The organism is Parasphingomonas frigoris (genome assembly GCF_036663815.1).
Taxonomy (GTDB): Bacteria; Pseudomonadota; Alphaproteobacteria; order Sphingomonadales; family Sphingomonadaceae; genus Sphingomonas.
This window is the reverse complement of the sequence record NZ_JAXOJQ010000002.1, coordinates 1-447922: the sequence shown is the minus strand read 5'-3', so window position 1 is coordinate 447922 and position 447922 is coordinate 1. Positions and strand designations below refer to the sequence as shown.

At 66.4% G+C, this 447922-nt stretch carries 442 protein-coding genes, 6 tRNA genes and 2 pseudogenes (1 of these 450 cut by a window edge); 213 read left to right on the top strand and 237 right to left on the bottom strand.

Going from position 1 to position 447922, the window contains the following annotated elements:
* Positions 1 to 134 carry the 5' portion of a radical SAM family heme chaperone HemW gene (hemW, locus tag U1872_RS07470; RefSeq protein ID WP_332792255.1) on the bottom strand. The gene continues 1021 nt to the left of window position 1, outside the view, so only the first 134 of its 1155 coding nucleotides appear in the window; its start codon is at positions 132 to 134; its stop codon lies beyond the left edge, outside the window.
* 39 nt (positions 135 to 173) lie between these two features.
* On the opposite strand from hemW, the gene U1872_RS07465 reads away from it, so the two are divergent.
* On the top strand, positions 174 to 761 hold the full coding sequence (locus U1872_RS07465) for a CAP domain-containing protein (protein ID WP_332792254.1): 588 nt from the start codon (positions 174 to 176) through the stop codon (positions 759 to 761).
* Between the two features lie 170 nt (positions 762 to 931).
* On the opposite strand, the gene rdgB is transcribed toward U1872_RS07465, so the two are convergent.
* Both rdgB and rph read right to left on the bottom strand, forming a co-directional pair.
* The gene (gene rdgB / locus U1872_RS07460) at positions 932 to 1564 is read right to left on the bottom strand and encodes an RdgB/HAM1 family non-canonical purine NTP pyrophosphatase (RefSeq protein WP_332792253.1); all 633 of its coding nucleotides are present in this window, start codon (positions 1562 to 1564) and stop codon (positions 932 to 934) included.
* Complete coding sequence (gene rph, locus U1872_RS07455; protein WP_133186384.1) at positions 1561 to 2277, bottom strand: ribonuclease PH; 717 nt, start codon at positions 2275 to 2277, stop codon at positions 1561 to 1563. Before rph ends, rdgB begins: the two co-directional genes overlap by 4 nt.
* A 76-nt stretch (positions 2278 to 2353) precedes the next feature.
* On the opposite strand from rph, the gene U1872_RS07450 reads away from it, so the two are divergent.
* The 5 genes from U1872_RS07450 to U1872_RS07430 all read left to right on the top strand — a co-directional run bounded on the left by U1872_RS07450 (position 2354) and on the right by U1872_RS07430 (position 9336).
* Positions 2354 to 3157: an energy transducer TonB gene (locus U1872_RS07450; RefSeq protein ID WP_332792252.1), complete on the top strand. Its 804-nt coding sequence runs from the start codon at positions 2354 to 2356 to the stop codon at positions 3155 to 3157.
* Positions 3158 to 3270: 113 nt separating this feature from the next.
* Positions 3271 to 4314 carry a heat-inducible transcriptional repressor HrcA gene (gene hrcA, locus U1872_RS07445; RefSeq protein WP_332792251.1) on the top strand — a complete coding sequence of 348 codons (1044 nt, stop codon included), beginning with the start codon at positions 3271 to 3273 and terminating at the stop codon, positions 4312 to 4314.
* Between the two features lie 16 nt (positions 4315 to 4330).
* The gene (gene grpE, locus U1872_RS07440) at positions 4331 to 4882 is read left to right on the top strand and encodes a nucleotide exchange factor GrpE (RefSeq protein WP_332792250.1); all 552 of its coding nucleotides are present in this window, start codon (positions 4331 to 4333) and stop codon (positions 4880 to 4882) included.
* Between the two features lie 143 nt (positions 4883 to 5025).
* Positions 5026 to 6258 carry a threonine synthase gene (locus U1872_RS07435; RefSeq protein ID WP_332792249.1) on the top strand — a complete coding sequence of 411 codons (1233 nt, stop codon included), beginning with the start codon at positions 5026 to 5028 and terminating at the stop codon, positions 6256 to 6258.
* Between the two features lie 159 nt (positions 6259 to 6417).
* On the top strand, positions 6418 to 9336 hold the full coding sequence (locus U1872_RS07430; protein WP_332792248.1) for a PAS domain-containing protein: 2919 nt from the start codon (positions 6418 to 6420) through the stop codon (positions 9334 to 9336).
* A gap of 3 nt (positions 9337 to 9339) precedes the next feature.
* Here the strand turns inward: U1872_RS07430 and U1872_RS07425 are convergent, their stop codons facing one another.
* Together U1872_RS07425 and dapE are read right to left on the bottom strand one after the other, a co-directional pair.
* The gene (locus U1872_RS07425) at positions 9340 to 10485 is read right to left on the bottom strand and encodes an SET domain-containing protein (protein ID WP_332792247.1); all 1146 of its coding nucleotides are present in this window, start codon (positions 10483 to 10485) and stop codon (positions 9340 to 9342) included.
* A gap of 110 nt (positions 10486 to 10595) precedes the next feature.
* Entirely contained in the window at positions 10596 to 11744 is a 1149-nt protein-coding gene (dapE, locus tag U1872_RS07420) for a succinyl-diaminopimelate desuccinylase (RefSeq protein ID WP_332792246.1), read from the bottom strand.
* Positions 11745 to 11754: 10 nt separating this feature from the next.
* On the opposite strand from dapE, the gene U1872_RS07415 reads away from it, so the two are divergent.
* On the top strand, positions 11755 to 12219 hold the full coding sequence (locus tag U1872_RS07415) for a cupin domain-containing protein (protein WP_332792245.1): 465 nt from the start codon (positions 11755 to 11757) through the stop codon (positions 12217 to 12219).
* A 130-nt stretch (positions 12220 to 12349) separates the two neighbouring features.
* Here the strand turns inward: U1872_RS07415 and U1872_RS07410 are convergent, their stop codons facing one another.
* Positions 12350 to 13018, bottom strand: a complete 669-nt coding sequence (locus U1872_RS07410) for a glutathione S-transferase family protein (protein ID WP_332792244.1) — start codon at positions 13016 to 13018, stop codon at positions 12350 to 12352.
* Positions 13019 to 13089: 71 nt separating this feature from the next.
* On the opposite strand from U1872_RS07410, the gene U1872_RS07405 reads away from it, so the two are divergent.
* From U1872_RS07405 to U1872_RS07390, 4 genes are all read left to right on the top strand, one after another.
* Entirely contained in the window at positions 13090 to 14436 is a 1347-nt protein-coding gene (locus U1872_RS07405) for a chloride channel protein (RefSeq protein WP_332792243.1), read from the top strand.
* Positions 14437 to 14512: 76 nt separating this feature from the next.
* Positions 14513 to 14896, top strand: coding sequence for a hypothetical protein (locus U1872_RS07400; protein ID WP_332792242.1), 384 nt, complete (start codon positions 14513 to 14515; stop codon positions 14894 to 14896).
* Positions 14896 to 16035, top strand: coding sequence for a glutathionylspermidine synthase family protein (locus U1872_RS07395; protein WP_332792241.1), 1140 nt, complete (start codon positions 14896 to 14898; stop codon positions 16033 to 16035). Before U1872_RS07400 ends, U1872_RS07395 begins: the two co-directional genes overlap by 1 nt.
* Before the next feature lies 1 nt (position 16036).
* Positions 16037 to 16504: an OsmC family protein gene (locus U1872_RS07390; RefSeq protein WP_332792240.1), complete on the top strand. Its 468-nt coding sequence runs from the start codon at positions 16037 to 16039 to the stop codon at positions 16502 to 16504.
* A 4-nt stretch (positions 16505 to 16508) separates the two neighbouring features.
* On the opposite strand, the gene yihA is transcribed toward U1872_RS07390, so the two are convergent.
* From yihA to U1872_RS07360, 6 genes are all read right to left on the bottom strand, one after another.
* Entirely contained in the window at positions 16509 to 17144 is a 636-nt protein-coding gene (yihA, locus tag U1872_RS07385; protein WP_332792239.1) for a ribosome biogenesis GTP-binding protein YihA/YsxC, read from the bottom strand.
* Positions 17145 to 17318: 174 nt separating this feature from the next.
* A complete protein-coding gene (gene yidC / locus U1872_RS07380) occupies positions 17319 to 19073 on the bottom strand; it encodes a membrane protein insertase YidC (RefSeq protein WP_332792238.1) in 1755 nt (584 codons plus the stop codon).
* A gap of 34 nt (positions 19074 to 19107) precedes the next feature.
* Positions 19108 to 19320 carry a membrane protein insertion efficiency factor YidD gene (gene yidD / locus U1872_RS07375; RefSeq protein ID WP_332792237.1) on the bottom strand — a complete coding sequence of 71 codons (213 nt, stop codon included), beginning with the start codon at positions 19318 to 19320 and terminating at the stop codon, positions 19108 to 19110.
* Between the two features lie 151 nt (positions 19321 to 19471).
* Positions 19472 to 19789, bottom strand: coding sequence for a ribonuclease P protein component (gene rnpA / locus U1872_RS07370; RefSeq protein WP_332792236.1), 318 nt, complete (start codon positions 19787 to 19789; stop codon positions 19472 to 19474).
* 32 nt (positions 19790 to 19821) lie between these two features.
* Positions 19822 to 19956 (bottom strand): 50S ribosomal protein L34, encoded by a 135-nt coding sequence (gene rpmH / locus U1872_RS07365; protein WP_010162954.1) that lies wholly within the window; start codon positions 19954 to 19956, stop codon positions 19822 to 19824.
* A 101-nt stretch (positions 19957 to 20057) separates the two neighbouring features.
* Positions 20058 to 20408, bottom strand: coding sequence for a hypothetical protein (locus U1872_RS07360; protein WP_332792235.1), 351 nt, complete (start codon positions 20406 to 20408; stop codon positions 20058 to 20060).
* 122 nt (positions 20409 to 20530) lie between these two features.
* Between U1872_RS07360 and U1872_RS07355 the strand changes: the two genes are divergently transcribed.
* On the top strand, positions 20531 to 22036 hold the full coding sequence (locus U1872_RS07355; protein ID WP_332792234.1) for a YifB family Mg chelatase-like AAA ATPase: 1506 nt from the start codon (positions 20531 to 20533) through the stop codon (positions 22034 to 22036).
* Positions 22037 to 22038: 2 nt separating this feature from the next.
* Here the strand turns inward: U1872_RS07355 and U1872_RS07350 are convergent, their stop codons facing one another.
* Positions 22039 to 23019, bottom strand: coding sequence for an ArsR family transcriptional regulator (locus U1872_RS07350; RefSeq protein WP_332792233.1), 981 nt, complete (start codon positions 23017 to 23019; stop codon positions 22039 to 22041).
* Positions 23020 to 23242: 223 nt separating this feature from the next.
* Between U1872_RS07350 and U1872_RS07345 the strand changes: the two genes are divergently transcribed.
* Positions 23243 to 23327, top strand: a tRNA-Leu gene (locus U1872_RS07345).
* 33 nt (positions 23328 to 23360) lie between these two features.
* On the opposite strand, the gene U1872_RS07340 is transcribed toward U1872_RS07345, so the two are convergent.
* Positions 23361 to 25220, bottom strand: coding sequence for an ABC-F family ATP-binding cassette domain-containing protein (locus U1872_RS07340; RefSeq protein ID WP_332792232.1), 1860 nt, complete (start codon positions 25218 to 25220; stop codon positions 23361 to 23363).
* Between the two features lie 79 nt (positions 25221 to 25299).
* Here U1872_RS07340 and U1872_RS07335 point away from each other — a divergent pair, with 79 nt between their 5' ends.
* The gene (locus U1872_RS07335; protein WP_332792231.1) at positions 25300 to 25761 is read left to right on the top strand and encodes a GreA/GreB family elongation factor; all 462 of its coding nucleotides are present in this window, start codon (positions 25300 to 25302) and stop codon (positions 25759 to 25761) included.
* Between the two features lie 110 nt (positions 25762 to 25871).
* On the opposite strand, the gene U1872_RS07330 is transcribed toward U1872_RS07335, so the two are convergent.
* Positions 25872 to 27140: a class I SAM-dependent methyltransferase gene (locus U1872_RS07330; RefSeq protein ID WP_332792230.1), complete on the bottom strand. Its 1269-nt coding sequence runs from the start codon at positions 27138 to 27140 to the stop codon at positions 25872 to 25874.
* A gap of 354 nt (positions 27141 to 27494) precedes the next feature.
* On the opposite strand from U1872_RS07330, the gene U1872_RS07325 reads away from it, so the two are divergent.
* A complete protein-coding gene (locus tag U1872_RS07325; RefSeq protein ID WP_332792229.1) occupies positions 27495 to 28220 on the top strand; it encodes a hypothetical protein in 726 nt (241 codons plus the stop codon).
* Between the two features lie 43 nt (positions 28221 to 28263).
* Here U1872_RS07325 and U1872_RS07320 read toward each other — a convergent pair whose 3' ends face one another.
* The 3 genes from U1872_RS07320 to U1872_RS07310 all read right to left on the bottom strand — a co-directional run bounded on the left by U1872_RS07320 (position 28264) and on the right by U1872_RS07310 (position 30914).
* Positions 28264 to 29574, bottom strand: coding sequence for a sensor histidine kinase (locus U1872_RS07320; RefSeq protein ID WP_332792779.1), 1311 nt, complete (start codon positions 29572 to 29574; stop codon positions 28264 to 28266).
* 44 nt (positions 29575 to 29618) lie between these two features.
* Entirely contained in the window at positions 29619 to 30338 is a 720-nt protein-coding gene (locus tag U1872_RS07315; protein WP_332792778.1) for a response regulator, read from the bottom strand.
* Between the two features lie 96 nt (positions 30339 to 30434).
* Positions 30435 to 30914, bottom strand: coding sequence for an EF-hand domain-containing protein (locus U1872_RS07310; RefSeq protein ID WP_332792228.1), 480 nt, complete (start codon positions 30912 to 30914; stop codon positions 30435 to 30437).
* 199 nt (positions 30915 to 31113) lie between these two features.
* On the opposite strand from U1872_RS07310, the gene U1872_RS07305 reads away from it, so the two are divergent.
* Positions 31114 to 31368, top strand: coding sequence for a hypothetical protein (locus U1872_RS07305; RefSeq protein WP_332792227.1), 255 nt, complete (start codon positions 31114 to 31116; stop codon positions 31366 to 31368).
* 110 nt (positions 31369 to 31478) lie between these two features.
* Here U1872_RS07305 and U1872_RS07300 read toward each other — a convergent pair whose 3' ends face one another.
* Together U1872_RS07300 and U1872_RS07295 are read right to left on the bottom strand one after the other, a co-directional pair.
* On the bottom strand, positions 31479 to 32255 hold the full coding sequence (locus tag U1872_RS07300; RefSeq protein WP_332792226.1) for a thioesterase family protein: 777 nt from the start codon (positions 32253 to 32255) through the stop codon (positions 31479 to 31481).
* Entirely contained in the window at positions 32252 to 33778 is a 1527-nt protein-coding gene (locus U1872_RS07295; protein WP_332792225.1) for a class I adenylate-forming enzyme family protein, read from the bottom strand. The genes U1872_RS07300 and U1872_RS07295 overlap by 4 nt, the downstream gene beginning before the upstream one ends.
* A 100-nt stretch (positions 33779 to 33878) precedes the next feature.
* Between U1872_RS07295 and U1872_RS07290 the strand changes: the two genes are divergently transcribed.
* On the top strand, positions 33879 to 34493 hold the full coding sequence (locus U1872_RS07290) for a glutathione S-transferase family protein (protein ID WP_332792224.1): 615 nt from the start codon (positions 33879 to 33881) through the stop codon (positions 34491 to 34493).
* A gap of 43 nt (positions 34494 to 34536) precedes the next feature.
* Here the strand turns inward: U1872_RS07290 and U1872_RS07285 are convergent, their stop codons facing one another.
* On the bottom strand, positions 34537 to 35232 hold the full coding sequence (locus tag U1872_RS07285; protein WP_332792223.1) for a glutathione S-transferase N-terminal domain-containing protein: 696 nt from the start codon (positions 35230 to 35232) through the stop codon (positions 34537 to 34539).
* 41 nt (positions 35233 to 35273) lie between these two features.
* On the bottom strand, positions 35274 to 36500 hold the full coding sequence (locus tag U1872_RS07280) for an MFS transporter (RefSeq protein WP_332792222.1): 1227 nt from the start codon (positions 36498 to 36500) through the stop codon (positions 35274 to 35276).
* A 346-nt stretch (positions 36501 to 36846) separates the two neighbouring features.
* On the opposite strand from U1872_RS07280, the gene U1872_RS07275 reads away from it, so the two are divergent.
* The 5 genes from U1872_RS07275 (at position 36847) to U1872_RS07255 (ending at position 46320) form a co-directional block, all read left to right on the top strand.
* Positions 36847 to 38064: an acyl-CoA dehydrogenase family protein gene (locus U1872_RS07275; RefSeq protein WP_332792221.1), complete on the top strand. Its 1218-nt coding sequence runs from the start codon at positions 36847 to 36849 to the stop codon at positions 38062 to 38064.
* A 109-nt stretch (positions 38065 to 38173) separates the two neighbouring features.
* Complete coding sequence (locus tag U1872_RS07270) at positions 38174 to 39241, top strand: acyl-CoA dehydrogenase family protein (protein ID WP_332792220.1); 1068 nt, start codon at positions 38174 to 38176, stop codon at positions 39239 to 39241.
* Positions 39242 to 39493: 252 nt separating this feature from the next.
* On the top strand, positions 39494 to 42523 hold the full coding sequence (locus U1872_RS07265) for a TonB-dependent receptor plug domain-containing protein (protein ID WP_332792219.1): 3030 nt from the start codon (positions 39494 to 39496) through the stop codon (positions 42521 to 42523).
* Positions 42524 to 42683: 160 nt separating this feature from the next.
* Positions 42684 to 45104, top strand: coding sequence for a ribonuclease R family protein (locus U1872_RS07260; RefSeq protein WP_332792218.1), 2421 nt, complete (start codon positions 42684 to 42686; stop codon positions 45102 to 45104).
* Positions 45105 to 45375: 271 nt separating this feature from the next.
* Complete coding sequence (locus tag U1872_RS07255) at positions 45376 to 46320, top strand: GGDEF domain-containing protein (protein ID WP_332792217.1); 945 nt, start codon at positions 45376 to 45378, stop codon at positions 46318 to 46320.
* A 15-nt stretch (positions 46321 to 46335) separates the two neighbouring features.
* Here the strand turns inward: U1872_RS07255 and U1872_RS07250 are convergent, their stop codons facing one another.
* Together U1872_RS07250 and U1872_RS07245 are read right to left on the bottom strand one after the other, a co-directional pair.
* The gene (locus U1872_RS07250) at positions 46336 to 47502 is read right to left on the bottom strand and encodes a saccharopine dehydrogenase family protein (protein ID WP_332792216.1); all 1167 of its coding nucleotides are present in this window, start codon (positions 47500 to 47502) and stop codon (positions 46336 to 46338) included.
* A gap of 114 nt (positions 47503 to 47616) precedes the next feature.
* Entirely contained in the window at positions 47617 to 49431 is a 1815-nt protein-coding gene (locus U1872_RS07245) for an ABC transporter transmembrane domain-containing protein (protein ID WP_332792215.1), read from the bottom strand.
* 132 nt (positions 49432 to 49563) lie between these two features.
* Between U1872_RS07245 and U1872_RS07240 the strand changes: the two genes are divergently transcribed.
* Positions 49564 to 50796, top strand: a complete 1233-nt coding sequence (locus U1872_RS07240) for a polyhydroxyalkanoate depolymerase (RefSeq protein ID WP_332792214.1) — start codon at positions 49564 to 49566, stop codon at positions 50794 to 50796.
* A 69-nt stretch (positions 50797 to 50865) separates the two neighbouring features.
* Here the strand turns inward: U1872_RS07240 and U1872_RS07235 are convergent, their stop codons facing one another.
* The 5 genes from U1872_RS07235 to U1872_RS07215 all read right to left on the bottom strand — a co-directional run bounded on the left by U1872_RS07235 (position 50866) and on the right by U1872_RS07215 (position 56034).
* Positions 50866 to 51345, bottom strand: a complete 480-nt coding sequence (locus tag U1872_RS07235; protein WP_332792213.1) for a pyridoxamine 5'-phosphate oxidase family protein — start codon at positions 51343 to 51345, stop codon at positions 50866 to 50868.
* A 268-nt stretch (positions 51346 to 51613) separates the two neighbouring features.
* Positions 51614 to 52792, bottom strand: coding sequence for an acetyl-CoA C-acyltransferase (locus U1872_RS07230; protein WP_332792212.1), 1179 nt, complete (start codon positions 52790 to 52792; stop codon positions 51614 to 51616).
* 189 nt (positions 52793 to 52981) lie between these two features.
* Positions 52982 to 53464 carry a MaoC family dehydratase gene (locus tag U1872_RS07225; RefSeq protein WP_332792211.1) on the bottom strand — a complete coding sequence of 161 codons (483 nt, stop codon included), beginning with the start codon at positions 53462 to 53464 and terminating at the stop codon, positions 52982 to 52984.
* A 293-nt stretch (positions 53465 to 53757) separates the two neighbouring features.
* A complete protein-coding gene (locus U1872_RS07220; protein WP_332792210.1) occupies positions 53758 to 55017 on the bottom strand; it encodes a mechanosensitive ion channel family protein in 1260 nt (419 codons plus the stop codon).
* A gap of 12 nt (positions 55018 to 55029) precedes the next feature.
* Positions 55030 to 56034, bottom strand: coding sequence for a DNA topoisomerase IB (locus tag U1872_RS07215; RefSeq protein ID WP_332792209.1), 1005 nt, complete (start codon positions 56032 to 56034; stop codon positions 55030 to 55032).
* Positions 56035 to 56141: 107 nt separating this feature from the next.
* Here U1872_RS07215 and U1872_RS07210 point away from each other — a divergent pair, with 107 nt between their 5' ends.
* Positions 56142 to 56693: a type 1 glutamine amidotransferase domain-containing protein gene (locus U1872_RS07210; protein ID WP_332792208.1), complete on the top strand. Its 552-nt coding sequence runs from the start codon at positions 56142 to 56144 to the stop codon at positions 56691 to 56693.
* On the opposite strand, the gene U1872_RS07205 is transcribed toward U1872_RS07210, so the two are convergent.
* Genes U1872_RS07205 through U1872_RS07195 form a run of 3 tightly spaced genes read right to left on the bottom strand, consistent with a single transcriptional unit; the run spans position 56669 to position 59296 of the window.
* Positions 56669 to 57802, bottom strand: a complete 1134-nt coding sequence (locus U1872_RS07205; RefSeq protein ID WP_332792207.1) for an acyltransferase family protein — start codon at positions 57800 to 57802, stop codon at positions 56669 to 56671. The two genes, U1872_RS07210 and U1872_RS07205, sit on opposite strands and share 25 nt — an antisense overlap.
* The gene (locus tag U1872_RS07200; protein ID WP_332792206.1) at positions 57799 to 59160 is read right to left on the bottom strand and encodes a putative O-glycosylation ligase, exosortase A system-associated; all 1362 of its coding nucleotides are present in this window, start codon (positions 59158 to 59160) and stop codon (positions 57799 to 57801) included. Before U1872_RS07200 ends, U1872_RS07205 begins: the two co-directional genes overlap by 4 nt.
* Complete coding sequence (locus tag U1872_RS07195) at positions 59153 to 59296, bottom strand: hypothetical protein (protein ID WP_332792205.1); 144 nt, start codon at positions 59294 to 59296, stop codon at positions 59153 to 59155. The genes U1872_RS07200 and U1872_RS07195 overlap by 8 nt, the downstream gene beginning before the upstream one ends.
* A gap of 91 nt (positions 59297 to 59387) precedes the next feature.
* On the opposite strand from U1872_RS07195, the gene U1872_RS07190 reads away from it, so the two are divergent.
* Complete coding sequence (locus U1872_RS07190) at positions 59388 to 60629, top strand: TIGR04063 family PEP-CTERM/XrtA system glycosyltransferase (RefSeq protein WP_332792204.1); 1242 nt, start codon at positions 59388 to 59390, stop codon at positions 60627 to 60629.
* Positions 60599 to 61474 carry a hypothetical protein gene (locus U1872_RS07185; protein WP_332792203.1) on the top strand — a complete coding sequence of 292 codons (876 nt, stop codon included), beginning with the start codon at positions 60599 to 60601 and terminating at the stop codon, positions 61472 to 61474. The genes U1872_RS07190 and U1872_RS07185 overlap by 31 nt, the downstream gene beginning before the upstream one ends.
* A 3-nt stretch (positions 61475 to 61477) precedes the next feature.
* Here the strand turns inward: U1872_RS07185 and U1872_RS07180 are convergent, their stop codons facing one another.
* On the bottom strand, positions 61478 to 61789 hold the full coding sequence (locus U1872_RS07180) for a hypothetical protein (protein WP_332792202.1): 312 nt from the start codon (positions 61787 to 61789) through the stop codon (positions 61478 to 61480).
* The gene (locus tag U1872_RS07175; protein WP_332792201.1) at positions 61786 to 61965 is read right to left on the bottom strand and encodes a hypothetical protein; all 180 of its coding nucleotides are present in this window, start codon (positions 61963 to 61965) and stop codon (positions 61786 to 61788) included. Before U1872_RS07175 ends, U1872_RS07180 begins: the two co-directional genes overlap by 4 nt.
* A 101-nt stretch (positions 61966 to 62066) precedes the next feature.
* Between U1872_RS07175 and U1872_RS07170 the strand changes: the two genes are divergently transcribed.
* The 3 genes from U1872_RS07170 to U1872_RS07160 all read left to right on the top strand — a co-directional run bounded on the left by U1872_RS07170 (position 62067) and on the right by U1872_RS07160 (position 63984).
* A complete protein-coding gene (locus U1872_RS07170) occupies positions 62067 to 62684 on the top strand; it encodes a S24 family peptidase (protein ID WP_332792200.1) in 618 nt (205 codons plus the stop codon).
* 183 nt (positions 62685 to 62867) lie between these two features.
* Complete coding sequence (locus U1872_RS07165; protein WP_443025346.1) at positions 62868 to 63170, top strand: hypothetical protein; 303 nt, start codon at positions 62868 to 62870, stop codon at positions 63168 to 63170.
* A gap of 97 nt (positions 63171 to 63267) precedes the next feature.
* Complete coding sequence (locus tag U1872_RS07160; RefSeq protein ID WP_332792198.1) at positions 63268 to 63984, top strand: hypothetical protein; 717 nt, start codon at positions 63268 to 63270, stop codon at positions 63982 to 63984.
* Positions 63985 to 63990: 6 nt separating this feature from the next.
* Here U1872_RS07160 and U1872_RS07155 read toward each other — a convergent pair whose 3' ends face one another.
* A complete protein-coding gene (locus U1872_RS07155) occupies positions 63991 to 64173 on the bottom strand; it encodes a hypothetical protein (protein ID WP_332792197.1) in 183 nt (60 codons plus the stop codon).
* Between the two features lie 183 nt (positions 64174 to 64356).
* On the opposite strand from U1872_RS07155, the gene U1872_RS07150 reads away from it, so the two are divergent.
* From U1872_RS07150 to U1872_RS07140, 3 genes are all read left to right on the top strand, one after another.
* Positions 64357 to 64566, top strand: coding sequence for a hypothetical protein (locus U1872_RS07150; protein ID WP_332792196.1), 210 nt, complete (start codon positions 64357 to 64359; stop codon positions 64564 to 64566).
* Between the two features lie 111 nt (positions 64567 to 64677).
* Positions 64678 to 66654, top strand: a complete 1977-nt coding sequence (locus U1872_RS07145; RefSeq protein WP_332792195.1) for an autotransporter assembly complex protein TamA — start codon at positions 64678 to 64680, stop codon at positions 66652 to 66654.
* Positions 66651 to 70826 carry a translocation/assembly module TamB domain-containing protein gene (locus U1872_RS07140; protein WP_443025345.1) on the top strand — a complete coding sequence of 1392 codons (4176 nt, stop codon included), beginning with the start codon at positions 66651 to 66653 and terminating at the stop codon, positions 70824 to 70826. Before U1872_RS07145 ends, U1872_RS07140 begins: the two co-directional genes overlap by 4 nt.
* Positions 70827 to 70851: 25 nt before the next feature.
* Here the strand turns inward: U1872_RS07140 and U1872_RS07135 are convergent, their stop codons facing one another.
* Both U1872_RS07135 and U1872_RS07130 read right to left on the bottom strand, forming a co-directional pair.
* Positions 70852 to 71697, bottom strand: coding sequence for an ATP-grasp domain-containing protein (locus U1872_RS07135; RefSeq protein WP_332792194.1), 846 nt, complete (start codon positions 71695 to 71697; stop codon positions 70852 to 70854).
* Positions 71697 to 73121 (bottom strand): aldehyde dehydrogenase family protein, encoded by a 1425-nt coding sequence (locus U1872_RS07130; RefSeq protein WP_332792193.1) that lies wholly within the window; start codon positions 73119 to 73121, stop codon positions 71697 to 71699. Before U1872_RS07130 ends, U1872_RS07135 begins: the two co-directional genes overlap by 1 nt.
* 114 nt (positions 73122 to 73235) lie before the next feature.
* On the opposite strand from U1872_RS07130, the gene U1872_RS07125 reads away from it, so the two are divergent.
* The gene (locus tag U1872_RS07125; RefSeq protein WP_332792192.1) at positions 73236 to 74210 is read left to right on the top strand and encodes a quinone oxidoreductase family protein; all 975 of its coding nucleotides are present in this window, start codon (positions 73236 to 73238) and stop codon (positions 74208 to 74210) included.
* 7 nt (positions 74211 to 74217) lie between these two features.
* On the opposite strand, the gene U1872_RS07120 is transcribed toward U1872_RS07125, so the two are convergent.
* Positions 74218 to 74655 (bottom strand): hypothetical protein, encoded by a 438-nt coding sequence (locus tag U1872_RS07120; RefSeq protein WP_332792191.1) that lies wholly within the window; start codon positions 74653 to 74655, stop codon positions 74218 to 74220.
* Between the two features lie 77 nt (positions 74656 to 74732).
* Between U1872_RS07120 and U1872_RS07115 the strand changes: the two genes are divergently transcribed.
* Positions 74733 to 75293 carry a pseudouridine synthase gene (locus U1872_RS07115; RefSeq protein ID WP_332792190.1) on the top strand — a complete coding sequence of 187 codons (561 nt, stop codon included), beginning with the start codon at positions 74733 to 74735 and terminating at the stop codon, positions 75291 to 75293.
* A 33-nt stretch (positions 75294 to 75326) separates the two neighbouring features.
* On the top strand, positions 75327 to 76208 hold the full coding sequence (locus tag U1872_RS07110; protein ID WP_332792189.1) for a DMT family transporter: 882 nt from the start codon (positions 75327 to 75329) through the stop codon (positions 76206 to 76208).
* On the opposite strand, the gene U1872_RS07105 is transcribed toward U1872_RS07110, so the two are convergent.
* From U1872_RS07105 to map, 5 genes are all read right to left on the bottom strand, one after another.
* The gene (locus U1872_RS07105) at positions 76209 to 76817 is read right to left on the bottom strand and encodes a flavodoxin family protein (protein WP_332792188.1); all 609 of its coding nucleotides are present in this window, start codon (positions 76815 to 76817) and stop codon (positions 76209 to 76211) included.
* 147 nt (positions 76818 to 76964) lie between these two features.
* Positions 76965 to 78632: a GIY-YIG nuclease family protein gene (locus U1872_RS07100; protein ID WP_332792187.1), complete on the bottom strand. Its 1668-nt coding sequence runs from the start codon at positions 78630 to 78632 to the stop codon at positions 76965 to 76967.
* A 318-nt stretch (positions 78633 to 78950) separates the two neighbouring features.
* Complete coding sequence (gene glnA / locus U1872_RS07095) at positions 78951 to 80372, bottom strand: type I glutamate--ammonia ligase (protein ID WP_332792186.1); 1422 nt, start codon at positions 80370 to 80372, stop codon at positions 78951 to 78953.
* A 97-nt stretch (positions 80373 to 80469) separates the two neighbouring features.
* Positions 80470 to 80808, bottom strand: coding sequence for a P-II family nitrogen regulator (locus tag U1872_RS07090; protein WP_332792185.1), 339 nt, complete (start codon positions 80806 to 80808; stop codon positions 80470 to 80472).
* A gap of 166 nt (positions 80809 to 80974) precedes the next feature.
* On the bottom strand, positions 80975 to 81799 hold the full coding sequence (map, locus tag U1872_RS07085) for a type I methionyl aminopeptidase (RefSeq protein ID WP_332792184.1): 825 nt from the start codon (positions 81797 to 81799) through the stop codon (positions 80975 to 80977).
* Between the two features lie 64 nt (positions 81800 to 81863).
* Between map and U1872_RS07080 the strand changes: the two genes are divergently transcribed.
* A complete protein-coding gene (locus U1872_RS07080; RefSeq protein ID WP_332792183.1) occupies positions 81864 to 82619 on the top strand; it encodes a competence/damage-inducible protein A in 756 nt (251 codons plus the stop codon).
* 16 nt (positions 82620 to 82635) lie between these two features.
* Positions 82636 to 82977: a hypothetical protein gene (locus U1872_RS07075; protein WP_332792182.1), complete on the top strand. Its 342-nt coding sequence runs from the start codon at positions 82636 to 82638 to the stop codon at positions 82975 to 82977.
* A gap of 371 nt (positions 82978 to 83348) precedes the next feature.
* Here the strand turns inward: U1872_RS07075 and U1872_RS22850 are convergent, their stop codons facing one another.
* Entirely contained in the window at positions 83349 to 83648 is a 300-nt protein-coding gene (locus U1872_RS22850; protein ID WP_443025344.1) for an energy transducer TonB, read from the bottom strand.
* A 298-nt stretch (positions 83649 to 83946) separates the two neighbouring features.
* Here U1872_RS22850 and U1872_RS07070 point away from each other — a divergent pair, with 298 nt between their 5' ends.
* The 3 genes from U1872_RS07070 to U1872_RS07060 all read left to right on the top strand — a co-directional run bounded on the left by U1872_RS07070 (position 83947) and on the right by U1872_RS07060 (position 86563).
* Complete coding sequence (locus tag U1872_RS07070; protein ID WP_332792181.1) at positions 83947 to 85446, top strand: MFS transporter; 1500 nt, start codon at positions 83947 to 83949, stop codon at positions 85444 to 85446.
* Between the two features lie 88 nt (positions 85447 to 85534).
* Complete coding sequence (locus U1872_RS07065; RefSeq protein ID WP_332792776.1) at positions 85535 to 85900, top strand: bleomycin resistance protein; 366 nt, start codon at positions 85535 to 85537, stop codon at positions 85898 to 85900.
* A 159-nt stretch (positions 85901 to 86059) separates the two neighbouring features.
* Positions 86060 to 86563 (top strand): hypothetical protein, encoded by a 504-nt coding sequence (locus tag U1872_RS07060; RefSeq protein WP_332792180.1) that lies wholly within the window; start codon positions 86060 to 86062, stop codon positions 86561 to 86563.
* 253 nt (positions 86564 to 86816) lie between these two features.
* Here U1872_RS07060 and U1872_RS07055 read toward each other — a convergent pair whose 3' ends face one another.
* From U1872_RS07055 to U1872_RS07045, 3 genes are all read right to left on the bottom strand, one after another.
* Positions 86817 to 87629, bottom strand: a complete 813-nt coding sequence (locus U1872_RS07055) for a ferredoxin--NADP reductase (RefSeq protein WP_332792179.1) — start codon at positions 87627 to 87629, stop codon at positions 86817 to 86819.
* A 299-nt stretch (positions 87630 to 87928) separates the two neighbouring features.
* Positions 87929 to 88198 carry a hypothetical protein gene (locus U1872_RS07050; protein ID WP_332792178.1) on the bottom strand — a complete coding sequence of 90 codons (270 nt, stop codon included), beginning with the start codon at positions 88196 to 88198 and terminating at the stop codon, positions 87929 to 87931.
* A gap of 96 nt (positions 88199 to 88294) precedes the next feature.
* Positions 88295 to 88885, bottom strand: a complete 591-nt coding sequence (locus tag U1872_RS07045; protein ID WP_332792177.1) for an alpha/beta hydrolase — start codon at positions 88883 to 88885, stop codon at positions 88295 to 88297.
* A gap of 219 nt (positions 88886 to 89104) precedes the next feature.
* Here U1872_RS07045 and U1872_RS07040 point away from each other — a divergent pair, with 219 nt between their 5' ends.
* Together U1872_RS07040 and U1872_RS07035 are read left to right on the top strand one after the other, a co-directional pair.
* Complete coding sequence (locus U1872_RS07040; RefSeq protein WP_332792176.1) at positions 89105 to 89689, top strand: hemerythrin domain-containing protein; 585 nt, start codon at positions 89105 to 89107, stop codon at positions 89687 to 89689.
* A 38-nt stretch (positions 89690 to 89727) separates the two neighbouring features.
* Positions 89728 to 89985 (top strand): hypothetical protein, encoded by a 258-nt coding sequence (locus tag U1872_RS07035; RefSeq protein WP_332792175.1) that lies wholly within the window; start codon positions 89728 to 89730, stop codon positions 89983 to 89985.
* 170 nt (positions 89986 to 90155) lie between these two features.
* Here U1872_RS07035 and U1872_RS07030 read toward each other — a convergent pair whose 3' ends face one another.
* Positions 90156 to 91526: a hypothetical protein gene (locus U1872_RS07030; protein WP_332792174.1), complete on the bottom strand. Its 1371-nt coding sequence runs from the start codon at positions 91524 to 91526 to the stop codon at positions 90156 to 90158.
* A gap of 127 nt (positions 91527 to 91653) precedes the next feature.
* Between U1872_RS07030 and U1872_RS07025 the strand changes: the two genes are divergently transcribed.
* The 4 genes from U1872_RS07025 (at position 91654) to U1872_RS07010 (ending at position 98109) form a co-directional block, all read left to right on the top strand.
* Entirely contained in the window at positions 91654 to 94905 is a 3252-nt protein-coding gene (locus U1872_RS07025; RefSeq protein WP_332792173.1) for a S41 family peptidase, read from the top strand.
* A 178-nt stretch (positions 94906 to 95083) separates the two neighbouring features.
* Positions 95084 to 95623 carry a glycoside hydrolase family 108 protein gene (locus U1872_RS07020; protein WP_332792172.1) on the top strand — a complete coding sequence of 180 codons (540 nt, stop codon included), beginning with the start codon at positions 95084 to 95086 and terminating at the stop codon, positions 95621 to 95623.
* Positions 95624 to 95681: 58 nt separating this feature from the next.
* On the top strand, positions 95682 to 96095 hold the full coding sequence (locus U1872_RS07015) for a holin family protein (protein WP_332792171.1): 414 nt from the start codon (positions 95682 to 95684) through the stop codon (positions 96093 to 96095).
* Between the two features lie 97 nt (positions 96096 to 96192).
* The gene (locus U1872_RS07010) at positions 96193 to 98109 is read left to right on the top strand and encodes a S9 family peptidase (RefSeq protein WP_332792775.1); all 1917 of its coding nucleotides are present in this window, start codon (positions 96193 to 96195) and stop codon (positions 98107 to 98109) included.
* A gap of 117 nt (positions 98110 to 98226) precedes the next feature.
* Here the strand turns inward: U1872_RS07010 and U1872_RS07005 are convergent, their stop codons facing one another.
* From U1872_RS07005 to U1872_RS06940, 14 genes are all read right to left on the bottom strand, one after another.
* Complete coding sequence (locus U1872_RS07005; RefSeq protein ID WP_332792170.1) at positions 98227 to 99273, bottom strand: cell wall hydrolase; 1047 nt, start codon at positions 99271 to 99273, stop codon at positions 98227 to 98229.
* Between the two features lie 205 nt (positions 99274 to 99478).
* Positions 99479 to 102310 carry a M16 family metallopeptidase gene (locus U1872_RS07000; RefSeq protein ID WP_332792169.1) on the bottom strand — a complete coding sequence of 944 codons (2832 nt, stop codon included), beginning with the start codon at positions 102308 to 102310 and terminating at the stop codon, positions 99479 to 99481.
* Positions 102311 to 102439: 129 nt separating this feature from the next.
* Positions 102440 to 102622, bottom strand: a complete 183-nt coding sequence (locus U1872_RS06995; protein WP_332792168.1) for a hypothetical protein — start codon at positions 102620 to 102622, stop codon at positions 102440 to 102442.
* Positions 102622 to 103776, bottom strand: a complete 1155-nt coding sequence (tgt, locus tag U1872_RS06990; protein WP_332792167.1) for a tRNA guanosine(34) transglycosylase Tgt — start codon at positions 103774 to 103776, stop codon at positions 102622 to 102624. The genes U1872_RS06995 and tgt overlap by 1 nt, the downstream gene beginning before the upstream one ends.
* A 128-nt stretch (positions 103777 to 103904) precedes the next feature.
* On the bottom strand, positions 103905 to 104588 hold the full coding sequence (locus U1872_RS06985) for a DUF1013 domain-containing protein (protein WP_133190267.1): 684 nt from the start codon (positions 104586 to 104588) through the stop codon (positions 103905 to 103907).
* Between the two features lie 110 nt (positions 104589 to 104698).
* Positions 104699 to 105016, bottom strand: a complete 318-nt coding sequence (locus U1872_RS06980) for a type II toxin-antitoxin system RelE/ParE family toxin (protein WP_332792166.1) — start codon at positions 105014 to 105016, stop codon at positions 104699 to 104701.
* Positions 105013 to 105261 carry a type II toxin-antitoxin system ParD family antitoxin gene (locus U1872_RS06975; protein WP_332792165.1) on the bottom strand — a complete coding sequence of 83 codons (249 nt, stop codon included), beginning with the start codon at positions 105259 to 105261 and terminating at the stop codon, positions 105013 to 105015. The genes U1872_RS06980 and U1872_RS06975 overlap by 4 nt, the downstream gene beginning before the upstream one ends.
* A 53-nt stretch (positions 105262 to 105314) precedes the next feature.
* Positions 105315 to 106352: a glycosyltransferase family 4 protein gene (locus U1872_RS06970; protein WP_332792164.1), complete on the bottom strand. Its 1038-nt coding sequence runs from the start codon at positions 106350 to 106352 to the stop codon at positions 105315 to 105317.
* Positions 106353 to 106357: 5 nt separating this feature from the next.
* Positions 106358 to 107257 (bottom strand): UDP-2,3-diacylglucosamine diphosphatase, encoded by a 900-nt coding sequence (locus tag U1872_RS06965; RefSeq protein WP_332792163.1) that lies wholly within the window; start codon positions 107255 to 107257, stop codon positions 106358 to 106360.
* Positions 107258 to 107358: 101 nt separating this feature from the next.
* Positions 107359 to 109053, bottom strand: a complete 1695-nt coding sequence (locus U1872_RS06960; RefSeq protein WP_332792162.1) for an AMP-binding protein — start codon at positions 109051 to 109053, stop codon at positions 107359 to 107361.
* Between the two features lie 51 nt (positions 109054 to 109104).
* The gene (locus U1872_RS06955) at positions 109105 to 109302 is read right to left on the bottom strand and encodes a hypothetical protein (protein WP_332792161.1); all 198 of its coding nucleotides are present in this window, start codon (positions 109300 to 109302) and stop codon (positions 109105 to 109107) included.
* 3 nt (positions 109303 to 109305) lie between these two features.
* Entirely contained in the window at positions 109306 to 110919 is a 1614-nt protein-coding gene (locus U1872_RS06950; protein ID WP_332792160.1) for a GGDEF domain-containing protein, read from the bottom strand.
* A 259-nt stretch (positions 110920 to 111178) separates the two neighbouring features.
* Positions 111179 to 113509, bottom strand: a complete 2331-nt coding sequence (clpA, locus tag U1872_RS06945; RefSeq protein ID WP_332792159.1) for an ATP-dependent Clp protease ATP-binding subunit ClpA — start codon at positions 113507 to 113509, stop codon at positions 111179 to 111181.
* A 140-nt stretch (positions 113510 to 113649) separates the two neighbouring features.
* Positions 113650 to 113847, bottom strand: coding sequence for a DUF1192 family protein (locus U1872_RS06940; protein ID WP_332792158.1), 198 nt, complete (start codon positions 113845 to 113847; stop codon positions 113650 to 113652).
* 69 nt (positions 113848 to 113916) lie between these two features.
* On the opposite strand from U1872_RS06940, the gene U1872_RS06935 reads away from it, so the two are divergent.
* The gene (locus U1872_RS06935; protein ID WP_332792157.1) at positions 113917 to 114918 is read left to right on the top strand and encodes an NAD(P)H-quinone oxidoreductase; all 1002 of its coding nucleotides are present in this window, start codon (positions 113917 to 113919) and stop codon (positions 114916 to 114918) included.
* Positions 114919 to 115098: 180 nt separating this feature from the next.
* On the opposite strand, the gene U1872_RS06930 is transcribed toward U1872_RS06935, so the two are convergent.
* Positions 115099 to 116445, bottom strand: a complete 1347-nt coding sequence (locus U1872_RS06930) for an NAD-dependent succinate-semialdehyde dehydrogenase (RefSeq protein ID WP_332792156.1) — start codon at positions 116443 to 116445, stop codon at positions 115099 to 115101.
* 92 nt (positions 116446 to 116537) lie between these two features.
* Between U1872_RS06930 and U1872_RS06925 the strand changes: the two genes are divergently transcribed.
* The 5 genes from U1872_RS06925 to queA all read left to right on the top strand — a co-directional run bounded on the left by U1872_RS06925 (position 116538) and on the right by queA (position 120112).
* A complete protein-coding gene (locus tag U1872_RS06925; protein WP_332792155.1) occupies positions 116538 to 116777 on the top strand; it encodes an exodeoxyribonuclease VII small subunit in 240 nt (79 codons plus the stop codon).
* Positions 116778 to 116781: 4 nt separating this feature from the next.
* Entirely contained in the window at positions 116782 to 117681 is a 900-nt protein-coding gene (locus U1872_RS06920; protein WP_332792154.1) for a polyprenyl synthetase family protein, read from the top strand.
* Positions 117678 to 118187 carry a pantetheine-phosphate adenylyltransferase gene (gene coaD / locus U1872_RS06915; protein WP_332792153.1) on the top strand — a complete coding sequence of 170 codons (510 nt, stop codon included), beginning with the start codon at positions 117678 to 117680 and terminating at the stop codon, positions 118185 to 118187. Before U1872_RS06920 ends, coaD begins: the two co-directional genes overlap by 4 nt.
* A gap of 92 nt (positions 118188 to 118279) precedes the next feature.
* The gene (locus U1872_RS06910) at positions 118280 to 119035 is read left to right on the top strand and encodes a peptidylprolyl isomerase (RefSeq protein WP_332792152.1); all 756 of its coding nucleotides are present in this window, start codon (positions 118280 to 118282) and stop codon (positions 119033 to 119035) included.
* 48 nt (positions 119036 to 119083) lie between these two features.
* Entirely contained in the window at positions 119084 to 120112 is a 1029-nt protein-coding gene (gene queA, locus U1872_RS06905) for a tRNA preQ1(34) S-adenosylmethionine ribosyltransferase-isomerase QueA (protein WP_332792151.1), read from the top strand.
* Between the two features lie 131 nt (positions 120113 to 120243).
* Here the strand turns inward: queA and U1872_RS06900 are convergent, their stop codons facing one another.
* Together U1872_RS06900 and U1872_RS06895 are read right to left on the bottom strand one after the other, a co-directional pair.
* Positions 120244 to 121737, bottom strand: a complete 1494-nt coding sequence (locus tag U1872_RS06900; protein ID WP_332792150.1) for a ShlB/FhaC/HecB family hemolysin secretion/activation protein — start codon at positions 121735 to 121737, stop codon at positions 120244 to 120246.
* A 142-nt stretch (positions 121738 to 121879) separates the two neighbouring features.
* A complete protein-coding gene (locus tag U1872_RS06895; protein WP_332792149.1) occupies positions 121880 to 122242 on the bottom strand; it encodes a hypothetical protein in 363 nt (120 codons plus the stop codon).
* A gap of 225 nt (positions 122243 to 122467) precedes the next feature.
* On the opposite strand from U1872_RS06895, the gene U1872_RS06890 reads away from it, so the two are divergent.
* The 7 genes and pseudogenes from U1872_RS06890 to U1872_RS06860 all read left to right on the top strand — a co-directional run bounded on the left by U1872_RS06890 (position 122468) and on the right by U1872_RS06860 (position 127615).
* Positions 122468 to 123094 (top strand): hypothetical protein, encoded by a 627-nt coding sequence (locus tag U1872_RS06890; protein WP_332792148.1) that lies wholly within the window; start codon positions 122468 to 122470, stop codon positions 123092 to 123094.
* Between the two features lie 492 nt (positions 123095 to 123586).
* A pseudogene (locus tag U1872_RS06885) lies at positions 123587 to 123727 on the top strand (S-adenosylmethionine:tRNA ribosyltransferase-isomerase); the annotation flags it as partial.
* Positions 123724 to 124176, top strand: coding sequence for an EF-hand domain-containing protein (locus U1872_RS06880; protein WP_332792147.1), 453 nt, complete (start codon positions 123724 to 123726; stop codon positions 124174 to 124176). The pseudogene U1872_RS06885 and the gene U1872_RS06880, both read left to right, overlap by 4 nt.
* 9 nt (positions 124177 to 124185) lie before the next feature.
* Entirely contained in the window at positions 124186 to 124842 is a 657-nt protein-coding gene (locus tag U1872_RS06875; protein WP_332792146.1) for an HAD hydrolase-like protein, read from the top strand.
* A gap of 44 nt (positions 124843 to 124886) precedes the next feature.
* Positions 124887 to 125963: an MBL fold metallo-hydrolase gene (locus U1872_RS06870; RefSeq protein ID WP_332792145.1), complete on the top strand. Its 1077-nt coding sequence runs from the start codon at positions 124887 to 124889 to the stop codon at positions 125961 to 125963.
* A gap of 100 nt (positions 125964 to 126063) precedes the next feature.
* Positions 126064 to 126936, top strand: a complete 873-nt coding sequence (locus U1872_RS06865) for a dienelactone hydrolase family protein (RefSeq protein WP_332792144.1) — start codon at positions 126064 to 126066, stop codon at positions 126934 to 126936.
* Between the two features lie 64 nt (positions 126937 to 127000).
* Entirely contained in the window at positions 127001 to 127615 is a 615-nt protein-coding gene (locus U1872_RS06860; protein WP_332792143.1) for a glutathione S-transferase family protein, read from the top strand.
* Positions 127616 to 127764: 149 nt separating this feature from the next.
* On the opposite strand, the gene U1872_RS06855 is transcribed toward U1872_RS06860, so the two are convergent.
* Together U1872_RS06855 and U1872_RS06850 are read right to left on the bottom strand one after the other, a co-directional pair.
* Positions 127765 to 129321: a DEAD/DEAH box helicase gene (locus tag U1872_RS06855; RefSeq protein WP_332792142.1), complete on the bottom strand. Its 1557-nt coding sequence runs from the start codon at positions 129319 to 129321 to the stop codon at positions 127765 to 127767.
* Positions 129322 to 129420: 99 nt separating this feature from the next.
* Positions 129421 to 129876, bottom strand: coding sequence for a hypothetical protein (locus U1872_RS06850; RefSeq protein ID WP_332792141.1), 456 nt, complete (start codon positions 129874 to 129876; stop codon positions 129421 to 129423).
* Between the two features lie 86 nt (positions 129877 to 129962).
* On the opposite strand from U1872_RS06850, the gene U1872_RS06845 reads away from it, so the two are divergent.
* The 3 genes from U1872_RS06845 to U1872_RS06835 are packed head-to-tail and all read left to right on the top strand — an operon-like array spanning position 129963 to position 132824.
* A complete protein-coding gene (locus U1872_RS06845; protein WP_443025362.1) occupies positions 129963 to 131420 on the top strand; it encodes an FAD-binding oxidoreductase in 1458 nt (485 codons plus the stop codon).
* Between the two features lie 58 nt (positions 131421 to 131478).
* Positions 131479 to 132249, top strand: a complete 771-nt coding sequence (locus U1872_RS06840; RefSeq protein WP_332792139.1) for a SapC family protein — start codon at positions 131479 to 131481, stop codon at positions 132247 to 132249.
* A complete protein-coding gene (locus tag U1872_RS06835) occupies positions 132249 to 132824 on the top strand; it encodes a cytochrome b (protein ID WP_332792138.1) in 576 nt (191 codons plus the stop codon). Before U1872_RS06840 ends, U1872_RS06835 begins: the two co-directional genes overlap by 1 nt.
* 169 nt (positions 132825 to 132993) lie before the next feature.
* Here the strand turns inward: U1872_RS06835 and U1872_RS06830 are convergent, their stop codons facing one another.
* On the bottom strand, positions 132994 to 133842 hold the full coding sequence (locus U1872_RS06830; protein ID WP_332792137.1) for an N-formylglutamate amidohydrolase: 849 nt from the start codon (positions 133840 to 133842) through the stop codon (positions 132994 to 132996).
* A gap of 110 nt (positions 133843 to 133952) precedes the next feature.
* On the opposite strand from U1872_RS06830, the gene cpdR reads away from it, so the two are divergent.
* The 7 genes from cpdR to U1872_RS06795 all read left to right on the top strand — a co-directional run bounded on the left by cpdR (position 133953) and on the right by U1872_RS06795 (position 141261).
* The gene (gene cpdR, locus U1872_RS06825; RefSeq protein ID WP_332792136.1) at positions 133953 to 134330 is read left to right on the top strand and encodes a cell cycle two-component system response regulator CpdR; all 378 of its coding nucleotides are present in this window, start codon (positions 133953 to 133955) and stop codon (positions 134328 to 134330) included.
* An 81-nt stretch (positions 134331 to 134411) separates the two neighbouring features.
* A tRNA-Val gene (locus U1872_RS06820) sits at positions 134412 to 134486 on the top strand.
* A 91-nt stretch (positions 134487 to 134577) separates the two neighbouring features.
* Positions 134578 to 136407 carry a DUF885 domain-containing protein gene (locus tag U1872_RS06815; RefSeq protein ID WP_332792135.1) on the top strand — a complete coding sequence of 610 codons (1830 nt, stop codon included), beginning with the start codon at positions 134578 to 134580 and terminating at the stop codon, positions 136405 to 136407.
* A 118-nt stretch (positions 136408 to 136525) separates the two neighbouring features.
* The gene (locus U1872_RS06810) at positions 136526 to 137971 is read left to right on the top strand and encodes a TolC family protein (RefSeq protein ID WP_332792134.1); all 1446 of its coding nucleotides are present in this window, start codon (positions 136526 to 136528) and stop codon (positions 137969 to 137971) included.
* Between the two features lie 4 nt (positions 137972 to 137975).
* Positions 137976 to 138986, top strand: a complete 1011-nt coding sequence (locus U1872_RS06805; protein WP_332792133.1) for an HlyD family secretion protein — start codon at positions 137976 to 137978, stop codon at positions 138984 to 138986.
* Positions 138983 to 140119 (top strand): ABC transporter permease, encoded by a 1137-nt coding sequence (locus tag U1872_RS06800; RefSeq protein WP_332792132.1) that lies wholly within the window; start codon positions 138983 to 138985, stop codon positions 140117 to 140119. The genes U1872_RS06805 and U1872_RS06800 overlap by 4 nt, the downstream gene beginning before the upstream one ends.
* Entirely contained in the window at positions 140116 to 141261 is a 1146-nt protein-coding gene (locus tag U1872_RS06795; protein ID WP_332792131.1) for an ABC transporter permease, read from the top strand. Before U1872_RS06800 ends, U1872_RS06795 begins: the two co-directional genes overlap by 4 nt.
* Before the next feature lie 232 nt (positions 141262 to 141493).
* Here the strand turns inward: U1872_RS06795 and U1872_RS06790 are convergent, their stop codons facing one another.
* From U1872_RS06790 to U1872_RS06760, 7 genes are all read right to left on the bottom strand, one after another.
* Positions 141494 to 142561, bottom strand: coding sequence for an AI-2E family transporter (locus U1872_RS06790; RefSeq protein ID WP_332792130.1), 1068 nt, complete (start codon positions 142559 to 142561; stop codon positions 141494 to 141496).
* A 269-nt stretch (positions 142562 to 142830) separates the two neighbouring features.
* A complete protein-coding gene (locus U1872_RS06785) occupies positions 142831 to 143493 on the bottom strand; it encodes a nucleoside/nucleotide kinase family protein (RefSeq protein WP_332792129.1) in 663 nt (220 codons plus the stop codon).
* 106 nt (positions 143494 to 143599) lie between these two features.
* Positions 143600 to 145093: a M28 family peptidase gene (locus tag U1872_RS06780; RefSeq protein ID WP_332792128.1), complete on the bottom strand. Its 1494-nt coding sequence runs from the start codon at positions 145091 to 145093 to the stop codon at positions 143600 to 143602.
* A complete protein-coding gene (locus tag U1872_RS06775; RefSeq protein ID WP_332792127.1) occupies positions 145090 to 147192 on the bottom strand; it encodes a M3 family metallopeptidase in 2103 nt (700 codons plus the stop codon). The genes U1872_RS06780 and U1872_RS06775 overlap by 4 nt, the downstream gene beginning before the upstream one ends.
* A 213-nt stretch (positions 147193 to 147405) precedes the next feature.
* Entirely contained in the window at positions 147406 to 147816 is a 411-nt protein-coding gene (locus U1872_RS06770; RefSeq protein WP_332792126.1) for a carboxymuconolactone decarboxylase family protein, read from the bottom strand.
* Positions 147776 to 148180 carry a MerR family transcriptional regulator gene (locus U1872_RS06765; protein WP_332792125.1) on the bottom strand — a complete coding sequence of 135 codons (405 nt, stop codon included), beginning with the start codon at positions 148178 to 148180 and terminating at the stop codon, positions 147776 to 147778. Before U1872_RS06765 ends, U1872_RS06770 begins: the two co-directional genes overlap by 41 nt.
* A gap of 224 nt (positions 148181 to 148404) precedes the next feature.
* Positions 148405 to 148478, bottom strand: a tRNA-Gly gene (locus tag U1872_RS06760).
* Positions 148479 to 148701: 223 nt separating this feature from the next.
* On the opposite strand from U1872_RS06760, the gene U1872_RS06755 reads away from it, so the two are divergent.
* The gene (locus U1872_RS06755) at positions 148702 to 150144 is read left to right on the top strand and encodes a phospholipase D-like domain-containing protein (protein ID WP_332792774.1); all 1443 of its coding nucleotides are present in this window, start codon (positions 148702 to 148704) and stop codon (positions 150142 to 150144) included.
* A gap of 21 nt (positions 150145 to 150165) precedes the next feature.
* Positions 150166 to 152058: an HWE histidine kinase domain-containing protein gene (locus tag U1872_RS06750; RefSeq protein ID WP_332792124.1), complete on the top strand. Its 1893-nt coding sequence runs from the start codon at positions 150166 to 150168 to the stop codon at positions 152056 to 152058.
* On the opposite strand, the gene poxB is transcribed toward U1872_RS06750, so the two are convergent.
* From poxB to U1872_RS06715, 7 genes are all read right to left on the bottom strand, one after another.
* A complete protein-coding gene (gene poxB, locus U1872_RS06745) occupies positions 152055 to 153809 on the bottom strand; it encodes a ubiquinone-dependent pyruvate dehydrogenase (protein ID WP_332792123.1) in 1755 nt (584 codons plus the stop codon). The two genes, U1872_RS06750 and poxB, sit on opposite strands and share 4 nt — an antisense overlap.
* Before the next feature lie 25 nt (positions 153810 to 153834).
* Positions 153835 to 154716 (bottom strand): MBL fold metallo-hydrolase, encoded by an 882-nt coding sequence (locus tag U1872_RS06740; RefSeq protein WP_332792122.1) that lies wholly within the window; start codon positions 154714 to 154716, stop codon positions 153835 to 153837.
* Between the two features lie 101 nt (positions 154717 to 154817).
* Positions 154818 to 155636, bottom strand: coding sequence for a TorF family putative porin (locus U1872_RS06735; protein WP_332792121.1), 819 nt, complete (start codon positions 155634 to 155636; stop codon positions 154818 to 154820).
* A gap of 304 nt (positions 155637 to 155940) precedes the next feature.
* Positions 155941 to 157419: a SulP family inorganic anion transporter gene (locus tag U1872_RS06730; RefSeq protein ID WP_332792773.1), complete on the bottom strand. Its 1479-nt coding sequence runs from the start codon at positions 157417 to 157419 to the stop codon at positions 155941 to 155943.
* A gap of 17 nt (positions 157420 to 157436) precedes the next feature.
* Positions 157437 to 158132, bottom strand: a complete 696-nt coding sequence (locus U1872_RS06725) for a carbonic anhydrase (RefSeq protein WP_133190174.1) — start codon at positions 158130 to 158132, stop codon at positions 157437 to 157439.
* A 174-nt stretch (positions 158133 to 158306) separates the two neighbouring features.
* Entirely contained in the window at positions 158307 to 159563 is a 1257-nt protein-coding gene (locus U1872_RS06720; RefSeq protein WP_332792772.1) for an ATP-binding protein, read from the bottom strand.
* Positions 159564 to 159625: 62 nt separating this feature from the next.
* Positions 159626 to 160330, bottom strand: coding sequence for a response regulator transcription factor (locus U1872_RS06715; RefSeq protein WP_332792120.1), 705 nt, complete (start codon positions 160328 to 160330; stop codon positions 159626 to 159628).
* A gap of 175 nt (positions 160331 to 160505) precedes the next feature.
* Here U1872_RS06715 and U1872_RS06710 point away from each other — a divergent pair, with 175 nt between their 5' ends.
* The 5 genes from U1872_RS06710 to U1872_RS06690 all read left to right on the top strand — a co-directional run bounded on the left by U1872_RS06710 (position 160506) and on the right by U1872_RS06690 (position 166474).
* Positions 160506 to 160745, top strand: coding sequence for a hypothetical protein (locus U1872_RS06710; protein ID WP_332792119.1), 240 nt, complete (start codon positions 160506 to 160508; stop codon positions 160743 to 160745).
* A 196-nt stretch (positions 160746 to 160941) separates the two neighbouring features.
* Positions 160942 to 162105 carry an isovaleryl-CoA dehydrogenase gene (locus U1872_RS06705; protein ID WP_332792118.1) on the top strand — a complete coding sequence of 388 codons (1164 nt, stop codon included), beginning with the start codon at positions 160942 to 160944 and terminating at the stop codon, positions 162103 to 162105.
* A 124-nt stretch (positions 162106 to 162229) separates the two neighbouring features.
* The gene (locus U1872_RS06700; RefSeq protein WP_332792117.1) at positions 162230 to 163831 is read left to right on the top strand and encodes a carboxyl transferase domain-containing protein; all 1602 of its coding nucleotides are present in this window, start codon (positions 162230 to 162232) and stop codon (positions 163829 to 163831) included.
* 176 nt (positions 163832 to 164007) lie between these two features.
* Complete coding sequence (locus tag U1872_RS06695) at positions 164008 to 164499, top strand: nuclear transport factor 2 family protein (RefSeq protein WP_332792116.1); 492 nt, start codon at positions 164008 to 164010, stop codon at positions 164497 to 164499.
* A gap of 106 nt (positions 164500 to 164605) precedes the next feature.
* Positions 164606 to 166474 (top strand): acetyl/propionyl/methylcrotonyl-CoA carboxylase subunit alpha, encoded by a 1869-nt coding sequence (locus tag U1872_RS06690; protein ID WP_332792115.1) that lies wholly within the window; start codon positions 164606 to 164608, stop codon positions 166472 to 166474.
* Positions 166475 to 166643: 169 nt separating this feature from the next.
* Here the strand turns inward: U1872_RS06690 and U1872_RS06685 are convergent, their stop codons facing one another.
* The 4 genes from U1872_RS06685 to hflK form a co-directional block, all read right to left on the bottom strand.
* Positions 166644 to 168311, bottom strand: a complete 1668-nt coding sequence (locus U1872_RS06685) for a helicase HerA-like domain-containing protein (protein ID WP_332792114.1) — start codon at positions 168309 to 168311, stop codon at positions 166644 to 166646.
* Between the two features lie 96 nt (positions 168312 to 168407).
* Positions 168408 to 169949: a Do family serine endopeptidase gene (locus U1872_RS06680; protein WP_332792113.1), complete on the bottom strand. Its 1542-nt coding sequence runs from the start codon at positions 169947 to 169949 to the stop codon at positions 168408 to 168410.
* Positions 169950 to 170061: 112 nt separating this feature from the next.
* A complete protein-coding gene (gene hflC, locus U1872_RS06675) occupies positions 170062 to 170925 on the bottom strand; it encodes a protease modulator HflC (protein ID WP_332792112.1) in 864 nt (287 codons plus the stop codon).
* Positions 170922 to 172067, bottom strand: coding sequence for a protease modulator HflK (hflK, locus tag U1872_RS06670; protein ID WP_332792111.1), 1146 nt, complete (start codon positions 172065 to 172067; stop codon positions 170922 to 170924). The genes hflC and hflK overlap by 4 nt, the downstream gene beginning before the upstream one ends.
* A gap of 70 nt (positions 172068 to 172137) precedes the next feature.
* Between hflK and U1872_RS06665 the strand changes: the two genes are divergently transcribed.
* From U1872_RS06665 to U1872_RS06655, 3 genes are read left to right on the top strand one after another with little or no spacing between them, the layout of a single operon-like run.
* Positions 172138 to 173124, top strand: coding sequence for an Mrp/NBP35 family ATP-binding protein (locus tag U1872_RS06665; RefSeq protein ID WP_332792110.1), 987 nt, complete (start codon positions 172138 to 172140; stop codon positions 173122 to 173124).
* The gene (locus U1872_RS06660; protein WP_332792109.1) at positions 173124 to 173552 is read left to right on the top strand and encodes a CoA-binding protein; all 429 of its coding nucleotides are present in this window, start codon (positions 173124 to 173126) and stop codon (positions 173550 to 173552) included. Before U1872_RS06665 ends, U1872_RS06660 begins: the two co-directional genes overlap by 1 nt.
* A 48-nt stretch (positions 173553 to 173600) precedes the next feature.
* On the top strand, positions 173601 to 174125 hold the full coding sequence (locus U1872_RS06655; protein WP_332792108.1) for a hypothetical protein: 525 nt from the start codon (positions 173601 to 173603) through the stop codon (positions 174123 to 174125).
* A gap of 173 nt (positions 174126 to 174298) precedes the next feature.
* On the opposite strand, the gene U1872_RS06650 is transcribed toward U1872_RS06655, so the two are convergent.
* From U1872_RS06650 to U1872_RS06635, 4 genes are all read right to left on the bottom strand, one after another.
* Positions 174299 to 175585 carry a homoserine dehydrogenase gene (locus tag U1872_RS06650; protein ID WP_332792107.1) on the bottom strand — a complete coding sequence of 429 codons (1287 nt, stop codon included), beginning with the start codon at positions 175583 to 175585 and terminating at the stop codon, positions 174299 to 174301.
* A gap of 122 nt (positions 175586 to 175707) precedes the next feature.
* Positions 175708 to 176661 (bottom strand): isopenicillin N synthase family dioxygenase, encoded by a 954-nt coding sequence (locus U1872_RS06645; protein WP_332792106.1) that lies wholly within the window; start codon positions 176659 to 176661, stop codon positions 175708 to 175710.
* 72 nt (positions 176662 to 176733) lie between these two features.
* Positions 176734 to 177228, bottom strand: a complete 495-nt coding sequence (locus U1872_RS06640; protein ID WP_332792105.1) for a hypothetical protein — start codon at positions 177226 to 177228, stop codon at positions 176734 to 176736.
* Positions 177229 to 177313: 85 nt separating this feature from the next.
* Positions 177314 to 177703 (bottom strand): DUF3597 domain-containing protein, encoded by a 390-nt coding sequence (locus U1872_RS06635; protein ID WP_332792104.1) that lies wholly within the window; start codon positions 177701 to 177703, stop codon positions 177314 to 177316.
* A gap of 136 nt (positions 177704 to 177839) precedes the next feature.
* On the opposite strand from U1872_RS06635, the gene U1872_RS06630 reads away from it, so the two are divergent.
* The 4 genes from U1872_RS06630 to U1872_RS06615 all read left to right on the top strand — a co-directional run bounded on the left by U1872_RS06630 (position 177840) and on the right by U1872_RS06615 (position 180819).
* Positions 177840 to 179069 carry a multidrug effflux MFS transporter gene (locus tag U1872_RS06630; RefSeq protein WP_332792103.1) on the top strand — a complete coding sequence of 410 codons (1230 nt, stop codon included), beginning with the start codon at positions 177840 to 177842 and terminating at the stop codon, positions 179067 to 179069.
* Positions 179070 to 179164: 95 nt separating this feature from the next.
* Positions 179165 to 179515, top strand: a complete 351-nt coding sequence (locus U1872_RS06625) for a DNA primase (RefSeq protein ID WP_332792102.1) — start codon at positions 179165 to 179167, stop codon at positions 179513 to 179515.
* A 126-nt stretch (positions 179516 to 179641) separates the two neighbouring features.
* Positions 179642 to 180076 (top strand): ExbD/TolR family protein, encoded by a 435-nt coding sequence (locus U1872_RS06620; protein ID WP_332792101.1) that lies wholly within the window; start codon positions 179642 to 179644, stop codon positions 180074 to 180076.
* A 65-nt stretch (positions 180077 to 180141) separates the two neighbouring features.
* Positions 180142 to 180819, top strand: coding sequence for a hypothetical protein (locus tag U1872_RS06615; protein WP_332792100.1), 678 nt, complete (start codon positions 180142 to 180144; stop codon positions 180817 to 180819).
* A gap of 10 nt (positions 180820 to 180829) precedes the next feature.
* Here the strand turns inward: U1872_RS06615 and U1872_RS06610 are convergent, their stop codons facing one another.
* A complete protein-coding gene (locus U1872_RS06610; protein WP_332792099.1) occupies positions 180830 to 181054 on the bottom strand; it encodes a hypothetical protein in 225 nt (74 codons plus the stop codon).
* Between the two features lie 51 nt (positions 181055 to 181105).
* Positions 181106 to 181285 carry a hypothetical protein gene (locus tag U1872_RS06605; protein WP_332792098.1) on the bottom strand — a complete coding sequence of 60 codons (180 nt, stop codon included), beginning with the start codon at positions 181283 to 181285 and terminating at the stop codon, positions 181106 to 181108.
* Positions 181286 to 181368: 83 nt separating this feature from the next.
* Here U1872_RS06605 and U1872_RS06600 point away from each other — a divergent pair, with 83 nt between their 5' ends.
* Positions 181369 to 182058, top strand: coding sequence for a Crp/Fnr family transcriptional regulator (locus U1872_RS06600; RefSeq protein WP_332792097.1), 690 nt, complete (start codon positions 181369 to 181371; stop codon positions 182056 to 182058).
* A 39-nt stretch (positions 182059 to 182097) separates the two neighbouring features.
* On the opposite strand, the gene U1872_RS06595 is transcribed toward U1872_RS06600, so the two are convergent.
* The gene (locus tag U1872_RS06595) at positions 182098 to 182769 is read right to left on the bottom strand and encodes an RBBP9/YdeN family alpha/beta hydrolase (RefSeq protein WP_332792096.1); all 672 of its coding nucleotides are present in this window, start codon (positions 182767 to 182769) and stop codon (positions 182098 to 182100) included.
* 265 nt (positions 182770 to 183034) lie between these two features.
* Between U1872_RS06595 and U1872_RS06590 the strand changes: the two genes are divergently transcribed.
* The 5 genes from U1872_RS06590 (at position 183035) to proC (ending at position 186174) form a co-directional block, all read left to right on the top strand.
* Positions 183035 to 183823, top strand: coding sequence for a TlyA family RNA methyltransferase (locus U1872_RS06590; protein WP_332792095.1), 789 nt, complete (start codon positions 183035 to 183037; stop codon positions 183821 to 183823).
* A gap of 79 nt (positions 183824 to 183902) precedes the next feature.
* Positions 183903 to 184460: a TspO/MBR family protein gene (locus U1872_RS06585; RefSeq protein ID WP_332792094.1), complete on the top strand. Its 558-nt coding sequence runs from the start codon at positions 183903 to 183905 to the stop codon at positions 184458 to 184460.
* Between the two features lie 20 nt (positions 184461 to 184480).
* A complete protein-coding gene (locus U1872_RS06580) occupies positions 184481 to 184747 on the top strand; it encodes an accessory factor UbiK family protein (RefSeq protein WP_332792093.1) in 267 nt (88 codons plus the stop codon).
* Between the two features lie 105 nt (positions 184748 to 184852).
* Positions 184853 to 185353, top strand: coding sequence for a type III secretion system chaperone family protein (locus U1872_RS06575; RefSeq protein ID WP_332792771.1), 501 nt, complete (start codon positions 184853 to 184855; stop codon positions 185351 to 185353).
* Positions 185354 to 185397: 44 nt separating this feature from the next.
* Positions 185398 to 186174 (top strand): pyrroline-5-carboxylate reductase, encoded by a 777-nt coding sequence (gene proC / locus U1872_RS06570; protein WP_332792770.1) that lies wholly within the window; start codon positions 185398 to 185400, stop codon positions 186172 to 186174.
* 40 nt (positions 186175 to 186214) lie between these two features.
* Here proC and U1872_RS06565 read toward each other — a convergent pair whose 3' ends face one another.
* Complete coding sequence (locus U1872_RS06565; protein WP_332792092.1) at positions 186215 to 186703, bottom strand: MarR family transcriptional regulator; 489 nt, start codon at positions 186701 to 186703, stop codon at positions 186215 to 186217.
* Between the two features lie 97 nt (positions 186704 to 186800).
* Between U1872_RS06565 and U1872_RS06560 the strand changes: the two genes are divergently transcribed.
* The 21 genes from U1872_RS06560 to U1872_RS06460 all read left to right on the top strand — a co-directional run bounded on the left by U1872_RS06560 (position 186801) and on the right by U1872_RS06460 (position 208390).
* Positions 186801 to 187904 carry a branched-chain amino acid aminotransferase gene (locus tag U1872_RS06560; protein ID WP_332792091.1) on the top strand — a complete coding sequence of 368 codons (1104 nt, stop codon included), beginning with the start codon at positions 186801 to 186803 and terminating at the stop codon, positions 187902 to 187904.
* A gap of 59 nt (positions 187905 to 187963) precedes the next feature.
* Positions 187964 to 188038, top strand: a tRNA-Gln gene (locus U1872_RS06555).
* A gap of 152 nt (positions 188039 to 188190) precedes the next feature.
* The gene (locus U1872_RS06550; RefSeq protein ID WP_332792090.1) at positions 188191 to 189387 is read left to right on the top strand and encodes a tyrosine-type recombinase/integrase; all 1197 of its coding nucleotides are present in this window, start codon (positions 188191 to 188193) and stop codon (positions 189385 to 189387) included.
* A gap of 308 nt (positions 189388 to 189695) precedes the next feature.
* Complete coding sequence (locus tag U1872_RS06545) at positions 189696 to 189914, top strand: helix-turn-helix transcriptional regulator (RefSeq protein WP_332792089.1); 219 nt, start codon at positions 189696 to 189698, stop codon at positions 189912 to 189914.
* On the top strand, positions 189911 to 191011 hold the full coding sequence (locus tag U1872_RS22845) for a DNA cytosine methyltransferase (protein ID WP_443025340.1): 1101 nt from the start codon (positions 189911 to 189913) through the stop codon (positions 191009 to 191011). Before U1872_RS06545 ends, U1872_RS22845 begins: the two co-directional genes overlap by 4 nt.
* The gene (locus U1872_RS06535; protein WP_332792087.1) at positions 191008 to 191808 is read left to right on the top strand and encodes a DUF1441 family protein; all 801 of its coding nucleotides are present in this window, start codon (positions 191008 to 191010) and stop codon (positions 191806 to 191808) included. The genes U1872_RS22845 and U1872_RS06535 overlap by 4 nt, the downstream gene beginning before the upstream one ends.
* Complete coding sequence (locus tag U1872_RS06530) at positions 191805 to 195065, top strand: terminase gpA endonuclease subunit (RefSeq protein ID WP_332792086.1); 3261 nt, start codon at positions 191805 to 191807, stop codon at positions 195063 to 195065. Before U1872_RS06535 ends, U1872_RS06530 begins: the two co-directional genes overlap by 4 nt.
* A gap of 75 nt (positions 195066 to 195140) precedes the next feature.
* Positions 195141 to 195581, top strand: coding sequence for a hypothetical protein (locus U1872_RS06525; protein WP_332792085.1), 441 nt, complete (start codon positions 195141 to 195143; stop codon positions 195579 to 195581).
* 131 nt (positions 195582 to 195712) lie between these two features.
* A complete protein-coding gene (gene gpW / locus U1872_RS06520) occupies positions 195713 to 195940 on the top strand; it encodes a gpW family head-tail joining protein (protein WP_332792084.1) in 228 nt (75 codons plus the stop codon).
* Positions 195937 to 197724 (top strand): phage portal protein, encoded by a 1788-nt coding sequence (locus U1872_RS06515; RefSeq protein WP_332792083.1) that lies wholly within the window; start codon positions 195937 to 195939, stop codon positions 197722 to 197724. Before gpW ends, U1872_RS06515 begins: the two co-directional genes overlap by 4 nt.
* Positions 197721 to 199052, top strand: coding sequence for a S49 family peptidase (locus tag U1872_RS06510; protein ID WP_332792082.1), 1332 nt, complete (start codon positions 197721 to 197723; stop codon positions 199050 to 199052). Before U1872_RS06515 ends, U1872_RS06510 begins: the two co-directional genes overlap by 4 nt.
* 15 nt (positions 199053 to 199067) lie before the next feature.
* A complete protein-coding gene (locus U1872_RS06505) occupies positions 199068 to 199535 on the top strand; it encodes a hypothetical protein (protein WP_332792081.1) in 468 nt (155 codons plus the stop codon).
* 37 nt (positions 199536 to 199572) lie between these two features.
* A complete protein-coding gene (locus U1872_RS06500; RefSeq protein WP_332792080.1) occupies positions 199573 to 200682 on the top strand; it encodes a major capsid protein in 1110 nt (369 codons plus the stop codon).
* Positions 200683 to 200740: 58 nt separating this feature from the next.
* Positions 200741 to 201034, top strand: coding sequence for a hypothetical protein (locus U1872_RS06495; protein ID WP_332792079.1), 294 nt, complete (start codon positions 200741 to 200743; stop codon positions 201032 to 201034).
* A 3-nt stretch (positions 201035 to 201037) separates the two neighbouring features.
* The gene (locus U1872_RS06490; RefSeq protein WP_332792078.1) at positions 201038 to 201418 is read left to right on the top strand and encodes a hypothetical protein; all 381 of its coding nucleotides are present in this window, start codon (positions 201038 to 201040) and stop codon (positions 201416 to 201418) included.
* A gap of 11 nt (positions 201419 to 201429) precedes the next feature.
* Complete coding sequence (locus U1872_RS06485; RefSeq protein ID WP_332792077.1) at positions 201430 to 202026, top strand: hypothetical protein; 597 nt, start codon at positions 201430 to 201432, stop codon at positions 202024 to 202026.
* Positions 202023 to 202604, top strand: coding sequence for a hypothetical protein (locus U1872_RS06480; RefSeq protein ID WP_332792076.1), 582 nt, complete (start codon positions 202023 to 202025; stop codon positions 202602 to 202604). Before U1872_RS06485 ends, U1872_RS06480 begins: the two co-directional genes overlap by 4 nt.
* 50 nt (positions 202605 to 202654) lie before the next feature.
* Complete coding sequence (locus tag U1872_RS06475) at positions 202655 to 203431, top strand: phage tail tube protein (RefSeq protein WP_332792075.1); 777 nt, start codon at positions 202655 to 202657, stop codon at positions 203429 to 203431.
* Between the two features lie 15 nt (positions 203432 to 203446).
* Positions 203447 to 203941 (top strand): phage pre-tape measure protein, encoded by a 495-nt coding sequence (locus U1872_RS06470; RefSeq protein WP_332792074.1) that lies wholly within the window; start codon positions 203447 to 203449, stop codon positions 203939 to 203941.
* A gap of 53 nt (positions 203942 to 203994) precedes the next feature.
* On the top strand, positions 203995 to 204168 hold the full coding sequence (locus tag U1872_RS06465) for a hypothetical protein (protein ID WP_332792073.1): 174 nt from the start codon (positions 203995 to 203997) through the stop codon (positions 204166 to 204168).
* 1 nt (position 204169) lies between these two features.
* Positions 204170 to 208390, top strand: a complete 4221-nt coding sequence (locus tag U1872_RS06460; protein WP_332792072.1) for a phage tail length tape measure family protein — start codon at positions 204170 to 204172, stop codon at positions 208388 to 208390.
* Here the strand turns inward: U1872_RS06460 and U1872_RS06455 are convergent.
* The 8 genes from U1872_RS06455 to U1872_RS06420 are packed head-to-tail and all read right to left on the bottom strand — an operon-like array spanning position 208371 to position 210812.
* A complete protein-coding gene (locus U1872_RS06455; protein WP_332792071.1) occupies positions 208371 to 208847 on the bottom strand; it encodes a hypothetical protein in 477 nt (158 codons plus the stop codon). The two genes, U1872_RS06460 and U1872_RS06455, sit on opposite strands and share 20 nt — an antisense overlap.
* Positions 208844 to 209065: a hypothetical protein gene (locus U1872_RS06450; RefSeq protein ID WP_332792070.1), complete on the bottom strand. Its 222-nt coding sequence runs from the start codon at positions 209063 to 209065 to the stop codon at positions 208844 to 208846. Before U1872_RS06450 ends, U1872_RS06455 begins: the two co-directional genes overlap by 4 nt.
* Positions 209062 to 209193 (bottom strand): hypothetical protein, encoded by a 132-nt coding sequence (locus U1872_RS06445; RefSeq protein ID WP_332792069.1) that lies wholly within the window; start codon positions 209191 to 209193, stop codon positions 209062 to 209064. The genes U1872_RS06450 and U1872_RS06445 overlap by 4 nt, the downstream gene beginning before the upstream one ends.
* Positions 209190 to 209390 carry a hypothetical protein gene (locus U1872_RS06440; protein ID WP_332792068.1) on the bottom strand — a complete coding sequence of 67 codons (201 nt, stop codon included), beginning with the start codon at positions 209388 to 209390 and terminating at the stop codon, positions 209190 to 209192. The genes U1872_RS06445 and U1872_RS06440 overlap by 4 nt, the downstream gene beginning before the upstream one ends.
* A complete protein-coding gene (locus U1872_RS06435; RefSeq protein ID WP_332792067.1) occupies positions 209387 to 209782 on the bottom strand; it encodes a hypothetical protein in 396 nt (131 codons plus the stop codon). The genes U1872_RS06440 and U1872_RS06435 overlap by 4 nt, the downstream gene beginning before the upstream one ends.
* Positions 209779 to 210078, bottom strand: coding sequence for a hypothetical protein (locus tag U1872_RS06430; protein ID WP_332792066.1), 300 nt, complete (start codon positions 210076 to 210078; stop codon positions 209779 to 209781). Before U1872_RS06430 ends, U1872_RS06435 begins: the two co-directional genes overlap by 4 nt.
* A gap of 12 nt (positions 210079 to 210090) precedes the next feature.
* Positions 210091 to 210426, bottom strand: coding sequence for a hypothetical protein (locus U1872_RS06425; protein WP_332792065.1), 336 nt, complete (start codon positions 210424 to 210426; stop codon positions 210091 to 210093).
* Positions 210426 to 210812, bottom strand: coding sequence for a hypothetical protein (locus U1872_RS06420; protein ID WP_332792064.1), 387 nt, complete (start codon positions 210810 to 210812; stop codon positions 210426 to 210428). The genes U1872_RS06425 and U1872_RS06420 overlap by 1 nt, the downstream gene beginning before the upstream one ends.
* Positions 210813 to 210903: 91 nt before the next feature.
* Here U1872_RS06420 and U1872_RS06415 point away from each other — a divergent pair, with 91 nt between their 5' ends.
* Positions 210904 to 212211 carry a hypothetical protein gene (locus U1872_RS06415; protein WP_332792063.1) on the top strand — a complete coding sequence of 436 codons (1308 nt, stop codon included), beginning with the start codon at positions 210904 to 210906 and terminating at the stop codon, positions 212209 to 212211.
* Here the strand turns inward: U1872_RS06415 and U1872_RS06410 are convergent.
* The gene (locus U1872_RS06410; protein WP_332792062.1) at positions 212208 to 212843 is read right to left on the bottom strand and encodes a Mom family adenine methylcarbamoylation protein; all 636 of its coding nucleotides are present in this window, start codon (positions 212841 to 212843) and stop codon (positions 212208 to 212210) included. The two genes, U1872_RS06415 and U1872_RS06410, sit on opposite strands and share 4 nt — an antisense overlap.
* Positions 212844 to 212901: 58 nt before the next feature.
* On the opposite strand from U1872_RS06410, the gene U1872_RS06405 reads away from it, so the two are divergent.
* Both U1872_RS06405 and U1872_RS06400 read left to right on the top strand, forming a co-directional pair.
* Positions 212902 to 213732 carry a phage BR0599 family protein gene (locus U1872_RS06405; protein ID WP_332792061.1) on the top strand — a complete coding sequence of 277 codons (831 nt, stop codon included), beginning with the start codon at positions 212902 to 212904 and terminating at the stop codon, positions 213730 to 213732.
* Between the two features lie 46 nt (positions 213733 to 213778).
* Entirely contained in the window at positions 213779 to 214027 is a 249-nt protein-coding gene (locus U1872_RS06400; RefSeq protein ID WP_332792060.1) for a hypothetical protein, read from the top strand.
* 135 nt (positions 214028 to 214162) lie between these two features.
* Here U1872_RS06400 and U1872_RS06395 read toward each other — a convergent pair whose 3' ends face one another.
* A complete protein-coding gene (locus U1872_RS06395; protein ID WP_332792059.1) occupies positions 214163 to 214735 on the bottom strand; it encodes a hypothetical protein in 573 nt (190 codons plus the stop codon).
* 80 nt (positions 214736 to 214815) lie between these two features.
* On the opposite strand from U1872_RS06395, the gene U1872_RS06390 reads away from it, so the two are divergent.
* From U1872_RS06390 to U1872_RS06350, 9 genes are all read left to right on the top strand, one after another.
* The gene (locus U1872_RS06390) at positions 214816 to 215055 is read left to right on the top strand and encodes a hypothetical protein (RefSeq protein WP_332792058.1); all 240 of its coding nucleotides are present in this window, start codon (positions 214816 to 214818) and stop codon (positions 215053 to 215055) included.
* Positions 215055 to 215270, top strand: coding sequence for a hypothetical protein (locus tag U1872_RS06385; RefSeq protein ID WP_332792057.1), 216 nt, complete (start codon positions 215055 to 215057; stop codon positions 215268 to 215270). Before U1872_RS06390 ends, U1872_RS06385 begins: the two co-directional genes overlap by 1 nt.
* Positions 215263 to 217914 (top strand): phage tail protein, encoded by a 2652-nt coding sequence (locus U1872_RS06380; RefSeq protein WP_332792056.1) that lies wholly within the window; start codon positions 215263 to 215265, stop codon positions 217912 to 217914. Before U1872_RS06385 ends, U1872_RS06380 begins: the two co-directional genes overlap by 8 nt.
* A complete protein-coding gene (locus U1872_RS06375) occupies positions 217914 to 218564 on the top strand; it encodes a DUF2793 domain-containing protein (RefSeq protein WP_332792055.1) in 651 nt (216 codons plus the stop codon). Before U1872_RS06380 ends, U1872_RS06375 begins: the two co-directional genes overlap by 1 nt.
* A gap of 81 nt (positions 218565 to 218645) precedes the next feature.
* Entirely contained in the window at positions 218646 to 219014 is a 369-nt protein-coding gene (locus U1872_RS06370) for a hypothetical protein (protein ID WP_332792054.1), read from the top strand.
* Positions 219015 to 219019: 5 nt separating this feature from the next.
* A complete protein-coding gene (locus U1872_RS06365) occupies positions 219020 to 219673 on the top strand; it encodes a hypothetical protein (protein WP_332792053.1) in 654 nt (217 codons plus the stop codon).
* Positions 219670 to 220113 carry a hypothetical protein gene (locus U1872_RS06360; RefSeq protein WP_332792052.1) on the top strand — a complete coding sequence of 148 codons (444 nt, stop codon included), beginning with the start codon at positions 219670 to 219672 and terminating at the stop codon, positions 220111 to 220113. Before U1872_RS06365 ends, U1872_RS06360 begins: the two co-directional genes overlap by 4 nt.
* 8 nt (positions 220114 to 220121) lie before the next feature.
* Complete coding sequence (locus U1872_RS06355; protein WP_332792051.1) at positions 220122 to 220406, top strand: hypothetical protein; 285 nt, start codon at positions 220122 to 220124, stop codon at positions 220404 to 220406.
* Positions 220403 to 220741, top strand: a complete 339-nt coding sequence (locus tag U1872_RS06350; protein ID WP_332792050.1) for a hypothetical protein — start codon at positions 220403 to 220405, stop codon at positions 220739 to 220741. The genes U1872_RS06355 and U1872_RS06350 overlap by 4 nt, the downstream gene beginning before the upstream one ends.
* A 21-nt stretch (positions 220742 to 220762) precedes the next feature.
* Here the strand turns inward: U1872_RS06350 and U1872_RS06345 are convergent, their stop codons facing one another.
* The 18 genes from U1872_RS06345 to U1872_RS06260 form a co-directional block, all read right to left on the bottom strand.
* The gene (locus U1872_RS06345) at positions 220763 to 220951 is read right to left on the bottom strand and encodes a hypothetical protein (protein ID WP_332792049.1); all 189 of its coding nucleotides are present in this window, start codon (positions 220949 to 220951) and stop codon (positions 220763 to 220765) included.
* Positions 220952 to 221095: 144 nt separating this feature from the next.
* Positions 221096 to 222508 carry a DNA methyltransferase gene (locus tag U1872_RS06340; protein WP_332792048.1) on the bottom strand — a complete coding sequence of 471 codons (1413 nt, stop codon included), beginning with the start codon at positions 222506 to 222508 and terminating at the stop codon, positions 221096 to 221098.
* Positions 222505 to 222846: a hypothetical protein gene (locus tag U1872_RS06335; protein WP_332792047.1), complete on the bottom strand. Its 342-nt coding sequence runs from the start codon at positions 222844 to 222846 to the stop codon at positions 222505 to 222507. Before U1872_RS06335 ends, U1872_RS06340 begins: the two co-directional genes overlap by 4 nt.
* Positions 222846 to 223103 carry a DUF2312 domain-containing protein gene (locus U1872_RS06330; protein ID WP_332792046.1) on the bottom strand — a complete coding sequence of 86 codons (258 nt, stop codon included), beginning with the start codon at positions 223101 to 223103 and terminating at the stop codon, positions 222846 to 222848. Before U1872_RS06330 ends, U1872_RS06335 begins: the two co-directional genes overlap by 1 nt.
* A gap of 46 nt (positions 223104 to 223149) precedes the next feature.
* Positions 223150 to 223611: an RNA polymerase sigma factor gene (locus tag U1872_RS06325; protein WP_332792045.1), complete on the bottom strand. Its 462-nt coding sequence runs from the start codon at positions 223609 to 223611 to the stop codon at positions 223150 to 223152.
* Complete coding sequence (locus U1872_RS06320) at positions 223604 to 223774, bottom strand: hypothetical protein (RefSeq protein ID WP_332792044.1); 171 nt, start codon at positions 223772 to 223774, stop codon at positions 223604 to 223606. The genes U1872_RS06325 and U1872_RS06320 overlap by 8 nt, the downstream gene beginning before the upstream one ends.
* Positions 223767 to 224333 carry a deoxynucleotide monophosphate kinase family protein gene (locus tag U1872_RS06315; RefSeq protein ID WP_332792043.1) on the bottom strand — a complete coding sequence of 189 codons (567 nt, stop codon included), beginning with the start codon at positions 224331 to 224333 and terminating at the stop codon, positions 223767 to 223769. The genes U1872_RS06320 and U1872_RS06315 overlap by 8 nt, the downstream gene beginning before the upstream one ends.
* On the bottom strand, positions 224330 to 224563 hold the full coding sequence (locus U1872_RS06310; protein WP_332792042.1) for a hypothetical protein: 234 nt from the start codon (positions 224561 to 224563) through the stop codon (positions 224330 to 224332). The genes U1872_RS06315 and U1872_RS06310 overlap by 4 nt, the downstream gene beginning before the upstream one ends.
* The gene (locus tag U1872_RS06305; protein ID WP_332792041.1) at positions 224563 to 224952 is read right to left on the bottom strand and encodes a hypothetical protein; all 390 of its coding nucleotides are present in this window, start codon (positions 224950 to 224952) and stop codon (positions 224563 to 224565) included. Before U1872_RS06305 ends, U1872_RS06310 begins: the two co-directional genes overlap by 1 nt.
* Positions 224949 to 225626, bottom strand: a complete 678-nt coding sequence (gene thyX, locus U1872_RS06300) for an FAD-dependent thymidylate synthase (protein WP_332792040.1) — start codon at positions 225624 to 225626, stop codon at positions 224949 to 224951. The genes U1872_RS06305 and thyX overlap by 4 nt, the downstream gene beginning before the upstream one ends.
* Positions 225623 to 225751, bottom strand: a complete 129-nt coding sequence (locus U1872_RS06295; protein WP_332792039.1) for a hypothetical protein — start codon at positions 225749 to 225751, stop codon at positions 225623 to 225625. The genes thyX and U1872_RS06295 overlap by 4 nt, the downstream gene beginning before the upstream one ends.
* Positions 225748 to 225882 (bottom strand): hypothetical protein, encoded by a 135-nt coding sequence (locus tag U1872_RS06290; protein ID WP_332792038.1) that lies wholly within the window; start codon positions 225880 to 225882, stop codon positions 225748 to 225750. Before U1872_RS06290 ends, U1872_RS06295 begins: the two co-directional genes overlap by 4 nt.
* The gene (locus tag U1872_RS06285) at positions 225879 to 226457 is read right to left on the bottom strand and encodes an NUDIX domain-containing protein (RefSeq protein WP_332792037.1); all 579 of its coding nucleotides are present in this window, start codon (positions 226455 to 226457) and stop codon (positions 225879 to 225881) included. Before U1872_RS06285 ends, U1872_RS06290 begins: the two co-directional genes overlap by 4 nt.
* A complete protein-coding gene (locus U1872_RS06280; protein ID WP_443025361.1) occupies positions 226454 to 226792 on the bottom strand; it encodes a DUF7220 family protein in 339 nt (112 codons plus the stop codon). The genes U1872_RS06285 and U1872_RS06280 overlap by 4 nt, the downstream gene beginning before the upstream one ends.
* A gap of 44 nt (positions 226793 to 226836) precedes the next feature.
* On the bottom strand, positions 226837 to 227172 hold the full coding sequence (locus U1872_RS06275) for a hypothetical protein (RefSeq protein ID WP_332792035.1): 336 nt from the start codon (positions 227170 to 227172) through the stop codon (positions 226837 to 226839).
* The gene (locus U1872_RS06270) at positions 227157 to 227351 is read right to left on the bottom strand and encodes a hypothetical protein (RefSeq protein ID WP_332792034.1); all 195 of its coding nucleotides are present in this window, start codon (positions 227349 to 227351) and stop codon (positions 227157 to 227159) included. The genes U1872_RS06275 and U1872_RS06270 overlap by 16 nt, the downstream gene beginning before the upstream one ends.
* Positions 227348 to 227566 carry a hypothetical protein gene (locus U1872_RS06265; protein WP_332792033.1) on the bottom strand — a complete coding sequence of 73 codons (219 nt, stop codon included), beginning with the start codon at positions 227564 to 227566 and terminating at the stop codon, positions 227348 to 227350. The genes U1872_RS06270 and U1872_RS06265 overlap by 4 nt, the downstream gene beginning before the upstream one ends.
* On the bottom strand, positions 227563 to 227991 hold the full coding sequence (locus tag U1872_RS06260) for a hypothetical protein (RefSeq protein ID WP_332792032.1): 429 nt from the start codon (positions 227989 to 227991) through the stop codon (positions 227563 to 227565). The genes U1872_RS06265 and U1872_RS06260 overlap by 4 nt, the downstream gene beginning before the upstream one ends.
* A gap of 36 nt (positions 227992 to 228027) precedes the next feature.
* On the opposite strand from U1872_RS06260, the gene U1872_RS06255 reads away from it, so the two are divergent.
* The 4 genes from U1872_RS06255 to U1872_RS06240 all read left to right on the top strand — a co-directional run bounded on the left by U1872_RS06255 (position 228028) and on the right by U1872_RS06240 (position 234828).
* The gene (locus tag U1872_RS06255; RefSeq protein ID WP_332792031.1) at positions 228028 to 228342 is read left to right on the top strand and encodes a hypothetical protein; all 315 of its coding nucleotides are present in this window, start codon (positions 228028 to 228030) and stop codon (positions 228340 to 228342) included.
* Positions 228339 to 228875: a hypothetical protein gene (locus U1872_RS06250; protein ID WP_332792030.1), complete on the top strand. Its 537-nt coding sequence runs from the start codon at positions 228339 to 228341 to the stop codon at positions 228873 to 228875. The genes U1872_RS06255 and U1872_RS06250 overlap by 4 nt, the downstream gene beginning before the upstream one ends.
* Entirely contained in the window at positions 228872 to 233635 is a 4764-nt protein-coding gene (locus tag U1872_RS06245; RefSeq protein WP_332792029.1) for a fibronectin type III domain-containing protein, read from the top strand. The genes U1872_RS06250 and U1872_RS06245 overlap by 4 nt, the downstream gene beginning before the upstream one ends.
* Positions 233636 to 233724: 89 nt before the next feature.
* Positions 233725 to 234828 (top strand): acyltransferase family protein, encoded by a 1104-nt coding sequence (locus U1872_RS06240; RefSeq protein WP_332792028.1) that lies wholly within the window; start codon positions 233725 to 233727, stop codon positions 234826 to 234828.
* On the opposite strand, the gene U1872_RS06235 is transcribed toward U1872_RS06240, so the two are convergent.
* From U1872_RS06235 to U1872_RS06160, 16 genes are all read right to left on the bottom strand, one after another.
* A complete protein-coding gene (locus U1872_RS06235) occupies positions 234813 to 235379 on the bottom strand; it encodes an acyltransferase (protein WP_332792027.1) in 567 nt (188 codons plus the stop codon). The two genes, U1872_RS06240 and U1872_RS06235, sit on opposite strands and share 16 nt — an antisense overlap.
* Positions 235380 to 235464: 85 nt before the next feature.
* On the bottom strand, positions 235465 to 235998 hold the full coding sequence (locus U1872_RS06230) for a nucleoside triphosphate pyrophosphohydrolase family protein (protein ID WP_332792026.1): 534 nt from the start codon (positions 235996 to 235998) through the stop codon (positions 235465 to 235467).
* Complete coding sequence (locus tag U1872_RS06225; protein ID WP_332792025.1) at positions 235992 to 236198, bottom strand: hypothetical protein; 207 nt, start codon at positions 236196 to 236198, stop codon at positions 235992 to 235994. Before U1872_RS06225 ends, U1872_RS06230 begins: the two co-directional genes overlap by 7 nt.
* Before the next feature lie 41 nt (positions 236199 to 236239).
* The gene (locus U1872_RS06220) at positions 236240 to 236464 is read right to left on the bottom strand and encodes a hypothetical protein (RefSeq protein ID WP_332792024.1); all 225 of its coding nucleotides are present in this window, start codon (positions 236462 to 236464) and stop codon (positions 236240 to 236242) included.
* Complete coding sequence (locus U1872_RS06215; RefSeq protein ID WP_332792023.1) at positions 236461 to 236853, bottom strand: DUF2493 domain-containing protein; 393 nt, start codon at positions 236851 to 236853, stop codon at positions 236461 to 236463. Before U1872_RS06215 ends, U1872_RS06220 begins: the two co-directional genes overlap by 4 nt.
* Entirely contained in the window at positions 236853 to 237266 is a 414-nt protein-coding gene (locus U1872_RS06210) for a DEAD/DEAH box helicase family protein (protein ID WP_332792022.1), read from the bottom strand. Before U1872_RS06210 ends, U1872_RS06215 begins: the two co-directional genes overlap by 1 nt.
* 719 nt (positions 237267 to 237985) lie before the next feature.
* The gene (locus U1872_RS06205; RefSeq protein ID WP_332792021.1) at positions 237986 to 238279 is read right to left on the bottom strand and encodes a hypothetical protein; all 294 of its coding nucleotides are present in this window, start codon (positions 238277 to 238279) and stop codon (positions 237986 to 237988) included.
* A complete protein-coding gene (locus U1872_RS06200; protein WP_332792020.1) occupies positions 238276 to 238602 on the bottom strand; it encodes a hypothetical protein in 327 nt (108 codons plus the stop codon). Before U1872_RS06200 ends, U1872_RS06205 begins: the two co-directional genes overlap by 4 nt.
* Positions 238603 to 238669: 67 nt before the next feature.
* Positions 238670 to 239116 (bottom strand): hypothetical protein, encoded by a 447-nt coding sequence (locus tag U1872_RS06195; protein WP_332792019.1) that lies wholly within the window; start codon positions 239114 to 239116, stop codon positions 238670 to 238672.
* 107 nt (positions 239117 to 239223) lie between these two features.
* A complete protein-coding gene (locus U1872_RS06190) occupies positions 239224 to 239826 on the bottom strand; it encodes a methyltransferase type 11 (RefSeq protein WP_332792018.1) in 603 nt (200 codons plus the stop codon).
* Positions 239823 to 241310, bottom strand: a complete 1488-nt coding sequence (locus tag U1872_RS06185) for a DUF3560 domain-containing protein (protein WP_332792017.1) — start codon at positions 241308 to 241310, stop codon at positions 239823 to 239825. The genes U1872_RS06190 and U1872_RS06185 overlap by 4 nt, the downstream gene beginning before the upstream one ends.
* 265 nt (positions 241311 to 241575) lie before the next feature.
* On the bottom strand, positions 241576 to 241878 hold the full coding sequence (locus U1872_RS06180; protein ID WP_332792016.1) for a hypothetical protein: 303 nt from the start codon (positions 241876 to 241878) through the stop codon (positions 241576 to 241578).
* Positions 241879 to 242014: 136 nt separating this feature from the next.
* Positions 242015 to 242599: a hypothetical protein gene (locus U1872_RS06175; protein WP_332792015.1), complete on the bottom strand. Its 585-nt coding sequence runs from the start codon at positions 242597 to 242599 to the stop codon at positions 242015 to 242017.
* Positions 242596 to 242811: a hypothetical protein gene (locus U1872_RS06170; RefSeq protein ID WP_332792014.1), complete on the bottom strand. Its 216-nt coding sequence runs from the start codon at positions 242809 to 242811 to the stop codon at positions 242596 to 242598. The genes U1872_RS06175 and U1872_RS06170 overlap by 4 nt, the downstream gene beginning before the upstream one ends.
* A 944-nt stretch (positions 242812 to 243755) precedes the next feature.
* Positions 243756 to 246326, bottom strand: a complete 2571-nt coding sequence (locus U1872_RS06165; RefSeq protein ID WP_332792013.1) for a VapE domain-containing protein — start codon at positions 246324 to 246326, stop codon at positions 243756 to 243758.
* A 28-nt stretch (positions 246327 to 246354) separates the two neighbouring features.
* A complete protein-coding gene (locus U1872_RS06160) occupies positions 246355 to 246639 on the bottom strand; it encodes a hypothetical protein (protein WP_332792012.1) in 285 nt (94 codons plus the stop codon).
* A 162-nt stretch (positions 246640 to 246801) separates the two neighbouring features.
* Between U1872_RS06160 and U1872_RS06155 the strand changes: the two genes are divergently transcribed.
* The 12 genes from U1872_RS06155 (at position 246802) to U1872_RS06100 (ending at position 258299) form a co-directional block, all read left to right on the top strand.
* The gene (locus U1872_RS06155; RefSeq protein WP_332792011.1) at positions 246802 to 247368 is read left to right on the top strand and encodes a hypothetical protein; all 567 of its coding nucleotides are present in this window, start codon (positions 246802 to 246804) and stop codon (positions 247366 to 247368) included.
* Positions 247369 to 247427: 59 nt separating this feature from the next.
* The gene (locus U1872_RS06150) at positions 247428 to 247643 is read left to right on the top strand and encodes a hypothetical protein (RefSeq protein ID WP_332792010.1); all 216 of its coding nucleotides are present in this window, start codon (positions 247428 to 247430) and stop codon (positions 247641 to 247643) included.
* A 148-nt stretch (positions 247644 to 247791) separates the two neighbouring features.
* Complete coding sequence (locus tag U1872_RS06145; protein WP_332792009.1) at positions 247792 to 248274, top strand: twin-arginine translocation signal domain-containing protein; 483 nt, start codon at positions 247792 to 247794, stop codon at positions 248272 to 248274.
* Positions 248271 to 249482 carry a DUF2800 domain-containing protein gene (locus U1872_RS06140; RefSeq protein ID WP_332792008.1) on the top strand — a complete coding sequence of 404 codons (1212 nt, stop codon included), beginning with the start codon at positions 248271 to 248273 and terminating at the stop codon, positions 249480 to 249482. Before U1872_RS06145 ends, U1872_RS06140 begins: the two co-directional genes overlap by 4 nt.
* Before the next feature lie 38 nt (positions 249483 to 249520).
* The gene (locus tag U1872_RS06135) at positions 249521 to 250243 is read left to right on the top strand and encodes an ssDNA-binding protein (RefSeq protein ID WP_332792007.1); all 723 of its coding nucleotides are present in this window, start codon (positions 249521 to 249523) and stop codon (positions 250241 to 250243) included.
* 60 nt (positions 250244 to 250303) lie between these two features.
* Complete coding sequence (locus U1872_RS06130) at positions 250304 to 250876, top strand: HNH endonuclease (protein ID WP_332792006.1); 573 nt, start codon at positions 250304 to 250306, stop codon at positions 250874 to 250876.
* Positions 250864 to 252768: a hypothetical protein gene (locus tag U1872_RS06125; RefSeq protein WP_332792005.1), complete on the top strand. Its 1905-nt coding sequence runs from the start codon at positions 250864 to 250866 to the stop codon at positions 252766 to 252768. The genes U1872_RS06130 and U1872_RS06125 overlap by 13 nt, the downstream gene beginning before the upstream one ends.
* Positions 252765 to 254324 (top strand): DEAD/DEAH box helicase, encoded by a 1560-nt coding sequence (locus U1872_RS06120; RefSeq protein WP_332792004.1) that lies wholly within the window; start codon positions 252765 to 252767, stop codon positions 254322 to 254324. Before U1872_RS06125 ends, U1872_RS06120 begins: the two co-directional genes overlap by 4 nt.
* Entirely contained in the window at positions 254317 to 254706 is a 390-nt protein-coding gene (locus U1872_RS06115; protein WP_332792003.1) for a hypothetical protein, read from the top strand. The genes U1872_RS06120 and U1872_RS06115 overlap by 8 nt, the downstream gene beginning before the upstream one ends.
* Before the next feature lie 66 nt (positions 254707 to 254772).
* Entirely contained in the window at positions 254773 to 255447 is a 675-nt protein-coding gene (locus U1872_RS06110) for a helix-turn-helix domain-containing protein (RefSeq protein WP_332792002.1), read from the top strand.
* Between the two features lie 62 nt (positions 255448 to 255509).
* Positions 255510 to 257435, top strand: coding sequence for a hypothetical protein (locus U1872_RS06105; RefSeq protein WP_332792001.1), 1926 nt, complete (start codon positions 255510 to 255512; stop codon positions 257433 to 257435).
* 12 nt (positions 257436 to 257447) lie between these two features.
* The gene (locus U1872_RS06100) at positions 257448 to 258299 is read left to right on the top strand and encodes a hypothetical protein (RefSeq protein WP_332792000.1); all 852 of its coding nucleotides are present in this window, start codon (positions 257448 to 257450) and stop codon (positions 258297 to 258299) included.
* A gap of 156 nt (positions 258300 to 258455) precedes the next feature.
* On the opposite strand, the gene U1872_RS06095 is transcribed toward U1872_RS06100, so the two are convergent.
* Positions 258456 to 259079, bottom strand: a complete 624-nt coding sequence (locus tag U1872_RS06095) for a response regulator transcription factor (protein WP_332791999.1) — start codon at positions 259077 to 259079, stop codon at positions 258456 to 258458.
* A gap of 161 nt (positions 259080 to 259240) precedes the next feature.
* Here U1872_RS06095 and U1872_RS06090 point away from each other — a divergent pair, with 161 nt between their 5' ends.
* Positions 259241 to 259942 (top strand): VIT1/CCC1 transporter family protein, encoded by a 702-nt coding sequence (locus tag U1872_RS06090; RefSeq protein WP_332791998.1) that lies wholly within the window; start codon positions 259241 to 259243, stop codon positions 259940 to 259942.
* Positions 259943 to 259958: 16 nt separating this feature from the next.
* Here the strand turns inward: U1872_RS06090 and U1872_RS06085 are convergent, their stop codons facing one another.
* The 5 genes from U1872_RS06085 to hemN form a co-directional block, all read right to left on the bottom strand.
* Positions 259959 to 260672, bottom strand: coding sequence for an NAD(P)H-dependent oxidoreductase (locus U1872_RS06085; protein WP_332791997.1), 714 nt, complete (start codon positions 260670 to 260672; stop codon positions 259959 to 259961).
* Positions 260673 to 260809: 137 nt separating this feature from the next.
* Positions 260810 to 261610, bottom strand: a complete 801-nt coding sequence (locus U1872_RS06080) for a universal stress protein (protein WP_332791996.1) — start codon at positions 261608 to 261610, stop codon at positions 260810 to 260812.
* A gap of 67 nt (positions 261611 to 261677) precedes the next feature.
* Positions 261678 to 262079 carry a response regulator gene (locus U1872_RS06075; RefSeq protein ID WP_332792769.1) on the bottom strand — a complete coding sequence of 134 codons (402 nt, stop codon included), beginning with the start codon at positions 262077 to 262079 and terminating at the stop codon, positions 261678 to 261680.
* A 48-nt stretch (positions 262080 to 262127) separates the two neighbouring features.
* Complete coding sequence (locus U1872_RS06070) at positions 262128 to 263651, bottom strand: PAS domain S-box protein (RefSeq protein ID WP_332791995.1); 1524 nt, start codon at positions 263649 to 263651, stop codon at positions 262128 to 262130.
* Between the two features lie 114 nt (positions 263652 to 263765).
* Positions 263766 to 265109, bottom strand: coding sequence for an oxygen-independent coproporphyrinogen III oxidase (hemN, locus tag U1872_RS06065; protein ID WP_332791994.1), 1344 nt, complete (start codon positions 265107 to 265109; stop codon positions 263766 to 263768).
* 138 nt (positions 265110 to 265247) lie between these two features.
* Here hemN and U1872_RS06060 point away from each other — a divergent pair, with 138 nt between their 5' ends.
* Complete coding sequence (locus U1872_RS06060; protein ID WP_332791993.1) at positions 265248 to 265907, top strand: OmpW/AlkL family protein; 660 nt, start codon at positions 265248 to 265250, stop codon at positions 265905 to 265907.
* Between the two features lie 29 nt (positions 265908 to 265936).
* Entirely contained in the window at positions 265937 to 266455 is a 519-nt protein-coding gene (locus tag U1872_RS06055) for a hemerythrin domain-containing protein (RefSeq protein WP_332791992.1), read from the top strand.
* A gap of 290 nt (positions 266456 to 266745) precedes the next feature.
* Here U1872_RS06055 and U1872_RS06050 read toward each other — a convergent pair whose 3' ends face one another.
* The 5 genes from U1872_RS06050 to U1872_RS06030 all read right to left on the bottom strand — a co-directional run bounded on the left by U1872_RS06050 (position 266746) and on the right by U1872_RS06030 (position 272138).
* A complete protein-coding gene (locus tag U1872_RS06050) occupies positions 266746 to 267990 on the bottom strand; it encodes a hypothetical protein (protein ID WP_332791991.1) in 1245 nt (414 codons plus the stop codon).
* 306 nt (positions 267991 to 268296) lie between these two features.
* On the bottom strand, positions 268297 to 268881 hold the full coding sequence (locus U1872_RS06045; RefSeq protein WP_332791990.1) for a Crp/Fnr family transcriptional regulator: 585 nt from the start codon (positions 268879 to 268881) through the stop codon (positions 268297 to 268299).
* Between the two features lie 380 nt (positions 268882 to 269261).
* Positions 269262 to 269384 (bottom strand): cytochrome bd-I oxidase subunit CydX, encoded by a 123-nt coding sequence (cydX, locus tag U1872_RS06040; RefSeq protein WP_332791989.1) that lies wholly within the window; start codon positions 269382 to 269384, stop codon positions 269262 to 269264.
* Between the two features lie 23 nt (positions 269385 to 269407).
* Positions 269408 to 270550 carry a cytochrome d ubiquinol oxidase subunit II gene (cydB, locus tag U1872_RS06035; RefSeq protein WP_332791988.1) on the bottom strand — a complete coding sequence of 381 codons (1143 nt, stop codon included), beginning with the start codon at positions 270548 to 270550 and terminating at the stop codon, positions 269408 to 269410.
* A gap of 16 nt (positions 270551 to 270566) precedes the next feature.
* On the bottom strand, positions 270567 to 272138 hold the full coding sequence (locus tag U1872_RS06030; protein WP_332791987.1) for a cytochrome ubiquinol oxidase subunit I: 1572 nt from the start codon (positions 272136 to 272138) through the stop codon (positions 270567 to 270569).
* A 177-nt stretch (positions 272139 to 272315) separates the two neighbouring features.
* On the opposite strand from U1872_RS06030, the gene cydD reads away from it, so the two are divergent.
* From cydD to U1872_RS06005, 5 genes and pseudogenes are all read left to right on the top strand, one after another.
* Entirely contained in the window at positions 272316 to 273974 is a 1659-nt protein-coding gene (gene cydD, locus U1872_RS06025) for a thiol reductant ABC exporter subunit CydD (RefSeq protein ID WP_332791986.1), read from the top strand.
* A complete protein-coding gene (locus U1872_RS06020) occupies positions 273971 to 275617 on the top strand; it encodes an amino acid ABC transporter ATP-binding/permease protein (RefSeq protein WP_332791985.1) in 1647 nt (548 codons plus the stop codon). Before cydD ends, U1872_RS06020 begins: the two co-directional genes overlap by 4 nt.
* A 101-nt stretch (positions 275618 to 275718) precedes the next feature.
* Positions 275719 to 276372: an NAD(P)H-dependent oxidoreductase gene (locus tag U1872_RS06015; protein WP_332791984.1), complete on the top strand. Its 654-nt coding sequence runs from the start codon at positions 275719 to 275721 to the stop codon at positions 276370 to 276372.
* A 228-nt stretch (positions 276373 to 276600) separates the two neighbouring features.
* Positions 276601 to 278130, top strand: a pseudogene (locus U1872_RS06010) (peptide MFS transporter).
* A gap of 188 nt (positions 278131 to 278318) precedes the next feature.
* Positions 278319 to 281237, top strand: a complete 2919-nt coding sequence (locus U1872_RS06005; RefSeq protein ID WP_332791983.1) for a TonB-dependent receptor — start codon at positions 278319 to 278321, stop codon at positions 281235 to 281237.
* Between the two features lie 188 nt (positions 281238 to 281425).
* Here the strand turns inward: U1872_RS06005 and U1872_RS06000 are convergent, their stop codons facing one another.
* Together U1872_RS06000 and U1872_RS05995 are read right to left on the bottom strand one after the other, a co-directional pair.
* Positions 281426 to 284164: a DUF5695 domain-containing protein gene (locus U1872_RS06000; RefSeq protein ID WP_332791982.1), complete on the bottom strand. Its 2739-nt coding sequence runs from the start codon at positions 284162 to 284164 to the stop codon at positions 281426 to 281428.
* Between the two features lie 8 nt (positions 284165 to 284172).
* Complete coding sequence (locus U1872_RS05995) at positions 284173 to 286566, bottom strand: S9 family peptidase (protein WP_332791981.1); 2394 nt, start codon at positions 286564 to 286566, stop codon at positions 284173 to 284175.
* Between the two features lie 295 nt (positions 286567 to 286861).
* On the opposite strand from U1872_RS05995, the gene U1872_RS05990 reads away from it, so the two are divergent.
* Genes U1872_RS05990 through U1872_RS05975 form a run of 4 tightly spaced genes read left to right on the top strand, consistent with a single transcriptional unit; the run spans position 286862 to position 293605 of the window.
* Positions 286862 to 289237, top strand: coding sequence for a beta-L-arabinofuranosidase domain-containing protein (locus U1872_RS05990; protein WP_332791980.1), 2376 nt, complete (start codon positions 286862 to 286864; stop codon positions 289235 to 289237).
* On the top strand, positions 289234 to 290268 hold the full coding sequence (locus U1872_RS05985; RefSeq protein ID WP_332791979.1) for an Ldh family oxidoreductase: 1035 nt from the start codon (positions 289234 to 289236) through the stop codon (positions 290266 to 290268). The genes U1872_RS05990 and U1872_RS05985 overlap by 4 nt, the downstream gene beginning before the upstream one ends.
* A 2-nt stretch (positions 290269 to 290270) precedes the next feature.
* Positions 290271 to 292043 carry a DUF885 domain-containing protein gene (locus tag U1872_RS05980; protein WP_332792768.1) on the top strand — a complete coding sequence of 591 codons (1773 nt, stop codon included), beginning with the start codon at positions 290271 to 290273 and terminating at the stop codon, positions 292041 to 292043.
* 2 nt (positions 292044 to 292045) lie between these two features.
* Positions 292046 to 293605, top strand: a complete 1560-nt coding sequence (locus U1872_RS05975) for a family 43 glycosylhydrolase (protein ID WP_332791978.1) — start codon at positions 292046 to 292048, stop codon at positions 293603 to 293605.
* 9 nt (positions 293606 to 293614) lie between these two features.
* On the opposite strand, the gene U1872_RS05970 is transcribed toward U1872_RS05975, so the two are convergent.
* Together U1872_RS05970 and U1872_RS05965 are read right to left on the bottom strand one after the other, a co-directional pair.
* Entirely contained in the window at positions 293615 to 294799 is a 1185-nt protein-coding gene (locus U1872_RS05970) for a M24 family metallopeptidase (protein ID WP_332791977.1), read from the bottom strand.
* Complete coding sequence (locus tag U1872_RS05965) at positions 294796 to 296028, bottom strand: NAD(P)/FAD-dependent oxidoreductase (RefSeq protein ID WP_332791976.1); 1233 nt, start codon at positions 296026 to 296028, stop codon at positions 294796 to 294798. The genes U1872_RS05970 and U1872_RS05965 overlap by 4 nt, the downstream gene beginning before the upstream one ends.
* Positions 296029 to 296107: 79 nt before the next feature.
* On the opposite strand from U1872_RS05965, the gene U1872_RS05960 reads away from it, so the two are divergent.
* The 7 genes from U1872_RS05960 to U1872_RS05930 all read left to right on the top strand — a co-directional run bounded on the left by U1872_RS05960 (position 296108) and on the right by U1872_RS05930 (position 302894).
* Positions 296108 to 297022 (top strand): dihydrodipicolinate synthase family protein, encoded by a 915-nt coding sequence (locus U1872_RS05960; RefSeq protein ID WP_332791975.1) that lies wholly within the window; start codon positions 296108 to 296110, stop codon positions 297020 to 297022.
* Between the two features lie 8 nt (positions 297023 to 297030).
* Entirely contained in the window at positions 297031 to 298029 is a 999-nt protein-coding gene (locus U1872_RS05955; RefSeq protein ID WP_332791974.1) for a 4-hydroxyproline epimerase, read from the top strand.
* A gap of 32 nt (positions 298030 to 298061) precedes the next feature.
* Complete coding sequence (locus U1872_RS05950) at positions 298062 to 298718, top strand: GntR family transcriptional regulator (protein WP_332791973.1); 657 nt, start codon at positions 298062 to 298064, stop codon at positions 298716 to 298718.
* 23 nt (positions 298719 to 298741) lie between these two features.
* A complete protein-coding gene (locus tag U1872_RS05945; protein WP_332791972.1) occupies positions 298742 to 300154 on the top strand; it encodes an amino acid permease in 1413 nt (470 codons plus the stop codon).
* A 4-nt stretch (positions 300155 to 300158) separates the two neighbouring features.
* Complete coding sequence (locus U1872_RS05940) at positions 300159 to 301700, top strand: glycoside hydrolase family 27 protein (protein WP_332791971.1); 1542 nt, start codon at positions 300159 to 300161, stop codon at positions 301698 to 301700.
* Positions 301701 to 302106: 406 nt separating this feature from the next.
* On the top strand, positions 302107 to 302535 hold the full coding sequence (locus U1872_RS05935; protein WP_332791970.1) for a hypothetical protein: 429 nt from the start codon (positions 302107 to 302109) through the stop codon (positions 302533 to 302535).
* A gap of 134 nt (positions 302536 to 302669) precedes the next feature.
* Positions 302670 to 302894, top strand: a complete 225-nt coding sequence (locus U1872_RS05930; RefSeq protein ID WP_332791969.1) for a hypothetical protein — start codon at positions 302670 to 302672, stop codon at positions 302892 to 302894.
* 113 nt (positions 302895 to 303007) lie between these two features.
* Here U1872_RS05930 and U1872_RS05925 read toward each other — a convergent pair whose 3' ends face one another.
* On the bottom strand, positions 303008 to 305299 hold the full coding sequence (locus U1872_RS05925; RefSeq protein WP_332791968.1) for an FdhF/YdeP family oxidoreductase: 2292 nt from the start codon (positions 305297 to 305299) through the stop codon (positions 303008 to 303010).
* 148 nt (positions 305300 to 305447) lie between these two features.
* On the opposite strand from U1872_RS05925, the gene fdhD reads away from it, so the two are divergent.
* The 3 genes from fdhD to U1872_RS05910 are packed head-to-tail and all read left to right on the top strand — an operon-like array spanning position 305448 to position 307206.
* Positions 305448 to 306239, top strand: coding sequence for a formate dehydrogenase accessory sulfurtransferase FdhD (gene fdhD, locus U1872_RS05920; protein WP_332791967.1), 792 nt, complete (start codon positions 305448 to 305450; stop codon positions 306237 to 306239).
* Positions 306236 to 306775 (top strand): molybdenum cofactor guanylyltransferase, encoded by a 540-nt coding sequence (locus U1872_RS05915; RefSeq protein ID WP_332791966.1) that lies wholly within the window; start codon positions 306236 to 306238, stop codon positions 306773 to 306775. The genes fdhD and U1872_RS05915 overlap by 4 nt, the downstream gene beginning before the upstream one ends.
* A complete protein-coding gene (locus tag U1872_RS05910) occupies positions 306772 to 307206 on the top strand; it encodes a GNAT family acetyltransferase (RefSeq protein WP_332791965.1) in 435 nt (144 codons plus the stop codon). Before U1872_RS05915 ends, U1872_RS05910 begins: the two co-directional genes overlap by 4 nt.
* A 295-nt stretch (positions 307207 to 307501) precedes the next feature.
* Here U1872_RS05910 and U1872_RS05905 read toward each other — a convergent pair whose 3' ends face one another.
* Entirely contained in the window at positions 307502 to 308053 is a 552-nt protein-coding gene (locus U1872_RS05905; protein ID WP_332791964.1) for a VOC family protein, read from the bottom strand.
* Positions 308054 to 308555: 502 nt separating this feature from the next.
* Here U1872_RS05905 and U1872_RS05900 point away from each other — a divergent pair.
* A complete protein-coding gene (locus U1872_RS05900; protein WP_332791963.1) occupies positions 308556 to 308918 on the top strand; it encodes an ArsC family reductase in 363 nt (120 codons plus the stop codon).
* An 11-nt stretch (positions 308919 to 308929) separates the two neighbouring features.
* The gene (locus U1872_RS05895; RefSeq protein ID WP_332791962.1) at positions 308930 to 309211 is read left to right on the top strand and encodes a DUF427 domain-containing protein; all 282 of its coding nucleotides are present in this window, start codon (positions 308930 to 308932) and stop codon (positions 309209 to 309211) included.
* Positions 309212 to 309215: 4 nt separating this feature from the next.
* On the opposite strand, the gene U1872_RS05890 is transcribed toward U1872_RS05895, so the two are convergent.
* A complete protein-coding gene (locus tag U1872_RS05890) occupies positions 309216 to 309419 on the bottom strand; it encodes a helix-turn-helix transcriptional regulator (RefSeq protein ID WP_332791961.1) in 204 nt (67 codons plus the stop codon).
* Positions 309420 to 309421: 2 nt separating this feature from the next.
* Positions 309422 to 309844 carry a hypothetical protein gene (locus tag U1872_RS05885; RefSeq protein WP_332791960.1) on the bottom strand — a complete coding sequence of 141 codons (423 nt, stop codon included), beginning with the start codon at positions 309842 to 309844 and terminating at the stop codon, positions 309422 to 309424.
* 124 nt (positions 309845 to 309968) lie between these two features.
* Here U1872_RS05885 and panB point away from each other — a divergent pair, with 124 nt between their 5' ends.
* The 5 genes from panB (at position 309969) to U1872_RS05860 (ending at position 315019) form a co-directional block, all read left to right on the top strand.
* Positions 309969 to 310829: a 3-methyl-2-oxobutanoate hydroxymethyltransferase gene (gene panB / locus U1872_RS05880; RefSeq protein ID WP_332791959.1), complete on the top strand. Its 861-nt coding sequence runs from the start codon at positions 309969 to 309971 to the stop codon at positions 310827 to 310829.
* 108 nt (positions 310830 to 310937) lie between these two features.
* Positions 310938 to 311633 (top strand): tetratricopeptide repeat protein, encoded by a 696-nt coding sequence (locus U1872_RS05875; protein WP_332792767.1) that lies wholly within the window; start codon positions 310938 to 310940, stop codon positions 311631 to 311633.
* Positions 311630 to 312997 (top strand): PQQ-binding-like beta-propeller repeat protein, encoded by a 1368-nt coding sequence (locus U1872_RS05870; RefSeq protein WP_332791958.1) that lies wholly within the window; start codon positions 311630 to 311632, stop codon positions 312995 to 312997. The genes U1872_RS05875 and U1872_RS05870 overlap by 4 nt, the downstream gene beginning before the upstream one ends.
* A gap of 62 nt (positions 312998 to 313059) precedes the next feature.
* A complete protein-coding gene (gene der, locus U1872_RS05865; protein ID WP_332791957.1) occupies positions 313060 to 314460 on the top strand; it encodes a ribosome biogenesis GTPase Der in 1401 nt (466 codons plus the stop codon).
* 145 nt (positions 314461 to 314605) lie between these two features.
* Positions 314606 to 315019 (top strand): Hpt domain-containing protein, encoded by a 414-nt coding sequence (locus U1872_RS05860; protein ID WP_332791956.1) that lies wholly within the window; start codon positions 314606 to 314608, stop codon positions 315017 to 315019.
* A 214-nt stretch (positions 315020 to 315233) separates the two neighbouring features.
* Here U1872_RS05860 and U1872_RS05855 read toward each other — a convergent pair whose 3' ends face one another.
* Positions 315234 to 317477, bottom strand: coding sequence for a hypothetical protein (locus U1872_RS05855; RefSeq protein ID WP_332791955.1), 2244 nt, complete (start codon positions 317475 to 317477; stop codon positions 315234 to 315236).
* A gap of 162 nt (positions 317478 to 317639) precedes the next feature.
* On the opposite strand from U1872_RS05855, the gene U1872_RS05850 reads away from it, so the two are divergent.
* The 4 genes from U1872_RS05850 to U1872_RS05835 are packed head-to-tail and all read left to right on the top strand — an operon-like array spanning position 317640 to position 321656.
* The gene (locus U1872_RS05850) at positions 317640 to 317933 is read left to right on the top strand and encodes an Hpt domain-containing protein (protein ID WP_332792766.1); all 294 of its coding nucleotides are present in this window, start codon (positions 317640 to 317642) and stop codon (positions 317931 to 317933) included.
* A 50-nt stretch (positions 317934 to 317983) separates the two neighbouring features.
* A complete protein-coding gene (locus U1872_RS05845; protein WP_332791954.1) occupies positions 317984 to 319144 on the top strand; it encodes a hypothetical protein in 1161 nt (386 codons plus the stop codon).
* Between the two features lie 35 nt (positions 319145 to 319179).
* On the top strand, positions 319180 to 320289 hold the full coding sequence (locus U1872_RS05840) for a DUF2336 domain-containing protein (protein ID WP_332791953.1): 1110 nt from the start codon (positions 319180 to 319182) through the stop codon (positions 320287 to 320289).
* On the top strand, positions 320286 to 321656 hold the full coding sequence (locus U1872_RS05835; protein ID WP_332791952.1) for a sensor histidine kinase: 1371 nt from the start codon (positions 320286 to 320288) through the stop codon (positions 321654 to 321656). The genes U1872_RS05840 and U1872_RS05835 overlap by 4 nt, the downstream gene beginning before the upstream one ends.
* A gap of 117 nt (positions 321657 to 321773) precedes the next feature.
* Here the strand turns inward: U1872_RS05835 and U1872_RS05830 are convergent, their stop codons facing one another.
* The 3 genes from U1872_RS05830 to gltX are packed head-to-tail and all read right to left on the bottom strand — an operon-like array spanning position 321774 to position 324739.
* The gene (locus tag U1872_RS05830) at positions 321774 to 321968 is read right to left on the bottom strand and encodes a hypothetical protein (protein WP_332791951.1); all 195 of its coding nucleotides are present in this window, start codon (positions 321966 to 321968) and stop codon (positions 321774 to 321776) included.
* Positions 321965 to 323251, bottom strand: a complete 1287-nt coding sequence (locus U1872_RS05825; protein ID WP_332791950.1) for a citrate synthase — start codon at positions 323249 to 323251, stop codon at positions 321965 to 321967. The genes U1872_RS05830 and U1872_RS05825 overlap by 4 nt, the downstream gene beginning before the upstream one ends.
* 33 nt (positions 323252 to 323284) lie before the next feature.
* A complete protein-coding gene (gltX, locus tag U1872_RS05820) occupies positions 323285 to 324739 on the bottom strand; it encodes a glutamate--tRNA ligase (RefSeq protein ID WP_332791949.1) in 1455 nt (484 codons plus the stop codon).
* A gap of 28 nt (positions 324740 to 324767) precedes the next feature.
* On the opposite strand from gltX, the gene U1872_RS05815 reads away from it, so the two are divergent.
* Positions 324768 to 327026, top strand: coding sequence for a ComEC/Rec2 family competence protein (locus tag U1872_RS05815; RefSeq protein ID WP_332791948.1), 2259 nt, complete (start codon positions 324768 to 324770; stop codon positions 327024 to 327026).
* Between the two features lie 110 nt (positions 327027 to 327136).
* On the opposite strand, the gene lexA is transcribed toward U1872_RS05815, so the two are convergent.
* Positions 327137 to 327814, bottom strand: coding sequence for a transcriptional repressor LexA (gene lexA / locus U1872_RS05810; RefSeq protein ID WP_332791947.1), 678 nt, complete (start codon positions 327812 to 327814; stop codon positions 327137 to 327139).
* A 70-nt stretch (positions 327815 to 327884) separates the two neighbouring features.
* The gene (locus tag U1872_RS05805; protein WP_332791946.1) at positions 327885 to 329081 is read right to left on the bottom strand and encodes a molybdopterin molybdotransferase MoeA; all 1197 of its coding nucleotides are present in this window, start codon (positions 329079 to 329081) and stop codon (positions 327885 to 327887) included.
* 373 nt (positions 329082 to 329454) lie between these two features.
* Between U1872_RS05805 and U1872_RS05800 the strand changes: the two genes are divergently transcribed.
* On the top strand, positions 329455 to 331800 hold the full coding sequence (locus U1872_RS05800; protein WP_332791945.1) for a TonB-dependent receptor: 2346 nt from the start codon (positions 329455 to 329457) through the stop codon (positions 331798 to 331800).
* A gap of 266 nt (positions 331801 to 332066) precedes the next feature.
* Here the strand turns inward: U1872_RS05800 and moaC are convergent, their stop codons facing one another.
* From moaC to U1872_RS05780, 4 genes are read right to left on the bottom strand one after another with little or no spacing between them, the layout of a single operon-like run.
* Positions 332067 to 332534, bottom strand: a complete 468-nt coding sequence (moaC, locus tag U1872_RS05795; RefSeq protein ID WP_332791944.1) for a cyclic pyranopterin monophosphate synthase MoaC — start codon at positions 332532 to 332534, stop codon at positions 332067 to 332069.
* On the bottom strand, positions 332531 to 333319 hold the full coding sequence (trpC, locus tag U1872_RS05790; protein WP_332791943.1) for an indole-3-glycerol phosphate synthase TrpC: 789 nt from the start codon (positions 333317 to 333319) through the stop codon (positions 332531 to 332533). The genes moaC and trpC overlap by 4 nt, the downstream gene beginning before the upstream one ends.
* Positions 333316 to 334302: an anthranilate phosphoribosyltransferase gene (gene trpD / locus U1872_RS05785; RefSeq protein ID WP_332791942.1), complete on the bottom strand. Its 987-nt coding sequence runs from the start codon at positions 334300 to 334302 to the stop codon at positions 333316 to 333318. The genes trpC and trpD overlap by 4 nt, the downstream gene beginning before the upstream one ends.
* A complete protein-coding gene (locus U1872_RS05780) occupies positions 334299 to 334967 on the bottom strand; it encodes an anthranilate synthase component II (RefSeq protein ID WP_332791941.1) in 669 nt (222 codons plus the stop codon). The genes trpD and U1872_RS05780 overlap by 4 nt, the downstream gene beginning before the upstream one ends.
* A gap of 108 nt (positions 334968 to 335075) precedes the next feature.
* On the opposite strand from U1872_RS05780, the gene U1872_RS05775 reads away from it, so the two are divergent.
* Positions 335076 to 335519, top strand: coding sequence for a hypothetical protein (locus U1872_RS05775; RefSeq protein ID WP_332791940.1), 444 nt, complete (start codon positions 335076 to 335078; stop codon positions 335517 to 335519).
* A 4-nt stretch (positions 335520 to 335523) separates the two neighbouring features.
* Here U1872_RS05775 and U1872_RS05770 read toward each other — a convergent pair whose 3' ends face one another.
* On the bottom strand, positions 335524 to 337053 hold the full coding sequence (locus U1872_RS05770; protein ID WP_443025338.1) for an anthranilate synthase component I family protein: 1530 nt from the start codon (positions 337051 to 337053) through the stop codon (positions 335524 to 335526).
* A complete protein-coding gene (locus U1872_RS05765; RefSeq protein WP_332791939.1) occupies positions 337031 to 338989 on the bottom strand; it encodes a peptidylprolyl isomerase in 1959 nt (652 codons plus the stop codon). The genes U1872_RS05770 and U1872_RS05765 overlap by 23 nt, the downstream gene beginning before the upstream one ends.
* Positions 338990 to 339134: 145 nt before the next feature.
* On the opposite strand from U1872_RS05765, the gene tpiA reads away from it, so the two are divergent.
* Both tpiA and U1872_RS05755 read left to right on the top strand, forming a co-directional pair.
* The gene (gene tpiA, locus U1872_RS05760; RefSeq protein ID WP_332791938.1) at positions 339135 to 339872 is read left to right on the top strand and encodes a triose-phosphate isomerase; all 738 of its coding nucleotides are present in this window, start codon (positions 339135 to 339137) and stop codon (positions 339870 to 339872) included.
* 13 nt (positions 339873 to 339885) lie between these two features.
* Positions 339886 to 340500, top strand: coding sequence for a hypothetical protein (locus U1872_RS05755; RefSeq protein WP_332791937.1), 615 nt, complete (start codon positions 339886 to 339888; stop codon positions 340498 to 340500).
* Between the two features lie 183 nt (positions 340501 to 340683).
* Here the strand turns inward: U1872_RS05755 and U1872_RS05750 are convergent, their stop codons facing one another.
* Positions 340684 to 341640, bottom strand: coding sequence for an aromatic alcohol reductase (locus U1872_RS05750; RefSeq protein ID WP_332791936.1), 957 nt, complete (start codon positions 341638 to 341640; stop codon positions 340684 to 340686).
* 71 nt (positions 341641 to 341711) lie between these two features.
* On the opposite strand from U1872_RS05750, the gene U1872_RS05745 reads away from it, so the two are divergent.
* Entirely contained in the window at positions 341712 to 342155 is a 444-nt protein-coding gene (locus U1872_RS05745) for a winged helix-turn-helix transcriptional regulator (RefSeq protein WP_332791935.1), read from the top strand.
* 53 nt (positions 342156 to 342208) lie between these two features.
* Here U1872_RS05745 and U1872_RS05740 read toward each other — a convergent pair whose 3' ends face one another.
* From U1872_RS05740 to rimO, 4 genes are all read right to left on the bottom strand, one after another.
* Positions 342209 to 342595, bottom strand: coding sequence for a hypothetical protein (locus U1872_RS05740; RefSeq protein WP_332791934.1), 387 nt, complete (start codon positions 342593 to 342595; stop codon positions 342209 to 342211).
* Positions 342592 to 343980 (bottom strand): leucyl aminopeptidase family protein, encoded by a 1389-nt coding sequence (locus U1872_RS05735; protein ID WP_332791933.1) that lies wholly within the window; start codon positions 343978 to 343980, stop codon positions 342592 to 342594. Before U1872_RS05735 ends, U1872_RS05740 begins: the two co-directional genes overlap by 4 nt.
* On the bottom strand, positions 343977 to 345377 hold the full coding sequence (locus U1872_RS05730; protein WP_332791932.1) for a serine hydrolase domain-containing protein: 1401 nt from the start codon (positions 345375 to 345377) through the stop codon (positions 343977 to 343979). The genes U1872_RS05735 and U1872_RS05730 overlap by 4 nt, the downstream gene beginning before the upstream one ends.
* Before the next feature lie 73 nt (positions 345378 to 345450).
* Positions 345451 to 346782, bottom strand: coding sequence for a 30S ribosomal protein S12 methylthiotransferase RimO (rimO, locus tag U1872_RS05725; RefSeq protein WP_332791931.1), 1332 nt, complete (start codon positions 346780 to 346782; stop codon positions 345451 to 345453).
* A 220-nt stretch (positions 346783 to 347002) separates the two neighbouring features.
* Between rimO and U1872_RS05720 the strand changes: the two genes are divergently transcribed.
* From U1872_RS05720 to U1872_RS05710, 3 genes are all read left to right on the top strand, one after another.
* On the top strand, positions 347003 to 347467 hold the full coding sequence (locus U1872_RS05720) for a DOMON-like domain-containing protein (protein WP_332791930.1): 465 nt from the start codon (positions 347003 to 347005) through the stop codon (positions 347465 to 347467).
* Positions 347464 to 348660, top strand: coding sequence for an exo-beta-N-acetylmuramidase NamZ family protein (locus tag U1872_RS05715; protein WP_332791929.1), 1197 nt, complete (start codon positions 347464 to 347466; stop codon positions 348658 to 348660). The genes U1872_RS05720 and U1872_RS05715 overlap by 4 nt, the downstream gene beginning before the upstream one ends.
* Before the next feature lie 154 nt (positions 348661 to 348814).
* The gene (locus tag U1872_RS05710; protein ID WP_157134576.1) at positions 348815 to 348958 is read left to right on the top strand and encodes a hypothetical protein; all 144 of its coding nucleotides are present in this window, start codon (positions 348815 to 348817) and stop codon (positions 348956 to 348958) included.
* Between the two features lie 15 nt (positions 348959 to 348973).
* Here the strand turns inward: U1872_RS05710 and U1872_RS05705 are convergent, their stop codons facing one another.
* The 10 genes from U1872_RS05705 to U1872_RS05660 form a co-directional block, all read right to left on the bottom strand.
* The gene (locus U1872_RS05705; RefSeq protein WP_332791928.1) at positions 348974 to 349627 is read right to left on the bottom strand and encodes an immunity protein Imm33 domain-containing protein; all 654 of its coding nucleotides are present in this window, start codon (positions 349625 to 349627) and stop codon (positions 348974 to 348976) included.
* A gap of 38 nt (positions 349628 to 349665) precedes the next feature.
* The gene (locus U1872_RS05700; RefSeq protein WP_332791927.1) at positions 349666 to 350844 is read right to left on the bottom strand and encodes a vWA domain-containing protein; all 1179 of its coding nucleotides are present in this window, start codon (positions 350842 to 350844) and stop codon (positions 349666 to 349668) included.
* A 115-nt stretch (positions 350845 to 350959) separates the two neighbouring features.
* Positions 350960 to 351520, bottom strand: coding sequence for a CHAP domain-containing protein (locus tag U1872_RS05695; protein WP_332791926.1), 561 nt, complete (start codon positions 351518 to 351520; stop codon positions 350960 to 350962).
* Positions 351521 to 351619: 99 nt separating this feature from the next.
* On the bottom strand, positions 351620 to 352474 hold the full coding sequence (locus U1872_RS05690; RefSeq protein WP_332791925.1) for an AAA family ATPase: 855 nt from the start codon (positions 352472 to 352474) through the stop codon (positions 351620 to 351622).
* Positions 352475 to 352576: 102 nt separating this feature from the next.
* Complete coding sequence (locus U1872_RS05685; RefSeq protein ID WP_332791924.1) at positions 352577 to 353239, bottom strand: DUF6975 family protein; 663 nt, start codon at positions 353237 to 353239, stop codon at positions 352577 to 352579.
* A 138-nt stretch (positions 353240 to 353377) separates the two neighbouring features.
* On the bottom strand, positions 353378 to 353896 hold the full coding sequence (locus tag U1872_RS05680) for a hypothetical protein (protein WP_332791923.1): 519 nt from the start codon (positions 353894 to 353896) through the stop codon (positions 353378 to 353380).
* Positions 353897 to 354077: 181 nt separating this feature from the next.
* Positions 354078 to 356105: an RNA polymerase sigma factor RpoD gene (gene rpoD / locus U1872_RS05675; protein ID WP_332791922.1), complete on the bottom strand. Its 2028-nt coding sequence runs from the start codon at positions 356103 to 356105 to the stop codon at positions 354078 to 354080.
* Positions 356105 to 358006 (bottom strand): DNA primase, encoded by a 1902-nt coding sequence (dnaG, locus tag U1872_RS05670; RefSeq protein WP_332791921.1) that lies wholly within the window; start codon positions 358004 to 358006, stop codon positions 356105 to 356107. Before dnaG ends, rpoD begins: the two co-directional genes overlap by 1 nt.
* Entirely contained in the window at positions 358003 to 358446 is a 444-nt protein-coding gene (locus U1872_RS05665) for an endonuclease domain-containing protein (protein ID WP_332791920.1), read from the bottom strand. The genes dnaG and U1872_RS05665 overlap by 4 nt, the downstream gene beginning before the upstream one ends.
* Before the next feature lie 57 nt (positions 358447 to 358503).
* Complete coding sequence (locus U1872_RS05660) at positions 358504 to 358956, bottom strand: GatB/YqeY domain-containing protein (protein WP_332791919.1); 453 nt, start codon at positions 358954 to 358956, stop codon at positions 358504 to 358506.
* Between the two features lie 119 nt (positions 358957 to 359075).
* Here U1872_RS05660 and carA point away from each other — a divergent pair, with 119 nt between their 5' ends.
* From carA to greA, 5 genes are all read left to right on the top strand, one after another.
* Positions 359076 to 360356 carry a glutamine-hydrolyzing carbamoyl-phosphate synthase small subunit gene (gene carA, locus U1872_RS05655; protein ID WP_332791918.1) on the top strand — a complete coding sequence of 427 codons (1281 nt, stop codon included), beginning with the start codon at positions 359076 to 359078 and terminating at the stop codon, positions 360354 to 360356.
* A gap of 2 nt (positions 360357 to 360358) precedes the next feature.
* Positions 360359 to 360769: a hypothetical protein gene (locus U1872_RS05650; protein ID WP_332791917.1), complete on the top strand. Its 411-nt coding sequence runs from the start codon at positions 360359 to 360361 to the stop codon at positions 360767 to 360769.
* A 52-nt stretch (positions 360770 to 360821) separates the two neighbouring features.
* Positions 360822 to 361184, top strand: a complete 363-nt coding sequence (locus U1872_RS05645) for a ribonuclease E inhibitor RraB (protein ID WP_140851961.1) — start codon at positions 360822 to 360824, stop codon at positions 361182 to 361184.
* A gap of 1 nt (position 361185) precedes the next feature.
* Entirely contained in the window at positions 361186 to 364545 is a 3360-nt protein-coding gene (carB, locus tag U1872_RS05640; protein ID WP_332791916.1) for a carbamoyl-phosphate synthase large subunit, read from the top strand.
* 81 nt (positions 364546 to 364626) lie between these two features.
* Positions 364627 to 365103 (top strand): transcription elongation factor GreA, encoded by a 477-nt coding sequence (greA, locus tag U1872_RS05635; protein WP_140851963.1) that lies wholly within the window; start codon positions 364627 to 364629, stop codon positions 365101 to 365103.
* A gap of 141 nt (positions 365104 to 365244) precedes the next feature.
* Here the strand turns inward: greA and U1872_RS05630 are convergent, their stop codons facing one another.
* From U1872_RS05630 to U1872_RS05610, 5 genes are all read right to left on the bottom strand, one after another.
* A complete protein-coding gene (locus tag U1872_RS05630) occupies positions 365245 to 365472 on the bottom strand; it encodes a DUF4170 domain-containing protein (RefSeq protein ID WP_332791915.1) in 228 nt (75 codons plus the stop codon).
* An 81-nt stretch (positions 365473 to 365553) separates the two neighbouring features.
* Positions 365554 to 366027, bottom strand: a complete 474-nt coding sequence (locus U1872_RS05625) for a hypothetical protein (RefSeq protein WP_332791914.1) — start codon at positions 366025 to 366027, stop codon at positions 365554 to 365556.
* A gap of 30 nt (positions 366028 to 366057) precedes the next feature.
* Positions 366058 to 366348, bottom strand: a complete 291-nt coding sequence (locus U1872_RS05620; protein ID WP_332791913.1) for a DUF3618 domain-containing protein — start codon at positions 366346 to 366348, stop codon at positions 366058 to 366060.
* On the bottom strand, positions 366345 to 366659 hold the full coding sequence (locus U1872_RS05615) for a phage holin family protein (RefSeq protein ID WP_332791912.1): 315 nt from the start codon (positions 366657 to 366659) through the stop codon (positions 366345 to 366347). Before U1872_RS05615 ends, U1872_RS05620 begins: the two co-directional genes overlap by 4 nt.
* A 67-nt stretch (positions 366660 to 366726) precedes the next feature.
* Positions 366727 to 367209: a hypothetical protein gene (locus tag U1872_RS05610; RefSeq protein WP_332791911.1), complete on the bottom strand. Its 483-nt coding sequence runs from the start codon at positions 367207 to 367209 to the stop codon at positions 366727 to 366729.
* 147 nt (positions 367210 to 367356) lie between these two features.
* On the opposite strand from U1872_RS05610, the gene eno reads away from it, so the two are divergent.
* Both eno and U1872_RS05600 read left to right on the top strand, forming a co-directional pair.
* Positions 367357 to 368646, top strand: coding sequence for a phosphopyruvate hydratase (gene eno / locus U1872_RS05605; RefSeq protein ID WP_332791910.1), 1290 nt, complete (start codon positions 367357 to 367359; stop codon positions 368644 to 368646).
* A gap of 74 nt (positions 368647 to 368720) precedes the next feature.
* A complete protein-coding gene (locus U1872_RS05600; RefSeq protein ID WP_332791909.1) occupies positions 368721 to 369008 on the top strand; it encodes an FtsB family cell division protein in 288 nt (95 codons plus the stop codon).
* Positions 369009 to 369053: 45 nt separating this feature from the next.
* Here U1872_RS05600 and U1872_RS05595 read toward each other — a convergent pair whose 3' ends face one another.
* The gene (locus U1872_RS05595) at positions 369054 to 369878 is read right to left on the bottom strand and encodes an alpha/beta fold hydrolase (protein WP_332791908.1); all 825 of its coding nucleotides are present in this window, start codon (positions 369876 to 369878) and stop codon (positions 369054 to 369056) included.
* 118 nt (positions 369879 to 369996) lie between these two features.
* Between U1872_RS05595 and U1872_RS05590 the strand changes: the two genes are divergently transcribed.
* A complete protein-coding gene (locus U1872_RS05590) occupies positions 369997 to 371733 on the top strand; it encodes a DUF885 domain-containing protein (RefSeq protein WP_332791907.1) in 1737 nt (578 codons plus the stop codon).
* 71 nt (positions 371734 to 371804) lie between these two features.
* Here the strand turns inward: U1872_RS05590 and U1872_RS05585 are convergent, their stop codons facing one another.
* Together U1872_RS05585 and U1872_RS05580 are read right to left on the bottom strand one after the other, a co-directional pair.
* The gene (locus tag U1872_RS05585; protein ID WP_332791906.1) at positions 371805 to 373220 is read right to left on the bottom strand and encodes an MFS transporter; all 1416 of its coding nucleotides are present in this window, start codon (positions 373218 to 373220) and stop codon (positions 371805 to 371807) included.
* The gene (locus tag U1872_RS05580; protein WP_332791905.1) at positions 373217 to 373603 is read right to left on the bottom strand and encodes a cupin domain-containing protein; all 387 of its coding nucleotides are present in this window, start codon (positions 373601 to 373603) and stop codon (positions 373217 to 373219) included. The genes U1872_RS05585 and U1872_RS05580 overlap by 4 nt, the downstream gene beginning before the upstream one ends.
* 243 nt (positions 373604 to 373846) lie before the next feature.
* Between U1872_RS05580 and U1872_RS05575 the strand changes: the two genes are divergently transcribed.
* On the top strand, positions 373847 to 374155 hold the full coding sequence (locus U1872_RS05575) for a hypothetical protein (RefSeq protein WP_332791904.1): 309 nt from the start codon (positions 373847 to 373849) through the stop codon (positions 374153 to 374155).
* 17 nt (positions 374156 to 374172) lie between these two features.
* Here the strand turns inward: U1872_RS05575 and U1872_RS05570 are convergent, their stop codons facing one another.
* From U1872_RS05570 to U1872_RS05550, 5 genes are all read right to left on the bottom strand, one after another.
* Positions 374173 to 375144: a phosphatase PAP2 family protein gene (locus U1872_RS05570; RefSeq protein WP_332791903.1), complete on the bottom strand. Its 972-nt coding sequence runs from the start codon at positions 375142 to 375144 to the stop codon at positions 374173 to 374175.
* Positions 375145 to 375317: 173 nt separating this feature from the next.
* Complete coding sequence (locus U1872_RS05565) at positions 375318 to 375560, bottom strand: hypothetical protein (RefSeq protein ID WP_332791902.1); 243 nt, start codon at positions 375558 to 375560, stop codon at positions 375318 to 375320.
* Between the two features lie 122 nt (positions 375561 to 375682).
* Complete coding sequence (locus U1872_RS05560) at positions 375683 to 376033, bottom strand: DUF3147 family protein (RefSeq protein WP_332791901.1); 351 nt, start codon at positions 376031 to 376033, stop codon at positions 375683 to 375685.
* Between the two features lie 288 nt (positions 376034 to 376321).
* Positions 376322 to 378649, bottom strand: a complete 2328-nt coding sequence (locus tag U1872_RS05555; RefSeq protein ID WP_332791900.1) for an ATP-dependent helicase — start codon at positions 378647 to 378649, stop codon at positions 376322 to 376324.
* 73 nt (positions 378650 to 378722) lie between these two features.
* Positions 378723 to 379982, bottom strand: coding sequence for a glycosyltransferase (locus U1872_RS05550; protein WP_332791899.1), 1260 nt, complete (start codon positions 379980 to 379982; stop codon positions 378723 to 378725).
* Between the two features lie 190 nt (positions 379983 to 380172).
* Between U1872_RS05550 and U1872_RS05545 the strand changes: the two genes are divergently transcribed.
* Positions 380173 to 381828, top strand: coding sequence for an inorganic phosphate transporter (locus U1872_RS05545; protein ID WP_332791898.1), 1656 nt, complete (start codon positions 380173 to 380175; stop codon positions 381826 to 381828).
* Between the two features lie 44 nt (positions 381829 to 381872).
* Here the strand turns inward: U1872_RS05545 and rsmD are convergent, their stop codons facing one another.
* Positions 381873 to 382421, bottom strand: a complete 549-nt coding sequence (gene rsmD, locus U1872_RS05540; protein WP_332791897.1) for a 16S rRNA (guanine(966)-N(2))-methyltransferase RsmD — start codon at positions 382419 to 382421, stop codon at positions 381873 to 381875.
* A gap of 1 nt (position 382422) precedes the next feature.
* Complete coding sequence (locus tag U1872_RS05535; protein WP_332791896.1) at positions 382423 to 383676, bottom strand: pseudouridine synthase; 1254 nt, start codon at positions 383674 to 383676, stop codon at positions 382423 to 382425.
* 150 nt (positions 383677 to 383826) lie between these two features.
* On the opposite strand from U1872_RS05535, the gene U1872_RS05530 reads away from it, so the two are divergent.
* From U1872_RS05530 to U1872_RS05520, 3 genes are all read left to right on the top strand, one after another.
* Entirely contained in the window at positions 383827 to 384258 is a 432-nt protein-coding gene (locus tag U1872_RS05530; protein ID WP_332791895.1) for a response regulator, read from the top strand.
* A 79-nt stretch (positions 384259 to 384337) separates the two neighbouring features.
* Positions 384338 to 385654, top strand: coding sequence for an AmpG family muropeptide MFS transporter (locus U1872_RS05525; RefSeq protein ID WP_332791894.1), 1317 nt, complete (start codon positions 384338 to 384340; stop codon positions 385652 to 385654).
* Positions 385651 to 386397, top strand: a complete 747-nt coding sequence (locus U1872_RS05520; protein ID WP_332791893.1) for a tetratricopeptide repeat protein — start codon at positions 385651 to 385653, stop codon at positions 386395 to 386397. Before U1872_RS05525 ends, U1872_RS05520 begins: the two co-directional genes overlap by 4 nt.
* Before the next feature lie 12 nt (positions 386398 to 386409).
* On the opposite strand, the gene U1872_RS05515 is transcribed toward U1872_RS05520, so the two are convergent.
* From U1872_RS05515 to U1872_RS05415, 21 genes are all read right to left on the bottom strand, one after another.
* Positions 386410 to 386865, bottom strand: a complete 456-nt coding sequence (locus U1872_RS05515; protein ID WP_332791892.1) for a DUF6628 family protein — start codon at positions 386863 to 386865, stop codon at positions 386410 to 386412.
* Positions 386866 to 386938: 73 nt separating this feature from the next.
* On the bottom strand, positions 386939 to 388273 hold the full coding sequence (locus U1872_RS05510) for a bifunctional folylpolyglutamate synthase/dihydrofolate synthase (RefSeq protein WP_332791891.1): 1335 nt from the start codon (positions 388271 to 388273) through the stop codon (positions 386939 to 386941).
* A gap of 141 nt (positions 388274 to 388414) precedes the next feature.
* Positions 388415 to 389275 (bottom strand): acetyl-CoA carboxylase, carboxyltransferase subunit beta, encoded by an 861-nt coding sequence (gene accD, locus U1872_RS05505; protein WP_332791890.1) that lies wholly within the window; start codon positions 389273 to 389275, stop codon positions 388415 to 388417.
* On the bottom strand, positions 389272 to 390066 hold the full coding sequence (gene trpA / locus U1872_RS05500) for a tryptophan synthase subunit alpha (protein ID WP_332791889.1): 795 nt from the start codon (positions 390064 to 390066) through the stop codon (positions 389272 to 389274). The genes accD and trpA overlap by 4 nt, the downstream gene beginning before the upstream one ends.
* A 121-nt stretch (positions 390067 to 390187) precedes the next feature.
* Entirely contained in the window at positions 390188 to 391417 is a 1230-nt protein-coding gene (gene trpB / locus U1872_RS05495) for a tryptophan synthase subunit beta (RefSeq protein WP_332791888.1), read from the bottom strand.
* 167 nt (positions 391418 to 391584) lie between these two features.
* A complete protein-coding gene (locus U1872_RS05490) occupies positions 391585 to 392223 on the bottom strand; it encodes a phosphoribosylanthranilate isomerase (protein ID WP_332791887.1) in 639 nt (212 codons plus the stop codon).
* Positions 392224 to 392246: 23 nt separating this feature from the next.
* On the bottom strand, positions 392247 to 392921 hold the full coding sequence (pyrF, locus tag U1872_RS05485) for an orotidine-5'-phosphate decarboxylase (RefSeq protein ID WP_332791886.1): 675 nt from the start codon (positions 392919 to 392921) through the stop codon (positions 392247 to 392249).
* On the bottom strand, positions 392918 to 393253 hold the full coding sequence (locus U1872_RS05480) for a hypothetical protein (RefSeq protein ID WP_332791885.1): 336 nt from the start codon (positions 393251 to 393253) through the stop codon (positions 392918 to 392920). The genes pyrF and U1872_RS05480 overlap by 4 nt, the downstream gene beginning before the upstream one ends.
* Positions 393254 to 393336: 83 nt before the next feature.
* Positions 393337 to 395634, bottom strand: coding sequence for a patatin-like protein (locus U1872_RS05475; protein ID WP_332791884.1), 2298 nt, complete (start codon positions 395632 to 395634; stop codon positions 393337 to 393339).
* A complete protein-coding gene (locus U1872_RS05470; protein WP_332791883.1) occupies positions 395634 to 396326 on the bottom strand; it encodes an endonuclease/exonuclease/phosphatase family protein in 693 nt (230 codons plus the stop codon). The genes U1872_RS05475 and U1872_RS05470 overlap by 1 nt, the downstream gene beginning before the upstream one ends.
* Before the next feature lie 148 nt (positions 396327 to 396474).
* Complete coding sequence (locus tag U1872_RS05465; protein WP_332791882.1) at positions 396475 to 398880, bottom strand: hypothetical protein; 2406 nt, start codon at positions 398878 to 398880, stop codon at positions 396475 to 396477.
* 80 nt (positions 398881 to 398960) lie between these two features.
* Positions 398961 to 400409 (bottom strand): carboxylesterase/lipase family protein, encoded by a 1449-nt coding sequence (locus U1872_RS05460; protein ID WP_332791881.1) that lies wholly within the window; start codon positions 400407 to 400409, stop codon positions 398961 to 398963.
* Between the two features lie 809 nt (positions 400410 to 401218).
* Entirely contained in the window at positions 401219 to 402370 is a 1152-nt protein-coding gene (locus tag U1872_RS05455; protein WP_332791880.1) for an SGNH/GDSL hydrolase family protein, read from the bottom strand.
* A 297-nt stretch (positions 402371 to 402667) separates the two neighbouring features.
* Positions 402668 to 404254 (bottom strand): glycoside hydrolase family 32 protein, encoded by a 1587-nt coding sequence (locus tag U1872_RS05450; protein ID WP_332791879.1) that lies wholly within the window; start codon positions 404252 to 404254, stop codon positions 402668 to 402670.
* A gap of 140 nt (positions 404255 to 404394) precedes the next feature.
* Positions 404395 to 407244 (bottom strand): TonB-dependent receptor, encoded by a 2850-nt coding sequence (locus U1872_RS05445; protein WP_332791878.1) that lies wholly within the window; start codon positions 407242 to 407244, stop codon positions 404395 to 404397.
* Positions 407245 to 407359: 115 nt separating this feature from the next.
* Positions 407360 to 408874, bottom strand: a complete 1515-nt coding sequence (locus U1872_RS05440) for a glycoside hydrolase family 32 protein (protein WP_332791877.1) — start codon at positions 408872 to 408874, stop codon at positions 407360 to 407362.
* Positions 408871 to 410247 carry a sugar porter family MFS transporter gene (locus tag U1872_RS05435; protein ID WP_332791876.1) on the bottom strand — a complete coding sequence of 459 codons (1377 nt, stop codon included), beginning with the start codon at positions 410245 to 410247 and terminating at the stop codon, positions 408871 to 408873. Before U1872_RS05435 ends, U1872_RS05440 begins: the two co-directional genes overlap by 4 nt.
* Positions 410240 to 411202 (bottom strand): ROK family protein, encoded by a 963-nt coding sequence (locus tag U1872_RS05430; RefSeq protein ID WP_332791875.1) that lies wholly within the window; start codon positions 411200 to 411202, stop codon positions 410240 to 410242. Before U1872_RS05430 ends, U1872_RS05435 begins: the two co-directional genes overlap by 8 nt.
* Before the next feature lie 185 nt (positions 411203 to 411387).
* Complete coding sequence (locus U1872_RS05425) at positions 411388 to 412503, bottom strand: ROK family transcriptional regulator (protein ID WP_332792764.1); 1116 nt, start codon at positions 412501 to 412503, stop codon at positions 411388 to 411390.
* A gap of 409 nt (positions 412504 to 412912) precedes the next feature.
* Positions 412913 to 413470, bottom strand: coding sequence for a sugar O-acetyltransferase (locus U1872_RS05420; protein WP_332791874.1), 558 nt, complete (start codon positions 413468 to 413470; stop codon positions 412913 to 412915).
* A 28-nt stretch (positions 413471 to 413498) separates the two neighbouring features.
* The gene (locus U1872_RS05415; RefSeq protein ID WP_332791873.1) at positions 413499 to 414191 is read right to left on the bottom strand and encodes a DUF1349 domain-containing protein; all 693 of its coding nucleotides are present in this window, start codon (positions 414189 to 414191) and stop codon (positions 413499 to 413501) included.
* 72 nt (positions 414192 to 414263) lie between these two features.
* On the opposite strand from U1872_RS05415, the gene U1872_RS05410 reads away from it, so the two are divergent.
* Positions 414264 to 414815 (top strand): TetR/AcrR family transcriptional regulator, encoded by a 552-nt coding sequence (locus U1872_RS05410; RefSeq protein WP_332791872.1) that lies wholly within the window; start codon positions 414264 to 414266, stop codon positions 414813 to 414815.
* 529 nt (positions 414816 to 415344) lie between these two features.
* Here the strand turns inward: U1872_RS05410 and U1872_RS05405 are convergent.
* From U1872_RS05405 to U1872_RS05375, 7 genes are all read right to left on the bottom strand, one after another.
* Positions 415345 to 416385, bottom strand: coding sequence for a DUF2332 domain-containing protein (locus U1872_RS05405; protein ID WP_332791871.1), 1041 nt, complete (start codon positions 416383 to 416385; stop codon positions 415345 to 415347).
* A 54-nt stretch (positions 416386 to 416439) separates the two neighbouring features.
* Positions 416440 to 418290, bottom strand: a complete 1851-nt coding sequence (locus U1872_RS05400; RefSeq protein WP_443025335.1) for a methyl-accepting chemotaxis protein — start codon at positions 418288 to 418290, stop codon at positions 416440 to 416442.
* Between the two features lie 151 nt (positions 418291 to 418441).
* Positions 418442 to 420937 (bottom strand): TonB-dependent receptor domain-containing protein, encoded by a 2496-nt coding sequence (locus U1872_RS05395; RefSeq protein WP_332791869.1) that lies wholly within the window; start codon positions 420935 to 420937, stop codon positions 418442 to 418444.
* Between the two features lie 497 nt (positions 420938 to 421434).
* Positions 421435 to 421510 (bottom strand) — tRNA-Thr (locus U1872_RS05390).
* Between the two features lie 17 nt (positions 421511 to 421527).
* Entirely contained in the window at positions 421528 to 422388 is an 861-nt protein-coding gene (locus tag U1872_RS05385; protein WP_332791868.1) for a hypothetical protein, read from the bottom strand.
* Positions 422385 to 422726 carry an MmcQ/YjbR family DNA-binding protein gene (locus tag U1872_RS05380; RefSeq protein WP_332791867.1) on the bottom strand — a complete coding sequence of 114 codons (342 nt, stop codon included), beginning with the start codon at positions 422724 to 422726 and terminating at the stop codon, positions 422385 to 422387. Before U1872_RS05380 ends, U1872_RS05385 begins: the two co-directional genes overlap by 4 nt.
* Positions 422723 to 424033, bottom strand: coding sequence for a replication-associated recombination protein A (locus U1872_RS05375; RefSeq protein WP_332791866.1), 1311 nt, complete (start codon positions 424031 to 424033; stop codon positions 422723 to 422725). The genes U1872_RS05380 and U1872_RS05375 overlap by 4 nt, the downstream gene beginning before the upstream one ends.
* Before the next feature lie 168 nt (positions 424034 to 424201).
* On the opposite strand from U1872_RS05375, the gene U1872_RS05370 reads away from it, so the two are divergent.
* Both U1872_RS05370 and U1872_RS05365 read left to right on the top strand, forming a co-directional pair.
* The gene (locus U1872_RS05370; protein WP_443025334.1) at positions 424202 to 424810 is read left to right on the top strand and encodes a PadR family transcriptional regulator; all 609 of its coding nucleotides are present in this window, start codon (positions 424202 to 424204) and stop codon (positions 424808 to 424810) included.
* On the top strand, positions 424810 to 425124 hold the full coding sequence (locus tag U1872_RS05365; protein WP_332791865.1) for a DUF2218 domain-containing protein: 315 nt from the start codon (positions 424810 to 424812) through the stop codon (positions 425122 to 425124). The genes U1872_RS05370 and U1872_RS05365 overlap by 1 nt, the downstream gene beginning before the upstream one ends.
* Before the next feature lie 101 nt (positions 425125 to 425225).
* Here U1872_RS05365 and U1872_RS05360 read toward each other — a convergent pair whose 3' ends face one another.
* A complete protein-coding gene (locus tag U1872_RS05360; RefSeq protein WP_332791864.1) occupies positions 425226 to 426392 on the bottom strand; it encodes a glycosyltransferase family 4 protein in 1167 nt (388 codons plus the stop codon).
* Positions 426393 to 426467: 75 nt separating this feature from the next.
* Between U1872_RS05360 and U1872_RS05355 the strand changes: the two genes are divergently transcribed.
* Positions 426468 to 427172: a glutathione S-transferase N-terminal domain-containing protein gene (locus U1872_RS05355; RefSeq protein WP_332791863.1), complete on the top strand. Its 705-nt coding sequence runs from the start codon at positions 426468 to 426470 to the stop codon at positions 427170 to 427172.
* A 4-nt stretch (positions 427173 to 427176) separates the two neighbouring features.
* Here U1872_RS05355 and U1872_RS05350 read toward each other — a convergent pair whose 3' ends face one another.
* On the bottom strand, positions 427177 to 427584 hold the full coding sequence (locus U1872_RS05350; protein ID WP_332791862.1) for a BLUF domain-containing protein: 408 nt from the start codon (positions 427582 to 427584) through the stop codon (positions 427177 to 427179).
* Between the two features lie 161 nt (positions 427585 to 427745).
* Here U1872_RS05350 and radA point away from each other — a divergent pair, with 161 nt between their 5' ends.
* From radA to U1872_RS05325, 5 genes are all read left to right on the top strand, one after another.
* Positions 427746 to 429116 (top strand): DNA repair protein RadA, encoded by a 1371-nt coding sequence (gene radA, locus U1872_RS05345; protein WP_332791861.1) that lies wholly within the window; start codon positions 427746 to 427748, stop codon positions 429114 to 429116.
* A gap of 191 nt (positions 429117 to 429307) precedes the next feature.
* The gene (locus tag U1872_RS05340) at positions 429308 to 429877 is read left to right on the top strand and encodes a CvpA family protein (protein ID WP_332791860.1); all 570 of its coding nucleotides are present in this window, start codon (positions 429308 to 429310) and stop codon (positions 429875 to 429877) included.
* Positions 429878 to 429922: 45 nt separating this feature from the next.
* Entirely contained in the window at positions 429923 to 430357 is a 435-nt protein-coding gene (locus U1872_RS05335) for an iron-sulfur cluster assembly scaffold protein (protein WP_332791859.1), read from the top strand.
* Complete coding sequence (locus U1872_RS05330) at positions 430354 to 432153, top strand: cation:proton antiporter domain-containing protein (protein ID WP_332791858.1); 1800 nt, start codon at positions 430354 to 430356, stop codon at positions 432151 to 432153. Before U1872_RS05335 ends, U1872_RS05330 begins: the two co-directional genes overlap by 4 nt.
* A complete protein-coding gene (locus tag U1872_RS05325) occupies positions 432150 to 432479 on the top strand; it encodes a DUF423 domain-containing protein (protein ID WP_332791857.1) in 330 nt (109 codons plus the stop codon). The genes U1872_RS05330 and U1872_RS05325 overlap by 4 nt, the downstream gene beginning before the upstream one ends.
* A gap of 62 nt (positions 432480 to 432541) precedes the next feature.
* Here U1872_RS05325 and U1872_RS05320 read toward each other — a convergent pair whose 3' ends face one another.
* From U1872_RS05320 to U1872_RS05310, 3 genes are read right to left on the bottom strand one after another with little or no spacing between them, the layout of a single operon-like run.
* Complete coding sequence (locus tag U1872_RS05320; RefSeq protein ID WP_332791856.1) at positions 432542 to 432685, bottom strand: DUF2256 domain-containing protein; 144 nt, start codon at positions 432683 to 432685, stop codon at positions 432542 to 432544.
* Positions 432686 to 433786 carry a 3-dehydroquinate synthase gene (gene aroB, locus U1872_RS05315; protein WP_332791855.1) on the bottom strand — a complete coding sequence of 367 codons (1101 nt, stop codon included), beginning with the start codon at positions 433784 to 433786 and terminating at the stop codon, positions 432686 to 432688.
* The gene (locus U1872_RS05310; RefSeq protein ID WP_332791854.1) at positions 433783 to 434337 is read right to left on the bottom strand and encodes a shikimate kinase; all 555 of its coding nucleotides are present in this window, start codon (positions 434335 to 434337) and stop codon (positions 433783 to 433785) included. The genes aroB and U1872_RS05310 overlap by 4 nt, the downstream gene beginning before the upstream one ends.
* A gap of 86 nt (positions 434338 to 434423) precedes the next feature.
* On the opposite strand from U1872_RS05310, the gene U1872_RS05305 reads away from it, so the two are divergent.
* Genes U1872_RS05305 through U1872_RS05290 form a run of 4 tightly spaced genes read left to right on the top strand, consistent with a single transcriptional unit; the run spans position 434424 to position 438288 of the window.
* A complete protein-coding gene (locus U1872_RS05305; RefSeq protein WP_332791853.1) occupies positions 434424 to 434561 on the top strand; it encodes a hypothetical protein in 138 nt (45 codons plus the stop codon).
* Positions 434542 to 436383, top strand: a complete 1842-nt coding sequence (locus U1872_RS05300) for a hypothetical protein (RefSeq protein ID WP_332791852.1) — start codon at positions 434542 to 434544, stop codon at positions 436381 to 436383. Before U1872_RS05305 ends, U1872_RS05300 begins: the two co-directional genes overlap by 20 nt.
* Positions 436384 to 436436: 53 nt before the next feature.
* Complete coding sequence (locus U1872_RS05295; RefSeq protein WP_332792762.1) at positions 436437 to 437306, top strand: tyrosine-type recombinase/integrase; 870 nt, start codon at positions 436437 to 436439, stop codon at positions 437304 to 437306.
* A gap of 34 nt (positions 437307 to 437340) precedes the next feature.
* Positions 437341 to 438288, top strand: a complete 948-nt coding sequence (locus U1872_RS05290) for an acetyl-CoA carboxylase carboxyltransferase subunit alpha (protein WP_332791851.1) — start codon at positions 437341 to 437343, stop codon at positions 438286 to 438288.
* Positions 438289 to 438367: 79 nt separating this feature from the next.
* Here U1872_RS05290 and U1872_RS05285 read toward each other — a convergent pair whose 3' ends face one another.
* The 3 genes from U1872_RS05285 to U1872_RS05275 all read right to left on the bottom strand — a co-directional run bounded on the left by U1872_RS05285 (position 438368) and on the right by U1872_RS05275 (position 439283).
* Complete coding sequence (locus U1872_RS05285; RefSeq protein ID WP_332791850.1) at positions 438368 to 438535, bottom strand: Flp family type IVb pilin; 168 nt, start codon at positions 438533 to 438535, stop codon at positions 438368 to 438370.
* A 267-nt stretch (positions 438536 to 438802) separates the two neighbouring features.
* Entirely contained in the window at positions 438803 to 438970 is a 168-nt protein-coding gene (locus tag U1872_RS05280; protein ID WP_332791849.1) for a Flp family type IVb pilin, read from the bottom strand.
* Between the two features lie 130 nt (positions 438971 to 439100).
* Positions 439101 to 439283: a Flp family type IVb pilin gene (locus U1872_RS05275; RefSeq protein WP_332791848.1), complete on the bottom strand. Its 183-nt coding sequence runs from the start codon at positions 439281 to 439283 to the stop codon at positions 439101 to 439103.
* A 112-nt stretch (positions 439284 to 439395) separates the two neighbouring features.
* Here U1872_RS05275 and U1872_RS05270 point away from each other — a divergent pair, with 112 nt between their 5' ends.
* Positions 439396 to 439788 carry a (deoxy)nucleoside triphosphate pyrophosphohydrolase gene (locus tag U1872_RS05270; protein ID WP_332792761.1) on the top strand — a complete coding sequence of 131 codons (393 nt, stop codon included), beginning with the start codon at positions 439396 to 439398 and terminating at the stop codon, positions 439786 to 439788.
* Positions 439789 to 439818: 30 nt separating this feature from the next.
* Here the strand turns inward: U1872_RS05270 and U1872_RS05265 are convergent.
* A tRNA-Cys gene (locus U1872_RS05265) sits at positions 439819 to 439892 on the bottom strand.
* A 190-nt stretch (positions 439893 to 440082) separates the two neighbouring features.
* On the opposite strand from U1872_RS05265, the gene U1872_RS05260 reads away from it, so the two are divergent.
* From U1872_RS05260 to U1872_RS05245, 4 genes are read left to right on the top strand one after another with little or no spacing between them, the layout of a single operon-like run.
* Positions 440083 to 440775 (top strand): protein-L-isoaspartate O-methyltransferase family protein, encoded by a 693-nt coding sequence (locus U1872_RS05260; RefSeq protein WP_332791847.1) that lies wholly within the window; start codon positions 440083 to 440085, stop codon positions 440773 to 440775.
* 20 nt (positions 440776 to 440795) lie between these two features.
* A complete protein-coding gene (locus U1872_RS05255) occupies positions 440796 to 442307 on the top strand; it encodes a TolC family outer membrane protein (protein WP_332791846.1) in 1512 nt (503 codons plus the stop codon).
* Between the two features lie 33 nt (positions 442308 to 442340).
* Positions 442341 to 442871 carry a DUF2497 domain-containing protein gene (locus U1872_RS05250; protein WP_332791845.1) on the top strand — a complete coding sequence of 177 codons (531 nt, stop codon included), beginning with the start codon at positions 442341 to 442343 and terminating at the stop codon, positions 442869 to 442871.
* 44 nt (positions 442872 to 442915) lie between these two features.
* The gene (locus tag U1872_RS05245; RefSeq protein WP_332791844.1) at positions 442916 to 444997 is read left to right on the top strand and encodes a prolyl oligopeptidase family serine peptidase; all 2082 of its coding nucleotides are present in this window, start codon (positions 442916 to 442918) and stop codon (positions 444995 to 444997) included.
* Positions 444998 to 445018: 21 nt separating this feature from the next.
* Here U1872_RS05245 and U1872_RS05240 read toward each other — a convergent pair whose 3' ends face one another.
* Positions 445019 to 445426: an MAPEG family protein gene (locus tag U1872_RS05240; protein WP_332791843.1), complete on the bottom strand. Its 408-nt coding sequence runs from the start codon at positions 445424 to 445426 to the stop codon at positions 445019 to 445021.
* Between the two features lie 120 nt (positions 445427 to 445546).
* Here U1872_RS05240 and U1872_RS05235 point away from each other — a divergent pair, with 120 nt between their 5' ends.
* Together U1872_RS05235 and U1872_RS05230 are read left to right on the top strand one after the other, a co-directional pair.
* Positions 445547 to 446095, top strand: coding sequence for a hypothetical protein (locus U1872_RS05235; protein ID WP_332791842.1), 549 nt, complete (start codon positions 445547 to 445549; stop codon positions 446093 to 446095).
* A 197-nt stretch (positions 446096 to 446292) separates the two neighbouring features.
* Positions 446293 to 447922 (top strand): valine--tRNA ligase (locus U1872_RS05230; RefSeq protein ID WP_332791841.1); only part of this gene is annotated, 1630 nt, incomplete at its 3' end.

The window sequence follows — 447922 nt, the reverse complement described above, 5'->3', positions numbered from 1 at the left end:
AGCAGCGCGTCGCGCCACGCCGCCTGGTCGACGCTCTCGCGGACATGGCTGTTGAAGTCGCAATAGGGGCATTTCGACACGCAGAACGGCCAATGGACATAAAGCGCGAGCGGGGGCATTTCGGCGGCGTTCATTCGGGCAGGCCTATGGGCGTATCGAGGAGATTGCGAAAGATGCGCGTTCGTTTGCCGGTGCTCGTGCCGATGCTGGTGCTCGCGCCGCTGGCACTGCTGGTCGGATGCACTGCCTCCGATCCCGAGCGTCCGCCGGTGGTGAAGGAGCCGCGGCTGAGCGACGTCCCCGCCGCGCGCGGCGACGCGCTGCTGCGCCGTGCGATGATCGCCGGGCACAACGCAGCGCGCGCCGCCGTCGGCGCGCCGCCTTTGACGTGGAACGACGAACTGGCGGCGGATGCAGCGCGCTATGCCGCGACGCTCGCCGCGACGCGCGATTTCAAGCATTCGACCGGGGTGCGCGGGCGGACACCCGAGGGCGAGAACCTCTTCATGGGCTCGCGCGGGGCGTATCGCTATGACGAGATGGTGCGGCTGTGGGTCGACGAAGGGCGGATGTACCGCCCCGGCGTGTTTCCCGACATCAGCACGACCGGGCGTTGGCAGGAGGTCGGGCATTACACCCAGATCGTCTGGCGCCGCACGCGCGAGGTCGGCTGCGGGCTCGCGAGCAGCCGCAGCGACGATTATCTGGTGTGCCGCTATACGCCGCCGGGGAATGTGGTGGGGAGTCGGGTGGAGGGGTGAGCCTCGGGACCGCACGCCCCGCCACCCCGGCGCCGCTACGCCAGCCCAGCCCTCCGCCGTCACCCCGGCCTTGTGCCGGGGTCCACTCAGCCGCGCGGATGCCGCACGATTTGACCGCAATTTGCGCCGCACGGTGGACCCCGGCACAAGGCCGGGTGACGGATTAGGGCTTAGAGCACCGCCGCAATCAGCTGCGCGAATGCATCCGCCCGGTGGCTGATCGCATGCTTCTGCGCGGGATCCATCTCGGCATAGGTCTGGTCGCCACCCGCGGGCACGAACACCGGATCATAACCGAACCCGACATCGCCGCGCGGCGGCCAGGTCAGCGTGCCCTCGGCACGGCCTTCGAACCATTGCACATGCCCGTCGGGCCAGGCGAGCGCGAGCACGCAAACGAAATGCGCCGCGCGGCTCGCATCAGGGCCCTTGGTGGCGAGCGCCTGCTCGACCTTGGTCATCGCCAGCGTCCAGTCGCGGCCGTTCGGCGTCTCCGCCCAATTGGCGGTGTAGACGCCGGGATCGCCGCCGAGCGCCTCGACGCAGAGCCCGCTATCGTCGGCGAGCGCAGGCAGGCCCGACAGATCCGCCGCCTGCAACGCCTTCAGTTCGGCGTTGGCGACGAAGGTCGTGCCGGTCTCCTCGGGCTCGGGCAGGTCGAGGTCGGCCGCCGAGATCGCCTCGATGCCATGCTCGGCGAGCAGGAAGCCGATCTCGCGCACCTTGCCGGCGTTGTGGCTGGCGATGACGAGCTTGCCCGGGCTGAGCTTGCGGATCGCCTGCGGCACGACCTCTTCGCTCATTTTGCAACCGCTTTGGCTTGTGCGGCGAAGATGTCGGTGCAGCCGATCCGCGCCAGACGGAGCAGGCGCAGCAGCGCTTCCTCGTCATAGGTCGCGCCCTCGGCCGTCGCCTGGACTTCGGCGATGTTGCCGTTTTCGAGCAGCACGAAGTTGGCGTCGGCGTCGGCGTTCGAATCCTCGTCATAGTCGAGGTCGAGCACCGGCGTGCCCTTGAAGATCCCGCACGAAATCGCCGCGACCTTCTGCGTCAGCGGGTCGGCGGTGAGCTTGCCGCTCGCCATCAGCCCGTCGATCGCCAGCCGCAGCGCGACCCACGCGCCCGAGATCGACGCGGTGCGCGTCCCGCCATCGGCCTGGATCACGTCGCAATCCAGCACGATCTGGCGCTCGCCGAGCAGCTTCAGGTCGGTCACGGCGCGCAGCGAACGGCCGATGAGGCGCTGGATTTCCTGCGTCCGGCCCGACTGCTTGCCCTTGGCGGCTTCGCGGCTGCCGCGCGTGTGCGTGGCGCGCGGGAGCATGCCATATTCGGCGGTGACCCAGCCTTCGCCCTTGCCGCGCAGGAACGGCGGGACCTTCTCCTCGATCGACGCCGTGACCAGCACCTTGGTGTCGCCGAAGCCGATCAGCACCGACCCTTCCGCATGTTTGGTGAAGCGCGGCTCGATCGTGATCGTGCGCATCTGGTCGGGGGTGCGGCCGCTTGGGCGCATGGGGAATCTCCTGGAAATGATCGAGTCGCCCTAGCTGTGCGTTGGGCGGGTGTCACCCCTTGGCTGGGGGCGGCGGATGCCCACATTCGGGGCCGAGGACGAAGCGCAGGACATGACGGGGTACGCAGCAACACGGCAGGACCGGATCATCGGAGCGGGCGGCGCGGCGGCGCTGGTCGGGCTGATCGGCTATGGGCTGGTGATGGGGCTCGGCGTCGATTTCCAGCGCCGCATCGCCGACGACCTGACGGTGATCTCGGTGCTGCCCGAATCGCCGCCACCCAAGCCCGATCCGGTGCCCGCGCGGGAAAAGGCCGAGAAGCGCAAGGAAGGCGCCGCCGCGCCGCCCAACCTCAAGTCGAAGGCGACCGAGATCGTCGCACCACCGCCGCCGATCGTGTTGCGGCAACCCCCGCCGGTGGTGGTCGCACCGATCGCCGGAGTCGGGTTCGAACGTTCGACCGGCGCCGCGCCCGTCGCCGGGCCGGGCACCGGCAGTGGCGGGCAGGGCAATGGCACCGGCAGCGGCGATGCTGGCGACGGCGATGGCGGGGGCGGGGGGACCGACGCCGAGCTCATCAGCAACGAGCTGCGCTATCGCGATCTGCCGCGCGACATCTATGATTCGCAGGCGGCCGGGATGGTGACCTATCATGCGACGATCGGCGTCGATGGTCGCCTGAGCGACTGTCGCGTGGTCAAGTCGAGCGGCAATCGCGCGCTCGACGCCGCGACCTGTGCGCTCGCGCTGAAAGATGTCCGCTTCCGCCCGGCGCGCGATGCGAGCGGGCGCAAGGTCGCCGATGCGGCGCTGTTCGAACAGGAATGGACCGTGACGCGCGATCCCGATCGCGCGAGCGACGAGGAGGGGAGGCGCTGAGGGCTGCCCAATCTCAAATCGCTTCCCCGGCGACGGGGGGCTAGACGCTGGCTCTGACCACCTCGCGCAACCAACCAGTTGAGCCTTTCGCACCTGCCCCCCATATACCCCCTATGCGGCTGCCCCCGATCACCGAGCTCAACGACCGCGCCCGCGACGTCTTCCGCGTCGTCGTGCAGAGCTATCTCGATACCGGCGCGCCGATCGGGTCGCGCACGATCGCGCATCTGTCGGGCCTCAACCTCTCACCTGCCTCGATCCGCAACGTGATGCAGGATCTCGAGGAACTCGGCCTGCTCGCCGCGCCGCATACCAGCGCGGGGCGGATGCCGACCGAGATCGGCCTGCGCCTGTTCGTCGACGGGATGATGCAGGCGCTCGAGCCCTCGCTCGAGGAGCGCGCCGCGATCGAGCGCCAGCTCGTCCAGAGCGGCCCGGTCGAGGAAGCGATCGCCGCCACCACCGCAGCGCTGTCGGGCCTGTCGGCCTGCGCCGGCATGGTGATGGTGGCCAAGCGCGAACTCGTGCTGCGGCAGATGAGTTTCGTGCCCTTGTCGGCAGATAAGGCGCTCGCGGTGCTCGTCGGCGAGGACGGCTCGATCGAAAATCGCGTGATCGACCTGCCGCCGGGCCTGCCGGTCTCGGCGCTGATCGAGGCCGGCAACTACATGAGCGCGATGCTCGGCGGCCTCACGCTGTTCGAGGCGCGCGCGAAGATCGAGCGCGAACTTCTGGCCGAACGCGCCGAGCTCGATGGCGCCGCACGGACGCTGATCGAACGCGGTCTGGCCATCTGGAGCGAGGATGGCGAGCGCCGCCCGGTGCTGATCGTGCGCGGCCAGGCGCGCCTGATCGACGATGCCGCCGCCGCCGATCTCGAACGTGTGCGCTTCCTGCTCGACGATCTCGAGGGCAAGCAGGACATCGCCCGGCTGCTCGACAACGCCAGCGCGGGCGACGCGACGCGGATCTTCATCGGCGCGGAGACCAAATTGTTCTCGCTGTCGGGCTCGTCGGTGATCGCCAAACCGTTCCGCGGATTGGACGGTCGCGTGGTCGGAGTCGTCGGCGTGATCGGCCCGACGCGGTTGAACTATGCGCGCGTCGTGCCCATGGTGGATTACACTGCCGCGACGCTTGCGCGGCTCATGGCTTGAATGGACTAGGGACGACATGATCGAAGACGAAAAGACCACCGTGGCAAACGACGCGGCCGAGCTGCGCGAGGAGACCGCCGCAGCGGCGCCCGAGGTTGCCGAGCATGACGAGACCGCCAAGCTGCGCGCCGAGCTCGCCGAATCGAAGGCGGCCGTGCTCTACGCACATGCCGAGGCACAGAACGTCCGCCGCCGCGCCGAGAAGGAAACCGCCGATGCGCGTGCGTACGCGTCTACCAACTTCGCGCGCGACCTGCTCTCGGTTGCCGACAATCTGTCGCGTGGGCTCGAGGCTATCCCCGCCGAGTTGCGCGCCGACGAGAAGATGAAGGGCCTCGTCGCCGGGCTCGAGGCGACCGGCCGCGAGCTCGAGGCGGTATTCCAGCGCCACGGCATCAAGAAGATGACGACGATCGGCGAGAAGCTCGACCCGAACTTCCACCAGGCGATGTTCGAGCTGCCGAGCGACCAGCCGGCGGGCACCGTCGTGCAGGAAATGCAGTCGGGCTACATGATCAAGGACCGCTTGCTGCGGCCGGCATTGGTGGGCGTGGCGAAGGCGGGCTGACCGCCGTTTCACGCCGCGGCGGGTATGGATTTGCCAGTCCCGCCGCCTAGCGTGGGGCTGTGCGTCCGGTAGCCACTGCCAGCCCCCTTATCGCGCCTTTCCTGGGCTTATCCCGCGCGACCCGTGCGAGTCGGAGATGCTTCATGTCGATCAACGCCAATCTGACCGCCGACCGCCAGACCTTCGTGACGCATCTCGAATGCTCGCTGACCGGCGAGCGCTACGAAGCCGACCAACTCCAAGGCCTGTCGCGCGTCGGGCGGCCGCTGCTTGTCCGCTATGATCTGGAGGCGGTCAAAGCCGCGCTTCCCAAGACCACGCTCGAGGCGCGGCAGACCGATCTGTGGCGCTGGCGCGAGCTGCTGCCAGTGCGGCGCACGGAGAACATCGTCAGCCTCGGCGAGATCGAGACGCCGCTGGTGGCCATCCCCAAGAGTTCGGGCAGCGCCAACGTGCTGGTCAAGGACGAAGGGCGCCTGCCGACGGGCAGCTTCAAGGCGCGCGGCCTGGTGATGGCGGTGGCGATGGCAAAGGAACTGGGCGTCACCCGGATCGCGATGCCGACCAACGGCAATGCCGGCGCCGCACTTGCCGCTTATGCGACGCGCTGCGGGATCGAGACGATCGTGCTCGCGCCGGAGGAAACGCCCGAGGTCAATATCCGCGAAATCGCCGCGCAGGGCGCCCGCGTCTACCGCGTCAACGGCCAGATCGATGACTGCGGCGCGATCGTCGGGCGCGGCGCCGCGGAAGGCCGCTGGTTCGACTTCTCGACGCTCAAGGAGCCGTACCGAATCGAGGGCAAGAAGACGATGGGGCTCGAGCTCGCCGCGCAGTTCGGCTGGAAACTGCCCGATGCGATCTTCTACCCGACCGGTGGCGGCACCGGGCTGATCGGCATGTGGAAGGCGTTCGACGAGCTCGAAAAGCTCGGCTGGATCGGCCCCGAGCGGCCGCGCATGTATGCCGTCCAGGCAAGCGGCTGTGCGCCGATCGTCCGCGCTTTCGAAGCGGGCGAAGAACATGCCGAGCGCTGGGAAGACGCCGCGACCGTCGCTGCTGGCATCCGCGTGCCCAGGGCGGTCGGCGATTTCCTGATCCTGCGTGCGGTCCGCGCGAGCGGCGGCAAGGCGCCGGGCGTCGGCGATCCCGCGATCCTGCAAGCAGTGGAGGATTGCGCCACGAAGGACGGGCTTTTGCTCTGCCCCGAAGGCGGCGCGACGCTGGCCGCCTATCGCGAGGCGCTGCGCACCGGCGAGGTCGACGAGGAGGAGCGCGTCGTGCTGTTCAACTGCGCGACCGGGCTCAAATATCCGATGCCCGCGGCGAATGCTTCGGTCGACCGGTTTGCGGAGATCGATCTCGGCGCGTTGTGATCGCGCGGGCGGCCGTGGGTGGGCCCGCGGTGCCGAGTTGACAGCGCATCGGCGAAACCGCACCATCGTCTCGCCGATGTTTGGCAAATGTGCGCGCGAGACCAGAAGCTTATGGCATCCCTAGATCCCGGAACCGCGGCTGGTCCCAGTGGGGCGGGATTGCGGTTTCTGGACGGCGGCGGGGCCGTCGCGCAGCTGCTGCGCGACCGCGATTGGACCGGACATCCGCTCGGCGCGCCGTGCGACTGGCCGGCCGCGCTCAAGTCGAGCGTCAGCCTGTGCCTGCGCTCCGCCTTTCCCGGCGCGATCTATTGGGGGCCGGATTATATCCTGCTCTACAATGATGCGTGGATCGAGATTGCCGATCGCCACCCCGCACAGCTCGGCCTCCCCGCGGCCCAGGCGCGCGCCGACATCTGGCCGGTCCTCGCGCCGCAGTTCGCCGCGGCCATGGCCAGCGGCGAGGGGGTGGTGTCGAGCGCGCAACGGCTGATGATGCAGCGCGCCGGCGTGCCGACCGAGACCTATTGGACCTATGCGATCACCCCGATCCAGGACGCGCATGGTGTGACCTGCGGGATATTCGGCCAGGGGATCGACGTGACCGCGCAAATCCTGTCCGAGCGCGCGCTGCGCAAGAGCAAGGCGGAGCGCGATTTCGTCCTCACCCTGGTCGAGCGACAGCGTACGCACAGCGATCCCGACGACGTGATGCAGGTTTCGGCCGAAGCGGTCGGTGCCTATCTCGGCGTCGATCGCTCGGGCTTCTTCGAGGTCACGCCCGACGGGATGATCGACTATGGCGCCTGCTGGATCAGCGGGGCATTGCCGCCACTGACCGGCTCGATGCCGTCCGCGCTGTTCGGCAAGCGCATGGGCGCCACCGTCGGCCGCGGCGCCACTTTGGTTTTCGCCACGCCGGACGACCCGGCGGCGCCCGACGGCGCGGCGCTCTCGGCGGTCGGCACGCAGGCTGGGGTCAGCGTTCCGCTGGTGCGCGGCGGCGCCTGGCAGGGGGCCTTCTACGTGAGCCAGGCGGTGCCGCGCGCCTGGACAGGCGACGAGATCGCGCTGATCGAGGAGGTCGCCGAACTCAGCTGGGATGCGGTCGCCCGCGTGCGCGCCACCGCGCGGCTGCGCGCGCACGCTATCGACCTGACCGACACCGTCGCCGCGCGCACCGCCGAGCGTGACCAGCTCTGGAACGTCAGCAACGATCTGCTCGGCATTGCGGATCGCGAAGGGCACTGGCTGTCGGTCAACCCGGCATGGGAGCGTCTGCTCGGCTGGACGCAGGCGGAAGTCCTCGGGCGTGGCACGCAGTGGATCCGCCATCCCGAGGATACCGGCGGCAGCGCCGCGGAAATTGCGCGGATCGCCGCGAGTGGCGTGACGCACCAGCTAGAGAAGCGGCTGCGGACGCGCGACGGCAGCTATCGCACCTTCGCATGGCAGACCACGCTGGTCGGCAACCGGCTCTACACGAATGCGCGCGACGTGACCGAGGAACGCCGCCAACAGGCCGCGGTACGCGCGGCAGATGCGCGAACGCGGATGGTGCTCGAGGCGATGGAGGGCGTCGGGGTGTGGACCTATGACGTCGCGCAGGATCGCTTCGCCAGCGAGAGCGGGTTCGGCGCGATCTACGGCTTTTCGAGCGCGCAGATGGACGAGGGCGTTTCGCTCGCCGATCTTGCGGCGCGGGTCCACCCCGACGATCTGCCGATCCTGCGCGGCGCGATCGATCATGCCCAGGCGACCGGACGCGACGGCGCGCACGAATATCGCCTGCTGCTGCCCGACGGCACGCTGCGCTGGGTGATGGCGCGCAACCACGTGCTGCACGATCTTGCGGGCAAACCGGAGACGGTGGTCGGCGTGGTGGTCGACGTCAGCCGCCAGCGTGAGCTCGAGGATCGGCTGCGCCAATCGCAGAAGATGGAAGCGGTCGGCCAGTTGACGGGCGGGCTGGCGCACGATTTCAACAATCTGCTGACCGGCATGTCGGGTGCGCTCGAACTGATGCAGCTGCGCTTGCAGCAACGCCGGCTCGACGATCTGCCGCGCTATATCGGCGCCGCGCAAGCCGGTGTCGCGCGCGCGGCGGCGCTGACGCACCGGCTGCTCGCCTTCTCGCGCCGCCAGCCGCTCGATCCGCGCCCGGTCGACGTGCCGCAGCTGATCGCAGGGATGACCGACCTGCTGCGCGGAACGCTCGGCCCCGCGATCACGCTCGATATCGCGACCGACGCGACGAGCTGGGCGGTGCTGGTCGACGGCAACCAGCTCGAAAATGCGCTGCTCAACCTGTGTATCAACGCCCGCGACGCCAGTCCGGCGGGCAGTACGGTCAGGATTGCGACGCACAATGCGACGCTCGATGCCGAAGCGGCCGCAGCGTCTGAGCTGGCGGCGGGCGAATATCTCGTGCTCAGCGTCACCGATACTGGCACCGGGATGAGCCCCGATGTGATCGCGCGCGCGTTCGACCCGTTCTTCACCACCAAGCCGATCGGGCAGGGGACGGGCCTGGGGCTGTCGATGATCTACGGCTTCGTGCGCCAGTCGGGCGGCGCGGTGCAGATCCGCTCGGCGCCCGGTGCCGGCACGACGATGGCGCTGTTCCTGCCGCGCACCGCGCTGGCGGCAGCGGTGCCGCGGGCAGCAGGGGCAGGCCTCGCCGCGCTCGATCGGGCGGCGGCGGGGCGCGTGGGCGCGACGGTGCTGATCGTCGACGACGAGCCGGCCGTCCGGATGATGCTGCGCGAGGGACTTTCGGAGCTGGGCTACCGCGTGGACGAGGCCGAGACCGGCGCTGGCGCGCTCGACCACCTCGCCACGGCCGGGCAGATCGATCTCTTGATCACCGATGTCGGCCTGCCCGGCGGGATGAACGGGCGCCAGGTCGCCGATGCGGCGCGGCGGCTGCGCCCCGACCTGCCGATCCTGTTCATCACCGGCTTTGCCGAGACTGCGGTGTTCGGCGACGGCCCGCGCGACTCGGGCACCGCGCTGCTCGCCAAACCCTTTGCGATCGAGACGCTCGCAACGCGGATTCGCGCGCTGCTCGACGCATAGCCGTCAGGCCGCGCGGGTGCGCGCGGTGTTCACATCGTCGCTGCGGCGAAGATACGGCGCGACGAGGTTGCGTGAGCGGAACCACTCCTGTCGCTCCGGGCTGAGCGTCGAGAAATTGCCGATCACGCGACGGCACTCGGGTGCGCGACACTGGCAGATCATGTGCCAGTTCGATTCGGCGAGCGTGGTCGAATAGTCCCAGCTGATCTCCTCGCCCGGCGCGATGTCGCGCACGGCGACCAGGGTCACGCTGCCGGCGGCGAAGCGCAGCCCGGCATTGGGCGCGCAGCTATGGTTGATCAGGTCGTCGATCTGCCCCGATGGACCCATGAAATGCTCGGGCGTCACCTGGACGAAGCGATCGCTCGATCCGCGCATCAGGCTCGGCACGCGATCGGCGCGGAAGCGGCGGCCGGTGAAGCGCACGATCGCGTCGCCCTCGGCAAAGCCCGCCGCGGCATAGACCGCCTTGCCGAGATGCGTCTCGCCGACCGCGAACAGGTTGGCGGTGGGGCGATAGGCATCGAGGATGTAGAGCCGCCCGGCACGAAAGCCGAGCGAGCGCAGCGGGTTGATCGTCGCCAGCCCGACCATGAACCAGACACTCGCATGGCAGCCGAGTTCGACCAGGATATAGGCATATTCGCTCGCCTGTTGGTCGCCACTGCGCGTCGCGACGAGCAGCGTGGCGAGATCGCCGATCGACCACAGCCCCCACGCGGGCGAGCGCTCGCGCGTGCGATCCTCGAGCACGCTCTGCCAGGTCGGCCAGAAGCTCACCGGCACCGCGACGACGACGAGCATGTGCGCCCAGAAAGCGTTGCGCGACACGATCCACAGGGTCAGCGCGGCGAGGCAGGCGGCGGTGCAGAGGATCTCGCCGCGCGATGGCGCGCTCCACACCGAGCGGCGCCAGATGCCGATCGTCACCGCGATACAGGCCAGCGTCGACAGCGCGAACACCCAGCCTTGCAGCGCACCCGGGTTGACCGCGGCATAGGTCGCCGCCTCGACCGCAGTCGCCGCACTCCAGATCAGCCAGGATGCGCGGTTGGGCTGGACGAGGTGTCGGCGCAGGCCAGCCAGATACAGTCCATAGCCCGCCAGGCTGCACGCGATCGCAACGAAGAACCAGGGATCGATCGGCATGCCCGCGCACCGTTAAGGATAAACCCAAGCCTACGCCAATCGGCGACTCGCGTCCATGAAAAGCTAGGAATCTCCGCGAGTCGCGGCGATTCCCGATCCATTGGAATCGGTTAAAGCCGGGCGATGTCGGCGATGAGCGTCGCGTAGATCGCGCTCAGCGCGACGAGATCGTCGAGTGCGACCGCCTCGTCGAGCTTGTGCATCGTCGCGTTGACCAGCCCGAACTCGACCGTCGGGCACAGCGTCGAAAGGAAGCGCGCGTCGGACGTTCCGCCGGTGGTCGAGAGGTCGGGGCGCAGACCGGTATGGCGTGCGATCGCGTCCCCGATCAGCGTCGAGAAAGCGCCGGGTGCGGTCAGGAACGCCTCGCCCGAGATACGGGCCGTCACCGAGGCGGCGGGATCGTGCCGCTGGACGAGCGTCGTGATCCGCTCGACCAGCGCGGCGCCATTCTGCTCGTCGTTGAAGCGGATGCTGAGCCGCGCCGAGGCGTGCGCCGGGATGATGTTGGTCGCAGGATTGCCGACGGTGATGTCGGTGGTCTCGATATTCGACGGCTGGAACCAGGCATTGCCGTGGTCGAGCACGATCGCCTCGATCTCGGCGAGTATCGCGACCAGCCGCGGGATCGGGTTGTCGGCGAGGTGGGGGTAGGCGACGTGGCCCTGCTTGCCGGGCACGTCGATCCACAGATTGACCGAGCCGCGCCGGCCGATCTTGATCATGTCGCCGAGCCTGGCTGCCGAGGTCGGTTCGCCGACCAGGCAGAAATCGGGGCGCACGTCGGTTTCGGCCATCCGCTCGATCAGCGCCCGGGTGCCGAAGGTGGCGGGGCCTTCCTCGTCACCGGTGATGATCAGGCTGAGCGGCGCGCCGGGGGCGCCCGGGTCGAGCGGCGGGATCGCCGCAACGAACGCGGCGATCGCGCCCTTCATGTCGACCGCGCCGCGTCCGTAGAGCAGATCGCCGCGGATCTCGGGCGCAAACGCGCCGCTCGTCCAGCCCTCGCCCGGCGGGACGACGTCGAGATGGCCAGCGAAGGCGAGATGCGGCCCGCTGCCGCCGCGCGTCGCGAGCAGATTTTCGACCGGGCCGTCGGGGGCTTCGCCCGCAACGAAGCGATCGACGCTGAAGCCGAGCGGCAGCAACGCCGCCTCCAGCACGTCGAACACCGCGCCGCGCGCCGGGGTAACGCTTTCGCAGCCGAGCAGCGCCTTGGCGAGGGCGACGGAAGCGGGCAAGATCGGGTCTCTATCCATGGAGGCGACATTGCCCAAGCTCGACCTCGATACAATCCCGCAGACCAATGCGACGGGCTATCCCCCGCCGTTCGACGCGGCGGTCGAGGGGCGATGGTATCGCCGGCTCGCGCCGCCATCGGGCCTGACGCATTTCGGGGCGAGCCATGTCACGCTCGCACCCGGCGGCTGGTCGTCGCAGCGCCACTGGCATGCCGATGAGGACGAACTGGTCGTGATACTGTCGGGCGAGGCGGTGCTGGTCGAGGAAGGCGGCGAGACGATCCTGCGGGCGGGCGACGTGGCGACCTTCGCGGCCGGGGTCGAGGACGGGCACCATCTGCAGAATCGCAGCGATGCGCCGTGCGTGTTCGTCGCGATCGGCGCCGGGCCGCGGCTGCTGGGGGGCGAATATTCCGATATCGATATGTGCTTCCTGCCCAGCGGCTATGAGCGGAAGGACGGGACGCCGTATCCCACCGAGCGGGTGCCGTAGCGCCGTTTCCACCCAGGCTGCACCATGTGCCGTTCGCCCTGAGCCTGCCGAAAGGCACCTCGCAGCAGGCTGGCGCTCAGCGTGCTGGGGGCAGGGCTGCGACAGGCTCAGTACGAACGGATCTGGGGTGTCAGGTCGTCGCCGCGGGCTGCTCGAACTGTTCGATCACCCATTCCTCTTCCTGTGCCGAGGCGATCCAGTCCTGCATGAAGGGGTGGTGGAGCACCGCGTCCATATAGGGTGCGGCGAAGCGCGCGATCGGCAGGCTGTAGGTGACGATGCGCGTCACCACCGGCGCATACATGATGTCGGCCGCGCCGAACGCGCCGAACAGGAAATCGCCCTCGCCGCCGAAGCGCGCGCGCGCCTGTGCCCACAATTCCATGATCCGCTCGAGATCGGCGAGCACGTCGGCGTCTGGCGCGACGGGCGGGAAGATCTGGCGGACGTTCATGCTGTGCTTGCGGCGCAGCGCGGTAAAGCTCGAATGCATTTCCGCCGCCATCGACCGCGCCATCGCGCGCGCGGCATCGTCGGCGGGCCAGAACAGGTCGCGCGACGTCTTCTCGGCGAGATATTCGACGATCGCCAGGCTGTCCCACACCACGGCGTCGCCGTCCCACAGGATCGGCACCTTGCCCGACGAGGGCGCGAATTCGTCGCCCTCGCGACGCTTGTCCCACTCGGCATCGTAGAGCGGCACGACCGCTTCTTCGAACAGCAGGCCCGATTGCTTGCAGGCGAGCCAGCCGCGCAGCGACCAGGAGGAATAGGCCTTGTTGCCGATGATCAGTTTCATAGGCCCTGCCTAAGCGAGCCGCCGACGCCGTGCAACCGCATCGACGGTGGCGCCGTGCGGCACAATCGCGCATGAGCGCGGCCATGAATCGTAACGCACCTTATGCCCTGCGGCTGGTCTCGATCGTGTGGCGGCGTCGCGGCGCGCGCCAGGCGGGGATGCAACTCGGGCGGCTGCGGCGGCGGCTCGCGACCGGGGTTGGCGCGGTGCTGCTCGGGCTGGTCGCCTTGCTGTTTGCGGGCGCGAGCGACCGCGCGCAGGCGCTGTTCGGCGGCTTCGTCGCGCGTTTCCCGTACGCGCCGATCGCGCTGACGCCGGCGCTGTTCGTGCTCGTCGTCTGGGTGACCCGCCGTGCCGCGCCGTATGCGCGCGGATCGGGCATCCCGCAGGTCATCGCTGCGAGCCGGGCCCCCGATACGCCGGCGAGCAACGCGCTCGTCTCGCTGTGGACGGCGAGCGTCAAGCTGGTGCTGACGATCGTGATGCTGCTCGGCGGCGCATCGGTCGGGCGCGAGGGGCCGACGGTGCAGATTAGCGCGGCGATCATGGTCCGGGTGCATCGCTACTTCCGCGTGCCGATCACCTCGGGCGTGCTGATCGCGGGCGGCGCGGCGGGTGTCGCGGCAGCGTTCAACACGCCGCTCGCCGGGGTCGCCTTCGCGATCGAGGAGCTTGCCGCCGCTTATGAGCAGCGCGTCGCGGTGCTGGTGATGGGCGCGGTGATGATCGCCGGCCTGGTGAGCCTCGGGATCGCCGGCGACTATGTCTATTTCGGGGTGATGCGCGAGACGCTCGGCGTTTCGGCGGTGTTGCTGATCACGCCGGTCGCGGGGGTGCTCGGCGGTGCGGCGGGCGGGCTGTTCTCGCGGCTGGTGCTCGGCTTTGCCGGCGCGCGCTGGCGGCCGATCGCGGCGGCGCGGGCGCATCCGATCCTGTTTGCCGGCGGCTGCGGGCTGGTGGTGGCGATCCTCGGTATCGCGACCGGCGGGGCGACCTGGGGGACGGGCTATGGCGCGACTCGCGCGCTGGTCGAGGGGCAGGGGCAGTCGGACTGGTTCGGGCCGGCCAAGTTCGTGGCGGCGCTCGCCACGACGCTCAGTGGCGCACCGGGCGGGATCTTCGCGCCGTCGCTCGCGGTGGGGGCCGGGTTCGGCAATCTGCTCACCGGGCTGTTCGCTGGCCAGCCGGCGGGTGCGGTCGTCCTGCTCGGCATGACCGCGTACTTCGTCGGCGTGGTGCGTGCGCCGCTGACCGCGGTGATCATCGTGATGGAGGCGACCGCGGCGCGCGGGCTGATCCTGCCGCTGTTCGCGACTGCGCTGATCGCCGATGCCGCGAGCACGCTGGTGTGTCGCGAGCGGCTTTATCACGGGCTCGCCAAACCGTTCCTCGCCTTGGTCGAACCCAAGGCGGCGTAAGTCCCGCTACCGGATTCGCTGTTCGCGCCGCCCCGCGCGCGGTAGAAGCGGTGCGAGAAGAGGGAAATAGCAGACCATGGCCAGCCGCAAGTTCGACCCGCGCCTTTTGCCGATGACGAGCGCGGTGGCGACCGCCTTGCTCGCCAGCGCGTGCAGCCCGTCCGCCGACGTCGCCAAATCCGACGTCGCGGTGTGCCGCGACGCGAACGGCCTGCGCACCGACGACGCCAAGTGCGCGCGCAGCGGCGGCGGGCACGGCATGAACGGCGCGATCCTCGGGGCGGCGACCTGGTATTATCTGTCGCGCGGCAGCATGGTTCCGCCGCGGGGGCAGGCGCTGGCGGGTGGCACCACCACGCCGCGCGCCGGCGTCGGCTATGCCCGCGCGTCGTCGGCGACCGTCTCGCGCGGCGGCTTCGGGATGAGCGCGCGCAGTGGCGGCGGCGGGGCGGGCGAGTGATGCGCCGCACAGACTGCACGCCGCGCGCCGACTGGCGCGCGCGGGTCGAGGCGCTCGGGCTCGTCTGGCACAGCGCCGGCGACAAGCCCTATTGGGACGAGAGCGCCTGCTATCGCTTCACCGCGCAGCAGATCGCGACGATCGAGGCGGCGAGTGCCGAGCTGTACGAGATGTTCCTCGCCGCCGGTCAGCATGTGATCGACCGCGACCTGCTCGGCGACTTCGGCATTCCCGCTTTCTGCCACACGGCGATCCGCGATTCGTGGAACGGCGAGCCGGCCGCGCTCAATTTCGGGCGCTTCGACCTCGGCTATGACGGCGCGGGGCCGCCCAAGCTGTTCGAGTTCAACTGCGACACGCCGACATCGCTGGTCGAGGCGGCGGTGATCCAGTGGGACTGGAAAGAGGCGGTCTTCCCCGCGCTCGACCAGTATAACGGGCTGCACGACGCGCTGATCGCCAAGTGGCGCGACATCGCGCCGCCGCCGGGCACCAGCGCGCTCTATCTGGCGCATGTCGCCGATGCCGCGGGCGAGGACAGCGTGACCACCGCCTATCTCGCCGACACCGCGCGCGCCGCGGGGATCGACACGCGGCTGATCGAGATGGCGCAGCTCGGCTGGGACGAAGCTGGGCGGCGATTCGTCGATCTCGACAACGCGCCGATCGACGCGATCTTCCATCTCTATCCGTGGGAATGGCTGGTGCATGAGCCGTTCGGCAAGGAACTGGTCGAGAGCCTGTCGACGACGCTGTGGATCGAGCCGATCTGGAAGATGCTGTGGAGCAACAAGGCGATCCTCGCGGTGCTGTGGGAGCTGTTTCCGGGGCATCCCAATTTGCTCGAGGCGCGGCGCAGTCCGCTTGTCGGCGATCATGTCCGCAAGCCATTGCTCGCCCGCGAGGGCGCCAACGTGACGCTGGTGAAAGCGGGCGCGACGCTGGCCGAGACCGGCGGCGATTATGGCGAGGAGGGGTTCGTCTATCAGGCGCTCTACGACCTGCCCGGCAGCGGCGAGCAGCGCCCGGTGATCGGCGCATGGATCGTCGACGGCGCGCCGGCGGGGATGGGGATTCGCGAGGACGGACCGATCACCGGCAACGGCGCGCGCTTCGTGCCCCATGTCATCGAGGGGTAGCATGGCCGGCCACGATTTCACCGCCCGGATCGCATGGACCGGCAACCGCGGCGACGGCACGCGCCGCTATCGCGGCTACGACCGGACGTGGGACATCGCGACGCCGGGCAAGCCGGTGGTGGCGTGCTCGAACGATCCCTCGCTCGGCGGCAATCCGGCGCTGCCCAACCCCGAGGACTTGCTGCTGGCGAGCTTGGCCGGGTGTCACATGCTCTGGTATCTGCACCTGGCGAGCAGCGCGGGGGTGGTGGTGACGGGCTACGCCGACGATCCGCTCGGCGTGGGCGAGAGCGAACCCGACGGGACCGGGCGCTTCGTGAAGGCGGTGTTGCGGCCCCGGATCGAGCTGGCGGCGGGGAGCGACCTGGCGGTGGCGGATGCGATCCATGCGCGGATCCACGCGCATTGTTTTATCGCGCGCTCGGTGGCGTTTCCGGTGGAGGTGGCGGCGACCTACGTCGAGGTCTGACGGCTCAGCGCACCGCCTCGATCACCGCCGCGCGCAGTTCGGGGATGCCGAGCCCGGTTTCGCTCGACGTCACGAGGATTTCGGGATGCGCCGCCGGGCGCTTGCGCGCTTCGACCGTGGTCGCTTCGGTGACCTCGGCCAGCTCCGACGCCTTGATCTTGTCGGCCTTGGTGATGACCATGCGGTAGCTCACCGCCGCCTTATCGAGCATCTCGAGGATGTCGCGATCGACCTCCTTGATGCCGTGGCGCGCGTCGATCAGCACAAGCGCGCGCTTGAGCACGTCGCGCCCGCGCAGGAAATCGTTGACCATGAAGCGCCACTTCTTGACCAGATCCTTCGGCGCCTTGGCGTAGCCGTAGCCCGGCATGTCGACGAGGCGGAACGCCAGCGGATTGCCGACGTCGAAGAAGTTCAGCTCCTGCGTGCGGCCCGGCGTGTTCGAGGTGCGCGCGAGCGAGTTGCGGTTGGTCAGCGCGTTGAGCAGCGACGACTTGCCGACGTTCGACCGGCCGGCGAAGGCCACTTCGTTGACCGTCGGCTCGGGGATGAACTCGAGCGTCGGGGCGGATTTCAGGAACGCGATCGGCCCGGCGAAGAGTTTCCGCGCGATCTCGATGTCTTCAGGTTCGAACGGCATCTTAAATCCTCCCTCGCGCAGCGGGGGAGGGGGACCATTTTGCTTCTTCAGCAAAATGGTGGAGGGGGCCGGAGCTGGGCGCGACAACCGCCGTCGCCCCCCTCCACCCCTCGGCTGAAGGAGCCGAGCGGTCCCCCTCCCCCGGTTTCCGGGGGAGGATTTTCAGGGTCATGCTCACTTCTTCACCGCCGGCTCTTTGAGGCCCGGGTGCCGCGCGTACAGCAAACGCTGCTGCGCGACGGTCCACAGGTTCGAGGTGATCCAGTAGACCTGCAGGCCGACCGCGAACGGCGCCATCACGAACATCAGCACCCATGGCATGATCGCGAACACCTGCTTCTGGGCATCGTCCATTGGCGCCGGGTTCAACTTGAACTGGAAGAACATCGAGATGCCGAGCAGTACCGGCACGATGCCGATCGCGAGGAACGGCGGCAAGTGGTACGGCAGGTAACCGAACAGGTTGAGGATCGTCGCCGGATCGGGCGCCGACAGATCGTGGATCCAGCCGACGAACGGCTGGTGGCGCATTTCGATCGTCAGCAGCAGCACCTTGTACAGCGAGTACATGATCGGGATCTGGATCAAGGTCGGCAGGCAGCCCGCGAGCGGATTGACCTTCTCGGCCTTGTACAGCGCCATCACTTCCTGCTGCGCGCGCGGCTTGTCGTCCTTATACTTTTCCTGGATCGCCTTCATCTTCGGCTGGATCGCCTTCATCGCGGCCATCGAGGCGAACTGGCGCTGCGCCACCGGGAAGATCAGCGTACGGATCGTGACGGTGAGCAGGATGATCGCGACACCAAAGTTGCCGATCATGCGGAACAGCCAGTCGAGATATTTGAAGATCGGCTTTTCGACGACCTCGAACCAGCCCCAGTCGATCGCCTTGCCGAAATGCTGGATGCCGAGGCGGTCCTCATAGCGGTCGAGCGTGTTGGTTTCCTTCGCGCCGGCGAAGAACTTTGCGGTCGAGACGAGCGCCTTGCCCGGCGCGACGACGCGCGGGGCTTGCGTGAAGTCGCCCTGGAAGGTGTCGCCCTTGGCGGCGTGGAAGCCGGCATGGACCTGGGCCTTGGGGTCGGGGATGACGGCGGCGAGGAAATATTTGTCGCCGAAGCCGAGCCAGCCACCCTTGGCGTCGAAGAAGTTGTCGCCGGCCTTGGCGTTGCTCCCCCAGATCTTGCCCATGAAGGTCGCGTCCTTGCCCTTCAGATTGTCGAAGGTGATGTCGTAGGTCGCGCCTTTGTCGAACACGCCGATCGGGCCGATATGGTTGGTCCAGGTGTCGGGCTCGGTGCCGACGCCCGAGCGCGAGACGAGCGCATAGGGGCTCAGCGAAATCGGTGCGGGGCCGGCATTGGCGACGCTCTGGCGGACGGTGAACATGTACTTCGCATCGATCGCGAACGTCAGCGCGAAGACCTGGCCCTGGCCGTTCGCCCAGCGCAGCGTGACCGGCGTCGTCGGGGTCAGCGCGGTGCCGCTGGCGGTGAAGACCGTGTCGCCATTGGGAACGGTGACGCCGTCGCCGTTCCAGCCGAAGCCGGCGAAATAGGCGTCCTTGGTGCCGCGCGGCGAGAGCAAGCGGATCGGCGGCGAATTCTTGTCGATCGTCTGCTTGTACTTGGTCAGCGTGAGATCATCGATCCGCCCGCCCTTGAGGTTGATCGAGCCCTGCAGGTCGGCGGTGCGGATCGCGACGCGCGGGCTCTCGGCCTGGACGATCTTGAGATCGCGCACGGCGGCGGCACCTGTCGCGGCGGGGCCGGTCGGCGTGTTGACGACCTGGCTCTTGCCGTCGACCATCTTCGTGGCGGGGGGATTGGCGGCACGCGGGAAGAAGCGCGCAGACAGGAAATTCCCGCCGAACAGGATGATCGCGGCGAGCACCGCGAACAGGATGAAATTGCGGGTGTCTTGTTTCACGCTGGCGTTATCCGTTCGTCACTCGCGGGAGTCTTCAGGGCACGGGATCGGGTCCGAACCCGCCCCAGGGATGGCATCGCGCGATTCGCTTGGCCGCCAACCACCCACCTTTGACCGCGCCATAGCGGCGTAAGGCGGTGATTGCATAGGCGGAACAGCTTGGCTGATAGCGACAGGAGGGCGGGAGGATCGCGGAGGGGCCGACCTGCCAGCCGCGTACGAGCAGGACGAGGAGGCGGGTCAGCATGGGCGCAACCCGTCACCAAGCGCCAACCCGTCACCCCGGCCTTGTGCCGGGGCCCACCACGCGGCTTGCGCAGCGTTTGCAGTCCGGGCGTTGCGCGGGATGCCGAGTGGGCCCCGGCACAAGGCCGGCGTGACGGTAGGGAGCATGGGGCTCACCGCGCCACCTTCGCCAGCGCCTTGGTCAGTTCGGCGCGCAGCACGGCATAGTCGCGCTCGATTCCGCCATTGCGGCCGATCAGCACATGGTCCGCGCCGCGCACGCCCGAATCGGGGAGCACATCACGCGCCAAAGCCCGCAACCGCCGTTTCATGCGGTTCCGGACCACGGCATTGCCGATCTTCTTGGTGACGGTGAAGCCGACACGCATGTCGGGCGAACCATCATTGCGCGCGCGCACCTGCAGGACGAAGCCCGGCATCGGCGCGCGCTTGCCGCCGTTCGCCGCGAGAAAATCGCGGCGAACCTGCAAAGTCCGTATGTCGGCTCCGCCGACGGGGTTGCTTAGGCCGACAGCTTCTTGCGGCCGCGATTGCGGCGCGCGCGAATCACGTTGCGGCCGCCCGGCGTCGCCATGCGCGAGCGGAACCCGTGGCGGCGTGCGCGCACCAGATTGCTCGGCTGAAAGGTCCGCTTCATCGTTCATTCCCTGTAATTCTGCCCGGGGCACGTCTAAATAGAAAACGGCCGCCACGAGGACGGCCTTGGTGGGCTGCGCTTAAAGGTGAGCCCTGCGAAAGTCAACGTGTGCGATCGCTGGACGGCGGCGCGAGAATCTCGGCGAGGCGCGTACGAAACGAGGGCGGCGGGCCGTCGTCCGCCACGACCTTGTCGCGCGCGCGCCGCCGCGCGGCACTTTGGCGACGCAGCCCCATGTCGGCATAATGGCCGACCTTGGGCCAGCGGCGCTTGGTATCGACGAAGACGCGTTTGGCGCGGTGCGAATTCTGCAGCATCAGCGCGAGCCCGGCGGCGAAGACGAAAATCCCGCCTGGCCCGGGAATCGCGCCGACGACCGGCGAGACGACCACCAGCACGATGCCGGTGGAGAACCACAGGGTACGGACGACACGGTTGCGGGGAGCCTTCATCGTCGACCGATGTGGGTCCCGCAGCGGCTCTGCACAAGGCGCGACGCGCGCACGCCATCGACGCGCGGTTTCCCGAAGCCAAAAAAGCGTTATGCTGCCGCGACTTCCGGGGGGGATGGGCAATGGTCGCGAGCGTATCGACGGTGGCGTATCTGGGGCTCGAGGCGCGCGCGGTCGAGGTGCAGGTGCAGCTCATTCCGGGCCTGCCCGCCTTCCACGTCGTCGGCCTGGGCGACAAGGCGGTCGGTGAGAGCCGCGAGCGCGTGCGCGGGGCGATCGCGGCAATGGGGCTGGCGCTGCCGCCCAAGCGAATCGTCGTCAACCTGTCGCCGGCGGACCTGCCCAAGGAAGGCTCGCACTTCGACCTGCCGATCGCGCTGGCACTGCTCGGCGCGATGGGGATCGTCGATGCCGAGACGCTGAGCGACTATGTCATCGTCGGCGAACTGGGGCTCGACGCGCGGATCGCGCCGTCGCCGGGCGTGCTGCTCGCGGCGCTGCATGCCTCCGAACGCGGGCTCGGGCTGGTCTGCCCTGCCGCGCAGGGAGCAGAGGCGGCGTGGGCCGGGCAGGCGGTGCTGGCGGCGCCCGACATCCTGTCGCTGATCAACCACTTCAAGGGACACAGCCTGCTCGGCGCGCCGCTGCCGGGCGAGATCGACGCGCCGGTGGCGGGGCCCGACCTGCGGCAGGTGAAGGGCCAGGAAACCGCCAAGCGCGCGCTCGAGATCGCCGCGGCCGGCGCGCACAATCTGCTGATGGTCGGGCCGCCGGGCTCGGGCAAGTCGCTGATGGCGGCGTGCCTGCCGGGCATCCTGCCGCCGCTCGACCCGGCCGAGGCGCTCGAAGTGTCGATGGTCGCCAGCGTCGCCGGGACACTGGTGAACGGCCGGATGACGCGCGCGCGGCCGTATCGCGCGCCGCACCATTCGGCGTCGATGGCGGCCTTGGTCGGCGGCGGACTGAAAGTGCGGCCGGGCGAGGTCAGCCTCGCGCATCTCGGCGTGCTGTTCCTCGACGAACTGCCCGAATTCCAGCGCGCGGTGCTCGATTCGCTGCGCCAGCCGCTCGAGACGGGGACGGTCAGCGTCGCGCGCGCCAATGCACATGTCACCTTCCCGGCGCGCGTCCAGCTGATCGCGGCGATGAACCCGTGCCGCTGCGGGCATCTCGGCGATGCCGCGCTGGCGTGCAGCCGCGCGCCGCGCTGTGCGGCGGATTATCAGGCGAAGGTGTCGGGGCCGCTGCTCGACCGGATCGACCTGCATATCGAGGTGCAGGCGGTGAGCGCGGCCGACCTGGTGCTGCCGCCGCCGGCCGAAGGATCGACCGAGATCGCGGCGCGCGTCGCCGCCGCGCGCGATCTCCAGACCGCGCGCTACGCGGCGCATCCGGTGCGGACCAATGCCGAGATCGATGGTGAACTGCTCGACGCGGTCGCCACCCCCGACGAGGCCGGGCGCGCCTTGCTGGCACAGGCGTCGGCGGCGATGCGGCTGTCGGCGCGCGGCTATACGCGGATCCTCCGCGTCGCGCGCACGATCGCAGATCTTGCGGGTGTCGAGCAGGTCGGGCGGCTCCACGTCGCCGAGGCGCTGAGCTATCGCCGGCAGGCGCCGCGCGCCTGAGCTCAGCTATAGGCGATCAAGGGTGGCTTGCCGTCGAGATAGCAGCGTGCGGGGTCGTCGAAACGGAAGCCGCCGGGTCTCAGCCGCTGCAAGACCTGCGAGGTCCGCTCGGTTGCCAATTGCCCGCCGCGCGCGATCGTCGGGCTGCGCAGGAAGGCTTCGGACGCGATCACGCCGCCGGGCACGCGCTTGAGATAGCCCAGCCCGATCGCACGCTCGATCTCGCGCCGGACGGTCGAATCGCTTGTCCGCACGGCACGCGCAATCGCGCTGACCGTGACGGCGGCGCGCAAAGCCTCGGGCGGGATGGTATCGGCATCCGAATAGCGCCGCGCCAACACCGGATCGAGGGTGATGCGCCGGCTCGAGGCGATCACCACCGCGCTGACGGTGACCATCCCGAGCCAGCTGCGGTAACGGCTTCCGGCATATTCGAACGGCGAAAGGATCAGGTCGGTCGCCGCCGCGATGGTCGCATCGGGATCATAGGGTTGGCCGACGCGCGTCGCGGGAAGCGCGACGTCGAAATCCGCCAGCTGCTCGATCAGCGCCACCATGCGATCGTGCAGCAGGGTCAGCAACGTCGCGAAGCGTGGTCGCTCGAGCATGTCGGGGCAGGCGATCACCCCTGTCGGGGTCCGCACACAGACGCCCAGGCCGATCAGCGCGTTGATGTGGCGGCGGACGGTTTCGAACGGACGCCCCAGCGACATCGCGATCGCGTTGATGCTGATCCCCTCGCCACAGGCGGTGAGATGCGAGGCGACCCCGGTCGAGGAGCCGCGGAACCGCGCACCCTCGCGCAGCACCACCAGCAGGAACATCGCGCGATCGATGCCGACGCGGGTGCCGAGATGGTCCTCGAGCGCCCGGATCACGTCGGTGCCCCCCGCCAACTGCATCTCGGCGACCAGACGGACCACGAGACGGCTGCCCGGCCGCGGTGGAACCGTCTCGGCATCCTGTTCGTAAAATTGCTTCACGGCTCGGCTCCCCCGTCCCGATCCCATCCTACTCGCTTCAAAAGCAGTGTCTGGAGGTTCACACCATATCGGGTATTGACGCATTTGTCAGGGTCGGTGCGTATCCGCAACGATACTGTCCCTTATAGGATGAAACGGTCACAGGATGGCGGGTTGGTGCCACCGGGCTGCGCGCGCGGGCTTGAAGTCCGGCGTCCACGCGGGTAACAGCGCCGCTCCGCATGCGGGTGTGGTGAAATTGGTAGACGCGCGGGACTCAAAATCCCGTTCCGCAAGGAGTGTCGGTTCGACCCCGACCACCCGCACCATCGGTCTCAGGCGGCGTCCCGCATCGGGGCGGTTCAGGCCGCCGCCAATTCCAGCGACTCACTGATCTCGAACCAGGCCGCCTCTGCGGTGTCGAGCTTCTTCGAAATCTGCGCATGCTGCTTGACGAGGTCGGCTGGGGACAGTCGCGCGAGCCACGCCTCGGCGGTGCTCGGGTCGAGCATCGCGCGGTCGATCGCGTCGCGCTGCTTGGTCAGCTTGGCGACGAGCGCCTCCGCCTCGTGCGCGCGCTTCTGCAGCGCGACTGCGGCGGCGCTCAGCTGCGGCTTGTCGTCCTTCTTGGCGGCCTTGGTCTTGGCGCCTTCGCCCCCGCCGTCGCCCGAAAGCACGAAGGCGATGTAATCCTCCATGCTGCCGGCATACTCCTTCGCGGTGCCGTTATCGACCAGCACGAGCCGGTCGGCGGTGAGCTCGACCATGTGGCGATCATGGCTGACGAGGATGACGGCGCCGTCATAGGCGTTGAGCGCCTGCACCAGCGCTTCGCGCGCATCGACGTCGAGATGGTTGGTCGGCTCGTCGAGGATCAGCATGTGCGGCGCGTCGCGCGTGATCAGTGCGAGCGCGAGCCGCGCGCGCTCGCCGCCCGAGAGCTTGCCGACCTTCTGCGTCGCCTTGACGCCCGAGAAGCCGAAACGGCCGAGCTGCGCGCGGACCGCGCCGGGGGTCTTGCCCGACATCATCCGCGTCATGTGCTCGAGCGGAGTGTCATCGCCGTCGAGTTCCTCGACCTGATACTGCGTGAAATAGCCGACGCGCATCTTACCGCTGGCGTTCATCGCGCCGTCCATCGTCGGCAGCTGCGCGGCGAGCAGGCGGGCGAGCGTGGTCTTGCCGTTGCCGTTGCGGCCGAGCAGCGCGACGCGGTCGTCGGGGTCGAGCCGCAGGTTGAGCCGCTGGAGGATCGGCTTTTCCGCGTAACCGACGGCGGCCATGTCGAGCGTGATCAGCGGCGGGCGCAGCTCTTCGGGGCTCGGGAATTCGAACGACAGCGTCGGATCCTCGGCCATCGAGGCGATCGGCTGCATCTTGGCGAGCATCTTCTGGCGGCTCTGCGCCTGCTTGGCGGTCGAGGCGCGGGCCGAGTTCTTGGCGATATATTCGCTGAGCTTTGCCCTTTGCGTGTCCTGCGCGGCCTTGGCGGCGGCGAGCTGCGCGACGCGCTCGGCGCGCTGGCGCTCGAAGCTGTCGTAGCCGCCGGTGTAGAGATGGACCTTGCCGCCCTCGAGATGGAGGATCGTGTCGACCACATTGTTGAGCAGATCGCGCTCGTGGCTGATGACGACCATCATCGCGGGGTAGGACTTGAGGAAGTTCTCGAGCCACAAAGTCGCTTCGAGATCGAGATGGTTCGAGGGCTCGTCGAGCAGCAGCAGGTCTGGCTCGGAGAAGAGCAAGGCGGCGAGCGCGACGCGCATCTTCCAGCCGCCCGAATAGGAATCGAGCGGGCGACCCTGCATTTCCTCGTCGAAGCCGAGGCCGACGAGAATGCGCGCGGCCCGGGCAGGGGCGGTGTAGGCGTCGATCGCGGTGAGGCGCTCGTAGATCACGCCCATGCGGTCGGGATCCTGGCAGGTCTCGGCCTCGACCAGCAGCGACGCACGCTCGGTATCGGCAGCGAGCACGGCCTCGACCGGGGTGGTGGTGCCCGAGGGCGCTTCCTGCGCGATATAGCCGATGCGCGTGCCGCGCGGCATCTCGATCTCGCCGAGATCGGGCTCGAGCTGGCCGATCATCACCTTCATCAGCGTCGACTTGCCGGCGCCGTTGCGCCCGATCAGGCCGACGCGGCTCTTGGGCGGCAACGCCGCGCTCGCACCGTCGAGGATCGCGCGCCCACCGAGGCGCACCGTGATACCATTGATATTCAGCATCGGCGGGCCGTAGCAGATTGTTGCGTTGCACCCAAGTGTCCGCCACGACGTTGTGCAACAAAGCCTGTGGAGAGCCTGAATGAGCGTCGCCTTCCGCCGCGAGAGCGACGAAGAACATCTGGAACCCAAGTTCGAACGGCCGATCGCGCCGGGGCCGAACCTGGTCACGCCGCGCGGGTTGGCGCTGATCGGGGCGAAGGTTCTGGAGCTCGAGGCGGCGGCTGATGGCGCAGGGCCCGAGGAGCGCGAAGCGGTGCTGCGCGAGCTGCGCTATTGGCACACGCGCCAGACCACCGCCGAGGTGGTCGCGGCACCGGCGGAGGGCGAGGTCGGGATCGGAAGCTGCGTGACCTATCGTCTGAACGGCGCCGAGCGCAGTGTCGAGATCGTCGGCGGCGACGAGGCCGATCCGGCGGCGGGCAAGATCGGCTATCAGGCGCCGCTGGCGCGTGCGCTGATCGGCGCGGAGGTCGGCGAGCGCGTCGATTTCGCGGGGAAGGATGAGGCGATCGAGGTGCTCGCGACTTCGCTCCCGCATTGACCGCCGGCCGCGCGCACGCGTTGGGATCAAACCCCATTCGCCCTGAGCCTGTCGAAGGGCTGGTCTCCGCTTGCGAACGGTCCGTGGCAGGAGAGGGGGCTTCGACAGGCTCAGCCCGAACGGGTTGAGTGGGCGGGTCGGCCAACAGTGAAGGCCTGTAACCCGGCTTCCGCATCCGCCATATACCCCCGCGTCAGCGGCAGCGCGCGGCGGTCGCGGATCAATTGCACCTGGTAGTTGCACATCACGCCGTGCTTGAACGCGGCCATCGCGCCGGCGAGATAGAACACCCACATTCGATAGAAACGCGCGTCGAACATCGCCTCGATCTTGGCGCGATTGGCGACGGCGCGGTCGTACCAGTGGCGGATCGTCAGCGCATAATGGACGCGCAAGGTCTCGACGTCGGCAGCGATCAGCCGGACCGACTCGCTCGCGCCGACGATCTCCGACAGCGCCGGGTTGTAGCCGCCGGGGAAGATATACTTGGCCGTGAACGGGTCGGTCTGCCCCGGGCCGCCCATCCGCCCGATCGTGTGGAGCAGCATCACGCCGTCCTCCTCAAGCAGCGCGCGGCATTTGTGGAAGAAGGTGCGGTAATTGGGCACGCCGACATGCTCGAACATCCCGACCGAGACGATCCGGTCGAACCGGCCGGTCAGCTCGCGATAGTCGATCAGCTCGAACGTGACGCGATCGGCGACGCCGGCTTCCTCGGCGCGGCGGCGGGCGGTCTTGAGCTGTTCTTCGGACAGCGTGATGCCGAGCACGTCCACGTCGGCGACGCGGTTGAGATACAGCGCCATCCCGCCCCAGCCACAGCCGATATCGAGCACGCGCTGCCCCGGCCGCAACTGTAGCTTGGCGGCGATATGCGCCTTCTTGTCGAGCTGCGCTTGCTCGAGCGTATTGTCCTCGTCGGTGAAATAGGCGCAGCTGTATTGGCGGTCGGCGTCGAGGAAGAGATCGTAGAGCCGGTCGCCGATATCGTAATGGTGCGCGACGTTCTGCTTCGATTTGGCGATGCGGTTGAGCTGCCGCAGCCGCGCGGTGCTTGCCGCCCAGGCGAGCTTGACCGGGTTCTTGGTGCCGATCGTGCTGCGCCCGTCCTCCCAGCGGCCGTTGCCGCGGATCAGATCGATCATCCCGGCAATGTCGTCATCGTCGACGAGCAGCCGCCCGTCCATCCACGCCAGCGCCGCGCCGAGCCGCGGGTGGCGTGCGATATAGGTCGCGACGTTCTTGTCGGCGAAGCGCAGCGTGACGGGGCGGAAGGCGGGATCGGGCGTGCCGTACTGATAGCGCGTGCCATCGGCATCGATGATCGTGAGTTCGCCGCGCTTGACGAGGTTTTTCGCGAACCGGTCGAACAGCCACATCGGACATAGGCTCCATCGTCGCTGCTCCGTGGCGGGCAGCCGCACGGCATATCGCGTCGATCGTGCCTGTCTCGATCGCACCACGCAAGTCCGCCCTGATCGAGAGGTCGCGCTTTTGAATTCACACGGTCCAAAAAAATTTCCGGTGTGATGGTGATGCTGAAATCAGTCCTCGGAATCCTGTTCCCAAGTCTTCTGAACTATAACGCTTGCGAAACGATCACGTTTTTCGGCGGTTCTTCGTTCGGATGAGCCAGATCAAGTATCAATTCGTCAATATGTTGTGGTTATTTATCTGGTACGTCGAACAGGGCGGCGCTCGAATCGCGTCTATAAAGAGCGTGTGGAGGTATCATGACGAAAATGTACGGGATTATTTTGGCGGCTGCAGGCCTGTCGCTGTCGGCATACCCTGCCTATGCGCAGGTCGGCCCGGTGCAGGACAGCGCGCAGGAGCATCCGTCGGAGCAGAGCGGGAGCGCACGGGACGGCCGGTTCCGGTTCGGCATCACCGCGGGCACGCTCGGCATCGGTCCGGAGATCGGCTATCGCGTCAATCGCACGATCGGGGCACGAGCGAATGCGACCTTCCTGTCGGTCAGCCACAGCATCAAATCGAACGACGTCCGCTACGATGGCAAGGTCAACCTCAAGTCGGGCGGGGTGATGCTCGATCTCTATCCGTTCGGCGGTGGCTTCTTCCTGTCGGCCGGCGCGCGCACCAACGGCAATGACGGTCGGCTGCGCGCCACGCCGCAAAATATGACGAAGATCGGCAACATGGCCTTCACGCCGGCGCAGATCGGTACGATCAGCGGGCGAGCCGAAGTGAAGAGCGTCGCGCCGCAGTTGACGCTCGGCTACGGCGGTGGCCTGCGCCGCGGCCTCAGCTTCAATGTCGAGGCAGGTGCGCTGTTCCAGGGCGCGGTGCGGGTTCGCGACTTCGCCTCGAACGGCACGCTGTCGAGCGACCCGCGCTTCATCGTCGAGCTCGAGAAGGAGCGCGTCAACATCCAGAAAAAGGTCGACGACTATCAGGTCTATCCGATCCTGCAGTTCGGGCTGAAGTACCGCTTCTGATGGCCATGGCGCGGCGCGGGGGGCCTTGCCTCCCGCGCCGCGCTCAGCGTGCCAGCGTGATCCGCGCGACCAGGCCGCCGCCGTCGCGATTTTCCAGCGTGATGTCCCCGCCGGCATCGCGCACGATTGTCCGCGCGAGCGCCAGGCCGAGGCCGATCCCGCCGGTCTCCTTGTTGCGCGACGTTTCGAGCCGGGTGAACGCCTCGAAGACGTCGCCCAGCCGGTCGGCCGGAATGCCGGGGCCGCGATCGCACACCAGGATCGCAACCGCATGCGCGCCCGGCAGCACGCTGACCTCGACCGCGCCGGCATATTTCAGTGCATTCTCGATCAAATTGCGCAGCGCGCGGCGCATCAGGCCGGGGCGCAACCGCATCTGGATGCGCGGGCTCTCCTCGAACACGACCTCGCTGCCCATGTCGCGGAAATCCTCGACCACGGCGTCGACCAGCGCGGCCAGGTCGACCTCGGTCGGTGGTTCGCTCGGGCGGCCGAGGCGGGCGAGCGAGAGGATGTCGTCGAGCGTGCGGTTCATCTCGGCGATCGTCTCGGCCATCTTCGCGCGATCGGCATCGTCCTCGACCGATTCGACGCGCACGCGGAGCGAGGCGAGCGGGGTACGCAGATCATGGCCGATCGCGCCGAGCATCCGATCCTTCTCGTCGAGCATGGCGGTCACGCGCAGCCGCAGCGCGTTGAACGCGGCGATCACGTCGCGCACGTCCTGCGGCCCGGCGGCGGGAACGGGGTCGGCGGCGGCGCCGGGGTGGAAGCTGCGCGCGGCCTCGGCGAGTCCGCGCAGCGGGCGCGAGATGCGTCGCCCCGCCCACAGCAGCGGCACCAGCACGACGATGTACAGGATCGCGGTCTGCGCCATCAGCCGCCAGAAGATGTCCGAATTGTCACGCGTCCACGGCAGGTTGAGAACCAGCCATTGCCCACCCGGCCGCTCGACCGCGACCTGCAACTCGGCACCGCCGCGCAGCAGTCGCTCGACGCGCTGCGCGCTGACGTAGCGCAGCCGCGGGTCATTGCGCTGGATCGGCAGGACCTCGGTCTCGATCCGGGCAACCTTTACGCCCGCCTCCGCCAATGCGGCGTGGAGCGCCGTCTCGACCTCGCGCACATGCTCGGCGCCCGGCTTGATCGGCGATGCAGGTGCCAGATGCAGGCGGCTCCAGCCGCGCCCGGCGCCGATGTGCCGGCCCGCGGCGATCCGTTCGTCGGCATCGATGATCCGCGTGACGACCGGTCCGGTCGCCTGGTCGAGCCGCGCGCGCCGACGATCCTGCAGCGCGAGCGTGAAATTGATCGCCTGCGCGACGAACAGCGCCACCGCGATAAGCAGCGCCATCTGCCCCGACAGGCTGCGCGGGATCGTCTGCAGGCGCGAAAGTCTCAAAGGCGCGTCACTTCGGCGGCGAGCGTGTAGCCGCCGCCCCACACCGTCTTGATCAGCTCGGGGGCCTTGACGTCGGCCTCGATCTTGCGGCGCAGGCGGCTGACCTGATTGTCGATCGCGCGGTCGAACGCGGCGGCCTCGCGCCCTTGCGTCAGGTCGAGCAGTTGGTCGCGCGTCAGCACCTGGCGCGGGCGCGTGACGAGCGCGTGGAGCAAATTATACTCGCCGGTCGACAGCGGCACCGACACGCCCTCGCGGTCGACCAGCGTGCGCTCGCCCGATTTGAGCACCCAGCCGGCAAAGGCGAACGATCCGCTCTCGGGCGCATGCTGGCGCGTGCCGCCCGCCGCCGCGCGCCGCAGGATGACCTTGACGCGCGCCGCCAGTTCGCGCGGGGAGAAGGGCTTCACGACATAATCGTCGGCGCCCATCTCCAGGCCGACGATACGGTCGGTCTCCTCGGTGCGCGCGGTGAGCAGGATGACCGGCACCTCGCCGCTCTCGCGGATATGGCGGGTGAGCGACAGCCCGTCCTCGCCCGGCATCATGATGTCGAGGATGACGAGATCGATCGCATAGGCCGTCATCCGCGCGCGCGCGCCCTCGGCGTCGCCCGCCTGCGTCACGCGGAAGCCCTGCCGCGTCAGATACTGCGCGAGCGGCTCTCGGATCGAGCGTTCGTCGTCGACGAGCAAGAGATGCGGCGTGTCGGCCATCGGTTCGGTGCTTAGCATGGCGTGGCGCTCTTGAAAGGGGCTGCCGGGCGAGCCGGGGGAAGCTCGCCCGGCGTCCGGGCCGGGGAAGGGCCCGGATCAGTGACCCGGCGTGGTCGGCGCCGGGGGTGGGGGTGTCGTCGCCGGCGCCGGCGCGATCGCGTCGGCGGGGTCGGCGCGGCCACCCCCGCCGGGGCGCATCGCGCGGGCGCGGTCCATCCAGGCGGTCAGCTCCTCGCGCGAGATCTGCCCGTCCTTGTTGGCGTCGATCCGCGCGAAGCGCGTATCGGCCTGGGCAAGGAATTCGGCGCGCGAAATCTTGCCGTCGCTGTCGCCGTCGGCGCGCGCCATCATGCGACCGCCGGGCCCCTTCATCTCGTCGGCGGTGAGGAAGCCGTCCTTGTTGGCGTCCAGCCTGGTGAAGCGGGCATCGGCTTCGGCCCGCGCTTCGGCCTGCGAGATCATCCCGTCGCCATTGGTATCCGCCGAGCGGAACATGCCGCCGCCGCCCTGCGCGACCGCGGCGGCAGTGGCGAGCGCGGCGACTGTCGTGGCGACGAGAAAGCGCGTGATCGACATAACGGAAACTCCTGTGCTGGCTGGGCGGGGCGCCGTTCCTTCTGCCCCCTTTCATAGCGGGAAACCTGTCGCGCGACTGTGCCGCGGACGCGAAGAAGTGTCGCAATCTGTCGCAACGGCCGCTCCCGATCAAACCCGGTCCTTGCGCCTATGGCCGTCCGATACGATAAGCGGACACCGTGGGCGCGGAGGTGGCGGCATGGTCAGTGGTCTGGTGAGCGTGGCGGCGGCCCTGTGCGGGGTCGGTCTCATCCTGGCGATGGTGATACGCTCCAGACAGCTCCCGCCCCTGGCGCGATATGCCGTCATCGGCTCGTCTTTCGGCCTGTTCCTGTCGAGCCGCTATATGGAAGTCGATCACAGTTTCGGGGCCATCATCTTCACCATCGGCGTCGCTGCGCTCATGATGACGGTGGCGATCCGACATCTTCGGGCCTTTCCTCCGGCGTACTGATCCCCGTCCTGATCCGGCAGCGACAGCTATCGCGTTTGATCGTCCGAAAGCGGTCAAACCGCGCGTCACCCCAATCGCACCCGGGCCGTTTGGTGCCCCCCGCGCGGCTGCTAGCCGAAGATCGCGACGCTCTGCATGCCCTGCGCGATCGGCACGCCGTCGGAGTTCCACAGCATCATCGTCTGGCTAGATCCGCCGTTGATCGCGTGCTGCGACTCTGCCGAGAGCAGCCACCAGCCGTCGGTCGTGGCGGGCGCAGGCGTGAGCAGATTGACGATCCACGTCACCGAGCTCAGCGGCACGAACTCCTTGCCGAACAACTTGAATGCCGCGGGCGGGAGCGCGTCGGCGAGCGCGAGCACCTCGACCATCGGGTCGATCCCCGCATAATCGCGCAGCCGGGCCCAGCGCAGCCATTCGGCCTCGCCCGGCGCTTCGGCCTTGAGATCGAGGAAGTTGAAGTTGCCGGTGAAGAATTCGTCGGGGCCGGTGTAGAGTTTCGCATCCGCTGCAGGCGGCGGAAGCGTGGCGGCGAGCCCGCCCTGCAGCTCGACCCGCGACGGCTGCTCGGCCATGAACACGAACACCGCGCGATAGCCGAGTCCGGCGTCCGAGACGATGTCGGCCTGGATGAAGGCGGCGGTGCGGCCGCGGCGCAGCTTGGTTGCTGTGACGCGCACGTCGCCCGACAGCGGGCCGATGAACGACACTTGCGCCGATCGCAGCGGTGGCAGGTCGGGCTCGATCCCCTGCGCGGCGTGGAGCGCGAGCGCGCTCGACAGGCCGCCATAAGCGGTGCGGCCCTGCAGCCAGTCGCTGGGGATCTGCGCGCGGAAGCCGCCGTCGATCGGCGTGGCGGCAGCTAGGATCTCGCGGATCGGGGTCATGCTGCGGTCTCCGCCAGACGATCGCGCAAGTCGCGCTTGAGCACCTTGCCGATCGCGCTGCGCGGCAACTCGTCGATCGCGTGGAGCGCCGACAGCCGCTGCGTCTTGCCGAGCTGGGCGTTGGTCCAGTCGAGGATTTCCGTGATGCTCGCATCGACCCCGGTATGGGGTACGTAGAAGCCGACCGGCGTCTCGCCCCACGCCTCGGACGGCACGCCGATCACGCTGCAATCGGCGACCGCGGGATGCGTTCGCAGCACCCCCTCGAGATCGGTCGGATAGATGTTGAACCCGCCCGAGATGATCAGATCCTTCTTGCGGTCGAGCAGGGTGAGGAAGCCGTCGGCGTCGAAGCGCCCGACATCGCCGTGGCGGATGTAGCGGTTGCCTTCGGCATCGTGCCATTCGGCCGCCGCGGTCGCATCGCTGCGGCCGTGATAGCCAGTCATCATCGCCGGCGAGCGGCCGACGACTTCGCCCATCTCGCCTTGGGGCACTTCGTTGCCGTCGTCGTCGATCAGGCGGATGTCATGGCCCTCGACCGGGCGGCCGACGGTGTGGAGCTTGTCGGGAAAGCCGTTGGCGACGAGCAGGCAGGTGCCGCCTCCCTCGGTCATGCCGTAATATTCGACGAGCAACCCGGGCCAGCGCGCGAGGATGTCGGCCTTCAGCGCGGCGGAGAAGGGCGCCGAGGTGCAGGTCTTGAAGCGGAAGCTCGCGAGGTCGAAGGTGTCGAAATCGGGGAGCGCCATCAGCCGCTGATATTGCACCGGCACGAGCATGGTGTGCGTCGCGCGGTGGCGCTCGGCGAGGGTCAGATAACCGCGCGCATCGAACTTCTTCATCAACACGACGGTGCCGCCCCAGCCGAGCGTCGGGAGGAAGCTGACGAGCGTGGTGTTCGAATAGAGCGGGGTGGCGATCATCGTCACCGCGGTCGCGAAGCCCGCGGCTTCGTTGCGGCTGATATGCGCCCAGCGCATCGCGTGGCTCTGCACGATGCCCTTTGGCGTGCCGGTGGTACCCGACGAATAGATGATGTTGAAGCCGTCGTCGGGGCGGATCGTGACGGGCGCGGGGTTCGCACCATCGGGCGCGAGCCAAGTGCCGAGCGACTTTAGGCGGACGAGTTTGCCGGGGATGTGCTGCCCGGCGAGCGCGCTCGCGGCGTCGGCATCGACGAAGGTGATCGGCGCGGCGCAATCGGCGATCATCGCGACGATGCTCTCGGGCGTGCCCGAAGGCGCGAGCGGGGTGGCTAGGCAGCCGGCGCGCAGCGCGCCGAGGAATACCGCGGCATAATCGATGCTGGCCGAGGCGACGATCGCGACTGCCTGGCCCTGCGCCACGCCGTCGCGCTGGAGGGCGGTGGCGATGCGGTCCATCAGCGCGTCGAGGCTGGCATAATCGAGCTCACCGTCGGCCTCGGCCAGTGCGACCTTGTCGCCGTGCTCGGCGGCGTGCGCACGGATCAGGTCGGGGAGGGTGGCGAAGTCGCCGGCAAGCATCTCGGCAGCGGTCATCGTGTCTCTTTGTGCAAGTCCATGGGTTCGATTCGCTAGTCTAGCTGACGGAAAAATGCCATACGCGATCTTCGAAAATACATTTTAGGGGGATGCCATCATGCTGTTCTACGACGCGGCCAACCCCGCGCCCAATCCGCGGCGCGTGCGGATCTATCTTGCCGAAAAGGGCTTGAGCGTGCCCAGCACGACGCTGTCGATTCGCGACATGGAGCATAAGGGTGCGGCGTTCCTCAAGGTCAATCCACTTGGGCAGATCCCTGCGCTGCACCTCGACGACGGCAGCGTGATCACCGAAAGCGTCGCGATCTGCCGCTACTTCGAATGCCTTCATCCCGAGCCCGCCCTGTTCGGCCAAGGCGCGCGCGGCGTCGCCGAGGTCGAGCAGGCGTTGCGGCGCGTCGAATTGCGGATGGGGTCGCCGTTGACGCAGGTGTGGCTGCACACCCACCCCTTCACCGCGCGCGTCATCAAGCCGCAATTTCCCGATTATGGCGAGACGCAGCGGCCGCGCGTGCTCGAGGCGATGCGCGAGTTCGATACGACGCTGAGCGGGCGCGAATGGCTCGACGGAGCGGGCTATTCGATCGCGGATATCGTGCTGCTGACGACGATCGATTTCGCGGGGTTCGTGGGGATCGCGGTGCCCGAGGAACTGGGCGCGTTGCGCGACTGGCATGCCCGGGCGAGTGCCCGCCCGAGCGCCAGCGCGTAACGCTTCCGGCCCCCCCCCCCGGCTTGAGGTCGGGGGGATCGCCTTACCCGAGCACCTTCGCCGTCTGTCCGAACAGCACTTTCTTGGCTTCCTCGGTCATCGGCTTGTTCTCGCTGATCGCTGCGCCCTTGGCATAAGCGGCGACGGTCGCGGGCCGCGCGGCGATCGCGTCGAACCAGCGCTTGAGATTGGGCGTGTCCTCGAGCTTCTGGCCCTGCCGCTCATACGGGACGATCCACGGGTAACAGGCCATGTCGGCGATCGAATAGCTGCCGGTGATGAAGTCGCGGCCCTCGAGCCGGCGATCGAGCACGCCGTACAGCCGGTTGGTCTCGTTGACGTAGCGGTCGATCGCGTAGGGGATCTTCTCGGGCGCGTAGCCGCTGAAATGGTGGTTCTGCCCGAGCATCGGCCCGAGGCCACCCATCTGCCACATCAGCCACTGCACCGTCTCGGTGCGGCTCCGCAGGTCGGTGCCGATGAATTTGCCGTATTTGTCGGCGAGATAGAGCAGGATCGCGCCCGATTCGAAGATCGCGATCGGCTCTCCGCCACCGACCGGATCATGGTCGACGATCGCGGGCATGCGGTTGTTGGGGGCGATCTTGAGGAAATCGGGCTGGAACTGCGCGCCCGAGCCGATGTTGACGGGCACGATGCGATACTCGACCCCGGCTTCCTCGAGGAACAGCGTGATCTTGTGGCCGTTCGGCGTGGGCCAATAATGCAGGTCGATCATGCGCTTGCTCCTGTGGTGTCGCGCCCCAGATGGGAGAGCCGTTACGCCTCCGCAACTGCTGCTGTCGCAGCGGGCGCACGGTTGGACACTTTCCACGCGACGACGCCGAGCGCTGTTGCCGCAAGCACCGCGGCGAGCAGGAACGCCGCGCCCGGAAACCCGTGCTCGACCCCGGCGGCGAGCGTTTGCGTCATCAGCAGCGGGCTGACGATCGCTGCGACGCTGCCGAGGCTCGCGAGGCCGCCCTGCAACGCGCCCTGCCGATCGGGCCCCGCCATTCGCGACAGCAGGCCGTTGATCGCCGGGCCAATGAAGCCCGACAGCGCGGCGAGCAGCATGATCGCATAGGCCTGCCACCCCGCAGTGATGAAGGCGAAGGCGAGGAAGCCGCTCGCCCCCGTCGCGAGGCCGATCACCAGCGCGCGCCGGTCGCCGATCCGCCCGATCACCGGCGCGACGAGCAGGCCTTGGACCAGCGCCATCACCAGCCCGACATACGCCAGGCTCAGCCCGATCGCGGCTGGGCTCCACGCGAAACGGATCGTCGCCCAGAACGCCCAGGTCGCGGGGTAGACCATATGCGCGAGCTGCCACAGGACGCAGACGATCAGCAGCGGGATCGCGCTGCGATTCTCGAACAAGGGTTTGAACGCGCCGACGATGTGCGCGTCGCGCCAGCGGAACGGGCGGCGATGCTCGCGCGCGAGCGATTCGGGCATCGCCACCGCCATGATCGCGGCGTTGGCCAGGGCGAGCGCGGCGGCGGCGATGAACGGCGCGCGTGGGCCGAGTCCGGCTATCAGCCCGCCGAGCGCGGGGCCGATTACGAAGCCGATGCCAAACGCGGCGCTGACATAACCAAACGCCGCGCTGCGCTTTTCGGGCGGGGTGACGTCGGCGATCACCGACGACGCCGGGCCATAGACCGCGCCGGCCACCCCTGCGATCGCGCGGCCGAGGAACAGCCAGGCGAGCGTCGGGGCGAGCGCCATCAGCGCATAGTCGGCGCCGAACGCCAGCATCGAGGCGATCAGCACCGGGCGGCGGCCGAACCGGTCGCTCAAATTGCCGAGCACCGGCCCCGCGACGAATTGCGCGAGCGCGAACGCGACGAGCATATAGCCCGCGATCCGGGTGGCATCGTCGATCCCGACATGACCAAGCCGGGTGATCAGCGCTGGCAGCACTGGGAGCACGATGCCAAAGCCGATCGTGTCGATCAGCACGGCAGCGAGCACGATCGGCACGGCGCGGTTGGCGAACGGCATCGGATGGGGCCCCTTTGGACAAAGCTTACCGCGATTTGGGGCCGGGTAAACATCGGTTCTCGCGTCGGTCTCCGTTGCCCCGCGGTAGCCCTCTCCCGCTTGCGGGAGAGGGTTGGGTGAGGGCCTTCTTCTGCTTGCGTGTCCTTGGGGGTCGAAAAGAAGGGCCCTCACCGACTGCGACTAGGGCCGCGCTGAAGGAGCGCGACCCAAGTCTCCGTTGCCTCTCCCGCTTGCGGGAGAGGATATGCGCGTCGAGATCGCATCAATCGCTCTTCCCATCGCCGGCATTCTGTCGTATCGCGCCGCCATACCCGATCTTCAGATTCGATCTGAAAGGACAGCTTTCATGGCAACTGCGCCCGAACTCGACGCTCCAGCAGCCCCGCTCGACGGGTTTCGCGCAGAAGTGCGTGCCTGGCTTGCGGATCACTTCCCGGCGTCGCTCAAGGGCAAGGACAATGCGCTGTCGGCGCTCGAAGGCCCGACTGAGCTCTCGCCCGATCAGGCCGCGTGGCAGGCCGCGATGGGCGAGAAGGGCTGGGGCGTGCCGAGCTGGCCCGCGGCGTATGGCGGCGGCGGGCTCGACAAGGCGCAGATCCGTGTCCTGAACGAGGAAATGGCGCGCGCCGGCGCGTGGAACCCGATCGGCGGGATGGGCGTGATGATGTTCGGGCCGACGCTGCTCGAATATGGCAATGAGGCGCAGAAGCAGGAGCATATCCCGGCGATCGCCAAGGGGCTGGTGCGCTGGTGCCAGGGCTATAGCGAGCCTAACGCCGGCTCCGATCTCGCCAACGTCCAGACCTTCGCCGAAGATGCCGGCGATCATTACATCGTCAACGGCCAGAAGACCTGGACCTCGGGCGGGCAATGGGCCGACAAATGCTTCGCGCTCGTCCGCACCGACAAGAGCCAGAAGCATGGCGGCATCAGCTTCCTGCTGCTCGACATGACCGCGCCCGGCGTAGACGTCCGGCCGATCGCGATGATCTCGGGCCAGTCGCCCTTCTGCGAGACCTTCTTCACCAACGTGAAGGTGCCCAAGGAAAATCTGGTCGGGCGCGAGGGGCAGGGCTGGGAAATCGGCACGCGCCTGCTCCAGCATGAGCGCAACAGCCTGTCGGGCGGCGGCGGCGCATCGCGCCTTTTTGCGGGCAAGCCGATGGGGAAGTTGGCCAAGGAATATCGCGGCGAAGACGAGCGCGGCCGCGTTCCCGACAGCGATCTTCGGATGCGGATCGTGCGGCACGAGATGGACAGCCGCGCCTTCGCGCTGACGCTGCGCCGCGCAGCACTCGAGGCCAAGTCGAACCAGGGTCCGTCGGCCGCCACCTCGATCATGAAGAATGTCGGCGCGCGCATCACGCAGGATCGCGCAGAACTGTCGATCGAGATCATGGGGATGGCCGGGCTCGGCTGGGAAGGCGAGGGCTTCAGCGAGGACGAGCTGACGCAGACGCGGACTTGGCTGTGGGGCAAGGCGGTCTCGATCTATGGCGGATCGACCGAGATCCAGAACAACGTGATTTCCAAGCGCATCCTCGGGATGCTCGACCACCAGTAATTCAAGGATAGGCTGCCACGTGTGACGCGCGGCGGGCCGGAGAGGGGCGGGGTGAAGGATGGCTAAAGCCATCCTCCCCCGTTTTCCATTCAGACGAGGGGATAGCGCGATGGCCGTACTCAACGACGAACAGACGATGCTCCGCGACATGGTGCGCGAATGGTCGGACGAGCAATCGCCCGTCAGCGCGTTCCGCAAGATGCGCGCGGTGGCGCCGGCCGAGGGGTATGATCCCGCTGCCTGGGCGACGCTTGGCGAAATGGGCCTGCCGGGGATCGTCATCCCCGAAGAGCATGGCGGCACGGCGTTCGGCTATCTCTCGCTCGGGTTGGTGCTCGAACAGCTCGGACGCAATCTCGCGGCGTCGCCCCTCGCGTCGACCTCGGCGGCGGCGACCGCGATCCTGATGGGCGGATCGGACGCGCTGAAGGCGCGGTGGCTGCCGCAGATCGCCAGCGGCGCGGTCGTCGCGACGCTCGCGATCGACGAGGGCCCCGTCCATGATCCCGCGAAGATCGCGACGAGCGTCGTCGACGGCAAACTCAGCGGCACCAAGGCGTTCGTCGCCGAGGGCGACAGCGCGGGCGTGTTCGTCGTGGCTGCCGTCGATGGCCTGTATCTTGTCTCGAGCGATGCGGGCGTCACGCGTTCGCCGCGCCATATGGCCGACTCGCGCAGCCACGCGCAGGTGACGTTCGACGCTGCGCCCGCCGAGAAACTGGGCGATGCGTCGCTGACCGCGCAGGTGATCGACCGCGCGACCGCCGCGGTGTGCGCCGAGATGCTCGGCATGGCCGAACAGGCGTTCGCCACCACCAACGATTATCTCAAGACGCGCGTCCAGTTCGGCCAGCAGCTCTCGACCTTCCAGGCGCTGCAGCACCGCATGGCGAAGATGTTCACCGAGCTCGAGCTGATGCGCTCGGCGGTCGAGGGGGCGCTCGAGGCGATCGATGCCGGGCGGTCCGACATCGACCAGGCGGTCAGCCTCGCCAAGGCGGTCGCGAGCGACACGCTCCACCTCGTCAGCCGCGAAATGATCCAACTCCACGGCGGGATCGGCATGACCGACGATTACGACGCCGGCTTCTACATCAAGCGCGCGCGCGTGCTCGAGACGATGTGGGGCAATGCGGCGTTCCACCGCGAGCGTTTCGCGCGGTTGAACGGCTACTGAGCCGCTCCGTTCCCTGCACGCAGTCCGGTTGCGCGCCGTCGCATCTTCGCCCCGAAATCTCGCTCCCTCGCGCTGATTAGAAGATCCGTTCTGGCCAATTCGGGGCCACCTCTCCGCAAGCCGCTGAACCGCCACGTACATTTACGTAGCGGATCGCGCTGTGCGCCCGCTTGACATTAGGACCGTATCGGCGTCAATTCGAGCTTAGGGTATGGAGCCGACAAGCGCTCTGGTCCGCAGGGGAGAGATATGATGCGCGCGCGCTATGTGACGTCCTGTGCCTTGTTCGCCTTGACGATGGGGCTAGCGCAGCCAGCGCTCGCGCAAGTCGCCGTCCCCGCGCCGCAGACGCCACCCGACGATGCCTCCGGACCCGATATCGTCGTCACCGGATCGCTGATCCGCGGCACGCCCGAGGACGCCGCGATCCCGGTCGACGTCATTTCGAGCGAGGAACTCGCGCGCCAGGGCACGCCGACCGCGGTCGACCTGCTCAAGAATTTGCCGACGTCGAGCGGGGTGATCGGCGATGCCAACCAGTTCGACAGCCGCAGCCAGGGCAATGAGGGCGTCGCCTCGGTCAATCTGCGCGGTCTCGGTCCGCAGCGCACGCTCGTCCTGCTCAACGGCAAGCGCCTCGTCGCGGTCGGCGGCGGCATCCCGATCGTCGACGTCAATCTGATCCCGTCGGCCGCGATCGGCCGCGTCGAAGTGCTCAAGGACGGCGCGGCGGCGACCTACGGCTCGGACGCGATCGCCGGCGTCGTCAACTTCATCACGCGTACCGATCAGAAGGGTTTCCTCGCCTCGGGCGATTATCGCTACATCCGCGGGTCGAAGGGCGATTACACCGCCAATCTCAGCTTCGGCCACAATGGCGACGGGCTGCATTTCCTCGCCTCGATCGGCTACCAGCATCGCTCAGAACTGCGCACCACCGACCGCGACTTCACGATCCAGCCCTATGCCAACAATCCCCAAGGCGGCTATACCGGCGGCGGCAACCCGGGGAATTTCGGCTTTGCCGGCTCGGCCAATTTCGTCCGCGATCTCGGCTGCGAAGGGCTCGGTGGGTTCCGCAGCCAGGCGGGCTCGACGACCGATCGCTGCTTCAACAATTACGGCCAGTTCGGCAATCTGGTCGAGCCCGAGGATCGCATCCAGGCCTTTGTCGACACCTCGATCCAGCTGACCGATACGCTCAAATTCTCGGCCAGTGCGCTCTACGGCTACAGCTCGACGCGGATCACCACCTCGCCCACCTATCTACCGACGCTGCCGCCGTCGGCCAATGCCGCGAGCGGCGGGGCGGGGCTGTTCATCATCCCGACCTATGCGCCCGCTTTGCGCGATTATTGCACGCTGTACGGCGCTGCATCGGGCTGCATCACCGCCGGCGGCGTTCCGCTCGCGCCGGCAATTGCGTTCCCGGTGCTGTTCCGCCCGGCCTTGCTCGGCGGCAACCCGCTGTTCCGCGGCAACAATGGCGACGATCGCGGCTCGGCCTATTCGAAGCGCGTGTCGGAGGAGATGCGCTTCACCGCCGACCTGTCGTATGACGTGACGCCCGGCCTCAATCTGACCGGCAGTTTTACTTATTCGCAATATAATCGCGAGGGTGAGGGGACCGACACCTTCGGGGATCTCCTGCAGAATGCGCTGGCGGGCTTCGGCGGGGCGAATTGCGCTTTTGCCACGCCGCAATCGCGCGCCGGGCTGACCGCCGCGCAGGTCGCGGCGCTGGCCGGGACCAACGGCTGCACCTTCTTCAACCCCTTCTCGACCGCGGTCGCCTCGAATGGCGTCAGCGGGGCGGCCAACGCCAATTTTGCCGGGACGCGCAACCCCGCCGGGTTCAGCCTGACGCCCGGTGCCGGCCTGATCAACGACCTGGCGACCTTCGACAATTTCTTCCGCACCACCAACACGCGCTACAATACCCGGCTGCTGGTCGGGGATCTCGTGCTGAGCGGCAAGACCGGGCTGCGGCTGCCCGGCGGCGACCTGAGCTTCGCGATCGGTGCGCAATATCGCAAGAACGACTATTCGGTGCTCTACAACAACGACAGCAACATCGCGATCAACCCGTGCCCGGGCTCGCCGCTCAACCCGGCCGCGACCTGCACGCAAAAGACCGGGGCACTCGGCTTCCTCGGTACCAATGCCAATCTGTCGACGAGCAACGACATCAAGGCCTTCTTCGGCGAATTGCAGGTGCCGTTGCTCGACCGGCTCAACCTGCAGCTGTCGGCGCGCTACGAGGATTATGGCGGCCGGGTCGGCTCGACCTTCAATCCGCAAGGCCGCGTGCGATTGCAGGTGACCGACTGGCTCGCGCTGCGCGGCGGGGCGGGGACGACCTTCCGCGGGCCGCCGGCGCAGCAATTGTCGGGCAACCTGACCGCACTGCAGATCATCGGCACGTCATTCCGCGCGGTCGACATCAACGGCAATGCCGACCTCTCGCCCGAGAAGGCGACGACCTATAGCGGCGGGATCCTGCTCAACAGCGGCGGCTTCAGCGCGAGCCTCGATTATTATCGCTACGAGCTGAAAGGGCCGATCGAGGGAGAGCCGATCCAGGGGATGGTCAACGCACTGTTCGGCGCGAGCGGCACCGCCAATTGCGGCAATGCGGCGTTCGCTGCGTTGCAGGCGCGCTTCACCTTCACGGGCGCCGGCTGCGGCATCGCCAACGTCCAGCGGCTGCGCACCCAGACGATCAACAGCGCCAACGTCACGACGTCGGGGCTCGATCTGCAGGCGGCGTATCGCTTCGGGCTGGGGGCCGCGAACCTCGAGTTCGGCGGCAGCGGCACCTATGTGATCGACTACAAGACCAAGGACATCACGGTCGAGGGGGTCGTCGTCCAGCCGGCGTTCGACGGGGTCGGCCTGCTCAACTATCAGACGACGGCATATCCGATCCCGCGGATCAAGGGCACCGCCTATGTCCAGGGTGCGGTCGGCGGGCACAGCCTGCGCGTCCAGTACAACTATATCGACGGCTATACCGACCAGCGCGGCGCGGCGATCTTCGGGCCCAATGCCGGGGCGCTGGCGGGCGCATCGGTGACCGGGGGCAAGAACATCAAGCCGTTCGGGACCTTCGATGCGACCTTCCGATTCTTCCTGCGCAGCACGGGATCGACGCTGACGCTGTCGGCGCTCAACATATTCGACAAGGCGCCGCCGTTCGCGCGGCTCGACCAGAATTACGATCCGTTCACGGCGAACCCGCTCGGCTTCACCGCGAAGATCGGTATTTCGCAGCGGTTCTGAAGTCCCGCCGTTCGCCCCGGCCCTGTCGAAGGGCACCGCTCCGCGAGCGATTGCGTCGCTTGTGGAGAGCGGGGCTTCGACAGGCTCAGCCCGAACGGCAATGGCGACGCAAATGCCGCGCCCTTTGCCGTTTGGACGCCAGTCGCGTATCGCTGTCCCGATGCCCAAGCCAGTCAAGCGCACCCCCGGTCTGCCCAGCCGCGACCAGATCCTCGCCTTCATCGCCGAAAGCGACGTGCCAGCGGGCAAGCGCGAGATTGCGCGCGCCTTCGGGCTGACCGCGCAGGACAAGATTTTGCTCAAAGCCTTGCTCAAGGACATGGCCGACGAAGGGCTGATCGACAGCGCTCCGGGCCGCGCCTTCCACAAGATGGGCGGGGTGCCCAAGGTGACCGTGCTCCGGATCGTCGACGTCGATGACAGCGGCAATGTCTGGGCGGTGCCCGAGCGCTGGGAAGCGACGACGCCGGCGCCGAAGCTGCGCGTGCGCGAGAAGAAGAATGGCGCACTCGGCGTCGGCGACCGCGTGCTGGCGCGCACCGAGGAGGCCGGGCAGGGCCTGATCGCGCACCCGATGAAGACCTTGCCCAAGGGCGAGGAACTCGTGCTCGGCGTGCTGCGCCAGGAGGGCAAGACGCTGTGGCTGCAGGGCGTCGAGAAGAAGGAGCGGCGCGAGTTCCAGGTGTCCGACGCGGGCGAGGCGCAGGTGGGGGATCTGGTGCTCGCCGAGATGGCGGGGCGCCCGCCGCGGATGACGGTGCGCGTGACGCAGGTGCTCGGCGATCCGTTCGCGCCGCGCAGCTTCTCGCTGATCGCGATCCACAAGCTTGGTATCCCCGATGTGTTCTCGTCCGAGACGCTCGACGAGGCGGTGCGTGTCGCCGCGCAGCCGCTCGGCGAGAAGCGCGAGGATTTACGCCATTTGCCGATCGTCGCGATCGACCCGGCCGATGCGCGCGACCATGACGATGCGGTGTGGGCGGCGCCCGACGATGATCCTTCTAACGATGGCGGCTGGAAGGCGATCGTCGCGATTGCCGATGTGTCCTTCTATGTTCGGCCGGGGGCGAGCCTCGACCGCGAGGCGCGGCGGCGTGGCAACAGCGTGTATTTTCCCGATCGGGTCGTGCCGATGCTGCCGGAGAGTTTGTCGGCGGAGATGTGTTCGCTGAAGGAGGGCGTCGATCGGGCGGCGCTCGCGTGCCATTTGCGGATCGGCAAGGATGGGGCGCTGAAGTCGTGGCGATTCACGCGTGCGGTGGTGCGGATTGCGGCGAATCTGGCGTATGAGGATGCGCAGGCGATGGTGGATGCGCACCACGCGTCTTCTTCCCCTCCTGCTCCTTCTGCTCCCCTCCCGCTCGCGAGTTCGGGGTCGACAGCGCCCCGCGCTGTCGAGGATGTGCCGGGGGCACATCCGACCCCGAACTGGGCTGGGGGAGGGGCTGTCCACGCGACGGACGATGCGATTGAGGCACGCCCCTCCCCTAACCCCTCCCGCAAGCGGGAGGGGGATTTGGACAGCGAAGGCATCCTCGCCGCTCTCCTCCCCCTCTGGTCGTGCTGGCACGCGCTCAACAAAGCCCGCACCGCGCGGGCACCGCTCGATCTCGACCTCCCCGAGCGCCGCGTCATGCTCGACGAGAAGGGCCGCATCCTCTCGGTCGCGCCGCGCGAGCGGCTCGATGCGCACAAGTTGATCGAGGATTACATGATCGCCGCCAACGTCGCCGCCGCCAAGGCGCTCGAGGCGAAGAAGGCACCCGTCATGTACCGCGTCCATGAGCAGCCAGGCCGCGAGAAGCTTGTCGCGCTGAAAGACTATCTCAAGACCTTCGGGATCGAGTTCGCGCTCGGCCAGGTCGTCCAGCCGCGCACCTTCAACCACATCCTCGACAAGGTGATCGACCGCGACGAGCGGCCGCAGATCATGGAGCAAGTGCTGCGCACGCAGACGCAGGCCTATTACAGCCCCGCCAACATGGGCCATTTCGGGCTCGCGCTCGGCAGCTACGGGCACTTCACCTCACCGATCCGGCGCTATGCCGATCTGCTCGTCCACCGCGCGCTGGTCGCGGCGTATGATCTGGGGCCCGGCGGGCTGACCGAGGGCGAGGCTGCGGCGATGGAGAAGATCGGCGAGAGCATCTCGATGCTCGAACGCCGCGCGATGGAGGCCGAGCGCGACACGATCGACCGCTATGTCGCGGCCTATCTGTCGGAGAAGGTCGGCGAGGTGCTCGAGACGCGGATCACCGGCGTGACCAATTTCGGTTTCTTCGCGACGGTCGAGGGCATTGGCGGCGACGGCCTGATGCCGGTGCGCGATATCGGCGGCGAATATTTCCGCTTCGACGAAGCGAGCCGCACCCTGATCGGGGACCAGAGCGGGACGGTCTATGCCAGCGGACAGAAGCTCCAGCTGCGGCTGGCCGAGGCCAACCCGGTCTCGGGGGCGCTACGCTTCGAGATGGTCGAGGGCAGGGGCGCGCGCGTCGACAGCGACGACCGGCGGCCCAAGCGCGTGATCAAGCATCGCGGGCGCCCGACGAACATCCGGCATCAGGGCAAGAAGCGCTGAACCCCGCTTGACGTCCTCCTGATCCCCTATTTGGCGCTCCGCGCCCGCCGATCGTCGAGGCAGCCTATAATATGGGTCTGGACTCTTTTCGGCGTCTCGGAATGGGGAGGGCGAGTGTGCGCGGTTGCATGCACGAACGCAGCACGGAATGGCGGGTGGAGCGTGCTCTGCGCAGCAGTGGCTCGCCCGTGACGACGCGCCGCGGGCGGGGCTCGGCGGGGTTGCCCTGATGCCGAGCGCTTTTCGCAGGCAGGCCTTCGCAGGCGAGCCGGTGCCGACCCCAAGTGCGACCGCGCCGTCGCGCTGGTGGTCGCATTTCAATCATGCCGAGCGCCTGTCGGATACGGGATCGTGGCGGCTCGACCTCGCAACGACGACGATGGAATGGACGCCGCAAGCCTTTTGCATCTTCGGCCTGGATCCGCACGGCGGAGTCCCTACGCTGGACCGCGCGCTGGAATTCTATCCGCCAAAGGATCGCGAGCTGTTGATGCAGGCCATCGATCGCGCGATCGACAGCGGCAAGCCCTACGAGATCGAGACCTATATCGTCAGCGCTCGCGGCGAGCATCGCCGGATCCGCAACATCGGCGAGGTCGAGCGGATCAACGGAGCGCCGGCCTATCTGATCGGGGTCTGCCAGGACGTGACCGCGCAGCATCATATCGAGAAGGCGCTCGAGCGCACCGCGCTGTCCGACGAGCTGACCGGCCTGGCAAACCGCGCTGCGCTCAACCGGTTTCTCGCGCAGCATATCGAACGCGGCAATCGCGACAGGGCGTTCGCGGTGCTCCTGCTCGACCTCGACAATTTCAAGGCGGTCAACGACACCTTTGGCCATCATGCCGGGGATGACGTGTTGCAGCGCGTCGCGGCCGTGTTGGCGGCGCATGCCGATCGGATCGGCTTTGCGGCACGGCTCGGCGGCGACGAGTTCGTCCTGTGCATCACCGACCCTGCGACCGTCGACGCGCTGCGGGCCTATCTCGAGACGTTGCTGCGCGACCTGGTCCTGCCGGTCGACGGCGAGGCCTCGACGATCGTTGTCGGCGCGACGGTCGGGGCCTGCCGGCTGGACGAGGAGATCATGACCCGCAGCGAGATTCTCCAACGCGCCGATCTCTCGCTCTACAATGCCAAGGCGCTCGGCAAGGGGCGGGCGATGGTGGCCGGCGATCTCCGCCCGATCCTGCCGGGACAGGGTGGCGAACCGTAAGCGGCGTGAGGGCGGTCATCCCACCTGAAACGTCAGCCCCGCCTTGGCCTGCAGCCGATCCTTCAGCCCGGCGCCCATCAGCGCGCCCGGCGTCCAGATTCCGCCCCCCTTGTCCTTGGCGCCCGCGATCTGCTCGACCAGGCACAGCGCGGTCTCGGCGATGATCTTGCTCGTCGAGCCATAGCCCGGATCCTTGTCGCCGGTGACGACGCAATCGATCCGCGCATCGTTGGCGCCTTCGCCGATGAACAGCAGGTCGTAGAAGCCGGCGTCGCGTTCCTCGGGCGAGGGGCCTTCGCCAGGCTTGGGGCCCTTGTCGCTGGCGAGCGGGTTCATCCGCGCGATCGCCTCGGCGGCGGCCTTGCCCATTTCGCCGAGGCCGGGCGCGACCATCATCTCGTCGTAGACGAAGTCGGCGCCATATGCCTCGCCGAGCAGGAAGTTGGTGCGATGGACGTTCTTGGTGTTGATCGGCGCCATGATGAACGGCGCGACCCACGCCTCGATCGTCCGGTCATATTCGGGCAGCAGGCCGGTCGGCTGATGCGGCCCGGTAAAGCCGGGGGTCAGCGCGAAGGGGTTGGTGAGCAGGCCGAGGATCGAGGGATGCCTGGCCGCGGCGGCGAGCGTCGCCTTGAGACTCGCCACCGTGCCGCCCGAGGCGCCGCCCTGCATCTTTCGCACGCGGCCTTTCACGCGCGGCATCGGATGACCGAACTTGGCCTTGGCGGCGTCCTGCAGCGCGAGCACGCCGAGATCGAACGGGATCGAATCGAACCCGCACGAGAAGACGATGCGCGCGCCGGTGCGCTTGGCGGTTTCGTGATGTGCGTCGATCATCTGGCGCATCCAGGCGGGCTCGCCGCACAGGTCGACATAGGCGGTGCCGGTTTCGGCGCAGGCAGCGACGAGGTCGCTGCCATAGAGCTGGTAGGGGCCGACCGTGGTGAGCACGAGCTGGGTGCGCTCGCACAAGCTCCGCAGGCTGGCGGGGTCATCGGAATTGGCGGTGACGAGCGGAGTGTCGGCGGGCGCGCCGATCAGGTCGCGGACTTCCTGCAGCTTGGACAGCGACCGGCCCGCCATGCCCCAGCGCTGCGCGCCGATCTGGGTCAGATATTCGGCGACGAGGCGGCCGGTGAAGCCGGTCGCGCCGTACACGATGATGTCGAAGTCGCGCATTGTTCTCCCCTCCCGCTTGCGTGGGGGGTCGGGGGAGGGCCCTTCCATCCGCGCGGTGGGGGGGATCATGCCCTCCCCCAGCCCCTCCCGCAAGCGGGAGGGGAGGAAGAAGCCCTACGCCGCTTCGTTGAACTGCAGGCTCGCCAGCCGCGCGTACAGGCCGCTTTCGCCGATCAGCGCGGCGTGGTTGCCTTGCTCGACGATCCGGCCCTCGCGCATCACGATGATCCGCTCGGCGGCGCGCACGGTGGCGAGGCGGTGCGCGATGACGAGCGTGGTGCGCTCGGCCATCAGGCGCTCGAGCGCTTCCTGGACGAGCCGCTCGCTCTCGGCATCGAGCGCGCTGGTCGCTTCGTCGAGCAGCAGGATCGGCGCGTCGCGCAGCAGCGCGCGCGCGATCGCGACACGCTGGCGCTGGCCGCCCGACAGCCGCGCGCCGCCCTCGCCGAGGAAGGTGTCGAGACCTTCGGGAAGCTTGTGGAGGAATTCGGCGGCATTGGCGGCCTCGGCGGCGGCCCACAGCGCGTCGTCGGGCGCGTCCCAGCGGCCGTAGCGCAGATTGTCGCGTGCCGACGCGCCGAAGATCACGGTCTCCTGCGGCACCATTGCGATCCGCGCGCGGACTTCGGCCGGGTCGGCGTTGCGCAGGTCGACGCCGTCGATCCGCACGCTGCCCGCCTCGGGATCGTAGAAGCGCTGGATCAGCTGGAACAAGGTGGTCTTGCCCGCGCCCGACGGCCCGACGATCGCGACGGTTTCGCCGGGACGCACCGACAGCGAGAAATCGTGCAGTGCGGCGACGTCGCGGCGGCTCGGATAGCGGAACTCGACATGGTCGAACTCGAGCGTGCCGCGCGCGGGCACGGGGAGCGCGGCGGGTTGCGCCGGCGCGCGGATCTCGGGCACTTCGGCGAGCAGTTCGGACAGTCGCTCGGCCGCACCCGAGGCGCGCAGCAGGTCGCCATAGACTTCGGTCAGCGAGCCGAACGATCCCGTCACCAGCGTCGCGGTGACGAGGAAGCCCGCGAGCGACCCCGCCGACAGCCGCCCGGCGGCGACGTCGCCGACGGTCGACCACATCAGCAGCGTGACCGCGCCGAACAGCAGGCCCATCACCAGCGCGGTCATGATCGCGCGCGTCGCGATGCGGCGCTTGGCGGCGTCGAGGCTGCGATCGACCGCATCGCCGAAGCGCTTCGCCTCGCGCTCCTCCTGGCCGAACGCCTGGACGATCTTCATCGCGGTGAAGGTCTCGACCGCCATCGACCCGATATCGGCGATACGGTCCTGGCTCGCGCGCGACTGGCTGCGCACGCGGCGGCCGAGCAGCATGATCGGCAGGATGATCAGCGGCACGCCGATCACGATCGACAGCGCCATTTTAGGCGCGAAGACGAACAGCAGGATCACGCCGCCGATTCCGGTCAGCCCGTTGCGCAGCGCGACCGACACCGTCGTGCCGACGGCGCCTTCGATCAGCGCGGTGTCCGAGGTCAGCCGCGAGGCGACTTCGGACGGGCGGTTCTCCTCGAACCAGCGCGGCGCGAGCCGCAAGAGGTTGGCCTGCACCGCGATGCGAATGTCGGCGACTGTGCGTTCGCCGAGCCACGACACGAAATAGAAGCGGATCGCCGTTGCGATCGCGAGGACGAAAACCAAACCGAGCAGATCGTAGAAGACATGGTCGATATGCGCGACATCGCCCGCACCGTGCGTAAAACCGCGGTCGATCACCGACTTGATGCTCCACGACGTCGCGAGCGTCGTGGTCGAGGTGACGAACAACGCCATTAGCGCGATCGTAAGCTGGATCGGATACCGCGACGTGTAGCGCCACACCATCGCCAGGCTGGCAAGCTTGCGCCCACTGGGTCGAGGTGGCGCGACGGAGGGATCGATCGGGACGGCGGCGGGTTGTGTTTCGACCATCTGCGGTGCGTAGCAGGCACCACGACCTGCCTCAATCCGCTACGGAATTGCGGCAACCCCGGCATTGCCGTTTGCCGCAATGCAGCATAGACAGTATTTTGACATTCGTGATTGTCTGCTAGAAAGTCCGGTATGCTTTACAACGCTTACGAAATGCAGAAGTCGATGCTGGCCGGCGCCAGCGCCATGGCCGATTTCAGTGCCGGACTGCTGAGCAATCCCGCCAATCCCTTCGCCTATTTCGGTGGTGGCGCGGTGCTCGGCTCCGCGCTCGAGGTGTTTGCGCACGCCGCGGCGCCGCGCGGCAAGCCCGCCTTCGGACTCGACAGCACGACGGTCGATGGCGCCGAAGTGGCGATTGTCGAAGACGTGGTACTGCGCAAATCCTTCGGGCAACTCAAGCGCTTCCGCCGTGTTGGCGTCGAGGGCGGCCCCAAGCTGTTGATCGTCGCGCCGATGTCGGGACATTATGCGACGCTGCTGCGCGGCACGGTCGAGCGGATGCTGCCGGTCGCCGACGTCTACATCACCGACTGGCGCGACGCGAAGCTGGTGCCGATGAGCGACGGCAAGTTCGATCTCGACGATTATGTCGATTATCTGATCGAATTCCTCGAGGCGATCGGCCCGAACGAAGGGCAGGGGGGCACGCACATGCTCGCGGTCTGCCAGCCGTCGGTGCCGTGCTATGCCGCGGCCTGCGTGATGAGCGCCGACAACAATCCGTGCCGCCCCAAGACGCTGACGATGATGGGCGGGCCGGTCGATACGCGCGAGGCGCCGACCGCGGTCAACACGCTGGCGACCGAGCGGCCGCACAGCTGGTTCAGCCAGAACGTCATCGCGACGATCCCGGGCAATTTCCCGGGTGCCGGGCGCCGCGTCTATCCCGGCTTCCTGCAGCTTGCCGGCTTCATGTCGATGAACCTCGGCAACCATATGATGTCGCATTACGAGCTGTTCAAACATCTCGTCCAGGGCGAGGACCTTCAGGCCGACTCGACCAAGGCATTCTACGAGGAATATCGCTCGGTCTGCGACATGACCGCCGAATTCTACCTGCAGACGATCGATGTCGTGTTCCAGGACCATGCGCTGCCCAAGGGCACGATGACGCACCGGGGACGCGTGGTCGATCCGGCCGCGATCACCGACATCGCGATCCTGGCGATCGAGGGCGAGAAGGACGATATTTCGGGGCTGGGCCAGACCAAGGCAGCGCTGACGATCGCGACCAGCCTGAGCGACGACAAGAAGCGCTATTACATGGCCGAGGGTGCCGGGCATTACGGCATCTTCAACGGCTCGAAGTGGCGCAACAAGGTGGCACCGGTGGTCGAGGAATGGATGAAGGCGCACGGCTGACGCCGCGCGCTTTCTCGTAGGTATTTCGTCGGCCCTGTCTTCGGTGAAGGCAGGGCCGAACCGTTTTTGTCAGGCTGCGGTCGTGTCGACGACGGCGTGGCTGCCATTCTCGTCGGACTTGATCGTGCCGCCGACCAGCATCTTGAGGCGACCCGACAACGAGATGTCGGTTTCCCACAGCTCGGCATTGTCGATCTTCAGGCGCAGCAGCGCGAGGTTGGGATCTTCCTTGCCGCCGGGAAACCAGGCCTCGACCTGCTTGTTCCAGAGCTTGTCGATCATCGCGCGGTCGTTGTCCTGCGCGATCGTGCCGGCGATGCAGGCGAAGAAATCGTGACCCTTGGACACGAACTGCGCCATCACCTTGCCGCCACCGATCAGGCGATTGTCCTTGCCGACGAAGAAGAACAAGGTGTCGACCAGATCCTTGTCGAGCTGTGCGGTGAGCGGCTCGCTGTGCGACGATCCGTCAGCCGGACCGACCATCAGGAAGGGGCTGTCGGCCATCTTCTTCCACAGCGTCTGGGTGATTTCGTGCGTGTCGGCCATGGGCGTCTCTCCTGAAGGATGGTTCGGGAAGGAAACGACGGAACGCGGGGTTGGTTGCGGGGCGTGATGTCAGGCGGCATGCTTGCTAGGGGAAAGGGGCGTCTCGTTTAGCGAAACGCGCTTTGAGCAAGACTGTGTCCTATCGACTCGGTCGAGCAGTCCGGTTTCAAGCGTATTGGGCCCCGGCTGCTAGCACAACCGGGGCCCATACGAGAGGCGCCTATGACGTCGCCGTGAGATGAATACGCGGTACGAAGCCGCGTTTCAATTACAGGACCTCGAACAGCCCGGCCGCACCCTGGCCGCCGCCGATGCACATCGTCACGACGACATACTTCGCGCCACGACGCTTGCCTTCGATCAGCGCGTGGCCGGTCGCGCGGGCTCCGGTCATGCCATACGGATGGCCGATCGAGATCGCGCCGCCCGAGACGTTGAGCAGCTCGTTCGGGATGCCGAGCTTGTCGCGGCAATACAGCACCTGCACCGCGAAGGCTTCGTTGAGCTCCCACAGGCCGATATCGTCCATCTTCAGGTTGAAGCGCTCGATCAGCTTGGGGATCGCGAAGACCGGGCCGATGCCCATCTCGTCGGGCTCGGTGCCCGCGACAGCCATGCCGACATAGCGGCCGAGCGGCTGGAGACCACGCTGCGAGGCGATCTTCTCTTCCATCAGCACCGACGCCGACGAGCCGTCCGACAGCTGCGAGGCGTTGCCTGCCGTCACGTTCATGCCCGGGCCCATGACGGGCTGGAGCGCCTGCAGGCCCTCGAGCGTGGTCTCGGGGCGGTTGCCCTCGTCCTTCGACAGCGTCACCTGCTTGTAGGTGACTTCCTTGGTCTCCTTGTTGGTGACCGCCATGTTCGCGGTGACCGGGACGATCTCGGTATCGTAGTAACCGGCGGCCTGCGCGGCCGCGGTGCGGCGCTGCGATTCGAGCGCATATTCGTCGCACACTTCGCGGCTGATATTGTAGCGCTTGGCGACCGTCTCGGCGGTGGCGAGCATCGACATGTAGACGTCCTTGTGCATCGCGATCAGCTCGGGATCGGGCGCGACGCGCATCTGCGGGGTCTGGACGAGGCTGATGCTCTCGACGCCGCCGCCGATGGTGATGTCCATGTTATCGGTGATGATCTGCTTGGCGGCGGTGGCGATCGCCATCAGGCCCGAGGCGCACTGGCGATCGACCGACATGCCCGGCACGGTGACGGGGAGCCCTGCGCGCAGCAGCGAGGTGCGCGCGATGTTGCCGGCCTGGTGCCCCTGCTGGAGCGCGCAGCCGAAGACGACATCGTCGACCAGGCCGCCTTCGATCCCGGCGCGCTCGACCGCGGCCTTGATCGCGTGGCTCGCCAGCGTGGGGGCGGGGGTGTTGTTGAACGCACCGCGATAGGCGCGGCCGATCGGGGTGCGGGCGGTGGAGACGATGACGGCGGAACGCATGGGTTTCTTCCTTCTTGCAAACCCTCTCCCGCCTGCGCGGGAGAGGCTACGGAGACTTGGTCCGCCGTCTTCCGGCGGGCCTAGTCGCAGTCGGTGAGGGTCTTCTTCTGCTTCGCGCGTCGATGAGAAGAAGGCCCTCACCCAACCCTCTCCCGCGAAGGGCGGGAGAGGGCCACGGGCTGCGACGGTTCAAACGAAAATCTGCGACATCCATTCCGAGATCATCGCGGGCTTTTCCTCGCCTTCGATCTCGACCGAGAACTCGTTGGTCTGCTGCCACTGGCCCGGGCGCTTCTCGTCGAAGCTCAGCAGCTTGAAGCGCCCGCGGACGCGCTTGCCCGAGCGGACCGGCTGGAGGAAGCGGACTTTGTTGCCGCCATAGTTGACGCCCATCTTGACGCCCTCGACCGTTACCGGATCGATGATCTTCGACGCGAGCAGCGGCATCAGCGACAGCGTCAGAAAGCCGTGCGCGATCGTCCCGCCGAACGGCGTCAGCGCCGCCTTGGCCGGATCGATATGGATAAACTGGTGGTCGCCCGTCGCATCGGCGAACTTGTCGATCATGTCCTGGCTGACCTCGACCCAATCCGACACCTGCTCGGTGCCGATCCGGCCGGCCATTTCCTGTGCTGTTACAGTCGTCACGGCATCCCCCAAAGCTGGCGCCATCGCTATATTCCTTGCAAAGGCGCTCGGCAGCGCAAATGGCATCCGCCGTGCTCTTGCGCAAGCCTCACCCGACCGGAAACCGGAACGTTGCCTTAGCCGTAGCGTCCAATGCCCGTAAATCCATACGCTTGCGCCACCGTGCGAGCGAACCCGATGTTCTAAACGCGCTGCTTGCCGCGCCGCGCTGACGCCCGAGTCGCGCGACTGCACACCAAGGCACGCGCTCGGGCTGCTCAGCCGTTACGAAGCTGGAATTTGACCGGCGAAAGCGACCGGACGGATCGGATCAGGCGCTAGCCGTGGCCTGAGTCGCCATCGGCCGCCGAGCTGCTGGGGCTCGCCCCGGTACCCTGGCGGGTTTCGGGAACGGACGGCGGCGCCGCTTTGCCGGGGGTCGGGTGCGGATCGGTCTGCGCGTAGGGAAGCACCATCTCGCCGTCGGGCGCGGCAGTGAAGCTGGTCTGCGTCGGATAGGCCAGGCTGATCCCGGCCTCGTTGAGGCAGCGGATGATCGCCAGCCCGACGAGATGCCGTGCGTCGTAAAACTCCTGGAAGGCGGCGCTCGGCGAATCGAACTCGATGTCGAAATCGTAGCTGCTCGCGCCGAAGGTGGTGAAGCCCGCGCGGACGAACTTCATGCCCTTTTCCTCGATCACGTCCTTGATCATCGTCGGGAGCGCTTCGAGCGTCTCGATCGGGGTCCACTGCACGATGCCGAGCGTGAACACGACGCGGCGATAGGCGCGCTGCGTATTGTTGATGATTTCCTTTTCGAGCAGCTGCTTGTTGGCGACGATCCGCTCCTCGCCGGTGACGCCGCGGATGCGCGTCGACTTGAGGCCGATCGCCTCGACCGTGCCCGAGCTCTTGTCGTAGCTGATCGCGTCGCCGCGCCGGAATGGCCGATCGAAGATGATCGCCAGCGCTGCAAACAGATCGGCGAAGATGCCCTGTGCCGCCAGACCGATCGCGATGCCGCCGACGCCGAGCCCGGCGATGAGGCCAGTGACGTTGACGCCGAGATTGTCGAGCACGACGATCGCCGCGATCGCGAACACCGCGAAACCGACGAGGATGCGGATGATCCCCATCGCGCTGCCGATCGCCTCGCCCGAATAATGCTCGCCGGCGGTGCGATATTCGATCGCGCCGATGATGATCTCGCGCGCCCAGATCGCGCCCTGATAGCCGGCGGCCAGGATCCACAGGAAGTTGATCGTGGAGCGGACTTCGGACGGCGTGCCCGCGAAATTGGCCGCGCTGACCACCTTCACCGCGAGGATCACCATGAAGATGTTGCCCGTGGCGACGACCGCGCGCGCGATGACCGCGATCCAGCGATTGGGTCCGCTCGGGCGCGCGCAATATTTGCGCGCGAGCCGGCGGATGAAATGCAGGGCGACGACAATCGCGCTGGCGACCGCCACCGCGATGATGATCTGGAGCCACTGTGTCCCGATCCAGCGATAGGTCGTCGCAATCAGGCTGCGGATCTGATCGTCGAAATTGCGCACGCGGATCGGCGGCAGGAGCGCGGCGGTCTTGTTGGTCATCGGTAGCTACTTTCAGGCGGCCCGGGCGGGGACCGTCGGCGTGCCGGTTTCGAGGTAGGCGATCAAGCCGCGTTCGGCACGCGACAGATGCTGCGTGCTGCGCGGCAGGCGCAAGCCGGCGCGGAATGCCGCCTGGCCGTCCTTCGCCAGAGCGAGCAGCGCCGGGTGGACATAGGATTTGCGCGCGATCGCCGGGGTGTTTCCAAGCGCTTCGCACACCGGCAGAAGCATCGTCTTGAGGCTGATGTCCTTGGGTGCGCTGGCCAGCGCCTCGAAGGCGAGCACGCTCGCGCTCCAGGTACGGAAATGCTTGGCGGTGAAGTCGGCGCCCATCGCCTCGCGGATATAGGCATTGACGTCCGACGAGGTCACCGGATGCGCCACGCCGTCGGCGTCTATCCAGCGGAACAGATGCTGGCCGGGCAGATCCTGGCAGCGCTTGACGAAGCGGCTCAGCGAGCCGTCGGTGATCGTCAGGACGCGCAGCTTGCCCGACTTGGCCTTGAACTGCAGCTTGAGCGACTGGCCTTTCAGCGCGGCATGGCGCTTGCGCAGCGTCGTCGCGCCGAAGCTCTTGTTCGCCTTCACATAGCCTTCGTTGCCGATGCGGACCTTGCCGAGATCGAGCAGCCGGACGACTGCGGCGACCGCGGTGTCCTTGCCGATCCCGCGCTTGGCGAGATCGGCGGTGACGCGCGCGCGCAATTTGGGCAGCGCGTGGCCGAACGGCGCGCACAGCTCGTATTTCGCGGCTTCCTGCGTCTCGCGGAAGGCGGTGTGGTAGCGATATTGCTTGCGGCCCTTCTCGTCCCAGCCGACCGCCTGGATGTGGCCGCTGGCGCTCGGGCAGAACCAGGCGTCGCGATAGGCGGGGGGCAGGCCAATGGCGTTGAGCCGGTCGATCTCGTCGCGATCGGTGATGCGCGCGCCCGTCACGTCGAAATAGCCCCAGCCGTGGCGCATCTGCTTGCGGGTGATGCCGGGGTCGCTGTCGTCGTGATAGGAAATGGCGGTCATGATCTTTGTGAATGCACGGGCCGTCGCATCGTTCCGGAACGCCTGCCGGGCATCGGGGGTTGAGCGCTCCGAACCCCCCAGCCCCCCATCAAGCCGGAGACTTCCCCATGGCCGACCTTTCCACCGCACATGTGCTGATTATCGCGACCGACGGTTTCGAGCAGGTAGAGCTGTTCGAGCCGCGCCAGGCGCTGCTCGATGCCGGCGTCAAGGTGACGCTCGCCTCGGACAAGACCGATCCGATCCAGGGCATGAACCACGACCACAAGGGCGACACGATCACGCCCGACATGCTGCTCGACGATGTCGATACCGAGGATTACACCGCGCTGCTGCTGCCGGGTGGTGTCGCCAACCCCGACACGCTGCGGATGAACGATCGCGCGATCGAGATCATCGAGGAATTCGCCGATGACGAGAAACTGATCGCCGCGATCTGCCATGCACCGTGGCTGCTGATCGAGGCCGACGTCGTCGACGGGCGCCGCATGACGAGCTGGCCGTCGGTGCGCACCGACCTCGCCAATGCCGGTGCCGATGTCGTCGACGAGGAAGTGGTGATCGACGGATCGTTCATCATCAGCCGCAAGCCCGACGACATCCCCGCCTTTAACAAGGCGATCCTGGCAGCGCTTCAGGAAGAGCTGGCCGACGCCTGATCGCGCGTCCCCGCCCGCCGCATGCGGGCGGGGAGCCGGTTCATCCAGTCCTGCGCGGGGCGCTCGACCAGATGGGTCAGCGCCACCGAGCAGCCAAACACCAGCGCCAGATACAGCGCGGCGAGGATCGGCGGCACCGCGCTGGCATCGTCGATCAGCGCGAGCTTGCAGACGACGAACAGCAGGAAATGGCAGAGATAGGTCGCATAGCTGATCTCGCCGAAATAGTGCAGCGCCGGACCCTCGAGCGGGTTGCCGCGCCGCCCCGCGGTGAGGGCGAGCAGCAACAGCCCCGCGGCGAAGGCGGCAGGCACGGCCAGCGTTTCGGGCACGCCGCTTCGGGTGGCCACGAGCAAGCCGATCATCACCGCTGCGGCACCCACCGAGGGCAGGGCAGGCGCATCGCGCCACCGTTCCCACACGGTAGCGATCGCGCCGCCGACGGCGAATTCGATCAGGCAGCGCCGCAACCCGAAAATCCAGATGTCGTTCCCAAGGCTCGCCGAGCCGCCCATCAGTGCGTGCAGCAGGACGAACAGCGCCGCACAGACGAGCAGGATCGCCCAGCTCGGGAGGCGGCGCCAGTCGAACCAGAATGCCACCAGCGGAAACAGCAGATAGGCTGCCCATTCGGTGCTGATCGACCAGCTCGGGTCGTTCCAGGTGAGCCGGGTGGTGAAGCCCCAATTCTGCACCAGCAACACCTGCAGCGGGAGCTCCAGAAACGGATAATGGCCGGCATCATGGCGTCCAGTCGCGGCGAGCGCGCAGGCGAGGGCGACGGTGGCGCCGAGCATGACCAGATGCAGCGGCCAGATCCGCGCGAGCCGTCGCCACAGAAAGCCCGGCACCGCGCGGACTCCGCCGCGCCGCAGCCGCACCGACCAGCTCAGCCAAATGACGAAGCCCGACAGCAGGAAGAAGAAATCGACCGCCAGATACCCTTTGGCGAACAGCGCGGCGAGCGGGGCAGGCAGCCAGTCGAGCGACAGCCGGATGTGGAACAGCACGACGCACCACGCGGCGATCCCGCGCATGCTGGTGAGCGCCCGCAATTCGTGGTGGCGCGGCGCGGGCGTGGCGGTGGGGACGGGGTTGGCGGGCGTCATACGGTTGCGGGTTGCGAAACGGCACCCTTTCGCTTGGGTCGCCACGCCTGCGGGGCGCGCTTGAGCGCGAGATAGCTGTCGAGCCCGATCTGCGCGCCGATCAGCATATAGACGAACGGCTGGAACGCGATGCCGACGAACGCCGCGCCGAGCAGATAGACGATGTGCGCCGATTGCAACGCGCCGGCGAGCGGGGTGACCCAGCCATAAGTCTCGGTCTGCTTGCGGTAGCGGCGTCGCAGCACCTCCATCCGGACGATGCCGATCAGACTGATCGCCAGCCACAGCAACAGGCCGGGGAAGCCCTGTTCGCCGAGCATCTCGAAATAGGCGCTGTGGAAGGCTCTGGCCTGGTCGACGGTCAGCTTGCGGTCGACGGTGGAATTGGCGGCGCTGCCCTCGACGCGTTCGGTATCGTAGCGGATCTTGTTCTGGCGATACATTTCGAAGCCGCCGCCGAGCGGATGCTCCTTGGCATATTGCCACGTCCAGCCCCACACCGCGATCCGCGTCGAGGCGGATTCGTCGGCCTTGTAGGTCTTGATCGTGCTCATCCGGTCGGTGAAGGCCGAGGGCAGGAACGGCACCGCGATCATCCCCGCCACGCCGAGCAGGCAGAGATAGAGCACCTTGCGCTTGGTATCGCGCAGCAGCAGCACCGCGACCAGGCCGATGCACAGCAGGCCGGTGCGCGTCGACGTGCCGACCGGGATCAGCAGGCACGAGAAGACCAAAGCGTAGCAGAAGCCCTTCACCTTCCAGTCGGGCGGGAAGATCGTGCCATATTTGGTGAACCACAGGATCAGCGGGATGATCGCGACCGCGACGGTCGAGATGGTAGAGCCCTCGTAAAGCCCCGAATTGTTCGACACCATCAGGTTGAGCGAGCCGTAGCCGCCACCGCCGCTCGCCAGCGTCTTGATCCCGCCGACGATGATGATCGACGCGGCCGACGCGACCATCACCAGCAGCAACGCCTCGATCCGCAGCTTGGTACGCAGCGTGAAGGGCAGGAAGGCGGCGAACGCCAGGCATTTCCACACCCAGCCCCATTTATCGAGCGCCTCGACCGGGAAGTCGGCGGTCAGCGTAGTGCAATAGCAATAGACCAGGAGCAGCCCGATCAGGCACTGCCGCGGGGTGACGCGCAGCCCGGTCTTGTCGTCGGCAATCGCCCAGCCGCCGACGGTCAGCACGACCGCGATCAGCGAGATCGGCACCGAATTGAGCAGCACATAGGTCAGCCGCTGCGGTGCGACGACGTCGATATAGACATAGGCCAGCACGAACAGGAACGGCCGCCGAAACCCCGCCGCGAAGAATGCGGCGAGGAACGCGACGAAGACGAGATCACGCAAGCGGGCGGCCCTTCTTGCGCGGGGGACTGGCATCGCCCGGGGCGACCTCGCGATCGAGGTCGGGACGGCGCAGCAATTTCCACACGGTCAGCGCGATCAGGCCGTGGCTGATCGCGAGCGCGAGATTGTCGATCATGGGTCGCGCTCCTGTATTTCGTGTGGCGGGCCTGTCTGCTACCGCGCGCGGGGTTGAGGCTCCGTTAAGCAGTCGCGCGTTAGGACGCCACATGCGCATTCTTCATCTTCTGGATCACGGCCTGCCGGTACAGAGCGGCTATACTTTCCGCACGCGCGCGATCCTCAAGAGCCAGATGCGGATGGGCTGGAGCGTCGCCGCGGTCACCGGTGCGCGCCACGGTCGCTCGGAACTGGCCGAGGAACACATCGACGGGATCGATTTTTTCCGCACCCCGGCCGTTCCCGCGCTCCCGACGCCGTTGGGCGAACTGCGCGAGATCCACGCCTTTGCGAAGCGGATCGCGCAGGTGGTCGATCGCTTCAAGCCCGATATCCTGCACGCCCACTCGCCGGTGCTCGATGCGCTCGCTGGCCTGCGCGTCGCGCGATCGCACAAATTGCCACTGGTGTACGAGATTCGCGCGTTCTGGGAGGATGCTGCCGTCGGCAACTGCACGTCGCGCGAGGGATCGTTGCAATATCGCGCGACTCGCGCGCTGGAAACCTGGGCGGTCAAGCGCGCCGACGCGGTGGCGGTGATCTGCGAAGGGCTACGCGGGGATCTGGTCGCACGCGGCATCGATCCGGGCAAATTAGTGGTATCGCCCAACGGCGTCGACCTCGCGCTGTTCGGCGAACCGCTGCCCTACGACACCGAAATCGCCGAGTCGCTCGGGCTCGACGGGGCCGAGGTGATCGGCTTCATCGGCAGCTTCTACGATTATGAAGGGCTCGACGATCTGATCGCGGCGATGCCCGCGCTCGTTGCGGCGCGGCCGGCGGCGCGACTCGTGCTGGTCGGCGGCGGGCCGATGGAGGAGGCGTTGCGCGCGCAGGCCGCGGCCTCGCCGGTCGCCGCGCAGATCCACTTCGTCGGGCGCGTGCCCCATACCGAAGTCGACCGCTATTACAGCGTGATCGACGTGCTCGCCTATCCGCGCAAGGCGATGCGGCTGACCGACTTGGTGACCCCGCTCAAGCCACTCGAGGCGATGGCGCAGCGACGGCTGGTCGCCGCGTCGGATGTCGGCGGGCATCGCGAGCTGATTCGCGACGGCGACACCGGCACGCTGTTCGCACCCGACAACCCCGCTGCACTGGCGCGGGCGCTGGCGGCTTTGCTCGCCGACCGCGACAGTTGGGCCGGGCGACGCGAGCGGGGCCGCGCCTTCGTCGAGGCGGAGCGTAACTGGGCGGTTAATGTTGCGCGTTATGCGCCTGTTTACCAAAAACTCACGGCTGGTAATGCAGTATGCGAATCATGGCCGGCTCCTCTCCTTCCCAACGCCTGATCCTCCCGCTCGCGCCGCTGGTGGCGGGGATCATCGGCGTGCTCACCGCCGCGATGTTCGCGCTGGTGCCGATCGACCTGCTCGAATCGATGGTGGTCGACAGCGGCATCGCCGCGGTCCTGCCCGCGGCCGCGCCTCCGCTGGGCCTCACCGCGCGCGCCGCTCTCGTCCTGCTGTGCGGCGGCGGAATCGCGCTGGTTGCGTGGTTCGGCCTGTTCCTGCTGTTCGGTAGCCGCACGATCGTGCTGCAACGCGCGCGCAAGGGCGACGACGAAGCCCCGGTGCTGCGCCGCGCCGATGCGCATCCCGATGCGCCGTCGCGTCGCCCGCTGTTCGCCAATACCGATCTCGGCACGCCGTTCCTCGAAGTCCGCGCACCGGCGCATCGGCGCGAGACGCCCGCCGCCGAAACACCGCCGGTCGCGCTCACGCCGTTCGACGATGCGCCCGAACGCGCGTTGCCGGCCGATCTCGACCAGCCTTTGTCGGCCTATGATCCCGCCGCCGTCCGGGCGGCCGCCGTCGCGGCACCGGAGGCCGATGCGCCGGTCGAGCCCGTCGGTCCGCGACCGTTGCCGCGCCGCCAGACCTTTGACGAGGCCGAGCGGTTCGAGACCTTCCCTTTGCCGCTTCCCGGCGCCGCCGCGGAACGAGCGACGGCGCAGCCGATGCCGATCCGCGTCGAGCAGCCACGCGCCGACCCGTCGGATACGATCAACGCCTTGCTCGACCGGCTCGAGCGCGTCGTCGCGCGCCGTGATCCGGCCGCGCAGATCGCCCCGCCGCCCGCCACCAGCGCAGCGGCGCTGACCGACCTGCCGCATCTGGTGCCGCGCGCCGGCTGACCGCTAGAGCGCGACGCTCAGCGCTTCGAGGACAAGCTCGACGCGCTGGTCGACGCGGGTGACCGACCTCACGACAAGATCGGCGACGAGGTGGCCGCGCAGTGGAAGCTCGGCCTCGGGCAGGCTTTCGATCCACGCCGCGAACGCCGCATCGTCGGCCGCCACCAGCGTCAGGTCGTGCCGAGCGCCGGTGAACGTCGCGCTTGCCCAGCGCGTCATCCGCGAATCGGTGACCGTCACCGTGCACCCTGCCGCGCGGGCCGCCGCTTCGATCGCGCGGCGCAGCAGCGTACCGGCATCGGGACCGCGGCTCATTGCGACACCTGATCGGCGAGGAACGCCTCGATCCGCCGCACCATCCGCGCGCCGGGTTCGCGCCCGCGCCGCAAATCGTGGACCAGCCGCGGGTCGCGCACCGCGAGCCGCCCGAACTTGGTCGGCGGCATCGCGCTCGCCTTCAGATACCGATCGATCTTCTGCAACACCGACATGCTGTTTCTCCTCGCGATTCGTCGTCGATCCTTGTCCGAAGTTCACGATCTGTTCCATTTTCCAACTTGTCTAGGAAATTTCCTATGGGTAGGATGACGACGTGGCGCTTTCGGATCCCCGCACGCGGCTGGCCGCCCTGATCGACGCCGATGGCGCGAGCTATGCCGCGCTGTCGCGGATGCTCCGGCGCAATCCAGCCTACCTCCAGCAATATGTCCGGCGCGGGACGCCGCGGCTGCTCGCCGAGCGCGACCGGACGATGCTGGCGGCCTATTTTCGCGTCGACGCGTGCGAACTCGGCGGGCCGCCCGGGCTCGCGATGACGCCGATCCGGCGTTTCGACCTCGCCGCCTCGGCGGGCGCGGGCGCGTTTGCGGGGGAGGATACGCGCGCGGCCGACATGCTGCTCGATCCGCGCCTGCTCGACGCGCTCAGGCTCGACCCGGCGCATGCCGCGATGCTGCGCGCGCGCGGCGATTCGATGCTCCCGACGATCGCCGATGGCGACCAGATCGTGCTCGACGAGCGCGACCGCCGCGTGACGGCGAGCCCGGCGATCTTCGTGCTGCGGCTCGACGACATGTTGCTGGTGAAACGCGTCGCGGCGCGCAGCGGCGGCTTCGTCGTGACCAGCGACAATCCCGCCTATGCGCCGGTCGAGACCGCAGCCGTCGACGTCATCGGCCGCGTCGTCTGGCTCTCGCGTGCCTTGCGGTAGGCGGGGAATCGCGGTTTTCGGCCATTCGTGGGGCTGATCCCGCCGGATCGCCTCGGTTCGTCGTGAAAACGGCGCGGGAGGCTCAACTGACCCGAGCCGATGCACAGCCGGACATATTCCGGTTGTTGCCGCGCGGGGGCTCGGCTTGGGTCGTGACGGTCTTTAAACGATTGGAAGAATCCGATGTCTTTATCCGTTACGAAAATGGCGCCTGCGATGCTGGTTCTGGTCGGTGCCGTCAGCCTCGGCGGCTGCGCCACCAAGAGCTATGTGCGCGAGCAGATCGCGCCGGTGAGCCAGCGCGTCGACGTGCTCGAGACGCGCCTGCAGGAGACCGACGGCGTTGCCAAGTCGGCGCTCGGCCAGGCGCAGTCGGCGGCCGGCCAGGCGCAGAACAACGGTCAGCGCATCGACCAGCTCAACGGCCGGGTCGACGGGATCGAGCAGCGCATGCAGGCAGCGCAGCGCAAGCGCCCGCGCAACTGATGCCCGGCGTCGACCGACACGGTCGACGCCCCTGAACGTTCCGGTGGCGCCCCTTCCCACGGGAGGGGCGCCGCCTTTGCTGTGAGTGCCCGACGCGATGATCCCTGTCCTTGTGGCGCTCGCTGCCCTGTCGCTGACCCCGCCTGCGCCCGCTCGGCCATCGCCGCGCGCCAAGCCTGCCGCGAAGGTTGCGACGGCGAAAGCCAAAGCCAAAGCGCCGCCCGCGCCGCCGCCGGTCGAGCTGGTGCCGTCGGCCGAGGTCACGCGCGTCGCCGATTGGGTCGCCGGGTCGGACGATCATGGCGCCTTGCCCTATGCGATCGTCGACAAGGCTGGCGCCGCGCTGTTCCTGTTCGATGGCAAGGGCAAGCCGCTCGGCAGCGTGCCCGTGCTGATCGGCATCGCGCCGGGCGACGAGGCTACCCCGGGCATCGGCAGCAAGAACCTCGCCGAGATCGGCCCGGCCGAGAAGACGACGCCGGCGGGGCGCTTCCTCGCGAAATTCGGCGTCGCGGCGGGCAAGCAGAAGGTGTTGTGGGTCGATTACGCCACCTCGGTCGCGCTCCATCCAATCCCGCCGGGCGCGAACAAGAAGGAGCAGCGCCGCGAGCGGATGCTGTCGCCGTCGCCCGAGGACAATCGCATCACCTTCGGCTGCATCAACGTGCCCGTGGCTTTCTACGGCAAGCGGATCCGGCCGACGTTCCAGCGCAAGGGCGGCTACGTCTACATCTTGCCCGACAGCAAACCGATCGAGGACGTCTTCCCGCCGCTCCATGCCTGGACGGTCCGCAACGCCGCCGTCGCGAGCTGAGCCGCGCTATTTCCGCAGATCGTTGAGCCACATCGCGATCGAGATCACGATGCCCAGCCCCAGCCCGGCGAGGAAGCCGCGCGTCGGCCCGAGGCTGGTGGACAGGCCGACGCCGGTGCCGACGATCGCGCCGATCGCGATGAGGACGCCGCCGGCGAGCGGGTAACGGGGCGGGGAGGTGCGTGCCATCGCCGCGCTGTGCCATGTCCCGCGACAGGACGCCAGCGTCCCATGGCGGGAGCGGTGGGGCGTGGTCGTCAGCGGCGTTAACCCTTCGTCATCGCGCAACCCCGAGGCTCTCGCGATCTGGCACGGCACGTGCGACGGCGCTGGCCAGGCCTTTTCATGCGAGGCCCGTGTCGTGGAGCATTGATGCTGATTCCCTACCTGGCCGATCGCGCCGAACTGCTCCATGCGACCGATCTCATCACGATGTTCGGCGAAGAGGCCGGGCTCGAGGCGGCGGCGCGTGCGGATCGCAGCCGCGATCTCGGCAACTATCTGCACTTCTGCCGCTGGCGCCAGATCGAGCGGATGATCCGCTTGCTCTCGGCCGATCGCGCGGTCGGCACGGTGCACTGATCAGCGGGCACTGAGCGGGCCGGGCGCGACTTTCGCCGGAGCGATGGCGCGAGACGCCGGATCGCGCGGTTAAGCCCTGTCGCTGGCGGTGAACCCGCGTTAGGACGAGCCATGTCGTTACCGGTCGGGCGGCGGCGCACAGCTTCGGCGGCCGTCGGAATCTTTTGCGTCGTCGCCTCGGGGGCAATGGCACAAGTGCGCCCGGCGAACGCGCCTTCCGATCCCACCCCCGCAGCCGATCAGACCTCGGGCACGACCGCGCTGTCGCCGCTCGCGCCGCTGCCCGGGCTCGGCGTCGACTGGCCCGATCTGTCGAAGGCGCCGGCCGAGCCGATCGACGCGACCGCACCGACCGCGCTGACCGGCGAGACGCGCTACACCTACCGCGTCGACGGGATCGACGCCGTGGCGAGCAGCTTGCTCAAGACCCGCTTCGCGCAGCTCTCGACGCTCGCCGCCAATGACGGGCAGCCCGCCAACGCCGCGCAGCTCGACCGTCGCGCGCGCGAGGATGCGACGCTGCTGACCACGCTGCTGCGCGGCGAGGGCTATTACGACGCGCGGGTCGCGACGCGGGTCGAGCCCGCCGCGCGGCCGCTGGTGGTGCTCGATGCCGAGCCGGGGACGCTCTACAAGTTCGGCGGCGTCACGCTCGCCGGGCTCGACGGGGCGGGCGACACGGCACCGGCGTTGCGCAGCGCGTTCGGTGTCGCGGCGGGCGATCCGGTCAATTCCGACACGATCGCGGCGGGCGAGACCAACCTGCACACGACGATCACCGATCGCGGCTTTCCCTTCGCGATCGTCGGCGACCCGCAGATCGTGGTCGATCGCGCCGCGCGCACCGCGACGCTCGACGTGGCGGTGGTGCCGGGCCCGACGCGGCGTTTCGGCGCGGTGACGATGACCTCGGGCACGAGCGTGTTCGACGCCGACCACGTCCAGGACATTGCGCGCTTCACGCCGGGCCAGCCCTATGACGCGTCGGCACTGGTCGACCTGCGCCGCGCGCTGATTCAGACCGGGCTGGTGTCGAGCGTCAAGGTCGAGCCGGTCGAGGGCAAGGCGCCCGGCACGGTCGACATCGCGGTCGGGCTCGAGCCGGCGCCCAAGCATACGATCGCGGGCGAACTCGGCTATGGCACCGGCGAGGGCGCGCGCGCCGCGCTCAGCTGGAGCAACCGCAACCTGTTCCCGCCCGAGGGCGCGCTGACGTTGAGCGGGGTGCTCGGCACGCAAGAGCAATCTGCCAGCGCCATTTTCCGCCGCAACAATTTCAACGGGCGCGACCGCATCCTCACGTTCCAGACGGTCGCCTCCAACGTCACGCGCAACGCCTATCAGGCGCGCACGCTGTCGCTGTCGGGCAGCCTCGAGCGGCAGACCAACATCTTCTTCCAGAAAAAATGGACCTGGTCGCTCGGCGCCGAGCTCGTCGCCTCGGAGGAGCGCGACGTGATCCTCGATACCGGCGCACCGCGGCGGCGGATCTATTTCATCGGCGCGCTGCCGAGCGTGCTCAGCTATGACGGGTCGAACGACCTGCTCGATCCGACGCGTGGCTTCCGGCTGAGCGGACGCGTCTCGCCCGAGCTCTCGCTCGAGGGCAAGGCGTTCGGCTATGCCCGCATCCAGCTCGACGCCAGTGCGTATCACGCTGTTACCAAGCAGGCGGTGCTGGCGGGGCGGATCCGGCTCGGTACGATCGCGGGCGCGCCGCGCGATGCGATCGCGCCGTCGCGGCGCTTCTATGCCGGTGGTGGCGCCTCGGTGCGCGGCTATGGCTATCAGGATATCGGCCCGCGCGACCCCAATAACGACCCGGTCGGCGGGCGCAGCCTCGCCGAATTCTCGATCGAGGCGCGGATCAAGACGTTCGGCAATTTCGGCCTCGTGCCGTTCTTCGACGGCGGCAACATCTCGACCGGCTTGACGCCGCGGCTCAACGACCTGCGCTACGGCGCCGGCCTCGGCGTGCGCTATTACACCAATTTCGGGCCGATCCGCATCGACGTCGGCACGCCGGTGAACCCCGCCAAGGGCGATCCGCGCGTCGCGGTCTATGTCTCGCTGGGGCAGGCGTTTTGAGCGACGATTCGGCGCCCGAGGAAAACCCGTCGCCCGCAGTCGGGGTGAAGCCGCACGGCCCGCTCGGGCGGATCATTTTCTGCATCGTCGCGGGGCTGGTCCTGCTCGCGCTGGCCGCGCTCGGGCTGATGGACACGAGCATCGGGCACCGCCTGCTCACCGACAGCATCGCCGGGATGCGACCGTCGAACGGGCTGCGCTACAGCATCGGGCGGATCGAGGGATCGATCTACGGCCGCGCGACGCTGATCGACCTGCGCGTGCGCGATCCCAAGGGACTGGTCTTCTCCGCGCCGCGCGCCGAACTCGACTGGTCGCCGTTCCGCTGGCTCGACAATCGACTCGACATTGCCAGCCTGCATCTGGCGAGCGCGACGCTGGCGCGGGTCCCCGAGATCAAGCCGTCGGGCAAGAAGGGGCCGATCCTGCCGGGGTTCGATATCCGCATCGGGTCGCTCGCGGTCGACCGGCTGGTGGTCGCGCCGGCGGTGGCCGGGGTCACGCGCGTCGGGCGGTTGCGCGCGCGCGCCGACATCCACCGCGGCCGCGCGCTGATCGATCTCGTCGCGGCGGTCGCGGGAAGCGATCGGCTGCAAGTGCATCTCGACGCCGAGCCGGATCGCAACCGGCTCGAGACGACGGCGCAGGTGCGCGGCAGCGCGAGCGGCGTGCTCGCCAAGCTGGCGGGGATCGCCAAGCCGATCGCGCTCGACATCGACGGCAAGGGAACGTGGGCGGCGTGGCGCGGGCGCGCGGTGGCGCAGGTCGGCACGGTGCGGCTCGCCGATCTCGCGCTGAGCAATCGGGCCGGAACCTACACGCTGTCGGGCCAGCTCGTCCCGGCGCCGCTCGCGCACGGCAAGCTCGCGCGGCTGACGACGCCGCGCGTGCTGGTGCAGGGTGGCGGGACGCTGGTCGACCGGCAGCTGAAAGGCACGCTGTCGCTACGCTCGGATTCGCTGAACGTGACCGGCGACGGCACGCTCGATCTCGCCGAGAGCGCGTATCGCAACGTCCGCATCCACGCCTTCCTGACGCGCCCGCCCGCGCTGTTCCCCAACATGACCGGCCGCGCGATCGAGCTGCGCGCGCTGCTCGACGGGACGTTTGCGACCGCGGCGTTCGACTATCGCCTGACCGCACAGCGCTTCGCGTTCGACGATACCGGCTTCGAGGATTTTCGCGCGGCGGGGCGTGGCCATTTCTCGAAGCAGCCGGTGCTCGTCCCGATCGTCGCAACCGCGGCGCGCGTCACCGGGGTCGGCGACGTCGCGGGCGGCATCCTGCGCAACCTGACGATCGGTGGCGTGCTGCGGATCACGCCCAAGCTGGTGCTCGGCGACGATCTCAAGCTGACCTCGGACAAGCTCAACGGCCGGATCAACCTGCTGCTCGATCTCAGCGATGGGCGCTACGAGATCGGCATCAATGGCGGGCTCGGGCGGTATCGCATCCCCGGGCTCGGCGTGGTCGACGTGCAGACGACGTTGAAGGCGGTGCCGGGGCCGGGCGGGCGTGGCACGCGCGTCGTCGGGCAGGGCACCGCGCAGATGATCACGCTCGAAAACGCCTTCTTCCGCTCGCTCGGCGGCGGGTTGCCGCGCGTCGTGACCGGGCTCGAGCGCACGCCCGACGGCATCCTGCACCTCAACAATCTGGTGCTGACCGCGCCGCAGATCCGCATCACCGGCAACGGCATCCGGCGCCGCGACGGCACGTTCCACTTCGAAGGCAGCGGGCAGCAAGCGACCTATGGCCCGCTGACGCTCAAGCTCGACGGCAAGATCGACCATCCGACGCTCGATCTGACCTTCAAGCGGCCCAATGAAACGTTGGGCCTGAGCGACGTCGTCGCGCATCTCGACCCGACCGCCGAAGGCTTCGCCTTCACCGCGCGCGGTGGATCGCGGCTCGGGCCGTTCACCGGCACCGGCGCGATCCTGCTACCCAAGGGCGGCGACGGGACGATCGCGATCGCCGACCTGGCGGTGAGCGGGACGCACGCCAAGGGACCCTTGCGGATCGTACCCGGCGGGTTCGACGGTCGGCTTGCGCTGGCGGGCGGCGGGCTGTCGGGCGAACTGCTGTTCCGTCCGGTCGGCGACAATCAGCGGATCGAGGCGCATCTCGATGCAACCGCGGCACGGCTCGCCAACGCCTTCGTGCTGCGGCGCGGGCATCTCGACATGGTGGCGGTGCTCGATCCGGCGGGTACGTCGATCGATGCAAGCGTCACCGGCGCGGGGCTGCGGCGCGGCTCGCTGATCATCGGGCGCTTCGCCGCGCGCGCCAATCTGCGCGGCGGGACGGGGACGGTCACCGCGTCGATCGCCGGGTCGCAGGGGCGCGCGTTCGACATCCAGTCGGTGACGCGGGTGACGCCCGACAGCTATGCCGTATCGGCGCAGGGCACGCTCGACCGTCGGCCGCTCAAGCTGACCTCGCCGGCGGTGTTCACGCGCGACGGCGACGGCTGGCGGCTCGCGCCGACCGATCTCACCTTCGCGGGCGGCAATGCCAAGGTCTCGGGGCGCTTCACCGGCGGTTCGAGCGCGATCGATGCGACCGTCGCGCGGATGCCGCTGTCGATCCTCGACATCGGCTATCCCGGCCTCGCGCTCGGCGGCAGCGCCTCGGGCAGCCTGTCCTACGCGCAGGGCGGCGGCGCGGCGCCGACCGGCAAGATCGACATGACGGTGCGCGGGCTCACGCGATCCGGGCTTATCCTGTCGTCGCGCCCGGTCGACGTCGGCATTTCGGGGATCCTCTCGTCCGACCGGATCGCCGCGCGCGCGATCGCCGCGACGGGCGGGAAGACCGTCGGGCGCGCGCAGATGCTGCTGACGCTGCCGGGTGGCGCGGATCTGGCCGCGCGCGTGCAGAATGCAGGGGTCTTCGCGCAGCTGCGCTACGACGGCCCGGCCGACACCGTGTGGCGGCTGACCGGGATCGAGCTGTTCGATCTCACCGGCCCGGTCGCGATCGGCGCCGATGTCGGCGGGACGATCGCCAATCCGCAGATCAAGGGCGTCGTCCAGGCCAATGGCGCCAAGATCGAGAGCCAGACCACCGGCACCGTGCTGACCAACGTCCAGGCGAGCGGGCGCTTCGGCGGATCGCGCCTGACGCTCGACCGCTTCGCCGCCGATGCCGGCAAGGGCGGGCGCGTCACCGGCAGCGGCGCGTTCGATTTCGCGGCGAAGAACGGGCTGGGGCTCGATCTCAGCGTCCAGGCCGACCGTGCCGTGATGATCGCGCGCGACGATATCGGCGCGACGGTGACCGGCCCGCTGCGCTTCCAGTCAGACGGATCGGGTGGGCTGATCTCGGGCAATCTGCGGCTCGACAAGAGTCGCTACCGGCTGGGCCAGGCGAGCGCGGCGAGCGCTGTGCCGCAGCTCAACATCCGCGAGATCAACCTGCCCGATGGCGGTGCCGAGGACGAAGCGCCGCCCGTGCCGTGGGCGCTCGCGATCAAGGCGCATGCGCCCAACCAGGTGCTCGTCACCGGGCTCGGCCTGCGCAGCGAGTGGTCGGCCGACCTGCAGATCGGCGGCGCGCCCGACAATCCCGCGATCACCGGTCGCGCCGATCTGGTGCGCGGCAATTACGATTTCGCTGGGCGCACCTTCGCGCTCGAACGCGGCAAGATCCTGTTCGCGGGCGAGGTGCCGGCCAACCCCGCGCTCGACATTTCCGCCAACGCCAACACCACCGGGCTGACCGCGTCGATCAACGTCACCGGGCCGGCGCTCAAGCCCGAGATCACTTTCGCCAGCGTGCCCGCGCTGCCGCAGGACGAACTGCTGTCGCGGCTGCTGTTCGGCACCTCGATCACCAACCTGTCGGCGCCCGAGGCGCTGCAATTGGCCTCGGCGGTGGCGGCGCTGCAGAACGGCAAGGGCGGGCTCGACCCGATCAACGCGGTGCGGCGCGTGGCGGGGCTCGACCGGTTGCGCATCCTCTCGGCCGATCCGACGACCGGGCAGGGCACCGCGGTCGCGGCGGGCAAATACATCACGCGGCGCTTCTATGCCGAGATCGTCAGCGACGGGGCGGGCTATTCGGCGACGCGCGTCGAGTTCCAGGTGACGCGCTGGCTGTCGCTGCTGTCGACGATCTCGACGCTGGGGCGGCAGAGCGCGAACGTGCGGGTATCGAAGGACTATTGAGGGACGCGGCCGGGGCCGCGCGCCGTCACCCGATCCGGCGAGCCAGCGCTTCGGCCAGCCGCCCGGGAACCTCGGGCGCGAGCGTCGCGTAGAGGTCGGGCTCGATCGCCTCGACTTCGATCAGCGCGAGCTTGCCGTCGGCGCGGCGGAGCAGGTCGATCCGCGCGTAGAGCGGCGCGGTCGGCAGCGCCGCCAGGACCGCATCGAACATCCCGCTCGCCTCGGCATCGGGCTCGTAGCGGGTGAAGTGGCCGCCAAATTGGGGCTGGATGCGAAAATCGCCACCCGTCGCGACTTTGCGCGCGGCATGGCTGAAACGTCCGTCGATCGCGAACAGCGAGAGCTCGCCTTCGTCGGCGATCGCGGAGAGAAAGGGCTGGACGATCGCGGCGTCGAGCGGGGTGACGGGATCGCCACGCTTGACCCGCACGGTCTCGTGGCTGCCCGCCGAGATTTGCGGTTTCACGACCAGTTCGTCGCAGTCGAAAAGATCGAACGCCACCGCGACGCTCGCGGCGTCCGCGCGACCGAAGCGGCTCGGCACGATCGGGATCCCTGCCGCCTCGAGCGCGAGCAGATAGGTCTTGCGCGTGTTCCAGGCGAGCAGGGCGGGCGCGTTGAACAGCGGCCGGTCGTCGGGCCACGCCGCGAGCAGCGCATCCCAGCGCGCCACGTCGAAATGATAGCCCCAGGCGAACAGCGCAAGCGCCGCGGCGCCGTCGCCCGGGCCGAGATCCCAGGCGCGCGGCTCCAGCGTCATCCCGGCGTCGGCGAACGCGGCGTGGTAGGGCGCAAGATGCGCCGCCGCCGCCGCATCGTACGGGCTGCCCGCAACGGGCATCAGGACGTCGATGCGGCGCGGCGCGGGCATCAGGCCGGCTCGCCGATCACCGTCTTCACTTCCATGAAGTCGGTCAGCCCGAACTTGCCATTCTCGCGGCCATTGCCCGATTGCTTGTAGCCGCCGAACGGCGCGTTGCCGTCGGGGCTCCACGAGTTGATCGTGACGAGCCCGGCGCGCAGCCGCGGCGCCACCTTGGCGGCCTTGGCGGGGTCGCCCGAGATCGTCGCCGACAGGCCGTAGGGCGTGCCGTTGGCGATCTTCACCGCCTCGTCCTCGGTGTCATAGGCGATCATCGTCGCGACGGGGCCGAACACTTCTTCCTGCGCGATGCGCATCTCGGGGGTCACGTCGGTGAACAGCGTCGGCTTGATGAAGTAGCCGGCATTGCGCCCGTCGGGGCGTCCGGTGCCGCCGGTGACGAGCGTCGCGCCCTCGTCGATCGCCGACTGGATCAGCCCCTGGATCTTGTCATATTGCGCCTTGTTGACGACCGGCCCGATATGCGCGCCCATCACCGCGGGGTCGCCGACTTCGGTGCCCTCCATCATCGCCTTGACGATCCCGGTCGCCTCGGCGACCTGGCTGGTGTGGACGAGCAGCCGCGTCGGCGCGATGCAGCTCTGCCCCGAATTGGCGAGCACACCCTGGACGGTCGGCGGCAGCACCGCGGCGAGATCGGCGCCCTCGAGTACGAGGTTGGCCGCCTTGCCGCCAAGCTCCTGATGCACGCGCTTGACCGTCGCCGCGGCCGACTGCGCGATCGCGATGCCCGCGCGGGTCGATCCTGTGAAGCTCACCATATCGACGTCGGGGTGCGCCGACAGCGCCGAGCCGACGCCCTTGCCGTCGCCGTTGACGAGGTTGAACACGCCCGCCGGAACGCCAGCGGCGTCGAGGATCTCCGCGAGGATCACCGCGCAGCCGGGCGATTCCTCCGAAGGCTTGAGGATCATCGTGTCGCCCGCCGCCAGCGCGGGCGCGACCTTGGCGGTGACCTGGTTGAGCGGCCAGTTCCACGGCGTGATCATCGCCACGACGCCGAGCGGCTCATGCACAACCTTGGCGCGGCCGAGCTTCTGCTCGAACTCGAAGCTGTTGAGCGCTTTCAGCGTCGAGATGAAATGCCCGAGCCCGGCGGGGACCTGCGCCGCAGTCGCAAAGCCGATCGGTGCGCCCATCTCGCTGCTCACCGCGAAGGCGAGGTCGGGGATGCGCTTCTTATATTCCTCGATGATCCGTTCGAGCAGCGCCGCGCGCTCGGCGACCGTCGTCTGCGAATAGCTGTCGAACGCTGTCCGCGCCGCGGCGACCGCGGCATCGACATCGGCGGCGGTGCCGAGCGTGATCTCGGTGCAGGGCTGCTCGGTCGCGGGGTCGATCACGTCATGCCGCGTGCCGCCCTGGCTCTCAACCCAGGCACCGTTGATATACTGCTTGAGATAGCTCTTCATCGCCGCTCTCCACGTTTCTGGTTTCTGCTACCCTGCGGTGATGGCGCGCAGCGAGATCGGTTGCAACCCGAAACGCAGATCGTCCGTTGAGACGATCCCCGCAGGAGACGACGCATGGCACGTGCAGCGAAAATCGAGCAGACCGGTGGCCCCGAGGTGATCCAATGGGTCGATGTCGACCTGCCCGATCCCGGCCCCGGCGAGGTGCGGATGCGCAACACCGCGGTCGGCCTCAACTATATCGACGTCTACTATCGCACCGGCGTCTATCCCGCGAAATTGCCGAGCGGGCTGGGCTCGGAGGCCGCCGGTGTGGTCGAGGCGGTGGGCGAGGGCGTGACCGGCTTCGCGCCGGGGGACCGCGTCGGCACCTTCGGCCCGACGCTCGGCGCCTATGCGACCGCGCGCAACATCCGCGCCGACACGCTGTTGCGCCTGCCCGACGATATCGACGATCGCACCGCCGCGGCCTTGCTGCTCAAGGGCTGCACCACCGAATTCCTGGTCGAACGCTGCGCCAAGGTGCAGGCGGGGCAGACGGTGTTGGTCCATGCCGCGGCGGGCGGGGTCGGGCATCTGCTGGTCGGCTGGCTCAAGGCGGTCGGCGCGACGGTGATCGGCACTGCCGGGAGCGAGGAAAAGGCCGCGCAGGCCAAAGCCGCCGGCGCCGACCATGTCATCCTCCACAAGACCGAGGATACCGCCGCGCGCGTGCGCGAGATTACGGGTGGCAAGGGCGTGCCGATCATCCTCGACGGGGTCGGCATGGCGACGTGGGAAACCTCGCTGGCAAGTGCTGCGCCGCGAGGCCTGATCGTCAGCTATGGCAATGCCGGCGGCAAGGTGAGCGGGGTCGAGCTCGGCATCCTCGCCGCCAAGGGCTCGCTGTTCGTGACCCGCCCGACGCTGTTCAGCTATTACGTCACCGACGAAGAGCGCCAGCAGGGCACCGAGCGGCTGTTCGAGATGCTGCGCAGCGGCGCGATCTCGCCCGAGATCGGCCAGACCTTCGCGCTCGAGGACGTCGCCAACGCGCACCGCGCGCTCGAGGCGGGGGAGACGCGCGGCGCGACCGTGCTGACGGTCTAGGCCGCCGTCAGCAGGCGATGCGGTAGAGATCGGGCACGGCGTAGAGGCGGTGGATCGCCTCGTGCTGCGCGGCCATCCGATCGCGGATCTGCCGCATCATCGCCAGTCCGGCGAGCCGATATTCGGGCCAGCGGGCGTCGATGTCGGCCGACGCCCATTTGCGGGTATAGGCCTGATAGTCGAGCCCGAGCTTGATGCATTCGGCCTTGAGCTGGCGGACGCTTGCCGCGTCGGGGCCACCCGCGGCGAGGATCGGATCGAACAGTTCGCGATGCTTGTAGAGTTGCAGCGCGTGAAGCGCAGCCGCCAGCGCACCGCGGAACGGTGCGAGCGCGGTCCACGATTCCGCGTCGCGCCCGTTGAGATACGGGCGCGCCTGGTCGAGCACGGCGAGAACCTCGCAATGCAGGTAATGGAAGTGGTCGAGCGGATGGTCGGTCGTCATAACCGGCGCTATGCCAGCCAGGTCTAAACAAAATCCGATGCCTTTTCGGGGGGCGGACAGCGTCGAAAAGAGCGGTTGTGGCTACACGTCTGATATCCTTCAACAAACCCTATGACGTGCTGTCGCAGTTCACCGATTCGGGTATCGGACCAGCACGCCGGACGCTTTCCGACTTCATCGACCTGCCCGGCGTCTACCCCGCCGGCCGACTCGACCGCGACAGCGAAGGGTTGTTGCTGCTGACCGATGACGGGCGGCTGCAGGCGCGGATCGCCGATCCGAAGTTCAAGCTGCCCAAAACCTATCTCGTCCAGGTCGAGGGCGAACCCGACGCCGCCGCGCTCGCCGCGCTGCGCCGTGGCGTCGTGCTCAAGGACGGACCGACCCGCCCGGCCGAGGCCGAGCGCATCGACCCGCCCGCGCTCTGGCCGCGCGATCCGCCGGTGCGCTTTCGCAAGAGCGTGCCCGATTGCTGGCTGCGCCTGACGATCCGCGAAGGGCGCAACCGCCAGGTGCGCCGCATGACGGCAGCGGTCGGCCACGGGACGCTGCGGCTGGTGCGCTGGCAGATCGGCGACTGGACGCTCGACGGGCTGGCGCCGGGCGAATGGCGCGCGGTGCCGGCAGCGTCGCGCTAGCCAGCGCTGCCCGATTGCCGCACAAGAGCGACGATGCGCTTTCGTGATTTCGTCTTGCTGGTGTTCGTCTGCCTGACCTGGGGCATGAGCAACGTGCTCAGCCGCGTCGTGGTCGGCGAATGGCACGTGCCGCCGCTCTTCTTCGCCGCGCTGCGCTTCGGGATCGTGCTCGCCGCGACGCTGCCGTGGCTGCGGCCCGTGCCGCGCCCGGTGTGGCGGATCGTCGCGGCCGGCGGCCTGATCGGCGGCGGGAGCTTCGCCTTGCTGTTCCTCGGGCTTCAGACCGCGTCGCCCTCTTCGGCCGCGGTGGCGATCCAGGCGGGCGTGCCGATGACGACCCTGCTCTCGGTGCTGCTGCTCGGCGAGCGGATCCACTGGCGCCGCGGGCTCGGCATCGCGCTGACGCTGGCGGGGGTGCTGATCGTCATCTGGAAACCGGGCTTCCAGGTCTCGCCGGGGCTGCTGTTCGTGCTCGGCTCGGCCTTTGCCGGGTCGCTCGGCGCGATCCTGATGAAGCAGATGGACAATATCGCGCCACTGCGCTTCCAGGCGTGGGTCGGGCTGGTCGCGTTCGTCCCGCTCAGCCTCGCCTCGGCGCTGTTCGAGCAGGACCAGTGGGCGAGCGCGGGCGCGGCGGGCTGGCCGTTCGTCGCGGTGCTGCTCTTCTCCGCGCTGGTCGTGTCGGTCTGCGCGCACACGGCCTATTACTGGCTGATCGCGCGCTACGAGGCGAACCTGCTCGCCCCGCTCACGCTGATGACGCCGCTCGGGACGATCGCGCTCGGCGTCATGATCACCGGCGACCAGCTCGATGGCCGGATGATCGCGGGCTCGGCGCTGGCCTTGCTCGGCGTGCTGGCGATCGCGCTGCGACGGAGCACGGCGCCGATCGTCGAGGCGCAGGAGCGCGCCTGATCAGCCCGGGTACGGCGCCTTCTTGAGCAGCCCGGCAAGATGCGCGGCGTTGCCCGCGACCATCTTGACGGTCTTGGCGACGGTCTTGGGGGTTTCGTCGAGATCCTTGAAGTCGACCGAGCCATACGCCTCGCCGACCCAATAGACCGCGCCGACCGCGGGGATCGTCCAGCCGGTGTCGTTGAGCGACTGGAACAGCTGCGCGGTCGAGAAATGCGCGCCGTCCTCATTGCCGACGATCGCCGCGACCGCGACCTTCGAATAGCTCGGCATCCGCCCGTGCGCGTCGGTCTCGCCGAGGAAGGCGTCCATCCGTTCGAGCACGCGCTTGGCGACGCTGCCGATCTGCCCCATCCACACGGGGCCGCCGAAGACGAGGATGTCGGCCGCGAGGATCTTGGCGCGGATCGCGGGCCAGGCGTCGCCGTCGCCCTCGTCCGAGGTCACGCCGGGCTTCACGTCGTGCGCGGCGATGCGGATCGTCTCGGTCCAGGTGACGTCGACATTGGCGAAGGCGTCCTTGAGCAGGCCGATCATCACGTCGGTGGAGGAGGCTTCGCTGGCGTCGGCCTTGAGCGTGCAGTTGATGGCGATGGCTTTGAGCGGCATGTGCGGGTCTCCCGGGGGCTGGGGGAGGAACGCGGGGCGGGGGGATTTTCTCCCGGGGGGGGCGTGGGTGCGTTAGTGCGACGAACCGTCAGTCTTCGGGGAGTTGTCAAGAATTCATCAATTCGTAAGGCGAAAAAATCCCAATGATCAAGGCGATTCTATCAATGCCGCAGCCCGTTCTATGACATACTCAATAGTGGATCTGATCTTTTCAAATTTACATTGAAAAAACTCCCGGCTTCCATTCACTCTGTGTTCCCGTAGGAGATCATGGACGTGCTGCTCTATCAATCTTGGCGACCGCACCTTCCATGACTGGACGACAACAAAGTGATCGGGTTGCCCGGTAGTCGCGCTCAACTGCCGCGCACGCTCGTCGGAACTCTTCGTGGTGAAGCCAATTTTGTAGAGGTCTCGATGGTGTTGGGGTGACCGCATGACGTAGATTTCGCCCGTCGCAGCTGGATCATGGGCTGTTTCAATCGTTGTTGTAGCGGCCTGATCGGACAATTTCGCTCTACCTTCGAACCACGACGTTTGGGTCGTGACCCAGGTTTTGCCCTGTACGACGTGCCCGTGGCGGTCGCGGCCGGCAGAGCCTAGCGATAAAGTCTTCCAATATCCGGCGGTCTCTATTGAGAGGTCGGTTGCAGGAAGTTCGAACGTGTCCCCCGTTCCCAACCCGTAAAGTGTCGCTACCTGAACGTAATTAGGAGCGTCGGAGGCAGGCAGGTTTTTCTTCACGAAGCGCGCTTCGCCCGATTGCGCTTCCAGCCGAAGGCGGGTCGGATGGCGCTCCATCGCCACCGCATCGACGTCCATTAAGTCGAGGCAGAGTGGCGACGCGAAGAGGATCTCGAACAGCGGCGCATACTCGTCGAGCTTACGAACAAAATTTTCAACGACATCTGGCGTCGCGTCTCGCTTGGCGATCAAGAACTCGGCCACCTGCGGATCGTCTGTCATCACGTCAAAGGTGTCTTTTTGCTCCTTCAATACATATCGGACCTGTACTTTATCATTCCGGGTGTCGATTCGGGTCATCAGTATGATTGGGACGAAGGCGGCGTCGCCAAATAGTCCCTCATCAGTAACGTCAATCTCATCTTTGCCCTTAGAAAGAAACTCCTTTCCCGGATAAATATCAACTGCATCAAATTTCATTTTACCTGTGTGAGGATTTGGATTCGACCTTCCGAAGACGCCGATAACAGAGAGTTCGTCACCTTCTCTGCTGAAGGCGCCGCCACAAAATACAAATTCCTCGTTGCCGGGCACATTAAATTCAGCATAGCCGCCTAGCAAGCTCAGCTCGTATATTGTGAATTCATCAAGAGATCGAGTTAATCCACGAAGCGAAGGGCTCAAGTGCGGATCAGTGATTCGGTCCAGCATTTTATTAAAGGTCAAAGAAAAATGCTTCTCCGGCAACAGCCTTAATACCAATGTTTTTTCATCAGGTTCGACAAAAGAGTGCATTACATTGTACGAATTAGGCATGTGCATGCCCTCGCCGCTGAAAATCCGACCGTTATATTCCGTTAAAAAGTCGCGGAGATATCTGTCGACGTACAGTCCCGGTCCATTCAGGCGAAAAGCGAGCGCCACTGCCTTCGCACGACTGGCTGCAGCCTTGCCGCGCTTTTTTCCAGAAGCGGATTTTCCAATCTTTGCCGCGGCTCGGAAAGTGGTTGCGGTCGCCGGGTTGTCCTCCCGGACCCGGACGCTCGCGGCGAACCGTGAAAAGCGCAACGCGCGAACTCGAGCACGATCTGAGTTGTCCATAAAAACGAGGTTATATAGCGATCGCGTCATTTAGGAATGCCGCTCTGAGTGGTCGCCTTCTCGTTTCGGCTGTCTGACCTTCCTTGCTCCCGACCAGCACAATCCAAAAATCGAGTTATTACGAGCGGCAGGATGCGGGTATCGAGCAAGGCAGCCTGAGTGTCGTTTATTGGTCGACACACGCCGCACCAAAACAGAAAAAGGCGCCCGGATCCCTCCGAACGCCCTCTCCATAATCCACGCCGTGGCAAAGCCACGTCGTCGGTCCTCGCTATGGCGAGGCCGGCCGAAAGCTCCTGTGGGAACTTCGGCTTCGCCTTGTCCCCACCGGCCGCCGGCGCGGCGGCCTCAGTAGCTGTAGTACATATCGAACTCGACCGGGCTCGGCGTCATTTCCCAACGCTTCACGTCTTCCATCTTCAGCTCGATATACGATTCGATCTGGTCCTTCGAGAACACGTCGCCCTTGAGCAGGAAGTCGTGATCCGCCGCCAGGCAATCGAGCGCCTCGCGGAGCGAACCGCAGACGGTCGGCACCTCGGCGAGCTCTGCCGGCGGCAGGTCGTACAGGTTCTTGTCCATCGCCTCACCCGGGTGGATGCGGTTCTGGATGCCGTCGAGGCCGGCCATGAACAGCGCGGCGTAGCACAGATACGGATTGGCCATCGCGTCGGGGAAGCGCACTTCGACGCGCTTCGCCTTGGGGCCGGTGCCGTACGGGATGCGGCACGATGCCGAGCGGTTGCGCGCCGAATAGGCGAGCAGCACGGGCGCTTCGTAACCGGGGACCAGGCGCTTGTAGCTGTTGGTCGTCGGGTTGGTGAAGGCGTTGACCGCCTTGGCATGCTTGATGATGCCGCCGATGAAGTACAGGCACATGTCCGACAGGCCGGCATAGCCGTTGCCGGCGAAGAGCGGGTTGCCCTTGTCCCAGATCGACAGATGCGTGTGCATCCCCGAGCCGTTATCTTCCTTGATCGGCTTGGGCATGAAGGTGACGGTCTTGCCGTAAGCCTGCGCGACGTTGTGGCAGACGTATTTGTAGATCTGCATGCGATCGGCGGTGACGGTCATCGTGCCGAAGGTCAGGCCGAGCTCGTGCTGGGCAGCCGCCACTTCGTGGTGATGCTTGTCGCAGGGGAGGCCCATTTCGAGCATGGTCGAGACCATCTCGCCGCGGATGTCGACCGCCGAGTCGACCGGTGCGACCGGGAAGTAGCCGCCCTTGGCGCGCGGACGGTGGCCGAGGTTGCCGCCGTCATAGCTGGTGCCGGTGTTGGTCGGCAGCTCGATATCGTCGATCTTGTAATAGCTCGTCGAATAGCTGTTCTCGAACTGGACGTTGTCGAACATGAAGAACTCGGCTTCGGGGCCGATGAAGATCGTGTCGCCGATGCCGGTGGTCTTGAGATACGCCTCGGCGCGCTTGGCGGTCGAGCGCGGATCGCGCGCATAGAGCTCGCCGGTCGACGGCTCGACGATGTCGCAGACCAGGATCAGCATCGGCGTCGCCGAGAACGGATCGATCCACACCGCGTCCAGATCCGGCTTCAGGATCATGTCGGATTCGTTGATCGCCTTCCAGCCCTCGATCGAGGAGCCGTCGAACATGAAGCCGTCGGTCAGCTCGTCCTCGCCGACGACACCGGCGACCATCGTCAGATGCTGCCATTTGCCCTTGGGATCGGTGAAGCGCAGATCGACCCACTCGATCTCCTGATCCTTGATCATCTTCAGCACGTCGCTGACCGAATTCGGTGCCTTAGCCATAAAGTCCCCACGCCTTTCGTTTTCGATAGTCTGCCCGAGTGGTTCGGGAATCGTGTGTCGCCCGGATATTTACGCTGTCACATAATGTTGCGCTGCGTCAAATGGCGTCTTCGTCGCGCTCGCCGGTACGGATGCGCAGCGCGGTCTCGACGGGGATGACGAAAATCTTGCCGTCGCCGATGCGACCGGTCTGCGCCGCGGCGGCGATCGCCTCGACGACGCGGTCGGCCATCGAATCCTCGACGACGACCTCGAGCTTCACCTTGGGCAGGAAATCGACGACATATTCGGCGCCGCGATACAGCTCGGTATGGCCCTTCTGGCGGCCGAAACCCTTGGCTTCGGTCACGGTGATGCCGCTCACGCCGACTTCGTGAAGCGCTTCCTTCACTTCATCGAGCTTGAACGGCTTGATGATGGCCTCGATCTTTTTCACGCCTGCTACGCCTCCCGCTATGTCGGGTGACCTTACAACAACCGTGCCAGCCGCGCGAGGGGCGGAAATGCTGGAGTGACGCGGATTTCCTGCGAAAACGATGCCCAAGAATCGGGCAAGCGCCGGTCGGGTGCACGATTGCCAAGCAGTCGCGCCGCCTCGGGGCTCAGTAAGGCGGCTTGTCGAAGCCGCCGGGGCTGAGCGTGAAGATCTCACAGCCCGTCTCGGTGATGCCGATCGAATGCTCGAACTGCGCCGAGAGCGAGCGGTCGCGCGTGACCGCCGTCCAGCCGTCGTCGAGCAGCTTCACGTCGGCGCGGCCGGTGTTGATCATCGGTTCGATCGTGAAGATCATGCCGGGCTTCAATTCGGGGCCGGTGCCGGGCTTGCCGACATGGACCACCTCGGGCGCGTCGTGGAACAGCTGCCCAAGGCCATGCCCGCAGAAATCGCGGACGATGCCGTAGCGATGCTTCTCCGCATGACGCTGGATGACATGGCCGATGTCGCCGAGATGGTTGCCGGGCTTGGCCTGCTCGATGCCGAGCATCAGGCATTCGTAGGTCACCTCGACCAGCCGCTTCGCCTTGATCGGCACGTCGCCGATCAGATACATCCGGCTGGTGTCGCCATGCCAGCCGCCGAGGATCGGCGTCACGTCGACATTGACGATGTCGCCATTCTTGAGCGTCTTGTCACTCGGGATGCCGTGGCAGACGACGTGGTTGAGCGAAATGCAGCTCGAATGCGTATAGCCGCGATAGCCGAGCGTCGCGGGGACGCCGCCGCGCTCGACGATGAAGCGGCGGATCATGTCGTCAATCTCGGCGGTCGGCGTGCCCGGCACCATGTGCGGCACGATCATGTCGAGCGCTTCGGCGGCGAGCTTACCCGCGGCGTGCATCCCGTCGAACGCATCGCGGCCATAGAGCTTGATCGCGCCGGTGCGGCCCGCGGGGGCGTCGGCGGTTACGGTTACATAATCGGTCATCCGATGCGATATAGCGAAGCCGCTTTCGCTTTGCGAGGGGGCGGCTAGGCGGCTATGCGGGGGCATGACCACACGCATCTGGACGGCCGCGCTCGCGGTGATCGGCGACGAGATTTTGTCGGGCCGCACGCAGGACAAGAATGTCGCGCAGATCGCGGCGTGGCTCAACGTCCAGGGGATCCGCCTGGCCGAGGTGCGGATCGTCGCTGACAAGACCGACGCGATCGTCGAGGCGGTCAACACGCTGCGCGCGCGCAACGACTATCTGTTCACGACCGGCGGCATCGGCCCGACGCATGACGACATCACCGTCGACGCGATCGCCGAGGCGCTCGGCGTGCCGGTCGTCTTCCACCCGCAGGCAGTGGCGGTGCTCGAGGCCTATTACACCACGCGCGGCGGGCTGACCGAGGCGCGCAAGCGCATGGCGCGCGTTCCCGAGGGCGCCGACCTGATCGAGAATCGCATGTCGGGCGCGCCGGGCATCAAGCTCGGCAACGTCTTCATCATGGCCGGCGTGCCGCACATCACCGCTGGGATGCTCGACGCGCTGACCGGCACGCTCGAGGGTGGGCTGCCGGTGCTGTCGCGCACGATCGGCTGCTGGGTCGGCGAGAGCGAGGTCGCCGACGTGCTGCGCCAGGCCGAGAAGACCCATGAGGGCGTCGCGATCGGCAGCTATCCCTTCTTTCGCGACGGGCGCACCGGCGCCAATTTCGTCGTGCGCGCGACCGATGCTACACTCGCCGACCGCTGCGTCGCCGATCTGACCGCGGCACTCGAAGCGACCGGCCGCAGCGTCATTGCGGGCGGCATCTGAACTTGGGAGCGACCTGATGAAGCGCGCATATCTTGCGGCAGCCCTGACCCTCACGCTCGCGGCCTGCGACGGCAGCCCGACCGGGAGCACTGCGCCGGCGGCGGTGGCGAGCCACGATCCGATGGAAGCCAAGATCGACGCGCTGTCGCCGAGCTTGCAGGAAACGACGATGTTCCGCGCGATCCGCGACGGCGGCTATACCTGCCAGAAGATCGTGCGGATGGAGAAGCACGCGCCGATCGACGGCAAGGCGGTGTGGATCGCCGAATGCGACGACAAGGGGCAATATGTCATCACGCTCCAGCCCGGCGGCATCTTCTGGGTGAGCGGCGTGCCGCAGCCCAAGAAGCCGCGCTGATCCGCACCAAGCTCAGCGTCTGCGCGCGCAAGCGGCGGTTCGGTTCGGAGATCGCTGCGGTGCAGGCGGCCGAGCAGTCTGGCCTCGTGCTCCGACCGTATCGTTGCGACCGCTGCCGCCAGTTTCATCTGACCAGCCGCACCAAGGGCAAGCGCGTGCCGCGGATTGCCTGATCCCCGTCGCCCCGGCGGAGGCCGGGGCCGCTGGTTTGCTGAGCGGGCGGTCCGACCCGAACCTAGCGGCCCCGGCCTTTTACGGGGCAACGGCGACGGGCTATGTCGTTTTCTGGTGGTGTCGTTTTCTGGTGGTGTGCTGATGGTCTGCTTTGGAGCGGAACTTAAACGCTGCCCTGCATCTCCGATGTCGAGTATCTAACTTTTTGGCAGCTTCCATTTTACAGTGCCATCTTTCGATCCTGACATCTGTGGATGCGGCTCGGATGATCGTTTAACCAACACGCAGGTTCGAGCGTCGAGTTCGGGGTAGCCGCTAGACTTCGTGATTGTGCAGTCCGTTAAGCGACCGTCGGGGCCATATTCTGCATGATATCGAACTTTCCCCTCATGCCGCATTCGCAAAGCCAGAGCAGGGTAATCGTCGTGTTGAACCTCTGCTTCGGCCACGCCCGAGATCAAAAGGGAGGCCGTCAAAATGCACAAACGCGTTCTCATTCTACCGCATCCTTACCCATAGAGCATATACAGCGTCGGTGAGTATATGGCGGGGAACATGATGATTAGATGACCGCTGTTGGTCGAATTCGGAACGACCGCAGTAACCAGCCCACCACTTGCCCCAACCGAAACCCGCCTTGCAGCGACTCGCTTTGAGGCGCAGGGGAGGCGCTGCCGACCATCCGATCAGCCGAGCAAGCGCTGGCAGGAGAGCCCATCCATCCGGTCCCCGCGCACCGGCCCGGGCGCATATCGCGTCCTGCGCAGCAACGACCCAAGCTTTCGGAACCGCGCCATGCGATTGCGCCGCCGGGGCCTCGCCTCGATCAACAGTGAAATCCGCGACGGCATCCTGCCCGCCGCGGACAGCATCGCGCTCGTCGCGAAGGATATCGGCGCGGTCGGGCATACGCCGAAGAATTACCGGCTGATCGCGCTGATCATCGCCTGCGCGCTGTTCATGGAGCAGATGGACGCGACGATCCTCGCCACCGCGCTGCCGACGATGGCGCGCGATTTCGGCGTGCCGGCGACCAACATGAGCTCGGCGCTGACTTCCTATCTGCTCGCGCTGGCGATCTTCATTCCGGCGAGCGGGCGCCTCGCCGACCGCTTCGGATCGCGCACCGTGTTCCGCGCCGCGATCCTGATCTTCGTCGCGGGCTCGGCGCTGTGCGGCATCGCGCCGAGCCTGCCGTTCATCATGGGTGCGCGCTTCCTGCAGGGGCTGGGGGGTGCGATGATGATCCCGATCGGGCGGCTCGTCCTGCTGCGCAGCGTCGCCAAGGAGGATATGGTCTCGGCGATGTCGTGGCTGATCATGCCCGCGCTGATCGGGCCGATCCTCGGGCCCCCGGTCGGCGGCGCGATCGTCACCTATCTCGACTGGCGCTGGATCTTCTATCTCAACGTGCCGATCGGTTTGCTCGGCGTCGTGCTGGTGACGCGCTACATCGGCGAGGTGCGCGCCGAAAAGCCGGTCGCGGCCGACCCGGCGGGGTTCCTGCTGTCGGGCGTGTCGCTCGGCTGCCTGCTGTTCGGCTTCGAGATGACCAGCCGCAGCGGCGAACTGCCCGCGGCGATCGCGCTGATCGCGATCGGCTGCATCGCGGGCGCGCTCTACATCCGCCACGCGCGGCGTCGCGCCGACCCGATCCTCGACCTCTCGCTGATGCGCGTGCCGACCTTTCGCCTGTCGCTGATCGGCGGATCGCTGACGCGGATCACGCAGGGCGCGCAGCCCTTCCTGCTGCCGATGATGCTCCAGCTCGGCTTCGGCATGACCGCGGCGGCGAGCGGCGCGATCACCGTCGCGACCGCGATCGGATCGCTGGCGATGAAGGGGCTCGCACCGCGCGTGCTGCGGCGCTGGGGCTTTCGCAACAGCCTGATCGTCGGCGGGCTGGGGGCGAGTGCGGGCTACGCGGTGTGCGGGCTGTTCCGTCCCGACTGGCCGATCCCGCTGATCTTCGCGGTGCTGATGCTGTCGGGCTTCTTCATGTCGTTCCAATTCTCGGCCTACAACACGATCGCCTATGACGAGATTCCGAGCGAGCGGATGAGCTCGGCGACGAGCTTCTACGCGACCTTCCAGCAGCTGATGCTGTCGCTCGGCATCTGCGTGGGGGCGGCGTCGCTGCACGTCGGGATGCTAGGGGGCGGGCATACCCGCCCGCAGCTCGGCGACTTCACGCTGGCCTTCCTGGTGGTCACTGCGATCTCGACCAGCGCGACGATCTGGAACGCGCGCTTCGCCGCCGATGCAGGGGATGCGATGAGCGGGCATCGCGCGTAGGAAGCGGCGTGCGCAGGAACGCGGATACCGGCTTTCGTCGTTGGATTGCCACGCTATGATCGAGGAAATTCCGATGGAGCCTGATCCTTTGCCCGACATCGCGACCCCCAATTTGCCGAGCCGAAACTTCGACCGGACGGCCGAATTTTTCGGGAAGCTGGGCTTCATGGAGACGTGGCGCGACCCGGCGTGGATGATCCTCAAGCGCGGCGATATGACGCTTGAGTTCTTTCCGTATCCCGACCTGGATCCCGCTGACAGTTCTTTTGGCTGCTGCTTCAGAATGCAGGACGTCGGCGCATTTTTCGCAGATATCAAAGCCGCTGGTGTGCCGGAGGTGACGGTGGGGTGGCCGCGAGCGCACAAGCCGAAGCGCGAAGCCTGGGGCGGCATCGTCGGGGCCTTGATCGATCCAGACGGAACGTTGATTCGGCTGGTTCAAGCGCCGGACTGAACGACTGGACCTGAGCGCTTTTCCCGTTCGACGTCTGCCAGCACGAGGGCGCGTTTCGAACGCGGACCGGCGGCTATCGGGCGGACACGCGGTTGGGTAGAAAACGACTAGTAGCGGACCTCAGGGTCCTTAGGCATATCCAGTTGCGAGGGGCGTTCGATGAAGTTCGTGTTGAAAATTGCTTCGGTCATTTTGATGACTAATATAGCAACGGCAGCGGCGTCCGCGTCGACCAATCCGACAACCGCTAATCCGCAGGCGCTACGCGTTAGACTTTCTGCGCCCGCTCGCGCCCCTCTCGGTGCAAACGAGATAAGGAGTGTGATCTCAGGTAAAGCTCTGCTGTTAGACGAATTGACGCCACTAGCCCCGGGTGTCATTTTAGACGTACTGATAGAGGGTGGTTGCCCACCTGTCGAAAGCTTCTATTCCGATGGAAGGTGGGAACGTGGAACTTGTGCTCGCGGCTACATCGTTCGTCATGGTCACTGGGGCATCAAGGCAGGTATTGTCGGATCGGAGCTTTGCACCACTATCGAAGGCCAGGAGGCTTATTGCCGCACTGTTTGGCAAAGGTTGTCTTCAGACCGTTTGATACTGACAGTTTCTGGGCGGCGTTTCGGCAATCCAGAGTATAACCCTTACAAGACAAAACCGCTGTAAAAGTCTGCTCCCCACCAGATCCAGACATACGCTCCTAACGACTTCACGATTTAGGTCGCTCCCTGACCGGCCGGGATGACCTAGGTTCGCCCCTCCCCTTCAGGGGAGGGGATGGGGGTAGGGGGGGCCTCGCAGAGACCGACTGTTTTGACTTCCCCAACCCAGCGTCAGGCCGATCAGGCCCCCGGCCTGACCTCAACCGCGCGGGGCGCGGTTGACGTGGCGCTCCTGAAGGGGAGCGGCGTTCCCGGCTTCAGCCGACGAACGCGCGCTCGATCACATATTGCCCCGGATGCGAGTTCGAGCCCTCGACGAAGCCCAGCGTCTCGAGCTTGGCGGCGAGGTCCTTGATCATCGCCATGCTGCCGCACAGCATAATGCGGTCGGTCTCGGGGTCGAGATGCGGCGTGCCCGGCATCTGCGCGAACAACGTGCCATCGTCGATCAGCGCATCAATCCGCCCGGTCGTCTGGAACGGCTCGCGCGTGACGGTCGGCACGTAGGAGAATTGCGTCGCGGCCTGCTCGTCGACCAGTGGATCGTCGGCGAGCTTGGCTTCGAGCGGCTCGCGATAGGCGAGGTCGACGACGCGGCGCACGCTGTGGACGATCTGGATCTGGTCGAAGCGGTCGTAGATTTCCGGATCGCGCGCGACGCTGAGGAACGGCGCGAGGCCGGTCCCGGTCGACAGCATGAACAGCCGCTTGCCCGGCAGCAGCGCGTCGGCGACGAGCGTGCCGGTCGGCTTGCGGCCGAGATAGACCTGGTCGCCCGGCTGGATCTGCGACAGGCGCGAGGTCAGCGGACCGTCGGCGACGCGGATCGAGAGGAATTCGAGCTCTTCGGCATAAGCCGGGCTGGCGATCGAGTAAGCGCGCAACAGCGGGCGCTGCTCGCCGGCGAGGCCGAGCATGACGAACTCGCCCGAGCGGAAGCGGAAGCTTGCCGGGCGCGTGATCGTGAAGCTGAACAGATGCTCGTTCCACATCCGCACGCTGAGCACGGTTTCGACCGAAAGCGCCGTGGTCGGCTCGAGGGCAGGCATGCTTGCAACGACATCATTCATGAATAGACCGTCCTTGTATGCGCCGGTGAAGCGCGGTGGTGCCACCCGGCAATCCAGCCCCCGCGCGCCCTGTCGGCGCATCCTTATCCCAATTTGCGCGCCTTGATCGGCCCACGACACGCGGTTGCAGGCGGCAGGCGAAACGCCGTACCACCCCGACCGAGCGTCGCCGAAGGACGATCGACATACTCTCGCACGCCGTTACTCCGGTCGGGCGGGTCGATTCAACGGGTAACTTCGGCGCGTACGGTCGGCTGCTGTGACGATGCAGGCGGCCGACGTCAATATGCGCGGGCCGATCAGTGCGGCAGCTTCTCGGCGAGCGCGTTGATGCTGTCGCCGGTGAACACGTTGAGCGAGACGCCGTCGAGCTGGATCGCGCGTTCGAGCTTGAGCGTCGCGGCCGAGCGATGCGGCGAATCGAGCTGCTGCCATGTGCGCACCGCACCTTCGAGGCTGGTCACCTCGGCTACCTCGGCGTCGCCACGCGGCACGTCTTCGAGCGATGCGCTCATCCGCCAGTCGATCGCGGGGGTCTTGGTGTCTTCGCCCCAGGTTGCTTCAGTCATTATGATCTGCCTTCGTTGCGGGCGTGCCGCTTCATCCTGGGTATAAGCGCGGCGAGGGCATGCTAGGTTCCATGCAGGATCAGCGCTGGGCGCCGGTCACGTCAGATGGAGATCAACCGGATGGATCGGGTCATGCGGGCCCGGCTCGGCGGTTGCAGCCGGATAGAGCAGGTCGAGAAAGCCGAGCAACTGCTCGGTCTCGCTCCGTCCCGCCGGCCGTCGATTGGACGGATGCAGGTCGATCGGTGCCGCGATATCGACGACGTCGCTGCCCCACGCGTCGGCCAGCGCCAGCAGCGGTTCGGCGAACGGATAGGCTGCGTGCGCGACGACCGAGGGGAAGGGCAGGCGCGTCGTCGGGCCCGAGCGCGCGCTGGCGGCGATCGCTTCCTGACCGAAGCCGACGTCGAGCGGCGCGAGCAGCAGCGCACCCTTGATCCCGCTCACATAGCTGCGCGGCGAAAGCTGCGCCCACCACGCCACCGCCAGGCAGGCGACGCCCTGCGCCAGGATGACGACAGGCGTATCGCGGCGCGCGACCAGCGCATCGAGCTGCAACGCCCAGCGACCGCTGTGAAACTTGGCGAGATCGAGCACGACGTGCGGGGCATCGCCACGCCGGATCGGATCTCCGGCGGCTGCCACCACGATGGGCTGTGCGGTCCTGATCGTGCGATCCTCGTCCATCCGACTGACCCTCGAAGAGTGCGGTCGCCGTCTGCTCGATTCTCGGGCGAGTCGGGCGGCAAGGGTCAAGCCTATGCCGATGCGCAAGACTGGCAATCGCGCTGCGCCAAAGCGACGGCGGATATCGGCAGAGTGAAATCCGCTATGGTTGCGGGGCGCGGCGGGCGCGGCTACCGCGCAGCGATCCATCGTGCCGTCGCGCGGTGCTGAAAGCGCTTCATGCCGACTTCACCGATCGCCCTGCCTCTCTCCGACCGTGTGGGCGTGCCGGCCGAGATCGCCTATCTGCGCGCCGCATACCCAGCGCCGCAGTGGCGCAGCCACCGCAACTATGGCGAGCTCTCGGCCTTCTGGCTGAGCGTCCATGCTAGCCTGCGCGAGCAGGGCGGGCAGGTGCAGCAGGTGACCGCGGCGCTGCGCGAGGGGCGGATCGACCCGGCCGCGTTCCAGAGCGCGTTCGTGCCGCGCTTCAACCATTTCCTGCAGCATCTGACCGGGCATCACCAGATCGAGGATCATGCCTATTTTCCCAAGTTCCGTGCGCTCGATCCGCGAATGGTGGCGGGGTTCGACCTGCTCGAGAATGACCATGCGGTGATCGATGCGACGTTGCACGAAACGGTCGAGCAGGCGCGTGCGCTGCTCGCCGCACTCGGGCAGCCCGGCGATGCGCGGCTGGTCGCGACCGATCGCTTCGCCGGGGCGTCGGATCACCTGATGGGCCTGCTCGCGCGGCATCTGGCCGACGAGGAGGATCTCGTGCTCCCGGCGATGCTCGAACATGGCGAGCGGAGCGTCAGTTGAGCGGCGTCGCTTGCATCTTCGGCGCGCGGCGCTGACGGGTGGCGCGCAAACGCTACCTCACCGCGACGCTGCCCGACGGCTACGTCAAGACGATCGGCCCGACCGCGACCGCCTTCACGCATTATTGGCGGATCGTCGCCGTGCTCGCCAACGGCAAGAGCGAGGTGTTCTGGGGGCACACCAAGTCGCTCGCCGAAGCCAAGCGCAAGAAGACCGCGCTCGCCGAAGCGGCCGGGCAGCGCGGGTGGCAGCGCTATGCGTTCGAGATCGTCGAGGTGGTGGAGACCGACGGGTAGGCGGGGAAGGAGGTTGTCACGGTGACGTCCCCCACCTTAGAGCTTCCCCGGCGAAGGCCGGAGCCCAGTCGGAATGGCCACGATAACGACGCGCAGTCGCCAGCCTTCTCGTGTTCTACTCCTGGGCCCCGGCCTTCGCCGGGGAAGCGCTTTTAGATGGGAAGCCCGCTTTAGATCCGCGCCAGCATTCCCGTGACGCCTACCACAAGCAGCGGCGCGCCAGCCGCCAGCAAGCGCCAGCGCGGCAGCGCCCACGTCTCGCGCCGCGTCAGCGTCAGCGCCGCGGCGATGCCGACCGCGGCGATCGTCCAGAAATGATAGCGCACTTCGGAGGCGACGCTCAGCGGCAGGTAGCTGAAGCCATAGAGCACCGCCGACCAGGCCAGCGCGACCGCGGGGTCGCCATCCGCCAGCGACGGGCGCAGCACGAGCAGACCCAGCCCGAGCGCGAGCCAGCAGATCGGCCAGCCGAGCGGGGTCGTCAACAGCGTCTGCGCGGCGCTCGCAATCGCCGAGCGGGCGGCATTGGGCGCGACCGCGAAACCCCACGGGTTGGGGTCGGAAGCAAGCGAAAGCCCCGGCAGGTCGGCATCGTGGACGAGAAAGCGCGTGTTGCGATCGAAATGCGCGAGCCGGTGCTGTGCATAGGCCAGCGGATAGTGTGCCACCGCCGACGCCCACCAGGCGTAGGGGCCGTGCCCGGCCTTGAGCGGCGGGCGCAGAGTGGCGTAACCGATCGCGCACGGCGCCGGGCCCCACCAGGCATAGCGATCCCACGAGATTGGCGAATAGCAGTCGGCGTTGACCGCGACCGGATCTCCGACCGGCGTCGGGGGGAAGGCATCGACCCCGGCAAAGCGCCCGATCCCGCCGAGATCGTAGATCACCAGCGACAGCTCGACCCCGCTCCGCTCGGCCTTTAGTGCGGCATTGGCGAGCGGGAGCGCGAGCACCAGCGGGATCGCGGCAAGCAGCGCCGAAGCACCGAGCCGCGGCAGCGTGCTCCGCCACCCCGCCGGCAGTGCGAGCAGCAGCAAGGGCAGGCACGCCGGCACCGCATTGAAGCGCAGCGTCGCCGCCGCGACCAGCAGCAGCACCGCGCCGATCCGCGCGCCACGCCGCACCGGGAACGCTGCGAGCAGCCCACTCGCCAGCAGCAGGGCGCCCGCGAACAGGCTGTCCTTGAGCACCGTCCCGACCAGCACTAGCGCGATCGGCGACAGCGCCAACAGCCCGATCGCAAGCGCGGCGATCCGCGCGCCGCGCCGCCACGCCGCGACCATCCACAGCGCGGTACCGCCCCAATAGAGCGCGACCTGCAGCACCAGCATCGGCGCGGGGCCGGCGGCGAACACGCCCAACTGCCGCCACAGCCAGTTCATCGCGGGCGGGTGCCAGTCGTCATAATGGCCACTCAGCGCCTGGCCATATTGGCGGATCGCATCCCAGGTCAGGATGCCCGGCCAGAACAGCAGGCCATGCAGCAGCGCCAGCACGACGATGCCACCAGCGCCGACCAGCAGCGTACCTTTGTCTGTCACACGTCCCACCAGCCGACGCTAGCGGGCAGCCGCGCGTGATGCCATCGCCGATCCGCGCTGCGCCGCTTGTCGGGCGCCGGATTTTGCGCTTTGTTGCGCGAATTCGCGAACCTGTGGGGGCTCCTTCATGTCATTTTCTCGCCGCGCGCTGGCGGCCGCCTGCCTGCTCGCCTCGACCATGCTCGCTGCGCCCGCTGTTCTGGCGCAGGGCAACGCCAAGCCCGCCTTCGCCGAGCCGACGCTGTCGCCAGACGGCGCGCTGATCGCTTTCGCTTCGGGTGGTGACATCTGGGAGGTCGCGGCAAGCGGCGGCATCGCGCGGCCGCTCGTCACCGACGCGGCGACCGAGGGGCGGCCGCTTTACTCGCCCGACGGCACGCGGCTGGCCTTCACCTCGACGCGCGGTGGCAACGCCAACCTCTACGTGCTCGATCTCGCGAGCGGTGCGGTGACGCGGCTGACCTATGCCGAGGCGGGCGAGGAGCTCGATGCCTGGTCGCCCGACGGGAAATATCTCTACTTCGCGTCGGGCGTCGCCGACGTCGCGCGGCAGGGCGACATCTTCCGTGTCCCCGCCGCCGGCGGCACGCCGATGCAGATCAGCCGCGAGAAATATCTCGCCGAATATCAGGCGGCGCCGTCGCCCGACGGCAGCACGCTGGTGATCAACACGCGCGGGATCAGCGCCGGCCAATGGTGGCGCAACGGCACCTCGCACATCGACCAGACCGAGCTGTGGGTGAAGCCCGTCGCCGAAGGCGGTGCCTATCGCCGCCTGCTCGCCGATGGCGAGAAGCACGCCTGGCCGATGTGGAGCCGTGACGGCGGCAGCATCGTCTATATGAGCGCGAAGGGCGGCACCGAAAATCTGTGGCGCCTCGGGGTCGGCGCGGGGGCGGCGCCCGAGCAATTGACGCGCTTCACCGACGGGCGGCTACTCTATCCGTCGATGGCGGCGAACGGCGCTGGCATCGTGTTCGAACGCGATTTCGCCGTGTGGCGGTTCGATCCGGCAACGGGCCAGGCGAGCGCAGTCCCGATCACATTGCGCGGCGCAGCGAGCGCGACCCCGCGCCGCCACGATCAGTTGCAAAGCTTCACGCGCATGGCGCTCTCGCCCGACGGGCAGAAGGTCGCGGTGATCGGGCATGGCGAAGTGTTCGCCACCGCGGCCAAGGATGGCGGGACGGCGCAGCGTATCACCAATACGCTCGGCGCCGAGCGCGAAGTGGTGTGGTCGCCCGACAGCCGCCGCGCGCTGGTGATCTCGGAGCGCGGGCTCGCCCACGCGCTGGTCGAATATGATGTCGCCAGCGGGCGCGAGACGGTGCTGACCACGCAGGGCATCGCGTCCGCGCCTGCCTACGCCCCCGATGGCAAGAGCGCGGCCTATGTGCTCAACGACCGCGAGCTCCACGTCGTAACGCTGGCGGGCGGGGCCGACCGCACGCTGTTCACCGGCGCGATCGCGACCGACGAGCGCGACGGGCCGCGCCCGACCTGGTCGCCCGACGGGCGCTATATCGCCTTCCCGCTGCTCGACGCGCGCTCGTTCGTCAACGTCCACGTCGTGCCGGCGGCGGGTGGCGCGGCGCGGCCGGTGAGCTTCCTCGGCAACGGCCAGATGGGCGGCATCGCCTGGTCGCCCGACGGCAAATACATCCTGTTCGACACCGCGCAGCGCAGCGAGGATTCGCGGATCGTGCGGATCGACCTGCTGCCGCACGTCCCGAAGTTCAAGGAAGACAAGTTCAGCGACCTGTTCAAGCCCGGCAAGCAGCCCGGCACGCCCGACACGCCGGGCGACATCCCGACACCGCCCGCGCCAAAGCCGCTGCCGAGCGCGGCGAAGAAGGGCGCAGCAGCCCCCGTACCGCCGAAGGTGCCGCCGGTGACGATCGTATGGGAAGGCTTGCGCGGTCGCGCGACGATCCTGCCGCTCGGGCTCAACGCCGACACGCCGGTGATCAGCGCCGACGGCAAGACGCTGGTGTTCCGCGCGCAGGAGCGCGGGCGCGCCAACCTCTACAGCTACAGTCTCGACGAGATCGCCGACGAGCCGCCGGTGGCCCAGCAACTGAGCCAGAGCGACCGGCCCAAGGGCGACTTCGCGCTGAGCGGCGACGGCAAGACGCTCTTCTACCTCGACGGCGGCCGCGTCATCTCGACCCCGCTCGAGAGCCCCAAGCCCAAGCCGATCGCGGTCGGCGCGGAAATGGACGTCGATTTCGCGACCGAGAAGCAGATCGTGTTCGACGAGGCGTGGAGCATTCTCGACCGCAAATTCTTCGACGCCGGCTTCAACGGGCACGACTGGAAGGCGCTGCGCGCGCACTATCAGCCCTTCGTCAGCGGTGCGCGGACCCCCGACGAGGTGCGGCGGATCATCAACGTCATGATCGGCGAGCTCAACGCCTCGCATTCGGGGATTTCGCTGGCGGGCGGCGCGCCGGGTGCGCCGCGCAGCGGACGCGTCGGCGATCTCGGGCTGCGCTTCGATCGCGCGGCCTATGATGCCGGGCGCGGGCTGGTGGTGCGCGAGGTGATCACGCTCGGGCCGGCGGCGATCGAGAAGATCGTGCCGGGCGATCGCATCGTCAGCGTCGGCGGCGTCGCGGTCGGTGCGCGCGGCAATCTCGACGCTTTGCTCGAAAACACCGTCGGCCGGCGCGTGGCGCTCGGCGTCGAGGGCGCGGGCGGGCGGCGTGACGTCGTTGTGCGCCCGGTCTCGGTCGGATCGGCGGCGGGGCTCACCTATCGCCAGTGGGTCGACGACCGGCGCGCGCTGGTCGACCGGCTGTCGGGCGGCAAGCTCGGCTATGTCCACATCGCCGACATGTCGTCCGAATCGCTCGACCAGCTCTATCTCGATCTCGATGCCGAAAATCAGGGCAAGCAGGGCGTGGTGGTCGACATCCGCAACAACAATGGCGGCTTCATCAACGGCTATGCGATCGACGTGTTCGCGCGACGCAACTATCTGACGATGACGCCGCGCGATTTGTTCTCGTTGCCGGGGCGTCAGGCGCTGGGGCAGCGCGCGCTCGGCAAGCCGACCGTGCTCGTCACCAACGAATCCTCGCTGTCCGACGCCGAGGATTTCACCGAGGGCTATCGCGCGCTCGGGCTCGGCAAGGTGGTCGGGCAACCGACCGCGGGGTGGATCATCTTCACCGGCGGCGAGCAACTGATCGATGGCTCGTCGGTGCGCACCCCGAGCACGCGCATCCAGGACGGGCGCGGGCAGGACATGGAGATGCACCCGCGCCCGGTCGACTTCACCGTCGAGCGCCCGCTCGGCGAGACCGCGAGCGGCAGCGATGCGCAGTTGAGCGCGGCGGTCGAGGTGTTGCTCGGCCAATTGGCGGGGAAGCCCTAGCCTCCGTCCTCCCCTCCCGCGTGCGGGAGGGGGTAGGGGGAGGGCGTGCGCTGTCAGCGTCAGCTGCCGTCGAGAGCGCGTGCCCACCCCCAGCCCCTCCCGCACGCGGGAGGGGAGATACACGCAACACTGTCCTACATATATCCAGATAGGTTACCTACCAAGTCGGAGGTGATCAATGTCCATCGAAACCCTGATCGACGCCGTCCTCGACCGCGAGGGCGGCTATTGCAACCATCCCGCCGATCGCGGCGGTGAGACGCGCTACGGCATCACGGCCGCGGTCGCGCGCGCGAACGGCTATGCCGGGGCGATGCGTGACCTGCCGCGCGACACCGCGCGCGCCATCTATCGCAAACTCTATTGGTGTGCGCCGCGCTTCGACGCAGTCGCCGTGCTGGCGCCGCGCATCGCCGCCGAATTGTTCGACACCGGCGTCAACATGGGCCCGCCGGTGGCGACCGCCTTCCTGCAACGCGCGCTCAACGCGCTCAATCGCGGGGCGAGCGACTATCCCGACCTGCGCACCGATGCGCGGATCGGCGAGACCACGCTCGCCGCGCTCGCCGCCTTTCTCGCCCGCCGCGGCGGCTGTGCCGAACGCGTGCTGCTCAAGGCGATCGAGGCACTGCAGGGCGAGCGCTACGTCGCGCTGGCCGAGAGCCGGCCCGCCAACGAAGCCTTTCTCTACGGCTGGCTCGCCAACCGCATCGGTTAAAGGCGGCCGCGATGGTGTGACTTTACTGTGACTTTCCGTTTTTCGAGAGGAGACGCATATGGGACTGCTCGACGGCCTGATCGGCCCGATCACCAGCATCATCGACAAGGTCATTCCCGACCCCAAGGCGCGCGACGAGGCCAAGCTCAAGCTGCTGACGCTGCAGGGCTCGCAGGAAATGGAGCAGGTGAAGACGCAGATCTCGGCGATCATCGCCGAGGCGCAGAGCACCGACCCGTGGACCAGCCGCGCGCGCCCGAGCTTCCTCTACGTGATGTACGTGCTGCTGCTGTGGGCGATCCCGATGGGGCTGATCGCCGCCTTTCGCCCGCAAATGGCGCAGGACATCGCCGCGGGGATGAACGCCTATCTGAACGGCATCCCCGAGCCGCTCTACGCGCTCTTCGGCACAGGCTATCTCGGCTACACCGCGGCGCGATCGTGGGGGAAGTCGAGGGGATCGTCCAAGTAAACCCGCGAACGTTGAAAGGGGAGGGGGGCGGCACCGATTGCCCTCCCGACCCACTGTGCTATCCCGCTCCATCACCTCGACGGAGCTTCCCCCTTTGATGCGTCTCAGCCTGTTCGCTTTCCTTGCCAGCGTGTCCGCAACCCCGCTCATGGCGGCCCCCGCCACCACGATCCACAGCTATGGCGGGCTCGCGCTGTCGCCGAAGGGCGACCGGATCGCGACGATCGACAGCGACACGAGCGGCGCCAAGCCCAAGATCGTGATTCGCGCCACCGCCGGCGGCCAGATCCTGCGCAGCTTCGACCCGTGCCGCAGCAGCTGCGCGCTGTCGGGGCTGACCTTCGCGCCCGACGGCAGCCTCGCCTTCCTCGCGCGCGACAAGGCGGCGGGCGTGGTGACGCTGTCGCTCGACCGCGGCGGCGCGCAGCGCACGCTCGCGACGATCAAGGGCATCGCACAGACCCCGCGCTTCTCCCCCGATGGCAGCAGAATCGCGCTGCTGGTGACGATCGGCGCGGCCAAGGAGGCCGGCGCGGCGCAGGCCGGCGTCCGCCAGATCGGCGAGATTGGCGAGAAGAGCGACGAACAGCGGCTCGCTGTTTTCGACGTCACCGGCACGGTCGCCGCCGACGCGGTGCGGCCACTCTCGCCGGCGGATCGCTACATTTACGAATATGACTGGACGCCCGACGGTAGCGGCTTCGTCGTCACCTCGGCGCGCGGCAATGGCGACAATAATTGGTGGGTCGCGACCCTCGACGCGGTCGACGCGCAGACCGGCGCGGTGCGCACGATCGCCGCGCCGAAGACCCAGCTCAATTTCCCGCGCGTGTCGCCCGACGGCAAGACGGTCGCCTATATCGGCGGCCTGATGAGCGATTTCGGCTCGGTCGGCGGCGATGTCTGGACGGTCCCGTTCGCCGGCGGCGAACCGCGCAACACCCAGCCGAACAGCAAGCTGACGGTGACCTCGCTGGTCTGGCGCGACGCCACGATCCGCGGCACCGCACTTCGGGGCGACAGGATGGGGCTCTATGCCGATGCCGGCGAGCGCGCCGACGGCTTCGGCTGGAGCCGCCCGTCGAGCCTGGCGGCAGGCGACGCCAGGGCGGCGTGGAGCGCCGATGGCAAGGTAGTGGCGACGGTCGCGCAGGACTTCACCCATGCGCCCGCTATCTATGCCGGCCCGGTCGGCGCACCCGTCCAGATCACCCACGACAACGATGCCGTCCCGGCGCGGATGACCGCGCGCAGCATCAGCTGGAAGAATGACGGGTTCAACGTGCAGGGCTGGCTGCTCGCCCCGCTCGGCGCGCCGACAGCGCGGAAGGCGCCGATGATCACGATCGTCCATGGCGGCCCGTCGGCGGCGAACGTGCCCTATTTCGGCGGCGGCTACTCCGCGTTGCTCGATGCCGGCTATTACATCTTCCTGCCCAATCCGCGCGGCAGCTTCGGCCAGGGCGAAGCCTTCACCGCCGCCAACAAGCGCGATTTCGGCGGGGGCGACCTGCGCGATATCCTGACCGGGATCGACGCGGTCGAGAAGGTCGCCCCGGTCGACGATGCACGGCTCGGCCTCACCGGCGGCAGCTATGGCGGCTTCATGGCGATGTGGGCCAACACGCAGACCAACCGCTTCAAGGCGATCGTCGCCGGCGCGGGGCTGTCGAACTGGGTGAGCTATTACGGCACCAACGGCATCGACCAGTGGATGCTGCCCTTCTTCGGCAAGACCTTGTACGAGGATCGCAAGGCTTATGAGGATGTCTCGGCGGTCAACTTCATCCGCAACGCCAAGACGCCGACCTTCATCTATGTCGGCGAGCGCGACATCGAGGTGCCGCCGACGCAGTCGATCGAATATTGGCACGGCCTGAAGGACATGGGCGTGCCGACCAGCCTGGTGATCTATCCCGAGGAAGGCCACGGCATCCGCGGCGCCGCCAATGCGGCCGACGTCGCGGCGCGCACGCGGGCGTGGTTCGACAAATATCTGGCGGCGAAGAAGTAACCCTTCCTCCCCTCCCTGGAAGGGAGGGGCTGGGGGTGGGTTGCTCTCAGGGGGAACGTTACGGCTGCTGCGGGCCGACCCACCCCCAACCTCTCCCTTCCAGGGAGGGGAGAGCAATTACCGCAGCGGCTTGCCCGAATCTTTCCAGCGATCGAGAATCTGCGAATCGCCGGGCAGCGTATCGACCGCCGGCTTCGGCGCGGCGACCGGAGTGCCGCTCTGCACGTAAGCGGGCTGGATCGCCGCGGCCTTCGTCACCGGAACCGGCGTGGTCGGTACCACAGCCGTCGCGATCGCCGCGGCGAGGATCACCGGCGGGTCGGTCCGCGCGTGCGGGCCGGGCACCGGCTCACCGCCGACATAGCCCTGCCGGAACGCAGCGGGGGTGCCCCAACCGCCCTGCCAGCGATGGAAGAAATGCGCGCCGATCGCCGCGGTCATTACCAGGCTGCGGTTCCACGACGGCGTCACGGCATACGTATGGTAATGCGTCGCCAGCCCGACCTCGGCCATGACATGGCCGTTGAGCGCCGCGACCGCGACCTTGAGCGCGCGCAGCCAATAGGCTTTCGATGGCGCCCCGCGCAGCAATGCCCCGTCGCAGGCGAAGCTGAACTGGCAGCCGGCATGTTCCGATCCCTGATAGACCACGCCGCACACCGTGGCGGGGAAGGCGGGGTGGCGGACGCGGTTGAGGATGACCTGCGCGACCGCCTGCTGCCCGGCATCGGGCTCGCTCGCGGCTTCATAGTAGATCGCGGTGGTCAGGCATTGCAGCGCACGGCCGTGGTCGATCGCGCTGGCAGACGCCATCGAGAAAGGCGCTGCGGGGCGGACCGAGCCATCGCTCGCCAGCAACGCGGCCCCGGCGGGGAGCGGCAAATCGGGCAGCGCGATCGTGCCGGTCGCGCCCTGCATGGCGGTCGGTTCGGCGGAGACTGCCGGGGCGGCGGCGTAATAATAGGCCGCGCCAGGGAAATGATCCTGCAGCTCATAGCCGCTCGGCGCCGGCGCCATATGCGCCGCCTTGGCATTCTGTTCGACGATCGCGCGCAGCGCGGCATGCGCCGAAACGCCGGCGAGAACGAGCGCGCATAAGCCGATGGCGCCGAGCTTGCTCAGCCGCCGCATCTTCACCCAGCCAAGAAGCGCCCGCGCGTTCACGCGCGCTCCATAGCCGATTGTGCGCGGCGGCGATGCTGCCAATTTGCGCCTGTCTCGCGACGAAACAGTTGATGGTTAATGGAAGGGTTGAGTGGCCGGTGTGCCGCTATCCCCGTTCGTGCTGAGCGCGTCGACGCACTGGTCTCCTCTCACGCGCAACGAGGGAGAGCAGCCCTTCGACAGGCTCAGGGCGAACGGTGGGATGCTAGCGCAGCGTCGCGCTGTCGAGCTTGAGCGCATCCGCCGCGATGACCTCGACATTCGGATACGCCTTGCGCAGCTCGGGCAGGAACAGCTTGGCGTCGCCGACCACGACGATGCTCGCCGCGCTGGGATCGAGCAGCTTTGCCGCCGCCGCCTGCACCGCCGCCGGATCGACCGCCGAGACGCGCTGCGTGTACTGCCCGAGCTCGCTCAGCGGCAGGCCCTGGACGACATAGCCGCCGACAGTGCCGGCAATCCCGCCGGTCGTCTCGGTCGCGCGCCCGAAATCCCCGACCAGCACCGCCTTGCGTGTCTCGAGCTCGGCCGCGCTGACCGGCTCGGTGCCGAGCCGCTTCATCTCGGCAAGGATGATCGACACCGTCTCGGGTGCGCTCGGGTTCTTGGTCGAGGTCCGCCCGGCGACGACGCCCGGCAGGCGCCCGGCCTGCAGGCTGCTGCCCGCACCATAAGCCAGCCCGCGCTTGATGCGGATCTCCTGGTTGAGCCGCGACGAGAAGCCGCCGCCGAGCACGGTGTTGGCCACCGCTGCGGGGTAATACGCGGGGTCGCTGCGCGCGATTCCGGGCCGCGCCACCACGACGCCCGCCTGGCCCGCGCCCGGCATGTCGACGACGACGACGCGCGGCGCCGGATAGATTTGACGCGGGCCGTCGGGGCCGACCGGCACCGTTGCCTGCCAAGTCGCGAAGTTCGCCTCGGCCAGCGCCTTGGCGCGAGCAGGGGTGACGTCGCCGACTAGGACCAAAGTGGCCTGCGCCGGTGCCCAGGTCTTGGCGTAGGCGCTGCGGATGTCGCTCGGGCTGATCGCTTTGAGCGAAGTCGGCGTGCCCGACAGCGGGTGGCCATAAGGCGACGCGCCGAGCGCCGCGCGCGCCGCGACCAACCCGGCGAGCTGGCTCGGATTCTTGATCGCGACCTGGACGCCGTCGATCGACTGCGCGCGGGCACGTTCGATCTCGTCCGCGGCGAACTTGGGGTTGCGCGCCACGTCGGAGAGGATCGCCAGCGCAGGCGTCGCCTGGTCGGACTTGACCGTCACCTCGATCGAGCTGCCATCCCAGCTCGCATCGCTCGAGATCGAGCCGCCGAGCGCCTCGACCTGCCGCGCGATCTCGGTCGCCGAGCGCGTCGCGGTGCCTTTGGTCAACAGGTCGGCGGCGAGGCTGTTGACCCCGGCGCGATCGGGCCGGTCGTCGGCCGCGCCGCCCTGCGCGACGAGCAGCGCGGTCAGCAGCGGGAGGTCGTGCTTCTCGACCACGACGACGCGCATCCCGTTGGCGAGCGCGAATTCATGCGTCACCGGTGCCGCGGCGGCGATGGCGGCAGCCGGCGGCGGCGGGGCGATCCGGTCGGCGGCGCTCGCGGGTGTCACCACCTCGACCTTGCCCGGCGTGGCCAGCGGCGTGACCACAACGGTGTCGGCGACTTCGATCCGGTCGTTCTGCGGCGCCTTGGCGGCGGGGTCCTCTGGCAGATACTGGATCGTCGCCGCGCGCTGGTCGCGCAGATAGGTGCGCGCGACGCGCTGGATGTCGGCGATCGTCACGCGGCCGATCGCGGCGAGCTGGCGGTCGGCGGCGCGCGGGTCGCCGTCGATGATCACCGACGACGCGATCGTGCGGCCCTTGCCCTCGGCGGTCTCGCGCGCCTGGAGCGCGCTCGTCAGGATCTCGTTCTTGGCCTCGGCCAGCTCGGCGGCACTGACCGGCGTATCGCGCAGCCGGGCGACTTCGCGGCGCAGCGCCGTCTCGCCATCGGTCGCGGTCTTGCCGCCGGCGAGAATCGCGAACACCGCGAGGTTGCCCGGCCCCTGCTTCGAATCGAGCACGCTCTCGGCGCTCTGCGCGAGCTGGTCGCGATAGACGAGCGTCTCGTACAGCCGCGAGCTCTCGCCCTGCGACAGCACCGCGTTGAGCACCGACAGCGCGGGGCCGTCGGGATGATTGTCCGCCGGGATCGGGTAGCTGATCATCACCGCGGGCAGCGGGGTGTTGGCTTCGTGGACGACATAATGCGTCGCCTTGGTGCGCTCGGGCTCGGCGACGGTGACGCGCGGGATCGGCGTCGTCGGGCGCTTGATGCCGGCAAAATATTGGTCGATCCAGCCGTCGAGCTGGCCGGGTTCGAAATTGCCCGAGACGACGAGCACGGCATTGTCGGGGCGGTAATAGGTCGCGTGGAAGGCGCGGACGTCGTCGATCTGCGCGCTCTGGAGATTGTCGAGGCTGCCGATCGTGCCGCGCGCATAGGGGTGACGCGTGTACGAGATCGCCGGGAAGTAGAGCGAGAACAGCTTGCCGTACGGCCGCGCATTGGTGTTCTGGCGCAGCTCCTCCTTCACCACGTCGCGCTCCGAGGCGAAGCTCGTCGGCTCGACCACCAAGGCGGCCATGCGGTCGGCCTCGGCGAACAGCAGGCGCTGGAGGTGGTTGGCGGGGATCGTTTCGTGATATTCGGTGTAATCGTCGTTGGTCGAGGCGTTGTTGTTGCCGCCGACATCCTCGGTCAGCCGGTCGAACTGTTCGGAGACGAGGTTGCGCGTCGCCTTGAACATAAGATGCTCGAACATGTGCGCGAAGCCCGAGCGGCCGGCGGGGTCGTCCTTCGATCCGACGTCGTACCAGACCTGCACCGACACGTTGGGCGTGCTGGTGTCGCGGATCGCATAGACGCGCAGGCCGTTGGCCAGCGTGCGCTCGGTGAAGGCGATCGGCTTTACCGCGGGCGCGGGCGCCGGTGGGGCGGGCTTGGCGATGGCGGCGGTCAGCGGGAGCAGGGCGGCGCCCAGCAGGAGGGCGGCACGGGACAGCATTGGGGGGAAGCTCCGGATGGGGGGAGTGTTGTCCCTATGTGTCGTGCCGGCAGGCGCTGTGTCAATCGCGTGGGACACCGGCCGCGCGCCTCCCCTCCCTGGAAGGGAGGCGAGGGGAGGAGTCAGGCGCTACTTCTTCTTCGGCCGATTCGCGTAGAGCAGCACCGCCGCAAGCGCGGCCGAGCCGACGCCGACCCCGATCGCGATCGGCGCGACGGGCCAGTTGCCGTACTTCTCACCCTTCGCTTCGGCGGCGTCACGGACGCGCTTATGCTCAAGCGCGGCGGCTTCGATTTCGTTGATCTTGGACATTAGACCCCCTCTGGGCGGTTATCATATGCCTGTCGGAACGCACCGGCGAAGGGTTTGAGCCGCCCCTCGGCAATTGCGGCCCGCAGATCCGCCATCATCGCCTGATAAAACCACAGATTATGCTCCGTCATCAACATCGCACCGAGGATTTCTCCGGATCGGACGAGGTGATGGAGATAGGCGCGGCTTCCCCCAGTCGCGCCGGTGCAGGTCGGGCAGGCGCAGTCCGGGTCGAGCGGACCCTGATCCTCGGCGAACCTGGCGTTGCGGATGTTGATCGGGCCCGTCCGCGTGAACGCCTGGCCGGTGCGGCCCGAGCGCGTCGGCAGTACGCAATCGAACATGTCGATCCCGCGCTCGACCGCGCCGACGATGTCGGTCGGCTTGCCGACGCCCATCAGGTAGCGCGGCTTGTCGACGGGGAGCTGGCCCGGCGCGAAATCGAGGCAGGCGAACATCGCCTCCTGGCCTTCGCCGACCGCGAGCCCGCCGACGGCATACCCGTCGAAACCGATGTCGATCAGCGCCGCCGCACTGTCGCCGCGCAGCGTCTGGTCGAGCGCGCCCTGCTGGATCCCGAAGATCGCGGCCCCCTCGGCATGCGCCCCGCCCGCGTCGAACGCATCGCGGCTCCGCTTGGCCCAGCGCATCGAGCGCGCCATTGCGGCGGCCTGTACCTCGGGTGTGGACGTCGTCGGCACGAGCTCGTCGAACGCCATGACGATGTCCGAGCCGAGCAGCCGCTGGATCTCGATCGAGCGTTCGGGACTGAGCGTGTGGCGCGACCCGTCGAGGTGCGACTTGAAGGTCACGCCATTCTCGTCGCGCTTGGTCAGGTCGCTGAGGCTCATCACCTGATAGCCGCCGCTGTCGGTGAGAATCGGGCGATCCCACCCCATGAAATCGTGCAGGCCGCCGAGCCGCGCGACGCGCTCGGCGCCGGGGCGGAGCATCAGGTGATAGGTGTTGCCGAGGAGGATGTCGGCGCCGGTGGCGCGCACGTCGGCGGACTTGACGCCCTTCACCGTCGCGGCAGTGCCGACGGGCATGAAGGCGGGGGTGCGGATCGTCCCGCGGCGCATCGCGATCTCGCCGGTCCGCGCCTTGCCGTCGGTGGCGTGGATGGTGAAGTCGAAGCGGGGTTTGTCGTTCATCTTACTTCCTCCCCTCCCTGGAAGGGAGGGGCTGGGGGTGGGTTGCTCTCGATCGAACGTTGTCCTCACCCCAGACCGACCCACCCCCGACCCCTCCCTTCCAGGAAGGGGAGGGCGGTCGCGTCAGTTCAGCGCTTGAACAGCGTCTCGGCGGTCGGCTCGGCGCGCGGGGCGACGACTTCGCCATTCTCGGCGGCTTCGGCGTCGCGCGCGAGCTGGTCGCGCTGGGCGCGCAGCTCGGTGATGAGCGCTTCGCGATCGCCCTCGAGCCGCGTGTCGACCGGTGCTTCGAGGCCAGCTGCCTTGGCCGCCTTGGCGACTGCCGCATCGAGCTCACGCTGCGTCGTCAGGCCGAGCGTGACCGGATCCTTCGGCGTGATGTTGGCGATGTTCCAGTGGCTGCGGTCGCGGATCGCCGCGATCGTCGTGCGCGTCGTGCCGATCAGCAGGCCGATCGCGCCGTCGCTGATCTCGGGATGGTTGCGGATGATCCACGAAATGCCGTCGGGCTTGTCCGACCGCTTCGACACCGGCGTGTAGCGCGGCCCCTTGGTGCGGCGGACCTGCTCGGGGCCCTTGAGGATCTTGAGCGTGTACTCGGGATCGGCCTGGCCCTTGTCGATCTCGTCCTGCGTCAGTTCGTGCGCACGGATCGGGTCGCGCCCGGTCAGCTTGGTCGCGGCAGTATCGTCGGCGATCGCCTGGACCTCGAGGATGTGCAGGCCGCAAAATTCGGCGATCTGCTCGAAGCTGAGCGCGGTATTGTCGACGAGCCAGGCGGCGGTCGCGTGCGGCATGAGCGGCTGGGCCACGGGAAACTCCTCAAAAACGGAAAGGGCCGCCCCTTTCGGAGCGGCCACTTGTGCTGGGATGCAATGTAGAGCGAATGGCAGGGGAGGGCAAGCGTGGTTGCGGAGGGGTGTCAGGGTTCGGATTGGTGATCTGTGAAATAGGCAAGCGCGTCGCGGTGGGCATCGAGGATGCCGACGATCTCAACCATATTCCCAAGGTAGCGGAAATAGATGACATACGCCTTGTGCGGCGTACTTCGAACATCCGGGCCCAATTCGGGTCGCGCACTCCCTAGCGTTCCCGGGAGTGCGGCAACCTTGGAGCATCGCTCTCCCAGCCTCTTCACAAAGGCCCTGGCTACGGTCGTGCCAGCCTGCTGCGCAATGAACAAGCCTATGGCATCCAAGTGACCGAGAGCGTCATCGCTGAAGCGCAGGCGCCGGGTCACGCCTGTTGTTCACTCTCCCAAGCATCAAGGCTCCGACCGACATATCGCATCACGTCTTCGACGCTATGCGATCCGCCCCGCGCGATCGACGCTTGGATCGTTTCCCGCAACGCCTTGATCTTCGCGTCGCGCTCTTCGACAAGCCGCAAACCTTCGTTTACCACGTCGACCGCGGACGCATAGCGGCCCTCGGCGACGCTCGCCTCGACGAAGCTTTCCCAATGCGGTCCGACGGGTACGTCCATCGCACGATCTCCATAAACGATGCGCGGCAATTTACCGCATCGCCGCTAGTCGCTCAAGCCGCGATCGCCTCGGGATGCTCGACCGGCACGAGCGCGCCGAGGAACTGGCGCGCGCTGGCTTCCCAGGTGAAGGTCTGGCCATAAGCGGCGCAGGCGGCGCGATCGCGGGTGAGGGCGGTGGCGATCGCGGTGTCGAGATCGTCGTCCATCGCGCCGACGCGGGCGTTGAGCACGTCGACCGGCCCGGTCACGGGATAGGCGGCAACCGGCGTGCCGCTGGCGAGCGCCTCGATCATCACCAGCCCGAACGTATCGGTCCGGCTGGGGAAGACGAACACGTCGGCGGCGGCATAGGCCGCGGCGAGATCGGCACCGAACAAGGGGCCGAGGAAATGTGCATCGGGATAGCGCGCGGTGAGCGCGGCGCGCGCCGGACCGTCGCCGACGATCACCTTGGTGCCGGGATGCGTGGCGGTGAGGAACGCCTCGATATTTTTCTCGACCGCGACGCGGCCGACATAGAGCTGGATCGGGCCGCCGCCTTGCGCCTTCAAAGCCGCGATTGCCGGCAGCGGGGCGATGTGCGGTCCGAACGTCGCAAGATCGACGCCGCGGCCCCAATGGCGGATCTTGGTCAGGTCATGCGACTTGAGCGTTGCCGCGATCGACGGGGTCGAGGCGAGGATCGACTGGGCGGGCCAGTGGAACCAGCGAATGTAGCGCCACACCCATTCGGGGTTCACCCCGGTCCGCGCCGAGACATAATCCGGGAATTGCGTGTGATAGGCGGTGGTGAAGGGAAAGCCGCGCGTAAGGCACCAGCGCCGCGCCGCAAGGCACACCGGCCCCTCGGTCGCGAGATGGATCGCGTTCGGGGCGAAATCGGCGAGCATCTTGCCGACACTCGCGGTGCTGGCGAAGGCCAGGCGAATCTCGGGATAGGTCGGGCAGGGCATCGAATAGAACAGGTCGGGCGAGACGATCAGCAGCTCGTGGCCCTGGCGTTCGAGTTCGGCACGCACCGCCTGCAAGGTGCGCACGACCCCGTTGACCTGGGGGCTCCATGCATCGGTGGCGATCGCGATGCGCACGCCCGTCAGGCCGCCAGCTGCTCGATCGTCGCGGGCAACGCGGGCATGTCCCGCGCGGCAATCTCGTCGGCCCAATGGAGCAATTCCATTCTCCCATCAAAATGCTCGACCAGGGCGGTGCAGCCTTCGACCCAGTCGCCGTCGTTATAATATGCGATCCCGTTGATATCACGGAATTCCGCGGTGTGAATATGGCCGCACACTACTCCGTCGACACCGCGTGATCCTGCCGCCTGCGCGACGATCTCTTCGTAATTGGAGATGAATTGCACGGCATTCTTGACCTTGGCTTTGGCATGCTTCGACAGCGACCAATAGGGCAACTTGAAAAAACGGCGATAGGCGTTCAGCCAGCGGTTGAGCGCCATCATGAATTCGTAGGCGACATCCCCGACATGTGCCAGCCAGCGGTGTGCCAGCGTGATCGCGTCGAACTCGTCGCCGTGCAGCACCAACAGCTGACGGCCGTCTGCGGTTTCATGGATCGCGTTGCGGCGGATCGCGACGCCGCCGAAATCGAGCCCGCAGAACTGGCGGACGACTTCGTCATGGTTGCCGGGGATGTAGACGACATGCGCGCCGCGCTTGGCGCGCTTGAGCAGGCGCCAGACGACGTCGTTATGCGCGGCCGGCCAGTAGAACTTTTTCTTCAGCCGCCAGCCGTCGATGATGTCGCCGACGAGATAGAGCGTCTCGCTGTCGACATGGTCGAGAAAGTCGATCAGCAGATCGGCATTGCAGCCGCGCGTGCCGAGATGGATGTCGGAAATCCAGATCGTGCGATAGGTGCGGCGCTCGCAGGTGGTACGTTCGGGAATTGACGGCTGCGACTGCGCGAAGTCGGCAAAGTCGGCGATCGTCCCGCCCGACAGGCCGTTCAACGAAATCTTGGTTACAGCATCCATCGTCGACACCCCGAAGTCTTTGACTGACCTCGGGGCTATGGCCGCACTTTGTTACAATCGGAATCGTCGACCTTCACGCAACTGTCATACGGCGGCGCAAATCAGGCTGCGGCATCCTCCGCCATCACCTCGGCGATCAGGTCCTTGCGGCTGAGCTTGCCGATCATCGTCTTGGGCATGGTCAGCCGCACCACGACGTCGTCCACCCGCTCGTGGCGGCCGAGCTGCGGGTTGAGCCAGTCCCGCAACTCGGCGCCGGTTGCGGCGACATTCTCGTTGAGCGTGACATAAGCGCGTGGCTGCTCGCCGCGATAGGCGTCGGGCAGGCCGATCACCATCGCCTCCTTGACCGCGGGGTGATGGTGCAGGATCGCCTCGATCTGGCTCGGGAAGACCTTGAAGCCCGAGACCGATAGCATGTCCTTCAGCCGGTCGACGATCTTGACGAAACCGTCGGCGTCGATCGCGCCGACGTCGCCAGTGCGCAGCCAGCGACCCTCGGTGGTCGTGACGAACACGTCGTCATCGGCGTCGGGCCGGTTCCAATAGCCCTTCATGATCTGCGGCCCCATCGCGACGATCTCGCCCGGCTCGCCGGCGGGCGGCGGCTGGGTCGGATCGGCCTTGTCGACCAGGCGGAGCCGCGTGCCGGGGATCGGCTGGCCGATCGTCCCGGTCTTGCCTTCCTGCTCATACGGATTGGCCGAGAGCACGCCCGAGCTTTCGGACAGGCCATAGCCTTCGACGACCGTCGCCCCGGTCGCCGCCTCGAACTTCGCCTTGAGCTCGGCGGCGAGCGGCGCGCCGCCCGAGATGCAGATGCGCAGCGATGAGAAATCGGTCTTGGCGATGTCGGGATGGTCGAGCAGCGCCTGGTACATCGTCGGCACGCCGGGCAGCGCGGTCGCCTTCGTCCGGTTCATCGCGCCGAGCACCGCGCCCGCCTCGAAGCGCGGCAGCATCACGATGCAGCCGCCGTTGAGCACGGTGCGGTTGAGCACGCAGGTGTTGGCGAAGACGTGGAACATCGGCAGCACACCGAGGATGCGGTCGGCCTCGCCCGGATGCGGATCGATCGCCATCACCTGGCGCGCATTGGCCGACAGATTCTGGTGCGTCAGCATCGCGCCCTTGGGGGTGCCGGTGGTGCCGCCGGTATATTGGATCAGCGCGACGTCTTGGACGGGATCGATCGTCGCGGTCACGTGCTGGCCGTCATTGGCGATCAGCTGCGAGAAGGACAGGATGCGCGGGTCGTGCGGCCGCGGCGTCACTTCCTTGCGCTTGAACAGGCGATAGAGGATCGACTTGGTCGGGGGCAGCGCCCCGGCGATCGAGCCGACCACGAGCTTCTCGAGCGCGCTGGTCTCGAGCACCTTCAGCGCGGTCGGCAAGAGCGCGTTGGCCGAGAGCGTGAACAGCACGCGCGTGCCCGAATCGGCGACCTGATGCGCCAATTCGGCAACGGTGTAGAGCGGCGAGAAATTGACGACCGTCGCGCCGAGCTTGAGGATGCCGTAATAAGCCGCGAGATAATGCGGGACGTTCGGCAGGAACAGGCCGATGCGGTCGCCCGGCCCATAGCCGAGCGCCTTCAGGCCGGCGGCGACGCGGTTCGCGCCGTCGAGCGTCTCGGCGTAGCTGTAGTGCCGCCCCAGGAAATCGACCAGCGGCGCCTTGCCCGCGCGTGCTGCGGAGCGATCGAACAGGTCGACCATCGACAGCGGCGGATAGGCACTGTCCCAGGCATTGGGGTGACGGTAGGATTCGCGCCAAATGGCTTCAGGGTCGCTCATTGACATGCGTGTAAGCAAGCCGCCCGCGCGCCGCAACCCGCGAGACCCGTGTCAGGACAGATGCTTGCCCGTCCAGGTCACCAGCAACGACACGCCGACCAGACCGAGATCGACCGCAGCCTTGATCTGATGCGGGGCGGGATCGGTCGCGTCGTGCGTGAGAATCTGGATATCGGCGCTCGGATGGCGCATCGCCGCCAGCAGCGCGAGCGCTGCGACGATTCCGACCATGATCCGACGGTTGCGCAACGGCTATCCCCTTGCGGACGCACATACACTTTGTGCCGGTTCGCGGCAAGGTTCCGCGGCGGCGGCATGGTAGACGAGCGGGCGGACCCGTGCGCGATCGCGGCCCGCGCTTTTGGCATCGTACAGGGCGCGGTCGGCACAGCCGTACAGCGCCTTCCAGTCGATTTCGCGCCGCAACGGCCCGACGCAGATGCCGATGCTCGCGGTGACGGCCACGTCATAGGGCATCCGCGCCGCGCGCAGCTTATCGAGAATGTCACGCGGCTCGACCGGGCTCTCGGCGGGCAGAACGATCGCGAATTCCTCGCCACCGATTCGCGCGACGAGCGCGAAATCCGGAACAGCCGCCTGCAGCGCGCGCGCCACTGCGCGGAGAACCTCGTCGCCGCCATCATGGCCGATCGTCTCGTTGATCAGCTTGAAATGATCGAGATCGACGACCATCAGCACCTGCTCGCCTTCGCGTCCGATCGCCTCCGACAGGAAGGCGCGACGGTTGAGGAGGCCGGTGAGCGGATCGGTCTCGGCGAGAAGGCGCGCGGCGATCTCGCCTTCGCGTGCGGCGTCGCGTTCGTGGCTCAGCACGCGGACGCGATAGGCGATCGCCAGGCTCGACAGTAGCGCCTCGAATGTCATCGTCACGATCGTCGAATTGTCGAGCCAGAAGTTCCAGTGGATCATGTTCAGGCCGCTCGCCACGCGCAGGCACGCCACCACCAGCGGTGCGCCCCACGCCAGCGAGAAGAGCCAGAGATGATCGCTGCGCGTCACCCAGGCACGCCACAGCATCGGCAGGACGACGAGCAATTGTCCACCAAAGGTGAGCGTATAGAGGCGGTCGAACAGTCGAACATCGCTCGGCCCGAACAGCGCGTAGCAGAGCGTCGTGGCGAGCATCAGCGCGCTCGCCGCAGTGAAAAGCCGCCCCAGATGGCCGGCAAACACGCGCGGTTCGAAAAAGGTGCGCGCGAACTGGAGCGCTGCGACCGCGGCCAGCCCGAGCGTCAGATAGTTGGTCCGCAACCGGTCGTTGTTGGCGAGCGTCGGCCAGAGCCACGCCAGCGCGCCCGAGGAGGATAGCGCATAGCCCAGCAGCGCGAGCACCATCGCGCAATAGGCAAGCTGGAACCGGTGCCGCAGCGTGGCCCATAAGGCGAGATTGTAGATCAGCAAGGCGATGCACAGACCGGCGAAGCCGCCATAGAGCGCCGCGACGAACAGGTTCGAACGGACCGCCTGGGCGGGGGTGGCGATTCGCGCATCGCGGAGGATGCCGCGGAGATTGGCGGCACCCTCGACATGCCACAACAGCCGAACGAGCGGGGCTGGCCGCGCCGGAAGCGCCTGCGCGACGATCGCGCCGAGCTGAATGTGGCGGGTCGTGGCGCGTGCGTCGAGCCGCTGGGACAGGATCACGCCGTCGGCGTAGAGCGCATGAAGCGTCACCGAGTCCTGCCACAGGCTGGCGATGCGGATTTCGATCGCGTCGCTGCGCCGGATGGGCGCCGATCGTACCCAGAAATCGCCTGGACCAAGCGCGGTCTGCGCCGAATCGCAATCGAAGCGCGTCGTATCTTCAAGCAGCGTCTGCGGTGCCATGCCGGGCTGAGCGCGCATGACGCAGACAGCGACTAAATCCCCGACGCTCCCGACCTTCGCTGCGGCCGGGCCCGATACGCCGAATGCGGTCGCCACGAAAAACAGGAGCGCCAGAAAACGCGGGTACAGTGCCCATTGCATGACCACGCAATACGGCGCTTTTGACGAAAAGAGCGTTAACGCACGCGCTAGGACCTGCGATCTGGGTCGAGCAAGCCAACGGTACGCCGCACGGAGGGCGGGCCCGAACGATCGTTCGGACCCGCCTGCGCGTGGCTTATTCGGCCGGGGTCGCGTCCTTGTCGGCCTTGACTGCGGCACCCTTCTTCTTCGGCTTCTTCGGCGCGGCCGAGGTGATTTCGAACGACAGCGCGCCGTCCTTCATCTTCACCGTCACCTCGCCACCATGGACCAGCTTGCCGAACAGCAGTTCCTCGGCGAGCGGCTGCTTGATCTTTTCCTGGATCAAGCGGCCCATCGGGCGGGCACCGTAGAGCTTGTCATAGCCCTTGGTGGTCAGCCACGTCTTCGATTCGTCGTCCAGCTTGATGTGGACGTTGCGGTCGGCCAGCTGCAGCTCGAGCTGGAGGATGAACTTGTCGACCACGCGCGCGACCACTTCAGTCGGCAGGTAACCGAACGGCACGATCGCATCGAGACGGTTGCGGAACTCCGGCGTGAACATCTTCTGCACCGCCTGCTCATCCTCGCCCTCGCGAGTGAGGTTGCCGAAGCCGAGCGTCTCGCGCGCCATGTCGCTCGCACCCGCATTGGTCGTCATGATCAGGATGACGTTGCGGAAGTCGACCGTCTTGCCGTGCTGGTCGGTCAGACGTCCGTTGTCCATCACCTGCAGCAGGATGTTGAACAGGTCGGGATGCGCCTTCTCGATCTCGTCGAGCAGCAGCACCGAATGCGGCTGCTGATCGATCGCATCGGTCAGCAGACCGCCCTGGTCGAACCCGACATAGCCCGGGGGCGCACCGATCAGCCGCGAGACCGAGTGGCGTTCCATATATTCGGACATGTCGAACCGCTGGAGAGGTATCCCCATGATCGTCGCAAGCTGCTTGGCGACTTCTGTCTTGCCGACGCCCGTGGGGCCGGTGAACAGATAGTTGCCGATCGGCTTCTCGGGATCGCGCAGGCCGGCACGGCTGAGCTTGATCGCCGATGCGAGCTTCTCGATCGCGGCATTCTGCCCGAACACGACGCGCTTGAGATCGGTCTCGAGCGATTCGAGCGCCTTGGTGTCGTCGGTCGAGACCGACTTTGGCGGGATGCGTGCCATCGTCGCGATGACCTGCTCGATCTCGCGGCTGGTGATCGTCTTCTTGCGCTTGGCGAGCGGCACCAGCATCTGCATCGCGCCGACTTCGTCGATCACGTCGATCGCCTTGTCGGGCAGCTTGCGGTCGTTGATGTAGCGCGCGCTGAGTTCCACCGCCGACTTGATCGCGTCGGGGGTGTATTTCACCTTGTGATGCTCCTCGAACGCCGAGCGCAGGCCAGCGAGGATCTTGATCGTATCCTCGATCGTCGGCTCGTTAACGTCGATCTTCTGGAAGCGCCGCAGCAGCGCGCGGTCCTTCTCGAAGTGGTTGCGGAACTCCTTGTAGGTGGTCGAGCCGATGCAGCGGATCGTGCCGCCCGACAGCGCCGGCTTGAGCAGGTTCGACGCGTCCATCGCGCCGCCGCTGGTCGCGCCCGCACCGATCACGGTGTGGATCTCGTCGATGAACAGGATCGCGTCGGGCATCTTCTCGAGCTCGGTGACGACCGCCTTGAGGCGCTCCTCGAAGTCACCGCGATAGCGCGTGCCGGCGAGCAGTGCGCCCATGTCGAGCGAATAGATCACCGCCGGAAGCAGCACCTCGGGCACATTGCCCTCGACGATTTTCCGCGCGAGGCCTTCGGCGATCGCGGTCTTCCCGACGCCGGGATCACCCACATACAGCGGGTTGTTCTTCGAGCGACGGCACAGGATCTGCACGGTACGATCGACCTCGGGGCCGCGCCCGATCAGCGGATCGACCTTGCCCTTCTTGGCCTTCTCATTGAGATCGACGCAGAACTGCTTGAGTGCGCTCTCGCTCTTGCCCTTCTCGCCGGGCTTCTGCGGCTTTTCTTCCTCGACACCCTTGGGCGGCGAGGCGTCGGGCGTGGCACCGCCCTTGCCGACGCCGTGGCTGATGAAGCTCACCGCATCGAGCCGGCTCATGTCCTGCTGCTGCAGGAAATAGACGGCGTAGCTCTCGCGCTCGCTGAACAAGGCGACGAGCACGTTGGCGCCGGTCACTTCGTCGCGGCCCGACGACTGGACGTGGAGGATCGCGCGCTGGACGACGCGCTGGAAGCCCGAGGTGGGCGAGGGGTCGGTCGCGGCGTCGACCTTCAGCGCCTCGAGCTCGGTATCGAGATAGTGGCGGACGGTCGCGGTCAGCTCGGCAGTGTCGACACCGCACGACTGCATGACCTTCGAGGCATGTTCGTCGTCGATCAGTGCCAGCAGCAGATGTTCGAGCGTGGCATATTCGTGGCGGCGCGAGGATGCGGCTTCCAACGCCTTGTGCAGCGTGGTTTCCAGCGCGGAGGCAAAGGATGGCATGTGTACTTTACTCCTTGCGGGCTGCAGCGACAGCGCAGCCCTTTGCGCCTATGTCGGAAGGCGTATCCGCCACTGCAAGCACTTGAAAATCGTTCGCGGCCCTTCACTCCATCTTATAGCGGATGGGGGACTGTCTCGCATCAAGACTTGAACAGATTGTGAGCTTCAACGCGATGGGTGACCGCGTGTTCCATCTTCGCGGTCGTCCGGGCGATTTCGGCGTGCAGCGCGACGACGCGCGCCTCGAGCTCGCGCACCGAGAGCGGATCGAGGTCCTGCGCGAGCAGCGCCGCCAGTGGATCTCGTGCGCCTTTCGGGAGAATCTCGTCGGGGTCCATGCGCAGGATCGTTGACCCGGCGGGCGGCCATGTCAATAAGGCCCGCAGGCAAAACGGGGCATACCATCGATGGACGCAATTCCGGCAACCATGCGAGCGATCGATCCCGAGGTCGCGGGCGGTCCCGACGTGTTGCGCGTCGTGGAGCGACCCGTACCGGCATTGCGCGGCGACGAAGTGCTGATCCGCGTCGTCGCGGCGGGCGTCAACCGGCCCGACGTGCTCCAGCGCAAGGGCGGTTACGCGCCGCCGCCGGGTGCGCCGTCGATCCCCGGGCTTGAGGTGTCGGGTACTGTCGTGGCACAGGGCCTCGACGTCGATATGGACCTGATGGGCCAGCCGGTTTGCGCCTTGCTCGGCGGTGGCGGCTATGCCGAATATGTCGCGGTGGCGGCGGGGCAGGTGCTGCCAGTGCCGCACGCGCTGTCGATGATCGAGGCGGCGGCGCTGCCCGAGACGCTGTTCACCGTGTGGACCAACCTGTTCGAGCGCGCCTATGCGACCGAGGGCGACACCGTCCTCGTCCACGGCGGGACGAGCGGGATCGGCACGATGGCGATCGCGCTGGGGTCGATCTTCGGGCTGACGGTGATCGTCACCGCAGGCTCGGACGACAAATGTGCCGCGGCGCGTTCGCTCGGCGCGGCGCACGCGATCAACTACAAGACCGAGGATTTCGTCGCGCGTGTCGCCGAGATCACCGGCGGCAAGGGCTGTGCGGCAGTGCTCGACATGGTCGGCGGCGATTATCTGCCGCGCAACCTCAAGTGCCTTGCCGACGACGGGCGCCACGTCTCGATCGCGGTGCAGGGCGGGCCGACCGCGACGATCCCGATCTTCGACATCATGCGCCGACGGCTGACGCTGACCGGCTCGACGCTGCGGCCGCGCGACGCGGCATTCAAGAGCCTGGTGGCCGACGAACTGCACCGCACGGTGTGGCCGCATGTCGAGGCAGGGCGTCTGAAGCCGATCATCGACCGCAGCTTCCCGCTCGCCGAAGCCCCTGCGGCGCATGCGCGAATGGAGGCGGGCGACCATGTCGGGAAAATCGTGCTGACGATGGACTGAAGGTACGGCTTCTCAATTCCTCCCCCGCCTTCGCGGGAGAGGGTTGGGTGAGGGCCTTCTTCTGCTGCTTCCGATAAGCAGAAGACCCTCACCGACTACGACTAGGGCCACGCTGAAGAAGCGTGACCCAAGTCTCCGTAGCCTCTCCCGCGAGCGAGAGAGGGCAGGGGAGATGGCGGCTTACCCCAGCACGGTCTTCAGGTTCATGAACTCGTGCAGCCCGTACGGCCCCAGCTCGCGCCCATGACCCGACCGCTTCACGCCGCCGAACGGCGCCTCGGGTGCGCTCGCGAGCATCTTGTTGACCGCGATCATCCCGGCTTCGATGTCGCGCTCGAAGCGGGCGCGTTCCGCGGGGTCGGTAGTCCACACCGACGACCCGAGCCCGAACGGCACAGCGTTCGCCAGCGTGATCGCAGCGTCGAGATCGGCCGCCTTGAACAGCATCGCGATCGGCCCGAACAGCTCCTCGTTCGCGACCTCATGCTCGACCGGCACGTCGACGAGAATGCCCGCCGACATATAGGCACCCTTGCCCGGCAGCGCCTCGCCGCCGAACAGCAATCTCGCGCCAGCATCCTCGAACAGCTTGAGTTGGCCGAGCACCGTCTGACGTTGCTCCTCACTCGACAACGGTCCCATGTCGCTCGCCGAATCCATCGGGTCGCCCGCCACCACCGCCTGCATCCCGGCCGAGAATTTCTCGAGGAAGGCGTCATAGACGTCGGCATGGACGATCATCCGCTTGGCGCAGATGCACGACTGCCCCGTATTTTGCACCCGCGCGGTCACCGCGGCCTTGGCGGCGGCGTTGAGGTCAGCCGAGGGCATGACGATGAACGGGTCGGACCCGCCGAGTTCGAGCACGACCTTTTTCAGCGCGCGGCCGGCGGCTTCGGCGACCTTCATCCCCGCGCCTTCGCTCCCGGTCAGCGTCACCGCGACGACCCGGTCGTCGGCGATCAGCGCGGCGACCTTGTCCGACTTGATCGCCAGATTCTGGAACAGTCCGGCCGGGCCGCCCGCCGCGATCACCATCTCCTCGAGCGCGGCGGCACAGCCCTGCACGCTCGAGGCATGCTTCAGCAGCCCGACATTGCCCGCCAGGATCGTCGGCGCCATGAAGCGCACCACCTGCCAGTAGGGGAAGTTCCACGGCATCACCGCGAGCACCGGGCCCATCGGGTGCCATGTCGCGGTCGCGCCGGGGAAGCTGCGCGGCTCGAGCATCGACGCGCCTTCCTGCGCATAGTGACGGAAAGCGGCGGCGCATTTCTGCACCTCGGCGATCGCCGATTTGAGCGTCTTGCCCATCTCGCGCGTCGCGGTTTCGGCGAGGCGCTGGCTGTTGGCGTCGAACTGCTCGGCGATTCGCTCGAGCAGCGCGGTCCGCGTCGGCAGATCGGTCAGTCGCCATTCGCGGAAGGTTGCGTGCGCGCGGGCGAGCTTGGTTTCGATCTCGGCGTTGGTCAGTTCGGCGTAGGATACGCCGGGCGAACCCGTCGCGGGGTCGATGCTGGTGAACATTTCGGGAATTCCTTTTATCGGTCGGGCAACAAACGCAAAGCAGCGGCAGCGTATCCTTGACCCCAAACGCTCGCCTGCCGCATAGCTGCCAAATGGATAAATCGATCGAAGAGCTGACGTTCGAAGCGGCGCTCAAGGAACTGGAGGGGATCGTGTCGAGGCTCGAAAGTGGCGATGCGCCGCTCGACCAGGCGATCGCGCTCTACGAGCGTGGCGACAAATTGCGGCAGCGCTGCGATGAGCGGTTGACGGCGGCACAGGCGCGGATCGAAGCGATCCGCACCGACAGCGAGGGGCGTGCCGTCGGCACGCAGCCCTTTGCCGCAGGTTGATGGCATGACCGCAGCGTCCCTGTCGCTCAAGGCGGCTTTGTCCCAGGTCGGCGCCGACGTCGATCGTCGGCTCGACAAATTCCTCGCCATCCCCAACGACCCGCGCGCCGACCTGTATCGCGCGATGCGCCACGCGGCGATCGGCGGCGGCAAACGCTTGCGCCCGCTGCTCGTCTTCGCGACCGCGCGGCTGTTCGCGGTCGATCGCGATTGCGCCGGCCGCGTCGCCACCGCGATCGAATGCATCCACGTCTATTCGCTCATCCACGACGATCTGCCGGCGATGGACGATGACGATATGCGCCGCGGCAAGCCGACGGTGCACAAGGCGTTCGACGAAGCGACTGCGATCCTCGCCGGCGACTGCCTGCATGCGCTCGCCTTCGAGATCCTCGCCGATCCGGCGACGCATTCCGACCCGTTCGTGCGCAGCGAACTGGTGCTCGATCTGGCGCGCGCCGCGGGCCCGTCGGGCATGGCGGGCGGCCAGGCGATGGATCTCGAGGCCGAGAAATCGACCTTCGACCTGCCCACGGTCACGCGGCTCCAGGCGATGAAGACCGGCGCGTTGATCGCTTGTGCGGTCGAGGCGGGCGCGATCCTCGGCCGCGTGCCGCCCGAGGGCCGTACCGGCCTGCGTGGCTATGCGCGCGACATGGGGCTCGCCTTCCAGATCGCCGACGACATCCTCGATGTCGAGGGCGACGAGGCGGCGGTCGGCAAGAAGCTCGGCAAGGACGAAGGCGCGGGGAAAGAAACCTTCCTCTCGCTGCTCGGTCTCGACCGCGCCCGCGCGCAGGCGCGGATGCTCGTCGACCAGGCGATCCAGCACCTCCAGCATTTCGGCCCCGAGGCCGATCTGCTCCGTGACATCGCGCGCTTTACGCTGGAGCGCGATCGTTGAGCGAGCGCATCGGCGTCTATCCGGGTACGTTCGACCCGGTGACGCTGGGGCATATGGACATCATCCGGCGCGGCGCGACGCTGGTCGACCGGCTCGTCATCGGCGTGACGACCAATTCGTCGAAGTCGCCGATGTTCACGCTCGACGAGCGGCTCGCGATGATCGCGCGCGAGACCGCGGACATCGCCGGGACGAGCGTGGTGGCGTTCGATTCGCTGCTGATGGATTTCGCCGAGGCGCAGGGCGCGCGCACCATCCTGCGCGGCGTGCGCGGGGTCACTGATTTCGAATATGAGTATCAGCTGACCGGCATGAACCGCGCGCTCAACGACCGCGTCGAGACGGTGTTCCTGATGGCCGACGTCTCGCTCCAACCGATCGCCAGCCGCCTGGTCAAGGAAATCGCCTTCTACGGCGGCCCGATCGACCGGTTCGTCACGCCGATCGTGGCGCGCGAAGTCGCCGCCCGCGTCGAGCAGATCGGGCGCAAGGGCGCGCGGCCCTAATTCCGACGCCTTTGCCGGCCAACGTTCACATTGGCGCAAGCGGCGACATGGTCTAAGCGCGGGTTCATTCCGAGATATTTCGCGGGGAAATAATGCGTTTCGTTGCCAGCCTCCTTGTCTTTCTCCTGGCGTTCGTCGCCGGGCCCGCCTTTGCCGACAAGAAAAAGGACGAGGCGAAGAGCGCCGTCGTGACCACGGCCGGGCGTCCACCGATCCCGTCGGCGAGCGATCCCGAGAATCTCCTCTATCTCGACCTGTCGACCGGCGGCCGCGTGATCATCTGGCTGCGCCCCGATGCCGCGCCCAAGATGGTCGAGCGCGTCAAGACGCTGACCCGCCAGCATTTCTACGACAATCTGCTGTTCCACCGCGTGATCGAAGGCTTCATGGCGCAGACCGGCGACCCCAAGGGCGACGGCACCGGCGGCTCGACGCTGCCCAACGTTCCCGCCGAGTTCAACTGGCTGCCGCACGTGCGCGGCGCGGTGTCGGCGGCGCGCGAAGGCTCGGCCGAGGGTGCCACCGTCGAGCAGGTGACCGCGGCGGAGAATAGCGCGAACAGCCAGTTCTTCATCGTGTTCAATCCGAACATGAAGCTCGACCGCAAATATACCGTGTTCGGCCGCGTCATCTCCGGCATGGAATATGTCGACGCGATCACGCGCGGCGAGCCGCCGACGAACCCGTCGCGCATCGTCCACGCCTACATCGGCACCGACAATCCGCCGGCCTATGTGCCTGCCCCGCCGGCGATGCTGCCGCCAGCGACGCTCGCACCGAGCAAGCCGGCGATCAAGCCGATGCCCAAGGCCAAGCCAGCGGCCGCGCCGCGCAAGAAGGCGGCGTAACCGCGCACCGGACCGAATGCTGATAGTCACGACGGGGGGAGTGCCGTCATGAAGGTCGACCTGTTCGACTTTGTCCTGCCGCCCGAGCGGATCGCGCTGCGGCCCGCCACGCCACGCGATTCCGCGCGGATGCTGGTGGTCGCCGATGGCGCGCTGCGCGATGCGCAGGTCGGCGATCTGCCGGACGCGTTGCGCGCGGGCGATCTGCTCGTGTTCAACGATACGCGCGTCATCCCGGCGCAGCTCGAGGGGACGCGTGGCGATTCGCGGATCGGCGCGACGCTGCACAAGCGCGAGGGGCCGCGGCGGTGGCGCGCCTTCATCCGCAACGCGCGGCGCTTGCGCGACGGCGACGTGATCGATTTCGGCCAGGGCGTGACCGCGCAGGCGCGCGATCGTGGCGAGGATGGCAGCTTCGCGCTCGAATTCGGCGGCGACGAACCGGTCGAACTGCTGCTCGAGCGGGCAGGGCGGATGCCGCTGCCGCCCTACATCGCCGCACGCCGCGCCGCCGACGAGCAGGACGCCGCCGACTATCAGACGATGTTCGCCGCCGAAAAGGGCGCGGTGGCGGCACCGACCGCAGCGCTGCACTTCACGCCCGACCTGATGGCCAAGCTCGACGCGGCTGGGATCGCGCACGCGACGCTGACGCTCCACGTCGGCGCGGGCACCTTCCTCCCGGTCAAGGCCGACGATACGCTCGACCACAAGATGCACGCCGAATGGGGACGGATCGACGCCGCCACCGCCGACCGGCTCAACGCCGTACGGACAGCGGGCGGGCGCGTGATCGCGGTTGGCACGACCAGCCTGCGGCTGATCGAAAGCGCGACCGGCGAGGACGACATCATCCGCCCGTTCGAGGGCGACACCGCGATCTTCATCACCCCGGGCTATCGCTTCCGTGGGATCGACGGGCTGGTCACCAACTTCCATCTGCCACGCTCGACGCTGTTCATGCTGGTCAGTGCGTTGATGGGTACGGAGCTTATGAAAGAGGCGTACGCCCATGCCATCGAGAATGGCTACCGTTTCTATTCCTACGGGGATGCCTCGCTGTTGCTTCCGCAGTGACGATCCTTCGGGTCGTCGTGACGAGCTACCTTACCAAAGGGCATGACTTCCGGTGAGCACGTCACCGGCAGCGGCTCGCACCTCTGCCGAAACCTGATGCCACAAAGGACGAATGCGCGCCGTCTAGGCTTTCAGAGGATTGCCCCCTTCAACCCTATGCTCAACCGGCGATAGTTTTTGTCGGTACCGAACAACCGCGCGGTGCCCGTTGCAGCCTCGACCGAAAGGGTCGTCGACGCCCCGAGGCCGAGGCGAAGACCCATACCGGACGACATCAGGCGCTCGCTATCCGCGATCGACGACAACGGATCGTGATAGGTCAAGTGCCCGCCGTCGATGAAGGCGTAAGCCTCGTTGGACATCGTCGCCCAGTTCGTTTTACGACCAAGTCGCAGCGCGACTTCGCCCGAAATCGCGTAGCCGGAATCGCCAGCGACGAAGCCGTTAGCGAAGGCGCGTCCAAAGTCGCTTCCACCCAGCCCCAGCTGTTCCGTCGCAGGGAGGTTGCGCGTGCCGAACTGCGCGACGCCCTTCACACGCAGCTTGACCTGCTGCCCGACCCTGCGATGCACGATCGCCTGCGCCGTAACCCGCCGATTTTTGCGGACGGGTGTCAGATAGACAAACTCCGACGAGCGGCGGAGCGCGCCGATCGACGACGTCACGGAAATCGCGACTTCGCTTCGGCGCGTTGCCGTGCCGAAACTGGCTGTTGGCCCGATCGACCATCCGCGTGCGGTCAACAGCTCGTATCCGAAGAACTCGGTCCGCCCGACCGAATGCCGCAAATCGACGCCGATAGAGGCATTCGTCGAATAGCTCCGGACGATGGGAAGCCCGAGATTGCCCACAATCACCGTGGTGTCCGAGCCGTAATAATATTCTGCTAGTTCGGTGCGAGATCGGCCGACTGAAATACTCCACCGCGTTCCTGCCGAACCAAGGGGCGCGCTATAGGATGCTGACAGCCCGAGCAGCCTCTTTGGATATTGCGTCGCGATTACACTGGCATCGAGCTGGTCGCCGCCTTGCAGTACGCCGTAGAGCGATCCGAACAGCTGTGCCTGCACAGTGCCAACCACCTCGGAACCGCGATTATCAATCGCATAGCCGAGCCTGCCGCGGGATTGTGCACTCGTCACCACCAGCCGAACCGCGCCAGGCTGCTGGGTCTGCGAGAATTCGACGCTTGAGCGCACGCCGGCAACCTCGCGGATCAGCGAAACGTAGCGTTGCAGCGTCGAGATATGGAGCGGACGCTCGGCGGTGATGGCGGCGAGATAGCGATGTATCAGGCGCATGACCGCGGGATCGAGCGTGCCGCTGACGGTCGCATCTGCGACATGACCTTCCATAACGGCAATCTCGACGATGCCGCACTGTCGGGCCGCGCGAGGCGACACATCGTAAAGCGCGATGTCGCTGTGCTCATATGCGGCGGCAATCGACTTTGCGATCGCTTTGTGCGCGGTCTTTGTATCAGGCTGGCCGATCTGCGCGGCATAAGCGGTCGCAAGCGTGTTCGATTCTAGCGTCGATCCAATGACCTGCACGCTGCGGATCGGAGGCGCCTGCCCGTCGGTGCAGGCCGCGTGTGCTCTTCCGCCTGCAAACAAGCCTGTCACGCTGCCAGCTATCAGGAGAGGCCTTACCAGTCGAATCATCGCGGGGCGTCGGAGGTACGGGCGCGCGCTGCTTCCACAACAACTCTCCGGAAAGTGCAGCCCGCCAGGCGCAGCGGCGATCTGGCGGGCCGCAGTGCTTAAATTATTTGCCCCGGCTCAAGATCGGTGCCTGCCGCGGGTTGGGTAGCGAGATCGAGAGTGCGGACCCCTGTCCGCCAGGCCCGTCGACGCCGAGCAGCCGCGCAGTATTCAGAACGCTGACCGACAGCATCGATCCGTAGTGATCAGGTCCGCCAGACAGTGCGCCGAGACCGATCAATGCCTGACCTTGGTTTGGCACCGAAACGACAGGAACGTTCTGCTGCGTGCCGTTGCCGACAAGTACGACCACAGGAGACGACGGAACGCTAATGCTCGGCGAAGTGGTTTGTGCAGAGACAGCAGTGCCTCCTGCCAGGAGAGCCAGCGCCAAGCTTGAGGTCATCAGACGTTTTTGAAGGTTCATTTCATCACTCCAATTTCCACCGATACATTCGGTGTTGGTACGTGTACGATCGACATAATAAAAAACATCGCAAATTGATGACTAACAGCGATTTTACGTAAGCTTCATTGTGTTTTCAGAAGTTACATATTTTATGTAATTTAACATACTAGACAATTTAGAATTATCTCGGGATTATGCAGCGTATAGTTTGTATCTGTATTCATGACATACAATGGGTGTTTCATGGCGATCGTGAGCTTTAAATACGGATTCGTATTTATAAAAACTACAAAGACTGCGGGTACCTCCTTGGAAGTACATCTTGCACGCCACTGCGATGAAGGTGATATCGTCACGCCGATATTGCCGTCAGTGGATGGGCATGTTCCTAGAAATTACTCTCTGCCAGGGGGGGCAAAGCTGTATAACCATATTTCCGCTGCCGAAATAAGCGCTTCCACAGGGAAGCTGCTTGACGGATTTTTTCGTTTCTGTTTCGATCGCCACCCCGTAGATAAATGCCTGTCGCACTTCGGGATGCTTACGAACTCGCCGCACCACCGCTCCTCCGACGCTCCGAAAAGCTGGTCTGAATATCTCGATCGCGGCAGTTTTCCCGTCGATGCTGAAAAGTATGTAGGGTCGGATGGCCGTCTGCTGGTCGATCGGGTATTCCGCTACGAACAGATTGACGAAGCGCTTCGCGAGATCGCGATGATCGTACGAATCCCGTACGCTCCGCTCACCGTGCGCGCCAAAAGCGGATTTCGGTCAGGCGTACCGAGCGTCTCGTCGGTTTTGGCTGATCCGTCAGCCAGGAAGCGGATCTTCGATGCTTTTCAGCCGACGCTTCAGTTTACAGGCTATTGATCGCCCGGCGTGCCGACGTTCTGGGCGAGATCCGATCCCTTCAGAGCACCATGCGCATGGATCGCCACTCGCGCCGCTGCGGCCCGCCAGTCGAGAACGGGCTGTCCAGGTGTTTGCTCCCAGGGCATGGCGATACCGTTCGATTTTGAGTCGAGCTGGATCTTCAGTCATTTGCATACGGCCTATTCGTAGGCCTGGCCGCGTCTCAACTCGACAGTTGCTGATCGAGCTTGGCGCCGTGTGTGAATATCGCACTGCTGAGGACATCATAGCAGGCGCCGAGAGAGGTCGATTTCGACTTTGCACAAGTCGTTGTGCTGGGGGTGGTGGCAGGCGGTGTCCTGCGAATGTATTGGACCAGCTTGCTTTCAAAAGGCAACGCGGTGTTTCGCAAAGACACGCAGTTTGGATGTCGAGGGGCGGTAGGTGAAATGTCGCTCTAAGCTCAGCCTAAGGTACTGAAAGATATCAGCTACTATGCTAGATACTCTAAGTCTGATCATGCGGGTCGGCGCGTTGATGGGGACCGAAAAAATGCAGGCGGCCTATGCACATGCGATAGAAAGCGGCTACCGGTTCTACAGCTATGGCGACGCCAGCCTGTTGCTGCCGGAAAAGGAGGTGCGTGCGTGATCCCGATACTCCTGCTCGCGCTCCTCGGCCAGGCTGTCGCGCCGCGCCAGCCCGCCGCGACGATCGTCGCCGAACCGGCCGCCTTGTTCATCGCCGCCTGCGACGCCAATGGCGACGGGCGCACCACGCGCGCCGAGCTGACCGCCTGCGTCGCGCGCACCTTTGCCGATGCCGATCCGGGGCATGCCGGGTCGATCGGCTATATCGGCTATAGCGACTGGGCGCTGAAATGGCTCGGTGACCGCAACGCCTTGCCGAGTCCGTACGGCGTCGACAGCGACAATGACAACCGGATCACGCTGTCCGAACTGCAGGCGCAATTCGCGACGCTGTTCGATCGCTTCGATCTCGACAAGGACGGCGCCACCACGCGTGCCGAGCTGATCACGATCCGCAGCGCCGCCGTGCCGCAGGCGGGCGATGGCGGCAAACGCCGCGGCCGGCGCTGAGGTCGCCTGATGTCGCCGCGCTATCGTCTCGTGATCTTCGATTTCGACGGGACGCTGGCCGATAGCGGTGACTGGTTCCTGTCGATCGCCGATCATCTCGCCGAGCGCTTCAAGTTCCGCAAGGTCGCGCCGGACGAGGTTGAGTCGCTGCGCGGCAAGACGTCGAGCGAGGTGATCCGTCATCTCGGCATCCCGCGCTGGAAGCTGCCCGCGATCGGTCGCTACACGCACGACCTGCTCGCGCAGCAGACCGATCGCATCGCCTTGTTCGACGGGATCACGGCGTTGCTCGAGCAATTGGCGGCGAGCGGGGTGCGGATCGCGCTGGTCACCTCCAATGCCGAAGACAATGCACGTGCGATCCTCGGGCCGGCCAATGCCGCGCTGATCGAACGCTTCGAATGCGGTGCATCGCTGTTCGGCAAGGCGCGCCGCTATCGCCGCGTGCTGCGCAAATGCGACATCGCGCAGGACGAAGCGATCTCGATCGGGGACGAGACGCGCGACGTAGTCGCGGCCAAGAAGGTCGGGATCTGCTCGGGCGCGGTGCTGTGGGGCTATGCCAATCGCGACGTGCTCGAGCGGCTCGCGCCGGATCTGCTGTTCGACACGCCCGAACAGCTGCTGCAGCATTTGCTCGGCACGCAGGCGCGGCTGGCCGCGTAACGGAAACGCGTGACTTGCGCGGCCCGCGCGCGCTACCTCATGCCATGTCTACCGCTCCTGCCAGCCTCGCGCCCGAGGATTTCGCCCCGACCCATCACAAGGGCCTGACCTACCCGTTCGGCGGCGCCGAGCCTGGCGCGCACGCGGTGATGACCGTCGCGCCGGGCGTGCGCTGGGTCCGGTTGCACGTTCCCGGGCCACTCAAGCACGTCAATTGCTGGCTGCTCGACGATGAGGGCGGCGTCGCTTTGGTCGACACCGGCATGAACACGACCGAGGCGCGCGACGCGTGGAAGGCGCTGTCGAAGGGGCCGCTCGCGGGCGTGCGCGTGACGCGGATGATCGGCACGCATTTCCACCCCGACCATATCGGGCTGGCCGGCTGGATGTGCGACAAGCACCGCTGCCCGCTGGTGATGACGCGCGGCGAGTGGCTCACCGCGCGGATGCTGGTGGCCGACGCGCGCGATGCGGTGCCCGAGGAGATGCTCGCCTTCTGGCGCGCCGCCGGCTGGGACGACGCACAGATCGCGCATGCGACCGAGCGGGGGTGGGCGGGATTCCGGCGGATCGTGACACCGCTGCCGCTCGGCTATACGCGGATCAAGGATGGCGACACGCTGCGGATCGGCGCGGTCGACTGGCAGATCGTCGTCGGGTCTGGGCATAGCCCCGAACATGCGTGCCTCTACGATCCGACCGGTAAGGTGCTCGTCGCGGGCGACCAGGTGCTGCCGAGGATCAGCCCCAACATCTCGCTCGGCGTGACCGAGCCCGATGGCGATCCGCTCGGCGAATGGTTCGATTCGATCGCGAAGTTGAAGCAGCTGCCCGACGAGGTGCTGGTGTTGCCGGGGCATGGCGACCCGTTCACCGGGCTGCACGCGCGGCTCGACGCGATGGACCGCGAACATCGCGAGCGGCTCGACGAGCTCGAGGTGTTCCTCGCCGAGCCGAAGCGGGCGATCGACTGTTTCGGCCGGCTGTTCCGCCGCGCGATCGGGCCCGATATGCTCGGCATGGCGACGGGCGAGGCGCTCGCGCATGTCCGGCGGCTCGAAGTCGAGGGGCGGGCGGTGCGCACGCTCGAGGACGGCGTGTGGTGGTGGCGCGCAACCTAAATCCTCCCCGTGCCGGGGAGGATCGGCGGGATATCGGCTGCGATAAAAACCCTTATGGTGCGGCGAACGCCTGAATGGCGACTCGCGAGGAGAGAGACCGATGTGTGACGATTTCACCGTAGCCGAGAATGACGCGCATCTCTCCGATCCCTCGCTCACCCGCCGCGGCTTCGCAACGATCGCCGGCGCCGCGGGTCTTGCGATGCTGCTCCCCGCACCCGCCAATGCCGCCAAGATCGCCGGCCGCGACGTCGTGATCGACACGCCCGACGGCAAGGCCGACGCCTATTTCGTCGCGCCCGCGACCGGCAAGGCGCCCGGCGTGCTCGTCTGGCCCGACATCATGGGGTTGCGCCCGGCGTTCCGGCAGATGGCCGACCGGCTCGCGCAATCGGGCTATGCCGTGCTGGTCGTCAACCAATTCTACCGCTCGGTGAAATCGCCGATCATCGCGCCGGGCGAGGATTTTGGGCAGCCCGAGGTGCGCGCCAAGATCATGCCCTATGTCCAGGCGCTCAGCACCGACGGCACGACGCGCGACGCGCTCGCCTTCACCGCCTGGCTCGACGCGCAGAAGCAGGTGAACCGCGCCAAGGGCCTCGCCACCACCGGCTATTGCATGGGCGGCCCGATGGTGATGCGCACCGCGGCCGCCAATCCGGCGCGGGTCCGCGCGGGTGCGACCTTCCACGGTGGCGGGCTCGCCACCGACAAGCCCGACAGCCCGCATCTGCTGATCCCCAAGATGAAGGCGAGCTACCTCATCGCAATCGCCGCGAACGACGACGCGCGCGACCCTGCTGCCAAGGATACGCTGCGCACCGCTTTCGCCGCGGCCAAATTGCCCGCCGAGATCGAAGTCTATGCGGGCACGATGCACGGTTGGACCCCGCCCGACAGCAAGGTCTACAATGCCGCGCAGGCCGACAAGGCGTGGGCGCGGATGCTGGCGCTGTTTGGCAAAGCGCTCTGAGGATTGACGTTTCGGCTCAGTAATGTTCTTCTAATGTTCTTGCTGACCGATTCGGAGACCGATCATGGCGTTGACCTTCTACACCAACCCGATGTCGCGCGGGCGGATCGCGCGCTGGATGCTCGAGGAGGTCGGCGCGCCGTATGAAACGGTCGTGCTCGATTATGCGACAACGATGCGGGCGCAGTCGTATCTGTCGATCAACCCGATGGGGAAGGTACCCGCGATCGTCCATGACGGGCATGTCGTGACAGAGGGCGCGGCGATCTGCGCCTATCTCGCCGATGCGTTTCCCGCGGCCGGGCTCGCGCCGCCGCTGGCCGAACGCGCCGATTATTATCGCTGGCTGTTCTTCGCGGCCGGGCCGGTCGAGCACGCCGTGACCAACAGGTCGCTCGGCGTGACGCCGACCGGCGACCAGCAGCGGATGGCGGGGTATGGGAGTTTCGACCTGATGGTCGATGGGCTCGAAAAGGCGGTATCGGCGAATCCGTATCTGGCGGGCGCGGCGTTCAGCGCGGCGGATGTCTATGCTGGATCGCAAGTCGCGTGGGGCGTGATGTTCGGCTCGCTGCCGAAGCGCCCGGCGTTCGAAGGCTATCTCGGCCGGATCCTCGCACGCCCGGCGTATACGCGCGCTGGCGAGATCGACGATGCGCTGATCGCGCAAGCGGCGTAGCTTAATTCCTCCCTCGCGCAGCGGGGAACCACGAGCATTCAGCGAATGGTGGAGTGGGGCTCCGCGAGCGGTACGCTTGTGGCGGCCCCCCGCCGGTTCGCGGGGGAGGATTTGGAAGGGGCCGGACGCTTATCGAGCGACCGGCAGGTTCACTCGGTCAACGTCAGCTTGGCCAGTAGGAACGCCGGCATCGGTCCGTTCCAGCCGCCATCGTCGACGGCGTCGACCGGCTCGATCTGGTTGACGACCTCGACGCGCGGCGCATCGGTCTCTCGGACCGGGCGCGTATCACGCGGGGGTCGCGAAGCGCGGCTGCTGCGCTCCTCGCGCGCTGGGCGCTCTTCACGCGCCGCACGCTCCTCGCGAGCAGGCCGCTCTTCACGGGCAGGCCGCTCCTCACGCGCGGGACGCTCGGCCCGCGGCGCACGCTCTTCGCGCGGTGGGCGGGCGTCGCGGGCAGGGCGCTCGGCCTCGACCGGAGCCGCGGCCTCGACCGGCGCGGCGTCGGGCTTGCCCGCCGCCTTGGGACGACGCCGCGCCTTGGTCGCAGCGCGCGGCGCTTCGGCGTCGTCGGACGCAGCGACCGGCGCTTCGCCCGCTTCATAGCGCTCGATCTTCAAACCGGTCAGCTTCTCGATATTCTGGATGTTCTCGACGTCGTCGGGCGTCGCGAAGGTGAAGGCGATCCCCGTCGCGCCCGCGCGGCCGGTGCGGCCGATGCGGTGGACGTAATCGTCGGGATGCCACGGCGCGTCGAAGTTGAAGACGTGGCTCACGCCCTTCACGTCGATCCCGCGCGCCGCCACGTCGGAGGCGACGAGGATGCTGACCTCGCCCTTCTTGAAGCGGTCGAGCTCGGCGATGCGTTGCGATTGCTCCATGTCGCCATGAATCTCGCTCGACGCGAAGCCGGCGCGCTGCAGCGCCTTGTTGAGCTCGCGCACCGTCGTCTTGCGGTTCGAGAAAATGATCCCGGTCTTGACCTCTTCCTGCCGCAGCAGCTCGATCAATTTGTCGCGCTTCTTGGCGGCGGTGACATGCACCAGCCACTGCTTGATGTTGATGTTGGCCGTCGCCGGCCGCGCGACCTCGATCGTCTTGGGATTGGCGAGGAACTTGTCGGCAAGCTTCTTGATCGGCGGCGGCATCGTCGCCGAGAAGAGCAGCGTCTGCCGCGTCTTGGGCAGCTTGGTGCAGATTTCCTCGATGTCGGGGATGAACCCCATGTCGAGCATCCGGTCGGCCTCGTCGATCACCAGCATCGAACAGCCCGTCAGCAGGATCTTGCCGCGTCCGAACAGGTCCATGAGGCGCCCCGGCGTCGCGATCAGCACGTCGACGCCCTTTTCGAGCGCGGCGGTCTGGTCGCCCATCGACACGCCGCCGATCAGCAGCGCCATCGAGAGCTTGTGATACTTGCCGTATTTCTCGAAATTCTCGGCGACCTGCGCGGCGAGTTCGCGCGTCGGCTCAAGGATCAAGGTGCGGGGCATCCGAGCGCGCGACCGGCCCTCGCCAAGGATGTCGATCATTGGCAGCACGAACGCGGCGGTCTTGCCGGTGCCAGTCTGGGCGACGGCGACGAGGTCGCGGCCCATCAGGATCGAGGGGATCGCGCTCGCCTGGATCGGAGTCGGCTCGGTATAGCCCGACTCGTTGACGGCGCGCTGGAGTTCGTCGGAAAGGCCGAGATCGGCAAAGGTCATGCGGTGTCCGGAAAAAGCGCCGGGGCGAGAGCGCCCACGAACAGCGAAAAGCGCTTGCGGATTAAGGCGCGAATGTCAAGAAAAAGGGCATGGTTCGGCTCATCGCCGCACGACGACACGCCGAAAACGCTCGATCTTGCACGCGCTGCCCGATCGCGCGCGGATCGAATCGCGGTCGGAACAGACCAACCCGTCCGATGTGCCCTTTACGTACAGTCCGGAATAGAAGTCGAGCGCGGGGCAGTCGTCATTCAACTCGGCGCGCAGCCGCGTCCCGTCGGCAACGAATAGGTCGACGCTGTCCCCACCGGTGATCATCGCCCCTTCGAGTGCCCCCATCGGAACGCATTTCGGCCCCTTCTTGGTGGTCAGGCGCTGATCGACCGGCTCGGAGCGCAGATCGCGCCGCCCGCCGAGCACGCGCGGAATGCGAATGACGATGCGCTGGTGGATCGTCAGCTGCGCGAGTTCGACGCGGTCGATCGACTCCACCTGGGCCGAAGCGGCCGGGGCGAGCGCGAGCAACAGGGCAGTGGGAAGGACGAGGTTCGGCATCGGCTACGCGGGGTTACCATAGAGGCTTGAACAACGGATGAATTGGCGGCGGTACGGCGCCGATGCTAGAGGCTGCCGGCATGACCATGATACAGCCGAGTCCGCGCCAGACCAGCCTCATCGACGCGGTTCGCGCGGCCTTGGGCGACAAAGCAGTGATCACCGATCCCGCCGACATCGCGCCGTGGCTCGACGACTGGCGCGGGCGCTATCATGGCGCCAGTCCCGCGATCCTCGCGCCGGCGTCGACGCCCGACGTCGCGACGATCGTCCGGCTCGCTGCCGAGCGTGACGTTCCGCTCGTCCCGCAAGGCGGCAATACCTCGATGGTCGGCGGTGCGACGCCGCCCGCCGATGGCTCGGCGCTGATCGTTTCGCTGCGGCGGATGAACCGGATCCGCTCGATCGATCGCGCCGCCGGGCTGGCGGTCGCCGAAGCCGGGGTGATTCTCGCCGATCTCCACGCCGCGGCCGAGGCGCAAGGGCTGCGCTTTCCGCTGACGCTCGGCGCGCGTGGCAGCGCGACGATCGGCGGGCTCGCCTCGACCAACGCCGGCGGCACGCAGGTGCTGCGCTTCGGCACGATGCGCGGGCTGGTCGCCGGCGTCGAGGCGGTGCTTCCGAGCGGCGAGATCCACGACGGGCTGGCCGCGCTGAAAAAGGACAATCGCGGCTACGATCTCGACCATCTGCTGATCGGCGCCGAGGGCACGCTCGGCATCCTCACCGCGGTCACGCTGCGGCTCTATCCGGCGATCGCGCAGCGCGCGGTGGCGTGGGTCGGGCTCGCCGATCCCGAGACTGCGCTGGCCTTGCTGCGCCGGCTCGAGCGGCAGACCGACACGATCGAGAGTTTCGAGATCGTCTCGGGCGATTCGCTCGCGCAGGTGCTCGCGCATATCCCGGGCACGCGGTCGCCACTGAACGGACTCCATCGCTGGCACGTGCTGATCGAAGCGACCGCGACCGACCCCGCCGCCGAATCGCCCGCGCTCCTGCTCGAGCGGCTGCTGGCGCCGGCGCTGGCCGACGGGCAGGTGGCCGACGCGACGATCGCCGCGTCCGAAGCGCAGGCCGACGCCTTCTGGCGGATCCGCGATTCGCTGTCCGAGGCCGAGCGCGCGAGCGGGCCGGCGGTGCAGCACGACATTTCGGTCCCCGTGGCGACGATGCCGCGCTTCATGGTCGAGGCCGCCGCTGCCGCCGAGGAGCGTTTTCCCGGCAGCCATGCGACCGCTTTCGGCCATCTCGGTGACGGCAACGTCCACTTCCACGTACGCGCGCCCGCCGGGGTCGATCCGGTGCGCTGGTATGCTGAAGAGGCGCCGGTGGTGACGCGCTTCGTCCACGATCTCGTCGTCGCGTCGGGCGGGTCGATCTCGGCCGAACATGGCATCGGGCAGATGAAGCGCGCCGAACTCGCGCGGCTGTCGTCGCCGGCGCGAATGACCGCGTTACGCGCGGTCAAGACCGGGCTCGACCCCAAGGGTCTGATGAACCCCGGGAAACTGCTCGGACTTGCGGAAAACCCTGGCGCACCATAGAGCCAGCGACCATCCGGCGTAGCAACCGCAGCGCTTTCACGTTCGATGGAGAATCCCGATGGCCAGCGCGCCGCAATCGCTTCCGCTCTTCTATAACGCGCTCGAGCCGCTTTCGAGCGAGACGCATGCCGCGTTCAAGATGCGGATGCTCGACAGCGCGCCGTTCCTTGTCGGACAGCACGCCATTCCGATCACCGTCGACGAATTCGTCGCGGCGCAGCGCACGCTGCCGATCGTCTTCACCAGCGGCGACGACGCGATCCCGATCGCGCTGATGGGCCTCAATGAAGGCGTCAACGTCTTCATCGGTGACGATGGCAAGCTGACCGAAGAGCAGGTCTATGTGCCCGCCTACGTGCGCCGCTATCCCTTCATGCTCGCCCGCCTGCGTCCTGACGCCGACGAGCTGTCGCTCTGCTTCGACCCGACCAGCGAGGCGATCGGCGCCTATGACGACGGCGAGGCGCTGTTCGCTGAGGGTAAGCCGACCGACATCGTCCAGAACCTGCTGAGCTTCAACGAGCAGTTCGAGCAGGCCGGCGCGCGCACCGCCAACTTCATGAAGGAGCTGCGCGAGATGGACATCCTGATGGAGGGTGAGGTCACGCTGCAGGTCGAGGGCAACGAGAACCCCTTCATCTATCGCGGCTTCCAGATGATCAACGAAGAGAAGCTCAACGATCTGCGCGGCGACCAGCTGCGCAAGATCCAGAAGTCGGGCCTGCTCCCGCTGATCTACGCACATCTCTTCTCGCTCTCGACGCTGCCGCAGATCTTCGATCGCCAGGTGCGTCTGGGCAAGGCACCGGTGCCGCAGCTCATCAACTGATGGCGCGCAGCGCGATCGTCCGGATCGATCGTTATCCGCGCGGCGCGATCTGGTTCCACTGGATCACCGCCGCGTTGATCGTGGTCAATCTGGCGATCGGGCTGCTCCACGAATCGCTGCTCGACGGGGTTGCCGGTGCAATCCCGCTGCACAAGTCGATCGGCCTGACCGTCCTGGTGCTGACGATCGGCCGAATCGGCTGGCGGCTGGCGCATCGCGCGCCACGCCTGCCGATCGGCCTGCCGCGCTGGGAGCGGGTGGCGGCGCGCCTCAGTCACGGCACTTTTTACGCCTTGCTCCTGGGACTGCCGCTGACCGGCTGGGCAATGGGGTCGGCCGGGCCCGAGGCGCGCTATCCGACGCACTGGTTCGGGCTTTTCACAGTGCCCGCGCTGCCGGTCTCGCGGCGGATCGCCGCGGCCGGCGACGGCGCGCACGGTGTGCTCGGATATGCGATGGTCGGCTTGCTGATCGTCCACGTCGCCGCCGCGCTGCGGCATCACTTCGTGCTGCACGACGGAGTGCTGACGGGGATGATGCCGGGGGGCCGAGCGCGCGACGCCCAAGAATTGTAACGAACTGTCGCAGGCGCCGATTTTGCTCTTGAAGGCCCAAAAGCGCCCCCCTATATCCCTCGTACGCGGACCCGTGTTCCCCCCTTTCGCGGGACCGCGCGGCGCCCTTTCAGGGCGCCTCCTCCCTGAACCTTGGCCACCGCGTGCTGCATTGCACGCGGTGGTTTTTTTATTCGGCAGCGAGTGCGGTGGGCGCCCGCGCTTCCTCGACAAGCCCGTCGATCACCTGCCGCAGCAGCCGCGCCATCGCCGGCACGCCGTCGCCCGGCGCATCGCCTGCCGGATCGAGGTAGAGCGTGCGGTCGAACTCGATCTGAATCGCATGGATGCCGCTCGCCGGGCGCGCCTGCGTGTCGAGAATATGCCCGCCGGCGTAGGGCGCGTTGATCGCGACCTGCAGCCCCGCCGCCGTCACCACGCGCGCGGTCGTCGCGACAAAGCGCGTGGCTGCGCTGCGCCCGAAACGGTCGCCGAGCACGATCTGCGGCTGCCCGGAGCCGAGCGTCGGCATAGAGTGCACGTCGAGCAGCACCGCGGTGCCGAAGCGCGCGTGCGCCGCGTCGAGCGCGGCCTTCAGCGCGGCGTGATAGGGGCGATGATCGTCGCGGATCCGCGCCGCGACATCATAGGCGTCGAGCCGCCGACGCCACAGCTCGCCCGCCCCCGCGACGCGGCGCGGCACCAGGCCGAGACCACCGCGCAGCTTGGCAGTGGCAAGCGGCTGCGCGGTCCAGCTGGCGCCTTCGTCGATCGCCGGGTCGCGCTCCTGCTCGGATCGGTTGAGATCGATCCAGGCGCGTGCGCGCCGCTGGATCAGCATCGTCTCGCCTGCATGGGCGGCGAGCGCGACGACGTCGATGTGGCGGTCCTCGAGCACGGTCACTGCTTGCAGTGGCACCCGTAGCGCGGCGCGCAACGCGGGCGGATAGTCCCGCCCGGCATGCGGCACCGACACCACCACCGGGCCGGCGGGCGGATCGGCGCCGAAGCGCTCGAACGAGGGGAATTGGGACGCCATTCGCGTTGATCCTAGCATAATTGCGGGGCGACCCGGCTGGAAAATGTTAAGGCCTTCGCGCATAGGATGATGCGACCACGGGCAAAGGCTCGTCAGGGCAGGATTTTTGCATGATACGGATTTTGCTCGCCGAGGATGACCGCGTGATGCGCGACTATCTGACGCGCGCGCTCGAGCGATCGGGCTATGCGGTGGTGGCGGTCGATCGCGGGACGGCGGCGATTCCGCTGCTCGAGGGCCAGCATTTCGACCTGTTGCTCACCGACATCGTCATGCCCGAGATGGACGGCATCGAACTGGCGCAGAAGGCCAGCGAGATTGCCCCCGATCTGCGCGTGATGTTCATCACCGGCTTCGCTGCGGTCACGCTCAAGGCCGGCAAGGCGATGCCGCAGGCGCGCGTCTTGTCCAAGCCGTTCCATCTGCGCGATCTCGTGCTGGAGGTCGATCGGCTGTTCGAAATGGAGCGGGTGAGCGACAATATCTAAAAAGCGTGTCGGCGGCGCTTGCGCGAGGCGAAAGGCTTCGCTAAAGCCCGCCCCTCGCTACGGCCAACGCCGCAGCGACGTGGGCGTGTAGCTCAGTGGTAGAGCACTGTGTTGACATCGCAGGGGTCGCAAGTTCAATCCTTGCCACGCCCACCATTAAAGGCCCTGATACCGCGGCGCGGTGTCGGGGCTTTTTTGTTTTTGGCGAGCGTTTGACCGCGCTGCCGCGACCCGGCATCTGGTGGGCATGACCAGCTATCCGCTTTCCCGTCGTGACGCGCTGACCGGCCTGGCGGCCGCAGCCGTCGCCACCGCCGTGCCCGTGCGGGCCGCGACCGCCGCTGCCGGATCGGGGGCGGCATTGGCGTTGCTCGATCGGCTGGCGTGGGGATTGCTCGCGCTCGACCCGGCGCGCGCGACCGAGCTCGGCGTCGACACCGGCGCGCATGCCGCGCTGCGTGGCAAGCTCGAGGATCGCTCGCCCGCGGGTGTGGCCGCGAAGCAGCGCTTTCTCACCGACGCGCTGTCGCAGCTCGCGCGCTTGCCGCGCGGCGGGCTCGACCCGGCGCTGCTGACCAGCGTTGCGGTCACCGAAAGCGCGTTCCGCACCGCGCTCGACGGGATGGCGCTGCCCTACGGCGTCGCGACGATCGGCAATTGGCGCAACACGCCCTACGGCGTCGTGCAGAATGTCGGCAGCTGGATCGACGTCCCACAGATGCTCGACGGCGACCAGCCGTTGCGTACCGCCGCCGATGCCGAGGCCTATCTCGCACGGCTCGCGGCGACGCCGGCGCAGCTCGATGGCGAGACGGTGCGGATCCGCGCGGCGCGGCTGAAGGGGCTCGTTCCGCCGTCCTTCCTGCTCGACAAGACGATCGTCGGGATGACGCGCACGATCGCCGAGGCTGGGCAGCCAAGCGGTGCGCTGATCGGTCCGCTCGCGCGCAAGACGCAGGCGATTGCGGGCGCGTGGGCCGAGCGTGCCGGCGCGATCGTGCGCAGCGCGATCGTCCCGGCGCTCGAGCGGCAGCTTGCCGAACTGCGGCTGCAGCGTGCGGTGGCGACCGATACCGCCGGGCTCGGCACGCGTCCGCATGGTGCCGAATGGTATGCCTGGGGCCTGCGCGCGGGCACGACGACGCGCCGCAGCCCGGCCGAGATCCACGCGATCGGGGTTGCGCAACTGGTCGAGCTGCAGAAGCAGATGGACGTCATCCTCCGCGGGTTCGGGCTGACGCAGGGCAGCGTCGCCGAACGCGCCGCGGCGCTGCAGGCACGGCCGGGGATGGGCTTCCCCAATAACGACGAAGGCCGGCGCCAGATCGTCGCCTATATGCAGGGCAAGATCGACGCGATCCGCCCGCGCCTGCCGCGCGCGTTCCGCAAATTGGTGAAGGGCAATCTCGAGATTCGCCGCATGCCGCTCGCGCAGGAGGCGGGGGCGCCGGCGGCCTATGGCGGGCCGGGGTCGCTTGACGGATCGGTGCCGGGCAAGATCTGGGTCAATCTCGGCGACCCCGCGATCCACAACCGCGTGACGATCCCCGATCTGGTGTTTCACGAGGGCATTCCCGGGCACGTCTGGCAGGGCGAATATGCGCAGCAATTGCCGTTGATCCGCTCGATCCTCGCCTTCAACGCCTATACCGAGGGCTGGGCGCTTTATGCCGAGCAGCTCGCGGACGAGCTCGGGATTTACGACGACGATCCGGCGGGCCGGCTCGGCTATTTGATGGGGCTGTCGTGGCGCGCGGTGCGGCTCGTGGTCGATACCGGCATCCACGCGCTGGGCTGGACGCGCGAGCGTGCGCTCGCCGAATTCATCGCCGCGACCGGGCTGCCGCGGACCAATGCGGCGAGCGAGGTCGATCGCTATTGCGCGTGGCCGGGGCAGGCGTGCGGCTACAAGCTCGGCCAGACCGAGATCGTCGCGCAGCGCGAGCGCGCCAAGGCGGCGCTCGGCGCGCGCTTCGATCTGCGCGATTTCGACCAGGCGGTGGTCGAGGGCGGCAATGTCCCGCTCGACGTGCTCGCACAGAATGTGTCGCGTTACGTAGCGGCGGCGAAAGGCTAGCGCAGGCGAGGCGCTCCCCGATTTGACGGGGGCGTAACAACAGCTCTTGCACCGGGGCGCGAAGTCGGAGCATGCGACGGGCATGCGGTGTCTTCTTTCCCTTTGCACGACCGTGGCGATGTTCGGGCTCGCCGCTCCGGTCGCCGCGCAGGAGAGCGGCGGACCGCCGGTCGCGATGAGCTTCGATGCCGCGTCGCAGACGCTGTCGCGCGGGTCGCGCGCGCTGAGCGGCGCCGATCATCAAGTTCGCGCGGCGCAGGCGACCGCGGATTCGCTGAAGGCGCTGTCGCGCCCGGTGGTGTCGGCCTCGGCGAGCTTCGTCGAATATCAAAAGACGCTGTCGCTCGACCTGTCGGGGGCGAAGAATGGCGTGACGAGCGCGACGAGCGACTTCCTCGCCGGGCTGCCGGGACAATTCCCGCCGGGCTTCCAGGAGATCGTCAGCCAGGTGACACAGCGCGTCGGGACCGCGCTGCCCGGGCTGCTGTCGGCGATTCCCGATACGCTGCGGCTACAGACGCGCGATTCTGCGTTCCGGCCGACGGTGACCGCCGCGCTGCCGCTCTACACCGGCGGCGCGATCCCGGCGATCCAGCGCGGCGCGAGCGCGGCGGTGGGGATCGCGCAGGCGAGCCAGGCGCAGGCGCAGGACTTCGCCCAGCTCAACCTGGTGCGCACCTATTTCGGCCAGCAGGTCGCGGCGCAGCTCGTCGCCTCGACGCGTGCGACGCGCGACGGGCTCGACCGCCACCTCTCCGATGCGCGCAAGCTCGAGCAGCAGGGCGTGCTGTCGCATGCCCGCGTGCTCGAGGTGCAGGTCGCGCGCGACGCCGCCGACCGCGCCTTCCTGCGCGCCGAGCTCGAGGCGGTGACCGCGCGCGACACGCTCGCGCGGCTGCTCGACGCCGAGGGTGGGGTGCAGCCGACCACCGCTTTGTTCGTCAACGCCGCGCCGCTGCCGCCCAAGGCGCAGTTCCTCGCCGGGCGCGACCAGCCGCAGGCGAAGGGCGCCGATGCGGCGCGCGCGGTCGCGGCGGCGGGGGTCGATCTCGCCCGCTCGCGCTATCGGCCGCAGGCGTTTGCGTTTGGGGAGTATAATCTCAATCGTAACGACGCCTTGCCGACCGAGCCTGATTGGATCGCGGGAGTCGCGGTGCGGATGACGTTGCTGTCGAACATCGACCGACGGCGCACGCTCGACGCCGCGCACGAGCGCGAGCGTGCGGCGGCGGATGCGGCGGCCGAGGTGCGCAAGACGATCGCGACCGAGACGATCCGCGCCTACGACCTCGCCGAAACCGCGCGGCAGACGTTCCTCTCGCTCGACAGCAGCGTCGCGGCGGCGGAGGAGAATCTGCGCGTCCAGCAGCTGTCGTTCCGCGAGGGCGAGGCGACCTCTGCGACGGTGATCGACGCGCAGGCGGCGATCGCGACGGTGCGCACGCAGCGCATCGCCGCGGCCTACGAATATGATCTCGCGCTGGCCGGCCTGCTCGTCGCCAGCCATCAGTTCGACAGCTTCGGCGGCTATCTCGCGCGCGCCGACCATCGATTGGCCCCCTGATCCCATGACCGACCAGTCCCCCGAGACGCCCCCCGCAAAGCGCAACCTCCGCCTGCTCGGCTATATCGCGCTGGTGATCGTGCTGGTCCTGCTCGCAATCGGCCTGTGGCTCGCCAGCCGGCCCGCGCCCGAGCAGTTGCAGGGGATGGTCGATGCCGACGAGGTCAATGTCGCGACCAAGGCGCTCGCGCGGGTCGACCGTTTGTTCGTCGACGAAGGCGCGCGGGTGACGGCGGGGCAGGTGCTCGCCCAGCTGTCGAGCCCCGAGATCGCTGGTGGCCAGAAGCAGGCGGCGGGCGCGCTGCAAAGCGCGCAGGCGGTCCAGTCCGAGACCGAGCAGGGCGCGCGCGCGGAAGATGTCGCCAGCGTCAAGGCGGTGTGGCTCGCCGCGCAGTCGGTCGCCAATCTCGCGCAGGTCACGCGGCGTCGCACGGAGAATCTCTACGCCGAGGGTGTCGTCGCCGCGCAGCGGCGCGACGAGACGGTCGCGGCGCAGCTCAGCAGCGCGCGGCAGGCCGAGGCGGCCCGCCAGCAATATCTGAAGGCGCTGGCTGGGGCACGCCCGCAGAACAAGGCGGTCGCGGCGGCGCAGGTCGACATCGCGCGCGCCGCGCTCGACACCGCCACCGCGCTCGGCGGCGAGACGCGGCTGGTGTCGCCGATCGCGGGCGAAGTGTCGCGCAAGCTCGTCCAGCCGGGCGAAGTGGTGAGCCCGATCGTCCCGGCCTATCAGGTGATCGACGTCGAGCATCCGTGGGTGTCGCTGACGGTGCGCGAGGACCAGTATCGCGGGATCGCGATGGGCAAGGTGCTGACCGGCAGCGTGCCCGCGCTCGGCCAGAGCGTGGCGTTCCGCGTCTACAGCATCGCGCCGCGCGGCGATTTCGCGACATGGCGCGCGACGCGGCAATCGTCGGGCTATGACGTGCGCGCATTCGAGGTGCGCCTGCGCCCGGTGCAGCGCGTGGCGACGCTGCGGCCGGGCATGAGCGTGTTGTTCGACTGGCCGCAATGAGCGCGTTCGGCCGCGCGCTGTCGGCGGAGCTGGCCTATCTGCGCCGCAGCCGCTGGGACCTGGCGATGCTGACAGTGATGCCCGCGCTGCTGCTGTTCGTGATGGGCGCGATGCTGTTCGGCGGTGTCGCGCGCGACCTTCCGATCGCGGTGGTGGACCATGACGGCACGAGCGCGAGCCGCACGATCCTGCGCGCGGTCGATGCGTCGCCGGCGGTGCGCGTGGTCGCGGTCGGCGACGATCTGCGCGCGGCGCTGACGCTGGTGCGGCGCGAGCAGGCGTGGGCGATCCTCGAGATCCCGCGCGGCGTCGGCAGCGGGCTCGCGCGCGGCACCGCGCCGGCGCTGCACATCCGCTATCAGGCGAGCTTCCTGTCGACCGGCACGCAGGCGCTGCGCGGCATATCGGGCGCGACCAGCGCGGCGTCGGCCGAGCTGACCAGCGCACAGTTGAGCGCGCATGCGCTGCCAATCCCGCGCGTGACGCCGCTCACCGTGCAGGTGACCGCGCTCTACAATGCGCCGACGAGCTTCGAATGGTATCTGCTCGCTTTGGTCGATCCCGCAGTGCTCCATCTGCTGACCGCCTGCGTCACCGTGATGGCGCTCGGTCGGGAACTGCGCGGGAAATCGCTCTCTGCCTGGGCCCGTGAAAGCGGGGGCGTGTTGCCCGCGCTGGTCGGCAAGCTGCTGCCGTACGTGGCGGCGATGACGCTGTGGGGCGCAATCTGGCTGCTCTATCTTACGCTCGCGCGCGGCTGGCGGGTCGAGGGCAGCATCGCACTGATCATGCTGGGGCAGGGGCTGCTCTATGCCGGCACCGCGGCGATTTCGGCGCTGCTCGTCGCCGTCACGCGCGAGACCGCGACGGGGCTTTCGGCCAGTGCGGTCTATGGGGGATCGGCGCTCGCTTTCTCGGGCGCCACGCTGCCGCTCGATGGGGGCAGCCTGTTCGCGCGCTTCATCAGCGCGGCGCTGCCGCTGACGCATTACATCGCGCTGCAGATGGGGCAGTTCAGCGGCGACCTCGTCGGTAGCGCAGTGCCGTCGCTTGCCGCTCTGCTGGCCTACAGCATCGTCGCCGGCGGCATCGCCGTGCTCGCGATCCGGCGCGGCGCGGGCGGCGCGGCATGAGCTTTCGCGACGGCTTCGAGGGCACGTGGCGCGCGGTGCTGACCTCGCGCACGCTGGTCAGCACGATGCTGCTCGCGGTCGTGCTCTACGCTTTCTACTATCCGGCGCCCTACGCGCACGAGAGCGCGCAGCGCCTGCCGGTGCTGGTGATCGACCAAGAGGATAGCAGCCTGACGCGCGAGGTGCTGCGCAACCTGTCGGCGACGCGCGAGGTGCGCATTATCGACCGCGTCCCCGACATGCGCGAGGCGCAGCAGCGGATGCGGCGCGGCGAGGCCGACGGCGTGATCCTGCTGACGCGCGGCGTGACGCGCAGCCTGTTGACCGGCGCGCCGGGGGGCGGCGTCGGCGTGTGGGTGAAGGCAGCGTATCTGCTGCGCGCGAGCGCGATCGGCGAGGGGGTGAGTGCGGCGATCGCGGGCGCGGCGGAGGATCGCATCGGCCCCGCCGCGCGCGCCTTCGGGCTGCGCGCGCCGGTGCGCGTGATCCAGGAGCCGCTGTTCAATGCGAGCGCGGGCTACAAGGACTATGTCTTCCCGGCGGTCGCGAGTGTGATCCTGCAGCAGACCCTGCTGTTCGGCGCGGCGACCTTCACCGCCGGGCGGCGCGAGCGCGGCGATCCGCGGATGAGTCGCGCGGAGTTTGCCGGAACCTGGGCGGCGATGACGCTGATCGGGGTGATCGGGGCGTTCTTCTATTTTGGCATCGTCTTCTGGGTGCAGGACGTGCCGCGCGGCGGCAACGTGCCCGCCTTGCTGCTGACGGTGCCGCTGTTCGCTGCGGCGGTTGCGGCGCTCGGGCTGTTCCTCGGCACGCTGTTCGACCGCGCGGAGCGCGCGACCGAGGTGCTGGTGCCGACCTCGGTCGTCCTGTTCTTCCTGACCGGATCGGCATGGCCGCTCGACCAGATGCCGCGCTGGCTGGCGACGCTGTCGCATCTCGTCCCCTCGACACTTGCCGTGCACATCTTCGTACCGCTCAACCAGATGGGGGCGCGGCTGTCGGACGTGATCGGGAATGTCGTGCTGATGGCGGTGCTGGTGGTGGTCTACGGACTGTGCGCGGCGTGGCGGATGACGGGGAGGCGGCATCGAGGGAGTCCAGCGCAATCCGTTCGTTTCGAGCGAAGTGGAGAAACCTGAGGCCGCGCGTGCAGCGGTTTCTCGACTTCGCTCGAAACGAACGGAGGGGGGAGCTGCGGCCGGCAGCAGGAAGGCTGCGCGGAGCCCGGGTGCCTTCATCACCATTCCCCGTTCGCCCTGAGTCTGTCGGAGGGCACCTCTCCCCACGGTGCCGGCCGGCGTGCGGCGAGCAGGGCTTCGACAGGCTTGGCCCGAACGGATTTGTGTCATCGCACGAAAGCGAGCACCCGCCCTAGGCCGGCGGCGTCTCGCGCCGCTTGACCGAATAACGGTCCCACATCGTCAGGAACAACGCCGCCGCGACCGGCCCGATCACCAGCCCGTTGAAGCCGAACGAGGCGACCCCGCCGAGCGTCGTCAGCAGGACGAGCGCGTCGGGGATTGCGGTCTCGCGCCCGATCAGGATGGGCCGCAGGATATTGTCGACCGATCCGATCACCAGCAGCCCGGCGAGCGCCAGCACGATTCCTTGCCAGATCGACCCGGTCGACAGCAGATAGATCGCCATCGGCACCCACACCAAGCCGGTGCCGATCGCGGGGAGCAGTGCGGCGATCGCCATCACGATCGCCCACAGCAGCACGTTGGGCACGCCGAGCGCCGCCATGATCATACCGCCGACCGCACCCTGCGCGATCGCGACAAGCAGACCGCCCTTCACCGTCGCGCGCACCACCTTGACGAAGCGGTCGGCGATCGCGTCGCGATCGTCGGCGGCAAGCGGCACGGCCTTGCTGATCCGCGCGGCGAAGTCTTTGCCGTCGCGCAGCAGGAAGAAGGTGAGATAGAGCATCACCGAGAGCGACAGGGCGAAGCTCGCCGCATCCTGCCCGATGCTGAACGCTTGGCCGAGCACCGCGCGGAACTGCGTGGCGAGACCGGCCGAGATCTTGTCGCGCAATTCGCCGAAGCTCGTCACGCCGCTGCGCTCGAGCAGGCCGCGTATCCACTCGGGGAGCAGCGCATGCGCTTGCTCGAAGCTGCGCGCGACATCGATCTGGCCCGACTGGATGCGGGCGAACAGCGACCCCGCCTGGTCGATCACGATCGACAGCAGCCAGAAGGTCGGCAGGATGACGAGCGCGGCGATCGCCAGCACGCTGAGCAAGGCGGCGGTGTTGCGTCGCTCCGGCCAGGCGCGGAGCAGCCGGGCATTGAGCGGCGCGAACAGGATAGCGGCGACGAGCCCCCACAGGATCGCCCCGAGGAACGGCAGCAGCGCCCACACGAAGACCGCCGAGATTGCGCAGAGGGCAACGAAGAAGCCGCGATTCTCGAGAATGTGCCGGTCGGAAAACATGGCGTCTGTCAGCTCCTGTTGCGATCGCCCGGTCGCGGGGGGTAGTATGGCAGGTGTCGCGAGGCGTGACGACCGTCTCGATGTGCGGCCGAACACGCCAGACCGGGTCGACACACGCCGGTCCCGCCCAACGCGCTTCCCCGGTGAAGGCCGGGGACCAGTCGCGATGGGTTTAGTAACGAAGCGCCGTCGCTGCTTTCCGCCGGCCCACTCCTGGGCCGCGGCCTTCGCCGGGGAGGCGATTCTGGCGCTAGGTTGTCACGTTCGCGCTAGCGCCGCGCCAGCACCGCTTGCGTAATCTCCGCCGCGATCGCGTGCGGAGCGCGCATCGCACCCTGTTCGACCGTCCGCACCGTCATCCACGGGCCGAGCCGTGCCTCGCTCGCCAGCGCCGCATAATTCTCGCGCACGCGCGCCTGCAGCGCGAGGTCGGCTTCATGCTCGTCATAGGCGCGGTCGGTGTAGCTGCGCTGATGCTTGCGCAGGATCAGGTCGCGCGCGATCTCGAGCGGGGTGTCGAGATAGATGGTAAGTGCAGGCGCGGGGAGGGCGAACATCTCGGTCTCGAGCCGGACGATCCAGTCGATCAGCGCGGCGACTTCGGCCTCGGGCACCTTGGCGGCCTGGTACGCGATGTTCGAGGCGATGTAGCGATCGAACACCAGGACATCGTGCGCCGCGTCCGCCGCGAGCAGCGCGTCGCGCGATTCGAGCCGGTCGAGCGCGTAGAGCACCGCCGCCGCCTTGGGCGTCGCGGCGCGCGGCAGGCGGCCCGACAGGAATTCGCCGAGGACATGCCCGCCGAGCGTATCGGCATATCGCGGGAAGGAGATGACCGTCGCGCTGAGCCCCTCGGTCTGCAGCTGCGCGACGACATTGGCCGCCGCGGTCGCCTTGCCGGCGCCGTCGCCACCCTCGATCGCGATCAGCATCGGCATGTTCCTGCGCGGGCGGAGTGGGGGCGGTCGAATGGCATCGGGCGTGTTCCTTGGCGGCTCCCTCTAGCATGTGCCCGGCGATTGTCACCGGTGGGCTGTCTCAGCGCCGCAGCGGGCTCCCCGGCTTCCATGCGGGCGGCTGCGGCTGATCGGCGACGCGCGCGACGAGGGCGTAGAAGAAGCGGTTGAAATCGGCCGCCGCCTGCCAGTCGATCGGCTGGGCGAGATCGTCCTGCGGCTTGTGATAGCCGGTGCGATACCATTGCCGGTAGATCGCCTCGCTCGGCGTGCCGGGCCGGTAGCCGAAGACGAACGCGGTCGCCGGGATGCCGGCTTGCAGGAACGGCCATTGGTCGGCGCGGCGCAGCAGGTTGCGTTCGGGCTCGGGGTCGCGCTGGACCGCGACGCCCATCGCGCCCGCCACCGCGCGCGCATCGTCGCCGAGCGTGGTGTCGTCGAGCGCGTGGACGGTGAGCAGCTTCAACGGGAAGATCGGACGGAGCTGGTCGAGGTTGATGTCGGCGGCGAGGCGCGCCTTGGGCAGCGTCGGATGCGCGACGAACCAGCGCGCGCCGAGCAGGCCCTTCTCCTCGCCGGTGAACGCCGCGAACAGCACGGGCCGCGCGAAGCCTGCGCCGTGGCGGCGCTCGGCGAGGCGGATCAGCAAGGCGACATAGGCGGCGTCGTCGAGCGTGCCGTTGTAGAGCTTGTCGCCCGCGACGGGTTCGCCCGGGCCGTAGCCGTCGAGATGCGCGCTGAGCACGATCGCCTGGCCGGCGAGGGCGGGGCTGGTGCCCGGCAGCGCCGCGAGGACGTTGGGCGCGCTGATGCGACGCTGCGCGAGCGTGAGGCTGGCGCGGAAGCGGTCGGGCGCGTCGAAGCTCGGCAGCGGCTGGCCTGCCGCGCCGGCGGTGATCAGCGTGGTGGCGTCGCGGCCGATCACCCGGCCGAGCGCGTCGGCGTTGAGCGTCATCCGCGGCAGCCCGGCGGGCGGCGCATCGCCCTGCAACCAGACGCTGCGCGCATAAGCGAACGGCCAGCGTGGCGGTTCGACCGTGAAGCCGGGGTCGGCAATGGTCAGCACCGCCGCTGCCCCCGCCGCAGTAACGGCTGCCAGGCGCTCGGCGTCGCTCGGCAGGCCGGCGCGGTGGGTGCCGTGGCACAGCACGATCTTGCCGCGCACGTCGCCCAAGGCGGCGGATGCGCAATAGCCGCGATAGGCGATCGCCGCGTCGATCCGCGTCGGCATCCCCGGCGTTGGGTTGAGCATGATGTCGTGGAGGAAGCGCAGCGGGCGCGCGCCGACCGCGAAGCTGGCGGCGGTGACGCGCACTTCCGCCATCGGCACGCGCTGGAAGAAGCTGCCGTCGTCGCCGGCGGGCTTCAATCCGGCAGCGGCGAAGCGCTGCGCGACCAGCCGCGCGGCGCGCTCGTAATCGGCCGAGCCGGTGTCGCGCCCGTTCATCGCATCGCCCGACAGCGCGGCGGTGGTCGCCCACCAGGCGCGCGTGTCGGGGTCGGTCGCCGGCGGGCGGCTCGCCGCGCCGAGGCCGAGCAAGGCGAGCGCGGTGACGACCCGGCCGGCGCGATTCACTTGGCGGGGATCCCGCGGCTGCGCAGCAACGGCGCGACCTCGGGGTCGTGGCCGGTCATCGCGCGGAACATCACGCCATAATCCTGCGTGTGGCCGCGCGACAGCACGAGATCGCGCATCCGCTGGCCGTTGGCGCGCGTCATCCCGCCATGCGCCTTGAACCAGTCATAGACATTCTCGTCGAGCATGTCGGTCCAGATGTAGGCGTAGTAACCCGCTGCATAGCCGCTGCCCCAGATGTGCGAGAAATAGCTGCTGCGATAGCGCGGCGGGACATGCGCGACGTCGAGCCCGGTCGCGCCGAGCGCCTTGGCCTCGAACGCATCGACGTCCTGCGCCCCGGCGTCGCCCGGCAGCGAATGCCACGCCATGTCGAGCTGCGCCGCCGACAGCAATTCGCCGAAGGCATAGCCCTGGTTGAACAGCTCGGCGCGCTTGATCTTGTCGACCAGCGCCTGCGGCATCGCCGCGCCGGTGCGATAGTCGCGCGCATAATGCGCGAGCACGCGCGGCTCGAGCGCCCAATGCTCGTTGAACTGCGACGGGAATTCGACGAAGTCGCGCGCCACCGCGGTGCCTGAGATGCTCGGATAGGTCTGGTTGGCGAACAGCCCGTGCAGCCCGTGGCCGAATTCGTGGAACATCGTCCGCACGTCCTCGAAGGTGATCAAGGCGGGCTGGCCGGGCGCTGGCTTGGTGAAGTTGGCGGTGTTGCTGATCACCGGCTTGGTGCCGAAGATCTTCGCCTGGCGGACGTAGCTGTTCATCCACGCGCCCCCCGACTTGTTGTCGCGCTTCCAATAATCGAAATAGAACAGCCCGAGCGGCGCGCCATTCTCCTCGAACGCCTCGTAGACGCGGATGTCGGGGTGGAAGGTCGGGATGTCCTGGCGGCGCTTGAAGCTGATCCCGTACATCTCGTGCGCGGCGAAGAAGACGCCGTTTTCGAGCACGTTCCACAGCTCGAGATACGGCTTGGTCTGCTCCTCGTCGAGGTCGTACTTCGCCTTGCGGACCTTCTCGGCATAAAGGTCCCAATCCCACGGCTGGACCTTGAAGCCGCCTTTCTCCTGGTCGACCGCGGCCTGCACTTCGGCAAGCTCGCGCGCCTGTGCCGCCGCCGTCGGCGCGTCGAGCGCGTTGAGGAAGCCGCGCGCGGTGTCGGCGGTCTGGGCCATCTGCTCGGCGAGCGAATAATCGGCCCAGGTCTTGAAGCCGAGCAGGTTCGCCTTCTTCGTGCGCAGCTGGATCAACTGCGTGATCGTCGCGCGCGTATCGTTGGCGTCGCCGCGCTCGGCGCGCGTCCAGCTTTGCGTGAACAGGGCTTCGCGCGTCGCACGGTCGGTCAGCGACTGGAGCGCGGGCTGCGTCGTCGTGTTCTGCAGCGGCAGCAGATATTTGCCCGTCTGCCCGCGCTCCGCGGCATCGCGCGCGGCCGCCGCAATGCCGGCGTCGCCGAGCCCGGCGAGCTTGGCGGGATCGTCGACCACCAGCGCCCCCGCCTTGGTCGCGGCGAGCAGTTTCTGGCGGAAGGTCACGCCGAGCGAGGAAATCTGCTTGTTGAGATCGCGCAGGCTCGCCTGGTCGGTGGCGGACAGCTGCGCGCCGGCGCGGATGAAGTCCTTGTAGTAATCGTCGAGCAGCATCGTCTGTTCGCCGGTCAGCTTGAGCGTCGCGGCGCGATCGTGCAGCGTCTTGAAGCGCGCGAACAGCTTGGGGTCGAGATAAATCGTGTCGCTATACCCGGCGAGCTGCGGCGCGAGCGCGGCCTGCGCCTTCTGCAGCACCGGATTGGTGTTGGCCTGCGCGACCTGCCCGAACGCCGCCTGCGCGCGGGCGAGCATCTGCCCCTGGCGCTCCATCGCGACGACGGTGTTGTCGAAGGTCGGGGCGGCGGGATTGTCGGCAATCTTGCGGATTTCGGTGAGGCTGGCGACGATGCCCTGTTCGATCGCGGGCTGATAATCTGTGTCGGCAATCTTGTCGAACGGCGGCGCCTGATAGGGGAGCGTGCTCGGTTTCTCGAACGGATTGGCGGCGAATGCGGGGGCACCCGTCAGCATGGCGGTGGCGGCGAGAAGAAGCGGCAAGCGAAGCATCTGCGATCCTTAAACGTATCGCGCGACGATAGCCTGGGGTTGCGCGCGAAGTCGATATGCGCGGCGCTTACTGGGGGCAAGATGCTGGAGCGGGTGAAGCGAACACGCCATTGCCGTAAGTGGCTTACGGCAATGGCGTGAAGACGGTTCGCACTAAGGCGGCGCCTCTCAACTAGCCGCCTCCCGAGCCCGGCGCTGCTGATGGATGCGCCGTCAGGGTTTGTGAGTAGACGCTCTCGCAGCGAACACCTCTTTCGCCGCAAACAGCCCGTTGAGCGCGGCCGGGAAGCCTGCATACACCGCCATCTGCATCAGGACCTCGGTGATCTCGTCTTGCGTCAGGCCGACGTTTAATCCGGCCTCAATATGCACCTTCAATTGCGGCGCGGCATTTCCCATTGCCGCCAGCGCGGCGATGGTGGCGATCTCCCGCTCCCGCAGCCCGAGGCCAGGTCGCGAATAGATGTCGCCAAACGGAAACTCGAAAAGATAGGTCGCAAAGTCTGGCGCAATATCGGCGAGGGCCGCGACGACCTTGTGGCCGGCCTCGCCGTCGATGTCCGCAAGCGCCCGTTTGCCGCGTTCAAGCCGACTTTCGCTGCTGGTTGTGTGGTCGTGCGTCATGGGCGTTTATCCTCGTTTCGGCACCGGAATATCCGGCGATCTTGGTGTCGAGGACGAGAAGGCAGGCCTGTAGATCGGCGACATGCGCGCGGACCCGAATGCGGTGCTGATCCAGCAAGTCCCGCCGCTCAGCCTCGGTGGCCGAACCGCGCTCGCGCAATTCGGAATAGCGCAGCATCTCGCGAATCGGCATTCCGGTCGCCCTGAGGCGACCGAGAAACGCAATCCAGACGAGGATCGAGGCGTCATAGTCGCGCTGGCTCGAGCTGTTTCGGTCGGCATAAGGGAGCAGACCGATCCGCTCGTAATAACGAATCGTGTGCGCCGATAATCCCGAGCGTTTCGCCACCTGGCCGATCTTCATGCGTAGCTGTCTTCCGTCGTGACGCATGGGGGAATACGAGTTCGAGCGCACTCTAAGTCAAGCAATTTTGACCAGGGTCGGCAGCGATCCCGACACGGACGTGGTCGGGTTGCGGTGCGTGTCTGCGGCGGCATCCGACGTTCACCCGAACGGTCGGATTCTGGGGTCAATCTCCGAAGGGAATGGCGGCGTGGCAGTGATGGGGGGCGACCAACGATCGGTCATGGAGCGGGTGAAGGGAATCGAACCCTCGTCGTAAGCTTGGGAAGCTTCTGCTCTACCATTGAGCTACACCCGCATGTCGCAGCCAGACCGGACGGTGCCCGCATCGGAGCGATGGCGGCAGTGTTCAGCGCTGGACGGCTTGGGCACTGCCACAATCGGACGGGGACGGTCAACGCCAAACGCGCCCGCCGTCGCACGGCGGCGCGTAGGCAAATTGCATTGGCGCGCGAAAATCGGCAGAGGCGTCGGTTTGAGGAGGCGCTGTGTCGGGAAGGCGCTGCGTGAAGGGAACGCCTATGCTGACGCCGGGATCGAATTGCTGGCGGATCGAACCGGCGACGCGGGTCAGCGTCATCGTCGATGCCGACGATTATTTCCGCGTCGCGCGCGACGCGATGCTCAACGCCAAGCATCGCATCATGCTGATCGGGTGGGATTTCGACGCGCGCATCCGGCTGGGCGATGTCGGGCAGGACGACGGGCCCGAGCAGCTCGGCGCGTTCGTGTCGTGGCTGGCGAATCGCAATCCGGCGCTCGATTTCTACCTGCTGCGCTGGGATCTCGGCGCGATCAAGTCGCTGTTCCGCGGGACGACGGCGTTCACCGTGCTCAACTGGATGCGCAACAAGCGGATCCATACCAAGCTCGACGCGACGCACCCGCCGGGCGCTTCGCACCACCAGAAGATTGTCATCATCGACGATTGCTTCGCCTTTTGCGGCGGGATCGACATGACCGGCGACCGCTGGGACACGCGCGCGCATGCCGATGACGATCCCGAGCGGCACCAGCCGAACGGCAAGCCGTACAAGCCGTGGCACGATGCGACCACCGCGCTGCAGGGCAAGGCGGCGGGCGCGCTGGCCGAGCTGGGCCGCGATCGCTGGCACCGCGCGGGCGGCAAGCCGATCGGCCCGCTCGATGCCGCCACGGGCTATTGGCCCGCGATGCTGCCGGTCCACTTCCACGATGCCGAGGTCGCGATCGCGCGCTCCGAGCCCGAGATGCCGGGCTACCCCGGGGTGACCGAGATCGAGCAGCTCTACATCGACCAGATCGCCGCGGCCGAGCATGTCATCTATGCCGAGAGCCAATATTTCGCGTCGCGCAAGATTGCCGAGGCGATCGGCAAGCGCGTCGCCGAGGAGAATGGGCCCGAGATCGTGCTGATCAACCCCGAGGCCGCGCAAGGCTGGCTCGAGCCGCTGGCGATGGACACCGCGCGTGCGCGGCTGTTCGAGGCGATCCGCCGGCTCGACACGCACAAGCGCTTCCGCATCTACCATCCCTACACCGCGGCGGGCGAGGCGATCTACGTCCACGCCAAGATCCTGATCGCGGACGATCGATCGCTGCGCGTCGGTTCGTCCAACATGAACAACCGCTCGCTGCGGCTCGACACCGAATGCGATATCACGATCGACGCGTGTCTGCCGCCCAATCGTGCCTGTGGCGATGTCGTGACGACGATCCGCAACGACCTGCTGGCCGAGCATCTCGGCGTGCCGATCGAAACGATTGTCGCGACGCTCGAACAGACCGGCTCGCTGATCGCGACGATCGAGGCGCTGCGCGGATCGGGCAAGACGCTGCGACCCTATGAGACGCCCAACCTGTCCGAGGTCGAGACCTGGCTGGCCGACAATGAGGTGCTCGATCCCGAGGGCCCCGGCGAAATGTTCGAGAGCACCACCAAGCGCGGCCTGTTCCGCAACCGGCGCTGGCGCAAGCCGCGCTGAGCCGCGGGCGCGCCGCATTGGGTGCCGCACCCGCAGGCATCGCTCGCTAATCGGCAGCGCGCCGCTTATCAACGGTCAACAACCGACGGCAAGGGGCTGACGATCATTCCGGAACTGGGGGCAAGCACGGCGCGGCAGCGGACGTTCGACCGGCTGATCGCGGCGGCGGTGCTGCGCCCAAGCCCGGCGATCGTCGCCTATCCCGGCGCGATCGCGCTGATCCTGACGGTGAGCGCGTTTCGCGCGGTGATCGCGACCGACCAGCTCCCCTTCCTGCTGTTCATCCCGGCGCTGATCTTCATCGCGCTGATCCTCGGCCGCGGTCCGTCCTACGTCGCGATTGCGCTGTCGGCGCTGCTCGCCGATTATTTCTTCCTCCAGCCCGAGCTGGGGTTCGCGCTGCGCACGCCGCAATTGATCGCGCTCGCCATCTATGTCGCGGTCGACGTGGCGATCGTCGAGTTGTGCAGCGAGGTCCGCATCAGTTACGCCAAGCGCGAGCGCGAGCTGACCGAGCTGCGCCGGGTGCGCGACACGCTGGCCGACAAGGAGGCTTTCCTGACCGGTGTGCTCGAGAGCTCGAACGACTGCATCAAGGTGCTCGACCTCGACGCGCGGCTGACCTTCATGAGCAAAGGCGGCAAGCGCGTGATGGAGGTCGACGATTTCGGTGCGATCCACGGGTGCCCGTGGCCCGATTTCTGGATCGGGCAGGGCAATGTCGCGGCGCATGACGCGATCGCCAAGGCGCGCGGCGGCGGGATCGGGCAGTTCCAGGGGCTGGCCGACACGGTGGCGGGGACGCCGAAATGGTGGGACGTGGTCGTCACGCCGATCAAAGGGAGTGATGGCACGCCCGAACGCCTGCTCGCCATCTCGCGCGACATCACCGAATCGAAGACGGCCGAGCAGCAGCTTGCGCTGTCACAGGAACGGCTCGAGCTCGCACTCGGGGCGAACGGGATGATCGGCATCTGGGACTGGGATCTCGCAAGCGACCTGGTCTATTCGGATCCCAATTTCGCACGGCTCCATGCGATCACGCCCGAGCGCGCGGCGCACGGGGCGCCGCTCGGCGCCTATACTGCCAGCTTCCATCCCGAGGATCTGCCGCGGTTCGAGGCGGCATTGGTGCGCCTGTTCGAGGGGGCGCCCGAATTCGAATGCGAATATCGCGTGCTGCAGGATGACGGGGCGGTCAAATGGGTGCTCGCACGCGGCAAATTGGTGCGCGATGCCGACGGCACGCCCCGCCGGCTGCCGGCCGCATCGGTCGACCTCACCGATCTCAAGCGCGCCGAAGAGCAGCAGCAGTTGCTCAACCACGAGCTCGCGCACCGGCTGAAGAACATGCTCGCGATCGTCCAGGCGATCGTCGGGCAGACGCTGCGCCAGGCGGAAACGGTCGAGGACGCGCGCGAGGCGCTGACCGCGCGCCTGGCCGCGCTCGCCACCGCGCATGAGGTGCTCGTCCAGTCGAACTGGGAGGATGCCGATGTCGGCAGCGTCGTCACCAGTGCGCTCGCGCCGCACAGTCCGGGCGCATCGCGGCTGGCGATCCGCGGGCCTGCGGTGCCGGTCTCGGCGCGCTGTGCGCTCGGGCTCGGGCTGGCGATGCATGAGCTGGCGACCAACGCGGTCAAATATGGCGCGCTGTCGGTCGCGGCGGGGCGGATCGACGTCAGCTGGGTGGTCCGGGACGACGGGGCGACGCCGCGCTTCCGGCTGGAGTGGCGCGAAACGGGCGGGCCCGTGGTGGTGGTGCCGGCGCGGCGCGGGTTCGGCTCGGCGATGATCGAGCGCTCGCTGCGCGGCTATTTCCGCGGCGAGGCGGTGATCGACTTCGCGCCGGGCGGGGTGGTGTTCACGCTCGACGCGCCGCTCGCCGGGCTGGTCGCCGCGCCGATCGTTTAACCCGGCAGCAGCCGCTTCAGCAGCCCGACATTGGTCTTGGCGAGATCGATCACCGAATCGCCGCGGCCGCTGATCACCGCTTTCGCCATGTAGAGCGTGAAGCCCTTCATCTGTTCGAGCGTGATCGCGGGTGGCATCGACAGCTCGTTGCGCGCGGTCACCGCGTCGAGCAGCGCGGGGCCGGGATGCGCCAGCACATCGCGCACCGCACCCTCGATATCGCCGGGATCGGTGACACGAACGCCGTGCAGCCCGATCGCGCGCGCCATCGCGGCGAAATCGGGATTGTCGAGCGTGACGCCGGTCTCGACCAGCCCCGCCGCCTTCATCTCCATCTCGACGAAGCCGAGCGTGCCGTTGTTGAAGACGATGATCTTCACCGGAAGGCCGAGCTGCTTCACCGTCAGCAATTCGCCCATCAGCATCGCAAGCCCGCCGTCGCCCGACAGCGTTACGACCTGCCGCTGCGGATAGGCCGCCTGCACGCCGATCGCCTGCGGCAACGCGTTGGCCATCGAGCCGTGGTTGAACGACCCAATCAGGCGCCGGCGGCCGTTCATCTTGAGGTAGCGCGCGGCCCAGATCGTCGGCATGCCGACGTCGCAGGCGAACACCGCATCGTCGGCGGCAAGCTCGCTCACCACGCGGGCGACATGCTGCGGGTGGAGCAGGCCGCTCCCCGGCGTGCCGTGCGCCAGTTCGTCGAGCCCCTCGCGCGCCTTGGCATAGTTGGCGCGGGCATCGTCGAGGAACGCGCCGTCGCGGCCGGCCTTGAGCTGCGGCAGCAGCGCGGCGATCGTCGCGCCGACATCGCCGACCAGCCCGAGGTCGATCGCGGTGCGGCGCCCGAGATTTTCGGGGCGCAGGTCGATCTGCGCGACCTTGGCTTTCTCGGGGTAGAATTGGCGATAGGGGAAGTCGCTGCCAAGGATCAGCAGCGTGTCGCAGCCGAGCATCGCGTCGTAGCCGGACGAGAAGCCGATCAGCCCGGTCATCCCGACGTCGTAGGGATTGTCATAGTCGACATATTCCTTGCCACCGAGCGCGTGGACGATCGGCGCCTGCAACGCCGCGGCGAGCGCGATCAGTTCGGCATGCGCGGTGCGGCAACCTCGGCCGGCGAGGATCGTGACCTTGTCCGAGCCATTGAGCAGCTCGGCCAGCTGCGCGATCTGCGCGGCGCCTGGCACCACGGTAGCGGCGGCGGGCAGCAACGCATCGGCCGAGCGCGCGACCGTGCCCGTCGTCTTGCGCAGCGCGACGTCGCCCGGCATCGCGACGACCGACACGCCGCGATGCCCGACCGCGGCGCGGATCGCGGTGTCGAGCGTGCGCGGCATCTGGTCGGCGTCGGAGATCGTCTCGCAATAGACGCTGCATTCGCGGAACAGCGCTTCGGGGCGCGTCTCCTGGAAATAGCTCGAGCCAACCTCGCCGCTCGGCACCTGCGCGGCGATCGCCAGCACGGGGACGCGGGTGCGGTTGCAATCGTACAGCCCGTTGATGAGGTGCATGTTGCCCGGCCCGCACGACCCCGCGCAGACCGCGAGCTTGCCGCTCAGCTGCGCCTCGGCACCGGCAGCGAAGGCCGCGGCTTCCTCGTTGCGGACGTGCACCCAGGCGATCTTGCCACGGCGGCGCAGCGCGTCGGTCAGCCCGTTGAGGCTATCGCCGACGACGCCGTAGATCCGCTCGACCCCGGCGAGTTCGAGCGTTTCGGCGAACAGATCGGCGACGGTGGTGTTCGACATGCGGGTCTCTCCGAAAGGGGCAGGGTCAGCGCTGCTCGGGCTGCCAGACGTAGCCGCCGCGGGCACGCGCGATCCGCCCGACGCCGGGGAAGGGGAAGTGCGGCGAGAAGACCCGCTCGTGGCTCGCGGCGAGCCGCGCGAGCGTCGCGTCGCGCTGCGTCACACCCTGCTTGGCGTCGGTGTCATAGGCGATCACCCAGTCGGGCTTGGCGAGCGACACGACCGCGCTGTGCGCGCTGTCGCCAATCGCAAGCAGGCGATCGCGACCCGAGCTGATCTCATAGCCCGAATGACCCGGCGTGTGGCCGGGCAGGGGGACAGCGCGGATCCCGGGGAGGACGCTCGCGCCCGGCGCGAAGATCTGCACCTTGGGCGTGATCGCCGCGACGAGGGCCGCATTCTCGGCATTGCCCTTGAGGAAGGCCCATTCGGGCGCGGACATGCGGATCGTCGCATTGGGGAAAGCGAGCCCGCCACTCGCGGTGACGAGCCCGCCGACATGGTCGCCGTGCGAATGGGTGATCAGCACGTCGGTGACCTTGCCCGGATCGACACCGGCGAGCGCGAGGCTCTTGGGCAGCGCACCGCCGACCTTGGGGCCGAGCCCGCTGTCGATCAGCACCGCGCGGCCGGGAAGCTGCACGAGCAAGGCGTCTACGCCCAACCGGAGCGTGTCGGTCGGCGCACCGGCCTTGCGCAGCACGTCGGCGACCGCGGCGGGGCCGACTTGCGGGCCGAACACGCTGCCGTCGTTGGGGACGGCGTTGATCATGTCGCGCAGCGCGACGATCCGCACCGTGCCGACCTTGAACGGCGTCGCGGCGGGACCGATCGGCACCGGCTTGGCGAGCGCCGACGTGCCGGCCAGCAGCGCCAGCGCCGCGGCGAAGAGGGACCTGACGGGCATGGGAGAATCCTCGCGAAATAGAACAGGCGGCGCTCCTAAGACCGCCGCCTGCCTAACCCGTCATCGCTCCGGGTTGTTCCGCCCGGTTCTCCGGGCCCCGCTCAGAAGGCGGCGGAGAGCGACACGACGAACTTGCCCGACGCGATCGACGACCCGTCCTTGGTCTGCGAGAAATTGGGCAGCAGATAGGCCGAGCGGCGGCGCGAAATGTCGGTGCCGACATAGGCGACGCCGAGCGTGACCGGCTTGAAGGTCACGTCGAGCCCGACGAGATAGTCGAGATACGCGCCCGTCGGCGTGACGCTGGTGCCGTTCGGCCCGAGCCCAGGGTTGCCCCAAGAGTAACCGAGATGCGCCTTGGCGGTCACCGGCGTGGTCGGAATCCCCGAGCTGACATCGCCCCACAGATAGAGATTGTCCTGGCTCTGCCCGCGGCTCTGCGGCGTGTTCGAGAAGTTGCCGAGCGCGCGCTGCTTGGGTGCGTAGGCGACGCCGGCGAGCGCGCTCACCGGGCCGAGCGTGGTCGACAGCTTGGCATAGCCTTCGCCGAAATCGGTGAGGTCGGCGCCGCCGGGATACATGTACCAGGTCAGCCCGACATCGACTGCGGTGCCGCCGCCGAGGCTGCGCTTGTAGCCGCCGTAGAGGTCGAGCTCCATGTTCGCGCCGCCGAAGGTGCCCCAGCCCGAAAGGTTGGACGCCCAGGTGCCGACATAGAGGCCGCTCTTGTGCGTGGCGGAAATGCCGCCTTGGATCGCGAATTCATTGTCGCTCTGCGAGACGCCGCGGAAGCGATAGTCGTTCACGATGGCGACCGAGCCGGCCAGCACGACCGGCGGTGGCGGGTCGGTCTCGTCGGCGAAGGCGGGCGTGGCGATGACGGTCAGCAACGCGGCCGCGATGGTGGAATAGATCTTCAATGGAACCCCCTGAAAACGGTGATCGGGTCCCGCCTGCTGTCCCGACCGCCGCCACATCTCACCGCTAGCGCTTCTCCAAACGGGAAGCGATGGGGCGGCGATCGGCCGGAACTGCTTATTTTTATGCAAGCCACGATGCTGCTTTCTTGCTCGATCGTGACGAAACATTGCTGGAAAACCTGAGGCCAAAAAAAGCCCCTCCCCGGAAAGGGAGGGGTTGGGGTGGGGAAGTCACGAACGCTGATCTCTGCGAGGCTCGCCCCACCCCCAACCCCTCCCCTAAAGTGGAGGGGCTAGGAGAAACTCAGGCGGTCTGCTTGGCGAGCCGTTCCGAGGCACCATACACTTCGACCTCGCCGCCGGCGGCGCGGCGCCGCGCCAGCCAGTCCTTGAGCAGTTCGGCGCAGGTATGATCCGCCGACGACAGCTTGGTCATGTCGAGCCGCATCGGCGCACCGTCCGGCACCGCGTCGAGCGCGCCCGACAGCTTGGGCAGCGTCAGGAAGGTCGCCGCGCCAGCGAGGTGAACGGTTTCGTGCCCGTTCAGCTCCTCGCGCACCACCTTGAGGCGGAGGTTGCGCAAGACCGGGATCAGCTCGAGCAGCGACAGCCCGATCCCGACCAGCACGCCGGTCAGCAGATCTTCGGTCACCACCAGCAGCAGCGTCACGGCCCAGATCACCACCGGCAGCAGGCCGTGATCCCTGAACAGATGCTTGGCATGGCTGAAGTTGACCAGCCGCCAGCCGGTCAGCACCAGCACCGCACCCAGCGCCGCCATCGGGATCTCGCGCAGCAGCCACGGCAGCAACGCGACGAAGCCGAGGATCCATGCACCGTGCAGGATCGTCGAGAGGCGCGACGTCGCGCCCGCCTGGACGTTGGCCGAGCTGCGCACGATCACGCCGGTCATCGGCAAGGCGCCCGCGACGCCGCACAGCAGATTGCCGATGCCCTGCGCGCGCAGCTCCTTGTTATAGTCGGTGCGCACGCCGTCGTGCATCCGGTCGACCGCGGCGGCCGACAGCAGCGTCTCGGCGCTGGCGATGAAGGCGATGGCAAGCGCCGCACCGATCACGTTGGGGTCGAGCCACTTCGCAAAGAAGTCGGGACCGGGCAGCGCGATCGCGCCGGCGATGTTCTGCGGCACGGCCACGCGGGCGATCTCGACGCCCGAAATATAGGCGACGAGCGTTGCCGCGACGACACCGAGCAACGCGCCCGGCACGAGCCGAAGCGCCTTGGGACGGAACTTCTCCCATCCGAGCATGACGGCAAGCGTGAACAGCGCGACCGCGATGGCGAGCTCGCTCGCGCCGATGTCGCTCGACAGGCCGAACAGCCGGCCGGGAACGGCGGCGAGATTCTTGAGGCCGCTCGGCAACGGCTTCTCGTCGAACATCACATGGAACTGACCGACCACGATCAGCACGCCGATGCCGGCGAGCATGCCGTGCACCACTGCGGGCGAGATCGCGCGGAACCAGCCGCCGAGGCGGAAGACGCCGGCAACGACCTGGATCGCGCCAGCGAGGATCAGGATCGGACCGAGGGCGGACAGACCCTGGTCGCGGACCAGCTCGAACACGATGACCGCGAGGCCGGCGGCGGGGCCGCTGACCTGGAGCGGGGAACCCGCGAACATGCCGACGACGAGACCACCGATGATGCCGGTGATCAGGCCCTTTTCAGGCGGCACGCCCGACGCGATCGCGATGCCCATACACAGGGGCATCGCGACCAGGAACACGACGATCGAGGCGGTGAAATCCCGCCCCATCATGCTCGGCGACGGGAGTTTCACTCTGCGGCTTCCAGATATTCGACGTCCGAAGCGCGGTGGCGCTGGGCGGCATGGGCGACCGGCAGCGGCTCATCCGCCTGGATCTGCGCGAAGCGGCCCGTTGCGCCATCGAGCGCGTACATCGCGCCTGCGCCGATGTCGAAGAACCAGCCGTGCAGCGAAATCTCGCCGCGCGCGATCCCCGCGGCAACCGAGGGATGCGTGCGCAGATGCTGGAGCTGGACGACGACGTTCTCGAGGGCTGCGGCGCGGACGCCTTCCTCGTTGGTCAGCTCTGGGTAGCCCTGGCGCACGACGCATTCGGCGGCGTGGCTGTGGCGCAGCCAGGCAGCGACGTTGGGCATGCCGTTCAGCATCTCGGGGTTCATCAGCGCCTTCATCGCGCCGCAGTCCGAATGGCCGCAGATGATGATGTCGCGCACGCCGAGTGCCGACACGGCATATTCGACCGTCGACGACACGCCGCCCATTTGCGACGACGACGGCGGGACGATGTTGCCGGCGTTGCGGCAGACGAACAGATCGCCCGGCTCGGCCTGCATGATGTGTTCTGGGACGACGCGCGAATCGGCGCACGAGATCATCAGCGCCTTGGGGCTCTGGCCGTGCTGCGCGAGCTTTGCGTAAAGGGCGCTCTGGTCGGGAAAGACGGCTTTCTCGAAACTGAGGACGCGTCCGATGAGATCGTTCATGACTCTGCTCCTTGAGGTGCCCGTGGGGGAACGGGGTCAGGAGAGCATTTAGCCGACGTGTTTTGCTGCGACGCGGCGGGTACGTTACGAATGATTGCTCGACCCGTGTACGGTTCGCGAGCGACTCCTTCTTCGTCATCCCGGGATAAGCCCGGGGTGACGTCTGGAAGGTAGTTAACGCGCCGTCGGGAGACAAATCTCGGCGCGCAGTCCGCCCTCGGGCCGGTTCGCCAGGGTCAGCGTGCCGGCATGTTCGGCCACCGCGCGCGCGACGATCGACAAGCCGAGCCCCAGCCCGATCGTGTCGCGGGCCCGCGCGGTATCGAGCCGGACGAAGGGTTCGAGCACGTTGGCCAGCGATTCGGCGGGGATTCCGGGGCCGTCATCCTCGATGCGGATCACGACGCTCTCGCCGTCGCGCAGCAGCGTCAGGAAGACGCGCTCGCCATAATGCAGCGCATTCTCGACCAGATTGACGATCGCGCGCTTGAGCGTGACGGGGCGCACCGCGAGCTCGAGATGGTCGGGGCCTGTATAGGTCGCCTCGCGGCCGCGGTCGCTGACGTCGTCGCAGACCGTCTCGCACAGCACCGCGAGGTCGATCGCGACGCGCGCCTCGCTCTCGCCTTCGCCGCCGAGATAGGCGAGCAGCGAGGCGACCATCGCGTCCATTTCGAGCACGTCGGCCTCGACCGCGTCGCGCAACGCGGCGTCCGAGATCGCGTCGGCGCGCATCCGCAGCCGCGCGAGCGGGGTGCGCAGATCGTGCCCGACCGCGGCAAGCGCCTGCGTCCGGTCGGCGATCAGCTGATAGATACGCGCGTGCATGCGGTTGAACGCGCCGATCACGCGGCGCACCTCGCTGGGGCCCGCCTCTGGCACAGCCTCGTCGCGGTCGCTGCCGCTGCCGACCGCGTCGGCCGCCAGCGCGAGCCGGCGCAGCGGCAGCAGCGTGCGCCGGATGAACAGCCCGCCCATCAGCAGCAACGCGCCGGCCGGGATCATCGCGAGGATGATGCGTTCGCTCGACAGATTGGCCTGGTGGATCGGCTGTCGCGTGTGGAACCACATCCAGCTGCCATCGGCGAGTGTGACGCCACCCGCGGTCACCGCGTTGCGCCCCGGCGAGGCGAGGTTGAGCCGCAGGTCGGCATGCGCGAGGTCGGGCTCCCACCCGATCACCTGGCGATACATCCGGTCGAGCGACGGCGCGAGCGGGGGCGGGGGCGCGAGCGCCGGCGCCCAGTGGATCTCGTAGCGGCTAGTGGTCAGTTCACGCGACAGCTGCGGCCGCGCGGCGGGTGCCTGCTCGGCCAGCAGCTTGCGCGCGATCACGAGATGCTCGGCGAGCCGCCGCGCCTCGTCGTCGCGCACCGAAAATTGGCTGGCTCGCTCGTACAGCACCGTCGACACGCCGAATTCGAGGATCATCGCGAGCAACAGGATCGCGAAGATCTGGCCGATCAATCCGGCCGGGCCGTGGAGCTTAGCGCTCAATCGCGCGTGACCGGGGCGCTGAACATGTAGCCGATGCCGCGCACCGTCGCGATCGGCGCCTCGGCGCCGGTGCTCGACAGTTTGCGCCGCAGCCGGCTGACCAGCACGTCGATGCTGCGATCCGAACTGTCGCCGAGCCGCGTGCGCGACAGTTCGATCAGCCGCTCGCGCGCGATCACGCGGCCGCTATGGTCGCAGAAGGTGACGAGCAGGTCGAATTCGGCGCCGGTCAGGTCGACCAGCGCGCCGGTCGGCGAGAGCAGTTCGCGGCGCGGCAGGTTGAGCGACCAGCCGTCGAAGCGCAGCATCCCGCTCGGCCGCTGCGTGGTCTGTCGCTCGACCCCGCCGCGCCGGAGCACCGCGCGGACGCGGGCGAGCAGCTCGCGCGTGCCGAACGGCTTGGCGATGTAATCGTCGGCGCCGAGCTCGAGCCCGACGACGCGGTCGGTCTCCGATCCCTTGGCCGAGACGAAGATGATCGGCACTTCGCTCTTCTGGCGGATGGCGCGGCACAGATCGATCCCGCTGGTGCCGGGCAGCATGATGTCGAGCAGCACCAGATCGACCGGACCCTGGTCGAGCGCCAGCCACATCTCGGGCGCGGTCGCGGCGGGGCGGACCGTGTAGCCATTCTCCTGCAACGCGCGCGTGGTGAGCGTGCGCAGATGGGGGTCGTCTTCGACCAGGACGATGGTGGGCATCAGCGGAGCGGGTTCTGTCAAAGGCATCTGGTCCTGCCGACTAGGGGTGGGGGTGTGGCCGGTCAACGTGAGCCGTCCGAGCATGCTCCGTCAGCAACACTTTGTCATGCCTGCGTACGCGGCGAGCAAGATTGCCGCCCTATTTGGGTCGTATAGATTTTGAGGAGATTTCCGCATGCTTCGTATCGCACTCGCCACCGCGCTCATCGCCACCGTCGCCACGCCGGCGCTCGCCAACCGCCTCGCGCACAGCCCGGCACAGGTCAGCGCGGCGCTCAAGGAAGGCTGCACCGTGCAGCATGTCCACACGCCGGCCGGCAAGATCGTCCATTCGCCGGCGATCGTTCGCTGCGACAAGGTCGCCGTCGCCAAGACCGCGCCGACGCCGAACGTCCAGGTCGCCACGGCCAACTGATCGCTCGCCCTCCCCGCGTGGGGAGGGACGACCCGCCCGGCCGGGCGGGTGGCGATAGGGCAGTTACGCTTACCCCACCCCCTCCAGCGTGACTGCCCACCCCTCGGGCCGCCCAAAGAAGTTTCTTCGGTTACGATTTCAATCGACACACGCTAAGGGCTCTCGCAAAAGCGATGGACTTGGAGAGGTCGATTCAATGAACCAGATGGATTTCGCGCTCGGCGAGACCGCGGACATGATCCGCGACACCACGCAGCGCTTCGCGACCGACCGGATCGCGCCGATCGCGGCGAAGGTCGATGCCGAGGATTGGTTTCCGCAAAGCCTGTGGCCCGAAATGGGCGCGCTCGGCCTGCACGGCGTGACCGTCGCGGAAGAGGATGGCGGGCTTGGCCTGGGCTATCTCGAACATGTCATCGCTTGCGAGGAAGTCAGCCGCGCTTCGGCGTCGGTGGGCCTGAGCTACGGCGCGCATTCCAACCTGTGCGTCAACCAGATCGCGCGCTGGGCCTCGCCTGAGCAGAAGGCCAAATATCTCCCCAAGCTGATCTCGGGCGAGCATGTCGGCAGCCTCGCCATGTCCGAGGCGGGCGCGGGCTCGGACGTCGTCGGCATGAAGCTCAAGGCCGACAAGGTGCAGGGCGGCTATGTCCTCAACGGCACGAAATTCTGGATCACCAACGCGGCCTATGCCGACACGCTCGTCGTCTATGCCAAGACCGGCGAGGGATCGCGCGGCATCACCACCTTCCTGATCGAGAAGGACATGCCGGGCTTCGCGATCGGGCAGAAGATCGACAAGATGGGGATGCGCGGGTCGCCGACAGCGGAACTCGTCTTCACCGATTGCGAGGTTCCGGAAGAGAATATCATGGGGCCGACCAACGGCGGTGTCGGCGTGCTGATGTCGGGGCTCGATTATGAGCGCACCGTGCTCGCCGGGATCCAGCTCGGCATCATGCAGGCGTGCCTCGACGTGGTCGTGCCCTATGTGCGCGAGCGGCGCCAGTTCGGCCAGCCGATCGGCGCGTTCCAGCTGATGCAGGGCAAGATCGCCGACATGTATGTCGCGCTCAATTCGGCGCGGGCGTATGTCTATGCGGTCGCCAAGGCGTGCGACGCGGGCAAGACGACGCGCTTCGATGCGGCCGGCGCGATCCTGCTGGCGAGCGAGAATGCGGTGCGCGTCGCCAACGAGGCGGTGCAGGCGCTGGGCGGGGCTGGCTACACGAAGGACTGGCCGGTCGAGCGCTATTATCGCGATGCCAAGCTGCTCGATATCGGCGCGGGGACCAACGAGATCCGCCGGATGCTGATCGGGCGCGAGCTGATCGGGGCGAACGAGCGGGTGGCGCAGTGATGGCAGCCTATGGTTTCCCCCTCCCTTTCAGGCGAGGGGCCAGGGGTGGCGGCCGCCTCGCCGAGATTAGCGCTCGTCACTTCCCCACCCCCAACCCCTCCCATGAAGGGGAGGGGAGCAAGGTATGACCGCCCCCACGCTCACCTCCGCTTTGTCGCCTGACAGCGACACCTTCCGCGCCAACGCCGTGCACAACCGCGCGCTGGCCGAACGGCTGCGCGCCGATGTCGCGCAGGCGGCACTCGGCGGGACCGAGAAGAGCCGCGAGCGCCACACCGCGCGCGGCAAGCTGCTCCCGCGCGAGCGGGTCGAGCGGCTGCTCGATCCGGGCTCGCCCTTTCTCGAGATCGGCCAACTGGTCGCCAACGGGCTGTATGACGACGAGGTGCCGGGCGCTGGCGTGATCGCCGGGATCGGGCGCGTCTCGGGCCGGCAGTGCATGATCGTGTGCAACGATGCGACGGTGAAGGGCGGGACCTACTACCCCCTGACCGTCAAGAAGCATCTGCGCGCGCAGGAGATTGCCGAAGCCAACATGCTGCCGTGCATCTACCTTGTCGACAGCGGCGGCGCGAACCTGCCGCACCAGGCCGAGGTCTTCCCCGACCGCGATCATTTCGGGCGGATCTTTTTCAACCAGGCGAACATGAGCGCCAAGGGCATCCCGCAGATCGCCTGCGTGATGGGAAGCTGCACTGCGGGCGGCGCTTACGTGCCGGCGATGTCCGACGAGACGATCATCGTGCGCGGGCAGGGGACGATCTTCCTCGCCGGCCCGCCGCTGGTGAAGGCGGCGACGGGCGAGGTGATCTCGGCCGAAGAACTGGGCGGCGCGGATACGCATGGGCGGCGCTCGGGCGTGGTCGACCATGTCGCCGAGAATGACGAACATGCGCTGACGATCGTGCGCGACATCGTCTCGACGCTCCAGCCGCAGTCGGGCGCGGCCGTGAACCTCAAGGACCCGCGGCCGCCGAAGTTCGACGCCGAGGAACTGTACGGCATCGTGCCGAGCGACGTGCGTGCGCCGTACGATGTGCACGAGATCATCGCACGGCTGGTCGACGGGTCGGAGTTTCACGAGTTCAAGGCGCTGTACGGCACCTCCTTGGTCTGCGGCTTTGCGCATATCTGGGGGATGCCCGTCGCGATCCTCGCGAACAACGGCGTGCTGTTCTCCGAAAGCGCGCAGAAGGGCGCGCATTTCATCGAGCTCGCCTGCCAGCGGCGGATCCCGTTGCTGTTCCTGCAGAACATCTCGGGCTTCATGGTTGGCGGCAAGTATGAGGCCGAGGGGATCGCCAAGCATGGCGCCAAGCTCGTCACCGCGGTGGCGACCGCGACCGTGCCCAAGATCACCGTGCTGATCGGCGGCAGCTTTGGTGCTGGCAATTACGGGATGTGCGGGCGGGCCTACTCGCCGCGATTCCTGTTCAGCTGGCCCAACAGCCGGATCTCGGTGATGGGCGGCGAGCAGGCGGCGTCGGTGCTGGCGACCGTTCACCGCGACGCCGATGGCTGGAGCGACGAGCACGCCGAGGCGTTCAAGGCGCCGATCCGTCAGAAATATGAGGATGAGGGCAACCCTTGGTACGCGACGGCGCGGCTGTGGGATGACGGCATCATCGACCCGGCGCAGACCCGCGACGTGCTGGGGCTGGCGTTCGCGGCCACGCTCAACGCGCCGATCCCCGAGCGCCCGGCGTTCGGGGTGTTCAGGATGTGAGGGCATGGGCCTCTCAGATCCTCCCCGGCACGGGGAGGGGGACCATTTGCCTCTTCCGGCAAATGGTGGAGGGGGCTCTCCCCAAGTGTTACTCCGGTGGAGGCCCCCCTCCACCACCCGCCCAACGAGGCGGGCGGTCCCCCTCCCCGTGGCGGGGAGGATTTTAAGGAAGTCCGATGTCGCTGATCTTCGCTCTCGCGCTCGCCGCCCAGATGGCGTCGCAAACCACGCCGGTCCAGCCGATCGTCAAGGGCACCGGCCTGCCGCCTCCCGGCACCGAAGAGGCGCAGGTGATGGCGCCGGTCAATGCGCTGCTCGCCGGGATCGCCGCGCGCGATGCGGCGGCGATCGGCCAGGCGCTGCGCAGCGATGCCACCGCCACCGCGGTCGCCGAGCAGGCGGACGGCACGCGCAAGATCACCCATTCGAGCCGCGAGCAGTTGCTGGCGCGCTTCGCCCCCGGGCCCGAGCGCTATGACGAGCGGCTCAGCGACACCGCGATCGAGGTCGATGGCGACATCGCGATGGTGTGGAGCCCCTACACCTTCCGCATCGACGGCAAGCTCCACCATTGCGGCTACGACCATTTCGACCTGGTGCGCGAGGGCGGCAGCTGGAAGATCCAGAACCTCACTTGGTCGTCGCGCACGACGGGCTGCGAGGGATGATCTGCACTCGTCGCCCCGGCGCAGGCCGGGGCCGCTGTGCGTGCGCGCGCGGCGGTGCCTTTCTCGTAACGGCCCCGGCCTGCGCCGGGGCGACGGATAGATACGCATGATCCAGTCTCTGCTCATCGCCAATCGCGGCGAAATCGCCTGCCGCATCATCCGCACCGCGCGCGCGATGGGGATCCGCACGGTCGCGGTCTATTCGGATGCCGATGCCAAGGCGCTGCATGTCCGCCAGGCCGACGCGGCGGTGCATATCGGTCCGTCGCCAGCGCGCGAAAGCTATCTGGTCGGCGAGAAGATCATCGCCGCGGCGAAGGCGAGTGGTGCCGAGGCGATCCACCCCGGCTACGGCTTCCTGTCCGAAAATGCCGATTTCGCGCAAGACGTGATCGACGCCGGGATCGTCTGGGTCGGCCCCAATCCCGACAGCATCCGCGCGATGGGCCTGAAGGACGCCGCCAAGGAGCGGATGATCGCGGCGGGCGTGCCGGTGACGCCGGGCTATCTCGGCGCCGACCAGGCACCCGAGCGGTTGGCTGCCGAAGCGGCGGCGGTCGGCTATCCCGTGCTGATCAAGGCGGTCGCGGGCGGTGGCGGCAAGGGGATGCGGCGCGTCGACGATCCCGCCGACTTCGCCGATGCATTGGTCTCGTGCCAGCGCGAGGCGGCGTCGTCGTTCGGCAATACCGACGTGTTGATCGAGAAATACATCCTCTCGCCGCGCCACATCGAGGTGCAGGTGTTCGGCGATGCCCACGGCAACGTCGTCCATCTGTTCGAGCGCGACTGCTCGCTCCAGCGCCGCCACCAGAAGGTGATCGAGGAAGCCCCCGCGCCGGGGATGGACGCGGTCACGCGCGAGGCGATCTGCGCCGCGGCGGTCAAGGCGGCGAAGGCGGTCGATTATGTCGGCGCGGGCACGATCGAGTTCATCGCCGACGCGAGCGAGGGCCTGCGCGCCGACCGCATCTGGTTCATGGAAATGAACACGCGGCTCCAGGTCGAGCATCCGGTGACCGAGGAGATCACCGGGGTCGATCTGGTCGAGTGGCAGCTGCGGGTTGCGAGCGGCGAGGTGCTGCCCAAGCGGCAGGACGAGCTGGCGATCAATGGCTGGGCGATGGAGGCTCGGTTGTACGCGGAGAACCCCGCCACGGGCTTTCTGCCGTCTACCGGGACGCTCGAGCATCTACGCCTGCCGAGCTTCGCGCGGATCGAGACCGGGGTCGAGGAAGCAGGCGAGGTGTCACCTTTCTATGATCCGATGATCGCCAAGATCGTCGTCCATGAAGACGACCGGTCGGCGGCGATCGTGGCGCTGTGGGATGCGACGAGCGATGTCGAGGTCTGGCCGGTGCGTACCAACGCAGGCTTCCTGGCGCGTATCTGCCAGGATGCGGATTTCCGGGACGGTGCGATCGACACTGGATTGATCGAGCGACGCGGAGACGCGCTGACGATCCCGCCTGCGCCGCAGATCGCGCATCTGCGCGACGCGGCGGCTGCGCTCGCGGCGCGCGCGATGCGGGGCGTGTGGGACGACGCCATCGGACTTCGGCTCAATGCGGCGCCGCGCTCCGAGGTGCGAATCGTCGACGATGCGGGCACCGTACACCGCGTTGCCGACGTGATGATCGACGACGGCCCTCCACAGGAGGAAGTCGTCAGCTTCTTCCTCGGCGAAGGACGCAGCTATCGGCTCGAGCAACCGCGCGGCACCGCGACCGGCGCCGCTGCCGACGGCGCGATCCTCGCCCCCATGCCGGGCCGGATCATCGCGGTCGATGTCGCCGCAGGTGACAGCGTCACCAAGGGGCAGAAGCTCGTCACGCTCGAGGCGATGAAGATGGAGCATGGCCTGGTCGCGCCGTTCGACGGCAAAGTCGCCGAGCTCGACGCGGTCGTCGGCGGGCAGACGCAGGAGGGGATGGTTTTGGCGCGGTTGACCGCGACTGCGGAGGAGGCGGCTTAACGACCGCCAGCCGAAGAATTGCTTCCCCGGCGAAGGCCGGGGCCCAGGAGCGACCGCGGTAGCAAGCGAGTGCTGCGCTCGAGATATCGATCGTTCAGCTCCTGGGCCCCGGCCTTCGCCGGGGAAGCGAGAAGGTGAGAGGGGGAGGGGAGAGGGCGTGCGCGCCCGCTCAGCGCCCCTTGAACAGCCCCCCGAGCACGCCGCGCACCAGCCCGCCGATGATCCCCGCCCCGGCGCCGCGCGAGGAGCCGAACACGGCCTTCGACACCTCGTTGGCGACCTGCCGACCGACCGCCGAGCTTGCCGAGCGCGTCGCCGACGTGATCGCGCGGTTCCAGGGCGAGTTGGCGGCGGCCTTGGCTTCGGCTGCAGACTGCTGAGCGGCGAGCTTGGCCTGGCGATCGGCTTCGCGCTGGTCCGCGACACGCTGGCGCTCGGCCTCCCTTGCGGCGACCGCATCGGCCTTGGCCTGCACCGCAGCGGCCTTGTCGGCCTCGGTCTTCGCCTTCGCCTCGGCGGCCGCTGCGCTCGCTTCCTGGGCTTTTCCGGCGAGGATTTCCTCGGCCGAGTGACGGTCGACCAGCGTGTCATATTTCGTCCCCACCGGATCGGTCGAGATCATCACCCCGCGCTCGACCGGCGTCACCGGGCCGACGCGCGACGCGGGCGGGGCGATCAGCGTGCGCTGGACCGGCGAGGGCGAGCCATCGGGGAGCAGCAGCGAGACGAGCGCCTCGCCGACCTTCAACTCGGTGATCGCGGTCTCGACATCGACGCCGGGATTGGCGCGGAAGGTCGTCGCCGCCGACCGCACCGCCGCCTGGTCGCGCGGGGTGAAGGCACGCAGCGCATGCTGCACGCGGTTGCCGAGCTGCCCGGCGACGGTGTCGGGAATGTCGATCGGGTTCTGCGTGATGAAGTAGATGCCGACGCCCTTCGACCGGATCAGCCGCACGACCTGCTCGATCTTCTCGAGCAGCGCCTTGGGCGCCGCATCGAATAGCAGATGCGCTTCGTCGAAGAAGAAGCACAGCTTGGGCTTGTCGGGATCGCCGACCTCGGGGAGATGCTCGAACAATTCGCTCATCAGCCACAACAGGAAGGTCGCATAGAGCTTCGGGCTCGCCATCAATTTGTCGGCGGCGAGGATGTTAACGATGCCGCGCCCCTTGTCGTCGACCCCGATGAAATCGTCGAGATCGAGCGCGGGCTCGCCGAAGAAATGCTCGCCGCCCTGCGAGCGCAACTGGAGGATCGCGCGCTGGATCGTGCCGATCGACTGCTTCGAGACGTTGCCATAGGTCGTCGTCAGCTCGTCGGCGCGCTCGCCGCAGCTGACGAGCATCGCCTGCAGGTCGTCGAGGTCGAGCAGCAGCAGCCCGTCCTTGTCGGCGACGTGGAAGGCGATCGTCAGCACGCCTTCCTGGACCTCGTTGAGATCCATCAGCCGCGACAGCAGCAGCGAGCCCATCTCGGAAATGGTGGTGCGGATCGGGTGGCCCTGCTCGCCATACAGATCCCAGAATTGCACCGGGGTGTCCGCATAGGCCCAGCTGTCGTCGCCAATCTCCTTGGCGCGCGCGGCAAAGATCTCGTGATTCTTGGCGGTGGGGGATCCGGCCATCGCGAGGCCCGACAGGTCGCCCTTCACGTCGGCGACGAAGCAGGGGACGCCAACGCGCGAGAAGCCTTCGATGATGCCCTGGACGGTCACCGTCTTGCCGGTGCCGGTCGCGCCCGCGATCAGGCCGTGGCGGTTGGCGCGCTTGAGTTCGAGCTGCTGGGGGTTGGCGCCGCCAGCGCCAGCGCCAAGGAAAATGCTCGTCGTGTCGGTCATGCGGCCTCCGTGATCTCGTGCACGGTATCGCGCGAAAAGCGGGGCGGCGGAAGTCTTTTAGCCCCTCCCCTGAAGGAGAGGGGCTTTGCGTCGAGCTTACTTCTTCAGCTTCACGCCGATGAAGAAGGCCGGCTGGCGACCGCGCACGACATAGAGCGCGACCTGCGAACGGCCCGCGGCCTTCGCCTGCATCACGATCGCACCGAGCGCTGCGGGCGTGGTGACCGGCGTGCCGTTGGCGGAGATGATCACGTCGCCGCGCTTGAGGCCCTTGGCGCCGGCATCGCTTGCCGGATCGACCATGCCGATGACGACGCCCGACACCGACGAATCGATGCCGAAGGTGCGCGCGATCTGCGGGGTCAGCGTCGCGACGGTGACGCCGAGCGGGTTCGATGCGGCCTGGCCGGCGGTCGGCGTGTCGCTGTCGTCCGACATGTCGCTGTCGGCGTCGGCATTCGCCTTGGCGAGCAGCACGTCTTCCGACGGGCGCGTGCCGATCGTCGCGATGATCGTCTGCGGGCGGCCCTGGCGCACGATGTCGAGCGGGACGCGCGTGCCCGGCGTGACGTTGGCGACCAGATAGCTGAGCGACTGGTCGGGGTTCACGTCCTTGCCGTTGACGCGCAGCACGATGTCGCCGACCTTGAGCCCGGCCTTGTCGGCAGGCTGGCCCGGCTCGATGCTGCGGAGCAGTTCGCCCTTGTTCTTGGCGAGACCGAACGACGAGGCGAGATCGTCGTCGATCGGCTGCGGGCCGACGCCGAGATAGCCGCGCGCGATCTTGGTGCCCTTCATCAGTTTCTCGATGACCGGCTTGGCGTCGGTCGCCGGGATCGCGAAGCCGATGCCGATATTGCCGCCACCGGTGCTGCCGAGGATCTGCGAGTTGATGCCGATCACGTTGCCGTTGAGATCGAACATCGGGCCGCCCGAATTGCCCTGGTTGATCGCCGCATCGGTCTGGATGAAGCGGTCATAGGCGCCGGCGCCGGTGACGCGGTGGAGCGACGAGACGATGCCCGCGGTGACGGTGCCGCCGAGGCCGAAGGGATTGCCGATCGCGACGATCCAGTCGCCGACGCGCGCCGAATCCGAATCGCCAAACTTCACGAACGGGAGGTTCTTCGCCTCGATCTTGAGCAGCGCCAGATCCGAGGTCGGGTCGCGGCCGATCAGCTTGGCGACATATTCCTTGCGGTCGGTCATCGTGACGGTGATCGAGTCGACGGTCGCGCCCTTGGCGCCTGCGGCGACGACATGGTTGTTGGTCACGACATAGCCGTCGGGCGAGATGATGAAGCCCGAACCGAGCGAGGTCGCCTCGCGCGTCGTCGGCGTGGCGCCGCCACCCTGGCCCTGCTGCTGGCCGAACAGCCCCTCGAACGGGGTGCCGGCGAACGGATTGGCGGGCTGCGCCTGCGTGATGTGCTGGCTAGTCGAAATGTTGACGACGGCGGGCTGCAGCTTGGCGACGAGATCGGCAAAGCTCATCGGCGCGCCGGGCTTGGGCGCGGCGGCGGCCATCACGGCGGGTTCGTTCTGGGCGGTCTGCGCGCCCCCGGCGGATGGCAACGCGATGGCAGTGGCGGTCCCGCTCAGCAGCAGGGCGGCGGTAATGGCGTAGGCGTAGCGCACGTGGGTCGTTTCCTCTCGTCTACCAATTGGCAGCAACACGATAGCTGATAGCCATGGTTGCTGAACGGCGATTGAATATCAACGGCTGGCGGGCCGTTACGGGGCCGTCAAATCAACGGCGCCCCTGAAATTCCTTCAAATAGGCGTTGTCGGGCGACAGCACCAACGACGTCGAACCCTTGGCGTCTTGCGCGAAGGTGTAGCGATACGACTGCATCGCCCGATAGAAATCGTAGAATTCGGCATCCTTGTTGAAGGCTTGCGCATAGATTTGCGCGGCCTGTGCGTCGGCCTGCGCCGAGATGATCTGCGCGGTCTGTGCGCCCTGTGCCTGGATCGTCAGCGCCTGCTGGTGGCGCGCGGTGCGCATCCGGTTGAGCGCGCTGTCGAACGGCGTGCCGCTCGGCAGGTCGGCATGCTTGATCCGCACGTCGACGATCTGCACGCCATATTGCGAGGCGAGGCGCTGGAGCCCCGAGCGGATGTTGCCCATCACCTGGGTGCGCTCGGGACTGAGCAGTGCCGCGAACGGACGCTTGCCGAGTTCGTTGCGCAGCGACGAGCTGAACAGCGGCTGGAGCTGGTCCTTGATGCGCTGCTCAGTGACCGAGGTGCTGCCGGTCGAGATCACCGCCTTGAGCGGATCGACGATGCGGAAGCGGGCGTAAGCGTCGACCTCGAGCCGGGTCTGGTCGGTCGAGAGCACGGGCTGGTTGTCGAGCTCGACGTCGAGCACGCGCTTGTCGACCCAGACGAGCCGGTCAATGAACGGCACGCGGAAGTTGATCCCGGCGCCGGTGCGGCCGAACACTTCGTTGGGGCGATATTCGTTGATCGTCGCGACGGGCTGCTGGAAGCGCAGGATCACCGCCTGGCGAGTCTCGGGCACGATTGCGATTGAGCTCGCGGCGACGATCAGCAGCAGAAGCGCGACGATCCCGATTGCGACGGGGTTGCGGAGAAGATTGCGGCTCACTGTGCGCCTCCCTGGGCTTGCGGGGCGGGCGCGATGGCCGGTGCGGCTTCGGGCAGACGGCGGCCGATCCCCGGCAGCGGAAGATAGGGAACGACCCCAGGCGCCTGGATGATCGTCTTGTCGGACTTGGACAGAACCTGCTCCATCGTGTCGTAATACATGCGCTTGCGGGTCACTTCCGGCGCGAGCTTGTACTGCGCATAGATCACGTCGAACGCGGCGGCCTCGCCCTGCGCCTTGGCGAGCACCTGTTGCGCATAACCGCGCGCCTTGCTGATATCGCTCTGCGCCTGCTGCTGTGCGGCCGAGACTTCCTTGAACGCGTCGGACACCTGCGCCGGCGCCTGCGCGCCCTTGATCGCGACACCCTGGATGCGGATCCCCGAATTATAGCCGTCGAGAATGTCCTGCATCGATTGCTGGACCTTGGTCTCGATCGCGGTGCGTCCGCCGCCGATCGCGTCGTCGAGCGTCGCGGTGGCGACCGCGGCGCGCATCGCGCTCATCGCGGTCGCCCGGAGCGTGCCGCGCGGATCGGCGATCTGGAAAGCGAAGTCCTGCGGGTTCGAGATCTGCCAGCGCACCGAATATTCGAGATCGACGATGTTCTGGTCGCTCGTCAGCATCAACTTGTCGGTCTCGGACGTGCCTTCGACATCGTCCGGGAAGCTCTCGGTGTTGATCGCGGCGACATCGACCTTGGCGACGTCGACGAACGGCGCCGGCAGCGTCACGCGGATACCGGGTTCGAGCGTTTCGGAATAGCGGCCGAGGAAGGTCACCACGCCGCGCTGCTGCGGCCCGATCGAGTGGAAGCTGGTGAGCACGATCCACGCGACGACAACGATGCCGACCGCGATGGCCCACAGGTTGGCGGCACTCGGCGCGCCCGGGATGCGCGGCCGTCCGCCGCCACCGAAGCCGCCGGGGCCGCTGCCGCCACCGCGCGCACGCTTGAGAAATTCGTCGAGCGCGCTCGGGCCGGGGGCATTGCCGCGCGGCTTGCCCGCCGGCGGTTGCGCCCACGGATTGCGCGGGCCGCCGCTCTTGTCGTCATCGCCACCAGTGCCACTCCCCCACGGGCCCTTGCCATCGGCGGATTGTAGGGAGGGGCGTTGGAACCAGCGCGATAGGATCGTCATGAAGCCTTTATAAGCACGGCCTCGCGCGAAAAACAGTGGCAAGCGCATCGGGCACGCCTATCTGCGCGGGATGACCGATCCGATTTCCCCCGATGCCGCCCTCAACGCCGCCCTTTCGCTCGTCGCCGGCACCCGCGCGACCGGGCGGATCGAGGAGGGGCGCGCCAGCGTCATCGTCGATGTCGGCGGCGTTCCCGAAGCCGACCATGCCGCGCTCGAGGCAGCGGTGCGCACCGCTGCCGCGACGATTGCGGGGGTGACCACGGTGCGGGTCGCGCTGACCAGCCAGCGCCAGCAGCGCGTCACGATCGCGGTCGGCAGCGGCAAGGGCGGCGTCGGCAAGTCGACCGTCTCGGCCAATCTGGCGATCGCGCTGCACCAGGCCGGGCGGCGCGTCGGGCTGGTCGATGCCGATATCTATGGGCCGTCGCAGCCGCGGCTGATGGGCGTCGCCGATCTCAAGCCGACCGCGCACAACAAGGTGCTCAATCCGGTGCAGACGCCGTTCGGCGTGCCGCTTCTCTCGATGGGGATGCTGGTTACCGCCGACCAGGCGATCGCGTGGCGCGGGCCGATGGCGGCGGGCGCGCTGACGCAGATGATGGACGCCAATTGGGGCGTGGCCGATACGCTGGTGATGGACCTGCCGCCGGGGACGGGCGACGTCCAGCTGACGATGATCCAGAAATATCGTCCGACCGGCGCGGTGATCGTCTCGACCCCGCAGGATCTTGCACTGATCGACGCGCGCCGCGCGATCGACCTATTCGTCAAGGCGGGCGTGCCGATCATCGGCTTGATCGAGAATATGGCCGGCTACGTCTGCCCTTCCTGCGGAGACGTGTCCGATCCGTTCGGCAACGGCGGCGCGGAAGCGGCAGCGAAGGAATTGGGGCTGCCTTTCCTGGGGCGGATCCCGCTCGACATGCGCGTGCGCGTCGCCTCCGATGCCGGGCAGCCGCCGGTGACGGGGAACGGGCCCGAGGCGGTGGCGTTCAAGCAGATAGCCGGCCACGTTTCCGGCTGGATTGCCAACGACTCACGGGGACATGCCTGATGCCGATCACCAGCGATAGCGACCTGCGCACCCTGCTCGAGGAGACCCGCACGATCGCCCTGGTCGGCGCGTCGGATCGGCCCGATCGGCCGTCTTATCGCGTGATGCGGACGTTGCAGGAGCATGGCTATCGCGTGATCCCGGTCAATCCGCAGATCACCGGCGAGCATCTCCACGGCGAATTCGTCTTTCGCGAACTGTCGCAGATCGGCGACCCGATCGACCTGGTCGATATCTTCCGCAATTCGGATGCGGCCGGCGATGCCGTCGACGAAGCGATCGCGGCGGGTGCCAAGGCGGTGTGGTTGCAGCTGGGCGTCGTCAACGAAGCGGCAGCGGCGCGGGCCGAGGCAGCGGGGCTCAAGGTCGTGATGGATCGCTGCCCGGCGATCGAACTGCCGCGGTTGGGCGTCGCCTTACTCTCCTGAGATCGGCTCGCCTGAAATTGGCCATGATTGCAGGGGAGTAACAGGGTCATGATGCTGCTGCTCCTCGCCGCGCAAGCCGCGACCCCCGCTGTCGCCGTTCCCGCGGCGCCGACCTCCTTTTCGATTCTGCAGACAGTGCCGAGCGAACCGTGCGTGCGGCGCGGCAAGGCGGTCGATCCGACCGACATCATCGTCTGCGGCAAACCGCTGCCGCTGCAGAAGCTGCCCTATCCCGACGAGGTCGTGCTCAACCGGCCCAAGCCGTCGAATCCCGACATGACGGGGATTGGTGCGATGGCGGTAGCGGGAAGTTCGCCGTGTGCGACGATGCAGGGCGGCTGTGCCGGGGGAATCGATTTCTTCGGCGGCGGCACGCAGGTGGTGCGGCTGATCCAGAAGGTCGTGTCGCCCGACAGCTGTTGCGAGCGACCCGGCGAGGCAAAGGACCTCGGCATGCTGGCCGGAGACGTCGCGCATGGCGTTGGCAAGATGTTCAAGAAGAAACCCGACAAATCCGGCCGCGTCGCGATCGCGCTCGACGATACGCCGCGGGAGTCGGTGATCTTGCCGTAAGCGGCAGCCACACGCGCATAACCGCCGTGAGCGCGGCCAACGTGCGCTGCCAATTCCAGGTGCGCACCCCTATCTCCGTTCGTGCTGAGCTTGTCGAAGCACTGTTCTTCCTTTCCGCCGTCGCGAAGAAGAACAGCCCTTCGACAGGCTTAGGGCAAACGGGGGGGTGCTTCTTACCCCAGGATATGCATCCACAGCGGCTGCCCGACCAGGCTCTGCGACCCGCGCAGTCGCTCGAGCGCTTGCGCGACGCAGCGCTCGGGGCCCTCATGCGTGACGATCGCGACCAGCACCGATCCGTCGGCATGCGCGCCGCGCTGCATCAGGCTCTCGATCGAAACGCCCGCATCGCGCATCGCTGCGGCGATCTCGGCGAGCACGCCGACGCGATCGGCGACCATGAAGCGCACATAAGCGCGCCCGCGCCGCTCGCCGGCATCGGCCGGGCCCTGCGCGGTCAAGGCATCGGCGGGCATCGCGAAGGCTGGGCCGAACTCGCCGCGCGCGATGTCGATCAGATCGGCGACGACGGCGCTCGCGGTCGGCCCATCGCCCGCGCCCGCGCCCTGGAACAGCAGCCGCCCGACGAAATTGCCCTCGGCGACGACCGCGTTGGTCGCACCGGTCACATGCGCGAGCGGATGGCTGACCGGCACGAGATGCGGGTGGACGCGCTGGAACAGCCCGCCGGGGCCGGCCTCGGCGAGCCCGAGCAGGCGCACGCGGTAGCCGAGCGACGCTGCCTCGGCGATGTCGGCGGCGAGCACGTGGCGGATGCCGGTCGCCGCGACGTCGCCGAACGCCGGCTGCGTGCCGAAAGCGAGGCTCGCGAGCAGCGACAGTTTGTGCGCCGCATCGACGCCGTCGATATCGAAGCTCGGGTCGGCCTCTGCAAACCCTAGTGCCTGCGCCTCGGCGAGCACGTCTGCGAAGTCGCGACCTTCCGCCTCCATCTTCGACAGGATGAAATTGCACGTGCCGTTGAGGATGCCGTAGACGCGCTCGATCTCGTTGGCGGCGGCACCTTCGCGTAAGCCCTTGATCACCGGAACGCCGCCCGCGACCGCCGCCTCGAACTTGAGCGCGACGCCGGCCGTTTCGGCAGCGCGCGCGAGCTCGAGCCCGTGATGCGCGAGCATCGCCTTGTTGGCGGTGACGAAGCTCTTTCCTGCGCCAAGCGTGGTGCGCGCGAGCGTGAGCGCAGGGCCGTCCGACCCGCCGACGAGCTCGACCACGACATCGACGTCGGCCTGCGCCAGCGCGGTGGTATCGTCGACCCATTCGAAGCGCGTCATGTCGACGCCGCGATCCTTGGTGCGATCGCGCGCCGAAACCGCGACGATCTCGATCGGCCGCCCGGCGCGCCGCGCGATCAGCGCGCCATTCGTATCGAGCAAGCGGATCACGCCGCCGCCGACAGTGCCGAGCCCGGCGAGGGCGATGCGCAAGGGTTTGGTCATAGCAGTCACACCTTCGTCTCCCCGGACTCGTTCCGGGGTCCCCCGACCAGCGCGCGCGCCGATCGCCGACTGCGCTAGCGGAGGAGTGGACCCCGGAACAAGTCCGGGGTGACGTGGGAATGCTATTTCTTGACCAGGCCGATCTCGACCAGCCGTTCGTGGAGATAGTCATGCGCGCTGATCGGCGTCGGATAGCGGTTGGGTCGCTCCGCGGTGATCGTCGAGGGCAAGGTTTCGATCAGGAAGTCGGGCGCGGGGTGGAGGAAGAACGGCATCGAGTAGCGCGAATGCCCGCGCCGCTCGGGCGCCGGGTTGACGACGCGGTGCGTGGTCGAGGGCAGGACGTGGTTGGTGAGCCGCTGGAGCATGTCGCCGACATTGACGACCATCGCGCCCTCGGGGGGCTTGATCGGCAGCCATTCGCCTTCCTTGGTCAGCAGTTGCAGCCCGGCTTCCTCGGCGCCGAGCAGCAGCGTGATCAGATTGATGTCCTCATGCGCCCCGGCGCGCACCTCGGCCGCATCGGCGGGGACGGGCGGGTAATGCAGCAGGCGGAGCACCGAATTGCCGTCCTTGACGGCAGGATCGAACCAGTCGGGCGCGAGGCCCAGATGCCGCGCGATCGCCGACAGCAAACGGTCGCCGGCTACGTCGAGGGCGGCGAACAGTTCGATGAAGGTCTCGCGGAAGCCCTCGGGCTGGTCGGGCCAGACATTGGGCGCCATCTGTGCTTCGAAGCGGTGGCCCTTGGCGAGCTCGCGGCCGACGTGCCAGAATTCCTTGAGATCGACATGCGTCGCACCCTTGGCGATCTCGGTCTTGAACGGCGTGTAGCCGCGCGCGCCGCCGCCGCCCGCGCTGAAATAGCTGCGCTTGGTGTCCTCGGGCAGCGCGAAGAACGCCTCGGTCATCGCCCAGGCGCGCGCGATCAGATCGGCGGGGACGCCGTGATCCGACACCACCGCGAAGCCGAACCGCTCGAACGAATCGCCCAGCGCCGCGGCGAAGGCGGCGGGATCGGCGGCTTCGTCGGCAAGCGACAGTGGCGGGACTTCGGCGGTGGGGGTGTCGAGCATGAGGGGCGTCCGTGATACTGGCAAAGCGCGAAGATAGCGGGGAATTGGCGCCGTGTCATCGCAAGTGCCGCCTCACCCGATCGTGATCACACCGTCCGCCTTGCCTTTCGCCACCGGGGTCAGCTCGAGCCGGAAGGGCTGGTCCTCGTCGGTCTTGCCGCTCAGCCCGGTACCGACGGGCGCGACCTTGAAGTTTGCCGCGGTCAATTTGTCCTTGAACCATTCGCGCACCGTCGTTGCGGCGGCGGGGCTGGTGAAGGTCACTCGGACGCGGCCGTCCTGCTTGGTGCCCGGGCGATCCTTGGCGTCGATGTTCAAACCGCCGATCGTCGAGCCGGGATAGAGATGCACGCCGTTCATCTCGAAATCCGACGCGTCGAGCTGAAGCTTGGGGATCTTCACCTTGCCCTTGAAGAAAGGCGTGTCGACCGTCGCCTCGCCATTGCCGTCGAGACTGCCTGTCGCATCGCCATCTGACGAATTGATCGAGATCGACGTGCCATGCTTGCCGCCGTCGCACGCGCTCAGCGCGAGCAAGGTCATGGCGCAGATCAGGGGACGAGACATGACGGACCTTTCGTGTGATATTGCTATAACACACTAAGGGCCCGCCACGATCGTCGTCAAGCGCCCAAACGCCTTACCACGCGCCTTACGACGCGAGGTTTTCCATCACCTTCTTGTGCAGCCACATGTTCATCGTCGCGCTGTCGTCGATGTCGCCAGTGTAGCCAAGCTCGTGCGCGAGCGAGACGCGGTTCTCGTGGCTCGGGTCGAGATCGAGCACCTTCATGAGATCGACGATCGAGGTCTGCCAGTTGAGCGGCTGGCCCTTCTCGGCGGCCTTCTGCGTCAGGATGGTATTGACGTCGAGCTTTGCTGCGGGGGCGGGGGTCGGCGTGGGGGCCGGCGCGGCGGCTGCCGGGGCGCCCGGATCGGACGGCGTGTTCATCTGCGGCATCGCAGTGGTGGACGGGGCGGCGTCTACCGGCGCGTCCTTGTGGCCCCAGATCGCGTCCTTGATCATCCCGAATATGCTCATGTCTTTGCTCCTCTCCCGGTTGAGCCTTGAGAATGCTCCGCGGATGCGTCGGTTCCGTTACGGTTGCGGCGGGCGATCGACCAGATGCGCGCTTTGCAGGGTGACCTGCGGCGCCCGGTCGGGCATGGGGCGCGCCATGGCCGCTCCCGAACATCCCCCGATGATCGACTCCCCGCCGCTGCGGCTGGTCGAGTTCGTTCCCCTGATCGCGGCGTTGATCGCGCTCGGTGCGCTCGGCATTGACACGATGCTTCCCGCGCTGCCCGACATTGCGCGGCGCCTCGGGGTCGATGCGATCCTCGATGGTCCGCTGATCCTGACGGTGTTCGTCGTCGGGCTCGGCATCGGCCAGCTGATCCACGGGCCGCTGACCGACCGCTATGGCCGGCGTCCGGTGCTGATCGCCGGGCTGGTCGCCTATATCGCGGGCAACCTCTGCGCTGGCCTTGCCAACAGTTTCGAGCTGCTGCTGGTCGTGCGCTTCGCCAGCGGCCTGGCGATCGCGGCGAGCCGCGTCGTGACGATCGCGCTGATCCGCGATTGCTTCTCGGGCCGCGCGATGGCGCAGGTGACGAGCCTTGCCTTCATGGTGTTCATGGCGGTGCCGATCATCGCGCCGAGCCTGGGGCAGGCGATCCTGCTGCTGGGATCGTGGCGGCTGATCTTCGAACTGATCGCCGCCGTCTCGGCGGTCTGCCTGATCTGGTTCGCGCTGCGCATGCCCGAGACGCTCAAGCCCGAAAATCGCGCGCCGCTGTCGATCCGCGGCATGCTGGCGGGGTGGCGGACGACGCTGTCGGATCGCTTCTCGGTCGGCTACACGCTCGCCGCGCTGATCGCGCAGGGGGCGCTGTTCGGCTATCTCAGCTCGATCCAGCCGATCATGGAGCGCGTCTTCCATCGCCCCGAACTGCTCGGCGCGGTGTTCGCCGCCTCGGCCGGCACGATGATGGCGGCCAACCTGCTCAATTCGCGGATCGTGATGAAGATCGGCATGCGCCGCATCTCGCAGACCGCCCTGGTGGTGATGATCCTGTCGTCGGGCACCGGGCTGGTGATCGGCCAGCTGGGCGAAGAGCCGTTGCTGTCGTTCGTGCTGGTACAGGCGGTGACGATGGCCTGCTTCGGGCTCGCCACGTCGAACATGTCGGCGATGGCGATGGAGAATATGGGCCGGATCGCGGGGGTCGCGTCGAGCGTCCAGGGCTTCCTCGGGATCACCGGCGGCGCGCTGATCGGCTGGGCGATCGGCCGTGGGTTCGACGGCACGACTTTGCCGCTTCACGCGGGCTTCCTCGTCGCAGGCGTGGCCGGGCTGCTGATCGCCGCGGTGGTCGAGCGGGGACGGCTCTTTCGCCCCAGCTGAGCGTATTTGGCGGGTCGCGCCGGAACCGAGTGCGGCTTGCGCGGTTCGCTCAAGAGCACGATCCTGCATCACGCGGGGAAGTCGGGAGAAGCGAGATGAGCATCGGTGGACATCAGGTGCCCGGCCAAGGCACGGGCGACGACGGTTTCGACGAAGAAGGCTATGACGAGAGTCAGCGCGCGGAGATCCTCGAGGTCACGCGCGACGGGCCGAGCGACGGCACGCTGCTGACCGATCTCGCGCCCGACATCGGGTCCGTGAACGACGACGATGACGAGAATGAAGACGATCTCGCGATGGAAGGCGACGAACTCGGCGAGGAAGATGACGACGCCGACGAGAGCGACGACGACGCGGATGAGGACGACGTCCAGGACGAGCTCGACGACGGGACCGTCGAGGACGACGAACTGACCGATCGCGACGACAAGGCCCTGCGTCCTTAACGCATTCACAGCTGAGCAAAGACGGGCGGCCGCGGAATTCTTCCGCGGCCGCCCGTTTGCATTCAGGCACTTGCACCGCGGTCGCAACGTGATACGCTGTATCATCACCTCAGAAGGAGTTGCCCGATGCGTGCACGATCCTTGAGCCCGGCGTTCGCCGACCACGGCCAGCCGATGGCAACGATGAACATGACCCCGCTGATCGACGTGCTGCTCGTGTTGCTGGTGATGATGATCATCACCGTGCCGATGATCACCAACACCGTTCCGCTCGACCTGCCGCAACCCGCGCCGATCCCGCCGCGCGACCATGTCTTCCACCGGCTCGATCTCCGCGCCGACGGTGGGCTGGCGTGGGACGGCACGGCGATCGCCGACAGCGCGCTTCCCGCCCACCTCGCCGCGCTGCGCCGCGATCCCGCGGCCGACCTGCAGATCGCCGCCGACGCCGCGGCGCGTTACGACCGCTTCGACCATACTCTGGCGACGATCAAGCGCGCCGGCATCACGCGGCTCGGCTTCATCGGCAACGATCGTTTCGCACACTTCGACGCAGAGTGAGGAACGGGCGCGATCTCTTCACGTTCTGTGGGAAGAGTTTCTGTCCCCTCTGGCGAGTAGCAGCCATGTCGCGTATTCTCAGTCTGTCGCTTCCGCTCCTCTTTCTCGGCGCCTGCACGTCCGAGACGACGGCGAATAGCAGTACCGTCGATATCAACGCCGCCGCGGCACAGGCGCAGGACGCGGTCGATTCCTATGGCGAGAACGTCGCCACCGAAGTGGTCAGCGAGCCCGAAGCCGATACGCCCGAGGCGGATGCGAGCAATAGCGCCGTCGCGGACACTGCGCTCGCGCCGCTCGATCCGCCCGCGCCCGGCACGCCGGGCGGGCTCGCCGACGATCGCACCCCGATTTCCGAAGCGCCCTTCACGCCGGACAGCGCGCAGGGCGCCGCCAATGTCGTGCAGACCTATTACGCGCTGATCGGCGAGCAGAAATATGCGCAGGCCTATGCGCTGCGCGACACTGGCGCCGGTACGCCCGCGGCCTTTGCTGCCGGCTTCGCGCGGTACAGCGAATATCACGCCAATATTGGCGCGCCCGGCACGATCGATGCCGGGGCGGGGCAACGCTACGTCACCGTCCCCGTCCAGGTCTACGCCCGGCTGCGCGCAGGCGGCACACCGGTCTACGAGATCGGCAGCGTGACGCTGCACCGCGCCGGCGACATCGATGGCGCGACCGCCGCGCAACGCCGCTGGCGGATCCGCGACATCGCGTTGAAGCCGGCGCCCAGACGCTGAGCCGAGCCGCTCAGTTACCCTTCATCACGTTGGCGAGGATGGCGAGATCGGCGGTATCGACCGCGGTGCCGGTCGCATCGGTTGGGGTGGCGTCACCGTCGGTCGCCTTGTGGTCCGCGGTGTGGACGGCATGCGCAGGCGGACCGAAGCCCACGACATCCACCGCAGTCCACACGATTCCGCCAGCCCACAGCAAGGCTGCCCAGCGGCTGAGAAAGAGTTTCCGGAACGGCACCGCCGTCGCATAGCGCGGCTGGGTTAACCGATCGGCTACAGCGAAGCGCGCTTACGGCGTCTCGGCGTGCGGCTCGCTCTCAGCGATATCGGCGGCCTTGGCGATTCTGCGCGCCGATCTCTTTGCCGCCGCGGGGGTCAGCGATGCCGCTAGCCCCTCGGGACCGTCGAGGATCACTTCGCCATGTTCGGCCGCCGCGTCGATCGGCGCATCCAGTGGTAATCGCGCCATGCTCGGCCTCCCTCTGGACAAAACGCGGCGCTCTGACGCAAGGTTCCGATTGAGTTGGGGAAACCATGTATACGCAATTGTTCTTGAAGACCCACCGTGTCCCGGCGCTCTCTGCAGAAGAACGGGCTGCACTCGAATCGGCGGTCGCACGCACCGCGACCTATTCCGCCAGGCAGATCATCGTTCGCCAGCAGACGCCGCTGACGCAGTGCACGCTGCTGCTCGACGGCTTCATCGAACGCTTCAAGGATACGCCCGAGGGGCGCCGCCAGATCCTCGCCATCCACATCCCCGGCGACTTCGTCGACCTGCATTCCTATCCGCTCAAGCGGCTCGAACATTCGGTCGCGGCGTTGACCGATGTCCGCGTCGCGCTGCTGCCCCATCCCGAGGTTCGCGCGCTGACCAAGCTGTCGCCGACGCTGACCGAATTGCTGTGGCGCTCGACGCTGATCGACGGCGCGATCAACCGCGAATGGATCGTCTCGGTCGGCGCGCGCAGCGCCGCGGTACGGCTCGCGCACCTGTTCTGCGAAATGTATGTGCGGCTCGAGCGGATCGGCCAGGCCGACTCGCCCACCTTCGCGCTGCCGCTGACGCAGGTCGACCTCGCCGACGCGACCGGGCTGACCGCGGTGCATGCGAACCGCATGCTGCGCCAGCTGCGCGAGCGCGGGCTGGTCGCCTTCCGCCAAGGGGTGGTCGAAATCCTCGATTGGGACGCGCTGCGCAATTTCGCCGATTTCGACCCGGGCTATCTGTTCTTCGATTGACCCGCCGGGCCGCGCCTCAGACGCGCGGCCCGCTCAGCACTACCCATGCAGATAATGCGTCTGCGCCGCGTCGGTCGCGTTCACCGCGAGGATCGAGCGCGCGTCGCTCGGGACGAGCGGTTTGCCCTGCCGATCGGCCGCGGCGCCGATCACGCGGTGGAGCAATTCCTGCCCCTCGGCCCACCAGCCGATCCCGCTCGCCGCATTGAGATGACCCTGCGGCCCGGCATCGACGAAATGGCTGCCCCAGCCGACCGCCAGGCTGTGCGCGCGGTCGATCGCGATCCACGGATCGTCGCTGCTCGCCACCACGATCGACGGGAACGGCAGCGGCGCGACCGGCGTCGGCCCGAACGCGGCGAGTTCGGCTTGCGCATCGGCCCGGTCGACGTCGGCGGGGGCGACCAGCAGCGCGCCCGCGACCGGCCAGCCATAGGGCTGCCGCGTCAGCTCGGCCCACCACGCGACCGCGAGGCAGCCGAGGCTGTGCGCCGCGAGAATCACCGGCGCCTGCGCCGAGCGGATCGCCTGGTCGAGCTTGGTCACCCAGGCGTTGCGATGCGGCGTGTTCCACATGCCGAGCTCGACGCGAACGGTATCGGGCCGCGCTTGCTCCCACAGGCTCTGCCAGTGCGACGGACCCGATCCGCCGAGCCCGGGCACGGTCAGGATGGTCGGTTGAACGGGGTCGAAACTCGAAAAGCTTCCCATCGATTCTCTCCCAATGCCCGGAAATACGGGCAGAGAGACGTGACCGCCCGTGCTCTAGGGGGACGCCGTGCGGCCACGCCTCCCGAGGTCAAAAGCTATTCCTACTATTCGCGGGGACAATAGCGTTGCGTCCAGTCGAACGCCGCGTGCGACGATCGGAAAGTCGCCGTTCAACTCGGCGTAATCGGGGCCGCGCCGGTCGCGCGGCAGCAACGCGACTCGCAAGAGGCTTGCAGTCGGCGGTCACTTCGCGTTGGAAGCGGCGATGGCCAAGATCCGTGCAGACCAACTCCTCGTCGATCGCGGCCTTGCCGAGAGCAAGACGCGCGCGCAGGCGCTGATCATGGCCGGGCTGGTCTTCGCCGGCGAGCGCAAGATCGACAAGCCAGGGCAGGCGATCGCCGACGATGTCGTGCTCGACGTGCGCGGGCGCGATCATCCGTGGGTGTCGCGCGGCGGGATCAAGCTGGCGCACGGGCTCGATGCGGTCGGCTGGGATGTCGCGGGCGCGGTGGCGATCGATGTCGGCTCGTCGACCGGCGGCTTCACCGACGTGCTGCTGCAGCGCGGCGCAGCGCGCGTCTATGCGGTCGACAGCGGCACCAACCAGCTCGCCTGGAAATTGCGGCAGGACACGCGCGTCATCGTCCACGAACAGACCAGCGCCCGCATCCTGACGCCCGCGCACATTCCCGAGCCGGTCGACCTGATCGTGTGCGACGCGAGCTTCATCGGCCTCGCCAAGGTGCTCGAGACCCCGCTCGGCTTCGCGCGTGCCGACGCGCGCCTGCTCGCGCTGATCAAGCCGCAGTTCGAGGCCGGGCGCGGCGAGGTCGGCAAGGGCGGGGTGGTGCGCGATCCCGCGATCCATATGCGGGTGTGCGACGAAGTGGCGGCGTGGGTGGTTGCGCAAGGCTGGTCGGTCGCGACCGTAGTCGAAAGCCCGATCACGGGTCCGGAAGGCAATGTCGAGTTCCTGATCGCCGCCATTCGGGACAGTTCGGCCGAGGCGACCGCGAAAATCAGCGGGCGCATTGCGGAGCGACCGCTATAAGACCGGTGACGATAGCGCTGCGGGACTCAGGGAATCACGGTCCGGTGGCGCCGGATCCGACGCGGGAAGGGCATAGGCTTTGAGGGAAATCGCATCCAAGCAGCAATTGCGGCTGGCGTTTCTGCGCTGGGCGGTGGTGACGGTACCCTTCATGCTCTTGGTCGGTTTCGCTGCGGCGCGGCTTGCGCCGGCGGGCTCGCAGAACGCGTGGTACAGTGCGCTCGCCAAGCCCGTGCTCACGCCGCCCGACTGGGTTTTCCCCGTCGCCTGGAGCGCGATCTACATCCTGCTCGGCTTGGCGCTCGCGATGGTGCTGCACGCCCGCGGGGCGCGGCTGCGCGGGCTCGGCATCGCGCTGTTTGCGGTGCAACTGGTCGTCAACCTGACCTGGTCGCCGATCTTCTTCGGGATGCACCAAGTCGGTCTGGCGCTCGGCATCGTCGTCGCGATGTTCGCGCTGACGGTCGCGATGGCGCTGGTGTTCGCGCGGATTCGCGTCGTCGCTGCTTGGCTGCTGCTGCCCTATCTTGCGTGGTTGCTGGTTGCTTTCTACCTCAACTATGGAATTCTACGGTTGAACCCGGGTGCCGAAACCCTTGCGCCGTCCTCGTCCACTACCCAGATCATCAGAACATAACGCGACTGGATTTACGTCTCATGCAATCCGACAACAAGATTTTCGACGACTTCGCCAAGTTCCTCAACGGCGCTGCCGGTACGCTGGCCGGCGTCGGGCGCGAGGCCGAAGCCGGTGCGCGGTCGCGCGCCAAGGAATGGATCGGCGGGCTCGACTTCGTCTCGCGCGACGAGTTCGACGCGGTCAAGGCGATGGCCGCAGCGGCGCGCGACGATGCCGACGCGCTGCGCGCGCGGATCGACGCGCTCGAGACCAAGCTCGCCGCCGTGCCCAAGGCGGAAGGCTGATCTGATCTTTTCCACAGTTTTTTCAAGCGATCGGGCCCCCCTGTGGCGCCGCGCCTGTTGCGCGGCCGCCACATCCTGTAGTGCAGGCATGGGAGACGCGAAGTGATGCTCGACGAAGCCGATTTCGACCACGACGACGCCGCGCCGATCGACATGCTCGAAAGCTATTTTGCCGCGCATGGCTGGGAGCACGAGCGGCAGGACGACGAGGTCATCGCCAAGGTCAAAGGCAGCTGGACGCAGTATGAGCTGCGCGCCTTGTGGCGCGAGGAAGACAGCGTCATCCAGTTCCTCGCTTTCCCCGACATCCGCGTCGCGGATGACCGGCGCGCGGCGATCTATGAGGCGATCGGGCTGATCAACGAACAGCTGTGGGTCGGTCATTTCGAGCTTTGGTCGTCGAGCGGCATCCTGCTCTATCGCCACGCCGCGATGATCGAGGGGGAGGGCGGCACGATGTCGCTCGCCGCCGCCGAGTTGATGGTCGAAAGCGCGATCGATGAATGCGAGCGGTTCTACCCCGTCTTCCAGTTCGTGCTGTGGGGCGGCAAGTCGCCCAAGGAAGCGCTCGCCGCGGCGATGACCGAGACCCAGGGCGAAGCGTGACCGATCGCCACGCGAACGGTGGGGCGCCGATCCGCCGCGTGTGGATGATCGGCTGCGGCAATATGGGCGGCGCGATGCTGCGCCAGTGGATCGCCAGCGGCGTGCTTGCCGCGGATCAGGTGGATGTCGTCAACCGTGGCGAGCGCGCGCTGCCACCGGGCGTGCGACAAGCGCGCACCTTCCCCGAGGGTGCGCTGCCGGATGCGGTGATCCTCGCAATGAAGCCGCAGCAGATCGACGACATCGCCGCGCGCTTTGCCGGTCGTATAGCAGGCGTCCCGTTGCTGGTGTCGATCCTTGCGGGCGTCGAGGAGGCCGCGCTCGCGGCGCGCTTCCGCGCTGGCGCGATCGTGCGCGCGATGCCCAACCTGCCCGTCGGGATCGGCCGCGGTGTGGTCGCCCTCGATTCGGCGAGCCGCGACGATACGCTGCGCGCGGCGGTCGTCGCGCTGATGGCGCCGCTTGGCCTGGTCGAATGGGTCGCGGCGCCGCAGTTCGATGCGGTCACAGCGCTCGCCGGCAGTGGCCCCGCCTTCCTCTATCGCTTCATCGATGCGCTCGCGGCGGCGGGCGCGGCGCAGGGGCTGCCCGACGATCAGGCGCAGCGCCTCGCGCTGGCGACGATCGAAGGCTCTGCGCTGCTTGCTGCGGCGGCGGATGTCGGTCCGGGCGAATTGGCCGAGCGCGTCGCCAGCCCAGGCGGGTCGACGCGCAAGGGGCTCGACGTGCTCGATGCCGACGGCGCGCTCGAGCGCTTGCTGATCGCGACGATCGCGGCCGCGACGCGTCGCAACGCCGAAATGGCCGCCGCCGCGCGCTGAGCGTGGCGCGTGCGACCGGCTACTGCGCCCAGCTAGGGTATCAGTCGCGAAGCCCGGACAGGTGCGCCATGCCTTCGTCGCCGATCATGCCTTCCAGCACCGACCAGAAACCGCTCACCGATTGCTGCCCGGCGCGCGCATAGGCGGCGCCCCAGCATTGCCGCACCGTTTCGAACAGTTCCTGCTCGAGCTCGACGCCTTCGGGCGAAAGCCGCAGCAGCCGCTGACGCCGATCGCGTTCGCCGACGCGCGTCTCGACCAGCTTGCGCTCGACCAGTTCGTTGAGCACGCGCCCGAGCGACTGCTTGGTGATGCCGAGCAGCCCGAGGAGCGCACTGACGGTGAGATCGGGGTGGCGTGCGATGAAATAGACCGCACGGTGGTGCGCCCGCCCGAGACCGAGCGCGGCGAGCCGCCCCTCGGTCGCGCGGGAAAGCGTGCTCTGGGCAAAATACAAAAGCTCCATTCCGCGCCGAATCTCGGGTTCGCGCAGAAAGAGCGGTGAGGCAGAGGCGATTGCTGTGGCCATGTTGACCGCGTTTGACGCCTCCCGTAGACGCCTTCAACCCCCAATTTGTAACAGAATGTCGCATTTCATGTCGCACGATGCACAACGTGAACCGCAGATGACTCAAGCGGCGAAAAGCGACCGTATTTTTGCGGTCGAGCCGCATGCGACGCCGATTCCGGTGGCCGAGCGCAGCGCGATGCTGGTCAATCCCGGCTTCGGTCGGGTGTTCACCGATCACATGGTGACGATCCGCTATTCCGAGGCGGCGGGCTGGCACGACGCCAAGATCGTCGCGCGCGCGCCTTTCCAGATGGATAGCGCCTCTGCCGTGCTGCATTATGCGCAGGAAATCTTCGAAGGGATGAAGGCCTATCGCCTGCCCGACGGTGGCGCCGCGCTGTTCCGCCCGACCGCGAATGCCGCCCGCTTCCGCAAGTCGGCCGAGCGGATGGCGATGGTCCCGTTGCCCGAGGACCTGTTCGTCGAATCGGTCCGCGCGCTCGTCCGGCAGGAAGCCGCCTGGATCCCCGAGATCGACGGCGGCGCACTCTATCTGCGCCCGTTCATGATCGCGAGCGAAGTGTTCCTCGGCGTCAAGCCGTCGGCCGAATATCTCTATGCGGTGATCGCCTCGTCGGTCGGCGCCTATTTCAAGGGCGACGCGCCCGCTGTCACGCTGTGGGTGACGCAGGACTATACGCGTGCGGCGCCGGGCGGCACCGGGGCGGCCAAGTGCGGCGGCAATTATGCCTCGAGCCTGATCGCCCAGGCCGAGGCGACGCGGCAGGGCTGCGACCAGGTGCTCTTCCTCGACGCGATCGAGCGGCGCTGGATCGAAGAGCTGGGCGGCATGAACATCTTCTTCGTGTTCGACGACGGCAGCATCGCGACGCCGCCGCTGACGGGCACGATCCTGCCGGGCATCACGCGCGATTCGCTGATCACGCTGGCGCGCGACATGGGGCTGACGGTGCGCGAGGAGCCCTATGCGATCGACCAGTGCCGCGCCGACGCCGAAAGCGGCCGCCTGCTCGAGGCGTTCGCCTGCGGCACCGCGGCGGTCGTGACGCCGATCGGCACGATGAAACTGCGCGACGGCGGCTTCCGGATCGGCAGCGGCGGGGCCGGGCAGACCACGATGCGGTTGCGCCAGGCCTTGATCGATCTCCAGCGCGGCACGGCACCCGATCCGCACGGCTGGCTCGATCGCGTGCTGTGATCAGCACTATCGGGCTTTCCAAGCCCGGAAACGCACCCTAAAGACCCGCTCTCCCGGATTGGGGCGTCGCCAAGTGGTAAGGCAGCGGCTTTTGATGCCGCCATTCGCAGGTTCGAACCCTGCCGCCCCAGCCAGAGACCGTCCATAGCGGTCCACAACGGGAGAAGAAACGGCAGATTTCTGCGGGCTTGCTGTCCATAACGGTCCACAGCCAACCAGTGACAGATACCCGGTTGCATGGTAGAAAATTGAAATTCTACCATGCGTTTTCGGGAATCTACCATAGATGCTGACCGACACAGCGATCCGCGCACTCAAGCCCGCCGAGAAACCGTTCAGACGATCGGACTCCGGCGGGCTTCTGATTCAGGTCGAGCCCGGTGGCGCAAAGCTTTGGCGCATGACCTATTCGCTCCACGGCAAACAGAAGATGCTGTCAGGCGGCGCCTACCCGAAGGTGAGCCTCGCGGCCGCCCGGCGATTCCGTGACACGATCCGCGAGCAGCTCGACAATGGGCAGGACCCGTCAGCGCTCCGGAAGGCGGCCAAGGTGCAGGCAGTCGGTGACTCGTTCGAGGTGGTCGCGCGGGAATGGCACACCGCCCGACAGACGCAGTGGGCGCCGAAATACAGCGCCCTGATACTCAGTCGACTGGTCGACGACATCTTCCCGGCCATCGGCGCAATCCCGATCGGTGACATCGACAACCCGACGATGCTGGCCGCGATCCGCGCGATCGAGAAGCGCGGCGCCGTCGATACCGCGCACCGGGTGAAGAATTATTGCAGCGAGATCTTCCGGTACGCGATCGCCGACAACAAGGCATCGCGCGACCCGGCGCACGATATCGGCGCTGCCATGAAAAGCCGGCCGCCGCAGAAGAACTACGCCAGGCTCAAGCCGATCGAGATGCCCGAGTTCTATCGTCGGCTGCGCGCAAGCGACTGCGATATCGCCACGAAGCATGCGCTGGAGTGGACGATCCTCACGATGGTGCGGTCATCGGAAACCCGGTTCGCCCAGTGGTCGGAGATCGAGGGGGATGTGTGGAGGATTCCTGCGGAACGCATGAAAATGGCAACTGAACACATCGTGCCGTTGAGCACCCAGGCGCAGGCGCTGCTATTCGAGATCAAGAAGCGCGCCGGCACCAGCAAATGGCTGTTCCCGGTTGGCTATGCGCACCGGCATGAGGTTATCAGCGCGAATCGGATGAGCGATTGGATGCGGGATAACGGCTACGAGGGCAAAGCTGTCCCGCACGGTTTCCGGTCACTGGCATCGACGGTGCTTAATGAGTCTCGATTGTGGGGTGCTGACGTCATCGAGCGCCAGCTTGCGCATCTGACCGGGAATGCCGTGAGACGCGCATACAACTCGGCCGAATATCTGCCCGAGCGATTCCGTATGCTCCAGTGGTACGGCGATCTGGTCGACCAGTGGCGCGGCACCGATGACGAGTTTGCTGCGCTGATGGGGTGAGGCAGATGCTGAAACGCCGCGGTTGCGAGAGGGCAGCAACCGCGGCGTTTTGCGCGTCCCGGCTAGATCGCGCGAGGAAAGGGGTGAACCTCGCGCGATCTCCGTCAGGAGAGAATCACCTTTAGAGTGACTCGGTGCGGTTTGTCAACCGCGTAGATATGGATCACCTCCCTTCGTGCGACGTTCGAGGGTTGGCAGATTTCGGATCATCTCAGCCTCCTATATCGATCGAGTCGCTCGACAACCGAGAAATGACACGCCTGCGGTTGACTGTCCATAGCGATCAAACTATCAACCAAAAGGTGACTATGGAGAAACCCGACGTGGCTCAATCCGACGACATCGAATTTCTGCGGCTTCCGCGCGTGATCGAAAAGGTCGGGCTCGGGCGCGCAGAGATCTACCAGCGCGTGGCCGCGGGCAGTTTCCCGAAGCCGCGGAAATACCCCGGCACCAATCGATCGTTCTGGGTCGGCTCGGAGATCACGAACTGGCAGCGTGCTGTTTTGGGGCAGGCGACCGCGTGAAATCGTCGCCTGCCTATTACAATGAGATCGAGCCCTACGCCGCCCAGTGGCTGCGCAATCTCATCTCCGCGGGCCACATCGCGCCCGGCGACGTAGACGAGAGGGACATTCGTGACGTTCGACCTGACGACCTGCGACCTTATACTCAGTGCCACTTCTTCGCGGGGATCGGCGTCTGGAGCTACGCAGCTCGTCGCGCCGGGTGGCCTGACGACCGCCCCCTCTGGACAGGTTCTTGCCCGTGCCAACCTTTCAGCGCGGCAGGCAAAAGCGGCGGGTTTGATGACGAGCGGCACCTATGGCCCGCTTGGCACTATCTCATCGAGCAGCGCCGCCCTCCGAACGTCTTTGGAGAACAGGTTGCGAGCAAGGACGGACTCGGTTGGCTCGACCTTGTTCAAGCTGACCTGGAAGGAACGGATTACGCCTGCTGGCCGGTCGATCTGTGCGCTGCGGGCGTCGGGGCGCCGCACATCCGACAACGTCTCTGGTTCACCGGAGTTGATCAACTGGCCGACGCCACAGGCGAGCGACGGGTCGGGTGGAGGACAGGCGAAACGCGCGTTGAATCCGTTCAGGTCAAACGACCTGAACGACTTCGCAATGCTGAGTTCTTGGATCACCACCACCACCACCACCACCAGGGATTGGAAAGGAGCAACCTTGGAGCGGTGGGGCTCGAATGCTCGTCCACTCAACGAACAGGTCAAATACACCTTGTCGGGATGGCCGACGACGACGACGACGACGGATTCGGCGCGACATCCATCCGACCATTTCACGACGCCAAACATTACGCTGAACCATGCAGCCGTGTGGGTGCGCGACAGCCCGGCCCGACTAACGGTCCATGGGGAGCGGCTGACTGGCTTTTCTGCCGGGATGGAAAGTGGCGGCCAGTTGAACCCGGCACATTCCCGCTGGCTCATGGCGCTACCAGCCGCGTGGGACGACTGCGCGCCTATGGCAACGCGATCGTCGCCGAAGCCGCGGAAGCTGTCATCGCCACGTATCTCGAAGGCGAACGTGCAGGCTTTGCTCCTGCTGGCGATCTGCGTGTGATCGAGCACGACGACTTCGCGGAACTCATGGCATGACCGACGACTTCGCATCCCTGATGCCGCCGGAAACCCCGGTGAAGCGGCGACCAGGTCGCCCGACGCGCGAAGAAGCGGCAGCGCGTCTCGCTGCGCAGGTCGCCCGCGAGGCCGAGGAAGACGAACGCCGGGCACGCAGCAGCGCCAGCATCAACCAGCGCGCGGAGATTGTGCGCGCGAGCACCGGGCAGCAGTGGCTCAAGGAAGAGATGTTCGGCGAGCCCGTCGGCATGAATTTCCTGATCCGTGTGATGCGGATGGACCCCGGCACTATCAAGACCCGGCTCCAGCGCTGCAAGCCTGCCGGGCAGGTGGGCAACCGTACCGTCTGGTATTTCCACGAAGCGCTGCCGTTCCTGGTGAAGCCGAAGATGACGGCCGAGGAATTCGCGCGGACGCTCAACAAGGCAGACCTGCCGCCCGAGATCAACAGCGCGTTCTGGACGGCTCAGCGGTCGCGCGTGAAGTACAAAATCGAGGCGCAGGAAGCCTGGGAAACCGAAGACGTCCTAGCCGTGCTCGGCGATGTCGCGATGGCGATCAAAGACAGCCTGACCATGGTCGTCGAGGAACTGCGCAACCGGGCCAAACTGACCGACGAGCAGACGGAAATCGTGTCGACGACGATCGACGAGATCCGCACCGAGATGCGGCGCAAACTGGTCGACATGCCGTCGCTGAAACAGACCGGCTCGATGCACTCGAAGCCGCTGTTCGGGATCTCGGAAGACATCAACACGACGCCGGACATCCCCGACACGGGGTGGCTGGATGATGACGGGGATGACGGCGAGTGAGCAATTACGGCAAGCGCATGCTCGTCCGCGATCGGGCGCCCGCATACCGCACTCTTCAGGAGCTGATCGTCGCAGGCACGGAGGCGATCTCGCCGCCCGAGCGCCTGACCGTCAGCGAGGCTGCGGCGAAATACATCCGAATCAAAGAGAAAAATTACAGCGGGCCATGGTCAGCGGAGAAGACCCCCTACGTGGTCGAGCCTCAAGATGTTCTCACTTCTCTTGATTTCACCGGGATGTGCTTTGTCGGCCCAGCTCGAACCGGCAAGGCACTTGCGCTGACCACTCCAGTTCCTGTTCCATCTGGTTGGGTTACACAAGGTGACCTGCGAATTCAGGATCAAGTTTTCGATGAAAGCGGAAGTATCTGTAATGTAACTGGTGTTACAGAAACCATGCACGATCGCCCGTGCTACAAAGTTGTTTTTTCCGATGGCGACACCATCATTGCCGATGCTGAGCATGAATGGCTGGTTGTTGACAGTCATCGGCCAAGCGCGATGCGCAAGATGACAACTGCCGAGATATACCCATCGCATCGATATGGTAAAAGTCAGCGAGCGCGGTATGCCATTGAGATCGGCGGACGCCTTGACCTACCTGAAGCAAATTTGCCGTTGCATCCCTATGTTTTAGGGGCGTGGCTCGGAGACGGTTCGACCGAAGACGCAGCAATCACGTCGGGGGCTCAAGACGTCAAAGAAATGACGGCTATTTTGCAAGAATGTGGTATTCCTGTTCGCGCATCAAGTCGGGGCGTCGGAAAAGCATTTTATATTCGCCTCTCCGACAAACGGTACGGGGACCGACATGGTAGTGCGCAGGTGGGCAGAAGTCCAGTTAGCCAGGCGCTGTTGACACTGGGAATGTGCTTTAAGGGGTCATCGAAATTTATCCCACCGGCCTATCTTCGATCTTCTTCTGACCAGCGGATCGGCCTTCTTCAAGGGCTAATGGATACCGACGGTCATGTTGACCGCCGTGGTCAGCTTGAATATTGCACGACTTCACCTGCGATTGCCGAAGGATTTTCTGATTTACTTAGCGGCCTCGGCTACAAATATTGCTTAGTTAAACGACCCGCGGCCTCAAAAATGGCCTATCGTTTTATGTTTTATGCGCATGCCAGTGAGGTAATATTTCGACTACCGCGTAAACAGAAAAAGCTTGTCTCAACTGAGCATAGGCGTCGCGTTTGCAATAGCAAACGTTTCATAAAAGCAGTTGAGCCCATCGAAAGCGTTCCTGTTCGGTGCATAGAAGTCGACAGCCCTTCGCATTTGTACCTTGCTGGCAAGCATATGACTCCGACCCATAATTCGGCAATGTGGTTGAATTGGCTCGCTCACAGCGCGAAATGTGACCCGGCCGACATGATGCTGCTGCAGATGTCACAGGGCCGCGCGCGCGAGTTTTCGCTCTCCGATCTGAAGAAGATGCTGCGGAACTCGCCCAAAATCGCGGAGAAATTGGTTCCCGGTCGCATCAACGACAACGTGTTCGACAAGACGTTCATCTCCGGGATGCGCGCCACGATCGTCCACCCGTCGGTCAACGAGTTGTCGGGCAAGACGAGCGGCCGTAACTGGGCGATGGATTACGATCGCCTGCCGTCTAGCATTGACGGCGAGGGTGATGCGTGGACGATGCTCTACAAGCGCGCCGAGACGTTGGGTCGCTACGGTATGACCGTCGCAGAGTCGTCGCCAGGCTTCCCTGTCACCGATGCAAAATGGATTGCCGAGGCACCGCATGAGGCGCCGCCATGCGAAGGCGCATTGTCGATCTACAACGATGGTGATCGCCGCCGCTGGCAGTGGTCGTGCCCGCAGTGCCACGGTAAATTCGAGCCCGATTTCCACCTATTCAGTTACCCGGATTCCAAGGATGCGCGTGAGGCGGCCGAGCAGGTAACACTGGTCTGTCCGCACGACGGCTTCCCGATGACGCCGGATATGCAGCACGAACTGAATCTCGGCGGCAAGTGGATCAAGGAAGGCGAAGTCTGGTTGCCGGATGACACGGTCGTCGGGACGCCCCGTCGCTCGGATATCGCGTCGTTCTGGCTCAAGGGCCCGGCGGCCGCATTTAACACCTGGCCGAAGCTGGTCATGTCGTATCTGAACGCGAAAGCCGATTACGATCGCACCGGCAGCGAAGAGAAGCTAAAGGCTGTCACCAACACGTCGTTCGGTCTCCCGTACACGCTCAAGGCTCTGGAAGCCGGTCGTCTGCCGGACGAACTGAAGAACCGCGCGCGGGCTTATAACGACCGCGGCACCGTGCCGATGGAAATGGCGAGCGGCGGGTTCCTGCTGACGATGATTGACGTCCAGGCAGGTGGTCGACCAGCGTTCGTCGTCCACACCTTCGGGATCGTGCCGGTGCTGATGGCTGGCGGCGCATGGTCGTTCGACATCTACCACGTCGACATGTGGAAGATCACCAAGTCGCGCCGGCTCGACAAGGACGGGGACACTGCGCTGATTGATCCTGCCGCGTTCAAGGAAGACTGGCTGATCCTAATCGACGAAGTGATCGAGCGCGATTACCCACTGGCTGATGGATCGGGCCGCACTATGCGCGCAAAGCTGGTCGCCTGCGATTCTGGTGGTGCTGCGAGCGCCACGGCTGCTCGGCTAAACGCGGCGCTTGATGGGCCAGTCGTCTCGGTGACATCGAACGCTTATGATTTCTGGCGCTATCTGCGGCTGCACGATCCGAAGGGGCGGAACTACCACAACCGGTTCCATCTGCTGAAGGGCGAACCGAGCCGCACCGCCGCGCCACTGCACGTCACCTTCCCGGATGCCCAGCAGAAGGACAAATTCTCGATCGCGCGCGGCGACGTGCCCGTGTGGGCGGTCAACTCGAATCCCGTGAAGGATCAGGTCAATAATATGCTCGGTCGATCTGAGCCAGGCGGCCAGGTTCATTTCCCGATCTGGTTGGAGGAAAGCGGGGAGCGCGAAGATATCGACTGGCTGTTTAAGCAACTCACATCAGAAATCCGTGTGCCGGCAGGTTGGCGAAACGTTGCTCGCCGCAAGAACGAAGCTTTTGATCTTTTGGCGTACTGCGTCGCGTTTCTGGGTCACCGCGATATCCGGATCGACACGCTCGACTGGATGAAGCCTGCCGCGTGGTTCGCCGATTGGGATCACAATGACCATGTCTCGGTGCTTGGCGTGGCGCAGGCAGGGGGCAAGCCAACCGGTCGCAAGACGCTTGCCGAGCTGGCAGATGATTTGATGTGATAATCAACCACCAGTTGACAATAATACGAGCCGTTAGTATTCAATGAATCGCAACGCAAGGAAAGGGACATTCCAGTGGGATTTTTACCAGACATCAAAATCGACATGCCTCGGCCGAAATTTATGCTCGATTTCGGCAGCTACCCCTACAGCGTCGCGCGAGGTGACCGAAAGAACGCTGCCGGTGTTTATCCCGATGTCGCATGGCCGTCGCCCGGCATCCCGCGTCTCGCCGTCCCAGCCGCACCGGCCGCACCGATGCCGAGTTCCGAGAGCGATTCTGTCACGATGCTCCGCAACCTGCTGCGCGATCGCCGCGCCACGCTGCAAGAGGCTGAGCACAGTAGGCATAATCGGCTCGGCGAGATTGCGTATCTCGAACAGCAGATTGGCTATCACCGTGCAGTCGTTTCCGACCGTGAGCGTGAAATCACGGCGGCGCAGGCTTCAATTGATGCCACGCTTGCCGATATCGCGAAGCTCGGCGGCAAGCCCGAAGACGCCGCTGTCGGGTGACGTCGGTGATCGTCGTGAATAAAACAAAGGCCTCCGAGGAAACTCGGGGCCTTTTTTCAACCTAACGTTGACAACTATATGCAAATCACCCATTAGTTGATTATAAGCTGATTCTGTGGCATTGCCCGTTCATGGCATTGTCGCTCACCAATCAGCTTTCCGAAGCACAAGCGGCATACCACGATCTGATGATCGGCAAGACGGTCGTGCAGTTCCGCGACAGCAATGGCGAGTTCGTCTCCTATCTCAAGGCCGACGCGTCGAAACTGCTCCAATACATTGAGGATCTAAAGGCCCAGATCGCGGCCTTGACGGGTTGCCGCGCGACGTCGCGCGCGCCGCTGCGTATCTTCCTGTGAGCGATGATTTCGCGGCGCTGATGCCGGCGGTCGCTGATGATTTCGCGCCTCTGCTGAGCGGAGCGCCCTCCGGTGTGGTGACGGTCCCCATCACATCGGGGGGTGAAATGGCCTCCACGCAGGATAATCGGTATCGCGGCTGGGGTGCCTTCGAGGGTGCCGATCGTCTCAACCACGCGATCGCGCTGTGGTCACCGCCGCTGCAGTCGGTCGACGCCGATGTGCTGCCGGCTAAGCAGACGCTGGATAGCCGTTCGCGCGACATGATGCGCAACGACGCGTATGTCCAGGGCGGCGCGAACCTCCACAAAGACAACATCGTCGGCGCCCACTACCTGCTGAACGCGCGTCCCGCATCGCGGTCGGTGTTCGGCAAGCTCGACGATGTCTGGGAAGAAGAGTTCCAAGAAGAAGTCGAGGAAAAGTGGGAGCTTTACTCCGACTCCCCCGACAACTGGATTGATGCCGCGCGGCAAAACAATTTCACTGCGCACGTTCGCATGGGTGTCGGCATTCACCTGATGGCCGGCGAAATGCTGGCCTCGGTCGAATGGGTGACCGACGACGGCGCACCGTTCAACACCGCGATCCAGATGATCGAACTCGATCGTCTCAGCACGCGGCAGGATGAACCCGCGTCGATGATGGACCCGAATATTCGGGCAGGTGTCCGCTTCAACCAGCGCGGCGCCCCGCAGGCGTATCAGGTCCGCACGCACCAACTGAACGACTTCGGTCCGATGCGCTGGGGTCTCCCGGCCTGGACCGAAGTGCCGATCCGGAAGCCTTGGGGCCGGATGCAGATGATCCATCTGTTCGAGACCGTGCGTCCCGAGCAGACGCGCGGCGTCACCGAGATGGCTGCGGCGCTCAAGGAAATGAAGCTCACGCACACGATGCGCGACATCAACGTGCAGCACGCGATCACTCAGTCGATGTACGCGGCGGCCATCACGTCGGACATGCCCGACGAAGGCGTCATGGCGGCGCTCGGTGGCGGTCAGATCACGGCAGACAAGGCGCAGGAACTGATCACCGCATACGCCGAAGGCTACCTCGGCAGTGTCGCGCAATATGCCGGCGGGAAGCGCGGGCTTCAGATCGACGGCGTCAAGATCCCGCGTCTGTATCCCGGCGAGAAGCTGGACCTGCTGACGCCAGGCAGCGGCGGGCCGCTCGGTTCCGAGTTCGAGCAGTCGCTCCTGCGCTACATGGCCGCGTCGATGGGCGTCAGCTACGAGCAGCTTTCGCGCGACTACACGAACACGAACTACTCGTCCGCGCGTGCTGCCATGACCGAGACGTGGAAGTTCATGCAGGCGCGCAAGAAGCTGATCGCCGATCGGTTTGCGTCGTCGATGTATCGGCTGTGGCTGGAAGAAGCCATGAACGCCGGTCAGATCGAGACGGCGCGCGGCATCCAGATCTACAATGCCCCGAAGCGCGGTCAGAAATACGGGCAGCTCAATCTGGCGTTTGACGCCCTGACGCGCTGCGACTGGATCGGCGCGTCGCGCGGCCAGATCGACGAGTACAAGGAAACGCAGGCCGCTGTGCTGCGCATCAACTCGGGTCTGTCGACTGCCGAGGAAGAACTCGCGCGTCTCGGGAAGGATTGGCGGAAGGTTTACCGCCAGCTCAAGCGCGAGCAGGCGCTCCGCGAGTCGCTGGGTCTGTTCTTCGTCACCTCCGATCCGAGCGTCATGGCCGCGAATGCCGCCGCGATGGCTGCGCACGACGCCACGCCTGCGCCGGAACCCTCGAAAAAGGTCGCCAAGAAATGACCCTGAATCCTCTCATCGCGCTGTTCGCAGATCAGCCCGCCCTGGTCGAACCGTCGATGGCAGCCCGGTTCGAGTCGAATCTGAATTCCGTGATGGCACACCCACGTGCCAGCGAGATGTTGAGTGGCGAATTGTTCGCGAGCGCGGATGACTTCTGGGCTGAGGACAGCGGCTGGTGCCGCCCGTATGTCGTGACCGACGGCATCTTGCAGATCCCGATCAAGGGCGTGCTGCTCAACAATTTCGCTTACCAGCTCTACGACTGGGCGACCGGCTACGATTATATCTGGCAGGCGTTCAAGCGCGGCTGTGCAGATTTCGCGATCGGCGAGATCAAGGGCATCGCGCTCATCATCGATTCCTGTGGCGGCTATGTCGCCGGCTGCTGGGACGCGATCGACAAGGCCGTAGCACTCAAGGATCAGACCGGGGTTCCGGTTCGATCGTTCGCCCACGAGTCTGCGTACTCGGCGGCATACGGCTGGGCGACCGTGGGCGACCACATCGCAGTCAGCCGGACAGGCGGTGTCGGTTCGATCGGCACCGTGACCACGCATTTCGATTACAGCGGCGCGATGGAGAAGTCCGGCGTGAAGGTGACCTTCATCGCCAGCGACCCGTCGAAAGTCGAGGGCAGCTCGATGCAGCCGCTCTCGCAGGACGCGAAAGACCGCATTCAGACTCGTATCGACGAGATGAACAATATCTTCGTCGCCACAGTGGCGCGGAGTCGGGGCTTGTCGGAGTCCGTCATCAGGAATGACCTGAAGGCGCACTGTTACACGGCCCTGCAAGCGACGTCCAACGGGCTCGCCGACAGCATCGGCACCCTGGAAGACGCCACCTCCGCTTACGCGGATTTCCTGGACGACCAGTCCGAACCCCAAGGAGAAGACGAAATGGCAGCACCTGCCGCTTCGACGGTCGATCAGGCCGTCCACGATACCGCTGTGTCCACCGCCCGTGCGGAAGGTGTCGCCGAAGGCGCCGCTTCGGCAACCGCGCGCATCAACGCGATCCTCGCCAGCGACGAAGGCAAGGCGCGTCCGAAGGCAGCTCTCTCTGCAGCCCTGAAGACGGGCATGTCGGCCGACGAAGCCAAGGCATTCCTCGCGGACCTTCCCGCCGAATCTGCGGCTGCTCCCGCAGCCCCCGCCGCAGCGGCAGGTGGCACGGCGTTCGAAAACGCCATGGCCGACGGTAACCCCGATCTTGGCGCCGAAGCCGCAGCCGCCGCCGATAAGGATGACCCCGAGGGCATCAAGGCGCTGCACAACCTCGGCGCTGGACTCGGCCTCAAGGGCTTCACCCGCCCGACCTCGAAGTAAGGAGACACCAACACCATGGGCATTCTCAACAAGTCCTACGCGAACGCCAGTTCGGCTGTTCACGGTGTCCCCGCCTTTGAGGTGATGGACACGTTCATCGACTCCAACTTGGTGGCCGGCGCTGAGCCTGCCATCCAGCAGCCGCGTCGCGTCCTGCTCGGCGACTCGCTGACCCTGCCGCAGTTCGCGGTCGTCGGTCTGTCGGGTGGCAAGCTGGTGCTTGCGACCTACAACGCGACTGTTGCAAACGCCGTCGTCCCGATCGGTGTGCTCATGCAGCCGGCTACTTCGGGCGCCGCAAACACCACAATCTACGGTGAGATGACGCTGACCGGCTGCTTCAACGCGGGCTCGGACGACGCCGGCACCGACAGCCCGCTGGTCTGGGATGCGTCGTTCGATACGCTCGCCAAGAAGACCACGTGGGCCGGTGTGCTCGGCAACGCGATGCTGCTGTTCCGCAAGCGTCTCGGCACGGTCTGATCGTCTCCAGCCCTCTCAGGAATAAGGAAAACCGCCCGTGACGACGTACGCAACCGCCAATCCGTTCGAACCCTGGTCGACGACCAAGATGCTTCAGGCTCCCATCCGTGATGAGAAGCCTGAAGACTGGTACTTCGGTCAGTTCTTCATCAACCAGATGCGCTCGGACACCGAGTGGATCGATTTCGAGAAGCTGCCGATCCGCAGCCGCACGCTCGCACCGTTCGTGAAACCGATGGGGCGCGGCCATGGCATGTTCACCGACAAGCAGACGGGCTTCCGTTTCAAGCCGGCCAACGTGGTCGTCGAGGACGCAGTCGATCCGCTACGCCCGCTGACGTTCCAGCCCGGCATCGGGGAGTCGTCGATCCGCATGGGCACGTTGAGCCCGATGCAGCGCCTCGAACTCATCAAGGCGCAGATGATGGGCGAGTTCATGACTGCTGTCGAGCGCCGCTGGGAATGGATGAAAGCCAAGGCGATCATTGATGGCAAGGTGCAGGTCACCTACCTCGACGGCACTTCGGTCCTGGTCGATTTCCAGCGGGCTGCGGGTCATACCGAAGTGCTCACGGCAGGCAACTATTTCGGTGATGCGGGCGTGTCGATTCTCGACAAGTTCCAGTCGATCGTCGACACGATGAACAATGCGTCGTTCGGCGGCATGCCGACCTGCATCACGATGGGCGGCCTGCTCGGCACCATCGTGCGCAAGGATGCCGAAATCCTGTCGCATCTGGACAAGAACATCGCGGGCGCAACCGTGGTGGTCGAGCGCGGCATCATCAGCGGTGCACCGGGTGGCGGCAAGGTCTACAAGATCGGCACGTTGCTGATCGGCGGCGCAGGCGGTCAGTCGATCGAGATGTGGGTCAACAATGAGACCTACGATGTCGGCGGCGCGCAGATCCGCTACGTGGGCGACTACGACGCGGTGTTCACCTCCACCCCGCAGGCGATCAACGGCTACGAGTGCTTCGGCATGATCGTTGATCGCGACGCGGCGTATCAGGCGATCCCGATCTTCCCGAAGAATTACCTCACCGGGGAGCGCGTCAAGGTTGAGAACATGTCGGCGGAATCGGCGCCGCTGTTCGTGCCCATCAACCCGAACGCGACCTACAAGCTCACGGCCCGAGTAGCGTAACTGACCCGATCCGCCGGACGGCCTGTGTCCGGCGGATCAACCAGAAGGTGACTATGTCATGGCAAATGCAGACGTGAAGCCGGAAATTCCGGAACTGAAGAAGCCCGCCGCAGCTCCCGTCGCCGCGACGCCTGAAGTCGATGCCGCGGTCGGCGCTGACAGCAAGGCCGAACCGGTCAAGGCGGTCTACCGTATCGACGGCAAGATCGAGCCGGGCGTGATGTTCCGCCCCGCAACGATCAAGCAGCGCAAGGAACTGTTCGCGCTCGAAGCCGTGGTCGAACTCGACGAGAGCGATCGTGCGCTGTTCGACAAGATCGAAGCATCGGCTAAGACCGACGAGTTCGGCTGAGCGATGAGCCGCTTGCGTGACATCAAGCGGCGGATGCGCGGGGACCTTCATCGCGAGATGTCGGTCCCCGCGCTCTATATTCCCGCGCCAAACGCGACTCCGGTGCCATGCACTGTGCGGGTCTGGCGGAAGCGCGAACACGAAGATATCGCAGAGGGCCATCTGCAGGGTTATGCTGGCGCTGCGCAGATGGTGATCAGCGAAGACCGGTTGCGGTTCGATCTGTCGCAGGGCTTCGCACCGCGGCGGCTGGCGATCGTCTCGGTTGCGGCCGGCGAGGCCTACCGCCTCGAATTCCTGTACCCCGTCGACTTGGGCTATCAGACCGCGCGTGTGATCCCGCTCACCACTGATGAGGCAGTCGTATTGCCGGTGCCGCTGTGAGTGACTCCTACGTGGTTGCGGTCGAAGGTATTTCGGTGCTGCGGACCATGGAGACTCTGCCGAAGTCCGTGATCACTGCGGCCTACCGAGCAGTGAACCGGACGACGGAGCGAGCACGCACCGCATCGTCGCGGCTTATGCGTGAGCAGGTCAACTGGAACGCTCAGTATCTGACCGGTCAGAACGGCAAGCTCGAACTGGGCGGCCCAGCGTCGGCCGACCATCTGGAGCGCGGAATCACCGGTCGCTTTCGACCAACCAGTCTCGCACGGTTCGTGGTCGGCAACCCCACTCCAGGGAAGGCCGGTGTCCGCGTCCAGGTCGCACCCGGTTTCGCGAAATATATGAAGCGCGCATTCGTGATCCGGCTGCCACAGGGATCGCAGTTGACCGAGACGAAAGCGAACCTCGGTCTCGCGATCCGGTTGAAGCCTGGCGAAGTGCTGCACAACAAGATCAAGATGGTGAAGCTGAAAGGCGGTTTGACGCTGTTGTTCGGCCCGAGCGTCGATCAGGTGCTGTCCACAGTAGCCGAAGACGTGCTTCCCGACACCGAAGCTTTCCTTGCCCAAGAGTTTCAACGCCTCCTGAAATTGGATCTTCCATGACCGATCCCGCACAGCGTCCGTTCAAACTGGCCGTGCTGTACCGGCTGACCGAAATCATCAAAGCGGTGACGCCCGCTAACGGGTTCGTCAGCGACTTGGCCGACTTCACCGACGGCGAAGGGGTGGCCATGGAGCGCGTGTTCAGGGGGCGCGCATGGTTCGGTGCCGACGATCCCCTTCCGATGATCTCAGTGCTGGAAGGCACGGCACCCGGCGACGATACTGCGTCCGAGCCGCCCATGATCAACACGCAGGGCACGGACTATAACTGGACACTGCTGGTGCAAGGTTTCGTCGAAGACGCGCCGCTCCATCCGACCGACCCCGCGTATCTCCTGCTCGCCGATGTACGCCGTAAACTGGTCGCCGAGCGGGCGCGGAAATTGCCCAACGATCCCACCACCCCGGATGTGCTCGGGCTTGGCACCGGGAAGAACCGCGTGACCGAAATTCACGTTGGCCCTGGCGTCGTTCGCCCTGCCGATGATGTCTCGGGCAAGGCGTATTTCTGGCTAACTATCACGCTGCGCATCTTCGATTACGCAGCCGATCCGTACGCCTATCATTTGTCGCCATAATCAACTATAAGGTGACCAAATCCAATAAGTCAACAAGGAGTTGAATTGGCATGACGGCAATCGGAAACCAGACTCTCGGCCGCGGCAAGGTCGAACTCAGCCGCTTCAAGACCGGTACGTTCATCCCCGAGGGCTTCCGATACACCGGAAACACGCCCGACTTTGCGTTGAACAGCACCAGCACCACGCTCCAGCACTGGAACTCGGACGGTCCGATCAAGACGAAGGACAAGTCGGTTATCCTTCAGGTCGAGGACAAGGCGACCCTCACGTTCGATGACATCAATGTCGACAATATGGCCCTGTTCTTCCTCGGCTCGTCCGGCATTATCACCCAGACGTCCGGTAGCTCGACTACCGAGGTGCTCAGCCCCGTGAAGGCCGGCTACAACTACGTGCTCGGTATCACCGATCTGACACCGACGGGCGTGCGCGCGCTCACCGCCGTGACCGTCACCAAGGCGTCCACGCCCCTGGTCGCCAACGTCGACTATACGCTGGATGCTGCGCGCGGCACCGTGGCCTTCATCGCGGGCGGTGCCGTGATCGACGGTGACTCGATCAGCGTCGCATACACCCGCGGCGCTGTGAACCGTACTCAGGTGATCTCGGGAACGACTCAGATCAAGGCCGCGCTGCGGTTCGTCGCGAACAACGGCGAAGGCGACAACATCGACTTCTACATGCCGTACGTCCGCATCTCGCCGAACGGTGACTTCAACCTGAAGTCGGACGACTGGCAGAAGCTTTCGGTGAACGTCGAGATCCTGACGGCCCCCAATCGCGCAGCGATCTACGCCGACGGTCAGCCGTACACCGCTTCGTAAAGGACATAGGGACCGATGGCCTTTCAGAATCTCATTCGCCCGAAAAAGACAGTCACGCTCTCCGATGGACAAACGTTCGCGGTGGGCGGGCTGTCGCCGAACCAGGTGTTCGGGCTATATCATCGGCACCGTGGCCAACTGACCGCGTTGTTCGAGCGCAGCATCGCCGCAGGGGAGGTGGATCTCCCGAGCGTCGCGTCGACGGGCGAGAGCCTGGTCGCGGAAGCGCCGTTGCTGCTGGCCGAGATCATCACGATCGCGGCCGGCGGAGACCCGTACACCGAGGTTCCGATCGACCCGGAAGTGCCGGAAGGCGTGACGGTGTGGCAGGCGGACATCGCGTTCATGCTCGACATGCCGTTGCCAGTCCAGATCGATGCGCTCCAGAAGATCGGTGAGCAGTCTTTCACGCCGGACATGCCGCCAAAAAAGTTCATGGGCGTCCTGGTGAAGATGCTCCAGGACGCCCGCGAAAGCCTCCCACCCTCGCCGAATGGATCTGGGGACTGAGATCGAAGGTCTCTCTGCTTCTGGCCAACGGTCACCCGGATGCTGCGGATTACGTGATTTCGCAGGTCTGGGAAGAAGCCGAGATCGTGGTCGAGCGGAAGAACGGTGAATTGGTGACGGCGGCAGTGGTCATCCAGAAGGCAACTTCGACCACGGGGATGACCGCCGGCAAGGAAGCGGTCGCGGCTTTCAACACATTCATCAAGGGGCTCAGCGGAGAAGCATAACGTGGCAAGCCGCAATTCCGACGTCACACTTTTGGTGCGGGCTCGTGACGAGTCCACCAAGACGCTCGAGTCCATCAGCGGCGCGCTCGACCGGCTGTTCGGCGCGCAGGAGAAGGTCGCCGGGTCGGCCACCAAGACCGGCGGCGGGGTATCCGATCTCGCCAAGATGGTCGCAACCCTCGACAAGTCGTATGTCAGCCTCACCGGTAACGCGACGACCGCGCAGGCAGCGTTCGAGCGCCAGGCTGCATCCGTGGTTGCGCAGAAGACCAGTCTCCAGGCATTGCAGCAGCAGGCCGATGCGGCAGCAACGTCGCTGGCGAAGCTGAATTCGCCGAACGCGATCGTCGAAGCGGGCCGCGACCAGAGTGGTCGGCTGGAGCAGGCGAAGCTGGTCGAAGCGGAATACACACGGCTGCAGGGCCAGATATCCAAGCTTGCCGCGACGATCGCGACGCAGGAGAATGCGCTCGGCAACTCGGCGACGTCGATGCAGCGCATCGGTTCGACCGCGAATGCCGTGGAAGCTGCGATCGGGAAAGCGCGCCTCCAACTGGAGGCTGAGACTCGCGCTCTCCAGGCGAACACAGCAGCCGCTGAGGCAAATGCTGCGGTGAAGCCGCGGATCGAGGCGCTCACGGGCGTTTCGAAATCCGCGGCAACCGACGGAGGGGCAACGTTCAGCGCGTTGGCCGCGCGCGAGGAAGCCGCGGCTAAGACTCAGGACGCGCTCAACCAAGCTGCCGAGAATGCGCAGATTCGCGCCGCCATCGCTCGGAATACTGGTGACGGCCGCGACGCAGCAACCAATGGTGGGGCGACTTTCAGCGCGTTGAACGCGAAAGCCGAGCAGGACATCCGAGCGGCATCAATCGCGCACGCTGAATTCGAGGCACGCGTGAAGGCCGGTGCAGCCGCGCTGCGTGCCGAAGAAGCCGAGACCACCCAGATGGCGGCGGCTGGTGCCCGGTTGCGTGCGCAGCTCGACCCGGTGGCCGATGTGCAGGCGCATCTGAATGCCGAGCTGGCGAAGCTGCCGGGCATCGCGAAGGCCGCCGGTTTCAGCACTACCGAGCTGGCCGCAGCACAGAAGCTGCTGCGCGACAACGCTGCATCGGCGGTGAAGGCGCTGAACGAAAAGCCGAAGCTGACGGCGTTCGGGCTCAAGCCGTACGAGTTCACCAACCTCGGCTATCAGATCAACGACGTCGCGACCGGTCTGGCGAGTGGCCAGCATCTCGGCCAGATCGTCGCGCAACAGGGTGGTCAGATCCTGCAGTTGTTCCCGAAGGTCGGGGCGGCGATCTACGCGGCATTCACGAATCCGGCGACACTGATCTTCATCACGCTGCTCGGCGGGGTAGCGCTGGCGCTCAAGGAAGCAGTCGATCAGGCGCAGAACCTGCGCACCATCAACGAGATGCTGTCGCTCAACGCCGATGGTGCTCGGTATGCCGCAGCCGGGCTCGCTGAGACCGAGAAGGCATTGGAGCGGGTTGGCGTCACGGCCGAAGACGCGCTCAAGATCGTCCGGATCGCGCTGGCGAACAATCTCGACCAAGATAAGATTCAGGCATTCGGCCGCGATGCCGAGCATCTGGCCCAGATCATGGGGACCGATGTCCCCGCGGCGGCGCAGCTTCTGGCGAGCGCATTCGACGGCAGCTACGCGTCGATCGTCAAACTCGACAAAGCCACGAACATCTTCACGGCGTCGCAGCTCGAGAATATCCGCGCGCTGTTCGACCAGGGGCGAGCGCAGGACGCCGTCTCGATGGCGAGCGACATCGTTCATGCGAAGCTGGAGAATATCGCAGCCAAGTCGAAAGGCGAGTGGGCAAAGGCGACGCAGTCCCTGACCAGCGCATGGTCGGGGTTTCTTGACGGCCTGGCGAACTCGACCCCGATCCAAGTGGCGATCGATAACCTCGCGCGTCTTGGAAATGCCGCTGCGACGGCCATGAACCGGGTGAGCGCGACCGGCGCCGCGGCGCTCGACAACGAGCAGACCGATCTGGAGCAGCGCTACAGCCGATTCCTGAAGTACGATGAGAAGAACAAGAGCCGCCCGTATTCGGTGGCGGGCGGCATCAACAATGCGCAGGACCAGGTGGTCAATGCCGCAGCACAGCGCCTCAATGACATCATCGAAGCTCGCATCCGGCTGTTGGCGAAGCAGGCTGAACTGACGAAGCAGACCGCCGCGACCGCCGCATCGACGAAGACCCAGAACGAGCAGAAGGCTGACAGCGCCTTGGCTGACGCCGCCGAAAAGCGCGCCAACATGGAAGGCAAGATCACCACCGAGAAGCTGCTCCAGTCGCGCATCGACCAGATCCGCAAGGATGCCCGGATCGAGGCAGGCACGCAGCAGCCCGGTTCCAGCGACGCCGCGCGCAATGCTTACGCCGAGACCGTGGTCGCGCGCGAACGGGTCGGGTTGGAAAAGCAGCTCACCGATTACAAGCGACAGCAGGCTGCCGAAGCCGAGCGGACGGCGCGCGCGAACAACACAGTTGAGGCGCGGACCAAGGCGCTGCTCATGGGCGCCGAAGGTTACCGGCCGGCGGCGAAGTGGGACCGCAATGCCTATCGCCTCGGATTCGGCTCCGACACGCAGACTGCTGCCGACGGAACCGTGACGCGCGTCACCTCGAAGTCGACCACTGATGTGGCCTCGGCAACGCGGGATCTCGAACGCCGGATCAAGGAATTCAGCGACACGGTGAAGCGCCAGGTCGGTGCTGATCGCTATGGCGCGTTCAACACGACGCAGCAGGCTGCGCTGAACTCGATCGCCTATAATTACGGCTCGCTGCCCGATCGGATTCTAGGTGCCGTGCGGACCGGCAGCGCCAGCCAGATCGCTGCGGCCGTGCGTGGGCTCGGGAACGACAACGGCGGCATCAACCGTGGTCGGCGCAACCGCGAAGCGTCGATGCTGGAGACGCCGAACCTCGAACTCGACCAGAGCACCGAGAAGCTCGCCGAAGACCGACTGGAGTTACAGCAGAAGTTCAACGCGCAGATTGAGGACGAGAACGCCAAGCGGAAGCTGTCGACGACCGAGTTGCGGTTGCAGGTCGGCCTGCGCGGCGAGGCGCTGATCGCGGCACAGCGTGAACAGGCGATCGCGAGCGCCATCCTCGCCAAGCAGCAGGAATACGACAAGATCAACGCCGACCGTGCGAAGAAAGGGTTGGCCGGCCTTGATCCGCGCGACCTCGGGGAATCGCTCGTCGGCATCCAGCAGAGCGTCGGCGCGGCATTCGATGCGTCGCATCTCCAAGCGGTTGCCGCAGCGAAGCGTGATGCTGTTGACCGGCCCGTGGGTGACCTGTCGGCCAAGCGCGATGCTGTCGGCGGGCAGATCGGTCTGTCGCAGCAGGCCGGGCGCGATACGCAGGATCTCGAAGCCACCTATCAGTCGCTGACTGACCAGATCAACGCCGCGCGCGACGCGCAGATTGCGTTGTACGAGTCGATCATCGCAGGCGGGGAAGCTGCGGCTACGGCGAACGGCACCACGATCGACGCGCTGACCGCCCAGGTGCAGGCGATCCAGAACGCGAAGGACGAGTCGAACCAGCTCGGCACCCAGTTCATGATGACCGGGCAGCAGATCAACATGTCGCTGACCAACGGCGTCGTGTCCGCGTTCGACAAATTCTCGCAGTCAGTCGCCGCAGGGAAGAATGTTTTCGGGTCGCTGAAGGATGCGTTCGCGTCGTTCGCTGCCGACTTCCTGCGCCAGATCGCAATGATGATCATCAAGCAGACGATCTTCAATTTGCTCGGCGGCGCGAAGGGTGACGGCGGCGGGGGCATCGGCGGCGCGATCACGTCGTTCCTTGGGAAGCTGCACCACAGCGGCGGCGTGGTCGGTAGTGATGGTGCGGACCGGCCCATGCGTCCGGAGTGGTTCGCGAATGTCACGCGCTATCACACGGGCGGTGTCGCAGGGCTGGCACCGGACGAAGTACCAGCGGTGCTGCGTCGCGGCGAGGAAGTGTTGACCGAGGCTGATCCGCGACATCGGGCGAACGGCGGCGGGGCAGGGGACGGCAGCGCCGCTCCGGGTAGCCGTGGCAGCGTGAAGAACGTGATCCTGTTCGACCGGGAAGCTGCGATTCAGGCGATGCTCAGCACGCGCGCGGGCGAGGAAGCATTGTTGACGGTGATCGGGAATAACCCGTCTGAGTTTAAGGCTGCGCTGGGGTAGGGGCTCTCAGCAGCATAAGCATCGTGCCCGCCTTTTCAAAGATCCTCGCACTTACAGGATCATTTGCACAATCAAATATTTCAGACAGATGGCGCCATTCTTCAATTGTGAGCACGGGCGCAATGACACGCCGCGGACGTATCGGACACTGAGTGGGTTGTTGTTTTGGTTCGGCATCGGGCGTCGGCCACAGTCGATGCACCATGACTGGGTGGTCTGGGTGGTGTAGATTCCACTGGTCGGCGCCTAGATCGGTCATCCGGTAACCTTTGTCCCAAACGATCAGCCGCTTAGCTGCAAGCTGACGCGCAGCAACCTCACCGCCATCAATGCGACCTGGATTTATGTTTTCAGGGCAACCGCGCGACCCGCCAACAGCACCTTCATTATTGACATAGTAGCCGGCTACTCGGCCAAGCCAGTACATTTGACGGTTGGTAATCTGGATTTTTTTCATACCCCATTCTCCGGGTCGCAGGGTTTTAGGTCAGGATAATTCCGTTCCGCCGGCCGCGCCTCGCACCCGTTGGCGTAGATCACGATATCGCCGTCTGCCATCTCGCGCCGCATCCGGGTGTCGTTGCCCATGTGGATGAAGCCCGGCTTGCCCCAGATGCGAACGGCCGACAGGTATTCGTCGCCGCGGAACCCGACGAAGTGGATGGCGGGTTTCATTCGTTTTCCAGGTAGCCATCTTCGACTGCTTGGGCGCGTATCATATCTAGCGTCCACCCTTCGCCGATCTTCTGTTCGATCTCGGCCTCTGCGATGTCTGCATCCCGCAATTCTTGATAGACACTCATCCCAAATACTCCTTCGGATCGCCGCCGAGCGCGATGCACGCCCCGTCCCAAGCCGCCTGCCACCGTTTCGCCGTGTGGCCGGTGCAGGAGTAGCCGGGTTGGTGGAGTTTGTCGTCGTAGGTGCGGTATTTCGGCTCCACCTGATCGGCGATCTCGGTGCAGCGGTCAGCAAGCGCACCGTTGCGAGGATCGGTCACGATTCCGAATCCCACTCGACGCGGCGGTAGTCATGCCATTTCTCCAGCAAATCAGCCAGTAGCGGCCGCATGCTCTCGCCACCGACATAATCGGGGAAGCAGCCTCGCGGGGATGTGCCATAGGTGCAGAGCCCGGCCGTGCAGAGCATTTCACGAAACATCTCGTGCGCGAGCGTCTCGCCGTGGTCGGCGCCCCAGCGATTGTTTAAGATGTTGTCGAGCACTAGGATCGCCATGTCGTCAAAGTCAGACGAGTAGCTGCCGTACAGCGCCGGAAAGACGTTCCAAGGATCGAACACATCACCTGTGCCGCGTGACCACTGACGCTCCTCGCCTTCCAATTCGACGGGCTTGGCGAGTTCGACGCGGAGGATGTCAATTTGATTGGTCACAGCCGACCCCTCTCGTAAAGCGGTTGAGCCCAGTCAGGCAGGTTCCGAACGCCGATCCGAGTCGCCTCGGGGCCATCCGGCTTCAGGTCGGCATATTCGACCACCGCACGTTCAAGCGTGTCCGCCGCAGCATCGTGCGCGAGCCCAAGCATCAGGTTGCTCATCCGCCGCAGGAAATCCGTGCGGAACTCTTCGCACGTCTCGGGACCGGTCGGCGGGACGATTGTGTTGCCGCACCCATTCGCGAAGATTGCGGCGATGCGGACCACTTCGGCGGCGCGCTGTTCATCGGTCATTAGTGGTTTCCTTTACCCCGGCGATGCGAGCGCGATGCGAGCGCACTGGTAGGCGTAGGTTTTGAAATGCGTCGAAGGCTCTATGACGACGTCGTCCACAATAAATGGCTCGGGCTTTAGACCAAGAAAATCGCCCCATGTCGCCGCATCAATCAGTGCGCGGTCCCGAGCTTCCTCAACAGAAAGCCCTTCGCCGTTGGTGTAGATGCTACCGGTTCGATGGCCGTCGACCTCTTTGGTCAATCCTTCATCGGTGATCGCCCGCACACAGAACGTCGTGCGCTCGCATGATTCATACATCGAGAAAACCTCGATCTTTACAATGCGGGCCACTTCCGCCTCGGCCATCACTCGATCTCCATGAACACGGCGCTCGGGCCGTAGGTCATCTGCCGCTTGCGCAGGATCATGCGCAGCGAGCCTTCCGGCGTCCTGTCGGAGACGCACCGATCGATCGTGACGCGCTGCAACGGACGACAGGACAATCCCGCCATCCCGCAATCTGGCCACCAAGCGGTTAGATCGCGGTTCACGGGATGGCGGCCATGCTCGTCGAAGCCTGCCGCCATAGCTGCTGCGCGGTTGCGCACGACGACGAGTTCGGGGCCGCGGGGTTCTGGGGGTAGCGACAACGCGCAGCGCAGATCTGCGGTTGCGCGGTTGATGCGATCGAACGCTTCTTCGATGTGCTCGGCCTGTCGATGACGGTCGGTATCCGATGAACCCATGATCATGATGGCCTCCTAATTGTCAACCAAAAGTTGAATGTCACCGTCTTCGTGACTCGCGCTTTCGAAGTCAACCAAAAAGTGATAATACCCGTACATGGCCAGCAACCCGTTCCTATGGCCGTTGGAGCCCAACTGGGCTTCCTCGGTGCAGATCGCATCCGCATTCCGCACTGATATCGTCACCAGCCGCTCGGGCAAAGAGCAACGTCGGGCGCTGCGCAGCACTCCGCGGCGGTCGGTCTCGTTCACTTCGATGGCCGATGGCAACCTACTGCTGGTGCTGCGGCGGTCGATGGCGAACTGGCAGAACCAGCCGGTCGCGCTCGCAGATCCCGTGCGGCGCGTGGCCGTGGTCAGCGCGGCGCCAGGCAACGCGATCCAAGTTGCGTCGCTTCCGGAGTGGCTGGTCGCCGATGCACAGGTGCTGCTGACGGACGGCGATGCGCGTGTGTTGCTGACCGTCATGACCGCGACCGGAACGGGAATCACCGTGACGCCCGATGTCCCGGCAGGGTTCGGCAGCGGCAGCTTGATCCGCCCGGCACTGGTCGGCCAGCTCGCCACGAAAATCGAAACCTCGCTGCCGACCAGTGGGGTAGCGACGGTCGACGTGAAATTCGATGTCACCCCGGCGTCCGAGCGACTGTTCCCCGTCTCGGGCGGTGTCGACGCGCTGCACGGCCGCGAGGTGTTCGTGCTCAAGCCGAACTGGCTTGGCGGCATCACGGCGACTCACGACTGGGATGTCGAAACCGTGGACGTCGGCTTCGGGGTGATCGAGACGTTTCGGCCCATCGACTTCGGAAGCATGACGGTGAAGGCGACATTCCTTGCCGACGGGCAACCCGAAGCCCGCGCACTGGAATCGTTCTACTGGCGATGCTTCGGGCAACAGCGTGAATTTTTCATGCCGACCTGGATCAACGATCTACCGCTGAAAGTCGCCAGCGCGGGCGGGACATCGACATTCCGGGTCGCCGGGATCGACACCTACGCCGCATATTCAAACGACCCGGTCTACCAGTCGATCGCGGTCATCATGGTCGATGGGCGTCGGCTCTACCGCCATGTGGAAAGCATGACGACGAATGCCGGCGACACGGTGCTCACCGTCGACTCCCCGTGGTTGTTCGACATCAACCCCAGCGACGTTGCGATGATCTGCTGGATGCCGGTGATGCGGCTGGCCTCGGACGATCTGACGCTGGAGTGGCTGACAGCCGATGTCGCGCAGACCCAGCTTGCGATGACGACGTTGCCGATCGCCGTGGTCGAAGCGCCAACCGGTGTCGACTACGACGGTGCTGCGCAGTGGGCATTCGAAAACTGGGGCGGGGACACGCCGATTCTGGATCTGCTCGATCGCCTAGTGAACGTCCAGTATCCTGGGATCTTCAATTAACAGGCGGCGGCAAAAAATAGTATAGCCGCTTCCGCGCTTCCCGGGATGCGATCGCCCTCGCAGCGCTGCTTCAGATGCATGACGAATTTATGCTTCGCGAAAGTCCCGACTAGGGTGTGGCCAAGTGCCCGCATCTGCGCGTTGGTTCGGGTCTTCGTCGCGAGCTTTGCGACTTGGCCTCCGGACTTATCTTCCCAGCGAGGGTATTTAGCCGTTTTGCCGACATAGGTCCAATTCGCTGCGTGGTAGATCGCACCCGTATGCTTCATAAAATCGTCGGCGTATGTCACCAAACTGACGAACCGAGCATCTCGGCGAATGAGCCGGATCGAACGGCCCATCAGAAACGTGGCGCCATTTTTCGGAACGTCGGGCCGAATTGCCAGACGCGAGAGGGTTAAGACCTTGCGCCACTGCGGCTCGTTCACGGACTCAGCAGCGATCCGAGTAGGTGGCATCCACATCGCCACCCCGAGCAACTCGCTGGCGCCTTTGCGGTAGAGACCGTGCGCGTACACCGATGTATTTGAGCATCCGCGACTGTAGTGGTGCTCGACAACAAACTGTCGCGCAGCTCGCCACTCGGGTTGCGGAATTAACCGGACCTCATAATCGTCTGCCCGTAGTGCCATACCGGTTTCCTGCGACCTGCCGCTCGCAAAATCAACCGAAAGATGATAATGCGGACGAATGTCATTCCCCACCTACGAAACCAGCCGTTCACTCGGGCAGCCGGACATCCTGATCCGGTTCACCTCGGGCGACAACGTCTACGGCTACACCGATGCCGAAGAAGCGATCACGTTCGCTGGCACGACATACGAGCCCCTGCCGCTCGATCGGGACGCGGTCACCAGTTCGGGCAATCTGGACAAATCGACGTTCCGGATCACGCTTCCGGTCTCCGCGCCGATCGCAGAACTGTTCCGCGTCTTTCCGCCGTCCGAGGTGGTGAGCTGTGTGATGCTGCAAGGTCATGGCAGCGATCCCGACCACCAGTTCATCGCCGTGTGGTCGGGCCGCGTGTTGTCTTGCAGCCGCGCGAAATCCCGCGCCACCCTGTCGTGCGAACCGATCTCGACGTCGATGCGGCGACCGGGTCTGCGGCGCCGCTACCAGTACGGCTGCCCGCACGTGCTCTACGGGCCGTACTGCCGCGCCGATCGGGCAGCATTCAGCGTCACGGCTACTGTGGTCGCGGTGAACGGCACTTACATCACCATGGCGGCCGGGTGGCCGGGCGCGCTGGATCAGGCGAAATTCGCGAACGGGATCATGGTCGCCGCCGAGACTGCGCAGACCGATATCCGCACAATCTTGAAAGTGGTGCCTGGCGAAAACACGATCATCATTTCAGCCGCGATCGGGGGACTCACGGTCGGCAGTGCCATAACGCTGTCCCTGGGCTGTAACCGGCAGATGGGTGACTGTCTGAACGTGTTCAACAACATTCACAATTTCGGTGGCCACCCGTGGATTCCGAAGACGAATCCGCTGAGCAACGAAGCGCAGTTTTATTGACCGCGGCGACTCGGCGGCGCATACTTGCGACACGGGAGAAATTGTGATGGGTGGCGTCGGCAGATTTTTTGTGGTCGGGGCAGGGGCATTCGTCCTGCTGGCGATCGTTCTGATGACGGTACGGCTTCCGCTTGCGCCAGTGCCCCAGCAGTCCCGCGCCGCCCAGATAGACGCAGGCTGCCAGCGTGAGTTCGCCGCGGAAGGCGCCGACCGGGTAGCCGATTGCGTTCGTGAGCTTGATGCGCGGGAGCTTATTCAGATCGAGCGGGACAAGATGGCTCGGGCGGCGGGGTGAGCTTCGCATCCTTGATCAGCGCAATCACCGCTGGATCAAAGTAGCCGCGCTGCCGAGTTTCGTCGATCACGGGTTTCGTGGGTTCGGGCTTTGGGGCGACCGCGGGTTTCGATCGGGTGAAGCGGTGCCACCACATTATGCGGGGTCTCTCTTGCGCGAGAGGGCTGCGAGAGCGGCTTCCCAGACTTGCTCGGCTTCCTCCCAATTTAGGGCCGTGAAGCCGCCTTGCCCGTCAGAAACCTTGACCTCAGTCATAGCATCACAGATGGAAACGGGCAGAACGCGCGGCACCTCCACCATCCCCCGGTCCACCCCCTCGCGCATGGCGGCGAGTTCGGAAACGTCGCATCCGAAAGCCCGATAGGCCACCTCGCGCGGCGACTTGGTGACCACTACCCGGCCCGATGGAAAAGCGGTGATTGCCCACCCGTTCTCCCAGCAGAGGGCATAGGACTGCTCGTCTTCGCCATACTCGCAAGTCAACACCCGCTCGACCTCATCCCCGGCGTCGGGGCGGGCGGTGTGGGCGAGGCGGTGACGACGGCAAAACTGCACAACCTCGTCATTATCATGCTTCCCGTCGAGCAGTGCTTTCAACCAAAGATCATTTGGCTGGGGTTCGAAGCACGAAAGATAAGCATCCTCTGCCGCCTCACGATCAGCCTGCGTCACATCCTCGCGTATCGGCGCACCATCATTCGTCAGCATCGAAGCATCTCTTTTTCAACCTGCGATTGAATAATCATCCTGCGGTTCTAATGTCAACCAAAACGTGATAATGCACCGGCATGGCATTGATCGTAGCAGCGCTGATCTCACTCGCGATATCACTCGCGCTTTCGATCGTCAGCTATCTGATCACGCCGCAGCCGAAGGTGGCGAAACCGGTGGCCGCAAAGGACCTCGAGTCGCCCACTGCCGAAGCCGGGCGCGAGATGCCGGTTCCCTTCGGCACGCTGACGATTAAGAGCCCCAACTGCCTCTGGTACGGCGAGAAGTCGAAGCTGACCTACAAGGTCGCCGTCTGATGATCCCCCGAGATCTGATCATCACGATCGACGATGTGCGGCGTGTCTTCTGCGTCCGTGGTGCCCGTGGCTGGTTCGAACAGAACGGGCTGAACTTCCGCCACTTCCTCGACAATGGAATCGCAGCGACCACGCTCGCGGCAGTGGATGCCCACGGTCTGGCCGTCGTCCACGATCGCATGGCGCGCGACGCCGCGAGCACCGAAAATGGGTAAAGGCGCCGGCGGTAGCCAAGCGGAAGTCACTGATTACCGACTGTCCGCGCACTGGGGCGTCTGCTGGGGGCCGGTCGACGCGATGCTCGGCATCTTCGTCGGCGAGAAACCTGCGTGGACGGGGGCGATCACCAGCGAAGGCGACATCAGCATCAACGTGCCGAATCTGTTCGGCGGAAACACCAAAGAGGGCGGCGTCAGCGGCTCGGCCTACTGGCTGCCGGGTAACGACAATCAGGTCATGCCGGAGTCGCTGGCAAACCGGATGGGCGTCACCACCGCGACCTGCCCCGGCTACCGCGGTACTGCGTCGTTGTTCTTCACAGGTGGCGTCGCCGGGAGCGGCTTCTACTGGACGTCAAACACACCGTATCTGAAAACGCTGTGGGTACAGGTGCGCCGCGCGCCGCGTGGGCTCAACCCCGCTACCGCGATGATCGGCAACGTGGTCACGCTGTCGGTCAATAATCTGACCGTCACCTGCAACGGCGCGACTGCCACCCTGGTCGATGAGGTGGGCCAGACTGTCGGCGGCCATTTCGTCGCCGTCAATCTCACGGGTGGCTCGGATCGCGTCGTCACGGTCGACGGGCTGGTGATCACCATCACCAAGGTCGACAGCACCTTCACCGTCGCGTCCGGCAGCAATTCGCAGGACGTCTCCAGCGGCGGTACGGTGCGGCTGATCGGTTGCGAAGTCACCGTCACCGACTCCACGACCAATATTTCGTTCGGCTCATCCGGGCAGGACGCGAATGGCGCGCACATCATCTTCGAATGCCTGACGAACCTTGATTGGGGAATGGGGGCACCTGCCGGGCTGATCAACGTTGCATCGTTCGAAGCCGCAGCCGTGACGCTGTTCAACGAAGGTTTCGGGCTGTCGCTCGCCTGGGTCAAATCGACGACGATCGAAGCCTTCGTCAGCGAGGTGGTCGACCACATTCTGGCGACCGTCTTCGTGAACCCGAGCGATGGCCTGATCACGATCAAACTGATCCGCGACGACTATAATCCCGCGGACCTCCCGACGCTGACGCCCGACAACTGCACGATCAAGAAGTTCGATCGCAAGCTCTGGGGCGAAACGATCAACGAGATCGTCGTGACCTGGACGAACCCGGTCAACGAGAGCGAGGAAACGGTCAGCGCGCAGGATCTGGCGAACTGTTCGATCCAGGGCAACATCGTATCGCAGTCGCGCAACTACTACGCCGTCCGGAACGCCGAGCTGGCGATGCGGCTGGCGCTCCGGGATCTCCGCAGCGTGTCGGCGCCGCTTGCCAGTTTCCAGATCGAAGTCGACCGGTCGGCCTGGAACTTCGTGCCGGGTGGCCTCGCGCGCCTGTATTCGCCCGAAGACGGCATCGACGGAGTGATCCTGCGCATCGGGAAAATTGACTACGGTAAGCCGGGGGCGCCGTCGATCACGGTCAATGCGATCGAAGACATCTTCGGGCTTCCGACCTCCCACTATACCGCGCCGCCTGTGTCCCAGTGGGTGGACCCGGCGAGCGATCCGGCGCCGATGGCATTCGCACGCGTCATTACGATGCCGCGGTATTTCGTCGAGAACACCCTCAACGCGCAGGCTGTCGCGCAGTCGCTGTACCCCGAGGTGACGACGCTGCTGCTAGCTGCGCAAAATGACACGGACACCTTCGACTACGATCTGCTGACCACGGCAACATCGCCTACCGGTGTCGCGACAACATCTGACCTGGGACTGCATGCCGTGGTCGGTCGAGCCGCGCTGGCCTCGGCGTTGGCCGCAGAGCCCATTTCGACGATCACGCCGGTCGGGTTCTTCGGACCACGGTTCACTGCGATCAACACCTTCGTGATGATCGGGGACGTCGGCGAAACCGCAATGGAGATCGCGCTGATCACCGGGTCCGATGGCAGCGGCATCACGCTGGCGCGCGGCCTCTTGGACACGGTGCCGCATGCGTGGGCTGCCGGAACGGCGTTGTGGTTCGCGCCGATCAATATCGCGACTGCGGACACGACCGTACGGGCAGCAGGGGAGATTGCACAATACAAGCTGCTGACCCGCACGTCGCGAGATGTGCTCGCGGAAAGCCTCGCGCCTATCGTATCCCAGACACTGACCGATCGACCATGGCGGCCGAACCGCCCCGGGAACGTCAAGATCGGCGGCGTCGGTTTCGCTACGGTGGAAGCAGGTACGGCTTCTTCACTGCCGCTCACCTGGGCGAACCGAAATCGGCTCATGGAACCGCTTCGGGTGATCCGCTGGACCGACAACACGGTAACGCCGGAAGCTGGGCAGACGACTACGGTGACGCTGATGAAAAGCGACCGTACCGTGCTGGCGACTTATGCGGGGCTCACCGGCACCAGCTTTGATATTCCGATCGAAGGTTTCCACAGCGAAGCCGCCGGGATCGTGCGGGTGACGGCGGTTCGTGATGGCCTGGAATCGTTGCAGGGTCATGAAATTTCGGTGACGATTACCGTTCGAGGCTACGGGCGAGCATACGGCACGTTCTATGGCGGTGGCGGCGACTATGTTCCGATCACCCCGGTCGATCCGCCAGCGCCGCCGCCACCCGATCCGGTCGACCCTTGGAACCCTCCGCATAGGCAGGGGCCGTACAATCCGCTCGAAAGGGACGAATAATGACTGGCGAACGCGCGCTTCCCGGTATCGGGCTGAAAGGATTCTGGACCCACGGCAGCGATGGCTGGGACACCGAAAACGATGTGAACTTGCGTCTGCTGTCGGCCACCACACAACTGGTCGTCGCAAGTCGCACGACCGCACTGCCGGGATCGCCGACCGACGGGATGATCTATATCACACCCGGCACCGGTCTGATCGCGGTGCGCGACGGTGGGGTATGGGTCAACATCACACCGCTCGAAGGGTGGCGTGCATGGGTGAAAGACACCAAGCAAATCGTCGTCTTCGACGGTACAGTCTGGATCGGCGAACCCGTAGACCTGATGTCGTCAGTGGCTGGCCGTCCCGGTGCCTCCGCGAATATCGCGATATACCTACCCACTCGCATGCTCAACTTCGCCTCGGGACTGCCGGGGAGCATTGCCCGGGCGATCGGGGCAGCTACAAGCTCCACAGTCTTGACGGTCGCGAAAAACGGCACCACGGTCGCCACGATCACATTCGCCGCGGCGGGCGTGAACGGGTCCTTCGCGACGAGCAGTGGGGCATTCAGTGCAGGGCCAGGCGATGTGCTGACGATCAGTGCGCCTTCATCGCAGGATGCGACGCTCTCGGATATTGGCATCACCCTGGTGGCGAACCGCTGACGTACGCCAGTTGGACTCCAGCGTGGCACTGTGATAGTGCGAAATCAACCAAAAAGTGATTCCCTATCCGGAGATGTCGACATGGCCGCACCTACCACGACCAACCTCGGTCTCTCGCTCGACACGACCGGCGACTTTCTGTTCAAGCGCGCATACGTCGCAGCACTGAAGCTGCTCGACGCGGCAATCGGCAAGCTCTTGTTCGGCTCCGCGACCTACGATGCGCCGAGCCTCGTTGATGGTGCAGGTGTATCGACCACGGTGGCCGTTCCGGGCGCGGCGCTCGGCGACTTCGTCACGGCTGTGTCGCTCGCGGTGGACCTACAAGGCATCATGATCGCCGGCTACGTGTCCGCGGCGAACACCGTCACCGTGCGGCTGCAGAACGAAAGCGGCGCAACCGTCGATCTCGCGAGCACCATGCTCCGCGTGATCGTCCGCAAGGCCTGAGCCACGTGAGTACATCGCTGCGCAAACCTGCTGCGTTCTTCACAGCGCTCCGTGGCGGCAAGCTGCTCGGGCCCACGCTTGATCAGGGTGAAATCGACGGCTGCAACGAGATCCTGAGTGCCGCTGGCGCTCGGGACTGGCCGCTGTCGTGGATCGCCTACGCGCTGGCGACAGCATACCACGAATCTGCGCACACCATGGAGCCCGTGGTCGAGGCGAACTGGCTCAGCCCCGCCGCGGCTGCGAAGTATTTCTTCCGGATGTATGATATCGGCGGCAGCCGTCCTGCGAAGGCGCGCGAGCTAGGCAACATCAAGCCGGGCGACGGCGCGCTATTCTGCGGCCGCGGTTATCCGCAGACAACTGGCCGGACGAATTATACGCGCGCCGACAAGGTGCTCGGGCTCGGTGGATCTCTGGTCGCCAATCCGAATCGCATGCTTGAGCCCGCGATCGCCGCTGGGAGCATGATCGATGCGATGACCGTCGGCTGGTATACCGGGGTGTCGTGCCGCACGTTTCTTCCCGTGGTCGGCTCAGCTGGGTTGATCCAATTCACCAAGGCGCGCGCGATTGTGAATGGTGTCGACGATGCTGCGCTGATCGCCGGATACGCGGTCGATTTCCAAAAAGCTCTGATCTCGGGGGACTGGCGTTGACCATCTCAGGCATTCTCGACTCGGTCACTGGGTGGAAGTGGAAGCTGGCTGCCGGCGTCGGATCGGTCGCGTTGCTGGCACTGGCGGGCTTCCTCGCGTACGCTCAGATCCAGAACTACCAGTTGAACAGCGTCAACGCGAAGCTTGATGCACAGATCAACGATCCCACCACGGGCCTGCTAGTCTCGGTCGCGCAATGCCGGACGAACGCAGCTACGGCGATCGGCGGTCTCACGGCCCAGAATGGCATCCTCGACGCCCAGGCCAAATCCGATGCCATCAAGCTCGCCGATACCACGCGGCGACTCGCCATCGCGCAGGCCGAGACGAAGAAGGCCGAGGCGCAAGCAGCCGTCTTGCTCGCGACGCCGCCGCGTGGTGCCACACTGCTCGCTCGCGTCCAGGACGTTGATGCGCGACTGCTGGAGAGCCTGAAATGAATCGCTCCATGATCGCAGCGACCGCGCTGCTGCTTGCAGGCTGCGCCACGAAACCTGCCACGCATCCCGCAGTCGCAGCGCCGATCGTTCGAACGGTGACCGTGAAGGTGCCGACTTTCAGAGCCTGCGTGCCGGCCACGCTGACCGCAGCCCCGTCGTACCCCGACACTGACGCCGCATTGAGTGCGGCAGTCGACGCAGCATCTCGCTATCTCCTGCTGACCGCAGGTCGACCACTGCGGGCTGCGCGCCTGGCCGAGCTTGAGATCGCGGTGGACGGGTGCCGGAAGTGAGCAGCGCGGGGCCGAGTTTCTTCGAAGGCATCGCGATTGACGCGTTGGCGCTGGGCAAGAAGAACGAGATCGATATTGCGTCTCACGAAGATCTGTGCGCCGAGCGATATCAGAATATCAACACGAACATCGGCGAGATCAAAAGCTTTCTGAAGTGGGCTTGCACGACCGGTTTCATGATCATTATCGGCCTGCTCTGTTTCCTCGCCAAGATGACCTGGGAGGCAAAGGATCAGGCGGCAATCGCGGCGGCCGCAAAAATTGAGATGCTCCAGCGACAGATCGAAGCGCCACCCCGCATTCAAGTCGTGCCAGCCCCGCAACCCCAGCCGTAAAGCTGGGCTGCAGGTGCGGGCTCACAGTAAGCGCTGCGCGATCGTGTTGCAGAAGCCAATCTCGATCGCCCCGAAGCTTCCGCTCTCGGTAATCGCGCGGACGACCGAACCGAAAATATTCGGATCACCCTCGGCGACGATGTAATCGGCAAGTGCCTCGGCATGGTCGCGACCGCTTTGACAGTCGGTCGCGTAGTCTCCGGTTGGCACAACGCTCCAGAAACATTTGGTTGTGTCCGCGTTGATTCGGACGAAGCTCAAAGCTTGAAACATCAGTATACTCCCCTACTGGCAACGGTATGATTAACCCTTTGTGTAGAGTCAACCGCTAGTTGAATGATCTTTGTTTGATCGCTAGGCGATCAAAGCTGCGAAATCATCGGGCATCAGATCCGCAAAATCATCGTCGGCCAGGTCGAACCGACGCTTGATGTCGGCGATGAATTGAGGCTCGGCTTCCATCAGGATGCAGTCGAAATTCTCCGCGCGCGCGGCGGCTGCCGTCGTGCCGCTCCCGCCGAAAGGATCGAGCACCGTACCGCCCGGCGGCGTCACCAGTCGGCAGAGCCAGCGCATCAGTGCGATCGGCTTCACCGTGGGATGCTTGGAGCCTGAGCGGTCGGTCTTGTTGGCCTTGGCGTGGTAGAAAAGCGGATCGCATTCGAGTGCCTGTTCTCGTTGTGTTCCGTTCTCGTACTCCGATTCGCCGGATGTAGGAAAGCTGTTAAAGAAGCGGGCTGCTGAGCCAAGATCGCCAGTGCGGTCGGATGGTGTGCGCGCGGTGAATTGGCCGTACACATTCCCGGTTTTGCCGGAGGGCTCTACACCGGTCACAGGGGCATGCGCACCAGCTTTGGCCGGAAACATTGCGACCACATTATCGCTGCCGTCGTGGAGCAAATTTGCAGGGTGGCGGCCGGCGGGCGAACCACCTCTCGGCCCAGGAGTCGCAGCGAAATTTGTGCTTCCGGCTTCGGTGTAGCGACGCTGTTGTGAGACTTCACCTTCGCGGTTCCGACCTTCTCCAGTCGCCTCTACCCGACACCCGTCGATATTCATTGCACCGACGCCGTGCTTCAGCAGATTTAGCGCGCCGTTTTTCTCTGCGAACGGCTTCTGGCCGACGTAGATCGGTTCGAGCGCGGGCTTCATCGACTGGGCGCCGTAGGCCCAACCTTCCCATTGCGCTGCGTCGTCGCTGCCAGGAACGTACGTGCCGGGTTGGTATTCCCGGTCGTCGGTTTTGATCCAGTCACCGCTGACATGTTGCTGGTTTCCAGGGATCATACGTTTGACTGGTTCGCCGATGGGCACGATCACGCCACTGGTGCCGAGTTCACGGTCAATCGCCTTCGACGCATTGTGCGCTTTCGGAAATCCAGAGCCGTACACCCACCCGAAAAACGGATGCATAATGAACCCGGCCATCTCAATCGCGCATGCCTGCCAGTGGCCGGTGCGCGGGCTGCTGAACGCCAGCACGTAGCCGCCGGGCTTGAGCACCTGGAAGAGCAGCGACCAGAACTCAGGATCGCGCTCGATGCCGGTGGCGTCCCATTTGGAGCCCATGAATCCCGACGACGCACGCGCGAACGCTCCGTCGCTGCCGAACTTCGCGGGCGCTGCTTTTTCGGCGCCAAACCGTTTGGTGGTCGATACGAGTCCATAAGGCGGATCTGTGACCACGGAATCGACCAGTTCGCCGCGCGCGATCATCGCAGCCAGTGAGGCGCGGTTGTCGCCGGCATGGAGTGTGATGCTGTTCAACCCATGAGCCCCTTAAAGTCGTCATCGTCTGCGGGGGGTGGAGGATACCTGCCGGCACCAGCGTCCGTCTCGTGCGCCAGAGCGATCGCGTCTTCGATGTCGATCTGCCGGGGCTCTAGTTCAGAATCATGCACGACAGTTCGGATTGCGACGCCTGTCGCGCGAAGGCGCAATGCCTCCTGCAACGCATAGATTGGGTCGTCCTGCGTCTCGCATGTCCACCCACCCGCGCGCTCAGAAACGTTCGCCTGAAAACCACCACCCGCAACCGGCCATAAATGCATGCGGACACCTTGAGGTGCGAGCTGGCGAATGTGGTGCTCGATGCTGTCGCTCATCAGTCGAGACCGAGAGCGGCTTTGTACGTGTCCAGCAGCGCTTCCTGTTCCTCGCGGTGATGCTGTTCCATCTTCCGCAGTCGCACGATTGAGCGCATCGTTTTCACGTCAAAACCAGTGCTCTTGGCCTCCCCGTAGACGTCACGAATGTCGTCGGAGATGCCCTTCTTCTCGTCTTCGAGACGCTCCACACGCTCGATCAGCAGTCGCAACTGGTCGGCTGCGATGACGTCGGAATTGTGCCCGATTTCGCTCATGGAAATACCTTTCGATTGTTTAATCAACCAGTAGTTGATTCTGTGCTTATGTCAACGATCGCCGCGCGTCACGAAGCCGCTTTGTTACCGCGGCCTCGCTTATACCTTCCGCTGCGGCGATCTCGGCAGCGGTGTTGCCGAGCACATGGGCGACCACGCTTGACCGTGCGCGGGGCGCAAGGCGGCGCAGCGCCCAGTCGATCCCGACGGCTGCTTCCTGGGCGCCCGCAATCGCCGGTTCGTGCCAATCCTCAAAGCTGACCAGATCCGATGAACGTTTTCGACGGTGCAGGTCGCGCCACATCAGATTGGCGGTGCGATCGAGGATGCAGAACAGCAGCCCCGACAGGCGCTCGACAGCGGCGAGCACATCCCACTGCCGCCAGATGATGAGCCAGAATTCCTGCAGCAGCTCTTCGGGGTCAAGACCCCCGTTACGGCAGCGCCACTGGGCGCGGCGCATCATCGCGGCCCGGTATCCTCGAACAGTGATATCGAAATCATGCACGATCAAACTCGGCTGCGATCTCACCGATCAATGCCGTGAAAATCGTGGCTGTGCCGCGGTAGTACGAAGCGTCTTCGGGATGCTTTTCGGCGCGGTCGAGCAGCTTGGTGACGCGTGCCTCGATATAGGCGATGATGGATGCGCGGTCGGTGGTGTCAGGCATGGGTAATGAGCCGATCGGTTTGATGCTGAAGATAGGCGATGTCTGCGGTGTTGCGCAGAATGCAGTCGACGTGGGCTTCGTCGAGCGCTCCCTCGGATCGATGCGTGGTCGAGGGAATGAAGCCTGGACGTGTGACACGGGCGGTGGTCGCTCCGAGTTCCTCAAGCATCGCCAGTTCGTTCTGGAAGCGCATGTCATCGACGACGACGTTGATGCCTGCTTCCATGCGCGCTACGATCCGCTGGCGAGTCAGATGCAGCCACAGGTCGGCGCGGATCAGGTCGCGGCCCCATTCGGTCCCGAGCGTGACCTGTAGATGGCGACTGCTGACCCCGATCTCGGGGATGATTGTTTCCTTCAGATCGCCGTCGACATAGCGCTCGATCAATTCAGACGCTGCCCAGTTGGTCGCATCGTAGAGCAGTGACCGAACCATATTCTTCAGCGGGTCGGCGAACTTGATCAGATTGAAGCCGTGGGCGTCGACCAAATGGCGCGCGACCTCGGATTTTCCACAGCCAGGGGCGGGGCTGCACAGGGCGACGAGCTGCGCGGTCACGCCACTCGCTCCCATACCTTGTTATTGATGGCGCGCACGGTCCCGCGCTTCCGTTCTTGCTGCATCAGCCGATCTGCGACCCGTTCGACGAAATAGTCGCCGGGGCTGCCGCCCATCACGCCAGCGCGCGTCAATGCGGCGCGAACAGCATGGGCGTTGAACTGGCCAACCATCGCCTCGCGGCCGGCGCGTTGCTGCGCATCGGTGATGAAAACTCCCTGCACCTTCATCAAATCAGTCCCTCAAAATCGTCGTCATCAGCCACAGCGGCCGGCGGCAACAGGTTGGCGAATTCATCCTCATCAGCGGGCGCCGCGACGACCTGGGTCAGCAGATCCGCCACACCCGGCACGGCGATTCCCGATTGCGCGAGAGCGTCGAGCACCGAGGCGACCACGGTCTTCCCCTTGCCGGTCGCCAGCTTCACCTGATCGGTGCCACGCAGCGTGAAGGCATCGCAGGACCAGGCGCCGCGGCGGCCGTCTCTCGTCATATGATCGAAAAACAGGACCCGCTTGCCGCACTCACGGTGGAAGCTGCTCCAGCCGGGCAGCTTCCGCGCATCTTCGATTTCGGGTTCCGATTTCCACAGCACCTCGGCTTGGACCTTCCAGTTCACACGGAAACGGGGGCGCGGATCGCCGGATGCGGCAGCAGATCGGCGAGATCGGGAAGTTCGGTTGCGATGATGGCACTGGCAGCCGCCGCGAGCAGCCGGTGTTCCTTCTGGGTCTTCGGGTCACAGCGGAGATCCAAATAGTGGAGCCACGAACGCAAAGTCCCTGCCATGTACAGCCGCGAGGGCGTCGTGCCTTCGGGCAGCACGGCGCGCGCGACTTCCTTGGCGATGCCGTAGTCGAGCGCCCACTGGTAGGCCGCTTGGGTGGCACGGTTCGCCGCTGCCTGTTGGGATACCCACTCTTCCGCAAGCCCTCGATCATCCGTATCGATCGAGTTCTGCCGATCAGCATGATCCTGTAGTCGTGCTTCTCGCAGCACCGGAGGCTCGACCACCGCAGCATAGCGCTGGCTGAATTCCTGGAACGAAAACGACCGGTGTCGCAGAATCTGGCGAGCGATGTCGCGCGTCGTCACGATTTCCATGGTCAGCGAGATCATCTCCAGCGGCGACCACTCCTTCCGGCGAACCAGCGACCGCAGCAGCTTGCCGCCGGTCTCATGGCTGTTCTGGTTCGCGGTCGACGAGACGCGGGCCATGTAGGCCAGCAGTTCGGTGGTGCCGGGGACATCGTCGATGACGGGGCGGCTGATTGCGATCAGACGGACGCTCATTGCGACACCACCGTGGTCGGCGTCCCAGCGCGCAGCGCAGCCGTGTTGCGGTCGATCGCGCGCTCGATGCCGCCGATGCCCAGCCATAGGATGACTGCGATGATGATCAGCAGAAATTCCTTCATTTCGGGTTCCCTTGAACGGAGGTAGCCTGGGCCACGGGTGCGGTTGCGGCCACACGCTCGATCTTCTCGGAGATCAGCATGTTGTCCTCGCGGTATCGGAGGCGCGTGGCGACGCGGCGGCTGCGGGTCATGCGGTCGCGCCCCGTTGCTGCGATGCTTCGGGGATGCCGTCGGTCATGATCACCGGTTTCACGATGCCCGACCTGTCGAGAGCGAGCGGGATCAGGCAGCCGAGATTCGCCATGAGCATGGGATCGCGGAGGTGGACGTTGGTCTTCCGGATCTCGATCTGCTCGGCTTCCATTGACATGACGCTGTCGATCACATCGGAGAAAGCCGCGAAGAAGTGGACGATGAAATCCGACCCGGTGAGCACGGCGACTGGCTGCCAGCCAGTGACGACCACGCCACCTTCCTCCGCGAATTCTCGGATCATCGCAGCAAGCGGTGTCTCGCCGGGTTCGATCTTTCCACCGATCCCGTTCAGCTTGCCAACCTGCCACTTGGGCTTCTGCTTCCGGATCAGCGCCAGCCAGTTGCGATCTGCCGAGAACAGGAAACCTGCAACGTAGGCCTGCCGCGCAGGACATTCGCAACGAACTGCGTCGCCTGTGCCGCCGATGATATTGCCGCAAGTCGGACAGACATACGGGCAGTCATGGCAGCGAATGCGAACAGTTCTATGGCAGCAGGTCTCGCGGGTCATCGGATCAACCTCCTCTGAGCCTTCGTCTTCAGCCACATCCACGGCGATCGACCATTCAGCGCGCGACGGATGATGTACTGCCGCGCGACGCTGATGAACGTGAACGCTGCGACGATGCCAAGATGCGTCCCGGCGCCGACGTGGATTCCAGCGATCGGGAAAATCACCACTTGGCCTGCGAGCGTCAGTGCCGCGCCGATCGCGATATTCACGGCGACCTCGATCACGGAGTCGATCCGCGTCTGAGCCCCACGGGGCGCCGCGAACGGGCGCGGCCAAGGGATCGGCAACGCCGCGCAGGGGCCATCGTGCCAGGGTTCCCGGGTGCAATACATCCCGGCAGGCGGCTGCTGGCAGACCAGGGGCCCGGTCGATGTGTTCATGCTGCCACCTGCGGACGATAAAGCGTATCGCCGTGCCAAGCATCGTAGTCGTCGAAATTCCAGCCATCTGCGCGAAACGCAGCCGCCTGCTCGACACCGATTTCGGTCAGCCGATACGACCACTTTCGATCGCACCTGAGCTGGTGCTGCCGAACCCAGCCGCGCGCGAACATCTCGTTCTGGTCCCGGCTGAACCACCGTTCGCAGTCTGCCGGCTGAATGATGCCGTCCGGTCCGGCCGACAGCATCGCAGCGACTAGGGTAGGGTGGGTGAACGGGTCGAACACCGCAGGATAGGTGAGGTTGAGTGGGCAACTCATGACTGCGGCCACGTCATCCACAGCGACGCTACGGAGAGCGCGAGCATGGTGGCTGAGAGTGCAATGGCGCGCGGCTGCCGATCGGCCTGCGTATACCAAATATCCGATGGCGCAGGCTTCGCGGTGGCGATGCGTACCAGATCGGCGGACCACCAGCCGACGCCGAACGCGCTGAGCATGGCCCAGATCATGACGTTGCACCGGGGCAGTCGGGCTTGCCGTCGCGTCGAAATCGGATCGACAGGCTGCCAACCGAAGTGTTGCCGAGGCCATCGCGGTAAACGATGTATCGGCAGCCGGTGCTGGGGTCGGTCCAGATCGCCGTGTTGTCGGCGGACTGCGGCGCCGTTGCGACCATGCAGCCGCTCAGCGCCAGCAGCGCGATTGCGATTGAAACGCGCTTCATGCCGATGCGACCTTCTTCGCGCGCACCCGCTTCGGCTTCGCTGCGACAGCCGCAGCAGCGGCGAGACGCCGAGGCCCATCACCGTTCTGGCCGCGGTAGATCGGATTGTCGGACCGCGACGGCCGATAGCGATAGAGCTTGGATGCCGGTGCCGCGGGCAGCGTCTTGGCAACGCGCAGCACGGCTTCCTTCTGCAGTTCAATCACCGACAGCGGCGATTGATCCAACGCGTTGCGTTCCAGCGCGATCGCCACAGCCATCGCCTGCATTGCGGCGTTGATGCGCTTGCTCGGCGATCGTGTGAAACCCGGAGTGCGATCGCGACCAAAACGGAGGCGACGCTGTTCTGCACGTGTCATCTGACTTCCCTTTTTCAACCGATAATCAACTAATGGTTGATTGAGCGATCGGCTTGCGGAAGTCAACTGGCAAAATCCACCGAAAGATGATAATGCGCAATCATGCAGACAGATTTCGACTTCCGCCGCACCGTCACCACGCTGACATTTTGCGGGCTGGGCGTCGGCCTGACGCTGCTGCTCGGGGCGATGACCGTCATCATACGGAACACACCGCGCCTAGTTTTCCATATCGCACTGGGCGTGGAGGGGCTGCTTCTGGTGGTCGTGACCGGCCTCGCGATGACTGTGGCACTGCGACAGATCAGCGCAAAATTCGGAGGCGGCACATTCGATGCGCAGGGCGGGGCTGACCCCGATCCCGCGACACCGGCTGTCGTGACCACCACAACCACGACATTGGAGTCGAAGCAATGAAGCGATTGATCTTCGGTGCAGCGATGCTGTGCATTCCAGTAAATGCGTTCGCACAAGTGGCGCCGATTCCACCAGTCGTCCGCGATTTCAACGGCAACAAAACCACGGCTACCGCCATCGTCTGTGTTCGAGATCCTGCCGCGAATCCCGTCGTGCTGGTCGCATGCGGCAGTGCGTCTGTTGCAGCAGCCACATCCACTCCGCAGCTCGGCACCGTGACCAGCTCAACGGCGACCGCAACAAGCGGGACCGCGACGTTCGCAGCAGGCGTCGCCACAATCGGGCCGCTCACGCCGCAGCTTGGCCGGCCCATTCGAGTGGTGCTCAAGGGAACCTGGTCGGGCACCATTTACGCAGGCACTTCGACCGACGGCTGCGCGAACATCAACCCGCTGACGATCGGCGGGCAGCCTTGGGCATCGTTCACCGGCAACGCGAATGAAGATATCGACATGGCCAATGTCGCTGGTGTCGTCTATTGCGCTCGGGCGACGATCGCTTCGGGTACTCTGACCTATGGGGTGCAGCAGTGAGCGTCTTCGAAACACTCGGTAAGGCCCTGTTTTCGCGCCAGTTGAAGGCGCAGGCGGCAACCGTCAGCGGCGCCGGGGCTGTATATTCGATCAACCGGCTGCTCGGCAGTTCAAGCACGCTCGCGCTGATCACTGGGACGAGTTCGAATCTCACGCTGTCGGGCTCGTCGATTGCGGCGGCGACGGCGCTCCCAACGGGTGTTTCGCAGACGGCAGTAGTGCGCGAGACGCTCGGCCAGCTCGCGGCGGAATATCCCGTGGTGCTGACCGGCGCCGTAGTGCCCGCCACTGCGCCCGCAGCACCCACGCTCACCGTCACCCCCGGCAACGCGCAGAACACGCTCGCCTGGACGGACGGCGCGACCGGCGGCGCGGCGATCACCTCGCACAACCTTTACGCAGGCGCCTCGGCTGGCGCGCTGACACTGGTCGGCGCGATTCTCTCGGGATCGCCGTATATCGACACCGGGCTGACCAATGGGGTGGCGCGCTTCTATGCCCTGACCGCGGTCAATGCGGCCAGTCTCGAAAGCCCGCGGGCTACGGGGAGCGGGACGCCTGCTGTGAGCATACCCCGGATCACGACGCTCACAGGCGGCCGCTCGGCCGAGTTGGCGATGCCCGACGCATACTGGCCAGCGATTTATGCGCAGGGGCAAGACCCTAACATGCATCCATCGCTCGGCACCTTCACCGTCACCGCGATCAAATCCGGCAACTGGTCCGACCCGACGACGTGGAATACCGGCGTCGTTCCGGTGGGCGGCGATCTCGTCAACATCGCGTCGCCCTATGAGGTTCTCTACGACGTCTCGACCCCGATCACGCCTTATGCAAATCCGGCGGCACTGCTGACCGCCTATCGTTCGGCATGCGACACGCTCAAGACGACCCCGGCGGATAGCACTGCGCTGGCGACCATTGCTGGGATCGAGGCGAAGGTTATCAAGGCCGTTCATATCGGCGGCACGGCGACCTTCCGCATCAGCACCAGCGTCAGCACGTTCCTGCTTTGCGACAACCTCGTATCCCACGGGGCGTATATTGCGGGCGAAGAAGGCACGCCGGTCACGCATCTGCATGTAATCTGCGGCACGTCTGATCCTGGCGCCACGACCAAGACCGGCATCATGACCATGGGCCGCACGCGGATGGTCGGCGCCCCCAAGACGGTCGCCACCAAGTTCTCGATCGACCCCACGGTCGGAGCAACGCAAGTCACCCTGGACCAAGTCCCGTTCAACATGAGCATCGGGGATGACATCGTAATCACGTCGACCGCGTTTGCGGGCAACGCGGCGAGCGATGCCAGCTATACTGGTCCAACGACGGCCTACGTGCCTGAGTTTGGCGACTTCAATACCTGGCGCTCCAACATGGTCCAGCGTAACGCCACTGGCTTCAAGCTCAGCTACGACGAAGTTCGTACGGTCACCGATATCAATGGCCCGGTGGTATCTTTCGCGGTCCCCTTGGCATACGCGCACCCGACCATAGCGCGGACGCTCAAAGACGGCACGCCCTCCCGCATCGAGCCACGCTGCGTAAACCTCACGCGCTCGCTACGCTACGAGGGTGCGTACTGGCGTGAGAAGGGCGTGGCCGGCACGGGGCGGCACCGCGGCCACACGATGCACATGCACGTCGATGACATCGTTCGGAAGTTCGCGCAGTTCAGGAACCTCGGCCGGACGCGTACCGATCCCACGCTGACCAGCGCGCAGAACACCGCGACCGATGGCTGCAAGGCTTCCAGCGGCGGCGCCTATCTGGCTGATCCGAACAACGTGATCGGGCGCTACCCGGTGCACGACCACTGGACCGGCCCGTACTTCTACCGGCGCCCCGTGATCTCCGAAGGCCTTTCGATCCATTCGGATCTGGCTGGCGACCCGACGCCGGGCTGGTCTTATACCCAACATCACAGCCGGTCGAACCTCAAGAATTGCGTCACGTTCAACACGCGAGGCGCTGGCTTCGCGTGCGAACTCGGCTCCGAGATCGGGCAGTGGGATGGTTGCCTGTCGATTTACAACCGCGGCGACGGCTACACCCCGGCCGGCTACGGTGACCGCTACGAGGTTATCTCGAACCATAACGGTCATGCCGGCGTTGCGTTCGACATGCAGAGTCGGGCGGTTATGCTGACCAACTGCATCGGTATATCCTCGCGGTACGACTTCATCTGGCACCAGCAGAAGACGCCGCCGATCAGCGCGCGGTCGCCGGACTCGGCGGCGCTGCGCCTCGTAGAGCCCATCAGTTTGGGCACCACCGAGGTGCTGTCGTCGTACCCTCTGGGGATCGATCAGTTGGGGGTGTACGGGCATCTTGAGGCGCAAATCCCTGACGGCAACGGCAATGAGGGCCACGACGTCGACGTTGGATTCTACGTCTCCAGTCGCGACGTGCACGATGGCGGCGATGTCATGCCGATGGGGTGGGACAACCTCAAGATGCTTGCCGACAAGCCGTTCTTCATCTTCAATTATTCGTTCAATTACAACTTCAGCAATTTTCTATTCGTGGGGAAGGGCAAGGGCGTGTCGACCGCCGGGCTGCATTTCGGGACGAAGAGCTACACGCTCAACTTCCGCAATGGCCGGGTCGAGGGGTTTAACTACGTCATCAACGACGTCGGCGGGTTCAACTACGCGGGGTTCGTTGTCGACGTCGACTACGACACCACCGCGTTCTCGAACCAGAACATCCAGAACATCACATCGGGTAATACTCTGGCAAGCCACCCCGCCAATGGCATCATGGGGCCGTGGGCGTTGGTGACCGCCCGGACAACAGATGCTGACGTGCGGGTGCGCGATTACGTCCCGCTGACCTCGGCAGATATGCCGCAGCCCTACCCGATCGCGCCGTTCAGCACGACCGTCGAGCCGTCGCCCGGCACCCCCAAGCCATACATGGTGCTGGATGCCGGAACGGGGGGCACTGTGACCCCCTCCGGTCTGTCGCAGGTATCCGTCAGCGGCACCCTGGTCGATAGCTGGGGCATCCGCTATTGGCCGACCTCGCAGCGCTTCCAGACGGCGGCCGCTGACCCGGCGCACCCCGTTCGCAAGAACACCATTGCGAACGGCACCGAGCTGGTGCGGCGCAACGCCTGCTACACGCCTGACGGTGGGACGACATGGAAAACGCGCCTGTGGTTCAACGATCAGGACCGCGGCACGCACGTGCGCTTGCTCATCCCGGTCGACATCACGCTTTCGGGCTTCGACCCCGCCTTCCTGGCAAAGCATCAGGTGGCAGACGGTAATGCGACCAAGCCCGCGTTCCCGATGCTGCCGGAAGAGCTGACCTACGACAACACGCCTGCGGTGCAGACCAAGGCCTATCTCTGGGACTTCACCGGACTGGTTGCCGCGTTCACGGCGCAGCAGGACGTTGCCGTGTCCTCGACCAGTACATCGAACACGCTGACGGTTACGCGCCTCACCAGCGGGCAGACCGTCCCTGTCACGATCTCAGGGGGCAACTACTCGCAGAACGGCGGCGCTTACACCAACGTCGCGACCACCGCGAAGACGGGTGACACGTTCACCCTGCAGAACGTGAACGGGGCGACGCTCGGGGGAGCTACCACGGCGACGCTGACCGTCGGAGGGATTGCCTACGGGTTTACCTCGACCGTGCAGAATTACCCGGCGACGGGTACGATGGCGCGGGACTATTTCGACGACCAGGTCACGGCGCAGAACCTGGATGCGCGCGCGGGCTGGGAGCTGCTGGGCGGATCGGCAGGTGGAGCGATCGTGGACAGCACCAAGATGTTGACCGCGGCGGCTCTCGCTGCTCAGACCTCGACCTATCGCTACACAACAGATCTCGGTGCCTTGCAGCAATATGTCGAGTTCAACGCAGCAACCACAGGCTTCAATAGTTACCGCCATCTCGTCAGCATGTCGGATGCGAACAACTGGATCGGGTTCGCCCAAAACAATAACACGATCCGCGTCTACAAGTGCGTGGCTGGTGTCGAGACGCAGATGTTCTCTTTCACCGTCCCCAATGGCAGCGGGGCGCAGCTTCTATTCAGGGCTGAATACAACGCCACGACGGGTGCTGTCGCCGTTTATTGTAACAACGACCAGATCGGGTCTGGTACTGTTGCTGCCCCACCGCCAGTGGCCACACGCAGTGGCCTACGCGTCACGACAAACGGAACTGCAACAGCTATTGCAGCTTTCGTCGGATTTGGCGCCGGTCCCAAGAACAGCTTCGGCGACACGTTCACGCGCGCGAACGAGAACCTGGAGGCCTCGCCGAACTGGACGCGGGTCGACGGCACGGCGGCAGCACTTACCGTATTTTCCAACCAGGCAAAGGGCACGGTTACCGGAAGCCCGACATCGTATCGTGTGCCGAACCGCGGCGTTAATCGCACTGCGATCACGGCGTTCATCCAGTCCTTCACGACGGGCCGGATCTGCGTGCAGCTGACTGACAGCAATAACTATGTCGGCATCTACCTCAGCAATGGCAGCACCATCGCTTTGGTATCGGTGAAGGCTGGCGCAGTCACAGCGGTAGCGAACATCACGGGCATGAGTTCTTCTACAGGGTTCGTCTATACGCTGGAGTACGACCCTACAACCGGCGTTGCCAACGTGTACCAGAACTGGAACTTGGTCGGCAGCTACACGGTGGCATCGGGCAATCGTCCCCCAGTCACAACGCACGCAGGCCTTCTCACAAACGGTAATGGCGTCCTCGCCGACAACGTCATTGTCGAGGCGTTCTAAGCTGGGACGCTCAAGATGGCCGAAGAAGTTCGGCTTTACAAAAGGCTGTGCTACGGCTCCCCCGGCATTGGGCCGGGGGAGAGCGAATTGTGAGCGTGCGCTTAGACGCCGGCGAGGGGAAGCATAAGGGACACTTCGCTGTTCTCGACGGATTACGTGGTGTGGCTGCCATCGCCGTTGTGGTGATGCACATAGGCGAGATGCTACTTCTGCCTAATTGCTTTCCCCAAGCCTACCTGGCGGTGCCATTCTTTTTCGTTTTGAGCGGGTTCGTGATCTCATACGCTTATGAGGGCGGTCTCATGCAGCGAACGACTGCACTTGGGTTTATGATCGTCCGCATTAAACGTCTCTATCCCATGCTTCTCGTCGGGCTCGCAATAAGCATTGCCATCAGTGTCTTTCGAGCTTTGGCGAAAGGCGCCGACTTCAACACCACGGATGCGATCGTTAACCTGTTAGCCGCGATCACCATGATCCCACGGCCGGGGGCCTCGGCGTTTGGATTGCTGCCACCACAATGGTCTCTCGCGATCGAGCTTTGGGGCAATCTGTTGCACCATCTGCTGCGTTCATTCTTGAGTCGCTCGGCCTTGAATCTGGGTCTACCGTTGGCGTTTGTAGCGATGGCGAGCGGCGCTTTTTATTATGGCGGCCTCGGGACAGGCTGGGCTATCGGCAACATGCTCGGCGGCGTTGCCACGTTTGTTTTCTCTTACGGCATGGGCGTCTTAATATTCCGGCTATGGCAGGAAGGGCGCCTGCCGCGTGTGCCGATCCCTTTGTGGGCAATCATAGGAATATTGGTGGTTTCGTTGGCCGTGCCGCAGCCGTTACGCACCTCGTCGAACGCGCTGCGCGACCTGGTATGCGCGACCTTCGTTTACCCCGTAATATTGATCGCCTGTCTCACGACTGCGCTTAGCCCGACGGCGTTGCGATTGTCGTTGTTCTTCGGGCGAATTTCTTATCCTGTCTATATCGTGCATTATCCGGTGGTATTGTTTTGCTGTTACGCGCTGCTGCGGCTGAAATTGCCGCTCTGGGCAAAGTATGCAACGGTGCCATTTGTTGCGGTTCTCGCGATTTCGGCCGCGTGGTTGCTTCTTAAATATTTCGATGAGCCATTTCGCCGTTTGCTGGACGGTGCCACGCGCGCCTTACCTTTGACACCGGGTCAGGTCCGCCGGTAGTCGTCGGCGCACGTCACCGTCCCAATCACCCGCGCGGGAATGCCGCCAACCACGGTGCGCGAGGCCACATCCTTGGTGACGATCGCGCCAGCGCCGATGACGCTATGATCACCGATCGTCACGCCAGGCATAATGATAGCTCGATTGGCTATCCAGACGTTTCGGCCAATGACGATCGGCGCCTGCGTCACACCGTCTCCCTGACCCACCTCGTGGTAATTCGAATCCTGAATGAGGACATCATCGCCGATTAAGCAGTGCGGGCCGATCTCAATACGATTGGTGGCTTCGATCGATGTGCCGCTGTTGATGAAGCAAAAGTCACCAATGCGCAGAAGAGCGCCCGATGCCGAGCCGAGCTGCGGGCGCCGCAGCATTCCCCGAAACGAAATGCGGGACCCCAGTTCGATGGCGCCCCCGGTCCCGATGCTAGGCGCCAGCCCTGCACAGACCACCCGGTCCAATACCTTGACGCCGCGCGCGCGCCAGACCGCCGTCAGCAGGAGCCCTTTCGCGTACCGCGAGAGCTTTTTAATTGATGCATGTTTCAAGTTATCACTCGATCGCTGGGGGATAGGGAGTCGGGCATTGGGGAATGGTGCGCGGGGTCGCCGTTTCAAGCAACCCCGCGACTGCTCAGAACTGTTTGCCGTCTTCCTTTAGCCGGTTCGCAATCTGGTGGTCGGCGCGGATGGCGTTGTAGGCGCGCTTCTCGGCGATACAGCCGAGCAGGTCCACTTCACGCAGGCGCGCATGATACGCGACACCGAGCAGCGCGGTGACCAGCGCATCACGGTATTCCTGCTGCCGGTTCTTGCGCAGATGCTCGAACGCCGCGACGACCAGGTTGACGATCGCCATCAGCGTGTTGGGCGTGGCCTCGCTCGGCACCGCCGTCATCGCGTCTTCCGCGCCGATCAGATCGAGCAGCCGGATTGCCGTGTCGCCCAGTTCAACGTCGAACATCAGGCGCGCGGGGAGCTTGTCATCCATCAGGCAACCGCGGCGGCCTTCGTCGGCTTCCGACAGCTCGCTGACAACGAGCATCAGGATCTCGCCGCGGTTGCGCGTCGTGAGGATGGATTCGCCAGTCTTCAGGTCGGTCCACCAACCGGCGGTGACGTTGGAAGCGTGAATTTCGGGGGCGAGTTCGAGCAGTTCGTTCAGCATGTTGATTTCTCCGGGTTGGTGATTGGGGGAAGGGGTGGCAGCGCGAACACCAGTTCGAGCGCTCCCCAGTCGCCGAGGCTGTTGTGAAATGTGCCGTCGCGGACGTAGCCGGGGCCGACGATTATCCAGCTTTCAGGGTTCAGCGGAGTGCGGAACGCTGCCATGTGTCGGTGGTTGGGAAGCGCCTCGGCGATCGGCACCCACCCCTTTGATTTCTTCGGGGACCTTCTGGCCTCGCGGCTCACGACTCGCACCCGGCTGGCGCGACGACTCGCGGCCCCCATTCGAAGTTCTGGATGTCCTCGGACTCGGTCTGACCGGGCACGAACACCCGCAGATTGAACTGCGCGTCGCCGTTGTCGAACGTCTGCACGACCTCCCAGTCGCCGGACAGATCGGCGCCGGCGTGGATGTCGCTGCGGGTCTGCTTGGCCCAATAGTGGCCTTCGGTGTGGGGGCGGGTCACGCGTCCACGTCCATCACTGCGATCCCACGGCGCAGCGCCTGGGCGCGGCAGTGGGCTGTCCCAGCGCCGCCGGGGAACGCGACGACCAGGGTCGGGGCCGACAGCATCAGCATCCGGATATTCCGAGCGTGGCCGGCGAGCGCATTGTACGGCTTGCGGCCCTTGTATCGGATGCGACACGGCATCGCGGTGATATCGTCCCATGCTGCCGGATACGGCTCAACCGGGATCTTCCGCTGCCAGGCCCACTCGGCGGCGAGGGTGTCGGCGCCGGTCGCTGCGCCGTGGATCAGCACCTCGATCGGTCGCTCGGCGTGGATGGTGTTGAGGGCCTCGGCGACCCGTTTCTGGTCGCGGTAATCGCGGCCTCCTGTGACCACCACGCGCATCAGCGCACCGGCATTTCGACGATCGCCACGTCATCGCCGTCAATGATGCGGACGGTGCCGCCGCTGCGGATCAACTTGGTGATGGGTGCGACGTCGCCGAACATTCGCCGCAGGAAATCGGCTGTGACAGTCTTCCCGCATCCCTGCGGCCCGGTCAGGGTGATCGTGAGGCCGTCGGTGGCTGCTGCTGCCGGTTGTGAGTCTGACCGGTAGCCGACGATCTCGGGCATCACCGCATCAGTCGGCTCGAACACCACGCCCATGGATTTCACCTCCTGCTTCAGCGCATCGCGGGCGGCGGTAAGCGCAGATGCGGGCCACTCAGACTCCCTGCCGATGCGGGTCAGCCGCTGGTTCAGCTTTGCGATTTCTCCGAGCAGTCGAGCGGCCCGCTTCGTGTTTCCCGGTGACATTTCTCTGGTCCCTCTTGGTTCGACTCGACTCATAATGCTGCGCGTCACAGAGTCAACCAATAGTGGATTATGGCGATTCATTTCTCCGGGTGGGTCAGGGGCTCAGCCTCCGATTTCTCCGGGGGATTGGCGCGACGTCTACGGGAAATCCCGTAAACCGCCTGGCTGTGATATACTCGGCGCCATGCATGCACTGTTTCACCGCCGCCGCGTGCGTCTCAACCGCCGGTCGATTTCCACCACAGCGCGTGACTGTGCAGCCTGCACCTGGTCGCGCGGCTATCCCGTCACGGCTGCGAACGGCCGCCGGGCGCCCGCATGACCATGCCACCGCGCTTCCAGCTCCACAGCGCCCCGCAGGCCGTGCCCGCGCCTCTGGTTGCGCCAGCTCAACCGCTACCGCGCGCAGCGACGCCACGGGAGGCGCGAGTCCGTGCGGCTGTGCTGCGCTATCCCCGGCTATTCGCCGCGATCGTGGGCGCCGTAGACGCGGAAAACCCGCCACAGCGCGAAACCGTGGCGGGTTGAAACGTTGAGTGGGTGGCAGGGTCTTTAGGGGTGCGGCGGCATTGTCATGGCGCCATAGACCAGAATGAACGCCAGCGCGGCGCACGGGATTAACAGGATACGGCCGAAGGGGCGCATCTTCGCTTTAGCGGCTGCGCGCGCCTCCACTGTGCTGCAGGAAAAGGCGATAAAGAATATCGCGACTACTAGCATCAACACGGTGCGCGACTCCGGATTCGTCCCGCATCGATCGCGAGAATAATCGAGTCCCAATAGCCAGCGGGGTTGTCAATTATCGCGCGGACTCGCCCGTCGGCGGTTTCATGTAGCTCCACAGCCACGGCGTCGGTGGATCGCGCCACGCCCGACAGCTCGCGCACGGTTGCGGCGGTTGCACGGTACAGCGTATCACTGGCGCCGCTATGATGCGCGACACGGCCGCCGAGAATCGCGGCGTCTAGGGCTGCGCGCGCCAGTTCGTGCGGGGAGGTGCGATGGCGGATCATTGGACAGACACCCTGCGCGCGGTGTCGTGCTGGCGCGTGATCCGCGACACGACGACCAATTCATAAGCCTCATCGCCGTCGCCATTCGACACGCCGTAGATTCCCTGCAGCTCGCGCAATAGGTCAGAGTATTCGGCCGGGCTGGCGGGTCGCGTCGTGCGATACCACGGCTTATCGCAAGCGCCGTGTTGCCCGACGTGCGCGTAGCAGGTCATATCGTAAGCGGTTGCCCAACCAAGAGTCGGGAAAACTGCGGTCACGCCGTCGTCGGCGAATGCGGCTTTACCACGTGGACGGCGGAACAATACGGGTAGCTTTTCCATCTCGGATTCCCTTTTTGGCGTGCTGAATTCATCGGCGCCGGCGGATCGCACCCGCCGCGCTGTCAACTCAGCTCAGATAGAATTTGCCATCATCGCCAAAATACGGGTCAATCGACCCAAGGGCGGCGGCCGCTTCGGTTAGCAAATCGCCAGCCTTACCTAGACCGCGGTCCCAAAATCCCGCGCCGTGGCCGTTGCGCGTCAACCATAGGTCGCAGCCGGCTTGTGCGGTCGAATAGGTGGAACCGACATCGTAAAAAATCAGGTCCAATAATTCCCCGGCGCTTGCGCCATTGTCTGAAACTGGAGCGGCCAAAAACCTTTCAACATCGGCCACGGCCGCAGCGAAGTCGGAGTCCGAAAGCGTGTAAATTGTGCCAGTGTCGCGTTCCTCGCGCTCAGCGCTGCAAGCGTCATCCGCTTCGCTGTATTGCGCATCCTGCAGCGCGGTGGCGAGGTAATCGGACAATATAGGCAACCGCCGGAATTCGGCTTTGCGTTCGGCTTCGGTCATTGGTTGAGTCCTCTGCTTTTGGTTGATCTGGTGGACGTGATTAGACCGCCTGTCTCTTGAAAACCTTAGACCACACGAGTCGGTTGCATGTCAACTCACGGTTGAATTTAACTCCGACGGTAGCGAATGATTTTCGTGTGAACGCGCGCCGTCGCGAACGTATCGTCCGGCAGCGTCTCTAGGGTCTCAGCGCCTGCCAGGTTGAAGGTGACTGGCACAAGCGCGACCAGCGTCGGCGTCTCGCTATGGCCGCCGCGACCCATTAGCGAGATTGCGGCCGCGACGTGTTTCTTGACCGCGCTAAATGGGGGATTCATGATCACCCGCGGGAATTCCACGCGACCCGCGACTTCGGCCGCATATTCGAGAAAGCATCGGTTGATGACAGCGCCGTATTTCCCGAGCCCGCTTGATAATGTGCAATGCCGCTCAACCTGGACCAGCTCGCACGAGCTGTGACCCGATGCCGATAGCGCGCGCGAGATATTCCCGGTTCCCGCGCTCGGTTCGAGCGTCAACACGTCGCCAGGCGGGCCCAGATAGTCGACCATCCGCGCGGCGACGTCCGCGGGTGTCACGTGGCATTCTGTGAACTTGTCCACCGTCACGATCGCGGGGAGTTCGAGCGGTACCACTGGGGCGCCGTCGCGGCGATTGCGCACGGGGATCCGCAGGGGCTTGGCAGGCCGGCTGTAGACCGCGGGGTTCATGCTGCGGCCTTTTCGTCGATCGCGGCGCGCGTGGCCGCTTCCAGTGCGGCAAGATCGAGCGGTAGCGCCTTGCTCGGCTTGTCGGTAATCGTGACCACGTGGCGCGGCTTATGGAAACCCGTTCCGCGGCTGCAAATCCGGATGCGCGCAACAGGTTCACCTGAGCGAACCTGTTGCATGTTGCGCCACTGCATTGAAACCCGCGCACCGCTCGCGTCGATTTCCACAGTCTCGAACGGCGAATAACTGCCGCCCGAATTCGCCGAATAGCGCGCCTGAGTAAGCGCGACCACTTCGCTTGTCTCAGGCGTCACGTACGGCTTGCCTTTGCACGCCAGCGCCATTTGCAGATTCCAGATTCGTTGTAACCGCTCGGCGTCTTCGGCCGTGGGGTTGACCAGTGGAGCGGCCGCGGGTTTCGTGGATACGCGCCGCGGCTTGGCATCGGGAACGACATAGCCGGTTGCCTGCATCAAGTCGCGCCAATCGTCTTCGCTCAGGTCGAGATAACACGCGTCCGCGATATGCAGGGGCAGGGGAACCGGGCTTTCGAGCTGGAAGGCGCCGGGATCGGTCACGGTTGCTTTCGGCGACTCCGCGCCGTGCTCGCGTGCGAACGCTTGCAGGATGACGGGAGTCAGTTCGCCTTCAAACCGCGCGACGTCGCCGAGCATGGCACGCTCGAACGCCAGCCGATTCAGAACGTGGGCAATCCAACGCCGCCGCATCGGTCCTGCAATGATCGTTTCAGCGTTTGCGATACAGCGGGCGCGGGCGTCGGCTGGCGTGACTTCGTCACCCTGGACGGCCGAATAGAGGCTATAGGGCGCCTGCATTGTGCGCGCGTCCATATTGCCCAACGCCCAACGAATTTGTTCGTCGGTTGTGAACTTTTCCCACATCTTCAGGCCATTGTGCGCGGCATTGATACCGCGCTGCAGGTCGCGCAGTTCTGCCAAAAGCGTTTTGATCCGATTTGCGCGGACTCGCGGGTCGTTCTTCATATTGGCGAAGCATTCGACTCCCGTGGCGCGGTAGAGCCAATAATTCGAGGTCTCGGCAAGCTTGATTGCCTTAGCCTGCGCGCTTTCCATGCGCTCAGCGTCTTTCCGAGCTTTCCGCTCGGAATGGTGGCCGCGCAGAATAGGCTGGCCATCGGCGAAGCGATCCGAAAGGCCTTGTGCCGCGCGTTGATAGGCGCCAGATTCCGCCAGTTTCTTGCCTGCGAGGATGTCCAGCCGCTCGGCTTTGATCGCTGCGCGTTCGGCGAGCGTGGACTCTTCGGCCTCGATTTCGCCCGCCAGTTCCGTTGCGATGTCTTCGCGGGCGGGCGTCCATTTCGGGGCGACGAACAATCCCTGTTTTGGCGCCCAGTTGAAACCGGCGGTCTTGATCCGCTCGAACGTCTCGGGATCAAGGCGCGACGTCGCGTAAAGTCGAATCTTGTTATCTTCGGGGCTATAGGTTGCGGTGATCGTCGTCATGGTTGATTCCCTTATTTTCGTTTCCGTTGAAAACCTTAGACCAGCGAGTCGCGTGACTGTCAACCAATGGTTGAATTTATCTACAGCAACGCGGCGAATTCATCCGCAGGCGCCCGCCGGTTTCCGTGGCCCCGATCGCGCACGCATTGGACGCACGCCGATGTGCTCGAATACCGCGTTTCGCCGTGGCTGGCGTTCCGGCGGCACGTCGCGCCCTGGTAGAACGGGTTGCCGGCGGCTCGGTCTGAGTTGCGGGGGCGGGGCATTAGGCGATTTCCGGCCTATCGCGGATGTAGTCGACGAACCCCGCGCAAATCTGTGGCCGTTGCCCGCGCACCGTTTCATGACAGCCCCACACGGTAGACAATTTGCCGGCGGAACGTTCGCCCGATATCCGCGCCTTGATCAAGTCAGCTTGCGCGAGTTCGCTCGCAGTCAGAGCATAACCGGCAAAAGGACACTTGCCGCAGGCCGCCTTGCGGACGGTTGGTGCCATGGCCAGTTCGCGAGTTTCGGTTCGCGGCATCGGCGCGATCATCTCGGCCAGTGCATTACGTAAATCGGACATCACTCGGATTCCTTCCATGCGGTGGCGAGCGTGCCACCAATGATTGCTAGGGATGCGATGCCAGCCGCGGCGAATAGCGCCTGCGACGGCCACAGTATGACGATTGGCAGGGTTGCTGCGATGACTAGGGCGCGGGTCATACTGAGAGGCGCCGCGTGCGTTCTGCGCTGGCCTTACCGCCAACCCGCTCGACGAATTCGCCCGCCCTTGGGTCGTAGAACCGCGCAGGTTGGCCTAGCGCAAGCGCCTGCCAAAAGTCGCGCGCAGGTTTGTCCGCGGGCCAATCTGAATAAGTGCCGCGCATGAAAGCACGGAAGCGGGCATATTCAAGCGCACGCCGTGCGAGTTGGTGAACGCTAAAGGTTTGCGCGTCGATCGTGCCAGTATCCCAAGGTGACCGCGAATCCGGTGGAACCACTATCCCCTTTGCTGCGGCTTTACGCTCTACCGCGTCGGCGATGAAATGCCGGAGGTGCGCACGGGTCGCACGGCGTTCCGGAGCATAGGCCCAAAGGTGAAACAGAGGCTCCACCATCCATTTACCGCAAGGCCGGGTGATGACGCGCCGCCCGACATATTCGGGCTTCATAGGCCCGATGTCTGCACGGAAGCGGAGCGCATTCGCGCCGGGGCCGCGGAGCGGGTGACAGAGTCCGTCTTTGCCGCGCACCTGCAGCACGATAGAGCCTCGCGCATTGCGTTCGATTGTGCCGATGATCACAGCGCCACCACATCGACCGAGACGACCCGAACCGTTGCACCCGTCTCGCGGTCGATCAACGTACGCCCAATCTTGCGACGCTCCCCGGTGGCGTAGTTTTCAGCGGCTGCGAGGCTGCGCGTGTCATGGGTGCGGCGGCCGCCTTCCATCGTGGTGACGACGCTGTGTGTAAGCGGAGCTGCGAGGGCTGCGGCGATGAGGGGGTGTGTCATGCGAATCACCTTTCAGTTGATAAGACTGGTCTAAGGTTTTCCGGGTGACTGTCAACCGATGGTTGAATTTATCTGCGAGCGAGCTGCGTCTCGATAGCCCTTGCACCTGGTCGCGCATGGCGGCCGCCGCATCCCTTCAGCGTGGTCTAAGGTTTTCACGCTCGCGCCTCTCTGCAGGGGCGTGGTCTAAGGTTTATGCGCCTCAAGTCTAAGCTTTATCGGGCTTTGGTCTAAGGTTTATGTGCTGGGTCTAAGGTTTTCATGGTGGCTAAGTGTCTGTGATTGCTGCGCTTATGGCGGAAACAGCCAAGGTACTCCCCAGCGATATGCCAGGGTCGCGCGGTGCGCTGAGCCGCAAAAAACCAGTCATCTCAGACCACTACCGGGACCAAATGGAGCGGTCTAAGGTTTACTGGAACAGTGGAACGAGAAAAATACGCTCGTTCCACCCTCTCGTTCCGGGTCAAACTACTGATTTATCACAATAATTCGGTGCCTGGAACAGTGGAACGAGATTCTCTTAGAACTTTGTCGTCTTTGAGACTGTGGAATGGGGTGTGGTCTAAGCCTTACGGCAAGCCCGTGGTAGGACCAGAAACGGGTGATTTGCGCAGCGACAGCATATAGGAATCGCTGAAATCTCGTTCCCTCGTTCCACCCCTTCCGAAAGCCGCGGAAATCTGCGGTTTAGCCCGGAACGAGAGGGTGGAACGAGCACCCTCTATCTCGTTCCACTGTGCCGGTTTCAGGCCCAAAATCGCCAGATTCGGTCGATTCCGAGCAATGTCTAAGGTTTTCGGCCGAAAGTACCTGAATTTCTACGGAGGTTTGAATCGGGCCTGTTGCGGCTAAATTTTTCGCAAAACAGGCTTCTGGGACAAACATCAAAAAAGCCGCCGGTTTTACCCAGCGGCTCCTTCATCTGCGCAGCACCCATGGTAGGTCTAAGCCAATAGATCTCCGAGACCCATGCGAGCGAGACGCCCTGCTTCACCGCCGCGGCACAGCACCCGCTGCTTGCCGTAGACCGGGAAGCGCATGGAGCCGGCCTGCTCCCAGCCTTCCAGCTTCGCCATGGCTCGGTTGACGGTGCTCTGCTCGACCGTCTTGAACGCCCGCTGGTCGCCCCCCAGACACTCGACCCACACCATGACTGTGCAGACCTCATTGCGGTAGACGGGCTTCCCGCTGTCATCGAGATCGTCATATTCAGAACCAGTGCTGATCGGCTTATCGAGCCACTCGGCAATCCGGCCCGCCATGACATCGTCCGCGCTTTCGAGACGTCGCGACTCCTGCAGCCGTGCGGCAATGACCCTGGACTCCGGGTCGCTCAGATAGAGGGGCAGGGTGCCTCCTGGCTGGGCAGCTCGCATGCTGCGATAGATCGACATCGCCTCGGCCCACAACTGGGCGACGTTGCTCCGCAGCAGCGCGATGTCGATCTCGTCGGCGGTCGCCAGATTGCACTGCACCGGCCAGAAGCGACGGCCGCCGGTATCGTCCTTCAGATATTCGCGGTCGTTCGTCGAGCCGATGAAAATGCACTGCCGCGGGAATTCGCCGGCCCGGCGGGCATAGGCCAACCGAACGCGATCCTTGCGGCGGCTGATGAAGGCCTTGATCGAGCGCACGTCGGCGCGGCCGAAGCCGGTCAACTCTGGGATCTCCATGATCCATGCGCCCTGCATCAACTCGACCATCTGTTTCTGGTCGTGGAAGTCGCCGTCAAGTTCGGCAAACCAGCGGCCGCCGAGCACCTCGATCAGTGTCGACTTGCCCTTGCCTTGCAGGCCTTCGAGAATCGTCGCGAAATCGAATTTGTGCCCGGGCTCGAACACGCGCGCGACCGCGGCGACCATCATCATGCGGGCGATATCCCGGTGGTAGCAGTCATCGGTCGCCTGGACATAGTCGATCCACAGCCGCTCCACGCGGGCGACGCCGTCCCACTGCACGCTGCCGAGATATTCTCGGATCGGATGGAAGGCGTGTTCGTTCGCCGCCAGCACAATCGCCGCGCGCAGGTCGCGATCGGAGACCTTGAGACCGTAGCCGCCCTGCGTAGTCGGGGCTTCAAGCATCGATCGGATCGCGAAATCTCGGTCGTCCGACCACAGTTCCCCGTTGAGCGTGTCCTCGACCTTCCAGACGCGACCGGCAAGCTGGCGGGTTTCCTTCGCCTGGTTCTTCCGTTTCTTCAGCCGCACGCCGGGTGCAACGCGCTGCACGGTTTCCTGCGTGAACTCGTTGATCTGCGCGAGGCTCCAGAGCCGCTCGTCATAGCGGACGATCATCTCGACGTTGTGCAGCGTCGGGCGGACGCCACCTTCATCGTTGAATTCGAGAATCATGCGCAACTGCGCCTGCGTCATCGGCTGCACCGACGTGGTCGACGGCATCGGCTCAGCAGGATCATCAGCCCCGCCATCCCAGTCGTCGGAAACCGGTGCGCTCAGCGCCGCGGCAAATTCATCCTCGTCATCGGCAATAGGCGCGGCGGCGGCAGGTGCATCGTCGTCCAGGTCATCGAACTCGTCGGCGATGGCGGCGGCGCGCGCTTCCTGCGACCACTGGACGATCGTGCCCATGGTGACGGGCTTGCCGCGGTATTTCCCGAAGCTGCGCCACTTGGTTTTCCGCATTTCGCGGATCTGCGAGTCGCCTGTGAACTTTTTCGACCGCTTCGTGTGGGTCAGCCACAGGTCGAAGCCTTCCTGCGAGGCGCCAAATTGGTGATGCAGCGCCTGCCCGAGCCTGACCCAGTCGTCATAGTCGAGATCGCTGACCGAGATGTCGTTGAGCACGCGATCGAGCTGACCGGGCTTGAAATCGAGCGGCTCGCGGCTTTCGAAGTCGTATTTCGCCGATTCCACGGCACCGAGCGACTCGATCGCGGCCGCTGGAATGAAGGGTCCCATGCCAAACTCAAGCGCATCGACATCGAATTCGCGCAGCCAAGCATAGGCTTTGCCCGTATCCGGATGGATGCTCGGTGGCAAAACGACCTGTTTACCGGTCCCATATAGCTCGATTTCCCAGTCGTATGACCAGGTTTCGCGCGTTTCGCCGGTCGCTACATCGCGCACCTTCCGGCGGTGTTTCCCGGCCGAGTGGGCGACCATTTTGCCCGCAAACGGGCGATCGCTGACGAAAAAGCCATGGCGCGACTCGCCACCTGAGCCGGATGCGACGCACGGTAGATCGGCGAAATCGACCGGGAGACCGAGATCGGCGAACGCCTCCCAGGCTTCCTCGGCGAGTTCTGCGATGCGGATGTCGATGTCGAAGGCATGGAGATAGTTGCCGTCGATCAGTTTGGATGGTTCGCCGAGCCGCACACCGGTATTGTTGCCGGTGCCATGGGTGCGCTGCAGATCGGCAAGCGTCGCAACTGGCTGCGTCGACCAGTCGGCACCTATCGGGCGTTTCGTCTTGGTGTGCAGCCAGTGCAGCGCGAATCCTGCCTCGCGCAGAGGCCGAATCGCACTTAGGGATAGTTCGTCGAATGTCATGGACCCGGCTACGCCTTAAACTGAGAGATCAGGCGTAGACGAACGGGTCGAAATCTTTCCGATCGAGCACAGTGTCGGGGTAGAGCTTGATGGCGAGTTCGCGGATCGCATCGGCGTTCGCAGGCGAAATCTTGCTCTTGCGCAGCCACTTATAGACGGCTTCGTGGCTCTTCCCGAGTTCGGTCGCCAGTTTGCGCACGTCGAGCAGCCCCGAGCTACTGCGATGCTGCGGGAACAGGTCGAGCAGGAAGACGTAGAGGCCGACTTTCTTCCAAGGCTGGGCGCCGAAGGCTGTCTTGGCGGCGTCGGTCATGGTGAAAATTCTCCGAATGGCAGAAGCCTCCCGTAGACCAACCAATCAACCGTATCAACCACCAGTTGATTTTCAGATCAACCAACAGTTGATTTCCGGGATGAGGCCCGTCTATATGGGTCCGACTCGCCGGACGATCTGGCGCTGCATGAAGGGACCGACATGAGCATCGAAACGCTACTCGCCGAGAACACCGCCGCCATGAACGCTCTCGCCGCCGCGCTCGCGGCACAGACCGCCGTCAGCGAGCGGGTGGTTGCCGGACAGGCTGCCGCGATGGAGAAGCTCGAAGCCGCGAAGAGCGGCACGACACGCGCGAGCACCAAGACGACGAAGGCGACCGAGCCGGAAAAAAAGGTCGAACCTGCCGCCACGGAATCTGGGGCGGGCGCTGCCGCCAATGCGTCTGACTCGACCGGTCCCGATCTGTCAAAGATCGTCGACGCGGATACGCTCAAGGCACACATCATGGGCTGGGTCGGCAAGGATCAGACGTTCCAGGACAAGCCGCGCGGCCAGTTGCTCTACGACATGGCGGCGCATTTCGGCTGCGGCGCAAAGTTCGCCGAGCTGGCGTCCACACCCGAGCGCATCAAGCAGGCGGTGTTCTTCGTTGAGCGCGCGAAGCTCGATCTCCCGGTCGACGTCACCGCGGCATACGACTTCGACCAGTCGCCCGATCAGGCTGAACCCGGCGCCGCCGCTGCCAGCGACGACGATTTCGGCTGATCAACCACACGCGGCGACCGGGCAGCGCGTTTGCTGCCCGGTCCCGGCAGGAGACTGACATGGACCACGAACTCGACAATTACGAGATGACCCAGCGAGAAGCGGCTGTTGCTCTCAACGAGTGGCGCCGACGCTCGATCGAAGAACCCGATCGGTTTTTGAGCGAATCGGAGACCATCGCACAGTTCGTCGAGCAAGACGCCGCTGGCACGCCCGAATATGGCGCGTCGGGTCTGGCGTACATGCTGAAGATCCATCGCGAACTAACCACGTGACCGACGCGCCCCATGATCCATGCCGTGCCACCGAGATGCGCAAACTGTCCTCAGCGGACCGAACGCGGCTGATCATCTACGGTGTGCTCATGGGGCGCGTCGTTGATGCCCGCGGCAAATTTGCCGCAGTGGTTGAACGGAGATCGGCATGAGCGATAACCTCGCGCTCAGCCGCCGCAGCTTTCTCGGCCTCATCGCTGCAGCAGGTGCGATCGGTGTCACAATGCCGGCGTTCACCGCGCCGCGCGCGCCGTATATCACCGCAGCCGACGGCAGCGTTTCGTACGTCGGACTATGGAAGCCAGGTGGCGGGGACAGCTTTATCGGATCGCGCGTCGTACGTCGCGTCAAGAACTGGGACGGCGTCGGCTATCTAGTGGGCATGTGCAACGGCCGCTACGGCAAACACCGTGCCGACGTAACGTTATATGACGTCGATCTCGTGAACTTCAATCGTGAGTTGACCGAGGCGTTCGGCTCACATTTCGGCACATGGGGGCGTCCCGAACTTCAGCCATATCCGAACCTGCATTCGTGGGTCCGCCATCGCCGCCTCGGCGAGCACCCCGCACGGATGGTCGCTAGGATGGAGGCGATGCGGCTCGGTCTCCCACATCCGGATTTCGCATGAGCGCCGACGACCAGCTTCCCGCGCACAGCGAACATAGTCCCTCATCCGCCGAAGGCTGGACGAACTGCGCCGACTACATCAACGCGAACCAGGGTCTGCCCGATGTCTCGTCGTGGGAAGCAGCGGAGGGCACCGCCGCGCATTGGATACGGAACGAGTGCCTGACCCGCGACATGGACGCATTTGAGTTCATCGGGCACATCCAGAAGATCGGCGAATGGGAATTCCAGTGGACGGCTGACGATGCGATGTTGCTCCAGCCTGGTATCAACTGGCTGCGCAGTCACGGTGGTCAGTTCTACGGCGAGCACCGGGTCGATCTAACGAAGTGGTTGGGTCACGACAGTTTCGGGCGCCCGCAAGGCGGCACTCTGGACGGCGGGATTGTGACCGGCCCTAACGAAGATGACCCGATCATCATCGACGACGAGAAATGGGGCCGCGGTGTCCCGGTCAGCCCGGTGCGGAATAAGCAGACGATGCTTTATGCGCTCGGCTTCTGGGACGCGATCGCGCGTCACAAGACGAAATCCACGACGTTTCTGCTGAGCATCGATCAACCGCGGCACATGACCGGCGGCGGTAAGTGGCGCGTCTCGCTCGCCGAGTTGCTGGCATTTGGCGAATGGGTAAAGGCCCGCGCGGATGCCACGCGCGCGCCGAACCCGCCCCGCACTGCGTCTGAGAAGGGCTGCCTATGGTGTCGACGGAAGAATGCCCCCGGCGGCTGTGGCACCCTTGACGCGTATGTCCTGAAAATGCTGGAAATGGAGTTTGAGGACTTGGATGAACCGTTCCTCTCCGTGCCGCAGAAGGTAACCCCCGATCGTCGCCGTGTCCTGATCGATCACACCAAGATGATCACCGACTGGCTGGATGCCCTCTATGCGCGCTGCATGGAAGACGCGCTCGCCGGGATGCCCGCAGGCGGATTGAAGGCGGTGCTCGGTCGCAAAGATTCCGATCGCTGGATCGACGAGAAGGGCCAGGCCACGCCGGCCGTGGTCAGTGTTCTTGGTGCAAAGAGTTTCACCCAAAAGTTGATTTCTCCGACGGCGACAGCTAAGGCTGTCGATACCGATTCCTTCGACTGGACGCTGAAAATTGAGCCGCTGATCAAGCGCGGCCAACGCAAGCCCACCCTGGTCGACATTTCCCATGATCTACCGGCCATCGTGTCGGGAGAAGAGTTCGACGATCTCGACTGAAAACGTCACCCCTGCAACCCTGCGTCTAGGAAACCGATATGACCGAAGAAACTAAGAAGGATGACGGCCGCACCGTCATGCTCAAGCGTGTGCCGATCTCGTTCACGGATTCGCTCCACATTGCGAAGCCTACCGTGAAAGACGGTGTTCCGAAGCATACGACCAATGTTCTCATCTTGCCGGGCTCCCCGAACGAAGCTGAAAACAAGGCGAAGACCCTGTCGGCCATGCGGGCGGCGTGCGTCGCCGAGTTCGGCGAGGGCAAGGAAGACTTCTTCAAGCGAATTGCCGAAGATAATCCATCAAGGGTCGCCTACAGAAAGGGCGAACGCTTCCGCAATTCGGAGACGGACGAGATATATAAGGGCTACGAAGGCGCAATGGTAATTGCCGGCGCCGGACCAGGGGGCAGCAAGAAGCCCCGCCGCCCGAAGATGTTCAATCGGCGTCGCAAGGCAATGGACGAGATAAACGAGGCGAACGGAAAACCGTTCTTCACGGTCAACGACATCCCCGAAATCTTTTATTCCGGCGTCATTTGTGACGTGAAAATCTCTTGGTACGGCGTATCCGGAAAGGACCACGGCGGCAACGGACTTTTCTGTTCGATCGAGGCTATTCGCAGCTACGAAGAAGGCGAGCGCATGGCTGGCGGCGGTACTGCCACTAACGCTGATGAGTTCGACGAAGCCGATGACGATGATCTCGACGATACGCCGGCAGTAGGCAGCAAGCTTGCAGTCGACGACGACTTCGGTTGATTTGAACTGCGCGACGCCGGGACTCTGTTCCCGGCGTCAACCATTTGGTGATTATCATCCATGAGACGTCTCGAAACATCACTGGAACTGGATGTTCTTCGCGATCTGTTCACGTGTGATCCCGAGGCTGGGACGGTGACCTGGAAGCCGCGGAACCCCGTATGTTACCGTGTTGCCACTTGGAACAAGCGGTTCAGTGGACAAGTTGCCGGTCGTCGCATGGCGAAAGGCTACATTCAAATTGTCGTAACCGTTGAAGGTGTTCGGCACTATATTCAAGTTCACCGTTTGATCTGGGCGCTGACCTTTGGCGAGTGGGTGCCAGTCGAATTTGAGATTGATCATCGTAATACGGTTAGAGATGATAACCGTATCAAGAATTTACGCGTTTGCTTGCCTGTTGAGAACGCAAAGAACCGTGCGCTATACAAAAATAATAGTAGTGGCTTTAAAGGTGTTTCGTGGGTCGCGCGCTACGGGAAGTGGGGAGTCCAGATACACATCAATGGCGGTAGCAAATTCAAAGGTTACTTTGATTCACCTGCTGACGCGGCGGCCGCCTATGATCAGGCGGCATTAGAAAATTTCAGAGAATTTGCTCGAACTAATAATGATATGCGATGCGCAATATGAAACACGCGACAAAAAACACGCTGATCTGCGACACCGAATGTTATAGTAACCTCTGGTCGATCGGCTTCACACGGATCGAAGACGGTCGGACGGTTGTGATGGAAAAATCCCATCGGCGCGAACTTGATACCGAGAAGCTGCGCAACATCATGCTGCAGAATCGGATCATTACCTATAACGGCCGTCCGTACGATTGGCCGATGATCTGGTATGCGATCAGCGGAGCGACGAATGCGCAACTCAAACAGGCGAACGACCAAATCATCTTAGGTGGGGTGAAATACTGGGATGCCCCGAAGCTGCTCGGCATCGACTATCCTCGCGGCGATCACATCGACCTGATTGAGCCCCAGCCGAACGCTTTTGCGTCGCTGAAAACGCTCTCGGGACGCCTTCACTGCAAGCGGATGCAGGATCTACCGTATTCGCCAGACTCGGTCCTGACGGATGCTCAGATCGATCATGTGCTGTCGTATATGGGCAATGATATCGCGAATACGGGGACGCTGTTCGACGAATTGCGCGAGGCGCTGGCAATGCGCGAGGCGCTGTCCGCGGAATACCGTTTCGATTTTCGCAGCAGCAGCGATTCTCAAATCGGCGAAGGGATCATCAAGAAGCGCGTCGAGCAGTTGACGGGTGAAAAGGCTGAGCGTGTCGTCACCCCGGCGGGAACCACGTTCCGCTACACCGTTCCGGCGTATCTCACATTCGAGAAGCCCGACTTGCAGGCCGTGGTCGAGCGACTTCGGGACACCAATTTTCACGTCCAAGGCAACGGAAAGGTCGATCTTCCGGACTGGATCGGGCGGCTGAAGATCGGCGACACGACTTACGCGATGGGGATCGGCGGACTGCATTCGACAGAATCCAACCGATCAGTTCATGCCGACGCTGACCATTTTCTCCGCGATTACGACGTCGCGTCGTTCTATCCCGCCATCATCCTAGGTTCTGGCCTCTATCCGAAGGCGCTCGGTCGGCATTTCCTCGACGTCTATCGGAAGATCCGCGAAGACCGTATCGCGGCCAAGCGGGCGGGTGACAAGTTCGTCGACCAGGGTCTGAAGATTGCTCTGAACGGCGTTTATGGCAAGCTCGGATCGACATATTCGATCCTCTACGCCCCGCACCTGATGATTGCGGTCACGTTGACTGGGCAGCTCGCGCTGTTGATGCTGATCGACCGAGCCGAGCGCGCCGGCATTCCTGTTGTCTCGGCAAACACCGACGGCGTCATTTTTCGGTGCCCGCGCGCTTGCGAAGCGGATTTGGATGCTGTCACGAAACAATGGGAGGCCGACACCGGTTTCGATCTTGAGGCGACCGATTACACCTCGGTCTACAGTCTCTCGGTCAACACCTACATCGCAGTGAAGCCCGATGGAAAGACGAAGCGAAAGGGCACACTCTCGAACCCGTGGCGAGAGAAGGACAGCCGCGGTCTGTTGATGAAAAATCCGAACGCGGTCATCTGCTCGGACGCAGTGGTCGAACTGGTCACGAAGGGCACGCCTCTCGAAGACACGATTCGCGCATGCACCGATATCCGAGACTTCGTCAGCGTCGTAAACGTGAAGGGCGGCGGGACGTGGCGGGGCGATTATCTCGGCAAGGTCGTTCGATATTACTGGGCGCTCGGCGGGGAGGAAATACTCTATAAGATTCCGCACGCGACGACCGGGAATTTCAAGAAGGTGCCTCGTACCGATGGCTGTCGACCCCTGATGGATCTCCCCGAGGAGTTCCCAACGGACATCGACTACGATCGCTACATCGACGAAGCGCGCGAAATGCTGATGGACATCGGCTACGACAACCGCCCGCCGCCGATCAAGCCGATCCGCCTGTTCCGCTATAATGCCGCGGCGTACTGGGCGCTCGCAGTATGACCCTGCCCCCGCGGGAAGGCCTGCTCGCGTCGATCGCCACAGGCACCTGGCCAGACATCAGCCCGTTCACCGTGTTGCCTCTCGACCCAGCGCTATTCCATCCCGGCCTTCACTGGTGGCAGTATGACCTGCTCGTCCAGGTCGCCACGCTGTTTCGCGCGGGCTATCGCCGCGTGCTGCTGCAGGCCGCAACGGGCGCCGGCAAAACGGTCATGGCGCTTTCGGCACTGCGCTCAGCGCGGATGCAGGGGCTCGACGCCCAGTTTCTGGTGCACCGAAAGGAACTGCTGAAGCAGACCAGCAAGACCTTCACCAGCGCGGCGCTCGATCACAGCTTTGTCGCAGCATCGTTCCCGTTTGATCGGAGTGCTGGCCTTCTGCTTTCGGGCGTGCAGACGCTGGTGAATCGTCTGGATGGACTTTTGCCGCCAGTGCTGGTGATCGTTGATGAAGCACATCATGCCGTCTCGAATACCTATGCCGAGATCCTCGAACGGTGGCCGGATGCCTTCATTTTGCTGCTCACGGCAACTCCGGAGCGGCTTGACGGTCGCGGGCTGTGCGAGCAGGCCGACGCGATCGTGCTCGGGCCGCCGCCGCGGTGGTTGATCGACTACGGCTATCTGTCGGACTTCGATATCTACGCCCCCGACATTCCCGATTTCTCGGATGTGCCGACATCGGCCGGCGAGTATCAGGCAGGCGCCGCAGACCGGGTGATGAACAAGCCCAAGCTGATCGGGAACGTGGTCGAGCATTATCTTGAACTCGGCGGCGGCGGGCAGGGGATCGTGTTCGGCCAGAGCCGCGACCATAGCCGTAAACTGGCCGAGGCGTTCACAGCGAACGGCATTCCCGCGATGCATGTCGATGGAACAACGGGCACAACCGAACGCGACTATTTTGACGACGCGTTTCGCGCAGGCGACATTCGGATCGGCACGAACTGCGATCTGTTCGCCGAGGGCTATGACGTGCCCAACATCAGCTATCTTGGCGACGCATCGCGATCGAAATCCAAGATCAAGGTGAAACAGCGACATGGCCGTGTGCTCCGCTTCATCCCGGGTAAGCGCGCGGTAATCTGCGACCATGCTGGGAACGTGATGCCGTCGCAATTTGGCGGGCAGGGTCATGGCCTCCCTGACGAAGATTACGTCTATACCCTGGAGGGTCGGGCCAAGGGGAAGACGTCTGTCAATGACGACGCCACCCCGATCACCCAATGCACCAACTGCTTTCTGGTTTACCCATCATCGGCGCCCTGTTGCCCGCGGTGCTCCGTCGATCGACCGGCCGTCCCGCGCATCATCCGCGAGGAAGCTGGCAAGCTGACGAAGATTGAGAAGGAGCAACTGCGGCGGTCGCTCGCGATCACGCGAAAGAAAGAAGAGTGGAGCTGCAACTCATTCAGCGAAATGATCTCGCTCGGTGTCGCGCGCGGCTACGATCATCCGACCGCCTGGGCGCGGCGCCAGTGCAAATTTCGCGGCATTCCGTTGATGACCGACAAGGCGCTGGCCCGCGAATTCGAAGGAATCAGCGACTATGACTAGCGAGAAAAAGGCGCTCAACGCTGCACTGATGGATATCTCTGCGTTACCTGATACCTTCGCATATCGGCAGAACACAGGACAGGCCTGGCAGGGGCGGCACGTGGACGTGGCAGTCGGCGAATATGTTCGGGTTACTCCCGGCATGAGGATTCTCGCCGAAGCGCGACCGATCAGTTTCGGCTTGCCTGGTGCTGGCGATATTGTGGGCCATCGTCGCGGGTTCGCGTTCCAGGTCGAGATGAAAACTCTCACCGGACCACAGCGTGAGGAACAGCGAAGCTTCGAGCGGGCTTGGAAAAAAACGGGCGGAATTTATGTGCTTGCGAGGTCGGCTGGGGAGGCCGTTTCCGCGTTAGAAGACGATTTCAAATTCTTGCTGTGATACTCAACCCGCGCTTGACTTTGCGGTATTTTTCGCACAATTCAACTCGCGGTTGAAAAGTGAGAAATGACGATGCCCGCCGCCGATACCCGCAACGAAGACACTTCGCGCAAACTCCGAAATCCCGAGTTCGCGCGCAGGCTCGCTATCGCTTGTGACGGGAATAGTCATTGCCCAGATATGAACTTTGGCCGCCTTGTGTGGCTGAAAGACCAGCTAAAAGCAAAGTTCGGCACAGAAGTGAGTCTTGAGTCAGTGCGGAAGTGGTGTTCGGGTGAGTCGACGCCTAAGCATGATAAAGTTGCGCAGATCGCGGAGCTACTTGGTGTAGACTTGGCATGGCTGCATGTTGGTATTGATCAAGGTTTGACACCGCGTGAAATTAAGAAGCGAAAAGGTCAAGTCAGTGGTGTCATCAACCTGGTTGCTGGTCTGATAGAGTTGGATGGAGGTCACACCGCCTTTCCAGAAAACGATGGCCCAGTCGACCTGCACGCAATCATTCGCGCAGCAAAGTATGATTTCCGCGTTATTCTGGCCGACAGCAACGGGATTTTCGCTGTCCCCAAAGATGATGGCGGCGCTATTATGCTCGGCGTAGTTCGCACGGGTTTCTCGGTCGAAATCTATGAGATTACAAGTGAAGCGCTTGCCGCAGGGAAGCCCCATGGTCGGATCGTGGAAGTCGATGCGAAATCGGCAGACCTGCGCGCCATAGAGAGCTTCAGCCAACGCATCTGAGCGGATATGGTAAAATCAACCGTTTGGTGATAATGACCGGGTGACTCCCGGAGTATCGCTGAATGACGAGTGCCGTCGAATACCAGACCAAGGTAACGAAGTCGGCCGTCAACATGGACCGGCTCGACGGCATCGTGAACGGGGATGCCACGGCTGTCGTTCAGACAGACGGCGGGGAAGTTCCGTCCCTTGCCAATCTCGCTGCAAGGTTTCAGGTCCAAGGCGCAGCCTATCGCAAAGTCGCCACATACGCCGATCTTGCAACGATCCCTGGTGAAGATCGGGAGTATGGTCTCCGCGTTTACGTGGTGGAGTCCGGCACCCAATATCTGTGGGGCCAAGATGCCGAAGGAGATGCTTGGATAAGCCTCGGCGCCGTTCATACCGGCGGTGCCCGCGTTGATGGTCGACCGGCAGTAGCGACGATCGGGGCTGAAGACAGCGACGGCGTCATGCGCCTGTTCCTGGCGATGATGGCGGATAACGGCGCGCTGCGGACATCTATCTTTGAGGCCGGTCGCATGACCGTCGCAGGTACCACGTACGATGCTCGCCGCGCGGTCGGCTGGGATTGGGTGCTGTGCAAGGTCACACCCGATGGCCGGGCCTGGGCGATCGCTGGCGTGCGTGACGATGGATCGTGGTTCCCGGGCGGGAGTAGCAGCCCCGCGCCTGCCCGCCCCGTGTCGACCTACACGGCCACGCAGACGAACGCGCAGCGGCAGCTATCGTGGGTGTCCGAGGACGATCACTGGATCATCCTCTTGATCGTCGGGCAATCGCAGTCTGCTGCGTTCAACGCAGACGCAGATGACGTCGCGCTGACGACGACATCGCTTTATCCGTCGAACAGCTTCATGCTCGCCGGAACCGACGGGCCGCGACGCCGTGGTCAGGCTCGCAGCACGACGCTCGTTCCACTAATCGAGCACACCAACAATACGCCCGGCTCGCCTGATGCCCCAGCGAGGGAAACCTATAGCTCTGGTTTCGCGAACCATTTCATCCGCGACATCCATGCGGCCACCGGCAAGATGCCGAAGATGATCAGCATGGTCGCGGCGTTCGGCGGCCAGTCGCTCGCAGGTCTGTCGCGCGGTCAGCCGGTCTATAATGACGCTATCAACAGCGTGGCCGACGCAGTAACTGCGGCAAGGGCGCGCGGCGCAAAGTCGTTCACGACGATCATCCTGAAGGATCAGGGCGAGGGCGATACTGGCGGGTCGCCGCTGGATCGGGCATCCGGCTCGACCGGCAGCGCCGGTTACGTCTATGAGATGATGGAGAAGAAATATTTCCGTCAGCTAACCGGCGACGTGATGGCGCGAACGGGTGAGACCGAGCTTCCCGTCTGCTTCACGACGCAGCACGCTACGACACTGGCGGGCAACGAGTGGAACAACAGCAGTCGGTTCGGCGTCCTGCGCTCGCACGGGCAGCAGAACATCCGCCTGGTCGGGCCGCGGTATCAACTGCCCTTCGCGAACGAAGCCCCCAATATCGGGGTGCAGCTCCATAACAGCAGTAGGGGCCGATACCTCTACGGCCAACTCGCGGCAAATGCGGCTATCGAAGAGCTGTGCGGCATTGGCTACGCACCCATTATGCCGATGGCATGGAAGTGGAACGGGGCGGTTCTTGAGATCGAGATGTCGGTCTTGTCGGGCTCCCTGGTCAAAGACAGCAGTGGCACGATCGACCGGACGGGGCTCATCACCGAAGGGTTCGTCTACCTGGACGACAGCGGCTTCGTTACCATCACAAATGTGGCGACGAGCGGCAACAAGGTCCTCCTGACGTTCGCAACTCAGCCTTCTGGCGGCAACCCGCATGTCGGATACGCGATCTTCCGCAACTCGGGCAACACGACGCTCGATGGCCCAATCGTTGGCCCTCGTGGCACCATCCACAACGACGTCGCGCTACCCACGATCGGCGGGGGCAACCAGTACCACTGGCTCTGTGCATTCGTCCTCAACCTCTCCTGATAGGACCAGACTATGTCTTCCGGCGTTTCGATCATTTTGCCCAGTGCTGAGTTTTCGCCCTCGTTCGACCAAGAAGAAGTCGTCCTGCTTCACCCTAGCGGCTTCGTCGACCGGGGCCTGCGTGCGCTGCATCTGCTGAATGACAATGGCGGCACGACCTTCAAGGATTCGATGGGCGGTGCGCCGGGGAACCTCGACCTGCTGATCAACAGCAACAACGCCTTCGCGCGCCTTGCCGGGGGAGGCGTGGCGCTATCGGGAGCCCAGTTCATCAGCTTTCCCGCATACGAAGCGAATGGCCCCTGGACGATGTTCACCGCAGGCGCGATCATGGGCGACGTGGGTTCCGATTTCGAGAAGATCACAGGGTTCGTTGGGCACCGAACATCGTATGGTGTGAATGCGCGGGGATCATACTTCTACGCGCGTGGCGCAACGACATGGGGATCGCCGGCCAACGTAACTGACTTTTTCCATCACCGGACGAATGGAGATGGCGATGCGGTCGACGAAAGCCTTTCGCCGATCGACCAGAACGCTGCCGCGGTGCACCATCTGATCGCGCACTCCTATGACGGCTCCAGCACGCTGACGTCGACCCTCTACGACGCAGCAGGCGCGGTCGTCGCGACTGGCACACTGGCGGCTACGCCTGCGCAGCTTTTCACTGTCTCGGGGACCACCGTTTCAATGCTTCAGCCAATTATCGGCGGGATCAGCGACGTGTTCGATGGCGCGATTCAGCAGTTCGAGTTTTTTGCACGCTACACCGTCGCGTTGTCTGACTTCTCGGAAGCAGAAATTCAGGCGCAGGTCGCCGCGGCTGCTGGGTATGGTAGCGCGCGCAGTCGCCCGTGGGCATGAGATAATCGGGTGGGTAGAAACGAAGGTAGATCTGTTGCGATGACCCACAAAATTGTTTAATATCAATGCACTAAGCTATTGAAATGAACCCTGCCGCCCCAGCCAACAGCCTGTTCGGCTGCTGGCTTTGCGCCGGGTCCGCGAAAACATTCGAGCTCAGGCCTGCGCGTCGCCCAGCCCGGCGGCGAACGCGATCCGCAGCGCTTCGGACAGGCTACGCGCCTGCAGCTTGGTCATGATGTTGGCGCGGTGGACCTCGACCGTGCGCGGCGAGATGCCGAAATCATAGGCGATCGTCTTGTTGGGCAGGCCCTGCGCGAGCCCCTGGAGCACCTCGCGCTCGCGCGCCGTCAGGGCGCCGATCGCGACCGTCGCATTGGCGGCACGGGCGGCGTCGGTCTCAGCGCGATCGAGTCGTTCGAACGCCGCGACGAGCGCCTGGAGCAGCACCACTTTCTCGAACGGCTTCTCGATGAAGTCGACCGCCCCCGCCTTCATCGCGCGTACCGCGATCGAGATGTCGCCATGCCCGGTCATCACGACGACCGGCATCGCAACCCCGTGCGCGATCATCGCCTGTTGCACTTCGAGCCCGTCCATACCCGGCATCCGCACGTCGAGCAGGACGCACCCGGTCGCGGCGGTGCGCACGTCTTTCAGAAAGGCGACTCCCGAGCTCCAGGTTTCGACCTGGAAGCCGGACGTCTTGAGCATGAAGCTGGCCGACCGGCGGATCGCTTCCTCGTCATCGACGATATGGACAAGTCTTTGATCACCCATCGCTACGCCTCCCTTATCGTGCGGTCCTAGCGCAAAATTCCGCCGAGTGCTGCCGCAATCCCCCCCGGTCGCCGATCGGCACGGGAAAGCGCGTGTTTTCCGCTTTCATCGGCGGTCACGATGCGCGACGAAAGACCCCGCCGTTGCACCGAAGGAAGCATATGTCCCGGACCCGCCAGCATCCCGAACATCACCTCATGGCCCGGATCGGGTGGCTGCGCGCGGCCGTGCTCGGCGCCAATGACGGCATCGTCTCGACCTCGAGCCTGATCATCGGCGTGGCGACGTCGGGCGGCACGCAGGCGGCGATCCTGGTCGCAGGGGCAGCGGGATTGGTGGCGGGCGCGATGTCGATGGCGGCGGGCGAATATGTCTCGGTCAGTTCGCAGGCGGATACCGAACGCGCCGATCTCGAGCGCGAACGCGGCGAGCTCGCCGCGGATTTCGGTCATGAGCAACAGGAACTCGCGGCGATCTACGTGGCGCGCGGACTCGATCCGGCGACAGCGGCGGTGGTGGCGCAGCAGTTGATGGCGAGCGACGCGCTCGGAGCGCATGCCCGCGACGAACTGGGGATATCGGCGGATACCACCGCGCGCCCGGTGCAGGCGGCGCTCGCATCGGCGGCGGCCTTCACCTCGGGCGCGGCGCTGCCGCTGCTGATCGTCATCCTGCTGTCGGGCAAGGCGCTGATCCCGGCGGAGGTGGCAGGTTCGCTCGTCTTCCTGGCGACGCTGGGTGCGATCGGCGCGCGCGTCGGTGGCGCGCCGGTCCTCCGCGGCACGGCGCGGGTCACCTTCTGGGGAGCGTTGGCGATGGCGGCGACCGCTGGGATCGGGCATCTCGTCGGTACGGCGGTCTGATGCGGGGGCGCGGCGTTCAGCTCAGCGGGTGATCGCGCCGCGCCTGGTTGTGCTCGGCATGGCGCGCGCTCAGCACCGCCGCAGAGGTCTGGCGCGCCTTGTCCTCGACCTGGGCCAGGCATTCGGCGACATAGCCGGGCGAGACGCGCTCGACGATCGCGTCGAAATGCACATGGCCGCCATCGACCAGATCGAAGATCGTCGCGAGATAGCTGTCGATGCCGTGGCGCAACGACACCCACTGGCCCTGCTCCTCGAGCCACGGCCGCGTCGAGGCCGACGAGCTGAAGCTGACCATCCGCTTGCCGCGCCACGGTGACGGCGACGCGGCCGCGCCGAGATCATGGACCGTGAAACCGGCGCCGAGCACACGATCGATATACCCCTTGATGATCGCCGGTGGCATGCCGAACCACAAGGGATAGACGAAGGTGATGACCGCCGCCTCGACCAGTGCCGCGATTTCGGCGGCGATGTCGGGCGCGGGAGCGGGGCGGTCCGCGCGCGGGTCGAGCCGGAGCAGCGGATCGAAGCCGAGCGCGTAGAGATCGCGAATCTCGGCATGCTGGCGGCAGTCGGTGACCGCGTTGCGATACGTTGCCGCGATGGCCTGCGCGAAACCGGTCGCGCTGGGGTGGCCGAGGATGATCACGTGGCGGATCGCGTGCGGATCGGTATCCGCATCGCCCGCGCGCGACCGTGGCGGGAAGAGGGACAAAGTGTCGTTCATCTGGCAAACCCCATCCTGGACCCGCATATGGTGCGCCCGTGCGGTGCGGGCCGACATCCGTTTGTTTACTTAGGGATTGCGGACAATCCGCCCCGGGTTCGTTTTGCGCGCTGCCGAGAAAATTATGGCGAGCGCGGTCAGTGCGCGAGGAACAGTGGTAGCGGACTATGCTCCAGCAGCGTGCGCGTCGTGCCGCCGAGCAACGCCTCGACCAGCCGCAAATGCCCGAAGCCACCCATCACGATGTAGCCCGCCGCAGCGTGGCGCGCCTGTTCGAGGATGCACTCCGCGACCGGTCGTCCGGCGCGCGCGGTGCGGACGACACTTGCATGAACGTCGTAGCGCGACAGATAGGCCGCGCCCTCCTCGGTGGGGTGCGTGATCTCCTCGGCGGCGACCTCGAGCAGCGTCACCGTCTGGGCCAGCCGCAACAGCGGGACCGCGGCGCGCAGGGCAGCGGCGGCGGGCGGCGAACCGTCCCAGGCGACCAGCGCGTGCGTCAGATCGAAGCGCACGAGGTTCTGCGGTACGGCGAGGATCGGCTTGCCCGCCTTGACGATGAGCGTGCTCGCGGCCTCGGCGAGCTCCGGCATCGCGAAGCCGTTCAACCGCCGGTTGAGCACGATCAGGTCGGCGAGCCGTGCGGCGTCTTGCACGCACGGCGCGACCGCACCGCCCGCGTCGATCCAGTCCCACGCGACATCCTCGTGCGCGAGGCGCGCTTCGAGACGGGTGCGGTTGGCGGTTTCGCTTGCTACCTCGTCGGCGAGCAGCAGGGCGCTGATGTCGCTGCCGAACGCCGCGCCGACCTGCGGCGGCATGATGGCCACGTCGAGACAGGTGAGATGCCCGCCCAGCGCGCGAACGATATCGACCGCCGCCTGGAAGCGGGCTTCCTGGCCGGCATCGTCATGGGCGAGTAGCAGAACGGACTTCATGGTATCCTCCCTGGTGCGTGGATGGAGGATCGCTACGGCGCGCCGCACGCAGCGGACATTGGGATGTTTACGGAGTGGCCGGGCTGGCGCGCAGCGCGGCGAGCAGATCGTGGTGGTGGAACGGCACGTCGAGCACCGCCGCAAAGCCGCTTGCCCGCGCACGCGCCGTCAGCGCGGGGGAGCGCAAAGCCGTGATCAACACCGCGCGGCCGCGCCAGCCGCGACGGCGCAGCGCATCGACCACGGCGATTCCGTCGGCGTCGCGCAGCACTTCGGCGGTGAGAAGGATGTCGGCGGGGCCAGGCGACCCGTCGTGCAGCAGCGGCGCGGCGCTGGCGAAGGCGCGGACCTCGAAGCCGCGTCCGTGCAACAGCAATTGCAGTTCACGACGGCCCGCCTCGTCAGTGTCGAGCAGCAGGATTCGCTGGGCGCGCGTCGCATCGGTGGGGTCGGGATCGAGCATAAGCACCTGGCGCAATGGAACGCGCCTTTTGCAGCCGCCGCGCCCCCCGGGTCGCTACGTAATGATCCGAGGATCGCCCGCCGCGTCGCGCGCCGCATGGACGGTGAAATGGAAGACGCTGCCGCCGCCGATACGCGCGTTGGCCCAGATTCGCCCGCCATGGGCCTCGACGATCGTGCGGCAGATCGACAGGCCGAGCCCCATCCCGCTCTCCTTGGTGGTCGCGAACGCCTCGAACAGCCGCGGCAGCACCATCGGATCGATGCCTGGGCCGCTGTCGGCGACGGTGATTTCGACCATGTCGTCGCTGGCGCGGCGGGCGGCGATGGTCACGTCGCGCACCAGTGCGCCTTCCACCGCCTCGACCGCGTTGCGGACCAGATTGAGGATCACCTGCTGAATCTGGATGCGGTCGACGAGCACTACGCTTGCGCCGGTCCCGAAATCCAGGAAGGCGCGCACGCCGCGCTGACGCGCGCCGATCAACGCCAGCGCGCTCGATTCCTCGATCAGCTTGCGCAGATCGACGCTGCGCCGCTCGACCTCCCCGCGCTTGACGAAATCACGCAGCCGCCGGACGATCTCGCCTGCACGCAACGTTTCGCGCGCCGACTCCGCCACCGCCTCGCGCAGGTGGCCGAGCGTGTCCGCGTCGGGGTGGTCGAGCAGGTCGCGGCTCGCTTCCATGTAATTGGCGATCGCGGTCAGCGGCTGGTTGAGCTCGTGCGCCAGCGTCGAGGCCATCGTCCCCATCGCGCTCAGCCGCGAGACGTGGATCAATTCGGACTGCAATTCCTTGAGTTGCAATTCGTTGCGCTGCTGCTCGGTCAGGTCGCGAATGAAGCCGGTGAAGATGCGCCGCCCCTTGCTCGTCGCCTCGCCGACCGAGAGCTCCATCGGAAAGGTGCTGCCATCGCGCCGCGCGCCGACGACGACGCGCCCGATGCCGATGATCCGCCGCTCACCGGTCGCGAGATAATGGCCGAGATAGCTGTCGTGCCGGTCGCGGTCGGAGCGCGGCATCAGCGCATTGACGTTGCGGCCGAGCAGCTCGGCCTCGGTATAGCCGAACAGGCGTTCGGCGGCCGAACTGAACGACAGGATGCGCCCGCGCTCGTCGATCACGATCATCGCATCGGGGATCGTCGTCAGGATCGAGCGCATATGCTGCTCGCTGTCGGCAAGCGCGCCTTCGGCGGCACGGCGCGAAGTCACGTCATAGACGCTCTGGCCGTAGCCATGCAGGTGCCCGTCGGCGTCGTAGAGCGCGACGAGCGTCGAGTCGGCGAGATATTCGGATCCGTCGCGGCGGATTCGCCACGCCTCCTTGCGCGTCGTCACGGCAGCGCGCGCCGCGGCGAGGTCTGCCTCGGGCATGCCGTGCGCGACGTCGGCGGACGGGTAGAAGCGAACGAAGGACTCGCCGATAATCTCGTGCGCGCGCCAGTCGGTGAGGATTTCGGCGCCGCGGTTCCAGCTCGTCACGCGTCCCTGCAGATCGAGCAGGAACTGCGCACGGTCGATCGTGCCGTTGACGAACAGGGCGAAGGCGTCGGCCGGAAGGTCGGTCTGTTTCACCGCAACACTGCCCCTGTGGCCTTCCCGGATGGCGTCCGGCGAAGATGCCGGGCTTTCCTCCATAGCCGATGATGCGGCGAGCGGCGGGCAAAATGTTTGCGGGGTGTGCCGCGATCAGACCGCGCGGCTGAAGCGGATCGCGTGGGGCGAGCGATAGCGGTCGAACTGCGCCGCGATCAGCCGTGCATAGGCGCGACCGGCCGGCAGGATCGTGACCCGCATCCACTCGATCGCGACGAGCCCTCGCGCGACATGGTCGGCGAGTCCGGGCAGCGCCGCAGCAACGCTGTCCAGCCGCGCCCCGTGCTGCGCGGCGAGCGCGGCGAGATCGACCGTGCCGTCGCACAGCAGCCGCTCGATCACCGCGCCGCGCAGCCGGTCGTCGGATGATCGCGCGACGCCGCGCGAGGCGGCGAACCCGCCATTGCCGGCGCGAAGCCGGTAGCGGCCGACATGCTTCTCGTTCTGCACGAGCAGCCCGTCATACTGGCTGATCGCCGAGGCGCCGAGCCCGACCAGCGCGGTCGCCGTTTCATCGGTAAAGCCCTGGAAATTGCGCCGCAGCCGCCCGTCTCGCGCGGCCTGTGCGAGGCTGTCGCCGGGCTTGGCGAAATGGTCGAAACCGATCGCGGCATAGCCGGCGGCGACGAGCAAATCGTGCCCCAGCAGATGCTGCGCGAAGCGCGCCGCGCCGTCGGGGAGCGCCGCGGTCTCGATCATCCGCTGGCGGGGAAGCAGGCGCGGCATATGCGCATAGCCGAACAAAGCGACGCGGTCTGGGTCGAGCGCGAGCGTCGCGGCGATCGTGTCCGCAATGTCGGCCGCGCCTTGGCCGGGCAGGCCGTAGAGCAGGTCGAAATTGATCTGCGCGATCCCCGCCGCGCGCAATTCGCCGACGACGCGCTCGACCATGGCCAGCGGCTGGACGCGGTTGATGCGCGCCTGCACGTCGGGCGCGAAGGTCTGCACGCCGAGGCTGACGCGCGTCACGCCGGCGCGGGCGAGCGTGTCGGCATAGGCCGCATCGAGCGTGCGCGGATCGAGCTCGGCGGCGATCGCCATGTCGTCGGCGCAGTCGAACCGCTCGCGCAACCGCACGACCAGCTGGGCGAAGGCCTCGGCGGGCAGCGCGTTGGGACTGCCGCCGCCGAAATGCAGCGCGGTCACCTGGCCTCGCAGTGTGCCCGCGACCGCGTCGATCTCCTGCTCGAGCGCGGCGACATAGGCGCCGAGCCGGTCGGCGCGCCCGATCGCGCCGGTGTTGCACCCGCAATACCAGCAGATTTCGTGGCAATAGGGGATGTGGACGTAGAGCGAGACCGGCGTGCCCGGTGCGACCGCCGCGATCGCGCCGCGCTGGTCGGCCGCGCCGATGCCGTCGTGGAACTCGGCGGCGGTCGGATAGCTGGTGTAGCGCGGGACCGGCTGGGTCGCGAGATCGGGAAGGTAAGGGTGCATGGCGGCGTCGTGGCAGAGCCTGCCGCGCCTGCCTTTGACGCAGGTCAAACCCCGCCGCGACCGGCTTTGCGCGGGATCAAAGTCGGGCCGGCGTCAACAGCTTAGCGCGGCTCCATCGTTCAACAGGAGCCAAGCCCCATGCGCCTTTCCCTCGTCGCCCCGTTGCTGGGCCTTGCCGCTGTGTGCAGCGCCGCTCCCGCCTTCGCGCAGGAGAAAGGCGACGTGCTCGTCCGCGTCCGCGCGATCATGGTCTCGCCCAACGAAAGCTCGGGCGGGGTCCAGCCGAGCTTCCCCGGCGCGCGGATCGGCGTGACCGACAGCTACGCGCCGGAACTCGATTTCACCTACATGATCTCGGATCACATCGGCACCGAGCTGATCCTTGCGACAACCAAGCACACGATGCAGGGCCGCGGCACGCTGTCGGCGCTCGACCATGTCGCGAGCACCTGGGTGCTGCCGCCGACGCTGACGCTGCAATACCACTTCCTGCCGCACGCCAAGATCCGGCCTTATGTCGGCGCGGGCGTCAACTACACGATCTTCTATTCGACCAAGGCGAGCGGCGCGCTCAACACCGCGATCGGCGCAACCGACGTCCACCTCAAGAACAGCCTCGGCTATGCGCTGCAGGCAGGGCTCGACTTCGACATCACCAAGAAGGTGTTCGCCAATCTCGACGTCAAATATATCGATATCGACACCAAGGCGCGGCTGACGACGGGGGCGCTGGTCAACCGCGTCGACACCAGCATCGATCCGCTGGTGTTCGGCGTCGGCCTCGGCATCCGGCTCTGATCCGCCATGCCCTGCGGGAAGCGCGCGCGATGACCCGTCCGCCCGCCCCGTCGGGCACCGGCTGGCACATGATCGCCGAGATCGATCTCGTCCGACTGGTGGCGGATCACGCCGCGCTCGACCGGCTGTCCGATCGGCTCGAAGAGCTTGCCGATCGCCTGCCGCAGCGCCCCGGCCCGCGAGAGGCCGAGGCGCTGTGCGAGGACTTGCGCGGACGGCTCGGCCAGCATGTCGTGCGCGAGGAGCGGCTGTTCGCGGCACTGTTCACGGCCGGGCCGTCGTCGCCTTTGTGTCACGCGCTGCTCGACCAGATCGGGCGACGGCATACGACCTGCCTGCTCCAGGCCGAGGACGTCATCGCCGCGTTGCAGCCCGACCCGGTCGAGCCGCTGCTCTGCGCCGAGGCGTTCGGCTACATGCTGCGCGGCTTTTTCGAGGGCTGCCGCCAGGCGATGGCGAATGAGGAACTCGCGATCGTCGCGCTCGGCGAAGCGCGGCTGACGCCGGGCGCGCGAAGAATGCTGACCGAGCGGATCGCGGCGGGGTGAGGGTGGGGGCGCGTGCCCCGGCTTTCCTCGATTGAGCCAAGGCGATCAGTCGTCGAGACGAGTGTCTACAGCGTTCGCCATCCGCGAGCGGTCCAGCGCGATCGCCGAGAAAGCGGACTGGCAGCAATCGACCACAATCAGACATTCGACGCGCCCCACAGACGCACCAACCGATTGCCCCGCTCCTAGGAATTGAAGAGCCTCCTTGCCTTCTCGCAGCTGAATGGAAAGCGGGTCAGCTTCACGATCATCGCATGCATCATCTCGACGTATACCTTAGAGCACTCCGACTAATCGAACTTACATACTCCAGAGTTCCATTCCTCGTACTTGCATGATTTCAGGTGATAGTTGTTGCGTGCCACTGATGTAGCAGGTGGACTAACACCTTCTCTGCCGCCCGGGCTAATGGGTCCGAAACCTCCATGCTGGTGCCTACTACATGCAAAAGCAGAGCTAACATCGTAGCAAAAACTGCCGATGACACGGTAGCCGCAATTATTTTGCACCTCCCACAAACCGAGCGCCTTTTCCAAAGGTGCCATCTTAACGCATTGCACCATGGTCGCGCGGACTGATTCCTGTCCAACCGCCATGCCACCCTGTGGGGAGGCTTGATACGTTGCCCCCGGCGCATTCCCCACGGCGGAGGAGGATGGCGTAGTGCCGAACGATTGTGCCAATCGGACGCAGGACTTCGCCGCAATCGATCCATCGTTCGGCTGGTTCTGACACTCGCTGCTCCACCGGCTCCGCTGCGCAGGCGTTCCCATATCAGAAGGCAATGCTCCGAGCCGCGCAGTGCTGCTGGGCATCGTGGTTGCGACCGGGGCCACACTTTGCGGGACATAGCGTCGTTGCTCGGCCACTCGCTGCGATTCCCGCTGCTCAGCAAGCAGGTCGTTGTTTCGTGAAATGATACCCATCAGCATCTGCTGCCGTTGAGCCGAGGCCTCCGCTTGCTGAGCTTCATCCCTTCTTTTAGTTTCCGCAAGCTCGACAGCGTCTGCGGCGTCATTCGCCGCGACTTGTGCCTTGTACTCGGAGCTTGCTACAACAGCGGCCAGCTTCCGATCGTTCGCTTCTATCGTTGCCTGACCTGCACTACAATTCGCGGACGACATTATACCTTCAATCTTCTTAGCCCATTTGGGACTAAATGCCGGATTTGACTGATAGGGTCTTGTGTTCAAGAAAGTGCACATTTCCACTATACTATTATTGATGTGAAATGTCGAATTTGCATAAACAAATGCGCCTAGCGCCGCGTAGGGCGAGGATTTATCGAATGAATAACCTTCATACGATAATCTTCGCGCAGACGAGTCATTACCGATCATCATCAACTGATAGGACTTACCGATTTTTGCTGCGGCGACCGCACTGGTTTGCTTGCTGTTAGCGATAACCTCGTCGAATATTTTTTCCGCTTTGTTCCAGTCGTACGATTCGGCAAGTTGGAAAGCCTTCGTAACCTTTCGGTCGCCCTGCGTTTCAGCCGATGCCGAGGTTGCGGACATAGTAGCGATGATCACTGCCGATATAATCTTTCTCATGCTCAAACCGCCCTCGCATGCCGTAACGGCTCAGGAAATCATGACGAATTTCTCTTGTCAACAATGGTTAATGATTCACATTTCACAAGCTCTCTGCTCGTGACCCTCTGATCTCTGATTTTTGACCTCTACTGCTGATCGCAGCGTCGGTTCGTGTATGTTCGATTTGGTTGCGAAACGCCGTTCCAACCGGTGTCTGTCAAGCGCAGGCACAGCACCCATTGTCCGCATTCCACCAGAACAAGACGAGCGCCCGCGTCGGTAAACCGCCGCCGATCCGCCTGATCAGCCCATTCCCGCCTGCACCCGCAACGCCGCGGGGTCGCGGATCGTCACGCCGCGCGCGCCGGGCAGCGCGAGGACGCCGGCGGTCTTGAGCTTGGTCAGCTGGCGGCTCACCGTCTCGATCGTCAGGCCGAGCACGTCGGCGATCTGGCCGCGCGTCAGCGGGAGGTCGAAGGTCGCGGGGCCGTCGGGCGTCGCACGGCTGTCGCTGATGCCGCGCGCGCGGTCGGCCATGGCGAGGATGAACCCCGCGACCTTCTCGCTCGCGGTGTTGCGCGACAGGATCAGCATCCGCGCGCGCGTCGCGTCGAGCGCGGCGAAGGTGCGTTGCAGCAGCTGCCGCTCGAGCTCGACATTGCTCGCCAGGACCTGCTCGAAGCGCGCGCGCGGGAAGATGCACAGCTCGGACTCGGTCAGCGCGGAGACGGTGAAGTGCGCGGTGTCGGCATACGGGCGGCCGACGAACTCGCTCGGGAAATGCAGCCCGACGATCTGTTCGCGGCCGTCGCTGGTCGAGGCGCTCACTTTGAGCACGCCCGACAGGAGGTTGGCGCAGATCCGGCTGTCGGCGCCCGCCCACAGCATCGTTTCGCCACGCGCGAGCGTGTGGCGCCGGCCGATCCGGTTGAGCGCGCGCAGCGCGACGTCGTCGAGGCTGCCGCACGCTGCACTCGGCGCAGACCGCGGTCATGCGCGCGCACCGATTTGACGCCGGTCAAAGCCGACCGCCCACGCCGGGTGCATCGTCGCGGTCACTCGCAGAGGAGATGCCCGATGGACGGTTCCTATTTCCTGTATCTCGTGGTCGGCAGCATGGCGCTGTTCCTGGCGGTGACCGCTGCCATCGCCGTCGAGGACGCGGTGCGCGGCCGACGACACGACGGCTGACGCCGCCGTTTTCCACCTCCCCCTGACCGCTGCGGAACTCCCCCTTCCGCAGCGGTCTTTTTGTGTCGGCGCGTCCCTCATGGAATGTCCGGAAGGTCGCCGTCATCCTCGGCGGGCAGGTGAAATTCGTGCCACATCCCGTTGAGGATGCCGAAGCCGACCGCGAGGCCGAGGCCCAGCACCCAGGTGAAATACCACATCGTCGCTCTCCTTGTTCGGGGGATCAGTAGAAGTCGGGGTTGGTAGCGACTTCGGCGGTGGTGACGCGGCCCCACATCACCTTGAACGCCCAGCTCGTGTAGGCGAGCACGATCGGCAGGAAGACGACCGTGACGAACAGCATGATGCCGAGCGTGGTCGGCGTCGACGAGGCGTTCCACACCGTCAGGCTCGAATGCGCGTCGATGCTCGAGGGCAGGATGTAGGGGAACATCGCCAGCCCGACCGTCGAGATGATCCCGGTGATCGCGAGCGCGGAGCCGCCGAACGACGCCTTCTCCCACCCCGTCGTCACCGCGATGAACGCGCCGATCGTGCCGATGAAGCCGAGTGCGGGCGCGAGCACCATCCACGGGTAGAGCCGGTAATTGTCGAGCCAGGCCCCGGCGACCTGCTGCGTGGTGGTGCGCAGCGGGTTGGACTGGCCGAGCGGATCGGCGGCCGAGACCATGTGATAGCCGAGATCGCCGAACGCGACATACGCGCCGCCAAGCGTGAACAACACGACGGTGGCGATCGCGGCGAGCGTGGCGAAGCGGCGGGCGCGCAGATGAACCAGGCTGGCGCGCTCGACCTTGAAGGTCAGCCAGGTCGCGCCGTGGAGCACCAGCATCGCCACCGACAGCAGGCCGCAGAGCAGAGCGAACGGCGTGAACAGGCCGAGCAGACCGCCTTCGTAGAAGGAGCGCAGGTCGCTATCGAGCCGGAAGGGCGCGCCGAGCAGGACGTTGCCGACCGCGACGCCGAACACCAGAGCCGGCACGAAACCACCGACGAACAGCGCCCAGTCCCACCGGCTGCGCCAGGCGGCGCCGGGATGCTTCGAGCGATATTTGAAGCCGACCGGGCGCAGGATCAGCGCCGCGAGCAGCAGGAACATCGCCAGATAGAAGCCCGAGAAGCTGACCGCATAGACGAACGGCCACGCCGCGAAGATCGCCCCGCCGCCGGTGATGAACCACACCTGGTTGCCCTCCCAGGTCGGGCCGACCGAATTGATCACCATCCGCCGCTCGGCATCGCTGCGCGCGACGAACGGGAGCAGCGTGGCGACGCCGAGATCGAAGCCGTCGGTGACCGCGAAGCCGATCAGCAGCACACCCATCAGCGTCCACCAGATAAGGCGTAGAACTTCATAGTCGAACATGGTCCGTCCTTTCGTATCAGGCGGCGATGGGCAGGGCGGGGATCACGCCGGGCGCTGGCTGCGGGTCTTCGGCATGCTCGAACGGCCCCTTGCGGATCGAGGCGATCATCAGCCGCACCTCGATCACCGCGAGCGCGCCGTAGAGCAAAGTGAAGCCGACGATCGTCGTCCACAGCGCCGCCACGCTCAGCGTCGAGGTGGCGAGGAAGGTCGGCAGCACGCCCTCGATCGCCCACGGCTGGCGGCCGATCTCGGCGAGCATCCAGCCAAGCTCGATCGCGACCCACGGCAGCGGGATCGAATAGAGCGCGAGCTTGAGGAACCAGCGCGTGCTGTCGTGGCGACGCAGGCTCGCCAGCACGAAGGCGGTGGCGAACAGCGCGATCATGTAGAAGCCGACGAACGCCATGATCCGGAAGCTCCAGAACATCAGCGGCACGTTGGGGACGACATCCCACGCGGTCGCCGCGATCAGTTGCGGGCTTGCCGCACGCGGATCGGCGACATGCGCCTTCAGCAGCAACGCATAGCCCAGGTCGCGCTTGTGCGCCTCGAAGCGGGCGCGCTCGCCGAGGTTGGTCGGATCGGTCTTGAGCTTCTGCACCGCGTCATAGGCGATCACGCCCGAGGTGATCCGCTCCTGCGCCTTGAGCACCAGCTCGGACATGCCGGTGACTTCCTTGTCGATGCTGCGCGTCGCGATCAGCCCGAGCACCCACGGCACCTCGACCGCATAATGCGTGGTGCGCGCGGCGACATCGGGCAGGCCGATAAGCGTGATGCCGGCGGGGGCGGGGGCGGTGTGCCACGCGGCCTCGATCGCGGCGAGCTTCATCTTCTGGTTGTCGGTGAGCGCATAACCGCTCTCGTCGCCGAGCACGACGACCGAGAGCGAGGAGGCAAGCCCGAACGCCGCGGCGACCGTCATCGAGCGCTTGGCGACGCCGACATATTTGCCGCGCAGCAGGTACAGCGCCGAGATGCCGAGCACGAACACCGAAGCGCAGACATAGCCCGCGCTGACGGTGTGGACGAACTTGGCCTGCGCGATCGGGTTGAACAGCACCGCGCCGAAATCGCTGACCTCCATCCGCATCGTCTCGGGGTTGAAGGTCGCGCCGGTCGGGTTCTGCATCCAGCCGTTGGCGATGAGGATCCACAGCGCCGACAGGTTGGTGCCGAGCGCGACCATGAAGGTGACGCCGAGATGCGCGAGCTTCGACATCCGGTTCCAGCCGAAGAACATCAGCCCGACGAAGGTCGCCTCGAGGAAGAAGGCCATCAACCCCTCGATCGCCAGCGGCGCGCCGAAAATGTCGCCGACATAATGCGAGAAATACGACCAGTTGGTGCCGAACTGGAATTCCATCGTCAGCCCGGTGGCGACGCCGAGCACGAAGTTGATCGCGAACAGCCGACCCCAGAAGCGCGTGATCACACGCCAGATCGGCCTGCCGGTCATGACGTAGACCGATTCCATGATGACGAGCATGAAACTCAGCCCGAGCGTCAGCGGCACGAACAGGAAATGGTAGAGCGCGGTGAGTGCGAATTGCAGCCGCGACAGATCGACGACGCCGGGGTCCATGAATATCTCCATCGAGGCCGCAGCGCGGCATGGTGCCGCAGTGCAGCGGATGGTGGCTTGAACCCACTTCGCCGCTCCGCAGATATTAGGGTTTTCCCGTAGACACTTACGCCAGTGCAACGAGTCTACGGGACTTTGCGTATTCGTCGGCGGGCCGATGCTGCGTAGGCGGGGGCGATGACCACGCTTTCCGCCGCGCCGACCCCGCGCCTGGCTGCCCAGCGCCTCAAGCGCATCGTGCCCTCGCAAGCCTTGGTCGGTCGCTCGACCCTCTTGCTGCTCGCCGATACGCTGGCGGGGATCGGCTTTGCCGCCGGACTCGCGGGCGCGGTGGTGCACGTGCCCGCGGGGTTGCCCGCAACGCTGCCGTGGGTCGCGCTGCTGGTCGGTGCCGGGATCGCACGCGGGGTGTTCGCGATGCTCGCCGCGCGCGTCGGCGCGGCGGGCGCGCGGTTCACCAAGCTCGCGTTGCGACGCGCACTCGTCGCCGATCTGCTGCGGCGCGGCGTCGGCGGGCAGGCGACCAGCGGAACGCTGATCGCCACCGCGGTCGACGAGGTCGAGGCGATCGACGGCTATGTCGCGCGCTTCCTTCCGGCGCGCCATGCCGCGGCGATCGCGCCGCTGCTCGTGCTGGCGGCGACCGCGCTGGCGAGCCCGATCGCGGCGGCTATCCTGGTCGCGACGCTGGTGCCGTTCATCGCCGCGATGATCCTGGCGGGCGGCGCGGCGGCGGACGAATCGCGCCGGCAGTTCGTCGCGCTTTCGCGGCTGTCGGGGCTGTTCGCCGATCGGATCCGCGCGTTGCCGATCCTGCTCGCCTTCGGTGGCGAGACGCGCGAGACCGAGCGACTCGGTCGTGCGTCACAGGACGTCGCGACGCGGACGATGCGCGTGCTGCGGATCGCGTTCGTGTCGACGGGAGCGCTCGAATTCTTCGCCGCGCTGTCGGTCGCATTGGTCGCCGTCTATGCCGGTTTCAATCTGCTCGGGCTGTTGCCCTTCCCGGTGCCCGAAAAGCTCGATCTCGCGCGCGCCTTTTTCATCCTCGCGCTCGCGCCCGAATTCTATCTGCCGATGCGACGACTGGCGGCGGCCTATCACGACAAGCAGGCGGCGTTCAGCGCGGCCGAGCGCTTTCCCGAAGCGTCGTTCGCCGCGCCGGTGGCGCGCGGCGGTGTCAGTGTTCCCACGGCCGCGCCGGACATCCGTTTCGAAGACGTGCGGATCGCTTATGACGGCACGGCGGCGGTGGAGCATTTCTCGCTCGCGGTCGCACCCGGGAGCATCGTCGCGCTGGTCGGCGCGTCGGGGAGCGGCAAGAGCAGTCTGCTGCATGCGGCGCTGGGGCTCGTGCCGCTGTCGGGCGGGCGGATCCTGATCGACGGCGTCGCGCTCGATACGAACGCCACGCTCGCGCCGATCGCGGCGTGGGTCGGGCAGGCGCCGCTGATCGTCGCCGGTACGATCCGCGAGAATATCGTGCTCGCCTGGCCGGGGGCGAGCCCGCTGGCGATCGTCATCGCGGTCGCACAGGCCGGGCTCGACCGCGCGCTCGCGAACCGCCCCGGCGGGCTCGACGCGATGATCGATGCGCGCGGTGGCGGGCTTTCGGGGGGTGAGATCCGCCGCATCGCGCTCGCCCGCGCCTTGCTCAAGCCGGCGTCGGTGCTGCTCCTCGACGAGCCGACCGCACATCTCGACGCCGCGTCCGAGGTCGCGCTGGTCGAGGCGATCCGCACCGCGTGTCGCGGGCGCACCGTGCTGATCGCGACGCACAGCCCCCGCCTCGCGGCGATCGCCGATCGTGTCGTTTCGCTGGAGATGGACGGATGACCCAGCTCGCGCACTTGCTCGCCGAACAACGCCGGCGCCAGCGCGCCTTGCTGTGGCGCGGCGGGGCCTATGCGGCACTGGTCGCCGGCGCATCGGTGTTGCTGCTCGGCCTCTCGGGCTGGTTCATCACCGCCGCGGCGATCGCCGGCATTGCCGGGCCGATCGTCGCGCAGGGTTTCAACTACATGCTGCCGAGCGCCGGGATCCGTGCGCTCGCGATCGTGCGCACTGGCGCGCGCTATGGCGAGCGACTGGCGAGCCATGAGGCGGCGTTCGGCGCGCTCGCCCGCATCCGACCCGCTGTGTTCCGCGCGATCGCCGCGGCGCCGGTCGCGCGCGCGCTGTCGTTCTCGACCGGGGAGGCGACGGCGCGGATCGTCCAGGATGTCGGCGTGATCGAGACGCGCTTCGCGATGGCGTCGGCGCCGTGGGGCGCGGTCGCGGCGGCGCTCTCGGGCATCGGCCTGATCGCGCTCGGCGGCTGGGCAGCGATGCTGACGACGTTGGGGTGCCTGGCGGGATTGCTGTTCGTCGCCGACCGGCTGGCGACCGCGCTCGAGGCGCCGGGCCGCGCGGTGCAGCGCACGACGGGGGTGTTGAAGCAGGACGTCGCCAGCCTCACCGGCGCGGCGGCGGAGCTGCGCTGTTACGGTCTGGAGGCCTGGGCCGAGCAGCGTGTCGCCCGGAGCAGCGCGGCCCTGGCGAATGCGGTGGCGGCGCAGGCCGGGGTGCTCGGCTGGTTCGAACTGGCGCAGGCGGGCGCCATCGCGCTCGCGGCCGGGGCGGCGGTGGTGTCGGCGCAGGCGCACGGCCCGGCGATCGCCGCGCTGGCGGCGTTGGCGGCGGCGATGACGATCGACGGCGCCGCGCCGCTGGTCCGCCGCCTCGCGCAGCGCGGCGCGGTGCGCGAGGCCGAAGCGCGGCTCGGCGAGTTGCTCGGGGCGGCGCCCGCGGCGGCGGCGGCGGCGGGGTGGGGCGGTGCGGCACGACCGGCGCTGGCCTTCCGCGGCGGCGCGGTCGCGCTACCGGGCGCCCGGATGCTGATCGCCGGGGATTCGGGGACGGGGAAGACGGCGCTGGTCGAAATGCTGCTCGGCTTGCGGACCGCCGAGCGCGACCGCGTGGCGATCGACGGCGTCGATCTCGCCGACATTCCGCCTGCCGCGCGACGGACGCTGTTCGCCTGGGCACCGCAGGACGCGGCCCTGCTGTCGGGGACGGTGCGCGACAATCTGCTGCTTGCCTGCCCGCAGGCCGACGATGCGACCCTGTGGCACGCCTTGTCCGATGCCGCGCTCGACGCGCGCGTCGCGGCACTGCCGGGGGGGCTCGACAGCTGGATCGGCGAGAATGGCGAACGGCTGTCGGGGGGTGAGCGGCGCCGTCTCGCGCTGGCGCGGGCGTATCTCGGCGCGGCGCCGTGGCTGGTGCTCGACGAGCCGAGCGAGGGTCTCGATGCCGCGACCGAGGACCGCATCGTCACGCGGCTCGCCGCCCGGCTCGCGGCGAGCGGACAGGGGCTGCTGCTCGTCAGTCACCGACCGGCGCTGACACGGTTGTGCGATCAGCGTCTCGCGATCGCTGCGCCTTGCGACAGCGCGTGCCCGACGGATCGGGGCGAACCGCAGCTGGTGCCGGCGTGAGCGTGCGCGCGCGTCGGCGAGCGGCCGCGGCGCATCCTAGTATATCTACGGACAGCGCGGGGGGCGCGGCTGGCGTAGCGCTGGCGCGAGGAGAATCCCCAATGCCCGAGCCCATGTCCACCAAGCCCCCGCGCCACGTCGTCGTCCTGTGCCATCCTGAGCAGGACAGCTTCAACGCCGCGGTGGCCGCGACCTATTGCGCGACGGTGCGCGCGCATGGCCACGACGTGATCGTGCGCGACCTGTACGCGATGGGGTTCCACCCGGTGCTCAAATCGATCGAACGGCCGGGGCCCGACGCGCGCACCTTCGACGATGTCGAGGCCGAACTCGAGATCCTGCGCGACACCGATGTGTTCGTGCTGGTCTATCCGATCTGGTTCGGCACGCCGCCGGCGATGCTGAAGGGCTATGTCGAACGCGTGCTCGGCAGCGGCGTCATGCCCGCCGCGGTCTATCGCGGTGCGGCCAAGGGGGTGCTTGCGGGGCGGCGGATGCTCAGCTTCACGACCTCGGGGTTGAAGGAAATCTGGCTCGACGAGATGGGCCAGCTCAAGGCGCTCACACAAGGCTTTGATCATTATATCGAGCACGCCTTCGCGATGCGCCCCTCCCGCCACCATCATTTCGGGCATGTCACGCCGGATATGGAGCCGGCCTGGGCACGGCGCCACCTCGATGCGGTGAAAGCCCAGGCGGTCGCGCTGGTCGAGGAGCTCGAGGCCGACCGGCACGCGGTTCCGCTGATGCTGTGAGGCCCGATCCGCACACGGATGCGCCTCGCCTCGACGGCTTGGCGCACAGCGTGCGCGACGCCTGACGGCGAATGAAGGCAAGCGCCCGATTAAACGGCCGCCCGGCAATCCTTGCACTTTATATTATACCATATACCGTGATCCCGTCGTTGCGGGAGATCACGGGATGCAGTGGGACTATCCGGCTTTTTGCGGTGCACATCGACCGGCGCATCGGCGATCCGCCTGATGCCGGGTCTCGACCAGGCCAGTGCCGTTCCAATCGCAGGCAAGACTCTGTTCGGCCATCCGCGCGGCCTGTTCGTGCTGTTTTTCGCCGAATTGTGGGAGCGCTTCTCCTATTAAGGCATGCGCGCGATCCTGATTTTCTACCTGACCAAGCATTTCCTGTTCGCCAAGGATCAGTCCTACGCGGTCTATGGGGCCTACACCTCGCTCGTCTACGTCACGCCAGTGATCGGCGGCTATCTCGCGGATCGGTATCTGGGCGCGCGCAAGGCGGTGCTGGCCGGGGGTATCTTCATCGTAATCGGGCATCTGCTGATCGCGCTGGTCGAAGGGCCGGTCGGCACGCAGGGCGCGTATCTCAACGGCTTCTACCTCGGGCTGGCGGCGATCGTGATCGGTACCGGCTTTCTCAAGGCGAACGTCTCGGTGCTGGTCGGCCAGCTCTATCGCCGCGACGACCCGAGGCGCGATCCCGCCTTTTCGATCTTCTACATGGGGATCAACACCGGCGCCTGGATCGGCGCGATCCTGATCGGAATCCTCGGCGAGACGGTCGGCTGGTCCTACGGTTTCGGCGCGGCGGGGGTGGGGATGCTGCTCGGGCTCGGCGTGTTCGTCCTGTTCCGCAAGGAATTGCACGGCGCTGGGGCGCCACCGTCCGATGTGTGGCTTGCGACGCGCGGTCCCGGCGGCGTCCCGCGCGAGGCGCTGCTCTATCTCGGCGCGATCGGCGCGGTCGGCGTGGTATGGTGGCTGATCCGGTCGCAGGGCGCGGTCGGGGTGCTGCTCGTCGGTTTCGCGGCACTGACGGTGGCCTACATCGTCTATCGCGCGGTGTGGACCTTGCCGGCGGTTGATCGCGACCGTGTGTTCGCCGCGATGGTCCTCGTCGCATTGTGCCCGCTGTTCTGGGCGCTGTTCGAACAGGCCGGGTCATCGCTCAACGTCTTCACCGACGAGCGCGTCGATCGCATGCTGTTCGGCTGGGCGGTGCCCGCATCGGTGTTCCAGTCGGTCAATTCGGCCTTCATCATCCTGCTCGCGCCGGTCTTCGCGTGGGGCTGGGGGTGGCTGGCGCGGCGTGGGCGCGAACCGAGCGTACCGATGAAGTTCGGGATCGGGCTGATGCTGGTCGGTCTCGGCTTCGTCGTGCTTGTCGCGGGGGCTCCCGCGGCGGGCGGCCTGACGCCCGCACTGTTCATCATCCTGCTCTATCTGTTCCATGCCATGGGCGAACTCTGCTTTTCGCCGATCGGCCTGTCGTCGATGACGCGACTGCCGATCGCCAGCATGACCGGGCTGATGATGGGAACCTGGTTCCTGTCGACCGCAGCCGGCAACTTCATCGCAGCGCTGATCGCACAGGCGACCGGGGGCGTCGGCGCGGGCGCGGACACGATCCTGCACGTCTACAGCAATATCGCCGGCATCTCGATCATGACCGGCGTCGTCGTCATGGCGCTCAGCCCGTTCGTGGTGCGGCGAATGCATTTGGCAAGCATCGCAGACGGGTTGCCGGGGCAGGCGTGAACCTCACTCGTGCGTTTCTGACGGCAACGCAACGATCGTTCAGGCCACGCGACGCGCGGCACATAATATCGCCCATTAGCATGCCAGCGCGACATTTTTCAACTTGTATACTTTATATAGTATGTCATAAACCTGTCATTGGGGCCTCCGGCGCAGAGTAACGGGGGGTTAAACGGGGTGGATATACGATGAAATTGAAAGTTGTTTTCGCGCTTACGAGCGGCGCGGCCGCGCTGCTCGCGACGGGCGCTCCCGCCGCCGCCATCACGATCCGATCGGCGGCGACCGCTCAGCAGACCGCGGCGGATGCCCCTTTGTCCAAGGCCGACCGCGCCGCCGCTCGCCGTCAGGCACGCGCCGAGCGTGCCGCCGCGCGCCGCCGCGCCAAGGCGGTCGATGCCGCCGCCGCCCGCGGCGCGGACAGCGCGACCTACACCAGTGCCGAGGGCAACGACATCGTCGTGGTCGGCCTACGCGCGAGCCTCAAATCGGCGCGCGACCGCAAGCGCAACTCCAAGCAGATCGTCGACTCGGTCGATGCCGAGGACGCCGGCAAGCTGCCCGACAACAATGTGCCCGAGGCACTCGCGCGCGTCACCGGCGTGCAGATCGACCGCTCGCATGGCGAGGGGACCGGTGTCACGATCCGCGGCCTGAGCGACGTGCAGACGACGATCAACGGCAATGAGGCGACCAGCGCTGGCTCGCGGTCGCTCAACCTCGCCGACATCCCCGCCGAACTGCTCAAGTCGGTGCAGGTCTACAAGACGCGCAGCGCCGATCAGGTCGAGGGCGGCATTGCCGGCACGGTCAATGTCGAGTTGCGCCGTCCGCTCGATCTCAAGCGCGGCCTGACGGTCGCCGGAAGCTTCCGCGAGACCTTCTCGGATCTCGGCAACACCAAGAGCCCCTATGCCAGCCTGCTGCTCGCCGAACGCTTCGACACGCCGATCGGCGAGATGGGCGTGCTGCTGAACGGGTCGTATACGCGCAACAATTACTTCGAGAATTACGTTGTCAGTGAATCGCCGCAGCAGATCGGCTTCTTCACCGGGAGCCAGTCCAACGCGCTGCTGCCGGTCGCGCTGCAGAACACGATCATCCCCTACGCGATCAACTACGGCGTGGAATCAGGCTCGATCAAGCGCCCGTCGCTCAACGCCTCGTGGCAATGGCGCGCGAGCGACCATCTCGATTTCGTGCTCGAAGGTTCGTATCTCGGTGTCCGCTCGGACGACGAGCGCAACAATCTGCGCATTCAGACCAACAGCGACCAGGGCGCCTACAGCAACCTCGTCGTCAATCCCGACGGCACGATCCGCTCGACGACGATCACCAACAACGGTCGCGAGGGAGTCCAGGGCGGCCCGCTCAACATCTTCCAGAAGACGAAGAGCGACACCTACAACGCCAATTTCGAGACGCGCTGGCATTCGGACGCGGTCGAGATCAAGTTCGGCAGCCAGTACAACTGGTCCGACTACAGCCAATATTTCGTCCAGAGCCAGTATCGCCTGACCGGCGGCAACGTCGCCAACGTCGACTTCAATTCGCCCAACGTCCCCGGCGGCGGCCCGTTCGTCACCTTCCCGAACACCGACCTCAACAATCCCGCCAACTACAAGCTCTACCAGATCCACGACCAGCGCGGCACCAACAACGACACGCTGTTCGCGACCAACCTCGATTTCACCGTGCAGACCAGTGCGACCGGCCTGCTGCGCTCGGTGCAGTTCGGGACGCGCTTCACCAAGCACACGATCTCGCGCGATTACGGCTATCGCGATGCGTTCTTCGCCACCACCGCGACCGCGCCGACGATGAACGCAGTGGGCGCGGCGACCGGGATCAACGTGGCCACGACCACACCGGATATTTCCGGGGCGCCGACCTGGTACCATCTCGACGGGGCCAGCCTGTACGACAATTTCGGCGCGATGCGGAGCTACCTCATCGGAAACCGGGCCGATCTCACCGGCCGCGACTGGACGCTGTCGCAGCCGGCGACGACCGATCCCGGCGAGAGCTTCAAGGAGCATGAGCGCACCTTCGCCAGCTACGGCTCGCTCAACTACGGCTTCAAGGCGGGCTTCCCGGTCGATGGCACGATCGGCCTGCGCTACGTCAATACCTGGGGAACGGCGGTCAGCTCGCGCTATGCGTGGAAGGCGTTCCTCGCGAACGGAACGCCCGATTATGCGCAGGGCGTCGCCTACGTCCCGACCGGCAGCAAGGTGAACTACGTCGACCTGCTACCCAGCGCGACGGCGATCCTGCACTTCACGCCGAAGGTCCAGTTGCGGCTGTCCTACACGCACAACGTGTCGCGCCCGGATTTCTACAGCATGCGCTCGGCGGTCAACATCCTCGATGCGACGACGGCGGGCCGTGTTTACGCCGGCAATCCGGACCTCAAGCCGACGCAGGAAAACAACTACGATGCCTCGCTCGAATATTATTGGGGCAAGGGTGGCCTGATCTCGCTCGGGACGTTCCTGAAGAACCAGACCGGCTTCATCTATTATACCGAAATTCGCGAGGCGGTCGTCGGGCTGGCGCCCAATCCGCTCGCGGCCGACGGTCTCTATATCGTTGGCAAGCCGCGCAATGCGGGGCCGGGCAAGATCTTCGGGCTCGAGGCGCAGGTGAACACCTTCTTCGACTTCCTGCCCGGCTTCGCGAAGCATTTCGGGATCAACGCCAACTTCACCTATATCCCGACGGCATCGCTCCAGCTCGCTTATGCCGATAGCGATGTGGACACGCAGGGGCTTTACGACGCGCCCTACACGTCCAAATATTCGGGGAACGTGGCGCTCATCTACGACACGCCGGTGCTCAGCGCCCGTATCGCCTATAACTATCGCTCGAAGTACAAGACCGGGATCGATTATGTGAACCCGGGCTATTCGGTCTACACCCGGCAGACGTCGCGGCTCGATGCGGCGGTCAACGTCACGCCGTTCAAGTTCCTGACGTTGAGCGTCGAGGCGACCAACCTGCTGCACGACAATGCCGACTCCTACTTCGGCGCCTACAATGCGCTTCCGGTCGGCGTCCGCGTCCAGGCTCGCACGATCCAGACGAGCGCGCGCTTCCGCTTCTGAAGGCTTCCGAGCGTCACCCCGGGCAGGCGTCCGGGGTGACGCTCCGGAGGGGAAGCGGTTTCTGAACACGAAAAAGGGGTGCGGCGAATATTCGCCGCACCCCTTTTTCGTGCGTGGAATCTTTTGGAAGCGGGGGGATATCCCGCCTTGCCGCTTCCCCGCCATCGGCCGGGGAAGCGGCCCTTGGGTCAGCGCGGGGTCAGCACCACCGTCGTCGTGCCCGCCGACAGCGGGATCGTCCGCGCGCCGCGTTCGAGTGTGCCGGCGGTGGTGTCGTACGGCCGGCCGGTCTTGGTCGTCGTCTCGACGAACAGCCGCGCCGCCGGCGTGGTCGTGGTGGCCGGATCGAGCGTCAGCGTGATCGTGCGCGTGGCGGGCGCATAGGCTGCGCTGGCGATCTTGCCCGCCTCGAGCGTAATCCAGGTGCCGGCGGGGGCCACGAACAGCCGCGACCGCGCGCCGTCCTTGGGCACCACGGCGACGCGCGCGCGCGTCCGGGTCACATTGCCGCCATACGACACCCAGCCGAAGGTCGGATCCTCGACCAGATAGGTCGCCGCGGCATAGGCATGGCCGAAGAAGCCCATGCCATAATCGCCGGTATAGGGATCCCACGCCATCCGGTCGGGCCAGCTATGGAACGCGGCCGAGCCGAAGCCGTCGCGATCGATGTTGGTGATCCCGCCCATCATGCCGCCATAGGCGACGCGCAGCAGGTGGCTGTCGGCCGGGTTGGCGCGATAGGCATCGAACAGCGGGACGGCGTTGAGTGCCGAGCCATAATGGTGGATCTGCCGCTCGATCCGCGGATATTTGCCGCCGTACAGGAAGTCCCAATAGCGCCGGGCATTGCCGTTGTAGCCCCAGCTCGGGATCGTCGGATCGTAACCGAGGATCGCCTCACGCGTGGTGTCGGCCTGTGGCTGGTAGCCGAAATAGCGCATCCAAGCATAGACCTCGGGCTGGCCGGTCGAATCCCACGCCATCTCGCTGCCGAAGGGATATTGCAGCGTCTTCCAATGGTCGGCGCGGCCCTTCATCAGCGCTTCCATATTGGTTGCCTCGGCGGTCAGCCCCTCGCGCTTGAGGTCCTTCAGGATGTCGACGAACACGTCGCCCTCCATCAGCCCGAACTGCGTGTAATAGGGCGCGTCGCGCATCATCGCGGTGACGGTGCCGTAGGCATGGTCGAGATACCAGCGCCAGTCGTGGCGCGTGACGAGACCGGGATGGTTGCGTGCGAGGCGATAGAGCACCCAATGCCCGATCGCGACGTGCGGATAATTGTAGGCGCGGCCGAGATCGTCGGCGTCCTTGTGCGACCACGACGTCCAGTTCCGCCAATTCTCGGTCGGGTCGTAATAGCCGGGATGTTCCTTCGGGTCGTAATAGAAGATGCTCTTCTTGACCGCGCCGGCATGCTCGCCGCTGGCGACCTGCAGCGTGCCGACGACGGTTTCGTCGACCAGTGCCTCGAGCTTGCCGACCTCGGCCGCGTCGGGATTGTCGAGCTGCTTCATCATCGCCGCGACCCAGCTGCCGGCGCCGCCCTCGTCGCTCATCCCCGAGATCCACACGCGCGGCTCCTGCGTCAGGATCTTGCCGGCTTCCTTGTCGTAGGAGAGGATCGCAGGCGCGCGGTGGAACGGGTCGGCCTTGTCGTCATACCATTGTTTCGTGGTGGTAAATCGGCCGATGTCGGCCATCACCTGGTCGAGCGGCTTGGTGATGTCGTAGCTGACGGTCTGCACCGTCCCGTCGGCATAGGTGATGCTGAGCCGCGCCGGGCCCCAGCCGCGCGCCTGCACGTCATAGCGCGCCCAACCCTTGGCCGCGGCGGTCGGCGTGGCGATCAGCGCGCCGGCGGGGAAGGACTCCACCTTGGCGACCTTGCTGCCATATTTGAGGAACAGCGCAGCGGTCAGGTCGGTCGGCACGACATAGCCGGGGATGCCGACCGCGACCGGGCGGTGCTGCGCGGCGAGCGTCGTCTCGATCGCGCGGATATCGGGCGATTGCACGAAGCGCACGCCGACGTCGCGGCGTTCGCCGGGCGCGAGCGTGATGCTGGTCGACGCGTTCCACTGCGGCCCGGCCTTGCTCCATTCCTTGTCGGCATAACCCCTGGACGCGACGGTCCAGTCGTAAAAGCCTTCCGACGTCTGGCTGCGCGGGCTCTTCTCGGTGAAGGTCGTGCCCTTGGGCGCGGCGCGGTCCTGCGGGAGCGGGACATAGGCTTCGAGCGGGCTGTGGCCTTCGGGCAAAACCAGCAAGGCAGAGCCCTTGCCGCTCAGCCGGGTGACCTGGAGATAGCCCGCATCGCGGCCGATATAGGGGTCGACGAAGCTCGCCTGCGCATGCGCCTGTTCGAGCGTGCGGTCGTCGATGATGTTGTCGAACACCATCGGCATGCCGAGCACGCCGATCTCGACCGGGGTCGTCGATGTGTTGACCAGCGTGAAGCGCAGCACGGGCGCGCCACCGACATCGAGCCAGCGGCGCTCGACGCGCAGCGGCAGATCGTCGCCGAGCGAAGCGGTGATGTCGGCCGCGGCGAGCGTTGTGCCGCCGGCCGGCAACGCCAGGATCGCCTTGCGGCGATGCGCCGAGGCGAAGTCGCGCCATTCCCCGCCGGGGGTGCGCAGCCGCAGGTTGATGTCGCCGACATGATTGTAGCCGTCGCCCTGCCGCTCGGGCTCGCGCTTGCCGGGGACGAAATCGAACGCCGGATCGGCGAGCGGCGACAGGCCGGCGAGCGTCTGCGTGTCGCTGCGCAGCGTGAGCTGCAGCGTGCCGACGCGCAGCGGTGTCGTCGCGATCGGCGCATAGACGGGCTTGGGCGGCTTGGCGTCCTGCGCGGTGACCGCGAAGGGCGTCGCGGTCGCGAGCGCAAGGAGCGAGACACGCAGCAGGCGGGTATGGGTCATCGGGACTTTCACTGTCTGGGTGCGGCAGGCGCCGCTGCGGGATGCGGGTTCTGGTCGGCGAAGGCGGCGTCGGCCGGCGGCGCCTCGTCGAGCAGGTTGCGGACGAAATAGTCGCGGAACTTGCGCCAGAAGAAGGGCTGCGGCACGCGGTGCGTGGTGTTGGGCAGCACCACCATGTCGAAACTGCGCTGCGCCTGGATCAGCGCGTTGCCGAGCCGGTAGCTCTCGGTGATCGGCACATTGTCGTCGATCTCGCCGTGGATCAGCAGCAGCTTGCCCTTGAGATTGCCCGCGACCGACATGTTCGAGTTGCGATCCCACACCGCCTGGTCGGGATTGCCCATCGACACTTCAGGCCACCACGCCTTGTCGAGCCGCAGGTCGTGATTGCCCGACGAGGCGATCGCCACCTTGAAGAAATCGGGCCGGCGCAGGATGAAGCGCGCGGCGTCATAGCCGCCGGCCGATCCGCCATAGACGCCGGCGCGCGTCGTATCGATGTAGGGATAGCGCGCCGCGATCTGGCGGATCATCGCGATATGATCGTCGAGCCCGACCTCGCCGAGATTCTGATAGGCGGGCAGGCGGAAGGCCTGTCCGCGCTGCGAGGTGCCGGTCGCATCGATCACGACGACGACCGCGCCGAGCTGCGCGACGCTGCCGGGGGCGTTGAACACCGCCTCGCCGAAGCCGCTCGGCACGACGTGCGTCGTCGGGCCGGTATAGACGTTGTCGATCACCGGGTAGCGCCGCGTCGGGTCGAAATGCGCCGGGCGATAGATCATCGCGTAGAGCGGGGTCTTGCCGTCGGCGGCGACGCCGCGGAACGGCTCGGGCATGGTGAAGCCGCTGGCGACCAGCGCCGATGCGTCGGTGCGGCCGAGCTCGAACACGATGTGCCCGTCGCTCGTGTCGCGCACGACGGTGCGCGTCGGGACGGTCGGGCTCGACATCGCATCGATCGCGAAACGCCCGTCGTCGGACACGCGCAGCTCGTGGTTGAGCGGCTCGGGCGTGAGCAGGTGCGGCGCGCTGCCGTCGAGATTCACGCGGTAGAGCGCGTGATAATAGGGGTTACGATCGGCCTCGCGGCCGACCCCGGTGAGCAGGATCGAGCGGTGCTCGCCGTCGACATGGTTGACCGCGGTGACTTCCCACTGGCCCTTGGTCAGCGCGATGCCGCCGTCGGGTGCGTCGGGCCGCACCAGATACAGCTGCGCCCAGCCGGTGCGTTCGGACACGTCGAGTTCGCCGCCGAGCTCGGGCGCAGGCTGGAGGAAGCTCGAGGTGACGGTGACGAGCGGCTTCATCGCCTCGCGCGCGACGACGCTTGAGGCGCCGGTGACGGGGTCGGACATGTAGACGACGAGCTGGCCATAGCCGCGCTCGGTCCATTGCGAGCGCACCTTGCCTGCCGACCAGCCGATGTAGGGGTCGGCGGGGTAGAGCAGCGATTCGCTCGGCACCTGCAACGGGACGATCGTCGCGGTGCCGCGGGCGAGCGCATCCTCGATGTCGATCACCAGCTGCTTCGCCTGCGGCAGCCGCGCCGCGCCGGCGAGCGGATAGACGTAGGAAAAGCTGCGCGGATAGAAGGCGCCGGGTGGGGTTTCCTGCGTCATCGTCAGGCGCTTCACGTCGGTGGTGTCGAGCCGCCAGGTGAGGATTCGTTTGCTGTCGGGCGACCAGCGGACCGAGACGGGGAGCACCGGATCCTCGGTGCCTTGCCGGAGGATCTCGGATAGCTCGGCGATGCCGCGGCCGTACGGCATGTCGCGCGTGCCGTCGGTGGTGAGCGCGAGCTTGCGCCCGGTCTTGAGCTCGAGCACCGCGAGATTGTGCTGCTCGGCGATGATGCGGAAGCGACCGTCGGGCGATACCGCGTCGTCGCCTTTGGGCGCGCCGGTCGCGGCTTCGGCCAGCGCGCCGTCCTTGAGCGTCCAGCGCTTGCCGAGCGCGCCGAAGGTCAGCGCGCCTGTCGTTGCATCGTAATCGGGCTCTCCCATCGGGAGTTCGCCCGGCGGGCCCGACCTGCCGGTTACGGCGGTGAAGAGCTGCGCGAGCGCGGTCTCGGTGATGATCACGCGCGGCTGGTGGGTCGCGAGATCGAGATAGAGGATTTCGCGTTGCCCGGCACGGCCGCGCCGGAACAGGATGCCGCTATCGTTGGCGATGAAGCGCGCGTCGAGATTTTCGTCGACCACCAGATCGCGGATCCGTGCACCAAGATAGGCGTCGGCGAGCGCATAGCGTTGCTCGACTGTCGGTGGCGTGGGCGCCGGCGCGGCGCTCGCGACACACGGCACGACGGCTAAGGCCGTGCCAAGCAGCAGGCTCGCGCGGGCGAATGCCCGGCCCAGTGCCGGGGTGCGATCGTTAAGACTGGACGGAGCGGACGGCACGGCATTCCCCTTATGCGGGCGACTACAGCAGCCGCTCCGAGATGCGTCAACAAATATTATACGATATAAGATTGTTTGAGTTGAAGGTGAGTTGCCGGTGGGGTGTATCCGTAGCGCGCGGAATGAAGCGGAGAAATTGCGATCCGGTGTTGGTAGCATGGTGGGCGTGAGGAATACCGAAAGCCCGTTCCAAGCCGCGGCGCACCGCCTGGTCCATGATCGCCGTGGCGATCAATGATTGACCGAACCAAGAACTGGTCCTAATCGTATACGATATTCTAGAGGGGGTGATGGCATGCAGAGCACGCGGCGCGAACTGATGGCTGGAGCAGCGGCCCTCGCAACTCTGGCGGGGCCCTCGGCGGGTCTTGCCGCGGTTGCGCTCGCGGCTGGCCTGCCGCGCAAGGCGCAGCCGCTGCCGCTGTCGGCGGTGCGGTTGCGGCCGTCCGATTATGCCACCGCGGTCGAGGTCAATCGCACCTATCTGCTGCGGCTGAGCGCCGATCGCCTGCTCCACAACTTCCTCGATTATGCCGGCCTGCCGCCCAAGGGCGCAGTCTATGGCGGGTGGGAAAGCGACACGATCGCCGGGCACACGCTCGGCCACTACATGACCGCGCTCGCACTGATTCACGCGCAGACCGGCGATGCCGCGGTCAAGGCGCGCGCCGACTATGTCGTCGACGAACTGGCGCGCGCGCAGGCGGCGCGCGGCAACGGCTATATCGGCGCGATGCAGCGCAAGCGGAAGGACGGCAAGGTCGTCGACGCGATCGAGATCTTCCCCGAAATCACCAGGGGCGAGATCCGCTCGGGCGGGTTCGATCTCAACGGCGCGTGGTCGCCGCTCTACACCGTCCACAAGCTGTTCGCCGGGCTGCTCGACGTCCATGCCGGCTGGGGCAATGCCAAGGCGCTGTCGGTCGCGGTCGCCTTTGCGCGCTATTTCGAGCCGGTGTTCGCCGCGCTGAGCGATGCGCAGATGCAGGAGATGCTCGGCACCGAATATGGTGGCCTCAACGAGAGCTTCGCCGAACTGTCGGTGCGGACAGGCGACCGCAAATGGCTGGCGATCGCCGAGCGGCTGTACGATCGCAAGGTGCTCGACCCGCTCGTCGCGGGGCAGGACAAGCTCGCCAATTTCCACGCCAATACGCAAGTCCCCAAGCTGATCGGGCTGGCGCGGATCCACGAACTGACCGGCGAGCCGGCCAAGGCCAATGCGGCGCGCTTCTTCTGGCAGGCGGTGACTCAGCATCACAGCTACGTCATCGGCGGCAATGCCGATCGCGAATATTTCTCCGAGCCCGATTCGATCAGCCGGCACATCACCGAGCAGACGTGCGAGCATTGCAACAGCTACAACATGCTCAAGCTGACGCGGCAGCTCTACAGCTGGCAGCCCGACGGCGCGCTGTTCGACTATTACGAGCGCGCGCACCTCAACCATGTGATGGCGGCGCAGAACCCGAAGACCGCGGGCTTCACCTACATGACGCCGCTGCTGACCGGTGCGGTGCGCGGTTATTCGACCGCCGCCGACGACGGTTTCTGGTGCTGCGTCGGCACGGGGATGGAGAGCCACGCCAAGCATGGCGAATCGATCTTCTGGGAAGGCGAGGGGGCGTTGCTCGTCAACCTCTACATCCCCGCCGACGCGACGTGGCGCGCGCGCGGTGCGGCGCTGACGCTCGACACGAAATATCCGTTCGAGCCGACCTCGACGCTGACGCTCGCCAAGCTCGCCAAGCCCGGTCGTTTCGCGATCGCGCTGCGCGTGCCCGGCTGGGCGGCGGGCAAGGCAGTGGTGACGGTCAACGGCCAGCCGGCCAGCCCGACCTTCGCGGGCGGCTATGCGATCGTCCAGCGCAGCTGGCGCGCGGGCGATGCGGTGGCGATCACGCTCCCGCTCGAGCTGCGGATCGAGGCGACGCCGGGCGACGACAAGACGATCGCGATCCTGCGCGGGCCGATGGTGATGGCGGCCGATCTCGGCACGACCGAGGGCGAGTGGAGCAACCCCGATCCGGCGCTGGTAGGCGCCGACCTGCTCGGCGCCTTCCATGCCACCGCGACCCCGGCAACCTACACGACCAGCGGCGTCGTGCGTCCGGGCGACCTTGGCTTCGTGCCGTTCTACAAGCAATATGAGCGGCGCAGCGCGGTCTATTTCAAGCGCTTCTCGGAAGGCGAATGGAAGAGCGAACAGGTCGCCTATGTCGCCGAGCAGGCGCGGTTGAAGGACATTGCGGCGCGCTCGGTCGACGTCGTCCATCTCGGCGAGATGCAGCCCGAGCATGATCACGGCCTGACCTCGGAACTGTCGTTCCCGACGAGCTACCGCAATCGCAACGGGCGCGATGCGCGATCGGGTGGCTATTTCGAATTCACGCTGAAGGCCAAGCCGGGCCCGCTCATCCTGCAGGCGACCTATTGGGGCGAAGAGCGCAGTCGCGATTTCGACATTCTGGTCGACAATGTGAAGGTGGCGACGCAGCGGCTCGACGGCGACGCACCGGGCAAGTTCTTCGATGTCGAATATCCGCTGCCACAGGCGCTGACCGACAAGAAGACCCAGCTCAAGGTGCGCTTCGTGCCGCATGACCGCAGCTCGGCCGGGCCGGTGTTCGGCGTGGTGCTGTTCACGGCGAAGCCCGGCGCGCTGAAATGAGTGAGGTCGCGGCGGCGGATACGGTCCTGATGTCGCTGGCCGATGTCCGCGCGCTGGCGCGGCGCGTGCTGCGCGAGGTCGGGCTGGCGGGCGATCATGCGCATGCCGTCGCCGAGACGATGGTCGCGGGCGAGCGCGACGGCTGCATCTCGCACGGCCTGTACCGCTTGCTCGTCGCGGCCAAGAGCCTGCGGGCGGGGACGGTGGTACCTGACGCGATCCCGGCGCTCACCGAACCCGCGCGCGCGCTGGCGCGGGTCGATGGCGGCGGCGGGTTTGCGCAACTGGCGTTCGAGACCGGGCGCGATCTGCTGGTCGAGAAGGCGCAGCGCTACGGCATCGCCGCGTTGGCGCTCAACAATGTCGTGCATTTCGCGGCGTTGTGGCCCGAGGTCGAATGGTTGGCGGCCAAGGGGCTGGTGGCGTTCGCCTTCACCCCGAGCCATGCCTGGGTCGCCCCCGCGGGCGGCACGCGGCCGGTGTTCGGCACCAATCCGATCGCGTTCGGCTGGCCGCGCGCCGGGCGCGATCCGTTCGTGTTCGACTTGGCGACCAGCGCGGTCGCGCGCGGCGAGATCGAATTGCATCGCCGTGCTGGCAAACCCGTGCCCGACGATTGGGGTTATGACGCGGAGGGCGCGCCGACGACCGATGCCAAGGCGGTGCTCGACGGTGCGATGCGCACCTTCGGTGGCCACAAGGGATCGGCGCTGGCGGCGATGGTCGAACTGATCGCGGGGCCGCTGATCGGCGACCTGACCAGCGCGGAATCGCTGGCGGCGGATCACGGCGCGGGCGGCTCGCCGCTCGGCGGCGAACTGATCATCGCGATCGATCCCGCGGGATTTCTGGGCGATCAGGTCGAGGCGCAGCTGGCGCGCGCCGAGACGATGTTCGCGGCGATCGAAGGGCAGGGCGCGCGGCTGCCGTCGCAGCGGCGCTATGCCGCGCGGGTGAAGAGCGTTGCCGAGGGTGTCCGCATCCCGGTGCAACTGCTCGCCGATATCAATGCCCTCGGGGCGGGAGCATGACGATGCGAACGGGTTGGCTGTTTCTGGCACTCCTGGCGAGTGCCGCGCCCGCGATTGCCGGCGGAGCCGAGCGCAAGGTGGCGGTGCGACCGGCCTCGGCCGATGCGCGGCTGAAGGCGATCGCCACCGCCGAATATGCCTGGCGCCAGAAGATGCAGGCGCCCGACGAGAACAGTCCGCCGGGCACGCAGGCCTATCTCCCCGATGTCGGCCCGGCCGCGCAGGCGGCCAAGCTCGCGCGCTGGACCGAAACCGCGCGTTTGCTCGCCGCGGTCCCGGTGGCGAGCCTCTCGCCCACCGCGAAGGTCGATTATGCGGTCTATAAGGGCCAGATCGACGCCTTGCTCGCCGAGCAGCGCTATCGCGATTATGAGAAGCCGCTCAATTCGGACACGAGCTTCTGGGGCGACGTCGCCGAATCCGCGCGCGGGCGTTTCCACAGCGAGGCCGATTATCGCCACTACATCGCGGTACTGCGCGCCTTGCCGGGCTATTTCGACGCGCAGATCGGCAATATGCGCGCCGGCCTCAAGCGCGGCTTCACCCCCGCGGCGGTGACGTTGGTCGGCCGCGACATCGGCGTCGCGCAGGTGGCCGAGGCGAAGACGCCGGCCGACAACCCGCTCTACGCGCCGTTCAAGACCTTCCCCGCGGCGATTCCCGCGGCGACGCAGGCGGAACTGCGCAAGGCCGGCGCGGCGGCGATCGCCGAGGCGGCGGTGCCGGCGCACGCCCGGCTGCTCGCCTTCCTGCGCACGGAATACATCCCCGGCGCACGCAAGACGCTCGCCGCCTACGATCTTCCCGACGGCAAGGCCTATTACCAGTCGAAGATCCGCGAGTTCGTCACGCTCGACCTGCCGCCCGATGCGATCCACGCGATCGGCCTCGCCGAGGTCGCCCAGATCCGCGCGCAGATGCTGGACGTGCTGCGTGCGGTGAAGTTCGACGGCGACCTGCCGGCGTTCCTCCACTTCCTGCGCACCGATCCGCGTTTCTATCCCAAGACGCCGCAGGACCTGCTCAACCGTGCGGCGTGGATCGCCAAGACCTTCGACGGCAAGGCGAGCGACTGGTTCGGCCACCTGCCGCGCAGCCGTTTCGCGATCAAGCCGGTGCCAGCCGACCTCGCGCCCTTCTACACCGGCGGGCGCGGTGGGCCGGGCATCTATCTGGTCAACACCTGGAACCTGCCGTCGCGACCCTATTACCAGATGGTCGCGCTGACGCTCCACGAATCCGCGCCGGGGCACGCGATGCAGATGCCGCTCGCCGCCGAGAATACGGACCTGCCGCAGTTCCGCCGCGACGCCTATCTCTCGGCTTACGGCGAGGGCTGGGCGCTCTATTGCGAGCAGCTCGGCGACGACATGGGAATGTATGACGATCCCTATGATCGCTTCGGCATGCTCAGCTACCAGATGTGGCGCGCGGCGCGGCTGGTGGTCGATACCGGGATCCACACGCAGGGGTGGAGCCGCGAGCGCGCGCAGGCCTTCCTGCACGACAACACCGCTTTGTCCGAACATGAGATCGAGACCGAGGTCGATCGCTACATTGCGTGGCCGGGCCAGGCGCTGAGCTATTACATGGGCGAGCTCGCCTTCCGCAAGGCGCGCGCGCGCGCCGAGGCGGCGCTCGGCCCCAAGTTCAACATCCGCGCGTGGCACGACGCGATGCTCCAGCTCGGCTCGGTGCCGCTGCCGGTGATCGACGCGCGGACCGACCAGCTGATCAAGGATGGCGGCAAGGGCCCCTATCCCGACGAGGAATGACGATGAAGCGCCCGGCCCCCGTTGCTGCCCTTCTCGCCGCACTGCTGGGCACCACGCCGCTCGCCGCGCAGGAGGTCGTCTACAGCAAGGGCAACCCGATCCTTGCCGACGGGCGCTCTTACTCGACCGATCCTGCGCCGTTCGTCGTCGACGACACGCTGTGGATCCTCGCCGGGCGCGACGAGGCGCCGGCGGGGGTCAACGACTTCATCATGAACGAGTGGCAGTTGCTCTCGACCAAGGATCCGGCGGCGGGCGAGTGGCTGCATTATCCCGCGATCGCCCGGCCCGAAACGCTGTTCCGCTGGGCCGAGCCGGGACGGGCCTATGCCGGCCAGATCGTCCGCGGCGGCGACGGGAAATTCTATCTGTACGCGCCCGTGCTCGAGGCGAAGAGCGACGCGCAGGATCGCTTCGCGATCGGCGTTGCGGTGGCGGACAAGCCGACCGGACCGTGGCGCGATGCACATCCGTCGGGACCGATCCTCTCGCAGCGCACGCCCGAGCACAACACGATCCAGAACATCGATCCGACCGTGCTGATCGACGATGACGGCACGCCCTATATCGCGTGGGGGACCTTCGGGCAGCTGCGCGTCGTGGCGCTCGAGCGTGACATGATCACGCCCAAGGGCAGTGAAGTTGGGATCACGGGGCTGCGGGGTTTCTTCGAGGCGCCGTGGCTGATGAAGCGCAAGGGCGTCTACTACATGCTCTATGCCGGCAACACGGCAGGCCCCGACAGCGATTGCACCCCCGCCGTCTACCACGCCTGCATCGCCTACGGTACCGCGACCTCGCCGCTCGGGCCGTGGACCTATCGCGGGGTGATCCTCAAACCCGTCTCCTCGACGACGTCGCATTCGGGCGCAGTGGCGTTCAAGGGGCAATGGTATCTTGCCTATCACACCGCCGATGCCGTCGGCGGCGGGCACTTCCGCCGCAGCGTCGCGCTCGATCGGCTCGAGTGGGACGACAGCGTCAGCCCGGCGCGAATCCGCCAGATTGTGCCGACCCGCGCGCCGCAGCCCGCGCCGCTGCCGACGCGCAACGTCGCGGCGGCGGCGACCGCCTTCGCCTCGAACGCGCCGGTTCCGGTGCAATATTGGATCGCGGCGCTCAACGACGGGATCCGCCGCGACGCGCCGCTGCCGCCCGACATGTGGGGGACGTGGCGCGCGCAGGGCAATCCGGCGCATCCCTGGATCGAATATCGCTGGACCAAGCCGGTCACGCTCGACGGGTCGCGCATCTGGTTCTGGGGTGACCATCCTGCGGGCAGCGGCGAGGGAGTTGCGCCGCCGCAGCGCTGGCGGATCGACTATTGGGACGGCGCGTGGAAGCCGGTGCCCAAGGCGAGCGGCTATGGCGTCGCGGCCGATGCCGCGCAGGACGTGCGCTTCGGCGCGATCACGACGCGCTGCCTGCGCGCGACCTTCGACGCAGCGCAGGCGGGCGGCGCGACCGCCGGCGTGGCGGTGACCGAGTGGGAAGTGCTCGCGCCCAAGCCGTCCAAGCCGACGGGCGCCCCGCAGTCAGCGCCCGCGCCCTGCGGGCCGTAGTCGCGGCGATCAGTCGGCGAAGGGCCGGTCGATCGCCGGTTGCGGCTGAGTGAACCACGCCGCGCCCTGCTCGGTGACGTGGAAATGGTCCTCGAGCCGGATGCCGAAGCGGTCGGGCACGACGATCATCGGCTCGTTCGAAAAGCACATGCCGGGCGCCAGCGGGGTGCAATCACCGCGCACGAGATAGGCCGGCTCGTGGATCGCCAGCCCGATGCCGTGGCCGGTGCGATGCGGCAGGCCGGGCAGGCGATAGTCGGGGCCGAGCCCGGCTTGCTCGAGCACCGCGCGTGCGGCTTCGTCGATCGCTTCGCACGGCACGCCGGGCGCGACCGCGGCGAAGGCGGCGGCCTGCGCTTCCTTTTCGAGCGCCCACAGCGTGCGGATCTCGTCGTCGACGCGACCGAAGGCGTAGGTTCGCGTGATGTCGCTATGGTAGCCGTCGACGAGGCAGCCTGTGTCGATTAGCACGAGGCTATCCTCCTCGAGCTGCTGGTCGCCGGGCAGGCCGTGCGGGAACGCGGTCGCATGGCCGAACTGCACTGCGCAGAAGGTCGATCCCGCGGCGCCGAGCGCGCGGTGGGTGGCATCGATGAAGCGGATCACCTCGCTCGCGGCGATGCCGGGCGCGAGAATCCGCGCGGCGCGGCGCTGCACTTCGAGCGTCATCGTCTTGGCCTGCTGGAGCAGCGCAAGCTCGGCCGGCGACTTGATCATCCGACACCCGTCGATCGCGGGCGCACCACGGCGCAGGTCGAGACCGTGCCCGCGCAGCCGCTCGCCATGCTCGAACGACAGCAGGGGATCGACCGCGAGGACCGCACCGCGCGGCAGCGCGTCCGCGACGAGCGCGACGGGGTCCTGATCTTCCTCCCACAGCAGCAATTCCGCGGGAATCTGTAGCGCGGCCTCGAGCGAGCCGCGCTCAAACGCCGGGCAGACGATGCGCGCTGGCCCGGCGACGGGGAGCAGCAGCGCAACGAGCCGCTCGGTCGGGCTCCACGACACGCCGGTGAAGTAGCGCAGGCTCGGCCCGGCGTTGACGAGCAGCGCCGCGGCACCCGCCGCCGCGGTCAGCGCGCGGGCGCGGTCGAGTCGTGCCAAGCGCTCGTCGCGGTCGATCGGCGGCGCGGCGGCGGTCGGCGGCGCGAGCGTCGCCAGTTCGATTTCTGCGGTCGATCCACCGATCATCATCTTACTCCCACGCGCGCGAACCGTTCGAGATCGAACGGCGTCAAATCCACCGGGCCAGCCTCGCCCGCGATCAGCCCGGCGATCAGTTCGGCGGTGATCGGCGCGAGCGTCAGCCCGAGATGCTGGTGCCCGAAGGCATAGAACAGGTTGGGCGCGCGGCGCGACCGGCCGATCGCTGGGAGATAGTCGGGCAGCGTCGGGCGCGATCCGACCCAGCGCGTGAACGGGCCGGCGATCGCCAAGCCGAGGTCGCCGACATGGCGTTCGAGCCGCTCCCACTTGCGCGGATCGGGCGGCGCATCGACCGGCGCGAGCTCGACGAAGCTCGCGGCCTGGAGCCGGTCGCCGTAGCGCGTGACGATCATCGATCGATCCTCGAAGACGATCGGCGGCAGGTCGGCGGGCCAGAGCGCAGCGCTGCCGCGGATATGATAGCCGCGCTCGGCGATCAGCGGGGCGCGGTGGCCCGCCGCGCCGACGAGCGCCGCCGACCGCGCGCCGGCACACACCAGCACGCAATCGGCCGTAAAGCCGGGCACGAACGCGCGCGCGCTTTCGACGGAGAGCGTGGCATCGTGCGTCACGATCCGTCCGCCAACCGCACGGAAGGCGTGGGCGAGCGTCGTCGCCAGCGCGTCGAGGTCGCTGATATGCGCGGTGCCGGTGAAGTGGATCGCACCGGCGATCGGCGCGGTGGTGATGCCGGCGAGCGCCGCGCGGGTCGCGGCGTCGGCCGCGGCGAACCGCGCCGTGCCGATGTCGGCAGCGGCCCAGCTGGCCTGTCCGGCCCGGGCGGTTGCGGCGCTTTCCCACACGACATGGTGGCCGGATTCGCGGAGCAGCTCGGGCGTGCCCAGTGTCTGCACCAGGCGCTGCCACGCCGGCACGGCATCGGCAAGCATCGCGCCGAGCGCGCGCTTGCCTTTGGCAAAGCGCGGGGGGTAGGCTGCGGCGATCATCCGTAGCACGAAGGGGAGCCAAGTTGCGGTATGAGCAGGGGGAAGATCGAGCGCACCGCCGCGAACGAACAGTCGGCCCGCAGCCGACCGCAACGTCGCGAGCGAAGCAAGCGGCGCGACCTGTTCGGTCGCGATGTGGCCGGCGTTGCCCCACGAGGCTGCGTCACCGCGCGAGGCGCGATCGACGACCGTTACGCAATGCCCGCGCTGTGCCAGCCGCAACGCGCAGCTGAGCCCGACGACACCGCCGCCAACGACCGTTATCCGCACCTGCGCATTCCTCTATTGCCCTGCAGCATGTGACATCGTATACCGTATTCCAGACGAAACAAAAGGACGGATCACGCAAATGGCAATCGGTTGGAAGGGTGTTTTCCCGGCAGTCACGACGCAGTTGCGGGCGGATCTTTCGATCGATCTGCAGGACACGCAGCGTGTTGTCGATGATCTGATCCGCGACGGCGTCACCGGCGTGATCGCGCTCGGTACCGTCGGCGAGAACAATTCGCTCGAATTTGACGAGAAGGTCTCGGTCCTGACCGCGATCGTCGAGGTCGTTGCCGGCCGCGTGCCTGTCCTGACCGGCGTTTCCGAATATGATACGCGCCGCGCGGTGCGCTATGCGCAGGCGGCCGAGCAGGTTGGCGCCGACGGCCTCATGCTGCTGCCGCCGATGGTCTATGTGCCGCGCGCGCATGAGCTGGTCGCTCATTTCAGGGGCGTCGCCGAGAAGACCGCGCTGCCGATCATGCTCTACAACAACCCGCCGGCCTATCGCACGGTGATCGACAAGGCGGTGCTCGCCGAGCTGGTCGACGTGCCGAACATCGTCTGCGTCAAGGAATCGGCGCCCGACACGCGCCGCTTCACCGATTTCCGCAACGATTTCGGCGATCGCTTCGTGCTGTTCGCCGGGCTCGACGACGTCGCGCTCGAGGGCCTGTATCTCGGCGCGCAAGGGTGGGTGTCGGGCCTGACCAACGCTTTCCCCAAGGAATCGGTCGAGCTGGTCCGCGCGTTCGAGCGCGGCGACCATGCCAAGGCGCTCGAAATCTATCGCTGGTTCATGCCGTTGCTCCATCTCGATGCCGAGCATGATCTCGTCCAGTCGATCAAGCTGGCCGAGGAAGTGATGGGTCGCGGGTCGGAGCGCGTGCTCCCGCCGCGCTACCCGCTGATCGGCGAGCGCCGTGCCGAAGTGATCGCGATGGTCGAGAAAGCGGCGGCGACGCGACCCTCGCTCGCGCTCGCCAAGGCGGCCTGACGCCCTCCATGCGGAACACCTTCTTCTGCATCGACGGCCACACCGCCGGCAACCCGGTCCGACTGGTGGCCGGCGGTGCGCCCTTGCTCAAGGGCGACAGCATGTCGGCGCGGCGGCAGGACTTCATGGCGCGGTTCGACTGGATCCGCACCGGGCTGTGCTTCGAGCCGCGCGGGCACGACATGATGTCGGGCGGCTTCCTCTACCCGCCGACGACGCCCGACGCCGATGTCGGGATCCTGTTCATCGAGACGTCGGGCTGCCTGCCGATGTGCGGCCACGGCACGATCGGGATGGTGACCTTCGGGCTCGAGCACGGGCTGATCCAGCCGGCCACGCCGGGCAAGCTGCGGATCGAGGTGCCCGCGGGCACGATCGACGTCGCCTATACGACCGAGCGCGACCGCGTCACCTCGGTCAGGATCACCAACGTGCCGGCCTATGTCGCGTGGCGCGGGATCGTCGTCGATGTCGAGGGCATCGGCCCGCTTACCGTCGACGTCGCTTATGGCGGCAATTTCTACGCGATCATTGAGCCGCAGGGGGCTTACACCGGCCTCGACGCGCTCGGCGCGGCGCGGCTGGTCGAGCTCAGCGGACGCGTTCGCGCGGCGATTCGCGACCAATACGAACCGGTCCATCCGCTCGACCCGACGATCCGCGGCGTCAGCCACATCCTGTGGGCCGACGTGCCGCGCGCGAACGATGCCGACGGGCGCAACGCGGTCTTCTATGGCGACAAGGCGATCGACCGCTCGCCGTGCGGCACCGGCACCTCGGCGCGGCTGGCGCACCTCGTCGCGACGGGCCGATTGGCGGTCGGCGATCGCTTCGTCCACGAAAGCTATATCGGCAGCCGCTTCATCGGCCGGGTCGAGGCGGAAACGATGCTTGGCGATACCTCCGCGATCATCCCGTCGATCGAGGGATCGGCAATCAGTACGGGCTTGAATACAATCTGGATTGATCGCGCGGACCACTTCTGGGAAGGTTTCCAGGTTAAGTGAGCAGGCCTGCTGCTTGGGGGGAGCATCTCAATATGAGCATCGTCGTCCGTACGCTATCGGAACGCGTCTTCGAGATCGTCCGCGAGCAAATCGTCACCGGACAATTGCCGCACGAACTGCCGATCCGGCAGGATGCGCTTGCGGCCGAACTCGGCGTCAGCAAGATCCCGCTGCGCGAGGCGCTCGCGCGGCTCGAGCAGGAGGGGTTGCTGACGAGCCAGGCCAATCGCGGCTATTTCGTCCAGCCGATGTCGAGCGCGCAGGCCGAAGAGATTTTCGAACTGCGGCTCGCGATCGAGCCGGTGGCGGCGGCGCGCGCGGCGCGCTTCGCGACCGACGCCGACCAGCGCGCGGCGTCCGATACGTTCGAGCGGCTCGACCGCGCGGCCGCCGACAACCTCACCGAGGTCGCGATGCGCAACCGCGATTTCCACACCGCTCTGGTGCGGCCGGGCAACCGCATGCTGACGACGCAGGTGGTCGAGCGGCTGACGATCCTCGCCGAGCGCTACGTCATCGCGCATCTCGCCCCGGCCGGGCGCGACGCGCGCGCGCACCAGGAACATCGCGGGCTGCTCGATGCGTGGCTGGCGCGCGACGCGGCGGCGGTCGAGGCGATGCTGCGCCAGCATATCGCCGCGACGATCGAAGATCTGCGCGTACAGTTTGCGGCAGCCGCCGCGACCTGAAATTCCCCCGTTAAGGAGAGGTCATGTTCGGACCCCGTAAGTCGCTCGACAGCGTGACGCGTCATTCCGAGGGCACGCGCCTCGCCAAGACGCTGAGCTGGCCGCATCTCGTTGCGCTAGGGGTGGGCGCGATCGTCGGCACCGGCATCTACACGCTCGTCGGGGTCGGGGCGGAACGCGCCGGGCCGGCGGTGATCCTCGCCTTCGTCATCTGCGGGCTGGTCTGCGGTTGTGCGGCGCTGGCCTATGCCGAGCTCGCGACGATGATCCCGGCGGCGGGCAGCGCCTATACCTTCAGCTATACCGCGCTCGGCGAAGGCATCGCCTGGGTGGTCGGCTGGAGCCTGATCCTCGAATATTCGCTGGCCTGCTCGACCGTCGCGGTCGGCTGGTCGGGCTATCTCGTCGGCTGGATCGAGTCGGCGGGGGTGCATCTGCCGCCGGCCTTGCTCGTCGGCCCGCATGGTGGCGGGATCGTCAACCTGCCGGCGGTCGCGGTTGCGCTCGCGGTGATGGGGATGTTGGTGGCGGGGACGCGCGAGAGCGCGACGCTCAACATCATCCTGGTGGTGATCAAGCTTGTCGCGCTCGGCATCTTCGTCGCCTTCGCCGCGCCCAACTTCCACGCCGCCAACCTGCACCCGTTCATGCCGTACGGCTTCGGTAGCGACGGCAAGCATGGCGTGATGGCAGCGGCGGCGATCGTCTTCTTCGCCTTCTATGGCTTCGACGCGGTCGCGACCTCGGCCGAGGAGACCAAGAACCCGGCGCGCGATCTCAAGATCGGGATCATCGGGTCGATGGTGCTGTGCACGATCATCTACATGGCGGTCGCGGTCGCCGCGGTCGGCGCCTTGCCGTTTACCGCGCTCGCCAACTCGCCCGAGCCGCTCGCCCTGGTGCTGCGCAATCTCGGCCAGCCGGTCGCCGCGCATCTGATCGCGCTCGCCGCGATCATCGCTTTGCCCTCCGTGATCCTGGTGATGATGTACGGCCAGAGCCGCGTCTTCTTCGTGATGGCGCGCGACGGGCTGCTGCCGCGCGGGCTCGCCAAGGTGTCGAAGCGCAGTGGCGCGCCGACCGTAATCACGTTGCTGACCGGGGTGACGATCGCGGTAGTCGCGGGGATCTTCCGACTCGACGAGATTGCCGAGCTGGCCAATGCCGGGACGCTGCTCGCCTTCATCTCGGTCGGCGCGTGCCTGATGGTGCTGCGCCGCACCGCACCCGACGCGCCGCGGCTGTTCCGCGCGCCGGCGGCCTATTTCGTCGGATCGCTGACGATCCTCGGCTGCCTGTACCTGTTGTCGAGCCTGCCGCCGATGACGCTCGTGCGGTTCGTCATCTGGAACGTGATCGGGCTGGCGATCTATTTCGCCTATAGCCGGCGGCACAGCGACGTTGCGCTGCGTGCCCAGCCCGTCGGCGGGCGCTGAGGCGATGCTGCGGCGTGCAGTCGCGTGGCTGGGGCTCGCCTTGGTCGCGTCGGCGGCGCGCGCCGAGCCGCTGCGGTTGATGCCGGCGGGCAGCGGCGCCGGCGACGTCGCGATCGTCTTCCCCGATGCGCCGGCCAATCCCGGCATCCGCCTGCTGCAGCTCCACCGCGGGCGCGACGGGGCGCTGTCGGGCGCGCTGACGTCGGACTGGTATGGCGCGATGGCGATGGAGCATGTCGTCGCCACACCGACCACGCTCGACTTCGACATGCGCAACATCAACACGCCGGGCGTGCCGATGCGGCACTGGACCGCGCGCATCACCCCCGCCGGCGTCGCGCTCGAGGGCGGGATCTGGGAGTCGAAGGTCGCCTTGGTCGGGCGCAGGGCAACCCCGCGCGAGGTGACCGCGCTGACCTTCCATCCCGCGCCCTTGCCGCCCCGTGCGACGCTTGCGCCCGATGGCCTGGCGAAGACGCCGCCGATGGGCTGGAGCAGCTGGAATAAGTTCGCCGAGCGGATCGACGACACAACGATCCGCGCGATCGCCGATGCGATGGTGTCGACCGGCCTGCGCGATGCCGGCTACACCTACGTCAATATCGACGATGGCTGGCAGGGCACGCGCGGCGCGGACGGACAGCTCCGCCCCAACGCCAAATTCCCCGACATGAAGGCGCTTGCCGATTACGTGCACGCGCGCGGGCTGAAGCTCGGCCTCTATTCGTCGCCGGGACCGCGCACCTGTGCGGGCTACGCCGGCAGCTACGGCCATGTCGCGCAGGACGCCCGGACTTTCGCCGACTGGGGCGTCGACTATCTCAAATATGATCTGTGCTCGGGCGAATGGTTCTACGCCGATGCCGACACGGTCGAGCGCAGCTATGGCGAGATGGGCGCGGCGCTGCGTGCCACCGGTCGCCCGATCGTCTACTCGCTGTGCGAATATGGCCGCTTCCGCGTCGGCGGCTGGGGCCGCGCGGTCGGCGGGCATTTGTGGCGCACGACCGGCGACATCACCGACGATTATCCGACGATGGCGCGGATCGGCTTCGACAAGAATGGCGCCGCGGCCGATGCCGGGCCTGGCGGCTGGAACGATCCCGACATGCTCGAGATCGGCAATGGCGGCATGTCCGAGGATGCCTATCGCACGCACATGACGCTGTGGGCGATGTCGGCGGCGCCGCTGATGATGGGCCACGACGTCCGCACCACCAGCGACGCGGCTAAGCGCCTGCTCGAAAATCGCGGCGTGATCGCGATCGACCAGGATGCCAAAGGCGTGCAGGGCAAGGCGGTCCGCAAGGACGGCAGCAGCGAGATCTGGGTCAAACCGCTGGCGAGCGGCGCCTTCGCGGTGGCGCTGTTCAACCGCGGCGATGCGCCAGCGACGATCGCCGCGCGTCCCGACGATGTCGGGCTGGCGGCGATTGGCGCAGTGCGCGACGTATGGAGCGGCGCCGCGATCGACGCGAGCGCGACGCGCTTCACGGTTCCCGCGCACGGCGCGGTCCTGCTGGAGGTCCGCGCCGCGGGCGCTTGAGGGCCTTCCGTTTCGGGTCAACGAGAGATGGGTCCGACAATATCGACCGGTTGCAGCTGGAGCGCAATTGCGGCGACGCGCCCGGTTGCGGCACTCAGCCTGATTCGGAAACGGAATCATCTTCCGGTGGGAGGCCAACACTGCGGTATCCAGTAGCGCCTCGGGGTAGCGCTAACCCGAATCTTAACCAATGTTAGGCGATGAGCCGTGCTTAGACCGCCGCGAACGGTTGTTTGTACGTCGCTTTCTTACCACAAACGGCTTGGCGGGCAGCCAGCGGGCAAATAGACTGCAGTTGCAGCAGAGAACGATGTCGAATGACGGTACGTGATGGCGTTTATGCATAAGTAGACCCGCAACGTTCCGTCACTTTCTTCGTGAATCAACGATCTGGGAGCTTGGCATTATGAAGGGTTTGTTGTTGGCCGGCGTAGTGGTCGCAGGTGCTTCGCTTTACATGATGATGCCGCAAGCCAAGGCGGCGGACGGGGATGCTGGCTGCGGCGGCAAGCTCATCGAATATGTTCCCTTTACCGTCAACGGGCAGAAGATCGGGCAGCTCCAGCTGTACTACAATGCGCAGAACGGCATGAACTGCGCTGTGATGCTGCATGGCGGGGCAACGTGGGGCGTTGCGCGCGACACCGGCGTGGCCCTGTTCCGCAAGCGGCGCGGTGATCAATATTATACCGAGCCCGCTTTTGAGCGAGACACGTTCCGCTATCAGGCTGGGCCGATCCGTACCGCCGGCGATGGCTGGTGCGTCAAGGGCGGCGGCGGGATCACGCATGGGGGCAAGCATTACACGCTCTATACCGGCGATCACTGCGGCTGATGGCCGGGTCGGGACACAGGCGCGTCGGGCGCCGAGTAGGCCTTGTCTCGCTTTTCGGGGTGGCTGTAGCGGTTGCGGCGGGGTGGCTGGTGACCCCTGAAGAGCAAGGGAAACCTGCGGCGGCCAGAGGCGGGGTGACGATCGTCACCACCCAGCCCGAACCCATCCAGACAGCGGCGGCGCCGGTCAGCGGAGCGGCGGTGCAATCTCAAACTTCGGCGGTCGTGGTTGCGCCCGCCCCGGCGGATGTCCCGCGTCAGGAGCCGGTGGAATTGCCCGTCGACCTCAAGGCAATCGAGAGCGCAGGCGCGACGGAGGCGCCACTCGGTGACGGTGGCGCTGCGCTGGGGCAACCATAGCCACACCGTCGTGACGTGCCGCTCGCGGCAGGAACAGGTCAGCGGCAGCGCCCGGTTCCTGTTCGCCGAGGAGCTCCGCGGCGACCGACAAGAGCTTTACTCTAGGATCTGGCTCACCCCGCCACGATCCGCACCGGCACCGACTTCGCCGCCGGCACATGGCTTTCCTCGGCATGATGTTCGAGCGGCATCAGCACGTTGCACTCCGGATAGTAAGCCCCGAGGCACCCGCGCGGAATGTCGTAGGCGGTGACGATCAGGCCATCGAGGCGCCGCGTGATGCCGTCCTCGGCGTCGCTCTCGAGCGCGACGATCTGGCCGTTGCGCAAGCCCGCCTGCGTGATGTCGGCGGCGTGCATGAACAGGATGTCGCGCGTGCCCTTCACCCCGCGGAAGCGATCGTAATAGCCGTAGATCGTCGTGTTGAACTGGTCGTTCGAGCGCAGCGTCATCAGCCGGAAGCGGCCGTCGGCATCGGCGAAGCCGGTCGCCGACAGCCCGCTCGGCGCGAGGAATTCGGCCTTGCCGCTCTTGGTAAGCCAGATCCGCTCGCTCGCCTTGTTGCCTTTCCAATAGCCGCCGCGTTCGAACAGGTGGCCGTTGAAGTTGGGAAAGACCTGCGGATAGGTCTGCTCGATCGCGTCGCGGATCAGCGCATAGTCGCCGACCCACGCATCCCAGTCGACCTTGGGGTTGGGCGGCAGGATCTGCTTGGCGAGCGCGCCGACGATCGCGGGTTCGGACAGCAGATGCGGGCTCGCCGGGCTGGCCTTGCCGCGCGAGGCGTGGATGCAGCTGCTCGAATCCTCGACCGTCACGACCTGCGGGCCGCTTGCCTGGACGTCGGTCTCGATCCGGCCGAGGCAGGGCAGGAGATAGGTTACCTTGCCCGGGAAGAGATGGTTGCGATTGAGCTTGGTGGCGATCTGGACCGACACGTCGAGGTTGGTCCACGCCGCTTCCATCGGCTTGGTCTCGGGTACCGCGCGCAGGAAATTGCCGCCGAGCGCGATGAACGCCTTGACCGACCCGTCGATCACGCCGCGGCATGCCTCGACGGTGTCGAGGCCCTTCTCGCGCGGCGCGGTGAAGCCATATTGCGCCTCGAGCCGATCGACCGGCACGAGCTCGGTCTTCTCGGTGATGCCGACGGTGCGCTGGCCCTGCACGTTGGAATGGCCGCGTACCGGGGTCGGGCCGGCGCCGGGCTTGCCGATATTGCCGCGCATCAGCAGCAGGTTGACGACCATGCGGACATTCTCGACGCCTTTGACGTGCTGCGTCAGGCCCATGCCGTAGATCGCCATCACCGCCTTGGCCTTGGCGTAAAGGCGTGCGGACTCCTCGAGCTCAGCCTTGGACAGGCCAGCTTCGTCGACGATCGCGTCCCAATCGGCGGTGCGCACCGCGGCAACGAAATCCTCGAAGCCGTGCGTGTGGGTTTCGATAAAGGCCGTGTCGAGCACCGGCGGCTTGCCCGCGGCGAGCGCGGCGTCGTTCCATTCGACCAGGAACTTGGCGATTCCCATCATCGCGGCGATGTCGCCACCGGCCTTCACCTGATGATATTGGGTCGAGATGTTGGTCTCGGCGAGCGTCGCCATTTCGAGCGGATTCTGCGGATCGGTAAAGCGTTCGAGCCCGCGTTCCTTGAGCGGGTTGAAGGTGACGATCTCGACCCCGCGCTTGCGGCAGCTGCGCAGGTCGTGGAGCATGCGCGGCGCGTTCGACCCGACATTCTGGCCGAAGAAGAAGATCATGTCGCACTGCTCGAAATCCTCGAGCCGGGTGGTGCCGACGGGAACGCCGATCGACGCCTTGAGCCCGACCGAGGTTGATTCGTGGCACATGTTCGAGCTGTCGGGCAGGTTCTGGTTGCCATACATCCGTGCCATCAGGCCGTACATGTACGACGCCTCGAGGCTGGTGCGGCCCGAGGAATAGAACACCACCGATTTGGGATCCATCGGCCGCAGTGCGGCACCGATCCCGGCGAACGCCTCGTCCCACGAACAGGCGACATATTTATCGCTCGCGGCATCGTAGCGCAGCGGGTGCGTGAGGCGACCATTCTGTTCGAGGTCGTAGTCGCGCCAGCCGCGGAGTTCGGTCAGCGTGTGCTTGGCGAAGAAGTCGGGCGTGGTGCGATAGCTGGTCAGCTCCCACGCGGTCGCCTTGGCGCCTTCCTCGCAAAACTCGACCGGGTGGACGTGCTTCGGCTTGGGCCAGGCGCAGCTGACGCACTGGAAGCCATCGGGCTTGTTCTGGCGGACGAGCTCGCGCAGCGCCTCGGGCGTGACGCGTTCGCGCGGCAGGATTTCGGCGAGCGAGCGGACCGAGCCCCAGCCGCCAGCCGGGCCTTCGAACGGGGTGAGACCTGGCTGGTCTGATTTCTGCTTGGTCATCACGGTTCCCGCTCGTGGATCGGAGTGCGCGATCCTCTACCCTTGGAACGATGCGACAAACAATTGGTTCAGCGGCGCCGGGGTGAACTTCTCGCTCACCGGGTGCTGCCCGTTTGGCGAATGCGCACAATCGTCTAGGAGCGTGCGAATGTCCGTCGCTGCCACCCCGCATCGCTTCGACCAAGTGCGCGCCGACGGCACGCAGGTCACGCTTGAGCGCCCGATCGCGGTCGAGCGCCCGATCGCGATCGAATTCAACGGGATCGGCTATGCCGTGATGATGGCGACGCCGGTCGACCTCGACGATTTCGCGATCGGCTTCGCGCTGAGCGAGCGGCTGATCGACGGCGTCGCGGCGGTGATCGACATCGACCTTCATTCGCGGCCCGAAGGCGAGGTGGTCCGCGTGACGCTGGCGGCGGAGTGCACGCCGCGGCTGCTCGAGCGCGTGCGGCACCGCGTGTCCGAATCGTCGTGCGGATTGTGCGGTATCGAAAATCTCGAACAGGCGCTGCGGCCGCTTCGCCCGGTCGAGGCGCACAGCGACGCCGACAGCGCGGCGATCTTCCGCGCGCTGGGTGATCTGCGCGCGCTCCAGCCGCTCAATCGCGCGACCGGGGCGGTGCATGCGGCGGCGGCGTGCTCGGCACAGGGCGCGGTGCTGCTGGTGCGCGAGGATGTCGGGCGGCACAATGCGTTCGACAAGCTGATCGGGGCGATGGCGCAGGGGCAGCAGGGGTGGGACGGCGGCTTTGCGCTGCTGTCCTCGCGCTGCTCGTACGAGCTGGTCGAGAAGGCGGCGCTCGCCGGCTGCCCGCTGCTGGTGACGATCTCGGCGGCGACCGATCTCGCGCTGGCGCGTGCCAGGTCGTGCGGGCTGCGGCTGGTGACGCTGGCGCGCAGCGACGCTGTGCTGGCCGTGCCGGGCGATCTCGCGTGAGGCGGCTCGGCGCGATCCTCGCCGGTGGGCAGGCGACGCGGTTCGGCAGCGACAAGGCGCTCGCCTTTCTCGAGGGACGCGCGCTGATCGCGCACGCCGCCGCTGCGCTCGACGGCCATGTCGCGGCGACGATCGTCTGCGGGCGCGACACCGCGCCGGCGGGGATGGTCGCGATTCCCGATTGGCCTGAGCCCGGGATGGGGCCGCTCGGCGGGCTGTGCGCGGCGTTGCGGCAGGCGCGCGCGGATGGGTTCGACGCGGTGCTGTCGATCGGCTGCGATACGCCGACGCTGCCGGCTGCGCTGATCGATCGGCTGGTCGCCGGGCCGGGGGGGCGCTTCCTGCGGCAGGCGCCGATCATCGGCTGCTGGCCGGTCGCGCTGGCCGACGATCTCGAGCGGCATCTGGCGCAGCGTGGCGACCTCGCGGTGCGGCGCTGGGCGGCGGCGGCGGGGGCCGCGGCGATCGATGCCGGGGGCGACCTGCCCAACATCAACAGCACCGCCGATCTCGCGGCGTTCGGGGGCGCGGCGTGACGGGCGGGCTCGGAATTGCCGGCCCGGCCGACGCGGCGGCGGTCATCGCCTTGTGGCAGGCATGCGGGCTGACGCGGCCGTGGAACGATCCGGCAGTCGACTTCGCGCTGGCGCTCGGCGAGGGCAATGCGACGATCCTGCTCGCGCGCGACGGCGGCACGGTCGTCGGGAGCGTGATGGTCGGTTTCGACGGGCATCGCGGCTGGGTCTATTATCTCGCGGTCGCGCCGGATGCACGGGGGCGGGGGCTCGGCCGCGCGCTGATGGCGGCGGCGGAGCACTGGCTGCGCGAGCGGGGCGCGCCAAAGGTGCAATTGATGGTGCGCGGCGACAATGTGGCGGCGCTCGGTTTCTACGCGGCGTTGGGTTTGGCGCGGCAGGATGTTGTGGTGTTGGGGCGCTTTCTTCCGGACGAGAGCGCTGTCGACTGAGGGGCGGGGGCAGCCCAAGTTTGATGAAAGGCGATGGCCGCGGCGTCTGATTTTTGATGGCGTGGTCAATGGCTTGCATTTTTTTGGGCTAGTGGGCGGGTTCCGCTGCGGCTGTGTTGTTACGGGGTTTCCGTCGCGACCGTGTTGCCGCCTTCTTATGCATATGAGCGGCCGTCAGGTCGTCGTTAACATGTCTGCTTCTGGTGGGGACCGGACAGGCAGCTTTCAGGAGGCAGTTGGCGATAGCCGCCGTTCTCAAAAAGGATGGTGAAGCGGGAAAACTTCCGCAGGCTCATTAACGGGCCGGCGGCTGCATGAACTCTATCGTGATATGATCGGGGCCGGAAACGTATGCCACCAAAGTTCCTTTCCGTGGACCACCCGCGATCGGCAGTGGACTACCCTTGGCCTTCCATCCTGCTGCCTCGACGCGGGCAATAGCGGCATGAATATCCTTCACGGTCAGCGCCAGGTGGGCCGCTCCGATCGATCCCGCGCTGGAAGGCACCGCCCCATTCTGGTGCCCTCTTGAATATTGCAACAGTTCGACACCGTAGCCGTCTGGTGCCCTGACGATCGCCGTTGTCACACTCGGATCGTCGACACCTGTCACCTGATGCAGGAAATCGCCCCCCATCTCTGATTGTCGCTCAAGTGTGAAACCGAGCGCTCCCGTCCAAAACCGAACGGCTTCGTCCAAAGACGATACAGCGAAACCTGTGTGGTCCACGGCAATTACGTTTGCGGCGTCGTTCATTGCTGCACTCTCACTGGGCCGTGCTTGCCCTGTCTGGGCCTGCGCCCCGGCTGCAACCGACGCCAGCAGCATGGCGAACATGATCTTCATAGTGCTTCTTTAACACTTTGGGCTCTTCTCGAATAGGAACGTCTGGCGGGAACTTCGCCGCCTCGATCGCGCTGACGGACGCCTGCGGGTTTCGCTTTCCCAAAACCTGTTCCCAATTGCTCTTTCCCGAAATGGCCAATCGAAGACGGAAAAACGGGAAAGATCGCGCTAAACGAATGGCCGCTATTGGGAGCCCGTATCGCCAGCATGAACGTCCAGGTGTGGTCGATATGCGCCGCTATCGCTCCAACCACGCAGCCATAAAAACAACGGCTACAAAGACAAATAGCGATAAGATCGCTACGGCCCATCCCGCCCACGGGCCATGTTCCTCGTTGATCCATCCCACCAGATCGGTCATCGCCCGGAAAATCTCTTCCATCTGCCGACAATACCGCAAGCGCGGTGCCCCCGCTACGGCTTGGGCCGCTAGGTGCTTTCGGCGTTCGCCTATCGCCGATAGAAGGAGCGCCCACTCCAGCTTGACCCGAAAAGGACGCGCATGCCGCTCTCCCTGTATGGAATTCCCAATTGCGACACCGTCAAGAAGGCGCGGACGTGGCTGAGCGAGCAGGGCATCGCCTACGCGTTCAACGACTATAAGAAGCAGGGCGTCAACGAAGCCGCCCTGCGCGGCTGGGTCGATCGGCTGGGGTGGGAGGCGGTGCTCAACCGCGCCGGCACCACCTTCCGCAAGCTGCCCGACGCCGACAAGAGCGGGATCGATGCCGAGAAGGCGATCGCGATCATGCTCGCCAATCCCTCGACGATCAAACGGCCGATCCTGACCGACGACAACGAATCCGGTGGCGTGCTGCTGGCAGGGTTCAAGCCGGATACCTATCTTGAGGTCCTGAAACCCTAGGAGAGTCTCTTATGCCGACTGCCCGCTGGAACGGCGCCGTGATCGCCCAGTCCGATGACACCGTCGTCGTCGAGGGGAACCACTATTTCCCCGCCGACAGCATCGTCGCCGAGCATTTCGAGGCGAGCGCGACGCACTCGCACTGCCCGTGGAAGGGTGATGCGAGCTACAAGACGGTCGTCGTCGACGGCAAACGCAACGCCGATGCGGCGTGGTTCTATCCCGACCCCAAGCCCAAGGCCGCCGAGATCAAGGATCGCTTCGCTTTCTGGAAGGGCGTCGAGGTCGCATGAGGCGCTAGCCGTCCCACTGGAATACTGCGTCGAGCGGCTTGTCGAACACCTGCGCGATGCGGAACGCGGCCTCGAGCGTCGGGGAATATTTCCCGGCCTCGATGGCCGCGATCGTCTGGCGCGTCAGGCCGATCCGCGCGCCGAGCTCGGCCTGCGTCATTTCGCCGGCCATGAAGCGCAGCAGGCGGATCTGGTTGGTGATCGCCATCGTCAGCCGCGCGCCCGGTAGCCGGCGACCTCGACGCCGCAACGCGTCAATTCGCCGAGCACGATCGCCCCGAGGATCGCGTTGACGAGGACGGCTTGGCCGGCGCCGAAGAACAGCGTCGCGAGCGCGGCGAATATGGCGGTGAGCAGCACCGGATAGGAGATCGCCACCGCCCGCCGCGCGATCAGCCGGTCGCGCTCGTCGCTCGGCGCCTGCGCGTCGCGCAGGTTGCTCAGCGCCACCGCGATGCTCGCCACGATCATCGCGCACACCAGCACCAGGATCACGCCGAGGAACGGCCCGGCACGCGCCGCACTCAGCGCGCTCGGCGGCTGGCCGAGCACGGTGAGCGAGAAGAAATAGGGCCCGAAGGCCAGCAGAATGCCGCCGAGCGATAGCCACGACATCTTTTCCCTGAACGCCATATCCGCCTCCATGTCTTCAATTGCGAACTCAATGTTATAAATAGCTGACATGGAGTCAAGCCTATCGTGCATTGAAGCGGCGGGTGCTGGCGCGGCCTTGCGCGAGGCGCTATTCGGTCGCGCCATGTCCACGACCTTCACGATCGACACCGCGACCAGTCGCGCCAACCCCACCCCGGCGCCGATGAAACGGCTCACCGTCCCTGCGATCCAGCGGCGCAAGGGGCAGGAGCCGCTGGTCATGCTCACCGCCTATACCGTGCGCATGGCGCAGTTGCTCGATCCGCATTGCGACCTGTTGCTGGTCGGCGACAGCCTCGGGCAGGTGATCTACGGTTTCCCGTCCACGCTCCAGGTCACGCTGGACATGATGTGCGCGCACGGCGCCGCGGTGGTGCGCGGGAGCTATCATGCGGTGGTGGTGATCGACATGCCGTTCGGCAGCTACGAGGCGAGCCCCGAGCACGCCTTTGCCTCCGCATCGCGGATCATGGCCGAGACCGGGGCGGCGGCGGTCAAGCTGGAGGGGGGCGAAGCGATGGCACCGACCGTCGCGTTCCTGACCGCGCGCGGTATTCCGGTGATGGGCCATATCGGGCTCACGCCACAGGCGGTGAATGCGTTGGGCGGCTATGGCGCGCGCGGCCGCAGCAATGCCGAGCACGCCAAGATCATCGGTGATGCGCGCGCTATCGCGGCGGCCGGTGCCTTCGCGATCGTGGCGGAAGGCGTGGTCGAGCCGCTCGCGCGGGCGATCGTCGCCGAAGCCTCGTGCCCGGTGATCGGCATCGGCGCGTCGGCGCAGTGTGACGGGCAGGTGCTGGTGGCCGAGGACATGCTCGGCCTGTTCGAGCAGACCGCACGCTTTGTGAAGAAATATGACGATATCGCGGGCCGTATTTCTGCCGCGGTCGAGCAGTATGCGGCCGACGTGCGATCCCGGACCTTTCCGGGATCCGACCAGATTTACGCCCCGAAAGACTAGTATCGAAGGCTAGCGTCGCGGGGGTTTTTTGAATGCTTTTGTTTGCGGCGGCGCCCGGCTAAGGTCCGCGCCTTCCCGCCCTGATCCGATGGAGTTTCCGCCTTGGCCGTGCCGCCGAATACCGATGCCGCATTCCTGCGTGAAGTCGATGAGGAACTGCGCCGCGACGAAATGGCCAAAGCGGCACGGCGGTATGGCGTGGCCGCGGTCGCGGTGGTCGTGCTGGCGTTGGTCGGCTTTGCCGGCTGGTTGCTCTGGCAGTCGCACGCGCAGAACGTCGCCGCCGACGAAGGCGCGGCGCTGAGCCAGGCCTATGACGACATCAACGCCGCCAAGCCCGCCGCCGCGCAGACTGCGTTGGCCCCGCTCGCCCAGTCGAGCGTCGAGGGCTATCGCGCTCTGGCGCTGATGAGCCAGGCGGACATGCTCCTGGCAAAGCAGGACGTGGCCGGCGCCGCCGCCAAGTTCGGCGCGGTAGCGAGCGACACGTCGATCGGCCAGCCGCTGCGCGACCTGGCGCTGATCCGCCAGACCACCGCCGAGTTCGACACGATCAAGCCTGACGTCGTGATCGCGCGGCTGCGCGGCATTGCGGTCAAGGGCAATCCGTGGTTCGGCAGCGCGGGCGAGCTCGTTGCGATTTCCTATCTGCGGACCGGGCGCCGCGATCTCGCGGGCAAGATCTACGGGCAAATTGCGCAGGACCCCGCAACGCCCGAGTCGATGAAGCAACGTGCGGTTCAGATGGCCGGTATATTGGGTGTGGACGCGGTCTCCGACGCTAAGGATCAAAAATCGCAATGAAGATGAACAACCGCTTTCTCGTGATTGCCGTCACCGCCGTGGCGCTGAGCGGCTGTGCCTCGCTGAAGGGCAAGAAGAAGACCCCGGTCCTTGGGCAGAGGGTCGCGATCCTCGCCGGGGAAAACGACGTCGTCGCCGACAAGACGATTTCGGGCGTCGAAGTGCTCGTGCCGCCCGCCACCGTCAACGACAGCTGGGCTCAGCCCGGCGGCAACCCGTCGAAGGCGCTCGGCCAGGTCGCGCTCGGTGCCAATTTGACGCGCGCATGGAGCGCGACGATCGACGGCGGCAGCAATCGCCAGCGGCTCGGCGCGGCGCCGGTCGTGGCGGGCGGACGGCTCTATGCGATCGACGTCGATGCGACGATCCACGCTTTCTCGGCGACCACCGGCGCGAAGATCTGGCAGACCGACATCGCCAAGACTGACAAGGCCAAGGCCGACAAGAAGGCGCGCGGCGCGCGCTTCGGCGGCGGCGTCAGCTTCGATGACGGCAAGGTGTTCGCGACCGACGGTCTTGGTGACGTCGTCTCGCTCGACGCGGCCTCGGGCAAGGTCGTGTGGCGCGCCAAGCCCGGCGCCCCGCTGCGCGGCGCCCCGACCGTCGCCAACGGCCAGGTCTATGTGCTGAGCCAGGACAACCAGTTGTTCGCGCTGTCGCAGGCCGACGGCACCGTCGTGTGGAACCAGACCGGCTCGATCGAGACGCAGGGCGTGTTCGGCGTCGCGGCGCCGGCGGTCAATCAGGGCACCGTCGTCGCCGGCTTCTCGTCGGGCGAGCTCAACGCCTATCGCTACGAGAATGGTCGTCCGCTGTGGCAGGACGCGCTGTCGCGCTCGACCATCTCGACCTCGGTGTCGTCGCTTGCCGACATCGACGCCGATCCGGTGATCGACCGCGGGATCGTCTATGCGGTCGGGCAGGGTGGCCGCATGGTCGCGATCGAGATCGATTCGGGCCAGCGCCTGTGGGAACAGAATTTCGCCGGGATCTCGACGCCGTGGGTGTCGGGCGAGTGGGTGTTCATCGTGACCGACGACGCACGCCTCGTCTGCCTGGCGCGGGCCACCGGCAAGGTGCGTTGGATCAGCCAGTTGCGCCACTATAAGAGCGAGAAGCTCAAGAAGGACGGCACGATCAAGGACAGCAAGAAGGCCAACCCGGTCACCTGGTTCGGCCCGGTGCTGGCCGGCGGGCGGCTGGTGCTGACCAATTCGCTGGGCGAGATCGCCTCGGCGTCGGTCGTCGACGGCAAGGTCGGCACCGTGATCGAGAACAAGGCGCCGTTCACGCTGCCGCCGGTCGTCGCCAATTCGACGCTCTATGTGCTCGACCAGAAGGGGCGCGTCTCGGCCTATCAATGAGGCGATTCGCCCGGCGTTCGGGCGGGGGTGACGAAAGCGTGCGCGTGGCGTAAGGGACGCGCATGTCCAAAACCCCCGTGGTCGCGATTATCGGCCGGCCGAACGTCGGCAAATCGACTCTGTTCAACCGCCTCGTCGGCAAGAAGCTCGCTCTGGTCGACGATCGCCCCGGCGTGACGCGCGATCGCCGGGAGGGCGATGCGACGCTCGTCGGGCTCAATTTCCGCATCATCGACACCGCCGGCTATGAGGATCAGGACGCTGCGTCCTTGCCCGGCCGGATGCGGCAGCAGACCGAGGCCGCGGTCGCGCAGGCCGACGTCGCCTTGTTCATGTTCGATTCGCGCGTCGGGTTGGTCCCGCTCGACGAAGAGATCGCGCGCTGGCTGCGCGGATCGACCACGCCCGTCATCCTCGTCGCCAACAAGGCCGAGGGCAAGGCCGGCGCCGACGGCATCCTCGAATCGCTGTCGCTCGGCTTTGGCGATCCGGTCGAGCTGTCGGCCGAGCATGGCGAGGGGCTGGTTGAACTGTTCGACGCGCTGCTTCCCTATATCGAACCCGAGAAGAATGCCGCGGGCGAGGATATTCCGCACGGCCTCGACGAGGAGGAGGAATATGCCCCCGACGCGCCGCTCAAGCTCGCCATCATCGGCCGCCCGAATGCCGGCAAGTCGACGCTGATCAACCAGATCCTCGGTGAGCAGCGCCTCATCACCGGACCGGAAGCCGGCATCACGCGCGATTCGATCGCGGTCGACTGGATCTGGCACGATCCCGAGCGCGAGCATGGCGAGGATGCGCGCAAGGTTCGGCTGATCGATACGGCGGGCATGCGCAAGCGTGCGAACGTGCAGGACAAGCTCGAGAAGCTGTCGGTCGCCGACGCGCTCCACGCGATCGATTTCGCCGAAGTCGTCGTGCTGCTGCTCGACGCGACGCGCGGGCTCGAATCGCAGGATCTGCGGATCGCCGACGCGGCGCTGCAGGAAGGCCGCGCGCTGATCGTCGCGATCAACAAATGGGACATCGCCGAGAACGGGTCGAGCCTGTTCAACGGCATCCGTGGCGCGCTCGAGGAAGGGCTGAGCCAGATCAAGGGCATGCCGGTGCTGACGGTGTCGGGCGCGACCGGCAAGGGCATCGACGTCTTGCTAAAGGTCGCCTTCGAGACGCGCGACACCTGGTCGCGCCGTGTCGGGACGGGCGAACTCAACCGCTGGTTCGAGAAAGCGGTCGACGCCAATCCGCCGCCGGCACCCGGCGGCAAGCGGATCAAGTTGCGCTACATGACGCAGGCGAAGACGCGTCCGCCGGGCTTCGTGTTGTTCGGCACGCGCGTCGATCAGTTGCCGATGAGCTACCAGCGCTATCTGATCAACGGTATCCGTCGTGACCTTGGTTTTGGCGCGGTACCGGTGCGATTGACCTTGCGGGCTCCAAAGAACCCGTTCGATCGCTGACCCACGCCATGGTGAATAGGCAAAATCTTGCCCGATCTCGCCAGATACTTCGCTCGAGGGGTTCTTTCCTGAACGCGTGAACCTTTCGTTTACGTGCCGTGGCTTACGAAAGGCCAGCGATTGGGCGTGGGGTCCGATCGAGGAGATGACGGTGTCGCTCGACGATAAGACTCTGATCGACCGGGAAGTGTTCGCGCGTGCGCGTGCCGAGCTCGGCGCGGGTTTCGTCCGCATCCTCGGCTATTTCCGTGAGGATGGGGTCAAGTCGGTCGGCGCGATCGAAGCGGCGATGCGGGCGCAGAATGCCGCGGCGATGGTGATCCCCGCGCACACGCTCAAGGGCGAAGCGCTGCAGTTTGGCGCCGAGCCGCTCGGGGTACTGGCGGAGCGGATCGAAATGATCGCGCGCGACTGCCTGGAAAATCACGATACGCCCGATCAGGCGCTCAGCGATGTCGTCGCGTTGCGACCGCTGTTCGAGGCGACGCTGGCCAAGCTCGACCGCGAATCGAACCCGCTGGTCGAACGCCGTCCGCAGTTCGGGCGACGCGTCGGATAGGGTCGAGGCCCGCTAGGGTTGGGATTGATTCTAGCAGTGTTACCTACATCCGTTCGGGCTGAGCTTGTCGAAGCCCTGATCTCAACACGCGGTCTGATCGCTCGCCGAGACGTGCCCTTCGACAGGCTCAGGGCGAACGGTGTGCGCTGAAAGCGGCTACAAAACGTCCGAGCGTTCGAACGGCAGGGGCATCTCCCGCCACCGCCGTCCCGCGTTACGCGCGCAGCCGCTCGATCGCCTGGGCGAGCGCGACGTACAATTTGCCCATGTCCGACGACAGCACGGTGACCCCGAGCGGCGAGCCGTCGCGCTGCGACAGGATCGCGCGGAGCATCGCCTCGAAATCGTGGATGTAGCGATTGACCTGCTCGCGGAAGGCCGGGTCCTCGTCGTGCAGCCGCGCAATCTCGCGGGCCTCGCCGGCTTCGATCAGGCGCACTGCGCGCCGCGTGAACACGCCGCGATCGCCCTTGAGATAGGCCGACCATGCGCTGTCCGAAACATCGGTCGAGAAGGCCTTGGCGATGTCGATCGACGCCGAATTGAGCGATTCGATCAGCAATGACACGCGCCGCGTGAGGGTGTCCTGGTCGGCCTTGTCGCGGTCCTCGCGCGCTTCCTGCAACCGCGTCTCGACCAGCGCGGTCGAATCCGCGATCGCGAGCATCTGCCGGGTGAGCCGTTCCGATGCGCGCGCGGCGGCGTCGGCAGCCGCCTCGGCCGCCTCGCCGATGCTCGCAAGGTGGCGATCGACCGCGCCGCTGGTCGCGCGCTCGAGCGCGGCGGCGCTTTCTTCCTCGAGTGCGTGCGCCGCCTCGGGAATAACCGTCGCCAGCGTCTCGCGCGCACGATCGGCGGCGGCGCTGGCGCTGTCGCGGACGCGCAGCAGCGCTTCGACCAGCCGCGGTGCGGCTTCCTCGGCGAAGCGGTGCGTGCGGTCGATCGTATCGTCGACCATCAGGCCGAGCGCATCGGCCTTGACCTTGCCGTCGGTCAGCGTGTCGAGCAGCGTGCCGGCGAGCTTGTCGACGGTGTCGCGCTGGTTGGCGATGACATGCGCGATCGCCTCGATCGCGTCGTGCGTGCTCTCGGCTGCGGTGACGAGCGCGAGCAATTCGGGCTTGGCCTGGCCGACTGCGCGACGGGTCGCCGCCATCCGCGTGTCGAGGCGGGTCAGCGCGTCGGGCAGCGTCTCGTCAATCTCGCGCGCGGCGGCGTCGAGCGCGAGCAGGAGGCGTTCGGTCGTGCTGATCGCGTTGGTCGCCATCGTGTCGCCAGTCATCAGCGCTTCGGTCATCGCCTCGGCCGATCCGCCGAGCGCGCTGATCGATGCAGCCAGTTCCTGCGTGCGCACGACACCCTGCGCGTGCAGCGTGTCGAAGCTGCCCGAAACGCGCGCGACGCCGTGACCGATCTCCTCGACGATCGCGCCGCTGAGGTCGCGCTGTTGGCCAAGGCGGCCGGCGACGCGGTCGATCAGGGTCTCGATTTCGGTAATGCGGCCGGCGAGGCCCTCCGCGCTGTCGCGCGCGGCCCGATCGAGCGCGGCCTGATTGGTGCCGAGCATTGCCAGCATTGCCTCGCCCTGCGCGGCGATGCCCTTGCGTGCTTCGTCGACCGCGTCGGCGGTGCGGCCGAGCAGGCCATCGACCGCGTGCGACATCTCGTCAGTGACCTGCTCGAGTCGCGCGCCGGCGGTTTCGCTGGTCGCTTCCATCCGGGTGATGTGCGCGGCGAGCTTCTGCGCGGCACCGTTAGCGACGGCGTCGGCTTCGCGGCCGCGTTCGGACAGCGCGGTGAGTTGCGCGTCGAGCGCGGCGGTATGTTCGCTCGCGGCGATGCCGGTGGCCTTGAGCGTCTGCGCCAGCGCATCGGTCTCGCCATGCGCGCGTGGCAGCAAGGCGAGCAGCACTTCGAGCCGGGTGTGCGCCTGGTCGGCGGCGGTGGCGAGCGTCGCGGCATGGGCATCGGCCGCGGCGACCTGGTCGGCGAGTCCGCTGCCGACGGTGGCAAGGCGCAGCACCGCACCGTCGCCGAGCGCCATCAGGGCGGTGGTCTGCTCGGCGAGGTTGGCGCGATGCGTGTCGATCGTATGCGCCAGCGTCGCCACGGTCCGTTCGAGACTGGCGGATTCGGCGCGCATCGCCTGCGCGGTGCGCCCGAAGCGCCGTGCCTCGGTGCGGCTTGTGCGCAATGCGAGCAACAGCCCGATCCCGATCAGCGCCGGCGGCACGCACAGGCTGGCAAGGAAGCTCGTCAACGCAGGCGGGGTCAGCGTTGCCAGACTGCTCCACGACAGCGCGACCATCGTGGCGATCCACGCCAGCGACACCAGCGCGCCGAGCAGAGCGTACCACAGGCCGAAATCGCGTCCCGAGTCCGTGGGTGCATCGTCGTCGAGGTCGAAGGCCAGCGCGGTCGGATCCTGATAGGCAGGCGTGGCGGCGGCAGGCTGCACAGCGTCGTCCGCTGGGCCGCTCCCCGCTGGTGCGGCGCCATGCGGCCGCAAGTCGATGATACGCGAACCCCCGTTCATACCAATCCGTTTACCATGATTGTGCCACCCGCAAAGCGAATAGCGAAACCTTAGCTTAAGGCTTTATTGGGTATGAATATACCCATGGCGTATGATCCCGGTGCAATCGATGCAACATTGGCTGCAGCAGTGGGCGACGAGCCTGCGCTGATTGCCGAATTGCGCGAGGCCTTTATCGAGAGCGTCAAACGCGGGCTAAGCGTGCTGGAGGCGGCACAGGGTGATGCGGCGTGGCGCGCGGCGGCATTCCGGCTCCGCGGGCTGGCAGCGAGCTTCGGCGCGGTTCGGTTGATGGCGATTGCGACCGAGGCAGCCGAGGTGTGTGCCCAGGATCCCGCCTTGCTGCGACGTCTGCGGCGCGCGGTCGAGCGGCTGTGACGCCGCGACGGGCTTTGCGTTCAGCGCGTTAAGCCCGTAACAGCCACGCGATGCTGGCTGGACTGATTTTTGCGACCGAAGATGCCGATGACCGCACGGGCGTGCTCGCGGCGACGCTGCCGTTCGGCGGGCTGACGCTGATCGAGTTTCAAGCGCGGCTGCTCGCCGCCGCCGGGGCGACGCAGATCATCCTCGTCGTCGCGCGGATGACCCCCGAATTGCTCGGTGCGATCAGCCGGATCGGGCGGCGTGGCGTCTCGGTCGACGCGGTGCGGACCGCCGCCGAGACCGTCGAGAAATTGCATCCGCTGGCGCGCGTGCTGGTCGTCGCAGACAGCGTGGTGACGACCGGGGACATCGTCCACGCGATCGCCGCGACGCCGCATGACACGTTGCTTGTCACCGATGAAGGCGATCCGCGCTACGAGCGTGTCGGGGTCGCGACCGCCTGGGCCGGGCTCGCGCTGATCGACGGCAAGCGCATCGCCGAGGTGGCGGCCTTGCCGCGCGATTATGATTTTCAGTCGACGCTGTTGCGCGTCGCGGCGCAGGCCGGCGCCGAACACGTCCATCTCGACCCACAGATGGCGACCAGCCATAGCATCGAGCGCGGCACGCACGCCCTCGCGCGGCGCGGCAACGGCACGGTCGCGGCGCTCGTCGCGACGCCGCTGCGCTGGGCCGAGCGATTCCTGATCGCGCCGCTGGTGCGGCTCGCGCTGCCACCGCTGATGGCGCGCGGGGTTGCCACTGTCGGCGTGCTGGCCGGCTCGGCAGTGCTGGCGCTGGCGGGCTGCATCACGCTGTACGCCGGCCGCCCCGCGATCGGGATGGTGATGGCGTGCGTCGCGATCGTCGTCGCCGGAATCGCCAAGGCGCTGGCGTGGGTACGCGACGAGGCCGGCCTGGCGCGGGTCGCCGAGCACGCCGGGCCAGCGCTGGCGGCGATCGCCAGCCTACTCGTCGGCTTCGGCGCGGCGCAGCCGGCGGGGGCTATCCTGGCGGTCGCATTGCTGATCGTCGCGACCTTGCTCGAGCGCGCGGCGGCGCCGTCGCGCCAGCGCCGCTGGTGGGCGAGCCCGGCGGCCTATCCGGCCGTACTGTTGGTGCTGCTGGTCGCCGGCCAGCCGCTGCTCGGGCTCGCGCTGGCCGGGCTCTATGCCGCGGCGACTCTTTCTGCGGCAATTGAGGGGTTTCGTGAAAAGCCTTAGCTTGGCTTTAACGACAACGCCGTAGACGCTGGTTCATGTCGATTACCCGTCGTGACACGGATGAGGGCGCCCACGGCGGCGCCGAGGCGTTGCTCGACCGGGCAGCGGCCGCGGATATGCGTGCCGATGCGCGGCTGCGCGTGGCGATCGACGATTTCTATTTGAGCGACGCAGCCCGACTCGACGACCGCACGCGACTCGCGATGACGGCGGTTTTCGCCGATTTGGCGCGCAGCATCGAAGCGGCGGTGCGCGGGCATGCCGCGCGGCTGCTTGCGGCGCGTGGGGCGGTGCCGCTCGCGGATGCGATCAAGGCCGAGGCGACAATGCTGCTGCCGCGGCTGGTCGGCGCGGGTTTGGTGCGCGATCCCGAACTGATGCGCGAACTGTTCGGCCGCGTCCGGCAGGATCTGCTCGCCGAAGCGCTGCCAAGCGAAGCGCCCGACGATCCCGATCGCGCGAGCCTGTTGCCGCGGCTGATCGGTGCGTCGGACGCGGTCGTTGCGACACGCGCGCGGGCGTTGCTGTCGGCGGAAAGTCGCCGCCGCCTGCCGACGGCCCCTGACCGACCGGTGTCGACCGAGCTGCCCGCCGAACTCCATCACCGCCTCGTCTGGTGGATCGCGGCCGCGCTGCGCGAGCGGTTTGCCGAAACCGCCGGTGATGCGCTCGCCGAGCTCGATCGCGCGCTGGCCGAAGCGGCGATGCGCGCGATTGCCGCGCATGACGAAGGCGATCGGCTCGAGGCGGTCGCGCTGCGGCTGGCCGCCGCGCTCGACCCGCAGGCGAACGAGTTTGCCGGGCTGCTGGTCGAGGCGCTCGCCGACCGGCGACTGTCGCTGTTCATCGCCTTGCTCGCGCACGCGCTGGGGCTCGATTATGGCGATGCGCGCGAGATCGTGCTCGACCCCGGCGACGAACGGCTGTGGCTGCTGTTGCGCGCCCTGGAACTCGATCGCGACTCCATCGCCCGGATCGGCCTCGCGTTGAGCGAGGGCGATCCGACGCGCGACGTCGATCAGTTCGCCGACGCGCTCGACGAGATCGTCGCGGTCGCCCCAGTGACGGCCCGCCACGCCCTGGCGCCGTTATTGCTGCACCGCGATTATCGCGCGGCGATGGTTGCGCTAGGACGCGGACGATGAACGTGACAAAACCGATGCTGCCGCCGGTGCACGGACGGCTCGATCGCGACGGGCGGCTGGTCGAGGCCGACCCGCGGTTGCAGGATTTCAACGCGCGCGCCGGCGGCGGGATCGGGCAGCCGCTCGCCGTCCCGCAACTGGCGACGATCGCGCGGCTGGCGCAGCGGCTCGGCATCCTCGTCTCGCGCGGCGTGATCGCCGCGGACGGCGACGACGATCTCGATCTGTGGGTGCGCGCGCAGCCCGACGCCGGCGGTGTGCGCCTGGCGATCACCGGCTGGCGCAGTCGCGCGCCCTGGTATCCGAGCGCATCCGACGACGATCGCGCGGCGGACTTCGTGCGCAGCGACGCCGACTGGCTGTGGGAGACCGACAGCGCGCTGCGGCTCACCTTCCTGTCGGTCGACGCCGGGGTCCGCCACGGTTTCGATACCGCGGCAATGCTCGGCCAGCCGTTGACCCGCCTGTTCGTGCTGGGCGAAGGTGAGGCCGGCGCGTTTCCGATGCTCGGCGGGCTTGCGTTGCAGCAGCGCTTCGATGCGCAACCCGCGACGATCCGCGACAGCGGACAGGCGGTCCGGCTCTCGGCGAAACTCCGCACCGATGCGAGCGGTGGCTTCGCCGGCTTCGTTGGCGCGGCCAAGCTGGTTGAGGAGGAAACCCCCGACGCCGCGTCCGTATCGGATCCGGCCCAAACCACCAGCGCGTTCGCGGCACGGCTCGATCTGGCGCTGCGCGCGCCGCTCGGTCGGATCATCGCCAATGCCGACAGCATTCACGCGCAGTCGGAAGGACCGCTGCGGCAGGATTATGCCGACTATGCCGCCGATATCGCCAGCGCGGGCCGCCACCTGATGGGGCTGGTCGACGATCTCGTCGATCTGCAGGCGATCGAACGTCCCGATTTCGTCGTCGCGGCGGAAGCCCTCGACCTTGCCGACGTCGCGCGACGCGCGGCGGGACTGCTGCAGGTGCGGGCGGCGGATTCGAAGGTGCGGATCGACCGGCCGTCGTTTGGCGAGACGCTCGCCGCGACGGGGGAATTCCGCCGGGCGCTGCAGATCCTGGTCAATCTGATCGGTAATGCGGTGCGCTATTCACCTGCCGACGGGATCGTCTGGGTGCGCGCCGAGCGCGAGGGCAACCTCGCCGCGATCATCGTCGCCGACCAGGGCAAGGGTATTGCGCTCGAGGATCAGGCGCGGATTTTCGACAAATTCGAGCGCGTCGATCCGCGTGAGGCGGGCGGCAGCGGGCTCGGTCTGTATATCGCCCGGCGCCTTGCGCGCGCGATGGGCGGGAACGTGACGGTCGATTCGGCGCCGGGGCAGGGGGCTCGGTTCGTCTTCACGCTGCCGGCGGCTTAGTCGTCCTGACGTCACCCCAGCCTTGTGCCGGGGCCTACCGTGCCGCGCGTTCTACGCGGGCAGTACGCGTATCGGAGTGGGCCCCGGCACAAGGCCGGAGTGACGGTTAACCGTGGCTCAGCGCCGCGCCCACCAGATCAGCCCAGCGCCGGCGAGCGCGACGATCGCGCCATAGAGCACCCAGCTTCCCTGCTTGAGCATGAAGCTTGAGGCCGGCCACATGATGAGCCCGGCCCCCTGGCCTGCGAACAGCAGGCCGAACGCGAGGATCAAGACGCCTGCCACCAGGACGAGCGCCTTGATCACGCTCACTTACGGTCAGCCAGCGGCACGAAGTCGCGCTGCGTCGGGCCGGTGTAGAGCTGGCGCGGACGGCCGATCTTCTGCTCCGGATCCGAGATCATCTCGTTCCACTGCGCGACCCAGCCGACGGTGCGGGCGAGGGCGAACAATGCCGTGAACATCGTCGTCGGGAAGCCGATCGCCGAGAGGATCACGCCCGAATAGAAATCGACGTTCGGGAACAGCTTCTTCTCGATGAAGTATGGATCGCTCAGCGCCATTTCCTCGAGCGCGATCGCGACGTCGAACACCGGATCGGTCACGCCGAGCTCGCCGAGCACTTCGCGCACGGTCTGCTGCATCACGGTCGCGCGGGGATCGTAATTCTTGTAGACGCGGTGACCGAAGCCCATCAGGCGGAACGGATCGTTCTTGTCCTTGGCGCGCGCGATGTACTCGGGGATGCGGTCGACGGTACCGATCTCGCGCAGCATGTTGAGCGCCGCTTCATTGGCGCCGCCATGCGCCGGGCCCCACAGGCAGGCGATGCCCGCCGCGATGCACGCGAACGGGTTTGCGCCCGACGAGCCTGCGAGACGCACGGTCGAAGTCGACGCGTTCTGCTCGTGGTCGGCGTGGAGGATGAAGATGCGGTCCATCGCCTTCTCGACGACGGGGTTCACGACATATTCCTCGGCCGGAACGCCGAAGGTCATCTGCAGGAAGTTGCCGGTGTAGCTGAGGTTGTTCTTCGGCGACATGAACGGCTGGCCGATGGAATATTTGTACGCCATCGCGGCGATCGTCGGCATCTTGGCGATGAGGCGATGGCTCGCGATCATGCGCTGCTGCGGATCGGTGATGTCGGCCGAATCCTGGTAGAAGGCCGAGAGCGCGCCGACGACGCCGCACATGATCGCCATCGGATGCGCGTCACGACGGAAGCCGCGGTAGAAGGTCGCGAGCTGCTCGTGCAGCATCGTGTGGCGGCTGATCGTGTAGCTGAACTTGTCGAGCTCGTCCTTGGTCGGCAGCTCGCCGTTGAGGAGGAGGTGGCAGACCTCCATGAAGGTCGACTGCTCGGCGAGCTGGCCGATCGGATAACCGCGGTGGAGCAGCACGCCCTCGTCACCGTCGATATAGGTGATCGCCGAGTCGCACGATGCGGTCGAGGTAAAGCCCGGATCGTAGGTGAACATGCCGGTCTGGGCGTAGAGCTTGCGGATATCGATCACATCGGGACCGACGCTGCCCGACAGGACCTTCATTTCGAGGTCCTTGCCTGCGGCGTTCAGCTTGACGGGGTCAGTCATCGGTCGTCCTTTCGAAATCTCTAGAAAGCCGCTTCAAGCGGTCATCTGGTCGGCGATCCGCCCCAGACTCTCGTCGCGCCCGAGCAGATCGAGCACATCGAAGATTCCGGGCGAGGTCTTGCGCCCGGTCAATGCGGCGCGCAGCGGCTGCGCAACCTGACCGAGCTTGACCCCCGCGGTCTCGGCGACCTGCCGGACCGCAGCTTCGAGCGTCTCCGTATCCCAGCTTTCGGTTGCGTCAAGCGCGACGTGAAGCTGAGCGAGTAACGCCCGCGCATCCGGGCCCAGCAGCGCCGTCACCTCGGCGTGCATTTCCAACGGCCGGACGTGGAAAAGAAAGGCTGTGCCCGCCGCCAGTTCGTTAAGGTTGGCAGCCCGCGGCTTGAGCGAGGCCATGCTGCGACGCAGGACATCGGCCTGCCGGACGGTAGGTTCGAAATCGAGCCGCGGGGTGATCAGCTCGGCAAGTCGGGCATCGTCCGCCTGCCGGATATATTGGCCGTTAAGGTTGTCGAGTTTCTTCAGATCGAACCGCGATGGTGATTTCCCGACACCGTCAAGCTCGAACCACGCGATCGCCTGTTCGCGGCTGATCACCTCGTCGTCACCATGGCCCCAGCCCAGCCGAAGCAGATAATTGTCGAGCGCTTCGGGCAGCACGCCGAGCTCATCGCGATAATATTCGACACCGACCGCGCCATGGCGCTTCGACAGCTTGGCGCCGTCCGATCCGTGGATCAGCGGGATGTGCGCATAGACTGGGTCGGGCCAGCCACCCTCGATGCTGTTCATCGCGCGGATGATCGGAAGCTGGCGAAAGGCGTTGTTGAGATGGTCGTCGCCACGAATCACATGGGTGACGCCCATGTCGTGATCGTCGACCACCACCGCGAGCATATAGGTCGGCGTTCCGTCCGAGCGCAGCAGGACGAGATCGTCGAGCTCGGCATTCTGGACCGTCACCGAACCCTGGACGCGATCCTCGATCGTCGTCGCGCCATCGAGCGGTGCCTTGAGGCGGACGACGAACGGGCGGTTTTCGTCCGACGAATCGATGTCGCGATAGGGGCTGCGCACCCGCAGCGGCTTCTTCGCTGCGTCCGCGGCGGCCCGCATTGCGGCGAGCTCGTCCTGCGTCAGATAGCAGCGATAGGCGTGGCCATGCTCGACCATCTGATGCGCGACGGCGGCGTGGCGCTCGGCCCGCGCGGATTGGAAAACCGCGTCGCCGTCCCAATCGAGCCCGAGCCAACTGAGCGAGGTGAGAATCGCATCGATCGCCGGCTGGGTCGAGCGCGCGCGATCGGTATCCTCGATTCGCAGCAGGAATTGGCCGCCATGGTGGCGGGCGTAAAGCCAGTTGAACAAAGCGGTGCGCGCACCGCCGATGTGCAGAAACCCGGTCGGCGAAGGCGCGAACCGGGTTACGACCTTGGTGTCGGATGCGCCGGCGGCGGGGGCCGCGGCGGGGTCAGATATTGCGCTCAATCGCGCATGCTCCCAGACTAGAGATTGGATGGCCGGATCAGCCTTGAGCGCCTCTAGCACGCACCTTCCCGCGCTTCAAATCGGCGCGATCCGGGGGGCGTTACGCGACTGCGCGAGACTGGCAGCGCAGAGTGGGGGGCAATTCGAAAGATGGCTCGACGCCGAGCGCGATCAACTGGTGCTCTGGCTGCCGGTCGCGCTGGGGGCGGGCGTCGCCTTGTGGTTCCTGCTGCCCGATTCCTCCGCATGGGCCGCCGTGGCGCTCGGGGCGCTGGCGATCGCGCTGCTGGCGGTTGCGCTCGGGCGCGGTGGGCGCGCGGCGAGGGTCGTCGCGGTCGGTGGCGTCGCGGTGGCGTTGGGGATCGGGCTGATCTGGCTGCGAGCCGAGCGCGTCGCGCATCCGGTGCTGCGCGAACCGGCGATCGTGACCTTCCTTGCCCGCGTCGAGCGCGTCGAGCCATTGTCGATGCGCGATCTGGTGCGCGTGCAACTGGCGCCGCTGCGCGTAGTCGCGGAGGCTGCGCCGAACGGACGCAGGCGCGCGCTGCCGGTGCTGCCGCCACGCGTCCGCGTCAATCTGGCGACGCTCGATGTGCCCGTGGGCCTCGCCTCCGGCGCGACGTTGCGGCTTTCCGCGCGATTGATGCCGCCGCCGACGGCGGCGGTGCCGGGAGCTTACGACTATGCGCGGACCGCTTGGTTCGACGGGATCGGCGCGACGGGGCGGGGTTTCGGACCAATCGCGATCGTGGCTGGGTCTGCCACGACCGGCGGTGGACTGCGGATGCGGCTGTCGCAGCATATCCAGACAAGCGTCGGCGGCGGCGGCGCGGGCGGGATCGCCGCCGCGTTGGTGACGGGCGACCAGGGCAGCATTCCGCTTGCCGATAGCGATGCGATGCGGCGGTCGGGGCTCGCGCATCTGCTGTCGGTCAGCGGGTTGCACATCACTGCAGCGGTCGGGGCGGTCATGCTGCTGGTCAGTCGACTCCTCGCGCTCAGCCCGTGGCTGGCGCTGCGGATGCGCGTGCCGTTGATCGCGGCGGCGGCGGGGGCGCTGGCGGCGATCGGCTATACCTTGCTGACCGGGGCCGCCGTGCCAACGATCCGCTCGTGCGTCGCGGCGCTGCTGGTGCTGGTCGCGCTGGCGCTCGGGCGCGAGGCGCTGACGCTGCGATTGGTCGCGGCGGGGGCGACGATCGTCCTGCTGCTCTTTCCAGAGGCGCTGGGCGGGCCGAGCTTCCAGCTGTCGTTTGCCGCGGTTGCCGCGATCGTCGCGTTGCATGAGCATCCGCGGGTCCGCGACTGGTTCGGCCCGCGCGAGCAAAGCCGGCTCGCTGCGGGCGCCCGCGCGTTCGCCTCGCTCCTGCTGACGGGGATCGTGGTCGAACTGGCGCTGGTGCCGATCTCGCTGTTCCATTTCCACAAGGCCGGGCTTTACGGCGCGATTGCCAATATAGTGGCCATCCCGCTCACGACCTTCGTGACGATGCCGCTCGAGGCGCTGGCGCTGCTTTTCGACGCGGTCGGCGCGGGGGCGCCCTTCTGGTGGCTGACGGCGCGCTCGCTCGATCTGCTGTTGTGGATCGCGCATGCGACCGCGGCGATCCCGGGCTCGGTCGCGCCGTTGCCCGCGATGCCGGCCGGGGCCTATGGCGTGATGGTCGCGGGTGGGTTGTGGATCGCATTGTGGCGCACGCAATGGCGGCGCTTGGGGGCTCTACCGTTGCTGATCGGGGCCGCGTGGGCGCTCGCGACCCCGCCGCCCGACCTTCTCGTCACCGGCGATGGACGGCATGTCGCAATCCGAACCGCCGATGGCGGGTTGGCGCTGCTGCGCGACCGGACCGGCGACTACACCGCCGACACGATGGCGGAAAATGGCGGGATTACGGACTTGCCGGTATTGCTGTCCGAGCAGCGAGACGCCCGCTGCAGCCGCGATCTGTGCCTGATGACGCGGATGGCTGGCGGGCGGCAGTGGCGCGTGCTTGCGACGCGAAGCGGCTATCTCGTTCCCACCGCCGATCTCGTCGCGGCCTGCGCGGAGGCCGACATCGTGATCAGCGAGCGGCGGTTGCCGCGGCGGTGCGCGCCGCACTGGCTGAGGCTCGATCGGCCGACGTTGGCGCGCACGGGCGGCATCGCTATTGCGTTCCCGTCGCGCTCGGTGCGGACCGTGCGCCACGCGGGCGACCGCCATCCGTGGATCGCGGCGACTGATGCCGGGGTGGTCCGCCGAGCACCACGGTGGAGACGACGTGGGAATACGCGGCAGGCGCACTGACGAATGGGCTGCGATCGCGACCTGCAGGCGCCGGCAGACGAACCGGGTCAGGATGCGCGCGACCAACGATGGCCTAGGCCAACGCGGTCTCGCGTCCCGCTGTGCGAGGTTCAGTCGTAGCGTCGCAGGATACCGGCCAGCTTGCCCTGCACCCGGACTTGCGCGGGGGCATAGCGCTGCGGATCATAGGCGCGGTTCGCCGGATCGAGCCGCACCATCGCGCCTTCGCGGCGGAAGAATTTGAGCGTGGCCTCGCTCTCCTCGATCAGCGCCACGACAATCTCGCCGTCGCGCGCGATGTCCTGGCGTTTGATCAGCGCGTAATCGCCATCGAGGATCCCGGCCTCGACCATCGAATCGCCCGACACTTCGAGCGCATAATGTTCGCCGCTGCCGAGCAGCGCGGCGGGGACGGCGAGCATTGATGCGCCCTCGAATGCCTCGATCGGCACGCCGGCGGCGATCCGGCCGTGCAGCGGGATCTCGATCACGTCGTTGGCGGGTTCGGGAACGTGGCGAACGTTGCTTGCAACCGGGCTCGGTGCGGCCGCCTTGCCTGCAGGCTTGGTGCCTCGCTCGGGCATCTTGAGCACTTCGAGCGCGCGGGCGCGGTTGGGCAGACGGCGGATGAACTGGCGTTCCTCGAGCGCGCTAATCAGGCGGTGTACCCCTGACTTCGATTTGAGATCGAGCGCTTCCTTCATTTCCTCGAAGGACGGCGAAACCCCGGTCTCGTCGAGCCGGTCGTTGATGAAGCAGATCAGCTCATGCTGCTTGCGGGTAAGCATCGCGGCGCCCTTTCGTCGGAACAGACGACGAACCTATACGGAACGAAAAATCGCCCGTCAAGCACGCCGCTCAGCCGAGGGCGAGGATTTCCACCGAGTCGCCGGCTTGCGCCGCAGGAGCATGCGGCGCGCGGACGATCAGGCAGTCGGAGCGGGCCAATGTGGCCAGCATCGACGAATCCTGACGCGCCGCCGAATGGACGCGACCGGCGCGGGTTTCGGCCCGCAGATAGTCCTGGCGATGGTCGTTGGCGGGGAGCGGTTCGCCGAGCGTCGCGAGGAAACGGCGCGGTGCGGGATCGGCCGCGCCACTCAGATGGGCGATGAGCGGACGCAGGAACAGGATCGCGGTAACGAACGCCGAGACGGGATTGCCGGGGAGGCCCAGCACGATCGTGTCGCGCAGTCGACCGGCGAGCATCGGCTTGCCGGGCCGCAGCGCGATTCGCCAGAAGTCGAGACTTCCGCCCGCGGCGGCGAGCGCCGGACGGATCAGATCATGATCGCCGACCGAAGCACCGCCGGTCGTCACCAGTATATCGGCGTCGACACGCGCGAAGGCATCCGTGATCACGTCGAGCCGGTCAGGCAGGATGCCGAGCTCGATCAGCGCGATGGGCAGGTCGGCGAGAAGCGCCGCGAGCATCGCGCCATTCGATTCCGGCAACCCGCCGTCGGTGAGCGCCGCGCCCGGTGCGACCAGCTCGTCGCCGCTCGCCACGATCGCGACCCGCAGCCGTCGAGCGACCTTCACGGCACCGTGCCCGGCGGTCGCGGCCAGCGCGATCCGCGCGGCCGTCAGCCGCTCGCCCTTCGCCACCAGCAGATCGCCGCTGCTGAAATCGAGCCCCTGGCGGCGGACGTTGCCGCCGCGCACCGGGCCCGTCCCCGTTAGCCGGACGACAGCACCGTCACGCACCGCCTCTTCCTGCACCAGCACGCTGTCGGCGCCCGATGGCATCGCCGCGCCGGTGAAGATTCGGACCGTCTCCCCGGTACCGACATGTCCGCTGAAAGCATGCCCCGCCGCGCTCTCGCCGATCAGCGCGAGCGGGCCTGGCAGATCATCGAAGCGGACCGCATAGCCATCCATCGCCGAGACGGCGGTGGCGGGCTGGGTCCGTAGCGCTACGATGTCGGCCGCCGCCCAGCGCCCGGCCGCGGCGGCGAGCGGGGCATCTTCGGTTGCAGGCGCGGATCCCAGCGCGAACAGCCGCGCCTGGGCGTCGGGAACGGAGAGCAGCGGCGGGCGGATCGGATCGGGCATGAGCGTCCTAATGCGGCACCGTGCAAAGCGTTGCACGGGCGTCAGCGGCGGATGCGGCGACTGCGCCTGACTGTCAAACGGGCAAAGGCCGCGGCGCTCGGCCTAGCGTCGCCGCCTAATCGGCCTGCCGAAGCGAACGCAGCCGGGCTTCGGTGCGGAAAGACCCGCCGCGACTAAAAAACCACAGGTCGCAGACAATGTTGCTGGCGATGGCGCGCTGTCATGAAAATGTCATACCTCCGGCCTAGCGGCGCGGCTGGGGGCAGACTTTACCACGCTGAAGATCGCTCGCCCCATCGCGCGCAAGGTCCGCAACGGATCGGCGCGCTCGCTTTTCGATGTCCGCAGAACATCCAACATCAAAGGGAATCGCATGTCCAAGTCGCTCGTCGTCAAATCCGCCTTGCTGGTCGGAACCGCCTTCGCCGCCGTTGCGAGCGCCAGCGTCGCGCAGGCGCAGGACGTGCCCGCTGCCACGAGCGTCGCAGCACCGGCAGAGGGCGACTCGCTCGGCGACATCGTGGTGACGGCGCAGCGCCGCAGCGAGAACCTGCAGAAAGTCCCGGTTTCGGTCGGCGTGCTGTCGGGTGCCGACCTGCGCACCTACACCTCGGGCGGCAGCGACACGCTGCTCGAACTCGCCAACCGCGTCCCCGGCCTCTACGCCGAGACGACCACCGGCAAGATCTTCCCGCGCTTCTACATCCGCGGCCTCGGCAACGTCGATTTCTACCTCGGCGCATCGCAGCCCGTGTCGATCATCCAGGACGACGTCGTGCTCGAGCATGTCGTGCTCAAGTCGAACCCGGTCTATGACGTCAACCAGATCGAAGTGCTGCGCGGGCCGCAGGGCACGCTGTTCGGCCGCAACACCACTGCCGGCATCATCAAGTTCGACACCAATCGCCCGACCAACGAGTTCACCGGCCGCGCGACTGCATCCTATGGCACGTACAACACCGTCAGCGTCGATGCCGGCGTCGGCGGCCCGATCGTCAAGGACGTGCTGAGCTTCCGCGTGTCGGGCCTGTATCAGCGTCGCGACAATTGGATCGACAACACCTTCAACGGCGTCAGCGACGACGGCACCGTCGGCGGCAAGGACAAGCTCGGCGGGTTCGAGGAGAAGGACATCCGCGTTCAGCTGATGCTGACTCCGCCCGACACCGGCTTCACCGGCCTGCTCTCGGCGCATGCGCGCGATTACAGCGGCACCTCGTCGATCTTCCATCGCGGTGCGATCACGCGCGGCACCAACGACGTCAGCGCCGCACCGCGCGCCAGCGTCGGCCTCGACGAAGGCAACAACAACCCGCAGGCGTACAAGACCTACGGTACCTCGTTCAACGCCAAGAACGATTTCGGCGGCGTCACGCTGACCTCGATCACCGCCTATGAGACGACCGCAGGCTACAGCCGCGGCGACACCGACGGCGGCGTCGGCGCCAACTATGCCGGCATCCGCTACACCGCGCAGAGCCAGGGCCGCGTCCGCGACCTCGACCAGCTGAGCGAGGAAGTCCGGCTGGCCAGCAACGGCAATGGTCGCTTCAAGTGGCAGATCGGCGGCATCTACTTCGAATCGCGCGACATCACCGAGTTCGCCCAGCGCGGCGTGTTCCTGCTCAACAATTCGTTCGGCACGGCACCCAACCCGAACAACTTCGTCGTCCTGCGCAACAAGAACACCTCTTATGCGGGCTTCGGCCAGGCGAGCTACGAGCTGCTCCCCAAGCTGACGCTGACCGGCGGCGTGCGCGTGACGTATGACGAGAAGACCACGCGCCTGGTCACCCCGCCGCGCACCGCAGCCGGTGTCTCGACATTCCCGGCGACCGCGGCGACCTATGTTCGCCTCGCCGACACGCAGCCGAGCTGGGAGGGCAGCCTGAACTATGCGGTCGACCCCAACGTCAACGTGTTCGCGCGCGTCTCGCACGGCTTCCGCGGGCCGACGATCCAGGGCCGCAACGCGGTGTTCAGCTCGGCGTTCGTGACGGCGACCTCGGAGACGATCACGTCGTATGAAGCCGGCTTCAAGTCGAACCTGTTCGGCAACACGCTGCGCTTCAACGCGACGGGCTTCTACTACAAGGTCCACAACATCCAGCTGAACGGCAACGACGCCAACAACAACGGCCTGCTGTTCAACGCCAACCAGGCGCAGGCGTGGGGCGGCGAGGCCGAACTGACGTGGCGCCCGGTGCGCGACTTCACGCTGGGTCTGGGTGGCAGCGTGCTGCACACCGAGATCAACGACACGCGCGTCTATACCCCGGCGTGCTTCCTCAACGGCGCAGTGACCTGCACCGTGCTCAACCCAACGCTCAATGTCCGTAACGGCGCCGGTACGACCACCGCCGTGCTCGCGCAGATCAACGGCAACGCACTGCCGAATGCGCCGAAGTATCAGCTCGACGCCAATGCCCGCTACGACTTCCGCCTCGGCAACGGCGGCGCGCTGTTCGTCGGCGGGGACGTGACGCTGCAGGGCTATACCAGCTTCGTGCCGTACAAGACGGTCGAGTATACCTCGGACGGCACGTTCGAGGCGGGCGTCAAGGCGGGCTACACCGCGCCCGACGGCAAGTATGAGCTCGCCGTCTTCTCGCGCAACGTGACCAACGAGAAGAACCTCAAGGGCGTGCTCGACAATTACAACGCCGCAGTGTTCAACGATCCACGGATCATCGGCGTGTCGCTCAGCGGCAAGTTCTGAGGCAGAGCGCCTTCGACCCCCCAAGCCCTCTCCCATTCTTCATGGGTGAGGGTTGGGTGAGGGTCTTCTGCTTCTTCTTCTGCTTCGGCCGATAAAAAGAAGGCCCTCACCGACTACGACTAGGCCCGCCTAAAGAAGGCGGACCAAGTCTGCGTTGCCTCTCCCGCTTGCGGGAGAGGATAAGGGGTGATCAGCCCCCGTTCGCGAATTCTAGGCTTCTATTTCTCCCCCGGCGAAGGGGCCCTGTGGCTCGTCGCCGCCGCGCCTCAGCGCGCCCAGTCGCCCGATTTGCCGCCGGTCTTGGTCAGCAGCCCGATCCCGCCGATCGTCATGCCTTTGTCGATCGCCTTGGCCATGTCGTAGATCGTCAGCAGCGTGACCGACACCGCGGTCAGCGCTTCCATCTCGACCCCGGTTTTGCCCTCGGTCGCCGCCGTCGCGGTGGCGGTGACGCCGGCATCGTCGACCGCCAGCTCTATCGCCACGCGGGTCAGCGGCAGCGGATGGCACAGCGGAATGAGATCGCTGGTGCGCTTGGCCGCCATGATCCCGGCGATCCGCGCGACCGCGAGCACGTCGCCTTTCAGCGCAGTTCCATCGCGGATCGCGCGCGCGGCCGCGGGCGCCATGTCGATCCGCCCGGTCGCCACCGCCTCGCGCCGCGTCGCCGCCTTGCCGCCGACATCGACCATATGCGCGGCGCCAGCCGCATCGAGATGCGTGAGGTCGCTCATCCGACCAGCGTGTTGGTCGCGGATTCGAGATCGTCCTGCCGCATCAGCGCTTCGCCGATCAGGAAGCAGCGGATGCCATGCTCGGCCATCGCATCGAGATCGGCGCGCGTGGTGAGCCCGCTCTCGGCGACGAAGGTGCAATCCTTCGGCGCCTTCGACACGAGCTCGTAGGTCCGCGCGAAATCGACCGAAAAATCGCGCAGGTTGCGATTGTTGACGCCGATCAGCCGCGACTTGAGCTTGAGCGCGCGCTCCATCTCGGCGTGCGAATGGACCTCGACCAGCACGTCCATCCCGCATTCGAGCGCGCTCGCCTCGATCTCGGCGAGCGTGACGTCGTCGAGCGCGGCCATGATCAGCAGGATCGCGTCGGCGCCGATCCCGCGCGATTCGGGCACCTGCCACGGATCGACCATGAAATCCTTGCGCAACACGGGCAGGTCGCACGCGCCGCGCGCGGCGGTGAGGAAGGCGTCGGAGCCCTGGAACCAGGCTTCGTCGGTCAGCACCGAGAGGCAGGTCGCGCCGCCCGCCTGATAGGCGCGGGCGTGCGCCGGGGGATCGAAATCGGCGCGGATCAGGCCCTTGGACGGGCTCGCTTTCTTGATCTCGGCGACCAGCGCGTAGCCACCCGCTGCCGCGCGCGCGTCGAGCGCAGCGCGGAAGCCGCGCGGCGGCGACTGGCCGGCGATGCAGGCGTCGAGCTCGCTCAGCGCGGTGGTCGCCTTGCGCGCGGCGACGTCGGCGCGCTTGGTTTCGAGGATGCGGTTGAGAATGTCGGTCATGAATACGCAATCCAGCGATCGAGCAGGGTGTTGGCGCCGCCGCTATCGAGCGCCTCGGCGGCAATGGCAACGCCTGCGGGGAGAGTTTGCGCGCTGCCCGCGACGATCAGCGCGGCGGCCGCGTTGAACAGGACGGCGTCGCGATAGGCGCCGGTCTCGCCGTGCAGCAGGCGACGCAGCGCGGCGGCATTGTGCACCGGGTCGCCGCCACGGATCGCGGTGATCGCGTGGCGCGGCAGGCCGGCATCCTCGGGCGTGATCGTCGCTGGGAGGTCGACCTGTCCGACGCCGATTGCGATGCTCGGGCCGGCGCTCGACAACTCATCGAGACCTTCCTCGCCCGAGACGACCAGCGCCGCCTCCGTGCCGAGCTGCTCGAGTGCGGCGGCATAGGTGGCGGCATAATCGGGGCGTGCGATGCCGATCAGCTGGCGCGTGACGCCGGCTGGATTGGCGAGCGGGCCCATCAGGTTGAAGATCGTGCGGCGGCCAAGCTTCTGGCGGATCGGGGTGATGCGCTTCATCGCCGGATGGTGGTTCGCGGCGAACAGGAAGGCGATGCCGATGTCGCGCAGGCTCGCCTCGGCGCACAGGCCGGCGCGGTGCATGTCGAGCCCGAGCGCTTCGAGCGTGTCGGCGGCGCCCGCCTTCGACGAGGCGGCGCGGTTGCCATGCTTGGCGACGGGCACGCCGGTGCTGGCGACGACGATCGACACCGCGGTCGACACGTTGAGCGTGTGGTGGCCGTCGCCGCCGGTGCCGCAGACGTCGAGCGCGTCGGCGGGGGCGTCGATCGGGATCAGCCGGCTGCGCATCGCGCGCGCGGCCTCGGCAATCTCGATGCTGGTCTCGCCGCGCTCGGTCAGGCCGATCAGGAAGGCGGCGATCGCGTCTTCCGAGGCGTGGCCGTCGAGCACGTCGGCGAAGGCCTGCGCGGCGGTTTCGCGGCTGAGCGGGGAGGCGGTGTCGGGAAGGAGGGTCACATTCCCCTCCCGCTTGCGGGAGAGGTTAGGGGAGGGGAGTGCGGTTGCTGCGTTGCAGGCAGGCCCTCCCCCGACCCCTCCCGCAAGCGGGAGGGGAGTTCAATCCCCGCATCCGAGAGGAAATTCGCCAGCATCGCGTGGCCATGCTCGGTCGCGATGCTCTCGGGGTGGAACTGCACGCCGTGGATCGGCAGTGTCGCGTGGCGGATGCCCATTACCGAACCGTCGTCGGCGCGCGCATTGACGACCAGCTCGGCCGGCAGATCCTCGACGATCAGCGAATGATAGCGCGTCGCGGTGAAGGGTGAGGGGAGGCCGGCGAAGACCCCGGTGCCGTCATGCTCGACCGGCGAGGTCTTGCCGTGCATCAGCCCGCCGCGCACGACGCGCCCGCCGAAATGCTGGCCGATCGCCTGGTGGCCGAGGCACACGCCGAGCAGCGGCTTGCCCTGTTCGGCGCACGCGGCGACGAGATCGAGCGAGATGCCCGCTTCGGTCGGCGTCTTTGGGCCGGGCGAAATCAGGAAACCCTGCGCGTTGCTCGCCAGCGCGTCCGCCGCGGTCAGCGAATCGTTGCGCACGACCTTCACCTCGGCACCGAGCTCCATCAGATAATGGACGAGGTTCCAGGTAAAGCTGTCATAATTGTCGATGACCAATATCATCAGGCGCCGCTACCGCGTTTGCGCGCGCGCGACAATCTTTCCAGCGGCCACATTCAGGTCGGATCAACCTGCCATGGCGGACGTTGAGCGAATCGAGGAGATTTCACCATGTTGCGCACCCTAGCCGTCGCCATCACCCTGGCCGCAGTCCCCGTCGCCGGCTTTGCGCAGACCGCACCGGCGGCAGGCCCGGAAACACGGCAAGCCGAATCCGGCAAGCCGCCGCTGCGGATTCGTTCGATCACGCTGACCGGCAACCAGACCTGCCCGAAGCCGACCGACCCCGACGCTGAGATCGTCGTCTGCGCGAAGCAGGGCGAGCCGTATCGCATCCCCAAGGAATTGCGCGACGACAAGCCGATCCCGGCGCAGAATCAGAGCTGGGTCAATCGCGCCGCGGTTGCCGATGAAGTCGGGCGCCGTGCCGCCGGCTTGCCCGACACCTGCTCGCCGACCGGCTCCGGCGGGCAGACCGGCTGCGCGATGATGCGCGCGCAGCAATATGCCGCCGAAAAAGCGGAAGCCAAGCGTCAGGCAGCCGCCATCCCCTGAGCGACTACTGCCCGAAGCTGACCTCCGCCGCCCGCGCGATCGCCTCGCGCGCGGCGGCGAGCAGCGCGCCGGCCTTGGCCTCGCACTCGCGCTGCTCATATTCCGCGACGCTGTCGGCGACGATCCCGGCGCCGGCCTGGACGTGCATCGTTCCGTCCTTGACCACCGCGGTGCGCAACACGATGCACGAATCCATCGATCCGTCGGGCGAGAAATAGCCGACGCCGCCGGCATAGGGCCCGCGCACCGCATCCTCGAGCTCGGCGATGATCTCGCACGCGCGGACCTTGGGCGCGCCGCTGACGGTGCCCGCCGGAAAACCCGCGAACAGTGCGTCGAGCGCGTCATGCTCGTTCGACAGCTGCCCGACGACGTTCGAGACGATGTGCATGACGTGGCTGTAGAATTCGGTCGTGTAGCTCGCCGTGACGGTCACGCTCCCGGCGGTGGCGACGCGGCCGACGTCGTTGCGGCCGAGGTCGAGCAGCATCAGATGCTCGGCGCGCTCCTTGGGATCGGCGAGCAGGCCGACGCGGTTCGCTTCGTCCTCGGCGGCGGTCTTGCCGCGGGGGCGCGTACCCGCGATCGGGCGGATCGTCACTTCGCCGTCGCGCACGCGCACGAGGATCTCGGGACTCGAGCCGGTCAGCGCGAAGCCGGGCAGGTCCAGATGATAGAGGAAGGGCGACGGGTTGATCCGCCGCAGCGCGCGGTACAGTTCGAACGGCGGGAGCGTGAACGGCACGGTGAAGCGCTGCGCCAGCACGACCTGGAAGATGTCGCCCGCGACGATGTAATCCTTCGCCGCCGCGACCATTTCGGCATAGCGGCCCGGCGGGAGCGTCGGCGCGAGCGCGATATCGTCGACCGGCGCGGCGTGGACCGGGGCGGGCAGCGGGGCAGTGGCGAGCCGCGCGGCGGTCGCCTCGATCCGCTCGACCCCTTCGGCGACGATCGCATCGGGCGATCGCGTCGCGTCGGGCCAGACCGGTGCGACGAGGAACAGCGTGTCGGCGAGCCGATCGAAGATCAGGATCACGGTCGGGCGCACGAACATCATGTCGGGCAGGCCGAGCGCGTCGGTCTCCGGGCGCGGCAGCCGCTCGACCAGGCCGATCGTCTCATAGCCGAAATAGCCAACGAGGCAGGCGAGCGCGCGCGGCAACTCGGCCGGCACGTCCATCCGGCACGACGCGACCAGCGCGCGCAGCGCGTCGAGCGTCGGGACGTCGCACGGCGTGAAGGCCGCTCGGTCGCTCAGCCAATGCGGGTTGATCGCGGCCTGCGACCCGTGCGCGCGGAACACCAGATCGGGGGCGAGCCCGATCAGGCTGTGGCGCCCGCGCGTCTCGCCGCCCTCGACCGATTCGAGCAGGAAGTCGCCCCGCCCGGGCTCGATCAGTTTCAGCGCGGCGGCGACCGGCGTGTCGGTATCGGCGACCTGGCGCTGCCACAGTAACGCCGGCCGGCCCTCGGCCAGCGCGGCGCGGGCGGCGATCCGGTTGGCGCGCTCAGGGCTGCTGATCGTCTGCACTCACGCCACCGACCATCTGCGCCTTGAGCTTGGCGATCGCCGCGGCATTGCGCTTGGTGCCGACCGCGACCTGCACTGCCTTGCCGAACTGCGCGACATATTCGCGGCCGATCACGCTGGCGATATCGGCCTGCGTGCCGGCGATGACGCGTGCGTTGCCGCTCGCGTCACCCGGCGTGATCTTGTCGAGATGGATGATGAAATAGCCCGCGCCGTTAGGCGCCTCGAGCAGCTTGGTCGTCTTCTCGGCCATCGCGAACAGCATCTGCAACGGCGCTGGAACGCCGCGCGGGTTGGCCATCAGTTCGGCGCGCGGGCCGGCGATCGGACGGAGCGGCGGCAGCGTCAGCTTGGTCGCGGCAAAGGCCTGGCCGAGCGGGGTGCCGGCGTTGGCGACGGCGACGATCGTCCCGGCGACCTTGCGCGCGGCCTTCTGCGCGCGGTCGATCGTGAAATCGCGCACCACGGCGTCGCGGATCTGCGCGAGCGGACGCGGCGCCGACGGCACGATCTTCTCGAGCATCGACAGCGCGAAGCTGCCGTCCGGGCCGAGCGGCACCGTCTGCGGTGTATCGCCCGCGTGGGCAGCAAACGCCGCCGTGACGATCGGCGCGATCGCCGGATCGGGCTTGGCGGTCGGGTTTTCGATGTCCTGGCCGCTGGCGAGCAGGGCGGGGGTGCGCACCGCGGTCAGCTTCTGCTGTGCGACGATCCCGTCGAAGCTGACCTTCGACAGCTGATCCTCGAAGGCATTGCGGCGATCGGCGAGCAACGCGGCGCTCTTCTGCGTGGCGAGGCTGGTCTTCAGCTCGGGCGTCGCGGCGGCGAGCGTAGTGGCAGGGCGGGTGCGCTGCGTCTGGACTTTGAGCACGACGAAGCCGAGCGGCGCGCGCAGCGGCCCGACGACATCGCCGACCTTGCCGGCAAACGCGGCGTCGGCGATCGCGGGCGACGATTGTGCGGCGTAGGTTGCCTTCTGCGTGTCGGTCAGCGTCGCGGGCTCCAGCCCGGCGGCGCGCGCCGCCTGGTCGATCGGCGTGCCGGCGCGGACCTTGGCGGCGAGCGCGTTTGCCGCGGTCTGGTCGGCGACGACGATCTGGACGATCGTGCGCAGGTCGGCGGCGGCATATTTGCTCGCCTGCGCCTTGTAGGCGGCGGCGATCTCGGCGTCGGTCGGCGTCGCCTCCGCCGCGATGCTGGCAGCGTTGACGATCGCATAGCGGATCACGCGGCGTTCGGGGACGCGGTAGCGCGAGACGTTGCGGGCATAATACGCGTTGAGCTCGGCGTCGGTCGGCGCGGGGCCGGTCGCGAGCGCCTGCGAGGGCACGAAGCCGATCGTGCCGGCGCGCTTCTCGAGCAGCAGGCTCGAATAGGGGAGCGCGAGCTGGAGCGGGACCTGGTTGGCCTTGAGCGGCGACTGCCACAATTGCTTGACGAGGATCTGGTCGCTGGTCTGCAGGCGGACCTGCGCGTCGGTCATGCCGATCTGGCGAAGGGCGGTTTCATACTTTTCCTGGCTGAACTTGCCGTCGAGGCCGCTGAGTCCGGGCTGCGACGCGATCACCGCATCAACCGCGGGCTTGCCCACGACCATGCCCTGCGCCTGCGCGAACTGGCGCAGCGCGGTCGAATCGATCAGCCGCTCGAGCGTTGCGTCGAACCCGCCGCCGGCGACGAATTCCGCCATCGTCAGCGTCGGCTGCTGCTGGCGATAGCCGTCCATGTCGCGCTGCACTGCGGCCTGCAGATCCTCGACCGAGATCGTCTTCTTGCCGACGGTGGCGACGGTATCGCCCTTGGCGGCCGTGCTCTCGCCGCCCGACAGGCTCGACCGGTCCCCCAGCACGAACGCCAGCCCGAGCAATGCGACGAAACCGAGCGCAATCGCGCCTCCGAACCGGTGGGCAATCATTCGGCGGAAAAAGCTGAGCATGGTCGGAAACGGCCAATCTGTCTGGAGCGTGTTGCCGTTGCTTTAGGGGGCAGGCGGGGCCGCATCAACCCAGGCGGTTGGACTTGTGCCGCGCGCACGCTTCGGTATCGCTGTTCGGCGAGGATCAAAACGGGAGAGACGCACGATGGCGCGACGCAAGCTGGTGGCAGGCAATTGGAAGATGAACGGCAATCGTGCCGCGCTCGCCGAGTTGGTCACGATCGCGGAAGCCGCTCGCGCTGCGCCCTTGGTCGACGTGTCGATCGCGCTGCCCGCGACGCTGATCGCGCCGGCGGCGGCGCTGGTCCCGGGCTTCGCGTTCGGCGGCGAGGATGTCCATGCCGCCGAAAGCGGGGCGCATACCGGCTGCCTGTCGGCCGCGATGCTGGTCGAGGCCGGCGCGCGCTTCACGATCGTCGGGCATAGCGAACGCCGCGCCGACCAGGGCGAGACCAGCCAGGACGCGTGGGCCAAGGCGAGCGCGGCGCATCGCCACGGGCTCGGCGTGATCCTGTGCGTCGGCGAGACCGATGCCGAGCGCGATGCCGGCCGCGCCGCGCGCGTCGTCCAGGCGCAGATCGAGAAATCGGTCCCCGATCTGGCGACCGGCGACTGGCTGACAATCGCCTACGAGCCGCGCTGGGCGATCGGCACCGGCCGCACCCCGACGCTCGACGAGATCGGCGAAGTGCATTCGATCGCGCGCGCCAAACTGCGCACGCTGGTGGGCGACGCGGCGGACGGGATCCGCATCCTCTATGGCGGGTCGGTGACGGGCGCGAATGCCGCGGCGATCCTCGAGACCGAGGATGTCGACGGCGCGCTGGTCGGCGGCGCGAGCCTGACCGCGGCGAAGTTCGTGCCGATCATCGAAGCGGCGTAGCGGGGCCTGCGGCATGGGGCGGAAGCTCAAGGTCTTCGTCGTGCCGGCGGGCTTCAGCGACGCCTATGTCGCCGCGCCGAGCCGCAAGGCGGCGCTCGCGGCGTGGGGGAGCGAGCACGACCTCTTCGCGCGCGGCGTCGCGCAGGAGGTGACTGACGCGGCGCTGATGGCCGAGCCGCTGGCCAAGCCGGGTGAAGTGGTCAAGCGCTCGCGCGGGACGACCGCCGAGCAGATCGCGGCGTTGCCGGCGCAGCCGGTTCGGCCGGCGAAAGCAGAGGCGGTGGAGGAGACGCCGGCGCCGCGCGCGAAGACTACTCGGAGCGCGACCAAGCGTGCGACTTCGGCCCCGCGAAAAGCCGAACCCAAACCCGAATCTGCGCCCAAGCCCCCGCCCAAGCCCTCGAGCGACGCCCTCGCCGCCGCCGAGCAGGCGCTGGCCGAGATCGAGGACAGCTACCGTGACGCCGACGCCAAGCTCGTCGTCCGCCAACGTGTGCTAGACCGTGAGCGCCGCGATTTGGATGCGAAGCACGACCGGGATCGCAAGGCCCGCAGCGAAGCCGTCGCCGTCGAACGCGACCGCTACGACACCGCGATGACCCGTTGGCGGAAGCGGCGGGGAGCCTGATGACCCCAAGGCCTGCGATTCGGTCTTAGCGTCCTCCCCGTTTCTCAAGCTCCGGGGATCGATTTCGGGAAAGAGCGAGCAGAGACAGGTTTGGGGACAGCGAAACCCGCTTGCGGCAAAGATTCGACGATCGAGACGGCGTGAGCCGTCCCGATATGCGTTTTCAGCGGGAAGGAATGGGCGTTACGCGCCGCGCTGTTCGGCCGCCAAGTTGGCGGCAATCCAGGCCGATACGTCGGTAACGGGAATGCCATGGCGCGCGTTGAACGTCTTTGCCTTGTCCCATGCGACGCCACGCCCTTGCGCGAAGGCCGCCCGGTATTTGCACATCATGTTGGTCGGATCGTTCGCCAGTTCGTCCATCAGGAACGGCACGGTCCATTCGGACCGGCTGAAGCGACGACCCAGTGCTGCCTCGAGCGCGTCCGCGACCTCCCCATAAGTGACGGTATCCCCCGCAAGGAAGACGATCTCGTTCCGAATGGTCGGCTCGAAGAAGACGATCTCGGCGGTCAACAGCCCGATATCGTCCGGTGTCGTTAGCGTCACGGCGGTATCGAGGCTGCCGAGCGCGTGGACGGCATTCTTATCGAGGTCGACGACACCGAACTCTGGCTCGAACAGATAGCTCATGAACATGCCGGTGGAGATGATGACCCACTCGGTCTTGTCCTGCGCGCGCAGAAGCGCCCGCACGTCGAGCTGCGCGTCGAAAATATCCTGCGGACCGCCGCGGCCGATCGCTTCGAAATCGACGCCGAACTGCCACGGGAAGTAGCGCGGGATGCCGGACTGCAGGGCCGCCCTGGCAAGCTTCATCGGCGTGTTGATGCCCGCCGCATAGCCTGCGCAGCCGATCACCGTGTCATAGCGCGAGAACAGCGATGCCAGTTCGTCGATCGAGCTGGTGACCAGATCGCCCAGGACGATCTCGATACCGGCCGCGCGGATTTCGGCGATGTCGCGCTGTTTGGCGGGCGTATCGGACTCGACGGCGCTGGCGCGGAGCAGCACGCTGATCCTGGCACCGTCGATCGTCTTTGCGCGGCGCGCGAGGTTGCGGAGAACCGGTATGCCCAGCTCGCCGGCACCCAGCACGAGGATATTGCGGGACTTCACGGTGGAAACGGCTTCGTTCATCGGTCTAACTCGTTCAACAGGGGTTGCCGCCCTAATCTGGCGATCCACCCGCAAGCGCGAAAGAAGGGTACATGCGTGATACTGTGGCCAGGGCGCTAAGCCCGGAAGACGTTCTGAACTATTCCCAGACCGTCTGCGACGGCCTTCGCGACGATGATGACGGGGTGCGGCGCGAGGTGCTGGCGCATGCCGGCAGTCGCTGGTCGCTCGGGGTCATCCACACGCTCGGGGTCTATGGTCAGCTGCGTCATGCCGAGATTGGCCGGCGCATGCACGGCGTCACGCAACGCATGCTGACGCGCACGCTTCGCCATCTGGAGCGCGACGGGTTGGTGGTCCGGCATGACTTCGAGGAGGTCGTCCCGCACGTCGAATATGCGCTGTCCGATACCGGGCTGGAGCTGCTGGTGCGGCTGGTCCCGCTCTGGACTTGGATCGTCGAGAACGTGGACAATTTTCGCACGGCGAGAGACGCGTTCGACCGAGACAATGTCGATCTGAAAACGCCCTCTTAAACGCTGACCGACGGGCTCGCACGACACTGGTCGGTGAACCGCCGGGCAGGCGGTCAAGCCGGCGGCGGCGCGAGTCCGATCAGCTTCATCGCCACCGCCTGCGCCACCATCGTCACCAGCCAGAACAGGCTGTCTGCCGCGATCCGCCGCGCGCGCGCGCCGTGATAGCGCTGCGTTACCGCCACCACCGGCAGCACGAAGCCCGCCCAGATCACCACCGCGCTGCCCACCGCCATGATCCATGGTGCCGCCTTGGCGGGCGCGAGGATCAGCGCGCCGGCGAGGATCGAGGCGAACCAGAACAGGCCGAGTGCCGCCACGACGATCGCGCTCATCGCGACGCGCCCGCGCCCGAACGCCACGTGATAGGCGGCACCGAGCATCAGCCCGATCAGCGTCGCGACGAGGATCGGCGCGAGGTTGAGCAGGATGTAGATCATGCCGGGAAGCGACCCTTGAGCATCGTCCATGCCGCGCGCAGGCCGAGCGCCTCGCCACCTTTGGGGCGCCCGGGCTTGGAACTCGGACGCCACGCGAAGGTGTCAAAATGCGCCCAGGGCGTACCTTCGGGGACGAAGCGGCGCAGGAACAAGGCAGCCGTCACCGATCCGGCGAAACCGCCGTCGGGGGCGTTGACGAGATCGGCGATGTCCGAGGCGAGCATGTCGTCATACCCGTCCCACAAGGGCAGCCGCCACAATGGATCGCCGACCGCGGTTCCGGCCGCAAGCAACGCCGCCGCCAGCGCCTCGTCATTGGCGAAGGTGGCGGGCAGGTCGGGCCCGAGCGCGACGCGCGCCGCGCCGGTGAGCGTCGCGAAATCGAGGATCAGCGTCGGCTTCTCCTCCACCGCACGCGTCAGCGCGTCGCCGAGCACGAGGCGGCCTTCGGCATCGGTATTGGTGTTCTCGACGGTGAGGCCCTTGCGGGTCTTCAGCACGTCGCCCGGGCGGAAGGCGTTGCCCGAAATGCTGTTCTCGACTGCGGGGATCAGCAGGTGGAGCCGCACCGGCAGCCGCGCCGCCATCACCAGCCCGGCGAGCGCGAGCGCATGCGCCGCGCCGCCCATGTCCTTCTTCATCAGCCGCATGCCCGATGACGGCTTGATGTCGAGCCCGCCCGAATCGAAGCACACGCCCTTGCCGACGATCGCGATGCGCGGATGCGCGGGGTTGCCCCATTCGAGTTCGATCAGCCGCGGCTCTCGCCCGCGCGCGGCGGCCTGGCCGACCGCGTGGATCATCGGATAGCCCTTTTCGAGCGCATCGCCCTTGGTCACGGCCACGGTCGCGCCGTGCGCCTGGGCGAGCTGCTGCGCTTCGGCTTCGAGTTCGGCCGGGCCGAGATCGGCGGCGGCGGTGTTGACGAGGTCGCGTACCTTGGCGGTGGCGCGCGCGAGGCGGACGGTTTCCTCGATCCGCGCGGGCTCGCCGGTGAGCAGCACGCGTGGGCCGACGCTGGGTTCGTCGCGCTTGTAGCGATCGAACTTATGCTGTGCGAGGCACCAGCCGAGCATCGCGGCGCCGGGCTCGCCCTCGGCGAGGCGATACGTCCCCTCAGGCAATTGTTCGCCGAGCGAGGCGATCCGCCACGGCGAGTCGAGGCTTTCGTTGCAAACGAGCAGCATCGCCCAATCCTCGGGCTTCTCGCCCGGCAGGACCGCGCGATTGCCCGGCTTGCCGGTCAGCCGGTGCGCGGCGACCACGGTGCGGATCCGCGGCGGCTGCGCGCCGAGCCACGCCTCCCACGCCTCGGGGCGAACGACATGGATGAGGCGGGCGCTCTGGCCGCGGTCGGGTTGGAGCAGCGGGGTGAAATCGGTCATGGCTGGGTGGGGGTCACGAGCAATTGCTCGAGCTTTCCGTTGGCGCCGGGTTCGGCGTAGGTGCTGATCGACAGCGTCGTGGTCGGATAGGTCGCGCGGTAGTTGCGGTTGACGAAGCCGCCGCGCAGGCGCGCCTTGCCGGTCTGGACGAACGCGGTCGGCGCGCCAAGCGGGGATAGGCTGGTGCGGTAATCGGCGAGCGTCGTCGCGGTGAAGTAGAAATTGGCGTCGTCGGTCAGCTGGCTGCGATCGAGGGTGCCGCTGCGCAACTGATCGAACGCGGTGCGGACGCGCGCAAGCACCGCGGTGTCGGCCGCATCGGCCACCGGCGTGCCGAGCACGATGCCGGCGAGCTTCTGCGCGATCGTCTGATAGGCGTCGCTCGACCAGCTGTTGATGAGGACGACCACCGCCGTCTTCTGCTCGGGATAGACGATGTTTTCGGACAGGAAGCCGACTGCCTCGCCGCTATGCTCGACGAAACGGCGGCCGTTGGCGGTGCCGGTCGAGACGCCGAGGCCATAGCCGTTGGTCGTGCCGTCGGCGAGCTTGACCGGGGTTTCCTGAGTCGCCCAATCCTGCGGCGTCAGGACCGTGCGATCGAGCCGCGCGACGTCCCAGGTCGCCAGCGCGCGCGCGCTCATCGCGAGTTCGCCCGCGGCATAGAGCCAGCCGTGCGCGGCGGGCGTGACGGGGCGCACCGGGCCGAGCGCGGCGCGGCCATAGCCTTGCGGGAAGCCGGGGCCGACCGCGAGATCCTGATCGTAGACCTTCATCCCGAGCGGCTTGAAGATCCGCGCTTTCAGGAAATCGAGCAGCTTTTGGCCCGAGACCTTTTCGACGATCATCCCCGCGACGACATAGCCGGTGTTCGAATATTGCCACTGCGTGCCCGGGGTGAAGTCGAGCGGCTTCTTCGCCCAGCGATCGACGATCTGCTGCGGCGTGACCGGGGTCGCCATCGCCTTGAAGCTGTAATCCTGCGGCCAGTAATCCTGCAGGCCGGCGGTGTGGCTCAGGAGCTGGCGGATCGTGATCGTGTCGCCGCCGGTGATGCCGGGGACGTATTTGGACACGTGATCGTCGAGGTTGAGCTTGCCCTCGCGCTGGAGCAGCAGGATCGCCGCGGCGGTGAACTGCTTCGACACCGACGCGATCTGGTACGGCGCATCGTCGCGCGTCGTGCCGGTTTCGGCCTGCTTGCCGTACGCCCTGGCAAAGACGATTCGCCCACCGCGCACGATCGCGACCGAGGCCGATGGGACGCCCGACTTGGCGAGCGCGTCGGTGACCGTCTTATCGACCTGTTGCGTCTCCGCCGCGGTGAGCGATTGCGCGAGGGCGGGGGCGGAGACGGATAGCAAGCCTGCCACCAGGCAGTATCGGGAGAGCTTCACGTAGGGGGCAGTCCTTCAGCGAGATGAACGACGATATGTCACCGTCCTGCCGCGAAAGGGAAGGGGGCAGGCCTCAAACGGTCGGGACGCCGTAAAGATCATGCTCGTCGGCATCTTCGATGCTGACCGCCACGATGTCGCCCTGCTTGAGGTGGCCAGCGTCGCGCAGGAAGACCTCTCCGTCGATCTCGGGCGCGTCGGCCTTCGAGCGGCCGGTGGCGCCGCCATCCTCATCGACCGCGTCGATGATGACATCGAGCGTGCGGCCGACCTTGGCCCGGAGCTTGTCGGCCGAGATGCGCGCGGTGAGTTCCATCAGGCGGGCGTAGCGCTCTTCCTTGATCTCTTCCGGCACGTGGTTGGGGAGGTCGTTGGCGGCGGCGCCTTCGACCGGCTCGAAGCGGAACGCGCCGACGCGGTCGAGCTGCGCTTCCTCGAGCCAGTCCATCAGATAGGCGAAATCGTCCTCGGTCTCGCCGGGGAAGCCGACGACGAAGGTCGAGCGGATCGCGATGTCGGGCGCGATCGTGCGCCAATTCTTGATGCGCTCGAGCACCTTGGTCTCGTTCGCCGGGCGCTTCATCAGCTTCAACACGTTGCGGCTGGCGTGCTGGAAGGGGATGTCGAGATAGGGGAGGATCAGCCCCTCTGCCATCAGCGGGATGACCTGGTCGACATGCGGGTAGGGGTAGACGTAGTGCAGGCGCACCCAGGCGCCGAGCTTGCCGAGTTCACGCGACAGATCGGTCATGTGCGCGCGGACTTCCTCGCCGTGCCACATCCGCGGCTGGTGGCGGATGTCGACGCCGTAGGCCGAAGTGTCCTGGCTGATCACCAGCAATTCCTTGGTGCCGGCTTCGATCAGCTTCTCGGCTTCGCGCAGGATCGCGTCGGGGCGGCGGCTGACGAGGTCGCCGCGCAAGCTGGGGATGATGCAGAAGCTGCAGCGGTGGTTGCAGCCTTCGCTGATCTTCAGATAGCTGTAATGGCGCGGGGTGAGCTTGAGCCCGCTGTCGGGGACGAGGTTGAGGAACGCGCTCGGCGGCATCGGGGCCGCTTCGTGGACTGCGCCGACGACCTCTTCGTACTGGTGCGCGCCGGTGACGGCGAGGATGCCGGGGAATTTCGCGCGGATCATCTCCGCTTCCTTGCCCATGCACCCGGTGACGATGACGCGACCATTCTCGGCGATCGCCTCGCCAATCGCCTCCAAGCTCTCCTCCTTGGCCGAATCGAGGAAACCGCAAGTGTTGACCAGCACCACGTCGGCGCCGGCATAATCGGGCGACATGGCATAGCCGTCGGAGCGCAGCTTGGTCAGGATCCGTTCGCTATCGACCAGATTCTTGGGACAGCCGAGCGAGACCATGCCGATCTTCGGCGGGGAGGGGAGTGTTGTTGCCATGGGAGGGGCGGCATGTAGGCGCGTTTTGCGGAATTTTCCACCCACCCTGCGCCCGTTCGTCCTGAGCTTGTCGAAGGGCTGCCTTTCTCTCTACCTTGGCAATGAGGGGCAGGGCTTCGACAAGCTCAGCCCGAACGGAGGTTTGGTGCTCGACTTTTCCTTATTGCCGCATCCCGACACCCCGCCGAGTGCGGTAGAGGCCGTTCACGTAAAGGCAGAGGTGAGCGATCGCCGTCTCCTCCTCACCTTCGTCGTACACGGCAACGAACATGTCGCGCTGCCCGATTGGGTCGCGTCTGCCCGTACCGATGGCTTGTGGAAGACGACCTGCTGCGAGCTGTTCCTCGCAGTGCCCGGCGCGGACGCATATAGCGAGTTCAACTATTCGCCCTCGACGCGGTGGGCGGCCTACCGCTTCAAGGCGTACAGGGCAGGGGGCACCGACCTGGCGCTGACGCTCGATCCGCATGTCGATCGCGGTGACGACAATTCGGAGTATCTCGTCGAGGTCGAGCAGGACCTCTTCGATCTTCCCGCCGGCCCATGGCAGATGGGGCTCTCCGCGGTGATCGAGGAAACCGACGGCACCAAATCCTATTGGGCGCTCGCGCACGCCCCAGGGCCGCCCGATTTCCACAACCGGGATTGCTTTATCGCAACCCTCCCGGCACCTGCGCACCCATGAACTTCGGTATCGATCGCCTCCTCGCCGACCCCGCGCTGCGCGCGCCGCTCGAGGGCAAGCGCGTCGCCCTGCTCGCGCATCCTGCCTCGGTCACGGCCGACCTGACGCATTCGGTCGATGCGCTGATCGCCGCGGGGCTCAATGTCACCGCGATGTTCGGCCCGCAGCACGGCGTGCGCGGCGACCTCCAGGACAATATGATCGAGTCGCCGGATTTCACCGATCCGACCTACGGCATGCCGGTGTTCAGCCTCTACGGTGAAGTCCGCAAGCCGACCGGGCAGTCGATGGGCACGTTCGACGTACTGCTGGTCGACCTGCAGGACCTCGGCACGCGGATCTACACCTTCATCACCACGCTGCGCTACGTGCTCGAGGCCGCCGCCGAGCATAGAAAGACGGTGTGGGTGCTCGATCGCCCCAATCCGATCGGCCGGCCGATCGAGGGGCTGACGTTGTTGCCCGGCTGGGAGAGCTTCGTCGGCGCCGGGCCGATGCCGATGCGGCATGGGCTGACGATGGGCGAGCTCGGACACTGGTTCATCGATCTGCTCAAGCTCGACGTCGACTATCGCGTGATCGCGATGGAGGGCTGGCAGCCCGACGCGGCGCCCGGCTTCGGTTGGCCGACCGACCGCGTGTGGATCAACCCCAGCCCCAACGCCCCCAACGTGATGATGGCGCGTGCCTATCCCGGCACGGTGATGCTCGAAGGCACGACGCTGTCCGAGGGCCGCGGGACGACGCGCCCGCTCGAACTGTTCGGCGCGCCGGATATCGATGCCCGCGCCGTCGTCGCCGAGATGCAGCGGCTGGCGCCCGAGTGGCTTGCCGGCTGCGCCTTGCGCGACATCTGGTTCGAGCCGACTTTCCACAAGCATGTGAAGAGCTTGTGCAACGGCGTTCAGATCCACGCCGAGGGACCATCGTACGACCACGTCGCCTTCCGTCCGTGGCGCCTGCAGGCGTTGGCGTTCAGAGCGATCCGTACGCTCTATCCAAAATACGACCTGTGGCGCGACTTCCCGTACGAATATGCCTTCGGGAAATTGCCGATCGACGTAATCAACGGCGGGCCAGGCTTGCGCGAATGGGTCGACGACCCGGCGGCGACTCCGGATGCGCTCGACTCGCTGGCGCGCATCGACGAGGCGGCCTGGGCCGAGTCGCGCGCGCGATTCCTGCTCTACTGAGCCTTAGGACGAATGCGACGCTCGTCTCGTCGTGCGTGCGCAACGACTCGAAGCGGACAGTCGATTCGAAGGTAGTAGTTTATCGTTCGGTAATTCATGGAGAATATATCGATTGCCGGCCCGGGGGGGTCGTATCGTGTGCCGGAGAAACGTCGTGGAATCCGATCGTCACTTCTACATGCGCCGTGTCGTCGCAGAGCGCCTCGCCGCCGCCCGCGCGGTCACCGAAGAAGGACGCCAGCGTCGGCTCGTCCTCGTTGAGACCTATCTGCAGAAACTCCAGGCGATGCCGGCCTGAGCGGCTACTAGCCGGTCAATCTGTATCGCACGCGACGAACGTCCCGCGATCCAGATCGCGGACGAAGCGCGATCCCACCGGGGCATCGATGAGCGCGAGCCATGAGTCGTCGCGATTGAGGACTGCGCCGAGGGCGACATACTGCGGATTGTCGTCATTGCGTTCATCCTCCGAGATGGCTTGATCGGTTCCGCGAATGCGCCAGCCACTATCGGGGAATGTGTCGCTTTCCTGGCCCAGGTCCGGCTCTTCGCGGTACAGATACTCGACCGAGCTCGTGCCAGCGACGACGCAGGCATCGGCCATGCACCGATCCCAATATTCGCGACTCGCGGCGGGTGGGGGCAGGGACGCCGTCCGATCGGCATTCCATTGCAAGTCGATGATATCGGAGCGTCGAAACGCAATCGACGCGCCGATCTTAAGTTGCGGCATATCAAACGGGGCATTGTCCAGAGTTCCGACCAGCGCGTCGCCCTGCGCCGACGTGATGGTGACCCACATCCGCTCGGCATCCCACTCCGACCCGCCGGGATGCGACCGAAAGATAAGTTTCGCCAGATCGCCCGCTTGGAGCGCTAGCAGCTGGTTCTCGGTCGGCAGGAGGAAGGTGTAGCGCGCTTCCTCAGCGATCGGTCGCGGGTCGTCGATGGTGTAGCTGCCACGCATTCGGCGCCACAGATCGTAGACGGGTTTCGGCCAACGTTTCACCGCTTGCGCGTAAGCTCGCGCATCGCGTCGTCGAGTCCGGCGAGCGTCAGCGGGTACATCCGCTCGGTCATCAGTTCGCGGATGATCCGCAGGCTCTGCGAATAGCCCCATTGCTGTTCGGGGATCGGGTTGAGCCACACCGCCGCGGGATAAGTGGTGGTCAGCCGGTGCATCCACACCGCGCCCGATTCCTCGTTGAAATGCTCGACCGAGCCGCCGGGATGCGTGATCTCGTACGGGCTCATCGACGCATCGCCTACGAACACCAACTTATAGTCGTGGCCGAACTTGTGGAGCACGTCCCACATTGGCGTGCGCTCGGAAAAGCGGCGCGTATTGTCCTTCCACACGCCCTCGTATGGGCAATTGTGGAAATAGAAGAATTCGAGGTTCTTGAACTCGGTCGTCGCCGCCGAGAACAGCTCCTCGCAGAGCTTGACCCACGGATCCATCGATCCGCCGACATCGAGGAACAGCAGCAGCTTGACCGCATTGCGCCGCTCGGCGCGCATCACCACATCGAGCCAACCCTGCCGCGCGGTGCCGCTGATCGTCGCGTCGATGTCGAGCTCGTCGGCCGCACCCTCGCGCGCGAACTTGCGCAGGCGGCGGAGCGCGATCTTGATGTTGCGGGTGCCGAGCTCCTTCGTGTTGTCGAGGTTCTTGAAGTCGCGCTGGTCCCACACCTTCAGCGCGCGCTTGTGCACGCTCTCGCCGCCGATGCGGACGCCCTCGGGATTGTAGCTGCTATTGCCGTACGGGCTCGTGCCGCCGGTGCCGATCCACTTGCTGCCGCCCTGGTGGCGCTCGTGCTGCTCGTCGAGCCGCTTCTTGAGCGTCTCCATGATCTCGTCCCACGAGCCGAGCGATTCGATCTTCGCCATTTCCTCAGGCGTCAGATATTTCTCGGCAACGGCTTTCAGCCAGTCAGCCGGAATGTCGGCGCTGGTCTGGCCGAAGGTGGTGGCGATGCCCTTGAACACCTTGGCGAAGACCTGGTCGAACTTGTCGAGCAGACCCTCGTCCTTCACGTACACCGCGCGCGAGAGGTAATAGAAATCCTCGGGCGTGCGGTCGATCACCTCGGCGTCGAGCGCCTCGAGCAGGAGCAGATGCTCCTTGAGACTGGCGGGGATGCCGGCGGCGCGGAGCTCGTCGAGGAAGTTCAGGAACATAGGACCGCATCTCTCCCCCTCTCGCTATGCGGGAGGGGCTGGGGGAGGGCCTGTGACGGCCGGTACCGCCAGCATGCCCTCCCACGCTCCCGCTCGCAAGCAGGAGGGCATGGGCTCAGCGATAGACGTCGATCAGCGCGCCGACATAATCGGGGGCGCGGCCCGTCAGTTCTCGCGCTGGCTGCGCCGGCTGCCCATTGTCGAGCGCGGTGCCATAGATGAAGCCGTAGGTCGGGTAGACCGTGCTGCCGAGCCCGTCCATGTCGCGATACCAAACCTTGACCGCGCTCCAATCGCCGCGCGTCGAGACGTCGGTCAGCGTAACATCCTGTTCGGCATGGCCGCGCTCGCCATTCTGGCGCGACCAATTGGCGTGCGTGACCATGACAACCTGGCGGTCGACCACGCGGCTGATCACCGCGACATGCCCCATCGGCAGGCGCGTGGTGCGCTCGAACACGATCACCGCGCCGGGGCGGGGCAGGTCGCCGCGCTGATAATGGCCCGCGGCCTTTTCCCACCAGGTCCAGGCATCGCCGTAGATCTGGATGCCCGAGGCCGCCCGGGCGAACGGCACGCACTGGCCGACATAGTTGAGCAGCGATGTCGCCGCGGCCGCCGGAACGGTCGTCGGCAACACCGCGGCAAGCGCAAAAGACAGAAACGCGATACGCATACAGGCACCCGATACCGGCTGCCCCCCGAACATCGGGTAACACGAAAGGGTTTAAGAGGGCATTACCATCTTTGACGGGTATTGCTGCGCATCAAAGGGTTACGCCTTATTCTGCTGCCGCTTGGCCATGAAGGCGAGTCGTTCGAACAGCATCACGTCCTGCTCGTTCTTGAGCAGCGCGCCGTGCAGCGGCGGGATCGCCTTGGTAGGGTCGCGATTCTGCAAGACATCGAGCGGCATGTCCTCGTGGAGCAGCAGCTTGAGCCAGTCGAGCAACTCGCTCGTGCTCGGCTTCTTCTTGAGTCCGGGCACGTCGCGCACGTCGTAGAAGATGTCCATCGCGCGGTTGACGAGGATCTTCTGGATGCCGGGGAAGTGGACGTCGACGATCGCCTGCATCGTCGCACGGTCCGGGAATTTGATATAATGGAAGAAGCAGCGGCGCAGGAACGCGTCGGGCAGCTCTTTCTCATTGTTGCTGGTGATGATGACGATCGGCCGTTCGACCGCGCGCACCGTCTCCTTGGTTTCGTAGACATGGAATTCCATGCGATCGAGTTCCTGCAACAGATCGTTGGGGAATTCGATGTCGGCCTTGTCGATCTCGTCGATCAGCAGCACGGGCGGCTGGTCGCGGGTAAAGGCTTCCCACAATTTGCCGCGACGGATGTAGTTGGCGATGTCGTGGACGCGCTCGTCGCCGAGCTGGCCGTCGCGCAGCCGGGCCACCGCATCATATTCGTACAGCCCCTGCTGCGCCTTGGTGGTCGACTTGATGTTCCACTCGATCAGCTCGGCACCCAGCGCCTTGGCGATCTCGTAGGCGAGCACGGTCTTGCCGGTGCCGGGCTCGCCCTTGACGAGCAGCGGACGGCGCAGCGTGACTGCGGCGTTGACCGCCACTTTCAGGTCGTCGGTGGCGACATAGCCCTGCGTGCCCTCGAACCGCTTCATCGCTGCCATCCCGTTTCATTTGAATACCGGGTACGGCGATAGAGGGAAAAGTGGGGGGAGTGCAAGCCGCCGCCGCGGCTCGCGGCGGGGGGCCACCCGTCGCTAGAGCTGATCGCGCGCGATCGCGCGCGCTTCGATCAGGTCGCACAGGCCGCGATGCTGCGCGAAGGTCTGTTGCGCACCGAAGGCTATCGCGCGGACGACGGCGGGCGACGCGTCACCGGTGCCGCCGAGCAGGGATGGTTCTGCCGCATCGGGCATTTGCGGGGCAACGATCGGCGCGCCGACACGGGCGGCAGCAGCATCCAGGATGCGGCGAAAGGCCTGCCAGTCGATCACCAGCGCGAGAGCTGCGCCGATCGCGCACCCGGCCCGGTCCGATCGCGCGAGCATGTCGAACGTATGGCGCTGCGCGGCGAAGGCGGCATCGCTCGCAGCCTGACCGGGGGTCGAGGGCAACGGACCGACTGCGGCGGTGAGATGCGCGAGATAGGCGCGCTCGCTTGCGAAACCCTCGATCGCGAGCATCATCCAGCGATTGTCGAGCCCGCTGACGCTGCGCTGCGCGGCCTGCTCGAACAGATCGCCGAGCCGGCCGTGGACCGAGCAGAGTGCGTGCACCGCGTCGGCGAGATCGCGCCCCGCAGCACCCGCGCTGGTCAGCCGCGCGATTACGGGATGCGTCGCGCACCCGTCGGCGAGCGCAAGCGTCGCGATCGTCCCCAGATCTGGCGCCGGATTGAGATGTGTCGCTAGGATCGCCATGAGGTCCGAATCTATCCCTTTTCGCCCGGCCTGCCGATGGCCGGGTCTCGCCCGAACGGCGAGCAGTGGACGAAGGGATATACCGAAGCGCGTAAAGACCTGGTTTAAGGGCGGTTAAGTGTCTCTACACCTCGATTGTCATGCGTCGCCGGCGACGATGACCACACCGCTTGCCGCGGGCTCGATCACCAGCAGCAGCCTGCGTGCGGCGCGTGCGGCCGAAGGCGTTTCGAAGCGGTCGCCCACACCCCAGGCACTGACGCGACGGATCACGTCGCGCAGGCCGTCACGCAGCGCGGGTGGTGCGATTCCCGCGATCGGAGCGCCGATGCGGGCGATCGAGCCGAAATGCGCGCGCGCCGTGCGGCTCGACGCGATGATCGCGCCGCCCGCATCGGCGACCAGTACGAGATCGGCGATGACGTCTAGCAGCACCGTCGCGTCGATCGGCGGACGCACCGGATCGGCGCCGGTCGCGCCGTGGGGCGCACAGAGCGCCTCCATGATCGCGATCGACGCGAGCACGAAGCGTGGCCGGCCACGATGCAGGATGTAGAGCGGCGCGCGGGCGGCATGATCCTGCCAGAGGCCGAAGTGGCGCACCAGATCGGACGCGGTCACGAACTCCTCGGTCGGATCTGCGGGTGGCACGGGCATAACCGCCTGCCTAAGCGGCGGCGCCAGCGCCGTCACCGAGTACCACCGAAATGGAGCAATCTCGCGCGCACTTGCGCGGCTTGGCGCTGCGCAAGATACACAAAAGGTGGCGCAGTGGGCGGTTAGCGCCTGGGGGCGCAGAGCCGTCGGGGGCGGCGGCCGAACACCGCCCCGAATCGCCTTACTGGTCGAGGAACGAACGCATTTTCCGCGAACGGCTCGGGTGCTTGAGCTTGCGCAGCGCCTTGGCCTCGATCTGGCGAATACGCTCGCGCGTGACGCTGAACTGCTGGCCGACTTCCTCGAGCGTGTGGTCGGTGTTCATGCCGATCCCGAAGCGCATGCGCAGCACGCGCTCCTCGCGCGGGGTGAGCGAGGCGAGCACCCGAGTCACGGTTTCCTTGAGGTTCGCCTGGATAGCGGCATCGACCGGAATGATCGCATTCTTGTCCTCGATGAAATCGCCAAGATGCGAATCCTCCTCGTCGCCGATCGGCGTCTCGAGGCTGATCGGCTCCTTGGCGATCTTCATCACCTTGCGGACCTTCTCGAGCGGCATCGAGAGACGCTCGGCCATCTCCTCGGGCGTGGGCTCGCGGCCCTGCTCGTGGAGGAACTGGCGGCTGGTGCGGACCAGCTTGTTGATCGTCTCGATCATGTGCACCGGGATACGGATCGTCCGCGCCTGATCGGCGATCGAGCGCGTGATCGCCTGACGGATCCACCACGTCGCATAGGTCGAGAATTTGTAGCCGCGGCGATACTCGAACTTATCGACCGCCTTCATCAGGCCGATGTTGCCCTCCTGGATGAGATCCAGGAACTGCAGGCCACGGTTGGTGTACTTCTTGGCGATCGAGATCACGAGCCGCAGGTTCGCCTCGACCATTTCCTTCTTGGCGATACGCGCCTCGCGCTCGCCCTTCTGGACCATGTTGACGATGCGACGGAACTCGGTGAGCGCCATGCCGGTGGCCTGGCTGATCTCCGAAATCTCGGTGCGGATGCGGTCGGCGGCGTCGCTCTCGTTGGTGACGAAGGCGGTCCATTTCTTGTCGATCTTGGCGACCGACGACAGGAACTGCTCGTCGAGCTCGTGGCCGATGTAGCGATCGAGGAAGTCCTTGCGCGGCACCTTGTGGCGCTCGGCAAGGCGCAGCATCTGGCCGCCCAGCGCGGTCAGGCGCCGATTGAAGGCATAGAGCTGATCGACCAGATATTCGATCTTGGCGTTGTGGAACTGGACGCTCTCGACCTCGGCCGTGAGCTCCTCGCGCAGCTTGTGATACTTCTTCTCGTCGCCGCTCGACAGCTCGCCGCCGCCGGCCATCGCGTCGAGCCGCGCCTGCTGGATCTTGGAGAACTTCTTGTAGAGCGCGGTAATGTTGGCAAAGCGTTCGAGCGCGATCGGCTTGAGCTGCTCTTCCATCTGCGCGAGGCTGAGCGTGTTGTCCTCTTCCTCGTCGTCCGAGGCGCGCGGCGTGCGGCGCTCGCCATCCTCGTCCTCGTCGACCGACGGCTCTTCGGGCTCGGCCTCTTCCTTGAACGACGGGCCGGCATTCTTTTCCGAAATCTCGCCGTCGCCCTCTTCGGCTTCGGCCATCGCTTCAGGCGCCGGATCCTTCGACAGCATCGCGTCGAGATCCATGATCTCGCGCAACTGCATCGTGCCCTCGTTGAGCGCGGTCGACCAGTCGATGATCGCGTTGAAGGTGATCGGCGATTCGCACAGGCCGAGGATCATCGTGTCGCGACCGGCTTCGATCCGCTTGGCGATGGCGATTTCGCCCTCGCGGCTGAGCAGCTCGACCGCGCCCATCTCGCGCAGGTACATCCGCACCGGATCGTCGGTGCGATCGATGACTTCCTTCTTCTTGACGTCGAGCGCGGGGCCGGCGTCCTCCGAGGCGTCGACCGGCTCGGCGTCGTCCTCGTCGTCCTGCTTGGGCTGCTCGTCGCCTTCTTCGCCCTGCTCGTCATTCTCGACGATGTTGATGCCCATCTCGCTAAGCGCGGCGCTGATGTCCTCGATCTGGTCGGACGACATCTCGCCCTGCGGAAGCGCTTCGTTGAGCTGCTCGTAGGTGATGTAGCCGCGCTTCTTGGCGCGTGCGATGACCTTCTTGATCGACGCGTCGTTCAAATCGATCAGCGGTGCGTCGCTACCCTCGGTGGTTTCACCGACATCCGCCATATCCGTCTTCGCCATCAACTGCCCTCAGCAAAAGCCCTGGCGTCTTCGTTCGACTGCACCAGATTGGCGAGCCGCGCGTCCAGAGCCTGTTGTTCCTTCACGAGCGACACTTGCCGCTCGAACGCCGCATCCGAATAATCCGCCTGCATCATCGCCGTCGCTTCGGCCAGCGCCGCATCCACTTCCGGCCGCGCCACCAGGATCGCGATCGCCTCGTCGAGGTCTTCGCGGGCCCTAGCCGGCTCGGCATCCTTTTGGGTGAACGAACACATGAGTTGGTCGGCCCGCAACAGATCGTGCGCGATTATATCAAATCCAGATGTCGCCAATATGGTAATAAGGCGCTCACTATCAAGCGCCTCGACACCTGACCGCCGAGAATTGGCATCTTCGACCGCCAGATCGATCACCGCCTCGAACAGATGACCGAGTGTCGGGTCGGCGATCTGCAGCGATCCGAGCACTTCCATATGGCGCGCAATCTCGGCCGGATGGCGGATCAGCCCGGCGAGCACCGCCTTGGCGAGGATGCGATCGATGCCGCGTTCGCGGATCCCCTTGGCGCCCGCGCCGACCGGGCCGGGCGCGGGTTTCCACGGCTGGTTGCCCTTGCGACCGCCACCGCCCGCGGGGCGCGGGACGAAGGGCGCGCGCGGCGGGCGGGCGTTGAGCGCATCGGTGCGGCGGCGGAATTCGGCGATATATTCCGACTTCACGTTCGCGTCGGCGATGTTGCCCGCGATGTCGGTCAGGCGCTTTTTCAGCCCGGCGCGCTGTTCGGGGGTGGTGAGCGGCTCGGCGGCGAATTCGGCCGCCCACAGCTTGTCGACCAGCGGCTCGGGCTGGGCGAGCAGCGCCTCGAGCGCGGCGGGCCCCTTGCTGCGGACGAGATCGTCGGGGTCGACGCCGGGCGGAAGCGTGACGAAGGCGAGGCTGTGGCCCGGGGTGAGCAGCGGGATCGCGCGGTGCGCGGCGCGCAACGCCGCCTTCTGCCCGGCGCTGTCGCCGTCGAAGCACAGGATCGGCACTTCGCTCAGCCGCCACAGCCGCTCGAGCTGCGACTCGGTCAGCGCGGTGCCGAGCGGCGCAACCGCCTCGCGGAAGCCCGCCTGCGCGAGCGCGATGACGTCCATATAGCCCTCGACCACCAGCACGCGGCCGGTCTTGCGCGTGGCCGGCGCCGCCTTGTCGAGATTGTAGAGCGTGCGGCCCTTGTCGAAGAGCGGGGTCTCGGGCGAGTTCAGATATTTCGGCTCGCCATCGCCGATGATGCGTCCGCCAAAGGCGATCGTGCGGCCGCGCGGATCGCGGATCGGGATCATCAGGCGGCCGCGGAAGCGATCGTACGGCGCCTTGTCCTCGACCGAGATGAGCAGCCCGGCTTCGACCAGCAGCGGATCGCCATAGTCCTTCAGCGCGCCCTTCAGCGCGCCCCGCGAATCGGGGGCGAAGCCGAGCCCGAACTCGCTCGCGGTCTCGGGCTTGATCCCACGCTTGGCGAGCACGTCGCGCGCATTGGCGCCGGCAAGACCGTTCAACTGGTCGGTGAACCAGGTCGCGGCGTCGGCGCAGGCCTCGTGCAGGCCCTTGGCCGCCTCGGCCTTCTCGGCGGCGCGCGGGTCCATTGCCGGGAGCTCCATCCCGGCGGTCTGCGCGAGCTCCTTGACCGCATCCATGAAGGGCAGGCCGCGCTGATCGGTCATCCAGCGGATCGCGTCGCCATGCGCCGAGCAGCCGAAGCAATGGTAGAAGCCCTTGTCGTCGTTGACGTAGAACGACGGGGTCTTCTCGTTGTGGAACGGACAACAGGCGCGCCATTCGCGGCCGGCCTTCTGGAGCTTGGTGGTCTTGCCGATCAGGCCCGACAGGAGGGTGCGGGCGCGGAGTTCGTCGAGGAATTGCGGGGAGAGGGTCATGCGTCTTCCCCTGCCGCACCGGACGAGGCCAGCACAACGTCGTCCCCTCCCGCTTGCGGGAGGGGGTAGGGGGTGGGCGCGCGCTCAGTTGCGAGCGCAGCGGTGAGGATCGTCTCCAGCACCCCTTCCATGTTCGACGTCAAATCATTGTTCCAGAATCGGATCACGCGGTAGCCGGCTTTCTCGAGCGCGAGGGTGCGGGCCTCGTCGTAAGCGATCGCTTCGAAATGCTGGCTGCCGTCACGCTCGACAACCAAATTCTGCGTGCGACATACGAAATCGACCCGATACCCGGCAATCGGCATCTGTCGGCTGAATTTCAGTCCGGCAAGCCGCTTGCCCTTTAACTGCTGCCACAGCATTTGCTCGTGGATAGTCGCGTTGTTGCGCAGGTCGCGCACCTCAGCTGTCGGCCTTCCCAGACGATAGCGCGCGCCCACCCCTCGGTCCCCTCCCGCAAGCGGGAGGGGAGGAAGAAGGGGCCCGCGCTCGTCCATTTACGAAAGCGCCGCCTTCACCGCCGCGCTCGCCTTGCTCATATCCAGCGTCGTAGCATGCCGCGCCTTCAGCTCGGCCATCACGCGGCCCATATCCTTCATGCCTGTCGCCCCCAGCTCACCCTTGATCGCCTCGATCGCCGCTGCGGTCGCGGCCTCGTCCATCTGCGTCTGCAGGAAGCGCTCGATCACCGCGACTTCGGCCGCTTCGCCATCGGCCAGCTCCTGACGCCCGCCCTTGACGAACATCTCGATCGACTCGCGGCGCTGCTTGACCATCTTCTGCAGCACTTCGACCACCAGCGCGTCGTCATCGTCGGGCGCCTTGCCGGTCCGCGCCTCGATGTCGCGATTCTTGATCGCGCTCTGGACGAGGCGGAGGGTGGCGGTGGTCGCCTTGTCGCCGCCCTTCATGGCAGTGATGAGGGCAGCCTTGATGTCGTCGCGAATCATTACGGGTCCTTTTCGTGTGGCGGAGACCCTAGCGGGTTTATCCGATTGACGCATCGCCCCCGCACTTCTAGTTCCCGCCCCTTAGCGACATCGACAATTAACACGGAGTGCCCGCCGCAATGGCCGACGCCTATCCTACGACCGCGTCCAAGGCTCCTGAAGGCGCCACCGGCGTGCTGGTGCTCTCCAGCGGCGAGGTCGTGTGGGGCCGTGGCTTCGGCGCGGAAGGGGCGGCGGTCGGCGAGGTGTGCTTCCACACCGCGATGACGGGCTATCAGGAGATCATGACCGATCCGAGCTTTGCCGGGCAGATGGTCACCTTCACCTTTCCTCACATCGGCAATGTCGGCGCCAATGCCGACGACGTCGAGGCCGACAACCCCCACGCGCTCGGCATGATCGTGCGCGAGGACGTGACGGGGCCGAGCAACTTCCGCTCGGTCGAGCGGCTCGATGCGTGGATGGCCAAGCATGGGCGGATCGGGCTTTCGGGCGTCGATACGCGTGCTTTGACGCGGCGGATCCGCGCGGGCGGCGCGCCGAACGCGGTGATCGCGCATGCGGCGGACGGCGTGTTCGACGTGCCGGCGTTGCTGGCGATGGCGCAGGCGTGGCCTGGGTTGGAGGGGATGGACCTTGCGATCGAAGTGTCCACCGCGATGGATTACGGCTGGGCCGGCGGCGTGTGGAATCTTGGCGCAGGGTATGAGGAATCCCCCTCCCGCTTGCGGGAGGGGCTAGGGGAGGGCCTGTCCGCAAACGCAGCGCCTGCCGAAGAAGACAGTCCCTCCCCCAACCCCTCCCGCGAGCGGGAGGGGAGCAAGAAGGGGCGCCCCCACGTCGTCGCGATCGACTATGGTTCGAAGCGCAACATCTTCCGCAACCTCGTCGCCGCCGGTGCCGACGTCTCGGTCGTCCCCGCCGGCGCGACCTTCGACGAAGTGATGGCGCTGAACCCCGACGGCATCTTCCTGTCGAACGGCCCCGGCGACCCCGCCGCGACCGGCATCTATGCCGTGCCGGTGATCCGCCAGCTGCTCGAAACCGGCAAGCCGCTGTTCGGCATTTGCCTCGGCCATCAGCTGCTCGGCCTCGCGGTCGGCGCGACCACCACCAAGATGTTCCAGGGCCATCGCGGCGCCAACCATCCGGTGCAGCGCCTGAGCGACGGCGCGGTCGAGATCACCTCGATGAACCACGGCTTCGCGGTCGAACGCGCGAGCCTGCCGGCGAGCGTGCGCGAGACGCACGTCTCGCTGTTCGACGGCTCGAACGCCGGCCTCGAACTGACCGACCGCCCCGCCTTCAGCGTGCAATATCACCCCGAGGCGAGCCCCGGCCCGCAGGACAGCCTGTATCTGTTCGAGAAGTTCGTGGGGATGTTGGAGACGGCCAAGTGAGAATGGTGGGTCGGCTGATACCGCTGCTCGCAGCGTTTAGCGTGGCCACGCCGGTATTCGCCGAGCCGACAGATTTCTGCATCGCGAGCAAGGTCGACCCGAGCTTGGACGTTATCGCGAAACTGAAAGCGGCCAACCTTGATCTCGCTCGGCCGCGAGAAATTTCGCAGCTGTTTCTTGGCCCGGATAAGAAGCTCAGTGCCTTGGTCCCTGTGATTGAAGGGTTCGGCTATGTGGTTCGTGAAAGAGCCAACGGCCGATTGCTTGCTGTGACGACTACGGCGGTGAGCGACGATTGGGTCCGCATCACTGTTCCGAAAATGTGTGCAGCGGCGGCGAAAGACTCAGTGGACTACGACGGGTGGGACATTGACGTCGCCAACGATCACATTCCGTCGAACCGATCGAACTGATGTTGCGTAATCGCGATTTTTCAAACGAATTTGCTTCAGTGAAAGCCAGACCATGACCCTCCCAGACGTCGATCCCGCCCGGCTCGAAGAAGAATGGAGCGCCGACAAGGAGGTGCTCGCCAGCCTCGCCGAGAATGGCGACCGCTCGGATATCGTCCGCGCCGTGGACGTGAGCTTCCGCGGCTCCGAACCAGCGCTCGACCGGCTCGAAGAGGATGCAGAGGAACTTGGCTTCGAAGTGATCGAGCGCGAAGAGGATGAGGAGGGTGAAATCTCCCTCTTCCTCGGCTGCGAGCAGACCTCGGACGAAGCCGCGATCCGCGCGCTGACCAAGCGCTGCCTGCAGATCGAACTGATCTACGACGTGGAATATGACGGCTGGGGTTGCACCGCCGAAACCGGACTGATTAGCTGACATGCCAAAACGCACCGACATCAACACCATCCTCGTCATCGGCGCGGGGCCGATCGTCATCGGCCAGGCGTGCGAGTTCGATTATTCGGGCACGCAGGCGATCAAGGCGCTGCGCGAGGAGGGCTATCGCATCGTCCTGGTCAATTCGAACCCGGCGACGATCATGACCGACCCCGAGCTGGTCGGCTGGAGCGAGGCCGAGGGCGCGACCTATATCGAGCCGATCACGCCCGAGATCGTGGCGAAGATCATCGCCAAGGAAGTCGCCGCGCGCCCGAACGACGTGATGGCGCTGCTCCCGACGATGGGCGGGCAGACCGCGCTCAACACCGCGCTGGCGCTGTTCAACGACGGCACGCTCGCGAAATACAATGTCGAGATGATCGGCGCCGATGCCGAGGCGATCGACAAGGCCGAGGACCGGCTCAAGTTCAAGGATGCGATGACCAAGATCGGTCTCGAATCCGCGCGCTCGGCGATCGCGCACACCGTCGAGGAAGCGCTTGCCGGGTTGGAGCGCACCGGACTGCCGGCGATCATACGGCCAAGCTTCACGATGGGCGGTTCGGGCGGCGGCATCGCCTACAATCGCGAGGAATTCCTCGCGATCGTGCGCAGCGGGCTCGACCTTTCGCCGACCACCGAGGTGCTGATCGAGGAATCGCTGATCGGCTGGAAGGAATATGAGATGGAAGTCGTGCGCGACCGCGCCGACAATTGCATCATCATCTGCTCGATCGAGAATGTCGATCCGATGGGCGTCCATACGGGCGACTCGATCACCGTCGCACCCGCGCTGACGCTGACCGACAAGGAATATCAGATCATGCGCAACGCGAGCATCGCGTGCCTGCGCGAGATCGGCGTCGAGACCGGGGGCTCGAACGTGCAGTTCGCGGTCAACCCCAAGGACGGGCGCCTGATCGTGATCGAGATGAACCCACGCGTGTCGCGTTCCTCGGCGCTGGCGTCGAAGGCGACGGGCTTCCCGATCGCCAAGGTCGCCGCCAAGCTGGCGGTCGGCTACACGCTCGACGAGATCACCAACGACATTACCGGCGCGACGCCGGCGTCGTTCGAGCCGACGATCGATTACGTCGTCACCAAGATACCGCGTTTCGCGTTCGAGAAGTTCAAGGGCGCCGAAGCCGTGCTGTCGACCGCGATGAAGTCGGTCGGCGAAGTGATGGCGATCGGCCGCAACATCCATGAGAGCCTCCAGAAGGCCCTGCGCGGGCTCGAGACGGGCCTGAGCGGCTTCAACATCGTCGATCGCCTCGCCGGTGCCCCGCGCGAGGAGATCGAGGCGGCGCTGTCGATTGCGACCCCCGACCGGCTGCTCGTCGCGGCGCAGGCGCTGCGCGAGGGCTTCACCGTCGCCGAAGTGCATGCGCTCGCCAAATACGATCCGTGGTTCCTCGAACGCATCGCCGAGATCGTCGCGGCCGAGAATGAGGTCTGCACCGATGGCCTCCCGCGCGATGCGGCGGGGATGCGGCGCCTGAAGTCGATGGGCTTCAGCGACAAGCGGCTCGCCTATCTCGCGCTCAAGTCCGCAAACCTACGCGAGCGCGGCACCGCACGTGGCGGGCTGATCCACGACGTCGTTCAGATGATGACCGGCGGTACGACCGAGGCAGAGGTGCGCGCCGCGCGCCACAAGCTCGGCGTGCGCCCGGTGTTCAAGCGGATCGACACTTGCGCGGCCGAGTTCGACGCCAAGACGCCGTATATGTATTCGACCTACGAAGCGCCGAGCTTCGGCGAGCCCGAATGCGAGAGCCAGCCGACCGACCGCAAGAAGGTCGTCATCCTCGGTGGCGGTCCGAACCGGATCGGGCAGGGGATCGAGTTCGACTATTGCTGCTGCCATGCGTGCTTCGCGCTGGGCGACGCGGGCTATGAGACGATCATGGTCAACTGCAACCCGGAGACGGTGTCGACCGACTATGACACCTCCGACCGGCTCTATTTCGAGCCGCTGACCGCCGAGGACGTGCTCGAAATCCTGCATGTCGAGATGTCGAACGGCACGCTCCACGGTGTGATCGTCCAGTTCGGCGGGCAGACCCCGCTGAACCTGGCGCAGGCGCTGCAGGATGCGGGGATCCCTATCCTCGGCACCAGCCCCGACGCGATCGATCTTGCCGAGGACCGCGAGCGTTTCGCGGCCCTCGTCAATAAGCTCGGCCTGCGCCAGCCTGCCAACGGCCTCGCGCGCAGCCGCGAGGAGGCGATCGTCGCTGCCGAGCGGATCGGCTATCCGGTGCTGATGCGGCCGAGCTACGTGCTCGGCGGGCGCGCGATGGAGATCGTCGACGGGCGTCCGCAGCTTGAGGAATATATCCAGACCGCGGTGCAGGTGTCGGGTGAGTCGCCCGTTCTCATCGACCAGTATCTGCGCGACGCGATCGAGGTCGATGTCGACGCGATCTCCGATGGCACCGACGTGACCGTCGCCGGCGTGCTCCAGCATATCGAGGAAGCCGGCGTCCATTCCGGCGACAGCGCCTGCTCGATCCCGCCTTACTCGCTCTCGCCTGAGATCATCGCCGAGATCGAGCGCCAGACCGTCGCGCTCGCCAAGGCGCTGTCGGTGGTCGGCCTGATGAACATCCAGTTCGCAGTGAAGGACGGGCTGGTGTACCTTATCGAGGTCAACCCGCGCGCTTCGCGCACCGTGCCGTTCGTCGCGAAAGCGATCGGCGCACCGATCGCCAAGATCGCTGCGCGCGTGATGGCGGGCGAGAAGCTCGCCGACCTGCCCAAGATCGACCGCCACATCGACTATTATGCGGTCAAGGAAGCGGTGTTCCCGTTCAACCGCTTCCCGGGCGTCGATCCGGTGCTGTCGCCCGAAATGAAGAGCACGGGCGAAGTTATGGGAATCGATCCCGATTTCACGCTCGCCTTCGCCAAGTCGCAGCTGGGGGCAGGGACCGTGCTGCCCAAGAGCGGCGCGCTGTTCGTCAGCGTCAAGGATGGCGACAAGCCGGTGATCCTGCCGGGCATCCGCGCACTCGCCGCGCACGGCTTCACCATCGTCGCGACCTCGGGCACGGCAGATTACCTGACCGAGCACGGTGTTACCGTCGAGCGCGTCAACAAGGTGGCGCAGGGCCGGCCGCATATCGTCGACCGGATCAAGGATGGTGGGATCGACCTGATCTTCAACACGACCGAAGGCTGGCAGAGCCTCAAGGACAGTTCGCCGATCCGCGGATCGGCGCTCGCGCAGAAGATTCCCTACTTCACCACGGCACCCGCCAGTGTCGAGGCGGCACAGGCAATCGTCGCGCTTTCGACACGAAGTCTTGAAGTACGACCGCTGCAATCCTATTATTCCCACTCGCACAGTTAATTCCCCACATCATAAGATCGTGCGGGCGGGTCCAGCGGGGCCGGCCAACCGGGGAATTTTGAAGACGAAGGACGAAGAGGGATGGCTACCGTCGAAAAGATGCCGATGCTGCAAGAGGGCCATGATCGGCTCAATGCGGATCTGAAACGGCTTAAGGCGGAGCGTCCGACCATCGTCGACGCGATCGAGGAAGCCCGTGCGCACGGCGATCTCTCGGAGAATGCCGAATATCACGCCGCCAAGGAACGCCAGGGCCAGATCGAAGCCTCGATCAGCGACATCGAGGACAAGCTCGCGCGTGCGCAAGTCATCGATCCCAAGGATCTGTCGGGCGACAAGGTGGTGTTCGGCGCGACCGTGACGCTGCTCGATGAGGACGACAAGCCGATCACCTATCAGATCGTCGGCCAGACCGAGGCCGACGCCAAGGGTGGTCGCATCTCGTACAATTCGCCGCTCGGCCGCGCGCTGATCGGGCGCAAGCTCGAGGACGAAGTCGAAGTGACGGTGCCGTCGGGCGACCGTTACTACGTCGTCTCCAAGATCGAATTTATCTAATGTAATGTCCCTCTCCCGCTTGCGGGAGAAGGTGGCCGAGCGGAGCGAGGTCGGGTGAGGGCAGTGCGCGACCCGCACTGCCCTCACCCCGCGCCGCTTTCGGCGTCTGCCCCTCTCCCGCAAGCGGGAGAGGGAGTTTAATCACACGCCCGGTGCGAGCAGATCAGGCTGCAGCAGCCGGTGCAGATGCACCACGACATACTTCATCTCGGCATCGTCGACCGTGCGCTGCGCGGCCGCGCGCCATGCTTTTTCTGCACTGGCATAGTCCGGGAACACCCCGACGATATCGATCGACGACAGATCGTCGAAATCGAGCGTGCGCGGATCAGCGACGCGGCCGCCGAAAACGAGATGGAGCTTGCTCATGTGCGGTGTCCCGAAAAAAAAGGCGTGGTTCTCGACTGTCCCTAGTCGCCAACCACGCCTTCGCAAACCGCCAACGTTCGATTATTCGGTGACGGTGGCCTTTTTCGCGGCAGCCTTGTCGTTTGCGGCGGCAAGCGCTGCCACGCCCGCGGTCGACACCGCCTTCAGCACGCCCTCGAGCACCCTCGAGACCTGACCGCGGGCGGCATCGCGCGACAGGCCGAGCACGTCGAATTCCGACTTGGCGGTCTGCTTCGCCGCGTCGACCGCGCCGCGGGCCGTCTCGCTCAAGCGCTTGCCGACCGGCGCCAGCAAATTCGCCTCCTGTGCGGTGCGCGGCACCAACGATCCGGCGAGCGCACCGATCGCAAGCCCACCGACCAGCGCGGAGAGCGGGTTGGCCTCGATGCTCGCGACGGCCTTGTCGGCAGCGCTGCGGACGGTCGTGCCGGTCGTCTCGAGCGCGGTCGATGCGCTGTTGCGCACCGCCGACCGCTTGGAAGCGACGGTAGCGGGAGTGGTCTTTCCGCTGGAGTAGGAAGGTGTGTCGGCCATAGCGCAATCCTCGACTCGGGGTTTGATCTGCTAACTCTTGGATTTCGAATGGGTTGCACGCCGCAAGCTCTTCGCGATCGGGCCGCGCGCGAGGAACAGGCCGACCAGCGCGACGCCGATTCCGGTCGGCACAGGGCGGCGCCGCGCCGTTTCGACCGCGCCCGACAGCGCGTCCATGCTGCGCTCCCTGATCGTATCGGCGACGTCCTGCGCGAGCACCTGCGGGCTTGTGCGGTGCTGGAGTGCGCTGATCGTCGTCGAAAGCTGTGCGCGGGCGGCGTCGGCGCGAGCTTGCGCCAGGGCCAGCTTGGTCTCGCTCATGCGGCCGCTCTCGTACCAAACACCCGCTTGAAGTGCTGCGCGCCGAGCAGGCCGAGCAGCACCGCCAGCACGAGCAGCACGCCCGCAACAATCGCCGTCGCGGCGAGCGGTCCGAGCAACGGGGTGAGAATCAACAACGTGCCAACCACGAGGGCGACCGCTGCCAGCGAGCCGAACAGTGCGGCACCCAGCAGCAGCCCGACGCCCGTCTTGGCAGCGTCGACCTTTGCGCCCAAGCGCGCCTTCTGCAAATCGATCTCGCTGCGTGCGACCTGCTCGGCGTCGCGTACGGCGCGCGCGAGCAGGGTCACGATGGTATCGTCCGCTACCGGACCGTCGCGTAGGATGTCGCTCATCGGTGCCCCCCGAATATCCGGATCAGGCCTTGCCGTCGCGGTCGGCCGACAGCCCCGACTGGAGCAGGCGGACGAGGACGAAACCGAGCGCGGCAGCGGTGCCGATCGCGATTGCCGGGCTCTTCTGGACGAAACCGCGCGCGTCTTCGATCAAATCGTCGAGTTCCTTGGCCTTGAGCCCTTCCGAGAAACCGGCGACCCGGTCCGCGGCGGAGCGGGCATATTGACCATATTGCTCGCCGAGCTTTTCGTCGACCGTGCCGGCCGCGTCGTTGATCATCTTGACGACTTCGTCGAGCGCACCACCGGCGCGTGCCTTGCCGTCCTCGGCATAGCTCTTGGCGCGGTCGACGGCTTCCTGGCCGAGCTTGGTCGCACTGTCCTTGAGCAACTGCGCCGCAGTGGTGGTCGCCTTGACCGTCTCGTCCGTCGCCGTCTTCGCGGCATCTGCGGCGGCATCGAGATGCTCGTGTGCTGCTGCGGTCGAATCTGGAGTGGTAGCCATGGCAAGCGCCCTTCATTGAAATGTCGAAACACGATAACCGGCCAGCGCATCGGGCGGTTCCATCGGCCCCGCGCGAATTGCCGCGGCGCGCGTTAGCCGGTAGAGGCACGCGCGAACCGCTCGTCATATCGTTAGAAGGATCGTTCCGTGACCGCAATCATCGACATTCATGCCCGCACGATCCTCGACAGCCGCGGCAATCCGACCGTCGAAGTCGATGTCATGCTCGAGGATGGCAGCTTCGGCCGCGCAGCTGTCCCGTCGGGCGCCTCGACCGGCGCGCACGAAGCGGTCGAAAAACGCGACGGCGACAAGAGCCGCTGGGGCGGCAAGGGCGTCGAGGACGCGATCGACGGCGTCAACGGCGAGATTGCCGACGCGGTGATGGGCCTCGAGGCCGAGGACCAGCGCGAGATCGACCAGGTGATGATCGAGCTCGACGGCACCGAGAATAAGGGCCGCCTTGGCGCCAACGCGATCCTAGGCGTCAGCCTTGCGGTCGCCAAGGCCGCGGCCGATGCGCGCACGTTGCCGCTCTATCGCTATGTCGGTGGCGTTTCGGCGCACGTCCTGCCGGTGCCGATGATGAACATCATCAACGGCGGCGAACATGCCGACAACCCGATCGACTTCCAGGAATTCATGATCGTGCCGGTCGGTGCGACATCGATGATCGAGGCGGTCCGCTGCGGGTCGGAAATCTTCCACACGCTCAAGAAGGCGTTGCACGACAAGGGTCTGGCGACGTCGGTCGGCGACGAAGGCGGCTTTGCCCCCAACATCGCCTCGACGAACGAAGCGATCGAATTCATCCTGCGCTCGATCGAAACTGCCGGCTACACGCCGGGTGACGACGTGATGTTGGCGCTCGATTGCGCTGCGACCGAGTTCTACAAGAACGGCAAGTATGAGATTTCGGGCGAGGGCAAGAGCCTCTCCAGCCACGAAATGGCCGAATATCTCGCAGATCTCACGCGCCGCTATCCGATCTTCTCGATCGAGGACGGGATGGCCGAGGACGATTGGGAGGGCTGGAAGGCGCTCACCGATTTGGTCGGCAACAAGGTCCAGCTCGTCGGCGACGATCTGTTCGTGACCAACACCAGCCGACTGAAGCATGGCATCCAATCGGCCACGGCGAATTCGCTGCTGGTCAAGGTCAACCAGATCGGTACGCTGACCGAGACGTTGGAAGCCGTGTCGATGGCGCAGCGTGCGGGCTACACCGCCGTGATGTCGCATCGTTCGGGCGAAACCGAGGATTCGACCATCGCCGATCTGGCAGTCGCGACGAATTGCGGGCAGATCAAGACCGGCAGCCTCGCGCGGTCCGACCGGCTCGCCAAATACAATCAGCTGATCCGGATCGAGGAGGAGCTGGAAGGCGCGGGCGTGTATGCGGGACGGTCGATCCTGCGTGAGATCAGCCTGTGGTAAATACAGGCTTGATCCACGAGTCGCGATGAGTCAGTGTCGGGATCGTGGTAAAGAAGCGTTCAACCCTACGCACGATGTTGCGTCGCGCGATGGCTCCGGCGGCCTTGCTGATCGTCGGCGTCTTCTTCGGCGGCTATGCGATCTTCGGGCCGAACGGGGCCTTGGCGTATGGCGACGTCGAGCGCCAGCTGGCGGTCAAGCAGCGCGAACTCGCGATGCTTGACCGCAGCCGGGCCGAGTTGAAGAACCGCGTCGACCTGCTCGACCCGCGGCATGCCGATCCTGATTTGGTCGACGAGTTGGCCCGCAAGGATCTTGGCGTGGCGCATCAGGATGAGATGATCGTCCCGCTCGGCAAGTGAGCTATCGTGAAGCCCCTCCCCTGAAGGGAGGGGCTTACGGGCAGCTTATTTCCCCAAGAACGTCAGCAGGTCGTTGGTGAAGCGATCGCTCTCGGTGATCGTCAGGCCGTGCGGCGCGCCGTCATATTCGACCAGCTGCGAACCCGAAATTCCCTTGGCGGCTTCACGCCCGGTCGCGTCGATCGGGACGGTCTGGTCGCTGGTCCCGTGGACGATCAGCGTCGGAACGCGGAACGCCGGCAGGTCGCCGCGGAAGTCGGTGTGGCCGAACGACTGCGCGCACGCCAGGATCGGCTTGAGCCCGGCGAGGTTGGTCTGGTTCCACGCCCAGTCGACCGTCTCGCTGCTCACCGGCGACGAGATGAATCCGACGCCCAAGAACTGCTTGAGGAAGGTCTGGAAGAAGCCGTAGCGATCCTTCTGGATCCCCTCGCCGATGCTCGCGAGCTGTTCTTCGGGGACGCCGTTGGGATTGTCCTCGGTCTTGAGCATGTAGGGCACGACCGACGAGATCAGCCCTGCCGCAACGACGCCCTTGCCCTCGTGCCGGCTCATGTAGCGTGCGACCTCGCCGCCGCCCATCGAGAAGCCGACCAGCGTCGCATCCTCGGTCGCGCCGGTCTGCTCGAGCACTTCGGCGAGATCGTCGGTCAGCGTGTCGTAATCATAGCCGCTCCACGGCTGGCTCGACCGCCCGAAGCCGCGGCGGTCATAGGCGATCGCGCGGAAACCCGCATCGGCGAGCGCCATCGCCTGTGCGTCCCAGCTGTCCGAGCTGAGCGGCCAGCCGTGGATGAGGACGACCGGACGGCCGCTGCCCCAATCCTTGACGTAGAGATCGGTACCATCGCGGGTCTTGATATACGGCATGGGGCGTTCCTTTGCGTGTCGTTTGGTCCAACGACGGTCGGCGCGGGGCGTTCCGCAGGGGTGGCGCGATCCGCCACAAGCTGCCAGCTTCGCGCGACCAACGAATCAAAGGATGGGTATGCGAAAGGGTTTGCTGGCGGGAATTGCGGGTTTGGCGCTGATGTCGTGTTCGGCGCAGTCGGCCGAGCCGAGGGGCACGATGGCGCCGCTCGCCGCGTTGCCGACGACCGACTGGAAGAGCTTCCGCGACACCTTCATCGAGGATTGGTTCAAGATCTCGCCGGCCGATGCGGTCTATCAGGGGCGGCATGATTTCGACGGCGGCTTGGGCGACTGGACGCCGGGCGGGCTCAAACGGCAGGGCGATTTCTTCCGCGAGGCGATCGCCAAGGCGAAAGCATTCGATGCGACCAAGCTGACCAAGGACGAAGCGTTCGAGCGCGACTATCTGGTGGTCGTCGCCTCGGGCAAACTGTTCTGGCTCGAGGATGCCGATTTTCCGCACAAGAACCCGGCCTGGTACGTGAACGCCGGGCTCGATCCCAACGTCTATATCGCGCGCAACTATGCCGATGCGCCGACGCGGATGCGCGCGATGGTCACCTTCCTGCGCAAGATCCCCGACGCGACGGCGCAGATCAAGGCCAACCTGAAGACGCCGATGCCGCTGAGCTACGTCAATTTCGGCGTCGCGGCGTTCAACGGCTTTGGCGATTACTACACAGGTGACGCGAAGAAGGCGTTTGCGGAGGTGAAGAGTCCTGCGCTGCAGGAGGAGTTCGACAAGGCCGCCGTGGCCGCGTCGAAGGCGATGCACGATCTCGGTGCCTGGGTGGAGAGCCAGCGCGGTACTGCGACGCAGGACTTCGCGCTCGGGCCCGATCGCTTCTCGCGGATGGTCAAGTTGACCGAAGGCGTCGACGTGCCGCTCGCCACGCTCGAGGCGGCGGGCAAGGCCGATCTGCTGCGTAACCAGAAGGCGCTCGCCGAGGCGTGCGCGAGCTATGCGCCCGGTGCGACGATCCCGGCGTGCATGGCGAAGATGAACGCCAACAAGCCCGCCAATAACGATCCCGTCGCCGAGGCGCGTAAGCAGATCCCCGAACTGCGCGCCTTCGTCACCGCCAACCAGATCGTGACGATCCCCGACCAGGAACAGGCGCTGGTCGAGGAAAGCCCGCCCTATAACCGCCAGAACAGCGCGTACATCGATCCGCCCGGGCCGTTCGAGAAGGGCATCCCCTCGGTCTATTACATCTCTCCGCCAGACCCGGCGTGGAGCAAGGCCGAGCAGGACGGCTTTATTCCCGGCAAGATGGACCTGCTGTTCACCACGGTGCACGAGGTGATGCCGGGGCATTTCCTGCAGTTCCGCCATGCCAACGCCTCGCCGTCGATCTTCGGGCGGCTGTTCGTCGGCTATGCGTTTGCGGAAGGGTGGGCGCATTATTCTGAGGAAATGATGTGGGAGGCGGGGCTCCATAAGGGGGATGCGGAAACGCATATCGGCCAGCTGTCGAACGCGCTGCTGCGCAACTGCCGCTATCTCTCGGCGATCGGGATGCACACCGGCACGATGACGCAGGCCGACTCGCTCAAGATGTTCCAGGAGCAATGCTATCAGGACGCCGGCAACGCCAAGCAGCAGTCGGCGCGGGGGACGTATGATCCGGCCTATCTCAACTACACGATGGGCAAGCTGATGATCCGCAAGCTGCGCGCCGACTGGACCGCGACGCATGGCGGTCGCGCAAGCTGGAAGGCGTTCCACGACCAGTTCCTGCGCTACGGCGGGCCGCCAATCCCGTTGGTGCGCCAGGCGATGCTGGGGGGCGACGGGAAGGCGGTGTTCTGACGCCTTCCTCTCGCTGGTCCGTCCCGGCGAGGCCGGGTTAGAAAAGAAGAAGGAAGAAAAAGCGGCGAGATTCAGCGCGCCTGTTTCAGCGTCGGCACCTCGCCGGCGACCTCGGCCGCTTGCGGATTGCGGATCGAGGGGCGCAGGCGTGCCACGCTGCACAGCCCGGCGATCACCGCGAGTCCGACCGAGACCAGCGGCGGCACGAGCCCTTCGCCGACGCCGAGCGCGAGCAGCAAGGCGACGACCGTCGCGCCGGTCGTCTGCCCGGCAAGCCGCACGGTCGACACCAGCCCGCCCGCCGCGGCAGCGCGCTCGCGCGGCGCGGAGCCGACCACCAGCCGCGCGTTGGGCGGCAGGAAGGTCCCGAACCCCGATCCGCATAGCGCCATGCGCCACGCCACGTCGAAATAGCTCGGATCGGCCGGCATGAAGGCGAGCAGCAGCAGCGCGCAGATCGACACGACCATGCCGATCCCGCCGAGGATCCCCGCCGGAACGCGGTCCGACAGGAAGCCGGACAGAGGCGCGACGACCATGTTGGTCAGCGGCCACGGTGCGATCGCAGCGCCGATCGCCGCTGCGCTGAACCCCAGCGCATGCAGCCGGAACGGAGTCGAGATGAGCAGCGTCATCGAGGCGGTGAACGCCACGAACCCGCCGAGCGCCGACAAAGCGATGACGGGCCGTGCGAGCAGGTCGATCGGCAGGATCGGATCGGTCTCCCCTTTCTCGCGCCGGACGAAGAAATAGCCGATGACGATGCCGAGCAGCACGATCGCCGCCGACACCACCGGGCTGTCGCCATGCACCATCGTCTCGAGCCCGCCGATGATCAGCCCGAACATCGCCGCGCACATCACCGCGCCGATCACGTCGAAGGTCGATGCCCGCGGCTTGGGATCGGGGATCGCGCTGCCGAGTACGAGGCTGGCGACCGCGAACGGGATCGCGCTGGCGAACACCCACGGCCACGGCGCGACCGACAGCACGAGTCCGCCGATCGTCGGGGCGGCCGCCGCTGCGCTGCTGACGACGACCGAATTGACGCCAAGGCCGCGCCCGAGCTGGTTGGCGGGATAAACCTGCCGGATTAGCGCCGAGGCGACGCTCAGCACGCCGGCTGCGCCGATCGCCTGCACCGCGCGGACGATCAGCAGGAAGGGCAGGCTCTTGGCGAAGAAGCACAGCAGCGTGGCGATGGTGAAGAGCAATTGCCCGCCTTGGTAGATCCGCTTGAGCCCGACGCGTTCGCCAAGCCCCGAGAAGGGCAGCATCAGCATCACCAGCATCACCTGGTAGATCGTCACCACCGCGACCACCGAGCTCTGCTCGACGTGCAGGTCGCGGGCGATCGTCGGCAGCGCGACATTGGCGACGCCGCCGTCGATGATCACCAGCGCAGTGCCGAACGACATCGCCGCGATCGCGAAATAGCGGCGGGGGAGGGGGAGCCCGTCGGAAGCGGCAGGGGAATCGTCGGTCATTGCGGGCTCCATCCCGGCGGGGCGAGGTCAAAGCCGGCGAAGTCGAACGCCGGCGTGACGACGCAGCTGACCAGCGCCCAGCCACGCCGCGCGTCGGCCGATTGCCAGGCATTGGGCGGGACGATCGCCTGCGGGCTCTCGCCTGACAGCAGATGTTCCGACCGGTCGATCGCCAACGTCAAGGGCGAACCGGCATGCCACAGCCAGACCTCGGTCGCGTCGACGCGGTGCCAGTGCGAGCGCTGACCATCCTCGAGCAGGAACAGGATCACGGTCGCCAGCCCGCGGCCGCCGTCGGGCGAAGGCTGGCGCAGCGTCTCACGATACCAGCCGCCCTCCGGATGGGGCGACAGGTCGAGCGCGGCGATCAGCGGATGGGACATGACGGGACCTGCGAGTCGGATGGCGCGCGCCGCCGGCCGTAACGCGGGGCGTACGAACCGCACGTATGGACGATGCCGCGGCTTGTCCATGCCGCGCACCGCCTGGTCGCGGCGCGCGGCGATATTGGTGCAATCACGTCCGAGCGAGGGAAACATTCCGTTTCGCGATCGTTCCTTGCTGCGCTGCACCATTTTTGATACAGCGATGTTATGAAATCTCCTATCGAACAGGGTGAAGCCGTCATGCCGACCGGACCCGTCCCCACCGTCTTCGAAGCGATCGTCCGCAAGCGCTGCCTGCGGGCGACCTACAACCGCACCGACATCATGCTGGCGCCGCATATCATCTACACACGGCATGACGATCTGTTCGTCGATGGCGTGGTGGTCGAGCGCGACGGCAAGCCGCCCAAGGAGGTCAAGCTCGGCACGTTCAAGCTCGCCGGCCTCAACGGCGTCGGGCTGACCGAGCGCAATTTCAACGCCAACCCGCTGTTCGCGGCGAACGACCCCAAATATAGCGACGCCGCGCTGATGGCGGTCGAGGCCTGACCGCGCCGCGGGCGCTGCTAGCGCCCGCGCGCCGCCAGGGTGCGGCGCAAGATCCCGACGACGACGAGCGCGCCAAAGGCGACCGTCGCACCGGCGAGCATGTCCGCCAGATAATGCGTTCCCTCGATCGGCGTCGACAGCAGCATCGCGCCGTTGAGCACCACCACCGTCCAGCGCAGCCGCGCGATCCGCCAACCCGCCGCGATGTAGAGCACCGCGCTCACGGTATGGAAGCTCGGCGCCGAGACCAGCCCACGCAGTGTCCCGAGCTCGATCTCGCGCAGCGTGTGGTCGCGCAGCGCGGGGAGCAGGTCGGCTTCGTAGAGGCCGCTCTCGGGCAGATAGGGGACGGGACCGTGCCACAGCGTGGCGAGCGGCCCGAACGCCGGCATGTAGCGGAACAGCACCAGCGAGACGATCGCTGCCAGCCAGAAGGTCACCAGGAACCCCCGCGCCTCGGCGCGCCGGTCCGACCAGGCGCAATAGCCGAGGATCAGCGCAGGCGTGACGAAGATGCTCTGATACGCCGCGGTGCCGAGCAATTGCAGCGAGCGATGCTCGGCGACGGTCGTGTAGAGCGCGAGCCAGTCGAAGCGCAGCGCCTGGTCGATCTGTTGCAGCAGCGGATCGATCGACCCGCGCGTGTCTGCGGCGAGCGGATAGGTCGCGACCGCGCCGAGCAGCCCGACCCCCATGAACAAACCGACCGATTCGGCGAGATCGCGCGCAACACGCTGGCCTGCGGTCACCGGATCGCGCAGGCCGAAACGCACCGTGGCGAGGACCGCAAAGGCGCCGGCGAACAGCCAGGTCGCCGGCGCCCACGGATCGACGATGATGGCGGCGTCGTAGAGCAAGGCGGCTACGCACAGGACGCTCAGCGCAAAGCCGATCGCGACCCAGCCGCCGGGGATCAGCCCGCGTTGGGCTACGCTGCCGGGATAGAGCGGCGCGGTGAGCGTGAAGGGAGACGTGGTCGGTAGGGACACGGGATACGCCTGTTTGCGAAGACGATTTTCCCGATCGTCGCCTGGTTGAATCCGGAAATTTCCGAATAGCCACCATGGCGTGAAGACTGTGTGACGTCCAGATTACATTGCGCCACAAAGGGCGGAACGGGCCGGGGAGAGGCGCGGGCGCGCCCATCCCCGGCGATGTGAGCTCAGCGGCAGATCGTCATGCGACGATGGTGGCGCCATTCGGTCCGGCAGCGACGATGGTTGTTCCAGCCGCGATGCCGGCCGCGATCGTTGTAGCGGCGATCGCCATGCCAGCCGCGGTCGCCGCGATGATCGCGCTGTTCGTAGCGGCGGTCGTCGTGTCGGCCCTGCGCCGAGGCGGCGGTCGACGAGACGCCGATGCCGGCGATCATCAGCCCGGCGGCGATCAGATGCGTGAGTTTCATGGTCCTGTCCTTCCGGCCCGGAAATCGGGCTTGCCCATGGGGATACGCCCCGCCGCTGCGATGGTTGCTGAATGCATTGGTCGGCTTAGGTACAGGTTTGGGGGGCAGGGCAGAGTCCGGCGCTACAGCGCGATGCCGAGCCGCGGCGCGAGCGCGAGCATCGCGAAATACAGCGCGATCGTCAGCGCGCAGCCGAGCCCGAGCGCCGGCCAGAACCCCAGCCCGGCGCGCAGCAGCGCGGGGATGACGAGGAACATCGGCAGCGACGGCAGGATGAACCAGAAGGTCGACTGGACGTGCGCGGCCATATTGGGCGCATCGGGCTTCTCGCCCCACAGCCAGATCATGCCGAGCACCGACACGAGCGGCAGCGACGCGATCAGCGCGCCGAAGCCGGGGTAGCGCTTGGCCAACGTGGAGGCGAGCGCGATGAGAATGCCCGAGATGAGCGCCTTGAGCGTGAGAAACAGCATAGCGGCCGCTATGCCCCGCGCCGGGCAGCAAGGCTAGGGGGCTGCCGGCAGAGTCCGGGTGGCGTCCGGTCGGGCGGAAAGTCTCACAAAAGTCACACCATCGCGCTTGTCCTTCCGAGGTTTCCAGCGGGGCTCGCGACGGGCTCTGAGGAGCCCGATGCGAGCAGTTGCGTGCGGCATAATCGGTTGGTGTCGTGTAGGACAGCCGGCTGCCTTCGGGCGACCTGATGCCCCAGGTTCAACGTCTCGCGCCCGGGCCAGCGGCCCCGGCCTTCGCCGGGGCGACGCTTATGGTGCCTCTACCGTGACAAACGAATCCATCACCCGCTTGCGCCCGGCGCTCTCGAAATCGATCTCGAGCTTGTTGCCCTCGATCTCGGCGATCGCGCCATAGCCGAACTTCTGGTGGAAGACGCGCATCCCGACCGCGACGTCGGCGCGGCCCTTGTTGCCGAGGCTGATCGCCGAAGCGCGCGATTCCTGGACGCGGCTGGGTTCGCGCGAGAAGGTGCGGCTGGTGTAGCCGCCGCCGGGCTTCACGGTGTCGACGCCCGCCGCGCGTTGCCAGCCGGGGCCGCGGCCCGTCCCGCGGGCGACATCGGCGAAGGGGTCGGCGCGTTCGGACCAGTTGGCGCGCCACAGGCTTTCGCCGCCGGCCATGCTCGACTCGGCCTCGATATGCTCGGGCGGGAGTTCGCCGACGAAGCGGCTCGGGATGCTGCTGGTCCATTGGCCGTAGATTCGGCGATTGGCGGCGTGGAGGATGATCGCACGACGCCGCGCGCGCGTGATCGCGACATACGCGAGGCGGCGTTCTTCCTCGAGGCTCTTGGTGCCGCCCTCGTCGAGCGAGCGCTGCGACGGGAACAGCCCTTCCTCCCAGCCGACCAGGAACACCGTGTCGTACTCCAGGCCCTTGGCGGCGTGGATCGTCATGATCGTGACCTTGGGCTCCTCGGCGGCGGCCTCATTGTCCATCACGAGGCTGACGTGCTCGAGGAAGGCGCCGAGCGTCTCATATTCCTCCATCGCTCGGACGAGTTCGGTGAGGTTCTCGAGCCGCCCGGCCGCCTCGACCGATTTCTCGGCCTGAAGCGCGGCGGTATAGCCGCTCTCGTCGAGGATGATGCGCGCGAGCTCGCCATGCGGCAGCTCGGTGACCTGCGCACGCCAGCGCGCCATGTCGATCACGAGATTGCCGAGCGACTTGCGCGCCGCGCCGCTCAGCTCGTCAGTGTCGAGGAGGCGCGCGGCGGCGGTGACGAGCGGGGCGTTCTGCGCGCGCGCGAGCTGGTGGATCTTGGCGACCGCCTTGTCGCCAAGGCCGCGCTTGGGGACGTTGACGATGCGGTCGAAGGCGAGATCGTCCGCCGGCTGTGCGACGACGCGCAGATAGGCGAGCGCGTCGCGGATCTCGGCGCGTTCGTAAAAGCGGAAGCCGCCGACGATGCGGTAGTTTATGCCGGTCGCGATGAAGCGGTCCTCGAACTCGCGCGTCTGGTGCTGCGCGCGCACGAGGATGGCGATCTCGTCGAGCGACTTGCCGGCGCGCTGGCAGGTGTCGATCTCCTCGCCGACGCGGCGCGCTTCCTCGGGGCCGTCCCACACGCCCAAGACCTTGACCTTCTCGCCCGCGTCGAGCTCGGTCCAGAGCTGCTTGCCGAGGCGGCCGCTATTGTTGGCGATCACGCCCGAGGCGGCGCCGAGGATGTGCGGCGTACTGCGGTAATTCTGCTCGAGCCGGATGATCTTCGCGCCCGGGAAATCCTTCTCGAACTTGAGGATGTTCTCGACCTGCGCGCCGCGCCACGAATAGATCGACTGGTCGTCGTCGCCGACGCAGGCGATGTTCTTGCGCTCCTGCGCGAGCAGCCGGAGCCAGAGATACTGGACGCTGTTGGTGTCCTGATACTCGTCGACCATGATATATTTGAAGCGGCGCTGATAGTCGGCGAGCACGTCGCGGTCGCGCTGCAGGATGACGAGCATGTGGAGCAGCAGGTCGCCGAAATCGCAGGCGTTGAGCGCTACGAGGCGCGCCTGATAGGCGGCGTAGAGTTCCTGCCCGCGGCCGTTGGCGTAGAGTTCGCTCTCGCCCGCATCGATCTGGGCGGGGACGAGGCCCTTATTCTTCCAGCCGTCGATCAGCCCGGCGAGCGAGCGGGCTGGCCAGCGCTTCTCGTCGAGGTCGGCGGCCTGGATCAGCTGCTTGAGCAGGCGCAGCTGATCGTCAGTGTCGAGGATCGTGAAATTGCTCTGCAGCCCGACCAGCTCGGCATGGCGACGCAGCATCTTCGCGCCGATCGCGTGGAAGGTGCCGAGCCACGGCATCCCCTCGACCACGTCGCCGACGAGCATGCCGACGCGGTGGCGCATCTCGCGCGCGGCCTTGTTGGTGAACGTCACGCTGAGGATCTCGCTCGGCCACGCCTTGCGCGTGTTGAGCAGGTGCGCGAGCCGCGCCGTGAGCGCGGCGGTCTTGCCGGTGCCCGCACCGGCCAGGACGAGCACGGGGCCCTCGGTGGTGAGCACGGCATCACGCTGCGGCGCATTGAGCCCGCGCAGATAGGGCGGATCGTTGGGCGCGGGCGCGTCCTGGGGAACGGGAAGACTCATCGGTGAACAGGTAGGGAACGGCGCGGGGCGGAGCAACCCCGCTCTGGTCATGGCGTCGGGGCGAACATCGCGATCAGAGCGCCGAGCTGTGGACCAGGTCGCTGCGGTGATGCGGGAGCGCGACGGGTGTGCGGGCGCGCCCGGCGACGAGCGTCTCCATCAGCCGCAGATAGGCGTCCGCTGCCTGGTCGATCGTGAAGCTGGCGGCGACCGCGCGGCGCGCCGCGATCGTCGCAGGCGTGTCGTCCGCGATCGCAGCCATGGCGGCGCCGAGCGCGGCGGCATCGCCGGTCGGGACGATCGCGCCGAGCGTGCCGCCGCCGAGCAGGTCGCGCATGCTGACGCAGCAATCGGTCGCGACGATCGGCACGCCCGCGGCCAGTGCCTCGACCAGCACTGCAGGGACACCTTCATAATCCGACGAGAGCACGAACACGTCGGTCTGCGCGAGCCAGCGATCGAGCGGATCGGTGTGGCCCGGCAACCGCACCGCATCGGCAATGCCGAGCGCGGCGGCGCGGCGCTCGAGCAGCGCGCGGTCGGGCCCCTCGCCGAGGATGGTCAGCGTATCGTCGGAGCGGGCGATGCGCGCGAAGGCGTCGAGCAGCAGCGCGTGGTTCTTTTGCGGGACCAGCCGGCCGACCGTCAGATAGTGGCGACCGACGAGCGGGCGGTCAGCGGCATCGCGCGCGGCGGCGAGCCGCGCGAGATCGTGCGCCGAAAGCGCTGGATCGGCGATCACGCTGATGTGGCTGTGCGGTACGCCGATCCGCGCGGCGATCTCGTCGCGCATCGCCGGGGCCATGCCGACGAAATGGTCGATATAGCGGCCCTGGATCCTGAGCCAGATGCCGTAGCAAATGCGCATGGGGGGCGGCATGTCGCGGCGGATCAGGCAATTGCTGATCTTGGCGACGATCGGCGGGCAGGCGGGGCCGAGCGCGATCCGCAGCGTGACGGCGAGCGCGGTGTAGCTGTTGCCAGCGCAAAACAGCACGTCGGGCAGGTCGCGGCGCAGCTGCGCGGGGAGGCCGAACGCGAGCGCGGCGAAGCGGCCCAGCGGGCGCCGCGCAGGCTGCGCGCCGATCTGGCGGACGTGTTGCAGCGGGCGCGGCGGCGCGATGCTGGCGTCGGCCAGCACGATCTCCGTTGCGACTCCGGCGGCGGTCCAGGCGCCGTGCAGCCGCGCGGCGATGCGCTCGACCCCGCCGGGCGCGAAGCTGTGCAAGAAGGTGAGGACGCGTAACGGCGCGCGCGCCGCCGCACGATTGGCAGGCGCCAGCGAAGCCGCCGAAACGCGATCGACCGTCGGCTCGGAAATCACGACGGACATGGCCTGCGGTCTCCAGCGTGCCCCCCAGGCCCGCGCTGCCGCTCTAGCGCCGCGTCGGGTGGGGCGCAATCGTGCCCACCCCGCTGTTCCGTCGCGGATTGGCGCGCGCTTACGGCGCCGCGCCGATCGACCGGTGAAGGCGGCATCCGTCATCAACTCGTAACAAAAGCCAGCAAAGGCCTTAAACGGCATGGCTACCACCTATTCAGCGTTGCCCGAGTCGGGACCGGACGCTTCACACGGGCCACGGCTCGACCATAAACTTCATCCCGCGGGGCGCTGGCTTTTCTTTGCTGTGCTGATCGCCGGCCTGGCCTATGCCGGCTACAGCATCCTGACCGACACGGCGAACGTCGGCGAGGGGCTCGCGCTCGGCACCTTCGCGTTTCTCGCGCTCGCCTTGCTGATCGCGCTCGGCTTCGAATTCGTCAACGGCTTCCACGACACCGCCAATGCGGTCGCGACCGTCATCTATACGCATTCGCTGCCGGCACCGGTCGCGGTGATCTGGTCGGGGTGCTGCAACCTGCTCGGCGTGTTGCTGTCGAGTGGCGCGGTCGCTTACACGATCGTCACCCTGCTGCCGGTCGACCTGATCCTGCATGTCGGCAGCAATGCCGGGTTCGCGATGATCTTCGCGCTGCTGTTCGCCGCCGTGCTGTGGAACCTCGGCACCTGGTTCGTCGGGCTGCCCAATTCGTCGAGCCATGCGCTGATCGGCTCGGTGCTCGGTGTCGGCTTTGCCAACCAGCTGATCGCGCGCGGCACCGGGGGCACGTCGGGGGTCGACTGGTCGCAGGCCGCGACCGTCTTCAAGAGCCTGCTGTTCAGCCCGCTGCTGGGCTTCATCGGGGCGATGCTGCTGTTGCTGCTGATGAAGGTCGTGATCCGCAACCCCAAGCTGTACCAGGAGCCCGAGGGGCAGGCACCGCCGCCGCCGGGGATCCGCGCGCTGCTGATCGGCACCTGCACCGCAGTCAGCTTCTTCCATGGCAGCAATGACGGGCAGAAGGGCATGGGGCTGATCATGCTGATCCTGATCGGCTGTGCGCCGACCGCCTATGCGCTCAACCGCACCATGCCCGAGAGCGCGATGCCTGCCTTCATCCAGACCGCCAACCAGGCCGGTAGCGCGTTCCAAGCGCATTCGGGCGGCAGTGCCGGCGGCACGGTCGACGGCGCGCGCGCGACGCTGACCACCGCGCTGCGCGAGCGCAAGGCGAGCTCGCCGGCGGTCTATGCCGCGCTGAATACGCTGTCGCGCGACGTCAGCCAGCGCATCCAGGGCTATGGCACGCTGCAGAAGGTGCCGGCGGCGGCGACGCCCAACCTGCGCAACGACATGTATCTGGCGCTCGACACGATCAAGCTGGCGACAAAGGACAAGGACGAGGCCGCCAAGACCTTCCAGCCGGCCGAGCTGAAGGCGATCTCTAGCTACCGGACCAATCTCGAACGCGGCACGCGCTACATTCCCTATTGGGTGAAGATCATCGTCGCGATCGCTTTGGGGCTCGGCACGATGATCGGCTGGAAGCGGATCGTCGTCACGGTCGGCGAGCGGATCGGCAAGACGCATCTGACCTATGGCATGGGCGCCTCGGCCGAGATCATTGCGGCGGTGACGATCGCGGGGGCGGACTTCATCGCGATGCCGGTGTCGACCACGCACATCCTGACGAGCGGCGTGGCGGGTGCCTCGGTCGCGAGCGGCGCCGGGCTGCAGGTCTCGACGATTCGCAACATGGCGCTGGCGTGGGTGCTGACGCTGCCGGCGGCGATGGCGCTGTCGGGCGGGTTGTATTGGTTGATGCTGACGCTATTCGGGCTGTCGCACCACGTTTGAGCTAATCTAAACCCCTCCCCTTCAGGGGAGGGGGTTTTCTTTAATCACCCGCGCCGCAGCAGCGTGATCCGAGCCTTGCCGTGAACGCGGCTGACGTCCTCGACGAAGCCGGCGACCTCGACCAGTTCGGCCTTGGCGGTCTCGATGCTGATCCACGTCGCCTCGCCGATCCACCCCAGCCGGTTGAGCTTGTCGAGCGCGACCGCGCCCGCGCCGCTGTCGTAGGGCGGGTCCATCACGATCAGGTCGAGCGGCTTTGCGGCAAGCCCCAGCGCCAGCACCGATTGCGCGCGGACGTCGGCGCCGATTTCCTTCGCGCCGCCCAATTTGGTCAGGTTGACGCGCAGGGCGTCGAGCGCGGGCTTGTCCTGCTCGACGAAGATGCACGACGCGGCGCCGCGCGACAGCGCCTCGATCCCGAGCGCGCCCGAGCCTGCGAAGAAATCGGCGACCGCCAACTCCTCGAAGCTGCCGACGCGGCTGGTGAGCATCGAGAACAGCGCCTCGCGGACGCGGTCGGCAGTCGGGCGAGTCGCGTCGCCCTTGGGCGCGACCAGCGGGCGGCCGCGCCATTTTCCGGCAATGATGCGCATCTTACTTCCTGGTCCGGCTCTTGTGGATCTTCACGCGCGCCGGCTTGGATGGCGCGGCGCGCGCCTTGCCCGCGGTGCGGGGCGTCGCCTTGGCGGGCTTGCGCTCGGCGGTCTCGGTCGGCGTGGCGGTGCGGCCGGGCTTGGCGCGAACGTTGCGGCCGAGCTCGGGGCTGAACACCTTGGGGCGCTGGCCCGGCGCGATCGCGCGCGGTGCTACGGGCTCGGTGCCGGCCTTGGGCTTGGCGTCGTAGAAGCGCTTCACCTTGGTGGCCTTGGTCAGCACCACCGGATCGCGGCCGGGCTGTGCCTGCCGCGTTGGTTCGGCAAACGCCGCCTTGTCGGCGCGGTTGGCCGAGGTCTTGGTGATGCGACGCGCGGGCTGCGGCTTGGGGATCGGGGCTTTGGGCGCGGACGGGATCTGCTGCATCCCGCGTTGCTCGCGGCGCGGCTTCTCGACCAGCTTGGGGGCTTCGCCGCCGCCCTTGCGCGTCGGATCCTTACGGAAGCTGACGACGTCGTGCTGCTTGACCTCACCAATCTCGCCGACCGTGAGGTCGCCGAGCAGGAACGGGCCATAGCGCGTGCGGATCAGCCGCGAGACCTTGAGCCCGAGATATTCGAGCACGCGGCGCACTTCGCGATTCTTGCCCTCGGTCAGGATCATCTCGATCCAGACGTTGGCGCCGGTGCGGCGTTCGAGATTGGCGTTGATCGAGCCGTAGCGGATGCCCTCGATCTCTACGCCGTGGATCAGCTCCTCAAGCTGCTCCTGCGTGATCGGGCCGTAGGCGCGGGCGCGGTACGCACGCTCGACGCCGGTCGCGGGGAGCTCGAGCTGGCGCTTCAATTCGCCGTCGGTGGTCATGAGGAGCAAGCCCTCGGTGTTGAGATCGAGCCGGCCGACCGGAACCAGCCGCGGCAGATCGTCGGGCAGCTCGTCGTAGATCGTCTTGCGACCCGCGGGATCGCGTTCGGTGACGAGCAGGCCGGGTGGCTTGTGATAGAGGAACAGGCGCGCGGCCGCGGGTGCGGCGATCGGCTCGCCGTCGACCGTCACGCCGGTGAGCGAAGGCAGGATCGTCGCGGGCGTGTCGAGCACGACGCCATCGAGCGCGACGCGCCCGTCGGCAATCATGCGTTCGACTTCACGCCGCGAGGCGACGCCGGCGCGCGCGAGCAGCTTGGCGATGCGTTGCTCATCTTTGGGGCGGGCTTGCTCCGAGGAGCGCTCTTTTTGGATTGGGGGCTTGGACACGGCGCTCTCATACCGAATTTGTCGCGCTGCGGGTGGACAAAATAAAATGTGCCTAATCTCGTAGCCGCGCGTTAAGGCGCGGGTGCGTAACGAGGGCGGGACGCGCGCTGCCACTTCCGGCACGAACGAAACAGACAGGTATTTCCTGCGATGCTTTTCGCGAAGAAGAAGCGGCGGATTTCCAACCTCTTGCTCGTCGAGGACGAGCCGCTGGTGGCGTTCGACACCGAGCATTTTTTGCGCGAGGCCGAATATGCGGTGGTAGCGACGGTCGACCGGGTCGCCGATGCGCTGAGCGTGATCGGCGGTGAGCGCGAGATCGATCTCGTGCTGGTCGACATCAGCCTGGCCGACGGCAGCGGACTCGACGTCGCGCGCGCCGCGCACGGAGTCGGCGTGCCGGTCTTGTTCGTGACTGGCTCCTGTCCCGAAGGCGGGCGCGAGGTCGCGGCGGGGTGCCTGGCGAAACCCTATGCGCAACGCGACCTGCTCGCCGCGATCGCCGCGATCGAGGCGGTGCTCGAGGGCAAAAAGCCCAAGCGCCTTCCCGCCGGGTTCAGTCTGTTCGCGACCACGACCTGAGCCTTTTTAGCCGCAAAGCGCTTCCTCTGCCGTAATTTGCCGCTACCTTGCGCCCGAACGACTAAGGGGCGAGCGACGAATGGATGTGGTGACCGGGCGCGACCCGACGTGGTGGGACGGCGTTCGGCCCTATCTGGAAAAGGCACCGCTCGCAGCGCTGGCGTTGGGGGTCTCGTCGGGCTTTCCGTTCGCGATGATCGGCGCGACGCTGACGACGCGGCTGGCGCAGAGCGGCATCACCAAGTCGACCGTCACCGCGTTCAGCCTCGCCTTCCTGGTCTACAATCTCAAATGGATATGGGCGTGGGTCGTCGACGGCGTGCGCCTGCCGCTGATCGGGCGGCTCGGACAGCGCGTGTCCTGGCTGATCGTCGCCGGACTGCTGGTGATGGCCGCTGTCGCTCACCTCGCCTTGATCGACCCGAAGGCCGACATTTACGCCACCGCGATCGCGGCGATCCTGGTCGGTGCCGCGGGGGCGACCTTCGACATCGTGATCGACGCCTATCGCATCGAAATCCTCGAGCCGCGGCAATTGGGCGTGGGATCGGGCATGTCGCAATATGGCTGGCGGCTCGGTTCGGCAGGCGCGGGGGCGCTGGCGTTGGTCGTGGCGGCGCGGTTCGGTTGGGCCAATGCCTATCTGCTGTGCGGCCTGTTCGCGCTGCCGGCGATGCTGGCGGGCTTGCTCTACGGCGAACCGGCGCGGCACCGCGAGCCCGACAAGCGCGGCGGGATGGCCAATCTCGGCGCGTCGATCATCGGGCCGTTCGTGCAATTCTTCCAGCGGCAGGGTGCGCTGCTCGTGTTGCTGTTCATCCTGATCCACAAGATCGGTGACACGCTCGCCAACCTCACCTTCCGGTTGCTGTTCGATTCGCTCAAATTCACGAATGACGAGATCGCCTTTTACGACGTCTGGATCGGCTTCCTCGCCTACCTCGTCGGTATCTTCGTGGGCGGGCTGATCTACACCAAGCTTGGGATGAAGCGTTCGGTACTGATCTCGCTGGTGCTGATGATGGTGTCGAACCTCAGCTTTGCCGGGCTGGCGATGGCGGGGCATTCGAACCTCGGCATGGCGGGCGCGATCGGCTTCGAGAATTTCTCGAGCGGAATCGGCGGCGTCACCGTCGTCGCCTATTTCTCGGCGCTGACCAATTCGCGCTTCACCGCGGCGCAATATGCGCTGATCTCGGCGGCGACCAGCATCGTCGGACGCGCGGTGACGGGCACCACCGCAGGCAGCCTGATTGACGCGATGGGCTATGTGAACTTCTACCTGCTGACGACGGTCGCCGCGCTGCCGGGCGTGCTGCTGTTCTGGTGGATGAGCCGCGTCGGGCTGATCGACGCGTCGGTCGGCGAGACCGAGGGGGCGGTGCCGACGGCATGATCTGGCTGCTGACGATCGCGATCCAGGTGGTGTGCGTGATCGACGTGATCCGCAACGGGCGCAACCAATTGTGGATCATGGCGCTGATCTTCCTGCCGATCGCGAGCACGATCGCCTATGTCGTGATCGAGGTGCTGCCGCGTTTCCAGGGCAACCGCCATGTCCGCGCGGCGCGCGCCAATGTCGCGGCGACGCTCGATCCCGACAAGGAGGTCCGCGCTGCCCGCGCCGCGCTCGACCTGGCCGACACCGTCGCCAATCGGATGCGGCTTGCCGATGCGCTGGTCGCGCAGGGCAAGCATGGCGAGGCCTTGCCGCTGTATCGCGAGGCGACGACGCTCGGCCCGGTCGATCTGCGCAGCGCCGAGAAGCTCGCGCGGGCGCATTTCGAGACCGACGATGCTGCGGCGGCACTGGCGACGCTCGACGCCGCGCCGGCCGCATCGGCGCAGAGCGATCGCGACCGGATCGGGTTGTTGCGCGCGCGCATCCTCGATCGCCTCGGGCGCAGCGACGAGGCGCGTGGCCTCTTTGCCGATCTCGTCACCCGCCTACCGGGCGAGGAGGGGCGGTGCCGCTATGCCGCGCTGTTGCTCGAGCAGGGTGCTGACCAAGAGGCGCGCATCGTGCTCGAGGAGGTCGAGGCGCGGATGAAGCTGCTCGATCGCCACCAGCGCGCCGCCGAGGCGGAGATGTATCGCTGGGCGACGGCGCGGCTTGCGGAGGTGCGCGCCAAGCGGTGAGTGCCCGGCGCGCTACGCCACGATCGGCCGTCCGGCATCGGCAAAGGCCTGCGCCAGCGCGGTGACGCTGGCGAGCACGCCGTCGGGGCGGCGCACGCCGATCAGGTCGGCGAGCAGCAGGTGCGCGCTTTCGGGGGAAGTCTCGGCGCGCGCGATGATCGTCAGCATCGTCGCCTCCGAGCCGGTCATCCGCATGCAGCAGCACGGCGCGATCGCGATCGGGCAGGTCGCGCTGTGCGCCAGGTCTGCCATCATCGTCCGCAGCAGCGTCAGCGGACGACGAAATTCCTCGCCAAAGGCCTGGAAAAGCGTGATCGCCGCATGCGCGTCGTTCAGCCCGTGCGCGCCGAGCCGGCGGAACGCGAACAGCATCAGCCGGGCGTTGGAATCGGTCGGCATCGCGCTCGGCAGGCATTGGGCGAGCCGGGCGGGATAGGGGGCTGGCGTGGGTGCAGGGGTGGTGTTCATGGGGATGCTCCGTTGCTGCGAGCATCCTCATTGATTCGCTATTGCAAGTCAATCGCAATAAAGTCGGGTATCTTCAGCTCGGCGTTTCGCGGTTTTCGGCGAGCACCACGCCCGCCAGATAGAGCGATCCCAGCACCAGCACGATCGGCGGTTCTGCCGGGTCGCCGATCGTGGCGATGTCGCGCAACGCGGTCGCGACGTCGGGCGCGGTGTGCGCGGCGATGCCGAGATCGTGCGCGACCGCGACGAGCGCGGCGGGCGTGTGGTGCGCGTGGTCGGGCACCGGTACCGCATGGAGCGTCGTGGCCAGCGCGGCGAACGGCGCGAGCAGTCCCGCCGGATCCTTGTTGGCGAGCATGCCGAGCACGAGATGGACTTCGCTGCGACCGATGCCGGGGTGGGCGATCGCTTCTAGCGTCGCCGAGATCGCCGCCGCCGCGGCGGGGTTATGACCGCCATCGAGCCACAGCTGGCTTCCAGGGGGCAGCAGATCGGTCAGCGGGCCGGCGTGGAGCCGCTGCATCCGTGCGGGCCAGTGCGTCGTCTCGGCGGCGCTGCGATAGGCGTTGCGCGGGATCGTCAGAGCGCTCTGGTGGCGCAGCAGCGCGATGGCGAGGGCGAGGTTTTCGGGTTGGTGCGGGCCAGCCATGTGCGGGAGCGGGGTTTCGATCTGACCCGTGCCGTCTTGATAAACGAGTCGCTCGGGCTCGACGGCGAAGTGCCAGGCGTCGCCCGCCGGCGAGAGAAGGGCTCCCGCCGCCGCGGCGACCGTCGCGACGCGCGCGGCGATCGGCGCGGGGTAGGCCATCGTGACGAGCGGCACGCCAGGCTTGGCGATGCCGGCTTTCTCACCCGCGATTGCCTCGGCGGTGTCGCCGAGGAAGCTCTGATGGTCGATGCCGAGCTGCGCGATGCCAGTGACGAGCGGGCGCGTCAGCACATTGGTCGCGTCGAGCCGCCCGCCAAGCCCGACCTCGACGATGCACGCGTCGGCCGGCGTGCGACTGAAGGCGAGGAAGGCGGCGGCGGTGGTGACCTCGAAGAAGCTCGCGGTGAGATCGGCGGCTTGGTCGAGCACCTCCTCCAACAGGCGCGCGAGCGCGTCGTCGGTGATGAGGTTGCCGGCGAGGCGGATCCGCTCGTTGAAGCGGACCAGGTGCGGGCTGGTGTAGACGTGCGTCGTCAGGCCCGCGGCTTCGAGCGTCGCGCGCAGGAAGGCGCAGGTCGAGCCCTTGCCGTTGGTGCCGGCGACGTGGATCGTTGGGGGCAGATGGTGATGCGGGTTGCCGAGCCGCTCGAGCAGCGTGGTGATCCGCTCGAGCCCGAGGATGTCGGCGCCGGGCGAGAGCGACCAGAGGCGGTCGAGCTGGGCTTGCACCGCGGGGTTGGTCGAGGTTGCGGTGTCCATCTTCTTCTCCCTCTCCCCGCTTGCGGGGAGAGGGCCGGGGAGAGGGGCAGTACCAGCTACTACCGCCTGACCACTGCCCCTCTCCCGCGCTTCGGCTTCGCCTCGCTTGCCCTCTCCCCTGAAGGGGTGAGGGAGATTAGGTCACGCCGCTTCGCGGGCGCCGACGAGATAGTCGATCAGGCTCGCCAGCGTCGCGCGCAGGTCGCGGCGGTGCTTGACCATGTCGATCATGCCATGCTCAAGCAGATATTCGGCGCGCTGGAAACCGTCGGGCAGCTTCTCGCGGATCGTCTGCTCGATCACGCGCTGGCCGGCAAACCCGATCAGCGCGCCCGGCTCGGCGATCTGCACGTCGCCGAGCATCGCATAGCTCGCGGTGACGCCGCCGGTGGTCGGGTCGGTCAGCACGACGATATAGGGCAGCCCGGCATCGTGCAGCATCGCGATCGCCACCGTGGCGCGCGGCATCTGCATCAGCGACAGGATGCCCTCCTGCATCCGCGCGCCGCCGGCGGCGGTGAAGATGATGTAGGGGCAATTGTCGCGGATCGCGGTCTCGACGCCGCGAACGAACGCCTCGCCGACCGCCAGGCCCATCGAACCGCCCATGAAGGCGAAGTCCTGCACGCCGATCACCGCGCGGCGGCCCTCGATCGTCCCGCGCGCGGTGATCAGCGCGTCGCCCTCGGAGGTGGCAGCGCGCGCCGCCTTGATCCGGTCGACGTAGCGCTTGGTGTCGCGGAACTTCAAAGGATCGTCGGGCACCTTGGGCAGCGGCACGATCGCATAGCTGCCGGCGTCGAACACATATTGAAAGCGCAGCAGCGGCCCGATGCGATCGTGATGGTCGCAATGCGGGCAGACGTGGAGATTATCCTCGAGCTCCTTGACGAAGGTCATCGTCCCGCAGCCCTTGCACTTGTGCCAGAGATTGTCGGGCGTCTCCTTCTTGACGGGGACGACGTAGGCGAGCGCGTTGCGCACGTTGGTGAGCCAGCTCATGCGGGAACTCCTTGGCGAGCGGTGTGGATCGCCGTCGCCAGCGACTGGATATAGGCACGCACCGCAGCGGGTGCGTCCGCGCCGTGTTGCGCGACCAGCTCGACGATCGCCGAGCCGACCACGACGCCGTCGGCGACGCGCGCGATGGCGGCGGCCTGTTCGGGCGTGCGCACGCCGAAGCCGACCGCGACGGGGAGGTCGGTATGCGCCTTCAGCCGCTTGACCGCCGCGTCGATCGAGGTCTGCGCGGCCTGTTGCAGCCCGGTGATGCCGGCGACCGAGACGTAATAGAGGAAGCCGCTGGCGCCATCGAGCACCGTCGGCAGGCGTGCCGCGTCGGTGGTGGGGGTGGCGAGGCGGATCGGGGCGATACCTTTCTCGCGCAGCGCGGGGCCGAGCTCGGGATCTTCCTCGGGCGGAATGTCGACGCAGATCACGCCGTCGACGCCGGCGGCGTGCGCGGCCTGCGCGAACCACTCGCCGCCGCGGATCGTCATCGGATTGGCATAGCCCATCAGCACGAGCGGGGTTTCCGGATGACGCGCGCGGAAGGCGGTGGCGATCGCGAGGATATCGGCGGTGCGCGTACCCGCGAGCAAGCTGCGGATGTTGGCGGCCTGGATCGCAGGGCCGTCGGCCATCGGATCGGTGAACGGCATGCCGAGCTCGATCACGTCCGCGCCACCTTCGACGAGTGCGTCGAGGATCGCCGCGGTCGGGCCGTCGCCGGCGGTAACGAAGGCGACGAGCGCGGGGTGGCCCTTGGCGAAGGCGGCGGCGAGGCGGGTCATGCGGTTGCTCCCACCACACACGTCGCCCCGGCGGAGGCCGGGGCCGGCTTGATGTTCGCGAAACCGGCGATGCGCGTCAGAATGCAGCGGCCCCGGCCTCCGCCGGGGCGACGGGAATAGCTCATATCGCCACCCCCAGCGCTTCGGCGACGGTGAAGATGTCCTTGTCGCCGCGCCCGCACAGGTTGGCGAGGATGATCTGGTCGCGGTCCATCTCGCGCGCGCGCTTCGCCACGGCGGCGATGGCGTGGGACGGTTCGAGCGCGGGGATGATCCCCTCGGTCCGGCACAGCAGTTGGAACGCGTCGAGCGCCTCGGTGTCGGTGATCGAGGTGTATTCCACGCGGCCGATCGAGTGCAGCCAGCTATGCTCGGGCCCGATGCCGGGATAATCGAGACCCGCCGAGATCGAATGCGCCTCGGTGATCTGGCCGTCTTCGTCCTGCAGCAGATAGGTCTTGTTGCCGTGGAGGATGCCCGGCGCACCGCCCGCAAGCGATGCCGCATGCTCCTTGTCGAGCCCGCGGCCCGCCGCCTCGACGCCGAGCATCATCACGTCGCCATCGTCGAGGAAGGGGTGGAACAGGCCGATCGCATTCGAACCCCCACCGATCGCCGCGACGAGCAGGTCGGGCAGGCGGTTGATCCGCGACAGCATCTGCGCGCGCGCCTCGGTGCCGATCACGCTCTGGAAATCGCGGACCATCTCCGGATAGGGGTGCGGGCCCGCGGCGGTGCCGATGATGTAGAAGGTGTCGTGGACGTTGGCGACCCAGTCGCGCATGCCCTCGTTCATCGCATCCTTGAGCGAATGCGATCCGCTCGTCACCGGGCGGATTTCGGCGCCCAAGAGCTTCATGCGGAACACGTTGGGCGCCTGCCGCTCGATGTCCTTGGCGCCCATGTAGATCACGCACGGCAGGCCGAAGCGCGCGCAGACCGTCGCGGTGGCGACGCCGTGCTGGCCCGCGCCGGTCTCGGCAATGATCCGCGTCTTGCCCATGCGCATCGCGAGCAGGATCTGCCCGATGCAATTGTTGATCTTGTGCGCGCCGGTGTGATTGAGCTCGTCACGCTTGAACCAGACCTGCGCACCTTTGCCCTCGGGGGCGCCTTCGCGCAAAGCGTCGGTCAGGCGTTCGGCGTAATAGAGCGGGCTTGGGCGGCCGACATAATGTTCGAGCAAATCGTCGAACTGCGCCTTGAAGGCCGGGTCTGCCTTGGCGGCGCGATAGGCCTCGTCGAGCTCGAGCACGAGCGGCATCAGCGTCTCGGCGACATAGCGGCCACCGAAATCGCCGAAATGACCGCGATCGTCCGGTTGGGTGCGGAAGGAGTTGGGAGCGTTCATGGGAAGGCGTTTAGCACCTCGGTCGGGCGTGTCGAGCCGGGAGCGCCCTCAAGCCCTCTCCCGCCTTCGCGGGAGAGGGTTGGGTGAGGGTCTTCTTCTTGAGGCGACAGAAGAAGGAAGACCCTCACCCAACCCTCTCCCATGAAGGATGGGAGAGGGCTTTGCGCTCAGAGCCCGTGCACAGCATCCAGAAACGCGCGAATCTTGGTCACGTCCTTGATCCCCGGCGCACTCTCCACGCCGGAAGACACGTCGACCAGCGTCGCGCCCGTCATCCGCACCGCATCGCGCAGATTGACCGGATCGAGCCCGCCCGACAGCAGCCACGGCAGCGGGTGGCGGAACCCCTCGAGCAGGCTCCAGTCGAAACGCACGCCCATCCCGCCGGGTAGCGCGGCGCCGGGCGGGGTCTTGGCGTCGTACAGGATGCGGTCGGCGACGCCGCCATAGCGCGCCGCCTCGCCGAGATCGGCGCGGGTGCGCACCGCGACCGCGCTCCAGACCGGCAACCGCGTGCGCGCCTTGATCGCGGCGCTGCGGGCCGGCGCGGTCTTGTGGAGTTGCAGCACGTCGAGATGCCCGGCGGCGATCGCCCGGTCGAGCAGCGCATCGTCGGGATCGACGAACACGCCGACGCGCTGGACATGCGCGGGCACGCGCGCGGCAAGCTGCGCCGCGCGATCGCGCGTCAGGGTGCGCGGCGAGGGCGGGAAGAAGACGAAACCGACATGGCTCGCCCCGCCCGCGATCGCAGTGTCGAGCGTTTCGGGGGTGGAGAGGCCGCAAATCTTGGCGGTGACCTGCATGACGGTTCCTTGGGAGCGCGCGCTCAGAGCGTCGCTTCGATCTCGCGCGCGGCGGCGTTGGGATCTTCGGCTTGCGTGATCGGGCGGCCGACCACCAGAATCGAGGCGCCCGCGTCGATCGCGGCGCGCGGGGTGACGACACGCTTCTGGTCGCCGATCACGCCGTTGGCGGGGCGCACGCCGGGAACGACGAAGAACCCCTTGGGCCAGAATTTATGCGCGGCGGCGACTTCCTCGCCCGAGCAGACGACGCCGTCGACCCCGGCGTCGCGCGCCAGTTCGGTCAGTCGCAGCACCTGCTCGTGCGGGTCGCCCGAACAGCCGATCGACTTGAGATCGGCGCCGTCGAGGCTGGTCAGCGTCGTCACCGCGACGACCTTGGTGCCCGCCGGCGCGGCCGCCTTGGCATCCTCGAGCATCGCGCGGCCACCCGCAGCGTGGACCGTCAGGATCGCCGGATCGAGCCCGCGCAGCGCCATGATCGCCTTGGCGACGGTGTTGGGAATGTCGTGCAGCTTGAGATCGAGGAAGATCGGCAGCCCTAGCTCGGCCATTTCGCGCACGCCAGCTCGGCCATTGGCCATGAAGAATTCGAGGCCGAGCTTGATCCCGCCGACGTGGCGGTGGACCTTGCCGGCAAGCGCACGGGCCTGTTCGAGATCGGGCGTGTCGAGCGCGACGTACAGGCGGTTGCTCATGCCGGAGTGACCGGGCGCGAGTCGACCACGACCGAGTCGGGCATCAGCATCGCGGCCGGGGTCACTGCCGGCGGTGCGGCGGCGACGCGCAGGTCGTGCAGCGCCCGCTCGGTGGCGGCGAGCCGGTTGCGCAGGCGCCAGCGCAGCGTCGAATGCCAGACGAGTGTCGGCACGAGGCCCGCCAGGAAGGTCAGCAGCAGCAGCAACGGCAAATTGATAAGCGCTTCCATTCCGCCCCACAATTTGATCGGCACGCTGTTCCAATTGCCCAGCGTGAAGACCGCCGCGATGAAGGCGAGGAGACACCAGAAGAGGATTTTCAGGAACTGCATGCGCGAAGGGTAGTGCGATCGTCGCGCGAATGCCAGCCTGCTTGCTCTCGATCCTCCCCTCCCTTCCAGGGAGGGGAGGAAGATCACCCCACTTCGCGCCGCAGCGTTTCGAAGAGGCCGGGGATCGCGGTCAGCTTTTCGGATTCCTCGTCGAGGATCGCGAGGAACGCCGCGCGCTTGATCGCGGCGGCACGCCCCGCCTTGAGCGTCATCGTCGGTTCGAGCGCCGACAGCACGATGTCGATCAGCCGTTCGGCGCCGTGCAGGCGCCCCCAAAGATAGTCATTCTCGCGATAGGCGCGGCTGAAGAAGGCGCCGAAGCTGTTGAACTGGATACCCTTGAGCGTCGCCTCGGCGCCCCCGCTGCGGATGCCGGTCGCGTCGTCGGGACAGATCCGGTCGACCTTGATCGGATCGAACTCGTCGAGCCCCTCGCCCTGCAACAGCGGCAGCGTCGCGACGTCGAAATAGGGGAAGCCGAGATAGGTCAGCAGGATCGGCCGCTTGACCTCGCGCTCGAGCCCCTGGAACGCGGCGGCGAGGCGCTGCTCGGTGCGGCGGTCGAGCGCGGTCAGGTCCATCGCCGCGCCGAGCTTGTCGAGCAACGCCCCGGCATCGCCGCGCAACAGCCGCACGTCGTTGCGCAGCGCGCCGTAGCGATCGGTGCGCTTGCACTCGAGATATTCGGCGAGGCTTTCGTAGATCGCCTCGCGCAAGGCGACGAGCTCGGCCTCGGGGCGGTCGCCCTCGAGATCGGTGATGCGGCGCGCGAGCAGGCGCAGCCGGCGCAGGCGGAAGCCGAGGTCGAAGGTGCGCAGGAAGCCGATCGTGTTGGGACTCGCACCGCCGGCAAAACTCGCCTGCATGTCGTCGAAACCGCGCGCGGCGACCGCCTGGCCGATATAGTCACGGATCCGCCGCCAGCTTTGCGGCCCGGGCTCGCCACCGGCGTGGTGGAGCAGGTCGGCGATCGCCTCGACGACGCCGTTGATCTTGAGATGGCCGTAAGCGGCATAGCCATAGCCCGCGCTCTTGGCCGCTGCCGCCTGCGCGCGGCGACGCCAGGTGTTGAGCCGCGCCTCGGTCGGCGAACCGAGGAAGAGCGTGTAGCCGAACAGTTCCTCGACCTGCTTTTCGACCTCGGGCCGGATCCCGGCGATGATTGCGCGCATCCGCTCGATCTGGCGCGAGCGTTCGGCGATTTCCTCGAGATTGTCGCGGATCGGTTGGGCGCGCGGCAGTTCGGTGACCGCGCCGATGATCGTCTGGAAGAAGCCCGGCACCGCGCTGCGCGTCGTGCCGAAGGTCAGCGCGCCTCGCGGATTGGGGTCGATATAGACGAAGCGGCGGTCGACCTGGCGGCGTGCCGGGCGCTCGCGCAGCGCCTCGATCGCCGGGCGGAACGGGGCGTTGTTGAGCACCGAGCCGTCGATCAGCACTGCGCTCTCGGCGGCGTTGGCGGCGAACTGGCGCGGCAGGATGCGCTGGAGAAAGGCGGCGCGGCCGGGCCAGGCGACCTTGCGCTCGGCCAGCACGCGGTCGAGCTCGCCGACCATGAAGGGCGGGAAGGCGCCGGGGAAGCTCGACGTCGCGCGGCCGGCGAAAACGAGTTCGGCGGGGTCGGCCAGCGTCGCCCCGGCAACGCCGTGATCGCTGAAGGTGACGACGACGCGATGTTCGGTCTCCATCACCTCGGGCGGCGAGTTGAGCGTCAGCCGCTCGGGATGGCCGCGGAAATCGGTGACGGTGACGAACAAATCGAGCGGCTGGCCGTCGGGCAGCAGCCGCCGCCCGGGCGCGCTCGCCGCCATCGCATCGAGCGCGTCGAGGATCAGCCCGGTGAAGCGCTCGCCCCCGAACGGCGGCTCGAACCAGCGCGAGCGGACGAAGTGCGAGAGCTTCGCGCGGACTTCCTCGCGCGCGCCGGGCTCGAACTGTTGCTCGATATCGTCGACGCCGCGCCGCCCCGCCATCCACGCGAGCGGCAGCGCCCACGCCTTGGTGAAGCGGTGCGTCGGCGCCTGCTTGGGGTCGACCAGCGCCTCGATGTCGGCCGAATCGAGCCAGAGCTGGGTCAGCGGCTCGAGGCTCTGCCCGGTGCTGATCGCCTGGCCGAGGAAGATGCCGTTGACCCCGCCGGCGCTCGCGCCCGCGATGATGTCGACCAGCACGCGCAGCTTGAGCCCGGTCTCGGCCTCGATCTCCTCGAGCAGTCCGCGGTAGACGGCTTCGCTGCCCGTGGCGGGCGCGGCATCGACCGCGTGGAAGCTCGAGCTTGCGCGTGCGAGGCGCCAGATTTCCTTGGTGATGCCGTGCATGTAGACGGCAAGGCTGATCCCGCCGTAGCAGACGAGCGCGAGGCGGAGCTCCTTCTCGCGCATCACAGCGGCTCGAGCACCGCCCAGATCGGCAGATGATCCGAGGCGCGGCGCGCGGTCGCGCTGGCATGCACGCCGTGATCGAGCACGCGGAAGCCGCGCGTCATGATCCGGTCGAGCCGCCCGACCGGACGGCGCGCGTGGAAGCTCGGGCCGGTCGGCACGCTCGGATAGTCGCGCCCGAAATCGTGGAGGCAGCCGCCCGCCGGGGTCCATTCGTTGAGATCGCCCATCAGCACCGCGGGCAGGCGGACCGGGCAGGACTCGACATGCGCGAGGATCGCGCGCGCCTGCTTGCGGCGCCACAGTCCGGACAGATCGAGATGCATGCCGAGCACGCGGATCGGCACGCCGTTGGCGACGACATCGACGCGGATCGCGCCGCGCGGCTCGAGCGCGGGGATATGCAGCGCGGCGCAGGCCTGCACCGGCGCACCCTTGCGCACCAGAATGGCATTGCCGTGCCACCCCATGCTCGCGCGGTCATGCCCGATCGGGACGGCGTGCCACGGCGATTGTTCTTCCATCAGATGCTGCGGGATGACGCGCGCCTTGGTGCCGAAGCGGCGGTCGGCCTCCTGCAGCGCGATCACGTCGCCATCGATTTCGCGCAGCACGTCGAGGATGCGGCGCGGGTCGCGCTGGCGATCGAGCCCGACGCCCTTGTGCATGTTGTAGCTGACGACCTTGATCACGCGGGCCCGACTCCGCGCGATGCGGCGGCGACAGATCGGAGAAACACGCTGGCGTCGGGCATCGGCATTTCCATGAAAGCATGGGCGAGGCTGCCCGTATAAACCGAAGCCCTGCCGGCGCCAGATGTTCCCCGCGCGCCGACCCGGGTCAGCGCGCGGTGACGGTGGCGACGGCTTGCGGGGCGTCGCGCAGATGCAGGAAGATGCGGCCGCCGGCGGCCGCACGGGTGACGATCTCGGTGCCGACGAAGCCGTCGGCGATGCGCTGGCTCTGCTGCGCATCCTCGGTCGTGCCGACCGCGTCGATCAGGAAGAAGCGGTTGCCGAGCAGCTTGCACGCCTTGCCCGCGGTGCAGCTGACCGAGTGGATCTCGGGTAGGCGGACGATCGTCGCGAGCGGGGTCCAGCTCGACGCCTCGCCGTCGCGCACCAGCCGGAAGCGCAGCGGCCCATAGGCGACCGGGCCGAGCGCTTCGGCGGGTTCGAAGCTGACGATGCCGGTCTTGGCATCCTGCACATCATAGCCCTTGCCACCCTGCACGGTCGCGGCGGCGCGGCCATCGGCGGTGGCGATCTCGATCGTCTCGCGGCCCGTCAGGCTGGCGGCGCCGTCTACCCGGAAGGCAAAGGTCAGCCGTGCGTCCTGCGCGAACACGCCGGGCGACGCCACGGTGATCGGCACCGTGCCCTCGCGCGCGGCCGACTGCGCGGTGATCCGCACGAATTCGACCGAGGTGCGGCGCGGGGCAACCGTCACCGACAGCGTCCGGTGCCGCCCCCCGACGAAGCTGATGTCGGCCGCGAGCGACTTGCCCGGCTCGATCGCGCGCAGGCTTGCCGGGTCGCTCGGCTGGAGCACCAGCCGGTCTTGCTTGTCGACGCGGGTGAGCGCGCCCGGCGTGAAGGTGAGCGCCCCGATCGTCACCGCGGCGACCTGGTCGAGCCGCGTGCCGGTGAGCATCGCCTGGTCGTCGCCGGCATGGATGCTGAGATCATCGAGGCTGCTCGCCTGCTGCGACGCGCGCAGCGTCACAACCGCGGGGGCGGTCGCCCCCTTGCGTTCGATCAGGATCGCGACGGGGCCGGGTTCGGCCTTTTCGAGCGGGACGGTGGCGATGATCGCGCCGTTCGGCGCTTGCTTCCAGGCGAGCGTATCACCCGGCGAATCGCCGCGGCGCAGCGCGACGCGCGTCACGCAGCCGGCGCCGGGCCCGGTCAGTTCGAGCTCGTTCGAGCGGCCGACGACCAACGCGGTGCGATCGGTCGCCTGCCACGGACCATCGTCGGGCTTCGACAGCAGGAAGCTCGGCCCGTCGAACGACGAGAAGCCCCACGCGCCGTGCAGCTGCGCCGCGATCACCGGGCCGAACGGGCCGAACGGCAGCGCGCCAACGGCGACGTAGCCGCCGACGCTCGGGTCGGCGCGGACCGGCAGTTCGGCCTGCGTCCCGTCGAGCCGCTTGAGCCGCAAGGTCATGTCGTGCGCATAGCCCGTCGCGTAGATCAGCGGTGCACCCTCGACCGGCAGCACGAGATCGGTATCGGCGCAGAGCAGCCCCTCGGGCGCCGAGCGCCGCAGCGGCGGCGGCTTGGGCGCCTCGATCGCGGGCAAGGCGACGACCATCACCGAGGTCGGCTTGGCGAACGACACCGGCGTGTTGAGCAGCACGGTGACGCGCCCGTCGGCCATCTGGCCGAGCGCGGGGATGAACTGCAGCTGCGTCGACTGGAACGCGCCGAACATCCGGAACAGGTCGCGCACCACGCCGATATACGAGCTGTATGAGCCGTAGCCCGCTTGCGGCGTCGCGCTCAGCTGGAAGGCGAGGTCGGTCGGCGTTCCCGCCAGCGTATCGGCCAGCGCCGAGCTGTGCGTGTCGGCAAGCAGCAGCGTCTCGCGGTCGCCGGTCAGGCAGGCGGACTGCAATTCGGTCGGCTGCGCGAGGCATTCGGCCTTGAGCTTGACCGCGAGGCTGCGCGTCAGGACGGGCGAGACCGCGGCAAGGCTGGCGGGCTGCTTGCGCTCGGCCGCCTGCATCTCGCGCAGGAAGGTGTCGAGCCGGGCGCGGTCGAGCGACGCCTGGTTGAGCTCCTGCACCGCGCGCACGAACGCGCCGGGCTGCTTGCGCACCGCCGATACGATCGCGTTGGCGCCGCCGCCGCTCTCGGGGACGATGAACAGCGCCATTTGCTGCGCGCTCTTGGGGACGACCAGCGAGAGCGTGGCGTTGCTCGGTTTCCAGCTCATCGCCTCGCGGAACCAGCCCTTTTCGGGCCGGTCGACCGCGCCGCGAAGGAACACTGCGACCATGCGGTAATGCTCGTCATGGCCGGGCAGCGATTCGAGCTTGATCTCGAGCTTGTCGCCCTCGGCAAGGTTGGGGACGCGCTCGAGCGGCAGCGTGACGCCGTCGCGCGTAACGACGACGCTGAGCCGCGGTCCGACCAGGTCGAAGGAGGAGGAGGCCGCGCGCACCGCGACGGCGCTCGCGAGCAGTCCGAACAGGCACAGGATCGGGAACAGGCGGAAAACGCCGGGGAGGGAAGCGCGCATGGCGCATGGCTAGTGCCGCGGGCGCCGATGCACAATGCGGCTTGTCGCGCGATCGCGGCGAAGCGTGGCCGGGAGCGGGGTCACTTGCCCGGGATGGCGGCCTGCTTGGCGTCGATCTCCGCGCCCCACGGATCGGCCCGGGCGACCGCCGTGCCGTCGGCGCCGAAGTCCATCAGCTGGTCGGTGGCGCGGGCATAGCGCGGCCAGTTCGGCAGGCCGGCGCCGTTTGGCGTGCCGGTGCGCGCGAAGGTGACGATCGCGCGGCTGATCGCCCGGGCGACCGCTTTGTCCTTCGGCGTCGTCGCGGCGCCATATTTAATGTCCGCGGTGTCGAGGAAATAGGGGATGTCGGAGGCATGCTGCGCGCCGGGCGTGCCGATCGAATCGGCGACATAGGAAAAGCGATACGCCCACACCGGCATGCCCGTGTCGGCCAGCAACGCGGCCACCTCGCGCCCGCCCGCGATCATCGAGCCCTTCGTTCCGCCAATGTCGGCGCTGGTCGCCCCGATCAGCATCGGCACCTTGGCGAAGCGTCCGCTCGCATAGACGCGGCGGATGTCGACGGCCACCGTGCCGTCGACGAACGGGCCGCCATAGGTCGCCGGCCCGGCCCCGGGGCGGGGCATGGTGGCCAGGTTGAGGCCGTCGGTGACCTGCTCGGCGCTCAGCGCGCGCAACCGCGCGAGTGCATCGGGGGCGGTGGGGTCGATCCCCTTGTTCCTTGCGAAGGCAATGCCGATCTGCTCGGCGCCGGCGAGGGTGGCGGCGGGATCGGAGCGGGCGTCGCCGCCCGACATCACGATCGCCTTGCCGAACAGCCCGGTCGCCAGCGGCGATGTGACGAGCGCGTGGACCGAGCGGCCGCCGGCGCTTTCGCCCATGATCGTCACGTTCGCCGGGTCGCCGCCGAAGCGCGCGACGGTGCGCCGGACCCATTGCAGCGCCGCGATCTGGTCCATGATCCCATAATTGCCGAGCCGCCCGCCATCGGCATCGGCGGCGGTGAGCTGCGGGAAGGCGAAGCTGCCGAAGCGCCCGACGCGATAGTTGAAGCTGACCACCACCACGCCCTGCCGGGCGAGCGCGGCACCGGCATAGGTCGGCGGCGAGGCCCCGCCGTTGACGAACCCGCCGCCATAGATCCACACGATCACCGGCAGTTTGCCGCGCGCGGCGGCGGGTTTCCAGACATTGGCGTAGAGGCAGTCCTCGGCCGGCTGCGTGCCGAGCGGCGCGGCATCGCTGGGGAAGGGCAGCTGCATGCAATCATGCGAATAGGCGGTCGCGTCGCGCACGCCGGGCCATGGCGCGACGGGTTGCGGCGCGCGCCAGCGCAGCGCGCCGATCGGGGGTGTGGCAAACGGGATACCCTTCCAGCTGGCGACGCCGTCGGCAATCGCGCCACGCAGGCTGCCGGTGCTGGTTTGCACGACCGGCGCGGGTGCGGGGCGCGCGGTGGCGGGGGCGGCGGCGGAAGCGGCGAGCGCGACGCTGGTCAGCAAGGCGAGCAGGCGATGCGATGTCATGCGGTAGATCCCTCGATGCGACGTGCGACTGCTACCGCATCGCGCGCCAGGATGCGACAGCGCTCCGCAGCGCGGAGACCGGCTCGCGAACAATCTGAGACGCCTTGCCGATGCTCGGTGCCAAGCGAGCGTCGAGGTTAGGGGCCGCCCACGCCACGGGCATATGGAAGCCGAAGTAGCCAAGGTATCGGCGACGTGAAACCGTGGCCCAGGTCACGCGATGTCCAACACGATCTTCAAAATAGATCGGCGGCAAATAGCAGGGCAATCAAAAGGGCAATGGCCCCGGCACAAAGCGAACAATGCCGAGGAGGAATGTTTAATACCGAGATAAACTCTACCAGAAACGCTTCCCAATACCAAGTTGATCGTCTCTAAAATTGGTAAGGGCAGCGTGAACGCTTTCCTGTGGCTGGTCTGACGACGAAAACACTATGAACGGCGCCGAAATCAGGTCGACGAGCATCGAAATTCGACTTCAAGCTCTGTTGCAGTCAGGTGAGCAGCCAGACGATGCCTAGCACAAAGAGGATCGCCAGAACGCTCATTGCGCAGTGCCATGCAAAGTTGCACTGGTCGACATGGGGGTGTACCCGTTCCATCGATAGCTCTCCTACTCAAAGGATAGCATAGATCCGGCTTTAGTCTACCCAGCGGGCGTGGCACGGGCGCTTACGGTCTTGTCGCTGGCGGCGCTGATCAAGCGATCGCGGCCGCCGCTTTGTCCAAGGCAAGCGAACGAACCAGCGTTTAAGGGAAGCGCACTACGCTCAGCCGCCGGACGGTCGGGAGGCTCCGACGTGCGCCGTTCACATTCCGGTGATCACACGCAGATCAGCCGCGTCTGCCATTGCCTTGTAGCCCGCATCATTCGGGTGAAGCTTGTCACCGTCGTTGAAGCCGGCGGCAATCTTTTGCGGGTCGGTCTTGTCGGCGACCGCGGCCGCAAAATCGATCACGCCGTCGAAAGCACCTGAAGTGCTGATCCAACTGTTGAGCGCTTGCCGGACGGCTTCGCCTTTCTCGCTCGCGTAGCCGGCGTCCTTGTAAGGGGTGAGGGTAGCGCCGATTACGCGGATGCCGTGCTCGTGCGCGCGTGCGATGATCTGCTTGTCCGCCGCGATCAGCGCGTCGGCTGTTACCGGGTCGCTTGGCCCGCTGGGGCTGAAGCTGCGACCGATGTCGTTGATGCCCTCGAGCAGGATAACGACCTTCACGCCGGGCACGCTCAGCACATCCCGGTCGAACCGCGCGAGGGCGTTTGGACCTGTACCGTAGCCGAGCAGGCGATTGCCGCCGATGCCGGCATTCAGCACCGCCCAGTGCTGTTTGCCCGATCGCGTCGAAAGGCGTTCGGCCAGGCGATCGGTCCAGCCGCGGAAGGCGTTGTTGGTTGCGCCATACCCTTCGGTGATCGAGTCGCCGAGCGCGACGATCACATTGGTCGGCTGGGTGGGCGCGACTTCCACCTGCGTGAGGATAACCGGTGCGCTGGCCAAGCGGACCTGGGGTAGCGTCGACATCGCGCTGCTGTCGCCGCTCGGGCCGGCGACATACTGCCACAGCGATCGTACGCCGCGAACCGGCAGTCGACCCGGCGCATGGAGCGAGACCGCCAGCGTATCGAGCGCCCTGACCGGCAGCGCCACGGGATCGCTGAGCAACGGCGCTCCGGCCGGGATGTTCGTGCCGGTCAGGCCGGCGAAGGTCACGACGCGATCGGTGCCGGGGAGAACCGATCCGTCAGGCCCCGCGATGCCGACGTGCATCGCCCCGATCGCGAGAGGGTCAACGCCGCCTTCGTTCGACAGGCGCAGGCGTATGGCAGTCCCTGCCGCCGAGACTCGCACCACCTGCCGAATGGTCGCGTTGACGAGGTCGACGGTGCCGGTGTCGATCGGCACATGGCCCGGATTGTCGATCAGCCGGGGCGGGCTGGGCGGGGTGGCCGGACCGCTCACAGGGCCGAGTGGAACGACCGCCCGTGCGGACGGCATAGACGCAGTAGACGGCTGGCCGGGCGGGGGCGGCGACACGACATATCCCCACACCGCAACCCACGTGCGATCAGACGCAGCCGGAGTCTCCGCAGGGCGCGGTGGCGCTCCGGCGGCGGGCATGGAAATCACGGTCAGGGCAAGAAGTAGCGCCGCACCAGATCGTGTCATCTCAAGCTTCCCCTCTTTTGTCGGTCTATACCGCGGGAAAGGCAGTGCGCGAAAGGCGATACCCCAAGCTTCAAACGCGGCGGCTAAGCGTCATTCGGCAATTCGCCTCACCACGACATCCGATACCGCGACGCTCCCGTCGACAGCCACCAATTCGAGCGCCACGGCATCCAGCGGCGCGGTGATCAGCTCCGACAGGGTTGCTGCGCCTTGGTTCACGAACACTTCCATCGAACCCGAATCGACAAACACGCTGACCACAACGCGGTCGCCCGAGAAGTCGCAGGAAACGCTGCGATCCTCGCGCCACGCGCCGACGTCTGGCGCATCCGGTCCGCTCGCGCTGCGCGATAAAGCGATATGATTGTCCCGCAGCGCGAATGACAGACGCGTGGCGAACCGGTCGTCCTTTCGCACCGACAGCGACACCGTGGCAGGCCAGGCTGTGCCCAGGCGGCGTAGCGTGAAGTCAAGACGCAAGGCGGTCGCCCGCGCTGCCAGTGGCCAGGCATAGGCCGATCCGTCAGTGATCGCGCGATCGGCGCCGATCACGGTCCGCCCGAACACCGTGTTCTGCGCGGCCAGCGGTGTGCTGAGCAGGCGCGGCACCGTGCCGACCAGCGCCAGCCGCAGCTGGCGAACGAGACTGAGCTGCCCCTGATAGCCCCGCGTCACGGGCGTCTGCTTCACATAGTCCCAGTTGCTCATCCACGCCATTGCATAGGCTGAAGCAAGCGGGTCCGACTGTGCCGGGTCCGTCCAGACGACGGTCGCATAGAAATCCGCGCCGCCGTCGAGCCACTGTCCGCTGGTCGTCGGCGTGAAGGTGACTCCGTCGAAATCGCCGACCCAATAATAGGTGCCGACGGTGAAGCCACGCTTGGTCCCATTGCCGCCGACCAGCAGGATCCACTTGTCGGCCACGACCGTGCCGTCCGCAGCGTAGAGGTGGAGATTGAACAGGTGCGAGCATTCCATGATCGGCCCGACCTCGGACGATGCGAACCCGCTGGCATAGGACCAGGCCTTCAAGTCGGCGGAGGTATAGAAACCGATCTTGCCCTGTTGGGACAGCGTCATCACCCAGCGGCGCGTCGCTGCGTGCCAGAAGACGGTGGGATCGCGAAAATCCTTGTTCCCCGGGAAATTCGGCAGGACGATCCCGTGGAAGGCAAAGCTCGCGCCGCCATCGGTCGAGTACCACAAGGCGCACGACTGGCCGACCTTGGGCACGGGCATGGTCACGAGCGTGACGAGCGCGCCAGCGCCGAAACCGGCGCTATTGTCGGTGTCGATAACGGTGCTGCCGCTCCACACATCGCCGAACGGCGTCGTGTTGCGGGGGATGGCGATGCCGCGATCCTGCCAGGACACCAGATCGGTGGAGGTCCAGCGGCGCCAGTTGGTGCCGCCTTTGGGGAAGGTGGGATTGTAGAGCGCCCACAAGGTCCATGTATCGCCCAGCTTGAGGGGGCGTTGCGGATCGTTGATCCAGCCCCCGGGCGGCGCGGCGATGTGATAGCGGGGGCGACCGTCCGCGGTCGGAGCGGAAGACGCCATACCGGGCGCAGATGAACCCAGAGTACGCGCCGATGCCAACCCGCAGGCGGTTGCGAAGGGCAGGGCGGCGACCATGCCGAGCGTCGTGCGTCGGGTGTAGACTGTCTCGCGGGTCAATGCCGATGATCCTAATGTCGCGCGCCCGCGCACCGCGCCTCGGCTTCCGGCGCGGTGCTGACGAGACGAATGGCCGGGCGGGTGCCTGGATGGCGAGGCCGGTGCGGCGCAGAATGGCTGCGCTGCACCGGCCGTGCCGGCTACATCTTGAAGCGCGCGCCGAGGCTGAAATACCGCCCCTCGACCCGCAGATCGCGCCCGAAATACTGCGTCTCGTTATAGTAACGGTAGTTGTTGAACGGTTGCCCCAGAATGTTGCTGACGTTCGCGACGATGGAGATGCCCTTCACGGGTTCATAGCTCGCCGAAAAGTCCAGTCGGGCGACCGGCCGGACGAGCTCACCCGCATATTGCGTCTCGTTGATGTTGCGATTGTAGCTGGTCGTGTAACCCGAGCGCCAATTGTAGGAGAGGCGTGTCGAGACCTTCCCCTTCTCGTAGAAGCCGGTCAGATTATACGCCCATTTGGAGAGGCCGGTGATCTGCACCTGGCGATCGCCTTCGCCCAGCACCTGGGGCAGTTCGTTCGTGCCGTCCAGATAGGTGCCGTTGGCCTGCACGCCCAATCCCGACAGCAGCCCTGGCAGGAAGTCGAAGAAGGTCTGCGCGGACGCTTCCAGGCCCTTGATGCGGCCCTTGCCGGCATTCTCCGGCCGATTGAGCTGGAGACGGCCGTAGATCGGATCGTTCACGACTTGCGTGTAGTTGCCGATGAAGCCGTCGAGGTCGCGATAGAAAGCCGCAACCGATGCCGACCCGTTCTTGGAAAAATACCATTCCAGGGTCGCGTCATAGTTCTTCGACGTCAGTGGGCGCAGGTTCGGGTTGCCGCCCGACCCGGTCGCGTCGAACTGCGGCGGGGAGCCGTCCGGCCCCGGGCTGTTGGTCGTGATGTTGAGCGACGGGTTGAGCTGGCCGAAGCTCGGGCGCGTGCGAGTCTGCGTGTAGCCGAGCCGGACCTGCCATTCGCGCGAGAAGCGGACGCGCGCGATCGCGGAGGGCAGGACATCGACATAGTTCTGCTTGGTGACAGTCGGCACGAATGCCACGCCGCCGTTGCTGCCCACGCTGCTGAACCCGCGATACCGGCCGTCGGTGTTGATGACGCGCGCGCCGGCGGTGCCGTCGATCGAGATGCCGCCGAGGTCGAAGGCGAACTTGCCCTGACCGTAGAACGCATAGCTCGTCTCGCTCGCGGTAAAGCCGCCCAACGGATCGACCGGGATCGCCGCCGTCGCATATTTGGTCACGGCGTCGCGAATGCCGCCGTCGTTCGGGAACAGGATCGTCGCCTTCTGGACCGATTGATAGGCAAGCTGGCGAAGCGCTTCGCTGTTGGCGATGATCGCGTCGCGATTGGGGGCGAGCCAGTTCTTGAAGCGTTGCGGGTCGTCCCTGAACCCGTCAGTCACGCTCTCGAGCGCGCCGGTCGGCAAGCTGGCAAGCGGGATGTTCAGCCCGGCGACGTATGCGTAGCGGCTGTTGTTCTGGGAGGATGAATTGCGGTCGCTCACGCGGACGCCGAATTGCAGGTGCGGTACAAATCCCCAGTCGGTCGTGAGATCGAGATCGAGACGACCCTGGAGGCCGTCGCCCTTTGACACGAACTCCTTCTGGTTGAACCCGCGCCAGCGCGCGTTGTTCGGGTTGGTGATGTCGTACCCGCCCAGATCGAACACTGCCGACCCGCGCGCGTTCCAGTCGACGTTGATGGTCGGAGCCGTGGCGAGCTGGGAATCGACGGTGATCTCCGTCGCCTTGTAGCGGCTGTTGGTATAGGCGAAGTCTCCGGAAATCGCCGCGCGGCCGGTCTTCCACTTGAACCCGAACGCAGCCTGATAGGTGTCGGTGCGATCGTCCTGCGCCACGCGCGAGAATTCGGGAACGTAGCCGCCGGTTTTGGTGAAGCTCGCCGCCTTGTCGGGCTCGCCAGGCACCAGCACGACGTTGCTGAGCGTCGGCGCTACGCCATTCGCGTCACGCCGTTCGAAATTGACGTTGAAGGAGTCGCGCAGCACGTTGCCGCGATAGGCCTGCCACAGACCCTCGGCGTAGACTTCCAGATTGGCGGACGGCCGCCATTGGATCGTCCCGTTGACCGCGGGACGGTACCGGACGCCCTTCTCGTAGAAATTGCCGGCGTTCGCCGGAAAGTTGAAATTGCCGACACCGGGCGTGGTCACACGGATGTCGTCTGCGGGATCATCGAGCCCGAAGCCGCGGGGTGTGATGACGGCGGAATCGGCGTAGCGATCCGCATTGCGATAGGTCGAGCGGACATAGCTGAAATTCACTAGCGCCCCGATTTCGCCGATCGGCGTATCCCAGCGCTTGGTCAGCAGGAGGTTCCCCGCTGGATCGAACGACTTCGACTGGTCGTTGTACGATCCGCGGATTTCACCCGCGATCTCTGTGTCCTTCACATCGAACGGACGGCGCGACCGCAGGTTCACGAGGCCGGCCAGGCCGGGTTCGATCAGGTCTGCGGTGCCGGACTTGTAGACCTCGATCCCCGCCGCGACGCCCGCCGGGAAATCCTGCAGATGCAGGACGCGGTCTTCGGCCGAAAAGAATTCGCGCCCGTTGAAGGTGGTCGCGACGTCGGGCAGACCGCGCACCAGAATGACGCCCGCTTCGTCATTGTAGCGCGTGACGGTGACGCCGACGATCCGCGAGATCGCCTCGGCGGCGTTGTTGTCGGGAAGCTTGCCGATGTCATCGGAGACGATCGCATCGACGATCGAATCGGAGTTGCGCTTGACCTGCTGCGCCGACCCGAGCGCGGCGCGGTAGCCCGTCACGACGATGTCGCCGCCGGGCGCATCGCTCGCGGGCGCGGTATCGGACTGCGGAGCGACCGCCGTCGGCGTCTGTGCCGCGCCGGCCTGGTTTGTCGTGGGCGCCGGTTGCGTTTGCGCCGCAGCGGCGCTTGCGATGACCAGCGGTAGAACTGCAGCCGACGTCAACAGGACGTGGAAAGACCTCGTCATAAAATCCCCTTTTATTACGTTCGTTATTATTTAGAAATGTCGCTGGACTGGGCCGCGGGCCCAGCCGGTCAGGTCGGCACGGGCTTGGTTACCGAACAGAGCGGGTGATTTGCCATCACTTGCCCGCGCCTTTCACGGCGCGCCCGTTCATCGTCCACGCGGTCAGCTTGAGCTGCGCCGGACCGCCGCGTGCCGAGGCGCTCCAGCGCAGTGGGCCGCCGCCCCGGAAGAAACGGTCGGTGATCGTGCGCTCGCCATCATTGACGAACACTTCGAGGATCGACTCGTCCGCCAAAATTCGCAGCTTCACCCGGTGCGATGCCAGATCGACCGGTGCCACGTGGCGCGTTTCGAAGCCGTCGTGGAAATGCGGGCCCGAGCGGGTCCGATCGACGAAGACCTCGTTCACGCTCGGATTGACGCCGACCACGGTCTGATAGCCCTGCGCATCGGTCAGCGTTATCGCCACCTGTTCCGAAGACCCGCCGTCGATGGCGAACTCGAGGTCCGCGGAGCCGCCCTCGATCGGGAGCGCAATCGGGCGATCGCTCAGCGTGGCGGCGAAGTCCTTGCGACCGCCGTGGAGCGACGCGACTTCGCGTACCGGCGCCTGCAGGATGCGATACCCGTCCGCGGATTTCCGCAGCGTGACCTGACGCGGCACCGTCATCAGCCCGCGCGACGGCCAGGTCGGGATCGTCTCGGCATAGCGCCAGTCGTTCGCCCACCCGATCCAGATCCGGCGCGGATCGTCCTTGGGCAGGTCGTTCCACGACACTGCGGCGTAGAAATCCGCGCCATAATCCATCCACTGCGGATCGCTCGGCCAGCCCTGCACCGGGGTGAACTTCGTCCCGTCGAAGTCTCCGACGAAATATTGGCCACCCGAGCCGCCGCCGACCGCGCTGTCGCCGAGGTTGATGCCGAGCACCCAGCGCGTCTCGCCGGGCGCGCCGCCCTCGACCGGAAGCTCGAACAGATCGGGGCATTCCCAATTCTTGCCGCGGCCGCCGGCGGGCCCGAAGCTGCTGGCGAAGGTCCATTGTTTGAGGTTGGGCGAGGTGAAGACGACGGCGCGGTTCTCGAGCGCCATCACCGCGACCATCACCCAGCGCTTGGTCGCCGCATGCCAGAAGACCTTGGGGTCGCGGAATTCGGGCGAACCGACGCTCAGCACTTCGCCGTGCACGGTCCAGGTCCGCCCGCGATCGTTGCTGTAGGCGACATATTGCGATTGCAGCTTCGCCTTGGGATTATGCCCGGTATAGATGGCGATCATCGGCGGCTTGCCGTCACGGCCGAAGCCGCTGGAATTGTTCCAGTCGACCACCGCGCTGCCCGAAAAGGCCATCACGTCGGCGGTCTCCGGGATCGCGATCGGCAGTTCCTGCCAGTGCACCAGGTCGCGGCTCACCGCATGGCCCCAGTTCATGTGCCCCCAGCGATCGCCGTGCGGGTTGTACTGGAAGAACAGATGATACTCGCCGTCGTAATAGACGAGCCCGTTGGGATCGTTCATCCAGTTCGCCGCCGGCGCGAAGTGATAGGTCGGGCGCGGATCGGCACGCTGCGCGAACGCCGGGGTGGCGAGCGCGGCGCTGGCCGCCAGGAAGAGGGCGATCCGCTTCATGCCACCGTCCCCCGCAGATCCATGTCTTCGAGCGCGACGCCGTTGGTTTCGGGCATCACCTTCCACACCCAGACGAACTGGAGCAGCATCATCGCGCCGAAAAAGGCGAACACCCAGCCGCCGACCGCGCCGGCGACCACCGGGAACAGCCAGGTGATGATCGCCGCCATCACCCAGTGCGTCGTCGAGCCGAGCCCCTGGCCCTTGCCGCGAACCGAGCTCGGGAAGACCTCGGAGATGAATACCCAGATCACCGCCCCCTGGCTGACCGCGAAGGCGGCGATGAAGACCAGTAGCCCGGCGAGGATCAGCGTGCCGTCGGGCGCAGCGCGTTCGAGCTGCCAGCCGACCAGCAGCAAGGCCGCCGCACACAGGATCGAGCCGACGAAAAGGAGCGGCTTGCGCCCGAACCGGTCGATCAGGAACAGCGCCAGCGCCGTGAACAGCAAATTGGTGCCACCCACCGCGACCGATTGCAGCAACGCGCTGTCGGCACCGGCTCCCGCCAGCTCGAAGATCCGCGGTGCGTAATACAGCAGGGCGTTGATGCCCGAGAGCTGATTGAACATCGCGATCGCGATCGCGCAGGTGACGGGCAGCGTGTTCGCCGCCTGGAAGAGGCGCGGGGCGCCCTTGGCGGCTTCGCGCGTATCGGCGGCCTCGATGCGGAGCAGCTCGGCATTAGGATCGCCGAACCCCAGCCGGGTCATCGCGGTGACGGCGCGCTCACGGTGCCCATTGACGGCGAGCCATCGGGGGCTTTCGGGGAGGAAAAACGTGACCACGAGGAACACCGCCGAGGGGATCGCGACGATCCCGAACATCCAGCGCCAGGCCGTTTCGGGCGGCAGCGCCTGCGCGATGAAATAGTTGGAGAGGAAGGCGATCAGAATGCCGAGCACGATGTTGAGCTGGTTCATCGCCACCAGGCGCCCACGGAAGCGCGCCGGGGACACCTCTGCAATATAGATCGGCGTTACCACCGAGGCGGCGCCGATCGCCACGCCACCGAGCAGACGAAAGGCGATCAGAACCGACCAGTCGTGCGCCAGCCCGGTGCCAAGCGACGAAATCACATACGCGATCGCGACCGACAGCATGATCGCCTTGCGGCCATATCGATCGGCCGGCACGCCCGCGACGAGCGACCCGAGGACGGTGCCGATCAAAGCGGACGCGACGGTGAAGCCCAACGAGGCCGGGGTCAGCCCGAACTGGTTCTGCAGCGCGGTGGTCGCACCGGAAATCACCGCGGTATCGAAACCGAACAGCAGGCCGCCGAGCGCGGCACCCGCTGCGCTCATGATGATCGCGGGCGTTGCCCGCGCGTCATCGACGCTGCCAACGTCGCCCGGGTGTACGATACTATGCATGCGCGGTTTCCGCTTCGATGGAGGGGGTTTCGGCGATGCCCCAATGCATCGGCCACTGTCGCGTCGCGGTGCGATAGGCGAGGGCGAGCGCGCCGGTCAGACCTGCCGATGATCCCGCCGTCGGTGCGGCGACATAGTCGGCCATGTCGATCGCACGCATGCTGGAGTCGTAGCCGGCGAGCTTGCCGGTAAGCGCACGCCGGACGCGGTCGTACATCGGGGGTTGCATGACCCCGCCGCCGATGATGATGCGGTCGGGACGCACGATATAGGTGAGCGTCGCACAAAGCCCGGCAAGGTAATCCGCCTCGATATCCCAGGCCTGGTGACTGGCCGGCAGTGTCTCTGCCGGCGCGCCCCAACGCGAATGCATGGCAGGCCCGCTGGCAAGACCTTCGAGGCAATCTCCGTGATACGGACATGTCCCGGCGAACTGATCGTCCCCCGCAGCGCGCGGCAGCTTGATATGGCCCGCCTCGGGATGGTTCGCACCACCGTGCGGCGCGCCGTTGATCAATACGCCAACACCGATGCCGGTGCCGACGGTCACGTAACAGAAGGTGTCGAGCCCTTGTCCGCTGCCGAACAGGCGCTCGCCGACCGCCGCGCAGTTGACGTCGGTGTCGAGCGCCGTCGGAGCATCGATCGTGCCGCGGAAATGGGCGAGCAGGTCGACGTCCTGCCAGCCGGCCTTCGGCGTCGAGGTGATGCAGCCGTAATCGCTCGCCACCGGATTGAGCGAAAGGGGACCAAAACTGCCGATCGAAAAGGCCGACAGCACCCCGTGCTGCGCCGCCGCATCGGCAAAAAAAGCGCTCGCCGCGCTCAGCGTCTCATCGGGCGTGGTGGTGGGAATACGCGTCTGGCGCAGGATCACGCCGTCGCGATCGGAGACCGCGCAGAGAAACTTGGTACCGCCGGCTTCGATCGCGCCGAGGAGCAATGGCTCAACCATCGACGCAGGCTCGCGCAGACGCACGCCCGGCTAGAATTTCAAATGGGACGAGCACGCTGTTCCTCTCCTGACACTAGCCACGCCTACGCGGTCTGACACTAAATCTACTAGTGTGAGTTAGTCTGTCAAGCGTGGATAAGCATTTGGTCGGCGTGACTTAGGATGATCGGTGTCGCCAGGGCCGATCAGTCTCGTTTGAAAAGGCTGGCGAGGTCCGGGGTGAAGCTGGCGTGGAGCGGCAACAGGCCGGCACCAACGGCTGCGGCTACGCTGCCGAGCGTGCCGTTCCGGATTTCGGGAGCGAAGAAATCCGGGGGGGCATGGGTCGCGAAATGCCGTCGCAGCCCGATCGCTATCTCGTCGAGGCTTTCCGTGGGAAGCGCGCCGTCGATGATGACCGCCTCGAGGTCGAGCAGACTGCCCGCGCTCGTAATCACGAAGGCGAGGGCTTCGATGCAGCGGTGTGTCCAGGCGGACCGCTCCTCCGCGGCAAGGTCCTTGTCGAGGGCATAAAGCGAGGCGTGGTGAATGAGATAATCGCTCTTGCCAGCGGCGCAGACGGGCATCGATGCCAGTGCGCCTGCGTTCCCATGCCGCCCCTGATGCACCCGGCCGCCAAGCACGAGACCGCCGCCGACGAAGGTACCGATGTTCACGGCCAGAAAATCCTGCAGATCGACGCCGGCACCACAGAGGAGCTGCGCTAGTGCGGAAGCGTTGCCGTCGTTCTCAAAAAATGCAGGCTGCGTGAGGCCGGCCTGAAGGCGATCCGCCACGTCGGCGCGCCGCCACTCCTCGGCCTGATCTGCCGATATGCCCAGCTCGTCGCGCCATTCGCCGAGGAACCACGGCAGGGCGATGCCGATGCCCATGAATGTTTCGCCATTCGACAAATCGGCCGATTCGAGATGTTCGGTGATGAACGCGTCGATATGCCGCAGGACCGTATCGATCGAGGGGAAAGAGCCAGCGTGGCGGCAGATCGCCTTACGCTGCCCATCAAAGTCCAGCAGGACCAGCGTGGTGTCGCCGCGCCCGACCTCGACGCCGATCGTATATCCCCGCTTCCCATTGATTCGATAGATCGTTGCGGGCTGCCCCATCCCGCCGGTGCGTTTGCCAGCCTGGTACAATAGACCGATGCCATCGAGTTCGTCGACGATGCGCACGACAGCTTGAGGGGAGAGCGCGGTCATGCGCGCGAGCTCCGCTTTGGACGCGCCATTCAGGCGTCGCACCGCCGACAGGATGAGCCGCTCGTTATACCGACGCATTCCCCCAGCGTTCGTACCCCGCCGCATCGTTTCCACGCCGTTTCCTTCTCGTTGCATATGTCCGCGGGGCGCGAAACGGGCCGCCGTCCTCGGTTGCCGTTAGCGAATACCGCATTTCTTTACACGGGGAAGAGGAGGCGATGTCGATCGGGTCCCGATCTCGCTTCCGCGACAGCCACTACCGGTTTCAACGGAACCTGGGGTGTAAGACCTCGAGCGTGTATAACGCGAAACGGCAGGACGCATTGTCTGAACGCGTTTCCGCTCGACGTCCCCTAGGACGATCCCGACAGGCGCGACCCAATAGTGCCGTCTTGAGCCGGGCGCCGTGACGTTTGAGGCGGCTCGGGACCCGATGGGCTATCGGATCGGGTCGGCCTGGGCGAAATCATAGACCGTATTCCCAACGGCCTAGCGGCTTGAGGGCCGGTCTCCGTTAGCGCCGCGCACCAATATCGCCGGTTTTGCCCGATACGACACGGGCAGGTACGCCGGCAACGGTCGCCCCGGCGTCGACATCGCGGTTTACGACGCTGCCGGCCCCTACGATCGCGTCATCGCCGATCGTCACCCCGGGCAGGACCAGCGCGCCCGCGCCGATCCAGACGTTGCGGCCGATCGTCACCGGTCGGCCGAATTCGAGCCGCTTGGCGCGCAACGCCGGATCCCGCGGATGATCGGCGGTCAGGATCTGCACGCCGGGTCCGATCTGCGTCCCAGCGCCGATCCGCACCGCGACGACATCGAGCACGACGCAGCCGAAGTTCAGGAAAACGCCATCGTCCAGGTGGATGTTATACAGATAGTCGCAATGAAACGGCGACCGAACGACGACGCCATCGCCCGCATGCCCCATCGCCTCGACCAGCAGCGCGTGCCGCTCCACGGCCGGCGCAGCTGACGCAGCATTATAGCGCGCCAGCCACGCCGCGGCATAGGCCCCGTCGGCAGCCAGTTCGGCATCGTCGGCGGTATACAGGTCGCCGCGGAGCATCTTTTCTTTTTCGGTTATGGTGTTCGGCTCAGCTGAGATCGTGAAGGTCCTTGCCTAGCGGGGCGGTGATGGCGAGATCCGAAAAGCGGATATGCAGGCCATCGCGTTCGGGCGTGCAGGCCATCGGCCCGACCTGATAGGAGGACGCGACGGGGAAGGGCGCGAGCCGGACGAGGGGCCACGTCTTTGCGTCCGACGATACCTGCAGACGCAGGACGCCCTCGGCAACCGTCGCCCGCATCCAGAAATCGCGTGCGTCATGCTCGTACGGACCGGTCGCCCAGTCCGATTTGCCATCGGTCAGCACGCTGCTCAGCATCGCGCGCCCGTCCGACAGCTCGATTCCTGCCTTGACCCACCGCTTTTCATCGACACGCACCATGATCCCGGCCTGATCATACAGCTTGTCATAGTTTCCGCGGATGCGAATCTGTGCGGTGAATGCCGCCGGAGCAGTAAACCCGAGAAAGTGCCCACTGTCGCGGGTGAAGCCGTAGTGCGTCTCACGCCAGAAATCGCTGCCCTTGTCGGTCACTACCGACAGATCGCCCGCAGCATCGACGCTCCACTCCTTGGGTTCGTTCAGCCAGCGGCCATCGCGTCGGCCCAGCACACTCTTGCCGGTGGCATCGGCGACCCGAGCGGCGCGTGCGATGGCCGGGACAGTGAGCGCGGCGGCGCCCGCCATGACGGCGCGTCGTGAAAGGATGGGGTCTGCCATGCGTCTTGCCCTTATGGATGAAGATATATTCGTGTACGAATGTACACACATCCCGCGACGAGGTGAAGCATAATGGCGGAGCGATTCGGAAAGAATGATCCGGGAAGGCGGCAGCGGATCGTCGATGCAACCCTTGATGTGATCGCACACCACGGTGTGGCGGACACCACCCATCGCCGGATCGCGGCGCAGGCGTGCGTACCGCTTGGATCGGTAACCTACTATTTCTCCTCGCTGGAGGCGCTGATCACCACGGCCTTCGTGCAACTGGCGACCACGGCATCAGCGGCGTTCAGCACCCGGTTGAGTGAGGCGACGGATCGGTCGGAAGCGCGCGAGGCCGTGATAGACATCATCGCCGACTCAGTCTGGGCCGAACCGCGCACATTGCTGCTCAGCTACGAACTCTATGCCTTTGCGGCGCGCCACCCGTCCGTCACGGAGGTGATGCAGCGATGGATGGACAGCAGCCGCCTGGCGCTCGGACGTTTTTTCGACCCGCTTACCGCACGTGCGTTGGATGCTCTGGTGGAGGGGATCGGGATCCACAATTCGATTGATGTCGCACCGCTCGATCGTGCGGCGATCCGGACGCTCGTCGAACGGATCGCCGGAACGGACTGACGCGCGAAGGCCGGCGGTCAGACATGCCCAGCGAGCGCCGTTCAACCGCATCTCGGGTCGCGCAGGACAGGGCGGGGAACCGCTCAGTCAGCCGACGGCGGCTTCCCGCGTCTCCGCGCGGCTGTCGCAGGCGTACCGGGAGGGTCGAGGGTCATCGTCGGATCCTTGCCCAGAAATAGCTCGGCGACCAAAGCCCGGAACCAGCGAACCGCCGGATCGGAGTGGACTCGCCGGTGCGAGAATTGCTGGAGGTCGATCGGCGGAAAGGCGATCGGGGGCTGCAGCAGCCTGAGGCCGGCGATACCCGCATAGATCGTCCCGACGGCCCGCGGGACGGTCGTACTGAGATCCTATCGCGCGAGAGATACCGTTAAAGGCCCATGCCGTTCAGACGATAGCAAGTATCCGGTGACGGACGCTGGGATCAGGTGACTTTCCAGCCAAGCGATGGGTGAGGACGGCTCGCCTTATGAGCCCGCCGCCGGTCCTCGATCCTGGTGCGAGCGTCGGCGGTGGCGCACAATGGTCGTCATGCTCGCCAATCGATCCATTCGCCATAAGCATGGCAAGTCGCCAACAGGCGGACCTGACCGCCCGGCCAGCACGTCAGGCACAGCTGCACTTCGTCGCGCATCGGCGCCCATTCAAAACTGATCCACGCCAGTGGCCTGTCCGCGGTGGCACGCGCACCGGCGTCGCGTATCGTGCTCGTGATGAGATGGCGGTCCTGCTCGGTAAGATATTGCAACACCATCGAGTGGAAGATCACACGACAGTGCCCGACGGCCTGCTCGTCCTTCAGTCGTGCCGCCAGCCAGGGCACGGCATTCGCATGATCGATCCGCGGCGGATGGCACAGCGCCAGCGCCAGCGCGGATTGTAACCGCCGCGCGCGATGCGGTTGGTCGGCCCAAACATAAGACAGCAACCGATCCCGCGTGCCGGGGTCGCTCGCCTTGAGAGGATTGAGGTCGACACCGCGCGCAGCGCCGACTTCGATCGGTGCCCAAGGCGGGTCCCCGCCGGACCATGTCGGCGCAATCTGTACGGAGGAGCCGCTGACTCCGGCCGAAATGCCCCCGAGCTGGTAGGCATAATGGCCGAGATTGAGGTTGAGGCCGCAACTCGAGCCGATCTCGAGCACTTCGAACGGCAAGCCGAACTGCTGTCGCACCACCATCAGTGCCGCAGCGATCGCCGCGGACCGGCCGACTTCGTTGGTCTGCGGAGTGTCCTGCATCGCCACCGCGATGACATCATCTGAAGCGGCCATCGCAGCGCCGATTGATCCGTCAAAATCATCATGCTGCTGCGTGTAAAGCGCGCTAAGCGCCGGTTGGCGCCCGGCCCGGGCGATCGCATGGAGCGCGGCATTGAACCGCATGGCAACCGCGTCGCGGCCGGCGTCGCCGGGCCAATGGCGGATCAGTGCGGCAGTGCGGGGCGCACGTGCCAATTGGCGCTCGCCGGCTTCGAGCACTGCCGCCACGAATGGCGACCCCAGGGAGCGCGCTACTTCGGCATAGCGCCACAACTCCCCGCGTTCGGGAGACGACGCAATCCTGTTCATATCGGTTCCCTGGTAGTGCCGCAGTGCGGCGAAGACGGTGACGAGAGACTGGGGCTAGAAGGACTGCCAATCCTCGCCGCCGGACGCCGGGCGCACCAGCTTGGCGACCGCAGCCGCCGGAAGCTGCTTCACCGGTCCGTCGAAGCGCGCCCGGGCCGGCCGTTTGGCGACGGTGTCCGGGCCGCCCACATTGAAGCGGGCAGCGTGCTCTGACAGGCCGTTGACTTCGGTCGCGAGCTTGCTCGCCGCGGCCGATGTCTCCTCGACCATCGCCGCATTTTGCTGGGTCGCCTGATCCATCGTCGAGATCGCCGCGCTGATTTGCGTGATCGCACTCGACTGCGCCTGATTGTCTGTCGCGATCGCGCCGAGCAGCTGGTTCACGTCACTGACGCCTGTCGTAATATCGGCCAGCGCGGCATCGACCTTGTGCACCGCCTCGACCGCGGTGCCGATGTCGGTCTGGGTGGCGCTCAACTGATCGCGCGCACGACCGGCTTCCTCTTCGGCGCGCATCGCCAGCGCGGAAACGAGATCGGCGACGACCGCGAAACCCCGACCGGCATCACCGGCACGCCCGGCCTCGACCGCCGCGTTCATCGCCAGCACGCGGGTCTGGAAGGCGATCTTGTCGAGTCCTTCGATGACGCTGTCGATACCCTTGGCGCTATCGGAAACCCGGCTCATCGCCTGCACCGCCTCGTCCGCCGTGGAGCGCCCGTCGGCCACAGTGGCCATCGTGCCGTTGGCACGCTCGGCGGTGCGGTTTGCGGCTTCGGCGGTATTCTTCAGGCGGCCGTCCATCTGGACCACGGCGGCCGACGTTTCTTCGAGATTGGACGCGTTGCTCTCGGTCCGGCGCGCCAGATCCTCCGATGCCTGCGCGATCTCGACCGACCCGGTGCGGATCGACGCGGTCGACTCGCGCACCGAGGAGATCAGCTCGCGCAGGGCGACCACCGCCGCGTTGAAATTGGTCTTCACCGCGGCGTAGGTGCTGGGGAAGTCGCGGGTGATCTGGGCGGTGAGATTGCCCTCGGCGACCTCCGACAGATGCAGCGAGACCGTATCGACCACCATCTGCTGCTCGGCCTCGGCCAGCGCGGCGCGCTGGTCGGCCGCCTCCTTGGCGACGGCGGCATCGCGAAAGATCAGCACCGCGCGTGCCATGTCGCCGATTTCGTCGCCGCGATCGAGGTCCGGCACATTCAGGTCGTTCTTGCCCGCCGCAAGATCGGCCATTGCCTTGGTCAACCGCGATACCGGCTGCGCGATCAAGCGCGCCAGAACGAAGGCGAGCGCGATCGCGATTGTGATCAACGCGATTCCGCCGATGATCAATGCCGTAACGGCACCGCTGATCGCGCCCGTCTGCAGCGCCGAATTCTTGGCGATCAGCGCTTCCTCGGCGTCGCGAATGTCGCGCAACGGCAGCACAGCCGCGGTGGTCAGCACCGCTTTGCCCGCGGCGCGGACGTCGGCTTGGGCGGCATCGCGCTCGCCGCGCTTGACGCGCTCGATCAAGCGGTCGCCCCAGGCCTTGCGCCAGTCGAGCGTCGCAGTGCGCGACTTGAGCAGCGCGGCAAGCTCTGCCGGCTCGCTTTGCAACGCGGCCTCCAGTGCGATCGACGTGCTGTCATACTCGGCCTGCGCTTCGCCATAGGATTTGAGATAGGTCGGATCGGCGGTGACCAGAAACCCGCGCATCTGGCTGTTCTGGCGCAGCAGCGACGTCTCCAGCGTCAGGGCCTGCGCGTGGATCGTCTGGCTGAGGTTGTTACCGTTCGATGCCGTGCGGATCGAGGCAATGCTGGTGAAGAACACCGCCATCATCGCCGCCGCCGACAGGCAGATGATGAGGAAGGACAATGCGAGCTTTCGCGGGATCTTCATGGATTTTAACATTTAGGGACTTTCGGTAAGACCAATGGCGGCAAGCGAGCAAGGCGTCGCGCGGGCGACCTGCGGCGCTCGGGTGCGAGTCAGGTGAAGCTGCATCAGCCGCTGATCCGGGGCGTGGCCGCTCGGCCAAGCCCCGGGGCGATCCGCAGATGCGTCAGAAATCCAGTCGTGCCGTCGCGGAAAGAGTGCGACCCGTGAGGGTACGTCCCTGAACGATCCCGCCCGCAGGGATGGTCGCGTCCAGAACACCGGTGATAGCCGCAACGTCGAACAGATTGTTGGCATTCACAGACAGCAGCAGTTGCTTGGTCGCATGAAGCTGCACGAACGCGTTGGTCGTGACATAGGCTGGCAGGCGCAGCAGGTTCTCATCGGTCGCGTAGCTACCGGTGGTCCCGATGAACACCGCCCCGACGGTGAAGCGGTCGGCGTTGATCTGCGGCGTAACCTGATAGATCAGGTGCGCCTGATTGTGCGGGGTCTTGCCGATATAGGTTGGATCGATCCCGTCCTTGGCAATCTTCGCGCTGGTGTAGGTCGCGCCGGCCGCGATGCTGGCGATCCCACGGGTGTAGCTGCCTTCGAACTCGACACCCTTGGCGCGGAACAGGCGGTCGATCGGCGCCCCGTTGCGCGGATCGAGGTTGGTATCCTGTGATTCCGCCCAGAAGGCTGTGAGATTGAACATCGTCGAGTCGGTGCGATATTTGAAGCCTCCCTCGGCCTGGGTCACATGGTCGACAGCCGCCGATGCACGACGCAAGCTGCCGTCGCTGAAGTTGATGTAACGCGCGTCCACGATGCGCTCGGAATTGGCGCGTCCGCCGCGGCTATAGCGGCCGAACAGCGACCATGCCTGGGCAAGACGATAATTGGCGCTGACCGAGTAGGAGAGCGTGTGGTAGGAATAATCGATCAGGCCCGGCGAGCTTAGGCTCGAAAGCGAAGTACGGCTTTCCGCATCGGAAATCTTGCCGTCACCGTTGATGTCATAGGACGTCTGGCCACCCTGGCTGTAGGTGCCGTTCGCGCTCCCCATATCATAACGTGCGCTCGCACCGACCGAGAGTTTGCCGATGTGGTAGTTGACCGAGCCGTACGGCGCGTTGACGTCATAGGCCATGTCGTATGTGTTTCGGCAGCACCCGCCAAGGAGCGCAGCGCCGAAGCCATAAAAGCCGTTCTGGGTAACGGCTGTGCCTGTGGCCGAAGTGACGTCGATCAGGCTCGCGTTTCCGCCGCCGACGACGTCTTGGAGCACCGATGACCAAAGGTAGGAGATGCCGATATTCTGTCGCGACTTGTAAAATCCGCCGGTCGTCGTGAGCGCGCCGCTGCCGATGTTCCAGGTGCGGCTCGCGCGAATGTCATTGGTCACATTGTCGAGATTATTGTAGCTGTTGTTGGCGTAAGTCGCCGCCGCAAGCAGGCCGTTGCCGTTGAGCGTCGACGGATTGGTGATCGTCTTTCCCGCATTCGGGCCGCTGGCATAGGTCAGCGTTCCGCCAAAGCCGCCGACACGGCCCATCACCGCCGGTGCGACCGCGAACTGGACGAATTCGGGATTGACGAAGCTGCCGCTGATACCAGAGTAGCGGAAGCGATCCGTCACCGACCAGCCGGCAACGTCGAACTGGGCCTCGAACCCTGCGGCTTTGACGACGGGATGCTGACCGTCACGCATGCTCTTGCCCGCGAGATTGTTGTTCTGGTCCAGGCCGACGATGGTGGTGAAATTCCTGCTCAACAGCGTATCGCGCTTGAGGTCGAACCCCGGAATGCTCGAATAGGTCGGATTGCCGTCGGAGCCGGTCACCTGCATCGGTATATAGCCATAGGCCGGCGTCCGGTCGTTCAGATACTTGCCGTAGACGCGGACGTAGCCGCCGCCAGCGAATGTCTTGGTAACGTTGATCTTGATCTGGCCGCCATCCTGACCGTCATAGCCAATCGCCCGCGGCCCCTCGCCGCGGCGATAGAAGCCGCCGACATTGACGCGAAGCGTGTCCGACAGAGGCGCGCCATAGTCGAAGTCCAGCCGGTAGGACCGATAATCCAGCCCGAGCGTGGTCTGGATCGACCCGCCGGGATTGACGCCGGTCTTCGAGATGAAGTTGATCACGCCGCCGGGAGAATTCGACGCGAAGGTGGAAGCCGAGCCTCCGCGGATTGCCTGCACCTCCCCCACGGTCGAATCGAAGCGCAGGAAGGTGTCGGCAGTGGCGAACGCGATGTCGCCGAATTCGAGCACCGGGAGCCCGTCTTCCTGCAATTGCACGAACTTGCTGCCGGTCGATGCGATCGGCAGCCCGCGGATCGAAATGTTGCCATAGCCCTCGCCTTGCGAGGCATCGGAGCGCACGCCGGGCAGGTCGCGCAGCAGATCCGCGACCGACAGGGGTGAGAGCTTGAGGATGTCGTGCTGATCAAGAGCGCTGGTCGAAATCGCACTGTCGAGCAGATCGCGTGCCTTGGCGACGCCAGTGGAGAAGACTTCCTTGGCCGGGGCCTTATCGACCGATGCTTCGACAGCCGGGGTGACCGCAGCCGACGGCGCGTCGGCAGCCGCCGGCACCGGCGACGCATAAGCGAAAGCGGGCAGCACCAGCGCCAGTGGCGCGACGGTAATCAGCAGGCGATGGGGCTTCAACCTAATATCCATTTGAAAGGCAAGCGCCCGCTCAATCCGCCGTGACGACAGATTCAGATGCGTTTGCGATGTGACTGACCAATGCTCAAAGACTTGCGGAGTGATCGAAGGGCTCCTGCAGTCATTGTAAGAGAGCATTGATCGATCGAGGTTTTTTTGTGCAGTTTTTCGCGATGTTCCTATTGGCAAGGCATCATCCGCTTGCCGCGCCGGGACGGCGACCGTGCGCACCACAGCGTGTTTCGTGCTGTTATGCCAAGATCCGATGATGGTAACTCGGAGGGGGGCGCGCACCGGGTGGGTTTGATTCAGCATGGCAAACATCGCTCGTCTCTCTGACGAGCTGCCTTACCAATGGCATGACCTCGGGGGAGCAGGTCAAAACAGGTCACAAGACCTGTCTAAGTAGTCTCGCCTGGTCTAAATCAGGCGAACCCAGCAGCCGACTTTAGATCTCTAGATCAATGAGTTGTGAGCCGAATCTCGAGGATCCGAAGTGGTGCCGGCTGCAGGAATCGAACCCGCGACATCCAGTTTACAAAACTGGCGCTCTACCAACTGAGCTAAGCCGGCACGGCGCCCTAAATGCGTCAGACGATGCCGAAGGTCCAGCCCTCGCTGTGCGCGATTTTTGGGGAGAGGGCGGGGGGCGCCCATAAGTCCGCGCGCCGCGCGTTGGCGCGGAGCCAGGCGGCGGTGAGGATCGCGTCGGTGGCGTGGTCGGTGTAGCGCGCGAGCGGGGCGTGCGGGCGGCTGCCGAGCGTGGCGAGCGCTGCGTCGAGCGCGGCGGAATCGCGCAGCTTGCTCAGCCCCTTGCGCAGCCCCGCGGCGCGCGCCGCGATCGTGGTGTAGATTTCGACGACGCAGGTGCCGTGGCGCGGCGGCGGATCGAACGGCCAGACCGGGATGGCGGGGCCGAGATGATGCAGCAGCCGCATCCCGGCAAAGCTCGCCTTGGCGACCTGCGCCGCACCGATCGCGTCATAGACGGTCGACGGCTTGCCGAATCCGGCGGCGTTGAGCCGCGTCTCGCATCGGCGGAAATGGAGGAAGTCGGCCTTGGTGCCGTCGGCCGCGCCGAGATAGAAATGCGTGCCGCGGCGGGCCTCGAGGAACGAGGCGGCGCCGAGGTCGGGGTCGGACGCGTGGGCGTCGACATAGCCCCAGAAGGCGCGTGCCGTCGCCGGGGTCGTCTCGCCGGGAAGATAGGCGCCGCGGTCGACCAGCGGCGGCGCGAAGCTGAAGTCGAAGCCGACCAGTCGCGGGGCGGCGGCGTCGGCGCGCAGCCAGGCGAGGATGTCAGCACGCGACCAGACACCGCGCGGCGGCGCGACCAGCACCGGGGCGGCGTCACCCGCCTCGCAGATGGCGAGCGCGATGCCGGGATGGCGCGCGCCCTTCGCACCCGACCAGTCGATCGCGGCAAACTGCGTGAAATGCTGCGGTGTCACGTCTTGCGCGGTCGCGCCGGCTTGCGCGCGGCGGTCTGGTCGCGCGCGTGCTCGATCATGGCTTTGACGCGCGCGGGATCGTCGCTGGCGTAGCGCACGAGCAGGTTCGGCCAGCCTTCATAATGCGGCGTCTGCCAGAAGGTGGCGGGGTCGGTCTCGATCAGCAGCTGCTTGCTGTCCTGGTCGATCGCCAGCACGAACGATCCGGCCTCGCTGCCCGACGATACGAAGGCGCGGCCGTTGCTCGCGACCTTGATCGCCGGGCTGCCATAATGCGTGCCCGCGACGGTGTCTGGGAGCGTCAGCGCAAAGGCGGCGATGGCGTCCCAGTTGGTCATTCGCTGTGCTTCAGGCTCGCCCACCACGCCATGCGCTCGGCGATGCGCTTCTCCATGCCGCGCTCGGTCGGCACGTAGAAGGTCTGCGGCGTCATCTCGGCGGGCCAATAGTTCGCACCCGAAAAGCCATCGGCGGTGTCATGGTCGTAGGCATAGCCCTTGCCGTAGCCGATTTCCTTCATCAGCTTGGTCGGCGCGTTGAGGATGTTCTCGGGCGGCATCAGCGATCCCGTCTCGCGCGCCGAGGCCCAGGCGGCCTTCTGCGCCTTGTAGGCGGCGTTCGATTTGGGCGCGGTGGCGAGATACAGGCACGCCTGCGCGATCGCGAGTTCGCCCTCTGGGCTGCCGAGGAAGTCGTACGCGTCCTTGGCGGCGAGGCACTGCGTCAGCGCGCCGGGATCGGCGAGACCGATATCCTCGACCGCCATCCGCACCATCCGGCGCAGCAAATAGAGCGGCTCCTCGCCCGCGGTGAGCATCCGCGCGAGATAGTAAAGCGCGGCCTGCGGGTCGGAGCCACGCACCGCTTTGTGGAGCGCGGAGATGAGGTTGTAATGCCCCTCGCGATCCTTATCGTAGACCGCGACGCGGCGTTGCAGGAACGCCGAGAGGCCGGCGGGGTCGAGCGGCTCGGGCAGGTTGACCGCAAACAAGGTCTCGGCCTGGTTGAGCAGGAAGCGGCCGTCGCCATCGGCGCTGGCGATCATCGCGTCGCGCGCTTGCGGCGTGAGCGGAAGCGGCTGATCCTCGATCTGCTCCGCACGGTCGAACAGCTTGCCGAGCGCCGCGTGATCGAGCCGGTGGAGGATCAGCACCTGCGCACGGCTGAGCACGGCGGCGTTGAGCTCGAACGACGGGTTTTCGGTCGTCGCGCCGACCAGGGTGACGGTGCCATCCTCGACATAGGGTAGGAAGCCGTCCTGCTGCGCGCGATTGAAGCGGTGGATCTCGTCGACGAACAGCAGCGTGCGCTTGCCGATGCGGGCATGGTCGCGCGCCTCGGCGAAGGCTTTCTTGAGGTCGGCGACCCCTGAGAACACCGCCGAGATCGCGACAAAGCGCAGGCCGACGGCATCGGCGAGCAGCCGCGCGATCGTCGTCTTGCCGGTGCCGGGCGGACCCCACAGGATCATCGACGACAGCCGCCCGGCGGCGACCATCCGCCCGATCGCGCCCTCGGGCCCGGTGATATGCTCCTGCCCGACGACCTCGGCGAGCGTGGTCGGGCGGAGGCGATCGGCGAGCGGGGCGGTCGCGCTGACGGCCTCGGCGGCGGGCGGATCGAAGGCGGCGAAAAGATCGGGCATCGCCTGGAGATAGGCGTTCCGGGGGGCGCTAACCACCCGTGGCGGATGGGAGGGGGAGGGGGCTTGGTCCGCAATGCGGGCAGGGGCCCGAAAAAAGTCAGGACCGCCCCTTGCGAAGACTGCGCCAAGATATATCTTAGTGCCATCGTGTTATACAGAAGGAACGATATGTTTGGATTTTCAGAACGCGGCAGCCACGGCTGCCAACCCGGGCACGGCCGTATGGGCATGCGCGGTGGGCCAGGCGGCGGGCGGCACTTCGGTGGCGGGCGCGGCGCTGGCCGGGGCGAGGGTGAAGGGCGCGGTGGCCCGCGCGGCCGGCGGATGTTCGACGGCGGCGAGCTCCGGCTCGTCCTGCTCAAGCTGATCGCCGACGAGCCGCGCCACGGCTATGACCTGATCCGCTCGATCGAGGATCTCACCGGCGGCGCCTATGCGCCGAGCCCGGGCGTGGTCTATCCGACGCTGACCTTGCTCGACGAAATGGAGCTGATCGAGGCGCGGCAGGCCGAGGGGGCGAAGAAGCTCTTCGCGATCACCGAAGCGGGCACGGCGCTGCTCGCCGAGAATGGCGAGCTGGTCGAGGCGCTGTTCGCGCGGCTCGCCGAAGTCGGTGCCGAGCGGGCGCGGACCGAGAGTTCGTCGGTGCGGCGCGCGATGGGCAATCTGCGCGAGGTGCTGGTGCACAAGCTGCGCCACGAAGAGGTCGAGCAGGAAACGCTCCACCAGATCGTCGCGCTGATCGACGACGCCGCGCAGAAGATCGAGCGCCTGTGATGGCCTACACCGCAACCGCGCGCGTGCCGACCGCTTCGGCGAGCAAGTACCTCCAGCAGACGTGCAAGCATTGGGAGCATAATCTGGCGGTGGAGTTCACCCCCGAGCATGGGACGATCGTCTTCCCCAAGGATGCGCGCGGGGCCTCGCATCCCGGCGACGCGACGGTGACGTTCGATGCGCATCCCGATGTGCTCGAGGTGCGGATCGACGCGACGTCGGTCGAGCAGCTCGACGGGTTGAAGGGCGCGGTGGCGCGCCATGTCGACCGCTTCGCGTTTCGCGAGGCGCCGTTGCGCTACGACTGGGGGTGAGGCGGGCGGGGAGGGGACGGGCGCCGTTTCCGTCTTCTCCCCTCCTGCTTCACGCTTCACTGCAAGGGGAGAAGGGGAAGCCGGGAAGCGAAACCTGAGCGTTACGCGACCTTCGCCGCGCCGGCAGCGCGCCGTTCCAGAACCGCAAGATAGGTGTCGAGCACGGCTTGGTTGATCCGCTCCCACTGATAGGTCGCTGCGGCCGCATGCCCGGCCCCGCCCGCGCTGCGGCGGAAAGCGTCATCCTCGCAGAAGCGCTGGAGCGCGTCGGCATAGCCCTCGATATCGGTCGGCGGGACGATCAGCCCGGTCACGCCGTCCTCGATCAGCCCGACGGCGCCGCTTGCGCGTGCCGCGACGACGGGCACGCCCGCCGCCATCGCCTCGAGCGTGACGTTGCCGAAGGTCTCGGTAACGCTCGGGTTGAAGAACACGTCCATCGACGCGACCGCCTTGCCGAGGTCGTCGCCGGTCATGTAGCCGGCGAACACCGCGTCGGGGACTTCCTGCACGAACCAGTCGCGCGCCGGCCCCTCGCCGACGACGAAAGTGCGATGCTTCACGCCGCGCTGCTTGAGCGTCTTGATCGCCTTGGCGAAGACGTCGAGGCCCTTTTCCTTGACCAGCCGGCCGAGGAACCCGACCGCGATCTCGTCGTCGGCGATGCCGAGGTTGCGCCGCCAGCCGAGATCGCGCCGCGCCGGGTTGAAGCGTTCGTGATTGACCCCGCGCGACCAGCGCGTGACCGGCGTCGGCACGCCCCAGTCGTGGAGGATCTCGCCCATCATCTGGCTCGGCACCAGCACGTCGTCGACGCGGCTGTAGAAGCGCGCCTGCGCGCGGATCATCATCGGTACCAGGAAATCGAGGCCGTAATATTGCATGTAGGTCTCGAACCGCGTGTGATACGACGCGACCGAGGCGATATTGTGCTTTTCGGCATAGTTCAGCGCCTTGTGGCCGAGCCGGTCGGGCGCCGAGACATGGATCATGTTGGGCGCGAAGGCATCGAGATCGCGCCGCACGCGGTGGCCCATGCCGCGCGTCAGCTTGTAATCGCCGCGCAGCGGAATCCGGATCGAGGGCGCGCTGACGAGGTCGCCGGTCGGCGGGAAAGCGGGCGTGCGGCTGGTCGGCGCGTAGATCCGCACCTTCACGCCGCGGCTCAGCAAATGGCCGACGAGCAGGTTGAGCGTCTGGTTCGCGCCGTCGCGCGTGTAATTGTAGTTGCCGCTGAACAGCGCCACGCGAAGATCGGAAGCTTGCATCGCTCGGCGCCATAGCGAAGCGCGTGGCAGATGACTATCTCCCGTGCAGCTATTGCGCGCCCGAGGAGCCGTTCGATGACCGATCTTTCCACCTTCCCGATCACGCAGCGCTGGCCGGCGGCGCATCCCGACCGGCTCCAGCTCTATTCGCTGCCGACGCCGAACGGGGTGAAGGTGTCGATCATGCTCGAGGAGACCGGGCTACCCTATGAGGTCCATCTGGTCGATTTCGCCAAGGACGACCAGAAGTCGCCCGAATTCGAGGCGCTCAATCCCAACGGCAAGATCCCCGCGATCCTCGATCCCGACGGTCCCGGTGGCGCGCCGCTGGCCTTGTTCGAATCGGGCGCGATCCTGCTCTATCTTGCCGAGAAGACCGGGCAGTTCCTCCCGGCAGATCCCGCCGCGCGCTGGCATGCGATCCAGTGGCTGATGTTCCAGATGGGCGGCGTCGGGCCGATGTTCGGGCAGGTCGGCTTCTTCGTGAAGTTTGTCGGCAAGGACTTTGAGGACAAGCGCCCGCGCGACCGCTACGTCGCCGAGGCGAAGCGGCTGCTCGGCGTGATGGACGGCGTGCTGGCGGACAAGACCTGGTTCCTGGGCGACGACTATTCGATCGCCGACATCTCGATGCTCGGCTGGGTCAACGGCCTGATCGGTTTCTACGGCGCGGGCGAACTGGTCGGGTTCGACGGGTTTCGCAACGTCAAGGCGTGGCTCGAGCGGGGCCTCGCACGCCCGGCCGTCCAGCGCGGGCTGGCGATCCCGGCGCGCGGCTAAGGCGTCACGCGGCCTTGTGGACCTGCGCGAAGCCTTCGAAATAGCCGCGGACGCTCGGATCGCTGACGGGCGCGAGCAGCTGCGCGACGGTGTCGGGCAGGCTCGCCGCGGTGGCGGTCGCGCCGCCCTGTGCATAGCCCATCGACCACGCGCCGAAGCTAGGCGTCGTGATGTCGGTGCGTGACAGGATGACTACGGCGTGATGCCGCGGGTCCTGCTGGATGCGCTGGAACACGGTGTCGAGCGCCGCCGGCTCGCCCTCGAGCACCTGCAGGAACCGCCGCCCGCCCGCGACGAGCAGCCCGGTCACCCCCGCGGCGGCATTGTTGCGGCGCGAAACGCGCAGAATGCTGTCGAGCTCGTCGGCCGCGAGGACGGTGCGGGTGCTGCTGATGTAGATGAGGCGTTGCATGGGAGACACTCCGGGGGGGCGCTTTCCATTACCCGGGCGAACTGACAAATTTTGGTAAACATCGCGACATTGATTTGATCTCGATCAATACGATCGGAGAGTGCGGGGTCGGGCTGGGAAAATCTGTTCCCCTCCCGTTCCGCAACCGCTATCATTGCCGCATGGCAAAACCTCAAAAGCGTTACGTCTGTCAGGCCTGTGGATCGGTATCGCACCGCTGGGCGGGGCAATGTGCCGATTGCGCCGAATGGAACACACTGGTCGAGGAAGTCGGCGCAACCGTGACGCCGTTCCAGGCGAAGCATAATCTGCAGGGCGGCGGTCGGACGATGACGCTGGTCTCGCTCGACGCCGAAATCGCGCTGCCCGAGCGGATGACGTCGGGGATCGCCGAGCTCGACCGCGCGCTCGGCGGCGGGTTCGTCGAGGGATCGGCGACGCTGATCGGCGGCGATCCGGGGATCGGCAAGTCGACGCTGCTGCTCCAGGCGGCGGCGAAGATGGCGCTCGCCGGCCTGCGCGTCGCCTATGTCTCGGGCGAGGAAGCCGCCGACCAGGTGCGGCTGCGCGCGCGACGGCTCGGGCTCGGCCATGCGCCGGTGCAGCTTGCGGCGGCGACCTCGACGCGCGACATCCTGACGACGCTCGGGCAGGGGCAGCCGCCTGCGCTGCTGGTGATCGATTCGATCCAGACGATGCACAGCGACCTGATCGAGGGCGCGCCGGGCACCGTCAGCCAGGTGCGCGCTTCGGCGCAGGAGCTGATCCGCTTCGCCAAGGAACGCGGGACGGCAGTGGTGCTGGTCGGCCATGTCACCAAGGACGGGTCGATCGCGGGGCCGCGCGTGCTCGAACATATGGTCGATACCGTGCTGAGCTTCGAGGGCGAGCGCAGCCACCAATATCGCATCCTGCGCGCGATCAAGAACCGCTTCGGCGGGACCGACGAGATCGGGGTGTTCGCGATGGTCGCCGAAGGGCTGGCCGAGGTCGGCAATCCCTCGGCCCTGTTCCTGACGCAGCGCGACGAGAGTGTGACCGGGATGACGGTGTTCCCCGCGCTAGAGGGGACGCGCCCGGTGCTGGTCGAGATCCAGGCGCTGGTCGTGCGGCTGGCAAGCGGCGCGACGCCGCGGCGCGCGGTGGTCGGCTGGGACAGCGGGCGCCTCGCGATGGTGCTTGCGGTGCTCGAGGCGCGCTGTGGGCTCAGTTTTTCGTCGAGCGAAGTCTATCTCAACATCGCCGGCGGCTACCGCGTGCAGGATCCGGCGGCCGATCTCGCGGTCGCGGCGGCACTGATCTCGGCGCTGTCCGAGCGGCCGGTGCCGGTCGACGCGGTGGTGTTCGGCGAGCTCGCTTTGTCGGGCGAGATCCGGCCGGTCGCGCATGGGCCGTTGCGGTTGAAGGAAGCCGCCAAGCTCGGGTTCGAGCGGGCGTTGCTGCCAGCGGCGGTGCAAGACGACAAGAGCGGCTTGAAGCTCAGCGGGTTCAAGACGCTGGGGAGTTTCGTGGAGCATATGCTGGGGCGATAGGCTTTCCCCTCCCGCTTTGCCGGCGAAGGCCGGGTCCCAGTCGCGACGTCGACGGTAGGCGCGGGCGGTCCTCTCCTCCGAACGCCCTACTCCTCGGCCCCGGGCTTCGCCGGGGAAGCGGGAGAGGAAAGGGAAGGGCAGGCGACACGCGCCCCTCGACTTCCCCTACCGCTCGCGGATAAGGCGCGACGATGCATCTTACCGCGCTCGACATTCTCGTTCTGCTCGCCGTCGGCGGGTCCGCCACGCTCGGGCTGCTGCGCGGTTTCGTCACCGAAGTGCTGTCGCTGTTCGCCTGGGTGGCGATCGTCTTCGCGGTCAAGCTGTTCCACGTGCCGCTGACGCATGCGCTGGTCGGGATCGTCGGCACCACCACCGGCGCCGCGGTGCTTGCGTTCGCGATCCTCGCCGGCGTGACCTATTTCGGCGGGCGGATGGTCGCCAATGCGATCGGCGCGCGCACGCGCGATTCGATTCTCGGGCCGATCGACCGCGCGCTCGGCTTCGGTTTCGGCGCGCTCAAGGGGCTGATCCTGGCGAGCCTGGCGTTCCTGCTCGTCGTGCTGATGACCGATACGGTCAGCGGTGGCCCCACGCACCGGCCCGAATGGCTGACGCAGGCCAGGGTCTATCCGCTGCTCAACACGACCAGCGCGGGCATCGCCGACTTCGTCGACCGGCGGCGCAAGGGCGAGCCGGTGTTCGGCGCCACCTATACGCGGCCAACGCCCGACCCCCACACCGACAACGCCGCAGAGTGAGCGTAGCGGGGTGACGCGCGGGGCGGGCTTGCCTACATAGGCGCAATGAACGCGCCGCTCTACAACACCGAAATTCTCCGGCTTGCCGCGACGATCCCGCATCACGAACGGCTGCCCGATGCGATGGGCAGCGCCGAGAAGCGCTCGCCGGTGTGCGGCAGCCGCGTCGCGGTCGACATCAATGTCGGTCCCGATGGGCGCGTGTCGGATCTCGGGATGCTGGTGCGCGCCTGCGCCCTCGGCCAGGCGTCGGCTTCGCTGCTCGGTGCCACGGTGCTCGGCAAGTCGACCGCCGAGATTGCCAGCGCCCGCGATGCGCTGACGGCGTGGCTGGCGGGCGTGGGGCCGCTGCCCGACTGGCCCGGGCTCGAGCTGTTCACTCCCGCCCTCCCGCACAGCGCGCGGCACGCCTCTATCCGGCTCGCCTTCGAAGCGGCCGCCGAAGCGAGCGAAGCTGCGGCCGCGAAGGCGCCGGCATGAGCGAATCGCTGCTGCTCGACGGGGTAATCCTCGGCGGCTTCGCGCTCGTTTTCGTTCTGATTTTTCGGCGCTTCGGGCTCGGCGCGACGCTCGGCTATCTCGTCGCCGGTGCGGTGGTCGGGCCGCAGGTGCTGCATCTCGTCGGCGATGCCGAATCGAAGATGGGGATCGCCGAGCTCGGCATCACCTTGCTGCTGTTCATCGTCGGGCTCGAGCTCAACCCGACGCGGCTGTGGGCGCTCAAGAAGGAAATCTTCGGGCTCGGGCTGCTGCAGGTCGTGTTCTGCGGGGTCGCGGTGACGGGGGTGGTGTGGCTCTCGACCCGGCTCGGCGGATCGGCGGCGCATTTCACCGGCGCCGCGGCGCTGGTGCTGGGCCTGCCGCTCGCTTTGTCGTCGACCGCGCAGGTGCTGCCGATGCTGCAGTCGGCGGGGCGCCTGCGCACGCCGTTCGGCGAGCGCGCCTTCTCGATCCTGCTGTTCCAGGATCTGTCGATCGTGCCCTTGATCACGCTGGTCACGATCCTGTCGCGCAACCCGGCCGATGCCGGTGGGCCGCCGGGCTGGCTGCTGTTTCTCTACACCGTCGGCGCGGTCGCCGGGCTGGTGCTGGCCGGGCGCTTCCTGCTGCGGCCGCTGTTCCGCATCATCGGCAATCTCGGCGAGCGCGAGATGTTCGTGTTCGCGGCGCTGTTCACGGTGATCGGCGCGGCGGCGATCATGGAATCGCTCGGCCTGTCGACCGCGCTCGGTGCGTTCGTCGCGGGCGTGATGCTCGCCGACAGCCCGTATCGGCATGAGCTCGAGGCCGATGTCGAGCCGTTCCGCTCGATCCTGCTTGGCCTGTTCTTTCTCGCGGTCGGCATGATGCTCGATCTGCATGCGATCGCCGAGCGGCCGTTCTTCGTCGTGGGCATGGCGCTGGCGCTGATCGCGACCAAGGCGCTGATCATCTTCGGCATCGGCATGGCGTTCAAGATGAAGTGGCGCGCCGCGCTCGCGCTCGGGCTGTTGCTCAGCCAGGGCGGCGAGTTCGGCTTCGTGCTGTTCGCGCAGGCGCAGCACGCCTTCCTGATCGCGCCCGAGGCGGCGAGCCTGTTCGGCGCGATCGTCACGCTGTCGATGGCGACGACGCCGTTCCTGATGATGATCACGCAGCGGATCCGCGAGGAGCCGATCATCGCCGGCGAGCGCGACGGGCCCAAGGCCGACGGCGCCAACGCGTTGATCGTCGGCTATGGGCGGTTCGGCCAGACGGTTGCGCAGATGCTGATCGCGCAGGGGGTGCCGGTGACGCTGATCGATACCGATATCGAGATGATCGACATCGCCTCCGAGTTCGGCGCGAAGGTCTATTATGGTGACGGCACGCGGCTCGACATGCTGCGCCAGGCGGGCGCGGGCGAGGCCGAGCTGATTCTGTTCTGCATGGACGGCGACCAGATCTCGGCCGATCTCGTCAAGGGCGTGAAGGGGGCGTTCCCGCATGCCTCGATCTACGTCCGCGCCTATGATCGCCGCGCGGTGATCAAGCTGAAGGGCGCGCCGCTCGACGGGGTGGTGCGCGAAGTGCTCGAATCGGCGGTGAAGATGGGGCGGATGGCGCTCAAGAGCATCGGCGTCGACGAAGCCGAGATCGACCGTACCGAGGATACCTATCGCCGCAAGGACAAGGAGCGGCTGCGCGCGCAGGTCGAGGCGGGCGACATCCGCGTCGCGCGCGACCGGATAATCACGCAGGACGAGCGCGAATCGGCTCTGCCCGAGGATGAGGCATCGGTGGAGGGACCGCGATGAACTGGATCGTCCTGGTGGCGGCGCTGTCGGGGGCGCTGGCGATCGGCGCGGGGGCGTTCGGCGCGCATGGTGCGGGCAAGGACGCAGCCGAGTGGCTCAAGACCGGCGCGCACTACCAGCTGATCCACGCGGTCGCGGCGCTCGTCGCGCTGCGGATGGAGGCGCGCGGGCCGGCGTGGCTGTTCCTCGCCGGCGGCGCGATCTTCGCGGGCTCGCTCTACCTGATGGCGCTCGGCGCGCCACGCTGGTTCGGTGCGATCACGCCGATCGGCGGCGCGCTGCTGATCGCCGGCTGGCTGTGGCTGGCGTGGACGGCGCGGGGCTAGCCGCGGCTGGCTTTGCCGCCTCCGAACGGATCAGGCTGCTGTCATCAAACTCTAGCCGCGCGTCACGTTCCGGTCCGGCGGCAGCGCTCCGAGCAATAGACGACCTGCTCCCAGTCGCGCGCCCATTTCTTGCGCCACGCGAACGGTCGCTTGCAGACCGGGCAGATCTTGTCGGGCAGGTTTGCCTTGCTGACGCCGTTGGGCACTCAGGCCGGCACGCGATCGAGGAACGCCCGCACGTCGGCCAGATCGACAGAGCCGTCGAGATAGGTCGCGCCGATCCCGCGCGCCAGCAGGAAGGGCAGGGTGCCAGCGTCCATCTTCTTGTCGTGCAGCATGTGCGCGACCAGCGTCTCGCCGTCGGCGTCGATCCCCGCTGCCGCAGGCCCGTCGGGCAGGCCGACGCTGCGCAAATGCGCTGCGACCCGTTCGGCATCTGCCGTGGGCGCGAGGCCGTGCGCCGCCGAATAGCCGAATGCCAGCGCCATGCCCGCCGCGACCGCTTCGCCGTGGAGCAGCCGATCCGAGAATCCCGCCTCGGCCTCGAGCGCGTGACCAAAGGTGTGGCCGAGGTTGAGCAGCGCGCGCGCGCCGGTCGTCTCGCGCTCGTCCTCGGCGACGATTCGCGCCTTGGCGGCGACCGAATGCGCGATGGCATAGGCGCGCGCGGCGGGATCGCCTGCGAGCAATGCCGACGCGTTCGCCTCGCACCAGTCGAAGAAAGCGGGATCGTCGATCAGGCCGTATTTGACGACTTCGGCGTAACCGGCACGCACCTGGCGCAGCGGCAGCGTGGCGAGCACGTTCGGGTCGATCAGTACCAGCGCAGGCTGATGGAACGCGCCGACGAGGTTCTTGCCGGCACGGGAGTTGATCGCGGTCTTGCCACCGACTGACGAATCGACCTGCGCGAGCAAGGTCGTCGGGATCTGCACGAAGCCGCAGCCACGCTTGAGGATGCTGCACGCGAAGCCGACGAGATCGCCGATCACCCCGCCGCCGAGCGCGATGACATGATCGCCGCGCTCGATGCCGAGCTCGAGCAGCCGGTCGGTGAGTTGTTCGAGCATCGCCCAGCTCTTGGTGCCCTCGCCCGGCGGCAGCACGATCGCCTCGCTCTCGACGCCGGCCGCTGAGAGCGCGGCCTGCAGCGTCGCGAGATGCGGCAGGACGTTCTCGTCGGTGACGATCGCCATCCGCCGTCCGCGCGACAGGGGCTTCAACCACTCGGCCGCGCGCGCGAGCACGCCCGCCTCGATCACCACATCGTAACTGCGCGCGCCGAGCGAAACCGGGATCGTCGTCATATCTTGCCGAGCGCTTTCAGGATGGTGTTGACGGTCGCGTCATGCGGCGCGCGGTGGCTGGAGACGCGCAGATGCGCGGTCGCGTAGAACGGGTTGCGGACGCGCGCCAGCTCTTCGAGCACGGCCAGCGGATCCTTTCCGCGCAGCAGCGGGCGGGTGTCGCGCCGCGAGACCCGCTCGACCAGCACCGACGGCTTGGCATCGAGCCAGATCGCATAGCCCGAGGCGAGGATCGCCGCGCGCGTCGCCGGATCGACGAAGGCGCCGCCGCCGGTGGCGATGACGCGCTTCTCGCCGTCCATCAGCCGCGCGATCACCCGCCGTTCGCCGTCGCGGAAGTGCGCTTCGCCGAATCGCTCGAAGATGTCGGCGACCGCCATCCCCGCGGCGATCTCGATCTCGGTATCGGCATCGACGAACGGCAACCCCAGGCGTAGCGCGAGGCGCCGCCCGACGGTCGATTTGCCGGCTCCCATCAATCCGACCAGCACGATCGGCTGGCCGCTCCACGGCGGTGTTTTGGGCGGAAGGGGGGCAGGGCTTTGCAACATCGAAGCGAGGGCTATACAGCGCACCTGCGTCTCGGGCAAAAGCTTGGTCGTTGCCCATTTTCAAGTTTGTTGCAGGTTTTTAGCCCATGTCCCGTTCGGTCCTCGCCCTTATCATCGTCGTGGTCGTGGTGATCGGCTTGCTGTTCGGCCTGTCGAGGCTCGCACACGAAAAGCCGCTGAAGCATGTCGAGAAGGTCGTCCCGCTTGCGAATCTCCAGAAGTAAGGCTGCACTCGCCGCATTGGCGGCGGGGCTTGCCGCGGGGCTGGCGATCCCGGCGATCGGGCAGAACAAACCCGAATCGATCCTGCCACCCGGCTTCGGCGATCCCGCGCCAGCGCCGACGCCGAACCAGCCGCGTCCGCGCGCGACCACGCCGAGCCAGCCCGACCAGGCCACGCCGCCGCCGGTCGCGAGGCCCGCGGCGCCTGTCGGCGTGCCGGGCATGCCGCTCGCGCCCGATGCGATCCCGACCCCCCTCGATACGCCGTCGCCAACCGCGACGCCGCCGTCGGCGACCGATTTCGCCGCCTTCGTCCGCGCCGATATGCCCGCTTATGCGCGCCGCTCGCTCGCGCGCGTCGGCGTTGCCGGGCCCGAGCAAGGCGCGATGGCGCCGACCGCTTATGGCCGCGCCGACGGACGTTTTCTCGAGACGCTGATGCGCCGGCTGCACGCGCCGGTCGCCTCGCGCTGGGTGTCGATCGCCCTGCGCCGGGCATTGCTCGCGCGGGTCGACACGCCGGTCGGCGTCAACGGATCCGATTTCGCCGCCGAGCGCGCCTGGCTGCTCGTCCGCATGGGCGAATCGGTCGCGGGCCGCGCGATGGCGCAGGCGGTCGATACCGAAGATTACACGCCGAAAATGTTCGAGGCGGCGATGCAGGCCGCGCTCGCCACCGGCGACCCCGCGGCCTTGTGCCCGGCGGTCGACGCCGGCGCAGCGCTCGGGCGCGAGCGCGGCTGGATCCTCGCGCGCGCGATGTGCGCCGGTCTGTCGGGCATGCCGGCCAAGGCGCAGCCGATGATCGCCGCGGCGCGCAAGTCGCGGCTCGCCGGCGGGGTCGACCTGCTGCTCGCGCAGAAGGTTGCAGGCGCGGGGCAAAGTGGCCGCCAGGCGGTGACGATCGAATGGGACGACGTGACGCAGCTGACCGCGTGGCGCTTCGGCCTGGCGATGGCGTCGGGGGTCGAGATCCCCGCGACGCTGCTGGCGACCGGGTCGGCGGCGGTCGATGGCTGGCGCGCCTTGTCGCCCGCGCTCGACCCGCATGTCCGCGCGGCGGCGGCAGAACTTGCGGCGGCGCGCGGCATCCTGTCGAGCGCAGCGCTGATCGATCTCTACAGCGCGATCGACGCGGGCGACGACCAGTCGATCGCCGAAGCCGGGATCGCGCGCGATCTGCGCGCGGCCTACGACGCCGCGAACGTCACCGCGCGCGCCGAAGCGCTCAAGCGGCTGTGGGAAGAACCCAAGGGCGCCGAAGGTCGCTATGCGCGGCTGGTGCTGACCGCAGGCGCGGCGGCGCGGATCCCGACGACTCTCGAGAAGCCCGATGTCGACCGGATCGTCGCGTCGATCCTGAGTGCCGGCCTCGACATGCGCGCGCTGCGCTGGCGCGAGCAGGCGACGCGCGGGACGGATGCCTGGGCACTGCTGGCGCTGGTCGATCCGGCCGCGCCGACGCTGAGTTTCGACGATGTCGGCGCCTATGCCGGCGCCAACGATGGCGACGGCCTCAAACGCCGCATGTTCTTCGCTGGGATGGCGGGCCTCGGCCGGATGTCGGCATCCGAGGTCGAGCGCGGTGCGCGCTCGCTCGGCGTGCGCGTCGGGCGCGAGGACAGCTGGACGCGCGCGCTCGGCAAGGCGGCGCTCGACCGCGAACCGGGCACGGTGGTGCTGCTTTCCGCAGTGGGCATGCAGACGCGGCAGTGGCGCGGGGTCTCGCCCGAGGCGCTGTACCACATCGTCCTCGCGCTGCGCGCCGCGGGCCTGCCGGGTGAGGCCAAGATGGTCGCCGTCGAGGCGATGAGCCGCCTGTGACGCCGGCGCCGGCGGTCAGCGACGATCGTGCGCTGATCGACCGCTTCCTCGAGATGATGGCGGCCGAATCGGGCGCTGCGCGCAACACCGTGGCGGCCTATCGCAGCGATCTGGCACTCGCTTCGGACTTTCTCGGCGGGCAATTGAGCGATGCGGGCGCCACCGATCTGGCCCGGCTGGGAGCCGAGTGGCTGTCGCTGTCCAAGGCGAGCGTCGCGCGCAAATCGGCAGCGCTGCGGCGCTTCTTCGCGTTCCTTGCCGACGAGGGCTTTCGCGGCGATGATCCGGGCGCGGCGCTGCCGCGGCCGGGGGCGTCGCGCGGGCTGCCCAAGGTGCTCGACCATGCCGACATCGATCGCCTGTTCGCTGCGATCGCAGCGCGGATCGCGCGTGACCCGCCCAACCGCAACGACCTGCGGCTCGCCGCGCTGGTCGAATTGCTCTACGGATCGGGGCTGCGCGCGACCGAACTCGTCTCGCTGCCGCGCCGCGCGGTGGCACCCGACCGGCCCTATCTCATCCTGCGCGGCAAGGGCGAAAAGGAGCGGCTGGTCCCGCTGTCCGACCGCGCGCGCGCCGCGGTCGCGGTGTGGCGTGGTCATGTCGACGAGGACAGCGCGTGGCTGTTCCCGTCGGGCAAGAGCCATCTCAGCCGGATCCGGCTGTATCAATTGCTCAAGGGACTGGCGGCCGAGGCGGGGATCCCGCCCGATCGCGTCAGCCCGCACGTGCTGCGCCATGCCTTTGCCACGCACCTGCTCGCCGGCGGCGCCGACCTGCGCGCGCTGCAATCGATGCTCGGCCATGCCGACATCGCCACCACCGAAATCTACACGCATGTCGATGCGAGCCGGCTGGTCGAGCTGGTCAACGCCCGCCATCCGCTGGCCGAAGCGACGGCGCGCGCCGACAAGTCGCGTTGACGGGAGGCGGCGCGGGGCTTAACCGCCGCGGGCTATGGCAAGCTTCCTCGATTTCGAAAAACCGATCGCCGAACTGCAGGGGCGGATCGACGAACTGCGCACCACCGCGGCCGGAGGCGCGGTCGACATCGACGCGGAGGTCGCCAAGCTTCAGGCGAAGTCCGACAAGCTGCTGCGCGACACCTATTCCAAGCTGACCCCGTGGCAGAAGACGCAAGTCGCGCGCCACGGCGAGCGGCCGCATTTCAAGGATTATGTCGCCGGCCTGTTCGACGATTTCATGCTGCTCGCCGGCGACCGCGCGTTCGGCGACGACCAGGCGATCATGGGCGGCTTCGCGATGTTCCGCGGGCGGCGGGTGCTGGTGCTCGGCCATGAGCGTGGCGACGATACGGCGAGCCGGCTCCGCCACAATTTCGGGATGGGCAAGCCGGAGGGCTATCGCAAGGCGATCCGCCTGATGCAGCTGGCCGATCGCTTCGGCCTGCCGGTGGTGACGCTGGTCGATACGTCGGGCGCGTTCCCGGGCATCCAGGCCGAAGAGCGCGGCCAGGCCGAGGCGATCGCGCGCTCGACCGAGATGTGCCTGGAGCTTGGCGTGCCGCTGATCTCGGTTGTCGTTGGCGAGGGTGGGTCGGGCGGCGCGATCGCGCTTGCGGCCGGCAACGTCGTGATGATGTTCGAACATGCCGTCTATGCGGTGATCTCGCCCGAAGGTTGCGCCTCGATCCTGTGGCGCACCTCGGACAAGGCCGCCGACGCGGCCGAAGCGATGAAGGTGACCGCGCAGGACCTCAAGGGGCTCGGCGTGATCGACACGATCGTGCCCGAGCCGCTGGGCGGGGCGCAGCGCGATCCGGCCAAGGCGATCGCCGCGCTGGGCGACGCGATCGAGGCGGCGCTGGCCAAGCTCGACGGCAAGACGCCGGCCGAGCTGCGCCAGGGCCGGCGCGAGAAATTCCTGGCGATGGGCCGCCTCTGACACTTGCTCCGGGCGTGGTGGAGGCGGTGGGCCGGCGGGTCCGCCGCCTCCGCCACGCGTGGCGCTGGTCTTAAGCGGCTCAGGATGCCTTCATGTTGGTCGAGACATTGCTGAAGGTCGTGGTAATCTGATTGCCCAGCCCCTGCATGGCGGCAATCGCGGCGACCGCGATCAAGGCGGCGATCAGCCCATATTCGATCGCGGTGGCTGCCTTGATATCTTTCAAGATCGAGCGTGGAATGTGCATCAAACATCTCCCGTTCACGCCATTATAGAGCGATGGCCCTGCGCGACTTCGGCTGACTAGCGAAAATCTAAGAATATCGCGTAAATACAATGCATTATGTCGTGATTAACATGACATACATCAATGCTCTGGATTGGTTGAGGCCAGATAAATTGTGGCTCGGCGCGGTCGGATTGGCCCCGCCTGCCGGTGGGGTCCGCCGCGCACACAAAAAAGGCGGCAGGACCAGGGTCCTGCCGCCGATTTTACGTCGGTAAGCGGTTGGGCTTACGCGGCCTTCATGTTCGTCGAGACGTTCGAGAAGGTGGTCTTGAGCTGGTTGCCCAGGCCCTGCATCGCGGCGATCGCTGCGACGGCGATCAGCGCTGCGATCAGGCCGTATTCGATGGCGGTCGCGCCCTTGGAATTCTTGATGAAATTGCGAACGGTCTTCATGGTCCGGTCTCCGTGGATGATTGCTTCAGTACCCGGTCGGGCCGGAACACCGGACCAACACGAACGGTGTAGGCAAGGAGGATTGATAAAGGTTTAAGCGCGGCGGGAATTTCGATCAGGGACGGCGTCATCACCCGCCGCGGGCGTTGGTCACCTTGGTGTTGATGTTGCCCCACATGCCGACGGTGGTGTCGGCGAGGTTGACGAGCGCGGTGACCATCGTGATCACGATCAACGCGGCGATCAGCCCGTATTCGATTGCGGTGCCGCCCGCGCGATCTCCCGCCAGTCTCTTGAGCAATCGCACGATCATGGTGGCACGGGTCCCGGTTTTTTGAGTAGGCACGGACAGCATAGCAGGGGAGCCTTAAGGAGTGGCTAAATCGGCCAATTCAGACGATCGCGGTTCAGGCGAGCGGCCGCTGATGCTCGTCGTCGCCGCGGCATTGGTCGACGGCGCCGGACGCGTGCTGGTGCAGCGCCGGCCGGCGGGCAAGGCGCTGGCCGGACTGTGGGAATTCCCCGGCGGCAAGGTCGAGTGCGACGAAACCCCCGAGGCCGCGCTGGTGCGCGAGCTCAGGGAAGAGCTCGGCATCACGGTAGCGGAAGCGGCGCTCGAAGCGCTGACGTTTGCGAGCGCGCCGCTCGCCGACCGGCATCTGCTGTTGCTGCTCTATCTCTGCCGTGGCTGGAACGGCACGCCGCGCGCGCTCGATGCGGACGCGATCGCGTGGCACGTTCCGGGAGAATTGCGCACCCTGGCGATGCCGCCGGCAGACCTGCCGTTCATCGCCGTGCTGGAAGCGGCGCTGGCCTGACCGGACGCCGTCGCCGAACGCTTGAAAGGATGGAGGCCCGACCGGGAATCGAACCCGGGTGCGAGGATTTGCAGTCCTCTACGTCACCACTCCGCCATCGGGCCCCAAAGCCGCGTCGGGGAGGCGCGCTGATGCAAGCGCACGCCGGCGCTGTCAACCGTGGACATGCAAAAATGCCGATATCGCTCGCTTGGCGAAGGCGCTGCGGCACGATAGAAGCAGGCGCAGCAAACGAGTGTATTGCGCAACTATAACAGTTGTGCAAAGCTGGTATCCGACAAGGGTGTGGGCACGATGACATTGATTACGCACGACTCTGATAGTGTGGCGCCGCGCCACGGGTCCGACATGGTGGCGATGCGCCACGCGATGGTGGCAAGCCAGCTGCGCACCAATGCGGTGAGCGACGCGCGCGTCGTTGCCGCGATGGACAGCGTCGCGCGCGAGGCGTTCCTTCCGGCGGAAGTCGCCGCATTGGCCTATCGCGACACCGCGGTGCCGCTCGGCCATGGGCGGGCGCAGAATGTGCCGATCGCGACCGGGCGCCTGCTGACGCAGGCCGAACTGCGCGCGAGCGACCGTGTGCTGCTGATCGGCGCGGCCGGGGGCTACACCGCTGCGGTGCTGGCACATCTCGTCGATTCGGTGGTGGCGCTCGAATGCGAGCCCGCGCTGGCGGCGCATGCCCGCACCGCGCTGGGCGATGCCGCGAACGTCACCGTGGTCGAGGGGCCGCTCGAGGCCGGGCATAGCGCTGGCGCGCCGTACGACGTGCTGGTGATCGACGGTTCGGTCGAGGCCGTTCCCGAGGCGTTGGTCGCGCAGGTCGCGATCGGCGGCCGCGTCGTCGCCGGGATCGTCGATCGCGGCGTGACGCGGCTGACGGCGGGGCGTCGTACCGCAGGCGGTTTCGCATTGCTCGATTTTGCCGACATCGATTGCGTCGCGCTGCCCGGCTTCGCGCGGCCGCGCACTTTCACGTTCTGACCAGAAAGAACCGCCGACCCATGCGATCGCTTCCTCTTCTGACCGGCACAGCGCTGCTCGCGCTGGTCGCATCTCCGCTGTCGGCGGAGACCCTGCGCGAGGCATTGGTCAAGGCGTACAACACCAACCCGACGCTCGCCGGGCAGCGCGCGAACCAGCGGGGGCTCGACGAGAACGTCCCGATCGCCCGGTCGCAGGGGTTGCCCGGGGTCCAGCTGCAAAGCTCCTACACCGAAAATGCGGTCAAGGCGGCGAACAGCTTTCTGGCGCCCGATCGGCAGGCCCTCGCAGGCGTCACGCTGTCGGTTCCTGTCTTCAGCGGAGGCGCTGTGCGCAACGGCGTGCGCGCAGCGGAGACCCGCGTCGAGAGCGGGCAGTTGAACCTGCGCGGGACCGAGGCGGCGTTGTTCACCAACGTCGTCGGCGCCTATATGGACGTGACCCGCGACGAGGCGATCGTCGGGCTTAATACGCAGAACGTGAAGGTGCTCGAGGTCAATCTGCAGGCGAGTCGCGATCGCTTCCAGGTCGGTGATCTGACGCGGACCGATGTCGCGCAGTCCGAGGCCCGCCTCGCGGTCGCGCGCAGCCAGCTGCAATCGGCGCAGGCGCAGCTGATCACCAGCCGCGAGAGCTACATCCGCTTCGTCGGCAGCGAGCCGGGCAGGCTCGACACGCCGCCTGACCTGCCCAATCTTCCGGCCGAGCCCGATGCGGCGGTCGATGTCGCGCTGAGGAACAATCCGACACTGCTCGCAGCCGCCAAGGCGCGCGATGCGGCCGGCTATGACATCGGCGTGGCGCGCGCGAACCGCCTGCCGACGGTCAGCGTCAATGTCGGTGGTAATTATTACAACTATCTCGGCTCGTTGGGGTCGGGAACCGCTGCATCAGTCGGGCAGGCTGGCAAATCCGCGACCGTCGGGGTCGGGCTGACGCTGCCGCTCTACCAGGGCGGACGCCCCGCGGCGCAGATCCGCCGGGCGCAGGACGCCCGGGCGCAGGCGATCGAGCAGGTCACCGAGACCGAGCGCGCGGTGATCGCACAGGCACGGTCGGCCTATGCGGTGTGGAAGTCGTCGCTCGAGACGATCGCGTCGAGCGAAGTCGCGGTCAACGCCAACAAGCTTTCGCTCGAAGGTGTGCGCGCCGAGAACAGCGTCGGCAACCGCACGATCCTCGACATCCTCAATGCCGAGCAGGAACTGCTCAATTCGCAGGTGACGCTGGTGACGGCGCGGCGCGATGCCTATGTCGCCGGCTTCGCATTGCTCGCCGCGATGGGCGAGGCGGAAGCGCGCAATCTCGGGCTCGACGGCGGTTCGCTCTACGATCCGGTCGCGCATTACAATGGCGTGCGCAAGCGGATCTGGGACTGGTCGTCCGATCCCGATCCGGCGGTTACGGGAACGCGCACCAATGCGACGCGGGCGCAGACGGCGCAAATGACCAAGCCGCTCGAACCTATTCTCGATACCGGAGTTGACAGGACGCCGCCGATCACCGCAGGTACTGCGACGAAGAACCGTTAACCAGCGGATCGACGGATGGATCAGGGGTCGATAATGGGTGATTTGAGCGCGGAGCCGTCGATGGAAGACATCCTTTCGTCGATCAAGCGCATCATCGCCGAGGAAAATGACGCGTCGCCGGCGCGCGCCAAGCGCCCCGCGCGACCGCTGCCGAGTCGGTCGGATGCTGAGCCGTTCGGGCATGACGAGATCCTCGAACTGAGCGAACCCGCGCCCGAGCCCGATTATGCGCGCGCGCCGGCGCCACGCTATACCCCGGCACCCGCCGCGCCGCCTGCCGCTGCGGCGCCGCCAACGCCCGCGTCGCCTGCGGCGGCACCCGCGCCGGTCGAAGCGGCGCCCGCCGAACCGCTGCTGTCGGCGCGGACGGCCGAGGCGTCGCGCAGCCCGCTCGACGCGTTGTCGCGGCTGGTGGTCAAACCCGAGGTGACCGGGTCGGATACGCTCGAGGGCGTGGTGCGCGAGATGCTGCGGCCGATGCTGCGCGACTGGCTCGACACTCATCTGCCCGCGATGGTCGAGGCGATGGTCGCACGCGAGATCGACCGGATTACCGGCAAGTAAGACCCGATTGCGGGAGCTGGCGGGTTCTGCTGTAACCTGCGGCCATGAAGATGCTTCTTGCCGCGACCGCCCTGAGCGCCGCTTTCGTCGCTGTTCCCGCAGCTGCCCGCCAACTCACCATCGACGACGTCGTCGCGCTGTCGCGCGTTTCGGCGCCTGCGGTGTCGCCCGACGGGCATTGGCTGGTGTGGCAGCAGCGTGAGACCGACCTTTCGATCGACGGTGGACGATTCGACCTGTGGCGGCTCGATCTCACCCGCAAGGGCGCCGCGCCTGAGCGGCTTGCCGCTGAGGCCGAGGTCAACGAGACCGCGCCGCAATTCTCGCACGACGGCAAGACGGTCTATTTCCAGTCGGACAAGGGCGGCGACGATGCGGTCTGGTCGATCGGCATCGCGGGCGGTGCTGAGACGCGGCTGACGCAGTTCAAGGGCGGGATGGGCGGCTTCAAGGTCTCGCCGCAGGACGACAAATTGCTCGTCTGGGCGGATCGCCGTCCGGGTGCGCCGAGCCTCGAGCCGGCGATGGTCAAGAAGGACGCCAATGCCGGCAACGGGCGCGTGTACGACCAGATGTTCGTGCGGCACTGGGCGAGCTGGTCCGATGGGACGCGCTCGCAACTGTTCGTGCTGCCGCTGACGGCGACCGGCGCGAGCGGCAACGGCGTCCCGATCGAGGGCGCGCTCGTCGGGGATGCACCTTCCAAGCCGTTCGGGGGTGGCGAGGAAGTGTCGTGGAGCGCCGACGGCAAGACCGTCTTCTTCGCGCTGCGCGAGGCCGGGCGGATCGAGCCGCTGTCGACCAATCTCGATATCTTCGCGGCGCCTGCGGATGGCTCCGCCGCGCCGACCAATCTCACCGCGGCGAACAAGGGGACCGATACCTTCCCGACCGTCTCGCCTGACGGAAAGTCGCTCGCCTGGGTTGCGATGAAGCGCGCGGGCTACGAAGCCGATCGGCAAGTGCTGATGCTGCGCGATCTTTCAACGGGCAGCGTGCGTGCGCTGACCGAGGCGTGGGATCGCTCGATCGGGTCGATCGCGTGGGCGCCCGACAGCAAGACGATCCTCGTCACTGCTGAGGATACGCAGGAGAATCCAATCTGGTCGGTCTCGCCGGTGAGCGGCAAGGTCACGCGGTTGACGCAGGCGGGCAACGTCACGGCCGTGCTGCCGACCGCGAGCGGCGTGGTGTTCGCGATGAATTCGCTGACCGCGCCCGACGATTTCTACCGGCTCAGCGGCAAGACGGCGACGCGGCTGACCGCGGTCAACGCGACCAAGCTCGCCGGCATCGACATGCCGAGCGTGACCAAGTTCAACTTCACCGGCGCGAACAACGATACCGTCTGGGGCTATGCGGTGAAGCCCGCTGGCAGCACCGGCAAGGTCCCGGTCGCCTTCATGGTGCATGGCGGGCCGCAGGGGTCGAGCAACAACAGCTGGTCGTATCGCTGGAATCCGGCGGTGTTCGCGGGCGCTGGCTACGGCCTCGTCGCGGTCGATTTCCATGGGTCGACGGGCTATGGCCAAGCCTTCACCGATGCGATCCGCAACAATTGGGGCGGATGGCCGCTCGAGGATCTGAAGGCGGGGCTCACGGCTGCGACGACCAAGTTCAGCTGGCTCGACGGCGACAATGCCTGCGCGCTCGGGGCGTCGTACGGCGGCTATATGATGAACTGGATCGAGGGCAATTGGCCCGATCGCTTCAAGTGCATCGTGCAGCATGACGGCGTGTTCGACGCGCGCGCGATGGCGTACGAGACCGAGGAACTGTGGTTCGACGAGTGGGAACATGGCGGCAAGGCCTATTTCGAAGACCCCGCCGCGTTCGAGAAATGGAACCCGGTCAACCATGTGACCGCGTGGAAGACGCCGCAGCTCGTCATCACCTCGGAGGGCGATTACCGCATTCCGTACACGCAGGGGATCGCTGCGTTCACCGCGCTTCAGCGGCGCGATATTCCGTCGCGGCTGGTGGTGTATCCGGGCGGGAGCCACTGGGTGCAGAAGCCCAATGAGAGCCGCCAATGGTATCGCGAAGTGCTCGGCTGGATGGGGAAATATACCGGCGGCGCGGTTGCACCGCTTCCGGTCGGCGCTTCGGGCCGGAAGGGCGGCTGACCGCCGCGCCGGCCCGGTGCATTACCCGAACAGCGGCGCGACGAGGATCGGCCACAGCATCATCAGCAGTCCGACCACGCTCACGAGAAAGATGAGCGTGCGGACATAGGGCGTGCCGGCGGCGTAGATCGGCAGATAGAGGATCCGCGCGCAGAGCCACAGCAGCGCGCCGATTTCGGTTGTGCGCGTCTGCACCCCCGTGATGCCGAGCAGTGCGATCGCCGCCACGACGAGCGGGAAGGTCTCGAAGAAATTGCGCTGCGCCCGATCGAGCCGGGCGATCAGCGGGGGTGGGGGCGGCATCGCCTCGTCGCGCGCTCCCGCGTTCCACGCGGTGCCGTACAGCTGCGTCTTGAGGATGACGGCGGCGAAGATGTGGACCAACGCAAGGATACAGCCCCAGGCGAGCACGGTGAGTTCAATGCGCATGGCGGTTCCTCGGGTCTGTGATGCTGCCCAATCCCGCGCGGCACTGGTTTGTTTCATCTGCGGTTCAGCTTGGCGGAATAAACTGCGCCGCAATCTTCAACCAACCGAGGAAACCATCCGATGACTCCGTTTTCGAAGATCCTTCTCGCCGGGCTGGGCACGTGCGCGCTCGCCGGGAGCGCGGTTGCCGCCGAGCGCGCGATGCACGTGATGAACGTCAATCTTCCCGATGGCAGCGTGGCGCAGGTCCGCTATGCCGGAGATACGCCGCCGAAGATCGCGCTGGTGCCGGTCGAGCGCGAAATCTCGGTCGCGCTTGTCGATTCCCCGATGATCGGATTCGACCAGATCTTTGCCGACATGGATCGCCAGGCCGCTGCGATGATGCAGCAGGCTGCCGCGCTGCAGGCGTCGGCGCCGGTGAACGGCAAGATCGACCAGGCGGCGCTCAAATCTATGCCGGCGGGCAGCAGCTATTCGTTTACCTCGTACAGCTCGAGCAATGGCGGCTGCACGCAAAGCTATCAGATGACGGCGTACGGCAATGCCGAGCCCAAGGTCGTCTCGCAGAGCAGCGGCGATTGCAGCAAGGCAGGGCAGCTTCAGGCGGCACCCAAGCCGGCCAAGGCGGTCGAAGCGCCGAAGACCGTGCCGCACGACGCGGTCTGACCGGGCTGCGCTAACCTTACCCTCCGTTCGCCCTGAGCTTGTCGAAGGGCACCTCTCACGGGGAACGCCGTACGTGGGGAGTGCAGGACTTCGACAGGCTCAGCCCGAACGGGGTGGGGGCATCGCGGGCATCTTGAAGGGCGGTCCGCACGGGCTGCCCTTTTCTTTTGCGGCATCGCGGCTAAAGCCTGCAGGCTATGACCGAGCTCTCCAAAACCTTCGACCCCGCCGAACTCGAGCAGCGCTGGTACGCGCATTGGGAAACCAACGGCCTGTTCCGCCCCGACCGCCCCGGCGCCGAGCCGTGGACGATCGTCAACCCGCCGCCCAACGTGACGGGCTCGCTCCATATCGGCCATGCGCTCGACAACACGCTGCAGGACATTCTGGCGCGGCATGCGCGCCTGCAGGGCAAGGACGCGCTGTGGGTGGTCGGCACCGACCATGCCGGCATCGCGACGCAGATGGTGGTCGAGCGCCAGATGGCCGCCTCCCAGCAGAAGCGCACCGACTTCACCCGCGAAGAGTTCGTCGCGAAGGTGTGGGCGTGGAAGGAAGAGAGCGGCGGCGAGATCACGCAGCAGCTCCGCCGGCTCGGCTGCTCGATGGACTGGGCGAACGAGCGCTTCACGATGGACGAGGGCTTTTCCAAGGCCGTGCTGAAGGTGTTCGTCGACCTGCACAAGGAAGGCCTGCTCTACCGCGACAAGCGCTTGGTGAACTGGGATCCGGGCCTCGGCACCGCGATCAGCGATCTCGAGGTCGAGACGCGCGAGATCAAGGGCAGTTTCTGGCACCTGCGCTATCCGCTGGCGGATGGATCGGGCTTCATCGAGGTCGCGACGACGCGGCCCGAGACGATGCTCGCCGATATGGCGGTCGCGGTGAACGCGGCGGACGAGCGCTACACGCATCTGGTGGGCAAGCAGATCAAGTTGCCGATCACCGGGCGGCTGATCCCGATCGTGACCGACGACCATGCCGATCCCGAGCTGGGGTCGGGCGCGGTGAAGATCACGCCAGGGCACGACTTCAACGATTTCGAGGTCGGCAAGCGCGCCGGGATCGCGGCGAACGCGATGCTCAACATGCTCGATGCCAAGGCGCAGGTCGTCCAGGTGTCCGACGGGCTGATCCCGGCCGAGCTGCTCGGGCTGACCACCGCGGAGGCGCGCAAGGCGGTCGTCGCGCGGTTGAAGGCCGACGGCTTCCTCATCGCGCATACCGACAAGGACGGCGTCGAGCATGACGCCGAGCCGCGCACGATCCAGACGCCCTATGGCGATCGCTCGGGCGTAGTGATCGAGCCGTGGCTGACCGACCAATGGTATGTCGATGCGGCGACCTTGGCGAAGCCGGCGATCGAGGCGGTGCGCTCGGGCGCGATCCAGATCGTGCCCAAGACGTGGGAGAAGACCTTCTTCAACTGGATGGAGAATATCCAGCCGTGGTGCGTCTCGCGGCAATTGTGGTGGGGTCATCGGATTCCGGCTTGGTTCGCCGAGGATGGCTCGATCTACGTCGCGCTGACCGAGGCCGAAGCGCAGGCGCAGGCCGGCGAGGGCGTTGCGCTGCGCCAAGACAGCGACGTGCTCGACACGTGGTTCTCCTCCGCGCTGTGGCCGTTCGCGACGATGGGGTGGCCCGAATCTTCTTCTCCCTCTCCCCTCCGGGGAGAGGGTCGGGGAGAGGGGGACGCTGCAGCCAGCGTTCCGCTCGATGTTCCAGGACAGGGGCCGCCCCCCCCCCCCCCCCCCCCCCGGGCGGGGGGGGCGGGGGGGGGGGGGGGGGCGGCACCCGCGGGGGCGCGACGGGTGCGCCGGCCGA

Excerpts from the sequence above, each read along its gene's own strand:
- U1872_RS07465 (WP_332792254.1), top strand. The coding sequence starts at position 174 with ATGCGCGTTCGTTTGCCGGTGCTCGTGCCGATGCTGGTGCTCGCGCCG.
- rdgB (WP_332792253.1), bottom strand. The coding sequence starts at position 1,564 with ATGAGCGAAGAGGTCGTGCCGCAGGCGATCCGCAAGCTCAGCCCGGGC.
- rph (WP_133186384.1), bottom strand. The coding sequence starts at position 2,277 with ATGCGCCCAAGCGGCCGCACCCCCGACCAGATGCGCACGATCACGATC.
- U1872_RS07450 (WP_332792252.1), top strand. The coding sequence starts at position 2,354 with ATGCCCACATTCGGGGCCGAGGACGAAGCGCAGGACATGACGGGGTAC.
- hrcA (WP_332792251.1), top strand. The coding sequence starts at position 3,271 with ATGCGGCTGCCCCCGATCACCGAGCTCAACGACCGCGCCCGCGACGTC.
- grpE (WP_332792250.1), top strand. The coding sequence starts at position 4,331 with ATGATCGAAGACGAAAAGACCACCGTGGCAAACGACGCGGCCGAGCTG.
- U1872_RS07435 (WP_332792249.1), top strand. The coding sequence starts at position 5,026 with ATGTCGATCAACGCCAATCTGACCGCCGACCGCCAGACCTTCGTGACG.
- U1872_RS07425 (WP_332792247.1), bottom strand. The coding sequence starts at position 10,485 with ATGCCGATCGATCCCTGGTTCTTCGTTGCGATCGCGTGCAGCCTGGCG.
- dapE (WP_332792246.1), bottom strand. The coding sequence starts at position 11,744 with ATGGATAGAGACCCGATCTTGCCCGCTTCCGTCGCCCTCGCCAAGGCG.
- U1872_RS07410 (WP_332792244.1), bottom strand. The coding sequence starts at position 13,018 with ATGAAACTGATCATCGGCAACAAGGCCTATTCCTCCTGGTCGCTGCGC.
- U1872_RS07405 (WP_332792243.1), top strand. The coding sequence starts at position 13,090 with ATGAGCGCGGCCATGAATCGTAACGCACCTTATGCCCTGCGGCTGGTC.
- U1872_RS07400 (WP_332792242.1), top strand. The coding sequence starts at position 14,513 with ATGGCCAGCCGCAAGTTCGACCCGCGCCTTTTGCCGATGACGAGCGCG.
- U1872_RS07395 (WP_332792241.1), top strand. The coding sequence starts at position 14,896 with ATGCGCCGCACAGACTGCACGCCGCGCGCCGACTGGCGCGCGCGGGTC.
- U1872_RS07390 (WP_332792240.1), top strand. The coding sequence starts at position 16,037 with ATGGCCGGCCACGATTTCACCGCCCGGATCGCATGGACCGGCAACCGC.
- yihA (WP_332792239.1), bottom strand. The coding sequence starts at position 17,144 with ATGCCGTTCGAACCTGAAGACATCGAGATCGCGCGGAAACTCTTCGCC.
- yidD (WP_332792237.1), bottom strand. The coding sequence starts at position 19,320 with ATGCTGACCCGCCTCCTCGTCCTGCTCGTACGCGGCTGGCAGGTCGGC.
- rpmH (WP_010162954.1), bottom strand. The coding sequence starts at position 19,956 with ATGAAGCGGACCTTTCAGCCGAGCAATCTGGTGCGCGCACGCCGCCAC.
- U1872_RS07360 (WP_332792235.1), bottom strand. The coding sequence starts at position 20,408 with ATGAAGGCTCCCCGCAACCGTGTCGTCCGTACCCTGTGGTTCTCCACC.
- U1872_RS07355 (WP_332792234.1), top strand. The coding sequence starts at position 20,531 with ATGGTCGCGAGCGTATCGACGGTGGCGTATCTGGGGCTCGAGGCGCGC.
- U1872_RS07340 (WP_332792232.1), bottom strand. The coding sequence starts at position 25,220 with ATGCTGAATATCAATGGTATCACGGTGCGCCTCGGTGGGCGCGCGATC.
- U1872_RS07335 (WP_332792231.1), top strand. The coding sequence starts at position 25,300 with ATGAGCGTCGCCTTCCGCCGCGAGAGCGACGAAGAACATCTGGAACCC.
- U1872_RS07330 (WP_332792230.1), bottom strand. The coding sequence starts at position 27,140 with ATGTGGCTGTTCGACCGGTTCGCGAAAAACCTCGTCAAGCGCGGCGAA.
- U1872_RS07325 (WP_332792229.1), top strand. The coding sequence starts at position 27,495 with ATGACGAAAATGTACGGGATTATTTTGGCGGCTGCAGGCCTGTCGCTG.
- U1872_RS07320 (WP_332792779.1), bottom strand. The coding sequence starts at position 29,574 with ATGGCGCTGCTTATCGCGGTGGCGCTGTTCGTCGCGCAGGCGATCAAT.
- U1872_RS07315 (WP_332792778.1), bottom strand. The coding sequence starts at position 30,338 with ATGGCCGACACGCCGCATCTCTTGCTCGTCGACGACGAACGCTCGATC.
- U1872_RS07310 (WP_332792228.1), bottom strand. The coding sequence starts at position 30,914 with ATGTCGATCACGCGCTTTCTCGTCGCCACGACAGTCGCCGCGCTCGCC.
- U1872_RS07305 (WP_332792227.1), top strand. The coding sequence starts at position 31,114 with ATGGTCAGTGGTCTGGTGAGCGTGGCGGCGGCCCTGTGCGGGGTCGGT.
- U1872_RS07300 (WP_332792226.1), bottom strand. The coding sequence starts at position 32,255 with ATGACCCCGATCCGCGAGATCCTAGCTGCCGCCACGCCGATCGACGGC.
- U1872_RS07295 (WP_332792225.1), bottom strand. The coding sequence starts at position 33,778 with ATGACCGCTGCCGAGATGCTTGCCGGCGACTTCGCCACCCTCCCCGAC.
- U1872_RS07290 (WP_332792224.1), top strand. The coding sequence starts at position 33,879 with ATGCTGTTCTACGACGCGGCCAACCCCGCGCCCAATCCGCGGCGCGTG.
- U1872_RS07285 (WP_332792223.1), bottom strand. The coding sequence starts at position 35,232 with ATGATCGACCTGCATTATTGGCCCACGCCGAACGGCCACAAGATCACG.
- U1872_RS07280 (WP_332792222.1), bottom strand. The coding sequence starts at position 36,500 with ATGCCGTTCGCCAACCGCGCCGTGCCGATCGTGCTCGCTGCCGTGCTG.
- U1872_RS07275 (WP_332792221.1), top strand. The coding sequence starts at position 36,847 with ATGGCAACTGCGCCCGAACTCGACGCTCCAGCAGCCCCGCTCGACGGG.
- U1872_RS07270 (WP_332792220.1), top strand. The coding sequence starts at position 38,174 with ATGGCCGTACTCAACGACGAACAGACGATGCTCCGCGACATGGTGCGC.
- U1872_RS07265 (WP_332792219.1), top strand. The coding sequence starts at position 39,494 with ATGCGCGCGCGCTATGTGACGTCCTGTGCCTTGTTCGCCTTGACGATG.
- U1872_RS07260 (WP_332792218.1), top strand. The coding sequence starts at position 42,684 with ATGCCCAAGCCAGTCAAGCGCACCCCCGGTCTGCCCAGCCGCGACCAG.
- U1872_RS07250 (WP_332792216.1), bottom strand. The coding sequence starts at position 47,502 with ATGCGCGACTTCGACATCATCGTGTACGGCGCGACCGGCTTCACCGGC.
- U1872_RS07245 (WP_332792215.1), bottom strand. The coding sequence starts at position 49,431 with ATGGTCGAAACACAACCCGCCGCCGTCCCGATCGATCCCTCCGTCGCG.
- U1872_RS07240 (WP_332792214.1), top strand. The coding sequence starts at position 49,564 with ATGCTTTACAACGCTTACGAAATGCAGAAGTCGATGCTGGCCGGCGCC.
- U1872_RS07235 (WP_332792213.1), bottom strand. The coding sequence starts at position 51,345 with ATGGCCGACACGCACGAAATCACCCAGACGCTGTGGAAGAAGATGGCC.
- U1872_RS07230 (WP_332792212.1), bottom strand. The coding sequence starts at position 52,792 with ATGCGTTCCGCCGTCATCGTCTCCACCGCCCGCACCCCGATCGGCCGC.
- U1872_RS07225 (WP_332792211.1), bottom strand. The coding sequence starts at position 53,464 with ATGGCGCCAGCTTTGGGGGATGCCGTGACGACTGTAACAGCACAGGAA.
- U1872_RS07220 (WP_332792210.1), bottom strand. The coding sequence starts at position 55,017 with ATGACCAACAAGACCGCCGCGCTCCTGCCGCCGATCCGCGTGCGCAAT.
- U1872_RS07215 (WP_332792209.1), bottom strand. The coding sequence starts at position 56,034 with ATGACCGCCATTTCCTATCACGACGACAGCGACCCCGGCATCACCCGC.
- U1872_RS07210 (WP_332792208.1), top strand. The coding sequence starts at position 56,142 with ATGGCCGACCTTTCCACCGCACATGTGCTGATTATCGCGACCGACGGT.
- U1872_RS07205 (WP_332792207.1), bottom strand. The coding sequence starts at position 57,802 with ATGACGCCCGCCAACCCCGTCCCCACCGCCACGCCCGCGCCGCGCCAC.
- U1872_RS07195 (WP_332792205.1), bottom strand. The coding sequence starts at position 59,296 with ATGATCGACAATCTCGCGCTCGCGATCAGCCACGGCCTGATCGCGCTG.
- U1872_RS07190 (WP_332792204.1), top strand. The coding sequence starts at position 59,388 with ATGCGCATTCTTCATCTTCTGGATCACGGCCTGCCGGTACAGAGCGGC.
- U1872_RS07185 (WP_332792203.1), top strand. The coding sequence starts at position 60,599 with ATGGCCGGCTCCTCTCCTTCCCAACGCCTGATCCTCCCGCTCGCGCCG.
- U1872_RS07180 (WP_332792202.1), bottom strand. The coding sequence starts at position 61,789 with ATGAGCCGCGGTCCCGATGCCGGTACGCTGCTGCGCCGCGCGATCGAA.
- U1872_RS07175 (WP_332792201.1), bottom strand. The coding sequence starts at position 61,965 with ATGTCGGTGTTGCAGAAGATCGATCGGTATCTGAAGGCGAGCGCGATG.
- U1872_RS07165 (WP_443025346.1), top strand. The coding sequence starts at position 62,868 with ATGTCTTTATCCGTTACGAAAATGGCGCCTGCGATGCTGGTTCTGGTC.
- U1872_RS07160 (WP_332792198.1), top strand. The coding sequence starts at position 63,268 with ATGATCCCTGTCCTTGTGGCGCTCGCTGCCCTGTCGCTGACCCCGCCT.
- U1872_RS07155 (WP_332792197.1), bottom strand. The coding sequence starts at position 64,173 with ATGGCACGCACCTCCCCGCCCCGTTACCCGCTCGCCGGCGGCGTCCTC.
- U1872_RS07150 (WP_332792196.1), top strand. The coding sequence starts at position 64,357 with ATGCTGATTCCCTACCTGGCCGATCGCGCCGAACTGCTCCATGCGACC.
- U1872_RS07145 (WP_332792195.1), top strand. The coding sequence starts at position 64,678 with ATGTCGTTACCGGTCGGGCGGCGGCGCACAGCTTCGGCGGCCGTCGGA.
- U1872_RS07135 (WP_332792194.1), bottom strand. The coding sequence starts at position 71,697 with ATGCCCGCGCCGCGCCGCATCGACGTCCTGATGCCCGTTGCGGGCAGC.
- U1872_RS07130 (WP_332792193.1), bottom strand. The coding sequence starts at position 73,121 with ATGAAGAGCTATCTCAAGCAGTATATCAACGGTGCCTGGGTTGAGAGC.
- U1872_RS07125 (WP_332792192.1), top strand. The coding sequence starts at position 73,236 with ATGGCACGTGCAGCGAAAATCGAGCAGACCGGTGGCCCCGAGGTGATC.
- U1872_RS07120 (WP_332792191.1), bottom strand. The coding sequence starts at position 74,655 with ATGACGACCGACCATCCGCTCGACCACTTCCATTACCTGCATTGCGAG.
- U1872_RS07110 (WP_332792189.1), top strand. The coding sequence starts at position 75,327 with ATGCGCTTTCGTGATTTCGTCTTGCTGGTGTTCGTCTGCCTGACCTGG.
- U1872_RS07105 (WP_332792188.1), bottom strand. The coding sequence starts at position 76,817 with ATGCCGCTCAAAGCCATCGCCATCAACTGCACGCTCAAGGCCGACGCC.
- U1872_RS07100 (WP_332792187.1), bottom strand. The coding sequence starts at position 78,632 with ATGACGCGATCGCTATATAACCTCGTTTTTATGGACAACTCAGATCGT.
- glnA (WP_332792186.1), bottom strand. The coding sequence starts at position 80,372 with ATGGCTAAGGCACCGAATTCGGTCAGCGACGTGCTGAAGATGATCAAG.
- map (WP_332792184.1), bottom strand. The coding sequence starts at position 81,799 with ATGACCGATTATGTAACCGTAACCGCCGACGCCCCCGCGGGCCGCACC.
- U1872_RS07080 (WP_332792183.1), top strand. The coding sequence starts at position 81,864 with ATGACCACACGCATCTGGACGGCCGCGCTCGCGGTGATCGGCGACGAG.
- U1872_RS07075 (WP_332792182.1), top strand. The coding sequence starts at position 82,636 with ATGAAGCGCGCATATCTTGCGGCAGCCCTGACCCTCACGCTCGCGGCC.
- U1872_RS22850 (WP_443025344.1), bottom strand. The coding sequence starts at position 83,648 with ATGAGAACGCGTTTGTGCATTTTGACGGCCTCCCTTTTGATCTCGGGC.
- U1872_RS07070 (WP_332792181.1), top strand. The coding sequence starts at position 83,947 with ATGCGATTGCGCCGCCGGGGCCTCGCCTCGATCAACAGTGAAATCCGC.
- U1872_RS07060 (WP_332792180.1), top strand. The coding sequence starts at position 86,060 with ATGAAGTTCGTGTTGAAAATTGCTTCGGTCATTTTGATGACTAATATA.
- U1872_RS07055 (WP_332792179.1), bottom strand. The coding sequence starts at position 87,629 with ATGAATGATGTCGTTGCAAGCATGCCTGCCCTCGAGCCGACCACGGCG.
- U1872_RS07050 (WP_332792178.1), bottom strand. The coding sequence starts at position 88,198 with ATGACTGAAGCAACCTGGGGCGAAGACACCAAGACCCCCGCGATCGAC.
- U1872_RS07045 (WP_332792177.1), bottom strand. The coding sequence starts at position 88,885 with ATGGACGAGGATCGCACGATCAGGACCGCACAGCCCATCGTGGTGGCA.
- U1872_RS07040 (WP_332792176.1), top strand. The coding sequence starts at position 89,105 with ATGCCGACTTCACCGATCGCCCTGCCTCTCTCCGACCGTGTGGGCGTG.
- U1872_RS07025 (WP_332792173.1), top strand. The coding sequence starts at position 91,654 with ATGTCATTTTCTCGCCGCGCGCTGGCGGCCGCCTGCCTGCTCGCCTCG.
- U1872_RS07020 (WP_332792172.1), top strand. The coding sequence starts at position 95,084 with ATGTCCATCGAAACCCTGATCGACGCCGTCCTCGACCGCGAGGGCGGC.
- U1872_RS07015 (WP_332792171.1), top strand. The coding sequence starts at position 95,682 with ATGGGACTGCTCGACGGCCTGATCGGCCCGATCACCAGCATCATCGAC.
- U1872_RS07010 (WP_332792775.1), top strand. The coding sequence starts at position 96,193 with ATGCGTCTCAGCCTGTTCGCTTTCCTTGCCAGCGTGTCCGCAACCCCG.
- U1872_RS07000 (WP_332792169.1), bottom strand. The coding sequence starts at position 102,310 with ATGCTGTCCCGTGCCGCCCTCCTGCTGGGCGCCGCCCTGCTCCCGCTG.
- U1872_RS06995 (WP_332792168.1), bottom strand. The coding sequence starts at position 102,622 with ATGTCCAAGATCAACGAAATCGAAGCCGCCGCGCTTGAGCATAAGCGC.
- tgt (WP_332792167.1), bottom strand. The coding sequence starts at position 103,776 with ATGAACGACAAACCCCGCTTCGACTTCACCATCCACGCCACCGACGGC.
- U1872_RS06975 (WP_332792165.1), bottom strand. The coding sequence starts at position 105,261 with ATGGACGTACCCGTCGGACCGCATTGGGAAAGCTTCGTCGAGGCGAGC.
- U1872_RS06965 (WP_332792163.1), bottom strand. The coding sequence starts at position 107,257 with ATGGATGCTGTAACCAAGATTTCGTTGAACGGCCTGTCGGGCGGGACG.
- U1872_RS06960 (WP_332792162.1), bottom strand. The coding sequence starts at position 109,053 with ATGAGCGACCCTGAAGCCATTTGGCGCGAATCCTACCGTCACCCCAAT.
- U1872_RS06950 (WP_332792160.1), bottom strand. The coding sequence starts at position 110,919 with ATGCGCGCTCAGCCCGGCATGGCACCGCAGACGCTGCTTGAAGATACG.
- clpA (WP_332792159.1), bottom strand. The coding sequence starts at position 113,509 with ATGCCATCCTTTGCCTCCGCGCTGGAAACCACGCTGCACAAGGCGTTG.
- U1872_RS06940 (WP_332792158.1), bottom strand. The coding sequence starts at position 113,847 with ATGGACCCCGACGAGATTCTCCCGAAAGGCGCACGAGATCCACTGGCG.
- U1872_RS06935 (WP_332792157.1), top strand. The coding sequence starts at position 113,917 with ATGGACGCAATTCCGGCAACCATGCGAGCGATCGATCCCGAGGTCGCG.
- U1872_RS06930 (WP_332792156.1), bottom strand. The coding sequence starts at position 116,445 with ATGTTCACCAGCATCGACCCCGCGACGGGTTCGCCCGGCGTATCCTAC.
- U1872_RS06925 (WP_332792155.1), top strand. The coding sequence starts at position 116,538 with ATGGATAAATCGATCGAAGAGCTGACGTTCGAAGCGGCGCTCAAGGAA.
- U1872_RS06920 (WP_332792154.1), top strand. The coding sequence starts at position 116,782 with ATGACCGCAGCGTCCCTGTCGCTCAAGGCGGCTTTGTCCCAGGTCGGC.
- U1872_RS06910 (WP_332792152.1), top strand. The coding sequence starts at position 118,280 with ATGCGTTTCGTTGCCAGCCTCCTTGTCTTTCTCCTGGCGTTCGTCGCC.
- queA (WP_332792151.1), top strand. The coding sequence starts at position 119,084 with ATGAAGGTCGACCTGTTCGACTTTGTCCTGCCGCCCGAGCGGATCGCG.
- U1872_RS06895 (WP_332792149.1), bottom strand. The coding sequence starts at position 122,242 with ATGAACCTTCAAAAACGTCTGATGACCTCAAGCTTGGCGCTGGCTCTC.
- U1872_RS06890 (WP_332792148.1), top strand. The coding sequence starts at position 122,468 with ATGGCGATCGTGAGCTTTAAATACGGATTCGTATTTATAAAAACTACA.
- U1872_RS06875 (WP_332792146.1), top strand. The coding sequence starts at position 124,186 with ATGTCGCCGCGCTATCGTCTCGTGATCTTCGATTTCGACGGGACGCTG.
- U1872_RS06870 (WP_332792145.1), top strand. The coding sequence starts at position 124,887 with ATGTCTACCGCTCCTGCCAGCCTCGCGCCCGAGGATTTCGCCCCGACC.
- U1872_RS06865 (WP_332792144.1), top strand. The coding sequence starts at position 126,064 with ATGTGTGACGATTTCACCGTAGCCGAGAATGACGCGCATCTCTCCGAT.
- U1872_RS06860 (WP_332792143.1), top strand. The coding sequence starts at position 127,001 with ATGGCGTTGACCTTCTACACCAACCCGATGTCGCGCGGGCGGATCGCG.
- U1872_RS06855 (WP_332792142.1), bottom strand. The coding sequence starts at position 129,321 with ATGACCTTTGCCGATCTCGGCCTTTCCGACGAACTCCAGCGCGCCGTC.
- U1872_RS06850 (WP_332792141.1), bottom strand. The coding sequence starts at position 129,876 with ATGCCGAACCTCGTCCTTCCCACTGCCCTGTTGCTCGCGCTCGCCCCG.
- U1872_RS06845 (WP_443025362.1), top strand. The coding sequence starts at position 129,963 with ATGATACAGCCGAGTCCGCGCCAGACCAGCCTCATCGACGCGGTTCGC.
- U1872_RS06840 (WP_332792139.1), top strand. The coding sequence starts at position 131,479 with ATGGCCAGCGCGCCGCAATCGCTTCCGCTCTTCTATAACGCGCTCGAG.
- U1872_RS06835 (WP_332792138.1), top strand. The coding sequence starts at position 132,249 with ATGGCGCGCAGCGCGATCGTCCGGATCGATCGTTATCCGCGCGGCGCG.
- U1872_RS06830 (WP_332792137.1), bottom strand. The coding sequence starts at position 133,842 with ATGGCGTCCCAATTCCCCTCGTTCGAGCGCTTCGGCGCCGATCCGCCC.
- cpdR (WP_332792136.1), top strand. The coding sequence starts at position 133,953 with ATGATACGGATTTTGCTCGCCGAGGATGACCGCGTGATGCGCGACTAT.
- U1872_RS06815 (WP_332792135.1), top strand. The coding sequence starts at position 134,578 with ATGACCAGCTATCCGCTTTCCCGTCGTGACGCGCTGACCGGCCTGGCG.
- U1872_RS06810 (WP_332792134.1), top strand. The coding sequence starts at position 136,526 with ATGTTCGGGCTCGCCGCTCCGGTCGCCGCGCAGGAGAGCGGCGGACCG.
- U1872_RS06805 (WP_332792133.1), top strand. The coding sequence starts at position 137,976 with ATGACCGACCAGTCCCCCGAGACGCCCCCCGCAAAGCGCAACCTCCGC.
- U1872_RS06800 (WP_332792132.1), top strand. The coding sequence starts at position 138,983 with ATGAGCGCGTTCGGCCGCGCGCTGTCGGCGGAGCTGGCCTATCTGCGC.
- U1872_RS06795 (WP_332792131.1), top strand. The coding sequence starts at position 140,116 with ATGAGCTTTCGCGACGGCTTCGAGGGCACGTGGCGCGCGGTGCTGACC.
- U1872_RS06790 (WP_332792130.1), bottom strand. The coding sequence starts at position 142,561 with ATGTTTTCCGACCGGCACATTCTCGAGAATCGCGGCTTCTTCGTTGCC.
- U1872_RS06785 (WP_332792129.1), bottom strand. The coding sequence starts at position 143,493 with ATGCTGATCGCGATCGAGGGTGGCGACGGCGCCGGCAAGGCGACCGCG.
- U1872_RS06775 (WP_332792127.1), bottom strand. The coding sequence starts at position 147,192 with ATGCTTCGCTTGCCGCTTCTTCTCGCCGCCACCGCCATGCTGACGGGT.
- U1872_RS06770 (WP_332792126.1), bottom strand. The coding sequence starts at position 147,816 with ATGACGCACGACCACACAACCAGCAGCGAAAGTCGGCTTGAACGCGGC.
- U1872_RS06765 (WP_332792125.1), bottom strand. The coding sequence starts at position 148,180 with ATGAAGATCGGCCAGGTGGCGAAACGCTCGGGATTATCGGCGCACACG.
- U1872_RS06755 (WP_332792774.1), top strand. The coding sequence starts at position 148,702 with ATGCTGACGCCGGGATCGAATTGCTGGCGGATCGAACCGGCGACGCGG.
- poxB (WP_332792123.1), bottom strand. The coding sequence starts at position 153,809 with ATGTCGAACACCACCGTCGCCGATCTGTTCGCCGAAACGCTCGAACTC.
- U1872_RS06740 (WP_332792122.1), bottom strand. The coding sequence starts at position 154,716 with ATGCCCGTCAGGTCCCTCTTCGCCGCGGCGCTGGCGCTGCTGGCCGGC.
- U1872_RS06730 (WP_332792773.1), bottom strand. The coding sequence starts at position 157,419 with ATGATGGGGCGGGATTTCACCGCCTCGATCGTCGTGTTCCTGGTCGCG.
- U1872_RS06725 (WP_133190174.1), bottom strand. The coding sequence starts at position 158,132 with ATGAACGATCTCATCGGACGCGTCCTCAGTTTCGAGAAAGCCGTCTTT.
- U1872_RS06720 (WP_332792772.1), bottom strand. The coding sequence starts at position 159,563 with ATGATCCTCGAATTCGGCGTGTCGACGGTGCTGTACGAGCGAGCCAGC.
- U1872_RS06715 (WP_332792120.1), bottom strand. The coding sequence starts at position 160,330 with ATGCCCACCATCGTCCTGGTCGAAGACGACCCCCATCTGCGCACGCTC.
- U1872_RS06710 (WP_332792119.1), top strand. The coding sequence starts at position 160,506 with ATGCTTCGTATCGCACTCGCCACCGCGCTCATCGCCACCGTCGCCACG.
- U1872_RS06705 (WP_332792118.1), top strand. The coding sequence starts at position 160,942 with ATGAACCAGATGGATTTCGCGCTCGGCGAGACCGCGGACATGATCCGC.
- U1872_RS06700 (WP_332792117.1), top strand. The coding sequence starts at position 162,230 with ATGACCGCCCCCACGCTCACCTCCGCTTTGTCGCCTGACAGCGACACC.
- U1872_RS06695 (WP_332792116.1), top strand. The coding sequence starts at position 164,008 with ATGTCGCTGATCTTCGCTCTCGCGCTCGCCGCCCAGATGGCGTCGCAA.
- U1872_RS06690 (WP_332792115.1), top strand. The coding sequence starts at position 164,606 with ATGATCCAGTCTCTGCTCATCGCCAATCGCGGCGAAATCGCCTGCCGC.
- U1872_RS06685 (WP_332792114.1), bottom strand. The coding sequence starts at position 168,311 with ATGACCGACACGACGAGCATTTTCCTTGGCGCTGGCGCTGGCGGCGCC.
- hflK (WP_332792111.1), bottom strand. The coding sequence starts at position 172,067 with ATGACGATCCTATCGCGCTGGTTCCAACGCCCCTCCCTACAATCCGCC.
- U1872_RS06665 (WP_332792110.1), top strand. The coding sequence starts at position 172,138 with ATGACCGATCCGATTTCCCCCGATGCCGCCCTCAACGCCGCCCTTTCG.
- U1872_RS06660 (WP_332792109.1), top strand. The coding sequence starts at position 173,124 with ATGCCGATCACCAGCGATAGCGACCTGCGCACCCTGCTCGAGGAGACC.
- U1872_RS06655 (WP_332792108.1), top strand. The coding sequence starts at position 173,601 with ATGATGCTGCTGCTCCTCGCCGCGCAAGCCGCGACCCCCGCTGTCGCC.
- U1872_RS06650 (WP_332792107.1), bottom strand. The coding sequence starts at position 175,585 with ATGACCAAACCCTTGCGCATCGCCCTCGCCGGGCTCGGCACTGTCGGC.
- U1872_RS06645 (WP_332792106.1), bottom strand. The coding sequence starts at position 176,661 with ATGCTCGACACCCCCACCGCCGAAGTCCCGCCACTGTCGCTTGCCGAC.
- U1872_RS06640 (WP_332792105.1), bottom strand. The coding sequence starts at position 177,228 with ATGTCTCGTCCCCTGATCTGCGCCATGACCTTGCTCGCGCTGAGCGCG.
- U1872_RS06635 (WP_332792104.1), bottom strand. The coding sequence starts at position 177,703 with ATGAGCATATTCGGGATGATCAAGGACGCGATCTGGGGCCACAAGGAC.
- U1872_RS06630 (WP_332792103.1), top strand. The coding sequence starts at position 177,840 with ATGGCCGCTCCCGAACATCCCCCGATGATCGACTCCCCGCCGCTGCGG.
- U1872_RS06625 (WP_332792102.1), top strand. The coding sequence starts at position 179,165 with ATGAGCATCGGTGGACATCAGGTGCCCGGCCAAGGCACGGGCGACGAC.
- U1872_RS06620 (WP_332792101.1), top strand. The coding sequence starts at position 179,642 with ATGCGTGCACGATCCTTGAGCCCGGCGTTCGCCGACCACGGCCAGCCG.
- U1872_RS06615 (WP_332792100.1), top strand. The coding sequence starts at position 180,142 with ATGTCGCGTATTCTCAGTCTGTCGCTTCCGCTCCTCTTTCTCGGCGCC.
- U1872_RS06605 (WP_332792098.1), bottom strand. The coding sequence starts at position 181,285 with ATGGCGCGATTACCACTGGATGCGCCGATCGACGCGGCGGCCGAACAT.
- U1872_RS06595 (WP_332792096.1), bottom strand. The coding sequence starts at position 182,769 with ATGGGAAGCTTTTCGAGTTTCGACCCCGTTCAACCGACCATCCTGACC.
- U1872_RS06590 (WP_332792095.1), top strand. The coding sequence starts at position 183,035 with ATGGCCAAGATCCGTGCAGACCAACTCCTCGTCGATCGCGGCCTTGCC.
- U1872_RS06580 (WP_332792093.1), top strand. The coding sequence starts at position 184,481 with ATGCAATCCGACAACAAGATTTTCGACGACTTCGCCAAGTTCCTCAAC.
- U1872_RS06575 (WP_332792771.1), top strand. The coding sequence starts at position 184,853 with ATGCTCGACGAAGCCGATTTCGACCACGACGACGCCGCGCCGATCGAC.
- proC (WP_332792770.1), top strand. The coding sequence starts at position 185,398 with ATGATCGGCTGCGGCAATATGGGCGGCGCGATGCTGCGCCAGTGGATC.
- U1872_RS06565 (WP_332792092.1), bottom strand. The coding sequence starts at position 186,703 with ATGGCCACAGCAATCGCCTCTGCCTCACCGCTCTTTCTGCGCGAACCC.
- U1872_RS06560 (WP_332792091.1), top strand. The coding sequence starts at position 186,801 with ATGACTCAAGCGGCGAAAAGCGACCGTATTTTTGCGGTCGAGCCGCAT.
- U1872_RS06550 (WP_332792090.1), top strand. The coding sequence starts at position 188,191 with ATGCTGACCGACACAGCGATCCGCGCACTCAAGCCCGCCGAGAAACCG.
- U1872_RS06545 (WP_332792089.1), top strand. The coding sequence starts at position 189,696 with ATGGAGAAACCCGACGTGGCTCAATCCGACGACATCGAATTTCTGCGG.
- U1872_RS06535 (WP_332792087.1), top strand. The coding sequence starts at position 191,008 with ATGACCGACGACTTCGCATCCCTGATGCCGCCGGAAACCCCGGTGAAG.
- gpW (WP_332792084.1), top strand. The coding sequence starts at position 195,713 with ATGGCATTGTCGCTCACCAATCAGCTTTCCGAAGCACAAGCGGCATAC.
- U1872_RS06510 (WP_332792082.1), top strand. The coding sequence starts at position 197,721 with ATGACCCTGAATCCTCTCATCGCGCTGTTCGCAGATCAGCCCGCCCTG.
- U1872_RS06505 (WP_332792081.1), top strand. The coding sequence starts at position 199,068 with ATGGGCATTCTCAACAAGTCCTACGCGAACGCCAGTTCGGCTGTTCAC.
- U1872_RS06495 (WP_332792079.1), top strand. The coding sequence starts at position 200,741 with ATGGCAAATGCAGACGTGAAGCCGGAAATTCCGGAACTGAAGAAGCCC.
- U1872_RS06490 (WP_332792078.1), top strand. The coding sequence starts at position 201,038 with ATGAGCCGCTTGCGTGACATCAAGCGGCGGATGCGCGGGGACCTTCAT.
- U1872_RS06480 (WP_332792076.1), top strand. The coding sequence starts at position 202,023 with ATGACCGATCCCGCACAGCGTCCGTTCAAACTGGCCGTGCTGTACCGG.
- U1872_RS06475 (WP_332792075.1), top strand. The coding sequence starts at position 202,655 with ATGACGGCAATCGGAAACCAGACTCTCGGCCGCGGCAAGGTCGAACTC.
- U1872_RS06470 (WP_332792074.1), top strand. The coding sequence starts at position 203,447 with ATGGCCTTTCAGAATCTCATTCGCCCGAAAAAGACAGTCACGCTCTCC.
- U1872_RS06455 (WP_332792071.1), bottom strand. The coding sequence starts at position 208,847 with ATGAAAAAAATCCAGATTACCAACCGTCAAATGTACTGGCTTGGCCGA.
- U1872_RS06450 (WP_332792070.1), bottom strand. The coding sequence starts at position 209,065 with ATGAAACCCGCCATCCACTTCGTCGGGTTCCGCGGCGACGAATACCTG.
- U1872_RS06445 (WP_332792069.1), bottom strand. The coding sequence starts at position 209,193 with ATGAGTGTCTATCAAGAATTGCGGGATGCAGACATCGCAGAGGCCGAG.
- U1872_RS06430 (WP_332792066.1), bottom strand. The coding sequence starts at position 210,078 with ATGACCGATGAACAGCGCGCCGCCGAAGTGGTCCGCATCGCCGCAATC.
- U1872_RS06425 (WP_332792065.1), bottom strand. The coding sequence starts at position 210,426 with ATGGCCGAGGCGGAAGTGGCCCGCATTGTAAAGATCGAGGTTTTCTCG.
- U1872_RS06420 (WP_332792064.1), bottom strand. The coding sequence starts at position 210,812 with ATGATCATGGGTTCATCGGATACCGACCGTCATCGACAGGCCGAGCAC.
- U1872_RS06415 (WP_332792063.1), top strand. The coding sequence starts at position 210,904 with ATGGCCAGCAACCCGTTCCTATGGCCGTTGGAGCCCAACTGGGCTTCC.
- U1872_RS06410 (WP_332792062.1), bottom strand. The coding sequence starts at position 212,843 with ATGGCACTACGGGCAGACGATTATGAGGTCCGGTTAATTCCGCAACCC.
- U1872_RS06405 (WP_332792061.1), top strand. The coding sequence starts at position 212,902 with ATGTCATTCCCCACCTACGAAACCAGCCGTTCACTCGGGCAGCCGGAC.
- U1872_RS06400 (WP_332792060.1), top strand. The coding sequence starts at position 213,779 with ATGGGTGGCGTCGGCAGATTTTTTGTGGTCGGGGCAGGGGCATTCGTC.
- U1872_RS06395 (WP_332792059.1), bottom strand. The coding sequence starts at position 214,735 with ATGCTGACGAATGATGGTGCGCCGATACGCGAGGATGTGACGCAGGCT.
- U1872_RS06390 (WP_332792058.1), top strand. The coding sequence starts at position 214,816 with ATGGCATTGATCGTAGCAGCGCTGATCTCACTCGCGATATCACTCGCG.
- U1872_RS06385 (WP_332792057.1), top strand. The coding sequence starts at position 215,055 with ATGATCCCCCGAGATCTGATCATCACGATCGACGATGTGCGGCGTGTC.
- U1872_RS06380 (WP_332792056.1), top strand. The coding sequence starts at position 215,263 with ATGGGTAAAGGCGCCGGCGGTAGCCAAGCGGAAGTCACTGATTACCGA.
- U1872_RS06375 (WP_332792055.1), top strand. The coding sequence starts at position 217,914 with ATGACTGGCGAACGCGCGCTTCCCGGTATCGGGCTGAAAGGATTCTGG.
- U1872_RS06370 (WP_332792054.1), top strand. The coding sequence starts at position 218,646 with ATGGCCGCACCTACCACGACCAACCTCGGTCTCTCGCTCGACACGACC.
- U1872_RS06355 (WP_332792051.1), top strand. The coding sequence starts at position 220,122 with ATGATCGCAGCGACCGCGCTGCTGCTTGCAGGCTGCGCCACGAAACCT.
- U1872_RS06335 (WP_332792047.1), bottom strand. The coding sequence starts at position 222,846 with ATGAGCGACAGCATCGAGCACCACATTCGCCAGCTCGCACCTCAAGGT.
- U1872_RS06330 (WP_332792046.1), bottom strand. The coding sequence starts at position 223,103 with ATGAGCGAAATCGGGCACAATTCCGACGTCATCGCAGCCGACCAGTTG.
- U1872_RS06320 (WP_332792044.1), bottom strand. The coding sequence starts at position 223,774 with ATGCCTGACACCACCGACCGCGCATCCATCATCGCCTATATCGAGGCA.
- U1872_RS06310 (WP_332792042.1), bottom strand. The coding sequence starts at position 224,563 with ATGAAGGTGCAGGGAGTTTTCATCACCGATGCGCAGCAACGCGCCGGC.
- thyX (WP_332792040.1), bottom strand. The coding sequence starts at position 225,626 with ATGAGCGTCCGTCTGATCGCAATCAGCCGCCCCGTCATCGACGATGTC.
- U1872_RS06295 (WP_332792039.1), bottom strand. The coding sequence starts at position 225,751 with ATGAAGGAATTTCTGCTGATCATCATCGCAGTCATCCTATGGCTGGGC.
- U1872_RS06290 (WP_332792038.1), bottom strand. The coding sequence starts at position 225,882 with ATGACCCGCAGCCGCCGCGTCGCCACGCGCCTCCGATACCGCGAGGAC.
- U1872_RS06285 (WP_332792037.1), bottom strand. The coding sequence starts at position 226,457 with ATGACCCGCGAGACCTGCTGCCATAGAACTGTTCGCATTCGCTGCCAT.
- U1872_RS06280 (WP_443025361.1), bottom strand. The coding sequence starts at position 226,792 with ATGTATTGCACCCGGGAACCCTGGCACGATGGCCCCTGCGCGGCGTTG.
- U1872_RS06270 (WP_332792034.1), bottom strand. The coding sequence starts at position 227,351 with ATGATCTGGGCCATGCTCAGCGCGTTCGGCGTCGGCTGGTGGTCCGCC.
- U1872_RS06265 (WP_332792033.1), bottom strand. The coding sequence starts at position 227,566 with ATGAAGCGCGTTTCAATCGCAATCGCGCTGCTGGCGCTGAGCGGCTGC.
- U1872_RS06255 (WP_332792031.1), top strand. The coding sequence starts at position 228,028 with ATGCAGACAGATTTCGACTTCCGCCGCACCGTCACCACGCTGACATTT.
- U1872_RS06250 (WP_332792030.1), top strand. The coding sequence starts at position 228,339 with ATGAAGCGATTGATCTTCGGTGCAGCGATGCTGTGCATTCCAGTAAAT.
- U1872_RS06230 (WP_332792026.1), bottom strand. The coding sequence starts at position 235,998 with ATGCTGAACGAACTGCTCGAACTCGCCCCCGAAATTCACGCTTCCAAC.
- U1872_RS06215 (WP_332792023.1), bottom strand. The coding sequence starts at position 236,853 with ATGCGCGTGGTGGTCACAGGAGGCCGCGATTACCGCGACCAGAAACGG.
- U1872_RS06210 (WP_332792022.1), bottom strand. The coding sequence starts at position 237,266 with ATGTCACCGGGAAACACGAAGCGGGCCGCTCGACTGCTCGGAGAAATC.
- U1872_RS06205 (WP_332792021.1), bottom strand. The coding sequence starts at position 238,279 with ATGATCCGCCATCGCACCTCCCCGCACGAACTGGCGCGCGCAGCCCTA.
- U1872_RS06200 (WP_332792020.1), bottom strand. The coding sequence starts at position 238,602 with ATGGAAAAGCTACCCGTATTGTTCCGCCGTCCACGTGGTAAAGCCGCA.
- U1872_RS06195 (WP_332792019.1), bottom strand. The coding sequence starts at position 239,116 with ATGACCGAAGCCGAACGCAAAGCCGAATTCCGGCGGTTGCCTATATTG.
- U1872_RS06190 (WP_332792018.1), bottom strand. The coding sequence starts at position 239,826 with ATGAACCCCGCGGTCTACAGCCGGCCTGCCAAGCCCCTGCGGATCCCC.
- U1872_RS06185 (WP_332792017.1), bottom strand. The coding sequence starts at position 241,310 with ATGACGACGATCACCGCAACCTATAGCCCCGAAGATAACAAGATTCGA.
- U1872_RS06180 (WP_332792016.1), bottom strand. The coding sequence starts at position 241,878 with ATGTCCGATTTACGTAATGCACTGGCCGAGATGATCGCGCCGATGCCG.
- U1872_RS06170 (WP_332792014.1), bottom strand. The coding sequence starts at position 242,811 with ATGACACACCCCCTCATCGCCGCAGCCCTCGCAGCTCCGCTTACACAC.
- U1872_RS06165 (WP_332792013.1), bottom strand. The coding sequence starts at position 246,326 with ATGACATTCGACGAACTATCCCTAAGTGCGATTCGGCCTCTGCGCGAG.
- U1872_RS06160 (WP_332792012.1), bottom strand. The coding sequence starts at position 246,639 with ATGACCGACGCCGCCAAGACAGCCTTCGGCGCCCAGCCTTGGAAGAAA.
- U1872_RS06155 (WP_332792011.1), top strand. The coding sequence starts at position 246,802 with ATGAGCATCGAAACGCTACTCGCCGAGAACACCGCCGCCATGAACGCT.
- U1872_RS06150 (WP_332792010.1), top strand. The coding sequence starts at position 247,428 with ATGGACCACGAACTCGACAATTACGAGATGACCCAGCGAGAAGCGGCT.
- U1872_RS06145 (WP_332792009.1), top strand. The coding sequence starts at position 247,792 with ATGAGCGATAACCTCGCGCTCAGCCGCCGCAGCTTTCTCGGCCTCATC.
- U1872_RS06140 (WP_332792008.1), top strand. The coding sequence starts at position 248,271 with ATGAGCGCCGACGACCAGCTTCCCGCGCACAGCGAACATAGTCCCTCA.
- U1872_RS06135 (WP_332792007.1), top strand. The coding sequence starts at position 249,521 with ATGACCGAAGAAACTAAGAAGGATGACGGCCGCACCGTCATGCTCAAG.
- U1872_RS06130 (WP_332792006.1), top strand. The coding sequence starts at position 250,304 with ATGAGACGTCTCGAAACATCACTGGAACTGGATGTTCTTCGCGATCTG.
- U1872_RS06125 (WP_332792005.1), top strand. The coding sequence starts at position 250,864 with ATGCGCAATATGAAACACGCGACAAAAAACACGCTGATCTGCGACACC.
- U1872_RS06120 (WP_332792004.1), top strand. The coding sequence starts at position 252,765 with ATGACCCTGCCCCCGCGGGAAGGCCTGCTCGCGTCGATCGCCACAGGC.
- U1872_RS06115 (WP_332792003.1), top strand. The coding sequence starts at position 254,317 with ATGACTAGCGAGAAAAAGGCGCTCAACGCTGCACTGATGGATATCTCT.
- U1872_RS06110 (WP_332792002.1), top strand. The coding sequence starts at position 254,773 with ATGACGATGCCCGCCGCCGATACCCGCAACGAAGACACTTCGCGCAAA.
- U1872_RS06105 (WP_332792001.1), top strand. The coding sequence starts at position 255,510 with ATGACGAGTGCCGTCGAATACCAGACCAAGGTAACGAAGTCGGCCGTC.
- U1872_RS06100 (WP_332792000.1), top strand. The coding sequence starts at position 257,448 with ATGTCTTCCGGCGTTTCGATCATTTTGCCCAGTGCTGAGTTTTCGCCC.
- U1872_RS06095 (WP_332791999.1), bottom strand. The coding sequence starts at position 259,079 with ATGGGTGATCAAAGACTTGTCCATATCGTCGATGACGAGGAAGCGATC.
- U1872_RS06090 (WP_332791998.1), top strand. The coding sequence starts at position 259,241 with ATGTCCCGGACCCGCCAGCATCCCGAACATCACCTCATGGCCCGGATC.
- U1872_RS06085 (WP_332791997.1), bottom strand. The coding sequence starts at position 260,672 with ATGAACGACACTTTGTCCCTCTTCCCGCCACGGTCGCGCGCGGGCGAT.
- U1872_RS06080 (WP_332791996.1), bottom strand. The coding sequence starts at position 261,610 with ATGAAGTCCGTTCTGCTACTCGCCCATGACGATGCCGGCCAGGAAGCC.
- hemN (WP_332791994.1), bottom strand. The coding sequence starts at position 265,109 with ATGCACCCTTACCTTCCCGATCTCGCGACCCAGCCGGTCCCGCGCTAC.
- U1872_RS06060 (WP_332791993.1), top strand. The coding sequence starts at position 265,248 with ATGCGCCTTTCCCTCGTCGCCCCGTTGCTGGGCCTTGCCGCTGTGTGC.
- U1872_RS06055 (WP_332791992.1), top strand. The coding sequence starts at position 265,937 with ATGACCCGTCCGCCCGCCCCGTCGGGCACCGGCTGGCACATGATCGCC.
- U1872_RS06045 (WP_332791990.1), bottom strand. The coding sequence starts at position 268,881 with ATGCTGTGGGCGGGCGCCGACAGCCGGATCTGCGCCAACCTCCTGTCG.
- cydX (WP_332791989.1), bottom strand. The coding sequence starts at position 269,384 with ATGTGGTATTTCACCTGGGTGCTGGGCCTCGGCCTCGCGGTCGGCTTC.
- cydB (WP_332791988.1), bottom strand. The coding sequence starts at position 270,550 with ATGTTCGACTATGAAGTTCTACGCCTTATCTGGTGGACGCTGATGGGT.
- U1872_RS06030 (WP_332791987.1), bottom strand. The coding sequence starts at position 272,138 with ATGGACCCCGGCGTCGTCGATCTGTCGCGGCTGCAATTCGCACTCACC.
- cydD (WP_332791986.1), top strand. The coding sequence starts at position 272,316 with ATGACCACGCTTTCCGCCGCGCCGACCCCGCGCCTGGCTGCCCAGCGC.
- U1872_RS06020 (WP_332791985.1), top strand. The coding sequence starts at position 273,971 with ATGACCCAGCTCGCGCACTTGCTCGCCGAACAACGCCGGCGCCAGCGC.
- U1872_RS06015 (WP_332791984.1), top strand. The coding sequence starts at position 275,719 with ATGCCCGAGCCCATGTCCACCAAGCCCCCGCGCCACGTCGTCGTCCTG.
- U1872_RS06005 (WP_332791983.1), top strand. The coding sequence starts at position 278,319 with ATGAAATTGAAAGTTGTTTTCGCGCTTACGAGCGGCGCGGCCGCGCTG.
- U1872_RS06000 (WP_332791982.1), bottom strand. The coding sequence starts at position 284,164 with ATGACCCATACCCGCCTGCTGCGTGTCTCGCTCCTTGCGCTCGCGACC.
- U1872_RS05990 (WP_332791980.1), top strand. The coding sequence starts at position 286,862 with ATGCAGAGCACGCGGCGCGAACTGATGGCTGGAGCAGCGGCCCTCGCA.
- U1872_RS05985 (WP_332791979.1), top strand. The coding sequence starts at position 289,234 with ATGAGTGAGGTCGCGGCGGCGGATACGGTCCTGATGTCGCTGGCCGAT.
- U1872_RS05980 (WP_332792768.1), top strand. The coding sequence starts at position 290,271 with ATGCGAACGGGTTGGCTGTTTCTGGCACTCCTGGCGAGTGCCGCGCCC.
- U1872_RS05975 (WP_332791978.1), top strand. The coding sequence starts at position 292,046 with ATGAAGCGCCCGGCCCCCGTTGCTGCCCTTCTCGCCGCACTGCTGGGC.
- U1872_RS05970 (WP_332791977.1), bottom strand. The coding sequence starts at position 294,799 with ATGATGATCGGTGGATCGACCGCAGAAATCGAACTGGCGACGCTCGCG.
- U1872_RS05960 (WP_332791975.1), top strand. The coding sequence starts at position 296,108 with ATGGCAATCGGTTGGAAGGGTGTTTTCCCGGCAGTCACGACGCAGTTG.
- U1872_RS05955 (WP_332791974.1), top strand. The coding sequence starts at position 297,031 with ATGCGGAACACCTTCTTCTGCATCGACGGCCACACCGCCGGCAACCCG.
- U1872_RS05950 (WP_332791973.1), top strand. The coding sequence starts at position 298,062 with ATGAGCATCGTCGTCCGTACGCTATCGGAACGCGTCTTCGAGATCGTC.
- U1872_RS05945 (WP_332791972.1), top strand. The coding sequence starts at position 298,742 with ATGTTCGGACCCCGTAAGTCGCTCGACAGCGTGACGCGTCATTCCGAG.
- U1872_RS05940 (WP_332791971.1), top strand. The coding sequence starts at position 300,159 with ATGCTGCGGCGTGCAGTCGCGTGGCTGGGGCTCGCCTTGGTCGCGTCG.
- U1872_RS05935 (WP_332791970.1), top strand. The coding sequence starts at position 302,107 with ATGAAGGGTTTGTTGTTGGCCGGCGTAGTGGTCGCAGGTGCTTCGCTT.
- U1872_RS05925 (WP_332791968.1), bottom strand. The coding sequence starts at position 305,299 with ATGACCAAGCAGAAATCAGACCAGCCAGGTCTCACCCCGTTCGAAGGC.
- fdhD (WP_332791967.1), top strand. The coding sequence starts at position 305,448 with ATGTCCGTCGCTGCCACCCCGCATCGCTTCGACCAAGTGCGCGCCGAC.
- U1872_RS05905 (WP_332791964.1), bottom strand. The coding sequence starts at position 308,053 with ATGAAGATCATGTTCGCCATGCTGCTGGCGTCGGTTGCAGCCGGGGCG.
- U1872_RS05900 (WP_332791963.1), top strand. The coding sequence starts at position 308,556 with ATGCCGCTCTCCCTGTATGGAATTCCCAATTGCGACACCGTCAAGAAG.
- U1872_RS05895 (WP_332791962.1), top strand. The coding sequence starts at position 308,930 with ATGCCGACTGCCCGCTGGAACGGCGCCGTGATCGCCCAGTCCGATGAC.
- U1872_RS05890 (WP_332791961.1), bottom strand. The coding sequence starts at position 309,419 with ATGGCGATCACCAACCAGATCCGCCTGCTGCGCTTCATGGCCGGCGAA.
- U1872_RS05885 (WP_332791960.1), bottom strand. The coding sequence starts at position 309,844 with ATGGCGTTCAGGGAAAAGATGTCGTGGCTATCGCTCGGCGGCATTCTG.
- panB (WP_332791959.1), top strand. The coding sequence starts at position 309,969 with ATGTCCACGACCTTCACGATCGACACCGCGACCAGTCGCGCCAACCCC.
- U1872_RS05870 (WP_332791958.1), top strand. The coding sequence starts at position 311,630 with ATGAAGATGAACAACCGCTTTCTCGTGATTGCCGTCACCGCCGTGGCG.
- der (WP_332791957.1), top strand. The coding sequence starts at position 313,060 with ATGTCCAAAACCCCCGTGGTCGCGATTATCGGCCGGCCGAACGTCGGC.
- U1872_RS05860 (WP_332791956.1), top strand. The coding sequence starts at position 314,606 with ATGACGGTGTCGCTCGACGATAAGACTCTGATCGACCGGGAAGTGTTC.
- U1872_RS05850 (WP_332792766.1), top strand. The coding sequence starts at position 317,640 with ATGGCGTATGATCCCGGTGCAATCGATGCAACATTGGCTGCAGCAGTG.
- U1872_RS05845 (WP_332791954.1), top strand. The coding sequence starts at position 317,984 with ATGCTGGCTGGACTGATTTTTGCGACCGAAGATGCCGATGACCGCACG.
- U1872_RS05840 (WP_332791953.1), top strand. The coding sequence starts at position 319,180 with ATGTCGATTACCCGTCGTGACACGGATGAGGGCGCCCACGGCGGCGCC.
- U1872_RS05835 (WP_332791952.1), top strand. The coding sequence starts at position 320,286 with ATGAACGTGACAAAACCGATGCTGCCGCCGGTGCACGGACGGCTCGAT.
- U1872_RS05825 (WP_332791950.1), bottom strand. The coding sequence starts at position 323,251 with ATGACTGACCCCGTCAAGCTGAACGCCGCAGGCAAGGACCTCGAAATG.
- U1872_RS05815 (WP_332791948.1), top strand. The coding sequence starts at position 324,768 with ATGGCCGGATCAGCCTTGAGCGCCTCTAGCACGCACCTTCCCGCGCTT.
- lexA (WP_332791947.1), bottom strand. The coding sequence starts at position 327,814 with ATGCTTACCCGCAAGCAGCATGAGCTGATCTGCTTCATCAACGACCGG.
- U1872_RS05805 (WP_332791946.1), bottom strand. The coding sequence starts at position 329,081 with ATGCCCGATCCGATCCGCCCGCCGCTGCTCTCCGTTCCCGACGCCCAG.
- U1872_RS05800 (WP_332791945.1), top strand. The coding sequence starts at position 329,455 with ATGTCCAAGTCGCTCGTCGTCAAATCCGCCTTGCTGGTCGGAACCGCC.
- moaC (WP_332791944.1), bottom strand. The coding sequence starts at position 332,534 with ATGAGCGACCTCACGCATCTCGATGCGGCTGGCGCCGCGCATATGGTC.
- trpC (WP_332791943.1), bottom strand. The coding sequence starts at position 333,319 with ATGACCGACATTCTCAACCGCATCCTCGAAACCAAGCGCGCCGACGTC.
- U1872_RS05780 (WP_332791941.1), bottom strand. The coding sequence starts at position 334,967 with ATGATATTGGTCATCGACAATTATGACAGCTTTACCTGGAACCTCGTC.
- U1872_RS05775 (WP_332791940.1), top strand. The coding sequence starts at position 335,076 with ATGTTGCGCACCCTAGCCGTCGCCATCACCCTGGCCGCAGTCCCCGTC.
- U1872_RS05765 (WP_332791939.1), bottom strand. The coding sequence starts at position 338,989 with ATGCTCAGCTTTTTCCGCCGAATGATTGCCCACCGGTTCGGAGGCGCG.
- tpiA (WP_332791938.1), top strand. The coding sequence starts at position 339,135 with ATGGCGCGACGCAAGCTGGTGGCAGGCAATTGGAAGATGAACGGCAAT.
- U1872_RS05755 (WP_332791937.1), top strand. The coding sequence starts at position 339,886 with ATGGGGCGGAAGCTCAAGGTCTTCGTCGTGCCGGCGGGCTTCAGCGAC.
- U1872_RS05750 (WP_332791936.1), bottom strand. The coding sequence starts at position 341,640 with ATGAACGAAGCCGTTTCCACCGTGAAGTCCCGCAATATCCTCGTGCTG.
- U1872_RS05745 (WP_332791935.1), top strand. The coding sequence starts at position 341,712 with ATGCGTGATACTGTGGCCAGGGCGCTAAGCCCGGAAGACGTTCTGAAC.
- U1872_RS05740 (WP_332791934.1), bottom strand. The coding sequence starts at position 342,595 with ATGATCTACATCCTGCTCAACCTCGCGCCGATCCTCGTCGCGACGCTG.
- U1872_RS05735 (WP_332791933.1), bottom strand. The coding sequence starts at position 343,980 with ATGACCGATTTCACCCCGCTGCTCCAACCCGACCGCGGCCAGAGCGCC.
- rimO (WP_332791931.1), bottom strand. The coding sequence starts at position 346,782 with ATGGCAACAACACTCCCCTCCCCGCCGAAGATCGGCATGGTCTCGCTC.
- U1872_RS05715 (WP_332791929.1), top strand. The coding sequence starts at position 347,464 with ATGAACTTCGGTATCGATCGCCTCCTCGCCGACCCCGCGCTGCGCGCG.
- U1872_RS05705 (WP_332791928.1), bottom strand. The coding sequence starts at position 349,627 with ATGCGTGGCAGCTACACCATCGACGACCCGCGACCGATCGCTGAGGAA.
- U1872_RS05700 (WP_332791927.1), bottom strand. The coding sequence starts at position 350,844 with ATGTTCCTGAACTTCCTCGACGAGCTCCGCGCCGCCGGCATCCCCGCC.
- U1872_RS05695 (WP_332791926.1), bottom strand. The coding sequence starts at position 351,520 with ATGCGTATCGCGTTTCTGTCTTTTGCGCTTGCCGCGGTGTTGCCGACG.
- U1872_RS05690 (WP_332791925.1), bottom strand. The coding sequence starts at position 352,474 with ATGAAGCGGTTCGAGGGCACGCAGGGCTATGTCGCCACCGACGACCTG.
- U1872_RS05685 (WP_332791924.1), bottom strand. The coding sequence starts at position 353,239 with ATGGCGATCCTAGCGACACATCTCAATCCGGCGCCAGATCTGGGGACG.
- U1872_RS05680 (WP_332791923.1), bottom strand. The coding sequence starts at position 353,896 with ATGCCCGTGCCACCCGCAGATCCGACCGAGGAGTTCGTGACCGCGTCC.
- rpoD (WP_332791922.1), bottom strand. The coding sequence starts at position 356,105 with ATGGCGAAGACGGATATGGCGGATGTCGGTGAAACCACCGAGGGTAGC.
- dnaG (WP_332791921.1), bottom strand. The coding sequence starts at position 358,006 with ATGACCCTCTCCCCGCAATTCCTCGACGAACTCCGCGCCCGCACCCTC.
- U1872_RS05660 (WP_332791919.1), bottom strand. The coding sequence starts at position 358,956 with ATGATTCGCGACGACATCAAGGCTGCCCTCATCACTGCCATGAAGGGC.
- carA (WP_332791918.1), top strand. The coding sequence starts at position 359,076 with ATGGCCGACGCCTATCCTACGACCGCGTCCAAGGCTCCTGAAGGCGCC.
- U1872_RS05650 (WP_332791917.1), top strand. The coding sequence starts at position 360,359 with ATGGTGGGTCGGCTGATACCGCTGCTCGCAGCGTTTAGCGTGGCCACG.
- U1872_RS05645 (WP_140851961.1), top strand. The coding sequence starts at position 360,822 with ATGACCCTCCCAGACGTCGATCCCGCCCGGCTCGAAGAAGAATGGAGC.
- carB (WP_332791916.1), top strand. The coding sequence starts at position 361,186 with ATGCCAAAACGCACCGACATCAACACCATCCTCGTCATCGGCGCGGGG.
- greA (WP_140851963.1), top strand. The coding sequence starts at position 364,627 with ATGGCTACCGTCGAAAAGATGCCGATGCTGCAAGAGGGCCATGATCGG.
- U1872_RS05630 (WP_332791915.1), bottom strand. The coding sequence starts at position 365,472 with ATGAGCAAGCTCCATCTCGTTTTCGGCGGCCGCGTCGCTGATCCGCGC.
- U1872_RS05625 (WP_332791914.1), bottom strand. The coding sequence starts at position 366,027 with ATGGCCGACACACCTTCCTACTCCAGCGGAAAGACCACTCCCGCTACC.
- U1872_RS05620 (WP_332791913.1), bottom strand. The coding sequence starts at position 366,348 with ATGAGCGAGACCAAGCTGGCCCTGGCGCAAGCTCGCGCCGACGCCGCC.
- U1872_RS05610 (WP_332791911.1), bottom strand. The coding sequence starts at position 367,209 with ATGGCTACCACTCCAGATTCGACCGCAGCAGCACACGAGCATCTCGAT.
- U1872_RS05600 (WP_332791909.1), top strand. The coding sequence starts at position 368,721 with ATGTTGCGTCGCGCGATGGCTCCGGCGGCCTTGCTGATCGTCGGCGTC.
- U1872_RS05595 (WP_332791908.1), bottom strand. The coding sequence starts at position 369,878 with ATGCCGTATATCAAGACCCGCGATGGTACCGATCTCTACGTCAAGGAT.
- U1872_RS05590 (WP_332791907.1), top strand. The coding sequence starts at position 369,997 with ATGCGAAAGGGTTTGCTGGCGGGAATTGCGGGTTTGGCGCTGATGTCG.
- U1872_RS05585 (WP_332791906.1), bottom strand. The coding sequence starts at position 373,220 with ATGACCGACGATTCCCCTGCCGCTTCCGACGGGCTCCCCCTCCCCCGC.
- U1872_RS05580 (WP_332791905.1), bottom strand. The coding sequence starts at position 373,603 with ATGTCCCATCCGCTGATCGCCGCGCTCGACCTGTCGCCCCATCCGGAG.
- U1872_RS05575 (WP_332791904.1), top strand. The coding sequence starts at position 373,847 with ATGCCGACCGGACCCGTCCCCACCGTCTTCGAAGCGATCGTCCGCAAG.
- U1872_RS05565 (WP_332791902.1), bottom strand. The coding sequence starts at position 375,560 with ATGAAACTCACGCATCTGATCGCCGCCGGGCTGATGATCGCCGGCATC.
- U1872_RS05560 (WP_332791901.1), bottom strand. The coding sequence starts at position 376,033 with ATGCTGTTTCTCACGCTCAAGGCGCTCATCTCGGGCATTCTCATCGCG.
- U1872_RS05555 (WP_332791900.1), bottom strand. The coding sequence starts at position 378,649 with ATGAGTCTTCCCGTTCCCCAGGACGCGCCCGCGCCCAACGATCCGCCC.
- U1872_RS05550 (WP_332791899.1), bottom strand. The coding sequence starts at position 379,982 with ATGTCCGTCGTGATTTCCGAGCCGACGGTCGATCGCGTTTCGGCGGCT.
- U1872_RS05545 (WP_332791898.1), top strand. The coding sequence starts at position 380,173 with ATGGCTACCACCTATTCAGCGTTGCCCGAGTCGGGACCGGACGCTTCA.
- rsmD (WP_332791897.1), bottom strand. The coding sequence starts at position 382,421 with ATGCGCATCATTGCCGGAAAATGGCGCGGCCGCCCGCTGGTCGCGCCC.
- U1872_RS05530 (WP_332791895.1), top strand. The coding sequence starts at position 383,827 with ATGCTTTTCGCGAAGAAGAAGCGGCGGATTTCCAACCTCTTGCTCGTC.
- U1872_RS05525 (WP_332791894.1), top strand. The coding sequence starts at position 384,338 with ATGGATGTGGTGACCGGGCGCGACCCGACGTGGTGGGACGGCGTTCGG.
- U1872_RS05520 (WP_332791893.1), top strand. The coding sequence starts at position 385,651 with ATGATCTGGCTGCTGACGATCGCGATCCAGGTGGTGTGCGTGATCGAC.
- U1872_RS05515 (WP_332791892.1), bottom strand. The coding sequence starts at position 386,865 with ATGAACACCACCCCTGCACCCACGCCAGCCCCCTATCCCGCCCGGCTC.
- U1872_RS05510 (WP_332791891.1), bottom strand. The coding sequence starts at position 388,273 with ATGGACACCGCAACCTCGACCAACCCCGCGGTGCAAGCCCAGCTCGAC.
- accD (WP_332791890.1), bottom strand. The coding sequence starts at position 389,275 with ATGAGCTGGCTCACCAACGTGCGCAACGCGCTCGCCTACGTCGTCCCC.
- trpA (WP_332791889.1), bottom strand. The coding sequence starts at position 390,066 with ATGACCCGCCTCGCCGCCGCCTTCGCCAAGGGCCACCCCGCGCTCGTC.
- trpB (WP_332791888.1), bottom strand. The coding sequence starts at position 391,417 with ATGAACGCTCCCAACTCCTTCCGCACCCAACCGGACGATCGCGGTCAT.
- U1872_RS05490 (WP_332791887.1), bottom strand. The coding sequence starts at position 392,223 with ATGCAGGTCACCGCCAAGATTTGCGGCCTCTCCACCCCCGAAACGCTC.
- pyrF (WP_332791886.1), bottom strand. The coding sequence starts at position 392,921 with ATGAGCAACCGCCTGTACGTCGCGCTCGACACGCCCGATCTCGAACAG.
- U1872_RS05480 (WP_332791885.1), bottom strand. The coding sequence starts at position 393,253 with ATGCAGTTCCTGAAAATCCTCTTCTGGTGTCTCCTCGCCTTCATCGCG.
- U1872_RS05475 (WP_332791884.1), bottom strand. The coding sequence starts at position 395,634 with ATGCGCGAGAAGGAGCTCCGCCTCGCGCTCGTCTGCTACGGCGGGATC.
- U1872_RS05465 (WP_332791882.1), bottom strand. The coding sequence starts at position 398,880 with ATGCGCGCTTCCCTCCCCGGCGTTTTCCGCCTGTTCCCGATCCTGTGC.
- U1872_RS05460 (WP_332791881.1), bottom strand. The coding sequence starts at position 400,409 with ATGACATCGCATCGCCTGCTCGCCTTGCTGACCAGCGTCGCGCTCGCC.
- U1872_RS05445 (WP_332791878.1), bottom strand. The coding sequence starts at position 407,244 with ATGACGAGGTCTTTCCACGTCCTGTTGACGTCGGCTGCAGTTCTACCG.
- U1872_RS05440 (WP_332791877.1), bottom strand. The coding sequence starts at position 408,874 with ATGAAGCGGATCGCCCTCTTCCTGGCGGCCAGCGCCGCGCTCGCCACC.
- U1872_RS05435 (WP_332791876.1), bottom strand. The coding sequence starts at position 410,247 with ATGCATAGTATCGTACACCCGGGCGACGTTGGCAGCGTCGATGACGCG.
- U1872_RS05430 (WP_332791875.1), bottom strand. The coding sequence starts at position 411,202 with ATGGTTGAGCCATTGCTCCTCGGCGCGATCGAAGCCGGCGGTACCAAG.
- U1872_RS05425 (WP_332792764.1), bottom strand. The coding sequence starts at position 412,503 with ATGCGGCGGGGTACGAACGCTGGGGGAATGCGTCGGTATAACGAGCGG.
- U1872_RS05420 (WP_332791874.1), bottom strand. The coding sequence starts at position 413,470 with ATGCTCCGCGGCGACCTGTATACCGCCGACGATGCCGAACTGGCTGCC.
- U1872_RS05415 (WP_332791873.1), bottom strand. The coding sequence starts at position 414,191 with ATGGCAGACCCCATCCTTTCACGACGCGCCGTCATGGCGGGCGCCGCC.
- U1872_RS05410 (WP_332791872.1), top strand. The coding sequence starts at position 414,264 with ATGGCGGAGCGATTCGGAAAGAATGATCCGGGAAGGCGGCAGCGGATC.
- U1872_RS05405 (WP_332791871.1), bottom strand. The coding sequence starts at position 416,385 with ATGAACAGGATTGCGTCGTCTCCCGAACGCGGGGAGTTGTGGCGCTAT.
- U1872_RS05400 (WP_443025335.1), bottom strand. The coding sequence starts at position 418,290 with ATGTTAAAATCCATGAAGATCCCGCGAAAGCTCGCATTGTCCTTCCTC.
- U1872_RS05380 (WP_332791867.1), bottom strand. The coding sequence starts at position 422,726 with ATGACCAACTGGGACGCCATCGCCGCCTTTGCGCTGACGCTCCCAGAC.
- U1872_RS05375 (WP_332791866.1), bottom strand. The coding sequence starts at position 424,033 with ATGCCCGATCTTTTCGCCGCCTTCGATCCGCCCGCCGCCGAGGCCGTC.
- U1872_RS05370 (WP_443025334.1), top strand. The coding sequence starts at position 424,202 with ATGTTTGGATTTTCAGAACGCGGCAGCCACGGCTGCCAACCCGGGCAC.
- U1872_RS05365 (WP_332791865.1), top strand. The coding sequence starts at position 424,810 with ATGGCCTACACCGCAACCGCGCGCGTGCCGACCGCTTCGGCGAGCAAG.
- U1872_RS05360 (WP_332791864.1), bottom strand. The coding sequence starts at position 426,392 with ATGCAAGCTTCCGATCTTCGCGTGGCGCTGTTCAGCGGCAACTACAAT.
- U1872_RS05355 (WP_332791863.1), top strand. The coding sequence starts at position 426,468 with ATGACCGATCTTTCCACCTTCCCGATCACGCAGCGCTGGCCGGCGGCG.
- U1872_RS05350 (WP_332791862.1), bottom strand. The coding sequence starts at position 427,584 with ATGCAACGCCTCATCTACATCAGCAGCACCCGCACCGTCCTCGCGGCC.
- radA (WP_332791861.1), top strand. The coding sequence starts at position 427,746 with ATGGCAAAACCTCAAAAGCGTTACGTCTGTCAGGCCTGTGGATCGGTA.
- U1872_RS05340 (WP_332791860.1), top strand. The coding sequence starts at position 429,308 with ATGCATCTTACCGCGCTCGACATTCTCGTTCTGCTCGCCGTCGGCGGG.
- U1872_RS05335 (WP_332791859.1), top strand. The coding sequence starts at position 429,923 with ATGAACGCGCCGCTCTACAACACCGAAATTCTCCGGCTTGCCGCGACG.
- U1872_RS05330 (WP_332791858.1), top strand. The coding sequence starts at position 430,354 with ATGAGCGAATCGCTGCTGCTCGACGGGGTAATCCTCGGCGGCTTCGCG.
- U1872_RS05325 (WP_332791857.1), top strand. The coding sequence starts at position 432,150 with ATGAACTGGATCGTCCTGGTGGCGGCGCTGTCGGGGGCGCTGGCGATC.
- aroB (WP_332791855.1), bottom strand. The coding sequence starts at position 433,786 with ATGACGACGATCCCGGTTTCGCTCGGCGCGCGCAGTTACGATGTGGTG.
- U1872_RS05310 (WP_332791854.1), bottom strand. The coding sequence starts at position 434,337 with ATGTTGCAAAGCCCTGCCCCCCTTCCGCCCAAAACACCGCCGTGGAGC.
- U1872_RS05305 (WP_332791853.1), top strand. The coding sequence starts at position 434,424 with ATGTCCCGTTCGGTCCTCGCCCTTATCATCGTCGTGGTCGTGGTGATC.
- U1872_RS05295 (WP_332792762.1), top strand. The coding sequence starts at position 436,437 with ATGATGGCGGCCGAATCGGGCGCTGCGCGCAACACCGTGGCGGCCTAT.
- U1872_RS05290 (WP_332791851.1), top strand. The coding sequence starts at position 437,341 with ATGGCAAGCTTCCTCGATTTCGAAAAACCGATCGCCGAACTGCAGGGG.
- U1872_RS05285 (WP_332791850.1), bottom strand. The coding sequence starts at position 438,535 with ATGCACATTCCACGCTCGATCTTGAAAGATATCAAGGCAGCCACCGCG.
- U1872_RS05280 (WP_332791849.1), bottom strand. The coding sequence starts at position 438,970 with ATGAAGACCGTTCGCAATTTCATCAAGAATTCCAAGGGCGCGACCGCC.
- U1872_RS05275 (WP_332791848.1), bottom strand. The coding sequence starts at position 439,283 with ATGATCGTGCGATTGCTCAAGAGACTGGCGGGAGATCGCGCGGGCGGC.
- U1872_RS05270 (WP_332792761.1), top strand. The coding sequence starts at position 439,396 with ATGCTCGTCGTCGCCGCGGCATTGGTCGACGGCGCCGGACGCGTGCTG.
- U1872_RS05260 (WP_332791847.1), top strand. The coding sequence starts at position 440,083 with ATGACATTGATTACGCACGACTCTGATAGTGTGGCGCCGCGCCACGGG.
- U1872_RS05255 (WP_332791846.1), top strand. The coding sequence starts at position 440,796 with ATGCGATCGCTTCCTCTTCTGACCGGCACAGCGCTGCTCGCGCTGGTC.
- U1872_RS05250 (WP_332791845.1), top strand. The coding sequence starts at position 442,341 with ATGGGTGATTTGAGCGCGGAGCCGTCGATGGAAGACATCCTTTCGTCG.
- U1872_RS05245 (WP_332791844.1), top strand. The coding sequence starts at position 442,916 with ATGAAGATGCTTCTTGCCGCGACCGCCCTGAGCGCCGCTTTCGTCGCT.
- U1872_RS05240 (WP_332791843.1), bottom strand. The coding sequence starts at position 445,426 with ATGCGCATTGAACTCACCGTGCTCGCCTGGGGCTGTATCCTTGCGTTG.
- U1872_RS05235 (WP_332791842.1), top strand. The coding sequence starts at position 445,547 with ATGACTCCGTTTTCGAAGATCCTTCTCGCCGGGCTGGGCACGTGCGCG.